Origin of the sequence: Maribacter cobaltidurans (assembly GCF_002269385.1) — a bacterium.
In the GTDB taxonomy this organism is placed as follows: domain Bacteria; phylum Bacteroidota; class Bacteroidia; order Flavobacteriales; family Flavobacteriaceae; genus Maribacter; species Maribacter cobaltidurans.
In genome coordinates this window covers 305,001-766,373 of record NZ_CP022957.1, presented here as the reverse complement: position 1 = coordinate 766,373, position 461,373 = coordinate 305,001, and the positions used below count along the sequence as shown (strand labels likewise).

395 protein-coding genes, 6 tRNA genes, 1 rRNA gene, 1 other RNA gene and 1 pseudogene (2 of these 404 running past the window's edge) are annotated in these 461,373 nt (G+C 39.5%); 206 read left to right on the top strand and 198 right to left on the bottom strand.

Features of this window, described 5'->3' with window-relative positions; translation table 11 throughout:
* From CJ263_RS03280 to CJ263_RS03260, 6 genes are all read left to right on the top strand, one after another.
* Positions 1 to 1,121 carry the 3' portion of an ABC transporter permease gene (locus CJ263_RS03280; protein ID WP_094995953.1) on the top strand. 121 nt of this gene lie to the left of the window's left edge, so only the last 1,121 of its 1,242 coding nucleotides appear in the window; its start codon lies off the left edge, out of view; it ends in the stop codon at positions 1,119 to 1,121.
* Positions 1,122 to 1,134: 13 nt separating this feature from the next.
* Entirely contained in the window at positions 1,135 to 1,917 is a 783-nt protein-coding gene (locus CJ263_RS03275) for an aldose 1-epimerase (protein WP_094999087.1), read from the top strand.
* A 5-nt stretch (positions 1,918 to 1,922) separates the two neighbouring features.
* Positions 1,923 to 2,264 (top strand): TfoX/Sxy family protein, encoded by a 342-nt coding sequence (locus tag CJ263_RS03270; RefSeq protein ID WP_094995952.1) that lies wholly within the window; start codon positions 1,923 to 1,925, stop codon positions 2,262 to 2,264.
* Positions 2,265 to 2,301: 37 nt separating this feature from the next.
* Positions 2,302 to 4,029, top strand: a complete 1,728-nt coding sequence (locus CJ263_RS03265; protein ID WP_094995951.1) for a SulP family inorganic anion transporter — start codon at positions 2,302 to 2,304, stop codon at positions 4,027 to 4,029.
* Positions 4,030 to 4,173: 144 nt separating this feature from the next.
* A complete protein-coding gene (locus tag CJ263_RS21325) occupies positions 4,174 to 4,305 on the top strand; it encodes a hypothetical protein (RefSeq protein WP_262494257.1) in 132 nt (43 codons plus the stop codon).
* Between the two features lie 111 nt (positions 4,306 to 4,416).
* A complete protein-coding gene (locus CJ263_RS03260) occupies positions 4,417 to 4,599 on the top strand; it encodes a hypothetical protein (protein ID WP_094995950.1) in 183 nt (60 codons plus the stop codon).
* A 91-nt stretch (positions 4,600 to 4,690) separates the two neighbouring features.
* Here CJ263_RS03260 and CJ263_RS03255 read toward each other — a convergent pair whose 3' ends face one another.
* The 3 genes from CJ263_RS03255 to CJ263_RS03240 all read right to left on the bottom strand — a co-directional run bounded on the left by CJ263_RS03255 (position 4,691) and on the right by CJ263_RS03240 (position 9,303).
* Complete coding sequence (locus CJ263_RS03255; RefSeq protein ID WP_094995949.1) at positions 4,691 to 6,082, bottom strand: exonuclease domain-containing protein; 1,392 nt, start codon at positions 6,080 to 6,082, stop codon at positions 4,691 to 4,693.
* 77 nt (positions 6,083 to 6,159) lie between these two features.
* Positions 6,160 to 8,457, bottom strand: a complete 2,298-nt coding sequence (locus CJ263_RS03250; RefSeq protein ID WP_094995948.1) for an FdhF/YdeP family oxidoreductase — start codon at positions 8,455 to 8,457, stop codon at positions 6,160 to 6,162.
* A gap of 648 nt (positions 8,458 to 9,105) precedes the next feature.
* A complete protein-coding gene (locus CJ263_RS03240; RefSeq protein ID WP_233726888.1) occupies positions 9,106 to 9,303 on the bottom strand; it encodes a hypothetical protein in 198 nt (65 codons plus the stop codon).
* A gap of 321 nt (positions 9,304 to 9,624) precedes the next feature.
* Between CJ263_RS03240 and CJ263_RS21215 the strand changes: the two genes are divergently transcribed.
* The 3 genes from CJ263_RS21215 to CJ263_RS03230 are packed head-to-tail and all read left to right on the top strand — an operon-like array spanning position 9,625 to position 12,098.
* Positions 9,625 to 9,996, top strand: a complete 372-nt coding sequence (locus CJ263_RS21215) for a galactokinase family protein (RefSeq protein WP_229702334.1) — start codon at positions 9,625 to 9,627, stop codon at positions 9,994 to 9,996.
* A complete protein-coding gene (locus tag CJ263_RS03235) occupies positions 9,990 to 10,724 on the top strand; it encodes a hypothetical protein (protein ID WP_229702335.1) in 735 nt (244 codons plus the stop codon). The genes CJ263_RS21215 and CJ263_RS03235 overlap by 7 nt, the downstream gene beginning before the upstream one ends.
* A gap of 15 nt (positions 10,725 to 10,739) precedes the next feature.
* Positions 10,740 to 12,098, top strand: coding sequence for a Gfo/Idh/MocA family protein (locus CJ263_RS03230; protein ID WP_094995945.1), 1,359 nt, complete (start codon positions 10,740 to 10,742; stop codon positions 12,096 to 12,098).
* A gap of 317 nt (positions 12,099 to 12,415) precedes the next feature.
* Here the strand turns inward: CJ263_RS03230 and CJ263_RS03225 are convergent, their stop codons facing one another.
* The 8 genes from CJ263_RS03225 to CJ263_RS03190 form a co-directional block, all read right to left on the bottom strand.
* Positions 12,416 to 12,808 carry a hypothetical protein gene (locus tag CJ263_RS03225; RefSeq protein ID WP_094995944.1) on the bottom strand — a complete coding sequence of 131 codons (393 nt, stop codon included), beginning with the start codon at positions 12,806 to 12,808 and terminating at the stop codon, positions 12,416 to 12,418.
* Positions 12,809 to 12,911: 103 nt separating this feature from the next.
* On the bottom strand, positions 12,912 to 16,052 hold the full coding sequence (locus tag CJ263_RS03220) for an efflux RND transporter permease subunit (protein ID WP_094995943.1): 3,141 nt from the start codon (positions 16,050 to 16,052) through the stop codon (positions 12,912 to 12,914).
* Between the two features lie 6 nt (positions 16,053 to 16,058).
* Positions 16,059 to 17,264, bottom strand: a complete 1,206-nt coding sequence (locus CJ263_RS03215) for an efflux RND transporter periplasmic adaptor subunit (RefSeq protein ID WP_094995942.1) — start codon at positions 17,262 to 17,264, stop codon at positions 16,059 to 16,061.
* A gap of 2 nt (positions 17,265 to 17,266) precedes the next feature.
* Positions 17,267 to 18,718, bottom strand: coding sequence for an efflux transporter outer membrane subunit (locus tag CJ263_RS03210; RefSeq protein WP_094995941.1), 1,452 nt, complete (start codon positions 18,716 to 18,718; stop codon positions 17,267 to 17,269).
* A 152-nt stretch (positions 18,719 to 18,870) separates the two neighbouring features.
* Positions 18,871 to 19,164, bottom strand: coding sequence for a DUF2188 domain-containing protein (locus tag CJ263_RS03205; protein WP_094999086.1), 294 nt, complete (start codon positions 19,162 to 19,164; stop codon positions 18,871 to 18,873).
* Between the two features lie 190 nt (positions 19,165 to 19,354).
* Positions 19,355 to 21,730, bottom strand: coding sequence for a DUF2309 domain-containing protein (locus CJ263_RS03200; RefSeq protein ID WP_094995940.1), 2,376 nt, complete (start codon positions 21,728 to 21,730; stop codon positions 19,355 to 19,357).
* 4 nt (positions 21,731 to 21,734) lie between these two features.
* A complete protein-coding gene (locus CJ263_RS03195; RefSeq protein ID WP_094995939.1) occupies positions 21,735 to 23,195 on the bottom strand; it encodes a proton-conducting transporter transmembrane domain-containing protein in 1,461 nt (486 codons plus the stop codon).
* Between the two features lie 285 nt (positions 23,196 to 23,480).
* Complete coding sequence (locus CJ263_RS03190; protein ID WP_094995938.1) at positions 23,481 to 23,789, bottom strand: hypothetical protein; 309 nt, start codon at positions 23,787 to 23,789, stop codon at positions 23,481 to 23,483.
* Positions 23,790 to 23,881: 92 nt separating this feature from the next.
* Here CJ263_RS03190 and CJ263_RS03185 point away from each other — a divergent pair, with 92 nt between their 5' ends.
* Entirely contained in the window at positions 23,882 to 24,805 is a 924-nt protein-coding gene (locus CJ263_RS03185) for a LysR family transcriptional regulator (protein ID WP_094995937.1), read from the top strand.
* A gap of 171 nt (positions 24,806 to 24,976) precedes the next feature.
* On the opposite strand, the gene CJ263_RS03180 is transcribed toward CJ263_RS03185, so the two are convergent.
* Both CJ263_RS03180 and CJ263_RS03175 read right to left on the bottom strand, forming a co-directional pair.
* On the bottom strand, positions 24,977 to 27,415 hold the full coding sequence (locus tag CJ263_RS03180) for a TonB-dependent receptor (RefSeq protein WP_094995936.1): 2,439 nt from the start codon (positions 27,413 to 27,415) through the stop codon (positions 24,977 to 24,979).
* Positions 27,403 to 28,527 (bottom strand): DUF4249 domain-containing protein, encoded by a 1,125-nt coding sequence (locus CJ263_RS03175; protein WP_094995935.1) that lies wholly within the window; start codon positions 28,525 to 28,527, stop codon positions 27,403 to 27,405. The genes CJ263_RS03180 and CJ263_RS03175 overlap by 13 nt, the downstream gene beginning before the upstream one ends.
* Positions 28,528 to 30,321: 1,794 nt before the next feature.
* On the opposite strand from CJ263_RS03175, the gene CJ263_RS03170 reads away from it, so the two are divergent.
* From CJ263_RS03170 to CJ263_RS03125, 9 genes are all read left to right on the top strand, one after another.
* Positions 30,322 to 31,098 carry a hypothetical protein gene (locus tag CJ263_RS03170; RefSeq protein ID WP_094995934.1) on the top strand — a complete coding sequence of 259 codons (777 nt, stop codon included), beginning with the start codon at positions 30,322 to 30,324 and terminating at the stop codon, positions 31,096 to 31,098.
* Between the two features lie 635 nt (positions 31,099 to 31,733).
* Positions 31,734 to 31,958, top strand: coding sequence for a phosphatase PAP2 family protein (locus CJ263_RS03165; protein WP_229702336.1), 225 nt, complete (start codon positions 31,734 to 31,736; stop codon positions 31,956 to 31,958).
* 72 nt (positions 31,959 to 32,030) lie between these two features.
* Positions 32,031 to 34,676, top strand: a complete 2,646-nt coding sequence (locus CJ263_RS03160; protein ID WP_094995932.1) for a TonB-dependent receptor — start codon at positions 32,031 to 32,033, stop codon at positions 34,674 to 34,676.
* 771 nt (positions 34,677 to 35,447) lie between these two features.
* The gene (locus tag CJ263_RS03150) at positions 35,448 to 35,732 is read left to right on the top strand and encodes a helix-turn-helix transcriptional regulator (protein ID WP_094995930.1); all 285 of its coding nucleotides are present in this window, start codon (positions 35,448 to 35,450) and stop codon (positions 35,730 to 35,732) included.
* Positions 35,732 to 36,925, top strand: a complete 1,194-nt coding sequence (locus CJ263_RS03145; RefSeq protein ID WP_094995929.1) for a VapE domain-containing protein — start codon at positions 35,732 to 35,734, stop codon at positions 36,923 to 36,925. Before CJ263_RS03150 ends, CJ263_RS03145 begins: the two co-directional genes overlap by 1 nt.
* 224 nt (positions 36,926 to 37,149) lie before the next feature.
* Positions 37,150 to 38,106: a toprim domain-containing protein gene (locus CJ263_RS03140; protein ID WP_094995928.1), complete on the top strand. Its 957-nt coding sequence runs from the start codon at positions 37,150 to 37,152 to the stop codon at positions 38,104 to 38,106.
* Positions 38,103 to 38,408 carry a mobilization protein MbpA gene (gene mbpA / locus CJ263_RS03135; protein ID WP_094995927.1) on the top strand — a complete coding sequence of 102 codons (306 nt, stop codon included), beginning with the start codon at positions 38,103 to 38,105 and terminating at the stop codon, positions 38,406 to 38,408. The genes CJ263_RS03140 and mbpA overlap by 4 nt, the downstream gene beginning before the upstream one ends.
* Positions 38,405 to 39,274, top strand: coding sequence for a relaxase/mobilization nuclease domain-containing protein (locus tag CJ263_RS03130; RefSeq protein ID WP_094995926.1), 870 nt, complete (start codon positions 38,405 to 38,407; stop codon positions 39,272 to 39,274). The genes mbpA and CJ263_RS03130 overlap by 4 nt, the downstream gene beginning before the upstream one ends.
* A gap of 11 nt (positions 39,275 to 39,285) precedes the next feature.
* Entirely contained in the window at positions 39,286 to 39,759 is a 474-nt protein-coding gene (locus CJ263_RS03125) for a DUF6730 family protein (RefSeq protein ID WP_094995925.1), read from the top strand.
* A 138-nt stretch (positions 39,760 to 39,897) separates the two neighbouring features.
* Here the strand turns inward: CJ263_RS03125 and CJ263_RS03120 are convergent, their stop codons facing one another.
* The gene (locus CJ263_RS03120; protein WP_094995924.1) at positions 39,898 to 41,148 is read right to left on the bottom strand and encodes a site-specific integrase; all 1,251 of its coding nucleotides are present in this window, start codon (positions 41,146 to 41,148) and stop codon (positions 39,898 to 39,900) included.
* Positions 41,149 to 41,382: 234 nt separating this feature from the next.
* Positions 41,383 to 41,782, bottom strand: a transfer-messenger RNA (tmRNA) gene (gene ssrA, locus CJ263_RS03115).
* Positions 41,783 to 41,999: 217 nt separating this feature from the next.
* On the opposite strand from ssrA, the gene CJ263_RS03110 reads away from it, so the two are divergent.
* Entirely contained in the window at positions 42,000 to 43,226 is a 1,227-nt protein-coding gene (locus CJ263_RS03110; protein ID WP_094995923.1) for an NAD(P)-dependent oxidoreductase, read from the top strand.
* Here CJ263_RS03110 and CJ263_RS21430 read toward each other — a convergent pair.
* The 8 genes from CJ263_RS21430 to CJ263_RS03065 form a co-directional block, all read right to left on the bottom strand.
* The gene (locus CJ263_RS21430; RefSeq protein ID WP_394339923.1) at positions 43,206 to 43,346 is read right to left on the bottom strand and encodes a hypothetical protein; all 141 of its coding nucleotides are present in this window, start codon (positions 43,344 to 43,346) and stop codon (positions 43,206 to 43,208) included. The genes CJ263_RS03110 and CJ263_RS21430 overlap by 21 nt on opposite strands.
* 241 nt (positions 43,347 to 43,587) lie before the next feature.
* Positions 43,588 to 44,265, bottom strand: a complete 678-nt coding sequence (locus tag CJ263_RS21425; RefSeq protein ID WP_094995921.1) for a DUF1361 domain-containing protein — start codon at positions 44,263 to 44,265, stop codon at positions 43,588 to 43,590.
* 297 nt (positions 44,266 to 44,562) lie between these two features.
* Positions 44,563 to 45,966 (bottom strand): DUF4153 domain-containing protein, encoded by a 1,404-nt coding sequence (locus CJ263_RS03090; protein ID WP_094995919.1) that lies wholly within the window; start codon positions 45,964 to 45,966, stop codon positions 44,563 to 44,565.
* Positions 45,967 to 46,100: 134 nt separating this feature from the next.
* Complete coding sequence (locus CJ263_RS03085; RefSeq protein WP_229702337.1) at positions 46,101 to 46,544, bottom strand: ubiquinone biosynthesis protein COQ4; 444 nt, start codon at positions 46,542 to 46,544, stop codon at positions 46,101 to 46,103.
* A 60-nt stretch (positions 46,545 to 46,604) separates the two neighbouring features.
* Entirely contained in the window at positions 46,605 to 46,895 is a 291-nt protein-coding gene (locus CJ263_RS03080) for a winged helix-turn-helix domain-containing protein (protein ID WP_094995918.1), read from the bottom strand.
* 18 nt (positions 46,896 to 46,913) lie between these two features.
* Positions 46,914 to 47,549: a hypothetical protein gene (locus CJ263_RS03075; RefSeq protein ID WP_094995917.1), complete on the bottom strand. Its 636-nt coding sequence runs from the start codon at positions 47,547 to 47,549 to the stop codon at positions 46,914 to 46,916.
* Positions 47,550 to 47,697: 148 nt separating this feature from the next.
* A complete protein-coding gene (locus CJ263_RS03070) occupies positions 47,698 to 48,813 on the bottom strand; it encodes an Sb-PDE family phosphodiesterase (RefSeq protein ID WP_094995916.1) in 1,116 nt (371 codons plus the stop codon).
* A gap of 77 nt (positions 48,814 to 48,890) precedes the next feature.
* Positions 48,891 to 49,796 carry a phospholipase A gene (locus tag CJ263_RS03065; RefSeq protein WP_094995915.1) on the bottom strand — a complete coding sequence of 302 codons (906 nt, stop codon included), beginning with the start codon at positions 49,794 to 49,796 and terminating at the stop codon, positions 48,891 to 48,893.
* 93 nt (positions 49,797 to 49,889) lie between these two features.
* Here CJ263_RS03065 and CJ263_RS03060 point away from each other — a divergent pair, with 93 nt between their 5' ends.
* Positions 49,890 to 50,258, top strand: a complete 369-nt coding sequence (locus tag CJ263_RS03060) for a DUF1801 domain-containing protein (RefSeq protein WP_094995914.1) — start codon at positions 49,890 to 49,892, stop codon at positions 50,256 to 50,258.
* Between the two features lie 4 nt (positions 50,259 to 50,262).
* Here CJ263_RS03060 and CJ263_RS03055 read toward each other — a convergent pair whose 3' ends face one another.
* The 6 genes from CJ263_RS03055 to CJ263_RS21210 all read right to left on the bottom strand — a co-directional run bounded on the left by CJ263_RS03055 (position 50,263) and on the right by CJ263_RS21210 (position 55,503).
* Positions 50,263 to 51,837, bottom strand: a complete 1,575-nt coding sequence (locus CJ263_RS03055; protein ID WP_094995913.1) for a PepSY-associated TM helix domain-containing protein — start codon at positions 51,835 to 51,837, stop codon at positions 50,263 to 50,265.
* 2 nt (positions 51,838 to 51,839) lie between these two features.
* The gene (locus CJ263_RS03050) at positions 51,840 to 52,139 is read right to left on the bottom strand and encodes a hypothetical protein (protein WP_094995912.1); all 300 of its coding nucleotides are present in this window, start codon (positions 52,137 to 52,139) and stop codon (positions 51,840 to 51,842) included.
* Between the two features lies 1 nt (position 52,140).
* Positions 52,141 to 52,473: a hypothetical protein gene (locus CJ263_RS03045; protein WP_158657067.1), complete on the bottom strand. Its 333-nt coding sequence runs from the start codon at positions 52,471 to 52,473 to the stop codon at positions 52,141 to 52,143.
* A 3-nt stretch (positions 52,474 to 52,476) separates the two neighbouring features.
* The gene (locus tag CJ263_RS03040; RefSeq protein WP_094995910.1) at positions 52,477 to 53,196 is read right to left on the bottom strand and encodes a DUF4198 domain-containing protein; all 720 of its coding nucleotides are present in this window, start codon (positions 53,194 to 53,196) and stop codon (positions 52,477 to 52,479) included.
* A gap of 91 nt (positions 53,197 to 53,287) precedes the next feature.
* On the bottom strand, positions 53,288 to 55,384 hold the full coding sequence (locus CJ263_RS03035) for a TonB-dependent siderophore receptor (RefSeq protein ID WP_229702338.1): 2,097 nt from the start codon (positions 55,382 to 55,384) through the stop codon (positions 53,288 to 53,290).
* Positions 55,369 to 55,503, bottom strand: coding sequence for a carboxypeptidase-like regulatory domain-containing protein (locus CJ263_RS21210; protein WP_229702375.1), 135 nt, complete (start codon positions 55,501 to 55,503; stop codon positions 55,369 to 55,371). Before CJ263_RS21210 ends, CJ263_RS03035 begins: the two co-directional genes overlap by 16 nt.
* Between CJ263_RS21210 and CJ263_RS21205 the strand changes: the two genes are divergently transcribed.
* Both CJ263_RS21205 and CJ263_RS03030 read left to right on the top strand, forming a co-directional pair.
* Positions 55,448 to 55,615 carry a hypothetical protein gene (locus tag CJ263_RS21205; protein WP_229702384.1) on the top strand — a complete coding sequence of 56 codons (168 nt, stop codon included), beginning with the start codon at positions 55,448 to 55,450 and terminating at the stop codon, positions 55,613 to 55,615. The genes CJ263_RS21210 and CJ263_RS21205 overlap by 56 nt on opposite strands.
* 91 nt (positions 55,616 to 55,706) lie before the next feature.
* Complete coding sequence (locus tag CJ263_RS03030; protein ID WP_094995909.1) at positions 55,707 to 56,690, top strand: helix-turn-helix domain-containing protein; 984 nt, start codon at positions 55,707 to 55,709, stop codon at positions 56,688 to 56,690.
* Positions 56,691 to 56,714: 24 nt separating this feature from the next.
* Here the strand turns inward: CJ263_RS03030 and kdsA are convergent, their stop codons facing one another.
* Positions 56,715 to 57,539: a 3-deoxy-8-phosphooctulonate synthase gene (gene kdsA / locus CJ263_RS03025; RefSeq protein ID WP_094995908.1), complete on the bottom strand. Its 825-nt coding sequence runs from the start codon at positions 57,537 to 57,539 to the stop codon at positions 56,715 to 56,717.
* Positions 57,540 to 57,617: 78 nt separating this feature from the next.
* Between kdsA and CJ263_RS03020 the strand changes: the two genes are divergently transcribed.
* From CJ263_RS03020 to CJ263_RS03005, 4 genes are all read left to right on the top strand, one after another.
* Positions 57,618 to 58,199 (top strand): hypothetical protein, encoded by a 582-nt coding sequence (locus CJ263_RS03020; protein WP_094999084.1) that lies wholly within the window; start codon positions 57,618 to 57,620, stop codon positions 58,197 to 58,199.
* Positions 58,200 to 58,256: 57 nt separating this feature from the next.
* Complete coding sequence (locus CJ263_RS03015) at positions 58,257 to 58,802, top strand: hypothetical protein (RefSeq protein ID WP_094995907.1); 546 nt, start codon at positions 58,257 to 58,259, stop codon at positions 58,800 to 58,802.
* A 90-nt stretch (positions 58,803 to 58,892) separates the two neighbouring features.
* Positions 58,893 to 60,692 carry a translational GTPase TypA gene (typA, locus tag CJ263_RS03010; protein ID WP_094995906.1) on the top strand — a complete coding sequence of 600 codons (1,800 nt, stop codon included), beginning with the start codon at positions 58,893 to 58,895 and terminating at the stop codon, positions 60,690 to 60,692.
* Positions 60,693 to 60,980: 288 nt separating this feature from the next.
* Positions 60,981 to 61,769 carry an SDR family NAD(P)-dependent oxidoreductase gene (locus tag CJ263_RS03005; RefSeq protein ID WP_094995905.1) on the top strand — a complete coding sequence of 263 codons (789 nt, stop codon included), beginning with the start codon at positions 60,981 to 60,983 and terminating at the stop codon, positions 61,767 to 61,769.
* A gap of 20 nt (positions 61,770 to 61,789) precedes the next feature.
* Here the strand turns inward: CJ263_RS03005 and ppgK are convergent, their stop codons facing one another.
* Positions 61,790 to 62,539: a polyphosphate--glucose phosphotransferase gene (gene ppgK / locus CJ263_RS03000; protein ID WP_094995904.1), complete on the bottom strand. Its 750-nt coding sequence runs from the start codon at positions 62,537 to 62,539 to the stop codon at positions 61,790 to 61,792.
* A 138-nt stretch (positions 62,540 to 62,677) separates the two neighbouring features.
* Complete coding sequence (locus CJ263_RS02995) at positions 62,678 to 62,977, bottom strand: hypothetical protein (RefSeq protein WP_158657066.1); 300 nt, start codon at positions 62,975 to 62,977, stop codon at positions 62,678 to 62,680.
* A 570-nt stretch (positions 62,978 to 63,547) separates the two neighbouring features.
* On the opposite strand from CJ263_RS02995, the gene CJ263_RS02990 reads away from it, so the two are divergent.
* The 4 genes from CJ263_RS02990 (at position 63,548) to CJ263_RS02975 (ending at position 69,496) form a co-directional block, all read left to right on the top strand.
* On the top strand, positions 63,548 to 66,169 hold the full coding sequence (locus tag CJ263_RS02990; RefSeq protein ID WP_094999083.1) for an MGH1-like glycoside hydrolase domain-containing protein: 2,622 nt from the start codon (positions 63,548 to 63,550) through the stop codon (positions 66,167 to 66,169).
* Positions 66,170 to 66,307: 138 nt separating this feature from the next.
* Complete coding sequence (locus CJ263_RS02985; RefSeq protein ID WP_094995902.1) at positions 66,308 to 67,369, top strand: pyridoxal-phosphate dependent enzyme; 1,062 nt, start codon at positions 66,308 to 66,310, stop codon at positions 67,367 to 67,369.
* A 7-nt stretch (positions 67,370 to 67,376) separates the two neighbouring features.
* Complete coding sequence (locus tag CJ263_RS02980; protein ID WP_094995901.1) at positions 67,377 to 68,441, top strand: DUF1611 domain-containing protein; 1,065 nt, start codon at positions 67,377 to 67,379, stop codon at positions 68,439 to 68,441.
* On the top strand, positions 68,438 to 69,496 hold the full coding sequence (locus CJ263_RS02975) for a mandelate racemase/muconate lactonizing enzyme family protein (protein ID WP_094995900.1): 1,059 nt from the start codon (positions 68,438 to 68,440) through the stop codon (positions 69,494 to 69,496). Before CJ263_RS02980 ends, CJ263_RS02975 begins: the two co-directional genes overlap by 4 nt.
* 13 nt (positions 69,497 to 69,509) lie before the next feature.
* On the opposite strand, the gene CJ263_RS02970 is transcribed toward CJ263_RS02975, so the two are convergent.
* Positions 69,510 to 70,193 carry a cell division ATP-binding protein FtsE gene (locus CJ263_RS02970; protein WP_094999082.1) on the bottom strand — a complete coding sequence of 228 codons (684 nt, stop codon included), beginning with the start codon at positions 70,191 to 70,193 and terminating at the stop codon, positions 69,510 to 69,512.
* A 157-nt stretch (positions 70,194 to 70,350) separates the two neighbouring features.
* Here CJ263_RS02970 and CJ263_RS02965 point away from each other — a divergent pair, with 157 nt between their 5' ends.
* The 3 genes from CJ263_RS02965 to CJ263_RS02955 are packed head-to-tail and all read left to right on the top strand — an operon-like array spanning position 70,351 to position 76,331.
* On the top strand, positions 70,351 to 73,374 hold the full coding sequence (locus tag CJ263_RS02965; RefSeq protein WP_094995899.1) for a tetratricopeptide repeat protein: 3,024 nt from the start codon (positions 70,351 to 70,353) through the stop codon (positions 73,372 to 73,374).
* Between the two features lie 23 nt (positions 73,375 to 73,397).
* Positions 73,398 to 75,152 (top strand): porin family protein, encoded by a 1,755-nt coding sequence (locus tag CJ263_RS02960; RefSeq protein WP_094995898.1) that lies wholly within the window; start codon positions 73,398 to 73,400, stop codon positions 75,150 to 75,152.
* 54 nt (positions 75,153 to 75,206) lie between these two features.
* Positions 75,207 to 76,331 carry an OmpA family protein gene (locus CJ263_RS02955; RefSeq protein WP_229702339.1) on the top strand — a complete coding sequence of 375 codons (1,125 nt, stop codon included), beginning with the start codon at positions 75,207 to 75,209 and terminating at the stop codon, positions 76,329 to 76,331.
* Here CJ263_RS02955 and CJ263_RS02950 read toward each other — a convergent pair.
* The gene (locus CJ263_RS02950; RefSeq protein WP_094999081.1) at positions 76,328 to 77,116 is read right to left on the bottom strand and encodes an NIPSNAP family protein; all 789 of its coding nucleotides are present in this window, start codon (positions 77,114 to 77,116) and stop codon (positions 76,328 to 76,330) included. The genes CJ263_RS02955 and CJ263_RS02950 overlap by 4 nt on opposite strands.
* Positions 77,117 to 77,252: 136 nt before the next feature.
* On the opposite strand from CJ263_RS02950, the gene CJ263_RS02945 reads away from it, so the two are divergent.
* The 5 genes from CJ263_RS02945 (at position 77,253) to CJ263_RS02925 (ending at position 82,674) form a co-directional block, all read left to right on the top strand.
* Entirely contained in the window at positions 77,253 to 78,203 is a 951-nt protein-coding gene (locus CJ263_RS02945) for a DUF6807 family protein (protein ID WP_094995896.1), read from the top strand.
* 48 nt (positions 78,204 to 78,251) lie between these two features.
* Positions 78,252 to 79,556: an MFS transporter gene (locus CJ263_RS02940; RefSeq protein ID WP_094995895.1), complete on the top strand. Its 1,305-nt coding sequence runs from the start codon at positions 78,252 to 78,254 to the stop codon at positions 79,554 to 79,556.
* Positions 79,557 to 79,634: 78 nt separating this feature from the next.
* A complete protein-coding gene (locus tag CJ263_RS02935; protein ID WP_094999080.1) occupies positions 79,635 to 80,387 on the top strand; it encodes an NYN domain-containing protein in 753 nt (250 codons plus the stop codon).
* Between the two features lie 28 nt (positions 80,388 to 80,415).
* Positions 80,416 to 82,245 (top strand): DUF885 domain-containing protein, encoded by a 1,830-nt coding sequence (locus CJ263_RS02930; RefSeq protein WP_094995894.1) that lies wholly within the window; start codon positions 80,416 to 80,418, stop codon positions 82,243 to 82,245.
* Between the two features lie 54 nt (positions 82,246 to 82,299).
* Positions 82,300 to 82,674: a hypothetical protein gene (locus CJ263_RS02925; protein ID WP_188669406.1), complete on the top strand. Its 375-nt coding sequence runs from the start codon at positions 82,300 to 82,302 to the stop codon at positions 82,672 to 82,674.
* A gap of 87 nt (positions 82,675 to 82,761) precedes the next feature.
* On the opposite strand, the gene CJ263_RS02920 is transcribed toward CJ263_RS02925, so the two are convergent.
* A complete protein-coding gene (locus CJ263_RS02920) occupies positions 82,762 to 83,301 on the bottom strand; it encodes a DUF2911 domain-containing protein (protein ID WP_094995892.1) in 540 nt (179 codons plus the stop codon).
* Between the two features lie 244 nt (positions 83,302 to 83,545).
* On the opposite strand from CJ263_RS02920, the gene asnB reads away from it, so the two are divergent.
* The 3 genes from asnB to CJ263_RS02905 all read left to right on the top strand — a co-directional run bounded on the left by asnB (position 83,546) and on the right by CJ263_RS02905 (position 88,538).
* The gene (gene asnB, locus CJ263_RS02915; protein ID WP_094999079.1) at positions 83,546 to 85,216 is read left to right on the top strand and encodes an asparagine synthase B; all 1,671 of its coding nucleotides are present in this window, start codon (positions 83,546 to 83,548) and stop codon (positions 85,214 to 85,216) included.
* A 296-nt stretch (positions 85,217 to 85,512) separates the two neighbouring features.
* Positions 85,513 to 87,453 carry a DNA topoisomerase (ATP-hydrolyzing) subunit B gene (gene gyrB, locus CJ263_RS02910; RefSeq protein WP_094995891.1) on the top strand — a complete coding sequence of 647 codons (1,941 nt, stop codon included), beginning with the start codon at positions 85,513 to 85,515 and terminating at the stop codon, positions 87,451 to 87,453.
* Positions 87,454 to 87,524: 71 nt separating this feature from the next.
* Complete coding sequence (locus tag CJ263_RS02905; RefSeq protein WP_094995890.1) at positions 87,525 to 88,538, top strand: DUF6588 family protein; 1,014 nt, start codon at positions 87,525 to 87,527, stop codon at positions 88,536 to 88,538.
* Positions 88,539 to 88,658: 120 nt separating this feature from the next.
* On the opposite strand, the gene CJ263_RS02900 is transcribed toward CJ263_RS02905, so the two are convergent.
* Positions 88,659 to 89,033, bottom strand: a complete 375-nt coding sequence (locus tag CJ263_RS02900; protein ID WP_158657064.1) for a hypothetical protein — start codon at positions 89,031 to 89,033, stop codon at positions 88,659 to 88,661.
* Positions 89,034 to 89,324: 291 nt separating this feature from the next.
* Here CJ263_RS02900 and mdh point away from each other — a divergent pair, with 291 nt between their 5' ends.
* The 3 genes from mdh to secDF all read left to right on the top strand — a co-directional run bounded on the left by mdh (position 89,325) and on the right by secDF (position 94,081).
* Positions 89,325 to 90,251, top strand: a complete 927-nt coding sequence (gene mdh, locus CJ263_RS02895) for a malate dehydrogenase (protein WP_094995888.1) — start codon at positions 89,325 to 89,327, stop codon at positions 90,249 to 90,251.
* Between the two features lie 139 nt (positions 90,252 to 90,390).
* Positions 90,391 to 91,008: a hypothetical protein gene (locus CJ263_RS02890; protein WP_094995887.1), complete on the top strand. Its 618-nt coding sequence runs from the start codon at positions 90,391 to 90,393 to the stop codon at positions 91,006 to 91,008.
* A 109-nt stretch (positions 91,009 to 91,117) separates the two neighbouring features.
* Entirely contained in the window at positions 91,118 to 94,081 is a 2,964-nt protein-coding gene (gene secDF, locus CJ263_RS02885) for a protein translocase subunit SecDF (protein ID WP_094995886.1), read from the top strand.
* A gap of 49 nt (positions 94,082 to 94,130) precedes the next feature.
* On the opposite strand, the gene CJ263_RS02880 is transcribed toward secDF, so the two are convergent.
* The 7 genes from CJ263_RS02880 to exaC form a co-directional block, all read right to left on the bottom strand.
* Positions 94,131 to 95,363, bottom strand: a complete 1,233-nt coding sequence (locus CJ263_RS02880; protein WP_094995885.1) for an ATP-binding cassette domain-containing protein — start codon at positions 95,361 to 95,363, stop codon at positions 94,131 to 94,133.
* 1 nt (position 95,364) lies between these two features.
* Entirely contained in the window at positions 95,365 to 95,883 is a 519-nt protein-coding gene (locus CJ263_RS02875) for a GNAT family N-acetyltransferase (RefSeq protein ID WP_094995884.1), read from the bottom strand.
* A gap of 4 nt (positions 95,884 to 95,887) precedes the next feature.
* Complete coding sequence (locus CJ263_RS02870) at positions 95,888 to 96,379, bottom strand: DUF192 domain-containing protein (protein ID WP_094995883.1); 492 nt, start codon at positions 96,377 to 96,379, stop codon at positions 95,888 to 95,890.
* 11 nt (positions 96,380 to 96,390) lie between these two features.
* Complete coding sequence (gene lgt / locus CJ263_RS02865; protein WP_094995882.1) at positions 96,391 to 97,353, bottom strand: prolipoprotein diacylglyceryl transferase; 963 nt, start codon at positions 97,351 to 97,353, stop codon at positions 96,391 to 96,393.
* Positions 97,354 to 97,441: 88 nt separating this feature from the next.
* Complete coding sequence (gene yidD, locus CJ263_RS02860; RefSeq protein WP_094999078.1) at positions 97,442 to 97,675, bottom strand: membrane protein insertion efficiency factor YidD; 234 nt, start codon at positions 97,673 to 97,675, stop codon at positions 97,442 to 97,444.
* 102 nt (positions 97,676 to 97,777) lie between these two features.
* Positions 97,778 to 98,152 (bottom strand): DUF779 domain-containing protein, encoded by a 375-nt coding sequence (locus CJ263_RS02855; RefSeq protein WP_094995881.1) that lies wholly within the window; start codon positions 98,150 to 98,152, stop codon positions 97,778 to 97,780.
* 10 nt (positions 98,153 to 98,162) lie between these two features.
* A complete protein-coding gene (gene exaC / locus CJ263_RS02850) occupies positions 98,163 to 99,686 on the bottom strand; it encodes an acetaldehyde dehydrogenase ExaC (RefSeq protein WP_094995880.1) in 1,524 nt (507 codons plus the stop codon).
* Positions 99,687 to 99,883: 197 nt separating this feature from the next.
* Between exaC and CJ263_RS02845 the strand changes: the two genes are divergently transcribed.
* Positions 99,884 to 100,804: an AraC family transcriptional regulator gene (locus CJ263_RS02845; protein ID WP_094995879.1), complete on the top strand. Its 921-nt coding sequence runs from the start codon at positions 99,884 to 99,886 to the stop codon at positions 100,802 to 100,804.
* Here CJ263_RS02845 and cysS read toward each other — a convergent pair whose 3' ends face one another.
* Complete coding sequence (gene cysS / locus CJ263_RS02840; protein WP_094995878.1) at positions 100,805 to 102,283, bottom strand: cysteine--tRNA ligase; 1,479 nt, start codon at positions 102,281 to 102,283, stop codon at positions 100,805 to 100,807.
* A gap of 14 nt (positions 102,284 to 102,297) precedes the next feature.
* Positions 102,298 to 102,978 (bottom strand): GTP cyclohydrolase I FolE, encoded by a 681-nt coding sequence (gene folE, locus CJ263_RS02835; protein ID WP_094995877.1) that lies wholly within the window; start codon positions 102,976 to 102,978, stop codon positions 102,298 to 102,300.
* A 402-nt stretch (positions 102,979 to 103,380) separates the two neighbouring features.
* Between folE and CJ263_RS02830 the strand changes: the two genes are divergently transcribed.
* Complete coding sequence (locus CJ263_RS02830) at positions 103,381 to 104,838, top strand: T9SS type B sorting domain-containing protein (RefSeq protein WP_094995876.1); 1,458 nt, start codon at positions 103,381 to 103,383, stop codon at positions 104,836 to 104,838.
* 53 nt (positions 104,839 to 104,891) lie between these two features.
* On the opposite strand, the gene CJ263_RS02825 is transcribed toward CJ263_RS02830, so the two are convergent.
* Together CJ263_RS02825 and CJ263_RS20860 are read right to left on the bottom strand one after the other, a co-directional pair.
* Positions 104,892 to 106,397 (bottom strand): OmpP1/FadL family transporter, encoded by a 1,506-nt coding sequence (locus CJ263_RS02825; protein ID WP_094995875.1) that lies wholly within the window; start codon positions 106,395 to 106,397, stop codon positions 104,892 to 104,894.
* Between the two features lie 28 nt (positions 106,398 to 106,425).
* Positions 106,426 to 107,757, bottom strand: coding sequence for a hypothetical protein (locus CJ263_RS20860; protein ID WP_158657063.1), 1,332 nt, complete (start codon positions 107,755 to 107,757; stop codon positions 106,426 to 106,428).
* Between the two features lie 95 nt (positions 107,758 to 107,852).
* On the opposite strand from CJ263_RS20860, the gene proS reads away from it, so the two are divergent.
* From proS to rpsT, 4 genes are all read left to right on the top strand, one after another.
* On the top strand, positions 107,853 to 109,328 hold the full coding sequence (gene proS / locus CJ263_RS02810) for a proline--tRNA ligase (RefSeq protein ID WP_094995872.1): 1,476 nt from the start codon (positions 107,853 to 107,855) through the stop codon (positions 109,326 to 109,328).
* A gap of 80 nt (positions 109,329 to 109,408) precedes the next feature.
* A tRNA-Glu gene (locus CJ263_RS02805) sits at positions 109,409 to 109,480 on the top strand.
* A 36-nt stretch (positions 109,481 to 109,516) separates the two neighbouring features.
* Positions 109,517 to 109,588 (top strand) — tRNA-Glu (locus CJ263_RS02800).
* A gap of 49 nt (positions 109,589 to 109,637) precedes the next feature.
* Positions 109,638 to 109,889 (top strand): 30S ribosomal protein S20, encoded by a 252-nt coding sequence (rpsT, locus tag CJ263_RS02795; RefSeq protein WP_094995871.1) that lies wholly within the window; start codon positions 109,638 to 109,640, stop codon positions 109,887 to 109,889.
* 66 nt (positions 109,890 to 109,955) lie between these two features.
* Here rpsT and CJ263_RS02790 read toward each other — a convergent pair whose 3' ends face one another.
* The 3 genes from CJ263_RS02790 to rho all read right to left on the bottom strand — a co-directional run bounded on the left by CJ263_RS02790 (position 109,956) and on the right by rho (position 113,034).
* Entirely contained in the window at positions 109,956 to 110,645 is a 690-nt protein-coding gene (locus CJ263_RS02790; protein WP_094995870.1) for a hypothetical protein, read from the bottom strand.
* 3 nt (positions 110,646 to 110,648) lie between these two features.
* Positions 110,649 to 111,293 carry a hypothetical protein gene (locus CJ263_RS02785; protein WP_094995869.1) on the bottom strand — a complete coding sequence of 215 codons (645 nt, stop codon included), beginning with the start codon at positions 111,291 to 111,293 and terminating at the stop codon, positions 110,649 to 110,651.
* Between the two features lie 133 nt (positions 111,294 to 111,426).
* Positions 111,427 to 113,034 carry a transcription termination factor Rho gene (rho, locus tag CJ263_RS02780; protein WP_094995868.1) on the bottom strand — a complete coding sequence of 536 codons (1,608 nt, stop codon included), beginning with the start codon at positions 113,032 to 113,034 and terminating at the stop codon, positions 111,427 to 111,429.
* A gap of 199 nt (positions 113,035 to 113,233) precedes the next feature.
* On the opposite strand from rho, the gene CJ263_RS02775 reads away from it, so the two are divergent.
* Positions 113,234 to 113,644, top strand: a complete 411-nt coding sequence (locus tag CJ263_RS02775; RefSeq protein ID WP_094995867.1) for a DUF4293 domain-containing protein — start codon at positions 113,234 to 113,236, stop codon at positions 113,642 to 113,644.
* Between the two features lie 52 nt (positions 113,645 to 113,696).
* On the opposite strand, the gene CJ263_RS02770 is transcribed toward CJ263_RS02775, so the two are convergent.
* Positions 113,697 to 114,191 carry a metallophosphoesterase family protein gene (locus CJ263_RS02770; protein WP_094995866.1) on the bottom strand — a complete coding sequence of 165 codons (495 nt, stop codon included), beginning with the start codon at positions 114,189 to 114,191 and terminating at the stop codon, positions 113,697 to 113,699.
* Positions 114,192 to 114,273: 82 nt separating this feature from the next.
* Here CJ263_RS02770 and truA point away from each other — a divergent pair, with 82 nt between their 5' ends.
* Together truA and CJ263_RS02760 are read left to right on the top strand one after the other, a co-directional pair.
* Positions 114,274 to 115,023: a tRNA pseudouridine(38-40) synthase TruA gene (gene truA, locus CJ263_RS02765; RefSeq protein ID WP_094995865.1), complete on the top strand. Its 750-nt coding sequence runs from the start codon at positions 114,274 to 114,276 to the stop codon at positions 115,021 to 115,023.
* A complete protein-coding gene (locus CJ263_RS02760; protein WP_094995864.1) occupies positions 115,016 to 116,782 on the top strand; it encodes an ABC transporter ATP-binding protein in 1,767 nt (588 codons plus the stop codon). The genes truA and CJ263_RS02760 overlap by 8 nt, the downstream gene beginning before the upstream one ends.
* Before the next feature lies 1 nt (position 116,783).
* On the opposite strand, the gene CJ263_RS02755 is transcribed toward CJ263_RS02760, so the two are convergent.
* The 3 genes from CJ263_RS02755 to folP are packed head-to-tail and all read right to left on the bottom strand — an operon-like array spanning position 116,784 to position 119,248.
* Positions 116,784 to 117,584 carry a DUF3667 domain-containing protein gene (locus CJ263_RS02755; RefSeq protein ID WP_094995863.1) on the bottom strand — a complete coding sequence of 267 codons (801 nt, stop codon included), beginning with the start codon at positions 117,582 to 117,584 and terminating at the stop codon, positions 116,784 to 116,786.
* Complete coding sequence (cdaA, locus tag CJ263_RS02750; protein ID WP_094995862.1) at positions 117,584 to 118,369, bottom strand: diadenylate cyclase CdaA; 786 nt, start codon at positions 118,367 to 118,369, stop codon at positions 117,584 to 117,586. Before cdaA ends, CJ263_RS02755 begins: the two co-directional genes overlap by 1 nt.
* Before the next feature lie 54 nt (positions 118,370 to 118,423).
* Positions 118,424 to 119,248 carry a dihydropteroate synthase gene (gene folP, locus CJ263_RS02745; protein ID WP_094995861.1) on the bottom strand — a complete coding sequence of 275 codons (825 nt, stop codon included), beginning with the start codon at positions 119,246 to 119,248 and terminating at the stop codon, positions 118,424 to 118,426.
* A gap of 97 nt (positions 119,249 to 119,345) precedes the next feature.
* On the opposite strand from folP, the gene CJ263_RS02740 reads away from it, so the two are divergent.
* The 5 genes from CJ263_RS02740 (at position 119,346) to CJ263_RS02720 (ending at position 122,982) form a co-directional block, all read left to right on the top strand.
* Complete coding sequence (locus CJ263_RS02740) at positions 119,346 to 119,891, top strand: DUF1599 domain-containing protein (protein ID WP_094995860.1); 546 nt, start codon at positions 119,346 to 119,348, stop codon at positions 119,889 to 119,891.
* Between the two features lie 9 nt (positions 119,892 to 119,900).
* The gene (locus CJ263_RS02735) at positions 119,901 to 120,995 is read left to right on the top strand and encodes a BT_3928 family protein (RefSeq protein ID WP_094995859.1); all 1,095 of its coding nucleotides are present in this window, start codon (positions 119,901 to 119,903) and stop codon (positions 120,993 to 120,995) included.
* Between the two features lie 39 nt (positions 120,996 to 121,034).
* The gene (gene tpiA, locus CJ263_RS02730) at positions 121,035 to 121,784 is read left to right on the top strand and encodes a triose-phosphate isomerase (RefSeq protein WP_094995858.1); all 750 of its coding nucleotides are present in this window, start codon (positions 121,035 to 121,037) and stop codon (positions 121,782 to 121,784) included.
* 64 nt (positions 121,785 to 121,848) lie between these two features.
* Positions 121,849 to 122,685, top strand: coding sequence for a 50S ribosomal protein L11 methyltransferase (prmA, locus tag CJ263_RS02725; protein WP_094999077.1), 837 nt, complete (start codon positions 121,849 to 121,851; stop codon positions 122,683 to 122,685).
* A gap of 21 nt (positions 122,686 to 122,706) precedes the next feature.
* Positions 122,707 to 122,982: an ATP-dependent Clp protease adaptor ClpS gene (locus CJ263_RS02720; RefSeq protein WP_094995857.1), complete on the top strand. Its 276-nt coding sequence runs from the start codon at positions 122,707 to 122,709 to the stop codon at positions 122,980 to 122,982.
* Positions 122,983 to 123,358: 376 nt separating this feature from the next.
* Here the strand turns inward: CJ263_RS02720 and CJ263_RS02715 are convergent, their stop codons facing one another.
* Positions 123,359 to 123,580, bottom strand: coding sequence for a hypothetical protein (locus CJ263_RS02715; protein WP_094995856.1), 222 nt, complete (start codon positions 123,578 to 123,580; stop codon positions 123,359 to 123,361).
* A gap of 257 nt (positions 123,581 to 123,837) precedes the next feature.
* On the opposite strand from CJ263_RS02715, the gene CJ263_RS02710 reads away from it, so the two are divergent.
* Together CJ263_RS02710 and CJ263_RS02705 are read left to right on the top strand one after the other, a co-directional pair.
* Positions 123,838 to 124,569: a ferritin-like domain-containing protein gene (locus CJ263_RS02710; protein ID WP_094995855.1), complete on the top strand. Its 732-nt coding sequence runs from the start codon at positions 123,838 to 123,840 to the stop codon at positions 124,567 to 124,569.
* 27 nt (positions 124,570 to 124,596) lie between these two features.
* On the top strand, positions 124,597 to 125,424 hold the full coding sequence (locus tag CJ263_RS02705) for a ferritin-like domain-containing protein (RefSeq protein WP_094995854.1): 828 nt from the start codon (positions 124,597 to 124,599) through the stop codon (positions 125,422 to 125,424).
* 74 nt (positions 125,425 to 125,498) lie between these two features.
* On the opposite strand, the gene CJ263_RS02700 is transcribed toward CJ263_RS02705, so the two are convergent.
* A complete protein-coding gene (locus CJ263_RS02700) occupies positions 125,499 to 126,218 on the bottom strand; it encodes an NUDIX hydrolase (protein ID WP_229702340.1) in 720 nt (239 codons plus the stop codon).
* Between the two features lie 455 nt (positions 126,219 to 126,673).
* On the opposite strand from CJ263_RS02700, the gene CJ263_RS02695 reads away from it, so the two are divergent.
* From CJ263_RS02695 to CJ263_RS02665, 7 genes are read left to right on the top strand one after another with little or no spacing between them, the layout of a single operon-like run.
* On the top strand, positions 126,674 to 128,233 hold the full coding sequence (locus CJ263_RS02695) for an alpha-N-arabinofuranosidase (protein ID WP_094995853.1): 1,560 nt from the start codon (positions 126,674 to 126,676) through the stop codon (positions 128,231 to 128,233).
* Between the two features lie 9 nt (positions 128,234 to 128,242).
* Positions 128,243 to 130,222, top strand: a complete 1,980-nt coding sequence (locus CJ263_RS02690) for a glycoside hydrolase family 127 protein (protein ID WP_094995852.1) — start codon at positions 128,243 to 128,245, stop codon at positions 130,220 to 130,222.
* 19 nt (positions 130,223 to 130,241) lie between these two features.
* On the top strand, positions 130,242 to 131,918 hold the full coding sequence (locus CJ263_RS02685) for a ribulokinase (RefSeq protein WP_094995851.1): 1,677 nt from the start codon (positions 130,242 to 130,244) through the stop codon (positions 131,916 to 131,918).
* 3 nt (positions 131,919 to 131,921) lie between these two features.
* Positions 131,922 to 132,623 carry an L-ribulose-5-phosphate 4-epimerase gene (locus tag CJ263_RS02680; RefSeq protein ID WP_094995850.1) on the top strand — a complete coding sequence of 234 codons (702 nt, stop codon included), beginning with the start codon at positions 131,922 to 131,924 and terminating at the stop codon, positions 132,621 to 132,623.
* Between the two features lie 29 nt (positions 132,624 to 132,652).
* Positions 132,653 to 134,152, top strand: coding sequence for an L-arabinose isomerase (gene araA, locus CJ263_RS02675; RefSeq protein WP_373288263.1), 1,500 nt, complete (start codon positions 132,653 to 132,655; stop codon positions 134,150 to 134,152).
* A gap of 12 nt (positions 134,153 to 134,164) precedes the next feature.
* Positions 134,165 to 135,349 carry an aldose epimerase family protein gene (locus CJ263_RS02670; RefSeq protein WP_094995848.1) on the top strand — a complete coding sequence of 395 codons (1,185 nt, stop codon included), beginning with the start codon at positions 134,165 to 134,167 and terminating at the stop codon, positions 135,347 to 135,349.
* 23 nt (positions 135,350 to 135,372) lie between these two features.
* Complete coding sequence (locus CJ263_RS02665) at positions 135,373 to 136,992, top strand: sodium:solute symporter (protein ID WP_094995847.1); 1,620 nt, start codon at positions 135,373 to 135,375, stop codon at positions 136,990 to 136,992.
* A gap of 76 nt (positions 136,993 to 137,068) precedes the next feature.
* On the opposite strand, the gene CJ263_RS02660 is transcribed toward CJ263_RS02665, so the two are convergent.
* Genes CJ263_RS02660 through CJ263_RS02650 form a run of 3 tightly spaced genes read right to left on the bottom strand, consistent with a single transcriptional unit; the run spans position 137,069 to position 141,120 of the window.
* The gene (locus CJ263_RS02660; protein WP_094995846.1) at positions 137,069 to 139,630 is read right to left on the bottom strand and encodes a TonB-dependent receptor; all 2,562 of its coding nucleotides are present in this window, start codon (positions 139,628 to 139,630) and stop codon (positions 137,069 to 137,071) included.
* Between the two features lie 3 nt (positions 139,631 to 139,633).
* The gene (locus CJ263_RS02655; RefSeq protein WP_158657062.1) at positions 139,634 to 140,548 is read right to left on the bottom strand and encodes a FecR family protein; all 915 of its coding nucleotides are present in this window, start codon (positions 140,546 to 140,548) and stop codon (positions 139,634 to 139,636) included.
* Between the two features lie 50 nt (positions 140,549 to 140,598).
* A complete protein-coding gene (locus CJ263_RS02650; protein WP_094995844.1) occupies positions 140,599 to 141,120 on the bottom strand; it encodes an RNA polymerase sigma factor in 522 nt (173 codons plus the stop codon).
* 113 nt (positions 141,121 to 141,233) lie between these two features.
* On the opposite strand from CJ263_RS02650, the gene CJ263_RS02645 reads away from it, so the two are divergent.
* From CJ263_RS02645 to CJ263_RS02605, 9 genes are all read left to right on the top strand, one after another.
* Positions 141,234 to 141,677, top strand: coding sequence for a thioredoxin family protein (locus tag CJ263_RS02645; protein ID WP_188669408.1), 444 nt, complete (start codon positions 141,234 to 141,236; stop codon positions 141,675 to 141,677).
* 15 nt (positions 141,678 to 141,692) lie between these two features.
* Positions 141,693 to 141,908, top strand: a complete 216-nt coding sequence (locus CJ263_RS02640) for a DUF4266 domain-containing protein (RefSeq protein WP_229702341.1) — start codon at positions 141,693 to 141,695, stop codon at positions 141,906 to 141,908.
* 52 nt (positions 141,909 to 141,960) lie between these two features.
* Positions 141,961 to 143,400 carry a DUF3570 domain-containing protein gene (locus CJ263_RS02635; RefSeq protein ID WP_229702342.1) on the top strand — a complete coding sequence of 480 codons (1,440 nt, stop codon included), beginning with the start codon at positions 141,961 to 141,963 and terminating at the stop codon, positions 143,398 to 143,400.
* Positions 143,401 to 143,440: 40 nt separating this feature from the next.
* Entirely contained in the window at positions 143,441 to 145,408 is a 1,968-nt protein-coding gene (locus CJ263_RS02630) for an LTA synthase family protein (protein WP_094995841.1), read from the top strand.
* Entirely contained in the window at positions 145,405 to 146,295 is an 891-nt protein-coding gene (locus CJ263_RS02625) for a diacylglycerol/lipid kinase family protein (protein WP_094995840.1), read from the top strand. Before CJ263_RS02630 ends, CJ263_RS02625 begins: the two co-directional genes overlap by 4 nt.
* A 156-nt stretch (positions 146,296 to 146,451) precedes the next feature.
* Complete coding sequence (locus tag CJ263_RS02620) at positions 146,452 to 146,892, top strand: DsrE family protein (protein WP_094995839.1); 441 nt, start codon at positions 146,452 to 146,454, stop codon at positions 146,890 to 146,892.
* A 388-nt stretch (positions 146,893 to 147,280) separates the two neighbouring features.
* Positions 147,281 to 148,078 carry a hypothetical protein gene (locus tag CJ263_RS02615; RefSeq protein WP_158657061.1) on the top strand — a complete coding sequence of 266 codons (798 nt, stop codon included), beginning with the start codon at positions 147,281 to 147,283 and terminating at the stop codon, positions 148,076 to 148,078.
* Positions 148,079 to 148,150: 72 nt separating this feature from the next.
* Positions 148,151 to 148,387: a helix-turn-helix domain-containing protein gene (locus CJ263_RS21420; protein ID WP_158657060.1), complete on the top strand. Its 237-nt coding sequence runs from the start codon at positions 148,151 to 148,153 to the stop codon at positions 148,385 to 148,387.
* Positions 148,388 to 148,522: 135 nt separating this feature from the next.
* The gene (locus tag CJ263_RS02605; protein ID WP_158657059.1) at positions 148,523 to 150,001 is read left to right on the top strand and encodes a serine hydrolase; all 1,479 of its coding nucleotides are present in this window, start codon (positions 148,523 to 148,525) and stop codon (positions 149,999 to 150,001) included.
* Between the two features lie 818 nt (positions 150,002 to 150,819).
* Here CJ263_RS02605 and CJ263_RS02600 read toward each other — a convergent pair.
* Both CJ263_RS02600 and CJ263_RS02595 read right to left on the bottom strand, forming a co-directional pair.
* On the bottom strand, positions 150,820 to 151,857 hold the full coding sequence (locus tag CJ263_RS02600; protein ID WP_094995835.1) for a sugar phosphate isomerase/epimerase family protein: 1,038 nt from the start codon (positions 151,855 to 151,857) through the stop codon (positions 150,820 to 150,822).
* 29 nt (positions 151,858 to 151,886) lie between these two features.
* On the bottom strand, positions 151,887 to 154,622 hold the full coding sequence (locus CJ263_RS02595) for a PQQ-dependent sugar dehydrogenase (RefSeq protein ID WP_094995834.1): 2,736 nt from the start codon (positions 154,620 to 154,622) through the stop codon (positions 151,887 to 151,889).
* 108 nt (positions 154,623 to 154,730) lie between these two features.
* Between CJ263_RS02595 and CJ263_RS02590 the strand changes: the two genes are divergently transcribed.
* From CJ263_RS02590 to CJ263_RS02565, 4 genes are all read left to right on the top strand, one after another.
* Positions 154,731 to 155,477 (top strand): NUDIX hydrolase, encoded by a 747-nt coding sequence (locus tag CJ263_RS02590; protein WP_094995833.1) that lies wholly within the window; start codon positions 154,731 to 154,733, stop codon positions 155,475 to 155,477.
* An 863-nt stretch (positions 155,478 to 156,340) separates the two neighbouring features.
* Positions 156,341 to 156,859, top strand: a complete 519-nt coding sequence (locus CJ263_RS02580) for a YceI family protein (RefSeq protein ID WP_094995831.1) — start codon at positions 156,341 to 156,343, stop codon at positions 156,857 to 156,859.
* Positions 156,860 to 158,143: 1,284 nt separating this feature from the next.
* Entirely contained in the window at positions 158,144 to 159,061 is a 918-nt protein-coding gene (locus CJ263_RS02570; RefSeq protein WP_094995829.1) for a 1-phosphofructokinase family hexose kinase, read from the top strand.
* A 212-nt stretch (positions 159,062 to 159,273) separates the two neighbouring features.
* Positions 159,274 to 159,963 carry a 3-keto-disaccharide hydrolase gene (locus tag CJ263_RS02565; RefSeq protein ID WP_094995828.1) on the top strand — a complete coding sequence of 230 codons (690 nt, stop codon included), beginning with the start codon at positions 159,274 to 159,276 and terminating at the stop codon, positions 159,961 to 159,963.
* Between the two features lie 24 nt (positions 159,964 to 159,987).
* Here CJ263_RS02565 and CJ263_RS02560 read toward each other — a convergent pair whose 3' ends face one another.
* The 13 genes from CJ263_RS02560 to agaR form a co-directional block, all read right to left on the bottom strand.
* On the bottom strand, positions 159,988 to 160,875 hold the full coding sequence (locus CJ263_RS02560; RefSeq protein ID WP_199768157.1) for a DMT family transporter: 888 nt from the start codon (positions 160,873 to 160,875) through the stop codon (positions 159,988 to 159,990).
* 28 nt (positions 160,876 to 160,903) lie between these two features.
* Entirely contained in the window at positions 160,904 to 162,445 is a 1,542-nt protein-coding gene (locus CJ263_RS02555; RefSeq protein WP_199768156.1) for a hypothetical protein, read from the bottom strand.
* A 258-nt stretch (positions 162,446 to 162,703) separates the two neighbouring features.
* On the bottom strand, positions 162,704 to 163,405 hold the full coding sequence (locus CJ263_RS02550; protein ID WP_094995826.1) for a LamG domain-containing protein: 702 nt from the start codon (positions 163,403 to 163,405) through the stop codon (positions 162,704 to 162,706).
* A 33-nt stretch (positions 163,406 to 163,438) separates the two neighbouring features.
* Positions 163,439 to 164,215 carry a c-type cytochrome gene (locus tag CJ263_RS02545; RefSeq protein WP_158657058.1) on the bottom strand — a complete coding sequence of 259 codons (777 nt, stop codon included), beginning with the start codon at positions 164,213 to 164,215 and terminating at the stop codon, positions 163,439 to 163,441.
* 25 nt (positions 164,216 to 164,240) lie between these two features.
* On the bottom strand, positions 164,241 to 165,722 hold the full coding sequence (locus CJ263_RS02540) for a flavin monoamine oxidase family protein (protein WP_094995824.1): 1,482 nt from the start codon (positions 165,720 to 165,722) through the stop codon (positions 164,241 to 164,243).
* A 246-nt stretch (positions 165,723 to 165,968) separates the two neighbouring features.
* Positions 165,969 to 167,135, bottom strand: coding sequence for an amidohydrolase family protein (locus CJ263_RS02535; RefSeq protein ID WP_094995823.1), 1,167 nt, complete (start codon positions 167,133 to 167,135; stop codon positions 165,969 to 165,971).
* A complete protein-coding gene (locus CJ263_RS02530; protein WP_094995822.1) occupies positions 167,110 to 168,081 on the bottom strand; it encodes an amidohydrolase family protein in 972 nt (323 codons plus the stop codon). The genes CJ263_RS02535 and CJ263_RS02530 overlap by 26 nt, the downstream gene beginning before the upstream one ends.
* Positions 168,082 to 168,630: 549 nt before the next feature.
* Positions 168,631 to 169,986 (bottom strand): Gfo/Idh/MocA family protein, encoded by a 1,356-nt coding sequence (locus tag CJ263_RS02520; RefSeq protein ID WP_094995820.1) that lies wholly within the window; start codon positions 169,984 to 169,986, stop codon positions 168,631 to 168,633.
* Positions 169,987 to 170,016: 30 nt separating this feature from the next.
* Entirely contained in the window at positions 170,017 to 172,074 is a 2,058-nt protein-coding gene (locus CJ263_RS02515) for a glycoside hydrolase family 36 protein (protein ID WP_094995819.1), read from the bottom strand.
* Entirely contained in the window at positions 172,071 to 173,138 is a 1,068-nt protein-coding gene (locus CJ263_RS02510; protein WP_094995818.1) for an amidohydrolase family protein, read from the bottom strand. The genes CJ263_RS02515 and CJ263_RS02510 overlap by 4 nt, the downstream gene beginning before the upstream one ends.
* Positions 173,135 to 173,959, bottom strand: a complete 825-nt coding sequence (locus CJ263_RS02505; protein ID WP_094995817.1) for a class II fructose-bisphosphate aldolase — start codon at positions 173,957 to 173,959, stop codon at positions 173,135 to 173,137. The genes CJ263_RS02510 and CJ263_RS02505 overlap by 4 nt, the downstream gene beginning before the upstream one ends.
* 3 nt (positions 173,960 to 173,962) lie before the next feature.
* Positions 173,963 to 174,907, bottom strand: coding sequence for a carbohydrate kinase family protein (locus CJ263_RS02500; RefSeq protein ID WP_094995816.1), 945 nt, complete (start codon positions 174,905 to 174,907; stop codon positions 173,963 to 173,965).
* Between the two features lie 729 nt (positions 174,908 to 175,636).
* Positions 175,637 to 176,422 (bottom strand): transcriptional repressor AgaR, encoded by a 786-nt coding sequence (gene agaR, locus CJ263_RS02495; protein ID WP_094995815.1) that lies wholly within the window; start codon positions 176,420 to 176,422, stop codon positions 175,637 to 175,639.
* A 134-nt stretch (positions 176,423 to 176,556) separates the two neighbouring features.
* Between agaR and CJ263_RS02490 the strand changes: the two genes are divergently transcribed.
* The 7 genes from CJ263_RS02490 to CJ263_RS02460 all read left to right on the top strand — a co-directional run bounded on the left by CJ263_RS02490 (position 176,557) and on the right by CJ263_RS02460 (position 191,994).
* The gene (locus tag CJ263_RS02490) at positions 176,557 to 177,744 is read left to right on the top strand and encodes an SIS domain-containing protein (protein ID WP_233726885.1); all 1,188 of its coding nucleotides are present in this window, start codon (positions 176,557 to 176,559) and stop codon (positions 177,742 to 177,744) included.
* A gap of 213 nt (positions 177,745 to 177,957) precedes the next feature.
* Positions 177,958 to 178,788 (top strand): IS5 family transposase, encoded by an 831-nt coding sequence (locus CJ263_RS02485; protein ID WP_094995814.1) that lies wholly within the window; start codon positions 177,958 to 177,960, stop codon positions 178,786 to 178,788.
* A gap of 69 nt (positions 178,789 to 178,857) precedes the next feature.
* The gene (locus CJ263_RS02480) at positions 178,858 to 181,956 is read left to right on the top strand and encodes a SusC/RagA family TonB-linked outer membrane protein (protein ID WP_094995813.1); all 3,099 of its coding nucleotides are present in this window, start codon (positions 178,858 to 178,860) and stop codon (positions 181,954 to 181,956) included.
* Positions 181,957 to 181,978: 22 nt separating this feature from the next.
* Positions 181,979 to 183,517, top strand: coding sequence for a RagB/SusD family nutrient uptake outer membrane protein (locus tag CJ263_RS02475; RefSeq protein ID WP_094995812.1), 1,539 nt, complete (start codon positions 181,979 to 181,981; stop codon positions 183,515 to 183,517).
* 186 nt (positions 183,518 to 183,703) lie between these two features.
* Complete coding sequence (locus CJ263_RS02470) at positions 183,704 to 187,171, top strand: VCBS repeat-containing protein (RefSeq protein WP_158657057.1); 3,468 nt, start codon at positions 183,704 to 183,706, stop codon at positions 187,169 to 187,171.
* Entirely contained in the window at positions 187,168 to 190,704 is a 3,537-nt protein-coding gene (locus CJ263_RS02465; protein ID WP_094995810.1) for a VCBS repeat-containing protein, read from the top strand. Before CJ263_RS02470 ends, CJ263_RS02465 begins: the two co-directional genes overlap by 4 nt.
* A gap of 186 nt (positions 190,705 to 190,890) precedes the next feature.
* On the top strand, positions 190,891 to 191,994 hold the full coding sequence (locus CJ263_RS02460) for an acyltransferase family protein (RefSeq protein WP_094995809.1): 1,104 nt from the start codon (positions 190,891 to 190,893) through the stop codon (positions 191,992 to 191,994).
* 144 nt (positions 191,995 to 192,138) lie between these two features.
* Here the strand turns inward: CJ263_RS02460 and CJ263_RS02455 are convergent, their stop codons facing one another.
* From CJ263_RS02455 to CJ263_RS02435, 5 genes are all read right to left on the bottom strand, one after another.
* The gene (locus tag CJ263_RS02455; RefSeq protein ID WP_094995808.1) at positions 192,139 to 193,755 is read right to left on the bottom strand and encodes a glycoside hydrolase family 31 protein; all 1,617 of its coding nucleotides are present in this window, start codon (positions 193,753 to 193,755) and stop codon (positions 192,139 to 192,141) included.
* Between the two features lie 434 nt (positions 193,756 to 194,189).
* Positions 194,190 to 195,536, bottom strand: coding sequence for a Gfo/Idh/MocA family protein (locus CJ263_RS02450; RefSeq protein WP_094995807.1), 1,347 nt, complete (start codon positions 195,534 to 195,536; stop codon positions 194,190 to 194,192).
* Positions 195,537 to 195,559: 23 nt separating this feature from the next.
* Entirely contained in the window at positions 195,560 to 196,495 is a 936-nt protein-coding gene (locus tag CJ263_RS02445; RefSeq protein ID WP_094995806.1) for a formylglycine-generating enzyme family protein, read from the bottom strand.
* Between the two features lie 209 nt (positions 196,496 to 196,704).
* A complete protein-coding gene (locus CJ263_RS02440) occupies positions 196,705 to 197,742 on the bottom strand; it encodes an amidohydrolase family protein (protein WP_229702343.1) in 1,038 nt (345 codons plus the stop codon).
* A gap of 548 nt (positions 197,743 to 198,290) precedes the next feature.
* A tRNA-Arg gene (locus CJ263_RS02435) sits at positions 198,291 to 198,364 on the bottom strand.
* 80 nt (positions 198,365 to 198,444) lie between these two features.
* Between CJ263_RS02435 and CJ263_RS02430 the strand changes: the two genes are divergently transcribed.
* Entirely contained in the window at positions 198,445 to 198,957 is a 513-nt protein-coding gene (locus CJ263_RS02430; RefSeq protein ID WP_094995804.1) for an adenine phosphoribosyltransferase, read from the top strand.
* On the opposite strand, the gene CJ263_RS21200 is transcribed toward CJ263_RS02430, so the two are convergent.
* The 4 genes from CJ263_RS21200 to CJ263_RS02410 form a co-directional block, all read right to left on the bottom strand.
* Entirely contained in the window at positions 198,954 to 199,106 is a 153-nt protein-coding gene (locus CJ263_RS21200) for an SsrA-binding protein (RefSeq protein ID WP_094999072.1), read from the bottom strand. The genes CJ263_RS02430 and CJ263_RS21200 overlap by 4 nt on opposite strands.
* 71 nt (positions 199,107 to 199,177) lie before the next feature.
* Positions 199,178 to 200,515: an SPFH domain-containing protein gene (locus CJ263_RS02420; protein WP_094995803.1), complete on the bottom strand. Its 1,338-nt coding sequence runs from the start codon at positions 200,513 to 200,515 to the stop codon at positions 199,178 to 199,180.
* Positions 200,516 to 200,982: 467 nt separating this feature from the next.
* On the bottom strand, positions 200,983 to 202,671 hold the full coding sequence (locus CJ263_RS02415; RefSeq protein ID WP_094995802.1) for a M56 family metallopeptidase: 1,689 nt from the start codon (positions 202,669 to 202,671) through the stop codon (positions 200,983 to 200,985).
* A complete protein-coding gene (locus CJ263_RS02410; protein ID WP_094995801.1) occupies positions 202,672 to 203,031 on the bottom strand; it encodes a BlaI/MecI/CopY family transcriptional regulator in 360 nt (119 codons plus the stop codon).
* 155 nt (positions 203,032 to 203,186) lie between these two features.
* On the opposite strand from CJ263_RS02410, the gene CJ263_RS02405 reads away from it, so the two are divergent.
* Together CJ263_RS02405 and CJ263_RS02400 are read left to right on the top strand one after the other, a co-directional pair.
* Complete coding sequence (locus CJ263_RS02405; RefSeq protein ID WP_094995800.1) at positions 203,187 to 204,125, top strand: calcium/sodium antiporter; 939 nt, start codon at positions 203,187 to 203,189, stop codon at positions 204,123 to 204,125.
* A gap of 94 nt (positions 204,126 to 204,219) precedes the next feature.
* A complete protein-coding gene (locus CJ263_RS02400) occupies positions 204,220 to 205,698 on the top strand; it encodes a carboxypeptidase-like regulatory domain-containing protein (RefSeq protein ID WP_158657056.1) in 1,479 nt (492 codons plus the stop codon).
* 56 nt (positions 205,699 to 205,754) lie between these two features.
* Here CJ263_RS02400 and CJ263_RS02395 read toward each other — a convergent pair whose 3' ends face one another.
* The gene (locus CJ263_RS02395) at positions 205,755 to 206,777 is read right to left on the bottom strand and encodes a glutamine synthetase beta-grasp domain-containing protein (RefSeq protein WP_094995798.1); all 1,023 of its coding nucleotides are present in this window, start codon (positions 206,775 to 206,777) and stop codon (positions 205,755 to 205,757) included.
* A gap of 190 nt (positions 206,778 to 206,967) precedes the next feature.
* On the opposite strand from CJ263_RS02395, the gene CJ263_RS02390 reads away from it, so the two are divergent.
* The 6 genes from CJ263_RS02390 to pyrF all read left to right on the top strand — a co-directional run bounded on the left by CJ263_RS02390 (position 206,968) and on the right by pyrF (position 214,184).
* The gene (locus tag CJ263_RS02390; RefSeq protein WP_094995797.1) at positions 206,968 to 209,154 is read left to right on the top strand and encodes a glutamine synthetase III family protein; all 2,187 of its coding nucleotides are present in this window, start codon (positions 206,968 to 206,970) and stop codon (positions 209,152 to 209,154) included.
* A 93-nt stretch (positions 209,155 to 209,247) separates the two neighbouring features.
* Positions 209,248 to 210,426: an AIR synthase related protein gene (locus CJ263_RS02385; protein ID WP_094995796.1), complete on the top strand. Its 1,179-nt coding sequence runs from the start codon at positions 209,248 to 209,250 to the stop codon at positions 210,424 to 210,426.
* A 48-nt stretch (positions 210,427 to 210,474) separates the two neighbouring features.
* Positions 210,475 to 210,918: a QcrA and Rieske domain-containing protein gene (locus tag CJ263_RS02380; protein ID WP_094995795.1), complete on the top strand. Its 444-nt coding sequence runs from the start codon at positions 210,475 to 210,477 to the stop codon at positions 210,916 to 210,918.
* A gap of 166 nt (positions 210,919 to 211,084) precedes the next feature.
* Positions 211,085 to 212,083 carry an FAD:protein FMN transferase gene (locus CJ263_RS02375; protein WP_229702344.1) on the top strand — a complete coding sequence of 333 codons (999 nt, stop codon included), beginning with the start codon at positions 211,085 to 211,087 and terminating at the stop codon, positions 212,081 to 212,083.
* Positions 212,084 to 212,231: 148 nt separating this feature from the next.
* Positions 212,232 to 213,308, top strand: coding sequence for a peptide chain release factor 1 (gene prfA, locus CJ263_RS02370; protein ID WP_094995794.1), 1,077 nt, complete (start codon positions 212,232 to 212,234; stop codon positions 213,306 to 213,308).
* A gap of 48 nt (positions 213,309 to 213,356) precedes the next feature.
* On the top strand, positions 213,357 to 214,184 hold the full coding sequence (gene pyrF, locus CJ263_RS02365; protein ID WP_094995793.1) for an orotidine-5'-phosphate decarboxylase: 828 nt from the start codon (positions 213,357 to 213,359) through the stop codon (positions 214,182 to 214,184).
* On the opposite strand, the gene CJ263_RS02360 is transcribed toward pyrF, so the two are convergent.
* Positions 214,181 to 214,375 carry a hypothetical protein gene (locus CJ263_RS02360; RefSeq protein WP_094995792.1) on the bottom strand — a complete coding sequence of 65 codons (195 nt, stop codon included), beginning with the start codon at positions 214,373 to 214,375 and terminating at the stop codon, positions 214,181 to 214,183. The two genes, pyrF and CJ263_RS02360, sit on opposite strands and share 4 nt — an antisense overlap.
* 228 nt (positions 214,376 to 214,603) lie before the next feature.
* On the opposite strand from CJ263_RS02360, the gene CJ263_RS02355 reads away from it, so the two are divergent.
* Positions 214,604 to 215,467 (top strand): alpha/beta fold hydrolase, encoded by an 864-nt coding sequence (locus CJ263_RS02355; RefSeq protein ID WP_094995791.1) that lies wholly within the window; start codon positions 214,604 to 214,606, stop codon positions 215,465 to 215,467.
* Between the two features lie 486 nt (positions 215,468 to 215,953).
* On the opposite strand, the gene CJ263_RS02350 is transcribed toward CJ263_RS02355, so the two are convergent.
* The 7 genes from CJ263_RS02350 to CJ263_RS02320 form a co-directional block, all read right to left on the bottom strand.
* Positions 215,954 to 216,820, bottom strand: a complete 867-nt coding sequence (locus CJ263_RS02350) for a hypothetical protein (RefSeq protein WP_158657055.1) — start codon at positions 216,818 to 216,820, stop codon at positions 215,954 to 215,956.
* Positions 216,821 to 216,836: 16 nt separating this feature from the next.
* The gene (locus CJ263_RS02345) at positions 216,837 to 218,453 is read right to left on the bottom strand and encodes a SusD/RagB family nutrient-binding outer membrane lipoprotein (protein ID WP_094995789.1); all 1,617 of its coding nucleotides are present in this window, start codon (positions 218,451 to 218,453) and stop codon (positions 216,837 to 216,839) included.
* A 26-nt stretch (positions 218,454 to 218,479) separates the two neighbouring features.
* Positions 218,480 to 221,713 carry a SusC/RagA family TonB-linked outer membrane protein gene (locus tag CJ263_RS02340; RefSeq protein WP_094995788.1) on the bottom strand — a complete coding sequence of 1,078 codons (3,234 nt, stop codon included), beginning with the start codon at positions 221,711 to 221,713 and terminating at the stop codon, positions 218,480 to 218,482.
* A 596-nt stretch (positions 221,714 to 222,309) separates the two neighbouring features.
* A complete protein-coding gene (locus tag CJ263_RS02335) occupies positions 222,310 to 223,833 on the bottom strand; it encodes a helix-turn-helix domain-containing protein (protein ID WP_229702345.1) in 1,524 nt (507 codons plus the stop codon).
* A 334-nt stretch (positions 223,834 to 224,167) separates the two neighbouring features.
* A complete protein-coding gene (locus CJ263_RS02330; RefSeq protein WP_094995787.1) occupies positions 224,168 to 224,872 on the bottom strand; it encodes a DUF4197 domain-containing protein in 705 nt (234 codons plus the stop codon).
* Between the two features lie 32 nt (positions 224,873 to 224,904).
* A complete protein-coding gene (purU, locus tag CJ263_RS02325) occupies positions 224,905 to 225,750 on the bottom strand; it encodes a formyltetrahydrofolate deformylase (RefSeq protein WP_094995786.1) in 846 nt (281 codons plus the stop codon).
* 103 nt (positions 225,751 to 225,853) lie between these two features.
* Entirely contained in the window at positions 225,854 to 226,243 is a 390-nt protein-coding gene (locus CJ263_RS02320; RefSeq protein ID WP_094995785.1) for a hypothetical protein, read from the bottom strand.
* Between the two features lie 123 nt (positions 226,244 to 226,366).
* Here CJ263_RS02320 and CJ263_RS02315 point away from each other — a divergent pair, with 123 nt between their 5' ends.
* The 3 genes from CJ263_RS02315 (at position 226,367) to CJ263_RS02305 (ending at position 229,058) form a co-directional block, all read left to right on the top strand.
* The gene (locus CJ263_RS02315) at positions 226,367 to 226,834 is read left to right on the top strand and encodes an Lrp/AsnC family transcriptional regulator (RefSeq protein WP_094995784.1); all 468 of its coding nucleotides are present in this window, start codon (positions 226,367 to 226,369) and stop codon (positions 226,832 to 226,834) included.
* A 72-nt stretch (positions 226,835 to 226,906) separates the two neighbouring features.
* Positions 226,907 to 228,322: an alpha/beta hydrolase gene (locus CJ263_RS02310; protein WP_094995783.1), complete on the top strand. Its 1,416-nt coding sequence runs from the start codon at positions 226,907 to 226,909 to the stop codon at positions 228,320 to 228,322.
* An 82-nt stretch (positions 228,323 to 228,404) separates the two neighbouring features.
* Positions 228,405 to 229,058: a DUF1684 domain-containing protein gene (locus CJ263_RS02305; RefSeq protein ID WP_094995782.1), complete on the top strand. Its 654-nt coding sequence runs from the start codon at positions 228,405 to 228,407 to the stop codon at positions 229,056 to 229,058.
* A gap of 69 nt (positions 229,059 to 229,127) precedes the next feature.
* On the opposite strand, the gene CJ263_RS02300 is transcribed toward CJ263_RS02305, so the two are convergent.
* The 4 genes from CJ263_RS02300 to crcB all read right to left on the bottom strand — a co-directional run bounded on the left by CJ263_RS02300 (position 229,128) and on the right by crcB (position 232,617).
* Positions 229,128 to 230,198: an outer membrane beta-barrel protein gene (locus CJ263_RS02300; protein WP_094995781.1), complete on the bottom strand. Its 1,071-nt coding sequence runs from the start codon at positions 230,196 to 230,198 to the stop codon at positions 229,128 to 229,130.
* 106 nt (positions 230,199 to 230,304) lie between these two features.
* Positions 230,305 to 231,585: an ammonium transporter gene (locus tag CJ263_RS02295; RefSeq protein WP_094995780.1), complete on the bottom strand. Its 1,281-nt coding sequence runs from the start codon at positions 231,583 to 231,585 to the stop codon at positions 230,305 to 230,307.
* Between the two features lie 29 nt (positions 231,586 to 231,614).
* Positions 231,615 to 231,953: a P-II family nitrogen regulator gene (locus CJ263_RS02290; RefSeq protein ID WP_094995779.1), complete on the bottom strand. Its 339-nt coding sequence runs from the start codon at positions 231,951 to 231,953 to the stop codon at positions 231,615 to 231,617.
* Positions 231,954 to 232,245: 292 nt separating this feature from the next.
* Positions 232,246 to 232,617: a fluoride efflux transporter CrcB gene (gene crcB, locus CJ263_RS02285; RefSeq protein ID WP_094995778.1), complete on the bottom strand. Its 372-nt coding sequence runs from the start codon at positions 232,615 to 232,617 to the stop codon at positions 232,246 to 232,248.
* A 548-nt stretch (positions 232,618 to 233,165) separates the two neighbouring features.
* On the opposite strand from crcB, the gene CJ263_RS02270 reads away from it, so the two are divergent.
* Positions 233,166 to 233,552 carry a pyrophosphohydrolase domain-containing protein gene (locus CJ263_RS02270; RefSeq protein WP_094995775.1) on the top strand — a complete coding sequence of 129 codons (387 nt, stop codon included), beginning with the start codon at positions 233,166 to 233,168 and terminating at the stop codon, positions 233,550 to 233,552.
* A 25-nt stretch (positions 233,553 to 233,577) separates the two neighbouring features.
* Here CJ263_RS02270 and CJ263_RS02265 read toward each other — a convergent pair whose 3' ends face one another.
* Positions 233,578 to 234,654, bottom strand: a complete 1,077-nt coding sequence (locus CJ263_RS02265) for a branched-chain amino acid aminotransferase (RefSeq protein ID WP_094995774.1) — start codon at positions 234,652 to 234,654, stop codon at positions 233,578 to 233,580.
* 107 nt (positions 234,655 to 234,761) lie between these two features.
* On the opposite strand from CJ263_RS02265, the gene CJ263_RS02260 reads away from it, so the two are divergent.
* From CJ263_RS02260 to CJ263_RS02215, 10 genes are all read left to right on the top strand, one after another.
* Positions 234,762 to 235,244 carry a DUF4920 domain-containing protein gene (locus CJ263_RS02260; RefSeq protein ID WP_094995773.1) on the top strand — a complete coding sequence of 161 codons (483 nt, stop codon included), beginning with the start codon at positions 234,762 to 234,764 and terminating at the stop codon, positions 235,242 to 235,244.
* Between the two features lies 1 nt (position 235,245).
* Positions 235,246 to 235,911 (top strand): tRNA (5-methylaminomethyl-2-thiouridine)(34)-methyltransferase MnmD, encoded by a 666-nt coding sequence (gene mnmD / locus CJ263_RS02255; protein ID WP_094995772.1) that lies wholly within the window; start codon positions 235,246 to 235,248, stop codon positions 235,909 to 235,911.
* Positions 235,912 to 236,011: 100 nt separating this feature from the next.
* Complete coding sequence (locus CJ263_RS02250) at positions 236,012 to 236,974, top strand: TIGR01777 family oxidoreductase (RefSeq protein WP_094995771.1); 963 nt, start codon at positions 236,012 to 236,014, stop codon at positions 236,972 to 236,974.
* 140 nt (positions 236,975 to 237,114) lie between these two features.
* A complete protein-coding gene (locus CJ263_RS02245) occupies positions 237,115 to 237,681 on the top strand; it encodes a nucleotide exchange factor GrpE (RefSeq protein ID WP_094999069.1) in 567 nt (188 codons plus the stop codon).
* Between the two features lie 9 nt (positions 237,682 to 237,690).
* The gene (dnaJ, locus tag CJ263_RS02240; RefSeq protein ID WP_094995770.1) at positions 237,691 to 238,809 is read left to right on the top strand and encodes a molecular chaperone DnaJ; all 1,119 of its coding nucleotides are present in this window, start codon (positions 237,691 to 237,693) and stop codon (positions 238,807 to 238,809) included.
* Between the two features lie 216 nt (positions 238,810 to 239,025).
* A complete protein-coding gene (locus CJ263_RS02235; RefSeq protein ID WP_094995769.1) occupies positions 239,026 to 239,958 on the top strand; it encodes an ABC transporter ATP-binding protein in 933 nt (310 codons plus the stop codon).
* The gene (locus CJ263_RS02230) at positions 239,951 to 241,288 is read left to right on the top strand and encodes an ABC transporter permease (protein WP_094995768.1); all 1,338 of its coding nucleotides are present in this window, start codon (positions 239,951 to 239,953) and stop codon (positions 241,286 to 241,288) included. The genes CJ263_RS02235 and CJ263_RS02230 overlap by 8 nt, the downstream gene beginning before the upstream one ends.
* A gap of 2 nt (positions 241,289 to 241,290) precedes the next feature.
* Positions 241,291 to 242,211: a mechanosensitive ion channel family protein gene (locus CJ263_RS02225; RefSeq protein ID WP_094999068.1), complete on the top strand. Its 921-nt coding sequence runs from the start codon at positions 241,291 to 241,293 to the stop codon at positions 242,209 to 242,211.
* A gap of 2 nt (positions 242,212 to 242,213) precedes the next feature.
* The gene (locus CJ263_RS02220; RefSeq protein ID WP_094995767.1) at positions 242,214 to 243,089 is read left to right on the top strand and encodes a DUF6268 family outer membrane beta-barrel protein; all 876 of its coding nucleotides are present in this window, start codon (positions 242,214 to 242,216) and stop codon (positions 243,087 to 243,089) included.
* 10 nt (positions 243,090 to 243,099) lie between these two features.
* Positions 243,100 to 244,263, top strand: a complete 1,164-nt coding sequence (locus CJ263_RS02215) for a sigma-54-dependent transcriptional regulator (RefSeq protein ID WP_094995766.1) — start codon at positions 243,100 to 243,102, stop codon at positions 244,261 to 244,263.
* Here the strand turns inward: CJ263_RS02215 and CJ263_RS02210 are convergent, their stop codons facing one another.
* A complete protein-coding gene (locus CJ263_RS02210; protein ID WP_094995765.1) occupies positions 244,264 to 244,965 on the bottom strand; it encodes a hypothetical protein in 702 nt (233 codons plus the stop codon).
* Positions 244,966 to 245,157: 192 nt separating this feature from the next.
* Between CJ263_RS02210 and CJ263_RS02205 the strand changes: the two genes are divergently transcribed.
* The 3 genes from CJ263_RS02205 to CJ263_RS02195 all read left to right on the top strand — a co-directional run bounded on the left by CJ263_RS02205 (position 245,158) and on the right by CJ263_RS02195 (position 248,425).
* Complete coding sequence (locus CJ263_RS02205) at positions 245,158 to 246,045, top strand: PPK2 family polyphosphate kinase (protein WP_094995764.1); 888 nt, start codon at positions 245,158 to 245,160, stop codon at positions 246,043 to 246,045.
* Positions 246,011 to 247,414 carry a M28 family peptidase gene (locus CJ263_RS02200; protein ID WP_094995763.1) on the top strand — a complete coding sequence of 468 codons (1,404 nt, stop codon included), beginning with the start codon at positions 246,011 to 246,013 and terminating at the stop codon, positions 247,412 to 247,414. The genes CJ263_RS02205 and CJ263_RS02200 overlap by 35 nt, the downstream gene beginning before the upstream one ends.
* A gap of 78 nt (positions 247,415 to 247,492) precedes the next feature.
* Positions 247,493 to 248,425, top strand: a complete 933-nt coding sequence (locus CJ263_RS02195; protein ID WP_094995762.1) for a peptidylprolyl isomerase — start codon at positions 247,493 to 247,495, stop codon at positions 248,423 to 248,425.
* A gap of 461 nt (positions 248,426 to 248,886) precedes the next feature.
* On the opposite strand, the gene CJ263_RS02190 is transcribed toward CJ263_RS02195, so the two are convergent.
* Entirely contained in the window at positions 248,887 to 249,081 is a 195-nt protein-coding gene (locus CJ263_RS02190; RefSeq protein ID WP_094995761.1) for a cold-shock protein, read from the bottom strand.
* A gap of 127 nt (positions 249,082 to 249,208) precedes the next feature.
* The gene (locus CJ263_RS02185; protein ID WP_094995760.1) at positions 249,209 to 249,847 is read right to left on the bottom strand and encodes a peroxiredoxin; all 639 of its coding nucleotides are present in this window, start codon (positions 249,845 to 249,847) and stop codon (positions 249,209 to 249,211) included.
* A gap of 98 nt (positions 249,848 to 249,945) precedes the next feature.
* Here CJ263_RS02185 and CJ263_RS02180 point away from each other — a divergent pair, with 98 nt between their 5' ends.
* The gene (locus CJ263_RS02180) at positions 249,946 to 250,482 is read left to right on the top strand and encodes a YfiT family bacillithiol transferase (RefSeq protein WP_094995759.1); all 537 of its coding nucleotides are present in this window, start codon (positions 249,946 to 249,948) and stop codon (positions 250,480 to 250,482) included.
* Position 250,483: 1 nt separating this feature from the next.
* Here the strand turns inward: CJ263_RS02180 and CJ263_RS02175 are convergent, their stop codons facing one another.
* Positions 250,484 to 251,017 carry a GNAT family N-acetyltransferase gene (locus tag CJ263_RS02175; RefSeq protein ID WP_094995758.1) on the bottom strand — a complete coding sequence of 178 codons (534 nt, stop codon included), beginning with the start codon at positions 251,015 to 251,017 and terminating at the stop codon, positions 250,484 to 250,486.
* Positions 251,018 to 251,044: 27 nt separating this feature from the next.
* Complete coding sequence (locus tag CJ263_RS02170; protein WP_094995757.1) at positions 251,045 to 251,605, bottom strand: thioredoxin family protein; 561 nt, start codon at positions 251,603 to 251,605, stop codon at positions 251,045 to 251,047.
* Between the two features lie 92 nt (positions 251,606 to 251,697).
* Here CJ263_RS02170 and CJ263_RS02165 point away from each other — a divergent pair, with 92 nt between their 5' ends.
* The 3 genes from CJ263_RS02165 to CJ263_RS02155 all read left to right on the top strand — a co-directional run bounded on the left by CJ263_RS02165 (position 251,698) and on the right by CJ263_RS02155 (position 254,084).
* A complete protein-coding gene (locus CJ263_RS02165) occupies positions 251,698 to 252,000 on the top strand; it encodes a phosphoribosylpyrophosphate synthetase (protein ID WP_094995756.1) in 303 nt (100 codons plus the stop codon).
* A gap of 123 nt (positions 252,001 to 252,123) precedes the next feature.
* Positions 252,124 to 253,044, top strand: coding sequence for a bile acid:sodium symporter family protein (locus CJ263_RS02160; protein WP_229702346.1), 921 nt, complete (start codon positions 252,124 to 252,126; stop codon positions 253,042 to 253,044).
* Positions 253,041 to 254,084 (top strand): lysophospholipid acyltransferase family protein, encoded by a 1,044-nt coding sequence (locus CJ263_RS02155; RefSeq protein WP_094995755.1) that lies wholly within the window; start codon positions 253,041 to 253,043, stop codon positions 254,082 to 254,084. The genes CJ263_RS02160 and CJ263_RS02155 overlap by 4 nt, the downstream gene beginning before the upstream one ends.
* An 81-nt stretch (positions 254,085 to 254,165) precedes the next feature.
* Here CJ263_RS02155 and CJ263_RS02150 read toward each other — a convergent pair whose 3' ends face one another.
* Together CJ263_RS02150 and CJ263_RS02145 are read right to left on the bottom strand one after the other, a co-directional pair.
* Positions 254,166 to 254,540, bottom strand: a complete 375-nt coding sequence (locus tag CJ263_RS02150; protein ID WP_094995754.1) for a PUR family DNA/RNA-binding protein — start codon at positions 254,538 to 254,540, stop codon at positions 254,166 to 254,168.
* Between the two features lie 68 nt (positions 254,541 to 254,608).
* Complete coding sequence (locus CJ263_RS02145) at positions 254,609 to 256,360, bottom strand: ABC transporter ATP-binding protein (RefSeq protein ID WP_094995753.1); 1,752 nt, start codon at positions 256,358 to 256,360, stop codon at positions 254,609 to 254,611.
* A 331-nt stretch (positions 256,361 to 256,691) separates the two neighbouring features.
* Between CJ263_RS02145 and nusB the strand changes: the two genes are divergently transcribed.
* The 4 genes from nusB to CJ263_RS02125 all read left to right on the top strand — a co-directional run bounded on the left by nusB (position 256,692) and on the right by CJ263_RS02125 (position 259,919).
* Positions 256,692 to 257,642 carry a transcription antitermination factor NusB gene (nusB, locus tag CJ263_RS02140; RefSeq protein ID WP_094995752.1) on the top strand — a complete coding sequence of 317 codons (951 nt, stop codon included), beginning with the start codon at positions 256,692 to 256,694 and terminating at the stop codon, positions 257,640 to 257,642.
* Positions 257,643 to 257,683: 41 nt separating this feature from the next.
* Complete coding sequence (locus CJ263_RS02135) at positions 257,684 to 258,154, top strand: DUF1573 domain-containing protein (RefSeq protein WP_094995751.1); 471 nt, start codon at positions 257,684 to 257,686, stop codon at positions 258,152 to 258,154.
* 30 nt (positions 258,155 to 258,184) lie between these two features.
* A complete protein-coding gene (yajC, locus tag CJ263_RS02130; RefSeq protein ID WP_094995750.1) occupies positions 258,185 to 258,472 on the top strand; it encodes a preprotein translocase subunit YajC in 288 nt (95 codons plus the stop codon).
* A gap of 97 nt (positions 258,473 to 258,569) precedes the next feature.
* Positions 258,570 to 259,919 carry a Gfo/Idh/MocA family protein gene (locus tag CJ263_RS02125; protein ID WP_094995749.1) on the top strand — a complete coding sequence of 450 codons (1,350 nt, stop codon included), beginning with the start codon at positions 258,570 to 258,572 and terminating at the stop codon, positions 259,917 to 259,919.
* Between the two features lie 16 nt (positions 259,920 to 259,935).
* Here the strand turns inward: CJ263_RS02125 and CJ263_RS02120 are convergent, their stop codons facing one another.
* Both CJ263_RS02120 and pepT read right to left on the bottom strand, forming a co-directional pair.
* Positions 259,936 to 260,535: a YdeI/OmpD-associated family protein gene (locus CJ263_RS02120; RefSeq protein WP_094995748.1), complete on the bottom strand. Its 600-nt coding sequence runs from the start codon at positions 260,533 to 260,535 to the stop codon at positions 259,936 to 259,938.
* Between the two features lie 4 nt (positions 260,536 to 260,539).
* On the bottom strand, positions 260,540 to 261,766 hold the full coding sequence (gene pepT, locus CJ263_RS02115; protein ID WP_094995747.1) for a peptidase T: 1,227 nt from the start codon (positions 261,764 to 261,766) through the stop codon (positions 260,540 to 260,542).
* Positions 261,767 to 261,834: 68 nt separating this feature from the next.
* Between pepT and CJ263_RS02110 the strand changes: the two genes are divergently transcribed.
* Both CJ263_RS02110 and CJ263_RS02105 read left to right on the top strand, forming a co-directional pair.
* A complete protein-coding gene (locus CJ263_RS02110; RefSeq protein WP_094995746.1) occupies positions 261,835 to 262,281 on the top strand; it encodes a hypothetical protein in 447 nt (148 codons plus the stop codon).
* 75 nt (positions 262,282 to 262,356) lie between these two features.
* Positions 262,357 to 263,397 carry a quinone-dependent dihydroorotate dehydrogenase gene (locus CJ263_RS02105; protein WP_094995745.1) on the top strand — a complete coding sequence of 347 codons (1,041 nt, stop codon included), beginning with the start codon at positions 262,357 to 262,359 and terminating at the stop codon, positions 263,395 to 263,397.
* Between the two features lie 7 nt (positions 263,398 to 263,404).
* Here the strand turns inward: CJ263_RS02105 and CJ263_RS02100 are convergent, their stop codons facing one another.
* Complete coding sequence (locus CJ263_RS02100; RefSeq protein ID WP_188669410.1) at positions 263,405 to 263,821, bottom strand: Dabb family protein; 417 nt, start codon at positions 263,819 to 263,821, stop codon at positions 263,405 to 263,407.
* Between the two features lie 134 nt (positions 263,822 to 263,955).
* Here CJ263_RS02100 and CJ263_RS02095 point away from each other — a divergent pair, with 134 nt between their 5' ends.
* The 9 genes from CJ263_RS02095 to guaB all read left to right on the top strand — a co-directional run bounded on the left by CJ263_RS02095 (position 263,956) and on the right by guaB (position 277,833).
* Positions 263,956 to 264,825 (top strand): hydroxymethylglutaryl-CoA lyase, encoded by an 870-nt coding sequence (locus CJ263_RS02095; protein ID WP_094995743.1) that lies wholly within the window; start codon positions 263,956 to 263,958, stop codon positions 264,823 to 264,825.
* Between the two features lie 127 nt (positions 264,826 to 264,952).
* On the top strand, positions 264,953 to 265,600 hold the full coding sequence (locus tag CJ263_RS02090) for a 3-keto-disaccharide hydrolase (RefSeq protein WP_094999066.1): 648 nt from the start codon (positions 264,953 to 264,955) through the stop codon (positions 265,598 to 265,600).
* 8 nt (positions 265,601 to 265,608) lie between these two features.
* On the top strand, positions 265,609 to 268,476 hold the full coding sequence (locus tag CJ263_RS02085; RefSeq protein WP_094995742.1) for a PVC-type heme-binding CxxCH protein: 2,868 nt from the start codon (positions 265,609 to 265,611) through the stop codon (positions 268,474 to 268,476).
* 22 nt (positions 268,477 to 268,498) lie between these two features.
* Positions 268,499 to 269,674 carry an FG-GAP repeat domain-containing protein gene (locus CJ263_RS02080; protein WP_094995741.1) on the top strand — a complete coding sequence of 392 codons (1,176 nt, stop codon included), beginning with the start codon at positions 268,499 to 268,501 and terminating at the stop codon, positions 269,672 to 269,674.
* 219 nt (positions 269,675 to 269,893) lie between these two features.
* Positions 269,894 to 271,183: a DUF4856 domain-containing protein gene (locus tag CJ263_RS02075; RefSeq protein WP_094995740.1), complete on the top strand. Its 1,290-nt coding sequence runs from the start codon at positions 269,894 to 269,896 to the stop codon at positions 271,181 to 271,183.
* A 56-nt stretch (positions 271,184 to 271,239) separates the two neighbouring features.
* Positions 271,240 to 272,370, top strand: coding sequence for an imelysin family protein (locus tag CJ263_RS02070; RefSeq protein WP_229702347.1), 1,131 nt, complete (start codon positions 271,240 to 271,242; stop codon positions 272,368 to 272,370).
* Positions 272,370 to 273,737 carry an HTTM domain-containing protein gene (locus tag CJ263_RS02065; RefSeq protein ID WP_094995738.1) on the top strand — a complete coding sequence of 456 codons (1,368 nt, stop codon included), beginning with the start codon at positions 272,370 to 272,372 and terminating at the stop codon, positions 273,735 to 273,737. The genes CJ263_RS02070 and CJ263_RS02065 overlap by 1 nt, the downstream gene beginning before the upstream one ends.
* Entirely contained in the window at positions 273,718 to 276,189 is a 2,472-nt protein-coding gene (locus CJ263_RS02060) for a TonB-dependent receptor domain-containing protein (RefSeq protein ID WP_094995737.1), read from the top strand. The genes CJ263_RS02065 and CJ263_RS02060 overlap by 20 nt, the downstream gene beginning before the upstream one ends.
* Before the next feature lie 171 nt (positions 276,190 to 276,360).
* On the top strand, positions 276,361 to 277,833 hold the full coding sequence (guaB, locus tag CJ263_RS02055; RefSeq protein ID WP_094995736.1) for an IMP dehydrogenase: 1,473 nt from the start codon (positions 276,361 to 276,363) through the stop codon (positions 277,831 to 277,833).
* A 15-nt stretch (positions 277,834 to 277,848) separates the two neighbouring features.
* On the opposite strand, the gene CJ263_RS02050 is transcribed toward guaB, so the two are convergent.
* From CJ263_RS02050 to lysA, 3 genes are all read right to left on the bottom strand, one after another.
* Positions 277,849 to 280,419 carry a M1 family metallopeptidase gene (locus CJ263_RS02050; protein WP_094995735.1) on the bottom strand — a complete coding sequence of 857 codons (2,571 nt, stop codon included), beginning with the start codon at positions 280,417 to 280,419 and terminating at the stop codon, positions 277,849 to 277,851.
* A gap of 139 nt (positions 280,420 to 280,558) precedes the next feature.
* Entirely contained in the window at positions 280,559 to 281,089 is a 531-nt protein-coding gene (locus CJ263_RS02045) for a thioredoxin family protein (RefSeq protein WP_094995734.1), read from the bottom strand.
* Between the two features lie 58 nt (positions 281,090 to 281,147).
* Complete coding sequence (lysA, locus tag CJ263_RS02040) at positions 281,148 to 282,386, bottom strand: diaminopimelate decarboxylase (protein WP_094999065.1); 1,239 nt, start codon at positions 282,384 to 282,386, stop codon at positions 281,148 to 281,150.
* A gap of 222 nt (positions 282,387 to 282,608) precedes the next feature.
* Between lysA and CJ263_RS02035 the strand changes: the two genes are divergently transcribed.
* The 3 genes from CJ263_RS02035 to CJ263_RS02025 all read left to right on the top strand — a co-directional run bounded on the left by CJ263_RS02035 (position 282,609) and on the right by CJ263_RS02025 (position 285,303).
* Positions 282,609 to 283,247, top strand: a complete 639-nt coding sequence (locus CJ263_RS02035) for an LON peptidase substrate-binding domain-containing protein (protein ID WP_094995733.1) — start codon at positions 282,609 to 282,611, stop codon at positions 283,245 to 283,247.
* Between the two features lie 111 nt (positions 283,248 to 283,358).
* The gene (gene sucC, locus CJ263_RS02030; RefSeq protein WP_094995732.1) at positions 283,359 to 284,552 is read left to right on the top strand and encodes an ADP-forming succinate--CoA ligase subunit beta; all 1,194 of its coding nucleotides are present in this window, start codon (positions 283,359 to 283,361) and stop codon (positions 284,550 to 284,552) included.
* A gap of 415 nt (positions 284,553 to 284,967) precedes the next feature.
* Positions 284,968 to 285,303 (top strand): hypothetical protein, encoded by a 336-nt coding sequence (locus CJ263_RS02025; RefSeq protein ID WP_094995731.1) that lies wholly within the window; start codon positions 284,968 to 284,970, stop codon positions 285,301 to 285,303.
* 41 nt (positions 285,304 to 285,344) lie between these two features.
* On the opposite strand, the gene CJ263_RS02020 is transcribed toward CJ263_RS02025, so the two are convergent.
* Complete coding sequence (locus CJ263_RS02020) at positions 285,345 to 285,707, bottom strand: DUF1456 family protein (RefSeq protein WP_094995730.1); 363 nt, start codon at positions 285,705 to 285,707, stop codon at positions 285,345 to 285,347.
* 175 nt (positions 285,708 to 285,882) lie between these two features.
* Here CJ263_RS02020 and CJ263_RS02015 point away from each other — a divergent pair, with 175 nt between their 5' ends.
* Positions 285,883 to 286,284 (top strand): hypothetical protein, encoded by a 402-nt coding sequence (locus CJ263_RS02015; RefSeq protein WP_094999064.1) that lies wholly within the window; start codon positions 285,883 to 285,885, stop codon positions 286,282 to 286,284.
* Here CJ263_RS02015 and CJ263_RS02010 read toward each other — a convergent pair.
* Positions 286,281 to 287,543, bottom strand: a complete 1,263-nt coding sequence (locus CJ263_RS02010; protein ID WP_158657054.1) for a DUF2254 domain-containing protein — start codon at positions 287,541 to 287,543, stop codon at positions 286,281 to 286,283. The genes CJ263_RS02015 and CJ263_RS02010 overlap by 4 nt on opposite strands.
* Before the next feature lie 203 nt (positions 287,544 to 287,746).
* Between CJ263_RS02010 and CJ263_RS02005 the strand changes: the two genes are divergently transcribed.
* Positions 287,747 to 288,172: an Hsp20/alpha crystallin family protein gene (locus CJ263_RS02005; RefSeq protein WP_094995728.1), complete on the top strand. Its 426-nt coding sequence runs from the start codon at positions 287,747 to 287,749 to the stop codon at positions 288,170 to 288,172.
* Between the two features lie 86 nt (positions 288,173 to 288,258).
* On the opposite strand, the gene CJ263_RS02000 is transcribed toward CJ263_RS02005, so the two are convergent.
* From CJ263_RS02000 to CJ263_RS01970, 7 genes are all read right to left on the bottom strand, one after another.
* The gene (locus tag CJ263_RS02000; protein WP_094995727.1) at positions 288,259 to 289,779 is read right to left on the bottom strand and encodes a M20/M25/M40 family metallo-hydrolase; all 1,521 of its coding nucleotides are present in this window, start codon (positions 289,777 to 289,779) and stop codon (positions 288,259 to 288,261) included.
* 134 nt (positions 289,780 to 289,913) lie between these two features.
* The gene (uvrB, locus tag CJ263_RS01995; protein ID WP_094995726.1) at positions 289,914 to 291,905 is read right to left on the bottom strand and encodes an excinuclease ABC subunit UvrB; all 1,992 of its coding nucleotides are present in this window, start codon (positions 291,903 to 291,905) and stop codon (positions 289,914 to 289,916) included.
* 106 nt (positions 291,906 to 292,011) lie between these two features.
* Entirely contained in the window at positions 292,012 to 293,775 is a 1,764-nt protein-coding gene (locus tag CJ263_RS01990) for a T9SS type B sorting domain-containing protein (RefSeq protein ID WP_158657053.1), read from the bottom strand.
* Positions 293,776 to 293,875: 100 nt separating this feature from the next.
* Positions 293,876 to 294,709 (bottom strand): ABC transporter permease, encoded by an 834-nt coding sequence (locus CJ263_RS01985; RefSeq protein WP_094995724.1) that lies wholly within the window; start codon positions 294,707 to 294,709, stop codon positions 293,876 to 293,878.
* Positions 294,710 to 294,718: 9 nt separating this feature from the next.
* Positions 294,719 to 295,621 carry an ABC transporter ATP-binding protein gene (locus CJ263_RS01980; protein WP_094995723.1) on the bottom strand — a complete coding sequence of 301 codons (903 nt, stop codon included), beginning with the start codon at positions 295,619 to 295,621 and terminating at the stop codon, positions 294,719 to 294,721.
* A 69-nt stretch (positions 295,622 to 295,690) separates the two neighbouring features.
* Entirely contained in the window at positions 295,691 to 298,807 is a 3,117-nt protein-coding gene (locus CJ263_RS01975; RefSeq protein ID WP_158657052.1) for a PA14 domain-containing protein, read from the bottom strand.
* A 188-nt stretch (positions 298,808 to 298,995) separates the two neighbouring features.
* Positions 298,996 to 311,445: a T9SS type B sorting domain-containing protein gene (locus CJ263_RS01970; RefSeq protein WP_102136203.1), complete on the bottom strand. Its 12,450-nt coding sequence runs from the start codon at positions 311,443 to 311,445 to the stop codon at positions 298,996 to 298,998.
* Positions 311,446 to 311,659: 214 nt separating this feature from the next.
* Here CJ263_RS01970 and CJ263_RS01965 point away from each other — a divergent pair, with 214 nt between their 5' ends.
* Positions 311,660 to 312,739 (top strand): hypothetical protein, encoded by a 1,080-nt coding sequence (locus tag CJ263_RS01965; RefSeq protein ID WP_094995721.1) that lies wholly within the window; start codon positions 311,660 to 311,662, stop codon positions 312,737 to 312,739.
* A gap of 33 nt (positions 312,740 to 312,772) precedes the next feature.
* Here the strand turns inward: CJ263_RS01965 and CJ263_RS01960 are convergent, their stop codons facing one another.
* The 6 genes from CJ263_RS01960 to CJ263_RS01935 form a co-directional block, all read right to left on the bottom strand.
* On the bottom strand, positions 312,773 to 313,831 hold the full coding sequence (locus CJ263_RS01960) for a nucleoid-associated protein (RefSeq protein ID WP_094995720.1): 1,059 nt from the start codon (positions 313,829 to 313,831) through the stop codon (positions 312,773 to 312,775).
* A 74-nt stretch (positions 313,832 to 313,905) separates the two neighbouring features.
* Positions 313,906 to 314,403, bottom strand: a complete 498-nt coding sequence (locus tag CJ263_RS01955) for an IS1096 element passenger TnpR family protein (protein ID WP_094995719.1) — start codon at positions 314,401 to 314,403, stop codon at positions 313,906 to 313,908.
* 26 nt (positions 314,404 to 314,429) lie between these two features.
* Positions 314,430 to 315,464, bottom strand: coding sequence for a COX15/CtaA family protein (locus CJ263_RS01950; protein WP_094995718.1), 1,035 nt, complete (start codon positions 315,462 to 315,464; stop codon positions 314,430 to 314,432).
* A 114-nt stretch (positions 315,465 to 315,578) separates the two neighbouring features.
* On the bottom strand, positions 315,579 to 316,997 hold the full coding sequence (locus tag CJ263_RS01945; RefSeq protein WP_094995717.1) for a CCA tRNA nucleotidyltransferase: 1,419 nt from the start codon (positions 316,995 to 316,997) through the stop codon (positions 315,579 to 315,581).
* A gap of 16 nt (positions 316,998 to 317,013) precedes the next feature.
* Complete coding sequence (locus CJ263_RS01940) at positions 317,014 to 317,574, bottom strand: L-threonylcarbamoyladenylate synthase (RefSeq protein ID WP_094995716.1); 561 nt, start codon at positions 317,572 to 317,574, stop codon at positions 317,014 to 317,016.
* 4 nt (positions 317,575 to 317,578) lie between these two features.
* A complete protein-coding gene (locus CJ263_RS01935) occupies positions 317,579 to 318,334 on the bottom strand; it encodes a hypothetical protein (RefSeq protein WP_229702348.1) in 756 nt (251 codons plus the stop codon).
* 169 nt (positions 318,335 to 318,503) lie between these two features.
* Here CJ263_RS01935 and CJ263_RS01930 point away from each other — a divergent pair, with 169 nt between their 5' ends.
* The gene (locus CJ263_RS01930; protein WP_094995714.1) at positions 318,504 to 319,334 is read left to right on the top strand and encodes a glycosyltransferase family 2 protein; all 831 of its coding nucleotides are present in this window, start codon (positions 318,504 to 318,506) and stop codon (positions 319,332 to 319,334) included.
* Here the strand turns inward: CJ263_RS01930 and CJ263_RS01925 are convergent.
* Both CJ263_RS01925 and CJ263_RS01920 read right to left on the bottom strand, forming a co-directional pair.
* Positions 319,316 to 320,110: a glycosyltransferase family 2 protein gene (locus CJ263_RS01925; protein WP_094995713.1), complete on the bottom strand. Its 795-nt coding sequence runs from the start codon at positions 320,108 to 320,110 to the stop codon at positions 319,316 to 319,318. The genes CJ263_RS01930 and CJ263_RS01925 overlap by 19 nt on opposite strands.
* A gap of 281 nt (positions 320,111 to 320,391) precedes the next feature.
* A complete protein-coding gene (locus tag CJ263_RS01920) occupies positions 320,392 to 321,207 on the bottom strand; it encodes a 2,3,4,5-tetrahydropyridine-2,6-dicarboxylate N-succinyltransferase (RefSeq protein WP_094999063.1) in 816 nt (271 codons plus the stop codon).
* 100 nt (positions 321,208 to 321,307) lie between these two features.
* Here CJ263_RS01920 and ruvX point away from each other — a divergent pair, with 100 nt between their 5' ends.
* The 4 genes from ruvX to CJ263_RS01900 all read left to right on the top strand — a co-directional run bounded on the left by ruvX (position 321,308) and on the right by CJ263_RS01900 (position 326,266).
* On the top strand, positions 321,308 to 321,718 hold the full coding sequence (gene ruvX / locus CJ263_RS01915; RefSeq protein WP_094995712.1) for a Holliday junction resolvase RuvX: 411 nt from the start codon (positions 321,308 to 321,310) through the stop codon (positions 321,716 to 321,718).
* Positions 321,719 to 322,309: a peptide deformylase gene (gene def / locus CJ263_RS01910; RefSeq protein WP_094995711.1), complete on the top strand. Its 591-nt coding sequence runs from the start codon at positions 321,719 to 321,721 to the stop codon at positions 322,307 to 322,309.
* Positions 322,310 to 322,373: 64 nt separating this feature from the next.
* The gene (locus tag CJ263_RS01905) at positions 322,374 to 322,808 is read left to right on the top strand and encodes a DUF5606 family protein (RefSeq protein ID WP_094995710.1); all 435 of its coding nucleotides are present in this window, start codon (positions 322,374 to 322,376) and stop codon (positions 322,806 to 322,808) included.
* Between the two features lie 107 nt (positions 322,809 to 322,915).
* Complete coding sequence (locus tag CJ263_RS01900; RefSeq protein WP_094995709.1) at positions 322,916 to 326,266, top strand: amidohydrolase family protein; 3,351 nt, start codon at positions 322,916 to 322,918, stop codon at positions 326,264 to 326,266.
* Between the two features lie 47 nt (positions 326,267 to 326,313).
* Here CJ263_RS01900 and CJ263_RS01895 read toward each other — a convergent pair whose 3' ends face one another.
* From CJ263_RS01895 to CJ263_RS01880, 4 genes are read right to left on the bottom strand one after another with little or no spacing between them, the layout of a single operon-like run.
* Entirely contained in the window at positions 326,314 to 327,930 is a 1,617-nt protein-coding gene (locus CJ263_RS01895) for a family 20 glycosylhydrolase (protein WP_094995708.1), read from the bottom strand.
* Between the two features lie 10 nt (positions 327,931 to 327,940).
* Entirely contained in the window at positions 327,941 to 328,612 is a 672-nt protein-coding gene (locus CJ263_RS01890) for a GDSL-type esterase/lipase family protein (protein WP_229702349.1), read from the bottom strand.
* A 36-nt stretch (positions 328,613 to 328,648) separates the two neighbouring features.
* Positions 328,649 to 329,533, bottom strand: a complete 885-nt coding sequence (locus CJ263_RS01885) for an alpha/beta hydrolase (RefSeq protein ID WP_094995707.1) — start codon at positions 329,531 to 329,533, stop codon at positions 328,649 to 328,651.
* Positions 329,534 to 329,542: 9 nt separating this feature from the next.
* Positions 329,543 to 330,265, bottom strand: a complete 723-nt coding sequence (locus CJ263_RS01880) for an MIP/aquaporin family protein (protein WP_094995706.1) — start codon at positions 330,263 to 330,265, stop codon at positions 329,543 to 329,545.
* 491 nt (positions 330,266 to 330,756) lie between these two features.
* Here CJ263_RS01880 and CJ263_RS01865 point away from each other — a divergent pair, with 491 nt between their 5' ends.
* Positions 330,757 to 331,221: a hypothetical protein gene (locus tag CJ263_RS01865; RefSeq protein ID WP_094995704.1), complete on the top strand. Its 465-nt coding sequence runs from the start codon at positions 330,757 to 330,759 to the stop codon at positions 331,219 to 331,221.
* A gap of 7 nt (positions 331,222 to 331,228) precedes the next feature.
* Here the strand turns inward: CJ263_RS01865 and CJ263_RS01860 are convergent, their stop codons facing one another.
* From CJ263_RS01860 to CJ263_RS01845, 4 genes are read right to left on the bottom strand one after another with little or no spacing between them, the layout of a single operon-like run.
* Entirely contained in the window at positions 331,229 to 331,687 is a 459-nt protein-coding gene (locus tag CJ263_RS01860) for a DUF1569 domain-containing protein (RefSeq protein ID WP_094995703.1), read from the bottom strand.
* Between the two features lie 18 nt (positions 331,688 to 331,705).
* Positions 331,706 to 332,590: an SMP-30/gluconolactonase/LRE family protein gene (locus tag CJ263_RS01855; protein ID WP_094995702.1), complete on the bottom strand. Its 885-nt coding sequence runs from the start codon at positions 332,588 to 332,590 to the stop codon at positions 331,706 to 331,708.
* A 34-nt stretch (positions 332,591 to 332,624) separates the two neighbouring features.
* Positions 332,625 to 334,277, bottom strand: a complete 1,653-nt coding sequence (locus CJ263_RS01850) for an N-acyl-D-amino-acid deacylase family protein (RefSeq protein WP_094995701.1) — start codon at positions 334,275 to 334,277, stop codon at positions 332,625 to 332,627.
* Positions 334,278 to 335,108: a sugar phosphate isomerase/epimerase family protein gene (locus CJ263_RS01845; protein ID WP_094995700.1), complete on the bottom strand. Its 831-nt coding sequence runs from the start codon at positions 335,106 to 335,108 to the stop codon at positions 334,278 to 334,280.
* A gap of 116 nt (positions 335,109 to 335,224) precedes the next feature.
* Between CJ263_RS01845 and mazG the strand changes: the two genes are divergently transcribed.
* From mazG to CJ263_RS01800, 9 genes are all read left to right on the top strand, one after another.
* The gene (gene mazG, locus CJ263_RS01840; protein WP_094995699.1) at positions 335,225 to 336,001 is read left to right on the top strand and encodes a nucleoside triphosphate pyrophosphohydrolase; all 777 of its coding nucleotides are present in this window, start codon (positions 335,225 to 335,227) and stop codon (positions 335,999 to 336,001) included.
* 55 nt (positions 336,002 to 336,056) lie between these two features.
* Positions 336,057 to 337,430 carry an MATE family efflux transporter gene (locus CJ263_RS01835; RefSeq protein ID WP_373288281.1) on the top strand — a complete coding sequence of 458 codons (1,374 nt, stop codon included), beginning with the start codon at positions 336,057 to 336,059 and terminating at the stop codon, positions 337,428 to 337,430.
* A gap of 45 nt (positions 337,431 to 337,475) precedes the next feature.
* A complete protein-coding gene (locus CJ263_RS01830; protein WP_094995697.1) occupies positions 337,476 to 337,703 on the top strand; it encodes a hypothetical protein in 228 nt (75 codons plus the stop codon).
* A 2-nt stretch (positions 337,704 to 337,705) separates the two neighbouring features.
* Entirely contained in the window at positions 337,706 to 338,275 is a 570-nt protein-coding gene (locus CJ263_RS01825) for a phosphatase PAP2 family protein (RefSeq protein WP_094995696.1), read from the top strand.
* On the top strand, positions 338,272 to 339,936 hold the full coding sequence (locus CJ263_RS01820; RefSeq protein ID WP_094995695.1) for an ArnT family glycosyltransferase: 1,665 nt from the start codon (positions 338,272 to 338,274) through the stop codon (positions 339,934 to 339,936). The genes CJ263_RS01825 and CJ263_RS01820 overlap by 4 nt, the downstream gene beginning before the upstream one ends.
* A gap of 170 nt (positions 339,937 to 340,106) precedes the next feature.
* A complete protein-coding gene (locus CJ263_RS01815; RefSeq protein WP_094995694.1) occupies positions 340,107 to 340,529 on the top strand; it encodes an ABA4-like family protein in 423 nt (140 codons plus the stop codon).
* Positions 340,526 to 341,455, top strand: a complete 930-nt coding sequence (locus tag CJ263_RS01810) for a hypothetical protein (RefSeq protein WP_094995693.1) — start codon at positions 340,526 to 340,528, stop codon at positions 341,453 to 341,455. The genes CJ263_RS01815 and CJ263_RS01810 overlap by 4 nt, the downstream gene beginning before the upstream one ends.
* Positions 341,456 to 341,669: 214 nt before the next feature.
* A complete protein-coding gene (locus tag CJ263_RS01805; RefSeq protein ID WP_229702350.1) occupies positions 341,670 to 342,551 on the top strand; it encodes a sensor histidine kinase in 882 nt (293 codons plus the stop codon).
* Positions 342,517 to 343,284 carry a LytR/AlgR family response regulator transcription factor gene (locus tag CJ263_RS01800; RefSeq protein WP_233726882.1) on the top strand — a complete coding sequence of 256 codons (768 nt, stop codon included), beginning with the start codon at positions 342,517 to 342,519 and terminating at the stop codon, positions 343,282 to 343,284. The genes CJ263_RS01805 and CJ263_RS01800 overlap by 35 nt, the downstream gene beginning before the upstream one ends.
* A gap of 99 nt (positions 343,285 to 343,383) precedes the next feature.
* Here the strand turns inward: CJ263_RS01800 and CJ263_RS01795 are convergent, their stop codons facing one another.
* The 5 genes from CJ263_RS01795 to CJ263_RS01775 form a co-directional block, all read right to left on the bottom strand.
* Positions 343,384 to 344,241 carry a lysylphosphatidylglycerol synthase transmembrane domain-containing protein gene (locus CJ263_RS01795; protein WP_094995691.1) on the bottom strand — a complete coding sequence of 286 codons (858 nt, stop codon included), beginning with the start codon at positions 344,239 to 344,241 and terminating at the stop codon, positions 343,384 to 343,386.
* Complete coding sequence (locus tag CJ263_RS01790) at positions 344,225 to 345,184, bottom strand: glycosyltransferase family 2 protein (RefSeq protein WP_094995690.1); 960 nt, start codon at positions 345,182 to 345,184, stop codon at positions 344,225 to 344,227. Before CJ263_RS01790 ends, CJ263_RS01795 begins: the two co-directional genes overlap by 17 nt.
* 70 nt (positions 345,185 to 345,254) lie before the next feature.
* Complete coding sequence (gene meaB, locus CJ263_RS01785; RefSeq protein WP_229702351.1) at positions 345,255 to 346,238, bottom strand: methylmalonyl Co-A mutase-associated GTPase MeaB; 984 nt, start codon at positions 346,236 to 346,238, stop codon at positions 345,255 to 345,257.
* A 52-nt stretch (positions 346,239 to 346,290) separates the two neighbouring features.
* The gene (locus tag CJ263_RS01780) at positions 346,291 to 346,854 is read right to left on the bottom strand and encodes a DUF2911 domain-containing protein (protein WP_094995688.1); all 564 of its coding nucleotides are present in this window, start codon (positions 346,852 to 346,854) and stop codon (positions 346,291 to 346,293) included.
* A 32-nt stretch (positions 346,855 to 346,886) separates the two neighbouring features.
* Positions 346,887 to 347,795, bottom strand: a complete 909-nt coding sequence (locus CJ263_RS01775) for an aldose epimerase family protein (protein WP_094995687.1) — start codon at positions 347,793 to 347,795, stop codon at positions 346,887 to 346,889.
* 106 nt (positions 347,796 to 347,901) lie between these two features.
* Between CJ263_RS01775 and CJ263_RS01770 the strand changes: the two genes are divergently transcribed.
* From CJ263_RS01770 to CJ263_RS01760, 3 genes are read left to right on the top strand one after another with little or no spacing between them, the layout of a single operon-like run.
* Entirely contained in the window at positions 347,902 to 348,444 is a 543-nt protein-coding gene (locus CJ263_RS01770; protein ID WP_094995686.1) for an RNA polymerase sigma factor, read from the top strand.
* Positions 348,428 to 349,015, top strand: a complete 588-nt coding sequence (locus CJ263_RS01765; RefSeq protein WP_094995685.1) for a hypothetical protein — start codon at positions 348,428 to 348,430, stop codon at positions 349,013 to 349,015. Before CJ263_RS01770 ends, CJ263_RS01765 begins: the two co-directional genes overlap by 17 nt.
* Entirely contained in the window at positions 348,987 to 350,429 is a 1,443-nt protein-coding gene (locus CJ263_RS01760) for a hypothetical protein (RefSeq protein ID WP_094995684.1), read from the top strand. Before CJ263_RS01765 ends, CJ263_RS01760 begins: the two co-directional genes overlap by 29 nt.
* A 24-nt stretch (positions 350,430 to 350,453) precedes the next feature.
* On the opposite strand, the gene CJ263_RS01755 is transcribed toward CJ263_RS01760, so the two are convergent.
* From CJ263_RS01755 to msrA, 5 genes are all read right to left on the bottom strand, one after another.
* Positions 350,454 to 351,992, bottom strand: a complete 1,539-nt coding sequence (locus CJ263_RS01755) for a 3-keto-disaccharide hydrolase (RefSeq protein WP_188669411.1) — start codon at positions 351,990 to 351,992, stop codon at positions 350,454 to 350,456.
* Between the two features lie 207 nt (positions 351,993 to 352,199).
* Positions 352,200 to 353,528, bottom strand: coding sequence for a Gfo/Idh/MocA family oxidoreductase (locus CJ263_RS01750; RefSeq protein WP_094995682.1), 1,329 nt, complete (start codon positions 353,526 to 353,528; stop codon positions 352,200 to 352,202).
* 3 nt (positions 353,529 to 353,531) lie between these two features.
* A complete protein-coding gene (locus tag CJ263_RS01745) occupies positions 353,532 to 354,911 on the bottom strand; it encodes a 3-keto-disaccharide hydrolase (protein ID WP_094995681.1) in 1,380 nt (459 codons plus the stop codon).
* A gap of 70 nt (positions 354,912 to 354,981) precedes the next feature.
* Complete coding sequence (locus CJ263_RS01740; RefSeq protein ID WP_158657051.1) at positions 354,982 to 357,486, bottom strand: TonB-dependent receptor plug domain-containing protein; 2,505 nt, start codon at positions 357,484 to 357,486, stop codon at positions 354,982 to 354,984.
* Between the two features lie 58 nt (positions 357,487 to 357,544).
* On the bottom strand, positions 357,545 to 358,243 hold the full coding sequence (gene msrA / locus CJ263_RS01735; RefSeq protein ID WP_094995679.1) for a peptide-methionine (S)-S-oxide reductase MsrA: 699 nt from the start codon (positions 358,241 to 358,243) through the stop codon (positions 357,545 to 357,547).
* Positions 358,244 to 358,344: 101 nt separating this feature from the next.
* Here msrA and CJ263_RS01730 point away from each other — a divergent pair, with 101 nt between their 5' ends.
* Together CJ263_RS01730 and CJ263_RS01725 are read left to right on the top strand one after the other, a co-directional pair.
* Positions 358,345 to 359,025: a peptidoglycan DD-metalloendopeptidase family protein gene (locus tag CJ263_RS01730; RefSeq protein ID WP_094995678.1), complete on the top strand. Its 681-nt coding sequence runs from the start codon at positions 358,345 to 358,347 to the stop codon at positions 359,023 to 359,025.
* 182 nt (positions 359,026 to 359,207) lie between these two features.
* The gene (locus CJ263_RS01725; RefSeq protein ID WP_094995677.1) at positions 359,208 to 359,447 is read left to right on the top strand and encodes a hypothetical protein; all 240 of its coding nucleotides are present in this window, start codon (positions 359,208 to 359,210) and stop codon (positions 359,445 to 359,447) included.
* Positions 359,448 to 359,476: 29 nt separating this feature from the next.
* Here the strand turns inward: CJ263_RS01725 and CJ263_RS20855 are convergent, their stop codons facing one another.
* Positions 359,477 to 359,623 (bottom strand): hypothetical protein, encoded by a 147-nt coding sequence (locus CJ263_RS20855; RefSeq protein WP_158657050.1) that lies wholly within the window; start codon positions 359,621 to 359,623, stop codon positions 359,477 to 359,479.
* 154 nt (positions 359,624 to 359,777) lie between these two features.
* Between CJ263_RS20855 and CJ263_RS01720 the strand changes: the two genes are divergently transcribed.
* The gene (locus CJ263_RS01720) at positions 359,778 to 360,014 is read left to right on the top strand and encodes a hypothetical protein (RefSeq protein WP_158657049.1); all 237 of its coding nucleotides are present in this window, start codon (positions 359,778 to 359,780) and stop codon (positions 360,012 to 360,014) included.
* On the opposite strand, the gene CJ263_RS01715 is transcribed toward CJ263_RS01720, so the two are convergent.
* A complete protein-coding gene (locus CJ263_RS01715) occupies positions 360,011 to 360,736 on the bottom strand; it encodes an arylesterase (RefSeq protein ID WP_094995675.1) in 726 nt (241 codons plus the stop codon). The two genes, CJ263_RS01720 and CJ263_RS01715, sit on opposite strands and share 4 nt — an antisense overlap.
* Positions 360,737 to 360,794: 58 nt before the next feature.
* Between CJ263_RS01715 and CJ263_RS01710 the strand changes: the two genes are divergently transcribed.
* From CJ263_RS01710 to CJ263_RS01700, 3 genes are all read left to right on the top strand, one after another.
* Positions 360,795 to 361,484, top strand: a complete 690-nt coding sequence (locus tag CJ263_RS01710) for an ABC transporter ATP-binding protein (RefSeq protein WP_094999060.1) — start codon at positions 360,795 to 360,797, stop codon at positions 361,482 to 361,484.
* A 47-nt stretch (positions 361,485 to 361,531) separates the two neighbouring features.
* Entirely contained in the window at positions 361,532 to 364,030 is a 2,499-nt protein-coding gene (locus CJ263_RS01705) for an ABC transporter permease (protein WP_094995674.1), read from the top strand.
* Positions 364,031 to 364,255: 225 nt separating this feature from the next.
* Positions 364,256 to 364,513 (top strand): hypothetical protein, encoded by a 258-nt coding sequence (locus CJ263_RS01700; protein ID WP_094995673.1) that lies wholly within the window; start codon positions 364,256 to 364,258, stop codon positions 364,511 to 364,513.
* 208 nt (positions 364,514 to 364,721) lie between these two features.
* Here CJ263_RS01700 and CJ263_RS01695 read toward each other — a convergent pair whose 3' ends face one another.
* The 11 genes from CJ263_RS01695 to CJ263_RS01650 all read right to left on the bottom strand — a co-directional run bounded on the left by CJ263_RS01695 (position 364,722) and on the right by CJ263_RS01650 (position 378,288).
* The gene (locus tag CJ263_RS01695) at positions 364,722 to 366,308 is read right to left on the bottom strand and encodes an amidohydrolase family protein (RefSeq protein ID WP_094995672.1); all 1,587 of its coding nucleotides are present in this window, start codon (positions 366,306 to 366,308) and stop codon (positions 364,722 to 364,724) included.
* 132 nt (positions 366,309 to 366,440) lie between these two features.
* Positions 366,441 to 367,655 carry a sensor histidine kinase gene (locus CJ263_RS01690; RefSeq protein ID WP_094995671.1) on the bottom strand — a complete coding sequence of 405 codons (1,215 nt, stop codon included), beginning with the start codon at positions 367,653 to 367,655 and terminating at the stop codon, positions 366,441 to 366,443.
* A 104-nt stretch (positions 367,656 to 367,759) separates the two neighbouring features.
* Positions 367,760 to 369,154 carry a Gfo/Idh/MocA family oxidoreductase gene (locus CJ263_RS01685; RefSeq protein WP_188669412.1) on the bottom strand — a complete coding sequence of 465 codons (1,395 nt, stop codon included), beginning with the start codon at positions 369,152 to 369,154 and terminating at the stop codon, positions 367,760 to 367,762.
* A 145-nt stretch (positions 369,155 to 369,299) separates the two neighbouring features.
* Positions 369,300 to 372,662, bottom strand: coding sequence for a preprotein translocase subunit SecA (gene secA / locus CJ263_RS01680; RefSeq protein WP_094995670.1), 3,363 nt, complete (start codon positions 372,660 to 372,662; stop codon positions 369,300 to 369,302).
* Between the two features lie 213 nt (positions 372,663 to 372,875).
* The gene (locus CJ263_RS01675; protein WP_027064442.1) at positions 372,876 to 373,100 is read right to left on the bottom strand and encodes a DUF2795 domain-containing protein; all 225 of its coding nucleotides are present in this window, start codon (positions 373,098 to 373,100) and stop codon (positions 372,876 to 372,878) included.
* A gap of 137 nt (positions 373,101 to 373,237) precedes the next feature.
* Positions 373,238 to 373,813: a cob(I)yrinic acid a,c-diamide adenosyltransferase gene (locus CJ263_RS01670; protein ID WP_094995669.1), complete on the bottom strand. Its 576-nt coding sequence runs from the start codon at positions 373,811 to 373,813 to the stop codon at positions 373,238 to 373,240.
* A gap of 105 nt (positions 373,814 to 373,918) precedes the next feature.
* On the bottom strand, positions 373,919 to 374,059 hold the full coding sequence (locus CJ263_RS21065; protein WP_188669413.1) for a hypothetical protein: 141 nt from the start codon (positions 374,057 to 374,059) through the stop codon (positions 373,919 to 373,921).
* A gap of 15 nt (positions 374,060 to 374,074) precedes the next feature.
* Positions 374,075 to 374,572, bottom strand: a complete 498-nt coding sequence (locus CJ263_RS21060; RefSeq protein ID WP_188669414.1) for a hypothetical protein — start codon at positions 374,570 to 374,572, stop codon at positions 374,075 to 374,077.
* Positions 374,573 to 374,731: 159 nt separating this feature from the next.
* The gene (locus CJ263_RS01660) at positions 374,732 to 374,968 is read right to left on the bottom strand and encodes a hypothetical protein (RefSeq protein ID WP_094995668.1); all 237 of its coding nucleotides are present in this window, start codon (positions 374,966 to 374,968) and stop codon (positions 374,732 to 374,734) included.
* 247 nt (positions 374,969 to 375,215) lie between these two features.
* Positions 375,216 to 377,084: an ABC-F family ATP-binding cassette domain-containing protein gene (locus tag CJ263_RS01655; RefSeq protein ID WP_094995667.1), complete on the bottom strand. Its 1,869-nt coding sequence runs from the start codon at positions 377,082 to 377,084 to the stop codon at positions 375,216 to 375,218.
* Between the two features lie 31 nt (positions 377,085 to 377,115).
* Positions 377,116 to 378,288 carry a lipoprotein N-acyltransferase Lnb domain-containing protein gene (locus CJ263_RS01650; RefSeq protein WP_094995666.1) on the bottom strand — a complete coding sequence of 391 codons (1,173 nt, stop codon included), beginning with the start codon at positions 378,286 to 378,288 and terminating at the stop codon, positions 377,116 to 377,118.
* Between the two features lie 185 nt (positions 378,289 to 378,473).
* Here CJ263_RS01650 and CJ263_RS01645 point away from each other — a divergent pair, with 185 nt between their 5' ends.
* From CJ263_RS01645 to CJ263_RS01615, 7 genes are all read left to right on the top strand, one after another.
* Positions 378,474 to 379,211 carry a CDP-alcohol phosphatidyltransferase family protein gene (locus CJ263_RS01645; RefSeq protein WP_094995665.1) on the top strand — a complete coding sequence of 246 codons (738 nt, stop codon included), beginning with the start codon at positions 378,474 to 378,476 and terminating at the stop codon, positions 379,209 to 379,211.
* Positions 379,208 to 379,762, top strand: a complete 555-nt coding sequence (locus CJ263_RS01640) for a DinB family protein (protein ID WP_308423208.1) — start codon at positions 379,208 to 379,210, stop codon at positions 379,760 to 379,762. The genes CJ263_RS01645 and CJ263_RS01640 overlap by 4 nt, the downstream gene beginning before the upstream one ends.
* A 20-nt stretch (positions 379,763 to 379,782) precedes the next feature.
* On the top strand, positions 379,783 to 380,268 hold the full coding sequence (locus CJ263_RS01635; protein WP_094995664.1) for a GyrI-like domain-containing protein: 486 nt from the start codon (positions 379,783 to 379,785) through the stop codon (positions 380,266 to 380,268).
* On the top strand, positions 380,241 to 381,539 hold the full coding sequence (locus CJ263_RS01630; protein WP_229702352.1) for an MFS transporter: 1,299 nt from the start codon (positions 380,241 to 380,243) through the stop codon (positions 381,537 to 381,539). Before CJ263_RS01635 ends, CJ263_RS01630 begins: the two co-directional genes overlap by 28 nt.
* Positions 381,526 to 381,903, top strand: a complete 378-nt coding sequence (locus tag CJ263_RS01625) for a DUF4345 domain-containing protein (protein ID WP_094995662.1) — start codon at positions 381,526 to 381,528, stop codon at positions 381,901 to 381,903. The genes CJ263_RS01630 and CJ263_RS01625 overlap by 14 nt, the downstream gene beginning before the upstream one ends.
* Before the next feature lie 71 nt (positions 381,904 to 381,974).
* The gene (locus CJ263_RS01620; RefSeq protein WP_094995661.1) at positions 381,975 to 382,781 is read left to right on the top strand and encodes a DUF4198 domain-containing protein; all 807 of its coding nucleotides are present in this window, start codon (positions 381,975 to 381,977) and stop codon (positions 382,779 to 382,781) included.
* Positions 382,782 to 382,858: 77 nt separating this feature from the next.
* A complete protein-coding gene (locus CJ263_RS01615) occupies positions 382,859 to 383,467 on the top strand; it encodes an arsenate-mycothiol transferase ArsC (protein ID WP_094995660.1) in 609 nt (202 codons plus the stop codon).
* Positions 383,468 to 383,525: 58 nt separating this feature from the next.
* On the opposite strand, the gene lptB is transcribed toward CJ263_RS01615, so the two are convergent.
* From lptB to CJ263_RS01595, 4 genes are read right to left on the bottom strand one after another with little or no spacing between them, the layout of a single operon-like run.
* Positions 383,526 to 384,266: an LPS export ABC transporter ATP-binding protein gene (gene lptB / locus CJ263_RS01610; RefSeq protein WP_094995659.1), complete on the bottom strand. Its 741-nt coding sequence runs from the start codon at positions 384,264 to 384,266 to the stop codon at positions 383,526 to 383,528.
* 51 nt (positions 384,267 to 384,317) lie between these two features.
* The gene (locus tag CJ263_RS01605) at positions 384,318 to 384,668 is read right to left on the bottom strand and encodes a carboxymuconolactone decarboxylase family protein (RefSeq protein WP_094995658.1); all 351 of its coding nucleotides are present in this window, start codon (positions 384,666 to 384,668) and stop codon (positions 384,318 to 384,320) included.
* Positions 384,652 to 385,506, bottom strand: coding sequence for a twin-arginine translocase subunit TatC (gene tatC, locus CJ263_RS01600; RefSeq protein ID WP_094995657.1), 855 nt, complete (start codon positions 385,504 to 385,506; stop codon positions 384,652 to 384,654). Before tatC ends, CJ263_RS01605 begins: the two co-directional genes overlap by 17 nt.
* The gene (locus tag CJ263_RS01595; RefSeq protein ID WP_373288265.1) at positions 385,506 to 386,492 is read right to left on the bottom strand and encodes a KpsF/GutQ family sugar-phosphate isomerase; all 987 of its coding nucleotides are present in this window, start codon (positions 386,490 to 386,492) and stop codon (positions 385,506 to 385,508) included. The genes tatC and CJ263_RS01595 overlap by 1 nt, the downstream gene beginning before the upstream one ends.
* A 180-nt stretch (positions 386,493 to 386,672) precedes the next feature.
* Here CJ263_RS01595 and recQ point away from each other — a divergent pair, with 180 nt between their 5' ends.
* Positions 386,673 to 388,871: a DNA helicase RecQ gene (recQ, locus tag CJ263_RS01590; RefSeq protein ID WP_094999056.1), complete on the top strand. Its 2,199-nt coding sequence runs from the start codon at positions 386,673 to 386,675 to the stop codon at positions 388,869 to 388,871.
* 9 nt (positions 388,872 to 388,880) lie between these two features.
* Here the strand turns inward: recQ and CJ263_RS01585 are convergent, their stop codons facing one another.
* Positions 388,881 to 389,933, bottom strand: coding sequence for a S66 peptidase family protein (locus CJ263_RS01585; RefSeq protein WP_094995656.1), 1,053 nt, complete (start codon positions 389,931 to 389,933; stop codon positions 388,881 to 388,883).
* A 210-nt stretch (positions 389,934 to 390,143) separates the two neighbouring features.
* Here CJ263_RS01585 and CJ263_RS01580 point away from each other — a divergent pair.
* A pseudogene (locus tag CJ263_RS01580) lies at positions 390,144 to 390,497 on the top strand (fasciclin domain-containing protein); the annotation flags it as partial.
* 72 nt (positions 390,498 to 390,569) lie between these two features.
* Here CJ263_RS01580 and CJ263_RS01575 read toward each other — a convergent pair.
* From CJ263_RS01575 to CJ263_RS01560, 4 genes are all read right to left on the bottom strand, one after another.
* Complete coding sequence (locus CJ263_RS01575; protein ID WP_094995655.1) at positions 390,570 to 391,889, bottom strand: carboxypeptidase-like regulatory domain-containing protein; 1,320 nt, start codon at positions 391,887 to 391,889, stop codon at positions 390,570 to 390,572.
* Positions 391,890 to 391,996: 107 nt separating this feature from the next.
* Positions 391,997 to 392,734 carry a 23S rRNA pseudouridine(2604) synthase RluF gene (gene rluF / locus CJ263_RS01570; RefSeq protein WP_094995654.1) on the bottom strand — a complete coding sequence of 246 codons (738 nt, stop codon included), beginning with the start codon at positions 392,732 to 392,734 and terminating at the stop codon, positions 391,997 to 391,999.
* On the bottom strand, positions 392,735 to 393,745 hold the full coding sequence (locus tag CJ263_RS01565; RefSeq protein WP_308423211.1) for a serine hydrolase: 1,011 nt from the start codon (positions 393,743 to 393,745) through the stop codon (positions 392,735 to 392,737).
* A 136-nt stretch (positions 393,746 to 393,881) separates the two neighbouring features.
* Positions 393,882 to 394,124: a hypothetical protein gene (locus CJ263_RS01560; protein ID WP_094995652.1), complete on the bottom strand. Its 243-nt coding sequence runs from the start codon at positions 394,122 to 394,124 to the stop codon at positions 393,882 to 393,884.
* Between the two features lie 220 nt (positions 394,125 to 394,344).
* On the opposite strand from CJ263_RS01560, the gene CJ263_RS01555 reads away from it, so the two are divergent.
* The 5 genes from CJ263_RS01555 to CJ263_RS01535 all read left to right on the top strand — a co-directional run bounded on the left by CJ263_RS01555 (position 394,345) and on the right by CJ263_RS01535 (position 400,642).
* Positions 394,345 to 395,193, top strand: coding sequence for a peptidyl-prolyl cis-trans isomerase (locus CJ263_RS01555; RefSeq protein WP_229702353.1), 849 nt, complete (start codon positions 394,345 to 394,347; stop codon positions 395,191 to 395,193).
* Positions 395,180 to 396,613: a peptidylprolyl isomerase gene (locus CJ263_RS01550; RefSeq protein WP_444543223.1), complete on the top strand. Its 1,434-nt coding sequence runs from the start codon at positions 395,180 to 395,182 to the stop codon at positions 396,611 to 396,613. The genes CJ263_RS01555 and CJ263_RS01550 overlap by 14 nt, the downstream gene beginning before the upstream one ends.
* A gap of 2 nt (positions 396,614 to 396,615) precedes the next feature.
* Positions 396,616 to 397,569, top strand: a complete 954-nt coding sequence (locus CJ263_RS01545) for an AAA family ATPase (protein ID WP_094995650.1) — start codon at positions 396,616 to 396,618, stop codon at positions 397,567 to 397,569.
* Between the two features lie 166 nt (positions 397,570 to 397,735).
* The gene (locus CJ263_RS01540) at positions 397,736 to 400,009 is read left to right on the top strand and encodes an aconitate hydratase (RefSeq protein ID WP_094995649.1); all 2,274 of its coding nucleotides are present in this window, start codon (positions 397,736 to 397,738) and stop codon (positions 400,007 to 400,009) included.
* Positions 400,010 to 400,030: 21 nt separating this feature from the next.
* The gene (locus CJ263_RS01535; RefSeq protein WP_229702355.1) at positions 400,031 to 400,642 is read left to right on the top strand and encodes a TlpA family protein disulfide reductase; all 612 of its coding nucleotides are present in this window, start codon (positions 400,031 to 400,033) and stop codon (positions 400,640 to 400,642) included.
* 10 nt (positions 400,643 to 400,652) lie between these two features.
* On the opposite strand, the gene CJ263_RS01530 is transcribed toward CJ263_RS01535, so the two are convergent.
* The 5 genes from CJ263_RS01530 to CJ263_RS01510 all read right to left on the bottom strand — a co-directional run bounded on the left by CJ263_RS01530 (position 400,653) and on the right by CJ263_RS01510 (position 404,507).
* Positions 400,653 to 401,105: a sterol desaturase family protein gene (locus tag CJ263_RS01530; protein ID WP_094995647.1), complete on the bottom strand. Its 453-nt coding sequence runs from the start codon at positions 401,103 to 401,105 to the stop codon at positions 400,653 to 400,655.
* A complete protein-coding gene (locus CJ263_RS01525) occupies positions 401,105 to 401,944 on the bottom strand; it encodes a phytoene/squalene synthase family protein (RefSeq protein WP_094995646.1) in 840 nt (279 codons plus the stop codon). The genes CJ263_RS01530 and CJ263_RS01525 overlap by 1 nt, the downstream gene beginning before the upstream one ends.
* Positions 401,945 to 401,953: 9 nt before the next feature.
* A complete protein-coding gene (locus CJ263_RS01520) occupies positions 401,954 to 403,411 on the bottom strand; it encodes a phytoene desaturase family protein (protein ID WP_094995645.1) in 1,458 nt (485 codons plus the stop codon).
* A gap of 3 nt (positions 403,412 to 403,414) precedes the next feature.
* On the bottom strand, positions 403,415 to 404,314 hold the full coding sequence (locus CJ263_RS01515; RefSeq protein ID WP_094999054.1) for a MerR family transcriptional regulator: 900 nt from the start codon (positions 404,312 to 404,314) through the stop codon (positions 403,415 to 403,417).
* Between the two features lie 109 nt (positions 404,315 to 404,423).
* Positions 404,424 to 404,507 (bottom strand) — tRNA-Leu (locus CJ263_RS01510).
* A 285-nt stretch (positions 404,508 to 404,792) separates the two neighbouring features.
* On the opposite strand from CJ263_RS01510, the gene CJ263_RS01505 reads away from it, so the two are divergent.
* Positions 404,793 to 406,637: a glycoside hydrolase family 2 protein gene (locus tag CJ263_RS01505; protein ID WP_094995644.1), complete on the top strand. Its 1,845-nt coding sequence runs from the start codon at positions 404,793 to 404,795 to the stop codon at positions 406,635 to 406,637.
* Positions 406,638 to 406,656: 19 nt separating this feature from the next.
* The gene (locus CJ263_RS01500) at positions 406,657 to 408,789 is read left to right on the top strand and encodes a beta-L-arabinofuranosidase domain-containing protein (RefSeq protein WP_094995643.1); all 2,133 of its coding nucleotides are present in this window, start codon (positions 406,657 to 406,659) and stop codon (positions 408,787 to 408,789) included.
* 403 nt (positions 408,790 to 409,192) lie between these two features.
* Here CJ263_RS01500 and CJ263_RS01495 read toward each other — a convergent pair whose 3' ends face one another.
* The 9 genes from CJ263_RS01495 to CJ263_RS01450 form a co-directional block, all read right to left on the bottom strand.
* Positions 409,193 to 409,381 carry an acyl-CoA thioesterase gene (locus CJ263_RS01495; RefSeq protein WP_233726879.1) on the bottom strand — a complete coding sequence of 63 codons (189 nt, stop codon included), beginning with the start codon at positions 409,379 to 409,381 and terminating at the stop codon, positions 409,193 to 409,195.
* Between the two features lie 225 nt (positions 409,382 to 409,606).
* Complete coding sequence (locus CJ263_RS01490) at positions 409,607 to 410,017, bottom strand: lipocalin-like domain-containing protein (RefSeq protein WP_094995642.1); 411 nt, start codon at positions 410,015 to 410,017, stop codon at positions 409,607 to 409,609.
* A 677-nt stretch (positions 410,018 to 410,694) separates the two neighbouring features.
* Positions 410,695 to 411,030 (bottom strand): HepT-like ribonuclease domain-containing protein, encoded by a 336-nt coding sequence (locus CJ263_RS01480; RefSeq protein ID WP_094995640.1) that lies wholly within the window; start codon positions 411,028 to 411,030, stop codon positions 410,695 to 410,697.
* The gene (locus tag CJ263_RS01475) at positions 411,023 to 411,313 is read right to left on the bottom strand and encodes a nucleotidyltransferase family protein (RefSeq protein ID WP_094995639.1); all 291 of its coding nucleotides are present in this window, start codon (positions 411,311 to 411,313) and stop codon (positions 411,023 to 411,025) included. The genes CJ263_RS01480 and CJ263_RS01475 overlap by 8 nt, the downstream gene beginning before the upstream one ends.
* Before the next feature lie 66 nt (positions 411,314 to 411,379).
* Positions 411,380 to 411,550 (bottom strand): DUF1737 domain-containing protein, encoded by a 171-nt coding sequence (locus CJ263_RS01470; protein ID WP_094995638.1) that lies wholly within the window; start codon positions 411,548 to 411,550, stop codon positions 411,380 to 411,382.
* 54 nt (positions 411,551 to 411,604) lie between these two features.
* Positions 411,605 to 412,090 carry a hypothetical protein gene (locus CJ263_RS01465; RefSeq protein WP_094995637.1) on the bottom strand — a complete coding sequence of 162 codons (486 nt, stop codon included), beginning with the start codon at positions 412,088 to 412,090 and terminating at the stop codon, positions 411,605 to 411,607.
* A gap of 19 nt (positions 412,091 to 412,109) precedes the next feature.
* Positions 412,110 to 412,562 carry a hypothetical protein gene (locus tag CJ263_RS01460; protein WP_094995636.1) on the bottom strand — a complete coding sequence of 151 codons (453 nt, stop codon included), beginning with the start codon at positions 412,560 to 412,562 and terminating at the stop codon, positions 412,110 to 412,112.
* Between the two features lie 18 nt (positions 412,563 to 412,580).
* On the bottom strand, positions 412,581 to 413,006 hold the full coding sequence (locus CJ263_RS01455; RefSeq protein WP_094995635.1) for a hypothetical protein: 426 nt from the start codon (positions 413,004 to 413,006) through the stop codon (positions 412,581 to 412,583).
* Positions 413,007 to 413,047: 41 nt separating this feature from the next.
* Positions 413,048 to 413,644: a recombinase family protein gene (locus tag CJ263_RS01450; protein ID WP_094995634.1), complete on the bottom strand. Its 597-nt coding sequence runs from the start codon at positions 413,642 to 413,644 to the stop codon at positions 413,048 to 413,050.
* Positions 413,645 to 414,203: 559 nt separating this feature from the next.
* Here CJ263_RS01450 and CJ263_RS01445 point away from each other — a divergent pair.
* The 3 genes from CJ263_RS01445 (at position 414,204) to CJ263_RS01435 (ending at position 419,466) form a co-directional block, all read left to right on the top strand.
* Positions 414,204 to 415,196, top strand: a complete 993-nt coding sequence (locus CJ263_RS01445; protein WP_094995633.1) for a transporter — start codon at positions 414,204 to 414,206, stop codon at positions 415,194 to 415,196.
* Entirely contained in the window at positions 415,186 to 416,727 is a 1,542-nt protein-coding gene (locus CJ263_RS01440; protein WP_094995632.1) for a phosphatase PAP2 family protein, read from the top strand. Before CJ263_RS01445 ends, CJ263_RS01440 begins: the two co-directional genes overlap by 11 nt.
* A gap of 93 nt (positions 416,728 to 416,820) precedes the next feature.
* Complete coding sequence (locus CJ263_RS01435; RefSeq protein WP_094995631.1) at positions 416,821 to 419,466, top strand: TonB-dependent receptor; 2,646 nt, start codon at positions 416,821 to 416,823, stop codon at positions 419,464 to 419,466.
* Between the two features lie 45 nt (positions 419,467 to 419,511).
* Here the strand turns inward: CJ263_RS01435 and CJ263_RS01430 are convergent, their stop codons facing one another.
* Positions 419,512 to 419,766 (bottom strand): hypothetical protein, encoded by a 255-nt coding sequence (locus CJ263_RS01430; RefSeq protein ID WP_094995630.1) that lies wholly within the window; start codon positions 419,764 to 419,766, stop codon positions 419,512 to 419,514.
* 725 nt (positions 419,767 to 420,491) lie between these two features.
* Entirely contained in the window at positions 420,492 to 423,941 is a 3,450-nt protein-coding gene (locus CJ263_RS01420; protein WP_094995628.1) for a PA14 domain-containing protein, read from the bottom strand.
* A 545-nt stretch (positions 423,942 to 424,486) separates the two neighbouring features.
* Here CJ263_RS01420 and CJ263_RS01415 point away from each other — a divergent pair.
* The 10 genes from CJ263_RS01415 (at position 424,487) to CJ263_RS01370 (ending at position 432,889) form a co-directional block, all read left to right on the top strand.
* Positions 424,487 to 425,410 carry a ketopantoate reductase family protein gene (locus tag CJ263_RS01415; RefSeq protein ID WP_158657048.1) on the top strand — a complete coding sequence of 308 codons (924 nt, stop codon included), beginning with the start codon at positions 424,487 to 424,489 and terminating at the stop codon, positions 425,408 to 425,410.
* A gap of 320 nt (positions 425,411 to 425,730) precedes the next feature.
* Positions 425,731 to 426,282 (top strand): Crp/Fnr family transcriptional regulator, encoded by a 552-nt coding sequence (locus CJ263_RS01410; protein ID WP_094995626.1) that lies wholly within the window; start codon positions 425,731 to 425,733, stop codon positions 426,280 to 426,282.
* A 92-nt stretch (positions 426,283 to 426,374) separates the two neighbouring features.
* Positions 426,375 to 426,821 (top strand): cupin domain-containing protein, encoded by a 447-nt coding sequence (locus tag CJ263_RS01405; protein ID WP_094995625.1) that lies wholly within the window; start codon positions 426,375 to 426,377, stop codon positions 426,819 to 426,821.
* A 163-nt stretch (positions 426,822 to 426,984) separates the two neighbouring features.
* Positions 426,985 to 427,416 (top strand): TQO small subunit DoxD, encoded by a 432-nt coding sequence (locus tag CJ263_RS01400; protein WP_094995624.1) that lies wholly within the window; start codon positions 426,985 to 426,987, stop codon positions 427,414 to 427,416.
* A 300-nt stretch (positions 427,417 to 427,716) separates the two neighbouring features.
* Complete coding sequence (locus CJ263_RS01395; RefSeq protein WP_094995623.1) at positions 427,717 to 428,403, top strand: DUF4386 domain-containing protein; 687 nt, start codon at positions 427,717 to 427,719, stop codon at positions 428,401 to 428,403.
* A gap of 61 nt (positions 428,404 to 428,464) precedes the next feature.
* On the top strand, positions 428,465 to 428,914 hold the full coding sequence (locus CJ263_RS01390; RefSeq protein ID WP_094995622.1) for a hypothetical protein: 450 nt from the start codon (positions 428,465 to 428,467) through the stop codon (positions 428,912 to 428,914).
* 171 nt (positions 428,915 to 429,085) lie between these two features.
* A complete protein-coding gene (locus CJ263_RS01385; protein WP_158657047.1) occupies positions 429,086 to 429,985 on the top strand; it encodes a helix-turn-helix domain-containing protein in 900 nt (299 codons plus the stop codon).
* A gap of 77 nt (positions 429,986 to 430,062) precedes the next feature.
* Positions 430,063 to 430,569: a hypothetical protein gene (locus CJ263_RS01380; protein ID WP_094995620.1), complete on the top strand. Its 507-nt coding sequence runs from the start codon at positions 430,063 to 430,065 to the stop codon at positions 430,567 to 430,569.
* A gap of 10 nt (positions 430,570 to 430,579) precedes the next feature.
* Positions 430,580 to 432,112, top strand: a complete 1,533-nt coding sequence (locus tag CJ263_RS01375) for an amidohydrolase family protein (RefSeq protein WP_158657046.1) — start codon at positions 430,580 to 430,582, stop codon at positions 432,110 to 432,112.
* A gap of 408 nt (positions 432,113 to 432,520) precedes the next feature.
* On the top strand, positions 432,521 to 432,889 hold the full coding sequence (locus tag CJ263_RS01370; protein ID WP_094995618.1) for a DMT family protein: 369 nt from the start codon (positions 432,521 to 432,523) through the stop codon (positions 432,887 to 432,889).
* Between the two features lie 128 nt (positions 432,890 to 433,017).
* Here the strand turns inward: CJ263_RS01370 and CJ263_RS01365 are convergent, their stop codons facing one another.
* The 6 genes from CJ263_RS01365 to CJ263_RS01340 form a co-directional block, all read right to left on the bottom strand.
* Entirely contained in the window at positions 433,018 to 433,344 is a 327-nt protein-coding gene (locus CJ263_RS01365; RefSeq protein WP_094995617.1) for a DMT family transporter, read from the bottom strand.
* Between the two features lie 433 nt (positions 433,345 to 433,777).
* The gene (locus tag CJ263_RS01360) at positions 433,778 to 434,263 is read right to left on the bottom strand and encodes a hypothetical protein (protein WP_094995616.1); all 486 of its coding nucleotides are present in this window, start codon (positions 434,261 to 434,263) and stop codon (positions 433,778 to 433,780) included.
* A 53-nt stretch (positions 434,264 to 434,316) separates the two neighbouring features.
* Positions 434,317 to 434,544 (bottom strand): hypothetical protein, encoded by a 228-nt coding sequence (locus tag CJ263_RS01355; RefSeq protein ID WP_094995615.1) that lies wholly within the window; start codon positions 434,542 to 434,544, stop codon positions 434,317 to 434,319.
* Between the two features lie 516 nt (positions 434,545 to 435,060).
* A complete protein-coding gene (locus CJ263_RS01350) occupies positions 435,061 to 436,080 on the bottom strand; it encodes a response regulator (protein WP_094995614.1) in 1,020 nt (339 codons plus the stop codon).
* 4 nt (positions 436,081 to 436,084) lie between these two features.
* Entirely contained in the window at positions 436,085 to 436,510 is a 426-nt protein-coding gene (locus CJ263_RS01345) for a response regulator (RefSeq protein ID WP_094995613.1), read from the bottom strand.
* Entirely contained in the window at positions 436,497 to 442,220 is a 5,724-nt protein-coding gene (locus CJ263_RS01340) for a PAS domain S-box protein (protein WP_094995612.1), read from the bottom strand. Before CJ263_RS01340 ends, CJ263_RS01345 begins: the two co-directional genes overlap by 14 nt.
* A 112-nt stretch (positions 442,221 to 442,332) precedes the next feature.
* Here CJ263_RS01340 and CJ263_RS01335 point away from each other — a divergent pair, with 112 nt between their 5' ends.
* Positions 442,333 to 442,737: a response regulator gene (locus tag CJ263_RS01335; protein WP_094995611.1), complete on the top strand. Its 405-nt coding sequence runs from the start codon at positions 442,333 to 442,335 to the stop codon at positions 442,735 to 442,737.
* A gap of 376 nt (positions 442,738 to 443,113) precedes the next feature.
* On the opposite strand, the gene CJ263_RS01330 is transcribed toward CJ263_RS01335, so the two are convergent.
* Positions 443,114 to 443,186, bottom strand: a tRNA-Lys gene (locus tag CJ263_RS01330).
* A 138-nt stretch (positions 443,187 to 443,324) separates the two neighbouring features.
* On the opposite strand from CJ263_RS01330, the gene CJ263_RS01325 reads away from it, so the two are divergent.
* Entirely contained in the window at positions 443,325 to 443,840 is a 516-nt protein-coding gene (locus CJ263_RS01325; RefSeq protein WP_094995610.1) for a shikimate kinase, read from the top strand.
* Here CJ263_RS01325 and CJ263_RS01320 read toward each other — a convergent pair.
* Positions 443,832 to 444,329 (bottom strand): phosphoribosyltransferase domain-containing protein, encoded by a 498-nt coding sequence (locus tag CJ263_RS01320; RefSeq protein ID WP_094995609.1) that lies wholly within the window; start codon positions 444,327 to 444,329, stop codon positions 443,832 to 443,834. The two genes, CJ263_RS01325 and CJ263_RS01320, sit on opposite strands and share 9 nt — an antisense overlap.
* Positions 444,330 to 444,429: 100 nt before the next feature.
* The gene (locus tag CJ263_RS01315; protein ID WP_094995608.1) at positions 444,430 to 444,813 is read right to left on the bottom strand and encodes an RNA-binding S4 domain-containing protein; all 384 of its coding nucleotides are present in this window, start codon (positions 444,811 to 444,813) and stop codon (positions 444,430 to 444,432) included.
* 76 nt (positions 444,814 to 444,889) lie between these two features.
* Between CJ263_RS01315 and CJ263_RS01310 the strand changes: the two genes are divergently transcribed.
* The gene (locus tag CJ263_RS01310) at positions 444,890 to 445,858 is read left to right on the top strand and encodes an FKBP-type peptidyl-prolyl cis-trans isomerase (protein WP_094995607.1); all 969 of its coding nucleotides are present in this window, start codon (positions 444,890 to 444,892) and stop codon (positions 445,856 to 445,858) included.
* A gap of 74 nt (positions 445,859 to 445,932) precedes the next feature.
* Here the strand turns inward: CJ263_RS01310 and CJ263_RS01305 are convergent, their stop codons facing one another.
* The gene (locus tag CJ263_RS01305) at positions 445,933 to 446,520 is read right to left on the bottom strand and encodes an outer membrane beta-barrel protein (protein ID WP_094995606.1); all 588 of its coding nucleotides are present in this window, start codon (positions 446,518 to 446,520) and stop codon (positions 445,933 to 445,935) included.
* Positions 446,521 to 446,758: 238 nt separating this feature from the next.
* On the opposite strand from CJ263_RS01305, the gene tgt reads away from it, so the two are divergent.
* The 6 genes from tgt to CJ263_RS01275 all read left to right on the top strand — a co-directional run bounded on the left by tgt (position 446,759) and on the right by CJ263_RS01275 (position 453,960).
* The gene (gene tgt / locus CJ263_RS01300; RefSeq protein WP_094999053.1) at positions 446,759 to 447,889 is read left to right on the top strand and encodes a tRNA guanosine(34) transglycosylase Tgt; all 1,131 of its coding nucleotides are present in this window, start codon (positions 446,759 to 446,761) and stop codon (positions 447,887 to 447,889) included.
* A 56-nt stretch (positions 447,890 to 447,945) separates the two neighbouring features.
* Entirely contained in the window at positions 447,946 to 448,971 is a 1,026-nt protein-coding gene (locus CJ263_RS01295) for an LptF/LptG family permease (protein WP_229702378.1), read from the top strand.
* The gene (locus CJ263_RS01290; RefSeq protein ID WP_094995604.1) at positions 448,958 to 449,839 is read left to right on the top strand and encodes a DMT family transporter; all 882 of its coding nucleotides are present in this window, start codon (positions 448,958 to 448,960) and stop codon (positions 449,837 to 449,839) included. The genes CJ263_RS01295 and CJ263_RS01290 overlap by 14 nt, the downstream gene beginning before the upstream one ends.
* A 71-nt stretch (positions 449,840 to 449,910) precedes the next feature.
* Positions 449,911 to 450,864, top strand: coding sequence for an acetyl-CoA carboxylase carboxyltransferase subunit alpha (locus tag CJ263_RS01285; RefSeq protein ID WP_094995603.1), 954 nt, complete (start codon positions 449,911 to 449,913; stop codon positions 450,862 to 450,864).
* Between the two features lie 166 nt (positions 450,865 to 451,030).
* Positions 451,031 to 452,578 (top strand): replicative DNA helicase, encoded by a 1,548-nt coding sequence (dnaB, locus tag CJ263_RS01280; RefSeq protein WP_094995602.1) that lies wholly within the window; start codon positions 451,031 to 451,033, stop codon positions 452,576 to 452,578.
* Between the two features lie 119 nt (positions 452,579 to 452,697).
* Complete coding sequence (locus CJ263_RS01275; RefSeq protein ID WP_094995601.1) at positions 452,698 to 453,960, top strand: asparagine synthetase B; 1,263 nt, start codon at positions 452,698 to 452,700, stop codon at positions 453,958 to 453,960.
* Between the two features lie 4 nt (positions 453,961 to 453,964).
* On the opposite strand, the gene CJ263_RS01270 is transcribed toward CJ263_RS01275, so the two are convergent.
* Positions 453,965 to 454,762, bottom strand: a complete 798-nt coding sequence (locus CJ263_RS01270; protein WP_094995600.1) for an HAD family hydrolase — start codon at positions 454,760 to 454,762, stop codon at positions 453,965 to 453,967.
* Between the two features lie 89 nt (positions 454,763 to 454,851).
* Between CJ263_RS01270 and CJ263_RS01265 the strand changes: the two genes are divergently transcribed.
* The gene (locus CJ263_RS01265) at positions 454,852 to 455,274 is read left to right on the top strand and encodes a secondary thiamine-phosphate synthase enzyme YjbQ (protein WP_094995599.1); all 423 of its coding nucleotides are present in this window, start codon (positions 454,852 to 454,854) and stop codon (positions 455,272 to 455,274) included.
* A 31-nt stretch (positions 455,275 to 455,305) separates the two neighbouring features.
* A complete protein-coding gene (locus CJ263_RS01260) occupies positions 455,306 to 455,575 on the top strand; it encodes an EF-hand domain-containing protein (RefSeq protein WP_094995598.1) in 270 nt (89 codons plus the stop codon).
* A gap of 60 nt (positions 455,576 to 455,635) precedes the next feature.
* Here the strand turns inward: CJ263_RS01260 and rplT are convergent, their stop codons facing one another.
* The 4 genes from rplT to thrS all read right to left on the bottom strand — a co-directional run bounded on the left by rplT (position 455,636) and on the right by thrS (position 458,958).
* Positions 455,636 to 455,980: a 50S ribosomal protein L20 gene (gene rplT, locus CJ263_RS01255; protein WP_094995597.1), complete on the bottom strand. Its 345-nt coding sequence runs from the start codon at positions 455,978 to 455,980 to the stop codon at positions 455,636 to 455,638.
* 95 nt (positions 455,981 to 456,075) lie between these two features.
* Entirely contained in the window at positions 456,076 to 456,273 is a 198-nt protein-coding gene (rpmI, locus tag CJ263_RS01250) for a 50S ribosomal protein L35 (protein ID WP_068486516.1), read from the bottom strand.
* A 160-nt stretch (positions 456,274 to 456,433) separates the two neighbouring features.
* Positions 456,434 to 456,928 carry a translation initiation factor IF-3 gene (gene infC, locus CJ263_RS01245; RefSeq protein ID WP_199768167.1) on the bottom strand — a complete coding sequence of 165 codons (495 nt, stop codon included), beginning with the start codon at positions 456,926 to 456,928 and terminating at the stop codon, positions 456,434 to 456,436.
* A gap of 83 nt (positions 456,929 to 457,011) precedes the next feature.
* Positions 457,012 to 458,958 carry a threonine--tRNA ligase gene (thrS, locus tag CJ263_RS01240; protein ID WP_094995595.1) on the bottom strand — a complete coding sequence of 649 codons (1,947 nt, stop codon included), beginning with the start codon at positions 458,956 to 458,958 and terminating at the stop codon, positions 457,012 to 457,014.
* A 700-nt stretch (positions 458,959 to 459,658) separates the two neighbouring features.
* Between thrS and CJ263_RS01235 the strand changes: the two genes are divergently transcribed.
* Both CJ263_RS01235 and CJ263_RS01230 read left to right on the top strand, forming a co-directional pair.
* A 16S ribosomal RNA gene (locus tag CJ263_RS01235) occupies positions 459,659 to 461,183 on the top strand.
* 156 nt (positions 461,184 to 461,339) lie between these two features.
* Positions 461,340 to 461,373, top strand: a tRNA-Ile gene (locus CJ263_RS01230) (it continues 40 nt past the right edge of the window).

Here is a 461,373-nt window from a genome sequence, read left to right as displayed (position 1 = left end):
TGATAGCCATTGCCACAGGAGTTGGCTTAAAATATAAGATTAGGGAAAAGGTGACGGCCTTTAATGGCCATATTCAGATTTCCAATTATGACAACAATCGTTCGGAGGTTTCCGTGGTACCCGTATCCACAAAGCAGGATTTTTATCCCAGGTTCAAGGATGTTGATGGTATTTTGCACGTTCAGGCAGTGGCTACAAAAGGGGGGATCATCCGTACGGAGGATACTTTTGAAGGTATCATTGCTAAAGGTGTGGGTCCGGATTATTACTGGACGCCCATTCATGAGTTTTTGGTAGAAGGCTCCATCCCTGATTATTCCGGTGAATTGAATTCTGATGTGCTCATTTCTAAGATTACCGCCAATCGTTTAAAACTAGGCGTTGGAGATTCTTTCTTTACCTTTTTTCTGCGGGATGATGACGCTAATAAAATGCCAAACCAACGCAAGTTCAATGTTGTGGGTATTTATGACAGCGGCTTTGAGGAGATAGATAATCGATATATTTTTATTGATATCCGCCATATCCAACAAATGAACAAATGGGCCGATGATGAGGTGGGCAATTTTGAGGTCTTTTTGGATAGTTTTGATGATATCGATGCTAAAAGCGATGAGATTTTTGGTAAAACAGTCTCAACCTTGGATACCAAGACCCTAAAGGACAAGTATTATAAAATATTCGAATGGATAGGTCTGTTCGATTTTAATATAGCCCTAATCATTGGTATCATGATCATTGTAGGTGGTATCAACATGATTACCGCCCTTTTAGTTCTTATTTTGGAACGTACGCCCATGATTGGTATCCTTAAAGCTTTGGGCTCTACCAATTGGAGCATTCGTAAGGTTTTTTTGTACAATGCCGCATACCTTATCGGTATCGGGCTGTTTTGGGGAAATTTGATTGGTCTTGGTTTTATTTTTCTTCAGGATAAGTTTCGTCTGTTTAAATTTCCCAATCCAGAGGAATATTATATTGAATACATACCGGTTCATATTAATTTAGTGACGATAGTTATTTTGAATATTGGGGTTCTTTTGTTGTGTCTTTTGATGCTCTTGATTCCCTCTTATATCATTACAAAAATTACCCCGGTCAAGGCAATTCGATTCGATTGATAAAATGAATAATATGACGAAACTTTCCTTAAAAAATCAAGAAGTACAGATAGATCAAGGGGAATTAATAAGCTATCAAGTAGATGGTCATGAACTGATTCATCAAAAAGGGAGTCCGGGTTGGCGTAGTTCCGATACCGAGATGTTCCCGATCATTGGCCCAACAAATAAGGCCGATTTTAGGGTAAAGACTCCAAAGGGTATGGCTATTCAAGACCAGCACGGTTTGCTTAGGGAAATGGAATATGAGTTGGAGGAAGCTACAGAAACGAAGGCGGTTTTTGTAAAGCGATATCAAGCCGATACTAGAATAAAAAATTCCAAATTCCCGGAAAAGTCATCTGAAGAGTTTCTCTCTTGGCCCTACGATTTTACGTTCTTGAAATCCTTCCATTTAAATGAAAACGGACTGGAAATAGATTTTGAAATCAATGGCGGGGAAGGGATGCCCTATATGTTGGGTTATCATCCTGCCTTCAATCTGACCACCGAGAATCCCATAATTTACACCCAAGAACGGGAAATTACCATTCCGGAAGTTAGGGCCGTAGGTAGCAGGGCACTTCAGGTTCCGAATCAAACTTCGATTACATTGGAAAATCAATTGCACCTAACCATTAAAACAGAAGGTTTTCAACACTTTATGTTGTGGACCGAGGTTTCCAATATGGTCTGTATAGAACCCATAACTTTTTATCCCTATGCTGTGGAGCAGTCCAATTTGGATAATGGTTTCAAGGTTCTAAAAGGGAAAAAAACGGAAATTTTCAAAGTATGGTTATTGCCTAAAAAGTAAACAATATGGCTTACAGCGAATATGTAGTGGATCGGGTAAGGTATCGCTTAAAAGGAGCGGGAGTTCTTGAGGAGAAGAAAATGATGGGGGGCTATCTTTTTATGGTGAACGGTAAAATGTGTATTGGTGTTGATATGGACAAGTCTACCCAACAAGACCGACTCATGGTTCGCGTTGGCAAACTGAATTACGAGGAATTATTGGAGAAGGAGGGAAGCCGCAAGATGGATTTTACCGGAAGACCCATGCGTGGTTTTCTGTTCATTTATCCTGAGGGTTTTGATGCCGAGGAAGATCTGGATTTCTGGGTAGAAAAGGCCTTGGAATTTAATAAGCTACTGACCTGAGTTTAAGAAACGCCTTCTAATTGATTACATTTGAAATGTGAAGCGTTTTCTACCCTTTTTGGATTGGGCGTCTACCTATAAGAAAGCCTATTTTTCAAAAGACCTCATAGCGGGGTTAACTGTGGGAATTGTATTGGTTCCACAGGCTATGGCATACGCCATGATTGCCGGCTTACCTCCGGTATATGGGCTTTACACCGCTTTGATTCCCGTTTTGGCCTATGTGTTGCTTGGAACTTCTAGAAAGGTGGCCATGGGTCCCGTGGCTATGGATTCTTTATTGGTGGCAGCAGCACTGGGAACTTTCGCCATATCCAGTATTTCGGATTATATCGCCATGGTGGTAGTACTGATTTTTATTGTCGGGGCTACCCAATTGTTACTTGGGGTGTTTAGAATGGGTTTTTTGGTCAATTTTTTGTCCAAGCCGGTAATTAGTGGTTTTACTTCGGCGGCAGCCCTCATCATTATAGTGAGCCAGCTAAAGCATTTACTTGGAATAGACATGCCCAATAGCAATCATTTTCATGAAATAATAATGCTGATTGGGCAACATATAGCCCAAACCAATCCCTTTGATTTGGGACTGGGGGTCTTGGGGATATTAATTATTATTGGCTTTAAAAAGTGGAAGAAAAGTTTTCCGGCAGTATTGTTGGTCGTTTTATTTGGGATTTTTGCTGTATATTTTTTTGGATTGGATGGCTATGGCATGAAATTGGTCGGTGAAGTTCCCAAGGGGTTGCCTTCCTTTGCCTTTCCCGATATCACCTTTCAAAACTTCAAAAATCTTTGGCCCATGGGGATGGCCCTGGCCTTAGTGGGGTACTTGGAGACCATATCCATTGGGAAGGCGATGGAGGAGAAAAGTGGTGAGGAAACCATAGATCCCAATCAGGAATTGATCGCCTTGGGGGCCTCCAATATAATAGGCTCCTTTTTTCAAGGATATGCATCAACGGCCAGTTTTTCGAGATCGGCCATAAATCATGAGTCGGGGGCCCAAACAAATTTGGCAGGATTCTTTAGTGTGATTCTTGTGGTCCTTACCTTGTTGTTTTTAACACCCGTATTTAAATACCTCCCCAATACGGTATTGGCCAGTATCATTATGGTCTCCGTTTTTGGGTTAATAGATTTTTCGTACGCCAAGTATCTCTGGTTGGATAGGAAGGATGAATTTGTGGTATTAATGTTTACTTTTTTAATCACCCTGTTTATAGGTATCACCCAGGGCATTGTAGTTGGGGTTCTCTTATCGCTTCTCTTAATGGTCTATCGCACCTCTAAGCCACATTTTGCGGAATTGGGCAATGTTAAGGGGTCTGACTATTATAAGAACATAAAACGTTTTGACGATGAGGTGATCATCAGGAGAGATCTTTTGATTATTCGGTTTGACTCGCAACTTTATTTTGGGAATTCCGCCTACTTTAAAAGAGAGTTGCTAAAGCAAATAAAGGGTAAAGGTCCAGATTTAAAGGCGGTAATCCTCAATGCCGAAGCCATTACCTATATCGATGCTACCGCAGCGGACGTTCTTTCAAAACTGATTCATGAAATCCATGAAATGGGGCTGCAATTTTATATTGCAGGAGCTATCGGACCTATGCGCGATATCATTTTCACTACCAATATCATCAAAGAACTTCAAAAGGAATTTTTGTTTGTCAGGACCCAGGAGGCTGTCGACTATTTTGATAATGCCCATCGATTATCCCCTTTAGGAACTAGGGTGGCCCATGAGAATAGAAGAACTAGATAAAAGTCCCTTTTTTAAAATTGGGACATATGATAGAAATCATAAAATGTATTATTCCACCGATTTATTTTTATCCATGCATTTTTAAGGGTAATTAGGCCCCTGTGCAAGAATTTTTAGGTTAAATAACAATAAATCAAAAAGGATATGAAAACCATAATACCTTTAGTGAATTGGAGCAATGGCATTGTAATGATAGGAGTTTTCGCAGTAGTGGTGGTAGCTCTTGTTTTGGTGATGCTCAGCCTTATGAATAGCGGTAAGGGCAAGCAGTCATAGCCTAGCTTCTCAATACGTCGCATATTTTTGTACTTTTAAAGAAAAGTAACTTAACAAGGTATTCCCACTATTGTAAAGGATGCCCCTTGTTGATTGCTGTTATCTTTAGGTATGCTAAAAAGTTTTATTAAGCGGATTGGAGTTATCAATTTTGTGATGCTCCTAGTTGTTCTTTCCATTATCATTGTGTCCGAGGTGATGTTCTTACAAGGACATAAATTGGAGGCAATTTTCATTGCTTTTTGGGCTCCCACCATTCTGGGTTTTATGAACTATTTAAAATATAGGGAATAGTGGAGCTGGTTCTTGGTTATTCCATCATCGTTGGACTTATCTTCATGGTCTGGTTGTATTTTGTAATACGGATGTATCACAAAATGAAGGACTAATCATATTCATACGCCTGCTCTTCCCTGAAAGGTATAATGCCTTTTGGGTTTTTACTAATGTAGGATTCTACGATTCTTTGGGTTTCCAAGGTGTTTTTCTGGCGTTTTAAGTAGGTTTCAAAATCATCTTGGACAACGAATGGTACGTCTGTGGGTATAAAGCCATATCCCATGTAAAGACTTTCCCTAACCAGTACGAAGCCATTCTCCTCGGGTTTTCTACCTTTCAGTTTAATTAGGTAATCGGATTTTGTCTCTTTCAATGAATGGATGGCTTTGGTGACCCTGTCATTATAGTTTTCCAAATGCACGATATCCGAACAAATTCCGATGCAATTTTTTATCCTAAAATGTGAGCAAGTGGCCACATTGTCCTGTAGGTGGCAATATTTTGGACATAGCTCAAAATCTTCACATAAAGCTTCCAGAAAAGCCCTGCATTCCGTAGTGCTATACAAGATCATTAGGGGATTTGGGGCCAAGTTCAACCTGTTGTATGCCAAATGCATGACCCCGTTCAGGTCCTCGTAACTAAAAATGGCATATTGTTGCACTTTGCGTTTTTGCGCCCGATTGAATTTTGGATAATGCCTCTTTATTTCGGCAGATTCCAACAAAAGCGCTATTAATTCGCTTCCCGTTTCCTCAAAGTCCAAGTATGTCGTTTCGGAACATAATGAGATTTCCTTCGTGGATTTATCATAGAAATGACCTAAAACCCTTTTTTTAATGTTAATGGCCTTTCCCACATAAATGATATGCCCTTTTTGATCCTTAAAATAATAAATGCCCGGTGTAGAGGGTAATTTTTCGAATTCCGTTTTGGATAAGGAGGGGGGCAAGGTCGCTTCCTGTGATTTGGCATTAAGAAAGGCCTTAAAAACTTTATCGGCACCCTGGGTTCTCAATAATTTGTGGAACAAGAGCATGGTGGCATGGGCATCACCGCGGGCACGATGTCTATCGGATAGGGGGATTCCAATGGCCGAACACAATTTTCCAAGGCTATAGGAATGGTAACCGGGAATTAATTTTCGGGATAACCGTACCGTACACAGCTTCTTTCTTGAAAATTCCATTCCAATACCCTGAAGTTCATTTTTAATGACGTTATAATCAAAGTTTACACTGTGTGCCACAAAAATGGTGTCTCGGGTAATTTCCAATATTTTGGAGGCTATCTCCTCGAGCTTCGGAGCATTCCTCACCATATCGCTATCTATGCCTGTTAGGGCGGTAATGAAATAAGGTATTTCACATTCAGGGTTTACCAGGGAGGTGAATTCATCTACTACCTCATGTCCATCATACTTAAAGATGGATATTTCGGTGATGCGATTTCCCTTTATTCCGTTTCCGGTGGTTTCTATGTCTACGATGCAATACAAAATATGGAATGAAGCAAGTCTCCATAAAGTTAGTTCAATTAAACGAAAGGGAGTAGGACCATGGGAAGGAAATTAGGTTATGCACCTCTTTCCAAATGAACAATAATGGATTTGCTAATGGGTGTATTACTTTTTTCGGCATAGTGATTATGGGGAACGATCATATTGGCTTCTGGAAAGTAGGCCGCCAGATTGCCCTGCGGAATGTTATAGGGGATAATCAAAAACCGTTTGGCCCGCCGTTCAATATTATCATAATTGCTTACAAGGTCTACGACATCTAAGGTCTTGTAATTGAATGTATCCATATCCCTTTGGTTCATAAAAAGTACGCGCCTTTCGTTTTTGATGCCCCTGTAACGGTCGTTGAGTCCGTATATAGTTGTATTGAACTGATCATGGGAGCGAATGGTCATCAAAATAAATTCATCTTGTTTTACGCTATGTTCGGCCAATTTACAAGTGCTGAATTGAGCTTTGCCGTTTTCCAGTTTGCTGAAATCCAGGTTTCTAACATTGTTGGGCAAGTAGTAACCGGTTCCTTTGGAGGCTTTCTGTACCGATTCAAAACCTTTTAGGGTTTCGGACATTTTTTGTCTGATGAGGTCATAATCATTACCCAGTTCTTTCCAGGAAACAGGATGGTCATTTTTAAAATAGGCGTTGGCGATACCTCCTATTATTTCTGGTTCGCTTTTTAGATGTTCCGATTTTGGTTTAAGGACTCCTTTGGTACGGTGTACCTTGCCCATACTATTTTCAACGGTCAGGAATCGGTCTTTGCCATGACTTTCATCCTTCTCTGACCTACCCAAAGTTGGGAGAATCAAGGCTGTTTTTCCCGTGATTAAATGACTTCGATTCAATTTGGTACTGATTTGCACGGTCAAGGAACAATTTTGAAGGGCTTCTGCCGCATACCTAGTGTCCGATACGGCGGAAACAAAATTGCCTCCGAGCCCCATAAATACTTTTGCCCTTCCTTCATGCATGGCCTCTAGCGCCTTTACCGTATCCATACCTTCTTTGTTGGGAGGAGTAAAGTCAAAGACACTTTTAATGGTCTCGTTCAGTTCTTCGGACACATGGTGCATTATACCTACAGTGCGATCACCTTGAACATTGCTGTGACCTCTTACCGGACAAGTACCAGCACCCGGTTTCCCCAGACTACCCTTAAGCAGTAATAAATTAACACATTCCTTAATATTGTCCACTCCATTTTTGTGCTGGGTGAGGCCCATGGCCCAACAAATAATAATTTTATTTTTTTCCGATAGTAGGGCAACAGTTTTGTCTATGGCCTCCTGGCGTACGCCGCAACGTTCCAAAAGTTCATTTTCCGTATACCGTTCCAAGTCTTTCTGGAAATCCTCGAACCCATCAGTATAAGTGCTGATAAATTGATGGTCCAACACCTTTTTACCGGTTTTTTCCAATTGTATCAACCTTTTCATAATCAGTTTGAGCAAAGCCACATCTTCATTTATTTTTACCTGAAGATGTATATCTGTCAAGGAGGTGCCTTTTGTGATGCCAGAAAAGGATTGAGGGTCTTTAAACCGAATCAACCCCGCTTCCTCCAAGGGGTTGATACTTATTATTTTTCCGCCGTTATTTTTACACTTTTCCAATGCGGACAACATCCTTGGATGGTTGGTGCCTGGGTTTTGACCGATGACCATAATTACCTCCGCCTCGTCAAAATCCTCCAGTTTTACAGACCCTTTTCCTATACCCAAGGTTTCTGATAGGGCGACACCGCTACTTTCATGGCACATGTTTGAGCAGTCTGGCATGTTATTGGTGCCATAAGCTCTAACGAATAGTCCGTACAGGAAGGCTGCCTCGTTGCTCGATCTGCCGGAAGTATAAAAAATGGCTTCGTCTGGAGATTCCATTGTTTTAAGCTGTTCGGCAATCAGGGAAAACGCTTCGTTCCACTCAATGGGCTCATAATGCAATGAACCTTCCTTTAATAGCATCGGACGTGTCAATCTTCCGCTCTTACCTATCTTAAAATCGGACCACGTAGAAATTTCTTCTACGCTATATTTTTTGAAAAAATCGGCATCTACTTTTTTGTATGTGGCTTCCTCCGCTAACGCTTTGGCGCCGTTTTCACAATATTCCCCAAGTTTGGACGGTTTTTCTGGATCGGGCCAAGCACATCCCGCACAGTCGAACCCATTCTTTTGGTTCATGTGCGACAAGGTAGATAAGGCCTCCAAGGCACCCATTTCCTTGAATGTATGTTGTAGTGCCACTTTAATGGCAGGAAGTCCTGCAGCAAAATTCTTTGAGTCCGTAAGCTCTATTCCAGTAAAATTGATATCACCGATGAGGGATATATTTCTTTTAAAAGGGGAGGACATAAATAAATGTTTCCCACTAAGGTATTACAAAGAATGGAAAATGAAGGTCGTCAAATGATTATTGGTAGACCTATACATGGGGTTTTGGAATTAATTTGGAATTTGAGACTCCTCAATATCAGCTAGTCGACCGCTGTTATCTTGTTCTATAACATTGGTAGTATTGTCATTAATGACAAATTCAGAGACCAGATCGGTTTCCTTGTTGCAAGAAGTTGAAATTACAAGAAGAAAAAAAGCAAGTAAAGCTAGACTAGGGAACTTGAAAAGGCTTATTTTCATTTAAATGAACACTAAAAATGAATCTTTGGTTAATTGGGTCGGCCAAAAATAGATTTTGAATTTATTTTAACGATTAAAAGAGCAATTTTTTCGATGAAATGCACACATAAAGTTATTAATAATGATTGTTAATAACTTTTATAGGTACCTTTTTTTCGGGAAAGTTTCTAAAGGTGGTTAAGATCGGGTCTGATATTCTGTACTTTTATTTGTGTGTTGTATTTTTCTACTTAATGCTCTTGTCCGAGTACAACTGCTCAGGACAATTTTTGAGTTGGTGGTTCAAGTTAATTTAGTAACTGTTTACTTTTTTAAAAATTAACGGATAGGTTTTAGAAGGGTTCTTGATTGTTGAGGAAAACGTAATTAAAGATTCACTTGAATCTCTCTCAATTTATTGGCTTGTTCCCTAAGTAGATTTTGAAATATTACCACAGTTCTTTCCTGATATTCTTCGGGAATTCTACCACCTATCATCCAATTTTTTTTGATAAACCTTTTGTCGTCCAGCTTAAACTCATTGCAAAGACAAGCCAGCGCTGCTTCGCGAGTGGTGTCGTTCATGTTACTGAACATGGTTTTAATGTTCTTAATCATCGGTATAGACGGTCGGTTATCAAATATAATTAAATATTAATATCACAGACCTAGTTTTAATCAACAGGTTTTTAACAACAGGTATTTAAGGACAAACCACAACTAACTGATTTAAAACTAGTAAGAATTATTTTTAGGTATTCTATTTTTAAAACAACCCATTTATTCCTAGGATAATATATTCGTGTTCGAACACAATTTTTGTATCATTGAAATGTGAAAGGAAACGCCTATAGGTTAGTGTGAAGAGTTTTTCAATATAGTATTTAGGTTCTAAAGATTTGATTATTGGTAAATAAGGAAATAAAAATAATTGCTCCGGGCAGAACTTGTTTGTTTGGAGATCATCAGGATTACTTGGGTCTACCGGTTATTGCCTGTGCCATAGATAGATGCATTCGTTTAACGGCAATTCCCAATGATGAGGAAGTGTTCAGAATTAAGATGAACGATATCAACACGTTTAGGGATATTCATATTTCTGAAGACTTTGCAAGATTAGAGGCCAGGGATTATTTTGGTTCTGCCCTACGGGTCTTAAAAAGAGAAGGATGCCTTCCCTATAAGGGGTACGATGTTACTATTTCAGGTAATATTCCGATCAATTCAGGGAACTCCAGTTCTTCGGCAGTTCTTTTGGCCTGGATCTTTTTTTGGTAGAGGCTTTTGGCGTAAAAAGTAATGTTACCCCAGAGTTTCTGGCGGAGTTAGGTTACAAGGCCGAGATACTTGAACATAAGGAACCGGGTGGAATGATGGACCATTTTAGTATCGCAGTGGGAGGTGTGGTCAAAATAGATACCAAAGCACCTTTCAAATGCGATGCTTTAACTACGAAATTGGACGGAATGGTTACCGGGGTTTCCGGTGTTCCCAAAGAAACCGTGGGGCTATTGGGAAGGGTGAAGGGCAATGCCGAAGAAGCCATAAGTATTATTTCAAAAAGGTTTAAGGATTTTGATATTGCTAAGGCAACTGTATCTGAAGTCGAAAAATATAAACCTTTTTTGCCAACTGAGTTAATACCCTATTTTACGGCCGCCATTGAAAATCATGAAATTACCCAATTGGCTTTGGTGGAATTTCAAAAAACCGTTTTAAATTTAGAAGAAATTGGTAGGTTGATGACTGTCCATCACACCATATTAAGGGACAAGCTAAAAATTACGGTTCCTAAAATTGATGCTATGATAGATACGGTAATGCAGCAAGGTGCCTATGGGGCAAAAATTGTAGGTTCCGGTGGGGGAGGCAGTATTGTTGTTCTTACGGAACCTGGAACTGAAAATAATATTGTAGAAGCTCTTTTGTCCGTTGGGGCAAAGGAAGCATATCCTATTCAGGTCGATGCCGGACTAAGGTCCCAAATCATGGCCGATTCTAATTAAAAAAACCTCATCCAAATGAAATCAAAATCTAGAAGACACTTTATTAAATCCACCACTTTAGCGGCCTCTGGAGCAGCCATTTGGCCTCAATTCTCCATGGGAATGAATTTTTCCACCCAAAAGCTACGGGTTGGGATGATAGGGGTAGGCCTTAGGGGTACCAACCATCTTAGGAACGTATTGCAACGAGATGATGTATCAGTGACCGCAATTTGTGATATCGATCAAGCCCGAATAAAAATTGCTTTGGATATGATTTCTGAAAAAGGGGATTCCAAGCCCCAAGTTTTTGGAAAGGACGATTTGGACTATAGAAACCTTTTGGAACTTAAAGAGGTGGATGCCGTAATTATTGCTACCCCATGGTTGTGGCATACCCGTATGGCAAAGGATGCCATGGAGGCGGGTAAATATGCCGGTTTGGAAGTATCCGCGGCAAATACTATGGAGGAGTGTTGGGATTTGGTGAATACCCATGAACGGACCGGAACCCATATGATGATTCTGGAAAATGTAAACTATCGCAGGGATATCTTGGCGGTTTTAAATATGGTCCGGCAAAATGTCTTTGGGGAATTGGTACACTTTAGATGTGGTTATCAACACGATTTAAGAGGTGTGAAATTTAACGATGGAAAAGAACCCTACGGTGAAGGTGTAGAATTTGGCGAGAAGGGTATTTCTGAGGCGAAATGGCGTACCCAGCATTCCCTTTTGAGAAATGCCGATGTGTATCCCACCCATGGTGTGGGCCCTATTGCGGTGATGTGCGACATTAATAGGGGTAATAGGTTTGTATCCTTAACTTCACATGCCACAAAGGGAATAGGATTACATAACTACATTGTGGATAAGGGTGGGGAAGATCATCCCAATGCCAAACTAAAATGGAAACAGGGAGACGTAATTACGTCCACTATAGATACGTCTAATGGAGAAACCATTATCGTGACGCATGACTGCAACCTTCCAAGACCCTATTCCTTGGGATTTCGGGTACAAGGTGCCAATGGACTATGGGAAGTGGATGGTAACAGAATATATATAGAAGGTCATTCCGAACCGCATCGTTGGGATTCTGCAGATGAGTGGTTAAAAAAATATGACCATCCTTTATGGCAAAAATATGGAGAGTATGCCACTGGTGCTGGACATGGTGGAATGGACTTTTTTGTTATCAATTCTTTTGTTGAATCTGCCAAAGAAAACATAGCTCCACCTATGAATGCCTATGACGCGGCGGCATGGAGTGCTATTACCCCGTTATCCGAACAGTCCATAGCCAATAATGGGGAGCCCCAGGATTTCCCTGATTTTACACGGGGAAATTGGGTAAAAAGAAAACCTTATAATTGGATAAAGGATACTTTTTGAATATAAAGAATGGCAAGGCGGATGGTTTATATAACTCAAATTGCGGACCTCGTGTCGCGGACTAAATTTCGGTAGACCATCCTTCGCTAAAAATTGCAGGATAGAATCTGATTCTTCAAAATATTGAGACACAGAAGGAAGGTGTTCTAAATATTCTCTAAAACCAAAATTTCAAGGGTACGAGGCGTACCAATCATTTTAGAAAAGTTATTAAAGTAAAGGGAAATGCCCAAGCCAAAATTGCTTCCCATTGACATTTCGATCTGAGAAAATATTTTGGCTTACTTGTAAAAGGAGTTGTTTAATTCAATCAAGATTTAAGAGGCATTTTTTAGCTCCACCTCATTGAGCAAAAAGCCTATGTTTTCAATGTTCGCAACGTGATAACTGATCAAACGATTCAATGACATCATGTAACTTAGTTGCTTTGAATCTTTTTTAAACCCGTTATGAGAGATTATCTCCTGTAGGTTTTCCGTTATTTCGTTTACGATGGAATCCGTGGTGTTGCCAGGGTTTACATTGATATGCCGAAGTGTTTCGGCTATTTCCACTTCATTCTTACAACTTATTTTTAGGTAATCCTCCAGAATCACCTTTCTTCGTTCGCTCAAAAAACTGATATCACTATCGTTGAAATAATGGTTTACTTGTTTTGAAATAGCATAGAGATTGCTTAATTCCTTACCTAATAATTCTTCCTTGTCCATGGTGTCTTCTTTTGTTTTGATTCAATGTATTGGAACTTGCTGAATTTTAGTAATTCAAAAAGCAATTTTTATGACGCTTAACGTTTAGAGAGGAGAGCCTTAGCTACGCCTCAAGAACATCGACCCGTTTCACCGTACTACCTTTTTTACGCATAAGTTTTATGTCTTCCAGAACCAAATAAAGACAAGGTACGATCACTAGGATGATCGTGGTGGCAAAAATGATTCCGAAACCTAACGAAATGGCCATGGGTATTAAATAAAATGCCTGACTGGAAGTCTCAAGAATTATTGGTGCCAATCCGCCAAACGTGGTCATCGTTGTTAGGATAATGGGCCTGAACCTGCGAAGTCCGGCTTCATGAATGGATTCATATATGGAGTCTCCTGCCAATCGGCGTTTATTTGCATAGTCTATCATAATAAGGGAATCGTTTACAACTACACCTGAAAGGGCTATAACCCCCATGAGACTGACCAAGGAGAGGTCGTACCCTAATAAAATATGACCTATAACAGCACCCACGATTCCGAACGGAATGGCCGTCATCACGATCAATGGTTGGGTGTAACTACTAAAAGCTATGGCCAAGAGTGCGTATATCAATAACATGGCAATGGAAAATCCGGCCTTTAACGTATTGGTACTTTCCCGCATATCTGCCTGGCTACCTTCAAAGGTCCAGGTGGTGCCCGGGAAATCACTTCTGAGTTGGGGCAGGACCTCTTCTTGCATGGAGGCCAACACCCTACTAACGGAATTGGCAGGCTCCACGTCCATCCCTACATTGACGACCCTTCTACCATCCCTTCTGTTTATACTCGTAAATGCCTCGCGCTGCTCAACTTCCACCACATCCATTAAGGGAACTTCAATCCCGTCCGAAGTGCGAATAAGAAAGTCTTGCAGATTTTTAATGTCCTTGCGCTCTTCTAGCGGTAGTTTTACCCGAACCTCTATCTCGTTCATGCCCCTTAGTTGGCGCATGGCCAATGCCCCAAAGAAGCCGTCGCGAACTTGCCGACCAATTTCATCTGAAGTTAGGCCGAGGTTTCTTCCTTGCGGTAGAAGTTTAAAATCATATTGTAATTTCCCCTTATTGTAATTATCGGTAACATCGCGTGTATTGGAAAAGGCCTTCATTCGCTCCACGAAAGAAGCACTCGCACGCTCTAACACATCGATGTCCGAATGGCTCAAATCCACACTTATTGCCTGTCTGGCGCCTCCGGGCCCACGCTCCGCCTCAAACGTAATTTGGTCTACGCCTTGAATGTCCCCTATATTATCACGCCAAAGGGCAATCATTTCCCCTGCGGTGATATCACGTTGGTCCGGCGGCAACATGACGATTTCTACATCAATAAAGTTTTGTCCCCTTACGTTGGTTTTTATACCTTCCGCAACTTCGTAAAGATTATGTTCTTCGAACATACGTTGTGTGGCATCGGAAATTTCATTCGCAACTTTTGCGGCCTGGTCCGGTGTCGTTCCTACGGGAAGCCTCACCCCGCATTCAATTTCATCAGCGGCAACTTCTGGCATCATTATCATGCCCATGTGGCCACTATAACCATATCCGCCAACGATCAATAATAACGTAACGGCCGCACAAAGTGTGATATATCTGTATTGAAGGCATTTGTCCAGAATAGGCCTGTATCTTTTTTCGATGAAGTTATCAAAGCCTTTGGCAAAAGCCCCTTGCCAACCTTCCAATTTTCGGACCCATTTATTTTTGTTCTTTTCCTTTTTTAAGTGAGCCAAGTGGGAGGGAAGTATAAATAGTGCCTCTATCAAGGATACAGAAAGTATTACGATGACCACAGCTGGTAAGGGCTGCCAAAATTTGCCGGTTTCCCCGGGCATAAAAAGCAGGGGTACAAAAGCAATAATGGTGGTTACAATACTAAACGTAACCGGTAACGAGACATCCTTGGTACCTTCAATGGCAGCTTTAATGGGGCTAAGACCCTTTTGCCTGTACTCGTACACGTTTTCACCAACCACAATGGCATCATCCACCACAATACCTAGAACTACCAAAAATCCGAACATAGATATCATATTTACGCTGATTCCTATCAATGGCAGTAAGATCATTCCCCCGATAAAGGAGACCGTCATGCCCATCATGACCCAGAATGCCAGTCTGTATTCCAAAAATAGGGTTAATATGACCAATACGATCAAGATGGCAAGCACCCCATTCTCGGTCAATAGGGAAAGTCGCTCTTCATAATCCGCCGCCCTGTTGCTATCCGTTCTATATTTTATGCCGGGTGGTAATTGGAAATCATCCAAGATACCTTGTACTTCCTCTGCAATTTTCAATGGGGATTGATCACCAATTCTAAAGATTCGAAGTTCCACGTAATTTTCTTGGTTGAACTGACCATGAAAACCGATTTCCTCAAAACCGTCCGTAATCGTCGCGATGTCCCTAAGAAGTAACTTGGCACCATCACTGGAAGAAACGATAGTAATGTTGCCGAACTCTTCGGCCCATTGTTTCCTTTCCTGCATACGCAGTAGAATTTCCCCACTTTGTGTTTGTACCGCTCCAGCGGGAACATCGCTACTGCTTTGTCTGATGATATCCGCGATTTGGCCCAAGGTAAGATTATACTTTTGCAGGTTTTTACGCGGTACTTCTATCCGGGTTTCATATTCTGGAACGTTACCTAGTTCCACCTGGGTAATTTCTGGATTGTTCAGTAAAATGGTCCGTAATCGTTCCGCAAGCTGTCTTAGCGTCCAGATATCCGCATTTCCGAACAGCCCAATTTGAATTACATCCCTCTGGCGGTTTTGGAGGGCTACTTCGGGTTCCTCAATGTCATCGGGGAAGGTCCGTATTCTGTTGATGGCCTGGTCAATATCCTGAAAGGCCCTCATTCTTTCGGTGCCTGCCACCAATTCAATGGTAACTTGTCCCGATCCCTCACGTGCTTCGGACACAATTTCCTTTATCCCATTGACGCCTCGAACAGCTTCTTCCACAGGTTGCAAAATTCCCTGTTCTACCTCTGCCGGGGACGCGCCCGGGTAGGCAACGGATACCTCTACGAAATCCAATTGGAATTCCGGGAAAACTTCCTTTTGAATGGTGTACATCGTAAAGATTCCACCACACAACAACAATAACATCAATAAATTTGTAGCAATGGAATTTCGGGCCATATAGGCGATGGCACCTTCCTTTCTTGGGCTATTTTTTTGGGCCTTTTCTTTTTCTTCCATGGATTTTTATTCTGATGTATTCTCCGTTTTTGTTCCTTCGGTACGTAAGCCAATACCGTTACTTACCGTGCTCAAATCTGTTGTGACCACTTTGTCGCCAGTTTGTAATCCGTTTGATATATAGGCATATTGGTCATCCGTCAGGGCGATATCCACTTCTCGAATTTCCAACTTGTCATCCTTCATCACCCAAACGGTCTCACTACTGCGAACTAGACCTTTATCTATCCGTACTACATTTTTAACAGGGTTGGCGTTGATGAAAACATCCACAAAGGAACCTATGATCAACATAGGTTTAGTTTCAGAACTTGTTTTTTGACCTAGCGGATCCTCCACACGTACCAATACACGGGCCAATCTGGTCTGCCCGTCCAGTGCACCAATTTGGCGGTCTAAAAAACCTTCCCTATAGGTTCCCTTAGGCCAGGTAGTGGGATTTTCTATTCGTACTGTAGATCCTTGGTCGGAACTGTTTTTTGGGAATTTCAACCATTGCAGTTTGGATACGGGAACCGTGGCGACGACCCAGTAATAATCCGTTCCTACGATTCTGCCCAAGTTATCGCCCTGCGAAACCTGTGATCCCTTGGAAACATTTTGGGTAAGAATATGTGCGTCAAAAGGCGCCCTTATCGTTGTTCTTTCGAGATTGAGTTGGGCCTGTTTTACCGAAGCCTTGGCAGCTTCAATTGTAGCTTTTACCGCGTTTAATTGTGGTTTTCTAAGTACGAGCTGTCGTTCTTCGTCCGATAAAGGATTGCTGCCAAACAAGGAATCGTCCACGATAAGCTGAAGGTCTTGGGAAGCGATTTGTTGCCGGCCCATTTCGGTATCGAGCGTAGTTTGGGACTGTAACAATTCACTTTTACGGAGTGCCAGGGTATTTTCATAATCCGATGGATCTATCTGAAGCAAAACCTGATTCTTTTTTACATATCCCCCAGGAGTAAATGCTTGGTCCCTTCTAATGATTTGACCGGATACCAAGGAACTCAATTGTACATCCTCTACAGGTTGTACGGTGCCTGTGGCCACGATTACCGGTTCAAAGGTGCCCTGTTCCACTTCCGTTACATCCACCAACATGGCAGTTTCTACAGTGGCACCTTCCGTTTTGGCCTCAGGTTCGGTGGAAAAAATGAGGATGGTCACGGCTACACCGGCCACTAAAATTCCCAAGCAAATCCACAGTATTTTTTTATTGGTCATATTTATCTAGTTTTTTCCATGTCAATTTCCCGATACGTTTCAAAACCGCCCGCCAAGGCACGGTATAAATCTATCCGAATCTGAATTTGTTGTAATTGTGCGTCCAAATAATCCCTTCTTAGCTGTTGTTCAGAATTCAAACCAAGGAGCACGTCCAAGTATGGACTGAAACCATTTAGAAACTCCACGCGCAATTGTTTGTTACTTTTTTCGGCTAATTCCAGCTGCCTTTCAATATTTTCCAAACGCTCTTTTTGCATGATGTCTCTCGTAACCCCGTTTTCCACTTCTTGGAAAGCTATAAGGGTGGCCTGACCGTATTCATAAAGTCGTTGGCGTTTAATGGCTTCGGTTCTGTCTACCTCGGCACTTAACCGTCCTCCATAAAATAATGGGGCCAACAAATTACCGGCGATGGAGTAGGCCCAATTCTTAAAAAGGTTGTCAAAATTATTGGAACGTAGCTGACCTCTGGCACTCAGGGAGAGTCTTGGATATTTATTTTTTACCGATGAGGCCATATCCCGATCCGCCGCCAATAACAGTGCATAGGAACGTTGTATGTCCGGTCTTCTTCTTACCAACTCCAAGGGTAGTCCCGTTTTGGGCAGTTGGTTGAGCGTAGGCAGGGGTTTGGACTCCAATTGAAGGCCTTCTTGCGGCTGCCTGCCTAGAAGTACGGCGAGTTGATTTTCTAAAAGTTTCACATTGGTTCTGAAAATTATCCGTTGTTCCTTAGTGCTTTCCAATAATTGTGCTTGCCGTAAGATATCCACGGCCCTAATTTGACCCCCTACAAATCTGGAGCGTATCAATTTGATGATATCCTCATTTACGGCTATCTGCTCTTCCGTAATCTGCAATTGCTTTTTTGCGGCCACCAATTGATACCATGTGGAAGCAATTTGGGCGGACAAGGTAATGGCCGCCGTTCTGTAATCAAATAATGTGGCCTCCGCCCGAAGTTTTTCGGCCTGCACGGCGGTACGGATCCTACCCCATAAATCCACCTCGTAGGAAGTAGAAAGTCCTAACTGGGTGTTTTCACCACCTACAAAATCCGGTTCCGGGAAATTACGTGCTGTCTGTGCCGAAGCGTCTATCTGTGGCCATTTATTGGAGGCCTGTCTACGCACTACGGCTTTGGATGCCATAAACTGTTCCCATACGGCCGCAAGATTCATATTGGAACGGAGGGCACTATCAATTAATATGTTCAATTGTTCATCTTCAAAGGCAGTCCACCATTTTTCCTCTAAGGCCATGTTGCCGGCAGGTGAAAATTCTTGGACATTTTCAATAGGAAGGGAGACGTTGGTATACTTCGGAGAACAGCCTAAAAAAATAAGTAAGGAAAATAGAAAATATGCAATGGTTTTTCCTTTATTGCTGGGTTGCTTAAAGGGTGTGATTTTTAGGAATGTGCGGATAGCTGGTTGGAGTATCTGTGGCATACGCCATAAAATAACCCTTTTACAGGAATTTGTGTATTAACAAAAACTTAAAAATGAATGATTTACGGCAGTGGGATGAAATGAGTTAAAGGTTGCCTGTAAAAAGCACCGTGAATACTCCACCTAAATAGATGTCAGAAGGATGTGTTTGATTAAGTGTCTTGTTTTGAATAACTTATTCTGTCACGAATTTCCCCATTTTCCCGGTGAATGATGACGTCCGCATTATATTTTCGGGCCAATTTTTTGGCTTTTTCTAAGGCCGTACTCTGTTTTCTATGCTTGCTGGTAATACGCTTATTTCCTTCGCGGCGAACGGCCCAAGCATTTTCGTAGGGAACTACATGTTGGTTCCAAGTCCGTTTCCGATTTAGGCTTCGGGAGCTGTTGAAAAATACTTCCAGGAGTTCTATTAGGGTGCGTAACCAAGATTTAGTGGTTGCCATTTTTTTATTCTTAATTCCGAATATAGCAAAATACATTGTTTTACAATGCCAAATCATTTGGATTCCATTTCAAACAATTAGTTTAGAAAGTTTTCCAATAAAAAAAGCCACCGTTTCGATGGCTTTTAAAAGTGGATGTCATATGTTTTTAGTGATGCTAAAACAAAAACTAAAGATACTGGCCCATTGGTTAAACACTTACTTCTTCATATGTATTGCTTGTCAAAGATTTATGGGTCTCTTTATATTTTTCTTTAATGGAAGCAAGTTGACTTGGTGCCCATAAGGTCTCGGATTTGGTTTCCGGATCCATGATGATGAGGTGGAGCCATTCATTCGTAATCAGGGATTTTAACGATTCGTTTCGATGTAAAATTTTGTTCACTCTTTTTCGTGGAGCGTTAATGACCACGGTCAGCCTTAACGGCGGGTGATATGGGTTGTCCTTTTCTTCATAAAGGGATTCCCAGGGAAGACCACGCTTAAGGTCACCACCATTACCCTGCACCACACCAAACTTCCCTGTAACATTGTGTGTGGTCTTGGTTCCTGCTCCAAAGGCATCGTTATCTACCGTAGAGAAATAATAATGGTTGTTGATCCATTGGGTCACTACCATGGGACCTTGCATAATAGCTTCCAATGATTTTCCATCCTGATCGGTATTCCAATCATAGGAATGTAAAAAACAGCGTCCTTCCAAATTGTGATTCTGAGTCATTTTTCTTGGACCGATGATAAAACTGGCATTTTTGGCAAGTCCCCATTCCGGGCGGGTTTCCCCCCAATTGCTCGCTTTTAATTGAGCCAATGAAACACTATTCGTTTTATGCCCGAGTCTTTCTTGTGTGGCCGAAACTTGCGCCTTTTTAAAATTTATCTTGAGATTGGCCAAAGACTTTTGGTGTGACTTTGGCGTATCTGAATCAAAAAGTACTATTTCATCCGTAGTGGTATTATGTTCCGCCCCCACAAAAAGGGTCGTTTCAGGAATCTTTATGTCATGTTCCTCAATAAGCGATTTTCTTACCTCACTGTCATTGGCAAGCTTGGCCAACATCCTTGCATTGTGCCTTCCCGGGGTAGCGGCACAGGCGCCACAGTCCAAACTAGAACCAAATGGGTTGTTGGCGGAATGGCTTCCGTGTCCCACAAAGATCACTAGCGGTGCAAAATTCTTCCATCCCATTAGAGCGAAAGCCGATTTAACAATGTTTACTTTTTCCGCTAAAGGAATTGAAGTATTTACCGAATCGTTGTTGTCCGTATGTTTTATTTCGGGTGTACAGACCGCTTCATAGGCATTTAGTTCTTTGTTTTTCCATCGATATACGCTTTTTGAAAAAAGTGTCCTTAAGGTTAGATTGACGCCGTAGAAGAATCCAGATCCCTCAACAAAACCAAAGGTGGAAGGCAACATATTTTTCATTCGCTTAAGGAAATAGTTCCAAAAATTCCTTACTTCGTTTTTATGGTCAAAGCTTTTTTTGGAACCTTTTTTCTCTGTTTTGGCTTTTTCGGAAACAACGTAGCTGGAATCTAAAATTGGGGGACAGGCCTTTTGGGAAAGTCCGCTTTTCGGGTTTTGATAGTCCATTGCGATACCAAAAAAACCTGCATAACCAAAGGTTTCGTAGTTTCCATGGTTTTCAACGTGTCTACGGATAAGTTCTGATCGTGTATCGATACAAAATACCATTTGTGCATCGGTATCAAATTCCGAGGGTGCAGAAGTCTCAATGGACGAATTTTTAAGGGTTTGTAGAAGTTGTTTTTGCCAACTTTTTTCCCAAGCCAAGAGCCATAAATATGACAATTCCGAAATGGTATTTTTAGAATCTATTCTTACCTCATTTGTTATAAGGGAACCTCCCAGTTTTTTATTTGCCCAGAGCCTTATGGCCAAATAGTCCTTAAGTGTTATAGGGGCTTCTCGCTGCCAAGTGGGTAGGTTTTTCACCCTATGTTTAGTGTAACCTGTCCAGCCCGGTAGGGCCACTAAATGGTGTTCAAAGGCTTTCATGATTTCCTCGTCGGAAAGTCCGTTCAAAACCATTTCAAGGGCTTCATCGCTGGTTTTGGGAATCATGGTTATGCGCACGGGGCCGAGACTTTCATCAAATGTGGCCAGTTTTCTCCAGGCCGTATAAAACCCGTACGACTTGTAGGGCATTTGCCATTCAGCCAGACCTTCGTCCATAAAGGAGGAAAGCCATTTGACCATATATTGATCGAGTCTATGTTCAGAATTTTCGGTTCTTGTGGATGCCTGCTTTGACATTAATTCCAAATAATACTCTGGGGACTGGGAATACCCCTTTTCTTGTAATATTTTTTGTATTTCCAAAGCGTCTATGGCTCCACTTTTTAAAGCATTTTTATAAACGTCCGCTTTTGGAAACATGTCTGCACCTAAAAGGGTGCTGGCATGTTGTGTTGCCTGGAAAAAATGCTCTTTTTCAAATCCGTTAAGGGGATTTGAGGTCACAAATGAATAAAGGGGCCAAGTGTTGCCAACATATTCAGATGCTTTATCTATGAGGATGTCAATGTCCAATTGATTCATGGTCTTAATGCTTGTATGTTAAAAATGTTTTTTTAGAGGGCTGGGAGAGGCTCAAGAGTTTCACGTAAAGCCATGGAATCTTTCTATAGACGCCCAGTTTCATGATAAAAAATCCGGTTAAGAAGATTATTCCAAAGATGATTTGTAAAGGCGAAATTGCCATTGGTAAGGCTATGATTTCCATGCCAGTCATCAACGTGGTCACTATGCTATAGAAAAGAGCATATATAGCTATTCCGGAGATAAAAAGCACCGGTGGAATTACTATTTTTTGCAGTCCGTTCAACGGATTTTGCTTTACAAGATTATAGGTCATCTGCCCAACGGTAATAGCTGCAATCAGCGTCAAAAAAATGCCGCTGTCCCAATCCATACCCTTACCCGTTAGTCTGGAGAAAAGAAACGCCCCCATAAGACTAAATACTAGGACAATGAACCCCTGATACCATTTAATACGAATGGCCGGTGGTGCCTTTGGATTTAATTTTTCCACTTCCTCCCCGCTGGAGAGAAAAAGGGAAGCTTTATAAAAACCATGTAGAATAAGATGAGTGATCGCAGCATTGAAAAAACCAAGACCGCATTGCATGATCATGAAACCCATCTGGGCTATAGTGGAACACGCCAGTCGCTGTTTAACATTGACTTGAATGAGCTTGGTAAACTGTGCGGCAATTGCTGTAAGTCCGCCAATGATCAAAAGAACATCCAAGGTGTTGGAGGCAATAATAATTGGGGCCAAAAGCGTTAGTATAATTCCAGATCCGTTCACAAATCCGGCATGCATTAGGGCAGATGCCGGGGTAGGTGCGGTCATGGATGATAGCAACCACTTGTGAAATGGAAAGATTGCCGATTGTATCAAAGCGGCCGTAATGATACAAAGTGCAGAAAAAAGAAGGATGTATCTGGGAGTTTGCCCAATGGTATCTGTCCAGGTACTTAGGGTAATACTATTGTTATAGGCTGCGGGTATTAAAAGCCCCAAACTGAGGAGGAAACTGCCCGTCAAAAAATACTTTGCCGATAGTTTTCTGGATTCATTAGCCTCGCCCCAAGCCGTATGAAAACCTATAAGGCGGGACATGGTCAGGCCCATGAGCAACCAACCTAATATTAGTAAAAGGATATGCTCCGATACAATGAAAAGTTGTACGGAAAGTGTGAAAGCTAGACATAACAACATGAAGTCCGACCTTTGTCCACGCTCTTTAAAATAGGATACGGCGTAGGTGGAAATTATGGCACTAAAGAAAGAAACAGTGGTAACCAAAAGAGTGCTTAATCCATTCAATCTAAGTAAATCTCCCCAATGCCAATCTGGGATATTAGGATAAACGGAGAGGATAAAAACCAGATTAGTAGCGAACATAATCCAGAATATTATTGGGATGATTGCCGTTATCTGCACTAATTTGGATTCCCCGGACTTATCTTTTATAAAGTCGATTAAAATTGTTGACATTTTAAAGTGTTTAATGATCTTTTGTTGTATGCTTTGTTTCCCTTTGCATCTTTTTTGTGCGTCCCAGTAGATTGACCACTGTTGTCAAGCCTATTATAAAACTGCAGATTAAAATCTGTTCTAAGAATATGGACTTGTTTAGGTAAGACATTGTAATAAAAAGTAACATGGCCAGTGCACCTAAAAATAGTGGCGCGTATTGTTTGTTTTTTAACATGTTTTATTTTTTGAAGAATTAATTTGTTGTTTTAGTTTTTTCTCAAAAGCCTGATAAAATGCTATTGGTTAGTTCACAAACTCTAAGCTCAAAGTGCCGTTGATAATGATATTACGCCCCTTTGAACGAGCTTCTTTGATAATGTTTTTGGCCAACTGTTTCTCTCTCATCAATTCTTGAATTCTATTGTCCAGACCCTTTGTGTTGCTACGGTGATTCCCTTCCCAAACCTGTAGCCGTTGAATTTTATGAAAGTTGATTTTTTCATCGATAAGGGCGGTAATTACATCGGAGGCTTCGCTAGGCGTAAAAGTTCCGTCTACTAATTGAATTGTTTTTTGTTGTTCTTTTGTTTTGGGCAGTTCTTGAGTTTCCATTTCTTTATTTTTTTAGGATTCGGATGCAAAGTTTAGATATATTTTTCATTTAATTTTATTTATATTTATAATGATATACATTAAAATATTTTATGAATTACACTTTGCACCAACTCCAAATATTCTTAAAAATCTCAGAATTACAGAGCATTACAAAGGCTTCTGAAGACTTGCACTTAACACAGCCTGCGGTCTCTATTCAGTTAAAAAATTTTCAAGATCAGTTTCCGATTCCCTTAACGGAGGTAGTGGGAAGAAGACTTTTTGTAACGGATTTTGGGCAGGAAATAGCCCAAGCGGCAGAGAAAATCTTGAATCAGGTTCAAGAGATCAATTACAGGACCATAGCTTTTCAAGGAAGACTTTCCGGTCGATTAAAAATATCGGTTGTTTCTACAGGAAAATATGTAATGCCCTTTTTTATGTCCGATTTTATGAGGGAAAACCCCGGTGTGGACCTAATCATGGATGTAACCAATAAAACAAAAGTAGTACGAAGCTTGGAAAGGAATGAGGTGGGTTTTGCCTTGGTATCTGTATTACCGGATAAGCTAAATGTGAATGCGGTAGAGCTTATGCCAAATAAATTGTTCTATGTAAGTAGTTACAATAGAAAATTCCCCAAAACACCAACCAAAAGAAGTCTTTTTGAGAAAGTTCCCTTAATTTATAGAGAGCCCGGTTCCGCCACAAGAAATGCCATGGAATCTTTTATAGAAAGCAATAATTTTTCGGTGAATAAAACGATGGAGCTCACTTCCAATGAAGCAGTAAAGCAAGCCGTTATTTCAGGTTTAGGCTGCTCTATCATGCCATTAATAGGTATAAAAAATGCCATAAAGAATAAGGATGTAAAAATCATACCTGTAAAAGGTTTACCTATTATAACCAATTGGAACCTGATTTGGTTAAAATCAAAAAATCTTTCACCGGCAGCCGTGGCTTTTCTAGACTATTTAGCTGAAAAAAAACAGGGAATAATAAAAGAAAAATTTAACTGGATTAAGGATTTTTAAGGATGCAAAAGCCTATCTCTTAAAATTTCAATAGGCCACAATTTTTATAATTAAGGAATAGAAATTCAACTTTATTTTCAGTCTAACAATGAAAGTCATAACAAGAAAGCGAGAGTGCTATTTGCTGTTACTGATAGCTTACTTTATCGGTTTCCTGTAGCGTATCTACAATCAATCAAATACAAAATTGTAAGTCAGGGAAAACAGGGGGCTATTCATAATTGTAAGTTCATAAGAACCCAAAGGGCTTCCACGAAATATATTGGTATTGGCATCTCCATTCCGTTGTGTATAATACAGGTTGTACTGGTTCTTTCTGGCGTAGACATTGTAAATGGTAAAGGTCCAGTCCCCAATCCAACGTCGGTCCAATTTCTTACCATATTTGACCCTCCAGGAAAGATCAAGGCGGTGGTATGTTTTTAACCGGACATTATTGCGCTCCAAAAATATGGGAACATCAATGCCTTCTATATCAAAATAACCATTTGCAGTGGTATAGGGACGACCAGTTTGTGCTGTAAAGTTAAAGCTTAAGGTGTTGTACTGGTCTCCCTCAAAATTAACGGTGCTATTAAAAACATGGGGTCTATCAAAATCTGAAGGGTACCATTCGTTATTGTTGACCCGGTCTGCTAATCTTTCGCTTTCTGTCTTTAGAAAGCTTCTGGACCAAGTATAATTGAGCCATCCATTGATTTTACCCTTTGGCTTTCTTAAACTGAATTCCATGCCATAGGCTTCGCCCTTGGCTTGTACAACATCTTGTTCTAAAAATTCCTCTAAAAAGAAATCGGCTCCTGGCTTATAGGTTAAATTGTTTTCACTTTTTCTATAATAGGTTTCCAAACCAAGTTCTACCCTGTTGTTCAGAATATCCTGATAGATTCCAATACTATAACTATCACTTTTTTGCGGTGCTATGTTCGTATCCGAAGTTTTCCATCGGGAAGTAGGTAGGGGAGTGGTGGAATTGTAGATATTCTGTAAGTATTGGTTTAGGCGAGCATAACTGGCTTTTACCGAAGTGTTTTTTCCCAATTTTAAATTGAGTCCCAAACGAGGCTCCAAAACGTTATAGCTTTCAACCTTTTCTCCCTTGTCAAATTCCGTAATGCCAGTAATCTCCCCCGTACTCTCATCAAAGGTAGCGGAGGTATACGGACCCACAAAGCTGAAGTTGGTAACCCGCAAGCCTCCGGATACTGTTAGCGGTTCAATCGGGTTCCAGTTAAAATTCGTGTATGCAGAAAATTCATAGCTGGTTTCCTCATCCAAAGAAACGGGGAGAACACTTTGCGCCGTACCTGGATCCAGTTGGCCAGGTTTTATTTTGTATCGATTGCCCTGTATGCCAGCATAGTAATTTAGCCTTTCATTTATTCTTTTCTCATATTCCGAAAAAATGCTGGCGAAATTTATTTGGGATTCATATTCTATGACATTGTTGTTATCTCTTTCAGGAAACAATGTTTTAGGAGTGTAATTACTGAGTAGAAAAACAGTTCTTAAACTGGAATCATCCTTGAAAGAATGCGTCCATTGAAGTGTGTTATTGAAGGTTTTAAAATCGTACTGATTACTTTCGGCATTCACATTTTCAACTTGTGCAATGAGATCGAGTTGGTAAAAGTCTTTGCTATAAAAATTGGTGAAGGAGATTTGGTCTTTATCTGTGGGCAGGAATAGTAATTTGATGGTGTGGTCATAAAACCGGGCTTTTGTTTTTTCCAAACGTTTGGAAACGATAGGCAACAAAAAATCGGTAAACCCGGCCCTGGTTCCTGCATATAAAAACAGTTTGTCTTTAATAATGGGTGTTTCCAAAGAAAGTCTACTGGAAACCAAACCGATACCACCACTTAACTTAAACTTGTCCACATAAGGGTTTCTAACTTTCACGTCTAGGACAGAGGTTGTTCTTCCACCGTAGCGTGCAGGAATATTGGCACGATAGAGATCTGTAGAAGCAATAGCTTCCGGCGTAAATACCGAAAACAAACCAAATAAGTGAGTAGGGTTAAAAACAGGGGCATAATCATACAACAGTAGGTTTTGGTCCAAAGAACCACCTCTAACAGAAATTCCGTTGCTTACTTCACCGGCATTGTTGACACCGGGCAATAAGGTCATACTTCTCAAAACATCTACCTCCCCTAAAACTGCGGGCATTTTTTTAAGTTCGAGCGTAGTCAACTTAACCGCTCCCATCTGCGATGTTTCCAAACGGTCACTTACGCGTTTAGCGGTCAGTACAACTTCCGAAAGTTGCTGCTGTTCTTCACCGAGGCTCAGTCGTAAAGTTTGGTCTTGATCGAGAAAAATTTCCCTTTCTAAGGTTTTAAAACCAATAAAGGAAACCATGGCGACATACGTATCTTGGGGTAGTGTTATTTTAAATTCCCCTTTAATATCGGTAACGCCTCCACAGGAGCAAGGTCTTAAACTTATCTGTGCATTCTCGATGGGTTCATTTGTAAGGTCGTCCAATATTTGAAAGGATAATGTATGTTCTTGTGCAGACATAACGTTTACGACACATGTCAACAAGATAAGTGCTACAATCCAGATTCGTTCTTGCTTCATCTTTCCCTCTATTAGTCCATCCATCCTTCTGGTTCTATTGGCGTTTTGTATCTGCTTTCAATACATGGGGCATACAAATAACTAGGTCCAGGTGAGGAAGGTGGTGGCTCCGGTCTGGGCATAATTGGGTTCTCTATGGCAGATTCTTCAACGGTAGTACGATCAATCATGATGGATTTTGTAAATGCCGAAGCGGCGGTAAACCTTCCGAGGACATATTCATCGGGGTCTCCGGGATTACGTATATTTCCAATCAGTGCTGCAGGTAAAGGTGCATTGAACCCTCCGTTATTATCTACTAAATCCTTGATAGCCCGGTAATATTCATAAGCTTTCAGGGTTAACGAAAATTGCTCTATTTCTACCAGAACTTTGGTTTTTCTGGTCAACAGAATATCGGCCACTGGTAAAGATGAGGTAGAAGTTCCGTTGGACAACTTATCTGAAAAGATATAGATTTTACTTCCATAATCTATTTGCCAGCAGTCATCAGTTTCGCATAAATAGGTATAATATTCTACGTTTTCATCTGGGATGCAATTTTCATTTCTAAACCTACCTCTATAACAGATTTTACAAAAACTCGGACGATCGTAGGTTTTATAGCGCCAGTAATAGAAATTATCTTGATTTTCAGGATCATCAAAGCTTATCAAAACTTTGTGTCCCGGAACATAGGCATCATAATCTTCAATAAACTCCAGTCTATCTTCGTACTTAAAACTTAAGTCTTTAATGGGTACAGAGGGATTGATGGTCTCAACGTCGGACACATAGGTTTTTCCATTGGGTAGCGTAGCCTCCAAATACCATTTTTCTCCAACCGCTCCCTTAAAATTAATATCCTCTGGAACATACTTAAAATCCTCTTCAAATAATGCTATTTTTTCACCAGTGACTTCATTGACAAAAGAGACATTGGCACCACTCACAAAAATGTTCCTGTAATAAAGTGCTACATCGGATTCCGTAATGTTGACATAAGAAGAACCCTCGGTGGTGCCTACAAAACCATCAATATATATGATACCTTCAACAAATTGATATTCTGGGCTAAGTGGATTTGTACAACCTAATAAGCTTAAGAATGATAATAGCAGTAAAATTCGAGCTTTAGCGTTTTGTTTGGGTCGCATACATGAAGAAAAATAAAGTTTAATTTACCCGGTTTAAGGTACTAAGTTTATTTGACTCTTTAACCCGGTACCCATCATTTTACATAAGCCTCGAACCTTTTTGGTTACTCGAATTAAGCTTATTGTAAATCATATATTTTTCTTTGAAAAATTACATTGTTCTTATCAAATTCTAAGTAGTGAAGTAGGTTATAGTATCCCTCGGTTAATCTTGTTGATTGATTTTTAATAGTTTATGGGAATGACCGTGTTGTAGTTTTTTTGACTTGGATATATGAAATAGGAACTCACTCTTGTTAATTTCTTAGGTAATCTGGATAAAATTTTTGAAAACAAATGCCTTCATTCCCTAACAAATTTCAATGATAATGTTCATTTTCTCCAAGTAGTTGTTTAAGGCTTACTCGATTATGATTACCAAAGCACGGCTACATGTTGGATAGGAATACATTATTAAAATAAATTATGGACTGATATTTTGAAGTGGAGCCGGAGGATTACCGGTGGTGTTCCCTCCTTACCGTTGTAGCAAATGGGAAACCTCAAAACTGTCGCTTCCGGTTTTTCGTTTTGGTCCGTTTGCAAAACAGGGTTTTGCCACTTCCCGAAACAAAAAAACCACACCAAATGGCATGGTTTTCCAAGTGTCGTGGAGCCGGAGGATTGGCTAAAGCCTTGACCTCCTTACCGTAATTGAGAATCAAAATTTCAATCCTATGGATTGCAAATGCTAATCTCACAAAATGAAAAAGCGAGCTTATTCATTTGCTCGCTTTCGCATTTGATTCTAAAATTTTGACTTTAGTGGAGCCGGAGGGTCTAGAACCTTTCTCTTGAAACGCCTATGCATAGGGGTTTAAATAGCTCTTAGTTTTTATACTCACCGAATAGGTCACTTTTTAATAACCCAAACAGATTTGTAGCTGTACATAATTAAAAATTGAGGCCAGATATGCTTCAACCCTTAGAATACTAACGATGCATTCCGGTACTAAAAATTATGAGAGATAACAGTAATTGTTTGTGATATCTACCATTCACCATCTTTTTATTTTAAAGGAAAGTGCAGTAACTAATCAAACTGCATTTAAATAGAATACGCATCTCTGACTAGTAGAACGTTAGGGTTGTAATATTTTGAATTTTACAAACAGTTTGAGTCCCGTAAAAGGTCAACTAACGAAACTAATAAAAGAGACCACGAACAGGACCTCCACTAAAAAGGTATTTTACATTTTAGAAATGGTACGAAAAAATGGCCGTTTTGTGAATCCCCATAACAACAGGAGGAAAATTGATATTGAGGTTTAACCTGACCTTCATTTCCCAAGAAATTTTCTTATAATAAGGTCAGTTTACCTTCCGTAGTCACTTTTATTGATTAAAGCGCTGTTAAAGACCCTAAACTTGTGACCAATAGATAATGGTTAATTCGAATTTTTATTTCTCCGGGTCTTTTTAATAAGTCTTCAATTGTTTTGGTCATTGTTTTTTCTATAATGATTACTCCTGTGATGACATCCACCCCCTCACTGTATTTCAGGGAACACTTGATATTATACCTATGAATTCTTTCAGCCATCAATACCTACCTAATTATTAGGTAATGATTCTTGCGAAACATCAAAACATTGTACTATACTCTACATTCCATATTTATATGAGAATTCGAAAGGCCTCAATTACAGATTATTAAAATCAATTTCGCACAATTTTATAAATTTTTGTCGTTATGTAAGGTAGGGTATAGGAGCGTTGAGTTGTTTATACCAAATAAACCCCAAATCATTTAACATGAAAAATTCACAATTAGTAGATTTAAATTATTTCAAGTTCGTCTTTTTCCTATCGGTTATGACACTTGTTGGCTGTTCTAAAGAAGATTCCCCCAATGGTCCAGGTACGCTGAGTGTTAGCGCGAAAAGCTCTTTCAATAGTCCTACTGGGAAATCCCTTACGGCCAAGACCACCAATAATGATGTAGTGGTCACTGATTTTCGAATGAACCTTAAAGAATTTGAGTTGGAATTCGATCTTGAAGATTCGGGAGATGACTATGAGGCCGATGATAACGAGCAATGGGACGATGACGGCTATTATGATTTCGAGGATGATATCGAACTTGCCGGTCCTTTTGAACTTGATTTGATGGCCGGACAGATCGGTTTCCTGAACGTTTCCCTACCCATGCGCAATTTTGAGGAACTGGAATTCAAGTTCGACACAAGTACTGATGCTACCAGCGATCTGTTCGGAAAATCCGTACTTATCCAAGGTACGATACAAGGAACTCCTTTTATCTTTTGGCACGATTTTGAAGATGAGGTAGAAGTGGATTTCGAAGATCCGACCTTTGATATTGCGATTTCTTCTACCCCAGAAAGTATCGTGATCGATTTTGACTTAAGCCTGGTTTTTGACAGCACGGTAGGGGTGGATTTATCCCAAGCTTCTGATGGTAATGCCGATGGAACAATTGAAATCAGTCCTTCTGACCCAGATGGAAATAATGATTTGGCCCAGAGCATTCGTAATGCCATTAAAGCACAGATTGACCTTTTAGAAGATTAATCTAAATCTATTTCCCAAAACTTCTTAAGTGACAACCCAAATCCCTTAATGAAATTTAAAAGCCGGTAAAACCGGCTTTTAAATTTGGCATCAAAAAAAATGAGATGTCCCAAACCTAAAAATTCCTAGGTTCAATGACTTCGATTTAAATAGGTAATCGTAGATAGTATTTTAAAACGAACGATTTTCAGGACACTACCCTGAATTCTTATCTCGGTCTTTTTAACTGCCGTTTTTAGAGTCTAACAACTCTATTTTCGCCATTAAGGAAATCAATGGAAATATCTTTTAAATTCATATATAGATAAAGGGCCGCATAAGTTACAATGAACTACTTACTAAAGCTATTCAACCGTTATTAAGGTTTTTGTTAACTCTTATTATTTGGTTAACGTATTTAACCTTTCATTAATCTTTTAGTTTTTTCATTAATCTCAAGATATGAAAATTGCCTTTACCTTCGTTTTCAAGTTGAGTTATTACTAATTTTGGAAGAGTAGTATTCGTAAAAAGTTAAATGACCGGCCAATTTTGGTCGGTCATTTACATTAACAATACATAAAAAAACCTACCTTTGACGGATTTAAAAGCATTGCGGTATCATAAATTTCCCAAGCTACACATCTGGCCATAGCGTGTTCTCAACAGCGGCATCAGAGGTTCTGGCGTATATATTTCCGGAAAAAGCAATCTTAGTGCGCGGTTGGGCAGAGGAAGCGGCCATTTCTAGGGTTTACGGTAGAATCCACTGTGTGTTTGACGCAACCGTAGGGACAGAGACCAAGGTAGAGCGGTCGCCCAATTTACCATTGATGTCGCTAAATTGGACAGGGCCGACTAGATGCCATTTAAAATCTTAGAAAATTATTTTGAGAAGGATATAATTGATATTGGAAACCGTATTCAGTATTTTTTAATCAACTTTACATACTATGAAATTAAGTAAAAGGACCCCATTTTTATTTTTTGCATTACTTTTTATTCAACTTCAAGTAGTTGCCCAGATTACGGTTACGGGGAAAGTTATTGAAGGAGGAAATAACGAGCCGCTTATGGGGGCACAAATTGTACTGGATAATGGAAGTGGAACTGTAACGGATAGAAATGGCAACTTTTCGATTAATTTAAAGGCCGGCAACTATTCTGGCGTAGTAGACTATTTGGGCTATGAAAAAAAAGAGATCACCATCAATACGCAAAATCCAGACCTAGGCACTATCAAACTCCAATTGAGCAGTACGACTTTAGATGAGGTCATTGTGAGTGCCTCTCCAAAAAGTTTTAAAGATGAATTCAAGGGGAGTAACTTTCGCATTACTCCGATTGCACTTAAAAATAGTAACCCTCTGAGTACGGAAGAAATGCTAAGAACCGTCCCAGGGGTAAATATAGTTGGGGATATGGGGCTGTCCAACCGTCCTAACATTAGCATCCGGGGTTCATGGGGCAGGCGTTCCAAAAAAGTGTTGCTCATGGAAGACGGCACACCGTCCGCACCGGCGCCGTACATTGCCCCAGGAGCCTACTACAATCCCGTAAGCGACCGTATTACCGCCATTGAAGTATATAAAGGAGCGGATATGCTCCGTTATGGCCCGAACAATATGTATGGCGCCATCAACTATATTACCGCCTTGCCTCCTCAAAAGCCTGAATTGAGAGTGAAGTTGATCGGAGGACAACGCAATTATAAAACAGGCTTGATCTCATACGGTGGTACTTGGAACAATCTTGGGGCATTGGTTGAAGGAGTATATAAGAAATTTGATGGGTTTACGGATAATTCATCTGTTGAAGTATTGAACTTGAACGCTAAAGTATTTGCCAAACTCTCCGATAACCAATCACTTTATTTTAAGGTTAGCGGTCAATCGGAAGACAATCAAGCCTCTTTAAGTTCGCAAACCCCCTTTACCTTTGATACTGATCCTACCCAAAATCCTTTAGATGCGGACCAATTTACCATGAGAAGGTATGGGTTGGATATTATCCACAAATGGTTGCCCTCAAAAAAATTGAGCTTTACTTCAAAAGTATATGCAAGTGACTTTGAACGTGATTGGTGGCGACAGACCACCGCCAAAATTAAAGCCACCGAAGTGCAAAATTATGTTGGCGATGCCATTTTTAACGACCGATACAGCTATTTGAACGGACGGACCTTTGGGGAGGAAGATTATGTTATTGTTGGTAGAGTTAACGATGGAAGGGAAAGTACTACGGACAGCCGTTGGACCTATACCGTATCCGGGGTGAAAGAAACAATGGACTATGATTGGAAAGCCTTTGAAAAAGGTCAGCATTTAGAAGCTAGTTTTAATCTGCACCGCGAAACGTTTAAGGACCGTTTTCTGGTTGCCGACAGCAGCCGTTGGGCAAGAAGTGGGCGTGCCTCCACTGATCTATGGTATCGCCTATGGTCGGCCAACGGATTTGTACGCAATGAATTCAATATTGGGAAATGGGGCATTACCCCAATTCTCCGCTTTGAACATGTAGACATGTACCGCCAAGATTTGATTGCCGTGGCTCAAGATCCTAATATTAGTAGTACCGAAGAAGGTCGGGAACCAAACGTATATACCCAATTCCTACCTGGAATTACGTTGGATTATCAAACAAACTATGGTGAATTTTATGGGAGTATTTATGAAGGAATGATTGCCCCCTCCAAAGTATTCGGATTTTTGGTAGAACAAGACGGTATTGTCACGAATCCACTTGCCGGGCAGAGTATCAATATTGATCCGGAATTGAGTTGGAACAGGGAAATCGGTTGGCGCGGAGATGTATTCAATAATCGCCTAGATGGCCAACTAACGTACTTTAACAACACCAGCCGTAATTTCTATGCCGGCGGACGAAATGAAGTCTTTCAGGAATTGGGGAAAATAAATGTACAGGGCGTTGAAGTAGCTTTGGGCGTTGAATTATTGGACAAAAACCAACATCAACTTAGACTTGTCGGTAATCTTAATCTCATGCGCTCAAAAGTATTGGCCGGTAAATTAGAGGATAAAGACCTCTTTTCACAGGTAATCCACAGTCCGGCCACCCAAAATGAATATATCAATACGGTCAATGCCAATAGAAACGCTTATGATGTATATGTTTCGGACGGTTTAGGGGGTGAAACCCTATTAACGGACCAAACCATTGAACCATCCACATTCCAAAACATCACTAAAAGTGTCATCCAATTTGGTGAACAGGGAATAGTTGATGCAGAGGCTCCTTATACCCCTAGGAGTACTACAAATATTGGATTAAATTACGATTATAAAGAATTATCGTTAGGGGTAAGCGGTAACTTTGTAAGTAACCAATTTACTGAATTTCACAATTTCAGCAACGAATCTGCAGATGGGGCTATCGGAAAACTGCCAGCCTACCATACTTTTGATGCTTTTGTGAACTATGACTTTGTTATTAGTGACAATGTCCGCTTGAACGCTTTTATCAACGGGAAAAACATCACTAATGAAATCTACAGGGCATCCCGGTTGAACCGTGCAACCTCTGGTATATTTGGTGGTGGTTTTCGCCAACTTATTTTTGGGGTTAACATAAGAATATAGCTAAAAAGCACTGTCCAAAGCAGATATTATACCCTATTGAGCCAAAATTAAATTTTAGCTTTTGGCTCCAATTTAGAAATTTCCAACGTAGCGGATTTAATCATTTGTTTAAGTTGTTGTTTCTTCTGTCTACAGCTAGCCGTCTTTAGTTCAAATTTGATTCTTTTGATTAATCGCTGGCAGTACTCCCTTCTTGTTGTAAGCGGTAATTGACATATAGCGTTGGCGTAGATATCGTCCACATCACCCATTGGACGTTCTAACCCTAGAAAAAAAACGTAGTTTTTTGATCACATACAATACCTATTTGTAGTTTTAAATTAATGCCACAATAAGCTCGCCACTATTTGATAAAACTCAAGTAGCTAATGGGTTTGATAAATAAATATATAAGCATCTTAGTTTTAAGAAACCAACCTTTTATGGGACAATACAATGAAACTATTTTCAGATGACTAGCTTTTTGCCTTTTAAGTACCCTTATTTTCTTGATAGTTATATTGTCAATTGTTGATAACTCAAAATTCTTCCTTTTTTAACAAAAATCAAATGGTATCATTTGAATCGTTTTGGAACCAAATAAAATTATCCAAATTTCATATGGTTCGATTTGCATTGATTTAATATAAGTAATTGTTTATCAATATTTTGTGAATAAAAATATGTACACAATCGAGTTTTTGCACCTCCCTCCAATTACCTTTATCCAAAGAATTCTACAAAGGAAAACAAAAGCGCTTTTGTTCATTTAATAATCTTAAAAAGAAACAAATGGACATTATTTTAATCTTTGAACGACTTGATCGTTTGGAAAGGCTATTGACGGCCAATAAAGAGGTACTCACCTTCGAGGAGACCTGTGACTATACCGGAATATCAAGGAGCTATCTTTACAAACTAACGGCCTCGGGAAATATTCCGCATTCAAAGCCCAACGGTAAGATGATCTTCTTCGAGAAATGCAAACTCAACGATTGGCTTCTCCAGAACAGCAGAAAGTCGCATGCCGAAATTACCGACGATACACTTAAGTACACTTTCAAAAATAGAAGGTGATGGACTCGCTAGGTAATGGCGAACAACTTTACCATGTAAAGGACGCTAAGAAAAAGACGGTCTACGACTATACCATGGAATATTTGGAGAGTAAGTACGATATTACATTCAACGAGATATCGCACGACTTCCAGATCGGGTTCAAAGCTTCCAAGGAATGGAAATATCTGAACCTGAATTCCCTGATCATCGAATTGGCGAAAGCGGGCATCGATATCCCCAATGGGAAATTGGAAACCCTGATCCGGTCGGAATGGATCCCAAAATGCAATCCCATCCGGGAATATTTTGAAAACCTCCCTAAATGGGATGGTCAGGATTATATACTGAAATTAGCCTCCTATGTACCGACCTATGAGAAGGAAGCCTTTGAATATCATTTCAAGAAATGGCTGGTACGGACGATAAAATGTGCGTTGGAGGTACACTATTTCAACAAGCAGGCCTTCGTACTGTCCCATCAGGGGCAGAACTCAGGTAAATCGACCTGGTGCCGGTTCCTATGTCCCCCTGAGCTAGCAGAATATATGGCCGAGGACATCAGTAACGACAAGGATGCGAGGATACAGCTTTGCCGGAACTTTCTTTACAATCTAGACGAGCTGGCCGTACTTTCGAAAAAGGATGTGAATGCGCTAAAGTCCTTTTTCTCAAAGACCTTTATCAATGAACGATTGCCCTATGACAGAAAGAATACCACCCTACCCAGAATATGTTCTTTTGTAGGTTCTACCAACATGGCGTCATTTTTAAATGATGAAACCGGTTCCGTGAGATGGCTTTGCTTTGAGCTTAATGGGAAAATAGATTTCGGGTATTCGAAGGAAATAGATATCAACGGAGTATGGTCACAGGCATACTATCTCACCTATACCGACCCTAATTTCAATCCTGAACTTTCCATTAAGGATATCCAAGAGAACGAGGAGCGGAACAAGAAGTACACCAAGCTCACCACGGAGGAGGAACTAGTTTCCAAATATTTTGAAAAGTCCGACAACATCGATGATTTTGTTACGGCCTCAGATGTACTGGTCAAGCTCAGCTGCCTAAACCTTCGCCTGAACCAGATAAACTTGGGACGGGCATTATCCGGATTCAACTTTCAAAGGATAAAGCACCCCAAACGACAGGTGTACGGATATCTGGCCAAACCCATTTTTGGAAAGACACCTTGGGAGGTTGAACTTTAGAAAAGGTGAAAATGGAGCTACCTATTTACCTCAAGGACCTGTATCTCCACACTAGCGGGAGCTACCTTAAGGTAAGATATATAAACAACTAGTTACCTAGGTATTACCGAACCTACCTTATTGGGTAGGATGGGTAAGGTCAAATTTATACCCACCTAAGCTCTGAACACCAATAAATACGGATGTAGGTAGGAAGGTAACCGAAATTCAATAAAAAGAGGCTGATGAAAGAAAAAAGAACAAATAGACTATCGTGTGAAAGAGCCCGAGCTTTTCCCATCGAAAAAGCGCTGGCAAAACTAGGGCACTTTCCGACCAAGGAGAACGACAAAGAAGCTTGGTTCCTGAGCCCGTTCCGGCTCGAGACCCAAGCCTCTTTCAAGGTGTCCAAGACACTCAATAGATGGTATGACCATGGGGAAGGAACCGGTGGAAATGTTATCGACCTGGTATGTAAAATAAGCCAGTGCACTGTAAAAGAAGCTTTAAGAATAATCGGAGAGGATAAGAGCTCTTTTTTATTTCAACAGCGGCCCAGTTTTAAAGTGGAACAACAGGATAAAATCTTTGTAAAAGAAGTCAAGGAACTTACCCATTATGCTTTGCGAGGTTATTTAAGTTCCAGATCTATTTCAACCGCAACCGCGAAGAAATACATTAGTGAGGTCCATTATAGTTTTAAGAATAAGAACTACTTCGCCATCGGTTTTAAAAACGATTCCGGGGGATGGGAACTTCGTAACAAATATTATAAGAACTGTAGTTCGCCTAAGGACATAACCCACATCAAAAAAGGAAACGGAAAACTCATCGTTACCGAAGGCGTGTTCGACTTACTATCCCTTCTTAGCTATAATGAAATTTTGGAAGCAGAGTATGATTTTTCGGTCCTGAACTCAACTGCTTTCGTTTCAAAAGCAATGGAAATAATGAAAGGTTATTTGCAAATCGACCTCTACTTGGACAACGACACGAACGGAAAACGGACGACCGAAAGACTGATGGCCCATTCCAATAACTGCCTGGACAAATCAATGCTTTACCAAGGATTCAAGGATATGAACGAATGGCTGATAAGTTATTCTAAAAAGGGACTTGGTCAGGAAGCGCGAGATGTGTCTTTGTTGCCACAAAGACAAACTCGCTTTACTCCCGGCGGTCGCAAAGTAAGGGAAAAATGAAAAGGACCTATATCAAGTTCCGGTGCTCCATCTACGAGAAAAAGCTACTCCGAAAAAGGGCGGAACGGGCAGGACTTTCCCTCTCCGAATATTGCCGCAGCTCCGCTTTCGGCAATCCCGTCATCGAACGTTTGACCGGGGAACAATTGGCCCATTATAAAATGCTTGTGAAGTACAAGGTGAACTTTACCCGGATAAGTAATATGTTCAGGAAACATAACCCTAAACTGGCCGGCGAGGTGGAGCAACTGGCGGAGGAAATACGCACTCATCTTTATAATTTCAAAAGAACAAAACAATGATCGGCAAGGGAACTTCCATAGCGCATACAGGTACAAGTATCGATTACGGTTGGAACCAGGAGAAGGATGCTGAAATCGTATTCAGCCAACATTTGGCCGGTAATAATCCCCAAGAGATAACCGAGGAGTTCCGATTGATACAGGAAGAAAATACCCGATGCCAAAGGAACACCCTGAGCTTTATACTCAGTCCGACACAAGAGGATGGTAGGAACCTTACCAAGGAACAGTTAGGGGAATTGACCCAGAAGTTCATCAAAGAAATGCAGCTGAAGGAACGCCAGGCCATCGCCTTCGTCCATAGGGACAAGGAACATACCCATGTCCATTTGTACGTGAACCGTATCGGTTTTGATGGCAAGGCCTACAATGACAGTTATATCGGCAAGCGGAGCCAACTGGCCGCCGAAAATGTTGCCAAGGAAATGGGACTGACCACGGTCAAGGAAGTACAACGGGAAAAGGAACTGGATTCCATAAAAATCCGTCTTGAAATTAAGGACATACATCAAAGAGTCATGGAAAACGACAGGCCAAAAACATTGGACCCCTACATCAAGGCCATGCAGGAAAGGAACGTGGTAGTCATTCCGACCATTAATAAAGCGAACAGGTTACAAGGATTCCGGTTCCAATATGAAGGGCATAACTTCAAGGCAAGCGAGGTACACCGCTCCATGTCCGGAGGAAGAATCATGGCACAACTTTCACAGAATAAAGGTATTGCAAAACCAAAAGAGGTCGGCAAATCGGTCCAGTTACTAGGGAAAACTGTGGAAATAAGCACCAATTTGGCCACAAGCATTACCAAGAACATCATCAAAAAAACCATCAAAAGGGCCATCGATACTGGCATAGGATTTTAAATCAAGAAGCTATGGGATATAAGAAACTGGACGAGGTAATGGAACTACTGACCGACGAGTTGGATGGGTTCAACAAGTCCATCGTTAGATTGGAAAAGTTGACCCAAAATACCGACAACATCAAAGTGATACCCGATACTACCAAAATCGAAAGATTGCTCCAAGAGCATCTGAATTCCGAGAAGGTGAATACCGAAAGGCTTCAGGAATCCGTTCAGATTGTTACGGTGCAGATTTCAAAAGCAAGATTGGTTCCGAAAATACAACAATGGATTCAATACTCGATTTGGTTCATTTCCTTGGTCATCATAGGATACCTGGCCCTGCAGGTATCCCGAATCGAGGAAGTCCAGGAAAGGGCCTTTACCGAGGGAGGGAAAGAAGTAATCTCTGACCTGAGAGGGTATTTTGACCAGAATCCCGGGCATTACGAATCGTACCGGAAATGGTTAACGAAAAAAGATAGTGTTCCAAACCGAAAGTAGTGTGCGCCCTATGGAATTTTTGCTTTACGCTTATCTGCCGGAACGCTACAAAAATTTCACAGGATCCATGCGCAGTTAAGTTATGGTAAGATTTGGGTTGAAATGGTTACTTGATAAAGCTCTAGTTGAAAAAGAATTTTACGATTCAACTGTTTTTTTGATGCGCTTATTATCAATATCTGCCAATTTTTCTTTTAAAATCCCCATATCATACTCTACTTTTTTGCTTATGATTTTAGCGTAATGTTGCGTGGTCCGCAAATTCTTATGACCTAACATTTTACCAACAGTCTCTATTGGCACCCCATTAGAAAGGGTAACAGTAGTAGCAAAGGTATGCCGAGCTAGGTGTGTCGTGAGGTTCTTTTTTATGCCACATAGGTTTGCTATTTCCTTTAGATAAGCATTGGATTTCTGGTTGCTCAAAACGGGAAGCACACATTTTCCATTGACAACTTTAGGATGGTCTTTATACTTTTCTAAAATAGCTTCTGCAGTCAATAGAATTGGAATACCCAGTTTCGATTTGGTTTTGGTGCGCTCCGCCTGAATCCATAAACTACCATCAATATGGCGAACGATATTATCCTGATTCAACTTTTGCACATCGATGTAGGAAAGTCCGGTGTAGCAACAGAATACGAACATGTCACGTACTACATTTAAACGATCGCCATCTATTTCTTTTTCTTTTAAGTCTTGTAGTTCCTCTTTGGAAAGAAAATCACGCTCCACAGTTTTAAATTGAACTTTGTAGTTATAGAATGGATCTTTGGATATCCAGTCATTGGCGACTGCCATTCGTATGATCTTTTTAAAATTGTTGACATATTTCAAAGCCGAATTATGATTGCAGGCTTTGGTTATTTTTAAAAAGTACTCGAACCCTTTGATAAACCTTAAATTGACATCACGAACTGGAACATCGTCCTTTCGGTACTCGGTCCTTAAGAACTCCTTCACATGTTTTTTGGTGGTGTGATATCGCTTCCAAGTACCAAGGGCAAATTCAACCCCGACCAATTTTTCCATTTGCAGGTTATGTTCCTCAAAGAGCTGTACCAGCATTTTAATTTTTTCTCCTTTGCCTACGTAAAGGTTTTTTATGTCCGAAGAGTTAAAGGGCCTGCCTTCGTCAACAAGTCGAGCATGAATCTTATTTATTTTGTTTCTGACAGCATCTAAATACGAATTCAATTCGTTTGCTTCGAGGTTCGTTCCGCGCATTTTTCCCGTTCTGGTATTCCATTTTTCGGGATCAACTTTACGGGAAATACTCAGTTCGCTACGTTGCCCATTAACTGTCAAACGCAGGTATATAGGTACTTTCACGTCTTTTTCAAAATGTTTTCCTTTGAGGTAAAATAACTGTGAGAAAGAATGGCTCATTTTAAATATCTTTTTAACAGAAATAAAGGTACAAAAAAGGAAAATACTATTTTCATAATTAACATTATATCAGTTAATTACAAGTAAATCGGTGAGTGTTTTTTTTAAAAAAAAGTACTCACCGAATAGGTCACATAAAATACGGTTTTAAAACGATTCATTTGATACCGTAAAAAAGAAAAACCCCTGATAATCATATGATTAAGGGGTTTTTGAATAGTTATGGTACTATTCTAGTGGAGCCGGAGGGATTCGAACCCTCGTCCAAACAAGCAACGTCAGTGCTTTCTACATGCTTAGTATCTGTTTGGTTTTCGATGTACACCTGACCAGAAACCGCCTAATGTACACTTATCTTCTTAAGGTTTTAGAGGCACCGCCAAAGCGAGCGGATACCCTTGTGTTGACTTTTCTGGTGCTCCTAAATGAATCGCCGTCAACAAGGGCTATTCAGGAACATCTCGCTTCCCTACCTTGTAGGGACGAGGCATATCCTACTATAATTCAGATTATGCGGCAAGAGCGTAATTATTTTCGCCAATTAAAAGTGTGAAGTATGATATTAACGAGCTGTACCCCAGCGCTCGGCATGCTTACAATGCCATTGGTCTTGCTGTCAAAACCAGTCGGCCCCAATATGTAAATGAACTTATTTTAATATTTGCAGGGCGTTCCCTTTTGTTCAAAAGGTCAGGCTATCGGCTTTATCTTTTTCTGTTTTTCTACTCCGCTCGAAATGACAGAAAAAAGGATATCGCCTCTATCCCTAACGCAGGGGAGCAAAGCTAACAAAAGTTTGCTAACCGCTACAATTCCCTTTACATTTATGCAATATTTATACCAAAACCTATATGAAGTTCGGAATCATAAGAGAACGCAAGAATCCCCCCGATCGTAGGGTAGTTTTGTCACCGAAGGCCTGCCAAAAAGTCGTAGATAGTTTTCCCAAGGCGCAGATAATTGTGGAACCTTCGCCCATTAGGGCTTACGATGACGAGTCGTATAGACAATTGGGAATCCCAGTGGAAAACGCTATGGAAAACTGTGACGTGCTCTTGGGGGTCAAGGAAGTTCCGATAGATGCCCTTATTCCCAACAAAAAATACTTTTTCTTTTCACATACCATTAAAAAGCAGCCCTATAATCGAGATTTGTTACGCGCCATTTTGGAAAAAAATATCGAACTGTACGATCATGAGGTAATTACCAATCCCAAGGAACAGCGTTTGGTGGCTTTTGGCCGTTATGCCGGTATCGTTGGCGCTTATAATGGTTTTAGGGCATACGGACTTAAATACGACTTGTTTCAATTGCCAAAAGCAAATGCATTACCTGATCAACAAGCGCTGATAAGCGAACTAAAAAAATTGAAACTACCCAATATCAAAGTACTGCTTACCGGCAGGGGAAGGGTAGGTAATGGTTCCAGAGAAATGTTGGATGGTATGGGAATGCGCAGGGTAAACGTTAGCGAATTCCTTGAAGAAGAATTTAATGAACCGGTCTACTGCCAAATCGATGCTGGGGAATATAACAAACGAAAAGACGGGGTTAGGGGAAATAAAGCAGATTTTTTTGCCCATCCAGAAGAATATAAATCCAATTTTTTCAGATTTACCAAAGTAACCGACTTTTATATTGCGGGACATTTTTACGGGCAGGGAGCACCTTACCTTTATACACGGGAAGATGCCAAACACCCGGATTTTAAGATTCGGGTGGTTGCAGATGTCAGTTGCGATATTGACGGACCGGTGGCCTCAACCATTAAGCCATCGACCATTGCAGACCCAATCTATGGCTATGACCCAAAAACAGAATCGGAAACCGACTTCAAAAATCCTGATGCCATAGCCGTCATGGCCGTGGACAATCTACCCTGTGAATTACCACGTGATGCCAGTGAGGGATTTGGCGAAGCTTTTGTAAAAAACGTTATTCCTGCTTTTTTTAATAATGATAAGGACGGTATCCTGCAACGTGCGAGGATGACGCAAGACGGTAAGCTTACAGAGCGATATATTTATTTACAGGACTATGTAAATGGAGATAAGGGTTCATTTCAATTGAATGCATAAATTTTCTGAAATTATAACAGTGAAAAAGCCAAAGGTATAGGCAACCAAGTCTGTAAAACTAAAGCTGTTGCCAAAAAGTAACAAGGCCCAAACTTTTGAATCTAAACCCAGAATCTCCAAAAAAGGAGTCAATTGTAGAAGTTCTATAAGGAAAGCTACTAATAATGTAAATTATGCAAGGTCAAAAACCCTTTTATTCAAAAACTCTTTACTAAGCTATATAGTAGTAAGACAACCGGGTAATTCACAAATACATGTCTTATAAACCCGTCCTTAAGAAAGTATGCTATTACAATTTCCGACATCAGTAGCATAAGGAACAGTAAAAAATATTTTAGGCCGAAGTTTAAATTGAAAGTGTTCATCTTTTAATTAATTTCTGAGATGTCCCCGATGATCCGACTGATTGAAAAAAGATGAAAAGAATCCAAATAAAGCCTCCAAACAATAAGGAGAATAACCAGACTTTTGGGTCTTTAATGCTTTCCAAGAGTTTAATTAATAGGGTTATGGGCTGGGTTATTATGTCCCATGAATTAAAACGAAGAAATCTGCCCAAATAAATACCATAGCCACTCAATAAACAAACATTAAAGAGTATATATTTTGTAGTGGTACGACCAAGTTTCTCCTGTAGTATTTTACTCATTTCCATCATTGACAATAATCCAAGGAGCAGTCCGTTTAGGGCAAAAACAAAGATCAAAAACAAATCTAACCATAATATATATGAATGTTTATTGTTTAAATGAATCAAATCCGTGATGATGTACGGGCTGTTGGGTAAAAATAACAACCATAAGAGAAAAGATACTACCATAAGAGGTTTTGCTATTTGTAATCTATGGAACCTTTTTAAGAGCTCGGTTATTAAAAAGGGAATTCCCGCCAAAAAAAGATTCCATACCAAAAAGAAATAAAAAAGACTATTCGTCAACTGAATCCTGACCAATAGCCCTAAAAGTGCAAAGGCTATAGAAAGGCCTATATTTATATGCGCGGGGGCAAATTTACTTCGGATGTATTTAAAAATTTTCATTGGATCAAAAAGGTAAAAAGGTTACATACAAAACCCCGAAAGGAAAGTTTAACAAAACAAGGAGGAGCGTCATAAAATGTTCTTGGATATCCCTTATATTGGTCAAGGTATTTAGAAAAAGGAAGAAGAATATTCCCAGTGTAATGGGAAAATAGAGTATGACAACTGCTAGGAAAACGATTTGAAAAACATTATTGTCCTTGATTAGGCATAAAAGCATCAGAATCGTGAAAATGACAAAAAACCATATTGCAATACGCACGCATATTCTGTTCCATCGGTGTTTGAACAAAAGCATCATTTCGTAAGATTTTCAGTTAATTGGTGTATGGTGAATTCTTGCCAAGTTTTTTTGGCTTGCTTTTCTTGGAATTCAGCATACTTTGCTTCAATATCCCCTCGAATCCGACTATCTAATGTTGATGTATTCTTTTTGGCATAATTGTATAATTGAACAGAATTGGTTTCATCAAGTTCAACCAAATAAGCAATATCTGGCAAATCAAGCGAGTTCAAGTTGAAAGAAGTTATGACTTTGTCCCAAGGTACAGCAGCGCTGAGTATTAGAAATATAAAAATGGTTGCAATATTGGAGCGTAATAGAAAAATAAAGTTCTTTACTTGCGCTACTTTAATATAGGCCGTTATCAGGCCGGTAAGAGTTAATGTAAGGTATATAAAAACGCCAATCCGTTTATACGTAAGACCTAATGTTTCCACATATATGTAGTTCTTATAGGTAGTAAACAGGATTAGAGCAAAGTTAAGGCCAATCCATAGATAGGTTAGCTTTTTGATACGCCCATTACCTTTAAAAAAGTTAAGGTTGCCCCTAAAGAAATAGAGTATTAGAATAATGGCACATACGACGGAAAACATAAGCGCATAAACCCCTTGATGTACTGCTTCCGAGTATTGTGAATTGGTAATCTCGGATTGTTGGACGAGGTAAATCAAATCAGTAACCAAAAATACGACTAGCAATAAATTAAGTGCCAAAAAGACGATACTCCCCAATGTATGTTCACTCTGTAATTTTTTCTTAGCCTGAATTAGAATAATTTCTTTAGGATGCTCAAGTTCATTATTTTGGGCCAGGTCAAAGGCCACAAGTTCTTGTGCACTTAGCGGTCTTAATATGTTCAGAAAAAGTATATAACCCGCGATGGTAAATAATAACCACGGTAGGCTAATAAAATCAAGGTCGATTTTTGTTATAAGATTTTCAAAAACGGGATTGGCATTTTTGTAGAGCATCGCAAACAAAACCAATAAAATTGAGGCAATGACAAAACCCTTTAGTCGGTTTAACAATTTAGGCGATAAACCTTTTGCTTCTTTTTTGGCATCGGTTTTGTGTTTTTGTATGTAATTGGATATCCAGGCAATACAGATATTTATTCCGCCTAGGAGCCAGGACAGGTATAAAGAACTTTGAGGGGAGATAGATTTTCCAACAAATACCAAAAATGCCATGAAATGGACAAAAATTGTAAATCCTGTAGGATTAACAAAAACAAAGATTGCACTAATGATGTAGGTAAAAGCAAATACCTTGGGTATGTGCTTATCCGTTCTAAGAGTGGACAGTAGGGTAACTACTAGAATCGAAATCAGAAAGAGATTTAGACCAAAACTTTTACTATAAAAAAGGAAGTTAAACGTAATGGCCGATGCGATGGATTTAAGATGAATGTTCATAATTGATACTATTTATTTTGACAATATGGAATTAATTAGAATTATGATTCTAAGTAGTACAAAACCAAGTATTAGAAAAAGGTTTTGTGATATAGTAGACAATGTTTTTGGGCCTGTTTTCATATGATTGAATTTTAATGTATTGATAAAGTATTCTTTAGACGTTCAATAGGTTGGTCTAAAAGTTTATAAAAGTCAAGTTGATAAAAGGGTAATGCATTTTTACCTTGGTAATAATGACGTACAAAGAATTTCATCTTTTCTGGATAGAAAACGGACCCTAGAAATATGACTGAAAAGAGATAAAAACTTCTTTTACCATTGCCCATAAGGTAAAATTGCATTTCTATTTCTTCCAGTATCGTAACACCTATACCCGTTAGTACATGAAACACATCATGATTTTCTGATTTGCCCTGTAAATCAAAAAGATTATTTAACAAAAAACGGCCTAGGGCATAACCCAAACTATGTTCAGGATACCTTAATAGGTCGGTTACATTTAATTTCCAAGCCTCATTTTTCTTAAATAAACGATAAGGTTTTAGACTGATTTCGTATAACTTTTCTAATATCATAGCTCTTATTAATGGAAATATAAAGTACTTTGAAAAACAAAGTAATAACATAAATTTTTTTTATTTCCCTATCAGCTTTTCAAGTGCATCGATGTGTTTCTCAAATTCTGCCCTTCCAAGTTTTGTAGCGGAATATCGGGTGTTAGGTTTGCGTCCTACAAATCGCTTTTCAACCTTGATATAAGCTTCTTTTTCCAAGGCCTTTGTATGGCTTGCCAAATTTCCATCAGTGGCACCTAGAAGTTCCTTTAGCATATTAAAATCGGCATAGTCATTCACCATAAGTACGGACATTATACCCAGTCGTATACGGTGATCAAAAGCCTTGTTTATATTGTCGATTAAACTCATTTAAAACTTGTGTCTCTGCTATTTTTGGTCATATTTAAAGTACATTAGACTGCCATATATTATATGGCAAACACCAAAACCGAGAGCCCAAAAATACAATCCATATCCGATAAATTGAGTGCTTATAAGACCAAGGATAATAAATGCCATACCCATGTACCCCACATCGCCCATTGTATATTTACCTGCGTTTACGCAAGCCAGACCATAAAAAATAAGGGTTGCAGGTGCCACCAAAAAAGCACTGTTCTGTTGTATAAGAACCAGACAAAAAAAGCCCCCCACCAAAAGGGGAATCAAAAAATTAATGACTAAACGTTTGCTTGTTGCATCCCATATTTTTTCCCCTCTTTTTTTCGATTTTTTCAGTGTTAGTAGAAAACCCGTAAAAGATGCTAGGACTATGACAGCAATTGCGATTAGAAGAAGATCTCGGACCAACTCATTGTTCGATAAAAAGACATCCCTCTCAGAGTAACCTTCAACTCGACTAATATTGGATTGTTCAAGGCGCACATGGGCGAAGAAAGCACCTATTAAAGCATATATTCCAGCGAGAACACCTGATAGGCCACTTAATGATATGAACCTTGATGAACGATTCATAATATTTTTGATTTCTATGATATCCTCCAGATACTTATTTGATTCCATATAAAAGTACTTTGAAAAACAAAGTTAATATAAAAAGTTTAATATTGGGATTTTTTTAAAACTATTTTATAGAACTACTATGGGTAGCATTCAAGAAGTGAAAGTATAATTTGAAATCTGAAATCTGAAATCTCGATTATCGGTTATATCATTGTTTAGTGGGAACCATCCAAGTAACCACAGGCTGCACTTTTGGCGCTACAAAACAACCTAAGGCCTTAAGTTTTAGGTCCACGGAAGTTTTACGTTCCAAGGTTTTTAAATGAAGTGTTTTTGTTTCCCCCGCTCCGATTTCAAAAACGGGCGAGCTATCGTAAAAAGTATATTCCGATTCGTTTTGGAAGAATAGATCACTACTGGTCACGTTGGAAACAGCGATTTCCAACACATTGCTATTTCCTGCATAAGTGGCTTTTTCTACTTTAAGGCTTGCTTGCAGTAAAGGCATCAAAAATTCTTCCCTACCTACCATTAAATCATTGTAAACGGCCACGGTTCTTCCGGCGAATAGCGCCTCCTTTACAGAGGGCAGACTTTTTTCTTTGGCAAAAACCAGGGTAATGGGTCGGTGGTTTCCTTTCTCGGTATAATCCCAATCAATGAGACCATGAACGTCACTCGTCCCCATGATGGTCAGGTTATTCTCCAAAGCCAAGGCTAGAGATTCTTCTGCATAATCCGTCATATTGATTACTTCGATACCGTGTAGCTCTCCTTTTTTAATTCGTTTCTTTTGAAATTCGCTCAGTATAGGATTTCCATTTGGGTTTTGGGCATACCAGGCCGGATGGTTCCAGAATACAAAAGCATTCTGTTTTTTTGCTTCGGCGAAAGCATTTTCTGCTTTATCCTGTAGTATGGGGTTGGCATCTTCTATAAAAACGGCATTGTTATGCCCCATGGGGGCATCTCGGGTAATTTCGGAACCATGGACAATCAGAAGGTCATGATCTTTGGCTTCCTGTAAAGCGATTTCATAAGAGCGGTTTCTATCCGGGTGGGGAATATCTTCGGAATGAGGTTGATATTCCAAATGCTCCGTAAGCGAAATAACATCCAGATTATCTCGAAGGGCTTCTTGTACCCTGATATTAGGCCAAACATTTCCATCAGAAAAAACGGTATGCATATGTAAATCGGTCTTAATACTCTTATATCCAGGTATATCCGGAAAGGTCAAGGATCTTGAACTCCGGTGTGAATGTTCTTGGCCAACTGCAACAATGGTTATGAATGTTAAAACGAGGAATGTTAGGTTTTTCATAATCGGTATTTTTCCAAATGTATGAATATGAGCTTATTTCGTGAACGGCTAGCCATTTATTTTACATTAAAAAAACTTTAATTTATTAAAGAAACCCCAACTCCAAAAGTGGTTTGCCTATGGTTGTAATCAATAAGGCTTTCACCATACCCGTCAAAAATTTGAAGGTGGGCACTAAAATTTTTAACAATGGGAAAGGAATAGTTCAATTGAATGCTGCCCCTGCTCTTATCACCAAACCGTAGTGAGTGCCTAGCTATGGCATAGAAGCGTTGCCTGCCCCAGTCATAGGTAACCTTGGCCTCGCCCCTTCCTATATAGTCCATAATTTGGGGATTATCATCATTACTACCGCCCAACCTGACCCAATTTTTTAGCATAATTTGTAAGGGACCACGGTCAAATCCAGCATGAACACTTAGTCGGTTCCAACTTCTGGAAAGCGGGTCGGACCTACCGTTGGATTCATGTATAAATGCCGCTCCCGCCATTCTTCCCGTAAAACCTAACACTTTAAAGTTCAAGGGAAAATTTAGAATTATTTCAGGTTGGTAGTTGGTTTCCCTAAAAGGTCTGGAAAGTTCTTTGTTATATAGTTGCCAATAGGCTCTTTGTGTAAATGCCGCCCAAACATCGGCCTTGCTCCAAAGTACTTTATAGAAAACTTTGGTTTTCAAACTCAGCTGAAATTTCGCTTCCACCACGTCAAGGTCTACGGGTTCTGATAAAAAATTGTTCCTTTCCTCGCTACTGGGAAACTTATTGGTGTTGGTGGAAAATTTGCCCAGCGTAAAATATACAGGCTCGTAAGAGGTAATAATAAAGGTGCCTCTGTGGTATTCTTCGTTCAACTCCCACATTTCAGATAGGCTTTTACTATTTTTAAAAATCCAATCCTCTTCCCCATTGTTCTGTGCAAAGCAAGAAATGGGAAATAGATAAGTAATAAAAATTAGAACTAGTGTAGCGGACTTTTTTGACATAGTGATTTCTTGAAAGGTGTAAAACTATATATTTGAATCCCGTCCCCATAACTTAAACTGAAAATATACTGCTGCAATCAAAAATTCATTTCTATGAACCCAGCTGAAAATTACATATTCAGTCAACCTGAGCCCTACAGGAGTATTTTGATGCATTTGCAACTGGTTATTGAAAAAACGCTTCCTGAGGTTTCGCTAAAATACAAATGGAATATTCCTTGTTTCTATGTTGATAAGTCTCCCATTTGCTATTTGAACGCATCCCATAAAAAACAATTCGTGGATATCGCTTTTTGGAACTCTGCACATTTGACCAAACATTTGGATAAAATGGTCTCTGAAAAGCGAAAAGTAGTACGTTCGTTGCGTTATGCCTCCCTCGAGGAAATTGATGACAAGGTTTTGACCGAAGTTTTGGAAGATGCCTACTCGGTCAGAAAAAATGGGTTTTACAAACGATAGCACTTCAAGTTTTTGTCACTGCAAGGGTCTTGTTTGCCTTTCTTTTCAATTTGAAAAAAGCAATCCAAAGTGATACCACTCCAAGAACCAACCACAATAAATCTACCAAAAGAATATGTTGGTATCCATTTTTATAGGCGACCCAAAACCAGTTACCCGTCATCAGGCCATTCACGATAGGAATCAGGAGTCCTAAAATCCCTCCGGAAATTAAAGTCCATTTATTGGTAAAGGTATTGTCGTTCTTCATTATAAAAATGATGGACAAGAGGAGCCACCCAATAAAATAGATGCTACTTATGAAGAGTTTTCCATCCGTAGGTTGAAAAATCTTTACCAAGATAAATTGCAAGGCTGTTATGGGAAACATGGTCAGGCAAATGGATAAATAAACTCGGACAATGTTGGCGTTGAAACGTCTTCTTTTTTCCGGAATATGTTTTTTATCGCGGGCCACCAACCAAATCATGATACCCGAAATAATCACAAAACAGGATATAATTCCTAGGACGAACGAGATTAACCTTAAGCCCAGCCCCCCATAATCCCCTAGGTGCAAACGGAACAATGTATTTTTTACCCCATCCAAATAGGAACTGGTTTCCAAGGGATTTTTTTGCGCTACCAAGCTATTGTCGGACACCTTATAAATAGCATTGCCCATACCGTTGAATTTGGAAGAATACTCCAAATGTCCGCTTATGGAGACATGCATATTGGCATCATTATAATTAAAGATATGGGCTTCTGTTACGTTAAACCCTGGCCATTTTTGTTTTGTCCGTAGTATATAACCATTAATGTCGATAGGTAATTCCAGATGTTTTCCGGAATATTCAAAAACGGGATGGCTGTATTCCAGGTCCTCAAATAATTGGGTTTGATTGCCATCATACAAAGCCAGAACGGTAGGAGCCACCAATAGAGCTTTTAATAGAAAAAATGCGCCAGTAAGGGCATACACAAATTGAAAAGGAAAACCTATTACCCCCAATGCCGTATGGGCATCGGTCCATAGCGTCTTTAGTTTTTGCCAAGGTCTAAAAACATAAAAATTAGATACCATTTTTTTCCAGTGTACAACAATGCCGGTAAAGATGGCAAATAGAAAAAAGAAGGCCACAAATCCGGAAAGGTAACGCCCGTATGGATAGGGAATCTGATCCAAGAAGTGTAAGCGGTATAGAAATTCGCCGAGGCTATAATTTTCCTGATAGCTACCCTTTGAGCCATCTTGGGTATCATAATAAAAAAAAGTGCCCTGCTTGTCCGCATCCCTAGCATCGGGATGTTTGGAACCACTTATGTTCACATTGATTTTTCGTTCGTTGAAATAATGTGAAATCTCGATGTCCCTCCCGTCCAAATTATAATCTTCACCAAGATTTTTCAATACGCCATCAACATCATGGGGAATTTGATCTTGTACGGTAATTTTATGACCACGTTCCCAATTGGCTATTTCATCCCTAAAAAACGAAAATGACCCCGCAAAAAAAATAACGTATAGCGCCACGCTGATAACAATACCACTTACCGTATGCAAATGGAAAAGTATATTATAGGTTCTTTTTTCCATGATTAAGGTATGGGATTTAAGGATTTACCATAGTATATGATAATCAAGAGCAATACAGAGATCAATAGATATATGGCCCAGACCTTCCATCCGTTTTTTGCCAGAAAAGTGAAAATCATTAAAATAGCCCATAGTATAAACGCGGAATAGGTGCTGGTGATGATTACGGTAACATGATCAGACCAGCTGGCAATGGCCAAGTGCAGTAGGATGGTGACCATAAAACTACCGAGTATGGCCGCGGTTATTTTGGAAAATCGGGACCAAAAATTGGGATTGAGATATTTAGGATGTGCCGGCATATCAAGAAAATAAATATTGAAAGAGCAAAAAGATCAACAACCCCGTAACTAAGCTCAAATAGTTAAGCAAGCGCAGTGGTTGAAGGATAATGATGATGGAACCTACGGTCATTAAAACGATGATAAAAGTAAATAGCCCCGTACCCCATCCCCAAAGAAAAATAGAGGTTGAGGCTGCACTTAATAATGAAGTAACACCAATAGAATTGGAGATTAGGTTGTTTTCGTAGCACCATTCCTCAAAACCAAAGTTATTGGCGATGACCATACGTTTAGAAGTTGCATAACACAGGTAGAACCCAATAAATGCTAGGGTGAAAATAAAAGTGTACATAGGCTATTTAGTAATGCAATACGTGGCACAATGCCAGATAAATTCATAGTCTTTTCCTTTATAGTGGCCGGGTACCCGTTCCTCAAAAGTTGTTTCCATTGTATATTTTGTTCTCCATGGAAGATCGAACGTCACCACACCATTATCGTCCGTTTCCAAGGTTTTGGTCCAAAGATCACTGACATAGATTTTAAACTCGTTTTTGGGCAAGGGTTTGCCCTTGAATACGACCTGAAGTTTTATATCGTCCCCTTCATGCTGTAATTCCTTTATGGCAATACCCTCTTGGTTGATAATGGCGGTATCACTGCCAAAGCTGCCTACCTGAACTTTTGCCGTAGCATGATAGTGGGTCTTAAAAATTCCAAAATCCCATTGGGTGTAATCCAGAACTTCAATTTCATTATTGTTGAGAACCACCGTGTAGGTGCCGTTTATTGTAGGAGTGAAATGTCCAACATAATAGCTTTCGGTGGCTTTGGTGTGTAGATTAGTTTTGGTTCCGTTCGGGCCTACGACCCAAATATCGAATTTTGCAACGGAAGGGAAATTCTCCCCTTGGACCTTTTCTACAACACCATACGTGTATTCCCCATAATGTACGCGGACTTCCTGTCGTTTTCCCAAAGTTCCCGTTCTGTTGGTTTCTAGCCATAAATAATGGGCAAAGGTGGGGGCAATTGTGAATAGTATTAAAAATAGGGTAATCGATATTTTTTTCATTTTTTAAAATTTTGATTCGCCCCCAACTTTTGGCCGAGGGCAAATCGGTTTAACTAACAAAACACTAAAGACTTGTACTCCAAACCATTTTTTAAAAGGTGTATGCTACGGTCAATCTTCCGTTGATTCCAGGTTCTGATTGCCAGTATAGGTAAGAACCATAGTTGGCACCGGAATAGAGATATTTGTCCAGAATATTGTTAATATTCAACTGCACCCTGAAGTTGCTGTTTCTCCAAGAAAGCGCACCGTCCATTCTAAAGTAGTCCGGTAGGTCGGATTGGTTGTTGGCGGCCCATGCCCAAGTAGATCTATCCACTTGATATTGATAGCCCAAGGAAATACCGAAACCGTTCAATGATGAAGTTTGGCCAAAGTTGTAGTTCAACCATCCATTGGTCGCGTGTTTGGCGTGGCCAGCTACTCTGGTTCCCACAAGGTCTGGATTAGGGTCTTCCGTTACTTCCACATTGGTATTGGCATAATTAAGAATTACGTTCAACTCTGGTGTAACCTGACCTTGGAGGTCAAATTCTATACCCTTGGACTGAACTTCACCCAAGTACATGGAAAAGTTTGGGTTGGAAGGATCAGTAGTCAAAATATTTTCTTTCGTGATTTGATATACACCTAAAGAAGTTCTTAAACGCCCTCCGAAGAATGTCTTTTTAATTCCTCCCTCAATATCGTTGGCATCCACAGGGTCGTTCAGGGGCTGCATGTCCACACTAATTCCTGCTTGTGGCAAGAAAGATTGGTCATATAGGCCATAAACGGTTAAATCAGGTAGGATGTCTACGCTCAAACCAATACGGGGCGTAAGAACATCATCGCTTTCAGTTTTGCCTTGGGTAAATAGATTGGTATAACGTCCGGCTAAGGTCAAACGAATTTTGTCTTCCAAAAAGCCAATTTCATCCTGTAGGTAGTATCCCCTTAGTGTGTTTGCGCTATACGGAGTTCCACCATTTCGATGTTGAACGTTCACGGAGCGGTCAAATTCCGGGAAAACAACACCGTATTCAGGATTGTATATATTGAATGGGACAGCGGTGTCTACTGGAAGTGTAACCGAGAAATCGGCCCAATAGGATTTTTCACTAAAATCGAATCCTCCCAATATTTTATGGGAAACTGCGCCAGTATTAAAGGCACCGTTGATATATAATTGCGAATACTTTCCTACGGATAGGGCATCCCATTGGGAAATTGTTCTAATGGCATCCCCGGTAGCACTGTCGAGTCCACCGATCCATGCAGAGTTTCCAACTTGATCATATCTTAGATATGCCATTTGACCTTCGACGCTCCAATTATCGTTGAACTCGTGTTTGGCATTCAGGAAGAAAGTAACTTCTTGAATGTCGGTTTTAGGATAGTTAGTGTCCACAAAATTGAAATCACGGGGAAGGCTGGCATAACCATCTTCTACGGGGGCAAAAATATAGGCCGAACCGAGGAACGACTCCGCATCCTGCAAATTCATTTCAGCTGTGATGGAGGTCTTTTCACTGAATTTGTACGTTAGGGCAGGAGCGATGCCAAATCTATCGGTTTGCTCATTGCCTCTGTGGCTATCCGTAGTTTGATACATGGCATTGAAACGATAGAGTAGTTTTCCGTTATCGGATGCCTTACCACCTACATCTACCGTACCGCGATAGAAATCAAAGCTTCCCGCCGTGAAAGATGCGTTGGCAATAAATTCTTCCGTTGGTTTTTTGGTCACCACATTATAGAAACCACCAGGTTCCCCAGCGGACATCATAAAACCTGCGGGACCTTTTACAAATTCAATACGTTCCACGGTATTCATGTCTTCGGCCAATGGTCCCCAACTGTCCTGTACATTAACTCCGTTCCTAAATGCGGGTAAGCGAAAACCACGCATATTGATTCTTGCGAATTGACCCCAGTGCTCCAACATGGTCACTCCACTTACGTTTCTGGTGAGGCCATCCATAATGGTGGTTACCTGCTGGTCTTGTAGCAGTTCGTTGCTGATGACCTGAATGTTTTGTGGGAGCTTTACCAGTTCCGTTTTTAATCGTAAGGACTGGGATGGTTCACGTTTAACGTACTTGTTTTGGTGGCCTTCCACGGTAACTTCATTAAGTTGTTCTTGGGTTTCTATGAGTACAATGGTACCGAGCTGTGTCTTTTCGTTGGCCTTTATGAGTACGGGCACTTCTTTTTTGAAAAGCCCAGGGAAGAAAGCCTAAGAGTATAGTTTCCGGGGCGTAAATTTTCTATGGTAAAGTATCCGTGGATGTTGGACATTGTTCCCTTGTTCGAACCCTTGATCATTATATTGGCGTCCGAAATAGGGGAATTTGAAGTTGTCATGACCCGGCCATTTAAGCTACCTGTTTGGGCAGAAATTGTTGCTGCACAGATTATGAAAAGAAATAAAGTATGAAAATTTTTCATTTAATATTAGTTATTTTTAATTAGTCTAAATAAGTTTGATGCGAAAATAATAAGACATTGGTAATGCGAACGGACGGAAAATGGTAAAAAAAAGACGCGATAATACAACGGTTCAAGCAGCGGAGACAAGGCTTGACCATATACTCTTGACTGAATTACTGGGCAATCCGATGGAGAAGTATGAGGACAAGGATTATTCCTTTACATCCTATGACCTTAGGGAAGAATTTGGTACAGGGCAGATTTTACAGGCTTCAATGGATGACGTTATGATTACCCTGAACTCTTTTGAACTGAAAGAAGATGTCCTCTTTAAAAGAAGGATTGCCGAGGACTTTATTCAGCTATCCTTTTTAATGGAAGGTGAAAAGGTGGTTAGCTTAAAAGGGAAGGAGTTTTTTTTGGAAAGCGGTGATTCCTATCTGGTTAATGTAAGACCGTTAGACAGTGAATTTAAAATTTTGGGTAATATCCCTTATAAGGAAATAAGAATTAGGTTTTCAAGTTCATTTCTGTCCAATCACGGATTTACAAAGGATTACAGGTTCAAGGAACTCGTGGATGACAATCTAGTTTTGCCCATTACTGATAAAGTTATGTTGGTTCTGGATGCTTTGGTCAACTATAATTTTAATGAGGGCGCAGCCCGTATTTATTTAATGGCAAAAGTGTTGGAGCTATTGGCGCTTCAAATATCCAACTACAAGTCGGGCGTTTTTACCCGTGTTTCTTCGAAAGGACACCAGAACCTCAAAAAATTATCCCACGTGAAGAAAATGATTGGTGATAATTTACATTTGAATTTATCCCTTTCCGTACTTTCCAAGGAAATTGGGATGAATAAAACGAATTTGAATCGGGAATTCTTGCGTGTTTTTGGCATGACCATCCATCAATATAGTTTGGAGCGCAAAATGAAACAGGCCAAGTACCTACTTCTAAATACGGACATTCCAATCTATCAAATTGCAGAGGAAGTTGGTTACAAAAACGCAACACACTTTTCAGCTGCATTCAAAAGGGAAATAGGAAAGACCCCAAAAAAATTCAGGGTTAATGGCTAGTTTAGAGGGAAAATTAGCATTGATTTATTGGTCCAAAGAATTTATGGTCTGTCTCAGTTGAGTCAAATCCGTCAGCAACTTTTCCATTAATTTCAAGTCCAGCATATTGGCCCCATCACTTTTGGCATTGGCACAATCAAAATGGGTTTCAATGAACAACCCATCTACACCGGCGGCTATTCCTGCACGAGCCATGGTTCCAATCAAGGAAGGTCTGCCGCCTGTAACTCCTGAGGATTGGTTGGGTTGTTGTAAAGAGTGGGTAACATCCAATACTACGGGCGCATATTGCTTCATGGTGGGTATGCCCCTAAAATCAACAATCATATCCTGATAGCCGAACATGGCACCGCGTTCTGTAATAATAGCCTGTTCATTTCCTGTTTCGGTCACTTTGTTTATGGCATGCTTCATGCTTTCTGGACTCATAAATTGCCCTTTTTTAATATTGACCGTCTTACCGGTTTCCGCTGCGGTTACGACCAAATCGGTCTGACGGGCCAAAAAGGCGGGTATTTGCAGCACATCTACATATTCTGCTGCCATGGTAGCATCTTGTTCTGTATGAATATCAGTTATAGTTGGAATTTTAAAAGTCTCCGATACCTTACGCAATATTTTCAATGCTTTTTCATCCCCAATTCCGGTAAAGGAATCCAAGCGACTTCGATTTGCTTTTTTAAAACTTCCCTTGAAAACATAGGGTATTTTTAATTGCTCTGAAAGGGTAACGATATGCTCCGCTATATGCATCGCCATATCCTCGCCTTCAATGGCACATGGACCCGAAAGCAAAAAAAAGTTATTACTATCAGTATGTTTTATTTGGGGAATCTTGGTCAAATCCATCTTATAAATTTTTCATAAAGATAGTATTATTCAATGGTATTGTTTTTAGATTTAGTCGCAACATTGACCAAAAGCATCATGAGAAAATCAATCTTAATTTTATTTCTATTAACAGCCGTTGCTTCCCATGCCCAGAGTGGGGGAGTAACCGAAAAAGGCTTTGGAATTGTAAATCTGGAACGTCACCAATTTAAGTTCGATTTACTTTCCCCTGGAATATCATACGAATTGGGACTTTTTAAAAATGTAAGCGCCTCCGGCGGTTTGGGACTTGGATATGCCACCTATGAAGAAGGATATGCCGTTGGACTCACTTTGCATACAAGAGTTCGCTATTATCACAATTTCAATAGAAGAATACGGATGAAAAAAAATGTCTCTGGTAATTCCGGAAATTACATTGCTGCCGCTCGGAGCATTTTTTTTTCCCAATTACGGTTGGGCACGAATATAGAAGGCCCGGATGATTTTAATTTGGGGGTATATGGTGTCACTTATGGTATACAACGTACGTATAAAAATGGATTTAATTTTAACGCGGAACTTGGTGCCGGCTATTATCGTGGGGATGGGGTTCCAAGCGGTTACGGTCCTTTGGTAAACTTTACTTTTGGCTGGGTAGCTACAAAGCGTAAATCTAGAAAACCGACTTTCAATTGATACTTTTGGCGCAATAATTGATGACTTAAGATGAATCAATTTTAACCAGCCACAATTATGAGAACCTTTATCATCATTACTTTTTTGCTTAATTTTTCATACTCGAACGCGCAGCTCCAAAAGGATGTTGAGAACCATCAAATAACTATAAATGCCTTATTGCCCGGTGTTGTTTATGAATTGGGGGTTTCGAAAAGTTCCACACTGACTGCCGAGGCTACCATGGGTTTTGCCTATCAAGAATCTGATTTCTTTGGCAACGGATTCGGGATTTATCCTATTGGAAGAATCCAGTATCGGGATTATTACAACTTTGATCGTAGAATACGAAAGGGAAAGCGAATTTCTGGCAATACAGGTAACTATACCGCCCCAACCGTAGCGATCCAAGGTGGTAATGCCCTAATTGGCGATTTGGATTATGTTTCTAGATATACTTTGGCCTTGGGTGCCGTTTATGGAATTCAAAGGACTTATCCCAGTGGATTCCAATTCCGTTTGGAAGCGGGTCCTGCCTACTTCATTGATGAATTCAGTAATGGTATTGATTTGTTATTGTCTGCCAAAGTAGGGTGGGTGCTTGGGAGAGGAAAATCAAAATAATCCCTTCAAAATCAATAAGATAAAAATAACATTTGTTTGGCTGGATCTAAGGAAATTAAGACTATCTTTGCGCGCTTAAAATAAGGCCTTATGTCCAACACAAAAAATATTGCGATCATCGCACACGTTGACCACGGTAAAACAACCTTGGTGGATAAAATAATGTATCATTGTAGCCTTTTTCGTGAAAACGAGAATGCGGGCGATCTTATTCTTGATAATAACGATTTGGAACGCGAGCGTGGTATCACGATTACTTCCAAAAACGTTTCTGTTGTTTACAAGGACACGAAAATCAATATTATCGATACTCCTGGTCACGCGGATTTTGGTGGTGAAGTAGAACGGGTATTGAACATGGCAGATGGTGTATTGTTGTTGGTGGATGCTTTCGAGGGTCCCATGCCACAGACCCGTTTCGTATTGCAAAAAGCAATCGACCTTGGTTTAAAGCCATGTGTGGTCATAAATAAGGTAGATAAGGAAAACTGTACCCCAGAAGAGGTACATGAAAAGGTTTTTGATTTGATGTTCGAACTGGGTGCAGAAGAATGGCAGCTAGACTTTCCAACGGTTTATGGTTCTGCCAAGAACAACTGGATGAGTGAGGATTGGCAAAATCAGACAGAGAATATTGAGCCATTGTTGGATATGGTAATAGAGCATATACCTACTTTTGAACCCAAGGAAGGCAACACTCAAATGTTGATTACTTCATTGGATTTTTCCTCGTTTACGGGAAGAATCGCTATTGGACGGTTACAGCGTGGTACCTTAAAAGAAGGTCAGTCGGTCTCTTTGGTCAAAAGAAATGGTAATATAGTAAAGTCTAGAATAAAGGAGCTTTTCACCTTTGAAGGTTTGGGCCGTAAAAAGGTTACTTCCGTTGAGGCGGGCGATATCTGCGCCTTGGTAGGAGTGGAAGGTTTTGAAATAGGGGATACCGTGGCCGATTTTGAAAATCCTGAAGGATTGAAAACCATTGCTATCGATGAACCCACCATGAGCATGTTGTTTACCATTAACGATAGCCCATTTTTTGGTAAGGACGGAAAGTTCGTTACTTCAAGGCATATCAAGGAGCGTTTGGAGCGAGAACTTGAAAAGAACTTGGCACTACGTGTTAATGAAACCGACAGTGCAGATAAGTTTCTTGTATTTGGTCGTGGTGTACTTCACTTATCGGTTTTGATCGAAACGATGAGAAGGGAAGGTTATGAACTTCAAATTGGACAGCCACAGGTAATCATTAAGGAAATAGATGGGGTAAAGTGTGAACCTATAGAGTATTTGACCATTGATTTGCCAGAGGAAGTATCAGGTAAGGCCGTCGAAATGGTTTCAATCCGTAAGGGAGAAATGACCAGTATGGAGGCCAAAGGAGACAGAATGGTTTGTGAGTTTCAGATTCCTTCCAGGGGGATTATCGGTCTACGAAATCAATTGTTGACCGCAACAGCTGGAGAGGCCATCATGGCACACCGATTTTTGGAATATCAACCTATGAAAGGGGATATTCCCCAGCGTCAGAATGGTTCTTTGGTTTCTATGGAAACCGGTAAGGCTATTCCTTATTCCATTGACAAATTACAAGATCGCGGAAAGTTCTTTGTGGATCCGGGAGAGGATATTTATGAAGGGCAGGTTATTGGTGAAAACTCCAGGGGAGACGATATGACCGTAAATATAACCAAGACCAAAAAATTATCCAATGTTAGGTCTTCAGGAGCGGATGAAAAGGCCAAAATAGTTCCGGCCATTAAATTCTCCCTAGAGGAGGCGTTGGAGTATATACAAAAAGATGAGTATGTTGAGGTAACACCGAAACACTTAAGGTTACGTAAAATTTTCCTCACGGAAAACGACCGTAAGCGTAATAAAATAGCTTAGAAAAAAGCCCTGATTTTTTCAGGGCTTTTTCATTTTACATCATTTTTAGGACTGTCCTAAACCCCTATTTGGAAAGCTTTTCTTTTTTGAGTTTTTTATATCCAAAACCATATTGCCAAACCATTAATTTTTTAATACTATTTTTTCTATTTATGGATAGAAATGTATCTAAAAATATGAGTTTCACAATAATTAAATCTACTGCGGTTTTCTTTAAGCTACACTTGATTTTTTTTCTAATTTGAAGTACAATTTGTACTCAAACGAACTAACTCAATAAAGATTAACATGCAACTAAAAGAAAAGAAAGTACTCATTACAGGGGGTACTAGGGGTATAGGTAGATGTATGCTACAAGAACTGATCGATGGTGGAGCATCTCATATCGCAATTATTGCAAGGGACAAGAAAAGTCTAAAGGAAATCTCGGAGTCCTATCCGGAGGTCAAGTTCATTCGGATTTCAGGGGACGTTGGCAATATTGATGTACTTAGGGAGGCAGCAGCGCGCATAGAGGATAAATGGGGAAGTTTGGATATATTGATAAACAATGCGGGAATTGTCTCGGCCGGGCCTTTGGAAGAGTTGCCGGACGAAGAAATTTATGACCAAGTGGCGGTTAACTATACGGCTATTTTATTATTGACAAAATACTGTATTCCTCTTTTGAAAAACGCCGAAGAAGCAGCTATACTTAATATTTCATCTGGGCTTGGTTTGATAGGAATGCCATTTTATGGAGTTTACGCAAGTACCAAGGCCGCCATAAGACAGTTTTCGGATTCTATGAGAAGGGAATTGGCACCTTTTAATATATCGGTAACCTGTTCCTATCCAACTGCCACGGATACGGATATGATGCAAAAGTTTGAAGGAAGGGAAATGGATTCCCCAGAGTTTGTGGCCAAGCGATCCATTGAAGGATTATTGAAAAAAGAACTGCACGTAGTTTTTGGGGGCGAGGAAAGAGAAAAGGATAGTGAATTGAATTTTATGGATCCCAAAAAGTTCGACGACAAAATTGCCAATGGTTACGAACAGTTAAAAGAATCCAGTACTGGCCATAAAGCGATGTAGTTCTATACTTAGCTGTTAGATCATACTTTAGGTGCTTTGTGTAAACTTGCGGCCGCAGCACCAATAATACCTGCCTGATTTTGTAATTCTGCGGGTATAACCGGAGTTTCTATTTTAATTTTTTTCTTGAATTCATCAAAATCCTTGGAAGCCCCGCCTCCCAGTATAATTAAATCCGGAGAGATAATTAGCTCAACATATTCCAGGAAGGTGTTAAATCGCTTTCCCCATTTTTTATAGGAAAGTCCTTCCCTGTCTTTGGCGCTTCCTGCAGCCCACAGCTCAATTTTTTTATATTTCTTATAAGGTATTTGTCCAAGTTCAAAATTGGGAATCAGTTTGCCATCAAGAAAGGCTCCACTTCCCAATCCCGTACCAATGGTAATCATAACAACAAATCCTTTTTTTCCTTTGCCCACACCATAGTTCATGGTCGCATATCCTGCGGCGTCTGCGTCGTTTATTACGGTAAAGTCCAAACCTGTTTTTTTCTCCAAAAGCTCTTCTACATTGACGCCCAACCAACTGGGGTCCAGATTACCTGGGGATTTACAAACTCCTTTTTTGATTATGGTGGGGAAACCGCAACCTACCTTGCCCTTATAGTCAAAGTGCTTGACAATTTCAGCAATCACATCGGTCATGGCTTCGGGTGTTCTGGGGTTTGGAGTGGGGATACGGAACCTCTCGGTCAACATTTCACCGGTCTCCGCATCTACCAATGCACCTTTAATACCAGAGCCACCTACATCAATTCCAAGTAAAGTCATGTCGAAAATTTATAATAGACCACAAAGTAACAAAAAAGATTCCTTTCCTTGAATTTTGTGGCTTGCTACACGGTTTTAACCTTGTAGTAATCATTAAAAAAGGACCTAGGTCCTTTTTTAATTTTTAATTGTGGTTAGCTACTCCAATATTTTTAAGGCTACAATGGTATTGTATTCCATATCATCGTTTTCTTCCGTTTCCCTAGTGAAGGTAATACTGAACAGTTTTCCCAATAGGGCTTCATCCATCAAATCGAATACTTCAGAGGCTTCCTCGGTTATGTCATTGAATTCATAGATTTCACCATTGTCACCTATGAAATAATAAATACCATCTTCATGTCTGTCATATGTTCCACTTACTCTTGAGGTATCTTGAATCAAGTTGCCCCCCAAAGTACTTGTTAACATGATGAACGTAATAAAAAGTGTTTTCATTTCTATTTTTTTTGGATTATTTCTACTTTTTTTGATTTTTTCCTTGTTAAAAAAGGATTCAAAATCCACACAAATGAAGTCAATTTTTTTGAATCTTTTACATTTCCCTTCTCTTTTTATAAGCAATGCGTAAATTTTATAATTTATTGAAATTCAATATTTTACATCTTTATGGTGACAAATGTATTCTTTGGTATCTGGTGCTGTAAATATTTGTTCCATATTTTGAGGGGTTGGGAATATTCCAAAGATGTCAAATCACAATATTTTCGACAGAAAAGGAAAACCGGCTGTATTTAATTACGTTTAGCATTTGTTGGGAATCCTAAATGATATTCATTTCACTTCTTGGAGACAATAGGCTTATGTCAGTTTGGTAATTTATCTGGAAATAAAAAATCAACAAAACAAAAGACAACCTACAATAATAACAATACGTCAATAGTTCTTATCACCTTCAGTTATTGTTCAAATAAATTCTATTTTTAAGATTTTTATTTCATAGGCGAAAAGAAAATAAATTACAGCAAACCGTATTCTTTTCGGGTTTGATTAATGGATTCAAATTTTATGTCTCAAAAAAATGCAGAGGAACAACGCTTAGCCGTTAGTGATAATTACAAGTATTGGAAAAGATGGGGTCCTTATTTGGCAGAACGTCAATGGGGAACCGTTCGCGAAGATTATAGTGCAAATGGACAGGCATGGAGTTTTGTAGATCATGACAAAGCTAGGAGCAACGCGTATAGATGGGGTGAGGAAGGAATTGGTGGTTTCTGTGATTCCAGGGAAATTCTTTGTTTGGCACCGGCTTTCTGGAACGGTAAGGATCCGATATTAAAGGAACGTTTGTTTGGCTTGACCAATGGAGAAGGTAACCATGGGGAGGATGTAAAGGAACTCTATTATCATCAGGTTTCCACACCAACCCATTCCTATAACAAATACTTATATAAATATCCTCAAAAAAAGTTTCCATATTCAGACCTTGTAAAGAAAAATAAATCCAGAAACAGGGAAGAGCCCGAGTATGAAATTTTAGACACTAAAGCTTTTAGAAACAATACCTACTTTGATTGTTTTATTGAATATGCCAAGGCTGACGTAGGGGATATTCTCATGAAAATAACCGTAGTCAATAGGGCCTCTAAAAAGGCATCTATCCATGTTTTGCCGCATTTATGGTTCCGTAACTTCTGGAAACACAATAAACGTTTTGAAAGGCCTACTATGAAGGCAATTTCTGATAATTGTGTAATGTCAAGAAGTGTTAGAAATGGCCGCTATTATCTATACCATGAAAATGGGAAGCAACTTTTTTGCGAAAACGAAACCAATAACAAACGTATCTATAACGTAGAAAATGAAGTGCCTTATGTAAAGGATGGTATCAATAATCATGTGGTCGATGGTCTGGATACGGTAAACCCGGAAAAAAAGGGGTCTAAATTTGCCGTTTGGCATAAAATTACCCTTAGGGCCGGTGAGGAAAAATCAATTAGGGTTCGTCTGAGCAAAAAAAAGCTTGAGGACCCATGGTCTGGGTTTAATTCCACTTTTAATGCCCGTAAACAGGAGTGCTCGGAATTCTATAATGATATTTTATCGAAAAAGGACTTGCCAAAAGCCCATAAGGATATAGTAGAAAGAGCATTTTCCGGTCTGCTCTGGACTAAGCAATTTTATTACTATGACGTACATAAATGGCTATTTGGTGGTCCAGGGGAACTTAAACCTTATCGTGAAAATCCCAGAAATTTCAGCTGGCAACATTTGACCAACCGCCATGTTATTTCCATGCCCGACAAGTGGGAATATCCTTGGTATGCTGCGTGGGACCTTGCCTTTCATATGGCTTCCTTTGTAGAAATAGACCCTTACTTTGCCAAGGAACAACTCGTTTTGATGTTAAGGGAAAGCTACATGCATCCCAATGGACAGATACCCGCATATGAATGGAACTTTAGCGATGTAAATCCACCGGTACATTCTTGGGCAGTGTGGAACGTTTATGATAAGGATAAACAAAAAACGGGAAAGGGGGATATACCATTTTTGGAAAAGGCATTCCAGAAGTTGTTGATCAATTTCACTTGGTGGGTTAACCAAAAGGACAAAAGTGGTACCGATCTTTTTGAAGGAGGTTTTCTAGGGTTGGACAACATTGGTGTATTTGACCGAAACCATATGCCACCCGGTATCACCAGGATGCAACAGGCCGATGCTACCAGTTGGATGGCCATGTTCACCTTGAACATGCTCCGTATGAGTTTGGAGCTTTCAAAGAACAATAAATCCTATGAAGATCTGGTGGCCAAGTTTTTTAGACACTTTTTAAATATCGCCTGGGCCATGCACCATATTGGCAAAAAGGACATTTCCTTGTGGGATGATGAGGATAACTTTTATTACGATGTGGTGGAAATGGATAGTGGTATGACCAACCGACTTAAAGTTCGATCCTTGGTGGGTATTATTCCATTGTTCGCGGTAGAAATTATCCACAAAGATTTATTTGATGAGCTCAAAGAATTTGGACGGAGGGCTGCCGATATCGTAAGGACCAGACCGGACTTGGCTTCACTCATCTCCAATATAGAAGAGACCAACGAAGATGGTAATTATCTTTTTTCCATCATGAGAGGTTTTAGGTTGGAACGTTTGTTAAGACGTATGTTGGATGAGGACGAATTTCTTTCGGATTATGGTATACGGTCGCTATCAAAATACCATGAGGAGCATCCCTTTGTCTTTAAGCATCATGGACATCATCAGATTCAGTATGAGCCAGGTGAAAGCCGTTCCAATATGTTTGGTGGTAACTCCAATTGGCGTGGTCCCATTTGGTTGCCGCTTAATTATATGATCATTCAATCCCTGAGAAAGTACTATTTGTTTTATGGGGATTCCTATCAATATGAATTTCCTTTTGGTTCGGGTAGAAAACTTAATTTGAAGCAGATTGCCAATGAGTTGAGCAAACGTTTACTCAAGCTTTTTGAGCGTAATGAACAGGGTAAATTCCAATATCATTCAGATGATGAAAGTATGGTTTATGCCAATGACGAACACTTTAGGGACGAGCATTTATTCTATGAATTTTTTCATGGTGATAATGGAAAAGGTTTGGGTACTTCCCACCAAACGGGCTGGACCGCCTTGATTGCCAATTTGATAATGGAAATGGATTAGTTTTTACTTTACTTTCACCAAGTTTCGCTGTACCAGAAGCAGTGAGGAGCGTTTTCTAAAAGTTTTAAAAAAACACCTTATGGAGTCTATACCGTCTGTGAATTTGGTTTATATTCCGTAGAACAATTCAATATATAGATGGATCTTAAGGACGGTGTAAAAACCTCGGAAAATAAAGTTTCTTCAGAAGCGCGAAAATTGAGCGTATTTGTTTGCGACCAGTCGAACTCCATTGTAGATCGCCTGGAGTCCTACGAGGATATCATTAGTCTGGAAGTTGGGGATACCGGGCTTAGTAGGGCCAAAACCTTGGAACGCGAGTTTGATATTAGACAGCTTTATATCAAGTATGAAGGGGATAATCCTACCGGAACCCAAAAGGACAGAATAGCCTTTGCCCAATTGTATGATGCCTTGAGGCGGGAATATGATACTGTTTCCCTGGCAACCTGTGGAAATTATGGTGTGGCGATGGCCCTAGCAGCAAATTTAGCCGGTATAAATTGCAAAATATATATTCCGGAGTCCTATCACACCGACCGAATTACGGAAATGAAAGAATTGAATGCGGAAATTATACGGCTACCGGGTAGCTATGAAGATGTAGTTGTGGAAAGTTCCAAGTTGGCCGAAAAAAATGATTGGTACGATGCCAATCCCGGTGGTTCCAATACGCCCCTACAGATAAGTGCCTATTCCCAAATAGCTTTAGAAATTTTTGAGGATTTGGGTGATGCACCTAAATATTGTGCCGTCCCCGTCTCCAACGGAACGCTTATAGCCGGGATATTTAGGGGGTTTGTCAGTCTGTATAAGCGAGGAAAAACATCAAGGATTCCAAGAATGATAGCGGCTTCGTCCTCCAATAAAAACCCAATTGTCCATTCCTTTCTTCTGGGTTATGACCATTGCAAGGATTTGAGTCCGGATTTGATCAAGGAAACCAAATTAAACGAACCCTTGATCAACTGGCATAGCTTTGACGGTGAGGAGGCATTATATGCCTTAAGGGAATCCAATGGCGAAGCTTTCAATATTAGTGATAAAAAATTACGTGAAATGACGGCCATATTGAACAAAAAGGAAGGCTTTAGAATTTTGCCTGCGGCAACTGCAGGTTTAATTGCCTTGTTGGAACTTGATGAAAAGATGAATTTTGAATCGGACCGTTTTGTGGCCGTACTCACTGCTAAAAATTAATTTGACCATGAAAGAAAAAATCGACGGAAGGGCCCTAGTATATTGTGAAGGAGCCTTTAATACACCTAATGGTAAAACTGCCCATGGATTGGTGCGCTTTACGGAACGTTATGAAGTAGTAGGTGTTTTGGATTCGAAATATGCCGGAAAAGATGCCGGTGACGTTTTGGACGGGCGCCCGAACCAAATTGTAGTCTATAAGGATTTGGAATCCGCCCTTGAGCATTTGGACGAACGACCAAAATATTTGGTCATTGGACTCGCTCCGGATGGAGGTAGATTACCCAAAGAAGCAAAAAGTACCATAAAAAAAGCGCTGGAGCTGGGTATGAATGTGGATAGCGGTTTGCACGATTTTTTGACCAATGATCCGGACTTGGTACAAGTGGCGGACGAAAAAGGGGTTATGATTCGCGATATCCGTAAAACTCCAGATAGGGATAAACTACATTTTTTCACCGGCGATATCGAAAAGGTAAACTGTCTAAAATTGGCTGTTTTGGGTACCGATTCCGCATTGGGAAAAAGGACCACCGCATGGATTTTGGTTCATGCCTTCAGGAAAATGGGTAAAAAAGCGGAAATGATAGGTACCGGACAGACCGCTTGGATGCAGGGTGCAAAATACAGTATGGTTATGGACAGCTGCATAAACGATTTTGTTTCGGGGGAAATAGAGCATGCCGTAGTCAGCGCCTGGAAAAATGAGAATCCAGATGTCATTGTCATAGAAGGGCAAGGTAGTTTGATGAATCCGGCCTATCCTGGAGGTTTTGAAATTTTGGCGGCCGGCAGGCCAGATTACGTAATTCTGCAACATGCGCCTAAAAGATTGGAGTACGATGGTTTTCCTGGATATCGATTACATTCCTTACAAGAACAGATCAATGCCATAGAGGTTATTTCTGGGAAGGAGGTTATTGCTATTACCATTAATCACGAGGATATGGAAAAGGAGGAGATTCCAGACATGTGTAAAAAAATTACCTTGGAAACAAAATTGCCCGCGTACGATGTTTTGGAGTATGGGGCAGAGGAGCTTGTTGACCTTTTATCTGAAAAAATGAAATGAAGATAACACAGGTAAGCTACGAGCGGTTGGATTTAGCACTATCCGTACCATACACTATTGCCTACGAAACAATCGATGCTACCACAAATTTTATCTTAAAAATTGAAACCGAAGGGCATCTGGTAGGTTATGGCTGTGCCGCTCCGGACAAAATAGTTACCGGAGAATCTCCTGAGGAAGTAGAAAGAGCGATAAGAAATATAATTATCCCATTTTTAATCGGCAAGAATCCATTCACCTATGCGTTATTGCTGACGGAATTAAAATTGCTATTAGAAAAGAAATCCTCTTCTTTGGCCATGGTAGACCTGGCTTTATTTGATTTGTTGTCCAAAAAGGCAGGGGTGCCCCTTTATAATTTTTTAGGGGGGTATCAAAAAAGTATTCCAACGAGCATTACCATTGGAATTTTAGGTTTGGAAGAGACCTTAAAGCATGCCAAGGAATATGTCGATCAGGGATTTTCTATTTTAAAGATTAAGGGAGGTAGTAATCTTGAGGAGGATATAGGGAAAATGAAAAAACTTCATGAAATCTACCCCAATATTACATGGCGTTTTGACGGCAACCAAGGGTACTCCGTTGTGGATTCTATTGCTTTTGTGAAGGCTACAGCAGCTATGGGTATCCAAATTTTTGAGCAACCTACCAAGATGGAAGCAGAAGAGCGTTTAGGAGAGGTAACCAGCCAAGTGGACATTCCCGTTATGGCGGATGAAAGCCTTAAAACCTTGACCGATGCCTTTAGATTGGCACAGAACGAGAGGGTGGACATGGTAAATATCAAACTTCAAAAAGTTGGGGGAATCTTGACTGCAAAGCATATTAGTTCGGTAGCAAAAGCTGCCAAACTGGAGACCATGGTAGGTTGTATAGATGAGTGTTCCCTAGGTATTTCCGCAGGATTACATTTTGCCCTTTCAAGACCCAATGTGATGTATGCCGATCTGGATGGTCATTTGGACCTCATTGATGACCCTTTTAAAAATCTTTTCCGATTGGAAAATGGGGTTCTTTTTCCAACGGAAAAACACGGTTTGGGATTTTCTGAATAGATTGGCTTTTTGTTTACACCGCTTTTTGTACGACTTCAAAAACTTTATTCGAGTCGCATTTTATGGTTTTTGAGGGGTATTTTAAAATAAGTGCATAATCATGGGTGGCCATCAAGATGGTGCGCCCAGATTTATTGATTTCCTGCAATACCTTCATCACCTCCACACTGGTCTGGGGGTCTAGGTTACCTGTTGGTTCGTCGGCCAAAATAAGCTCCGGGTCATTAAGCAAGGCCCTTGCAATGGCGACCCGTTGTTGTTCGCCCCCGGAAAGTTCATGGGGAAACTTGAACCCCTTTGTTTTCATGCCCACTTTTTCCAAAACGTCAACGACCTGAGCATCCATCTTGGCCTGATCCTTCCATCCCGTTGCTTTAAGTACGAAAAGCATATTTTGATTGATGTTCCTATCCGGCAACAACTTAAAATCCTGAAAAACAATACCTAGCTTCCTTCTAAGAAAGGGAATATCATTTTCCTTGAGGGTCTTTAAGTCAAAATCTACAATTTTTCCTTCTCCTTTTTGCAATGGAAGGTCACCATAAAGCGTTTTCATAAAGCTACTCTTGCCGCTTCCCGTCTTACCGATAAGATAAACGAACTCTCCCTTGGTAACCTGTATGTTAACTTCACTAAGCACCAGACTTTCCTTTTGGAAAATGGATGCATCCTTTAACTCTAAAACCATCTCTTCCATAACTACAATGTTAATATAAAAGTAATAAGTTCCTTTTGATAACGGTGTTCCCTTTTTCAAATTCTTTTTTTTTGTAGTGGCAGTTGACATACTTAGGTACAAAATTTGCCGTTATCCTTTTTAACACTACGGTTATTCAAAATAGTAAGAGAACACTATGCTTAATAAAATCACCGCTTTTATTCCATTGGTCCTAGGATTTGTATGTATTGGGACCGCTCAGGAATCCAAAATTTATACTCACGAAAATAAGGACTTTCAGGATGCACTGACCCTCTATAACAATGAGCAGTATCAAGCTGCCCAGACCATATTCGATAAAGTAAAGTCGAGGACCAAGGACGAGGAAATTGCCGCCAACAGCGCTTATTATGCCGCAAATGCGGCAGTTAGGTTAAATCAGCAGGGAGCAGACCGCTTAATGGAGGATTTCGTTGAAAAGTATCCAACGTCCACCAAAAGAAATTCTGCCTTCGCCGATGTGGCCGAATATTATTTTGAAACGGGGAAATATCCTTATGCACTAAAGTGGTATAACAAAGTGGATCAGAGTGCACTTTCCCGTGGAGAAATGGACAAGTTCAATTTCAATTATGGGTACGCTTTGTTTTCCTCGGGAAAAAGCAAGGAAGCGGAACGATACCTGGAAAAAGTGACCACCTCACCGGTCTACGGTTCGCAGGCCAAGTATTATCTGGGCTACATTGCATATCAAGAGGATGATTATGAGGCCGCCAATGAGCGATTCGATCAAATTACCGATCAAAATGTACTGGAGGAGAAACTGAGTTATTATCAGGCGGATATGAACTTTAAATTGGGAAAATTTGAGGAGGCGATTGCCTTGGCAAAGAAACAACTTCCCAAATCCGATAGAAGCGAGGTATCAGAACTGAATAAGATTATTGGCGAAAGCTATTTCAACTTGGGTCAATATGAAAACGCAATACCCTACTTAAAGGAGTACAAGGGTAAACGTGGAAAATGGAACAATACGGATTATTACCTGCTAGGCTATAGCTATTACAAGCAGGGGGATTATGCAAGTGCCATAGATCAATTCAATAAAATCATTGGGGGTACCAATAGTGTTTCCCAGAATGCCTACTACCACTTGGCGGAATGCTACCTAAAACAGGATAAAAAGCAGGAGGCCCTCAATGCCTTTAGAAATGCCTCGCAAATGGATTTTAATGCGGAGATTCAAAAGGATGCCTTCTTAAACTATGCCAGGCTAAGTTATGAAGTAGGTAATGCCTATGAGCCGGTTCCGCAGGTCATTACCAATTACTTGAAGACGTATCCCAATGATGAACATCAGGAAGAAATGCAGACCTTATTGGTGGACTCCTTTATTACCTCTAAGAATTTTGCCGGCGCAATGGAGCTTTTGGAAAGCAATCAAAACTATGCCAGTAAGGAAACCTATCAAAAAGTAGCCTATTATAGGGGGATAGAGCTTTTTATGGAGGGAGATTACAACGGTGCCTCGGAAGTATTGCAAAAGTCCTTGGGAAGTGCCGTAAATGATCTTTTTAAGGCTAGGGCAAGCTATTGGAAGGCAGAAGCGGATTATTTGCTCAATAGGTTTGATGAGGCGGCGTCCGGATTTATGGCATTCAAACAAAATTCAGCATCAAATAGTGTTTCGGAAGGAAGTGATGTGGATTATGATTTGGCCTATGCCTATTTTAAACAAAAGGACTACGGTAATGCCATTACCTATTTCAATGCCTTCACCGATGCACATAAGGATGATATTCAAAAGTTACACGACGGATATCTAAGATTGGGGGATAGTTATTTCGCTACTCGAAAATATTGGCCTGCCATAGAAACATATAATAAGGCTTTGGCCTTGACTGGACCGGAAAAGGATTATGCTTCTTACCAAAAGGCCATGAGTTATGGTTTTGTTGGGAAAGAGGATAGTAAAATTGAAAGTTTGGAAAACTTCGTAGCTCAATATCCAAGGTCTACCTTTAAGGATGATGCCTTGTTTGAACTGGGAAACACTTATATCTCGGCCGGACAGGAAAGTAAAGGGCTTCAGGCATACGATAGGCTGATCAATGAATACAAAGGCAGTTCTTTGGTGCCACAGGCTTTGATGAGACAAGGACTTGTCTATTACAATTCCAGCAGAAATAATGAAGCTTTGGCCAAGTTTAAAACCGTTGTAAGGGATTTTCCTAATACACAGGAAGCCGTACAGGCGGTAGCTACCGCAAAATTGGTTTATGTAGATTTAGGTAGGGTTGACGAGTATGCCAGTTGGGTGAACGGACTTGATTTTGTTGAGGTTTCGGATGCGGAATTGGACAATGCTACTTTTGAATCGGTCCAAAAACAAAATATTGAAGGTAGAACGGATGCCGCCATCAGAGGTTATAAAAAGTATATAGAAGAGTTTCCAAACGGGCTTCATGCTTTGGATGCCAACTTTAGCTTAGCGCAACTTTATTTTGGCAAGGGCGACAAGGACGCGGCCTTACCGTATTATAAATATGTAGCCGATAGAACTACGAGCGAGTATGCGGAACAGGCCCTGACCCGTGTGTGTGAGGTATATATAGGAAAACAGGACTATGAATCCGCTTTGCCTTATCTATTAAAGTTGGAAGAACAAGCCAACATTCAACAAAACCGAACTTTTGCACAATCCAATCTAATGAAAGGATATTACGGGCAGAAGAATTATTCCAAAACACTGGAGTATGCTGAGAAAGTTTTGGGTACCCCTAGCATTGACGATCGGATTAAGAGCGATGCACAGATTATGATAGCAAGATCGGCCATTGCTACCGGAGACGAATCCAAGGCAAAATCTGCCTATTCCGAGGTGTTGACCATTGCATCGGGAGCTACAGCTGCTGAGGCTTTGTATTATGACGCCTATTTTAAGCATCAGGATGGCGACTATGAATCCTCCAATATTTCGGTACAAAAATTGGCAAAGGATTATGCCACCTATAAAGAATGGGGAGGAAAGGGACTCGTGTTAATGGCCAAGAACTTCTATGCTCTGGGAGACTCCTATCAGGCGACCTATATTTTGGATAGTGTTATATCCAATTTTGGGCAATACCCAGAAATTGTAGCCGATGCAAAAGCGGAGTTGGCCATCATTAAATCCAAGGAATCCCAAAGTAATTCATCGGTAGACCCAAATCAAAAGTAACGTACCAAAGTAATAGAACACGTATGTACAAGAATCTTAAAATAGGAATCGTATTGTTGATATTGTCCGGATTTCAACAAATAATCGCGCAGGAAGACCAAGATGACTTAGGAACGGAAACGGTGACGGTGACCAAGGCCTATACGCCTACGGTATCGGATGCATTCAAGATCAAATCCATGCCAAATCTTAACGATTCCATCGTTTTACAAAAAAAGAAAATAAACTACAGTATATTTTCCGTACCGGTAGCGTCTACATTTACACCTTCCAAAGGAACGGCTTCCCGTGTGGAAAGAATACCGCCCCCTGAATTGTTCAATACGTATGCTTCCGCAGGAGCGGGCAATTATGGTAATGCCACAGCGGAATTTTATACCACCAGGGAGGTGGATAGGGATGCTACTTTTGATTTGGGCTTTGACCATAATTCCTCAAGGGGAAAAATCGATGGTGTGCAATTGGATAATATCTTTTCAGATTCCCGACTGGATGCATCTTTCAAAAAGCGGGATAGGGACTTGGATTGGGGTGCCACCGTTGGTTTACAGCACCAACTTTATAATTGGTACGGACTCCCCTTAGGCGTGTACGATGATGCTATGGTAAATAGTATCAATGAACGCCAAAACTATTATATGGGAGAAGTTGGTGGACATGTAAATGTGGAGGAATCTTTTTTTAAACGGTTGGATTTAAAATATAGACGATTTTGGGATGCCGTGAAATCGGGAGAGAATAGGGCTATTTTAAATACAGCTTTTGAGGCACCTTTAAACGATGAGGCATTTTCAATCAAGGCCAAAGTGGACTATGTAAATGGAAATTTTAAAAACGCCAGTGTAAACAGTGCAACAAACGATGACGGAATTGCCTATAGCCATTTGCAGGTGGGAATTAGTCCAGGTTTGGTCATGCGCAGGGACGACTTTTCACTTAACCTAGGTGTAAACTTGGTCTATGGGATGAATCTTGAGGCAAGCGAGGGAAATTTCTACATCTATCCGGCCGTGGCCGCTTCCTATCGTTTGTTGGACGAAACGGTTATTGCCTATGGGGGTGTGGAAGGGGAGTTAAGACAAAATTCCTATTATGATTTTGTGGAGGAGAATACCTTTGTGTCCCCTACATTGTCTATTGCTCCAACGGATAGTCAGTACAATGCCTATATAGGATTGAAGGGTCAATTACTACCCAATTTGAGCTATAATATTAAGGGGTCTTATACTGCGGAAAACAACACGCCTCTATTTAAACTAAATCCCCAAAACAACTTTAGAAATGACGAAAAGGGATATTACTACGGTAATTCCTTTGAGGTTTTTTATGATGATATCAAGACCATTGGGATATTTGGAGAGCTCAATGTCGATGTCAATAGGAACTTTACCTTGGGAATCAATGCTGAGGTGTACGATTATAATACAGAAACGGATAACCCGGCTTGGAACCTTCCTAATTTAAAAGGGTCTTTATTTATGGATTACCAGATAGGGGAAAAGTGGTTTGCTGGGGCCAACCTTTTTTATGTGGGGGAAAGAGAGGATTTCTCTACCGAAGTGGTGCAGAATGTTCCCGTGTCGGAATATCCTGCAACTCTCATTAATTTGGATGGCTTTTTTGACGCCAATGCCCATTTGGGGTATCGTGTGGACAATCAATTGTCCATCTTTTTAAAGGCGGCGAATATTGCCAATAATAACTACCAACGTTGGGCAAATTATCCGGTCCAAGGTTTTCAGATATTGGCCGGGGCCACCTATAAATTCGATTTATAAAACCCTGAACGATTAAATACGTTTAGAAAGCTCCTTATTTTCTAACTTAGGGGAGTGAGGTATTTCCTGAATACATACTGCGTATATCTTGTTACACCGCTTCTTTGGTTGATGGGAATCCATTTTTTATATGGACAAAATCTGGTTAAAAACCCAAGCTTTGAGCATTACAAGAATTGTCCCAAACAATTAGGGAACCTAAAACATGATTTAATCGATTGGGATACTCCCACCTTGGGTTCTACCGATTATTTCCACGGATGCAGCCAAGCGATGGGAACGCCCAAGAATTTCAATGGGGAACAACCAGCGGATTTTGGGGAAGGTTATGTGGGTTTGTATTTGTACGCTCCGGACGATTATAGGGAATACTTACAAGCTTCCTTGACGGAAACTTTAAAAAAGGGTGACAAGTATGTATTGTCATTTTATGTGAGCTTGGCGGAACGGTCGGATTTTGCCATAAAGGAATTCGGAATTCTTTTTTCAGAAGATTCCTTAAACGTGGAGACGAACAAGGTACTCTCAAGAATGCATCTATCCCGGTTACCTGGGAATGTGTCCAATACATTTGAGATTAGCTACTCTGATTTTTATTCAGATAATAAAGAATGGGTAAGGGTAGAAAAAGAATTTATAGCTAATGGAACCGAAAACTTTTTGGTCATTGGCAATTTTAAGGATAATAAGCGCACCCAAAAATTTAAAACAAAACGTAGGGCAACTAAGGGTTCCTATTATTATTTGGATATGGTTAGTGTAATTTCCCTGAAAAATAATGGGAGGCAAACAAACCCCAATGATAAAGTGCTAGATGAGAATTATACAATGAATGAGACCATCACCTTTAAAAGTGTGTTGTTCAATTTTGATGAGTTCACATTATCCACTCAATCCATTAAGGAATTAGATCAAATGGTAACCTATCTTAGCTCTAGGCCAGATCTAATAATTTCAATATCCGGACATACGGACAGCATCGGCAATAAAACATATAACTTGGACCTCTCGAGAAAAAGGGCCAAAGCTGTAGCTGCCTATTTGATGCAGCGAGGTATTGACAAAAAAAGAATATCCTACCAGGGATTTGGTAGTTCCAAACCTTTGGAAGCAAATAATACCATAGGGGGCAGACTAAATAATAGACGGGTGGAATTTACACTCACAAAAAAATTCTAGTAATCTGAATACTCCGTGGGATAAAGAAGCCAAATATCAGCTTTGCTCACATTGTTCTTATATCGTTCATCGTTCACGAGCTCCTGCCATTTTTCAGAACCGAAAAAGGCCTTCCATACAGCGTCCCTTTTCTCCATATTTTCATAGGTGGTCATATACATTAAATTGGGCATACTGTCACCGGAGATAACCTCGGCATAGAAAACCGCATTGGCTCCCACATTATCGAATAGTTCAACTTCCCCACCTTCATTGAACATGGACACCTTGTTTATGTACAGTGCTTCGGTAGCGGATTCATAACTCCTAAGTTCATAAACACGTTCCTTTCTGGGTGAGGAAACGCTGCTTGGTTCCATTTTTGGCATTTCGGAAAAGGCCCGCATCAAAGTGGAGCTTATTCTTTGATACGGAGGGTTGTCATGCTTGGCCATAATATAATCGCTACCTGCCGACAAATGTGATTTGTCCACCGCCAAGGAAGCTTCCATTTTTTCAAACTGGTCCAAGGAATTAAAAGGAATCAGTACAAAGATTTTATCGGCCATCACAAATTTACCTGGGCGAATTTTAAAAACACCAATATTCTCAATACCCATTCTTTTAAGTGCCGGCAAATAAGCTTTTTCTAAATAGGCATCAACGGCTTTTTCTTGCGCTTCGTTCTTTATGGTGTACGTTTTGAGCTCATAAAATTCTCTTTTTACTTCTTGGCCCAAGCCATTGCTTGTAAAAAGGATAAGGAATAAAAAAGTGAATACGGGGGTAAATCTTTTAGTTTTCATACCAGTAAAATAGTTCATTAAAAATACTTGGTAAGGTACTAATTTTATAATTCTATCATCTTAATAAATTAGTTGTTCATTTATTTTACTATTTTGAGCAAAGCCATAGTAGGTCCAAGTCCAGGAATTTTTTAATATGCGGGAAGCCATTGTTTTTTGTTTTTTTCTATTCTTTTTCGGGAATGGTTTTGCCCAATTGGAGGTGAACATTCTGGATGATAAAGCACTATTTATGGAGGGACGGGATAGTGTGTTGGTTTTTCAAACAGAACCAAAGTCCTTAAACGGCTCCTTTGAACGTGCAAACTATATTCACCCACTTTATTCCTTAGATGGGGTTGCAATTACAGAGGATTTTCCCAAGGATCATCTACACCATAGGGGTATTTTTTGGGCCTGGCATCAGCTATATTTAAATGATACAGAGTACGGAGACGGCTGGGAAATACGGGATTTTGAATGGGAGGTTGTTAGCACATCGGAAATCAAAGAAAATAGTATGGCGCTTACTCTGAAATCAGAAGTAATTTGGAAATCCGCAACCGCGATAAATGATACTGATGAAACCAGACCCTTGGTGAAGGAAACCAATTGGATTACAGTATATCCAAAAGCATCCAATTACAGGGCAATCGATATAAAGATTCAACTGTATCCTTTATTCGATACTATTTTAATTGGTGGTTCTGAGAATGAAAAAGGCTATGGAGGTTTTTCGGCACGGGTACAATTATCCGAAGATGTAAAATTTAAGGATTCCAAGGGAACCGTCATCCCAGAAAATACTCCGGTTGCTGGAAAAGATTGGATCAATATTCTTAGTCGGACCAAAGAATCGAATACTAAGTACGGTTTGGTCATTATTCCATCCGAAAAAAATCCGGGCTATCCCAGCCCTTGGATTCTTAGAGAAAATAATAGTATGCAGAATGCCGTATACCCTCATCCAGGGGCAACGTCGATACCATTATCCAATGTAAAACCCACAATATTACGGTATCGATTAATTATTCATAATGGTAATCTGGACGATTCGGTAATATCAAAATTACAGCATCAATATTTTGAACAAACCCAGCAGGATTAAACGTATAAATAGCCAAGGAAAATGTATTTTTACGTTTAGCATTTGTCTATGTCTAAAATTTCCAATTTTCACCTAATCGATCCGGCCAAATCTCCTATTTTTTACGGTTACATTATTTTAATAATCGGGACAATAGGTATCTACTGTAGTATTCCGGGTCAGACCATTGGTGTTTCTGTTTTTACCGACCCGGTGAAAGATGCCTTGGGGCTTTCTCGCAATCAGTTTAGTAACGCTTACATGATTGGGACCATTGTAAGTTCTCTGGTCATAGGTCGGGCAGGAATATGGTTTGATAAATATGGGGCAAGATATGTTGCTTTTTTTGCCGCATTGGGCCTAGGTCTTACCTTGTTTCTATGCTCTTGGTCCGCAAAAATGAGTGATGCGATTAAAGATTTGTTGTCCATGGATACTTGGATGATACCTTTTGTTTTGATGACCGTTCTATTCTTTATGTTGCGCTTTGCCGGTCAAGGGGTTCTTACTATGGCATCCAGAAACGTCATCATGATATGGTTCGACAAGAATAGGGGCAAAGTAAACTCTATAAGTAGTGTTGCTCTTTCGTTTGGATTTTCTTCATCTCCATTATGGATAAATGCTTTGATTGAGGACTACGGATGGTCCCAGTCATGGCAAATTTTAGGATATGGCTTGTTGGTTTTTAGTGTCTTCGTTTTCCTTCTTTATAAAATATCACCCGAATCACACGGACTTCTTCCTGATGGGGCAAAGTCGATTTCAACCAAAAAGGATGCTGAAACAGTAAAGCCTAAACAATTTACACTTGCTGAGGCAAAGCAAACGAGGGCATTTTGGATGTATGGGCTAATGCTGGCTTTTAATAGTTTTTTCATTACCGGCCTTACCTTTCATGTAATATCAATTTTTGCCAATGAAGGTTTTTCAAAAGAAGTGGCCATTTCCATTTTTTTGCCTGGGTCCGTGGTGGCCGTAACCGTTTCTACGATTTTTAATTTTTTAAGTGATTATTTGCCGCTTAAACTCTACCTATATCTTATGCTGTTTGGTGGAATTTTGGCCTCACTGGGTTTTTTGTTTTTGTCCACATCGGTAGGAGTACCTATGTTGATTGCCGGATTTGGTATTTTGGGCGGATTCTTTGCTGTGCTTAACGCTGTGGCATGGCCAAGGTTTTTTGGACGAAAACATCTGGGAAGCATCACCGGAAAAGTCATGAGTTTTCTTATTCTGGCAAGTGCTTTGGCCCCCAGTATTTTTAGCCTTTGTTTATCCACTTTTGGATCGTATAGGTTGGTTGGCTATTTAGGATTGGGGTTTTTACTGTTTCTTTCAATTGCCGCAACGAAAGCGAATAATCCTCAGTAACGTATATATTAGTGATGTTTTCGAATTTGTTCGATGCGATTGCCTTTAAAACCCCTTACCTTTACCAAAAACCAAGAGATGGATTTAAATTTAGCAGTTCTTATTGATGGGGACAATATACCTTCGGCTTACGTCAAGGAAATGATGGAAGAGATAGCCAAATATGGCAATCCTACTATCAAAAGAATATATGGGGATTGGACCAATCCTAGGTTGGGAAAATGGAAAAATGTGCTGCTGGAGAATGCCATAACGCCCATCCAACAATATGGGTACACCCAAGGTAAGAATGCTACGGATTCCGCCATGATTATCGATGCTATGGATATCCTGTATTCCGGCAAAGTCAATGGATTTTGTATCGTAAGCAGTGATAGCGACTTTACCAGATTGGCTACTAGGCTTAGGGAAGCAGGAATGCAGGTGTTTGGTATCGGGGAACGTAAAACTCCCAATCCATTTATAGTTGCCTGTGATAAATTCATATATATTGAGATACTTAAGAGTCAGTCAGAGGAGGCCATAAATAATACAAGCCAGAATGATGATAAAAATCAGGTAGATAAAATAACTCCAAAGGACCTTAGGTTTATAGCGACCACAATTGAAGATGTGGCGGATGATGATGGTTGGGCCTTTTTGGGCGATGTTGGAAGTTTGCTCCAGAAAAAGCAACCAAATTTTGATTCAAGAAACTACGGCTTTCAAAAGTTGACCCCTTTGATTAACTCCATACCGCATTTTGAAATTGAGCGTCGTGAGGATTCAAAGGGCAGGAATAAATTAATCTATGTTCGAATAAAGGAAAAGAAACATAAAAAATCGAAATAGAGCTATAGCATCCTAAAAACCACTGACCATGAATTGCAAAGGAGTTATTGTAGCAATAATACTATTGCTTGGAGCCTGTACACCAGAGCCTAAAACTACAAAAGAGGATACTGGTAACCTAGATAGTCTTTTTGTTGCTTTTTACGATTTTCAAAAAAAAATTAATCCCATAGAAGCCACAAAAGCGGGGATTGATACCTTCAATGATACTATTGTCAATTATATTTCAGACAGCCATCAGGAATATCTCCGTGAATCCTATATCTCGTTTTTGTCCGAACTGGAAAAGTACCCTATGTCCGAGCTTACCAAGGAAGATGCCTTGAGTGCCCGGGTAATGGAATGGGATTGCCGTATGAAATTGGAGGGTTTAAATAATTCCATTGTCACTATGGCATCTCCCATTTATAACCTGCCCAGTTTTGAACTTATGCCTTTGTTCCAGATACAGTCATTACATCTGTATGTGGCCCAGTTGGCAGGGGGTACTAGTGTGCAGCCCTTTGTCACCCAAGAGGATTATGCCAATTGGCAGCACCGTTTGGAGGATTACCTGCAGTTTTTGGATACCAGTATGGAACACATGCGAGAAGGAATGGAAAAAGAAATCGTTTTGCCTAAGGTCCTTACCCTAAAAATGCTGCCACAGATTAAGGCATTCTTGGATGTTCCGTTAGAGGAGAATCTCTTCTATCAGCCCGTGCTTAACTTTCCCGAAACTATTGATGAGGATGTCAGGGCAAGCTTGAAAAGCGATTATGAACGGATGATCACCGAAAAAATTCTTCCCAAGTACCAAGAGTTACATCAATTTTTGGAACAGGAATATCTTCCTGCCTGTAGGGATACGGATGGATTGTCCGCCTTACCGAATGGCCGTGAAACTTATAATTATTTGATTCGGTTGCACACTACCACGAAAATGACTGCTGAGGATATCCATGCCTTAGGTAAGCAGGAGGTAGAGCGCATTACCGGGGAAATGGAAAAGGTAAAGGAAGAATTGGGTTTTAAAGGAGAATTAAAGGACTTTTTCATTGAGGTGCGTAACAAGAAGGAACTTATGCCCTTTAATGATCCAGCTGAAGTTTTGGAACATTTTAATGGTATCCATGAGCGATTGAGCTTAGAATTGGATAGTGTATTCAACCTGCGCCCCAAGGCCGGTTTTCATGTGAAGCGTACCGAAGCGTTTAGGGAGGCATCGGCCAGTGCGGAGTACGTTCCGGGTTCTAAGGATGCCAAACGGCCGGGAACTTTTTATGTACCCATTCCCAATGCCAAAAGTTATAATGTGGTTCACGATGAGGCCTTGTTCCTACATGAGGCCTTGTTCCTACATGAGGCCATACCAGGCCATCATTATCAGTTGAGCCTACAACAGGAGAATAAAAAGCTACCCGAATTTCTACATCCTGAAAATATGGGTGTTTTTGTGGAAGGGTGGGCCCTGTATGCGGAATCCCTCGGAAAAGAACTGGGCCTTTATGAAGACCCATATCAATATTTTGGCATGCTCAGTATGGAAATGCACCGCGCCATTCGGTTGGTAGTGGACACTGGAATACACGCAATGGGTTGGACCCGTGAAGAGGCAATAGCTTATTCTTTGGCCCATGAAGCAGAGTCCGAGGAAGGTATCATTGCCGAAGTGGAACGATATATGGCTACACCTGGTCAGGCACTTTCCTATAAAATGGGCCAATTAAAAATATTGGAATTACGGAATAAGGCCAAAATGGAACTGGGTCCAAAATTTGATATACGGGAGTTCCATGATCAAGTATTGGGCTACGGAAGTTTACCTTTAATGCTCTTGGAAGAGAAAATAAATTCTTGGATTGCGAGTTATAAGTAGAAATCTTATCCAAATATTTTGAGGTACATTCCTATTTTACTATTGGTTTTGTTAGTGAGTTTCACAGGAACCGCCCAAGACGGGTTCAGAAACACTGCAAATGATAAGACTTTAGAACCCACAGACCTTTTAGGTATTTGGAGCTATCGGGTGGCGGGCATAAATAATGGCTATGAAGAAGGGCTTTTGATAGTTGACAAAATGGAAGGCCTGTATACTATGCAGATACAGTTGCAAAATAGAGGGTCGCTCAATGCGTATGATGTTCTCGTAGAAGGTGACAAAATGCAATTTCATGTCAACCTGGATGGCGTGGAGCGGGTTGGCGTGGTGCTAAGTATAAAAGGAAAGGAACTTGAGGGACAGGTCATAACGGAAGAAGGCAGTAGCTTCGCCATAAAAGGTGTGAAACAGTTACCGGAAAATTAAAGTTCGATTAAAGGATATGGACATTGACTAAAAATTAGAAATAAAAAAAACGGACCTAGGTCCTTTTTTTTATTGTAAAAAGTCGTACTACCATGTGATGGGAACGGCCACTCTTGTTTTATCCCAACCCATAACCATATGGGCTCCATTTTCAACCTCCTTAAAGGCAATGGAAAACTCTTCCAAACTTGCAGAATCAGAACCATTGGGAACTTTAATTCTTGCAACATCGTCACTTTCATCATAAAAATAGGAACCCCATTGGTTTAAATTTTTATTTAGGATAACGGTCCATTCCTTTTCACCCGGAATCGTAAATAAGGAATACGTCCCAGCTTTTATGTCCTTACCTCCAAAATTTACATTTTCGTAAAAGGTAATCTCCGCAGCTTCGTTGGCACCGGTCCTCCAAACTTGTCCGGTTGGGGCTAGTTCCGCCAAGGAACGGTTTTTAAGTTGAGGTCTTCCGTAGATGATACGGACAACCTTGTCAGAAACTTTGTAATCGGTGGGGTAGGATGCCATATCCATTGGACTTTTGTCCAACCCTGAAAATTTTTGAGCCTGTAAATCATTGAAGAAAGTAACGGCTAAAATAAATAGGGAGATGGAAAGTAATTTTTTCATAATAACGTTTGATTTTTAGTGATTCAAAGCTAACTACTTCACATAGCTTTTATATATAAAAAGTCGTTAAATTTTAACATTCTTACAGAATGTACCATAAATTTTAAATTTATAGTGTCAAAGTTTCATTATGGTATAAAAGTGAATTTTAATGTATTAAAATGTAAGTATAAATGTCCTATATGTTTTATATCGGAAACGATATATGCATTTTTGTATTGAAATTATTATAAAAAATAATAGTATGTGTGGAATTGTATGTGCATTTGATGTCAAGGAAAGTACGGAAGTGCTAAGGCCTCAATTGCTTGAAATGTCTAAAAAGGTTAGACATAGAGGACCGGATTGGAGCGGAATTTATGCAGATGAAAAGGCCATATTGGCCCATGAGCGTTTGGCCATTGTGGATCCGGCTTCTGGGAAACAACCTCTTTTGAGTGAAGATGGTAAATTGATTTTGGCCGCCAATGGGGAAATATATAATCATAGGGAATTGCGTAAGCAGTTTGAGGGAAAATATAATTTTAAAACTGAATCCGATTGTGAGGTCATTCTGGCTCTTTACCAAGAAAAAGGTCCCCATTTCATAGATGAGATGAACGGAATTTTTGGTTTTGCCATTTATGACTCAGAAAAAGACGAATATTTTGTGGCCAGGGACCATATGGGTATAATCCCATTATATATGGGCTGGGACCAAAATGGAACCTTCTATGTAGCTTCAGAGCTTAAGGCTCTTGAGGGCACCTGTACCAAAATAGAATTGTTTCCTCCTGGTCATTATTTACATAGTTCCGATGGGGAATTGAAAAGATGGTACAAGCGCGATTGGATGGATTATGAAGCCGTAAAGGAAAATGAGACCAGTATCCAGACGATTAAGGAAGCTTTAGAGGCTGCGGTACACCGTCAGTTAATGTCCGATGTACCCTATGGCGTTTTATTGTCCGGAGGATTGGATTCCTCGGTAACATCGGCCATAGCAAAAAAATATGCCCAAAAAAGAATTGAATCCGGTGATACTGCCGATGCATGGTGGCCACAATTACATTCATTTTCAGTTGGTTTGGAGGGCTCTCCTGACCTGGCAGCGGCGCAAAAAGTTGCGGACCATATTGGTACGGTGCATCATGAAATAAAATTTACCATTCAAGAAGGATTGGATGCCATAAGGGATGTAATCTACAACTTGGAAACATACGACATCACAACGATTCGGGCGTCTACGCCCATGTACTTGATGGCCAGGGTAATCAAGTCTATGGGAATAAAGATGGTATTATCAGGAGAAGGGGCCGATGAACTTTTTGGAGGATATTTGTACTTCCACAAAGCGCCAAGTCCAAAGGATTTTCATGAAGAGACCGTTCGAAAATTGGATAAACTCCACATGTACGATTGTTTAAGGGCCAACAAATCTTTGGCCGCCTGGGGAATCGAGGGTCGTGTACCCTTTCTGGACAAGGAGTTTATGGATGTGGCCATGCGAATCAACCCAAAGGATAAAATGATCAACGGAGAGCGTATGGAGAAATGGGTGGTACGTAAAGCCTTTGAGGACATGTTACCGGAAAGTGTAGCATGGAGACAAAAGGAGCAGTTTTCAGATGGTGTAGGTTACAGCTGGATCGACACCCTAAAGGAATTGGTAGCCTCCGAAGTAACCGATGATCAATTGGCAAATGCAAAGTTCAGGTTCCCAATCCAGACCCCTACAACCAAGGAAGAGTTTTATTACCGTTCCATATTTGAGGAGCATTTTCCTTCGGATGCCGCGGCATTATGCGTGCCTCAGGAGCCTTCAGTAGCCTGCAGTACCAAAATAGCCTTGGAATGGGACGAAGCGTTCAAGAACATGAACGACCCATCTGGGCGTGCCGTATCAAAAGTACATACGGACGCTTATGTTAAGTAAGTAGTTCATAACGTAATTCTGTTTACCTGTTTCAGAAGAACAGGGCAGTTTTTATTTTTTAATTAGTCCTTGAGAGGTGCCATAAATTGGCACCTCTTTTGTTATACATATTTTAGTTTTCGAACCTACAATGATCAATGTATTACAAAAGGTCGTTACCTGTTATGAAAACTGAAATTTTCCACAATTTTTGTTGATAACTTGGTTATGCCCAATAGGTAGGAACGGCTTATTTCATGGGGTATTCCGTATATTTGTAGGATTGCAAATTTTGAAGTAAAAACAACTTTTAACTTATGAGCGAAGAAGCAAATAAAAAGCAATATTCAGCGGACAGTATTCAGGCGTTGGAAGGTATGGAGCACGTAAGAATGCGTCCGTCCATGTATATCGGGGATGTAGGTGTCCGTGGGTTGCATCACTTGGTTTATGAGGTGGTGGATAACTCCATTGATGAGGCCATGGGTGGTCATTGTGATACGATTAGTGTCATCATAAACGAGGACAATTCCATTACTACGAAGGATAACGGAAGGGGTATTCCTGTTGATTTGCATAAAAAGGAAGGTGTATCCGCACTTCAGGTAGTAATGACCAAAATTGGTGCCGGTGGTAAGTTCGATAAAGATTCCTATAAAGTATCCGGAGGACTTCATGGTGTGGGTGTTTCCTGTGTGAATGCATTGTCAAGCCATTTAAAGGCCACGGTGCACAGGGACGGTAAAATATGGGAACAGGAGTATGAAAGGGGAAAGGCACTTTATCCCGTAAAGAGCGTTGGTGAAACCACTGATAGGGGTACCGTAGTTACTTTTAGGCCGGACGAAACCATATTTACCCAGACAATAGAATATAGTTATGAAACGCTCTCCAATAGAATGCGTGAACTTTCTTTCCTTAACAAAGGGGTTACCATTACCATTACGGACAGAAGACAAAAGGATGATAAGGGAGAGTTTGTGTCAGAAACATTTTTCTCCAATGAAGGACTTAAGGAATTTGTACGTTTTTTAGACGGTAACAGGGAGCCCTTGATACAAAGTGTTATTTCCATGGAGGGGGAAAAAAATGATATTCCCGTTGAAGTAGCCATGGTTTATAATACCAGTTATACCGAAAACCTACATTCTTATGTAAACAACATCAATACCCACGAAGGAGGTACACATTTATCAGGTTTTAGAAGAGGACTTACCACCACCCTTAAAAAATATGCCGATGCCTCCGGGATGTTGGATAAGCTAAAATTTGAAATTCAGGGTGATGATTTCCGTGAAGGTCTAACGGCAATTGTATCCGTTAAGGTAGCAGAACCACAATTCGAGGGCCAAACCAAGACCAAACTGGGAAATAGGGAAGTTTCCTCAGCGGTTAGTCAGGCTGTTTCAGAGATGTTGACCAACTATTTGGAAGAACATCCAGACGATGCTAAAATCATCGTACAAAAGGTTATTTTGGCTGCCCAGGCAAGGCATGCGGCGACCAAGGCAAGGGAAATGGTTCAGCGTAAGACCGTGATGAGTGTTGGGGGGCTACCCGGGAAATTGTCGGATTGCTCCGAACAAGATCCAACACAATGTGAGGTGTTCTTAGTAGAGGGAGATTCTGCAGGTGGTACGGCAAAACAAGGCCGTGACCGAAATTTCCAGGCTATTCTTCCTTTAAGGGGAAAGATTTTGAATGTTGAAAAGGCCATGCAACATAAGGTTTTTGAGAATGAGGAAATCAAGAATATTTATACCGCCCTTGGCGTAACCATTGGTACGGAAGAAGATAGCAAGGCCTTGAACTTGGAAAAGTTAAGATACCACAAAGTAGTGATTATGTGTGATGCCGATGTGGATGGTAGTCATATTGAGACACTTATTTTGACATTCTTCTTTAGATATATGAGGGAGTTGATCGAAGGTGGACATGTCTACATTGCAACACCTCCGCTGTATTTGGTCAAAAAGGGTCAAAAGAAGCAATATGCCTGGTCCGATAAGGAGCGTGATGAGATTGCGTCCAGTTATAGTGGCGGCGTGAGCATACAGCGATACAAAGGTTTGGGAGAAATGAATGCGGAACAGCTCTGGGATACTACAATGAACCCTGAATACCGTACCCTGCGACAGATAACCATTGAAAATGCTACCGAGACCGATAGAATTTTCTCTATGTTGATGGGTGACGAAGTCCCTCCAAGACGGGAGTTCATTGAGAAAAATGCTGTCTATGCGAACATTGACACATAGAAATAAGGACTTACACAACAAAAACCTGCGTCTGAAACGCAGGTTTTTTAGTTTTAGGAAAAATTTAAAAAATGAAGAATTTACTTACATGTTTTTTGTTGTGTGGTTTTTCCGCGGTGATGGCGCAGGATTTTAATGATTTGTTTGCTGCCGGGGTGGAGGATGCAGAACAATTTACCACGGATTATTTAGAGCCGCTTTCAGAAAGTGCTATATATAATTTTTCAACGGGGTGGTATAATACGGCAGATGCCAAGCCCTTGGGAGGATTTGAAATATCCATTATTGGAAATATTACCGGATTCAAAAACAAGTCGGATAAAAAAGTTTTTATCCTAGACCCCAACGATTACCAAAATTTGGATTTCGTAAACAACCCAGGTGTTGCAAGGGAAGTTTCTACGGCCCTTGGGGATATTAGTGGAGTAGATGTTTATGTTGAAGGTCAAGTAGCGGGTGCCACGGTACGACAAACTTTTGAGCTGCCTTCCGGTCTTTCCGGGGAAGGATTGGATTTTGTTCCTTCGGGATATGTGCAAGCAAGCGTTGGGCTTATCAAAGGAACGGAGATAAAAGCGAGGTTTTTACCCAAAATAGATACTGAGGGAGCATCCGTTGGTTTGATAGGCTTCGGACTACAACACGATTTTACAAAGTTGTTGCCCGCTGATAAAATTTTACCGGTTGCCATTTCCGCCGTTATTGGGTACACCAAAGTAAATGGTGACTATGACCTCACAGACGTTAATTTAGTTCAGGGCAATGATCAAAGAATAGAGGCCAATATTAATACTTGGGCATTCAATGCAGTGGTTTCCACAAAGCTTCCTATCATCAATTTTTATGGAGGACTAGGATATGTTACCGGTAAATCGGTTACGGATGTATTGGGGACATACGAGGTGAGTGCAGGTCCTTTTGCATCGGAAACCTATGAGGATCCTTTTTCCATAACCAAGAAAGTAAGTGGGGTAACAGGGAATATCGGTACTAAATTAAAGTTAGGTTTTTTTAGGTTAAATGCGGATTATACGTTGGGCGAGTTCAATACACTTACCGTGGGTGTAAACTTCGGATTCAGATAATAGAGAAACAATAAACGTAATACAAAAATGCCCGGCGGTAAGCCGGGCATTTTTGTATACATGAAGAGCCTGCCCAGATTTCTCCGAACAGGCTCTTTCCCATGGCCCTGTGAAAATCATCTATTCTTTAATGGCCAAATAGTTGCCATCAATCTTCTCCAAAATGCTACCTTCCTCGGTTTTAACCATTTTAAATTTGATGGTAGGTACATCTTCAAGACCTCTATATTCAATGGTATAAATGTTATCTTCCTTTGACCACTTGAAATCTGTTTGTAGGGTAATGTCATTTCCGTTTATTTCATGGTATCTGCCTAAATAGACATCATTGAAAATCCATTCTTTACGGAGGGTACTTTTGGAAGTTCCACCTATGATTTCAGTTCCTGATTGGAACCAAACACCAATAATGGGGTCATTGTTCTGCTCTATACGAGAACAGTTTGCAGAAAAAATAATGGCACATATGGCCATTAATGAAAGGAACTTTTTCATTAATAAGTAGGTTTTGTTTGGATTTGGGATCCATAGCTAATAACGGAGGTTCTTTTTTGATATTACTAAAAATCGATGTACGGTAACTTTTTTGTGATTTCTTCGTTGAACGGTATCTTTTTTTAATGTAAGATACAGTTCGTCGATGTTTGAATAGTCCGTTATTAGGATTTTATTAGGGGGTTCCTTTCTGCTAAATTGTCAAGAATTGAGTATTTTTGGCAAGCTAAAAATCTAAAATAGAACCCTTGGTTTTATTACAAATAAATTAATTCATAAAAATATAAGAATATGAAAGTTACAGTAGTTGGAGCCGGAGCGGTAGGGGCCAGTTGTGCAGAGTATATTGCTATAAAGGATTTTGCCTCTGAGGTGGTTATCCTTGATATCAAGGAAGGATATGCAGAAGGAAAGGCGATGGATCTTATGCAAACTGCATCATTGAACGGTTTTGATACCAAAATTACGGGAAGCACCAGTGATTATTCAAAAACTGCCAATAGCGATATAGCGGTAATTACTTCCGGTATTCCTAGAAAGCCCGGAATGACCAGGGAAGAGCTCATCGGTATAAATGCGGGAATCGTAAAAACTGTTTCCAGCAGCTTGATCCAGCATTCACCAAACGTAATTATTATCGTCGTGAGTAACCCCATGGATACCATGACCTATTTGGTTCATAAAACTACTGATTTGCCAAAGAACAGAATCATTGGTATGGGTGGTGCTTTGGATAGTGCCCGATTCAAGTATAGATTAGCAGAGGCCATGGAAGCCCCCATTTCGGACGTTGATGGTATGGTTATAGGTGGTCACAGCGATACGGGTATGGTTCCTTTGACTTCTCATGCCACACGGAATAGTATAAAGGTATCAGAATTCATATCTGAAGATAGATTGCAACAAGTGGCAGAGGATACTAAAGTAGGCGGCGCCACTTTGACCAAATTATTGGGTACCAGTGCCTGGTATGCCCCCGGTGCCGCAGTTTCTGCCTTGGTACAGGCCATTGCTTGTGACCAAAAGAAAATGTTCCCATGTTCCACTTTCTTGGAAGGGGAATATGGTCTAAATGACATCTGTATAGGTGTTCCCGTTATTTTAGGTAAAAATGGTATAGAACAGATTGTGGACATTCCATTAAGTGATGCCGAAAAAGCCAAAATGAAGGAAAGTGCAGAGGGTGTTTCTAAAACCAATGGTTTGCTAGAAGTCTAGTTTCTTTTAATTTTAATCAAATAGAAAACCTTTAGAATTTAACTCTAAAGGTTTCTTTTTTTAAGATGATGGGTTTCTGGGTTTTACATATTATAAATAATATACTACCCACAATAATCTTTATTTTTATATTTGCGCCATGAATGCAAAATGGTGCGTTGGTACTCTAATCATTATTCTGGCCCTAATGGGGCTAAATCAGGAGCATAGCAAAGCTTCTAACCAACAGATTTCATTACAATTTACAGATGTAGCAGTAGCTTCGGAAACGACGCATGATGAAGTTTTGTCTGCGATAACCAAGAAGTTAGCATTCTTGGGTGTTGATGATATTGAAATCATAGAGAATGACGGTAGCCATGTGAATATCCGTTATTACAGTGATATTGATGCTGAAGGTGTTAAGGAATTTCTTTCCCAAGATCTCCCTATGTCACTTACCTATGACGATGATTTTCCATCTGATTTTCCAAAAGAAGAGCTTCCAGAAAATTATAACCTAGTCGTTTCTGATTTACATCAATACACCCAAAATGGATTGAATTTAAAGGGAAACCTTGTTCCAATTCAAAAACAGGTTGGCAGTGGATTTTCAAATCCGGTAATACTTCAATTTAATAAAGCATTGGTTGTAGGACCAAATGTTATTGATAGAGTAGCATTTAATATTCATAAAAATATTGCACTTGCAATAGATTACACTTCGCATAATATCCCTGAAGTAAGGGCAGGACCTTATTTTTGTGGAAAAAGCTAATTTCCAATAAAAAATATCACCATAGAATATAATTACTTAGGTAAAAGTAATTTGCATTGATTTTAAATCATGCAAAACCTTAATAGACATAAATTAAATTAATAATCAAATGCAAAATAAAGGACTTATAAAGCTTTTTGCTTTATTATTTGGATTAGTTAGTATTTATCAACTATCCTACACTTTCATTACTAATAAGGTCGAGAAGGAGGCGGAAGTATTTGCCGCTAGTCGTATTTCTGAGGCCGAAGATGACTATGTTTCAAAAAGAGAAGCGTTGGAGACCAGTTACTTGGATTCTATTGGAAACAATTCCATTTTAGGATATACCAACTACAACGAGGCCAAAAAGAAGGAGTTGAACAAAGGTCTCGATCTTAAGGGTGGAATCAATGTTACACTCCAAATATCCGTAAAGGATATTTTGAAGGGCTTGGCCAACAACACCAAAAATCCGGTATTCAATAAAGCATTGGCAGATGCGGATGCTGCATCTAAAAATAGTGATGATACCTACATCAACTTATTTTTTGAAGCTTTCGATGAGATAAAAGGCGATACAAAATTGGCCTCGCCCGATATTTTTGCGAATAAGGGTCTGAGCGACGAAATCAACTTTCAAATGTCCGATGATGAGGTAAAACCCATTATCAGAAGAAAAATTGACGAATCGGTTGTATCTGCCTTTGAAGTATTGCGTGAGCGTATCGATGGATTTGGGGTTACGCAGCCTAACATCCAGAGGGAAGGGAATTCAGGTAGGATTTTGGTGGAATTACCCGGTGCCAGGGATATAAACCGTGCCCAGGACTTGTTATCCAGTACAGCGCAATTGGAGTTTTGGGAAACCTATAAACAAAGCAATCCATCCTTTAGTACTTTCTTGATTCAGGCAAACGAGAAGTTAAAGGAAATCGTTGATGTTAAAAAACCGGAACCAGTGAAGGAAGAGTCGGAACTGGATTCTTTGTTATCTGATGTCGCGGCAGATTCTTTGGACTTGGCTACACAAGTAAATCCTTTATATGAGTTGTTGATACCGGCAAATCCGGGTACGCATGCCATGTTTAGGGCTGCCATCAAGGATACGGCTACTATAGGTTCCTACTTTAGAATGCCAGAAATTAGAAGGTTGTTGCCTGCGGATATCCAGTTTGTGAAATTTGTCTGGGAAAGGCCTGCTACCGAGGATACGGAGGTAATTGATCTATATGCCTTAAAATCGAACCGCGAAGGTATTCCTAGAATTAGTGGTGATGTAGTTAGCGATGCCCGTGCGGATTTTGACCAATTTGGTAAACCGGCAGTTTCCATGACCATGAACACTAAAGGTGCCAAGGAATGGGAAGAATTGACCGGTGATGCCTATAATAATCAAACAGGGATTGCCATAGTTTTAGACAATAAAGTGTATACGGCTCCCGGTGTTTCCAGCGGACCGATTTCTGGAGGACGTTCTGAAATTACAGGTAATTTTACGGTTAACGAGACCAAGGATATTTCCAATGTATTAAGAGCGGGTAAATTACCAGCCTCAGCAGAGATTATACAATCGGAAATCGTAGGTCCATCCTTGGGACAGGAAGCTATTGACAGTGGTTTTATGTCCTTCTTGATAGCAATGGCCATTGTATTGCTTTGGATGATTGCATATTACGGGAAGGCTGGTGCTTTTGCCGATGTAGCACTGTTGTTGAACATACTATTGATTTTTGGAGTTTTAACAAGCTTAAATGCCGTGTTGACCTTGCCTGGTATAGCCGGTATTGTTTTGACCATTGGTATGTCCGTAGATGCGAACGTACTTATTTTTGAAAGGATAAAAGAGGAGTTGGCAAAAGGTAAGGGAAAAAGCTTGGCGGTTTCAGATGGTTTTGGAAATGCTTTATCCTCCATTTTGGATGCCAACATTACCACGGGATTAACGGCAATCATCTTATTCGTATTTGGTTCAGGTCCTATTAAAGGGTTTGCAACTACCTTATTGATTGGTATTCTTACTTCTTTGTTCACAGCCATTTTCATTACTAGGTTGTTGATCGATTGGTATATTGGAGGAAAGGGTAGAAGTTTGGATTTTGCCACTGGTATTACCAAAGGGTTGTTTAAGAACATGTCCATTGATTTCTTGGTCAAAAGGAAGATTGCATATATTGTTTCCAGTATTTTGGTGGTTATAGGCCTGTACTCCTTGTTTTTTGGACCTGGCCTTCAGCAAGGGGTGGACTTCGTAGGTGGACGTTCGTATACCGTGCGTTTTGAACAGCCCGTGAACCCTTCTGAAATTGCTTCGGAACTTAATACCGTTTTTGGCAGTGGTACCAATGTAAAAACCTTTGGAGAGTCTAACCAAATCAAGATTACAACTCCATATAAAGTGGATGTGGAAGGGATAGAAGTGGATACCGAGATTCAGGATAAGCTCTACACTTCCTTACAAAAATATCTGCCGGACGGAACTTCCAAGAATGATTTTAGTATTGGTAGTGAAGGGAAATCCATTGGTATTCTACAATCGGTTAAGGTAGGCCCTACTATTGCGGATGACATTAAGAATAATGCATTTTTAGCAATACTTGGATCTTTGGCGGTTGTTTTTCTATACATCCTTTTACGTTTCCGTAGATGGCAGTTCTCTCTGGGAGCCGTTGTGGCGGTTTTCCACGATGTCTTGATCGTACTTGGGGTATTCTCCATATTCGGTAAAATTATGCCGTTCAACATGGAAATAGATCAAGCTTTTATTGCGGCTATACTAACGGTAATTGGTTATTCCTTGAACGATACCGTGGTGGTGTTCGACCGTATACGTGAAATCATTGCGGAAAGAGGCTGGAAAGGTGGCGAAAATATAAACTCTGCCATCAACAGTACTTTGGGAAGAACCTTGAATACTTCATTAACTACTTTGGTAGTATTATTGGCCATCTTTATTTTTGGCGGGGAGTCCCTTAGAGGGTTTATGTTCGCTATGATCGTTGGTGTAGTAGTAGGTACGTATTCTTCTGTATTTATTGCAACACCGGTTATGTTCGATGCCCTAAGCAAAAAAATTACCAAGACCCTAAACTAGGGCTCTAAATTACTAACTCTAGAAAAGTCGCTATGCAAATAGCGACTTTTTATTTTTTAAAAGTATGTATACTGCCCAAGGAACCCTTTTCCGTTTTGGTTAATTCCAGGATTTTCTTTGGATGTAATCCCGGTTCTTTCCTGTGGCTTACAAAGAGAATAGCGGTTTGCGTCTCTTCTGCAATTTTATTTACCAAGTTGACCAGTATTCGCGCAGCGGAATCATCCATACCGCTCGTAGGTTCGTCCAATATTAATAGAGGTGGGTGTTTTACCATAGCACGTACCGTCATGACCAAACGTTGTTCTCCCAAGGATAATTCATTGAATTGAATATTTCTTTTTTCCCATAAGTGAATAAGTAATAACCAATTCTTAATGATTCTTTTTTGGGTTTCCGTTGGTTTAACATAGAGTCCTATCGAATCAAGTAGTCCGGAAATGAGCATGTTTTCCAAGGAATGTCTCCCCCTGAACTTATCTGTCATGGAAGGGGAGAAGTATCCTATTTTTTGTTTGATGTCCCAAACACTTTCTCCTGAACCTTTCTTTTTTCCAAAAAGATAAATTTCCTGTCCAAACGCCTTGGGGTTATCCCCCGTAATCATGGAAAGTATAGTTGTCTTTCCGGTTCCATTATGTCCTATAAGTTGCCAAAACTCCCCTGATTTAACCTCCCAGTCTATGTCCTTGAGTATGTGCTTTTCCCCATAGGAAACGTTAACATTCTTAAAAGAAATTAAGGTGTTGCCATTAAAGCTTATTTGGTTGATTGGTGAAGGAATCTCCCCAGATAAATGAATCTGCTTTTTATCCTGTTTTAAGGCTATCTCTTTAAGTATATCTAATTGTCCATCCCGTACTTCGGCGAAATTATGAATCATCGAAAGCATGTCCGCCTTTCTGCTTGCTAATTGGATGAACAAGGTTCTATCGGCATGTTTGGTCAGGAGTTTTCTTAATTCTTTTTGAAATGTAACATCAAGGTTGTCAAAAGGATTGTCAAGAATGATGTAATCCGGATCTTGATCTAAAATTTGGAACAAAAGAGCCTTCTTCTGCTCTCCACTCGACATGGTTTTTAAGGCCTGAAACTCGGTTGAAATAGATTTGGTGCCATGTTTTTCTTCCTCTTCCATAAACTTTTGCAGTGCCAGTTGGGAAAATAGTTTTCCTTTTTGGCCGTCCAGGTTGATTATATTGGAAAAGGCATTATTTTCAAGTTTTTTAACCAACTCTTTTTTATTGGTTTGGTTGTTTGTGAAAATTCCCCAGTGTTCCATGTTATCGGTCTATTCTAAAAATGAATACAGGGTTTTCCTTGTATAATGTTCTTTTTTCTATGTGCATACCATTTTTTATGGCCACTTTTTTGGAAGGTTCGTTATCAATATGGATAATGGAAATGAGATGGTTGGCCCATTGATTTTTAAATGCGGTAGCTTTACATTTTTCTGCGGCTTCTGAGGCATATCCTTTTCCCCAATATTCTGGGAGTATGGAATATCCAATTTCCAGTTCCTCTATATCGTCAACAATCTGTACCAACAAACCGCAAATCCCAACAAGCTTTTTGGTTTTTATTTCGATTAGGGCGTGCATGCCCCCCAAACCTTTCTCATAGCGCTCAAAAATACGTTGAAATTGCTCGGTGCAGGCTACTTTTGGGTTTTTGGGTAAGCCAGTCCAAAACTCGGAAGATTTAGGTTCTTGATGAAAGGGAAGCCAATCCTCGAAATACGCCATGGTTAACTTTTTAAAGATTAGCCTTTCGGTTTCCTCTCCTTCCATGGAATAGTTCATGTGGTTATAACCTTGAGAACGTTATAGTGTCGCCCACTTCAAGGGACCATGCATCCGACAGACCGGCATTAATCTCCAAAACGTACTTTACGGGTACTTTAGAGGAAAGCCCACTTTCATTAAAAGGTTCCGCGTTTTTTTGAATACTGGCAATTTTTAAGTCTTCGTTTAAGAATATGATGTCCAAGGGAAATTCCGTATTCTTCATGTAAAAGGAGTGCATGGCAACATCAGGAAAAATAAATAACATCCCTTGGTTGGTTTCCATGCTTTTGCGATACATCAATCCGGTTTGGGTCTCATAATCGGTTTCGGCAATTTCGATATCCAATGATGTAATCAAGGAATCCGTTTCCTGTTTATAGATACTTAACGAACCTTCCTTGGTAAAGGAAACAGGTGTTGTTTTTATCACCTTTTTTGATTCCTCTTTGCAGGACAGAAGGGTTATTGAAAAAATGACTGCAAGACCTAAAAGGTACCTATAAACCTTCATGAATGATGCTTTTAGTGGGTTTTAACGGGTCTGAACATAAAGTAGAATCCAAGTAGTATAAAGGGAATACTTAACCACTGCCCTGTAGATAGTAATCCCAGCGATTCCTCAAAACCGCCTTGGCTCTTTTTTACGAATTCCACAAAGAAACGAACGGTCCACAATAGAATAAGGAACAATCCAAAAAGGTAACCCGGTTTGTTCTTTTTGTCCGTCTTCCAGTAGAGGTAATATAATAGGACAAATACAAAAATATAGCAGATTCCTTCGTACAACTGAGCTGGATGTCGATAGGGGATTTCGGCTAAATATTGCGAAAATTGAGGATTGTTCTCTATGGCATCATAAGCAGCATTTAAGCTCCTTTCTTTAGTTACTCCCAATGCCTTGGAAGGGTGAAGATCATCCGAATCCCTAATAAATTTAGTAGCGAAAATGAATGACTCGTCTACCGTTTTTCCATTGATCTCAGAATTAAAAAAGTTGCCCAAACGCACACAAAAAGCTCCAATAGCTACCGGAATGGTCAGTCTGTCAAATATCCATAAGACACTGAAACCGGGGTGTTTTTTGGTAAAAAGGTAAGTGGCGATAATGATTCCAATAGTTGCCCCATGACTGGCAAGTCCCGTAAAACCGGTAAATTCATATCCATCGATGAGGCCAAAAAGTAGGCTTCCCGTATCGCTCTCCCTAATGGGCAATAGAATTTCCAATAAATGATTTTTATAATAGGGCCAATCATAAAAGAATACATGGCCTAATCTGGCTCCTAGCATGGTACCCAAAACGGTATATACGAATAGGGAATCCAATTGCTCAACAGATTTTTTTTCGTTGATGAATATCTTTTTCATGAGATACCAACCAATGGCAAATGCTATGATCCATAGCAAATTGTAATATTTTATTTGGATGGGTCCTATATTGAAAAGAGTTTCGTTGGGATTCCAAATAATTCCTAAGAAGTACATGCGAGTTGATTTTGAAGGGCTAATATACGTAAATAGCCTCGATTACCCTTTACGAAATATCCTATCAAATTTACTATTCGTACAATTTTTAGGGTACGGGATCATATCCTTTCCCTCCCCAGGGAGTACAACTAAAAATTCTTTTTATGGACAACCAACCTCCCTTAAACAGACCATGTTTTTTGAGAGCTTCCAAGGTATATTGGGAACATGTTGGAGAATATCTACACGTTGCTGGGGTATAAGGGGAAATGGCCAGTTGATAAAAACGTACCAATAGGACGAATGGGGCAATCAATATGTTTTTAAAAGTAAGCTTCAAGGCCACGAAATATTCAGTAAAGTTACATAATATATTATCGTATTTATAGTAAAAAAGGCCCGTGCTACACGGACCTTTTATTTAAAAAATACAACAGGGATATTATTCACCCACCCGAACAGGTTCCAAGTTTTCCGACTCTTCCGGAGTGTAAAGTCTTGATTTAATAACAAAGCGTATGCCCATGGGTATCTCCAGTGAAAAGCTTGCCCCTCTACCAGGAGTTACATCCACGGTAAGCTGGGTATGCTTCCAATATTCAAATTGGTCTTTGGACATATGAAATTCACATCCCTCGATGGTGCCCAACCAAATATCGTTATCGTCTAGCATGAGTTCACCTTTAGGAAAGCACATGGGGGAGGAGCCATCGCAACAACCCCCACTTTGGTGGAACATAAGTTCACCATGTTTTTCCTTGAGCTCCCTAATGACTTGGGCAGCTTTATCGCTTACCAATACCCTTTTGGTTTTCATGTTTGTTTTATTAAAAGAATCCCATGGCTTTCTTATCGTAGGAGATAAGCATGTTCTTCGTTTGTCTGTAGTGTGACAACATCATCTTGTGATTTTCCCTACCAATTCCAGACTTTTTGTACCCTCCAAAAGGTGCATGTGCAGGGTAAAGGTGATAACAGTTTACCCAGACCCTACCTGCTTTAATTGCCCGTGAAACGGTATAAGCTTGATGAGTATCCCTGGTCCAAACCCCAGCGCCAAGTCCATATAAGGTATCATTAGCAATTTCTATGGCCTCTGCCTCATCCTTAAAGGTGGTCACGCAGACCACAGGACCAAAAATTTCTTCTTGGAAAACCCTCATTTTATTATTTCCCTTAAGTACGGTGGGTTGAATGTAAAATCCGCCTTCCAGTCCTTCATTGTATGCCTGTTCCCCTCCCGTCATTACTTCGCATCCTTCTTCCTTTCCAATTTGGATATAGTTCAGAATTTTTTCAAATTGATCGCTAGATGCCTGGGCTCCCATCATGGTACTTGGATCTAGTGGATGGCCCATTTTAATAGCTTTAGTTCTTTCTATAACTCGCTCCATGAAGGCATCGAAGATGCTTTCCTGTACGAGCATTCTAGAAGGGCAAGTACAAACCTCACCTTGATTAAGAGCGAACATATTGGCACCTTCAATACATTTATCAAAGAATTCGTCGTCAGCATCCATAATGTTCTCGAAGAATATATTTGGTGATTTACCACCCAACTCCAAAGTTACCGGAGTGATATTCTTAGAGGCATATTGCATAATCAATTGCCCGGTAGTGGTCTCACCTGTAAAGGCAACTTTATTGATTCTTGGACTAGATGCCAATGGCTTACCGGCTTCTGCGCCAAATCCATTGACTACGTTCAGAACACCGGCGGGTAGAATATCTTGGATTAATTCTACTAAAATCAATATTCCTACAGGAGTTTGCTCTGCTGGCTTCAATACTACGCAGTTGCCCGCGGCCAATGCAGGAGCCAGTTTCCAAACTGCCATTAAAATAGGGAAGTTCCAGGGTATAATCTGTCCAACGACACCTAAAGGTTCAGTAACGTTCAAAGCTACGGTATTACTGTCCAATTCGCTCACCGATCCCTCTTCGGCTCTTATTACACCGGCAAAATATCTAAAGTGATCTATGGCCAACGGTAAATCTGCAGCCCTAGTTTCCCGTATGGCCTTTCCATTGTCCCAAGTCTCGGCTCTTGCCAAAACTTCCAAATTTTTTTCCATGACGTCTGCTATTTTCAATAGCATATTACTTCGTTCCGTTGCAGAGGAGTTGTTCCAAGATGGTGCTGCCTTCCATGCTGCGTCTATGGCCTTATTAATATCCTCTGCCGTAGATCTTGGAATTTTAGTGAAGGATTTTCCATCTACTGGAGATGTGTTTTCAAAATATTCCCCTTTCACGGGAGCGGTCCATTTACCACCAATGAAATTTTCATATTGATTTTTGAATGTCGGTTTTTGTAGCACATCCTGCGCTACGGTAGCTGTATTGCCCATATCTTAAAAGTTTTAAAATTTAATAAATCAGTTAAATGTTTTCAAATTCTTGGAATCAAGAGATTTATAAAACTACAATAGAAGAAGTATAATGGTTTGAAGGATTCTATGAATAACATGAACAATTCTATCATTATGATTTTTTTAAGTATAAATTTTTGTACATTCATTAATATATGACTTGAAATTACTAGAAAATGCTAAAGTTGTCCGATACCTTTTTAAAAGGAAGAAGATTGGAGACCATGGTGGAGAACCAAACTTCCTATACGCTAAAAAATGCAGCAATGCATGTTTTTGAAACCCATGAGCAAGCGGAGAAGGTGCTTCTGGAATTTAGCCAGCCTGTTTTGGCTAGCATGATAGAGGGTAAAAAAATAATGCATCTAAGAGATTACGAATCCTTTGATTTTTTGCCCGGGGAGTCCTTGGTGCTTCCCGCGAACGAAACCATGTGCATCGACTTCCCGGAAGCAAAGTCAAAAAACCCTACCCGATGTTTGGCAATGGCCATTTCCGAGGAGAAAATTAAAAACGTACTTCAGTTCATGAACGAAAGTATAACCAAGGATGATGAGAAGGAGTGGAGCTTGATGGATTACAACTTTCATTTTGTGAACGACCCTGGAATTTTTCAAATCCTACAAAGATTGCTCTTTCTTTTTTCTGAAAACCACCCCTCTAAGGATTTTTTTGTGGATAACATGTTAAGAGAGTTGATTATTAGGATTTTGCAGACCAATGAACGTAAAATCTATACCAGTTCCCAAATGTCCATAAATAGCAATAATAGACTTTCTTATGTCATTAGATATATACGGGAACATCTAGACGAACCGTTGAATGTTGAAGATCTTAGTAAGAAGGCATATATGAGCCCCTCACATTTTTACAGGGTTTTTAAAAATGAGCTTGGAATTTCACCTATAGAATTCATTAATAATGAGCGAATAAAATTGGCTACAGGTTTATTGCAGAATCCTAGACTGAGTATTAAAGATATCTATATGCGGTGCGGTTTTGAAAGTAGATCTTATTTTAACCGCGTCTTTAAAAACAGGCAACAACTTTCACCCGGGGAATATCAGGCCAAAGTAAAAACCATCAGGTATTCCTAATTAAAGGCTATAGGTAGTACCTTCTTTCCCGTCTTTTAATTGAATGCCCAATTCTGCCAATTGGTCCCTTATTGCATCGGAAGTGGCAAAATCTTTGTTCTCCCTGGCTTCCTTTCTTAACTGAATCAACAGTTCCACAACTCCACTTAGTTTTTCCGAATCTACACTGGACCCTTGTTTGTCTTCCAATCCTAAGATGTCGAAAACAAAATTTTGCATAGTTTCCAGAAGTAATTCCTTATCCTTTTGGGTGATTGTCTCCGATCCTTCTTTAATAAGGTTGATGTGTTTAACCGCATCAAAGAGTTTTGCAATAAGTATAGGAGTGTTAAAGTCATCGTTCATGGCATCATAACAACTTTGTCTCCAAGCCTCAATATCAAAATCGGTTTTATTTCCCACGGATAGCAACTTTATGGAGCTCATTGAATCCATTAATTTGTTAAACCCTTTTTCCGAAGCTAACAAAGCATCATTGCTAATATCCAAAATACTTCCATAGTGCGCCTGCATCATAAAAAAACGTACCATGGCAGGGGAGAAGGGCTTGCTAAGGATATTGTTTTCACCTGAAAAAATTTCCCCCGGAAGAATACTGTTTCCGGTAGATTTAGCCATTTTTTTCCCGTTGAGGGTAAGCATATTGGCGTGCATCCAATATTTTACCGGAGACTTACCATTACTTGCTTCTGCCTGGGCTATTTCACATTCATGGTGAGGAAATTTCAAATCCATACCTCCACCATGAATATCAAAAGTTTCACCAAGATATTTTGTGCTCATGGCGGTACACTCCAAATGCCAACCTGGAAATCCGTCCCCCCACGGAGAAGGCCAGCGCATGATATGTTCTGGTTCGGCTTTTTTCCAAAGGGCGAAATCCTGGGGACTTTTTTTGTCATCCTGGGCCGTAAGCTCACGTGTGTTCGCAATCATGTCCTCCAGTTTTCTTCCACTTAGCTTGCCATATTCATTGGATTCATTAAACCTCACAACATCAAAATAGACAGAACCGTTTACCTCATAGGCATATCCTTTTTCTAGGATATCCTTAATGATTTCAATTTGTTCTATGATGTGGCCCGTTGCGGTAGGCTCAATACTTGGGGGCAGAAAATTAAACTTCTCCAATATATTGTGAAAGTCTACAGTATATCGTTGCACGACTTCCATGGGTTCCAATTGCTCCAACCTGGCTTTTTTGGCTATTTTGTCCTCACCATCCTCAGCATCATCCACCAAATGTCCGGCATCAGTAATGTTTCTTACATACCTTACCTTATATCCCAAATGACGGAAATATCTAAAAATCATGTCAAATGACATGAAAGTCCTGCAATTTCCAAGATGCACGTTACTGTATACCGTGGGTCCGCAGACATACATGCCTATATGCCCTTCGTTTATGGGAACAAAAGTCTCTTTTTTGCCCGTAAGGGAATTATGAACCCTTATCGTTTGCTCTTGGTACAATTGCATTTTTTAAAAGGGAATTAAAATTGCGTATCCATATTTATATACTCCAGAAACTCGTTACGAACGGCTTCTTCCTTGAATTTACCACCGTATTCCGCGGTTACGGTACTACTTTCAATATCACGTATACCACGGGAATTTACGCAAAGGTGTTTCGCATCTATTACGCAAGCTACATCTTCGGTACCCAATACTTTTTGTAATTCCCTAACTATTTGAATGTTTAGCCTTTCCTGTACTTGGGGTCTTTTGGCATAATAATCCACGATACGGTTCATCTTAGAAAGTCCAACCACGGAACCTTTTGAAATATAGGCAACGTGTGCCCTTCCAACAATGGGTAGGAGGTGGTGTTCACAGGTAGAATAAAGTGTTATGTTCTTTTCCACCAACATTTCACCGTATTTGTACTTGTTCTCAAAGGTGGAAGAATTGGGTTTTCTATCCGGATGTAATCCTCCAAAAATTTCCTTCACGAACATTTTGGCCACTCTATTGGGAGTACCCTTAAGACTATCGTCTGTGAGGTCCATTCCCAAGGTCAGCAATATTTCGCGAACACTTCCTTTAATCCTCTCTATTTTTTCTTCATCGCTAAGGATAAAGGCATCCTTGCGCAATGGGGTTTCCTCCGATGAAGAAATGTGGTCATCTCCCAACTGTTCAAAATGTTCCTCCAATGTACCCTCTGTTTTCATTTAAAAACAATTTTAACAAGGGGCAAAGATATACATTCTATAGCACTTTATATGCGTTGGTAGTTGTTAGGTAACATAAATCGATGTTAAGGTCTAGTGGTTTATTTTTAATGGAGGGAATTGAAAACAGAAGCTATTCGCTCAATTCCTGCTTGAAAAGAACTATCTAGATCGTTTACATCGGGAGTTGAATGTCATCTCCTCAAACACATAACTCATTTATGCCGATTTATCCTTTGATGTAAACATCAAACTAGGGTGGCATATGCGGTGTAAAAGAGCTGATTCCTGTGTTGTTAATACCGTTTATCGATTAACTGCTTAAAAAATCCGTCGAAAAATACTAAACATCATGTAACCTAGTTATTATATACGTTAAATATTGTTAGCCCCAATTAAAACATGCGAACATTATTCGGTATTATTTGTTGTTTTCTCTTATTTTTTTGCAAAGCAAATGCCCAGAACTCAGCAGACTGTAGAACTGCAATCCCTGTTTGTGCAGACGCTCCGATTATGGGGCTTGCCGATGGTGGAGGGGATATTGATGATTTTGACCCGGAGGTTATTAGACAAACCGGCTGTTTGGAAAAAGGGAGCGTTAGTTCTGCCAATATAGAGAACAATACCTCATGGTTTGTCTTTAGGGCCGGTACTGGAGGCCAGGTTGGTTTTGATATTGAGGCTTTGCCTTCGGCTGGAAATTCAACGCCTACCGCGGAATGGGATTTTGCCGTTTACGGACCCTATGATGAAATAGGGGGGCAAAATTTTTGTTCAATTATTGGTGATGGCACATCTGAACCTATTCGGTGTAATTATGAGGTGAACAACACAAGTTTTACCGGGATTGGTGTAAATCCCGAAAATGGCCAGGAGGGAGCTCCTTTTTTGATAGGTAGCCAAAATACCTATGATGAATGGTTGGACGTTCAACCTGGGGAAATCTACTATATTCTTATCAATAATTTCAACACTAATTTTGACGGTGACCCGGAACCTTTTATGCTCACCTTTACGGGGAATTCCGTTCAGGAAAATCAGAATACCGCTTTGGACTGTACACTTAGGGATGAGTTTTTAGGTTTTGATATTACGGCTTGTGAAGGTGACCCAGATATAACACTTAGTGCTTTGAACTCACCAGTAGGGCCGGATATTGCTAGCGTGGAATGGACAGTAGATTATGATGATGATGGTGTGATTGATGGAACATTAGCTGGCTCAGGACCTAGCGGCGCAGAATTAGTGGTAACAAGCCCAAATTCTGGAAGATATTTCGCTACAATAACCACAGCCTCTGGAACGCCACCGACCGTTGCCGATTTAGGCGGGATTTTAATAACATTTTACGGGGTACCTATTCTGGATAGGGTAGAGGTCTTGGATACTAACTTATCCGTTGATCCTGATGCAAACAATGTTGAATTCATTATGGATGGGGATGGAGATTATGAGTATGCTATTAATAATGGTGTCTTTCAAGATGATCCTGTCTTTTTGGATATACCCCCAGGAATAAACACGGTGGTCATTAACGACAAAAATGGTTGTGGCACTACGGAACCCATTGAGTTTTTGGTAGTGGGATACCCTAAATTTTTTACACCAAATGGAGATTCTATAAACGACGAATGGAACGTGAAGGGTATAGAAACCTTAACGAATCCGGTTGTATTTATCTTTGACCGATATGGAAAACTCCTTAAGCAGTTAGGAGCCGTTGAAGGTTGGGACGGAAATTATAATGGAAGACCCATGCCATCGACCGATTATTGGTTTCGATTTGAGTACGAAGAAGATGATGGTGGAATATTGGTGGCCAAAACAAGACAATCGCACTTTACTCTTAAGAGATAAAAAAAGGACCGAATTATTCGGTCCTTTTTTTATATTTATAATATCCAATGAATTTAAAAATTCAAGGTATAGCTTAAAGTAGCATTTGTATTTATCCTGGTTATCATAGCGGGGGTATCCAAACCAGTATCAAACAGTCTTTCATTCATATCCTGCTCCGTTCTGCTGAGAGCAAAATCCAATCGGCTACCACCAAAATTAAACCCTATACCAGTAGAAAATCCATTAAGGTCATCTATAGTATTACCGTTCGTATAAGGACTTTGTTCAAATCTATAACCTCCACGAAGGCTCACCATTCCCAATCTATATTCTCCACCAACCCTAAAAGTAGATACACCGCCAAGCTCATTTGCAATTTGGTTGTTCACGGTTTGGAAATTGGAATCGTTATTAGGTCGCAATTCCGACTGGGAAAAATCCTGATATCCATAATCAAAACTTAGCAGTCCGTTTTGCCCAAAGACCAAGGCCATGCTACCAGTTAATTTTGAAGGAGTTTTAATAGTGTATGTATCGAATAAGTTTACGATGTTGAAATCAATAAAATTGATGTCATCATCGGCTAAATCGGAACTTATTCTTTGGGAAAAGTCATCGGTTAGCCTGTACCACGTAGGGGATTGATAACTTCCTCCCAAACGAACAAAGTCGTTCAATTTCGCAATGGCTCCCAAACTAAAAGAAAAGCCGTTTCCTTCGGTACTTAGAAGATTGTCAAATGTTGTCCTCTGTATAGGGGAATCTGCATCGTAACCATTTTCGGTGAACTCAGTATATTGGTCGTAAAGCACATTATGAAAATTTAAGGAAGCGCCTAAATAAAGATTGTCCCTGAATTGACTAGCGGCATTTACGGTAAATTTACTATTATACCCAGTGGTCGTTTTTAAAAAATCTTGGTTTACTGACGAATATTGGGTGTTGCTGATATAGTTTGTAGTTTCGTCATCTTGATTCTCAGGGTCTAAAATACCGCCATAGTAGCCTAAGAAAGCCTGTTGTTCCCTGAATCCCTGTGATGCACCAATATCTAAATAAGCGTCCTCAATAAATTCATCCTCCTGAAGCAATATGGATCCAAAAGGAACACCTTGGGCAAAATTCAAAAAGTAATTGTCTATGCCTTGATTGCTATTTCCTGAAACATAGGTTTTATTTTCAAAACTTTGGACCATATCATAATTGAATGCCAAGGAGAATTTTTTCCAATCGGAATTTTCGTCTGTGTTATTAAAGACGAATGCTCCACCAATTTGGTTTAAATCTATTTCGTTTCGTTTCGTATTGGTGAGAGTACCGAAATAATTGGCATCGTTATCCCTTCTAAAATGGGTTCCGGAAAGGGTCAATAGACTGTTATTGAAAACAGCTGAACCGGCAGGATTTATATTTAGTGCCGACATGTCACCGCCTAGAGCTCCAAAAGCTCCGCCCATGGCCTGGAATCTTGCCGTGCCAGGTAGATTTTCCTGCCCATAGCGCAATACATCGTTTATATTTTGTGCGCTACCCACAAGGCATAGGGATAACGTTATGAAAGTGAATATTCTTTTCATTATTGCAATTTTTTAATGTTGAGTATGATTAGTTACTTCGACCACCGGAAGATCTGCCTCCACCAGAAGACCTACCTCCACCAGAAGATCGACCTCCCCCGGAAGATCTAGATGAGCTTCCGCCTGAACTTCTATAGCTTCCATTAGAGCCCCTGGAACTACTTCCTGAGCTATAGCTTCTTCCTGAACTACTTCTTCCAGAGCTATAACTTCTTCCTGTTCCCATACTTCTGGAACTACCATAAGAAGAACTGCTTCTGCTGGAGCTAGAACCCCTATAAGTGGATGTTCTAGGAGTTACGGCCCTACTGGTTCTACCGGATATTCCGCTCCTATTGTAAGTGGACGACGATCTTGAAGTTCCGCTAGAGTATCCATTTCGTCTAGTATTGCTATAATACCTGGGCGTAGCTCTAGTGCTTCTACTGGTTCTATAGGCCCTGTTTTGGTCTACGCTAACCGTTCTTCTGCTAAGGGAACTGCTTCTTCTTGTATTTGACGAACTCCTAGCGGAAGCTGTCCTGGAATCTGTGCTTCTATACCTAGGGGAATTTCCTCTGGTATTTACATTTGACCTTCCTCTTAAAGCCGCAACGCCATTGTTATTTGAATTGTAGTAACCACGTCTTGTACGATTGTAGGAGTATGCATAGTTCCTTCGGTAATTTCTGTTGTATAGGTTACCATAATAACCTCCCCAACCATAATTTCCGGCCCATCCCCATCGATTCCATCGGTTCCATCCCCATGGGTTGTTCCAGCCCCATCCATAATATCCTCCGTAACCATAGTAGCCTCCCCAGCCCCAGTTGTTCCATCCCCAAGGGTTGTTCCAGCCATAATAGCCACCCCAGCCCCAGTTGTTCCATCTCCATGGGTTGTTCCATCCCCATCCATAATATCCTCCGTAACCATAGTAGCCACCCCAGCCCCAGTTGTTCCATCCATTGTCATAAATATTCACAACAACGTTTTGGGCATTATCTCCCCAACCTCCATAGCCTTGATAGTCGTTCGGGCTATTGTAATAATCCGTTAACTGATCTTGAGGAATACTATCGTTTAAGTCGTTACTGGAATAGGAATCTATATCAGTGAAAATTTCATTGTCAACTATTTGTCCATATTGATCGGCCTTTTGTCCAAAATAGTCCGTAAAAGTGTCGGACTCTGTATTCGCCGTTGAATTAGATTGCCTGTCCGGTCTTCTTTCAACGGTTCTTGGTACATCATCGGAATAAATACCGTCATTATCGTAATAAGAAGCTGATTGATACGAACCACAGGAAACTATTAGCAATGCCAGTGCAGCAACCATGAGTCCGTGAAAATATTTTGTGTGGGATGTAGAATATATCATCGTTCTAAAATTATATTGTTGAACATACTAAAAATAACTAGTTTTACCGAATTATTTTCTTTAATAAGCACAAGTTTTGTGCCAAACTCCTAACAATGGGTAAAAATTTAACTACTAGAAGCGAGGACTATTCCAAATGGTATAATGAATTGGTTGTTAAAGCTGATTTAGCCGAAAACTCCGGTGTAAGGGGGTGCATGGTCATAAAACCGTATGGTTATGCTATATGGGAAAAAATGCAGGCCGGTTTGGATAAAATGTTTAAGGAGACAGGACATGAAAATGCCTATTTTCCTCTTTTTATCCCCAAATCCTATTTGAGTAAGGAAGCAAGCCATGTTGATGGCTTTGCCAAGGAATGTGCCGTGGTAACACACTATAGGTTGAAGAACGCAGAGGATGGAAGCGGTATTATCGTAGATCCTGATGCCAAGTTGGAGGAGGAATTAATCGTTAGGCCGACCTCCGAAACCATTATATGGGATACCTACAGAAAATGGATTCAATCTTACAGGGACTTGCCCCTTTTAATAAATCAATGGGCGAATGTTGTTCGTTGGGAAATGCGTACACGACTTTTTTTAAGAACTGCTGAATTTTTATGGCAGGAAGGACATACAGCACATGCAACGGAGCAGGAAGCCATTGACGAGGCTATACAAATGATGAACGTATACGCCGAATTCGCCGAAGAACACATGGCGGTTCCCGTTATAAAAGGGGTTAAAACGGAGAGTGAGCGTTTTGCCGGCGCAGTAGAAACCTATTGTATAGAGGCCTTGATGCAAGATGGAAAGGCCTTACAGGCCGGAACTTCCCATTTTTTGGGTCAAAATTTTGCCAAGGCATTCGATGTTAAATTTGCAAGTAAAGAAGGTAATAAAGAGTTTGTATGGGCAACTTCTTGGGGGGTTTCAACTAGATTGATGGGTGCATTGATCATGACACATTCAGATGATAACGGTTTGGTGCTGCCTCCAAAACTGGCTCCCATCCAAGTAGTGATCGTTCCCATATATAAGGGGTTGGAGCAGTTGGCCGGAATCTCTGAAAAAGTAGACCCATTGGTCAAGGAACTCAAGTCCAAAGGCATATCCGTGAAGTATGATGATCGCGACACTCAAAAACCTGGATTCAAGTTCAACGAATATGAGTTAAAGGGTGTACCCGTCAGATTGGCCATTGGACAAAGAGATCTCGCGAACGGTACATATGAGGTAGCAAGAAGGGATACTCTAGAAAAAACCACAGTACCTGCTGATGAAGTAGTGGCTAAAATTGAATTTTTATTGGAAGACATACAAAAAACGATTTATAAAAAGGCCTTTGATTATAGAAATGAACATATTACAGAGGTAGATACCTATGAAGAATTCAAACAAGTACTGGAAACGAAAGGAGGTTTTGTTTCCGCACATTGGGATGGTAGTGCCGAAACCGAAGAACGAATAAAGGAGGAGACCAAAGCAACTATTAGGTGCATACCATTGCACGTTGAAGATGAGGAGGGTACATGTATATTGACAGGTAAACCTTCTTCAAAAAAGGTTCTGTTTGCAAAGGCATACTAAAAGAATTCAAAAAAAAATAATAGGGAGTTGTGATAGTGAAAAATAATTGTATTTTTGCATCCGCAATTACGTAAAGTAATGGCCCGTTCGTCTAGGGGTTAGGACGCCAGGTTTTCATCCTGGTAACAGGGGTTCGATTCCCCTACGGGCTACTGAAAAAAGGAACCATGGTTCCAAATTGGCTTAATGGCCCGTTCGTCTAGGGGTTAGGACGCCAGGTTTTCATCCTGGTAACAGGGGTTCGATTCCCCTACGGGCTACTTGAATTAAATGGACGTTGAGGTTCAAAAAAATATAATAAGTTAAAAGATGGCAAATCATAAGTCGGCATTAAAGAGAATCAGAAGGAACGAAGCAGTACGTTTACGTAATAGGTACCAGCATAAAACTACGCGTAATGCTATTAAGAAATTGCGCGCTGAAGAAAATAAAAAGGATGCCGAGGCTCTTTTTCCAAGTGTTGTGAGTATGATAGATCGTTTGGCAAAACGTAATATTATTCATAGTAACAAAGCGGCCAATTTAAAAAGTAAATTGGCAAAGCACGTAGCTGCGCTCTAAGTTTTTTTTAACTGAATAAAGTTTAAAACCCTCTTACGCAAGAGGGTTTTTTTATGGTCCTTATCATTATCTGAAAGCTTTTTTTCTACAAACAAAAAAGCCGATACAAAAACTTAGATACATTAGTATGATTAGAACGTGGAGAATAGTTCTTAAATCATAGGCCAGCCATAGCTGATATTTTATATAGCCGATTAAAAAGAGAACTGGGGCAAATAGATGAAATATAAATAAGCCAATACTTACCCAGAATGCGAGGTTATAAGGTTGTACTAAAGGTAGGGAGTGTTCACGTTTATCCTTGAAATAGAGAATAATTATGAACAAAAGGACCCAAGAAGCAAAGGCATTTGCATAAAACAAAGTGGTGTAGGTTGGATTTTGAAAAAAGCAGGAAACCAAATAGGCTAGCATAGCCAATATACTCGCATTACGTATCCATTTTTTGTATTTCTTGTTTATGGCTAAATTCCAATAGGCATAAAAGAAAAAAGGAAAAAAAATCAGGTCATAAATATTATAAATAATATCATTAAACCTAGTATCCTGAATATTCGGAAAAAATGAAAAATCGGGATAATATCGTATAAAATATCCCAAAATTTCATTTAGTAGGGTGTACGCTATAATTGCAGGTAAATACTTGAAATGCGTATCAAAGTATTTTGGATAGGCAATTATGGACAAAACAAGGGTAATACCGTATGCAAAGACAAAATAGCTCCTTTGAAAAAAGTCTATAATTTCTTGTGTCATTTTTTAGAAGTCCGTTTTAGGCGGAGGTCCTCCATTTCCCCTGTTTAAAGTAAGACTGGTCCCCCCTTGCATAATAGGTGTAGCGGGAATGGTTGGTAGTAAGGAGGCTTCAGCTTTTTGTCTGCCGTCTTTTGAATTTACACCACTTTGAGATTTGAACCAATCCCTCACTAACTTGGCCTTTCCTTCACTGTCTATGAATATTCCTCCATAGTCATTATTCACGGCTGCAGTCGGTAATAAGAATACCGTATTTTTTTTAGGATATTTTGTACTGGTATTTCCATAATTTCCAAAATAAATACGCAGGCTATCGGCGGTAGTTCCTCCTTTTTTCGCTTCTTGTTCCACATAGCCAATATACTCTTTGAGTACTTCAATATCGAAAGAAACAAATTGTGTGGGTACAAATGGTTTTCCGTCAGTTTGGGATTCCGCTTCCATCTTCTCAATAATCCTTGCTCTTCTATTTTTATAATTTACGTAAAGAGAGTCCGCTTCTTCAAGGGATATTATTTGTTTGGGAGCCTCATAGGTGATTTCTTGGGCTTCCATTTCCTGGCTTTCTTTTTTAGGGTTTTCTTGGCAGGCTGCAAACAAAGTGGCCAACGCAATAAAAAGTAAAAATTTACTACTAGTGGTTTTCATGCGATAAGTTCTTTTAGGTTGTTGTTTTGGGGGAAACTTGTTTAAAGATATGGTTTTATTTCAAAAAAAGGCATAAAAAAAGCTCTAATGGTAAGGCCGTTAGAGCTTGTAACTATTTGAGAGATAAATAATACTACTGGTTCATAGTCATTAAGAACTCTTCGTTATTTTTGGTCTGTTTGAATCGCTGCTCTATAAACTCCATGGCTTCGACCGGATTCATATCCGCCAAGTACTTCCGCATGATCCACATACGTTGTAAGGTGTTTTCATCAAGCAACAGGTCATCTCGTCTGGTGCTGGAAGAGGTGAGGTCTATGGCAGGGAATATTCTTCTATTGGCAATCTTACGATCTAATTGAAGCTCCATATTACCTGTTCCCTTAAATTCTTCAAAGATAACCTCGTCCATTTTGGAACCTGTTTCTGTAAGAGCCGTGGCAATAATGGATAGTGAACCTCCATTCTCAATGTTACGGGCCGCTCCAAAAAATCGTTTTGGTTTGTGCAATGCATTGGCATCAACACCCCCACTTAATACCTTGCCCGAGGCGGGTTGTACGGTATTATATGCTCTGGCCAATCTGGTAATGGAGTCTAAAAGTATTACTACGTCATGTCCACATTCCACTAATCTTTTTGCTTTTTCAAGGACAATATTTGCTACACGCACATGTTCTGAAGCTTCTTTGTCAAAAGTGGATGCTACAACCTCCCCCCGTACATTACGCTGCATATCCGTAACTTCTTCTGGACGCTCGTCGATCAAAAGAATAATTTGATATACCTCTGGGTGGTTTGCCGCGATACCATTGGCAATGTCCTTTAAGAGCATTGTTTTACCCGTTTTGGGCTGCGAAACAATCATTCCCCTTTGTCCCTTTCCTATAGGGGAAAAAAGGTCGATAATTCTTGTGGAAATCGTACTTTGCCTTTCGGCCAGGTTAAATTTTTCCTTTGGGAACAAAGGTGTCAAATGCTCAAAGGAGACCCTATCACGTACCACTTGTGGGTCAATGCCGTTGATTTTGTTCACTTTGATCAAAGGGAAGTATTTTTCACCTTCCTTTGGAGGCCTTACATTTCCTAAAACGGTATCCCCTGGTTTTAGACCGAACAATCTAATTTGGGATTGGGATACATAAATATCATCCGGTGAGGAAAGGTAATTATAGTCCGATGACCTTAAAAAGCCATACCCGTCCTGCATAATGTCCAATACGCCCTCACTGGTAATGATGCTATCAAACTCATATTCCGGTTCCTTGTACCTATTCTTTAAATCCTTGTCAAAATTACTCTTGTCGTGATTGTTGTTACGAGGGTGATTTTGCTTTCTATTGTTCTGATTTTTATTTTGCTGGGGATTTTTTTGATGTTCCCTTTTGGTATCGTTCTCGTTGCTTTTTTGTCGAGCTCTAGGTTTTCTCTGTTCGGTTGATTCTGGCTTTTGGGAATCGTTGTTTTTGGGTTCAGATTTTTCCTTAGTCTTATCGGGAGTATCTTTTTTATTCTGGTCTTCAGCCTTATTTCTAGAGATTCTAGGCTTTTTGGCCTTGGGTTTTTCTGTTTCCGTCGGGACCACCGATTCTGCGGCCTTGGGGTTGGCTGCCTGTAAATCTAAAATTTGGTAGACCAAGTCCAATTTTTTTAAGGTCTTGAATTTAGGAACATTTAGTCCCTTGGCTATTTCCTGAAGTTCAGGTAGCTTTTTTGATTTTAATTCTGAAATCTCAAACATTAATGATATAAATAAGTTGTGTATTTTACTTTTGACAAGAAGAAATCTAAATCGAAATTAATTGGATAAAGATGGGAAAGTTTTCCCTTCGGTAAGTGTTATCATAAATAACGACACAATAATACAAATTATTTTCAATAATTGATGGATAATTCTTAAAAAGACCTGTATTTTTGTGCTGCCAAGGACAAAACAGAGTATGATTCAAAGAATACAGACCGTTTATTTAATCATTGTTGCTTTATTGGCCGGCATATTGCCATTTTTTGTAAACCTTTGGTCAGATGCCAAAGGAGAGGAGGTTTATGCCAGTAATGAAGTATTGGTTTCCATATTATTTTATATAATTGGTGCGTTGGCGCTATGGGCCATATTTTTATTTAGAAAAAGAAAGAACCAGTTTGTAGTGAACCGGTTGAATATGATATTGAACCTTTTTTTACTAGGATTTTTCGTTTATCGATCACTAAATTTATCCGGAGAGACCACGGTCTCGGAGAAGGGTATTGGGATGCTGATTCCTGTATTTTCTATCGTTTTTTTAGCCCTTGCCAATAGGGCGATCAAAAAGGATGAAGATCTTGTAAAATCTGTAGATCGTTTACGTTAAACCTAACATCTTAGTAGTATTAGTGCGAAAACCCAGGGTAGTTCCTGGGTTTTTATCTTTTGCCAAGTTCTACTATTTCTAAATCCTTAATTTCCTTTCCTTCGATCGTAAAGCGCAGCATGGTCCTTATTTGGTGAAAACCATGTTTGCCACAGGCACCCGGATTCATATGAAGTACACCGAGCTTTTTATCCCAAATTACTTTTAGGATGTGTGAGTGACCGCAAATGAATAGCTTTGGGGGTTTTTTTTTAATCTCTTCCCTTGTATTAACATTATATTTTGGTGGATAACCTCCTATGTGGGTAATCCAAACATCTACCTCCTCACACATAAATCTATTGTTCAAAGGAAATTCCTTTTGAATTATGTGGTCGTCTATGTTACCATGTACCCCGCGTATTGGTTTTAATGCGGAAAGGCTATCTGTAACTTTTAGGTTTCCTATATCCCCTGCATGCCAAATTTCATCCGCTTGTGCTGCATATTTAAGAATGGTTTCGTCTATATGGGAATGTGTATCGGAAAGAAGTAAAATCTTGGTCATATTCGGATGGACAAATTAAAGATGGGCCCTGCCCTTATTTTGGTTTTAATATCTTTGTCGGCTACAAAACTAATGTATCCCATTGAGATATTTTATTCGGTTTTCATACTTCGGAAAGATGTACCATGGATGGCAAAAGCAACCCAATGCCATTACCGTACAGGAAATTTTGGAAGAAGTTTTGACTAAATTGTTGAGAGACAAGATTGAAATTGTGGGGGCCGGAAGGACTGATGCAGGGGTTCATGCCAAGGAAATGTTCGGCCATTTTAATGTTGATCCAATCAGTGATATTCAAAACCTCATTTATAGAGTCAATGCTTTTCTACCTGATGATATCGCTGTTCAAGAAATTAGGTCCGTGCAGAATGAAGCCCATGCCAGGTTTGATGCTACAGCGCGTTCATATGAATATTGGGTTTGCCAGGAAAAAAATCCATTTTATAGGGATACTGCTTACTATGTAAGAACACCCTTGGATATTGATTTAATGAACCAAGCGGCAACTTTGTTATTGGGAAAGCAGGATTTTGAGTGCTTTTCCAAATCAAAAACAGATGTGAGGACCTACATTTGTAATGTTACTTTAGCGAAATGGGTTCTTGAAAATGACAAATTGGTCTTTAAGATTACCGCCGATCGTTTCCTAAGAAATATGGTTAGGGCGGTGGTCGGAACCCTTCTGGAAGTGGGTTCAAAGAAATACCCACCTAGCCATGTTAAGGCTATCTTAAAAAGTAAAGATAGGTCAGAAGCCGGTGTTTCTGTACCGGCAAAAGGACTATATTTGACATCGGTTATCTATCCCAAGACTATTTATAAGAATGAGTGATAATACGGGCAACGCCTTTGATACACATCTTTTTAAACGCTTGATGAGGTATACAAAGCCTTATAAGCTGATTTTTTATGTTGTGGCAGTTTCGGCCATTCTATTGTCCGCCTTTGCGGTTCTTACTCCTATTTTATTGAAGCAAATAATTGACGACGCCATTAAGGGTAGTGATGCCGATAAGTTGTTGTATCTTACCTTGGCCATGCTAGGAGTATTATTGGGCCAAGTTATTTTTCAGCTACTCTTCAATTATTACGCCAATTGGTTGGGGGAGTCGGTCATTAGGGACGTTAGGATAAAGCTTTTCAGAAAAATATTGGGCTTCAGAATGAAGTATTTTGACACCTCTTCTTTGGGTGTATTGGTCACCCGGGCGGTAGCGGATATGCAGAGAATAGGGGAAATTTTCAGCCAAGGATTTTTTGTCATTGTGGCCGATTTATTGAAGATGTTTGTGGCTGCAGGTGTTATGATATACATCAATTGGAAGTTGGCCTTATTGGTTTTTTCCCTGCTTCCCATTATCCTGTATGCAACAAGATTGTTTCAAAAGGCTATGAAAGTAGCGTTTACCGAGGTTCGGGCAGAAGTTTCCAACTTAAATTCCTTCGTACAGGAGCGTATTACAGGGATGAAAATCGTACAACTGTTTACAAGGGAGAATATTGAAAGTAAAAAATTTAGGGAAATCAATGAAAAGCATCAAAATGCTTGGTTAAAAACGGTTTGGTACAACTCTATTTTTTTTCCCATAGCTGAAATCGTATCCTCCATAACCGTGGGACTGGTAGTATGGTATGGCGGACTACAGAATGTCGCCAACATTACCAATGATGTTGCCGGTACTGTTTTCGCTTTCATTATGTTGATTGATATGCTGTTTAGGCCCCTAAGGCAGATAGCGGATAAATTCAATACCTTACAAATGGGTATGGTAGCGGCCAATAGGGTCTTTAAGATTTTGGATACGGAAAGCGCTATTGATGATACCGGTAAGGTTGAAAAGCGTGAGGTAAAAGGCAATATCGAATTTAAAGACGTACGATTTGGATATTTGGAGGATGAAGAGGTATTGCACGGAATTTCCTTTGATGTGAAGGCCGGTGAAACGGTGGCTATTGTGGGAGCAACGGGGGCTGGAAAATCCACTATCATTAATTTATTGAATCGGTTTTACGAGATAAATTCAGGAAAGATATTAGTGGACGGTGTGGATATAAAAGACTATAAACTGGCTTCGCTTAGGTCACATATTGCCATAGTGCTTCAAGATGTTTTTCTTTTTGCAGATACCATTGCAAACAATATATCTTTAAAGAACCCTGATGTAACGGTTAGTGATATTGAAGCAGCGGCAAAAGCCATTGGTGTGGATGAGTTTATTACCAGTTTGCCTGATGGTTATGAATATAATGTAAAGGAACGGGGCACTATGCTTTCCAGTGGGCAGCGTCAATTAATCGCCTTTTTACGGGCCTATGTAAGCAAACCTAGTATTTTGGTTTTGGACGAGGCCACTTCTTCAATCGACACGTATTCGGAACAATTGATCCAGAAGGCCACGGAAAAAATTACTGAGGGAAGAACCTCTATCGTTATTGCCCATCGATTGGCTACCATAAAAAAGGCAGATAAGATTATTGTTATGGATGCGGGAAAAATTGTGGAAATGGGAAGTCACAAAGAACTATTGAAAAAGGACGGTTACTACAGAAGTCTCTACGAAGCCCAGTTTTTGGCCGAGGAAGTTGCCTAATTTATTTGTGCTGTATATTTTGAAACATATCTGTAAAAGCTAGAATATATAGGGTAGATAAAACAACAATTCCCACGAACAAAACACATAATATTATAAGGAAAAATATAAGTTTTATGAGCGTTTGTTTCCAGTTGAGTAGATATATTTTATAATATACCCAGGTGAAAAATAATATTTGGAAAATAAGGTTGAAAAAGGAAATATAATAAAGCAGTTTTGAGTTCCAAATAACAAGAATATACAAGGAATTGACAATAATTGACATTTGGGAATACCCATAAATAACTATTATAAAATGTTCACTAAAATTGAATTGTTTTTTGTTGATAAACACCAATTTAGAAATGAATGCTAACAACGGAAGCATTGCAATGTAAAAGAGGCTTTGGTATTTGAAAATATATTTATTGATGGTTTTTTGAAGATCCAAAGCGAACTTATCTGATTCTTTGATAGAATCAGCATCTGGATATAAAAAACTAAAGTCCAAGGCATCTGGGAAGAACTCCGTGGATAAATAAACAAATAAACCACCAAGGGTAATTGCTATTGTAAAATAACTTATTGGGTTTAGATATTTTTTCCTTACACCATTTAAATAGCCAACTATGACCTTATCAGGTTTAGTAAGAAGATGTTTAAAGGTAATAAGAAAGGTGTTGTCGAGATTAAAGAATCTTTCCGTAGCATCATGCCAAAGATTCTTTATTGTAAGCCTATTGCGTATCACTTTCGCTCCGCAGTCTGGGCAATAACTATAATCCGTTCTCAAGCTATTGTCACAATTCTTGCATTGCATTACACCAGATCTTTTTTCAAAAGTGTTATGAGTTGTGCACTCGATTCGAACAGAATAAATTCCCCATTTTTAATATAGGATATCTGGCCGGTTTCCTCGCTTACCACTAAACAAAGGGCATCTGTTTTTTCCGTGATACCTATCGCCGCCCTATGTCTAAGCCCATACCTTAAGGGAATGTTTCTTTCGTTGGTCACGGGTAGAATTACACGGGTAGCCACAATAAAATTGTCTACGATAACGGCTGCACCGTCATGTAAGGGGCTATTTTTATAAAAGATACTTTCAATTATCGGCTGGGTTACTTCAATATTCATTTTATCGCCGGTGTTCTTTATAAAATCTAGTGAGTTACCTCTTTCAATGACCAGAATGGCACCCGTCTTTGAGGCCGACATTTTTTCACACGCTTTTACTATCGCTTCAACATTTATACTAGTGGTGTCACCCTCTTGATTTAGAAACTTAAAATGTTTTATAAAGTTGCGTTTGTTGGCAAAATTGGTGGACCCGATCATCAATAGAAACTTTCTTATTTCTTGTTGGAATACAATGATCAAAGCAATTAGCCCAACCTGCATGAAGGCACCTACGATGCTACTAATCATCTCCATTCCCAATAACTCGGTAAGTTTCCAAAATGCCCAAACGATTACGATACCTATAAAAATATTGATGGCCGCGGAACCACGTACCAATTTGTAGACATAATATAGAAGTACGGCAACTAATACGATATCGAGAATATCCGTAATCTTAAAATCGATAAAATTTAAAAAATCCAACTATTGCCGTTTATGTAAAATTAACAAAAATAGATAAACAAGTCCGCCAAAAGATCAAGCCGTTAATTGCTTGTGAATCTTGATACATTCCATGGCTTCGCCTATATCGTGTACTCTTAAAATATTAGCTCCTTTTTGCAAAGCGAGCATATTGAGGGCCGTTGTTCCATTAAGTGCATGGTGTGCGTCCGTTCCTAATAATTTATAGATCATGGATTTTCTACTTACTCCCACCAAAAGGGGCTTTTCTATCATTTTCAACAAATCCAATTTATTTAGGAGCTCATAATTTTGCTCCAGGGTTTTGGAAAAACCGAAGCCGGGATCAATAATTAAATCTTTGATTCCCTTGGATTTGGCAACAGACAATCTTTCAGAAAAATAAAGGATAATATCCCGTACCAAATTATCATAGGAGGTCTTTTTCTGCATGGTTTGGGGATTACCGCGCATGTGCATCATTATGTAAGGGATATGGTTTTCTGCGATTACATCCAACATGGACTCGTCCATAAATCCGGCAGAAATATCATTGATCATAGAGGCGCCAATAGCAATAGCCTCTTTGGCGACATGGGCTCTAAATGTGTCGATGGATATCAAAGCTTCAGGAAATTGACCTAAAATAAGTTCAAGAACAGGGAGTAAACGCTTACACTCCTCATCGGTACTTACCTCTTCTGCTCCAGGTCTTGAGCTATACGCTCCTAAGTCTATGAATGTTGCGCCAAGCGAGAGCATATTCTCAACATGGAGCAAAATGTCCTTTTCCTTTCTAAATTTTCCGCCATCATAAAAGGAATCTGGAGTAAGGTTTAAAATACCCATCACCCTTGGAGTGGTCAAATCTATGAGTTTACCCTTACAGTTTATCGTCATACTTATAATTTTACTCTTGGGACAATTTTAAGTTTGCACACCCAGTCTTGATGGTTACAAAATTTTAAGCGAAATTTACACAAATTAGAATAACCGAATGCAAAAAACGGAAGCGCAGTATAATGCCGTAATTAAGGTTTGTCAGGATTTATTCGAAAAAAAGATGCTTGATTATGGTTGTGCCTGGAGGATTCTACGTTTACCTTCCTTAACGGATCAAATCTTTATAAAAGCGCAGCGGATCAGGGGACTTCAAGAAAATGCGGTGCGCAAGGTGGACGAGGGAGAGATTTCTGAGTTTATAGGAATCATCAACTATTCCGTAATGGCTTTGATACAACTGGAATTGGGAGTTGCAGAACAACCAGACCTAGATCCGGAAAATGCCGTTTCCCTGTATAAAAAGCACGTGCACCATACCAAAGAACTTATGCTCAATAAAAACCATGACTATGGTGAGGCTTGGAGGGATATGCGGGTCAGCTCCCTGACGGATTTGATACTCCAAAAGTTGCTTAGAGTGAAATCCATAGAGGACAATAAGGGAAAAACCTTGGTTAGTGAAGGAATAGATGCCAATTACCAAGATATGATCAATTATGCCGTATTTGCTTTGATTCACTTAGGTTTGGCAGAAAATTAAAATGAAACTATGAGATATTTGATTGGAATCGTTAGAATATTTGTTGGTGTACTTTTTGTCATCAGCGGTTTCATAAAGTTGAACGACCCCGTGGGTTTTTCGTTTAAACTGGAAGAATATTTTAGTCAGGGTGTTCTCAATCTGCCTTTCTTTGAGCCCCATGCATTGACCATTTCCTTGGTCGTTGTCATATTCGAGGTTCTTTTGGGTGTGCTCCTGATTTTGGGCCACAAGAGAAAGTTTACCCTGTGGAGTCTATTGGCAATGATCGTATTCTTCACCTTTCTAACTTTTTATTCGGCATACTTTAATAAGGTAACGGATTGTGGATGTTTTGGTGATGCCATCAAATTAACACCCTGGGAATCCTTCACCAAGGATGTGGTCCTTTTGGTGCTCATTCTTTTATTGTTTTACGGCAAAAAATACATTACACCACTTTTTAGGCCTTTTTTGACAAAGGTACTGGTGGCAATTTCCGTTTTGGCATGTATTGTCTATGCTTACTATGTGTTAAATCACTTGCCCGTTATCGACTTTAGACCTTATGAAATAGGAAAAAATATCGAGGAGGGTATGGGTATTCCAGAAGATGCCCCAAAACCCATTTATGAATATGCGTGGAAATTCAAAGTGGATGGAGAGGAACAGGTAATCGTTACCAATGGTGATTATCCTACCATAGATGGGGAATTTATTGGGGTGGAAACGGAAGAGATTCAAAAAGGCTATGAGCCGCCGGTGCATGATTTTACTATCGAGCAGGATGGGGAGGACTTTGCCGGAAGTCTCTTGCAGGAGCCTAAACTGGTTATGGTCATTGCCTATGATCTTAGAAAGGCCAATTTGGACGCTTTTTCGGAAATTAAAGAAGTTACGGACATGGCAATTGATAAAGGTTATAAAGTAATTGGTATGTCTGCTTCCGGACCTGACCAGACAAAGGAGTTGAAAACGCAATATGATTTGGATTTCGAATTCTACTTTACAGACCAGACAACCTTAAAAACCATTGTAAGGTCCAATCCGGGAGTTTTGGTTTTGGAAAAGGGGACCATAGAGCAAAAAGTGCATTACAACGATTTGGATGAGCTTGAATTTTAAACGAATTGATAAATTAAATACGAAATAAACTGATATAAAATGAGAAGTAAAATAGTAGCGGGAAACTGGAAAATGAATAAGAATATGGAAGAAACCGAAGCCTTATTGATAGAATTATCGGCAAAACTTCCGGATACACAAGCTGAGGTCATGGTTGCACCCACTTTTGTTAACCTAGCGGCCGCGGTTCGTAATCTTGAAACTTCTCGCATTGAGGTCATAGCACAGAACATGCACTTTGCTGAAAGTGGGGCATACACCGGAGAAATTTCTGCGGATATGCTTCTTAATATTGGCGTGGATACATGTATCATTGGTCACTCAGAAAGAAGAGCCTATTTTGGGGAAACTGATGAAATATTGGCCAAAAAGGTAAAAACCGCCTTGGAAAAGGGGATAAGGGTTATGTTTTGTTTTGGTGAAGAGTTGGAGGACAGAAAATCGGGCAACCATTTTAGTGTGGTTGAAAGCCAGTTAAAGAACGCATTATTTTCCTTGGAAAGTTCCGATTGGAGTAAGATTATATTGGCCTACGAACCCGTATGGGCCATTGGAACCGGAGAGACGGCATCCCCGGAACAAGCACAGGAAATGCATGCCTTTATCCGCAAAACAATTTCAGAAGCCTACGATAGTGCTGTAAGCAACAATGTATCCATTCTATATGGAGGAAGCGTAAAACCGGGCAATGCGGAAGAGATTTTTTCAAAGCCGGATGTTGATGGTGGCTTAATTGGAGGGGCTTCACTCGTTTCCGATGATTTTGTGGCAATTATAAACGCAATCTAGGACACAACAAAATTTTGTTTTGGTTTAAAGGGTATCTATGGTACCCTTTTTAAATTTTAATGATATGGCAGAAAATATCTATATGGAATATCAATTCATCGTGGAACCGGTACAACCTGTTTCGGATATTCTGATAGCCGAACTGGGGGAGGTAGGTTTTGAAAGTTTTGTAGAGGAGGAAACAGGTGTTCTGGCCTACATTCAAAAAGGGGACTGGCATGAGGATATTCTTGAGGGAGTATCGATTCTTGAAAATACGGACTTTAAGATTTCCTATGAGGCAAAGGAAATAGAGCAAGAGAATTGGAATGCCACTTGGGAACAGAATTTCCAACCCATTTTGGTAAATGATGTTTGTATGGTAAGAGCTCCGTTTCATGAAAAGAAGGAAATTGAGTACGATATCATTATTGAGCCAAAAATGAGCTTTGGCACGGGCCATCACGAAACAACCCATATGATGTTACAACATATACTGCATTTGGACCTTGAGGGTAAAACAGTATTGGATATGGGCTGTGGAACAGGGGTTCTTGCCATTTTAGCCTCCAAACGAGGCGCAAAAAAAATAGATGCTATTGATATTGATAATTGGTGTTATTTGAACTCTTTGGAAAATGTGGAGCGAAATGGGATTCATAACATTTCGGTTTTGGAGGGGGATGCAAGTCTTTTAGACGGTAATAAATATGACATTATCATTGCCAACATCAATAGAAATATACTCTTGAAGGATATTCCCAAATACAAGCACTCTTTAAGTGAAGGAGGTGTACTTCTGGTCAGTGGTTTTTATCGGAAAGATTTACCTTTGATTTCCGAAAAGTGCCATGAATTAGGTCTTCGGATCGAAAAAAACATTGAAAAAAACAATTGGGTCGCCGCAAAATATGTATTTTAGGGAATAGTTAAATCGATAGTAATGAGCACTAAAGAAAAAATTTCCGAAGAGCTCCTTTTAGAGGAAGAGACCGTCAAACAAAATGAAATCGTACTTTTTAATGACGATGTAAATACATTTGACCATGTAATTGAAACACTTATCGCTGTCTGTGACCATACTCCGGAACAGGCGGAGCAGTGTTCCCTGATTGTGCATTATAAAGGTAAATGCACTGTAAAGACTGGCGAGTATTGTGACTTGGAACCCCAATGTTCAGGACTGCTCAATGCCGGTCTAAGTGCTGAGATTGTTTAGTTCTGAGAATGTTTTTTACGGAAGTCTAATGTTTTATAATCGGCTGCCAATCCAAAGCAAGGGGTCAATGAACATATAGATACATAATGACTATAGCCATAGTAAAGCAAAAGAAAGCAAAAAACAACAAAGGAAACTTCAATATAAAATTGAGCCACGAATCCAAGGGCTTTAGAGGTCTTTGTAGAAATGAACGGATTCTCTCCATCGTTCACAAGTGCTTTAGACCTTCAAAGATGAATATTAAGATTTAATCCTTTCGAAAAAATTGACAATCGGGCAATTTTCTTGACAATTGACCCAATTAAAGGAGAGACAGAGTTTAGTATATTAAAAAACCCCATTATGGGGTTTTTATTTTATATTGATGAAGGCCTTATACCAAAGGAACACCGTTCAATCGTTTTTCTATTTTTTTCTTCTTTTCGGTCAAACGTTTCATAACCTCCATTAATTCGGGGTCCTTGGTTTCTTTATAGACCTCGTTGATACTTAATATCAAGGCTTTGGCTTCTCTGGACGCTTCTACCCTATCACTGGTGGACATGTTGCTCATTTTTCGACTTTCAAATTCCTGAGCTTTTTCAAGTAAATCCATTAATCTTTTTTTTCAAAGTTAGCATAATATTCAAATTAAGCAATTCTTTGACAATAGTATGTAATTATAGTATGATTAGTTGGGCGTATTTATGATGAATTTAACTTTTAGGAGGAAATGTGGACCTTTGGATTTAAAGTAGTTAGGTCTTCATATCGGTTTAACAGTCTATCCGGCTTTTTTAATCTTTTCTTAACAACTCTCCGTTTCATTGCTCGTAGGTATTGGTAGAAGTATAACCTAAAAATAGAGTTATTATGAGTAAAAAAGTTATCAAAGTTGAAATAAACAAAAAAGTAAAAGATCGTCGAAGGTTTTTGCGAATAAGCGGATTGGGGGTCTTGGGGGCTAGTCTTCTGGTGGCCTGTAGTGACGATGATGAAGGAATGGCACCGATTCCACCTACCGGTGGTAATATTTTTGATTTAGGTTCTGGCGATTTGGGAGTTTTAAATTATGCCTATGCGCTAGAACAGTTGGAGGCTGATTTTTATACTAAGGTGGTAAATTCCTTTTATGCCAACATTTCTGATGAGGAAAGACAGGTATTGACTGATTTATACAACCATGAAGTAAATCATCGAGATTTTTTTAAGGCGGCGATAACGGCTGCCGTTGGTGAAAATACAGACGCAATGCTTCCTACATTGGAATTTGATTATGGTTCTTTGGATTTTTCCAACCGGGATGCTGTTTTAGGTACGGCAAAGGTTTTAGAGGATACAGGGGTAGCTGCGTATAATGGCGCGGGAAGGCTTATTTCCGATCCAAATTATTTGCTTATAGCAGGTAAAATTGTTTCCGTGGAAGCGAGACATGCCTCTGCGATAAGAACATTGATTAACCCAGGTAGCGCAGACTTTGCCGGCGATGATGTAGTTACCGTAGATACTGGTTTGGATGTAGCTTTAAACCCATCGGACATTTTGGCTGCAGTAGGTGATACAGGATTTATTACAACACCGTTCACCGCAAATAATTTACCTTAATCATTAACAAAAAAATAAAGATACATTATGAATATTATAAAATTTTTGGATGAATTTACTACTGATAATCTGTTAGAAGGTAAATCATCTAGACGAGAAGTTTTTTCAAAATTTAGTTCAATATCCAAAAAAGCGGCCATTGCGGCGGTGCCATTCGGATTGGCATCTATACCAAAGAAGGTAAATGCTCAATCCATGAGTGCGGATCCTATTGGAGCTTTACAGCTTGCACTTACATTGGAATATTTGGAAGATGAATTTTACGATTTAGCATTACAATCTGGAGTTTTGCCATCTGGAAGACCGGAAACGGTTTATATGCAAATTTCTAAACACGAACAAGCCCATGTGGACTTCTTAATTGCTGGCCTAGAGGGAGCAGGGGTAATGCCTGTAGAAAAACCTACATTTGACTTTACCGTCGGTGGAATGTTCGACCCCTTTAATGCTAATGGTGTCGGTCAAGATATGGCTTATGCCCAGTTATTGGCATTGGCACAGGCATTTGAGGATACAGGTGTAAGGGCGTATAAAGGACAAGCCGGTAATTTATTGGGTTCAGATTTTTTAACTCCGGCTCTACAGATACATTCGGTAGAAGCAAGGCATGCTTCTGAAATAAGAAGATTGAGGGGGCTAAAAGGTTGGATTACCAATAATGACAGAGGAATGGGAATGCCGGAAGCTACACAAGCAGTCTACGATGGTGAAGAAAATGTTATGCAGGGAGGGTTGGATGTTACCACATTAGGCTCTGGTGACCCATTTAGCATGGGGGCTTCAACCGAAGCTTATGACGAACCATTGACTGGTGAAGATGCAACAACCATTGCAAGTCTATTTATTGTTGACTAATTTTCATAATTAGATTAGGTTGTAGGGGTATTCTAAAATAGGATACCCCTTTCTGTTTTCTGATAAGATGGATTTCAAATTTTAAAATTGAATCCATCTTCCACTTTCCGCTTATATTTTTCTTCATCGAACTTGAAAAGAAAAGCACCTTTTTTGGAGGAGCTCATGTCTTTTTCGTCCAATTTTATAAGGATATGGAACGAGTTGAACTTACTAATGAAATTTCGCTTATCCAGTTTTTTGCCTAGTATAGCTTCGTATAATTTTTGTAATTGACGCATGGTGAACTTTTCAGGGAGTAGCTCAAATCCAATGGGCTTGCTAAGCGCTCTTCGTTTCAACCGGGCAATGGCCCTATCTACCATTTCGTTATGATCGAAGATCAAAGTTGGGGCATCCTTTAAAGGGAACCATTGCGCTGAATTTTGTTTGATAAGCTCTTTGTCGTGTTTTGCGATATCAATAAGGGCATAATAAGAGACGGAAAGAGTTCGGTCCGCCGGATCCCTATCTACCTTGCTATAAATGTATAGTTGCTCCATGTATATATCATGAAGTCCGGTTAAATGATGAAGCACCCTCACGGCCGCTATGTCAAGATTTTCTTCCTTTTTTAAAAACCCACCTATCAAAGACCATTTGCCTTTTTCTGGTTCAAAATTTCGCTTGACCAGGAGTATCTTTAACTCCTCTCTATCGAAACCAAAAATGATACAGTCAACCGCTAGTAGAACTTTATCTTCGTTATCATAGTTGGCAAGAGCCAATATTTCTTTCTGGTCGGGATTTTGCAATTTTATGGTTGTATTGGTAAGTTCTTCAAAGGCGAAAATTAGTCAAATTCATCCTATTTTCATATTAATTTTCTGCCTGAAGTACGTAATTAAAGAAAATCAGGTCGTTAAATTATGCATATTGCACTATTGAGCTTGGAAAATTCAAATATCTGCTGTTTATTTACACGTGTTAAAAATACACTTTTGATTTTCAATTTTGAAATGGGAAAATCATTAGTTCTGTAAGATATATAAAAATTAATATGCTTTTTTGTTATTCAAAGCACAAATCCTATAATTCATGAATTTTGGATTATAAGTTTGATTTTAGTTAGAACTAATAGAGTTTTGCCTGCATTATTAAAGTGTATGTCTTTTGAAACTGTAAATTTAGAGTAATTAGCAATCTGGTCTAGCTAGATATGATTCTGTATATAGGAAAGAATAACCATTAAACAATTTAAGAACATAGTATGAGAACATTAAAAGTCTATTTGCTTATTGCCATGTCATTTTTTATGGGCACTGGCGTTTCCATGGGACAAGCTACAAAAAGCACTATTGAAATCGGGAAGATGGAAGATGCTCCTACCATTAGTAAACATATTTACGGACATTTTGCAGAACATTTGGGCAGATGTATCTATGAAGGATTCTACGTTGGCGATAACAGTATGATACCCAATACGGAAGGGGTGAGAAATGATATAATCGATGCGCTAAAAGAGCTTCAGATACCCAACTTACGTTGGCCCGGCGGTTGCTTTGCCGATACGTATCATTGGAAAGACGGTATAGGTCCGCAGGAGAATAGACCAACTATCGTAAATACTTGGTGGGGAGGAGTTACTGAGGACAATAGTTTTGGAACCCATAACTTTTTGAATCTTTGCAAGGTGCTTGAAACGGAGCCTTATCTCTCCGGAAACGTGGGCAGTGGTACGGTACAGGAATTGGCGGATTGGGTACAGTATACGAATTTTAAGGGGAAAAGCCCCATGTCCGATTTAAGACGCGAGAACGGTAGGGATGAGCCATGGACCGTTAAATTTTGGGGAATTGGAAATGAGGCCTGGGGATGTGGAGGTAATATGCGTCCGGAATATTACGCAGATATCTATAAAAAATATGTCACTTTCATGTCAGACGCAGACGTTGAGGGAGGACTTTACAAAATTGCTTCTGGTGCCAGCAATGACGATTATAACTGGACGGAAGTACTTATGAAAAATATACCCAAGAACATGTTGCAAGGAGTTGCCCTGCACCACTATTCCGTTATTGATTGGAGTGCCAAGGGTTCCGACGTAGATTTTACGGAGGACCTATATTTCAAGACCATGAAGGAATCTTGGCTGATGGAAGAATTGATAGTGAATCACACCGCAATAATGGACAAATATGATAAGGAAAAGCAGGTAGATCTTATCGTAGACGAATGGGGCGGATGGTACGAGGTTGCAGAAGGTACCAATCCCGGGTTCCTGTATCAGCAGAACACGATGCGGGATGCTATGATTGCCGGCATGAACCTTAATATTTTCAATAATCATGCAGATCGTGTAAAAATGGCCAACCTTGCCCAAACAGTGAATGTGCTACAAGCCGTAATTTTGACCGATAAGGAGAAAATGATTCTGACTCCTACATACCATGTGATGAACATGTACAAAGTGCACCAGGATGCAAAACTAATTCCGCTTTCCTTTGAATCTCCTGAATACACCTATGAGGGAGAAAGCCTTCCCGCAATCAATGCTTCGGCATCGATAGACGATGCAGGAAAGATTCATTTATCCATCGTAAACATAGATGCCCATAAAGAGAATACGGTAACCATCGATTTGAACGCCTTGGGAGTTAAGAAAATCACTGGGGAAATATTGATGTCTGATAAATTACAAGACCATAACACTTTTGATAATCCCAATAAAATTGAACCCAAGGAGTACAAGGGTTTTACCTTTAAGAAAGGAGTTTTGGAAGTAGAATTGCCTGCCTTTTCCGTTATCGTATTGCAAGGAAGCAAATAATCCAACAGTATGAAAAAGAGTAATTATATTTTTGTTAGTCTTATTTTTTGTCTTTTCATAATTTCCTGTCAAAAGGAAACAAAAGAGGAGGTAGCTTCTGTCAAGAAGGAAGAGGCGTCAGGATATTCTATAACTCCGGTGAACATTCAAAATGTCAAGTTGACGGACGAATTCTGGCTCCCCATTATTAGGAGGGTACAGGAGAAAACCATTGAATACGCCATTGAAAAATGTGAGGAAGAAGGGAGATTCGATAACTTTTTAATCGCTGGTGGCAAAATGGAAGGTTCTGTACGCGGAGTAATGCCTTTTGATGATTCTGACGTATATAAAATTATAGAAGGAGCCTCTAACTCTTTGATCAGTTCCCCAAACCCGAAATTGGAGACTTTGTTGGACTCCTTGGTGGGAATTATAAAAATTGGACAGGAACCCGATGGATATTTAACCACTTGGCGTACCATAGACCCCTATAAACCGCCCGCTACTTGGGTAGAGGTAAAGGAAGGTAAAAGATGGGAATCGCTTGCGGCAAGCCATGAGCTTTACAATGCCGGCCATATGTACGAGGCTGCCGTAGTACATTATAAAGCTACCGGAAAACGGAATTTCTTGGATATCGCTATAAAAAATGCCGATTTAATGGTGGAAACCTTTGGTGAAGGAGAAGGTAAGATAGCCGCTGTGCCAGGACATCAGATTATAGAAACCGGACTCATCAAATTATATGAGGTTACAGGTAAAGAAGACTACCTTGATTTAGCCAAGTATTTCTTGGATAATAGGGGCAACCCAGATAATCACGAACTCTTCGGTCCCTATTCACAGGATCACGTTCCTGTTATAGAACAGGATGAGGTTGTGGGACATGCAGTTAGGGCCGTTTATATGTACGCCGCCATGACAGATATTGCAGCAATCAAAAATGATTCGGCCTACCTGAACGCTGTGGATAACCTATGGGACAATATGGTGAGCAAAAAAATGTACATCACCGGCGGGATAGGTGCCAGACATGACCAAGAGGCGTTTGGTGACAATTATGAACTTCCCAACTTAACCGCATATAATGAGACATGCGCCTCTATCGGCGATGTGTATTGGAACCATAGATTGTTCAATATGTCCGGGGATTCTAAGTATTACGACGTTATAGAACGAACTTTATACAATGGATTAATCTCTGGTCTCTCCCTGAGTGGTACAGAGTTTTTCTATCCAAATGCCCTGGAGTCCGATGGAAAATATGAATTTAACCAAGGGGCTGCAACCAGAAAATCGTGGTTCGATTGTTCTTGCTGTCCAACAAATGTCGTGCGGTTTATTCCTGCCATGCCAGGTCTGATTTATTCAAAAACCGATAAAGATATTTATGTGAATTTGTATGCCTCGAATGAAGCTACCGTAGACCTACCTAATAGTAAAGTTCAAGTTACACAAAAGACGAATTATCCTTGGGATGGTAACGTGGAGATACATGTACAGGCCTCCCAAGCTGATAATTTCAATCTTAAAATTCGTATACCCGGTTGGGCGAATAACGAAGTGCTTCCTGGTGGACTTTATGATTATGTGAACAACGTATCGGATAAGGTGGAGGTTTATATCGACGGCCAAAAGGAGGTCATCAATTCTTTGGATGGCTATGTGACTCTTTCCAGTGAAAAAGTAAATGGAAAAACAATTCAACTTAAATTTCCAATGGAAGTTAGAAAGGTGGAGACCTCCGATAAAGTTGCCGAGAATAGAGGTAAAATTGCCTTGGAATATGGCCCTTTGGTCTATGCAGTTGAGGAGATTGATAATAAGGGGAAATATGATGGGATAACCATCCCATCAAATAACGACTTTAAAGTTCAAATGGAGCCGAATCTTTTAGGGGGTGTAAATACAATCCAAGATGATAACCTTAAAGCGATTCCCTATTATGCCTGGTCTAACAGAGGAGTTGGTAAAATGAAAGTTTGGTTGGATAGCTCGCCGAAATAACAAAATAGAAAAGCTAAAATTGAAAAATAATTACGTAATTGGATTGGATTATGGCTCAGATTCCGTCAGGGCTGTGCTTATTAATTCTCAAAATGGTGACGAGATAGCATCTGAAGTATGTTGGTATAGTCGGTGGAAGGATAATAAATATTGTAATCCGTCAATAAACCAATTTAGGCAACATCCTCTTGACCATATAGAAGGTTTGGAGAAAACGGTGAAGGCCGTTATGGCTAAAAGCAACATAGATTCAGCCGATGTCAAGGGAATATGTATAGATACGACAGGTTCTTCTCCTGTCCCATTGGATAAAGATGGCACACCATTGGCCTTGGTGGAAGGATTTACCGAGAATCCAAATGCGATGATGGTCCTCTGGAAAGACCATACGGCTATAAAGGAGGCCGAACAAATCAACGAACTTGCTGTTACTTGGGGAGGTGAAAATTTCACAAAGTATGTAGGTGGTATTTACTCTTCGGAGTGGTTTTGGGCCAAAATATCCCATGTTGTAAAAGAGGATCCGGGTGTTAAGGAGAATGCCTATACCTGGATGGAGCATTGCGACCTGATGACTTATTTACTTATCGAGAATAAGGACTTGAAATCATTTAAGCGCAGTCGATGTGCCGCAGGTCATAAGGCGATGTGGCATGAGAGCTGGGGGGGATTACCTCCTAAAGAATTTTTGGAAAAGCTCCACCCATATTTGGCAGATTTAAGGGATAACCTTTATGATGAAACCTATACTTCAAACGAAATTGCCGGTAATCTCAGTACAGAATGGGCAGAAAAATTAGGTCTTACGACGGATACCGTTGTTGCCGTAGGAACTTTTGATGCACATTCCGGTGCTGTAGGAGCCAAAATTGACGAACACGCTTTGGTTCGCGTTATGGGTACTTCTACTTGTGATATCATGGTAGCAACAGACAAAGAAATCGGAGGAAATACCATTAAAGGAATTTGTGGACAAGTAGAAGGTTCCGTAATACCGGGATTGGTCGGCTTAGAAGCCGGACAGTCCGCTTTTGGGGATTTATTGGCATGGTTTAAGGATGTCCTTTCATGGCCCATAGACAATTTGGTTTTGACTTCGGACATTTTATCGGAAGAGCAGAAAATCGAGTTAAAGAAAGAAATAGAAAGCGATTTTATTAAAAAATTATCGGATGCGGCGGAGGTCATACCTTTGTCGGAAAGCATACCAACGGCATTGGACTGGATCAATGGCCGCCGTACCCCGGATGCGGACCAAAACCTTAAAAGTGCTATTTCCAATTTATCTTTAGGGAGTAAGGCTCCACACATTTTTAAAGCTTTGGTGAATGCCATCTGTTTTGGTTCCAAGAAAATTGCCGACCGTTTTCAAGAGGAAGGGGTAGAAATAAACTCGGTAATCGGTATTGGTGGTGTGGCAAGGAAGTCACCTTTTATCATGCAAACGCTTGCGAATGTCATGAATATGCCCATAAAAGTAGCCGAGTCGGACCAAGCACCGGCACTGGGGGCAGCTATTTATGCAGCTGTTGCCTCTGGAATTTATCCGAATGTTGTGGAGGCCAGTAAGTTTATGGGCAGTGATTTTGAAGCTGAATATTTTCCACAAGAAAATACCTTGGATACCTATAGCGAGTTGATGGAATCCTATACCGACTTGGGAGATTTTATCGAAAATTCAATCAAAAATAAATAAGAAATGAGTTCAAAATACCAAGCACTTAAGCAAGAATGTTTTGAGGCCAATATAGCCCTGAACGATTTGGGTTTGGTAATCTATACATTCGGCAATGTAAGTGCGGTGGATAGGAATAATGGTGTTTTTGCCATTAAGCCCAGTGGAGTGCCTTATGAGAAACTGAAACCTGAGGATATTGTAATCTTGGATTACGATAATACTATAATCGAAGGGGAAATGAGACCTTCATCGGACACTAAAACCCACGCCTATTTATATAAGAATTGGGAGCATATTGGTGGTATAGCACATACGCATGCTACATACTCTGTCGCCTGGGCCCAAGCCCAAATGGACATTCCTGTATTTGGGACCACCCATGCGGATCATTTAACCGCTGATATACCCTGTGCGGAACCCATGAGAGACGACCTTATTGCTGGAAATTATGAGCATAATACGGGTATTCAAATAATCGATTGTTTCAATGAACGTGGGCTTTCATCGGAGGAGGTTGAAATGGTCTTGCTAGGAAACCACGGTCCTTTTGCATGGGGCAAGGACGCGGCCAAGGCAGTATATAATAGTAAGGTGTTAGAAACGGTGGCCCAAATGGCTTATCTAACCTTGCAAATTAACCCCAAGGCTCCAAGGCTTAAAGACGCCTTAATCAAAAAACACTACGAACGTAAGCATGGAAAAAATGCCTACTACGGACAATAATAACTAACAACAGATTTATAATTAAATATATGGCAGAGAAGGAAATTTGGTTTGTAACGGGAAGCCAACATTTATATGGACCTGAGACATTAAATCAGGTAGCTGAAAATTCACAGGAAATAGTTAAGGGCTTAAATGCCTCCAAACATATACCAATTCAAATAGTTTATAAGCCAACGGTAAAGACCCCTCAAGAAATTACAGATGTCTGCTTGGAAGCAAGTTCAAATAAAAATTGCATCGGTATTATTACTTGGATGCATACGTTCTCTCCTGCTAAAATGTGGATTAAGGGATTGAGCGTATTGAACAAACCCTTATGCCACCTACATACACAGTTCAATGCGGAAGTACCATGGGAGTCCATAGACATGGACTTTATGAACTTGAACCAATCCGCACACGGAGATCGGGAATTCGGTCATATCATGACCCGCATGCGCAAAAACAGAAAAATAGTAGTTGGGCATTGGCAGACGGAAAGAGTACAACAAAAATTGGGGAATTGGATGCGTGTTGCTTTAGGATGGTATGAATTTCAAAATCTTAAGGTTGCTCGTTTGGGTGATAATATGAGGGAAGTGGCCGTCACCGAAGGAGACAAAGTGGAAGCACAGTATCGCTTTGGTTTCTCAGTGAACGGTTATGATTCTTCGGATGTAATTGCACATATGGAAAAATTGAGCCAAGAAGATATTGATGCCTTGGTACAAGAATATGAAGATTCCTACAAACTAAGCGATAAACTCAAAGTAGGAGGGGAGCAGAGACAGTCATTAGTAGAGGCTGCCAAAATTGAATTGGGACTTCGGTCATTTTTGGAAGAAGGAAATTTTACAGCATTCACGGATACCTTTGAAAACTTAGGTGAACTGAAACAACTTCCTGGTATTGCCACCCAAAGGTTGATGGCTGATGGCTACGGATTTGGTGCTGAAGGAGATTGGAAGACATCGGCATTACTGAGGGCATTGAAGGTGATGGCCTCCGATATGGAGGGAGGAACATCCTTTATGGAAGACTATACGTATCATTTTACACCGGAAAAATCATATGTGATGGGATCTCATATGTTAGAAATCTGTCCATCTATTGCAGATGGTAAACCATCATGTGAAGTGCATCCATTGGGAATAGGAGGTAAGGAAGATCCTGTTCGTTTGGTTTTTAACTCTCCTGCCGGTCCTGCAATCAATGTTTCATTGGTCGATTTGGGCAACCGTTTTAGATTGATCGTGAATGAAGTAGAGGCCGTGGAACCAATGGGAAAATTACCTAATTTGCCAGTGGCAAGGGTACTATGGGATGCGCATCCCAATTTGGAAGTGGCCGCTACGGGATGGATTTTGGCTGGAGGTGCCCATCATACGGTATATACTCAAGCGTTGACGACCGAATTTATAGAGGATTTTGCGGAAATGGCCGGAATTGAATTAGTGGTCATCGATAAGGATACGACGATTAGAAACCTAAAAGACCAATTGAACGCAAATGAAGCATATTTTCATTTGTTTAAAAACAACATGTAAAAAACTTTTACCATGAAACGAGTAACCAATTTATTCTATGCAATCGCATTATTGTCTACAGTTGCAATTAACGTGAATTGCAAAGGGAAAACAGAAAATAAAAAGAACGTGGAAATGCCAGAAGAAACAATTGAAACAGTAACGATAACACAAAGTGATTATGGAGAAACGCAGGATGGTGAAAAAGTGACTATGTTTTCGCTTAAAAATGAGGGAGGAATTGAGGTGGATATTATCACCTACGGTGGTAGGATTACCTCTTTGAGAACCCCAGACAAGGATGGAAACATGGAAAATGTAGTCCTAGGCTTTGATGATTTGGCCCAATATGAAAAGGACAATCCTTTCTTTGGGGCATTAATCGGAAGATATGGCAACCGTATTGCTAAAGGAAAGTTCAGCATTGGTGAAGAAGACTACACCTTGGCACAAAACAATGGGGAAAATAGCTTGCATGGAGGTATAAAAGGTTTTGATAAGCAAGTTTGGGATGCCAAGACCGAGGAGGGAAACGATTCTGTCTCGTTGATATTAACATATTTAAGTAAAGACATGGAAGAGGGCTTTCCCGGAAACCTAAGTACCACGGTAACCTACACCCTACACAATAATAATTCCTTGGATGTACTCTATGAAGCTACAACGGATAAGGCCACCGTGGTGAACCTTACGCAGCACGCCTATTTTAATTTATCGGGAGATTTTTCCAACACTATTTTGGACCATGTAGTTGAAATTGACGCGGATGCATATTTACCGGTTGATAGTGGTCTGATCCCTACCGGAGAGTTGAGGCCGGTTGAAGGAACTCCTTTTGATTTTAGGGAACCCAAGACGGTAGGTCAGGATATTTCCGAAGAGAACGAACAATTAAAATTGGGAGGCGGTTATGATCACTGTTGGGTATTGAACGATCAACAGGCGGGTTTTAGAAAAGTGGCAAGCGCTTATCACCCTGCAACTGGTAGATTTTTGGAGGTCTCCACGGATGAGCCGGGTATTCAGTTCTATACTGGAAATTTCTTGGACGGCACACTTCCGGCCCCAAATAATGGAATTTACGGTAAAAGGAGCGGACTTTGTTTGGAGACCCAACATTACCCAGATTCTCCAAATCAAGAGGAATTCCCCTCAGTGGTATTAAATCCTGGGGAAAAATATGTTACGAAAACAACATTTAAATTAACGACCAAATAACGGCAAAACTAAACCAATTAATTATGCAAACACTTGATACTTTTGACTGGGTAGCCATTGTATTTTACTTTTTAATCCTTCTGGGAATAGCCGTGTGGGTCATCAGAAAAAAAGAGGATAATACGGAAGACTATTTTTTGGCCGGCCGTAATGTAGGCTGGTTCGTAGTGGGTGCTTCCATTTTTGCGTCCAACATTGGTTCAGAACATGTGGTGGGTCTTGCAGGAGCTGGGGCCAGCGATAAGCTCCCTATGTTGATATATGAAATCCACGCCTGGATCGTATTGATTCTAGGTTGGGTGTTCCTTCCTTTTTATGCCCGTAGTGGTGTGTTCACCATGCCTGAGTTTTTGGAAAAACGGTTTGATGCCCGCTCTCGCTGGGTATTGTCCATCTTTTCCATTGTGGCGTATGTACTGACGAAAATATCCGTTACTATTTATGCTGGTGGGGTCGTAGTTTCCGCTTTATTGGGAATCGACTTTTGGACAGGAGCTATCGCCACGGTAATATTAACCGGTATTTATACCGTTTTGGGTGGAATGCGAGCCGTAGTTTATACAGAAACACTTCAGGCCGTTCTCTTGGTCTTGGGAGCTGCGGTTCTTACCTATTTAGGTCTTGAAAAAGTAGGGGGATGGGGTAGTCTGGTAGAAACCGTAAAGCCGGAATATTTGAATATGTGGAGACCACCTAGTGACCCGGATTTTCCTTGGCCTTCCTTGGTGATTTCCAGTACCATCGTTGGAATTTGGTATTGGTGTACCGACCAGTACATCGTGCAAAGGGCATTGACCGCAAAAAATATAAAAGAAGGTAGAAGGGGTACCATTTTTGGGGCCGTTATGAAACTGATGCCCGTATTCCTGTTCCTAATTCCAGGGGTCATCGCCTTGGCTTTAAAAATGAAGGGAGAATTACATTGGGACTCCCCGGATGAAGCATTTCCCGTATTGATGAGCAATGTGTTGCCTTCTGGTTTGCGAGGTCTTGTAGCTGCCGGTCTATTGGCGGCCTTGATGAGTTCATTGGCCTCGGTATTTAACTCGGTATCCACATTATTTACTGTAGATATTTATAAAAAATTAAGACCCAATACCCCAGAAAAGAAATTGGTGCGTACAGGTCAGTTGGCCACTGTAGTAGTGGTTTTTATAGGTATTATTTGGATACCTATCATGGCGAATATTTCCGGGGTACTTTATGAATATTTACAGAGCGTACAATCTTATATTGCCCCTCCGATAACTGCCGTGTTCCTTTTAGGTATTTTTCACAAGCGAATTAATGGTTTAGGAGCTTTTGCTACATTGATTATGGGTATTATCGTTGCTGCCATCCGAATCGTTTTGGAATTGATAAAGGGAGATTTGGATCCCGATGGATTTTTGTACAAAATGGGTAGCATGAACTTTTTGACCTTTGGGGCCTGGTTCTTTTTGGTATGTGTGGTATTTGCAGTGGTGACCAGTTTTTTTGCTCCGGCACCATCGGCCGAGCAGGTGGCCAACTTAACCTTTGGAACCATTAGCGAAGAAGAAAAAAGTAAAAATAAAAATAGTTACAATTGGAAGGACATTGTTATCTCCATATTGGTTTTAGCAGTAGTAGTCGGTGTTATGATATTTTTCAATGGAAAGTAAATTATAATTACTTGAGCTAGTTTGATATAATAATGGTAAAATTATGCCAGGCTCTTGAGCCTGGCTTTTTTATCCCCTAAAAGAAAAACCGTAAATTCATATTTGGGGTAAAGCCCAATGACTTTCTGTGAATGGCTTGTTCCAATTTTAATACTTCATTTTCTTGCATGACCCTATATACAATGGATAGCGGTATTCTTCGGTCATATAGGTTGAGGGCAGAAAATCCAAATTGAACCCTGCCTCCCCTTTGGTTCAATTCCATATCATAGGTTAATGATGCGTCGAGTCTGTGATACGAGGGAAGTCTTATACTGTTTACAGCCCCAAATGTAACGGTACCGGTTTCTTCATTATAGGTTTCTATGGGGGTCAAAGGTTTTCCAGTCCTATATTGCCAACCTAATGAAAGCTCAAGATTCAAAAGTTTTAAACTATTCGAAATTCTAAAATTATGTGTGATATCGTTATTGCCGGGAAAATCACCATCATTAATCTCATCAAAGGTATATTCAATAGTATTGAAAGTGTAGCCTAGCCATAGCCTATAGTCCTCAATTCTTTTTTTGACAAGTACATCCGCTCCCACAACGGAACTTTGGCCACTGGAAAGGAAAGGCTGGGGTAAATTGAATCCCTGACTAAAACTAGTAAGTCCGATAAGCTTTCTGACATACCCCTCCACATCCAGGGTCCAACCATTTTTATGATAAAGAAGACCCATTGAAATTTGATTGCTCTGTAAAAGTGGATATTCATTATTGTCCGATAGCCTCCAAAGGTTGTTTTCCAAACGCAGTTCTGTTTGGTTGAATTCTATAATTTGTGAAACTGGCTGATTTCTTCTTTCGATTCCGGCATAAAGTCGAAGAGAATTGGAAAACGCTAATTCTGAATTCAATCTAGGCTCCAAATAAATATTGCCTAGGCTACCATAGTGAACTGTACGTAGGCCTAGGTCAACATGGCTTCCGTTCTTGAATTTAAAAAGATACTCCCCAAATAAGGCATTTTTAAAATTGCTTTCCTCGGAATTGAGATTTATTTCGGTTTCGCCATCAACCATAGAATTTTCACTTAGATTTACTTCCAATTTGGTATTGGATAATTGATAACCAAACCTCAATTCGTTCCCATTGGATAGGTTTCTTTCCGACCTTATGGAAAGACCTATGTCACTTATTCTATTGGCCCTAGTATTGGCTTCTTCCAATGTTTGGTCCAAATACTCCACATTGTCATATTGGGAATCATAGGACGAAAAATAGGCCACGATTTCATCTGTCTGCGAGGGTGAGGATGTATGTGTCCAAGCCGCACTTATTCCACCATTACCTGTGGCTAATGAATCACTGCTAATTTCCCCGGAATTCAAAAATGAAAAATAGGTTTTATTACGTGTCATCAGGGCGCTTACCTCTATTTGATCCTTTAAGGAAGGTTGATAGATATATTTCGCATTTACATCATAGAACTTAAATTCATTGGTGCTGGTTTCAGGGGTATATTCATTATCCGTGTTAATGTTTAATGGATTTCCGTAACGATATTTTGTTATTCCGGTATTGTCAAATATTTTTTTAGCAAAGCCTTCATAGGTGGGACTTTGGTAAAAGTCGGTATAGGCCCTTCTACCGTAAACAAATAGTGATGCCTTAGGGTTCAAGGGTGTTTTGAGGTAACCATCAAAACTCAGACCGTCCAGCCCAAAACCTCCGGAGGTGTTTTGAACAAGGTTTTCATCCGTTCTGATATCGATAACGCCTGAGATTCTGTCTCCATATACTGGGCTTGTCCCTGATTTATATACAGTGGCGTTTTGAGTGGCATAGGGGTTGAACCTGGAGAGCATACCATATAGATAGCCCGTATTAAAAATCCTGATATTATCGAACAAGACCAGGTTTTGGTCGGAAGATCCTCCATGAATCTGTATATCCGAAGCGGATTCGTCCAAACTGGTAACCCCGGGGATAACTTGGATGCTTTGTAAAATATCAGGGGTGGTTAGCCCTGGCAACAATCCTAAAGGTTTCTTGCCCAAGGTAATGGAGCCATTGGTATTACGGTCTATTCCCGTGGTTATATACCCTGTGACTACGACTCCTTCCAACTCGCTATATTTTGGGGAAAGGTAGACTTGTTGGCAATAGTCCCTTTTTTGAATGATGGCCGCTTCATAACCACTTACTTTAATGAGGACATTGGACAGGTCATCGCCATTAAACCTCACAAAGCCCTTTTTGTCTGAGGCAATAAATTCTGTAGAGTCAATGATGACCGTAGAATAACTAATGGGCAATTTTGTTTCATTATCCAGTAATGATAGACAAATCTCGTCGCCAACCCCAATAGGGCTTACTATAATTTGGTTTTGGTCAAGTTGCTCAAACCTGAGTCCCGTTTGAGCTTCCAATATGTCCAAAAGACCGGTGATGTCTATTGTTTCAATTTGTAATGAAACCGTTTTGTCCGCAACCAAATCTTCTGCGAAGGAAAATTTGAGGTTGTTTCTGGTCTCCAAATTCAGCATAACTTCCTTTAGAGGGGTGTTCACAAAAGTGTATGGTCCTTCCTGGGCAAAGGTTGTTCCCATGCCTAGGAATAACAGCATTATTACCAATACAATACGAATCATGTCTTAGTTGGACAAGGTAATGATTCTTTTGTCTTCGGAAATACTATATGAAATTCCCATGGGATCCATAGTTGATTTTAAGGCGCTCTCTAGGTTTGAATGTGTAAATTGACCAGTAAACAAACGTTCCGTATCTATTGTGCCCATATCAAATTTGATAGGATATTGTATGCTGAGTTCTTCCAATACCTCAGAAAATGGTCTTTGGGTAAACGATGAAAAACCACTTTTCCAATCTGGCTGATTGTTTAACAATGAACTTTTTAAAAGTTCATTTTCACTTAACTCCAGCTGCATTCCTTCTGAGAGCTGAACGGGGTTTAGATTGTTACTATTTGGTGTAAATGAAATTTGACCTTCATAACACTGGACCTTAAAATGATTTCTGTTTCGAACGTTGAATGAAGTACCCAAAACTTGTATTTCTCCCTGATCCGTTTCAACGGTAAAAGGAGCGCCTGAATTTATCTTGAAATACCCTTCCCCTGTGAGTACAACGCTACGCTCATCATTCCATTGAAATCTTTTATAGGAAAGCGAAGAGTTGGCGTTTAGTTCAACTGATGAGCCGTCGGCCAATAGGATGGTTTCTGTTTCTCCAATTCCGGTGGAATAGGTTTTGTTTCCAAAAATAAAGATGTAGGTTCCAAAAAGAATAAGAAAAGAAGCAGCAATCGATGCAACCCACAATAGGCGTCTAACAGGCACTATTTTCTTGGATTCCAGCAGTCTGGATTTTAATTTGACCAAGGCCTTTTCCGTATCAATTTCCGGTCCTGTAAGATTCCCTGTTTGTTGATCGATGACCATGAATTGCCTATAGACATCGGAAGTTTCAAAAGCATCTTTTTCTTCTTTTGTCAATTCATTGGCGACCCATCTGGTCAAAAAATCCTCGTTGGTGTATTTTTCATTCATAGGCATTTACCTTCTTATATAAAGGACAGTTTCACAATGGATTACCCTACTTAAAACTTTAGGTCATTTCCTAAGACCTCCCTTAATTGCAGTAATGCTTTGCTTATTCTACGTTCCACACCTTTCACCCCAATGCCTACTATTTGGGAAATTTCCAGATAGGATTTTTTTTCCATTCTGCTTAATAGATAGACCTCCCGCTGCTTTTCCGGTAAATTGGCTATGGCCTTTTTTAATTTTTCCCGAAACTCTTCCATTTCCAAAAGATATTCAGGAGTTGCGTTGTCGGTATCGGTTTCTTTCGTCCTTAAATGTTTTAAAACTACTTTTTCATGTGCCTTTTCATTGAGGAAAGTGTTGTTTGCCGCCCTATATATGTAGGCTTTTACTTTTGAGAAGGAAACGCTTGCACAAAGCTCCCACAATTTTACAAATACATTTTGAACGATATCTTCTGCTTGCTGAAGATTACCACATTTATAATAAAGGTACCTGGTTACCGTATCATAGTGGTTCCTAAATATTTGATCGTAGGTTTCCTGATCGCAAATTGATGGTTCTTGTTCAGACATTATGCTATTAAGGTCATAGTAATTGTATGTGGAAAACAAAAATAAACAGAAAAAATAGGGTAGGTACACTTATGACTGTCTTATGAGTGTAAAGAAGATAAATTTTAGATAATATGAGTTTTAAAAAATCACAGATCCTTGGCTTGGTGGCAGTCTTATTTATGTTCAATGGTTTATTTGGTCAGGATTGGCAAACAGATTTGGAAAAGGCACAGAAATTAGCCGTGGAAGGCCACAAAAATATTGTTTTGGTTTTTCAAGGGTCAGATTGGTGTGCTCCCTGTATTAAATTGGATCGCGAAATCTGGAGTACCGAGGAGTTTCAACATTTGGCGAAGGACAAATTCGTAATGCTAAAGGCAGATTTTCCAAGACGACAAAAGAACAAGCTACCATCCGATCAGGAAGAACAAAATAAAGAATTGGCCTCCCGGTACAATCCCAAGGGTTATTTCCCTTACGTAGTGGTGATGGAAGCTTCGGGTAAGGTATTGGGAGATGCCGGCTACGAAAAAACCACGCCCAAGGAATATTTCCAAAAATTAAGTTCCCTATAAACAACTAAGATTTCTATGCGACTAAAAATGGTGATAATCGCCCTTTGCGTCTTTTGCTGTACAACATCCTGTACGGTATTGAAAGAGTACGAAAAGGTAAATATTAATGATCCGGATATGGTTTTGGCGGATAAAAAACTGATGAAATTTGAGACCGCGTATCAAGTATATCGGGAAGGTGCCTCTGGAGGGAATGGCGGAAAAACAGGTGGAGGTTGTGGCTGTAATTAAAAGGATCAATCTAGTTCTGGTTTTTTGTTTTTTCTTGGGTCTATTCTTTGGAATGGCGCAACAAGAAAATTCGGGGGCCTATAAAAAGCGCGTGCTGGAGTCCACTGAAGTGGATATCCTCTCAAGCTATTATAACCAGGATGGAAACAATGCCTCTGTTACGGGGGGCATTGGTAGCGAGGCCTTAAATGACCTGGCATCCTCCATTATTGTAAGCATTCCTCTTAATGAAGATGACGTACTCAGTGTGGATGTAGGCATATCTACCTATACCTCTGCTTCATCAAGTAATTTGAATCCCTTTGACGGTGCACATGCTTCCGGAGTGCTTAGTGGTGCCTCTAGATCGGCTGGGGGCAGGGGAGGTGATGACGATGATGAAGGCAGGAATATTGTCAACAATGGCAATGCTACCGGTAGCCCATGGATAGCTTCTACGGGCGCATCACGAAAGGATACCTGGGGGAGTGCCAACGTGGGATATGCACATAGTTCAGACGATAGAAATGAGATTTACAGTGCAAACGCATCCTTTGCTACGGAATATGATTATGTGTCCATGGGCTTTGGAGGTGGTTTCACAAAGTTGTTCAATGAAAAGAATACGGAGGTAAGTTTAAAGGGCAGTGTGTATTTGGATACTTGGCTACCGCAATATCCTACGGAACTAAAATCTTATGTAGAGGTTAATGGTAATTTAAATGCCGGTTTTTTTACGGGTGTTGATATTTTAAATCAAAACGGACAGGTAACCAATAAAAATTCACTGGATACCTGGAGGCCTATCGATGGTTTTTCATTGATTCCGAACAAGAAAAGAAACAGCTATGCCCTGTCCATCGCTTTTTCCCAAATACTTGGCAAGAATACCCAAATGTCCATTTTTGCCGATGTTGTAAAGCAACAAGGCTGGCTGTCCAACCCTATGCAACGGGTCTATTTTGCGGATACGCCAAGCTTCTACATTGGCACAGCTTCGGATATACCCAATTACACTTCCAATCAAAACAGCGGAGTGTTCATGTTGGCCGATGATCTGGAAAGACTACCGGATAGCAGGTTGAAAATTCCTGTGGGAATACGGCTAAATCATTTTTTGAACGAAATTGTTTCCATCCGCACCTACTATAGATATTATTTTGATGATTGGGGATTGACGGCGCATACCCTGAACGCCGAGCTACCTATCAAGGTTTCGGATACGTTTACGTTATATCCGTCCTACAGGTATTATACACAAAATCAAATAGATTATTTCGCTCCGTTTAAAACCCATGTATCAACGAGTCAGTTTTATACTTCAGATTTTGACTTGTCTACCTATGATGCACAACAAATAGGTTTTGGAGTTTCCTATACTGACATATTTACCAAATTCAAAACATTGGGTTTTGGGTTGAAAAGTATCGATTTTAAATATAACAACTATCGGCGCAATACTGGTCTAAAGGCAAATTATGTAGGTATTGGATTCAAGTTTATTCTGGAATGAACCAAGACTTTTAACCACGATAAAAGCACATTGAATAAAGATGAAAATTAGTTTTAATCCCTCAAGGTTCACCCTCATTAATTCTTTTACATTACTTTTTTTAGTGATTTCCTCCATTATTAGGTTCGTTTTCCTTTTTCTGGATTTTGAGGAGGTGGACACTTCTATCATTGGAATATTGAAAATATTTTTTACCGGACTTTTTTTTGATATAGGTACCATTTCCTTCTTTTACGTAACATCTTTACTCTATTTTCTACTACTACCGAAAAGGTGGTATGGTTCTATTCTGGATAGGGTCATCACCTATTTTGGACTTTTTGTAGGCCTATTGATCATTTACTTTTCCTTCTTTGCCGAAATTACATTTTGGGATGAATTCCAGCGGCGATTTAATTTCATAGCCGTGGATTATTTGATCTACACCTATGAGGTGGTAAAGAATATTAATGAATCATATCCATTGCCACTACTAATCGGCGCGATTCTTTTATTGGTAATTGCCACGATACTCTTTTTTTTGAAAAAAGGCGTCTTAAAAAAAACATTTACCTCCGGGGATACCTTCAGGCAAAAACTCATCCCTTCCATAGGGGCCATTTTGATTATGCTATTTTTCACCTTTTATGTAGAAAACGAATTTGCCGAGACTTCTAAAAATCGCTTTAACAATGAATTATCCAAAGCGGGTATTTATTCGTTTTTTGCGGCTTTTAGAAATAATGAGCTCAGTTATAAGGAATTCTATGCCACCATACCGGAGGAGGATGCCTTGGGCAATGTTCAAAAGCAACTTTGTAAAGCTGAAGATAGTCTTGTGAACCCCAAGGAGGGTATCCTTAGGGTGATTAATGGAACCAATGAGAAAAGGCCCAATGTCATACTTATTTGTGTTGAAAGCTTAAGTGCCAAATTTCTGGGCATTTTTGGGAACGAGGATAACCTGACCCCAACCTTGGATTCCCTGGCACGGAAGGAAACCTATTTCTCCAATCTGTATGCTACAGGTACGAGGACGGTGAGAGGCATGGAGGCCATTACATTAAGTATACCGCCCACGCCGGGTAGAAGTATTGTAAAGCGTGAATCCAATCAAGGGCTTTTTACGATTGGGGAGGTTTTTAGGTCTAAAGGGTATAAACGAACTTTTTTTTATGGCGGAGACGGTTATTTTGACAATATGGACAAGTTCTTTAGTGGAAACGGTTTTGATATTGTTGATAGGGGTAGGGGATTTTTGACCTCTGGGGATATTGTAACGGAACGAAAAAACATTGAGGATGATGAGGTAACTTTTGAAAATGCTTGGGGGGTTTGTGATGAGGATATTTTTAATAAGGTATTAAAGGAGGCGGATGAAATGGCTGGGAAGGGAAAACCTTTTTTCAACTTTATTATGACGACCTCTAACCATAAGCCATATACCTATCCCGATGCTAAAATTGATATACCATCGGGCACTGGAAGAAATGGAGCAGTTAAGTACACGGATTTCGCCATTGGTGAATTTTTGAGAAAGGCCAAGAACAAGGAATGGTATGATAATACCGTATTCGTAATAATGGCCGATCATTGTGCTAGCAGTGCAGGGCGTTGGGAATTGGATGTCGCAAATTATCATATACCGGCCATCATCGTAAACTTGGAAGAAGGCCGGGGAAGGGACATAGCCCTGCAATGTTCTCAAATCGATGTGTTTCCAACACTATTCGCACAGCTGGGATGGAATTACACCAGTAATTTATTTGGACAAAATGTGCTGGACAGCATAAAGATGGAACCTAGGGCATTTATAGGTAATTATAGGAAACTGGGGCTCCTAAAAACCGATAAGGTCCTAATCCTGGGAGATGGTAAGGTGGTCAATCAATATCTATGGGACCAAGAGGACAATAGCCTTACAAATCAGCCTTTGGATAGCGCCTTTTTGAAAGAAACCGTATCCTACTATGAAACAGCGGACTTTCTCTATAATAATGATGGGTTAAAAGTAAAACAAGGGAAATGAAGGTAGTCCATTTTATTATTAACCCCATTGCGGGAAAAGGCCAAATCCCCAAAGAATTGGAGAACGTAGCTAATTATTTTCCAAAGAATAAATATCAGGTAGATGTTAAGATATCTAGGTATCCTGGCCATGCCATCCTACTTACAAAGCAATCCGAAAAGGATGGAGCGGATATTATCGTGGCTTGTGGAGGTGATGGTACCATAAATGAAGTGGCTTCATGTCTTGTCAACAAAGAAATAGCCCTGGCCATTGTACCTATTGGGTCGGGAAATGGTTTGGCAGCCAGCTTAAAAATACCCAGAAATGTGCATAAAGCCATATCGATTATCAAAAATCAACCTATACAAACCATTGATGTGGCAACAGTTAATGGAAAACCTTTTTTAAGCAACATGGGAATTGGTTTTGATGCCATGGTAATTTCCAATTTTAACAAATCTAAAAAAAGGAAATTTATGGCATATTTCAAGGCAGTTCTTAAAGCTTTAAAACATCATAGAAATACGGAGCCTTTAAAAGTTGAAATGAATGGAGTTATAATGAAAACCAGTCCATTTATGTTCTTTGTCTCAAATTCTCAGGTAATGGGTTATGATTTGTCCTTGACCAGGATGGCTTCCATGAAGGATGGATTGTTGGATGTGGTTGTAATCGATGCAATTACCAAAGGTGAGATGTTATTTTTAGGAATTTTATTGGTTTTAAGGGCCACTACCTTTTTTAAGAAAATAAAATATTTCAAGGTAAGGGAATTAAAAATTGAGTTTGAAGCGCATAAAAATAAGTACTTCATGCAGGCAGACGGGGAACTACAGACTGTAGAGAATGGTCAATTGGAAGTTAGTTTGCAGGCGAATGGGCTAAAAGTAGTTGCCCCTTATTAAAACATTGTTCTTTTGTTTAAGTGTTAGTGAACAAAGCCTCATGAATTTATAATTCATGGGGTTTTTGTTGTTTACAATTTGTATAATGAAATTTATGGTCAGATACCTTGATTCTTAGTATTTTTAAAGAATGAAATAATTAACTAAACTAATATTATGAAAAGTCTATTTTCAACCCTTTTAATCGCTTTCATTTTCTTTACGACCTCTACGGAAGTTCAAGGTCAAAAGAAATTGGATCAACAGACCGTGGCGGATTTACAAACAACTCCCAAATACGGTTTTGTGCTTACCACGGAGCGTCATTTTAAAGGTGTTTTAAGTATGTATGATTTGCTAATTGCCAACGGTGTTGAAATTGAGGCTTATGAAATTGTGGTCAAAGGCCTTGTCGTAAAGGAACTTATAAAGAACTCTGAATTGGAAAAATTCTTTGAAAAATATAAGGGAAAGGTTAAGGTTAGCGTTTGTAGCGTCGCTATGGAAAAACTAGGCGTTAAGGCAGAGTCTCTTTTCGATGGTTTGGACATCACTCCAACTGCCTCGGTACGGATGCTTCAATTACAGGCTCTTGGATACAATACGTTGACGTACTAAGAGAATTGTTATATAATTCCAAATATCTTCCTTATGGTTTTCATTGAATTTATTTGAAGTACTTAAAAAACTCCTCTACTAAACTTGGCGATTTTTGAGTATAAAAATTCAGTATTTACCTCGAAAGGATTCACATCGGTTTTTCTTAGATATTGCTAACATCGACATCAACTCCACTTTAAGGAATTTGGATTTTTAGTTTGCCAAGAATAGTAATACATTTAAATTAAATCCCTTGGCTTTTGTAGTTTAGCGATTTATGAAAGTTAGTCTTTTACTTCACATATCAATTTTCTGATTTATTTGCGAAAAAACCTATGCTAATCGGATGTTTGGATTGAAATAGATGAAATAAGTAACCTTGGTAAAAGGTAAAATATAATGACAATTGGAATATAAGCTAGACTTTATTCAGAGTATTGGAAAGATTGTTGTTTTTATAATGATATTGCTTTCTGTTTTTCTTTTTACCGTTACAACAAAAAATAAGCTTTCCAATAGACTTTTTGGCGTATACCTTTTGGTGATTGCTTTTGATTTAATTGGTTTTTTTACGAATAAAACCATTCTATATCCAAATCTCCATATTTTAAAAACAGCATCAAGTCTTTTGCAACTTCCTTTGTTTTATCTCTATGTCTTAGCTGCTTGTTATACCAATTTTAAGATAAAGAAAGGGCATATTTTACATGCCCTTTTATTTATCATATTTGTTGTCGTTTTCAAAATATATGGCTTTACACACACAAGTCTTATGATTTTTGAAGTTGTTGGTGAGCTCCAATATTTGGGATACATTATTGCTATATTTCTCGTACTAAGGAAATACAGAACCGTTTATCTAGAGAATTATTCAAATGCAAATTATGCTATATATAAATGGCTAATTCAAATTACGGTACTTTCTTGCATTGCCCACACCTTTGTGCTATTACGATGGTGTTTGTCCAATTCTTTGTATAGGGAATATATTATCAATTTAAATATCTTAATTAGTATATCCGTTTTATTGATAGCAGTATTTTTTGTCTTAAAGGCCTTATACCAACCAGAACTTTTTACGGGTGTAAATATCAACTTGGAACCCATAAAGTTAAGTATTGAAAAGAAGGCTCAACAAACAGCTATTCAAAAAAAGGGGTTGGAAAATAAATATCTTAAGAAGCTGACTACCTTTATGAATTAGGAAAGACCTTATTTAGATTTTGAACTGACCTTACAGAAATTAGCTTCACAAACGGATATACCAGAAAAGGAATTGTCCTTATTGATCAACCATCATTTAGGCAAACATTTTTTTGACTTCATTAATGAATATAGGGTTAATGAAGCCAAAGCCATTTTGGAGAATCCCGACGCTAACCAATTTACCGTACTAGAAATTTTATATCAAGTGGGGTTCAATTCAAAATCGACCTTTTATACTGCCTTCAAAAAGGTTACCAATAAAACGCCGACCCAGTATAGAAAAGAGGCATTCTCTTCAAAAAATTAGTCCGACTTTCTTTACTCGGACTTTTAATTTATCCGGATACTTCAAATTTGTATCGAACTTAAATCATGCAATTTAAAAATGATGGTCTCTTACTATTCGAAACTGATTTCAACTAAATTAAAGATGATTATAAAAATGAAATTTACATACGCATTCGCCTTAGTATTATTTATTCAAATAAGTTTTGGTCAAAAAAACACACCAGAGTTAAAAGGAATTGACAATAACATAGAACTTTTGATGGAGCGTTACCGGGCTGTTGGAGCGGCAGTTGCCATAGTAAAAGATGATAAAGTCGTCTATTCCAAGGGTTTTGGTTATCGTGATTTACAAAATCAACAACCTGTAACTTCAAATACAATTTTTCCCATAGGCTCAACAACGAAAGCCTTTACGGGAACCCTTTTAGGTATTTTAGAATCTAAAGGTCAAGTTTCACTTAAAGACAAACCCAACTTATATATTCCCCAATTTCAATTTTATAATGAGAAAATGGATAACCTAATTACCATTGATGATTTATTAAGTCATCGAAGTGGAATAGGGAATCAAGGCACTTCAGAAGTGTTTTTCCCAAAAAAAGACAAATTAGAAGTTGTTCAACGTCTTAAGTATTTAAAACCTGAAGCCGAAATAAAAAATAGTTTTGAGTACAGTAATATGGGTTATACCCTTGCGGGGACCATTGTTGAACAAATAACAAACAAGAGCTGGGATAGCGTTATTAAAGAAAACCTATTTGAGCCTTTAGAAATGGTTGATTCTTATACCACTTTACAAGAAATGCAGGAATCAAATAATTACGCGATGCCTTATGGCTTATACAAAGGGAACATAGAAAAAGTAAAGTTTGAGGAATTCAATTCCATTAGTCCGGCGGGGGCGATTAAGAGCACCGTAAATGATCTATCAAATTGGATGTTAACTTGGTTAAATAATGGTGTATTTAATGAAAAACAGGTCATTCCACAAAATTATATACGTGAAGCTACAAGGCTTCAAAATATCAATGAAGATAGTTATGAGAAAGATGCTTTTTTATTTGGTGAAGGATACGGCTGGCGTTTAAGAAGTGCATATGGGTATTATAGAGTAGATCATGGGGGAAACACATTTGGTTTTAGCTCAAGTTTGGTCATGTTTCCTTTTGAAAAAATAGGTATTGTAGTATTAACCAATCAAGATAATTCTGAATTGCCCTATATGATTATAGATAATATTACTAGAAAGTTATTCAAACTTGATTCATATCCCATAGAATACCCTGTGGTAGTAAAAGATATTTTTAGGCCTGATATGGACGAAAAGGGACTCAATAATGATAAATTACCAACTCATGATTTAAATGCTTTTTGCGGAACGTATGAAGCAAAAGGCTATGGAAAAATTAAAGTAATAAGCGAAGAGGACGCGCTATTTGTAATTTTACCAACCTTTAAATTTAAATTAGAACATTTAAATTATAATTCATTCTTTTTTAAGGCGACAGACCAGTTCAAGGAAGTTTTTAACCCGCAATTCACCATTCAATTCCTAAATAATATACAAGGTGAGGTTTCGCAATTAAAAATGTATTCACAAAAGGAACCTGTGGAGTTTCATAAAAAAACATAATCATTGTGCTTAAAGTATTCAAGTGAATTTAAAATCCATGAAAGACTTACAATAAATTTTCCCATTACTATCGTTTATGAGGGGAACCTGATTTCTATAATGTCAATGTCTGCTGTGAAAGTAGGAAGTATTAAATTGGATTATCTCTAAAAAGATTGGAGCAATTTCTTTGCTGAGCTATGTATTCAATATTGATTCTTCTGATATCTACGGGTGCTCGTGCAAATTGGTTAGCATTGCCATTTTTAATTTGTGAATTCCTGACGATAGAAATCAAATCATAAATTTTGCAAGGTTTTCTCTTTATTTGGAGTTTCTTTCTATTGACATAGCATGATTGTTTCACATCCCTAGCGCTAAGCGCTGAAAATCGAAAATTCTTAGAATCAAAAGTACAAGCTTTATGATTTTGCTTCCTTTTTGATTTATTCCTGACCTGAACAGGATTCGCTTCGCACCTCCCGACAGAGCTCCGTAGTATAAATGAAAAACTCCAAATCTTCTATATAGTATCTTTTTTATTTTCACTTCGCTTATTGAACACGTTCAAAGATTGTTCAAACAAAAAAGCCCGCCTTAGGCGAGCTTTTCATTCTTAAGAGACCTCGACAAGATTCAAACCTATTTCTTCAATCACCCTATTTTAAGAGTTTCAACCTTGTTGTCAAAATCTGTTGACCGAATTGTTGACTGTCTGTTTAATTGCAATTGTATCAAATTGTCTTTCGAATTAAATATAACTATTCATAAAATTAGAACAAATAACACCTCAACGTCTTTAGTCATAGGCTATACTTCATCTTATGCCATTTTATCATTTATTTATTTCCCAATTTTTCCAACACATCTTCCAAGAGCAACTTTGTGGCCCGTACACCATCATCATTGGACAAAAAGTTCATGTCACCGCCCATATCCCGCATTAGGCCACCTTCATATTCAATACCTACATACCCACCGGACCATCCGGAATCTTTTATGATGTTGAACATTTTAATGAAATCCGTTTCAAGATCGTATCCATTATCATCGAACCTATGTGTCTTGGCAGAGATCCCTTTTGCATATGGCATCATTTTGGCGACACCTTCATATTTATCATATTCCTTTAGACATTTAGTGCTGATCAAGTCCTTGAAATCCATGCTTTTAGCTGCCGTTCGCTCCGCGCAAAAATTGCCAAAATCAGGTAGGAAACCCTTGTTCTTTTGGTCAAGCTGTTCCATTATTCCTACTAACCAATCAGCATTCGTAGAATTACCAAAATGATTTTCCACAATAACATTTATATTTTCTTTAGCTGCAAAATCCAAAAGTTTTCCATAACCGTCTACGGCCGCACTGGCTATTTCTTCCGGAGTTCCGGGCTCAACCTTTCCGGTCAATGCGCCCATGGCATCCCCTAAATTTACCCTTATGGAGGTGCAGCCCAAATACTTGGCAGCCTCAACCCATTCAAAATGGCCTTCTACAGCGGCATTTCGTTCCTTGTCATTAAGGGAGGTAATATTTGCGCCATCTACCATAATAAGATGGTTCACCATACCCAAATCATCACAACGTTGCTTTAACTCTTTCATGTACCCTGTATCGGTATGCTTGCCGTTAAAAAAACCGGAAACGTACTCCAATACGTTTATATCATGTACCTCTTTTGCCCTTGCAGGAAAATCCATGTTGGTCATTTTTCCTGAATAAAGCTCCGAAGCGAAAGAAAATTCGCCTAAAGAGATTTCAAAACTGAACTTGTTGTCCATCCCCATTGGGAATAATGACTGCGGTATTAAAGTGCTTAAGCCAAGACCGGCTGTGGTCGCTCCTAGCTGACCTAAAAATGTGCGACGTGTTGTTTTCATATTCTTTATGCTTTAAAAGTTAAGGGTGTTTATTCTGGTATAAATGTGACCGAAATAGGTACGAACAGAGCTCCATCGGTCTTTTCATTCTTAAAGACAAAATAAATGTCATGTAAACCCATCGTGGGAGATATTGGCACCATAATGGGAGCGGGTGGTTTAGTAGTTGAAAATACATCATCATCTGAAGGTTCAATGAATTCTGTTTTCCCTATTAATGGACCATCTACCGTATTGATGTGTACTTCTATAGTTCCCCCATTGGAATTAAGTTGCTTTATGGGGGCCGCTACGATCATTGCCAAGGATTGGATATGGCTTAAATCAATACTTTTATACATGGCAAACGTATTTGGATTTGTTACGATGAGCAAATTCATCTCACCCATTTTAAAATTCATGTTTTCCTTGGATGCCTCATCCGCGTCTCCCATAATCAGGGTTGGGTTGTTCAAAATGATAGATTTAGAGTCTGTCAATGGCGGCATACCATTGGAACCTTTGTCGGTATAACTGGCCCAAAGCCGATATACACCTTTTTGGGCATCCGCTCCCTCGGGCAACTTAGTGGTAAGCGTACCTTCGGTAGGCATGGTACCGGGGATATCCTTAGGCTTTTCCAAACTCAATATATATTGTACAATCTGCTCCGCTTCGGGCAATCCTATCGTGGGATGGGCGTTCATGGCAACATCGCCCCATACTCCGGAACCCCCTTTAATAATTTTGTTCGACAAATAATCCATTGCTTTGGAATTGGTACTATATTTTTTTGCAATGGATGTAAATGCCGGCCCTATCGATTTTTTATCTACAAAATGACAGGCCCTACAGTCACTTTTCTCCATAAGGCTTTTACCTGCGGTATATGTAATGGGAGCTTTTTGATGACCCTGTGATGGGGGAGTGTTGTCCAGAGCATCTTGGTAATGGGCACTAATTTTAACCCTATTTGGTTCAATGGTCTTCTTTTCAAGGCTGCCGTCCTCCTGATCACTGACATCTACCCTGTATTTGATGGATTTACCCGGAAAGAAAAAAGTTTTATTCCCTTCCGTTAGATTCAAATTGACTAAAGGTGGTTCGTTTCCAGCAGCAATGGATAGTTCTTCGGTCTCTTGGTTACCTTCCGTGTCGGTTACCGTCAGGGTAGCTTTATAGTTTCCTATTGTATCGAAAGTAAAGGAAGGGTTTGGTTCGGATAGTTTAGCGATAAAATTATTTAACCTGTCCCTTATTACCCATTCATAATTTAGGCTGTCCTTATCATAATCCAAGGTTCCATTTGAAGAAAATTGCACTTGTAAGGGGATAGCACCAGCTAATTTGTCGGCGGATGCTACTACTATTGGTTTTCTGTTACCACCGTTATATTCTATCCTTACCAATTTTGATTCGGGATTTCCCATAAACCAACCCTGTCCGTATTCCAGAATATATAAATCCCCATTGGGCCCAAAGGTCATATCAATGGGGTGGTCCAGTTTCAGGTTTGGCAAGAACCTTTCCATACGGGCATAGTCACCTTTTGAGTTCATTTTGACCGTAATGATCCAATCGCGCATCCATTCATAAATAAAAAGTCTGTTGTTATAATAGTCAGGAAAAGGTCGTTCGGCATTTGGAAATTCATCCTTATAATATACAGGCCCGGCCATGGCGCTCTTACCTCCGGTCCCAAGGGCCGGAAATCGCTTGGATTGCGTAGTTGGATACCAGATAAAGGCCTTTTCAGCAGGAGGAAGTTCTGTCAGACCGGTATTATTGGGAGAATTGTTTGTGGGTTTCTCGGGGTCAAACTTTTCTCCGGAGATATTTGTTTCAAAATCAAAATCCCAAAAGGGTTTATTGTTTCCAACAAAATATGGCCAGCCAAAGTTGCCTGCTTTTCGGGCCTGCCCGAACTCATCTTCTGCCGCCGGCCCCCTACCGATAGAATCCTTACCGGCATCCGGACCTACATCTCCCCAATACAAAAAACCATTTTTTTTGTCGACCGAAATACGAAAAGGGTTTCGGTGTCCCATAGTGTATATTTCCGGTCTTGTTTTTGGTGTTCCTTTTTGGAAAAGATTTCCTTCAGGGATGGTATAACTACCATCGGCTTCTGGATGGATTCGAAGAATTTTACCTCTTAGGTCATTCGTATTGGCAGCAGTTCTTTGTGCGTCAAAGGCAGAACGTCCTATACGTTCATCAATAGGGGAATAACCATCAGATTCCCTGGGGCTGGTATTGTCACCTGTAGAAAGATAGAGGTTTTTATTGGCGTCCCAATCTATTGAGCCACCGGTATGACAACAATTGGTACGTTGGGTGGGTATCTCTAGAAGTACTTTTCCGCTTTTTAAATCCAGTCGTTTATCGGTAAGTTTATAGCGGGCCAGAATATTTTTGGGGTCATTTCCGTCTAGGGAAAAGTATAGGTACACCCATCCATTTTCTTCAAAATCTGGATCTATTGAAAGTCCTAAAAGCCCATCCTCGGCTTCCGATTGAGTACCATTCTCGGGATCCGTATATTTTGTACTTACCTCAATATTTGCAATTTCGGTTGTCTTTTGGGTAAGGTTCTCATAAAGTTTAACGGAACCATGTCTTTCAATAAAAAGGACATCCTCAGTGGGAAGAACCGCCATTTCCATGGGCTCGTTCAGGTTTTCGACCAGAACCACTTTTTTAAATCGATTCTCCTCGGGTTGGATTTGACCGTACATTAGTGCAGAAGAAAAGCAAATCAGTAAGGATAATAATGATTTTTTCATTGAACATGATTTAATATGTAATAGAATACATAGCTTTGTGTGTATTTTGGACACAAACATACTGTTTTTTTTAATGCGTACAAGTTACGCACAAATATTTTTGGATTTATGATCGTAGCGTATTTGGAAAATTGCCTGAAAGAAGTTTCCGTTGATTGCGTGATTTTTGGCTTCGATGGCTCAACGCTTAAGGTACTTTTATCTAAATGGAAGAATATTGATTATTGGAGCTTGCCCGGTGGAAGAATCAGGAAAATGGAAGCATTGAATGCTGCGGCCGAAAGAATACTGCAGGAGAGAGTAGGTCTTAAAGAAGTCTTTCTACAACAATTTAATGTATTTGGAGAAATCAACCGATGTGTACACTACGATGAATTGGAAACGACAAAACTAATTGAAAAATCCATAGGGGAGGATTTGTCCAAGATTTCGATAAAGAATAGAGTGTTGTCCGTTGGATATTATGCCCTGTTGGATATTAACAAAGTTAAGGCAATCCCGGATGAATATACGGAAGAGTGTCGTTGGATGGAATTGAACGAAATTCCATTTTTGTTGTTCGATCATAATGAAATGATAAACCTGGCCATAAGAACATTACGAAGGGAAGTAAAATATCAACCGATTGGCAATCTTTTGCCCGACAAATTTACCTTGGCTGAAATTCAAAAATTGTACGAGTCTGTTTTAGATAAGACGTTTGACAGGCGAAACTTTTATAAACAAATAACCAAGCAGGATTTTCTGGTCAAACTTGCCGAAAAAAGAACCGGATCGGCAAACAAATCTCCCAATCTATATCGTTTTGACCAATCGAAATACGAACAGGCACTGGAGGCCGGAATGGGGTTTTAGGAATGTATTTGGCGGCTCTTCCTATTTTCTTTATTACTGATACGCTGCCCGTACGAAAGAATAATCCCTGTGACGGGTAAATTGGCCCTAATCCCGTTTTAGCCTTCCATTTCACTAATCCTACCCGTCCCATTATCTAAAGGAGCTGGGAAGGCAAGTCTGCCCTGAGTGTATCCGGAGAGCTTCATTCCCGAGCTAAAATGAGGATTTTGTCCGCTTCCCAAAAACCGAACCGACGGCCTTCACATTTTAAGGGGTTTATAATGGATAAATCCTTTGTTGTTTTTCGAGGCATCGAAAAACGGGCAGGGCATAACTAATTCTAGATTAATCGTGATTCCAATAAAGTTCTAGTTATTGGGAATGCTATCTTAATTTTAAAAAATTAAAAAACATTTTGTTACCGAGATTGAACGCGATATCCTAAAAAAGCAATAGCCATCTTCTCCAAGGGCGACAGGAAAAATATAAATTCAAATTTCCAGTTGGGAGGATTTGCAAAACGTTTAATGTAAGTAAAAGCGGGTATAATAATTGGTTGGTCCGGGGGCCATTCAAGAGGGGTGCAAGAACGAAGCCATATCATTGGCTAACCGTGATATTTTCAAAAATAGCTTTGAGAGTTATAGGGCACCCAGAATCAAAATGGAACTGCTAAAAAAAAGGATTCGTGTTCGTCCGGCTAGGGTTCCATACCTTCCAGTGTACACGGCCGATGTTCCCTGAACGGTGCACCCTATGGATTTTAACAAAAGCTTATGTTGAATTTCGGTCAGTCATTTAAAATTGTGTTATACATTTGTATAGACAAATGTTGTATAGACATAAAAAAGTAAAAACGTATTAATTTTTAAAACATTATCATGGAAAAAGCAAATAAATGGGTCATTGATCCAACGCATTCTGAAGTAAGCTTTAAAGTAAAGCATATGATGATTTCAACGGTTACCGGACATTTTGAAAAATTTGATGCCACTATCGATGCAGAGAATGACGAATTTGAAAACGCTTCGTTATCAGTAGAAATCAGTATCGATTCAATCAATACTAAAAACAAGGACAGGGATGGTCACCTTATGTCCGATGATTTCTTTAAAGCAGAAGAATTTCCTAAAATGACTTTTACCTCCAAGTCGTTCAACAAGGATAAGATCATCGGTGATTTGACCATACGTGATGTAACAAAGGAAGTTGAACTGGATGTTGATTTTAATGGTATTGCCGTAGATCCTTATGGTCAGACCAAAGCTGGTTTTGAAATTAGGGGAAGTATCAACAGAAAGGATTTTAACCTAACCTGGAGTGCTGTAACGGAAGCAGGAAATGTGGTAGTATCAGATCAAGTAAAAATGGTCATTGACGCACAGTTTATTAAGCAATAGGTTATTTGATGCTGCTTATATCATGTCAATCATGAAGGCATTCTTCTCTTGAAGAATTTCAAATACTAGATAGCATTAAACTATATAAAAATAAACCCCCAAGCGGCATATCTTGGGGATTTATTTTTTAATTTAATATAATCGAATTTGGAAAGGGTTTTCCGCCAAGTGACCTCAGTAGGATTCGCCTAGCGCTTTCTCAAAAAGCTCCATAGTCTAATTGAAAAGTTCCAAATCTTCTATTGAGTATCTTTTTTATTCTCACTTCACTTATTGAACACGTTCTAGGCATATTCAAATAAAAAAGCCCGCCATAGGCGAGCTTTTCATTCTTAAGTGACCTCGACAGTATTTAAACCTACTTCCTCAATCACCCTATTTTATGGGTTTTAACCTTGCTTTAGAAATCTTTTGACCGAATTGTTGACGGTCTATTTGATTGCAATTGTATTGATTTGACCTTCATTGTAAAAATACTAAATTCTGATTTTGACTTTTGTAGTCCTGATGGTAAATTCTCTTTAAAATTATGGAATGAATTGCTTATTAATCCGCTGTAATTTTACAATACTAAATACTTAACATAAACCTTATAACTTGTTGAATAAGATGAAAATGGTGTTAGGACTTATTCCATTGGCCATAAATCTCCCTTGTTGAAAAGCTATCTTGGAATCATGGACTTAAAAAATTCCGGTTCAGTTGATGTTTGTAGGATTCAAGATAGGTGAAAATCCTTTTACCTAAAGAATATTCGGAATTCCTTCAAGGTACACGGGCCACCGAATTGTATTCTTATCAAAAGCAAAAAAATCCTAGTTTCATGTCATAGAGACTTTTGTATGAATTCTGCTGAGCATGCAATTTGAGGGAAAATATGTATAGCATTTTTCTATCACAACGGCTTTTTCCCATTCGTACTCCTAATATATTTGATTAAGGCCTGTCTCTCCATCGAATTTTTAAATTTTAGTTTTTGTTCCAGGGATTTTCTAATCAGAAAACATAACGAGAAGTATAAAGGAGGCCAAAGCAGAATGATATTCTAAAAAATTGGACGCTCTTTAATTTTATACCTAGCATTTAAAATTCCAACCCACCATTCTAAAGAGCCTCCAGGTAACATCCCTATTATCCTTTGTTGGAATCGGTCAATAGATAAGAGCAAAACGGCGAAACAATAAAATAAAAAGGTTGTGAAATATTTATTTAACCAATAAACTTTCATATTATTTGTATATTTATTTTTAAATATGTTAATTAACATAATTCATTCTACAAAAAATGGTTCTTACGGTATGCCCTAATCCCTCAATAGATACATATGCATGGCTGGATTCTTTTAAGATAGGTCAGGTAAATCGAATCATTGAGCTTGAGGAATTTCCTGGCGGAAAAGGCATCCATGTAGCAATGGCTTTAAAAGAGTTGGGCGTTCCAGTTTCTCTATTGGGGAATTGGGCTGGTCCAAATGGACATTGGATTAAGAAGACGTATCCTCTTAGAGGAATAGAAATCGGAGGGCCACAACTTAGAGGCAGCACCCGAAAATGCTACACCTTTCGTTCTGAATTGGATAATGATTTGAACAATACGGAATTGTTGGAACCTGGTCCCAAAATGTCCAACAAAGATTGGGATTTATTTCAAGTGCAGTTTCGGAAAGCATTAAGCCATTGTACTTTGGTTTGTCTCTCCGGCTCATGGCCCTCTGGAGCCCCGGATGATGCATATGCACAATTGCTAAAAATTTGTAATAAAGAAAATAAAAAGGCCATTTTAGATTGCTCAGGGGTGCAATTGGAGAACGCCTTAAAAGTTAAATTTTACGGCTTACATATTAATGAGCAAGAAGCGGTCAGTAACTTTGGCGTTGAGAATCACTTGGAGATTAGGAAATACTTAAAAAAGAATGTTCCGATGCTCGCCATTACCAAAGGGAAAGAAGGTTTATTTCTTTATTTACATGATCAGTATGTTCACGCCAATGTAAAAGTAGAAGATGTTAAAAGTACTGTTGGCAGTGGTGATTGCCTCACGGCGGGAATAGCCTTTGCTACATTTAATAATATGCCGATAAATCAAGTTGCCACTTACGGAGTCGCATGCGGTGCAGCTAATTGCATGAATGAGGACTTAGGAATGTTGCGTATAAAGGATGTGCAGAGTTTGTTGCCACTGGTTGAGATCAATAAGAATTGATAGTTTGCCGATTTAAATGGCACGGTCTGATTTGATAATTGCAGTAATGGAAGTTTTTATAATTAAAGTTCTTTATAAATTGACTCAGTATTAGCATTAGATCGGTTTATAGTGATTCATTTCTTTTTCAAGGAAGCTATACAAAATCCAAAGTGTAAATAATTATGGTTGCAAATGTGAAAGAGAATCATTAATTAAAATAAAAAGATATTATGAAATTTATACTAGGGTTCTTATTCGTTATTACATTGATAACTTCTTGCCAAAAAGAAGAAAAGGAAATCAACCTTTTTAATGGGAAGGATTTAAGTGGTTGGCATATCGATGTGCCTCAAATGGATACCATTCCCGATAGCACGAACCCATTTGTTGTTCGAAACGGAATGTTGGTTAGTCTGGGTGAGCCAAGAGGCCATCTTATCACCGATAAAAGCTACAGTGATTACAAGCTTTTGATAGAATATCGATTCCCTGGGAAGCCCGGGAACTGTGGTGTTTTGGTCCATGCTTCCAAACTGAGGGCGTTGTATCAAATGTTTCCTAAATCGATAGAGGTGCAAATGCAACACGGGGATGCTGGTGATTTTTGGGTTATTGCCGAAGATATCCAAGTTGACCGTATGGAAGAGCGCAGAGGTCCAAAGGACGAATGGGGTAGTACTGAAGATAAGCAAAGAAGAATCCTAAACCTTACCGATAGTTCGGAAAAACCGCTTGGGGAATGGAACACCATGGTAGTAGCCTGTGTGGGGGATGAGATAAAGGTATGGGTCAATGGTGATTTGGTAAATTATGGGTATAATGCAACAACCAGTAAGGGGCAAATCGCCTTGCAGGCAGAAGGTGCTGAAGTGGAGTTCAAAAAAGTAAGCCTAACATCGATTGATGTAATGCCCGATTAGGAAAGAGCGCTATTTAAGGTAAGCTTATTTGGAAGTATTCTTTTGTTGTGTTTCTGTATCTCCTGGATCAAAAGCCAGAAAAAAGGCAGCCAAGACTGCTAAAATAATTCCTATAATCTTAAAAGTACCTGGTACAAAACCTAATACAATCATCGAAATTACTGCGGTAATCAAGGGCGCCCCAGCGTTGGTCATAGGGGAGACCACCATGGCTTTACCATAACGAAAGGCATAAACCAAGCAAAGTGCTCCAATAGAATTTAAAATTTGAATTCCGGCAGCTAATAGAGGACCATCAGCGCCGTAATTGATAGCCTTCGAAAAATCTGTAATAAAAAGGGCAATAGGAATTAGGGCCAAACCTGTTACCGTCATGTAAAAAAATATGCTTTCAGCATTCATAGATTCATTTGCAAACTTCATAAAGTAGGCCTGTAGGCCCCAAGCCAGTAAAACAATCACTGCAAGGATAAACCATAAATACCCGTAGTCTGTCGTTTCACTTCCGCCTGAATAGTCAAATAATGGGAGTGCCAATAGGGCTAATATGATACCTATGGTTCCTAAAATACCTGTTCGTTCCTTTAAGAAGGTATAAGAAAGGATTATTGTTACCATAGGAGATAGTGATATAATAGGAAATATCAAATAGCTTGGACCTTCGGTAACAGCATGAAACAATACCATTTGTCCGCCTGCTCCTAGTAAACCTATAAGGCAACCGTATAAAATCGATTTTTTATCCCGATCTAATTTCCAGTGCACTAATTTTAAGGCAATGATTGCTGGTGGAATCATCGTTATCGCCCACACGCAATACACCAGGGTTTCCGGAAAACCATTTTCGGTCGGCAGCCCTGTAAAAGCACCCCAAATGCCCCAAAAAACTGTTGTTATTATTGCAAAAATCAACCATAGTTTTGATTTCATATGTCAGGAATTATAGATTTCTCTTTAAAATTAGCGTGCCGTCATCTTCAAGTTCTTGAGCGCATGCCCAAGTAACGGGACGCCTTACCCCCTTGATTTCTATAACGGCAGAAAGCCTAAGGCCTTCCCATTGGGTATCCTTTGGAAGCATAATCACAGCCTGGCGTACTTTTCCTGGTAAAGGATACCCAGGATCCAAGCTACCGGAGACTTCGAATGTATTTGCGGTATCCCGTACGTGTATTCGCAGTGAACCTGGTACACCCGATATACCGTCGTTGACCAATCCCAAGACCAGACCAGGATACCCCTCTTTTTCAAAGGACCAGATCCAAGAAGGGCGCACACGGTAACCAATAGTTATAGCTAAATTGTTAAGTGCCTTTGGGTATTTGTCATGATAACTCATTAGATTTTCCAATGAAATGTCATGCCAGTTCCAAAGTGAAAAGTAATTGGGCCCTACATCCTTGACATGGGCGATGATGTTTTCATTTCTCATTAAGCCGTCCACGACCCTTAGATCTCCTGTATTGCCCTTTGTGATGCCCTGCTCAATTGTGGCGCCGATCCACGGGGGCCTATTGCTCAAAACATCGATCTGTTCGTTCTCTATGAAAATGGTGTCCGTTCTAAGCCAGTTATATGATCTAATGGTCTTTTCCAGGACTTCGGCATTGCCTACATGATTATAGTCGGGTTGGGTATTGGTGGTCAAGGGAGTTTTGGACCAATTAGCTGCCTGATGTTCAAAAATTTCAACAAAGGTATCGCGTGCCGTGTAGTAATCTGGAAGTGGTGAGCCTTCAAAGGGCCATGTATGTCCCTCTCCCCAGAATCCATACATACAAGTGTCCACATATTCCACAAGCTCATGCCCATTATATTTTTTGGCAAGAAGATTGTCCATTTCCTTAAAGGCCTTCATAAATTCCGGATGGTCGTACCTCGGGGCATAGTGTACCTTTCCTTTAATTCCTATTTCATCGGTAGTTCCCAATTTCACCATGGGCACTTTATCGTTTAGGAAATCTGGCAGGGATTGAGGCTCAATAACTGGACTCATCAATTGGACGCGAAAAGCAACTCGCTTCCCATATTTTTTTGCCATTTCAAAAGTAAGATTCCAATGTTCGGGAAATTCCAATTTTCCCGGTTCCTTCTGAATGTCCCTCCAATCTACCCTTAGGTACAAAACGTCCCCAAGTTCCCATTTCGCCAGTTTTTCTATAGCCCTTCGAAGACTCCCATATTTCGGTTTGGGCGGTCCTACCTCGTCGCAGATATAGGTAACCATGCCCATCCCAAAATTCCTTACAGGGACAGTTGATGGTGTTGTCGTCATTACAACATCGCTTCCTGGAACGTTGGCCGCTGGACCGTAATTTATAAATGGACCTTGGTATAGACGATTTTTAATCGGAGGGGGAGGGCCGAAATCTTTATATGGGACGCCATGTTTGGGAACTTTATTGGAGGAAGCACGTCCTAAGTTAATCCCTGCTAACAGCGCTGTAAGCCCTCCGGTTACCATAAATGACCTGCGTTTCATAATTTATTGGATATAGCGGACCAAGCCTATTTTGAAAAACAATGTGTGGTGCCTTTAAATCAAATATATTAATATTTCATATACTTTCTAAATAGTAATTACGAAATGTTAAGAAAGAATATTTATAAATATAGAAAGTTGTTGAAATATAATTTAGGGTAAATATTAATTATTAGAATTTTTTCGCAACGAAAAAGTCCTTAAATCTGATTCTGTTACTAAGATACACAACTTCACCTATTGAACCCTCTTTCAGGTTCAGTGTTTTTTCATGTTCAAAAGGGCCAAGATTTGATTTCTGGTCAGCGCCTGCTCATAGATTCGTATCTCGTCCAAACTACCTTTAAAGAATTGGGAGCCCCCGGGATAGTTGCCAAGCATTAAAAAATCGGGATTGCCCTTTTGAGGTTTGATGTCGGACATTTCCTTAAGCTCTCCATCCAAAAAGAATTGGTGTTCGTGACCATCATATACATAGACACAATGATGCCACTGGTTCAATTCAGGTATTTGGGTTTCAAGGATTGTAGCCCCTCCCCAATTCCAGATATCCAGACCCTTGGTTCGGTAGCCCGGAGCTCTAAAACCAAATTGAAGTCCAATGGCTTGGACCGTATCCACCAGAGCGATCATGTTTCCTGCATCCATGGAATCCTTGAACAAGGGGTCGTTCAAAATACTATACCACCAAGAAATTGTAATAGGGCTATTTAGGCGGGGTTTTTTGGTTAAAGCGAGGCTTAGACTGGCCGAGGTTCCGTCAAAGTAGAAGGCCCCTTTGGGGTTACCGAAACGGTCGGGAGAAGTTCCCGTATTTTCCTTGTACAGATTAGCTCCTTCGTCATACCTATCTACTTCCCAATCAGCTAGTGAGAGATAGTACATGGGAGGGGGAAGCTGCTTATGACCGCAAGATATGAGTAGTAAGAATAATAGTGCGTAATAGGTGAATTTTGTCATTGATATGTTTGTGAATGAATCCGCACCACGATATTAACGAATTTGTAATGGTATACTATTCTGTCCTTTCATAGAGGAGGAGGAAGTATAGCTTGCTGTGAGCACATATGTTCCCTCCGAGATATGTGTCGGTTTTTCCATGATTTGGAACGTACCCTCCAAACCGGTTAGGACCCAGTGGTATTTTCTACTGCCTTGGGCAAGGATGAACGCCGCAATTTTCTCGGTTTCTCTAACCGTTAGTCCAGGATTTGCGGGCATTTTTATAGTGCTCCATTTGCCTTCCGAGCCCGCCAAGATACTACCGGCTAAGAGCTGTATGCTTTTAGGGTTTTTCCCATACCTTTCGGCAATTTCAGAAAACGATGGACCCGTCATAACCTCTTTGTCTCCATGGCAGGAAAAGCAAGTGGAACCCATCATTAGTGATAACCCGTCATGGTCGGTCTCTTTTTTGGTCGCTTCTAATTTTTCATTTGGTCCAGTCTCTTTTTCGGAAGGCAAAAATTCAATTTCCAGAAGCACTTTGTTGTTCGGTATTTCACCATATTTAGAATCTCCGTCAATAGAGTCCGAAACTTCGATGGAGTACCGGACAAAATCACCCCAGGTAAGGTTTCCATTGGTCAAATCAAGGTCCAATTTTACACGGGGCACAGATTTTTCTTGTCCCTCGATGCTTGCGGTACCTGAAGTTATCGGCAACATGGAAAAGGCTTCCGACATACTTCGGTATCCAAAATTTTTTACCGGACCCATCCAATAAAGGAAGATGGGGAAAATCAATATAACAAATAGAATATTTCGCATGATTTTGTATTGAACTATTCTCTACTTAAGCACTATCGATTTCCTGGGCAACCCGATTGGCAGCGTTTGTGGCCGCCTCCATTCCCCAACTTCTGTTGTCTGTATGGGCACCGCCAAAATGAATTCTACCATGGGAGGTCATGGTGTGCGGCCAAAACTTGGATAGCTCGCCTAAAGCCGAAAATCCATGGCGCTCGCATCCGTGTACATATGTATCCTTTGACCAATCCTTGACCAAAGACTGCTCAATATCTATATTGGACCGTTTACCGGGGTAAAGTTCCATAAAGGCATCCAAGGTGCGTAGCGGATTCGTTCCCCCTGGTGCTTTGGCCATTAAGCAAACACGATCTGTATCTACTTCATTGGCAACTTGCCATATATGTGTCAATGCCGGATGGTCAAATGAAAGATTAATGCTGATATTGTCCTTTAACCAGAATTTAGATCGAGCTTGAAAGACGATTCGCGTGGTTTGGTCATATTTGAGATGCTCTACGACATATTGTTTCTCTGGTGGAAGTGGCGGATTAAATAGGATTTTTTTTAGTGCCGTCGTTCTTAGGCAGCAGGCCAGATAATCGGCCGACATTTCCTTTACTTCGCCAAGTTCCCTATATCTCACTTTCACCCCGGTGTCGTCGTTTTTAATTTCCAAAACCTGGCACCCCAGCTTTATCCTGGTTCCCAACCGTTTGGCCATCGCGTTGGTCATCATTTGGTTACCTCCTTGAAGACGAAAGAGTCTGAATGGGTTGTCATAGCCGCGTTTGTGCATGATGTATGCTTGCCAAATTCCATAGAGGGCGGAAGTTTCATTTCCTCCCATTAACGACTTGGCGGCTTTTGAAGCGCCCGCCTGTTCATATATTTGGGAAAGTGGTACGTTTTCAAGATGGTCGTAGCCAATGCCAAATGGTTGGTATTCGGCGGTAAATTTTTCAAAATAGGGTTCAAGATATAGTAATTGTAAATTACTTATGGGGTTGGATTTAAGGAACTTCAATTCGGTTCTATTGAAACCCCCCAACTGGGCCACCTTGTTTTTGCGAATTTCATCTAACATTTTTTCTGTGTGCCATACCCCATCGATTCGTACTAACCTATCTTCCCTATGATGATATGGAAGTGCGGTGAGCTTGAACTCTTCAATATATTTCCAGTAATTTTTGTAACCTGGCATAGTAAAGTTTTCTGCCCCAAAGTCGGCATAAAGCCCATCTGCAAGGCCATCATGAACGGAGAGCACTGCTCCGCCGGATCGGCCCGAGGCTTCCAATACCGTTACATCATGTCCTTTTTTTGTCAATTCGTACGCACAACAAAGCCCACTTATACCTGCTCCTGCAACGATAATTTTTTTAGATTTTCCCGAGAGTTTCGGTTCAATGGTATGGTCATCAATGCTAGATTGAGCCTTTGCCATGAGGTGAGTTGGAATTAGTGAGGTGCCCAGACCAGAGTATAAGGTGTTTTTAATAAATCTCCTTCTTTTATTGTGTTTCATTTAACCTGTTTTTTAGTTAAAAGTGTCATTCTAGCGCTGACAACCATGAACAGCTAATTCTATTAAAGGCATCCTATGATTTGTTCAAATCTTAGGTAGATTTGAAAATAATAAATTAATTTTCAATAAGTTACAACTATTAACCGGCTAGGATTAATGTTGTTTATAGTTAACTAGAACTATATCATAACTTTATTCTGCAATAACTCTTAAATAGTCATAATCTTCTTTTGTTGTAGTAAAGGTTCATCCCTTAGTATTAAAACCCAGTAGCTTTGAGGCATTTTCAAAATAAATTTTGTCAATAATTTTCCCCGGAAGTTTTAACCCTCTTAATTCGCCATAACCTTCAAGCTCAATAGGACTGTCGGTAACATAGAATTTCCATTCATCTAGCCACTTCTGGTGAATACGTTGTTTCAAGTCCTCCGGTCTATCTGTTGGGTTAATGGCTGTGTCGGTTCCATAAATCAATCGGTCCTGATAGTCAATAAAAAACTTTCGTGTTTTTTCCCAATCATTAAACGTATGTAGTTTTAGGTTTGGTAGACGTGTAAGGTCAACCCTCATTAAGGGATAGGCATCCAAACGTTTTGCCAGTTCTTCCAAACTCCACTCCAGGCTGCCGAGATGAGCCCCCATAAAATTCAAATTAGGATGTTTCTTCAACATATTGTCCCTAGCATTAATCTGATCTTCATAGGAAGGATATTCTGGATGCAAGTACATATGATATTCTGGATGGTTGCCGTAATATCCTTGACTAAAGGTCATATCCTCTAAAGGCAACCAACAGTCCCTTGGCTCGCCGTTATGCCCCAAAAGTGGTACACTAGCCTTGGTCAAAAAAGTCAGTACAGAATCGATTCGCGGGTGATCAACCATAACAAAATCATTGTGTTCATCCCTAAGGTCCATTCCAATGTTTTTCCAAATTTTTACAGCCATGGCTCCTTGGGCAAAGGATTTTTCGAGGTGGGATATGGTCTGTGCCACCCAATCATCTTGATTCCAGTTGGATACCTTGAAGGTGGTTGCGAAACTCATTTGTTCTGGATATTTTTCTAAAAGTTGTATGGCCACTTCCTGTTGTTTGTCCATGGGAAGTCCAAAAGGACGATCATCGACGATATCCAAAAAAAAGAATCGATCTTTAATTGCTTGATGGATGAAATAGGGTTGTGCCGTGTTGATATGGATATGGATATCAAATTTATCCACACGGCCAAAATCTTCCATGGTATAATAAGTCTTTTTCTCTATATCGGGTAACTTGGCCTGATATCCTTGCTGTGCCATGATGGGTAGGAGGATTAACCAGAGCGCGAAAAGCACGGGAATTTTTCTTTGGTTCCTTTTGGACACGGTTATTTTAGGTATAAAGGCCTTAAATTCCATAAGTTTTTTTGGCATTTGAATTAAAGATCTTGTCGAGTACAGTCGAAGGAAGACCAAGTCCTCTGAAGCTACCGTCCACCTCAGGGACTTTCATGGTTCCATGACCTGCGAAATAATTCCAGTCCGATTGATATCGTTCATCCAAATACTCCTTTAGCTCCAGTTTAGTATGAGTTTCGGCCCAAATAAAATCGGTGCCATAAATAATCCGATCTTGGTATTCTATAAAGAAATCATGTACCTTTTGCCAAGCTGAAACGGTCTGGTGCTGCACATGGACAATTCTTTCCGCCAAATCGACCATGGCCAAGGGAAAGCGATCTAGCCATGCGGCAATTTCATTAACATCCCATTCCAGACTTGCCAGGTGCAATCCTACAAAGCGCAGTTTTGGATGTCTTTTGAGCAACCTATCCCTTGCGGACAGCTGGGCTTCATAATCCGGTACTTCAGGATGTAAATACATATGATATTCTGGATGCTTCATAAAATAAGAGCGATCGGACTCTACGGTCATTTGGTCGAAGGGTAACCAACAATTTTTAGGCTCTCCATTGTGCCCCAAAACAACAATATCATTGTCTTCCAAAAATTTAAAGACGGGTTCAAAAGTAGGGTGGTCAATCATGACAAAGCGATTGTTAGAATCTTTTAGTGTCATCCCGATATTCTTCCAGACCTTTACACCGACCGCTCCCATTTCCAAGGCTCTTTGTATGCTTTCAAGGCAGTTATCCGGCCATTTTTCAGATTGCCAAAGGGTACAAGGAAATGTGATAGCGAAATTCAGGTAAGTACCAAACTCTTTTTTTAGCCCTGCAACGATCTTCAATTGCTCATCTATAGTGGGAAATTCGGGAACTTCTGTAATGATCGATAAATACCGAATATCAGCTAACTTGCCATATTCCAGTAAAAGACTGTTCGCCGTATTGTAGTGAACATGTGCATCAATTTTCATAAGTTGCGAATTGAGGATAAGTTATCAAAATCCTTTGTAAGGAAAGTAAAAATAATGTTTAAAATTTCAAAATCTTTTTTTTTGTAAAAAAATGGTTTCTTTAAGTTATAATTTAACAGGTTTGGGAAAAATAACAGTAGTGTTCGAATGGTTTTATACGGTAAATTCTAACGGGGTTTTTCAGTTTGCCATATTCTAGGTGAACCATGGGTAAAAATATTGTCAATCGATGGCATGGAATTCCTTGTGATCGTGTAAGCAAAAGCGCCCCATTGAAACATATTTATTTTTTTGAACGGATACGGAGGCTGTTTGTATCGTGGAAAACCTTTCAAGAATTTCATCTTATAGCAATCAAAACATACTTTCCAATTTTTGGTGGCATAATAATCAGTAGCCCCGATATTTTTGTTTTCGAGTTCCGTAAAAATGTGGAGGGTTTCAGAGAATAGCCCATTTTTATCGTCCTTTCTATGTAATGCTTGGTTATTCTGTGGCCTCTGTGAAACCCTTACAGTACAGTAAGGTCAAAGTCAAGGTCAAGACGAACTAATAGCTCTCTTTCATCCAGTTATATGGCGTTCTTTTTATCCATAGGCCCCTCGTAAAATCCGGAAAGTCTTGGGGCTCACCATTATTGGCAATAGAAGCTTCAGACAATGGGGTCACTGCACTCCATGCAGCCGCATCATAAGCATCCAAAGGCGGTGCAATATTGGCCTTAGCGGATTCCACAAAAGAGTTGAGTACAAAGAAATCCATGCCTCCATGACCTGCATTCAGGGCATATTCACCATATTTTTTCCAAAGTGGGTGATCATACTCTTCCAACCAAGAAGTCGCTTCATCCCACTCATGTGGTTTTTTGGATTTTCCTTCAATATATATTCTATTACCATCTACTTCCCACAGCCCGTTTGCACCTTGTACTCTAAAACCGAGCGAATAGGGTCTTGGGAGGTTACAGTCATGGGTGACGATAATGGTTTCTCCATTTGCAGTGTCTATAGTTGAGGTAATGACATCGCCCAGTTTGAACTTTACACGTGCATTGGGGTGCTCCTTACCTCCAACGGCAACCACATAGTTGTGTAGACCAATAGCCTTCGTGGCATGTGAGGTTAGGGAGATGAATCTATTACCTCGGTTTATGTCTGCCATAACGGCAATTGGCCCCAGCCCATGGGTAGGATAGACATCGGCATTGCGTTTTACAGAATGTTCGGTGCGCCATTTGGCTTCCGAAATACCTTTTTCACCAAACTCTGCTCCCTTGCCATAAGCGGTTTTCCCATCGTTAAATTTCACATGCCTCAAATCATGTTGGTAACCGCATCTAAAATGTACCAACTCACCGAACAAGTTTTGCTTTACCATATTGAGCACGGCCAAGATATCCCTGCGGTAATTCACATTTTCCAATATCATCATATGAGTTCCAGTTTCTTCATGGGTGTTGACCAAATCCCAGCATTCTTCCAGTGTATTTGCAGCAGAGACCTCCACACCGGTATATTTTCCAGCTTTCATTGCATCTACCGCCATACGTGTGTGCCAGAGCCATGGTGTGGCAATGATAACCGCATCCACTTCCTTCAATTCCAATAAGTTCTTATAGTCATAATCAGAACTGCCGAACACTTTGGGAGCTTTGAACCCTGCCTCTTTAATATGATCTTGGGCTATTTTAATCCTATTGGGATCAACATCACAAATGGCAGTAACATTGATATCTTTACGCAAAAGCAGGTTTCTAAGATGGTTAGTGCCTCGCAATCCAACCCCGATCATACCTACGTTCAATTTATCATTTTCGCTAAAGTACCGGTTGGCAAAGCTGGGCACTGCAAAAAGACCTGCACCTGCCAAAGTAGTATTCTTTAAAAAATCTCGTCTAGAATTCATAATCATTGTTATTTGTTATAGCCTAAGCTATTATTTTGGTGTAACCTCTAACAGAAGAAAATTTTCAAACGATGCATTATAAACTGCTTTTGCACCTGAAATTTCTCCCAACGTTTCATCGTTATAATAATCCCTAATAAGATAAGTTTTGTTTTCATCGAGACCTTTCAACTGAATATTGTCATCCCAATTATCCGCATAAAAGGCATAATAGAGCGTGCCATTCTTTTGAATAACATGTCCTTCCGGCTTGTCGTAGCCAATATCATATACTCCTCCTAAATAAGTCCCTTTAGAGAGCATCATGTTATTATAGAGATTAAACCATTTCTTCCAAATTATTTCTTTTTCTGGGGTAAGAAGGTATTTCCCAGAGGCATTGGGATTGTCTTTGGGCCAAGTGAACTTAGTACCTAAAACCGCCCCAATACCAAAAGAAGTGGCAAAATCATCGGCACCATCGCTTAACTCCACATGATCACCATAATAGGCCGTTTTGGGAATCAGGGCCTTATAGGTCTTTCCTTTATGACGAATCTGCCAACTGGAAAGAGGATCGGATGACACCGCTTGGTTCATTGAAGCCATATTGTAAAAGGACATGCAGGTACCACAGGGACAGTTTTCCACTACAGCATGGGGCTTAATGCTACGGGCTTCGTCATATATCATTTGAAAGAATGCAGGTACACCTTCAAAAGAATTGTTAGGCTGGTCCAGCGTATGGTCTGGAGCAACGGCGTTCATATGCTGACCGTCCATTTTTAAACCATCAAATCCCCATTCTTCCATGAATAAATGGACTGTTTCCTTGGTATGGGCAATGGTAGCATCCTTGGTAGGGGAGAGGTAATAGGAATCCCACCATGTTATGTATTGTGGAGAACCATCTTCCTGTATAATTTTACTATCCGGATGTTCTCTTAAAACTTTGCTCTCCGGATCGGCAGCGAGGGGTGTCCACCATACTTTGGCCTTAAGTCCGTTGTCATGTATTTTGTCGACCAATCTTTTAATTTCTATATTTCCTTGTGGAAACTTTTTGGGGTCAGCGTTCCAATCGCCTTCCGCAATCTGAAAACCGTCATCCAGAACGGCCCATTTAATCCCAAGTTCCTTTACTTTAGGCAGTGTTCCTATAACCTCGTTCAACGTAAAATCCCTTTCGTAGCCCCATGCACACCAAATAGGTTCAAAGGAAGCCTCTTCTGGCTCTGCCACAGTGATTCCCTTGGCTTGCATAAGTTCTGAATAGTTTGATAGGCTTGCAAAATAATCACCAGTGCTTATGGAAACGAAAGTTTCCAGTGTTTGGATTGTGTCTTTGGGTTTCCAAACCGTATGATCGCTAAAATCTTCCTGTACGCCTATCCTAGCCTCCAGAGGGTTTGAAAACACTTCTGTTGGAAGGCTAACTTGTTTGGGAACCAAGGTTAAATGGCCCACAGCAACATTAACATCTTTTCGCCATACAGAGGTTACGGGAACACCTCCTCCATAATCTGAGTCATTCATTCCCATAAAGTTTTTTTGATAATAACCGGGCTCCAGTGGTTTTACCCAGTCACTTCTTGAAGAGGAGGAGCTTCCTTGAAAGGCCCAAAATGCTGGTTCGTCATTTTGGGATTCAATAGTATAGGTGTTATTTGACCAATTATCTACAATGAGATTTTCCAATGAAACATTGGTATAGGTAACTTGCGTTGATACCAAGTCTGGAAATGAGTCATAGGTAGTCAGGCGTACAGTTTTTTGAATGCCTATTCCCTCTTTGTTGTAAAGTCCTTGCAGTATCCATTGTTTTCCAGGAAGGTCACCTGCAATGGATGACTCCCTAGTTTCCTGGTGGTCGAACCTATCAATAGCCTTTCCGTTTACCGTGATTTTCTCAGATGATTGATAGGTGGGCATAAGTGTTTTGGTACCAGGAAGCGTACTGGATATCTTAGTCTGTAAAAAACCATCAACTTCATAAGTTATTGCCCCATTTTCGATTTTAAGGACCGATTCACTTCCCTGATTCTTACTACATCCCACTAGGTTTATGCACAACGAAAGGGTTAAGAAACTTAGAATTGAAATTCTCATTTATTCAGTATTTTTCTTGCATTGTCACTGTACACCTTTCGTAAGGTTTCATCATCGAGATCAAGACCGTTCAAGGCCCAGTGGTAACTAAAAAGTTCATGATCATAAAAATGTTCGTCCGCTGTTTCCAGGATTCTGAACGTGGTTTGATACATTGCGCCATCCATCCCCATATCCGTTCCATATAGCAATCGGTCCTGGTATTTTTTAAAGAAAGTGCTTGTCGCCCTAGGTACTGGCGCTACTTCGGCGTAGCGTGCCGATATATCGGCGTATAGGTTCGAGTACTGATCAAACATCTTACCGAGTATGTTTAAATCATAGCCACAATTCGCATAATGACAGGCTATAAATGTGGTGCCGGGGTTGTTGGCCACTGCCTCTTCCAATGTCTTCAGTAATTCGGCATGCGATAATACGTTAGGATTCGCGGTGTCGATTTTCCATGTGGCCGCATTCATTAGACCATCGTTATGAACGTCTATGGGTTCATACATCCAGATAGGTTCTGCGACATGAATATTTACGGGCATTCCCAATTCCCCACAACGCTTAAGTAAGGGTTGTATTCTTTCATCGTTAAAGTGCATGCTCGGTGCTGGTGTAGGTCCTGAATTTGCCATACCCAGTCCTTTGTCCCCGAGTTCCCCAACTCCCTTGGCACCGACCTTAAAACAACGTTCAAGTTCTTTGATTGCCTTTTTTACATATCCTTTCTCCCCATACCCGGTATAATCAAAACCGCACCAAATTTCAAATCTATCCCCATATTTTGAATATGCCTTATAGATGCTATCAAACTTTTTTCCCGTTTGGTAAGTCAGGATGATTGTTTTTTCAATACCACGTGCATCCATGGTCTTGACCCATTGCCCTATTTCTTCATCGTTGGCAGCATAGGGATGGGAATGGACATCTATAGCAGCAAATTTTGCCTTGGTAACTTCTGTTTTTTGAACATTGTGAATGGCTTTAGGCCGGTAATCCTTGAGGAGGATATCTTCTTGGGCACTAGAAGTAAAGAATCCAAAACACAAACATAGGTACAAGATTATTCTTTTCATGATTGTTCAAAGTTTATGGTTTTCAATTTTCCACTGACCAAGGTTACAGCGGCCGAGGTGGCCGTGGGGAACACTTCCCTTAAATCGATATTATCCGTATGCATTAGTGTCTCTTGTAGGGATTTCATAAAAATGTTCTTAATCTCAGTGGCCAAATTTATTTTGGTTATACCCATTTTAATGGCGCGCTGCAGTTGATCGTCAGGAATTCCCGAGCTACCATGTAGGACAAGGGCGGCATCCGTGACCGCATTGATCTCAGAAATAAGGTCCAGTTGTAAATTGGGGGTCTCCTTATAGAATCCGTGAGCGGAACCCACAGCAACGGCCAAGGCATTTATTCCGGTAGCCTCAACGAACTCCTTTGCCTCGTCCGGGCGGGTATATATCATTTTTTGTTCTTGGCCCAGTTTTGAGATGTAGCCTAGTTCAGCTTCCACATTGGTCTCATACCCAGAAGCGTAGTTCACGATCTGCTTGGTCACCTTTATATTTTCGGCAAATGATTTTTCACTTGCGTCTATCATTACGGAGTCAAAACCGGCATCGATGCACCGTTTTACTAAATCTACATTTTGACCGTGGTCCAAATGAAGCCATGCTTCCACACCAAACTGAGAAATGGCTGCCCGTGCAAGCGCTGTGGCAACCTCCAGTCCCATGTAGCGAATTGAACTTTCGGAAAGCTGTACGATCAATCCGGATTTCATCTCACGCGCTGCCGTTAGTACCGCTGCAAGGGTTTCAAAATTGTAAAAATTTGTCGCAAGCAGTGCACTTCCGTTTTTTTTGTTTTGCCTTAGTCTTTCTTTTAACTCCATAATTCAAAGGGTAAACTCGAATTTTTCTTTTGCTATTTTTTTAATGTATTCCCTATTTTTAAAGGATGTGGTACCGCCAGGTTCTAGCGTGTTGATGGCGCCCATAACGTTTCCTACCTCCAAACACCGATTCAGCCCAGACCCTTTTACAAATTCACTTATGAAACCGGCGTCGAAGCTATCACCTGCGCCGATACAATCGGCAACCTCGTTATTAATGAATGCGGGTTTTGATGTTAGATTTCCGTTATCCCAAAGATGGGCGCCGTTTATCCCGTCCTTGATAACAACATAATTCGCATACTCCTTGATTTTTTCCAGCCCATCGGTCAGTTCCGGGACCCCCGTTATGTTTTTAAATTCAACTACGTTGGGCATCCAAACATCCAGATTCGGTAGCAAGCTGCCCAGATCCAATTCCCAGTTTTCGGCAGGGTCCCATTGAGGGTCCATGGATGTTGTAAGACCTAGGCTTTTGGCCCGTTCAAAAAGTTGGACCGCTTGTTTCTTTATGCCCTTTTGTAGGAATATAGAACTTAAATGCATGTGTTTGCAGCTCAATAACATTTGATCCGTAATATCTTCGACCGTTAAATGCTCCATGGCCCCTGGAAAAGTAACATTAGCGCGATCCATTCCATAGTTCATTACAATTGTTAGTCCAGTACTGTATCTGTCTGATGACACTACAAAATCAGTATTCACTTTTTTGTCCCGCAGGGATTTTTTAACAGAATCGGCGAAGCTATCCTCACCCAGCAATCCCACTATGGCAACAGACACACCCAAGGCGCTAAGATTACTGGCAAAAATGGCAGAACTGCTACCCAAGGTCAAATTGAGCTGATTGGCCATTATTTCCTTTCCGATTTCAGGAAATCCCTGAATGTCATCTAAAATAATGTCAATATTTAATTCTCCAATTACTAATACATCGAAAGGCGTCATGGTATGTGTACTCTTATGTTTTTTGTACGTTGAGAATTCAGGTAATTCAATATGCTCTGGCCAGAGGAGCTATTCGTTCAGGCCCTTTTTACAAGAATATCCAGTCGATAATTACTTCCCAACACTATTTTCTTATAGAAAAGATTAAAAAGAACAGGTATTATTCCCTAATAGGGAAACCATAATAATCTTTTCGTTTGTAAATATAAAACTAATATTTACTTATTTTACCTTTTTATTTTAAAAAAAAATCTTTTTTAAAGTTATTTTTAAGATATCAATAGGTTTAAATAAGGTATTATTGGTCCAATTGATATTCTAGTAGTTGAAAATAGTTTTTAGGGATTGATGGTCTGTAACAAAGACGGGTAGAATGGTTTAAAGGAAAATGGGCTACGTGATTTAAGAAGATAAAACAGGTGTACGGAAGTGGGGCAAACATGTAGAACAGAGGCCTGTTTATCTTTTATGCCCGCTAGAATGGGGTTTATGGTCTTTACTCGGTAAAGCATTAAATGGATTGCTAAATGTCTTGAGTGTGCAAAACGATATGGGTGAACCACCACACAATGCCCTTTCTATATTGACGATATTTGGCTAAGAAAGTTCTAGAAAAAGGAAATTGGACAGTAAAATTGAGTAGCAGGGTCCGATATTGTACGGGTTAACTCCGTCGGGCCAACCGTTAGTTAGGATTGATGGTTGATTAGCCTATTGTTCAGATTCATTTCAGGCAATGATAACTTGTATATTTTGATCCTTAAGCCAAGTTAAATCTTCCTTACTTATCTTTTCGTCGGTGATGACGATATCGATTTTACGTGTTGGACAAATGAAGGCAAGACTTCTACGCCGAAACTTACTGGAATCGGATACGAGAATAACCTCCTTGGTAATTTCAATCATGACTTGATTCAAGGAAGCTTCTTCAATATTAGGTGTAAACGCCCCTTCCTTAATGTCAAATCCGTCAACCCCTAAAAAGACTTTGTCCACGTAAAAATTACGCATACTTTTTTCCGCCAACGGGCCCACTAGGGAGTGGGAGTTTTTTCGCAAAGTACCGCCGGGTACGATTATATTTATATTGGGGTACTTTAACAACTCATTTGCAATATTCAAGGCATTGGTAATCACATTCAAGGACTTGTTCGAACTCAGATTTTTAGCGATTTCCATCGTTGTGGTCCCCGAATCCAAAATAATAGTTTCCCCAGCGTTTACAAGCTCTGCAGCCTTTTTACCGATTCTAACCTTTTCGGTATAGTTCATCTTATCCTTCTCGGATAATTGAAAATCCATTCCTACGGAATTCTCGTTGATCATGGCGCCTCCCCTTGATCGTATCAACAGACCTTTTTTCTCGAATAGCTCCAAATCGTTGCGAATGGTGACTTCACTGACACCAAACTCCTCACTCAACTCGTGTACAAAAACCTGTCCATTTTCATCCAGTAGATTCAGTATTTTTTTACGTCGCTCAACCGTAGACCTTTTTGTTTTTGCTTCCTTCATTTAATAGGATTTTTCCATACTAAGAAAACAAATATAGGGACATTAGTTAGTAACAAAGTAAAAAAATGATTTCAAATAAATAAAATTAGTTAATGAAACTTTAAATAGGTTTTATATATTTGTAAAATAAGGATATGAAAGATATACTCGTTCCAATAAATAATACTATGAAATACCTTGACATTGAAACTTCTCAATTAAAAGCCATTGGGGGATTTGATACCGCCAAGGAAATTTCGGGCCAACCGGAACTTTGGGGGAAGATCGTTGATAAACTTGAAAAGGAAAGGGAAGTTATCGCTTCCTTTCTGGAATCAACGCTGAAAAAGACTGAGAAGATTATATTGACAGGAGCAGGTACAAGTGCCTATATAGGGTTGTCCGTGGAGGGGTTCATTCAAAGAAATACTGGAGTCACCACGATGTCGATAGCTACCACCCATCTTGTATCGCATCCCCAGGATTACCTAGAAGAAGGGGTTCCAACTCTGTTGGTTTCCTTTGCTAGATCGGGCAATAGCCCTGAAAGTATAGCGGCCGTTAAACTTGCCGATGCCCACGTAAAGGATTGTTCCCATTTAATCATAACCTGCAGTGCAGATGGTGATTTGGCCAAATACGCATCAAAGAACAATCATTTGGTTTTTCTACTTCCCCCGGAATCCAATGACAAAAGCCTTGCGATGACGGGAAGTTATTCGGGTATGCTGTTGACCATATTGTTAATGGGACGTTTCGACCGCCTGACGTCCATGAAGGAAGTAGTGCACACATTAAGGACCTGTACGGAGGAGTTCCTGAACAAAAAGTTGGATCGAGTCAAGAAAATTGCAGCGTTGGGTTTCACCCGGGCGGTTTTTTTAGGCTCCGGGCCGCTTTATGGTACGGCAATGGAATCCCAGCTAAAACTACAAGAATTGACAGATGGCCACGTCATCTGCAAAAATGATTCCTATCTTGGTTTTAGACATGGCCCAAAGGCGGTTGTCAATGAAGAAACACTGTTGGTTTATTTTTTTTCAAACAACAAGAAGGTCCTGCAGTACGAAATGGACCTGGTCCGAGGGATGGGTGTAGGTAAAAAGCCGCTAAAGCAGATAGGAATCGCCATGAGTGATTACGATATCCCTTCCGTTGACGAACTTATTGTGCTCGGCGGCGGTAGAGACAAGGTCATCGAAGATGAATATCTCGCTGTATGTTATATCGTTTTGGGACAATTGCTGGCCTTCTATACCTCGTTGAATTTAAAGCTTCGGCCAGATTCGCCTTCAGAGACGGGGGCGATTTCCAGAGTGGTTCAAGGGGTAAAAATTTACTAAATTTAAAGATTCCCTATTTTTAAATATTTAAAAAGGAAAAATAATATTATAGAAAGGTAGCGTAACATTTAAATTTTCATTAGTTTTATTATCAGTAAAAATTTACATAAATTTAACCTTATTAAAGTGACTCATTGAAGTGATTTAAACTTTTTTTGGATCGAAAGATAGGGCTACGGACATTTGTGTTACCACACGCAAATACCATAGCCCATGTACAAAGTACTCGACAAAGATACCATAGAAATGGAGATAGTCCCACACATACCTTTACCGAAAAGGGGTTTTGCCCCAACGGCTCCCTTGTGCGAGATTGTCAATGCAATACTCTACAAGTTGAAGACGGGCGTGCAATGGGAGTACCTGCCCACGACCTCGCTGTTCTCCCAAAAGGTCCTGAGCTGGCAGTCGGTCTACCACCATTATCGCAAATGGTGCCGTTCGGGGACATTTCTGGATTGCTGGACCGGCATTTTAAAACGGTACAGGGACATGTTCGACCTCTCCAGTGTCGATCTTGACGGTAGCCACACACCTGCCATCAGGGGTGGCGAGGCCGTGGAATACCAAGGCCGCAAAAAGGGAAGGACCACCAACGCCCTCTTCCTTACCGATAGGCAGGGACTGCCCTTGGCCATGTCGGAACCGGTATCCGGGAACCACAATGATCTGTTTGACATCGAGGTGCAGTTCGAGGTGGTCACCGCCACCCTTGACAGAGCAGATATAAAAACGGAGGGGCTCTTCCTCAATGCCGATGCGGGATTCGATTCCAAGGATTTTCGCTCGGCCTGTGCAAGAAGGGACATCAATGCCAATATATGTTTCAACAAGCGCAACGGCAGAGTGGATGACAGGGACGAATATTTTGACCAGGACCTTTATGACCAGAGGTATGCCGTGGAGCGCACCAATGCATGGATCGACAGTTTCAGGTCACTGCTCAACAGGTTCGATACCACCATTGAGAGCTGGAAAGGGTTCAACTACTTATCATTCATAGTAATCGCCCTGAAAAAAATCAAACCAAAAAAGTTTAAATGAGTTCAATAATAAAAAACAATTTGAACTAATTTTCTCAACTAATTCAATTAACTAAAACCGCATCATATTATGAAAAAACCACAACGTAAATGCTATAAACATAATCTGTTTTTTATAGTGTTTTTGGCTATCATGTCATTAGGGTCCGCATCGGTATACGCGCAGACAACAGTTACGGGTAATGTATCGGATAGCTCAGGACCACTTCCGGGGGCGACTGTGTTGGTGAAAGGTACCACAACTGGAGCGCAAACGGACTTTGATGGTAACTATTCCATTAACGTGCCACAGGGAGAAAGCACTTTGGTGTTCACGTATCTCGGATATCAGAGACAGGAAATAGCCATCGACGGCAGAAGCACCATTAATGTTACTATGGTTGAGGATGCCGAAGCCTTGTCTGAGGTAGTGGTAGTTGGTTACGGTACGCAGCGTAAGGCGGATTTAACTGGTTCCATCGGTTCTATCGGTTCAGCTGATATTGTGACAAAACCAATTACAAGTCCAGATCAAGCCCTGGCAGGAACCATTTCGGGTGTTAATATCACGAATCGGAGTGGTGATCCAGGTGCACCAATAAGTGTGAATATCCGTGGTGTTGGAACCCCGGGAGTGAATGACCCACTTTGGGTTATCGATGGGGTGCCCATTGTGCAGACAACGAATATTACCGTAAATACTTCATCAACAACTGATTCGAATCCTTTAGCGGGACTTAACGCCAATGATATTGAATCTATTGATGTTTTAAAGGATGCTGCTTCCACGGCAATTTATGGGGCAAGAGCGGCTAACGGTGTTATCATTGTGACAACGAAAAGAGGTAAAAGAGGTGATGCAAGGGTTACTTATGATGGATATACTTCTTTTGCCAGCATTAGAAATACAATAGACGTTTTAAACGTTGATCAATATATCGATGTTCAAGGGCAGCTGGGTACCGATTTGTCGCAGTTTAGGGGGCAACCTTTTGTCGATTGGCAAAATTTAATGTTCAAAACCGGATTTGTGCAAAATCATAACCTATCCGTTAGTGGGGGAAGTGAAAAGGCTACCTATTTCATATCAGGAGGTTATTTGGATCAGGAAGGTGTTGAAAGGGCGCAAGGTTTTTCGAGATATTCGTTCAAAGCCAATTCGGATATTCAAGTAGGAGATAGGTTAAAGTTTGGCGAATCTATTCTTATAAGTCAAACGGATAGGCAGGTTCAAAGTGAGCCGGGCATTTTTGCGGGGTTCAATTCCGCGAGTAATGCACCCTATTATCAACCCTATGGAGATGGGCCCTTGGGCTATAATTTGATCAATCAAGAAACCGTTGGTCAGGGCTCGGCGACAAACTATTTATATAATACCGATGATAGGTTTACCTTTACCACCATTCAGACCCGCAAGGTTTTGGCCAATTTTTATGGAGAACTTAACATCATAGAAGGTTTAAAGGCAAGGACTTCCTTAGGTGTTGACTACAATGTAGGTGTGGGTGATTATTTTACTAGTGACCTACCTTCATTGAGCGGCGGTGCAGGCTCTTCCTTATTGGTTTCTGAAAGACCAATCGAATTGACCTTGACTTCGTCTGCAACGTTACAGTATGACAAAACCTTTGGCGACGGAGACCATAATATAGGTGCGCTTTTTGGATTTGAACAGACCAAGTTTCGGTACGATAAGCAAAGACTGCAGGGAAGGGATCTGTTCAACAATAACTTTGCCGCAACTGGTTCCACCGTTGCAGGAGCCAATGAAGGTGATCTTTGGACCTTACAGGGTTGGTTAGGTCGTTTGACTTACAACTATAAGGGAAAATACCTGGCTACAGCTAACGTTCGTAGGGATGCTACCTCCAGATTTGCTCCAGGAAATAGAGATCAAGTTTTTCCTTCTGTATCACTCGGTTGGAGGGTCACTGACGAAAGCTTTTTTCCAGAAGAAACTGTATTTGACGATATAAAAATTAGGGCAGGATGGGGTCAGTCTGGGAATCAATTTACTGGGCTTAATTTTGCCTATCTAAGTGCAATAGATAATAATGTTCGTTATGTAATTGGCGATGGTCAAGAAACAGTTGTTGCTCCCGCACCAACCACATTTGCGAACGCTGATTTAAAATGGGAAACAAGTACTCAATTTGATATTGGGGTGGACTTTAGTATGTTTGATAGCAAACTTACCGGTACTTTTGATTATTTCAATAAAACAACGGACGATGTTCTTTTAGGTTTTCCTCTTCCCTATGTTTCCGGATTCTTCTTGCCTGCGGATGCCAATATAGGTCAGATAAAGAACTCGGGAATCGAATTGTCCCTGAATTATGCAAATGCTATTGGCGATTTTAACTATAGTTTTGGAGCAAATCTTACCACGGTGAAAAACGAGGTAACTGACTTGGGGCCTATACCTTCGATCATTAGTGGTATTGGAGGGGCTTCTACCCATAGAACCATAGTTGGGGAAAGTCTTGGGCATTTTTATGGTTACAAGACAGATGGACTTTATCAGAATGATGCGGAAGTGGCCGCTGCCGTTCCTGATGTAAATGGAACACCTTCTCCTGGAGACATACGTTTTGTGGATGTCAATGGAGACGGCGTTGTAGATGCAAATGATAGAACTATTTTAGGTAGTCCATTTCCTGGCTTTTTCTATGGTTTTGTTTTTAATGCGGAGTATAAGGGATGGGATTTTTCAATGAACCTTAGAGGGGTTGGTGACCGGGAAATATATAATTCTGCCCGAATTGGTCTGGAAGGAATGACTGGTCAAGGCAACTTTAGTACACAGATTCTGGATCGCTGGACAGGTGAGGGGACAACGAATTCAAGTTCCCATCCTAGGCTTGCGGTCAACGACCCAAATGGTAATAATCGGTTTTCCGATAGATGGGTTGAAAATGCTGCGTATTTAAGAATCCAGAATATATCCATAGGATATACCTTGCCACAGGAAAAACTTAAAAATTGGACTGGTGATTTTGTGACCAATATGCGATTTTATATTGGAGCACAGAATTTGGCTACATTTACCAAGTATTCCGGTTATGATCCAGAGGTCGGTCGTGCACAGAGTTTTCAAAAAGGAGATTTTACATTGGCTACAGGTCAAGACGGTGGACAGTCACCCTTACCTAGGATAATTCAATTGGGATGGACAGTAAACTTCAATTAATCAACAAGAAATTAAAATAATCATGAAAAAAATAAGTCAATTTATAGTTGCCGTTTGCTCTCTGGGAGTTTTGTTCTCATGTAGCGACCAATTAGATTTACAGCCCTTGGATAGGTTAACCACGGATACCTTTTATAAAACTAGGGCCGATTTTGATGGTGCCATCTTTGCATCTTACTCGTCGATACAGGATTTTTGGGGAACAAGTACAGAAACATTATCGGAGCGGGGTGAATTTTGGAAGATTTCGTTGGTGATTTCAGATGACGTTGCTGCCGATGCCGTTAATTCGGATCAAATTTCAAGGGATATCGATGCCTTTCAGGTTAGAGCTTCCGATATACCTTACGCAGCTGCTTATACACAGATTTATGAAGGCATTTACAGAGCTAACATCGTATTGGATCGTTTAGATGCAGATAATGATCTTACCGATGAAGATAAAACTATTTTGGCAGCAGAGGCAAAATTCCTTAGGGCCTGGTTTCACTTCCAAGCAATGAAATTATTTGGAACTCCTCCATTGGCCTTAGAAATTATATCAGGTATCAATGAACAGGCATTACCAAATGCTAGTAGGGATGACTTATTTGCGGCCATTCTATCTGATTTTGTAGATGCAGAAGCTGGTTTGCCAGATGCCTGGGATAGTGGTAATACGGGTAGGGCAACTTCTTGGGCTGCTACTTCTTATATTGGAAAGGTAAATGTTTGGAAAGAGGATTGGCCTGCGGCGATTACCGCACTGGGTAATGTAGTTGATAATGGACCTTACATGTTGATGCCTAATTATGATGATAATTTCAATTTTGATACAGAAAATAATGCGGAGTCCATATTTGAAATCCAATTTGGAGGTCCTTTCTCTGACGATAACATTTGGGTGTTTGATGATACCCACTCAGAAGATTTTAAGGCATCACAGGGAATCGCCAGATCTTATTATTGGGATGCTGGTGGAAACGGTGTGCCAGGTGGTAAAAATGGTTGGTTCGCACCAACTCAGGATTTATTAAGTGCATATGAAGCAGGTGATGAACGTGTTCCTTATGTTGTGTACCAGGAAGGTGACACGTACTATACTTACGATGGTGGTGGTCAAATAGAGTTACCTTACGATCCATCGTGGTCCTCAACCGCTTTGACATCTAGTAAATATCAAGGGGCGCACAATACCGTTTCTGGAAATCGGTCTCCCAATGGACAATCGGAATTCAACAATGAGCGTTGGTTCAGGTTTGCAGAGCTCAAATTATTATATGCAGAAGCACTCATTGAAGGTGGTGGAGATTTAGGTATAGCCGAGCAACAAATCAATGATGTTCGCAATAGAGCCGGATTAGATGATTTGGAAGCCGGAGCTGACCTTCTGGCTGCTATGAGACAGGAAAAAAGAGTTGAATTGGCAATGGAACCCCATAGATGGTTTGATATTACAAGATGGGGTATTGGATCCCAAGTTTTTGGCTCAAACTGGAATGATCGTTTAAACGTTTTCCCATTTCCATTGACTGAAATAGAGAGATCAAACGGTTTGTTGCAACAAAACCCAGGATACTAATTTAAAAGCATAATTATTCTGTTTCATGTTTATGTTAATATAGTTGAGTTAGTTTATTTTAATTTGACAATCCAATCTACAGTTTCTAGATTGGATTGTTTTGTATAGGAAAAACCAATTTTGTGAATGATGTTGTTTTCCAGTCGTTTAAATAAAAGCTTAAAGAATTGCTTAGCCATATTTTTAGTGCTTTTAAATATAGGATGCGATAAGACCACTCCTTTATTTAAGATAAAGACACCGCAGGAAACGGGGATTCATTTTTCGAATGAACTTGTATTATCAGACGAGTTGACGGTTCTTGATTTTGAATATATGTATAATGGGGCTGGAGTTGGGGTGGCCGATTTCGATTTGGATGGCTTGCAGGATATATACTTTACTGCCAATATGTCTAGCAATACATTATATAGAAATTTAGGTAATTGGCAATTTGAGGACATTACATCATCCTCCAAAACAGGAACAAAAAATTGGTCAAATGGAGTAGCTATAGTGGATATAAACCAAGACAATTATCCTGATATATATATTAGCCGAGGTGGACCTCGTGGTGCTACTAGCGAAGAAAAGGCAAATTTACTTTTTATAAATAATAGTAGTAAAGGCCAAGGTTTGACCTTTACCGAATCTGCGGCAGAGTGGGGTTTAGATGATGATGCATATTCTGTACAAGCAGCTTTTTTTGATTATGATTTGGATGGGGATTTGGACATGTACTTGCTAAATAATGCATTGGTTGACTTTAATCGCAATACAGCGCGACCATTGGAAAAAACGGGTAAGGCTCCGTCTATGGACAAATTGTTCAGAAACAACGGCGATAACACTTTCACGGATGTGTCTAAGGATGCCAATATTTTAATTGAAGGTTTTGGCCTTGGAGTGGAAATATTCGATTTTAATGCAGATGGATGGCCCGATGTCTATATTTCCAATGATTTTCTTACTCCGGATATACTCTATATTAACCAAAAAGATGGAACATTTGAAAATGAAATAAACCAGTATTTTGAACATTTGACCTTCAACGGTATGGGCAATGATATAGCAGATATCAATAATGATGGTCTCATGGATGTTGTGGTACTTGATATGCTACCAGAGGAAAACAAACGCTTGAAACTTACCATGGTTGGCAACCGGTATGATCAGTTTAATTTAGGGGTGTCATTTGGATATGAACCTCAATACATTAGGAATACGTTACAGTTAAATAACGGAAACGGAACTTTTAGTGAGATAGGTCAAATGGTAGGAGTTTCTGCTACCGAATGGAGTTGGAGCCCACTTATTGCGGATTTTGATCAAGATGGTTTTAGGGACCTTTATATTACCAATGGCTATAGGCAAGATGTCACCAATCTGGACTTTATGGATTATGGCAACACTATACTTACGATGGGTACCGAAGAAGCCAATAGAAAAGCTAGAATAGATGAATTGAATAAGCTACCGGAAATTAAGATCAAAAACTATTTTTATAGAAATAATGGTGAATTAGGATTTCAAAATATTACGGAAAAAGCTGGTTTTAATGAACCAACGTATTCCAATGGATCCGCTTATGCAGATTTTGATAATGATGGGGATTTGGACTTGGTTGTAAATAATATTGATGATCCTGCGGGATTATATGAAAATCAGAGTGACCAAAATCCATTAAGGAATTATATTCGATTTAAATTTAATGGAACTTCCAAAAATAGGGATGGCCTTGGGAGTCAAGTTGAAATTCGCTACAGTCAAAAAAAACAAGTTGGGTATAACACGCCCTATAGGGGTTATCTTTCCTCTGTGGAGCCTGGAATGCATTTTGGGCTAGGTGATGTCAAAAAAATAGATACGGTTATTGTTACTTGGCCAGATGGTAAAAAGCAGATTTTGAAGGATCTTCTTACTGGTCAGGAGTATGACCTAGATTACAAAAAGGCATCGGAATTGGATTCAAATCAGATTAAGGCGAACGAAGGGACTCCGTATAAATTCTATCCCAAAGACACTACCTTAATTCATTTTGTCCATCAGGAAGATAATTTTGTGGATTATAAGGTCCAGGCCTTATTGCCGCACATGCATTCCAGAAACGGGCCGGGTCTTGCTGTTGCGGACATTAATGGAGACGGATTGGAAGATTTTTTTGTTGGAGGTGCCGCAGGACAATCGGGAGCCCTTATGATACAGCAGGGGGATGGGCAATTTGACACAATAAGTCTCCAAGCCCCAGAATATGAAGACATGGGCTCTTTGTTTTTTGATGCGGATAACGATGGTGATCAGGATTTATATGTGGTTAGTGGGGGCAGTAGTTTTAACGAAAACAATGAACTATATGAGGACCGATTCTATGAAAATGACGGTATGGGCACTTTTAAAAGAAATTATGGTTTGCCCAAAAACAGTGCTAGTGGTGCTGTAGTGGCTTCGGCAGATTATGATCGGGATGGTTTAATGGATCTTTTTGTTGGCGGAAGGGTGAGCCCGGGGGAATATCCCCTTATTCCCCAAAGCACACTTCTAAAAAACAATAGCAAGAATGGGAAAATAACATTTGATGAAGATGTAAGTAATGCCCAATTGAAGGATTTGGGAATGGTAACGGCCGCACTGTGGACCGATTTCAACAATGATAATTGGCCTGATTTGATTGTGGTCGGGGAATTTATGCCCATACGTATCTTTGAGAATACCAAGGGGGTATTAAAGGAAATAACGGATACAGCCAATCTTAAAAATAGTCATGGTTGGTGGAACAGCATAAGTACTGGAGATTTTGATGAGGATGGTGATATGGACTATATTCTTGGAAACTTTGGTTTGAATAATCGCTACGAAATAAGTTCGGAGGAACCCCTTCGTATTTACGCCAAGGATTTCGATAAAAATGGACAGATTGATCCGGTAATGAGCTATTATATAAAAGGGGAGCAATATGTGGCCCACACACGAAACGACCTTATCAAGCAAATTACGGCCATGAGGGCTAGGTTTAGGACCTATGCCGATTATGCAGAAGCTACTTTTAAGGAATCCTTTCTGGAAGAGGAACTGGAGAACGCTTACATTGTTAAAAGTGAGACCTTTGCCAATAGCTATTTGGAGAATTTGGGAAATGGTAAGTTTAAGCTATCCACATTACCCAAAATGGCGCAAACAGCTCCGATGTATGGCACCTTGGTGGGCGATTATAACAATGATGGTCATTTGGATGTACTTGCTGTGGGCAATTTTTATAGCGGTGAAGTATTTTCAGGGCAATATGATGCCTCCATTGGTTGGTTTCTAGCGGGTAATGGAACCGGGAACTTTAGGCTTATTGAATCTAAAGAAAGTGGTTTTTTTGTAAAAGGGGATGCCAAGTCATTGGTCAATCTTAGATATGGAGATCAGGAGCTTATATTAGCTGGGATCAACAACGGACCTCTTGCTGTTATGGAATATGAGGGCCCGTCAGCTAAATTTTATCATCCCAAAGACAATGAGGTTGCAGCAATAATCAAACATGCAGATGGTTCGGTTCAGAGATTTGAATTCCTTCGTTCCTCTGGATATTTGTCCCAACCCAGTAGGGTATTTCCAATTCCAAGGAATGCTACTTCCGTAATTGTTATTGATAATCAGGGTAATGAACAAGAAATAGGGCCAGTTCAATGAAAAGGAGTTACGCATCGCTAGTTGTTCTAATAGGAATATTTTCCATTGTTATTTCCTGTGGTCGTAAGGATCCTAAATTGTTTAGACTGCTATCGCCAAAAGATACCGGTTTGGAATTTGAAAATACGATCATTGAGAATGACAGCGTCAATGTGTTTGAATTCATGAACATATATACAGGTGCAGGGGTAGCGGTAGGGGATATTAACAATGATGGTTTACCGGATGTTTATTTAAGTGGTAATATGGTATCCGGGCGACTCTTTTTGAACAAAGGGGGGCTTAAGTTTGAGGATATCAGTGAAACGGCTGGAATTCTTAATTCCAGTTGGGGAACAGGGGTTACTATGGTAGATATCAATCAAGACGGATTGTTGGACATTTATTTATGTGTATCTGGAGGAGCTCAAGAATCCGAGAGAGCTAATTTGTTGTATATAAATAAGGGTGATTTAACTTTTGAAGAAAAGGCTTCGGAATATGGCCTCGCGGATACCAGGCAATCCATGCACGCTGCATTCTTCGATTATGATAAAGACCAAGATTTGGACATGTATTTATTGGTCAATCCAGCGGCTTACGAACAAAGTGTTAATGTAAGTCAACAAAGAAAGCTGAACGGTGAATCCATAAGCAATGACCGCCTATACAGAAATGAGGGGAATGGGACGTTCAAAGATGTGACTATGGATGCCGGAATACTTACGGAAGGGTATGGCCTAGGAATAGGTGTTTCGGATATCAACAATGATAGTTGGCCAGACATTTATATATCCAACGACTTCATAGGTAGTGATTTACTTTACATTAACCAGAAAGACGGAACTTTTAAAAATAAACTCAGTGAATACATTAACCATACCTCCTATGCCGGGATGGGAAATGATGTAGCCGATATTAACAATGATGGTAAGTCTGATATACTCGTGCTGGATATGAGACCCGAAGACAATAAAAGACAAAAGTTAATTATTTCATCCACAGGATATGATAGGTTTCAATTGATGTTGAATGCAGGATATGATCCACAGTATAGTCGTAATACATTACAACTTAATAGGGGTATGGGAGAGTTCAGTGAAATCGGTTTTATGTCAGGGGTCAGTAGTACGGATTGGAGCTGGAGCCCCCTTTTAGCGGATTATGATAATGATGGTTTTAAGGATCTTTATGTGACCAACGGGTTTTTAAGGGATCTGGGGAACTTGGATTATATCAACTATCAAAATATCTATGACAATCCTTTGGGTGATTACGAAGCCAAGCTTCGGAAGAAACTTGAATCCATTCGTAATTTGCCAGCCGCCAAATTGAATAATTATGCCTATCGAAATAAGGGAGATGTTACTTTTGAAAATGTAACTGAGGCGTGGGGCATTGATACGCCCAGTTGCTCGAATGGGGCTGCCTATGCTGATTTGGACAATGATGGGGATTTGGATTTAATCGTAAACAATGTAAATCAACCGGCTTTTTTATTTGAGAACACTGCAGACGTATTTGGGGACAGAAATTATTTGCGTATACAACTAAAAGGCCAGAAGGGTAACCTGGACGGCATAGGTTCCACTATCCAAATTACGACAGACAGCATTACCCAATACTATGAACATTATCTTAGTCGGGGATACGAATCTGCGGTTGACCGTACCGTGCATTTTGGCATTGGAAAATACAACTCCATTGATTCCCTTAAAATTACCTGGCCAGACGAAAGGGAACAAATACTGACCAATGTAAAGGCCAATCAGTTGTTGACACTCAATCAATCATCGGCAAAGATCAAGGAGGGTGCAATAGGCGCTGGAAGTTATGATTCTCCTTTGTTCACTAATGTTACGGATTCCTTGGAGATATCTTATAACCATAAGGAAGACCCTATGGTAGATTTTAAGATTCAATCTATTTTACCTCATATGCACTCTCGAAATGGACCTGGAATTGCCGTAGGCGATGTTAACAATGATGATATGGATGATTTCTATATTGGGGGTGCTGCAGGATTTCCAGGAAAGTTGTTCTTGCAAAATTCTATGGGGCAATTTAGTACTAGCTCCTTTACCCCAGAAGCCCATTTTGAAGATATGGGTGCGCTTTTCTTTGATGCGGATGGAGACGAAGACCTAGATTTATACGTAGTAAGTGGAGGGGTTTCATTGGATAATGAACGTCCATCTTATCAAGATCGCCTATACATCAATGACGGTTCAGGTAATTTTACTCGCTTTTTTGATTTTCCAGATATAAATTCCAGTGGTTCAGTGGTTACGGCTTCGGATTTTGATCATGATGGCGATTTGGATTTATTTATTGGTGGAAGAGTAACCCCGGGATCTTATCCAACACCCGCAAAAAGTTATCTACTGGAAAATATTTTGGATTCCAAAACGGGAAAAATGGGGTTTAAAGATATTAGTGCTTCCATAGATAATTGGAGTAAACTTACCATGGTTACCTCGGCCCTATGGAGCGATTATGATAATGATGGCTGGACAGACCTTATGGTTGTAGGTGAATTTATGCCCATTACCCTATTTCATAACAACCAAGGTAAATTAGTACATATAGCTCCAGAAAAGGCCGGTTTGTTGGATACTAGCGGATGGTGGAATAGCTTGGTGGGTGGCGATTTTGACAATGATGGTGACATTGATTATCTCTTGGGTAATGTGGGTCTAAACAATAGATATAATGTTTCAAAGAACACACCCGTGTCTATTTATGCCAAGGATTTTGATAAAAATGGGAAAATAGACCCAGTGATGAGCTATTACACTGATGGAGATGAATATATTGTACACTCACGGGATGAGATTATTGGTCAAATAAATGCCATGAGGGCCCGCTTTAAAACCTATGAATCCTATTCGGATGTTACCTTTAAAGAAGCCTTCCTCCCAGAAGAAATAGAAGGTAGCTACATATTGCGAAGCAGTCTTTTTGAAAGTTCATTTTTGGAAAATTTAGGTAATGGACAATTTTCAATTAAAGCTTTGCCTAAAAGCTGTCAAATAGGTCCAATTGAAGGTATCCTTGTTGAAGATTTTGATCGTGATGGTAATTTAGATGCATTATTAACAGGTAATTCATATACGACAGAAGTCTCGATAGGAAGGTATGATGCCATAAAGGGAATTGTTTTAAAAGGAAATGGTAAAGGACAATTCTCAACCTTACCTATCGAGAAAAGTGGTTTTTTTAATGATTGGGACGCCAGTGCATTGACTAGATTAACCAATGCAGAAGGTACTATGTATGTGCTTGTGGCCAATAATGATGCTGCTTTAAAAATCTTTGAACTTAATAATCAAGAAAAAGGCCTTTTCAGCAGTATCAAGGTTCCTGCAAATATAGTAAGTGCCGAGATTGTTTTAAATAATGGCACAAGCTACAAACGGGAATTTTATCTCGGTGAGGGTTACTTGTCGCAAAACAGCAGGAGTATCCTTTTGAATGATATTATTAAGGCCATAAAATTGAAGGATAACCAAGGCAATATTAGAACGGTGTATGATAATGATTCATTGCAGTAAAGAGTGTCCAGCACTTTTCATTGCGATACAATCTTATCAGGGAGGCCATAGTAAAAGGTTCGGATTTTTTTCCGAATAGCCTTATAAGCGCAACACACGTTAGCAAACGGAATAACACATCTTTAAAAATTAGAGTAATTCTTTTTAATAGTCGAAGAAAGATAACCAACCCATAAATAATCAACCATGGAAGTATCAAACCAAAAATTATCCAATCGTTTATTCTCATTAGATGTCTTTAGGGGCTTCACCATGTTTTTACTCATTGCGGAAGCGGCCGGTTTCCATCACAATTTTTATGATTTTGCCAAGGATACCTTCTTAGAGCCCGTGGCATTGCAATTACACCATCATCCATGGCACGGGCTGCGTTTTTGGGATTTGATTCAACCATTTTTTATGTTCATTGTGGGAGTTGCCATGCCATTTTCTTTGCGAAAAAGGCTTGCAATGGGTTCTAGAGGTGAAGTAACCAAACATATCCTTAAGCGTTGTTTTCTATTGTTTTCGTTTGGTGTTTTATTGCACTGTGTCTATAGTCATGAGTTGGTTTGGGAATTATGGAACGTATTGGTACAATTGGCATTCACAATTCTTATTGCATATGCGATTATGAACCTTCCCCATAAATATCAGCTTTTAATATCCGTGGGATTGCTTGTTCTTACAGAGGTATTGTATAGAATGTATGACTTCCAGAATCCGTATAATAATGGGGAGAGCTTTGGATCCTTCATGGATATGGTTTTGATGGGCAAAATTAATAATGGCGGTTGGGTCACCATAAATTTCATCCCAACAGCCGCACACACTATATGGGGCGTTGTTTGTGGACAATTATTACTGTCAAAACGTTCAGAACATGAGAAATTGAAATTGTTCGTGATAGGGGCTTTTATTTTACTACTAAGTGGCTATATGCTAGATTTGACGGGTATAACTCCTATTGTAAAAAGAATAGCAACAACTTCGTTTACCTTGGTTTCTGGTGGATATACCCTTTTAGCCTTGGCTTTATTCTATTGGTATATAGACGTACGTAATAATCATAAAAAATGGTTGCAGATTTTTGCTGTTGTAGGTACCAATTCTATTTTTATTTATCTGTTTTCGGAAACAGTGGGCATACAATGGTTTAGAGGTTTCGGGCTAATATTTACTGAAGGAATTTTTGGTGCACTCAACTTTCCTGAAGACTTGATACTTGTCCTAAATGCCCTCTTTGTGCTCTTCATTTTCTGGTATATAACTTACTTTTTAAATAAGCACAAAATTTATTTTAAAATTTGACCTTCTTTTAATTGTTCGGATTTTAAAAATTTTAATACGTGCCATAGCCGATTTGGAATTGAGGAAGTGGAGGCCATAAGGGCTGTGCGGTTCTACATTTGAAAACTTATATTTGTTTTTGCCTTGTCCTATATAAACTTATTATTATTTCTTGGTAAAGTAGGGTATGCGATTCATGGGAACTTCAATTTCAACGGATCTTCCTCCTCTGTATTTTTTACCTTTATCATCTGTCCATGTGCCTTTTGGTAAAATTACCTTGCGATTACGCCTTCCTTTTTGAACAACAGGAGCAACTAATATTTGATCCCCTAGCACAAATTGGTCATTTATGTTTTCATAACCACTATTTGGATATGCTAAGGCCATTGGTTTTACGATGGGTTCCCCGGTCCTTGAAGCTTTTTTTGCCAAATTTAGAATTAATGGCCCCATTTTAACATGCAGTAAAGCGGCTTCAAGGCATATTCTGTTGTTTTCTTCTGAAAGGACCCGCCAAGGTGCAACAGAAAATTGCATCATTGGCATCAGGGCGTGTACTTGGGCGGAACGCACCACCAATTCTTCATCTATAGTGGTAACATTTTGAAATGATTGATATTCACCTCCACCAATCATATCAGGACATGTGTATGCATAGCCCATAATACTTTGAGACATTAAATCTGGAATAAGTTTTTGAAGGTCATTCCAATTATGATTTTTATCCCTTAGTCGCTGTGCTAAGGGCAACCCTGCCATTTTCCAAGACGCTCTATACTCATTCAAAGGAAACTGCAATCCCAATTTTGCAAAATAAGTTGTATGATCATTTGGACTTAATCCCGGTACAAATGACAAAATATCATTCGTGTAAAAATCGGCATCGCCTGCATCAAATTTGAATCCATCAACTCCATATTCATCCATCAAATATTTTAGTCTATCTTCAAACCAGTCCTGTGTTTTTGGATTGCTTAAATCTAGGCAAGCACTTGCCCCATTCCACCAGCGAATGATTGCCGCTTTGTTTTTTGTGTTTGCCCATAATACCTCCTGTGTTTTATCTCCATCCAGCAACAACATTCCTTCTTTTGCTAAATGTCTGAAAACTTCAGTATCTGCACTTACAAAAGGGCATACCCATAGCATAACCTTAAAACCCATATTGTGGAGTTTTTTAATCATTGATTTCGGGTCCTTGAATCGTCTTGGGGAAAACTCCCATGTGCCATAGCTTTCCTGCCAGTTGTCATCTATCATGAGTACTCCAGGGGGGTATCCTTTATCGATTATTGCCTGGGCATATTCTAAAATGTCATCCTCATTTTGGTTATAGGTCAGTTCTATCCAAGTGTTATATTGTGGTTTTGTAAATAAAAGTTCATCAGGAATTTTTCCATTTGGAGGAAAAAAATTGGAAACGGCAAAGTTGAAAGCATCCAACAAATTCTTACCGGCACTTCCAAATTGGATTTCTCCAGATCTGGTGGTTACGGTTATTTTTCCTTTCTCAAAGGAATACTTTATTGGATATTCACTCCAAACATACCTTCCTTTGCTTGACAGAAGTAAAGGTTGTGCTTGGTTTCCTTTATTATCTCCCCAAAGATCAAGGGTTGCAATGCTAGTTGAATCATAAGGGGTATTATAACCAATAGCACTAAGCCCACCCCACCAATACTCGCCTTTTAGCATTGCTATTTCAACTTTTTCCCCGTGTTGGGTAAATGCTTTAAAAGTTGACATTACTATCAATAAAACCAACAGTGTTTTTCTCATTCTCTAAGTGTTCAATTTAAGTGTAGGGGTGAAAATCATTCTTGTTTTATGACCAAAGTTCATATTGTAAGAAAATCTATGATTATTTCGTTTTTTCCAATGTGATATATAAAACAGTTGCACATATTTCAAGTATGTAATTTGGATCCTACAAACTTATATAAATTGAAATCTCCCAGAATATCTAGATTTTAAAGGCGATAAAACCCGACCCATGAAGCTATGATTTTCATACACAAAGTTTTTTCTTTTAGGAATAAATCATTATCCCGTTCGATAAGTTAGTTTAACGACTTAAGCTCGTAAGCCTTAATGCTTTACTTAAAGGTTTGTTTTAAGATTTACGCTAAAGCTCAACACCCATATTACCTTAAATATTTAAGTATTGTTATTGAATTTTAGAAAAATAATATTATGGGTTGATAATTTAAAACCTAACTCAAAACATCTGTAACTCCTGGCGTCGGAATAGGGTATAATCCATCCGGTCCCGGAACACTTGGAGGGGTCGATTCCCAAGTAATCTCACTGGGCATCAGTAGCTTTGTAGATGCCAAGGCATCTTCCCAGGTAATCACTTTTCCGGAGTAGGTCGCCATACGTCCCATAATTGCTGTCATGGTACTTTTTGCACCATTCTCTGCATCACTGATAACCTCATTGTTTCGGATGGATGCGAATAATCGGTCATGCTCCACTTGGTAAGGATTAGGGTCGTTACGATTGCGGTAATCGAACATTTTTTCACCGTCCAATCCAACAATACTGGCGGCACCGGCATCGTTCATTTCAATACTACCTTTCGTACCTTGAAAATTCTCTCCCACTTTGGACCAAGTATCAGGTTGGTGACGACATTGGCTGGCAATGACCGCCCCACTAGGATAGGTGAACTCAACAAAATGGTGATCAAATATTTCGCCATGGTCCTTTCCTGTTCTTATTTGTCTTCCCCCCATGCCCTGTGCTGAGATGGGATACTCGCCAATGAACCAGTTGGCTACATCTATATTGTGTATATGTTGTTCCAATATATGGTCCCCGCAAAGCCAGTTAAAGTAATACCAGTTGCGCATTTGATATTCAAGTTCTGTTTGCCCTTCTTTTCTTGGTCTTACCCAAACACCGGCACTGTTCCAATAGACCTGGCCAGAAACTATTTTACCTACACTACCTTCTTTTATTTTGTCCGCAATGGCCAAATAATTGTTCTGATAATGGCGCTGCAGCCCAACCACGACGTTCAATTTTTTTTCTTTGGCCACCTTGGCCATTTCCAATACTTTACGGATTCCCGGTGCATCTACGGCCACCGGTTTTTCCATGAATACATGTTTTCCTGCATTTATGGCGTATTCAAAGTGGTACGGTCTAAAACCGGGCGTAGTTGCTAAAATGACCACATCTGCCATATCTATGGCTTTTTTATAGGCATCCAGACCCACATATTTATGGGCATCCTTAACATTGACTTTTTTGGTGCCTTCAAATTCTTTTTGAAGGTTCATAAGACTATTGTCCAATTGGTCTTGGAAAGCATCGGCCATAGCCACCAATTCTATATTTTCATCGGCCTTTAAGGCTTGGTTGGCAGCACCAGTGCCACGTCCGCCACAACCGACCACGGCAAGTTTTAATTTCTTATTGTTTAAAACATTGACCATAGCACTCATCTCCAATCCAGGTAGGAGCATACCTGCGCCTACAAGAGCTGTGTTTTTACAAAATCCCCTTCTGGAAGTATTTGGGTTTACATCGGTTTTGTTCTTTGAACTTTTCATGAATCACTTTTTTAATTTAAGGGCTACTGGCCCCAATAGTTATTTATTTTACTTTCTTTGGGTACATTGGGATCACGAACAATACGGAAGCCTACAAAAGGGGCATCGGTATTCCACCATTTACTTTTTGGAAATTGAGGGTCGCGCATTTTCCAATTTTCATTGGACCCTAGACGGACGGCACTTCTTAGATATTCAGGGTCGTCATTATATGACCCTCCTCGAACGGAACGTGGGTAGGTTTTATTGGCTATTTCAAATGGTGATACAGTAGTCCCTTTTCTACTTTTATAAATGTTTGGCACATATTGGTCCAAGGTCCATTCCGCAACGTTGCCATACATATCATATAGCCCCCAAGGATTAGGTTTTTTTTGACCAACTTGATGATAAGTGTCTTCGCTATTTCCATAGGACCAGGCGTAGTCATTCAAATCGTTTGGGTCATCACCAAAATGATAGGCGGTTGACGTACCCGCACGAGCGCAGTACTCCCATTCCGCCTCTGTGGGCAACCTATAAAAATGTCCGGTTTTAGCGGAAAGCCATTTGCAAAATTGTGATGCCGCATATTGGGTGACATTGCCCACAGGCAAACCTTCACTGGTTCCCATACCCAAACTCATATCCACATAAGGGATAGTGGCACCAGAAATGGCATCAATATCGATATTTACATCTGTAGCGATGTTAGGGTCATTGTTACCATCGATGGCCCGATTTACAAAAAGATTGTACAACTCCCATGTAATTTCATATTTCGAAATCCAAAAGGAGTTAAGGGATACCTCATGGACTGGCCCTTCATCCGAATTGCGGTGTTCTTCTGAAGCAGGACTCCCCATGTTAAAACGTCCTGATGGTATCGCAACCATTTCTATTTCCAGTTTGGAACCTTCAATGGTCTGGGTGAAGTCCTTTAAGCTTTCATTTTGCGAAAATACTGGGGTTAATCCCATTAATGTGATTAAAAACAGGGGAAATCGGTCAATTAAGTGCATGGATAAAAATACAATTTTTTAAGTCAATTCTTCGGGTTGCTCTACATTTCAGTAACGACACCGGAATATTACAATCGATATCCGGATACTTCCGGAAGGGTTCGGGTGTAGGACGGTACAACGTTTAATTTTGATTGGTTGACAATGATGACATTCGGATAATGGCCTTACTTGAGTTTCAACAAGTCCATTGCATTGGTAACATATATTTTTTCGAGTACTTCCTTCGGTAGGGAAAGACCAACATTGGACTGCCCCCTTATCAATACCGAATCGGAAGTACTTAAATAGGTGCGCAACAAATCATAATCTGCTGCCAAGTCCTCTTTTTCGCGAGTTAGTTCCTCGACATTTAGGTCTAGCTGATTTGTACTGTTTCCAAAGTCGGTACCAAAGAGGATACGATCTTGATATTTTTCCATAAATGCCCTTACTTTTTTAGAATCTTGGGCGGCAAGGTCCCCGAATCTTGCTGCTAATTCCACTTTAATGTTCGGGTAGTTATCTAAACGTTCCGCGACCATATCGACATCATGAGACATACTTCCTATATGGGCACATAAGATTTGTAAATCGGGATTTTTCGAAATCCAATTGTCCCTTGCGGCTATGATGGTCTCATAAGAGGGTATCTTGGGGAAATTATAGGCATGGTATTCTGGATGGTCGCTATAATAGCCAAAATGAGGGCTATTGGGATTTAGTGGTCTCCAGGCTTGTACGGGTTCTGCTATATGTGCCATGACAGGTATGTTTTGTTCCTTTAGAAAATCCCAAATAGGCTGAAGTCTGGGATCATCTATTTGAATGTATTTGCCTGAATTGTCCTTTGTGACCATTCCAAAGTTTTTCCAGACCTTGACCATGCGTGCGCCTTGGGCAATTTCCTTTTTTAGGCGCTCTATTTCTTTTTGGGCAAAATCGGGCTCATCGATTCCTAGGCCCATTAAAGAGGAACATAGCCAAAAAAGATTTGGGTGCTTTTCTGCTAAGGCCACATAGTCGTCCCAACTGCGTTCAACTTTGCTAGAGTCTGTAGCGTTATGCATTGCAACATCCACCAAAATCGTTTTCATCTTACGATTCTTCATGAAATCGATAAAATAGTCCCGGTCCTTTTGAAAATGGGAGTGGACATCTATTATTTCGACCTCATCGCTTTCAGGGGTAACATCGACTTCACTGGTTGTTTCTCTATTGGTCATTTTTTGCTTGCATGAAACAAAAGAAAACACAATGAAAAGAAAGAATAAATTTTTCATTTTATATAATTAGAAAGTTAATTAGTTTTTTTCGAAATTAAATATAAGATATTTTTTGAATTTTTAAGTTAGTTTATGTCGAATACTTACTCTTTTTAAAGTGTCCCCGTTTTTTACCCCACATAAAATCAAATCATTGGCTCAATTGGGTGGTGATGAGCCCATTTTTATATTTAAGCTCTTGGTAGATATTGTAAATTCTTGATTGGACCTGACCAATGTGATAGTTGGTTTGCTTGGCCACGGACTAATTACCTAGGACTTTTTTGGCGTTAACATCTCATTGATGTACGGGGCTCTTCTTTTTAGGCCGATATTCGCGCACTTACCATTTACGGTAATCCGTTTAAAAAGTTCAGCCTTGGCATTTTAGTTTGTGAATTTTTAAGAATTGAAACCAAATCAAATTAAAATGATGGTCCAAAAAACGACAAAACCCTGCAAATCATAGATTTTGCAAGGTTTTCCCTCTATTTGGAGTTTCCTCCTAGTGACCTCGACAGGATTCAAACCTGTAACCTTCTGAGCCGTAATCAGATGCGCTATTCAGTTGCGCCACGAGGCCATTTTTTCAATTTTCCCTAAAGCGGGGTGCAAATATATTTCTTTTTACATTTACCACAAAATTAAGACCCTTTATAATACATGGATTTTAAAAGCTATATAAGAGATGTGCCAGATTTCCCAAAACCGGGAGTCATGTTTAAAGATATAACTCCCTTATTACAGAATCATGAGGCTTTAAGTAGTGCTGCTGACTGCCTTCTTAAGGACTTGAAAAAGGAGGGTATAGACAAAGTCATTGGCATGGAAAGTAGGGGTTTTATTTTTGGACCTATGCTAGCGGACCGATTAGAAGCTGGATTCGTACCCATTAGGAAACCTGGAAAATTACCTTATAAGACCTTGAGCGAATCTTATAATTTAGAATATGGTACAGATACCTTGGAGATTCACGTGGACGGTATTACCAAAGGGGATAGGGTTTTAATTCATGATGATGTTTTAGCGACAGGTGGAACCGCTTTGGCAACCACCAAATTGGTTGAAAAATTGGGAGGTATCATCGTGCAGTGTAATTTTTTGATAGAACTTTCTTTTCTCAACGGTAGGGAGAAAATCAAACCTTTTGAGGTAAAATCCTTGATTACCTACTAATCTAAAGCGCGGGTGGTAACATAGTATCTCCACCCGATAATCGCCAGTTGAAATTTACTCGCCTTGGATAAATCCAGTTGTTTCTCTGAATAGGAGGGAAGTATTGCCTTATTCAACTTTGCTAAAAATTTAAAGAAACTTTTCTTCAAAACGTTGATTTTAGCAAACATACATAAAAAAAGATTGCGGTTTTAAACCGCAATCTTTGAAAGTGAGTTTGTTACTGCTCCTTTTTGCCGTCCATCATTTTTTTGGCTAAATCGGCACCGATGAGTGACTGTAATAAATTGCCATCACTGGCCTTTTTCGTTCCTCCTTCAATAAATATTTCGGGAAGACTCAGGTCTTTTAGTTCCCGTGCAACATATACGGAAGTTTTGTACTCCCATTCAGCGCGCTCTTGTGGGGTAAGACCGGCAGAAACCAATTTGGCATTTTGATAAGACTCCGCATCCGCAGCAACTTTTTTGCTCAACGCCTTGAACTTCTCTACTTCATACTGCTTCTTCTCCTTGGTCAAATTGAATTCAGCGACTTTGGCTTCGGTTTCCGCAGCAATCGTTTTTTGAATCTGCTCTTTTTCCAAACGGGCTCTCTCCACGGCTTTATCGGCTTCACCTCGGGCTTTTTCCTTTTGGGCGCGATAAAATTCACGCTCTGCTTGTTGCTTCTCCAATTGGGTCTGTGCAACTTCTTCCTTTTGCAACTGTAAGCGATTATCAAAAGTTTCTTCCCAGTCTATCTCCGTAACAACAGCTTGGATTACGGTTAGTCCGTAGGCTTTAAGGGAGTTACCTTTTTCCCTGACGGGTTCACCGTCCTTAATTTGAATGCGGAAGCGCTTTTGTTTACTTTCCTTGTTCATAACGGTTCGTACCGTACTACTGTCGCCGATTATCTCACGGCTTTGGTTTTCCGAGTACTCTTCTAAAACGTACATGCCATTCTCCAACTGGTCCTTAAAGTATCGGTCAAAATCCGATGCTTGCCCTGAGATATAGTCCTGGGCGTCCATGAGCTTACAGGTGTTCTTTATGGACTGATCGATATTTGGAATAATACGGGACCGAATCATATTCTGTTCCGTTTTATTTCGATCTGCGACTGACAGAAACTGGTTGTCGTCCTCGGTATTAATGCCGATGACTACTGAGGTTGCTATTCTCGCTTTTACGGCATCACTAAAGGCCCAGTATTTTGCATAATCCACATTTGCATATTCGCTCTGTTCCCCAAGTTCTCCATTTGAGTTTGGAATAACATACTTGATGGGTAGTTCGAACTGAATGGGGATTAATCTGCCCCACATTTTAGTATGGATGCCCTGTCTGAATACGGCCTTTTGACCTCCCCAAGGGTATTGTACTGCATAGGCGGTACCAGGTTCTGCATAAAAAAATGCACCGGTTACAATGCTTAAAACAAGTCCTAATAATACTATTTGTAGACTACGTTGGGGAGTGATCCACCCCGTAATTTTAGTGTTTCCAAGTAAAGGTTTTGCCAAAAAACTTAGCAATCCAAATATGATAATAAAAATTCCTATAAATGTTAACATGGTTTTTCAGGTTTTAAAGGTTGTACAAAATAAGGCTTACGATGAGATACAATATGAGCTTTATGACAGTGATCATTTTTATAGTTTTAGGTTATACAATTGTTGTTTATAATCGATTATTTGAATAATATATAATGGAGTTTCCATTCCATACAAGGGATTTTAGTTAAATCGATACAATTGAATACAAAAGTGTAAGTTAAATGATAATATGTGTTATATTATTTTGTACACTGTCTACGAGTAAGTAATAAAGTGTAGGTATTTATTGAATAACAAGTTATATTTTTTAACTTTTGTAGGGATAAAAAGGAAGGTCGCTAAAAAGTGTAGGGTATTTTCATTAAAATTTCTTTGATTTTATCCGATTTCATTTTTTCGCGTACAAAAAAACCGAACCCATTACATGGAATAGAACATGTAATCGGTTCGGTCTAAATAAGTTGTCCAGTAAAGGTTGCTCTTCCCTATTTGGTAGTTATTTCAATAACCCCATTGGCAGCTTTTTTACCATGTTTTTTTACAGCTTTTGAACCTTTTATAACATTAATGGATTTTATGTTTCCTGGGTCTAGTTTTTTAACCTGTTTTTCGGTACTCACTTTACCGTCAATGAGGAACATAGGTTCTTTATCTCCATCAGTATCTAAAAAGAAAAATCCGTCGGACTCTTTTTCAATAATTTCCACATCATGATCCGCATCGGGATTGGATTTTATAATCACGTGTTTGGAGGAACCTGGGGACACCTTTCTGATAACCACATTTTCTTTCGAATCATTTTCATCATTCTTATCAATAAGTATAAATGAATCGTCATCCACATGGATATCCATTTCTTTTAAATCTTCATCTGATACTTCTTCACCATTTATGGTTATGTGTTTTTTACCGTCGATTTTCTTAATGATGATTTCGTTTTGTCCCTCTGCATCATCGGATTTTTGAATCCATACACTTGAATGCTCGCTTTTATGGAGAATGTTGTTCTTTCCATTGCCTATGGAAATACTATAGTTATCCGTATCAATAATAATGTAGGTTGGGTCAATAGTGTCATTATCCGATTGCGAATTATGGCTACTGCTGAATTCTGTACCATTTTTATTGTTTCCGGAGACCTGTATGGATAAGGAGGAAATTTCTCCGTCTTCGTTTCGTACTGTGGTATACGAGAAGTCGATATTGTCCTTCTTAAGGTCGTTTTTAATCTTTACAAGCTCTTTGTCCGTTGTAGTTTTTTCAATAATGAGTTCTATGATGTTGTCCTGGGATACATTTTGTTGTGTATCCTTGAACGTGTACTTGGTCCTAACGTTAAAACTGAGTAGGAAAATAGCCAGAAAAGGTACAATGAATAGACTTCTTAGTGCTTTTAATTTCTTAGATGGATTTTGATTGATCATGACGATTCGTTTTTTGATTAATGAATTGAAAAATGGATTAACGATTGATAAATTTTGTTGGCCAACGGCCTGTTTTAGTAATAGGTACTGATATTCTTTTTTGTCTTTTTGTGATTCGTAAACATGGGCATCTGCCAAAAACTCCAAATTTTCCTTCAGTGATTTTCTATATAACCAGGTGAAGGGGTTAAACCATTGAAGAATAAGAAACAGTTCCATCAAAAGGATATCCAAGGAATGAAGTTGCCTTGAATGAATTTTTTCATGTTCTAGAATAATGTCCAATTCTCTTTTGGAATGAAGTTTTGGATTATAAACAATCCATTTAAAAAAAGAGAAGGGTGATATAGTGGTGTTACTTTCTACACAACTATATTTTCCTTGTGATTCGTTCCTTCCATTTTTTAAAAGAATCTGTAATTGGTAAAACTCTCGTATCAATCGAAACAAAAGGAGAGATGCCCCAAAGAGATAGATGAGCAGAATGAAAAAAGGCCAAGAGTTTGTGGAAAAGGATATTTCGTTCATTGGGAGGGCCGGTGCAATAGTTTCTCCTTTAGGAGAATATTCTAAAGAAATGGTCCTTACAGTATAAACAAAAGGTAATAATAGTGAAATACCTAAACCTGAAATTAGATAAATCCTGTTGAAGACAAATAGGGTTTCCCTTTTTAACAGTAACTGATGGGTTAAGAAGAATAAACAGAGTAATCCACTAGATTTTAAAAGATAAATAATAAAAGATTCCATTTAGTTACGCTTTTCAATTAGGTCAATAATTTCCTTAAGTTCTTCGATTGAAATTTTTTCTTCCTTTGCAAAGTGGGATACGATGCTTTTATAGGAATCGTCATAATAATCGGCAATAGCGCTGTTTACGAACTTTTTTCTGTAATCTTCTTTCCGGATTAGTGGAAAGTACCTATGCGTTTTGCCAAAAGCCTCATGGCCTACATATTCTTTTTCCTCTAAATTGCGCACAATGGTGGAAAGGGTGTTGTAATGCGGTTTTTCCCCCTCGATTTCCTCCATGATTTCCTTTACAAAAGCCTTTTCCAGGCTCCAAAGGATTTTCATGACCTCCTCTTCCTTGTTCGTTAATTTTTGCATGTTTTGATTTTATAACTTCAAACCTATAACTATTTTCATAGTTATGAAACTATTTTCATAGTTATTTAACGAAATTTGTAGTTTTTCTATTTTAAATGGGTGGCCCTCATGTGCAAATAACCTTCTACCTTTATATTTGCAGGTAAACCTTATATATGCAAGATTTCCTTTTTGTACTTCTAGGATTAATATTATTGATAGCGGGGGGTAATTGGTTGTTAAAGTCGGCTGTGGATCTTTCCATGAAATTAAACATTCCCAAGATTGTTATTGGGATGACCGTAGTGTCCTTTGCCACTTCTGCCCCTGAGCTTATCGTAAGTGTCAAGGCCGCATTGGGTGGTTTTCCGGATTTGGCTCTGGGCAATGTCGTGGGGTCAAACATAGCAAATCTGGGTTTGGTCCTGGCCGTAACCATCTTATTGAGCCCCATAGATGTAAATAAAAGCTTCTATACCACGGATTGGCCGGTAATGATGGTCGCCTCACTTTTGTTTTTCTTCTTTATTTATTCTGATGGAATCATAGAGAGGTACGAGGGATTAATTATGGTTATTTTTCTTTTTTTCTTTTTAGTTTACTTATTGCGATTTCAAAAGAAAGCTGTGGTTTCGGAGGGCGAGGAAATCGCAGTTATGTTACCCTTATATAAAACGGTCCTTTTTTTAGGTTTGGGTGGTGTCGCTCTTTGGGGAGGCTCGGAATTATTGATTCGAGGAGCTGTAGGTTTGGCCACCACATTTGGGGTGAGCGAAAGGGTAATAGCCATTACTATAGTCTCGGTGGGCACAAGTATTCCAGAACTGGCCGCTTCCGTAATAGCGGTCGTTAAAAAGGAGAAAGCCATTTCCTTGGGAAATTTAATAGGTTCCAATATTTTCAACCTATTGGCCGTGCTGGGAATAACTTCGTTAATTACTCCTATTGAGGTGGTTGATTCAAGGCTTTTAAGCAATGATATATTTTGGATGTTGGGTATATCCTTTTTAATACTTCCCTTAGTCTTTTTTCCCAAGGGATTGCGCTTGGGTTGGAGAGATGGTATAATTCTTATGGGAATTTATTTATCTTTCGTGTATGTAACCCTAGCTTAATTTATTGATGGTTAAATATTTATCCTTTTTTTGTCTAATATTAGGGATATTTATTTGCAATGGACAAGAATCTGATTTTGTCCGGGGTCAACTCTTGGATATTGAATCCAGGCAACCAGTTGTTTTTGCTACGGTGAGAATTAAGGGTAAGGCCCTAGGTGTTATATCCAATACGGATGGCGGCTTTAAAATTCCACTTAAGCATAAATTAACGGGCGAGGTTCTTGAAATATCCTCTATGGGTTATGAAAAAATAGAAGTGCCACTTTCCATGTTTAATGATAAAACAATTCTTGCCATAAATATGAAACCGGCCTTATTCGAATTGAATGAGGTTACCGTAAGTAAAAGGAGAAGGAGAGCGGTTAATTTTAGTGCTAGGGAAATTGTTTATAAAGCCATTGAAAATTTACCTAATAATGTTTCAATGGAACCTTATTCATATGTGGGGTATTATCGTGATTACCAGTTAAAAAATGAGAGCTATAATAATCTAAATGAAGCCTTACTGCAAGTTTATGATCAAGGATTTAATATTTCGGATTACGAAACCTCCAAGATTCGAATTTTTGACTACCGCCAAAATACTGACTTTCCCATTGACACCCTGGGACTGAAGCCTTATGACTATTCCAAAAGAACCAAAACAATTTCCAATGCCACTTTAAGTGGTTATGGGGGAAATGAATTTGTTATTTTGAGAATTCATAATCCAATTAGGAACTATAAAATCAATTCTTTTGATTTTGTCAATCGATTCGACAGCGACTTTACCCGTAACCATACCTTTTACAAAGAGGAAGATGTCATCGTAAATGGTGAATATTTATACCACGTTTCTTTTGAATTGCTCGGCACAAAAGTGGAAGTCAAGGGAGACCTATATATAACCCAGGATAATTTTGCTATTACTGGTTTTAATTATATAACCTATAAAAAGCAAGGTAAGGGAGACAGCGAAAAAACCATACTTTTCGAAACCAAGGTAGAATATATTGAAGAAGGTGGTAAAATGTACCTAAGCTACCATTCCATGAATAATTCCTTTAGGTTGGCCACTCCTCCAAAACTACAATTGGAGGATACTACATTAGACCTCAATAGAAATCAATTCATTTTAGAATTCACTAACCTATTGGATGAGAAATCTGCCAGTAGATTGTCCAACTATGACATCATATTTAATGGAGAACCATTGAAATTCGATGCAATTACCATTATTGGGAATGAGGTTTCTTTAATTCCAGATTTAGATAATAAAAAGAGCCGGGATTTGTTCAGGGAAATAATCTATTTGGCAAATCGTGATAAAATCACTAGTGAAAATTTAAGAATTGAACTGAAACGGATTAAGGACGAGAAAGGGAATCTAATTAATGAACCCGATTATGAAAATAGAAAACAGTTCAGGGAATTCTTCGTACAGGAACTCCAATTGGAATCTTCAATCGTACCAAAGGATAATCTTTTAATGAAGAAGAACAGGCCGCTTTTCAAGAATCAACCAATAAATAAGCCCGATAATTTCAAAGACTACTGGATGAACACCCCGTTACCAAATATCAAAAACTAAAAAAGCCTTGGATTAATCCAAGGCCTTTCATTTCAACAATTAATTATAGTCGTGTTTTAAACTTTGGCAGACTTCACAGTTTTGATAATTCTAGCCGCAATTTTATAAGGATCACCGTTGGAAGCAGGTCTTCTATCCTCTAACCATCCTTTCCATCCTTTTTCTACCGTAATCAATGGAATACGAATAGAGGCACCACGGTCAGATATACCGTAGCTAAAGTCAGTGATAGAGGCAGTTTCGTGCTTACCTGTTAAACGTTGATCGTTGAACTCACCGTAAACTTCAATATGCTCTTTTACCACAGGTCTAAAAGCTTCACATATTTTCTCATAAACATCTTTAGAGCCAGCATTTCGTAAAATGGAGTTGGAGAAATTCGCGTGCATACCAGAACCGTTCCAGTCCATATCCTTTCCAAGTGGCTTTGGATGATATTCTATGTAGTAACCGTAAGATTCAGTTAGTCTTTGCAATAAATATCTGGCGACCCAAATTTCATCACCAGCCTTTTTTGCTCCTTTGGCAAACAATTGAAATTCCCATTGTCCGCAGGCAACCTCTTGGTTTATACCTTCAAAGTTAAGACCGGCCTCAATACATAGGTCAGCATGCTCCTCAACCAAAGCCCTACCATGGGTGTTTTTACCGCCAACTGAGCAGTAATACATACCTTGTGGAGCTGGATAACCACCAATTGGGAACCCTAAAGGAAGCTGTGTCCTAGTATCCATGATGAAATATTCTTGCTCAAAACCGAACCAGAAATCATCATCCTCATCATCAATAGTAGCTCTACCATTTGATTCGTGTGGAGTACCATCTGCATTCATAACTTCGGTCATTACCAAATATCCGTCTTTTCTTGCGGGGTCTGGATAAATAGCTACCGGCACCAATAAACAGTCGGAAGATCCACCTTCAGCTTGTTTTGTAGAGGACCCATCAAAAGACCAATTGCTTAGCTCTTCCAATGTACCCTTAAAATTTTCATGCTCTTCTACTTTGGTTTTACTCCTTAAGTTCTGAGTTGGGTAGTAACCGTCTAACCAAAGGTATTCTAATTTAATCTTACTCATAATTTTGGTAGTTATATTACATATTAAAAAGACGACCAAAAATATGTTTTTTTATGGTATCTAGGTATTTTTTAGGGGGTAAATCTATAAGAATTCAATAAATTATATCATACCCCTATTTTTTCATGGGTATTTTGTCAAATAGTTATTTTAACAACGTAATTTTGTGGAATTAATAATTTGAATATATATGTCCATACCTAGATTTGAAGCAATAGTACAAAGCCTGAATAGAGCGGTTATTTCCGTAGAAGAAAAGGGAAGACGTTCCGATATTTTTGGTGTCAATGTTTTTAATGAAGCCAAGATGCTTCAATATTTGACAAAGGATGCCTATGAAAGTTTAAAGGATGCTATCGTAACGGGGTCTAAAATTGATCGCAAAATCGCCGATCAAGTTGCAGAGGCAATAAAAGGTTGGGCCATTACCATGGGAGCCACCCATTATACACACTGGTTTCAACCATTGACGGGTAGCACTGCTGAAAAACACGATGCCTTTTTTGATTTGACCTTGGATGGCAGGGCTTTGGAAAAATTTGGAGGTGGACAATTGGTGCAGCAGGAACCAGATGCATCCAGTTTTCCAAGTGGTGGAATAAGAAATACCTTTGAAGCCAGGGGATATACTGCTTGGGACCCTACTTCTCCGGCATTTGTTTATGGGACTACGCTATGTATACCCACAATTTTTGTTTCCTATACTGGTGAAGCTCTGGATAATAAGGCGCCATTATTAAGGGCTTTGGGCGCTGTTGATGAGGCCGCAACACAAGTGGCCAAGTATTTTGATAAGAACGTTACCAAAGTAAATGCCACCTTGGGTTGGGAACAAGAGTATTTTCTAATTGATAAGGCTTTGGCCTATTCTCGACCGGATATCGTCATTACGGGTAGAACACTTTTAGGAGTAGCGGCCCCAAAAGGACAACAACTGGATGACCATTATTTTGGTGTAATACCAAGTAGGGTACTAAGTTTTATGAGTGATTTGGAAAAGGAATGCACGAAATTGGGCATTCCCGTAAAGACAAGGCATAACGAAGTCGCTCCCAATCAGTTTGAACTGGCTCCCGTTTTTGAAGAGGCGAATCTGGCCGTTGACCATAACCTTTTGTTGATGGACGTTATGGATAAAATTGCCGACCGTCATAATTTAAAGGTGCTGTTCCATGAAAAACCTTTTGCAGGGGTAAATGGTTCCGGGAAACATAATAATTGGTCCCTTGCTACGGATACAGGAGTTAACCTGTTAAGTCCTGGCAGTACTCCAATGAAGAACCTTCAGTTCCTTACTTTTTTTGTAAATACGATTAAGGCAGTGGACACCTATGAGGAAGTATTGAGGTCTTCCATAGCATCGGCCAGTAACGACCATAGGTTAGGTGCCAATGAGGCTCCCCCTGCTATATTTTCCATTTTCATTGGTAAGCAATTAAGTAGTGTCCTTGATGAATTGGAAGGCGTTTCACAAGGAAAGCTTTCCCCCGAGGAAAAGACCGAACTTAAACTAAACGTTGTTGGTAAGATCCCTGAAATACTATTGGATAATACAGACCGTAACCGTACCTCACCATTCGCATTTACAGGGAATAAATTTGAAATGCGCGGTGTAGGTTCCAAAACCAATTGTGCAAAACCTATGACGGTGTTGAATACGATTGTGGCTAAGCAATTAAAAGACTTTAAAAAGGAAGTGGATTTACTTTTGGACAAAAAAGGGCTCAAAAAGGACGAGGCTATTTTTAATGTACTTAGGGAATATATAAAGACCTGCAAGAGGATACGTTTTGATGGTGATGGGTATAGTAAGGATTGGGAAACCGAGGCCAAGAAAAGAAAACTTAGCAATAACAAAAATACTCCTGAGGCCCTTAAGATTTTGTCTTCAAAAGATACGATTGATCTCTTCAAGTCGATGAAGGTTTTGAGCGAAGTTGAACTTGGGGCAAGAATGGAAGTGGAATTGGAGACCTATGTCATGCACCTTCAGATAGAAGGACAGATGTACAAAAACCTGGTCTATAACTCGGTAATTCCTTCCGCTATAGCCTATCAAAACAAGTTGATTACCAATGTAACGGGATTAAAGGAGATTTATGGGGCAGCACACAAGGGCTTTACCGAAGCACAGCTTTCCATGGTCGAAGAAATAGGGGAACATATTTCCGCACTCAAAAAAGCCACTGACACCATGAGTAATGCTCAGAATAAGGCGGATAAGCTAACGGGTACGGCTAAAATGGCTGAGGTCTATTGTAATGATATAAAACCTTATTTTGACACTATTAGAAGTCATGCCGATCAGCTGGAAAAAGTAATCGAAGACCAATTGTGGCCACTCACCAAATACAGTGAATTATTGTTCATAAAATAATATGTAGAAGCCAATTGAAACCTATTGGCAAGAAGTGCTAAACAAGTTGGTGTTAAACGCAATTATCCTATTTTTGCCTCAAATTTGTTAAAGATGTCCTCATCCCACAGTGAAAGATATAATCAACGTGGCGTTTCCGCTTCCAAGGAAGACGTTCATAACGCCATCAAAAATATTGATAAAGGACTTTTCCCCAAGGCCTTTTGTAAAATTGTACCCGATTATCTAACAGGTAATGATGAGTACTGTTTGGTCATGCATGCGGATGGCGCCGGTACCAAGTCCTCCCTGGCATATATGTATTGGAAGGAAACAGGCGATTTATCCGTTTGGAAAGGCATAGCGCAGGATGCACTTATTATGAACATCGATGATTTGATATGTGTCGGTGCTACCGATAATATTATGCTTTCCTCAACCATTGGAAGAAACAAAAACAAAGTGCCAGGCGAGGTTATATCGGCCATAATTAATGGGTCTGAAGAATTGATTAAAGAGCTGGAAACTTTCGGAATTACCATAAAATCTACCGGGGGTGAAACTGCAGATGTGGGGGATTTGGTTAGGACTATTATTGTGGATTCTACGGTAACCGCAAGACTAAAAAGAAAAGATGTCATAGACAATGCGAATATTAAAGCGGGAGATGTAATCTTGGGCTTGGCTTCTTTTGGACAGGCTACCTATGAAAGGCAATACAATGGCGGAATGGGTAGTAATGGACTAACATCTGCCAGACATGATGTTTTTGCAAAATATTTGGCTGAAAAATATCCGGAAAGCTATGACGACCAAGTTCCTGAAAATTTGGTTTATTCAGGAAATGCCAAACTAACTGATGCTGTGGAGGATTCTCCCTTGGATGCTGGTAAATTGGTATTGTCTCCAACTAGAACATATGCGCCGATCGTAAAAAAGATACTTGCCAAGTATGGTAAAGAGGAAATACATGGAATGGTCCATTGTAGCGGAGGTGCACAAACTAAAATTCTTCACTTTATTGATGATTTTCATATAATCAAGGATAACCTTTTTGACGTTCCTCCTTTGTTCAAATTGATACAACAACAATCCGGAACGGATTGGAAGGAAATGTATCAAGTTTTTAATTGTGGTCATCGATTGGAAATTTATACCAATGAAGAGACGGCGAAGGACCTGATCGATATTTCCTTAAGCTTTAATGTGGATGCCCAAATAATTGGTAGGGTAGAGGCCTCTCCCTCCAAAAAATTGACCATAAAAAGCGAATTTGGAACCTTTGTGTATTAAGGTATACGATTAGCCGGATACCTACGTTTTTATACTAAACATCTGGCTATGGAAAGAAAACAATTTTTGAAAAGTCTAGGAGCTGGGGCGGCTTTCGCCATTACATTTCCCTGTTTGGGCAGTTGCTCAAAGGATAATGGAGAAAATGGAAATATCGTGGCGGAACCAACCAATGTGGACTTTACGGTAGACCTTGCCTCTGAGGAAGCCTCCAAATTAGCTACAAACGGGGGTTTTATTCTCAAAAACCTAGTAGTAGTTGCAAGAAATCTGGAGGGGGAGCTTGTAGCTGCCAGTCAGGTGTGTAGTCATGAAGGATATGACGAAGTAAGATTCGTCAATCAGAACGGAGGAATATTTTATTGTGATGTACATGGATCGCAATTTGCCCAGGACGGCAGTAATTTAAATCCTGCGAACGGTAGGGCCGTAAAACCCTTAAAAGTCTTTCAGACTGAACTTAACGGTAATATCCTTCGTGTTTTTGAATAATATTGCTTTTTGTCCCAAATCTATAAAGCTTGATTTTAAAATTCCTCATACCAGCATATGCAAGGTATATTTTTGGCCCTTGTTCTTTAGATAGGACCAAGTGTGCCATTACCTTCTGTATAATAGATTTTCATAGAGGAAATTTCACCTATTTATATTTCCATAGTTGAAGTTGAAACTTACCATATGGTCCATTTTATGGTGTTTCTTGGTTTCGGCTCAGGAAAAGAAATTTGTGACCGTAAAGCAATCGGTAACATTAATGGGAAGTCCGTTTGAAATTACTGTTGTATCCGTAAATGAGGATTTGGGCTACATCAATATTCAAGAGGCGATTGGGGAAATCAATAGAATAGAGAAGCTGATTTCGTCTTGGGATTCAGAATCTGAAACTTCCATGATAAATAGAAATGCTGGGATAAAACCGGTAAAGGTGAGCACCGAGCTTTTCAAACTGATAGAAAGATGTAAACAAATATCGGATATCACCAATGGTGCCTTTGATATTTCCTATGCTTCTTTGGATCATTTATGGGACTTCAACGGCGCAATGACCTCAATGCCAACAAAAAGTCAAGTGAGGAATGCCCTTGCTAAGGTGGATTATAGGAATATCCAATTAAATGAATCCGAGTCGACCGTTTTTCTATCCAAACCGGGAATGAAGATTTCTTTTGGAGCTATAGGAAAAGGGTATGCAGTGGACAAAGCAAAGGATTTATTGATATCCAAGAAGGTGGTTGCAGGGGTCATTAATTCCAACGGGGACCTTACCACGTGGGGAACCAAAGCTAGTGGCGAAAAATGGCTATTGGGCATTGCCAACCCTAACAATAGGTCAAGGGTATTTTCATGGTTGCCCCTTGTGGAATCATCGGTTGCTACATCGGGCAATAAGGAAAGGTTCATAATGATCAACGATGAAAAATTTACGGATGTTATCGACCCAAGAACTGGTTACCCAGTAAAGAAAGGAATTCAAAGCGTTTCCGTGTTTTCCAAAAATGCGGAGCTTTGCGATGCCTTGGCAACGGCAATTATGATAATGGGCCGCAATGCCGGATTGGCCTTGGTCAACCAGTTAGGGGGAACAGAGGTAATTATAGTGGATTCCGATAATACATTGTATAAAAGTTCCGGAATGATATTGGACAGGGTTCCTTGATTTTTAGGATGTTTCAACATTACTTTCCCGATATTAATTGACTTTTCTTTACTACTATGGAAGTCTACATTAAAACGGTCCACTTCAACCGTCAATACCCATTTGGTCATAAAATTATTGTAATTTCGCAGCACAAGTGTAGTTGATAATGATTGATAAGTTAAATATTGTAAAGCAGCGTTTTGATGAGGTTTCTGACCTTATCATACAACCAGATATTATCTCGGACCAGGATAGGTATGTGAAACTTACCAAGGAATATAAAGATCTTAAGGAGCTTATGGCCAAAAGAGATCAATATCTTGAGTACACCAATAATATTCAAGAGGCAGAAGAAATCATAGCGGATGGATCGGATGTGGAAATGTTGGAGATGGCCAAGATGCAGTTGGAAGAGGCCAAGTCCAGTCTTCCTGCCCTTGAAGAGGAGATAAAACTCATGCTTATACCCAAAGACCCTGAGGACGCCAAGGATGTAGTTATGGAAATAAGGGCCGGAACAGGAGGAGATGAGGCCAGTATCTTTGCCGGCGACCTTTTCAGAATGTACACCAAATATTGCGAAAATAGAGGTTGGAAAACCAACGTAATCGACTTGAGCGAAGGAACCAGTGGCGGATACAAGGAAATACAATTTGAAGTTACCGGTGAGGATGTTTATGGCACCTTAAAATTTGAAGCTGGTGTACACCGGGTGCAACGAGTACCGCAAACGGAAACCCAGGGTAGGGTACATACTAGTGCGGCTACGGTCATGGTATTGCCCGAAGCTGAGGATTTTGATGTAGAAATAGACCCTAAGGATGTTCGGATAGACTTTTTCTGTTCTTCGGGACCTGGTGGGCAATCGGTGAATACAACCTATTCTGCTGTTCGTTTGACCCATATACCAACCGGGTTGGTGGCACAATGTCAGGACCAAAAATCTCAGCATAAGAACAAGGACAAAGCTTTTAGGGTTCTCCGTTCCAGATTGTATGACCTTGAGCTGGCCAAAAAACAGGAAGAAGATGCGGCCAAAAGAAATTCCCAGGTAAGCAGCGGGGACCGATCGGCAAAGATTAGAACATATAACTATCCACAAGGAAGGGTTACTGATCACAGGATAGGCCTTACCCTTTACGATTTGTCCAATATCATAGACGGCGATATTCAAAGGATTATAGACGAACTAAGCCTAGTTGAAAATACCGAAAAGCTCAAAGAGGCATCGGAAATATTTTAATTATAGGGGTATTCTTAATTATTCCTCAAGAAAAGCATATTTATTTTTATGACCACCCAAGATTTGGTATTTCAAATTCGTAAGAAAAAGTCTTTTTTGTGTATTGGGCTTGATACGGATTTAGAAAAAATCCCTCCTCATCTACTACAAGAGGAAGACCCAATTTTTGAATTCAACAAGGCAATTATTGATGCAACACATCATTTATGTGTGGCCTATAAGCCCAATATCGCTTTTTATGAAGCCTACGGAATTAAGGGTTGGAAATCCTTGGAAAGAACCATTGAATATTTAAATGGGAAGTACCCGGAGCAGTTCACCATTGCCGATGCAAAAAGAGGGGATATAGGAAATACTTCCGCACGTTATGCAAAGGCATTTTTTCAGGATTTAAACTTTGATTCCATTACCGTTGCACCGTATATGGGAAAGGACTCCGTAGAGCCTTTTCTAAGCTTTAAGGATAAACACACTATTTTATTGGCATTGACCTCCAATCTTGGTGCCTTTGATTTTCAGACAAAAAAAATCGAAGGAAGGGAACTGTATAAGGAAGTCCTAAACACATCCAAAACATATCAAGGAGCCCAGAACCTAATGTATGTGGTAGGGGCTACCAAAGCCGAATATCTGGCCGAAATCAGGAGGATAATACCTGAAAATTTCTTACTGGTTCCGGGTGTCGGGGCACAAGGGGGTAGCCTTGAAGCAGTTTGCAAGTATGGAATTACTTCAGATATAGGTCTTTTGGTCAACTCTTCCCGAGGTATTATTTATGCTTCACCAGCAATAGATTTTGCCGAAGTGGCACAAGACAGGGCTAGTGACCTACAAGGTCAAATGCAAAAAGAAATGGAATCCAGGGATTTAATCTAGACCAAATTCTCCAATGACTTTTGAATTTTTTGAGCTTTATGTTCAAAAAACTCGGTCAATTTCGTGTTGGAATATTTCATCTTAGATGCTTTGTCAACAAAGTTTTGATACTGATATTCCAGTAAAGTAATAACGTCCGCTTTTGCCGCAATTGGGGTTACAGTTCCGACTTTACAATATTGCTTTTCCATAGTTAAAGTATTGTTCTTTCAAATATACGCTGACAATCACTTTTTGGATTTCCCCATATACTGCCAAACAACTAATTAATTGGTAATTTGTCTTTTTTTTAACATTAAGGTGTTTAAAAAATTAAAAAATCAACATCCGAAAGCATAAAAACTATAAATAAGAGGTATCAATTATAAAAGAATATTTACATTGTGTGGCTTTCCTAAAATTGAAAGAAAGAGAACACTTTGTTAAGTTATACTACATATTTAAATCATAGCACGTTACCTTGGGTAACTTTCATAGATGGGGCAGGAGGTATTTTCTCAATTTGGAAAAAACAGCTTCCTGAATTTCAACGTCATTATAATGTACTCGTTGTTGAGTTGAAGGAAGAGTACAGTCCGTTTCACACCGTGGAAGATTTAAATATCGATAGAATTTCAAATGGTATACTACATGTTTTAGAGACTGAGAATATTGTTAAGTCACATTTTATAGGTTTATCCCTAGGTACGGTCTTTATTAGGAATTTTGCATTGAGGTATCCTGGTTACGTAGAATCTATGGTTCTTGCAGGGGCAATTATAAAGATTAATTACCGTCTTCGTTTCTTGTTTTGGGTACAAAAGCTAGGTGAAAAGATATTATCATTCTCTTCACAATTTAATTTTTTCTTGTATTCCCTTTTACCGAATAGGAACCACAAGGAATCCAGGTCGTTTTTAATGGAGCGGGCAAGGAAGTGGGATAATGAGGAATTTTTGAAATGGTGTCGATTTACTAAAAAATTAAATCCTATACTAAATTATCTCTATTCTGAAAAATCGGATATTCCTTGCTTATATATTATGGGCGAGGAGGACAAACTTTTTCTTTCATCGGTAAGGAAGATATCGTCAAGCAAATCTGGCTCTCTTCTTTTTATTATTCAGGATTGTGGCCATATCGTTAACTTGGAACAAGAAGAGCTTTTTAACAAGATGGTTATTGGATATATAGTAGGTATAGAAGGGGTATCGGAAGTAGTTCGGCCTGACTTGGAAGATTTTAGTAATTGCAGCCCTGAGGAGGTATTGATAGCTAATTCAAATAACCACTCTAAAAAATAAGACAGAAATTCTTTTCTTAAGGTAGTCTCAGAGCTGCTTTATTACTACTGATTTTGATTGTTACATCAAATAAACTAACTCTTTAGATTTCAACGGGTAAATCCTATAAACATTTCCTTATCCGATGAATTTTTACTTAGTTTTTACCAACCATTTATTAAAAATGCTTCTTGAAACCAATTTGTTCTTACATAGAGTAATAAACAAGGCAATACGTTTAAAGGAAGAGGGAATGATAATCACGATTCTTTTACAGAGTAAATTTTACTCAATTAAAAATCAAAATTAAGATAGATTGAAATGGAATTTTGAACTCCATTTAAAGAAGTTAAAGAAATGAGCGTATCAAATAGATATGAGTTAGAACTTTAATAGGGTTCAAATAATTATATGGCTAATATGTGTTTTATATAATGAGAAACCGCCAATCATTGGTAAAATGAAATGGCGGTTTAACTATATTAAACAGCTTCTGTTAGCCGTTTTCTAATTGATGCATAGGGGAGGGTTGGGGCCAAAGGGGCCTAAAACGGTTCCGTCCGGTTTTTCTACGGTATATACATGTTCTTCTTCAAAACTTCCAGGTGTATAGGACACTACCAATGAATTGGTCCCCGCTGGAACGTTGACGACATGAACGGTAGCACTACCACTAGGTACGGTGTAGGTCGTTGCTGTACCATCAATCGTAAAGGTTACAAAAGCACCATCCCAACCATCACCATAAAGGTCTTGCATGTCCAAAATCCAATCTCCTTCAATATTTCCCATTTCCTGTGGACAAGGAATTGCAAAACCAAAATTAAAGGCATTGCGATAGCCTTGCTCATCAAATAGATCATTGGTGTTATTACCACCTGATATTTCTTTTGTGGTACTGTTGAAACTCAGGCGTTCTGGACCATATAAAGTTCCTGCGTCATTGATGGCCGTTCCCAAAAAAGTGAAGGTATCCCCAAATCCGATGTCCGAGATTTGAACCCCCAGTGCGGTTGCAATATCCGTTACGTTAATATTGAGGGTTGTCGGAAAGGAATTGATTTCGCTTCCAAAGTTAACAGTGTCCGTAGGTGTCCCGGATAGGGTGCCAAAGACCTGCAAGGTGTAGCTATCCACATTTTCATCCGGAGCTTCAAAAGTCGTTGGAATACTTAAATTAGCTAATTCATCTAAAGTATTGATGTTAACGACCGTTGGAAAAGGTGTGGCTAACCGAACAAACCCTCCTTGTTGAAAAACATCCAAATTATTCTTTTCTTCATCTTCGCAGGAACTAACCGCTATAATTGCGAATGCTAGCAATAAAGTGGGCCACATTCTTAAACAAATCTTATTTTTTATATACTGTCGCATAATTATCTATTTATGATTATTGTAGATTATCAGGATTGGTGTCCCAAAATACTTTTGTAGTTACCGGCTTTTGGTCTATACTTGAATTCGTATTCACTACCGAGGCAGGGTACAGAAAACTCCTTGGGAACTCACCAGGTGTGGCAACATGAGGAGAAAGGTCCCTAGGCATGCTTGTTCTGCGATAATTGTTCCAAGCTTCAAATCCATTGCCCCAAAGCGCAATGTAATATTCCTTCATTATGATATCCAATCTTTCGTTGTCATCAACTGCGGAATCATATTGGGCCAAAACAAATGTGATATAGTCTTCCACATCCTGTGTGCTCGCGGCAAAAGCTGCATCTACCTGTCCTGGATTAAAGTTTAGCACCTTATCCATTGAAGCACGTATGCCTTCTTCCAATAGGGTACGTGGATCTCCAGAAGTATTATTGGTTAAAGCGGATTCTGCCTTTAAAAATTTTACATAGGTGGATAACATCAAGGGAAAGATGCCAGCTCCAGAAGCACCCTGGTTGTTTACCACGGGAGTGAAGTTGTCTGCATCGAATGCCCCACCAACTGGATAAAGTCCGTATGTAGTTCTTTTAAGCTGATCCGGCGGTACGCCTTCGTCATCACCATGATCTCTTGTCCAATAAAAATCTCCTAGATAGCAAAAATTATAGCCGGGTTCACCTTCACAAGGTAAATCATCACCGGTAGGTGTTTCGGCAATCTGCCTGTAAAAGTAATATCTAAGACGGGGGTCTTCAAAACCTTTATCCGCCTTTAATAGGTTTACATAATAGCTGTTTAAGTAGTCGTCCGCTCCATCGGCATCGTAGCACAAAACAAAATAGGGATGACGGCTTTCACCTGTGGCACTTGCAACGGTTGAATATTTAAACTCAAAATCATCTGCAGAATCTTCGATAATGCCACTTGCAATGAGACTATTTATTTCTGAGGAAAAATCACCTATCAGCCTCATTTGAAGATACATTTTAAACTTTAAAGTGTTTGCCAATTTTATCCATTGCGTTTTGTTACCGTTATAAAAAAGATCATTGGGCATAACCGAGTTTGGAGTATTGATTGCTGCTATTCCTTCATCTATGACATCAAACATGGCAGTATAGATGGCTTGGCCATCGTCTAGTTTAGGATTGGGGAGATCATTACCGAATAAGGCTTCAGAGAAGGGAACCTCTCCAAAAGTATCTACAAGTACTACATAGGAATATGCCCTTAGGATTTTGGCAACCCCTACATAACCTTGAAGTTCTCTTTCCTCTGCTAAAGGAATCAGTACGCTAATATCCTGCAAGGTTTCCCTGTAAAAATCTGTCCATATATCATCTATGGCACTGGAAGCTAAGGAAAAAGGACCTGCATATGCACCAAAAAGATGCTGCATCCGTACGAATTCTGCCGCCCTAACGTTAATACCATCCTCGTTATCTTCATTATATGCAATTGCCCGCATAAATTGTAATTGTACGTTATTCAGCAGTAATTCAGGATCGGCACTGCTAGGCGTTAAGTTACTGGGATCTTCCAATTGATTTAAATCTCCCACCTCACAATTGAATAGTCCAAAAATGAGGAGTAGTAAGATATATTTTGATTTATTTTTTATCGTTTTCATGTTTTCTTTTTTAGAATTTGAGCCTTTTAAAAGGTAGCCTTTATACTAAATCCATATTTTTTTGAAGTTGGGGTCGTTTGGAAATCAAGACCAAGTCCATTACCAACACCTGTACTAATTACTTCAGGGTCAAAATTGGTATACTTGGGGACATTGGGTGCCCAATACCAAAGATTTTGTCCTAATACGCTAAAGGACAGTGAGCCAATAAAAGAATCCTTCAAAAATTTTCTAGGTAAATCATACGTCAAAGACACTTCTCGTAACCTCCAAACGGATCCATCAAATATTTGCTGGCCACTAGGGTCTAAATAGTTTAAGAAATACACCTCATTGGCACCTTGCTGTATTGTATTTGGTATTTTGTTGCCGTTAGCATCCAGAAGAAGTTCTGCTGTGGATGGATCTGCATAGAACCCTGGAGTTACAAAACTACCTTCTCTATTTTCAGTATCCCTTGTAACACCTCTTCTTAAAAGGTTGGCAATGGTATTGGAGGAAAAATCGCCTCCATGAGTATATTCCAATTGAGCGGATAGGCTCAAACCTTTGTATCCAAAAGTGTTTATGGAAGTAGCTTTCCAATCTGGGTTAGGGTCTCCAATAATCTCATCGTCCAATCCTACGGCCGAACTATCAAAAATATTTCCTGTAGTAGGGTTAATCAGATAGTTTCCTTCGTCATCCTTAAGGGCATAACTCCCTTTAATGACCCCCAAAGGTTGACCTTCAACCGCATAGTTCCCATTGTTGGAAAAGCCCGATATGAAGACATCGTCGCCGCCGGGCAAGTCAACAACTTCACTTTCCGCAGCAAAGAATATCCAATTTGATGTCCAACGGAAACCTTCTAAATTATTAAAAGGAGTTATGCCTAGATTTACCTCGATACCCTTGGTGTTAATTTTTCCAGCATTTATGGTAGTTCTATCGAAGCCAGTGGATGAGTCAAGAATTTTACTTAAAATCTGATCTTTGGAATCTCTCTTGAATACACTGGTTTCTAGATTAATCCTGTTTTTCCATAGGTTGGTTTCAAGACCCAACTCAAATTCCCTATGAAGTTCTGCCTTAAGTTCCGGATTGGGGAATACATCCAAGCCTGTCTGCAAGGCACTACTTGAGTTTACATTAATAGTTCGCCCGCCCCTATCTGTAAAAAGTGAGGTTCCAAGGGCCAGAATATTTCTTGTGTTATATGGACTCGGAAATCCTGCCGAGGTGCCGTATCCAAATCTTAGTTTTAAGAAATTGAGGAAATCAGATTGCATTTCTGGAAAAGCAGAAGTAGGCACTATGGACATTGAAGCACTTGGGTAAAATAAGGAACGGTTGCTCTGTTCTATAGTGGAAGTCCAATCGTTTCTTCCTGCTAGGGTTACGTAAAGAAAGCTATCATAGTCAAATTGTAATTGACCATAGAGACCCAATGTGTTTTCGGTCTGCTTAAAATCAAGGGAACTTCCTAGTGGATCGGCATTACTCTGGGTGGCGAAATTATTATGATCTATAAACCCAAAGACCACCTGTCCCGTACTTGCAACTCCAAATTTATCATAGCGTTCAGAATTTGCATTGAAACCCAAAGTTCCATTTAATCCTAGCTTTTCACTAAACCTGACATCCTTGAGTGATAGAATTAAACTATGGTCCCAAATAGTATTTATGGCAGCAGTGGTCTTTAAAAAACCATTTTGTGCCAGTATACTGCTTACACCTCCCTTGTTTATATAAAACTGTTGTTTTTCAGTGTAGGTGTCATAGCCCAACCTATAGGTGAGGGCAAGGTTATCATTGATGTCATAGTTGGTGCTTATCGAGTTGAAAAATCGGTTAACGTCAATAGACTCCTGGGCATTGTCTACTAGCCATAAAGGATTTTCTTGGTCCGTTCTATAGTAAACACTGGATCCGTTAATGGGGTCTTGGTAGGGTAGGTTGGGCAGATCAAAATTTCGGGGTATAAATAGGGTTCTTGTAAAAATGGAGAAGTTCCCAGTACCGTTATCAGCAGAAACGGGCGGCGTAGTAAAGTCGCTTGTCGAAAAGTTAAAGGCACCCGAAATCGTAATCTTGTTACTAAGCTTCATAGACCCCCCAAGGCCAAAACTTACCCGTTTGATGTTGTTCCCAGGAACAAAACCATCTTCGTCCGTGTGTCCAAAGTTGAAATTATAGGAAACGTCCTCTTTAGATTTAGAAGCATTTATGGAGGTTGTAGTCCCCATTCCTTGTCTGAAAAAATCCTTGATATTATCCTTATAAGGCTCGTATGGAATATTTACACCCTGAAATTCAGGAAATGAATTGGCAAGCCTTGCATCGTTATATGGATGCCTTACGGTAAAGTTTCTATCAAACCTACCACCCCAGTTTCCTACGAAACCAACGTTTACGGAATTATCACCGCCTTGTCCATAAGTATTTTGATATTCTGGCAGATTCGCTATCTGGTTTACAAATACGGATTGACTTGCGGTTATTTCGAAACCCTTTTCTATCTCATCAGTCTGGCCTGTTTTTGTGGTAATGAGTACCACACCGTTCCTTCCCGCATCCCCATAGAGAACTGTTGCACTAAGTCCCTTAAGAATACTGATGTTTGCAATATTATTGGGGTCAATGTCCAAAAATCGGCTAGAAGCAGAAACTGAACCGTTACCTGTGGTAACATTACTTTCGGCATTTGTGTTAGTATTGAAAGGAATGCCATTGACTACGAAAAGTGGTTGATTGTTACCGGTGATGGAAACACTTCCCCTAATGGTAATGTTTGTACCACTACCTGCCAAGCCACCAGTACCTACGATATTAACACCTGCAACCTTTCCATTGAGTACTCTGGCAATATCGGCTTCCGGTCTACTTTGAACGGCATCTTCACCCAATGTAGTAATGGCATAACCCAAAGCCTTTTTTTCTCGCTTAATACCTTGGGCGGTTACAATTACCTCTTCCAACTGAGCGGCATCCTCTACCATGGTTACATTGATTACATTTTCTGATCCTACCGTCCTTTCCTCTTTTCGCTGTCCTATATAGGAAAAGACCAAAACCTGACCGGGGGAAACCTCAATGGCATAGTTTCCATCAAAATCGGTTTGAATTCCTGAAGTGGTACCCTTTATCAAAATATTGACACCGGGCAATGGAACACCCTCTTCATCAACTACATTACCCGTTACGGTTTTTTGTTGTGAATATGCCCATGTCATTCCCGTGAGAAAAAGCATAAACAACCAAATACATTTTTTTTTCATACTTAAAGATTTAAATGAGTTAGCTATGAATCCAGTAATACAAGTGATAGTCTTTTCGGTTTATATCCGTAATTGGTGCGGCGCACTTTAAAGAAATGGAAATGGTTTTTTGGATATTACCTTTAGAGCCATTGTTGCATTAGTCATTCAGGCCAAAGTAAATGGGTCCCATGTTCATTCTGGGAAATGCTTATAAACGTTTACCGTTCCGATGAATCTTTACTTGTGGTTTACGTTTTATAACAAATAGATCTAATTGGGTTATATTTTTAATAATTGAAAATAGACCACAGTGATATGCGTATTTCTCAATTTTTAAAATGAATATTGATGAATGTTAAAATTGTGAATGGTGTACGGGTATGTTAAAGGCAGAATGACTTTGAGAAGAAATATTGGTGCAAAGTGCAGCCCTGAAGGGTTTGATGACTAATTCAAACAAAACTCCTGAGGTTTTTTAATACTATTTCCTTTGGAAGATGTACTTCAGAGCTGCTTTATACATTGCAAAGACCGCTTCAAAGAAACATTCTCGGCATTAAAAAAGGGGAAACACCTATAAACGTTTACGTAGCCGATTGAAGGTTACTCGGTTTTTACGATCTAATTACCTCAGAGCAAACGTTTCGCTGGTATTCGCTTGGTGTAACCTGTGTGTCTTTTTTGAAGGCCTTGTTGAAGGTTACCTTATTATTAAACCCCACCTCATACGCCACATCTATGATGTTGAGGTTTTTTTGAAAATCCGTGTTGAATATTTCCTTTGCCTCGTTAATCCGATATGTATTTACCAGTTCGTTAAAGTTCATATTAAAGTGTTCGTTAATGACTTGTGACGCATTGTGCCTAGTGGTGTTGAGCCTTTCGGCTACTTTTTCTAGGTTTAAATCATTTTCCTTATGAATTTTATCGACCTCAAAAAGTTTGATAAGGTGTTCTCTCAGTTCATGTGAAAGACTATTGGTTAATCCAGATTTTTCGTATTTAAAGAAAAGGTTTTTAAAGGTCGAGGAACCATTAAAAACGCTTGGCTGCACATTGGCACAGTAGCCTATATACATGACCATTGTGGCCATACAGATAATTTGAAAATGAATCAAGAAATCTGCCATTTGGTAATTGGTGATTAAAAGGCCGTAGGCCGCATAACAAAAAACATACGAAATATGAATGAAATAGATATTTCTTTGCCAAATTCTATTTTCCTTGTTGATACCTTCTTGTTTTTTTGATTTTCTATACAACTTTCTTATATAAAAACCATAAACTATCAAGGATATAAGCTTGAGAATAACGATTATCATTAACTCAGTGGAAACGCCAAGATTAAGACTTCCACCCGAATTCCCTTGAATTAAGTTAAACTTTTCCTCAGCTGGCAATAGGTATATTGGTGTGGCATAAATTAGAAAAAGAAGGGTAGGCAAAAGATGCCATGCATCCTTTGCCCTGAACTTATATTCCTGTGTTGTTCTCTTAAAATAAAAATAGAGCAGTGGGCCATACAGAAAACTGAACCCAGTAGACATTAAATATGTGTGAGGGAATTTATAGTGATAATTGGTGATATTGAAACAGATATGGAGAATAAAAAAAGAGTGGATAAATATGAAGCTGCTTATTAAAATCTTGGCAACCTTATCTATTTTCTTATTAAAATGGATGACTACAGCCGTGTAAAAACCTATCAGACATACATATAGATACAAGAAGGACCAGATGGTAAACTTAGGGTTGTATTTCTCTGAAACCTCCACAAATTGGTTTGTTTCCCTAATTTCATCGAACCAAGAGTCGGCCAAAACATCCGTATTGAAATCGGCATGGAGATATTCTTCAATGTAGGATATGCTATGGTTTACATCCTTTAAGGCGGAATAACTTTGGGCCATTTTTTTTAGGACGGAAGCGGGTTTAATAACTTCCATTTCTAAGACTTCCTTGTAGCTTTCAATAGCCTCGGGAAATTTTTTCTCTGAAAATAGAATATTTGCTTTGTCCAATACTGGTTGAGACACTTTTTTTCCATTGACCTTTAAAGGGTCTATTACAATGCTAGTTTTGGAATGTCCATATGTGCTCAACAGTAAGAATGTGATTAAGATTCTTATTTGTTGCATGATTACTATTTAGATTGATGAATTAGCAATGTCTTAAATTAATCATAATACGGGACACATTTCTTAAAAACCTCTTAAAATGGTAAACCCCGATAATAATTTACTAGTGACAAAGCCTAGAAAATTGGTAACAACAACGGTAGAAATCAAATTGGTTATAAACAAAAAACCGGTGCTCCCACCGGTTTTTTACTAACTAACTCAAAAAATACTAACTCAAAATTTTGAAAAAATAAGAATTACTTTAACATATTATACCAACTATAAGAGACTGATATATAAAAATTTAACGCAGTATAAAACCCTTTATTGTGTTAAGCGATAAAAAAAGAAATTAATCTTGCAAGGCAAAGACTCTGCGCAGCAAATCTGTAGTTCTGGATGCCGCATTATTACGTATTTCTTTCTCCTCTATGGCAATCATGGTAAAGACGCCATCAAGTGCCTCTTGGGTCACATAATCGGTCAAATCCGGATTTACATCGTTTGTTAAAGGAATGGTATTATACCTGTTTATTAGGTTGCTCCAGATTTGATCAGCTCCTACCTTTTCAAACGACGATTTTATAACGGGGTTGAATTTGTCATATAAAGCTGTACGGGTTCTTTGTGTCAAATAGCTAGTGGCTGCATTATCTTCACCTAACAAAATGGATTTGGCATCGTTAAAAGTCATGCCTTTAACGGCATCAACAAATATGGGAGTCGCCTCGGAAACTGCATCTTCCGCGGCTCTATTCAATACCTTGAGTCCTTCATCGGCTAAATTACCTAATCCTATGTCTCTGAGTGTTTTATCAACTTTTCTCAATTCTTCCGGTAATAGGATTTTTACCAGTTCATTTTTAAAGAATCCGTCTGTTTGGGTTAATTTGTCCACTTGGTCCGAGATACCTTTTTCAAGGGCGGCCTTGAGTCCGTTCGCAATTTCCGCATTCCCTAAAGTGGTTCCAGAGGGTAGTTGATTAACTACTTGTTGTAACTCATTGCAGGAAACCATCATGAATAAAACTACAATCACTCCAAACTTTCTTCTCATAATCGATAATTAAAGGTTGATTTTAAAAAGGTTTACGAGAAAATTACGGTTTTATTGTTATAGACCATCGTTTTTCTATGTACATGAAGTTTTACAGCCCTTGACAAAACTATTTTCTCCAAATCACGACCCTTGTTAATAAAGTCCGAAATTGAATGGATATGGGATACAGGTGTTACGTCCTGTTCTATAATTGGACCTGCATCCAGCTCTTCCGTTACATAGTGACTTGTGGCCCCAATAATTTTAACGCCCCTTTCAAAAGCTGCGTGGTATGGTTTGGCTCCTGCGAAAGCAGGTAAAAAGGAATGGTGAATATTTATAATTTTATCAGGATATAAATTAATTAAATTACCGCTAACAATTTGCATGTACCTGGCTAAGACAATAAAATCAACCTCATATTCCTTGAGAAGAGCTATTTGCTTTTTTTCACATTCAGCACGATTTTCTTTGTTAAAGGGTATATAATGGTAAGGTATATCGAACTGATCCGCCACGTATTTCAAATCAGGATGGTTACTTAGAATGAAAGGAATTTCAACAGGAAGCTCTCCAGAATTAAACCGACTCAATAAGTCATAAAGGCAATGGTTGTACTTTGAGACAAAAATCGCCATTTTTGGCTTTTTGCTGTCCGTGTGCAAACTCCATTGCATAGCATACTTATCCGCTAATTCTGTGTTGAAATTTTTTTCAAGTAATTCTAGATCAACGTTTTCAAAATCACTCTCCAAACGCATAAAAAATACGTTGGCAGATTTGTCAACATGCTGGTCTAAATATACGATATTGCCACTATGGTTTTGGATAAATCCAGTAACTGAACTTATAATGCCTTTCTGGTCGGGACAATGAATTAAAATAATAATTTTCAAAACGAATGGATTAAAAATCAAAAATAGGTCATTCCAATTTAGTGAAATGACCTAGTCTCAGTTTCGTTTTGCTTATCGAAGGTAAAATATGTGATATTTATAATTATCGAATGGAAACCTTCCACTTCCTGTAATATTTTCTAAAGCTCTTAAGTTCCGAGCGTAGTAGGTTAATATATTCCGTCTCCTTAACTCCATCTTTTTCCAAACCAAGACAATAGGAATTAATATTTCGTATCATAATGTTTATGAAGGAAACATGTTGTAATTTTTCGGAAGGGGAGCGCGATGACTCTACCAAAGCAATTTTTTGTGGAATTAAAATGGCATCCGTTAGAATGGAATTGGCTATAATATCCCTAAGGCTATTGCTTTCGTATAATCGTAAAAGATCCTTATTAAAGGAAACATAAGAGGCTATTTCCCTGCTCATTCGGCAGAGCTCCAACGCCTTTTTATATACTGGAATATTTCTAAGATTTTTATGGGACATTTTTAAGTCTTTTAAAACTCATTTTTATATAAAATTACGACAGGTATGTGGATTTTGTCTTTAGTTTATTAAGTTAATTGGTAAATTTACTTTAAATAATAAATTTTAATTAGGTTAAAAATTATGAATCCAAAGATAGATGAGCTCAACTGGAAAATCTTGGAAAAACTTCAAGATAATGCCAGGGAATCCTTCGCCCATATAGGTAGGTCTATTGGTTTAACGGCACCAGCGGTTGGCGAACGGGTCAAAAAGATGGAGGATTTAGGGATAATAACGGGTTACCATGCCAAAGTTTCCCATGCGCACACAGGACATCAGTTAAAAGCAATTATAACCCTAAGGGCGTTTATGGGTAAATTGAAGCCCTTTTTAGCGCTTGTCAATACTTTTGAAGAAGTGGTTAATTGTTACAGGATAACCGGAAATGAAAATATTGTCATGGAAGTAGTTTTGAAGGACCAGTTTCATTTGGAAAAATTTATTGATAAATTAATTCAATATGGGGAAACTAGGACCAATATCGTCCTTTCCCAGGTGATTGCCAATGCCCCTATGAATCCAATAAAAAAAATAGATGGTTCTCTATAATTTTATTATGAAAATCTTTAGGGATGAAATCAATATTTAATTTTTGGCTAGATTTTTGTTGTAGTTTTAAATATGAAAAAATTTTTACCTCTGATTTTTTTGGTCTTATCGATGACCTCTTTTTCACAGCAACTCAAAATTGCCAAAGGTGCCATTAATGATAGTTTGTTGGTCAAAGGCGAGCTTGGAGAATCGTTTTCTCTCTATTTGCCTACCTCTTTTAGTATGTCCAGAACATGGCCTGTCCTTTTTATTTTTGACATGAAAGGAAACAGTAGGGCCGCAATCTCCATGTTTACTGCAGCGGCCGAAGAGGAAGGTTATATATTGGCCAGTTCCAATGAAATACGAGATACACTAAGTCTTTCACAAAATGTGTTGATTGCCAATAGAATGTTGAATACGGTTTATGATATGGTTCCCATACATAAGGAGCGAAGCTATGTAGGTGGAATTGGTGATGGAGGGAGATTTGCCACCCTATTGCCTACATTTATAAAAGATATTAGAGGAGTTCTTTCCTGTGGTGCGGCAATTGCCAATACGGAAGTGCTTACGCGAAAAAATCCGTTTTATTTTATTGGAATAGCCGGTAGGTCAGATTATAACTATCGGGAACTGTTGGAAAGCAAAATCGTTTTGGACAATCTTAAGTTTCCAAATTTGTTGATTTTTTTTGAAGGTGAACATCAATGGGCGTCCAAGCAAGAAATCGTTAGGGCACTAAGGTCTTTTACCTTGTTTGAAATGGCCAAGGGAAATGTTCCTAAAAATGACAGTCTTGTCAAAGATTACTATGAAAGCTCATTAGTGAAAGCGAATGAACTCCTATCCAATGATAAACCCTTGTTAGCAGAAAATGTATTGGACAACGCAATTGAGGTCTATAATCCTTTTGGTGATTGGGATTCACTAAAAACATCCAAAAAGATTCTTAGAAGAAGTAAGACATATAGGACCAATAAACGATTGCAAAATAATTCCTTTTTAAAGGAATCCTTGACCAAGGAAGATTATGGCTATTATTTGGAAGAGGATGTTCTTACCTATAATTACAACAATTTGGGCTGGTGGAATTATCAAATGTCCGAATTGGATAAAATGGACAAGAGCAGCAATGAATTTGAAAAGAGAATGTCCAGCAGGCTTCGAGGCTTTTTAAACGCATTGATTTCAGATAATATCAATATCATATCGACCGATAAGCAAGTGGATTTGGAAGCCCTAAACTTTTTGAATCAGCTTAAAACGATAACAGATCCCAAAAATCCTGAAAATTATCTGAAAGTGATTTCATATAGTTCACAAGTTGAGGACTATGGGACCGCAATTTTCTATTTGGAGGAATTGCTAAAAACGGGATATGATAATAAGGAGGAATTATATAATCTAGATCATACAGCATTATTTAGAATTACCCCGGAGTTCAACGCAATGATAGCAAAGTATCTAAAAGATGCTCGTTATGATTTAATTGAAGAAAATTAGAATCCTGCATTCAGAATCATCACTTGGAAGGAAATAGATTTTATAAATAGATGATATCGTACTTTTGTAAAAAAGTAGAATCATGAATCGAACAAGGGTAATAGCCTTACTTTTAGTTATAGCTTTACTTGGATGTAGGGAGGAAAAAAAATATCATGACGAAAAGACCGATATCATTGCCCAAGCACCTACGGACAAGATTGCCGGAATTCTAGAGCACCAGCAAAAACTTAATGATGAGTTCAAAGATCCGGATGAGTCACCGTTACCGGATAGGTTTCGAAAGGATTTTGACGGTTTGGACTTTTTTGTCCCTGACACAAGCTATGTTGTGGAGGCTGAATTTATAAGGACTCCTGATGCTCTACCGTTTTTGATGCCCACAACAACTGATAGACAATCTGAAGAAGTGGTATATGCCAAAGTCAAATTTGAACTGAAAGGAAAACCTTTTATGTTGGAGGTGTACCAAAATTCCGAACTTATGAAAAAGGAGGGATATGAGGATTATCTTTTTCTGCCTTTCACAGATCAGACCAATGGTGAAGAAACCTATGGCGGAGGGCGTTATATGGACTTAAGAATCCCAAAAGGAAATAAGATAATTTTGGATTTCAACAAGGCTTACAATCCGTATTGTGCTTACAATAAAAAATATTCTTGTCCACTTGTGCCTGCTGTAAATCATATGGAAGCAAAGATACTGGCTGGAGTCAAAAAATTCAATAAAAAATAAGACCCGGTGAATATTCACCGGGTCTTCAATTTAAACAAAAAAATCAATTAGTCCTTATTTTTCCACTAACTAGAAAGAGTAGATGGCTGCTAAAGCAAAAGAGGAAAGACTATTAGTAGTACCTCCGTTACTATCAAAGAAAGGTTCATTATCTTTCCCAAAACTATCCAATCGAATTTCTGGTTTTATGATTAAGTTTTCTTTGGTAAAACTCCCTGTCAATGTTAATGCTGTTACAGGAACATCGTCAAAACCATCTTGCGTAGTGGCAAAATATTCACCTCTCAGGCCAATGGCAAAAGATTCTGATGTTGTCACTTGTGGATAAATTGCAGCTCCATAAAAACCTGCCGTAGTTGTTCCCCCATTTCCATCATCAGCGTTTGAATTGGTGTTGTAAGCCGCATTGATTCCAAAGAAGAAACTATCAGTTATATCAAAACCTCCGGTGTAATCAATTTCGAAACCAAGACCACCGGCAGTTGGACTACCTCCATCGTAGTAAAGGTTCAAATATTGACCATAAACACCTAATTGTCCTCCAACAGCATATACGCCTGAACCACTAATGTCATTTGTATCCCAAGGGTTGGTGATGGCAAGCATTAAACTTACATCATCCGAAAAGGCAAAATCAGCCTTAGCACCAAGATGCGAAAAGGGACCATTTGAAAATAAGTAGGAAACACTATAATTGAAGTTGGCCGCAGGGGCAATAACTTCATACCCTACCCAAGTATTGAAACGACCTATGGTTAAGGTAGTTTTATCAGAAACATTCCAATAGGCATAAGCTTGGTTGATAATACCGTTTAAAACATCGTTGTTAAACGTGGCCTCTGTACCTCTAGGTCCAAAAACCAAATCTACAACTACACCTGTTTTTTCCATTTCATAAGTTCCAATTAAATTGGCCATACCCAAAGCAAATCCAGTTTGGTTCGCAAAGGATGTCGGTGTAGCGGTAGTTGCATCTCCACCGTCTTTAAACGTGGTTCTGTAATAAGCATCAATAGAACCACTCAAAGTAAATTTTGAAGCACTTTCCTCTTCTTGGGCAACAACGGTTATTGCTGAAAATAGGGCCAATGATGACAAAAAGATATTTTTTACGAATTTTGTATTTATAATCTGTTTCATAAATTTTAATTTTAAATCCTTCTTTGGATTATTGTTAAATGATTGATAGAATTTTTGAAAGGGTTATGTAACGGAGCGTTCTGCCAAACGCTCCGTGTTTTTTTATTTACTTATCGTTTGAAATATGCTCAGGGTAGCACTCGGTTCCGTGCTCCGTAATATCCAAGCCTTCTATTTCGTCCTCTTTGGAAACTCTTAAGCCAATTGTTTTCTTAAGGATAATCAATACGACGAATGTGGCAAAAGCAGCCCAAAGTAAATAGGCTAAAGACCCATATGTTTGTACCCATAGCAACTTGGCACCACCTCCATATAAAAGACCTCCGTCCAATGCAAAGACACCAACGAGAACAGTTCCAAGGAATCCACAAGTACCGTGTACCGATATGGCACCAACGGGATCATCGATTTTAAACTTTTTATCCAGAATTTCAATGGAGAATACTACTGCAATACCGCATAATAGTCCTATGGCTACAGCTCCCCATGCGTTTACGGCACCGCAACCTGCTGTGATACCTACCAATCCGGCAAGTGCTCCGTTCAAGGTCATGGACAGGTCTGGTTTTCCATATCTAATCCAAGTAAGGAAAAGAGCTGTAATTGCCCCAATTGCTGCGGCAAGGTTGGTGTTGATTATTACACTGCCTGCGGCAATGGTGTCATCACCTCCCCAAGCCAACTGAGAACCCCCGTTAAATCCGAACCAACCTAACCAAAGTATAAATACTCCAAGAGCTCCATACATCATATTGTGTCCAGGAATAACTTTTACTTCACCGTTCACATATTTACCAATCCTAGGACCAACCATTATAGCCGCTACCAATGCGGCACCACCACCAACAGCATGTACCACAGACGATCCTGCAAAATCGATAAAACCTGCAGTATTCAGCCATGCATCATCGTCAAATGGCCAATACCAACTTCCGGAAATCGGGTATATTAAAGTGGTCAAAACTGCAGAAAGAATTAAATAAGTGGAAAACTTGGTTCTTTCCGCTACCGCACCAGAAACAATAGTTGCGGCTGTTGCACAGAATACAGTTTGAAAAAATAAATTGTACCAGTCCGTAGCGCTAAAAAAGAAATAGCCCTGGTCTGAAGGGCTTGATCTAAAAAACCCTCCTAATACTAAATCACTTCCATACATAATACCGTAACCTACGGCCCAGAACATGATAGATCCTACAGCAAGGTCCATTATGTTTTTCATTATTATATTACCTGAATTTTTGCTTCTCGTAAAGCCGACCTCTACCAAGGTAAAACCTGCTTGCATAAAGAAAACCAAAATCGCTGCAAGGGTAATCCACAATGCACCCATATCGCCATTTATAGCTGCAAGGGTGGCATCCATTGATTCTTGTGTTACTTCAGTCATAATTAAATTTTTTTAGTTAGTTGATTATTTTAGTTGATACCTGCCTGCCCGCTTTCTTTGGTTCTAATACGGTAAGCTTCTATTACGTCGGATACAAATACTTTTCCATCCCCTACATTGCCGGAATACGCAGTGTTTAAAATAGTTTCCACTGTTTTTTGAGCAAATTCGTCCGATACGACAATAGATAAGAATCTTCTTTGAATGTCTGTTGTGCTATAGGAGATACCCCTGTACACGTGACCTTTTTTCTCATTACCAACTCCCGTTACATCCCAGTAACTAAAGAAATTGACCTCGATTTGATGCAATGCTTCTTTGACTTCATCAAACTTGGATTTTCTGATAATTGCCTCGATTTTTTTCATTGTACTAATTGTTTTAGATGCCCCAAATGTATGTTAAAAAAATTAACACCCCCTAAAATTAGGGGGTATAGGATATATTTTTATGTTTATAATAATTAAGACCCCTAAAAATTATAGGTATTAATATTTAAGCTGTGGTATTTTATGAATATGACCATTAGGAATGATTAAAATGGCCTATATTTTGTAAAAAGTGTAGAAAAAGAACCCTTTAGGTAATAAATTGTTTAAAAAACAATAAAAAAGATGTGGAAAAGTATAATTTTTGGAATTAACGTTACTATTGTTAAGATTATAACAATTTGCAAATATATAGGCCCAGTGCAATGGCAAGAATACCTGCTATAATACTTGCACCTAGGTATGCGGACATATATAATAAGGAATGTTCCTTTAGAAGGAGATGGCTCTCAAGTGCAAATGTGGAGAATGTGGTAAAGCCGCCGCAAAAACCTGTACCCAATAAAAGAACATGATTTTCGGATATATAGTTGTTCTTTACTGATAGCCCGATTAGCAATCCAATAATGAAACAACCCAAAATATTGACCAAGAAGGTTCCTAAATAAAAATTAGGGTAATAGGAATTTAATGCTTTGGAAATTAAATACCGTAGAAAGCTTCCAACGCCACCACCAAGAAATATGAGCAAAAACTGTTTCATACCTCACAAAGGTATAAACTAAACAGCTTTTTTGTAGTTGGAAGTAATCAGATTAATCGGATAAATTACAGATGGGTTATCCTCTGAAGATATACTTGTAGGTTTTTTCGACTTTTTACTTGCATTTTGCAAACTTGCTATGAGCATAGCTATATTAAGACCGATCAATACCAATAAGATTGTAAAAAATGTCATCATAATAATTGCCCCTTGTAGATGAATAACGCAAAATTACGCTATTTGGTATATTATACGTCAAATTCAGGGGTTTTGTTGTGTAACCGTCAATTTTTGTGGTGTATGTAAAATTTGCGTTAATTATTGAGTAAATACTTAATGGAGAAAAGAATAAATATAAATATTATAAAGAATATTCCCACCCATTTGACGCCTTTGTAATTCTTTTGGTGCAATTTTAAGTCCTTCCTATACATAATGACAATAATTATGAAGAACGTGATGATAAATAGAACTGCAAAAACAATTTGTCCGGTGCTGAACATAATTTTTATTTTTACACAAAACTAAAGGAAAACTCAAGATTTTTTATGAAAAGCAAGATTAAAGCAGTACAACTATTCCACGAATCGTTTGGGCTGGGTGTTTCAAAGGAAATGAGGGCGGATTTGGGGAAAGCAAAAAACCATTTACGTTTTAATTTAATGGATGAAGAAAACAAGGAATACTTGGAGGCGGCATCCAATAATGATATCATTGAGGTTGCAGACGCCCTGGGAGATATGTTATATATTCTTTGTGGGACTATTTTGGAGCATGGGATGCAGTATAAAATAGAGGAGGTTTTTAATGAGATTCAGCGAAGCAATATGAGTAAATTGGGCGAGGATGGAAAACCTATTTATAGGGAAGATGGAAAAGTGTTAAAAGGGCCAAACTATTTTAAGCCGGACATCGCCGCTATTTTGGATAAATAAAAAAGGGCTCTTAAGCCCTTTTTTATTAACTTTTGACCATAAAGCGCCATCCGTATTTATCTTCAGATTTGTTATACTGTATATCCGTAATCAATTTCTTTAATTTGGAAGCATAGCTGTTTTCCAATTCCGGTAAATCATAATCCTTGTCCTTATATCCAAAAGCGGATATTGGTGAAATTACTGCTGCAGTTCCTGCACCGAACATTTCTTTTAATGAACCGTCCTTCGCCGCATTGACTACTTCCGTAACCGTAATTTTTCGTACTTCGGTAGGAATACTATTATCCTTTGCTATTTCCAAAATACTTTTTCTGGTAATGCCATCCAATATTCTATCACTGGTAGGGCCGGTAATCAAAGTATCGTTTATACGTATAAAAATGTTCATGGCACCGGCCTCCTCAATGTATTCATGTTCTGTGTCATCCGTCCAGATTACTTGATTGTATCCCTTTTCAATGGCTAATTGCGTAGGGTAGAACTGACCGGCATAATTACCCCCGGCCTTGGCGAATCCAACCCCTCCGTTAGCGGATCTGGAGTAGGTTTGTTCAATAAGCACCTTTACTTTTCCGGAGAAATAGGAACCGGAAGGAGCACAAGCAATTATGAATTTATACTCATCGGCTGGAGAAGCATGAAAGCCATTTCCAGATGCGAACATGAAAGGCCTTATATACAAGGAGGAACCCTCTTTTGTTGGTATAAAATCACTATCCAGCTCTAACAAAGTGGTAAGGCCTTCCATAAAATATTCTTCTGGCAATTCAGGGATAGACAGTCTTTTTGCAGATATATTAAGACGTTTATGGTTGTCCAATGGTCTGAATAAGAAAATACTCCCATTATCATCCTTGTAGGCCTTCATTCCCTCAAAAATGGACTGTCCATAATGAAATACCTTTGCAGAAGGATCAAGCATTATCTGTTGATACGGCATTATCTTGGGAGCCTCCCAAACTCCGTTCTTATAATCACAAACCAACATATGATCCGTATACACGGAACCAAATTTTAAATTGTCAAAATCGACTTGATTTATTTTAGAGGTCTTTGCCCTTTCTACACTAATGTTCACTTTTTTAGTTTCTACGCTCATCCCAAATATTCTTTATTAGAATAAAATTAATCAAATATACCAACTGCCACTTCTTTTTTACCCTAAAAATGAGCAGTTTTGCAAGAAGAATTTAATTTTTGAACATTATGAAAAGTTTTAACATTTTGCTTGTGATTTTTTGGATAGGTTTTGTGTCGTTAGGTCAGGATAAAAAATCAGATACTAATAAGTTGGTAACTTATGGCGAATGGGTGGACGAGTCAAATGTTGGTAGTTCCAAGGATATGATGTTGCTATATGATGGTTTAAAATCCGGCGATACCTTAAAGACTAAGTTCATGGGAAAAGTAAAAGAGGTTTGTCAGGCAAAGGGATGTTGGATGAAGTTGGAACTTGCAAATGGTAAAGAGGCCATGGTTAGGTTCAAGGACTATGGATTTTTTATGCCAAAGGATATCGCAGGTAGAAAGGTAATTGTGGACGGTATTGCGTTTGTGGAGGAAATGAGTGTAGAAGATCAGAAGCATTATGCCAAAGATGGTGGCGCCAAACAAGATGATTTGGCAAAGATTACCTCTTCTAAAAAGACTTACGGTTTTGAGGCCAACGGGGTATTGATAAAGGATTAGTTTGAAAAGGGAGATAATTACCACTGGTGATGGCTCAAAAACCATTCAGATAAGGGAATGGAATGAGCAATACCACTCAAAGCATGGCGCAATCAATGAGGCGTACCATGTCTTTATCAATCAGGGACTAGATTTATTTCAAAACCGACAAATTTCAATTCTTGAAATAGGCTTTGGTACTGGGCTTAATGCTTTCATTACTTTACTTGAAGCACCAAAAAGAAGGCTTAAAATAGATTATGTAGGCGTTGAGGCTTATCCTGTGGTTGATGAAGAAATCGAGGAATTAAACTATATAGAAGAACTCAATGCCGTCTCTCACAGTGGTGATTTTAGGAAATTGCATAGTTGTTCTTGGGAAAAGGCCTCAATTATTACCGAAAATTTTAGTCTTTTGAAGCAGCAGAAGGACTTTAGGGAAATAAATAATTCCGCAGAATTTGATTTAATTTATTTTGATGCCTTTGGCGCAAGGGTACAGCCCGAGCTTTGGACCGAACATATTTTCAGCAAAATGTTCGAAGCCTTAAAAATGAATGGATATCTAGTGACTTATGCTGCCAAAGGCAGCGTTAGGAGAGCCATGTTGGAAGTTGGATTTGAGGTTGAGCGCCTTCCGGGACCTCCAGGAAAAAGAGAAATGCTAAGGGCAAAAAAAATGTTATAATAGGAAGGTGTTCAGTTAATTTGTCTTAAAAAGACCTATTCTATGTTAAATCGAAACTAAACTTACATTGGGCATAATCTTAAAGTGATAACTTTGGGATATGAGGATATTAATAACAGGTGCTACGGGATTGGTCGGGACGGAATTGGTATCTCACTGTCATGACAAGGGATACGTTGTACATTTCTTGACCACAAGTAAGGACAAAATGGTTTCCAAGGAAAACTTGAAGGGTTTTTATTGGAATCCTACAAAAAAGGAAATTGATATTCGTTGTTTTGACGGAGTTACTACTATCATCAACCTAGCTGGAGCGAGTATTTCGAAGAGATGGACGCCTAGTTACAAAAAACAAATTCTCAACAGTAGGATTAATTCGTTGCAAACCTTATATGGGGCAATAGATAAATTGCCTCAACATACCATTACATCCATCATATCTGCTTCTGCTATTGGGATTTATCCAGATTCTTTGTCAAATTATTATGAGGAAGATGAAGAGGCGGTAGATGATAGTTTTCTTGGAAGGGTGGTTTTGGCTTGGGAGGAAGAAGCCGATACCTTCAAGAGTCTCGGCATAATGGTTTCCAAAGTTAGAATTGGCCTGGTTTTATCGGACAAAGGAGGAGCTTTACCACAAATGGCAAAACCGGTTAAATATTATACGGGTGCAGCATTTGGATCGGGGCTGCAGTGGCAACCTTGGATACACCTTTCAGATTTGGCCAGAATTTTTCTATTTGTACTAGAAAATGAATTGGAAGGAGTTTTTAATGGGGTTTCTCCCAACCCTGTAACCAATAATAGATTGGTAAAGGAAATTGCCAATGTTTTGAATCGCCCACTAATTTTGCCCAATATTCCCAAAATGATAATGAAGCTTATTCTTGGTGAAATGAGCTATTTATTATTCGCAAGTCAGAGGGTTAGTAGTAAGAAAATTGAAGGTGAAGGATTTATTTTCGAGTTTCAAAACATTTGCTGCGCATTGGAGGTTATTTATCAAAATAAAAAATCCAATTCTAAGATATCCAATGATTTATCCAAAGAATATGTGTCTTAAATACTAAACAATAATCAAGGAACAATATGTAAATCCGCTTTTGGCGGATTTTTTTATAAAGTTTGGTGACATTTTGACATTTTTAAAGATTTGGCAGTACTTTTGCCCCCTCAAATCGGAAGATTAAAATAGTATTGAATATGAGCAAGAATGATAATACCGAAAATATAGAGGAAGAATTGTCCCAAGAACAAATGTTGAAGCAGGAAGAGCTTAATGGGGAAAGGGACCAAGAAGATATAGTGGAAGAGGAAATGTCTGAAGAGGATAGGCTAAGAGAAGATTTAGGAAAGGAGAAGGATAAGTTTCTCAGGCTTTTTGCGGAATTTGAAAATTACAAGAAAAGGACCTCCAAAGAGCGAATGGACTTATTCAAAACGGCAGGACAGGAAGTAATAGTTTCTCTATTGCCGGTCCTGGACGATTTTGACAGAGCCTTAAAAGAACTGTCCAAGGCAGAGGATAAGGAATTGTTCAAAGGTGTGGAGTTGATTAAGGTAAAGTTTTGGGAAACCTTAAAATCAAAAGGTTTGCAGGAGGTCGAGGTAACGGCTGGAGATACTTTTGATGCTGAAATTCATGAAGCCATTACCCAAATACCTGCACCGGAGGATAGTATGAAGGGAAAAGTCATCGATGTCATTGAAAAGGGGTTTAAGCTTGGGGAGAGAATTATAAGACATCCAAAAGTGGTGGTAGGAAACTAAAAAAGTAGTATGAAGGAAGATTTTTACGAAATACTTGGCGTAAGCAAAAGTGCCTCGGCCGCCGAAATAAAAAAGGCATACCGAAAAAAGGCGCTTCAATATCATCCTGATAAGAATCCTGGTGATGCCAAAGCAGAGGAGATGTTTAAAAAATCGGCTGAAGCTTATGAAGTCCTGAGTGATCCAAATAAGAAGGCAAAATATGACCAATTTGGTCATGCTGCCTTTGAAGGAGGAGGCTTTGGAGGTGGCGGAATGAATATGGATGACATATTCAGTCAGTTTGGAGACATTTTTGGAAGTGCATTCGGTGGAGGTGGATTCAGTGGATTTGGAGGTTTCGGTGGTGGTGGCCAGCGAAGGGTGAAGGGAAGCAATCTACGCATTAGGGTTAAATTGACCTTGGAGGAAATCGCCAACGGCGTGGAAAAGAAGGTTAAAGTAAGGAGAAAAATCCAGGCTGAAGGGGTTACCTATAAAACGTGTACTACATGTAATGGCCGTGGACAGGTTACCAAGGTTCAGAATACCATATTGGGCCGTATGCAAACAGCCGCAACCTGTAGTGTCTGTGGTGGAAGTGGACAAATTTTGGACGGCAAACCGGGAGATGCGGATGCCCAAGGTCTAAAAGTTTCTGAAGAAACCGTATCCATAAATATCCCTGCTGGGGTGGAAGAAGGAATGCAATTAAAAGTTCCGGGAAAAGGTAATGACGCCCCAGGCAATGGTATTCCAGGCGATTTGCTGGTTGCCATAGAAACCCAAGAGCATGAAACCTTGAAGCGCGAAGGCGATAATCTACATTATGATTTGTATATAAGCATATCCGATGCCATTTTGGGAACCTCAAAAGAAATTGATGCCGTTGGAGGTAAGGTGAGAATTAAATTGGAACCTGGTATACAGTCAGGAAAAATCTTGAGGTTGAGGGGAAAAGGTGTCTCCAGTCTCAATGGTTACGGTAGCGGAGATCTTTTGGTCCATGTTAATGTTTGGACTCCAAAAGAATTGAACAAGGAACAAAAGGACTTTTTTGAACGTATGCAGGGTAACGAAAATTTTGAGCCAAAACCTGAAAAATCGGATAAATCCTTTTTTGAAAAAGTAAAGGATATGTTCTCTTAAACTTAAAAAATTTGGTGTTTAAATAAAAAACGTATATTTGAAACAATATTGGGTGACCAATATTAATTTTCTTTTTCATAGCAATTTTTTCCCATCCTTGATTCTTTTGAGGGTGGGTTTTGTTTTTATAGCATTTTTAATGCATGGATTTCGTGAAATTCATAAGTAAAAAAAGCCTTGTGAAAACAATTCAATATCTTTGAACAAATTGCTTACATGAATCATATTTTGGTTGCAAATAAGGTCTCCAAAACGTATGGCGGCCACACTGCTTTGCATAATGTTTCCATAGAAATTCCCAAAAATAGTATCTACGGTTTGCTTGGTCCCAATGGAGCAGGTAAAACTACCTTGATTAGAATTATCAATCAGATATCCTTTCCTGACCAAGGCGAGGTTTTTTTTGAGGGGGAGCCTCTAAGGAGCGAACATATTTCCCAAATTGGCTATTTGCCGGAGGAAAGGGGATTGTATAAAAGTATGAAAGTAGGTGAGCAGGCCTTATATCTTGCCCAACTTAAAGGTTTATCCAAGAACGATGCAAAACAAAGATTGAAATACTGGTTTGAGCGTTTGGAGATAGGAGATTGGTGGAACAAGAAAATTCAAGAACTTTCAAAGGGTATGGCCCAGAAAATACAGTTCATCGTTACAGTGCTTCACGAACCTAAACTGTTAATTTTCGATGAACCCTTCAGTGGTTTTGATCCAATAAATGCCAATATCATAAAAGATGAAATTCTTAAGCTTAAGGAAAGTGGCACCTCTATCATTTTTTCTACGCATAGAATGGAATCCGTAGAGGAATTATGTGAATATATTGCTCTGATCCATCGGTCGGAGAAGATACTGGACGGTAAATTATCGGAAATAAAGGAAGCGTATAAGAAGAATATATTCAAGGTAGGTATCGGCACGAGTTCACCAAATGGATTGTTGGACCAACTAAAAGGTAATTTTAAAATATTTGATGCCGTTTCCGGCGAAAGCCAATTGGATTTTTCCGTGCAACTCCCTGGGGGAAATTCCAATGAACTATTGAGCTTTTTGGGAACTAAAGGCAATATCAAAAACTTTACGGAAACGATACCCTCTGCAAATGAAATATTTATAAGGACTATTGAAAACAAAGGTTTCGCCCATGAGTAAGTTACACTTAATTATTAAAAGGGAATACTTGGCCAAGGTTAGGAACAAATCATTTGTTATAATGACCTTTCTTAGTCCTTTTCTAATGGTAGGTATGATTGTCCTCATATCCTATCTTACAAAGCTAAACGATAATGAAAAAAGGGTGATTGCCGTTTTAAATGAAAGTGATTTCTTCTCAAATGAGTTTATAACTTCAGAAAGTACATCCTTTGTAAAGTTCAGGGATATCTCCTTGGAACAGGCCAAGGATTCCACAATGAATATGGGCTACTATGGACTTGTATATTTACCCAATGAATCTAATTTGGAGACAGTAAGCCAACGTTCGTTTTTTTATAGTAAGGAAGCTCCAAGTACCAATATCTTGGAACGATTGGAACGGATTTTTAAGGAGCGGTTGAAACAGGAAAGACTCAGGGAATTTGGCATATCCGCACGTGAATATGCAGAAATGGACAGTGAATATGAGTTGAATATTTCAACCTTTGACGGAGAGCATAACCTAAAGGGAATAAATGAGATAAAAGCAATAATTGGAGGAGGTTTTGGGTATTTGATCATGATGTTCATTATCATTTATGGGGGGTTTGTTATGCGCAGTGTTATTGAGGAAAAAACTAGTCGGATCATTGAGGTCATCATTTCTTCGGTAAAGCCATTTCAGTTGATGCTTGGCAAAATTATTGGTACTTCATTGGCAGGTATTACGCAGTTTGGGATTTGGATCATCTCCGGCGGTGTTCTTCTATTGATTTCTATGTCCATTTTTGATATAGACCCTTCGGATATTTCCAAGGGAGGTATGGGGCCTGGAATGGGTAATTCGACCAATACCATTTTATCATCGGCAGACTCTTCGTTGCTTTTGTATGCTCAGGAAATTTTGGATATACCTTGGCTGCTTTTAATTTTATTTTTCATCATTTACTTTGTGCTGGGATATTTGATCTACAGTTCAATTTATGCGGCAATAGGTGCCGCAGTAGATAATGAAACTGATACACAACAATTTATATTTCCAATAATATTGCCATTGATGTTGGCTATTTACGTTGGTTTCTTTTCGGTATTTAGCAATCCGCACGGACCCATTGCCGTTGGTTTTTCTTTGTTTCCGTTAACGTCTCCCATTGTTATGATGATGCGACTCCCTGGTGGAATAGGGGAGGGCGGTGTTCCCATTTGGCAATTGGTTTCCTCAATTCTCATATTAATAATTACCTTTATTGGTATCGTTTGGCTGGCAGCCAAAATTTACAGGGTAGGAATACTTATGTATGGAAAAAAACCTAGTTATAAAGAATTGTTGAAATGGCTTAAATATTAATGATGGCCCAAGAGGAAACGGAAAAAATAAAGGAAATTATAGAGGAGGATATATGGGGCTCCATTAAGGAGTTTCTGGATTTGGGATTCCATTATAATTCAGGTGATAAATCCATCCATGTTACCATTGGCGTTTTACTGTTGTTGACTATTGCGTTTATAGTGACAAGTTTTGTGTTGCAGTGGGTGCGGAGGTTTTTTACCAGAAGAATGGAGGCTGAAGATAAATTGAAGTTTATCAGCATCTTCAAGTTCATAAAGTATGTAGTCTACATTTTGGTAATTCTTTTTACCATGAGTGCGGCAGGTATTGATATTACTATACTGATTACCGCTTCCGCCGCTTTATTTGTTGGACTTGGACTTGCTTTACAGGAACTTTTTCAGGATATCATTGGAGGTATTTTTATTATTGTTGACAAATCCTTGAGGGTTGGTGATATTATTGAGGTAGACGGTAAGGTAGGTAAAGTCTTTGAAATAAAATTGCGGACTACGAGGGCTATAACTAGGGATGATAAGATTATCATCATCCCAAATCACCATTTTATTAGCGACATTGTTTATAATTATACACAGAATCATAAGACCACTAGGGAGAACGTAAAGGTAGGGGTTGCCTATGGCAGCAATGTGGAATTGGTTACCAGTGTTTTGGAAGCTATAGTCAAGGAGCAAAGAGGCGTATTGAAAAGTCCAAAGCCCTTTGTATTATTTGAGGATTTTGGAGATTCGGCCTTATTATTTTCATTGAATTTTTATATAAGCGATAGCTTTTCAGATCCAAGATTAAAAAGTGATTTGCGCTATAAAATCGATGCTGCCTTTAGGAAGAATAATATTACGATACCTTTCCCACAGAGGGATGTGCATATTTTTCAGCAAACCCCGTTTAAACATAGTAATGTCCAAAAAGATAATTAGGAATGAAGGGCAAATATAGTTGGGCCCTTATTTTTGTACTTGTGGTACACTTTGCAAATTGGGGGCAAACCCCGGATGTTTTCCGGGCGGAGTATATGTTGATGCCCGAGAACAAGGCAGGAGTGGAGACCTCTAGAATAAAATTGTTGGCGAATTTTCCCATTGCCGTTAGAAAAAAAAGAGATTATATTGTTTTGGGAAGCGAGTATAATCGATACAATTTTGAAGTGCCTGATACATTGTTCGCAAATTCAGGTGATTTGCAAAAATTGCATGTATTTGACCTCAATCTCGCCTATGTCTATAAGTTAACAGAAGAATGGAGAATCGTTGGTGTAGTTACACCCAGATGGTCCTCAAATTTTGTAGAGGAACTTCAAGAGGATGATTTTAATATTAATTATACGGTTGGTGCCTATCAGGATAAAAAGGATATAGAAAAACCTTTTCGACTGGTCTTGGGACTTTCCTATAACTCAAACTCACCGGTACAAATACCGTTGCCGGTACTTTATTATGAAAAGCGCTTTCATCCCAATTGGTCATATATTTTGGGAGTTCCAAAATCCGGCATGAAATATTTCACGCGTAAAGGCCATTTTTTTCAAACTGAATTGTTTGTAGATGGGTATTATGTGAACATACAGAATAATATTTTGCTTTCAGGAAACACTTTATCAACCGATGTGTCCTATACGGCATTATTATTGACTCTTGGGTATCAATATAAAATTACCAAGGATATGTCCGTTTATCTTGTAGGGGGGCATTCCCTTTTTCAAAATGGGGCTCTTAGGGATAATGATAGAAAGGATATCTTTACATTGAACGATGAAGCTGGCTTGTATTTTAGAACCGGTTTTAGAATAGGAATTTAAAAGAAAAGTTATGTCAAAAATTTTAGTTATTGAAGATGAAGCTTCCATAAGAAGGGTTTTGGTAAAAATCTTATCCGAGGAAAGCGATAGCTATAAAGTGGAAGAGGCGGAAGACGGACTAAAGGGATTGGAAACCATAAAAAACAATGACTATGACCTAGTGCTCTGCGATATTAAAATGCCCAAAATGGATGGGGTCGAAGTTTTGGAGGCCGCTAGGAAAATAAAACCCGAGATTCCTTTTATAATGATTTCAGGCCACGGGGACTTGGATACCGCTGTGAACACCATGCGCCTTGGAGCTTTTGACTATATTTCTAAACCACCTGATTTAAATAGATTATTGACGACTGTTAGGAATGCCTTGGACAAAAAGGATTTGGTGGCCGAAAATAAGATTTTAAAGAAAAGAGTAAGTAAGAATTATGAAATGGTGGGAGAGAGTAACGAAATTTCTGCCATTAAGGATATTATAGAAAAAGTGGCCCCTACTGATGCCAGAGTGCTTATAACAGGCTCCAATGGAACCGGGAAGGAATTGGTGGCTCACTGGCTACATGAAAAAAGCGCTAGAAGCTCAGCTCCATTTATTGAGGTCAACTGTGCGGCTATTCCATCGGAATTGATAGAAAGTGAACTGTTCGGTCATGTAAAAGGGGCGTTTACTTCTGCGGTCAAGGATCGGGCGGGAAAATTTGAGGCGGCCAATAAAGGAACCATTTTTTTGGATGAAATTGGGGATATGAGCCTTTCGGCACAGGCAAAAGTACTTAGGGCTTTACAGGAGAATAAAATTTCCAGGGTTGGAACGGATAAGGATATCAAGGTTGATGTAAGGGTATTGGCGGCAACCAACAAAAACCTTCAGAAGGAAATTGAGGAAGGAAATTTTCGTGAGGATTTATACCATAGGCTTGCGGTAATTTTGATAAAAGTGCCAAGCCTTAATGAGAGAAGGGAGGATATTCCCTTATTGATCGAGCACTTTTCTAAGAAAATAACGGATGAACAAGGTATGCCTGCCAAGACATTTTCGGCTAAGGCCGTCCAACTTTTAAAAGCGTATGATTGGACCGGAAATATTAGGGAGTTAAGAAATGTTGTGGAAAGATTGATTATTTTGGGCGGGAATGAGGTTTCCGAGGAGGATGTTCAGCTTTTTGCCAGTAAATGATTATTTTATTACATAGCAATCACGAAGTTTCTCTAGGGCATTGGTAGTAATTTCTTTAGTTCTAAGATAATAGTATTTTTTACCCTCGGTTAGATTTTCCACCAACAACTGGTTTTCACATTGCTCAATAATATTTTCGGCAAAATTACTCGCTTCCTTGCAATTGACCGTTTCAACTACTTTATTCAGGGAATTTCTATACTTTTCCAAGGATTGGTCTATCTCTTTGTAAATGGGATTGATGGCATCCTCGGAATTGCCTCCTTCATTACTGATGGACGAATTTTTAGAATCGGCTTTTGCAAGGGCTTCTCGTTTTTGTTCTTCGTGATAGTCATGTTCGGATAATGCTTTTAATCCATTCATGATGCTTTCCAAAGATTTTAAAAGCAAATCCTTGGCCTTGAAGAGTTCTTCTTGCCTTGTGGCTAATTTTAAGCTTTCAAGACTTTGACCCAAGTGTTCTTGAGCGTACTCGCAACCACAGTTGGAAAGTTTTTTTTCCGTTTTCTGAATAGCACTAATAGCCTTATAAACATGATATTTTAACAAATTTACATCAGGTTTTTCCAAAGCCTTTTCTGTTTGGGATTTTGCAAAATCAATATTGGCTTCGGCATATTCACATTCCCTTAAATTTCCAAAGGAATTATAAGAAATAAAGAATAGTACTAGGATAAGTTTTCTGTAGGTTTTGCTCATTCTAATAAGATAGGTTGTAAAATTTGGGATTTTTACAAGGATAAATGTATTAACACGGGTTTGAAGAGGACTATTTTTTCGACAGATAAGCACGGATGTTCGTTCAATAGTCCATTGGTACAATTTGTTGGTCAAATGGTTATTTTTTAATGGGAGAGCCGTAGTTCACGGATTAAAATTTTATATTTCGGTATGGATTATATCGAGACTGAAAAATATAGGGTGCGGAAGAGCATCCAAATAGCCGAGGTTCCTTCCTTTGAGAATTTTGGTAAGACGGATAAGCAATTAAAAAAAGACCTAAGTAAAATTAGACGAGAGCTAGGGGAATTTCAGGATACCCTTTATGCACACAATAAATACAGTGTACTCATTTGTCTGCAAGGTATTGATACCGCTGGCAAGGACAGTTTGGTGCGAGAAGTGTTCAAGGATTTTAACGTTAGGGGCGTACAGGTACATAGCTTTAAAGTGCCAACAGAGTTGGAATTGGACCACAATTATTTATGGAGACATTATTTGGTGTTACCGGCCAAAGGAAAATTTGGTGTTTTCAATAGGACGCATTATGAAAATGTGTTGGTTACTAGGGTACACCCAGAATATATTCTCAATGAGCGTATACCTGGCATTCATAGCGTAGCTGACATTGATCAAAAGTTTTGGGACAAACGATTTGAACAAATCAATAATTTTGAACGTCACCTTCACGAAAGCGGTACCATAATCTTCAAATTCTTTTTGAATCTTTCAAAGGAGGAACAAAGACAGCGATTATTAAGAAGATTGGCAATTAGGGAGAAGCACTGGAAGTTTTCTCCAGGGGATTTAAAGGAAAGGAAATTATGGGACCAATATCAGTTTTGCTATGAAGAGGCCATTAATAATACGTCTAAGGAACATGCACCGTGGTTTACCATACCGGCGGACAATAAAAAAGCTGCCCGGGTCATAGTTGCCAAGATTCTTCTGGAAAGGTTAAAAAAATACAAAGATATCAAGGAGCCCGTCCTTGAAGATGAAATAATGGCTAATTTAGAAGATTATGAAAATCAACTACGTAGTGAAAAGGACGATTAAACTGTGTATATTCTGTCTTTTTTGTGTTCAAATTGGATTAGCCCAAAATTCGGATCAAGAACAGATTAGAAAAATTTATGATGTTGCATTGACCAAGAGTAAGTCATATGATTGGTTAAATTATCTTTCCAATCAAATAGGGGGTCGCCTATCCGGTTCCATCCAAGCACAACAGGCAGTAAATTATACCAAAGCGGAACTGGATTCCCTTGGTCTGGATAAAGTCTGGCTGCAACCGGTAATGGTTCCCAAATGGGTCAGGGGAATACCGGAGTTCGCCTATTTTGAAACTTCTCCAGGAGTAACTACCAATGTCCCTATTACCGCACTTGGAGGGTCTGTTGCCACACCACCCAATGGAGTGAAGTCGGAAGTTATAGAGGTTCAAGGAATAGAAGAATTGGTTACTTTGGGCGAAGCAAAGATCAAAGGGAAAATTGTTTTTTATAATAGACCCATGGACCCTACTGAAATTAATACATTTTCCGCCTACTCTGGATGTGTGGATCAACGATATGCAGGTGCCATGGAGGCGGCAAAATATGGGGCTATCGGTATTATAGTAAGGTCAATGAACCTGAGATTGGATGATTACCCACATACAGGCTCTATGAGTTATGGGGAATTAAAGGAGAGCGAAAAAATCCCTGCTGCGGCAATTAGTACCAATGCTGCGGAATTATTGAGCACTTCGCTAAAACTGAATCCAAGTATTAAATTTTACTTTAAGCAGAATTGTAAAGAATTTCCGGATGTAGAATCTTATAACGTCGTTGGAGAAATAAAGGGAAGTACCCACCCCGAAGAGATTATAGTAGTAGGCGGACATTTGGATTCTTGGGATTTGGGGGACGGTTCACATGATGACGGCGCAGGTTGCGTGCAGAGTATGGATGTTCTATATATCTTGAAAAAAATAGGATATAAACCTAAAAGAACCATACGGGTCGTTTTATTCATGAACGAGGAAAATGGATTGCGTGGCGGGACGGAATATGCCCGTGTAGCGGCTGAAAACAATGAGAACCACATATTTGGATTGGAAAGTGATTCAGGTGGATTTTCGCCACGTGGATTCACCTTTGATGGGCCAGATTCAAGTTTCGAGAAAATTAAAAGTTGGAAAGATCTTTTTGAGCCCTACTTGATTCATCTGTTTCAAAAAGGAGGAAGCGGAGCCGATATCGGACCCTTGAAAAACGATAAAATAACCTTGGCAGGACTGCGCCCTGATTCTCAAAGGTATTTTGATCATCATCACGCCGAAAACGATACGTTTGAACACGTAAACAAAAGGGAACTGGAGCTTGGTACCGCAACGATGGCAAGTCTGGTCTATCTAGTGGATAAATACGGGCTACTTCCCTGAGAATATTTTGAAATTGCAAACTTCTGGGGCCTAATATATACTTTTAGTTACCTTTGCACCTCATTTAAAACAAGTAAAATGGAAGACGGACTATACGCAAAATTCAATACCACAAAAGGTGAGATATTGGTAAAACTCACCTATGATAAAACTCCTGGGACAGTTGGAAATTTTGTGGCCTTGGCCGAAGGAAAAAAGAAAAACAAGATTAAGGAATTGGGGGAACCTTACTACAATGGTTTAAAGTTCCATAGGGTAATACCGGATTTTATGATTCAAGGTGGTTGTCCGCTTGGCACCGGAACGGGCGATGCCGGTTATAAGTTTGATGATGAGTTCCATCCTGAATTGAAACATAATGAGCCTGGAGTACTTTCCATGGCCAATGCCGGTCCAGGAACTAATGGGAGTCAGTTCTTCATAACGCATGTACCTACACCTTGGTTAGATGGCAAACATACCGTTTTTGGTCATGTTGCCGCTGGTCAGGAAGTGGTCGATGCTATTTCTCAGGGCGATACCATGGATTCCGTAGAAATTGTACGAGTTGGTGAAGAGGCCAAAGCTTGGGATGCTGTTAAAGCATTTGAGACTTTTGAAACTTCAAAGGAGAAGCGTTTGGCAGAGGCCAAAGCGGCACAAAAGGCTGCCTTGGATAAAATTTCTGCTGGCTTCAACGAAACGGAATCTGGTCTTAGATATAAAATGATTCAAAAAGGAGATGGACCCAAAGCTGAAAAAGGGAAAAAGGTTTCCGTTCATTATGAGGGAGCCTTGGTAGATGGACAGGTATTCGATTCTTCTTATAAAAGAAATTCACCTATAGATTTTCAATTGGGAGTTGGGCAAGTGATTCCTGGATGGGATGAAGGTATAGGTCTTTTACAAGTAGGGGACAAGGCACGTTTTGTAATCCCATCCGATTTGGCTTATGGTAGTGCAGGTGCTGGAGGTGTAATCCCTCCGGATGCCACACTTATTTTTGATGTGGAATTAATGAAAGTCGGATAGATTCCTAAAAAATAAAAAAAAGCACTTTGGTGAAAACCAAGGTGCTTTTTTATTTGGTCTTATTGTAACTGGTAAGTAAAAGTATGCCGTTAAACAATACGAGTACCAATATAATTGCAAAGAAAATCTTCATGGGAAATAGGGATTACTGTTTATACAAAGCAAATGATCAATTTTATATTGATAACAACTTTGTTGCTTAAAACCCTACTTCTATCTTAAGATTAAATTTTATTTTTTCTTCTTCTCAGACTTGTTACGAGCATAGCAATGTTGACTAGAATCAGAAAAAGAAGTACTCCAAAAAAAGTATTCATAGGTCAGTTTTTTAAGTGGGGAAACTGATGATTGTTTAATTTGAAGATTCAAAACAACGAAAGGGTTGCGTCTAATTGTGAATAAAAATAAAAGGCCCGGACAATTGTCCGGGCCAGAGAACTATAAAAAAGTTAAATCGTTACCTAGTCAAGTACTTTCACATTAACGGCGTTCAATCCTTTTTTACCTTGTTGTAGTTCAAATTCTACAACATCACCTTCTCGAACTTCATCGATTAAGCCAGAAATGTGTACAAAATGATCTGTGTTTGAACCATCTTCAGTAATGAAACCATAACCTTTGGAATCATTGAAGAATTTTACTGTTCCTTTACTCATAATAAAAAAAATTATATATTAATTAAAGCGCGAAGATAGTATATAAATATTTAACTAATAGCTTTTTAGAAAGTTATCTTAATATTAAGGATTTAAAAAAAGGAACCTGAATTATTTTTTATCTGTTTTAGGCCGTTGGGTCAGGTGTCATCCTTAAATACGGTTTAACCTCTGTAATTCCTTTTTTGAACATTTCCTGTGCATCATCTGTGGATATCGCCGGACTCACAACTACGTCTTGTCCATGCTCCCAATTGGCCGGAGTTGCTACTTTGTGATATGCTGTTAACTGTAGGGAGTCGACTACCCTTAACAACTCATAAAAATTCCTACCTGTTGATGCCGGATAGGTAAGAATTAATTTTACCGTTTTGTCCGGGGCAATTATAAATACGGAACGTACCGTAAGATTATTGTCCGCATTGGGATGGATCATGTCGTACAGGTCGGATACTTTTTTGTCCTCATCGGCGATAATAGGAAAATTGACCGTTGTATTTTGTACCTCATTGATATCCTTTATCCATTCATTATGGGAAGCAGCGCCATCTACACTTAAAGCCAACATTTTTACATTTCTTTTGTCAAATTCCGGCTTAAAGTTTGCGGCCGTACCTAATTCCGTGGTACAGACCGGTGTAAAATCAGCAGGGTGGGAGAAAAGAATTCCCCAACTGTCGCCAAGATAATCGTAAAGGTTAAGGGTTCCCATTGAACTGTCTGCAGTAAAATCCGGTGCTTTATCACCTAGTCGTATTGTTGCCATAATAAAGTATATTTTGTTTATCCTATAAAATTACTAGATTATTGGTGTTCCAAAGAAAATTTTAAGGTTAAAAGTCTATTAAAGTTTACCTTTATATAATGGAAGATTTAGAAAAACTACGATATCCCATTGGACACTTTCACCGTCCTGAAATCATCACTAAGGAAATTAGGGAAGTATGGATAAGTGATATGGAATCGCTGCCTGAAAGACTAGGCTCACTAGTTTTTAAATTGAACAATGAACAATTGGAAACCCGATATAGACCGGGAGGTTGGACGGTTAGACAGTTGGTTCACCATATTGCCGATAGCCACCACCATAGCTATACACGCTTTAAATGGGCTCTTGCCGAAAAAACACCTTTAATCAAGGCCTACGAGGAAAAAGATTGGAGCAACCTTTTTGACGCTAGGACGGCTCCCATAGAACTGTCCATAAATTACTTAAAGGCCTTGCACTCCAAAATGGTTTATTTACTTAAGGGACTTGGCGAAACGGACTTAAAAAAAAGTTATCTGCATCCTGAAGGAAACACCAAAGTTAGCGTGGAAGAAAACATGGGTAAATATGCTTGGCATGGTAATCATCATTTGGCCCATATTAGAAATTTAGTGGAAAACAAAGGCTGGTAGGTTATATTTTTTTCATCAGTAAGTACATGGCCTTTTCGGTTTCTATAACTTGCTCAAAGGGTACCTTGGTCGAGGCGACGACCGTGAAGTTATGGGACAGGTAAAAGGATAATGCAGCACCCTTTTTCATAGATTCCAAATAAATGGCTTTTTTTGAAAGATTTTTGGCAAGGTCAGCTACAAATTCAATACACATTCTACCAATTCCATTTCCGGAATATTCCTTTAAAATATAGATTTTATCCAAGTATAGTGCTTCAAGCGCTTTATGTTGTCCTACCTTTTTGTGCAACGTAATCTTTAAAATGCCAACATATAAAACTCCCAGTTTCACTAGGTAAAGTTTGGTATTAAGGTCCTTTTCCTCTTTGGATAATACAGCATTGGTAAAACTATTTTCAATATAGGTGGAGGTATTCCCATTGGGCCAAAGATGCCTATAATGTTGGTTGTAAGACTTTTTACCTATTTGTATATAAACGGAATAAAGTTCTGGAACCAAGGGTTGAAACTGAATGTCATTTTTATGGTTCATAAAAAATCCCTATCCTAAATGAAGTGGTTATTGGGTTTTCCATTTTATGTTACACCCAATACTAGGTTTTTGATGACCGTTTATTTCGGTTCCCAATAACAGTGCATCCATGGCACCCATAAGGTCTTCCCCGGTCAGTGGAATCCCGTTATCTGGGCGTGAACTATCCAATTGTCCTCTATATACTAATGACTTTTCGGAATCGAATAAATAAAAGTCCGGAGTACAGGCAGCATCGTAAGCTTTGGCAACTTCCTGTGATTCATCATATAAATATGGAAAGGTATATCCTTCTTCCTTTGCCTTTAACTTCATTAGGTGTGGTGCATCTTGTGGGTAATTCTCAACATCGTTACTGGAGATGGCAATAAAGTGGATGCCTTTGGGCCGATATATATTTGCCAATTCAACAATTTTTGGATTTACATGTATAACGAATGGGCAATGATTGCAAATGAACATTATAACGGTCCCATTTTCCCCAACAAGTTTATCGAGTTTGAATTTTTTTCCGGAAACCGTATCCAAAAGGCTAAAATAGGGTGCCTTTGTGCCCAGTTCCAACATATTACTAGGTGTTCTTGCCATGGCTCAAGTTTAAAGTTCAAAGTTATAAAATCTATAGGTGTTGCGATTGGTGTAATCTATTCTTAACTTAAAAGAAATTAAAAGAACTTAACATGGAAAAATCATATATATCCCTTACCGAGGCTATCAATAGCCTCAAGGACGAAGGTTTTACTGAAGATTTTAACCTTTGTGATGCCGGAGTAGAAAATAAGGCGAAGAAAAAAATCCATAAGGCCGTTGACCTCAATGTTGTTAAATATTATCGTTTCGAGGGGCAGACCAATCCGGATGATAGCACAATTCTATATGCAATTGAGACCAATACCGGGGAAAAGGGCCTTTTGGTGGATGCTTATGGAGTATATGCCGGAAACGTTTCTAGGGAAATGATTGAAAAACTAAAGCTTCGGTAATGTGCATTCAGATTAAAAGAGCCCTTAGTATTTTAACACTATTTTAGTATATTGCCTTCTTGTCCGCTCTACGGGATTCACATTTTGTGTTTTTAGGGTTGGATGGAATTTAATTGAAAATTTTTGGCTGAAGATACCCTGGATAGCGTTCAGATTAATTTTGACAACGAAGCCTTATGGCTAATGAACTTTGTTTTGGCATTGGTCATGTTCGGGATAGCACTTGAAATTTCATTCAAGGATTTTAAACAACTATGGATTAAGCCTAAGCCTGTTTTGGTTGGGGTTGCAAGTCAATTTTTGTTATTGCCCTTAATCACTTTTTTATTGGTTTATTTTCTGAGACCCTATCCTAGTGTAGCCTTGGGAATGTTCATGGTGGCCGCATGTCCCGGAGGTAATATATCCAATTATATTACTCATTTGGGTGGTGGAAATACGGCACTATCGGTCTGTCTTACGGCAATTGCGACCATCTTGGCCATTATTATGACACCTTTCAATCTAGAGTTTTGGGGATCCCTTTATGAGCCAACTTCAACGATATTGAATTCTGTGGCAATTGAGCCCATGAAAATGGTAAAACTTGTGGCTTTATTGCTCGGCATACCTTTAATCTTGGGTATGGGCATGAATCGTTGGAAGCCCATTCTCGCTTTACGATTGGCCAAGTTTTTTAAAGTATTTTCTTTAGTGTTTTTTATTTTATTGGTGGTTTTGGCATTGATGAATAATATTTCAATTTTTTTGGACTATGTGTTATATATTTTTTGGATTGTGCTACTTCATAATCTGTTAGCTTTTTTGGGAGGATATGGAATTGCGAAGGTATTTCATTTGGACTACCAAAACATTCGATCCATTACTATTGAAACGGGCATTCAAAACTCAGGTCTTGGTTTACTTTTAATATTTACCTTCTTTGATGGATTGGGGGGTATGGCCATTTTGGCCGCTTTTTGGGGAATTTGGCATATGGTTTCTGGTTTGATTTTGGCTAGTTATTGGAACGCGAAACCTATAAAAGGTAAGACACTGGCATGAAAAACTTGCTTTATGGCATGGTAAAGGTCTATATAAGGACTGGCCTACATTCATATCACAAAAAGATCGAGGTATTTGGCTTGGATAATGTACCCAAGGGCAAGCCCGTTTTGTTTCTGCCCAATCACCAGAGTGCACTTATGGATGTCTTGTTAATTGCGGTTGACTGCAATAGAAAACCTTATTTTCTAACCCGTGCCGATGTCTTTGGAAAACCTCTATTAAATAAAATTTTCAACTTTTTTCAAATGATTCCTGTATATCGTATTCGGGATGGGAGAAGGTCCTTAAGTAAGAACGATGAGGTTTTTGATATCTGTTCCAAAATTTTGGGAAACGGCAAATCTTTGGTAATGTTCCCTGAAGCCAACCATAATTTAAAACGTAGGGTGAGACCTTTGAGTAAAGGCTTTACCAGAATAGTTTTTAGAACATTGCAACAGAATCCTGGTATCGATTTACAGATTGTTCCTGTGGGCTTAAATTATGAGGATGCGACAAGTTTTCCAGATTCTGTAGCGGTCTATTATGGTAAACCAATAAGTGCCGAGTCATTGTATGACGCTACAGATTTAAAAGGTTCTGAAAACAGAACGAAAACAGCTGTTTCTTCAGCTTTAAAGAAACTTACTACACATATAGACACGGAACCGGATTATGACAGGATAGTTGCTCAAATTGAATCCAAGAAACATTCTTATTTGAGGCCAGAAGCTATTAACGCAAAAGTAAAAACCTTAATGGAAGAAGGAGGGGAATCTGACCCATCTTCACGATCAAAGCCAAAAATTAACTTTTTCAAAGTGCTAATCGCGATCCTGAACTTTCCAGTTTGGTTTTTATGGAGATTTTATATGAAGCCGAAGGTCTGGGAGCCGGAATTTATGGGAACCCTAAGGTATGCTACTGCCCAGATAGGTTTTACGGTTTATTATATTATTCTGTTCATAGTAATATCCGTTTGGATGAATTTGACAATGGGCTTCATTATGGTCTTTGGTATCTATCTATTGAATAGAATATTGGTCAAATTGGCCTAATCTAAAAGAACATATTTACTGAAAATAAAAACGACCCTACAGCGGAGGGTCGTTGGTTTTGTTTGTGAAGGTTCTTCTAAATTAAATATCGTCGAAACTTACATCGGTGAAACTGCCACTGGAATTTGAATCCTCGGCATTACTTGTTTCTTCCTCTTTTTTAAAGTCCTTTTGGTGTCTTTCTGAAATTACCTCCTTACCTTTTTCGTTGATAATAAAATCCATCATTTCCTCAACATTTTCCCTGAAGGCTTCAAAATCTTCCTTATAGAGGTAAATTTTGTGTTTTTTGTAGTGGAAGGAACCATCGTCGTGGGTAAATTTCTTACTCTCTGTAATCGTCAAATAATAGTCGCCTGCCTTAGTGCTTCGTACATCAAAAAAGTAAGTTCTTCTTCCTGCCCTTAAAACTTTAGAGTGAATTTCCTCTTGATCCATTAAATCTCTTTCGCTCATTTCCTTATTTATATTCTATGGTTAGTCTATCAAAAATGGAAAAAAAATAGTTATTCGACAACTAATTTTTAGTTTTCTTTGTCCGATAGTTGATTCTTATAAAGTTCTTTATAGTAGCCATCTAAAGAATTTAATTCTTCATGTGTGCCTTCTTGAATCAGCTGGCCGTCCTCGAGAACCAAGATTTTATCGGCATTTTTCGCAGATGAAACCCTGTGACTTACAATTAATGTAGTCTTTTCCTTGGATGCCTTTTTGAGATTGGCAAGAATTTCTTCTTCTGTTTCTGTGTCTACAGCTGAAAGGCAATCATCGAATAAATAGATTTTTGGATTTTTCAATAAGGCCCTGGCAATGGATACACGCTGTTTTTGACCTCCACTTAGGGTAATGCCCCTTTCTCCCAAAACAGTATCATATTTTTTGGAGAAGCCCATTATATTTTCATGGACCACTGCTTCTTTGGCAATGGAGATAATCTCTTCTTCGGTAGCATCTTCCTTTCCGAATTTAATATTGTTCCTAATACTATCGGAAAATAGAAAAGCATCTTGTGGAACCGCTCCAATGGCTTGTCTTAGACTGGTTATTTCATATTCCCTTATGGGTTTTCCGTCAATTAGTATTTCTCCGGATGAGACATCATATAATCGCGCCACCAAATCCAATATGGTAGATTTACCGGACCCCGTTTTTCCTAAAATTGCTGTCGTTTCACCTGGATTAATTGTAAAGGATAGGTGTTTAATCGCATTTATTTCTGTATCCTCGTATGTGAAGCTAACATCTTTGAACTCAACTTTGCCTTTTACATCCTTGAGTTCAATATTGCCATTGTCAAGTTCTGAGTGTTGTTCCAAAAACTCGTTGATTCTTTTTTGGCTGGCTTCTGCCCTTTGAACTATGGAGGTAAGCCAACCTACTATGGCCACGGGCCATGTAAGCATATTTACATAAAGAATAAACTCCGCAATAAGCCCCACTCCAATTTCACCCCTTAAGTATTGCATTCCACCAATATAAATGACTAGAATGTTACTAATGCCTATAAGTAAAATCATCAAAGGAAAGAACCAAGCGTTTACCTTGGCCAAGCTCATACTTTTATCCTTGCCATCATTGGCTAGAAATTTAAGCTCTTCATGGGTTCTGGGTTCCAAGTTATATGCCTTGATGACTGAAACACCTGAGAAAATCTCCTGGGTAAATGTTGAAAGTGTGGATAGATATTGTTGCACTATAGTACTCCGTTTATGGATTACCTTACTTATTTTATAAATTAGAACGGATAATATGGGTAGAGGAAGAAGTGTATATGCCGCCAAAGTAGGTGCCTTTATGAACATTAATGGTACCAAACATACAAAGAGGGTCAAGGTTTGTATCCCATACATGATTGCCGGACCGGCATAGAGACGAACCTGGTTTACATCTTCGCTAATGCGATTCATTAAATCACCCGTCCTGTTTTTTTTATAAAAATTGAGACTGAGATTTTGATAATGGTCAAAAATCTCATTTTTTAAATCATATTCAATGTAACGGGATACATTGATTATGGTCTGCCTCATTAGGAAGGTGAAAAAACCAGAAAGCAATGCTGCGCCAACGATGATTAGTATGTATTCCAATAATAAGGACTGTGCCTCGGTTTTGGCAATTTCAGTATCGAGAAATTTCTCTACTACAGAAATAATTTTATTTACATAAGACGGCATCACCAATTGGAAGATTCGGGCAATTATGGTGATGATGATTCCCACAAAGAGTTTAAGCCAATATTTTTTAAAGTATTTATTTAGATGCCTAAGTTCCTTCATGTAAAGTTCTAGTGGTAATTTGAAATCATCAAAGATAGCTTTTTTTGCATTCTACCTATATTTCAAAGAACACCCAAAATTTAAAGCCCCTCTATTATATTGATGAAATATCTGTTATTGGAATTTCGGCAAAAAGGAAAAATAACAAGCGTATATCATTTTTATTTTTTTACATGTGAATCTTTCATTTACCAAAGATTAGTTATGAAGATTACCGGGAATTAAAAATAAACAGGTTTGTCCAAAATTAGTTTGGAATGGTTTGGTATCGATTTAAATAGATGCGTACTTTTGCCTCAGAAAATATTCATCATAACAAAAGTTCTTTAACATGCTTACAAGAAGGCATATTAGGGTAAAGGTAATGCAATGTATTTACTCCCTAATTCAATCCAAGGATGACTCGCTTCAAAAACAGGAGAAATTTTTAAAAGTAAGCATAGAGAATACGTATACCCTCTATTTGCTGTGGCTAAGTCTTTTTAAAGAAATTCAGAAATTGGCCGCAGAGCAACTGAATCTTTCTACTAAAAAGTATCTTTCAGACGATTCCCAAAATCATTTTCCCAATAAGGCTAAGTTTGTAAACAACAGATTTCTGGTTCAACTTCAGGAAAATTCTTTGGTTAAGGAAGAACTTTCAAGTAGAAAATTGGACAACTGGTACTTGAACGAAGAGTATGTGAGGCTTATATACAAGTCTATTGTTGATAGTGATATTTACAAGGAATATATGACAAATCCCGATGGAGGTTATGAACAGGACAGGGAAGTTTTCATTGCTCTTTTTAAGGAAGTTATCGCTCCAAACGATAAAATATATGATTATTTTGAAGACAACAAACTAACCTGGGTAGACGACATACCCATTGTAAATACCTTTCTGTTAAAGCAATTAAAAAAAATAAAGCCCAATCAAAGCTCAAATTTCTTCCTCCCCAAATTGTTAAAAGATCAGGAAGATATGGACTTTGCCAATAATTTATTAAAAAAAACGTTGTTGAAAAACGAATTGTTGGAGAAGGAGATCGAAGGTAAGACCCCAAACTGGGACAAGGACCGGATAGCGGATGTTGACTCAATATTACTAAAGATGGCCATTTGCGAGTTGCTCTATTTTCCTTCCATTCCAGAACGGGTCACCATTAATGAATATTTGGAGATTGCCAAGGAGTATTCTACCCCAAAGAGTAGCATTTTTATAAATGGTATTTTGGATAAGCTTACAAAAGAATATAAAAAAGAGGGTAAGCTAAATAAAATGGGGCGAGGCCTGTTATAAAAATATTTTCTAATTTTGTTTTAATCTAAAAAAAATCAATAATGAAAAAAGTAGTTTTTGCCATTGGCGTAGTCGCTTTGTTTTCGTTCACTTCTTGCAAGGAGAACGCATCCAGTAAAATCAAATCTGATAATGTTGCCGAGGCGGCGGTTAGGGATGAAGCTGCAAAGGCGGTTCCAGTGATGACTTTTGAGAAGGCTGAACATGATTTTGGAACCATTGAACAAGGAACTCCACAGGAAACAGCATTTAAATTTACGAATACAGGTAATGCACCGTTAATTATAACAGATGCTAAAAGTAGCTGTGGCTGTACCGTTCCCAATCCTCCAAAAGAGCCTATAGCTCCAGGCGAAACAGGTGAATTGTTGGTTAAGTTTAATGGACAAGGCCAAAACCAAGTTACTAAAACCATTACGGTAACGGCCAATACGGAAAAAGGTTCTGAATTACTAAGAATCAAGGCATTTGTAAATCCAAAGGGAGCAGCACCGTTAGGACCTGTTAAATAATTTAGGTTAATATTATAATACTACCAAAAAATGGGTGATATAGGACAGTTTCTTCCAATGATTTTGATTTTTGTGGTCGCATATTTTTTTATGATCAGGCCCCAAATGAAACGACAAAAGGACGAGAAGAAATTTGCTGCGGAACTAAAGCGTGGTGACAGGGTAATAACAAAGAGTGGCCTACATGGTAAAGTCGTAGAGTTGAACGACAAGGATTTTTCCTGCATTTTGGAAACCATGGCAGGCAAGCTAAAGTTTGATCGCTCTGCAATTTCCATGGAAATGAGCAAAAAACTATCCGCTCCGGAAAAAAAATAAAAGTAAATTATCTACAGCAAAAGAGGCATCAATTTAGGATTGATGCCTCTTTTTGTTTTTAAAATCGCTATATTCAAATATTAAAATTTATTCAAAAATGTTACGTAATAGAAGAGACTTTATAAAAAAGAGTACGGCTGGTTTAATCGTGTCCGGAGCGAGTTTTATGTTCCCAATGGAGCTTTTGGCGACAATGAGAAAAAAGGTGGGTGCCAATGATACCATTAATGTGGGACTTATTGGATGTAATGGTATGGGTTTCTCGGACCTGTCCTCCTTTCTAAAAATGAGTGACATCAACGTCATTGCCCTATGTGATGTAGATGAGAATGTGCTCAAAGCGCGAACGGCGGATTTGGAAAAGGCAGGTATCAAAAAACCAAAATGGTACAAGGATTACAGAAAGCTTTTAGAAAATAAGGATGTTGACGTTGCTATTATCGGAACGCCGGATCATTGGCATTGCCTTCAGTTGACTGATGCCCTCCAGGCAGGCAAGGATGTCTATTGTGAAAAACCCATTGCGAATTCTGTTCAGGAAGCCAATATCATGTTGGACTACGTTGGGGCTAGCGATCGGATGGTGCAAATTGGACAATGGCAGAGAAGCCAACCCCATTTTGTAGACGCAATAGATTTTGTGCACTCCGGTAAGCTCGGTGAGATAAGATTGGCCAAGGCATGGGCCTATCAAGGTTGGATGAAGCCTGTACCCATTTTACCAGACGGTGCAGCTCCGGCGGGAGTGGACTATGATATGTGGTTGGGGCCAGCTCCGCAAAGACCGTTCAATCCCAACCGTTTTCATTTTAATTTTAGATGGTTCTGGGATTATGCGGGAGGTTTAATGACGGACTGGGGAGTGCATCTTATAGATTACGCTCTTTATGGAATGAAAGCAGGCACACCAAAGTCGGTAATGGCTTTGGGTGGTAAGTTTGCATATCCTGATGATGCATCAGAAACCCCAGATACTTTGCAAACCGTTTATGAATATGATGGTTTTTCTATTTTATGGGAACACGCCACAGGTATCGATGGTGGTAACTATGGAAGAAACCATGGTATTGCCTTTATAGGTAATAATGGAACTTTGGTTTTGGACCGACAAGGATGGGAAGTGATTCCCGAGGAGGAATTCCAAGGTTGGGGTAAGGAAGGAATACCAAAGATGGAGGCCATGTCCTTTGACAATGGAGGACAAAGTGGTTTGGACCTTCACACCAAAAATTTCATGGATGCGGTTAAAAGTAGGGACGCCTCCAAGTTAACGGCACCCATAAAGGTAGGTTATGATGCGGCCTTGGTTTCACATATGGGTAATGTAGCCTTTAAGACTGGTAATAGAATATATTGGGACGATGCGGCCGGCAAATTCAAAAATGAAGAGGCCAATCCATATTTAATGGCGAACTACAATAATGGCTGGAAGTTGCCCATGGTCTAAAACCAACCAACAAGGGTTATCGATATTTGTCATTTAAACCTTTACCCTCCAATATCATAGGAAGAATTTTAGCCAATCTGGAAATTTTTGTCTTTTCCAGTTTGGCTTCTTCTATATATTCTACATATTCCTTTTGCTTATAAGGGGTAAGTACGTTGAACGCTTTTTTTGCTTCAGGATTGGCGTTAAATGCTTTTATTAGAAGGTCGGGTAATTCAAGTTTGGTAGATTTCTTCTTTCTACTAGTGGTGAGGCTTGTGCCCTTTTTTTGGTTTTTGATTGCTTCTGAGAGGTATTGCGAAATTTTTTTCTCATCAATTTCATTCTCATTATAAAATTTCCAGTGTCTCATGACCATGGTCTTCCCTTCCTGGGCATTTTCCAAGACCTGGTATGGGTCTGATAAAAAAGCTCCATTAAAGAACCAAACACCGAAGTGATTTTTAAACTTGCCAATAGCCACAATGTTTTTATTATCCAGAGTATATGTTGGAAAATTCCACTTATAGGTTTCCTCCAAGTCGGACTTCAATAAAATCTCCCTTAGCTTTTTTACTTCTTTTTTAAATTTATGTTCTTCTGAAAAGAAAGCCTTCAATTTTTCAGACCTATCCATGGTGTTAGCTTTTATGAGCAGTAAGTTCGCAAATTTTCACGATAACCTCTATGGCTTTTGCCATACTCTCGACCGGGACATATTCGTATTTCCCATGAAAATTATGACCTCCGGCAAAAATATTGGGGCATGGTAGGCCCATGAAGCTCAACTGGGAACCATCGGTGCCGCCCCTGATAGGTTTAATGATTGGTGTTATGCCAACGGATTCCATGGCTTCCTTGGCTATTTCAACAATATGAAAAACGGGCTCAATTTTTTCCTTCATATTATAGTATTGGTCCTTGATTTCCAACTGAACGGCATTCTTATAAATAACGTTCTGTTCTGATACAATTTTGTTTAATAGTTTCTTTCTTTCCTCAAAGCGGGATTTTGAATGGTCGCGGATGATTAGTTCCATTTCCGCATGTTCAATTTCTCCTTTAAAATGGTGCACATGAAAAAACCCTTCCCTGCCCTCTGTTTTTTCGGGTACCTCTGATTGGGGAAGAAGTGAGATGATTTTATTGGCAATAAGAAGAGCGTTAACCATTTTTCCCTTTGCATATCCGGGATGAACACTTTTGCCTTTCACTATGATTTTAGCACTGGCCGCATTAAAGTTCTCATATTCCAGTTCCCCAATTTGACTCCCATCCATGGTATAGGCCCAATCAGCTCCAAATGCATCCACGTCAAATTTATGGGCTCCTCTACCAATTTCTTCATCTGGGGTAAAACCAACTCGAATCTCGCCATGCTTTATTTCAGGGTGATTGATAAGGTATTCCATAGCTGTTACAATTTCTGCAATACCAGCTTTATCGTCCGCGCCTAAAAGTGTTGTTCCGTCCGTAGTGATTAAGGTTTTCCCCTCATATTGTTTAAGGTCATCAAAGTACTCGGGCGAAAGGATTATGTCCAGTTCTTCATGGAGTATAATGTCCTTACCATCATAATTATTAATAATTTTTGGGTTCACGTTTGTTCCCGAAAAGTCTGGTGAAGTATCAAAATGGGAGATAAACCCGATAGTCGGTACTTCATGGTCGACATTGCTCGGCAAGGTTGCCATGATATAGGCGTTTTCGTCGATACTAACGTCGGACATTCCTATTTCCCGAAGTTCATCAACAAGTCTATTGGCTAAATTCCATTGTTTTGCCGTACTAGGGGTTATATTCGAGGAAGAATCGCTTTGGGTATCTATCTTCACATAATTCAAAAAACGGTTCATTATGTCCTGCATAAATCTCTTTTTTCCCAAAAATAGCTTTTAAATTGTATTTTCGTGTTCAGATAGAATTCAATATTTGGATGAAGTTACATGTAGCCCTTGTACTGCTATTCGGTTTTTTATCGCATTCAGTAAGGCCCCAAGCAGATTGTCTTCTGGGTGTGGGGATTACTGAAAATGAAGTGATTGCAGATATATTTCAAATGAACGATAGCCAACAGGAACAGCTTGTAAATCTGGCGGCTGAATTAAAGTACCGAAATGAAATCCTTAACAATCAATTGAAGAATTTATACGATAGGCATCCACAAAATACCGTAGATGAACTCAATGAAATGGCACTTAAATACCGCGGCATAATGGACAGCATGCAATCCATCCAGTCCATGATAGACAAGCGGATTCTCTCCCTGTTTAATCAAAAACAGTATGAATTGTATATAGAGTTATGCCATCAAGCTTCCCGTTCTCCTTTTGTCATTGTTCCAAAGGTTTATAGCGATAGTATTCCCTCCAAACAGGAATAGAATTTTTTGACGTTTTGTAGTTAATAGGAGAATTTTAAACCTTGCTCTTCGTATTTTTGCTACAAATACATCTGCATGTACAAGTCGATTATACGCCCCATACTTTTCTTGTTCGACCCTGAAAAAGTTCATCATTTTAGCTTTTTCTTGATTAAGATGTTATCCAGAATTGGAATTTTGGGATTGATAAAGCCTTTTTTCACTATAGAGGATCAAAGACTGGAACGAGAGGTTTTTGGATTAAAATTTAAGAACCCGGTGGGTCTAGCCGCTGGTTTTGATAAGAACGCAATGCTTTACAATGAACTTTCCAGTTTTGGCTTTGGCTTTGTTGAAATTGGCACGCTGACCCCCAAACCCCAAGATGGAAACCCCAAAAAAAGATTATTTCGATTAAAGACAGACAGTGCCATTATCAATAGAATGGGTTTTAACAATGAAGGTGTATTTGAGGCGGTGGAACGATTAAAAAAAGAACACATGGTATTGATTGGGGGAAATATCGGTAAAAACAAAATTACGCCCAACGATGATGCTATAAAGGATTATTTAATTTGTTTCGATGCCCTTTTTGAACATGTGGATTATTTTGTAGTCAATGTCAGTTCTCCAAACACCCCAGGACTTCGAGAACTTCAGGATAAGGAACCTCTAACAAGATTGTTGAAGGAGCTGGAGATTACCAATAGGAAATTGGCATCTGAAAAGTCGGTCAAAAGAAAACCGATTTTACTGAAAATCGCACCGGACCTTACCAATGACCAACTTTTGGATATTATTGCTATAGTTGCCGATACCAAAATAGATGGAGTCATTGCGACAAACACAACTATAGAACGTAAAAACCTTAAATCCCATGTTTTGCTTTTGGAGGAAAACGGTGGTTTAAGTGGGAAACCGTTAAGAGATAGAAGTACCGAAGTTATTCGATTTTTATCCGAAAAAAGTAATAAAGCCTTCCCAATCATAGGGGTAGGTGGGATTCATTCTCCTGAGGATGCTTTGGAAAAGTTAAACGCAGGAGCCGATCTAATTCAGTTATGGACAGGCTTTATATACGAAGGTCCAATTTTGGTTAAAAAAATAAATAAGACTATCCTAAAACAAAAAGTATAAATAGAATTTAGTTCGTCCAATAGTCCATAACAAGTACATCATCCAAATGTGGCCCAAGTACAGCTCCAAAGGCCTTATGGTCTGGATGAGGTAAATAAATGGCCCTATCTTCTTCACTATTAAAGGTAAGAAAGAAAACATGGGTGAATCCCTTGTCCAAACCTTCTGGACTGTTGTTGGTTCCCCATTCGTAACCGGCAATTTGAGGTATTTTAGAAGGAAGGGCATGGAACGCTTCCTCTACTTTCTTAATATCCTCTGGAGATGTACCATCCTTAAATTTGAATAGGACAACATGTCTAAGAACACTATCGTTTGATTGTTCCATTTTTTCGTTCATAGAATCTTTATCGTGATTATTGTAAGAGAAGCTAAAACATACACAAGCTAAAATTATAATAATCGCGGAAATTTTATTTTTCATGACTTTTAAATTTTGAACAAGATATAAAAAATCGTTTAGCCCAAAATTTTTTGTTTGTAAGAAGATTTACACTTTCACTAATTATTCATTTTAAAGACCTCTAAATTTCCTATGGTTGTTTGTATTTTTACGTTATGCCCAACAATAAAGTCAAGCTTATAGAATGTCCGAGAGATGCCATGCAAGGCATTAAGGATTTTATACCCACCGAGGAAAAGGTAAGGTATCTGCAATCCCTGTTAGGATGTGGTTTTGACACATTGGACTTTGGCAGTTTTGTTTCCCCTAAAGCCATTCCTCAAATGGTCGACACGGCCGAGGTGTTGTCCAAATTGGACTTGTCCAGAACTCAAAGTAAGTTATTGGCTATCATTGCCAATGTACGTGGTGCAGAGGATGCCGTAAAACATCCGGAAATCGATTATTTGGGCTTTCCCTTTTCCATATCGGAAAACTTTCAAATGCGAAACACTCATAAGACCATAGACGAATCTGTGGAAACGCTTCAAGAGATTTTCAATATTGCCGATGCCGCCAACAAAGAAGTGGTGACCTATATCTCTATGGGTTTTGGTAATCCGTATGGAGATCCTTGGAATGTGGAGATTGTGGGGGAGTGGACTGAAAAGCTGGCCTCCATGGGCGCAAGGATTTTATCCCTCTCGGATACCGTGGGAACTTCAGATCCCGAAACCATTGACTATTTATTTGCCCATTTGATACCTGCTTATCCCCATATTGAGTTCGGGGCACATCTTCACACGACACCCACAAAATGGCACGAAAAAGTAGAAGCGGCTTATAAGGCAGGTTGTCGCAGATTTGATGGTGCAGTTCAGGGTTTTGGCGGTTGTCCTATGGCCAAGGACGAACTTACGGGGAATATGCCCACCGAAAAGTTACTGTCCTACTTAACTTCTCAAAAGGCGGATTCCAATGTCAATTGGATGGTTTTTGAGGCCGCTTACAATAAGGCGACCGAATTGTTCTCAAAATATCACTGATTCTACCCTATTTCACAGTACCTCTTCTTCATTAAGTCTATAATTTTTAATTTGTCAGCATAGCGCCATACAATCACTAGAATAATTTTTGTACTTTACTTCTAAGAATTTGAATTTCATAGTATTAGTGAAAAAGTATATTGCGATATTTCTTTTTTTTCTTTTGGCATCTTGTCAAGATTCACCTTCTAATTATACTACAACACTTTTCAATGGTGAAAATTTCCATGGTTGGGAAGGTGATACGCTAAATATTTGGCGCATTGAAAATGAAGAAATCGTTGGGGGTTCCTTAACTGAAACAGTGGATCATAATTATTTTTTGGTCACAAAGGATACTTTTGATGATTTCATTTTGAAGCTTAAGATAAAACTTCTTGGGGAGGAAGGTTTTGTGAACTCAGGAATCCAATTTCGGAGCAAAAGGATGTCTGATCCGGATTATGAAATGATTGGATATCAGGCCGACTTTGGAGAGGGGTATTGGATAAGTCTTTACGATGAGTCCCGAAGAAACAGGACTTTGGTGGCACCAGATTCTGCACAGGTGTTAGAATGGATCAAAATTAACGATTGGAACGATTATGAGATTAGGGCAGAGAATAGAAGAATACGACTTTATATTAATGGACATCAGTCCATAGATTATACAGAAGCAGATGAAACCATACCGCAAACCGGTTTGATTGGAATTCAAATTCATGGAGGTGGAAAAGCTCAAGTACACGTTAAGGAGATTACCATTCAAGAATTAAATAACACCCAACCTAACTAAAACAATTCATGAAAAAACATAAAATGGCAAGGCTGTACATAAAAGTGGTTCTGGCTTTTGTGTTCGTAGCTTCCTGCAAGCAGAATGAAGGAAAAGAGAAAATCGTCCAAAGTGTAGAAAGGGATTCTACGGTAATCAATAGGGAATATACATTGGAGGCAAGCATGTTGGGATATTTTGCACCTGATGGTACACGAAATCCAATTCTAAAGGCCAATAAAGGGGACCGCGTTCGTATTACGATTATCAACATGGAGAATATGACGCATGACATATCCATGGAAAACTTGGGAATAACAAGTAAAACCTTGAACGAAGTTGGAGAGAGTGCCAGTATTACATTTTGGGCAGATTCTGACGACACGTATTTCTGCACCGTTCCGGGTCACCGTGCTGCAGGAATGGTTGGCGAATTCAAGATAGTGGATGGTAATTTTAGCACATCGGTGATTGCCGGCATAGTTCCTTTTAAAAATGGAAAACCGATAAATGTTGGCTTTGAAAGAGGAAATTTGAGTGATTGGAAAGGCCAGGGCGATGCCTTTAAAAATCCGTTATTTACCAGAGCGGATTCCATTCATAAGCTAAACACCAAGATTGGGTTTGACGGCGATTACTTTGTAAGTAGCGGAGGCACCAAAGATTCTGAAAAAACAGGGATATTGACTTCGATACCTTTTACGGTCATACATCCCTTCGCCTCCTTTAAGGTTTCCGGTGGAGCTATGGAGGAAACAAGGGTAGAATTGGTTTCCAAGGATGATGATAAAGTAATCTTTAAAACAACCGGACAGGGAAGGACCAATATGCAACCAGTAGTGGTTGATTTGACCGAATATCTGGATAGGGAAATATTTATTCGGATTATAGATAATGAGACTGGACTTTCTCCGATACCCTACATCGGACCGGATGAATTGGCCCATATTAGTTTTGACGATTTTTTGTTTTATCCGGTGAGACCCCAATTTGATAATGAATTGAAACAGGAGGATATTATTGTAATGCCGCCATTAGACCCAATAATCAACGCTGGTCTTTCGGGTAAGGAGGCGGCAAAGGCCATGACCTTGCCCGCCGGGTTTGAAATTACTCTTGCTGCCGCCGAACCGGATGTGGTACGTCCCATAAGCTTTACCATAGATGCTCGCGGACGACTTTGGGTAGTTGAAGGTCATACATATCCTGTTCCGGCAGAGGAAGGCAAGGGCAGGGACCGTATCCTTATTTTTGAGGATACCAATGGCGATGGTACTTTGGATAAAAGAAAGGTGTTTATGGAAGGCCTCAATATGGCCAGTGGTATTGAAGTGGGTATGGGTGGTGTTTGGTTGGGAGCCGCACCATATCTAATGTTTATCCCTACCGATTTTGAAAATGATGAACCTAAAGGAGAACCGGAAATATTGCTAGATGGTTGGGGTTTGGATGATACACATGAGGTGTTGAACAATCTCCGTTGGGGACCGGATGGTTGGCTTTACGGGGTTCATGGGGTTTTTACACATTCTAAGGTGGGAAAACCGGGGACACCGGAGGACGAAAGAACAAAAGTGAATGCTGCCGTATGGAGATATCACCCAACAAGGCATGAATTTGAGGTGTTTTCCCATGGCACAAGCAATCCTTGGGGAATTGATTTTAATGATTACGGTCACCCCTTTATTACGGTATGTGTTATTCCTCATATGTACCACGTTATTCAAGGTGCAAGGTACGAGCGCCAAGGGGGCGAGCATTTTAACCCATATACCTATGATGATATAAAAACTATTGCCGATCATAGGCATTATTTAGGTGATAGGGGGCCTCATGCCGGTAACTTTAGGTCGGCCGCTGCCGGTGGCGGACATGCCCATGCAGGAGCTATGATTTATTTAGGGGGAGATACTTGGCCCAAAGAATATCGCAATACCATATTCATGAACAATATTAACGGAGCCATTATGAACAACGACCAGCTTACAAGGGAAGGTTCGGGTTACGTGGCATCGCATAGAAAGGATTTTATAATCATGAACGACTCTTGGTCGCAGTGGCTGAATTTTAAATATGATGCCAGTGGATCCGTATATGTAATCGATTGGTACGACCAGAATCAATGTCATAGCCCAAATCCTGATGTTCATGACAAAACTTTGGGACGTATCTTTAAAATTTCCCACAATAACGATAAATGGGTTCAAGAAGATTTATACAAGGCTTCGGATATGGAATTGGTAAATTATCAGTTACATGGTAATGATTGGTACGTTCGCCAAGCAAGGACTATTTTGCAGGAGCGTGGAGGCAATCCGGAAATCCATACGGCACTAAAGAAAATTATAGATGAAAACCCTGATATTACCAAAAGGTTGAGGGCACTTTGGACACTTCATGTAACCAATGGTTTGGATGAAAATTACGTAAATGAGCTTTTAGGTGATCAGGATGAATATATGAGAAGCTGGACGGTACAACTTGCCATGGAGGACAAAAAAGTTTTGGATGAAACCTTACAAGTTTTTGTCGATATGGCAAAACAAGATGAATCCCCCTTAGTGAGATTGTACCTTGCATCGGCAATGCAACGTATGGAAGAATCCAAGCGCTGGGAGATTTTAGGAGCATTGCTACAGCGTGAAGAGGATGTAGACGATCACAATCTTCCCTTAATGCTTTGGTATGCCGCGGAACCCATGACAGAGTTAGATGCGGAAAGGATGCTTGATTTGGCGGAAAAATCCAAATTCAGTACGATACTGGAATATACCCTTAGAAAGATTGCCTCCGATAAGAGTGTTACCTCAAAAAGTATATTGACAAAATTTAAAAATAAAAATTCGGAAAAAGCCATAGCGCATAGTAGTATGATCGATTCCCTATTGACCGAATAATATCTAAAAAGAATAATAAAAGATGAAAAAAGTAACGTTTGCCATGCTTCAATTCGGGTTGTTTTGTATGATAGCTACGTGTTCCCTATTTGGACAGAATGTTGAAGAAGGTAATTTTAAGAAAACGGTATTGACACGGGATTTTATATCTGAGGGTGTGGCGGTTGCCGATTTAAACAAAGATGGCCTTTTAGATATTATTGCCGGGTACTATTGGTTTGAAGCTCCAAATTGGGAAAAACATGAGTTGGCACCTTCAAGAGTATTTGATCCCTATGAAGAGTATAGCGAGTCGTTTCTAAATTTGGGAATGGATGTAAATTTAGATGGATGGGACGATGTGGTTATTATTGATTATCCGGGAAAGGCAGGTTTTTGGTTTGAAAACCCCAAGGTAGAAAATCAGCAGTGGGAGAAACATATGATTGCCGATTCCATGGGTATAGCTAATGAATCACCCGGTTTTGTGGACATAGATGGGGATGGTCGCTTGGATATCTTATGTGGGGACGTAGAAAAAAAGCAAATTGTATGGCTGCAAGCACCCTTGAAAAGTGGAGAAAAAGAGTGGAAAAGACATGCCTTAAGTGCTGAAAATGTTCCTGGAACGGACAGGTATTCGCATGGAATAGGATATGGGGACCTGAATAAAGACGGTATAAAGGATGTGGTAATTGCAGATGGTTGGTTTGAGGGAAAAAAGAATAAATCATCCGGGGACTGGAAATTTCATAAAACAAGCTTGGGGGAACCTTGTTCCCATATGCAGGTATTGGATGTAAACGGCGATGGCCAGCAGGATGTCGTAAGTGCATCGGCCCATAAATTGGGAATCTGGTGGCATGAGCAGCTTCAGGACGGTAGCTTTAATACTCATTTGATGAGCGAAACCACCGCCCAGACACATTCTTCTATAATGGCCGACCTTAATGGTGATGGCAAGGAAGATTATATTACAGGCAAGCGTTTTTTGGCGCACAACGGTAGGGATGAAGGAGATGCCGATACTCCATACTTGTTATGGTTTGAGTTTACCCCGGGAATTGCACCATACTTTAAGGAGCATATTTTGGACGATGATTCCGGGGCCGGACTTAACATTGTAGCTCGGGATGTTAACGGCAATGGAAAAGCGGATATAGTAATATCTAACAAAAATGGGGTATTCCTATTTGAGAACAGGATTTCTGCGGAATAGCAATAGTATTGTCTTTCAATATTATCTTTTTGTAACTCTAACTCCAAGAGACACTTGCCAAGAAGAGCCCACTAGTTCTTTCTAGGCATCTTCACGCCTTCTGAATCTCATAATTAATTTTATTTAGATTTATTACAAATAACCTTGTGTTTTTTTAAAAGTTGTATTAGGTTTGCAACTCTATTTAAAACAAGTCTAAATAAACTTAAATAAAATCAGATGAGGAAATTTACATATTCATTAATGCTCTTTACAGGTATTTTTTTTATCTCTTGTAGCTCGGATGACGACGGTATAGATATAACAACCTGTGCAGATGGTGTTATGAACGGAGATGAAACGGGAGTTGATTGCGGAGGTAGTTGTGCACCCTGTGAAACAGCAATTGAAAACCCAACAAATTATGTTTTTACTAGGGACGGTCAAAATACGGTAAGCTTTGATGGTCAAACAACCCGAATTAAAATGGGGCAGGAACTACTTTCCACCTTTAATGTTCCAACTAATTCATTGCAAAAGTTAACAGGTATGTTCGCACATGAGGAAGGCGCGGACGACTTTGAGGATGCCTCCTTAAATGCTTCTGATAAAAGTTTACGGAGTAAGGTTGCAGCTTCGGCAGATTATTTTTCTACCAATGCTACGGATCAAGCCTTGATTAGAACAAAGGTGGATGGCTTCATTAGTGCACAGGTTAACGAGGTATATCCAAATTGGGAAGTAGCCGCTGCAGCAGGTACGGCAGGACAAATAGCGGATGGGGAGCGGACTAGGTATGTAAGTGGTCAAGGTTTGGAATACAACCAGCTATTTGCCAAATCATTGATCGGTAGTTTAATGGCGGACCAGATGTTGAACAATTACTTAAGTCCATCGGTTTTGGACGAGGGTGAAAATATTGATAACAATGACGAGGGAGTTGTAGAAGAAGGTAAACCCTACACCACGATGGAGCATAAATGGGATGAAGCTTACGGATACGCTTACGGTCTAAATGCGGATCCCTCTAATCCGAATGCAGATTTAGGAGCTGACAGTTTCTTGAACGAGTACATTGAAAGAGCAGATTCCGATGATGATTTTTCTGGAATCGCGGATGAAATATTCCAAGCCTTTAAGCTTGGTCGTGCGGCTATCGTCGCCAAAAAATATGATGTAAGGGATCAACAGGCCAATATCATTAGGGAGAATATTTCAAAAGTAATCGCCATACGTGCCATTTATTACTTGCAAGGAGGCAAATCAAAATTATCCTTGGAAACTCCCAACTATGGTGGAGCTTTTCATTCCCTTTCAGAAGCCTATGGTTTCATCTATAGTCTCCAATTTACTAGGAAGCCAAATACCGGGGAGCCTTATTTTTCAAAATCGGAAACCGAAGCTTTTTTGACCAGTCTTTTGGAAGATGGTGAAAACGGACTTTGGGATGTAACCCCAGATACTTTGGATACAATTTCTGAGGCAATCGCCGCTAGGTTTGACTTTACGGTAGCACAGGCCGCAGAATAAAAAGAAATAAGTTTAATTCAGTTTTTTCAATACTAAGATTATAGTTAAACGTTATGATGAAAAAATTCTTTGGTATAATATGTATCCTTGCCATAATAGGGGCATGCTCGGATGATAGCATAGGAGAGGGAGAACCGAACCCATCGCCTGGAGAAGGGGAGATGTTTGAAAGAAGTAGTATGCTCGTTAATTGGGCGGACAATATAATTATACCCTCCTATACCGAATTCTCTTCGGATTTGGCAACCTTAAAAGCTTCTTTGGAGGCCTACCAATCCGATGTGAATGAAACTAACCTCATTGAATTGCGCTCATCATGGATTGCGGCTTATACGACTTGGCAGCATGTGGCCATGTTTGAAATTGGTCCAGCTGAAAGTGTTGGTTACCAATTGAACATGAATATTTATCCTACGGATAGCGAAAAGATAGAAAGTTTTATCATTAATGATAATTACGATCTTTCACTTTCCTCCAATAGGGATGCAAAAGGTTTCCCCGCCTTGGATTATCTTATTAATGGCCTGGGGGAAAATGATGCCGCCATTGTTACTCGCTATAATGGCACGGAAAAAGAACCACTTTTCGCTTATTTAAATTCCGTAGTAGATGACATGGTAAATCTTACTGATAGTGTTTTAAGCGAATGGACAGGCGGTTATAGGGATACCTTCGTCGCCAATGACGGTGCATCTGCAACAGCTTCTGTGGATAGGTTGGTCAATGATTATATTTTCTACTTTGAAAAATATCTAAGAGCGGGTAAAATGGGTATACCACTTGGGGTATTTTCGGGTAGCCCTTTGCCTCAAAATGTTGAGGCCTATTATAAAGGCGATATTTCCAAAACCTTGTTTTTGGAAGGACTGAATGCTGTTCAAAATTTTTTTAACGGTAAATCTTTTGGTACCAATGGGAACGGTGAAAGCTTGGCCACTTATCTGGACGAATTAAATTCAGTTAAAAACGGAGAGGACCTAGCCCTATTGATAAACAAACAGTTTGATTTGGCCAGAGAGGCTGTTCTGGGTCTGTCGACATTTAGAGGTGAGATTGAGAATAATAATCCCCCGACCGATATGTTGCTTGCCTATGATGAAGTGCAAAAAGCGGTTCCTTTGTTAAAGGTGGATATGGTTTCTGCTATGAGTATCAGTATCGATTTTGTGGACGCAGACGGTGACTAATGGGATCGATTATTGAGAAATATATTAAAGCTCCTATGGAGGCCGCCCCTTTGGCGGTCTTTCGTATTTTTTTTGGTTTCATGATGCTTTTTAGTATCATAAGATTTTGGGCCAATGGATGGATCGATAAACTGTACATCCAACCCAAATTCTTTTTTTCCTATTATGGATTTGAATGGATAAAACCCCTGGGTGATTTAACGTATTTACTTTTTATAGTCTGCGGGGTTTCGGCATTCTTTGTCGCCTTGGGTTATCGGTATAAAACGGCAATCGTTATTTTCTTTTTAAGTTTTACTTATATAGAGCTGATGGACAAGACCACTTACTTGAACCATTATTATTTCATCAGTATCCTCAGTTTTTTGATGATTTTTCTACCGGCGAACACCTATTTTTCGGTAGATGCTTGGAGAAATAGGACTAAGGCCTTTCAATATATACCGGCATGGTCGGTAAATAGCATAAAATTACTCTTAGGCATTGTCTACTTTTATGCCGGTCTTGCCAAGCTGAATTCGGATTGGTTGCTCAAGGCCATGCCCTTAAAAATATGGTTGCCATCAAAATTTGATATACCGTATATAGGGGGTTTGTTGGGGCAGGAATGGGTACAATATGCGTTCAGTTGGTCCGGGGCTTTATACGATTTGGCCATACCGTTTTTACTATTGGTGAAAAGGACCCGCCCTTATGCATTTTTGTTGGTCATTATCTTTCATGTGCTTACACGGGTTTTGTTTCCCATCGGTATGTTTCCCTACATCATGATTGTGTCAGCACTCATATTTTTTGATGCGGATGTTCACCAAAGAATCCTCAACGGAGTGGCAAAAATTTTCAAAATTGACGTAGGTCGTTTTAAAAATAATATGGCATTCAAGTACCGATCACCATTAAGGAGAAAATTTGTTTTGGGGTTAATTTCAATTTTCTTCATAATTCAATTGACATTTCCTTTTAGATATCTTCTTTATCCCGGGGAACTTTTTTGGACCGAGGAAGGGTACAGGTTTTCATGGAGAGTTATGCTAATGGAGAAGACAGGCTACGCACAGTTTAAGATTGTCAATGGGGACACAGGACGCTGGTTCTATGTGAACAACTCCGATTTTTTGACCCCTTTTCAGGAAAAACAAATGGCATTTCAACCGGATTTTATTTTGGAATATGCCCATTTCTTAAAAAATCATTTTGAGAAGGATGGCCATAAGTCGGTTGAGGTTTATGTGGATTGTAAGGTGAGTCTCAATGGAAGGTTAAGTACGCAATTCATAGACCCCAAAATAGATTTGACAAGTCAAAAGGAATCGTTTTTACATAAAAACTGGATAACACCATTTAAAGATGAAATTAAGGGAATATAGCTACATACTATTGTTTTTAATAACATTTTCAGCATTCGGACAAGTTAATTTATCCGGTACAATTGTGGATACGGAAGGAGTTCCCGTAGTTGATGCGGAAATCTATATGAAACAGTTAGAGCGTCTGGAGACAACGGATTTGGATGGACGCTTTCTTTTTAAAAATATAACACCGGGAGAATATTCCTTGGTAATTTTTGCCTATGAGTTTGAAATTCAGGAAAGGGAATTGACAATTAGGGAAGACACTAATCTTAATTTAAGACTGGAGCGTCTGAAGACCCAAAATTTATCGGAAGTGGTACTTTCCCAAAAGCGAGAGCAAATATTTGAGCTAAAACAACTGAAAAAAGTGGATGGAACGGCTATCTATGCAGGAAAGAAAAGTGAGGTTGTATTGTTGGAAGGTATCACCGGAAATATGGCAGCTAACAACTCAAGGCAGGTTTACAGTCAGGTAGTCGGTTTAAATATCTATGATAATGGAGATGCGGGACTACAATTAAATATAGGGGGAAGGGGACTGGACCCCAATAGAACGGCCAACTTCAATACAAGGCAGAACGGTTATGACATTAGTGCCGATGTTTTGGGATATCCCGAAAGCTACTATACACCTCCGGCGGAAGCGTTAGAGGAAATACAGGTGGTACGAGGTGCCGCTTCCTTGCAGTATGGGACGCAATTTGGTGGACTTGTCAACTTTAAGTTTAAGGCACCCAATCCTTCAAAGAAGATAGAATGGGTGAGCAGACAGACTTTGGGTTCTTATGATCTCAAAACAAGCTTTAACAGTCTGAGTGGAACCGTAGGGAAATTGAGTTACTACACCTATTTCAATTATAAGGAAGGCAATGGTTTTAGGCCAAATTCGAATTACAATAGCCGAAATTACTATGCGCATGTGGGTTATCAAGTTTCGGATAGGACAAAACTGACTCTTGAGACCACGTTTTTGGATTATTTGGCACAACAGCCGGGTGGACTTACAGATGCACAATTCATTCAAGACCCGACCTATAGCAACAGAAGTAGGAATTGGTTCGATGTAAGTTGGAAATTATATTCGGCACGCTTGGACCATAAATTTTCCACAAATACCGATTTTAGTCTAAATATATTTGGATTGGATGCCTCCCGAAGCGCTCTAGGCTTTAGGACCAATAGGGTATCGCAACCGGACGACCTCGAGGAACCAAGGGAATTATTAGTGGACAATTTTAAAAACTGGGGTGCAGAGGCCCGTTTACTCACGAGATATAAGCTGGGAGATTCACAGTCAGCACTTCTATTGGGGTCTAAAATTTATAGGACCAATAATGATCAAAGACAGGGTCCTGGGTCTGCCGATACCAATGCTGATTTTAACTTTGCCGATGAAGATTTTCCCAACTATGAAAGACAATCAGAATTTGATTTTCCAAATGCAAACCTCGCCTTCTTTGGCGAAAATATTTTTAATGTTACTTCCAAGTTGACCCTTACCCCAGGATTTAGGTTGGAACATATAAAAACACAAAGTATAGGAAGTTATAAGAATATTGTATTGGACTTGGCGGGTAACCCTTTGTTGAACGAAGATGTCCAAGATAATAGGGAGTTTAATAGGACGTTCCTTCTTCTTGGTCTAGGTGCCACCTACAAACTAAACCCAAACATTGAATTCTATGGTAATTTCTCGCAAAATTATCGGTCGGTTACCTTTAGCGATATACGTGTAGTAAATCCTTCGTTTCAAATAGATAAAAATATCAGTGATGAAAATGGTTTTACTTCTGATGTCGGGTTTCGTGGAAGGTACAAGAACGTTTTATCCTATGATGTAAGTGCATTTGGACTTTTGTATGATAATAGATTGGGTGAGATTCTTAAAAATGAAACCCGAATAAATGCCGTTGGCGAAGAAGTGGAAACGGGTAGGGTGATTCGTTTTCGTGGTAACATAGGAACCGCGTTTATTTATGGTTTGGAAAGCTTTTCAAACTGGAGTCTTAAGGAAACTTTTTTTCCAGCGGAGGAGAAATTGAAAATGAACTATTTCATGAACTTGGCATTGACGGATTCTGAATATGTATCATCGGAAAGTACTAATGTAGAAGGTAATAAGGTTGAATTTATTCCAGCCATCAATCTAAAGACAGGGCTCAATTTTGGATACGGAAATCTGCTGGGTAGTTTACAATATACCTATTTGTCCAAACAGTTTACGGATGCAACCAACGCACCTAGGGATATAAATGATAATCAAAGGGGTATAGAAGGGGAAATTCCGGCTTACGATATTCTGGATTTTTCTTTGTCATACACCTATAAAAAATGGAAGCTCGAGGCGGGGATCAATAATGTGTTGAACAATAGTTATTTCACCCGAAGGGCTACAGGTTATCCCGGACCGGGGATTATTCCTTCTGAGCCCAGAACTTTTTATACCACTTTACAGTTCAAAATTTAAGGTCAAAAACGAATATTGGATTGGTAATTTTGTGCTTGAAGGTTTAAATTGGATTCGGCATTTTGATGATAAAATAAAACGCATGGCTATCGGCTTTTTTAATGGCCAATTGCCAACCCCATAAACCAATTATATTCATTATATTTGCACGCAATTAAATCCTTAATTGCCATGGAAGCTCACCTTAACAAAATTCTCGGAGAAGGTCTTACTTATGATGACGTACTCTTGGTACCAGCATATTCCGAAGTTTTACCCAGAGAGGTAAACATTCAATCAAAATTTACAAGAAACATAACTATTAATGTTCCCATAATTTCGGCCGCAATGGATACGGTTACGGAATCACGTATGGCGATTGCCATTGCCCAGGAAGGGGGAATAGGTGTGCTTCATAAAAATATGACCATAGAGCAACAGGCGCTAAAAGTCCGAAAGGTCAAAAGAGCTGAAAGTGGTATGATATTGGACCCGGTCACCATGCCCTTGAATTCCAAGGTTAAGGATGCCAAAGCCAATATGAAAGAACACAGTATTGGCGGTATTCCTATTGTAGATGATGAAGGAAAACTGATAGGAATTGTGACTAACAGGGATTTAAGGTTCGAGAAAAATAATGACCGACCCATTTCAGAAGTAATGACCTCTGAAAATCTGGTTACTGCCGGTGAGGGTACTTCGCTTTCTGAAGCTGAGGATATTCTACAAGAGCACAAAATCGAAAAACTTCCAGTAGTAGATAAGGATAACAAACTAATTGGATTGATAACCTTTAGGGATATCACAAAACTCACCCAAAAGCCCATTGCGAACAAAGACCAATACGGTAGGTTACGTGTTGCCGCGGCTCTTGGGGTTACTATGGATGCTGTGGATAGGGCAGAGGCCTTGGTAAATGCCGGTGTGGATGCCGTGGTAATCGATACGGCTCACGGCCATACCAAAGGTGTGGTTTCCGTATTGAAGGAGGTCAAGAAAAAATTCCCGGATTTGGATGTCATCGTAGGTAATATTGCTACCGGGGAGGCCGCCAAATACTTGGTCGATGCCGGTGCTGATGCTGTCAAGGTAGGAATAGGCCCTGGATCTATTTGTACTACCAGAGTTGTGGCTGGTGTCGGATTTCCACAATTCTCGGCGGTTCTAGAAGTTTCGGCGGCCATTAAAGGTTCTGGAGTACCCGTTATTGCCGATGGAGGTATACGCTACACAGGCGATATTCCCAAAGCGATTGCTGCAGGAGCGGATACTGTGATGTTAGGGTCATTATTGGCGGGAACCAAGGAATCACCTGGTGAGACCATTATTTATGAAGGTAGGAAGTTTAAAAGTTACCGCGGTATGGGCTCTGTAGAGGCCATGAAGCAAGGTAGTAAAGACCGATATTTTCAGGATGTTGAGGATGATATCAAGAAATTGGTGCCCGAAGGTATTGTTGGTCGTGTTCCCTATAAGGGAGATTTATTCGAGAGTATCCATCAGTTTATTGGCGGTCTAAGGGCGGGTATGGGCTACTGTGGAGCGAAGGATATTGCAACGCTAAAGGAAACGGGCCGTTTTGTAAAGATAACAGCCAGTGGTATCAACGAAAGCCACCCTCACGATGTAACCATCACCAAGGAATCTCCTAATTATAGCAGATAGATGTTTATTCGTTTTTTAAGGTTTTACAGGTTTTTCTAAAAGTTGGACCCTTCTTAGGTCGTCCGCAGCTTGCCATAGTTTACTTTTTAAGGAAGGATTTAAGTTGGGATTGTCTTTCAAATAATCTTGAATAATTTGATAGGCCTCTTCTGAAGTGTGATTACCAATGGTACTGCTCAGCCAGCGTTTTGGAAAGAAAATATCGCCAGTTTTTTGAATTTCATCCAAAAGATCTAAGCTTTCCCTTAAATGTTTCAGGGCGAATTTCTCGTGCAGCGGATGATTGATATTATCCAAGGCGGTGGCGGTCCATGCCTCTTTTGCCCTATTTTTTTCGAGTTGAAGCGATGCCATAAAATTGCCTTTAACGGCCTCATCACTGGATAGGGAGGGAAGTAGAAAGTTAAAACGTTCTTGTTGGTCCGGATTTTCAATGGCGTCTTTAGCCCTTTTGATTATTTCATCCGTTTCTGGATGTTGGTAAAGGACCAGATCCATTGCAATTTCAGTATAATCGTCCTTGTTGAGTCGTAAATTGGGTATTTCCATTTTTTTCGACCAAACATCATAAAGGTGCTCTATGGATTCACCATTATAGGCCAAAGAGCGAAAAGTGTTAAAGAGTACTTTCTTCTTATTGGGAGGTAAATTATTTTGTAATTGCATCCAGAGGTTTTCGGTAATTCGGGATTGCTCGGAAAGTTGCTCATCGGAAGAGAGGTATTTCCAAAAGATATACCGCAAATATCCGGATAGTAAATTCGATAAAAGTTCATTTTTTTCAAGATATAGACGGTCCTCGTAAAACTCGATCAGTTCCATAGGTGAAATATTTCCATTTAGGGCATTCTCATAGGCATTGATATAGATGGATCCCCTTGTGGTTTCGTCCTTAATTTTATCAATTATTTGTAGGGAGGTCATATCAGTGGGAAAAACCCCATACCCCATACCATTGGAATTGTAGACAAAAGCAATCGGTTTAGGTTTGCCAATAATTTCATTTACATCCAATTTACTTTGACTCATGTCTATCGAGAAAGTTTGGGAGCCATCAGGATATACCAATGATACATCAAAAGTTTGGGGCCATATGTGATCCGAGCCATCTTCTGCCTTTTGCCGTATTTCAAAATGGGAAATAATGCCATCGGCATCATAGGAAATACTATCTGTAAAAATGGGCCTGCCGGAGCTATTTACCCAAACTTCGCTCCATTGTAATAGGTCTTTTTCGGTTTGTCTGTCCAAAATCTGAACAAGGTTGTTCCAGTCCGCATTGGAGTTTTGATAAGTATCTATATATTCTCGAATACCTTCCTTGAATTTTTCTTTTCCGACGACGGCCTCCAATTGCCGCATCATTACAGGTGCTTTATTGTAAATGATGCTTCCATAAAGGGAACCGGCATTGTTGAGGTTCTCCAACTTTTGACGGATAGGATTGGTACCCTTTGTTCTGTCTTCCCCATATGCACTTGGATAATGCCCCACCATAAAGGCCAGCTCATGGTTAATATCAGGGAACGCCGGATTTACGATCTTATCCGCCATAAAATTAGCGAAGACTTCCTTCATCCACACGTCATTAAACCAATCCATCGTGACCAAATCCCCAAACCACATATGGGACGTTTCATGGGCGATTAGTTTTGCCCTGCCCAGTTTCCTATTCTCCGTAGCACTTTCATCCAAAAAAAGGGAACCTTCCCTATACTGTATTGCTCCCACATGTTCCATTCCCCCATACTGAAAACCGGGTATGGCGGCAAAATCCAATTTTTGAAAAGGAAAAGGGTGGTTCGTGTAGTCCTGTAGAAACACTTTGGAGTTTTCATGTAGTTGAAAAATAGAATCTAGACTGTAACTTATTTTTTCTTCGTCCGTTTCACGATATAACATGTTCATAGGGAAATTATCAATTTGCCTATCTGCCGATTCGAATTTACCGGCAACGAAGGAAAACAAATAGGTACTTATTTTATCCGACTGCCCAAACCTATGTTCTATAAATCCCTCTTTTATTATTTCTTCCATTTGAGGAGCGGCAGTGATTACTCGCCAAGCCTTTGGAGCGGTAATACTTAATTTGTAAACTGCTTTAATGTTGGGTTGATCAAAACATGGAAAAAGGGTTCTGGCCCGATCTGGGACCAATAAGGTGTAGAGGTATTCGTCATTTCGGTTTAGGGATAACTCTCCTGCCCAAAAATCGATTTCCAAGCTGTTTTCTCCTTCTTTTAAATGGTCCAAAGGAATTTTAATATGTTCGTTCTCATGAATAATCTGTATCTGTGCACCGTTGACGGTAAGTTTTTTAAGATGGTCAGATTCCTCCTTAAAGTCCAGAAATAGGGGTGTTTCTAAATTATTCAGGAAAAGCTTCAGTAACAATTTGGAGTCAATAGGTTCTTCCTTACTTTCGGGTATGTTGAAACTTAGGTTGTAATTTACATTGGAAACTTGATTTTTCCTTATTTGCGCCAATTTTAGCGGTACACCGTTTTCGGGATTGTAGTTTTCCCTTTTTTTTGGACTGCAATTAATAAATAGGAAAGCGGAAAGTAGAATTGGTAAGAAACGCATAGTTTGAGTAGTTCTGCTTAATTGTGAAACGGGAATTTAGTGAAATACACGTATGTGGAAAAGATTTTAAACCTTCTAAATAAAAAAAGGGTGTAATTCGTTAATTACACCCTTTTTTAGACTCTATTTGCTAAATAGTTTAGCGAGCTCCTGAATAGGTCTTCCAATCCTTTTCTTTATAGATATCATCACCAAAGTATCGGGCAATGTTCAGGAAAGGCTCCGGTTTTTGGTACCCTGGTACCGGAGAAAGCATATTAAATTCTTGGTCCAGAAATATGGTCGTAGGATAACTTAATCTTCCCTGCATCAAGGCAGCGGCCAATTCATGGTAGCCCTTTCTTCCTGAAGGAACGAACTTATACGTTTTACCCTTAAATTCAATGGGCTCCTTGCCTTCGCCGTCAAGTTTTACCATATAGAAATTTTCGGACATGTAGGCGGCTACCTCAGGATTTTGAAATGTATCCTTATCCATCTTTTTACACCATCCGCACCAATCCGTGTAAACGTCTATAAATACTTTCTTGGGGTTTTTATCCGTAGCGGCCAGCTCTGCAGCCTCGTTCCAACTAAGCCATTTAACCTCTTGGGCATTAATTTGAAAAGCAAGAAATAAAAATGCGAAAAGCGTAATTGATTTTATAGTCGAAGAAATATTAGTTTTCATAGTAATTTTTTGGAGTTAGTCCAATAATTATACCAAAACTAACGTTTTTTTTGACACTTTATTTCACTTCCTCCGCTTGCTTTACCTCAAAAAGGTCCTTTACATCTACCTGATTCTTAATTAAATCATCGAAAGTTTCCCTTTCCCTAATCAAAATAGCTTTTCCTTGATGCCATAAAACTTCAGGTGGTCTAAATCTGGAATTATAATTACTGGCCATTGTAAAACAATAGGCACCTGCATTTTTAAAGCAAAGTATATCCCCCTCGGAAATTTCATTGATTCTTCTATTGCTTGCAAAAGTATCCGTTTCACAGATGTAACCCACAACAGAATAGTAACGCTCCCTGCCTTCAGGGTTGGAAATATTTACGATTGAATGATTGGCACCATATAGCATGGGTCTAATCAGGTGATTGAAACCTGAATCTATACTCGCAAAAACAGTGGAAGTAGTTTGTTTAACAACATTTACCTTTGCTAAAAAGAAACCTGCTTCGCTAACCAAAAATTTTCCAGGTTCAAAGGCTAACGTTAATTCCTTGCCATATTCCTTACAAAATTCGTTGAAGCGAGACCCTAATTTTTTTCCTAATTCCTCAACGTTTGTTTCAATATCACCTTCCTTGTAAGGAACTTTAAATCCACTTCCAAAATCTATAAAATCCAAATTTTTGAAATTCCTGGCTGTTTCAAAGAGTATCTCTGAAGCATAAAGAAATACGTCAATATCTAAAATATCACTTCCGGTATGCATATGGATTCCGTTAATATTCATTTTGGTCAAATCCACGATGCGTAAAAGATGAGGTATCTGATGTATGCTTATACCGAATTTGGAATCGATATGCCCTACGGAAATATTGGAATTTCCCCCAGCCATGACATGTGGATTTATTCTGATACATACAGGTATGTCTGGATGTTTACTTCCAAATTGTTCCAAGATGGAAAGGTTGTCTATATTAATTCTCACCCCCAATTTGGCGGCCTCCTCGATTTCTTCCAAAGAAACACCATTAGGTGTAAAAATGATGGATTCAGGTTTAAAACCGGCCAATAGTCCTAATTGAACTTCCTGAATGGAAACGGTGTCCAATCCGCTTCCCAAGCTATTCATAAGTTTAAGGATAGTAATATTGGAAAGTGCCTTGGCCGCATAGTTTAACTTTAAATTTTTTACAGTTCCAAATGCTTTGGTAAGGCGATTGAATTGGGAAATTATTTTATCGGAGTCATAAACATAGACCGGGTCACCGTATGTTTTGGCTATTTTAAGCAAATCCGCATTTTTCATAGCATCTAAATTTTTGACAAATCTATACTTATAGGAGGATAAGAACAAATAAATAAAGGTTAAATTGAAAAATACAACAATTTGTGTTATATGTAACAATCAAAATTATCTTTTGCTTGTATTCTATTGGCTAGCTTCGTATTTTAGGTTTGGAACCGGATGAATGTAAAACTATATTAGAACTATCATTCCAACAGAAATTCTTTCAATAAAATCTTTACCATGAAGCTACCGCTTTTTCCTTTAAAATCTGTGTTTTTTCCGGGGGAGACAGTGCCCCTTCATATTTTTGAGGAGAGATACAAACAATTGATAAAGGACTGTAGGGAAGAGGCCATTACGTTTGGAATACCCGTGTACATTAATAATAAATTGGAGTACGGGACCGAAGTTCAATTGGTAGAGGTCGTAAATACTTATGAAGGTGGGGAAATGGATGTGGTTTGCGTAGCGAGACAAGTTTTTAAGGTCTTGTCTTTTGACCCTCAGTTGAATGATAAGTTATACCCCGGAGGAGAGGTTGATTTTTTGGAATACGATTTTGTCAGTCCTTCCGGTTTTAAGGCAGAAGTGGTGGAGAAGATTAAGCAACTTTACACTATTATGGAGCTTCCCAACACGCCTATTGATTTGTCCAAGTATAACAGTTTTGTCTTGGCCCATAAAGTAGGATTATCCTATGAGCAGGAATATGAGCTGTTGAAGATTACAAAAGAGAAAGAGCGGCTTGATTTTATTTATAATCATTTGGTAACCACTATACATGTGCTGACACAAGTGGAAAGAACTAAGAAGATAATTGAGTTGAACGGTCATTTTAAGAATTTTGACCCCCTTGATTTTAAAAATATTGAGATATAATCGATTGTTTTTCGAGGAAACCCTATTTTCTTTAACCAATTAATCAAGTTTAATTTTCAATTATTACCCTGTCTTTCCTATTTTTGCCCAACAAATAAAACTATCCAATATATGAACCTTCACGAGTATCAAGGAAAAGAGATATTAGAAAGCTTTGGCGTTCGCATCCAAAGAGGAATAGTGGCCCACAATGCAAAGGAAGCGGTTGATGCAGCCAAACAATTGACGGCGGAGACTGGAACAGGTTGGCATGTAATCAAGGCCCAAGTGCACGCAGGTGGTCGTGGAAAAGGAGGTGGTGTTAAATTGGCCAAAAACTTAAAAGAGGTCGAGGAACTGGCAGGACAGATTATAGGTATGAATCTAGTTACCCCGCAAACCTCGGCTGAAGGTAAAAAAGTACATCAGGTTTTGGTGGCAGAGGATGTTTACTATCCCGGTGATAGTGAAACCAGTGAATTTTACATGTCCGTTTTATTGAATAGGGGCACAGGAAGAAATATGATCATGTATTCTACTGAAGGTGGAATGGATATCGAGGAAGTTGCTGAAAAAACGCCACATCTCATTTTTACAGAAGAAATTGATCCGGCAACAGGGCTATTAGGTTTTCAAGCAAGAAAAATCGCTTTTAACTTAGGACTTTCGGGAACAGCATTTAAGGAAATGACAAAATTTGTAACGGCCTTATATAAAGCATATGTTCAAAGTGATTCCAGTATGTTCGAAATCAACCCTGTGTTAAAGACTTCAGACGATAAAATTATGGCCGTGGATGCCAAAGTTTCCATCGATGACAATGCATTATACCGAAGGAAGCAATATGCTGAAATGCGGGATTTGAGAGAGGAAAATCCTATTGAGGTGGAAGCAAGGGCTGTAGGTCTTAACTATGTTGATTTGGACGGAAATGTTGGGTGCATGGTAAACGGTGCCGGTTTAGCTATGGCCACTATGGACTTGATAAAAATGGCTGGTGGTGAACCTGCAAATTTCTTGGATGTAGGGGGTACCGCTGATGCGAAAAGAGTTGAGGAAGCTTTTAGGATTATTCTAAAAGATCCTGCGGTAAAGGCTATTTTGATAAATATTTTTGGAGGTATTGTTCGGTGCGACCGAGTTGCACAGGGTGTTGTTGATGCATACAAGAACATGGGTGATAGTATAAAAGTACCTATTATAGTTCGTTTACAGGGTACCAATGCGGAAATGGCCAAGGAAATAATAGATAACTCTGGTTTGGCCGTTCATTCAGCTGTTCAGTTTAAGGAAGCTGCGGATAAAGTAGAGGAAGTATTGAAATAGTTTCCGTTATTCCAAATAATAAGTATAGAAGGCAATGTTAACTTAACATTGCCTTTTTTTCATTTCCTGTGTAGATGCATTAGGCATTTGCCACAAATTTGTAGACATTCAGTAAAATTTTTGATGTGCCTTAGAAATCCTTTAGATAAATTTATCTAGTTCTTCTACGGTTTATCATGGCAAGGGTTAAGCATAGATTAACCATTTGAAATTTCAGTTAAGATTTTCTGTAACCGACTTCCAGAATAATTTTCACCATAACTTTGATTTGAGTTTAAAAGGATGATTTTGATTAAAAAAATGTTAAAACCAAGTTTTGTTGTAACATTCTCATTTTTGAGGCGTCTTTTTAATAAATCATCATCAATCAATTATTAATCAGCTTTCTTAACTGAAAGTCAAAAAACAACAAGTCATGAGAAAATTAAGTTTAGTTTTTGTAGCAGCTTTCCTAATCGTAACAGGTAATGTATTGGCCAATAACACCGAAGGTGTTGAACCCGCTAAAAGCCTTTCAAGTCAAATCTCCAACATGCTTAGGGATAATTCCTTTTCTGATATGGAATCCGATTTAACGGCCCAAGTAAGGTTTACACTGAATAGTGAAGGAGAGATCGTTGTGCTGTCAGTGGATACAGAAAGTGTCAACTTGGAACGATTTGTAAAAGGTAGGCTTAACTACCAAAAAGTGGACATTTCCAAGGTGGAGGAAGGTAAACTATTCACTGTACCTGTTAGGATAGCATCTTAAGGATTTAAAAAATCAAACGAAAAGTCCGGGTTCCATTGGAATCAGGACTTTTTTTTGTTTTTATACTTTACGTTGCTCAAATTTCTATCCACGTTTTTCAGTTGTTTGCTTTTAAAACTTTTTGGATTTGGTTTTTTGTGAATCGATTCCGCACCAAGAAGAACTTCTCCCGGTATTTTTGGATCTTCCTTGGTGCCTCTTAAATAGATAACCAGGCCATTCAAGAAATTACGCAATATTTGGTCTCCGCATTCCACATAATTGGGGTGATTCTCCTTTCTAAAAAAGGCTCCTAATTCACTTTTTGATATCTTAAAGTCTACCAATTCCAATATGGCAACAATTTCATCATCCCTTAACCTTAAGGCGACCCTTAATTTCTTAAATATGTCGTTGTTGGTCATTTTTATAAAATTTCATGCAAGTTATCATTATTAATTCATTTGTTAGGCCTTGGTCCTTTAACGAATATTAAAATGGCTTATAAAAGTTAAATATCTATTTTTCAATGGGTAGTCTATACTATTATTTGAATTTTAATGTTATTTCAATAGCCGTACTTTGATAATGGAAAGTTCTATGAACACCTTTAAGGAAAAACTTAGTATTCTTTCGGAAATGATTGCTTTTGCAAGGGTAGATGATACCCTAAAACAATCTGAATACGATTTTCTTTTTAATGTGGCCCAGAGTCTGGATATAAGTAAAAAGGAGTTCGATGCCCTTTTCCAAAAGGAAGTGGAGCATGTTATTCCCAAATCCCAAGCGGATAGGTTGGTACAATTCAATCGTCTTATTCTATTAATGAACATTGATGATAATAACAACCTGAAAGAAATAGAACGTTTACATGATATAGGTTTAAGAATGGGATTGCCCCCATCAGCAATTGAACAGGTATTGTCCATTATGCATAAATATCCCAATAAGATTGTACCGCCGGAAGTAATCATCAATATATTCAAGGCCCATTATAATTAGGACCAGGAATTAAAGCCTTCCTTAATTTTGGTAAGGTCCCTTGAGTTTTTAATTTGAAGCTCCAAGTCCTTTTTTATGTTAATGATTTCCTCCTGTATAGCCTCACTTTGATTGGAATTAATCACATGCTCACCTAGTATATTTAACATGTACAATAATTTTTGGGATACTATAATATCCCCTAGGCAATAAGGTCTATAAGTAGCCAATACATTAAAGAGAACTTCGGAAAAAGTATTTCGTTCAGCATAAACTCTCAACGCCTTCTTATCATCCGTCCAATACTCCAATTCATTGATTTGCATCAATAAAGAAAATAATTCCGTCAGGTAATCTATACTGTTTAAGGCGGTGCCTGGATCATTTATACCCGGGGACATTGCCTTAATTCCAATCTCGGAAATTTGCCTAAAACCATAAATATAATTCTCCCCGGTAAGCTCTTCACTCGAAAAAATTAGGGATTTAAGAATTTTGCCCTTTACCTCTTCTGAAATAGGTTTGTTGGTCATTAAACCCTTAAATCCTTTTAATACGAATTGTCCTTTTCTAAATTTGAGAACTATTTTTAAGTCATTGTTCTTACAGGTTTCCAGAAGGTCACCTGATAAAATACCTTGAAAATAACCTGTAGTATCTATAGTGTTTAGGGACCAATTCTCTTGACTTGGAAACGCCTTAAATTCCTGGTTATCAATAATATTTTGAAGTTTATTCTTGGTGTTTAAATGTATGGAGTTCAATATTGTACCCACTTTAATGGATTGGGATATGTTGTGAATAAAATAAATAAAAGCGGCAAGGCATAGAATGGTAAGGATAATGGCAATCAATACAGAAAATCCAGGGGTTTGATAATTAGACTTTGTGGGTTCTATGGAAACAAGGATAAAAATATTATAAAGGATTACCGCAAGGTATAGCCCTAATACGATTTGATGTTTTTCATTTGAAATAATACCTGGCAGTACCCTTGGAGAAAAATTACTAGAGGCTTGGTTTAGTAGAATCATTACCATAGAAAAACTAAATACCATCAATGATATAAGCCCCCCAATTAGGGTGCTAAGTAGTGTTCTTGCGGTTTCTGTATTGTCTATCACCAGTCCTGGCGCTATATCCATCAAGTATTTGGATATATGACGTTGTTCCATATAAATGAGAAGAAAAGCAAACAGTACCCCTATAATGGAAATGAGGGAGGGATAGAAAGCAATCTTGCTTCTGACTCTATGAAAGATGTTTTTTATACGGTTCATTAGTCGTGGCTTGGTTAAATCTAATAACAACCGCATCGGTTTCTTATATATAATACATTTTAAATGGACTCAAAAACACCTAAATGACATATTGACACTATTAAAACATAAAAACAAGACATATTGGCGTAAAAATTCGATTGGTATATGATTTGTCTTATGGTATGCGTAATAAAGTTTAACCTTAAAAAAATTATATAGCCATGAGTTTAATAAAAAGAAATGACGTTTTATTTCCTTCATTGATGAACGAAATTTTTAAGCCAGATTGGTTTGGTGGGATGGAAAATTTTAACGGTTCTGTTCCTGCTGTTAACATCAAGGAAAATGAAACCGGTTTTGAATTGGAACTATCCGTACCCGGTAGGAAAAAAGAAGATTTCAATATTGAAATCGATGATAATTTATTGACTATTTCTTCCGAAACGAAATCAGAAAGCGAGACCAAGGAAGAAAATTATACAAGAAGGGAGTTTGGTTATACTTCTTTCAAAAGATCGTTTACGCTACCTGAATCCGTTGATGAGGAAAAAATAGGTGCCTCCTACGAGAATGGTATATTGAAATTTACATTGCCAAAGAAAGAAGAGGCGTTGCCTAAGCCTAAAAGGTTGATAGAACTTTCTTAAAGGAATTATGCAATCCATTTCTGGATGTCATGATGTTTGGTTGAGTTGGTTAGTTAGAAAGTGTCCTGAATTTCAGGGCACTTTTTTTATAACTTATGGGTAAGAAGGGCTAAACAGGTCATAATACCTTCCCTTAAATTGCCGAGACGAATATTTTCGTTGGGTCCATGAATGGCGTTGTCAGGATTTGGTATACGAATAGATACCGCAGGTAATTCCAAGGTTTTTATAAATGGGGCAATAGGTTGGGAGCCACCCGTAGTTCTCATATTCACTACTTTTTTCCCAAAAACACTGGACATGGATTTGTTTAAAAATTCTCCAATTGGACTATCCATTTCTGTCCTAAAAGGTTGAGAACCCAAACGATATCTAAACGAGGCCAGTTTTGGATATTTCATCCTTTCCTCGTTCGAAGGAAGAGAATCCACGATGTGATATCCAAACTTTTCAATATGGTCTTTCAGCAACTTTATTTGTCGCTCCCCCGGAGTTTCAGGTACCAATCGCATATCAATCTCGATAATAACCTCAGAAGGTATGATGGTGCGTACCTCCTTTTCTACCCACGCTGCTTTTAGGCCTCTGATGTTCAAAGACGGGTACTGCAATGATTCCTGATAATTCGAGGCCACCTTATCTGGACCTGCAATTCCAAGATTAATCAAGGTGCTATCCAAATTTTCAGGAATGGAAGCAAGACTTTTCCTGTCCTTATCGGTGAGTTGAACACCATCATAAAATCCGGGGATGGTTACTTTGCCCTTTTCGTCCTTCATACTGGCAATGAGTCGGGATGCCTTAAAGACGGGATTGGGTGCGAAGTTTCCATATTGTCCGCTGTGCAGTGCATATTTTGGTCCGAAAATTTTTATCGTGGCCGTAGCAATTCCTCTAGCTCCATACGTTAATGTTGGCAAATTGGATAAATGACGTGTACCATCCATGATAAACAACATTTCCGCATCCAATAATTCCCTGTTTTGTGCAACCGCTTTTGGTAGGTCCGGTGACCCCAATTCTTCCTGAAAATCCATAATGACCTTGATGTTATATTCAGGTTTTATTTTTTTAGATTGAAGAATTTGCAGTGCAGATATCAATGAAATTGCAGGTCCTTTTGAGTCGGATGCGGAACGTGCAAAAATGCGCCAATCCAGGTCGATATTTTCGTTCAATTTTTTGAAGTCGATTGCCTCCCAATTGCCATCTTTCTTTTCCTTTAAAACAGGAGAGAACGGATTGGGTTGGAACCACTTTGTGGTATCGACAGGTTGACCATCGATCTGTAAATAGAACAAGACGGACTTTCTGTTTTTGTGATATACTTTTTCGGCAAATAGGAGAGGGGCGCCATCCGTTTTGATAGTTTGTGTTTTAAATTTTAAATCAGAAAAAGCACTATCGCACCAAGCTAAATTTGTAGCTATTTGTTCTGGGTAATTACCATCATTTGGAAGTGTTAAAAAATGTCGTAAATTGGTAATCGATTCAATGAATTTTTCATCAGTCAATGCTTCGATTTTTTCAGCCGATACATTTTGAGACCAACTTTCCTGACAGAAAGCTAGAGGAGTCAAAATCGATAAAAACAACCATTTTTTCATTCCTAAATTTAAGATAAAACGTTTTTTAGTCTTAACTAAAAAACTTTACATATAACTCAAATTCAATGAATTAATATTGTTTATATGTAGTAGTTATTGAAATATTAAAATTTTCTCTACTTTTTTGCTTTAGGTTAGGTTTCCTGCTCTTGAAGTGCCTTTATTTCATCCCTAATTTTCGCCGCTTGCATAAAATCCAACTCTTTCGCTGCCTTTTCCATCGCCTTTCTTTTCTCTCTGATAAGCTTCTCTAATTGATCCTTTGTAAGGTATTTCAGATCGGGTTCAGCCGCCCTTAATTCTTCTTTTTGATAGTGGTATGTGGAGACTGAATTTTTCGATAAAACACTATCTAAATTTTTGTTCAGCGCAGTGGGTGTAATATTATTTTCTGTGTTGTAATTGATTTGTTTTTCGCGCCTGTAATTTGTTTCGTCAATAGTTTTTTGCATGCTATTCGTTATCTTATCGGCATACATAATTGCCTTTCCATTTAGGTTTCTGGCAGCCCTTCCAACCGTCTGTGTAAGGGACCTGTTATTTCTTAAAAAGCCTTCTTTGTCGGCATCTAAAATTGCGACCAGTGAAACCTCAGGAAGGTCTAATCCTTCACGTAAAAGATTCACCCCTATCAATACATCAAAAATACCCTTTCTAAGATCCTGCATAATCTCCACGCGTTCCAAAGTATCCACGTCACTATGTATATATCTACATCGTACACTGATTCTATCCAAGTACTTGGCAAGTTCTTCTGCCATTCTCTTTGTTAGGGTCGTGACCAATATCCTTTCATCCTTCTCCACCCGTTGATGTATTTCCTCCACCAAATCATCGATTTGGTTAAGACTGGGACGAACTTCAATAATGGGGTCAAGCAAACCTGTCGGGCGTATGACTTGTTCTACGTACACCCCTTGGCTCAATTGCAATTCGTAATCCGCCGGGGTTGCACTTACATAGATAACCTGATTTTGTAGTGCTTCGAATTCTTCAAATTTTAATGGTCTATTGTCCATGGCTGCCGGTAAACGAAAACCGTAGTCGACCAAATTTACTTTTCTTGAGCGATCGCCTCCGTACATGGCATGAACCTGCGGTACGGTCACATGGCTTTCATCGATGACCATTAAATAATCGTTTGGAAAATAGTCCAACAGACAGAAAGGTCTAGTTCCTGGTTCCCGACCATCTAAGTATCTGGAGTAATTTTCTATTCCAGAGCAGTAACCCAATTCCCTGATCATTTCAAGATCAAAATTGGTTCTTTCCTCCAATCTTTTAGCTTCCAAGGGTTTTCCAATCTCCTTGAAGTAATCAATCTGCTTTACCAAATCGTCCTGAATTTGATGAATTGCGTTTTGAAGGACATCTTGGGAAGTCACGAACATATTGGCAGGGTAAATGTTCAGGTTTTCATACACCTCCAGAACGTTATTGTTAAACGGGTCAAAGGCTTCTATTTCCTCGATTTCGTCCCCAAAAAAATGAATTCTGAAGGCATGGTCGGCATAACTAGGGAAAACATCCACTACATCCCCTTTAACCCTAAAGTTCCCGTTTCTAAAATCCGCCGTGGTCCGGGAATATAGGCTTTGTACCAATTGGTGCAGAAACTTGGTTCTGGAGATAACCTGATCTTTTTGGATGGATATTACATTTTTTTGGAATTCGATAGGGTTGCCAATCCCGTATAGGCATGAAACAGAGGCAACTACTAATACATCCCTTCTCCCGGATAACAAAGAGGAAGTCGCGCTTAGTCTTAACTTTTCAATGTCTTCGTTAATGGATAGGTCCTTCTCAATGTAAACGCCACTGGTAGGAATGTAGGCTTCCGGTTGGTAGTAATCGTAATAGGAAACAAAATATTCTATGGCATTTTTTGGAAAAAATTGCTTGAACTCTGAATACAGTTGTGCTGCCAAGGTCTTGTTATGGGCCAAAACCAATGTGGGCCTTTGAACTTCCTCAATGACATTCGCAATGGTAAACGTCTTTCCAGATCCGGTAACGCCCAACAATGTTTGATACTTTTCCCCTTGATTTATGCCATTGGAAAGTTGCTTTATCGCGTTTGGCTGATCCCCTGTGGGACTAAATTCTGATACTACATTGAATTTCATGATTTAAAAGTACAAAAGACTGTGGCTTTTGATGGGGAGTGTCAATACAATTATTACCTCGGTCAAAATATTTAATAAAATAGTATGTATAAATGAATAGATCATCTCAACGTTTAAGGGTAAAATGTCCGGTTATTACTTTGTTATTGAATGAAATTGCCTTGAACCAATAGTCCGAGGCAGGCATCTTTCGCCCATTAAAAATACCGTTCCATCCTAAGGATTTGGGGTCTATTTGGGCTAGAAAGTTCCCAAAACGGTCAAAAATATGTATAACCTCATATGGAATTTCATTGGAATCCTGTGGTCTCCTATACTGCCAAAAATCGTTGGTTCCGTCCCCGTTGGGCGTAAAGAATTTTGGAAAGCCTTCAACGGTAAGATCTTGTTGTATTGTTTTCTCGGCTACACCACAGCCATTTACATCCCGAACATAAACCGTATGGGTGCCAGGGGTAATTCCACCGAAGATATTTGAATTTTGATAAGGCCCTTCTGGGTTGTCCAGAGCAAATTCATAGTTTCCATTACCTTCCACTATAACCTCAAAATTCAAACCATTTAACACCTCCGTTACCCGTACGTTTTCAATAGTGGCAATGGAAGACTCTTCTACCCTAAATACTTTTGACGAAGAGCATTCAATAGTTCCTCCGGAGCCTTCTATGATATCGAATATTTCGTAAATATATTCGCCGGCTTTTTCAATGGATAAACTGGCCTCTGTTGAGATCAAAGATTCATTTCCATCGACATCTAGACTATACCATCGGTATCCATCAGCTTCGTCGGTAGCCGATATAACATTCCCGCTACCGTTTTGACAAATTCCTACCGTATCAGGAAAAGTAATGTCAGGGTTCAAAACAACCAATTCACTGGTTAGTGGGTCGTAATAAGGACCGCACCCCAGTAAAGTTGAAAAAGTTTCCTGAGAGCAGCCTATCGCTTCCCCAGCATCATTGAAAGGTACTATTTTAATGAAAAAAGTACGGTTGGGTTCAAAATCAATAACCATTGTGGAAGTCCTATAGAACGCGGCATTGTTCAAAATATCTGTTTCAAAAGGAGAGGTTCCGATAGATACTCTGTAGCCAGTAGCATTGGGTACTTCATTCCATTCTAAAAAAGGACTCAAAGGTATATTTGTTTCTCCATTATATGGTGTTATTAAACTGGTACAATTTGGTAAAGTGGCCTCCGGTGCTGTTGTAAATGTAAAGCCCGTACACCCTATTGAATTACCTATTCCATTATAAGGTATTACGTTTACATAGATATCGGACTCTGCCGGTAAGTCCATACTTGGATTATAGCTAAGGGTATTGCCCAAATCTGTAATTGGCACAAGGTCATCTCCATTGGGAGTTGTTCCCATAGTAAATAGATATCCCGTGGCACCTGGTGCATAGGCCCAAGAAATATTGGTGGTGGTATTCACGTCAATAGCATTATTCATAGGATTAAATAGAAAAGTACACTCTGGGACTTCGGTCAGTGACGCAGTTGTAAAACTTTGGCTTTCGCAAGTGATATTCGCTTGGTTGAAGAAGAACAAGGTTATGGTGACGAATATTTGTGTGTTTTTCGGTAGTCCTGTAGGTGGAGAATAACTAGTTGAAGATCCAACGTTAAGTTCGTTCAAAATGTCCGTACCTCCGGGTGTAGTTCCTAGGGAAATGATATACCCCGGTACACCCTCAATCGTCTCCCAATTTATGGATGCGGTGGTCGCGACCTGATTTTCTCCATTCAGCGGACCCACCAATGCTGGACACTCTTGCCCCAAAACCTTGAAATTGTAGCATAGCATCAACATAATAAATATCGACAGAGCCAATACTTTACATATTGATGAACCCTTTTTCATTTTCATAGCTTGATTGCAAACAATACAATATACTACAAATTGAAAATTTTAAGGTCTGAAAACATGTTAAATAGGGTAAAACATCGATGTTCTACCTATTTTAAAGATCACGTTTTTTGAGTAATACATAAGACAAATAAATGAAAATTGCGGTCCAGCTGATGACAATTAAAAACTCCCACCAATGAACTTGGTAATTAAGGTTGATATGCTCACCAACTTGGTCTGCTACCGTCTGTACGGCTTCCAACCGGGTAAAAGGCTCCTTGATAAGATTAAACATGGATTGCAACGGAAAGAAACCCATGATGGTGTCCGTAGTTTCCCCATCAAATAATTTCCAGCGGATAAGTCCCCTGATGATTCCTTCCAAGATTTGCCACAAAATCAAAAAACCCAAAGCAAAAGCAGAACGTTTTACTAGGATTCCAAGAAAGAGACAGAAAGAAAAGAAACCCATTAATTTAAAAAAGAAGGCGAACAAAAATTCCAAATCTGAAAATATGATGGAAAGTTCGTCATAATCAGAATATACAAGGCCCAAAATCAAGGATACTACAAAAACAAATACAGTAGAGATTATAGAAAATGAAACAACCGTTAAGAATTTGGACAGAATGAACTCTCTCTTTGAAAGTCCGTCTATAAGGTTTTGTTTAATGGTTTTGTTACTGTATTCGTTGGACATCATGGATACAATGACAATAGCCAGAAACAGCTTGAAAAAGGCCGTAACAAAAGTGTTGAAATGCCATATATAGGGGAAATTGAAGATTCCAATTTCGGCCAAATGGAATTTTACCGGACCAATATCGAACTTAATGGCGGCAACAAGGGCAATAGAGGTTAGAATGAAAAAATAGGAAATGATCAGCACCTTGCTGGCCCTATTGTTCCAAAGTTTTATGAATTCTATCTGCAAAAGTCGTATCATGTTTTTCGCTTAGTTTGATTGATTTTTGGTCAACGTCAGGAATTGCTCTTCAAGGCTTTCCTTTCTTTTTACAAGGTGGGATAGCACAATCCCTTCTTTGTAGAGTGCTTCATTTAGGGATTTTGCATCCATTTCCTCTTTTAAAAAGGCCGTAACCAAGCCATTCTCATGCTTTATTTCACCAAACTTACTGTTGGATTCCAATGTTTCGGCCAGTTTTTCCATATTGTCCGATTTTAGTTCGAAGAACCCATAAGTGGCCATCATGCCATCGACCAGTCCAGAATATAACTTTTCTCCTTTTCTGAGTATGATAACATGGCTGCAGACTTTTTCCACCTCGTCCAAGAGGTGGGATGCCAATAGAATTGTGGTTCCTTGAGAAGCTATTTTTTTTATTATTTCCCTGATCTGATGTATTCCCTGTGGATCTAAACCATTGGTAGGTTCGTCAAGAATTAAAATTTCAGGATCATTGAGTAGGGCAGAGGCAATGGCCAAACGTTGTTTCATACCCAATGAATAGGTTTTGAACTTACTGTTCTTGCGGTCCAAAAGGCCCACCAATTCCAACTTTTCTTCAATCTTGTCCGTGTCCACCTCCTTTATTTTGCATACCAATTTCAGGTTCTGAACGGCTGTCATATACGGATAAAAATTGGGGCGTTCGATTATCGCTCCTACTTTTTTCAGAGCCTCATGCGTAGAAGTATTACCATCAAACCAATAAAAATCGCCGCTCGTTTTGTTCACCACGTTAAGTACGATTCCCAAAGTGGTGGATTTTCCACTTCCGTTCGGGCCTAGAATTCCATATACATTGCCTTTTTCAATTGAAAAGGACAAATCCTTTACGGCGGTCAGATAACCGAATTTCTTGGTAAGATTGTTTACGGTAAGTATAGTGCTCAAAGCAAGTAGTGTTTTTTGATTGATTGTACTTACTTGACGAGCTAGTATATGATTTGTTACAAAAAAAGGTTAATTCTTGTTAACCCTTACGGTAATCCTGCGGTTTGTGATAATGGTTCTAGGGCCTACGGTCAATATTGCCGGTACCGATGTGGTAGACCCGCAAACATAGGTGTCACTAGTGATGAGTACGCGATATTGATAACCATTCTTCTCCATTTCGGGCGCGATTATTGTCAAGCTATTGGTGTTGGTGCCGCTGTATTCAGATCCGTCGGTTATATCCGTAAAGTTTGTGCCACCATCGGTGCTTACCTGCCATTGGTAGTTGTCGCCGTCATCAGTGGATGAAAAGGTATCGTCTGTATTGACAAAAGTTTTAGAATCCAATGGTTCAACGGTTATGGTGGGTACTGCCCCTGTTTCTTGAAATTCAAATGTACCATTGGTATCCACATCGGCCGGGGTAGGATAGGCAGCGGCAATCACTGTGCCGTCAGGGTTTACAGAAGGCGCACCGGAACCGTAGACCCCATCATCACCTCCATCTGCATTGGCATCGGTATAGGCCTCGTTGGCGTCCGAGCAACTATCATTGTCGGCATCCAAATCCAAATGGTCCGGAAATGTATCAGCATCGCTACCACATGTGGCAGGATATAGAATCGAAAATGGTATGTTCTGTTTTGCTATAGAGGGTCCCTGATATTGTACTATCAAATTATCCCCTCCCGTTAATTCAAAAAATACAATCTCCAACCAATGGAAGCCGGAAGAGAGACTTAAAGTGCCAGATTCCTCGTTCATACCATGCAAACCGTCATTGTCCACTACTTGAACGGCATCGATAAAAAGCTTGGACCCGTCATCGGAATTAGTAAAAAAGGTATAGGTGCCGCTTGTTGCGATTTCGATATAACCAGTATACCGAACGGAATACCTTTCGCCATCACCAGGTGTATGTGTGGCGGCCAAACCGGCCACATTGATGTTGGCCGCTATTCCCGTTGCCAATGCTCCAGTCGTTGGAATATTGTCCACAGTATTTCCAGTAGGTGCGGAATTATAAAACTCGTAATCCAATCCACCTGAACAGTTATTAAGTTCCTCACCGTCATAAATTCCATCATTGTCGTCGTCCAAATCGGTAATATCGATTATCCCGTCGTCGTCGAAATCATTTTGTATGATTAAGGATACGATGGGGTTATCCGAAGTAATATTGTTGTCTGTTTGATCTTGAGTATTCGATACCGAATTGGTCACGGATACTGCTGGAATAATCGAATTGTTTGAATCTGCGGAAGCTATAATGGTCAAGGTTTCTAATTGCCCACTGTTCAAGGTGCCCACGTTCCAATTTGGAGCTGCCCAACTTCCTTGGGAGGCTGTTGCCGAGACAATGGAAAGTCCACTGGGCATGTTATCCGATATGGTAAGGTTGGTAGCAGGGTCAATACCTAGATTTTCGGCTGTTATGGTAAAAGTTACGTTTTCGCCTTCTGTAAGCGTAGTTACGTCAGCCGTTTTGTTAACCACGATATCTGGATTGCAATAATAAACGGAAATAGAGTTTGAATCATAACTACAGGGCCCTCTGGTTACCCTAAGATAATAGTCGCCGGCCGTAATAGCAGTATATGTGGATGAAGTAGCTCCAAGGATTAAAACTCCGTCACCAAACCATTGATAGGCATCGAAGATTTCGCCCGATGCAATTTCCAAAATGGCTCCAGGTAGGCAACTGTTGCCGGTAATTTGTAGATCGATATTAGGAACCGTATCAAATCCCGAATAATATCCGGCCAAACCTCTCGCCCCATTGAAACCAAAAAAACCAACGGCAATGGGTCCTGTAGACTGCACGCTTACATTTCCTGTTAAACTGGGAAGATAAAAAGTTTTCCAATCTGTAGTACCGGCAACGGGTGACGATGGAGGAAGTGTTACTGGTCCACTACCATCTGTCACCATAATATTGGCATCTGGGGTTGTAGTGGTCGCTATGATGGTCACTCCGCCGGTAATGGATACTCCTGCAGCATCTGTAATACTCGGGATGTTATCCATAGTATCGGGTAAAAGACAATTCACTGGTGCCACAAAATTTAATCCTTGCGTATAGGCTGATGTGGAACCTCCCACACATTGGTAGGCGTATACGTCCTTAGAGGTTTCTATATACATATTGGCACCCACGGTATTGGAAGAATAATTGCTACTGGGGACTTCAAAAAAATCACCCTCGTTAAGTGTGGCGATAGGAGTTGCGGAGCCATTGACAAAAATCTGGGTGTTGTTCTCCGTGGCAATGATCAAGGGAAACTCTGTCCATCCATTGCTATTTCCATTTCCCCGAACGAAAATGTATTCCTTGCCCAATCGGTTTTCTGGTACGGGTTGGTCTATACCTGCATCCCTGTTGCTATCGCCCACTTGGCGACCATAATTCAAAGATCCATTGCTAATCACAATATCTTTGTCGGATACGATAGAGGCGCCGATCCATCCCCTTTCATGTGCCAAGGTAGGTGAGTTTCCAATATAGGTTTCATAGACGAAGGACTCATTTGCATCAAGGGTTATTGTGTGGGAGTTTGCTGTAATTCCGGCTCTATTGTTACCCACCCTAAATTCACAGTTGGGGTCGTAACCGGAAAGGGTAATGGTCGTATTATCTTCTGTGGCCATAATCCCCAAGGTGTTTGATTTGGAAACATGGCTGCCCAGATTGGGTACGCCTCCCCACTTAAAATTGGTTCCCATGGCCACTCTTCCTTTCGAGGTCAAGGACGCTGCCTGTGAACCTGAACGGCCCCGATAGTTTACGTAAAAATTTTGCCCGCCGGTAGACTCAAATCGAAGTCCGCCATCGTTCAAAACAACCCCCGTGTTACTATTGGTCACAAGTGTGATATCGTTATCGCCATTGGGGAGATTGTAAATTGCCGGAGCTATATTGGATATGGTAAACGATGTAATAGGTACGGGATTCGTACCGCGATATACATTTACCGTAAAGGCCGTTGTTTCTGGTGTAGAAAGATATACAGCTTGTTGTTGTATGGCACCATTATTTTGACCTTGACGTAACGGAGGCAAATAATGTAGGTCGCTCAATTGCGCATAGGAAAATCCAGTAATGAAAAAAAGTACCAATAAAAGGATGTTTTTTAAAGGGTACATGTTTTTTATTTTTTTTCAACCATAGAACCACAAATAAACCAGTATAATGTGCAGTTGACAATAGTTTGTTGTGAACTGATATGTTTTTGTGGTAATTCATCGATCAAGCCAATAAAAACCAGAATTAAGGACATAAAAAAGCCCCTGTATTTTTACAGGGGCTTTCATGATAATTATCTGATTGGATTTTAACGATAAAGCGTAAAATGACCTATAAATTCGCGTTGGTCTTCTTCTCCATTGAGTTTGATAATATACCAATAATCACCTGAAGGAAGATCAGTTTCCTGATATAGTCCATCCCAGCCTTTGTCACCATTCGTCAGGAGGTATATTTCCCGGCCGTATCTATCAAATATCTTTATGAAAATATCAGGATACTGTTCAATATTTTTAGGAATCCATGTGTCGTTTTTACCATCTCCATCAGGAGTAAAAAAGTTGGGTATTTCAATATCTATGAATTCCATGAAGATGGTTGCTACCGCTTCACATCCATAGGCATCTACCACCCTTACGGTGTAGGTGTCCGTACGGGTAATAAATATGGTATTGTCGTCCCTGTTGTTCCTTTCTCCAAAATAGAAGGTGTACTCACCACTTCCGCCAGAAGCGACTGCGGTAATCTCATTAAGATTGTTTTGTTCCAGTATCAGCTCCAAGGGTTCAAAACTTTGCACTTCAAAGTCAATGGTATTCGTACATCCATTCGCATGAACCAAATGAATATAATGACTTCCGGGAGCCAAACTGGCAAAATCAGGTTCTAGCATAAAATCATTGGGGTCGGTGGAGTTCAATGCATATAATACATCCCCGGACACACTTGGATCTTCTAATACCAACTGAATTCTATTGTCTGGTGTATCGCCGGAACATTCGTATATGACCTCTGCCGTTGCATTTAGGTTGGCACCGTTCTCAACGGTTATGGTCTGGTTGGTTGTACACCCATTGGCGTCCCTTACAAAGACGATATACGTACCTCCGGCCAAGTTTTCAAAGAGCTGACGGTCTTGTACGAAATCCGCATCCTCATTGGAATTAAGGGCACTACTATAAGGTGCCGTACCTCCACTTACTGTTATTTCGATTGTACCGTCTTTATCTCCAGCACATATTTCTGGCGTACTGGTAGCTTCCATTTCCAAAGGTTCAGGAGCGATCAGTTCAAATTGGATAACTTCAAAACAGCCGTTATCATCCTGTACAATCACCGTATAAGTGCCTTCTTCCAAATCAGCAAAACTGTTCTGGTCGTCAAATTGGTTCAGGTTTGGTGAGATGGCGAATTGGTAATTACCAGTGCCTCCTTGAACATCTAAAGTAATGGAACCATCGTTCGCATCTGCACAACTAATTTCCGTTATTTCAGGAGTTACCACAAGAGGAGCGGGTTCATCGATTTGTATCCCTTGGGATATGGTCTCGCAATCCCCACTTTGTACCCTTACGTAGTAGGTTCCCATAGGAAGGTCTGCAAAAGTACCGTTGTTCTGGTTAGGCCTTACCTCATCGGTGGCGGCTGCGTCCCTGAAAAGGGCAAATTGATAATTTCCTAGTCCGCCTTCGGCATCGGCCATAATCAAGGCGGTAGCCTCACCGCTACAATTGATGAATGCTGCGGATGGGTCAACGTTTACAGTTAACGGAGGTACATCTTCTACGCCCACGGAATTGGATAGGATGGATATACAACTGTTACTGTCCATAATGTAATACCGATAATTTCCAGCGGATACATTGGTGAACAAATGCGTATCTGCGGTTACTGTCCCGTTCATTGGGTGGAAGGAAACGCCATCGACACTCCACTGGTAGGGAGCCGTACCGCCCGAGGCCACTAATAAAAGTTCCGCACCGTTCTGGCAGGTCATGGGTTGGTTTGTGACCAATAGTGCCTCTACGTCCGTAGGTTCAATGATGTCCTCATCAAAGGTAGCGGTACATCCCATATCATCGGTTACAACAACCGTATAGAATCCGGCTCCCAAATTGTTGAACGTAGGATTTGTTTGCGACACCGAAGTACTCAACAACGTAGTTCTCGCGGCATCGGCATAATTATTTAGTACATAACGATAATTGGTCGTTACGTTTCTTGGGCTCAAGGTTACCGTAATCGTGGCATTTGTGTCGCCTTCACAGACCAAGGCCGTACTTGCCGTGCTACCGGTTATTGGATCAGGTAATACCAGACTAAAGCTGTTTGTGCCAGTTAGCTGGTTACATCCCAATGCATCGGTCACAGTGACCGTGTAATTTCCTGCGCTTAATCCTTGGAATACATGACTAAATACGTTGTTCTGGGACACCGGAGTACCCAAAGCAGGCGTAAGCGTTATGGTATACGGACCTTGTCCGCCCGTAGGCGTTATGGCCGCGGCACCTTGATCGTTGGAACAACCTACATCGGTCAGGACAATCGGATTCAATGTTATGGGTGCGGTTGGTGCATTGATGGTAAATGACCTTTCTTGGAAACATTCTGGAAATGCATCTTGGGTCACTCTCAGTATATAGTTTCCAGCAGCTACCGGAATGCCCGAAACAGTACCAGAGCCGGTAAGGGTACCTGCATCGTCCGTTCTAGTTGTTGGGCTTCCATCCGTATTGAAAACTTCCCAACTATAATTTCCCGTGTACGTGGCATCGGCCACGTTGAGGTCTAGGCTTCCATCATCTCCAAAGCAAACCACATTGCTTATATTGCCGATAGTAATGTCAAAGGTGTTCGGTTCTTCTACGACGTGGGAGACCGTAACCTCGCAGCCTGTATTCACATTTAGTATACTAAACGTATAGTTGCCCGCGGCCAAATCAAGGAATGTATTACCTGCCTGATAGGCACCGGAAGGCAACTGCCTGAATTGATAGTTGGCCGGGTCGGTCGCGAAGCTGGTCACTTTACTAACGATGTCTATGGAAATGTCCTCTCCTGCATTCGTACAACTAATGGCACTGTCTACATGAACGGTCGGTATGCCCATCAAATCGAACGGTGCTATGATAGCCGTAGTAGTTCCTACACAACCTTGATCATCATATACATTGATTGTATACATACCTCCGGCAATATCGGTTTCAATATAGGTAGGGCTTGTTCCGGACTGAACCGTTACCGGAGCCTCAACGGCAACCGTATTTGGGTCGTCCTCTTCTATGAATTCGTAGCGTACGTAGTTGTTGCTACCACCTGTAATTCCGCTAATGGATATGGAAGCATTATCAACCGAATTGCCGCTGGTACAACCGAATTCCACAATGGTGGGAGCAGGAACACTGATGCTTGCTGGCTCTCCAATCGGAATGACCACACTATCCACGGAACAGTTGTTCGTGGCAGGATTCCCCGTTACGGTAACCACATAGCCGCCTGCAGTAGCTGGTGCTAGACCCGTGAAGGTTGCCGAATTTCCAGTCATACTAGATGGTAAAATACTGACTGCGGCACCATCCATAGCCGTAATTTCAAAACTGTAAGGTGCTGCCGCACCATTCGAAGTGCTAATGGTAATACTACCATCACTGGCACCAAAACAGCTCACATCGTTCGCAATGATCGACGGATTGATTACCGGTACGACCCTATTGGGAACATTGATGGTAAAGGTTCTATTGCAATTCGCGCTGTTGGGCGTGGTCGTATCGTAAATGGTAATTGTATAATCCCCTGGCATAGGAGCTTGATAATCAAAGGTATTCCCAGGAACCGGACCTAGAGGTACTGCAGGGGCACCGGCCGTATTGCTGATGCTATACTTATAGTTACCAGAACCGTTCAAAATTTCAATACCGATTATAGCATCGGGCGATGCGGTACAATCCAATAATTTGGTCAATGTGGCATCCGCCGATAAAACCGGATTCACAATAAAATTGCTTTCTACATTGCTACATCCGTTTCCGTCCATGACATAAACGTCATAGGCACCTGGTGTCACATTGGTAAAAATACCCCCGTTATTTTCAAAAGTAGTGGGTGCCGGACTGCCATTGGGCACCATCGCATAGCGAAGGTTACCTGCAGCTGAAGTTCCAACGGCGTTCACCGTAATAGGTGACACACAATTGTCTTGGGCAACGCTAAGTGTTGGGTTGGGCGTCAAACTTAAAGCAACGGTATTGGTAACAAAAGAACAGCCGTATTGGTCAAATAAGGTTACCGTGTAATTCCCAGCTGGGGAATTCACAGGAATTTCCACTGGATTGTCCAAAGTACCCGTTAAGGCCGTAAATCCAACTGGACCCGTAATATCGTAGGAGTAGGGAGCCCCACCGCCTCCGGTAATTCCGGTAATTGAAATAAGTCCGGGTAAATTACAGGAGATGTCCCTTGTGGCCGTCGCTGTCGCTGATAATGGTGCCAATTCCGGTACGTAAGCATTTTCACTTGCGCCCCTACAGGCATCCGCATTGCTTCCATCCACTTGAATCACATCAATATAATATTCACCTTCTGCAAGTGGTACGGTCGTGGTTATAGTGCTGTTATAAGGTACAATACCACCACTGGTTTCAATAGGTGTAGTATTACCGAGTTCAAATATTTCCCATCGCATGTTTGGATGGGATGTCGTTGGATTCAAGTTAAAGTTGATGACACCATTTGCTGCACTATCACAGCTAGGTTGTATGTCCGTAGTGACATCAATAGGTAGATTAATACCTGGTATATCGTTTACGTTCACATTGCTTTGCCGGATACAACCTGCACCATCACGTACATAAAACACGTAGGTCCTACCTGGAACCAGTAAAGGCACTTCTGGATATTGTGGGGTAACCGGGTCATTGTTCGCAAAGGTATGCGCGGTTCCACTTGGCAATGGCGCTGTCCACACGGCCGGATTGGCCGCAAACGTATTGAAGTTTGCCGGGTCATCCGTATAGGTATATTCATAACCGGGAATTGGATTTCCTTCGCTGCCCTCAACGGTTACCTGTAAGTCGTTACATCCCACGATAACGGCAGACAAGGTAATATCCAGATCATCCAACGGGAATGGAATAATATAACGGTCAAAATCCATTTGACAAACTGTTCCACTTGCCAAGGTAACCCTAATGGAAGGGAAAACCTCCGTACCGGAAGCATAACCTCGCAATTCGTTGGAAGCCTGCCATGAAGTTCCACCATCGGCACTATATTCCACCGTACCGGTTGGCGTAACCACATTGTCAAACTCAAATCCATATTCCAATGGATCGGGGTCATTACAGGCCGCGGGTAATATCGGTATGATATCTGCGGTAATTTCCACGGCATTGTTGATAGTTACCATAGAAGAGACTACTGTACAACCATTGGTGTCATTAATGGTGACCTGATAATCACCCGTTCCAATGCCACTGTAGGTTAATGAAAGTGCAGAAATGTTAGAACTGTTTCTGCCATAGTCGATTCCGTCAGCAGGTGTTAGGTCCATTAAGGTATAGGTGTAAGGACCAGTACCACCCGTTACGTTTATATCTATCGCTCCCAATCCATTGAAACATTCTGGATCTGTTGGAACGGCACTAACCGATATTGTAGCAACCGGGGTGAAAATGATATCTTCCCGAACTGCCGTACATATGGCCGGAGCACCATTGTTGTCCTGAACGTATACGTCAAATCCTGCTGGGTTTGCAATGGCCATGGCCTCGTCAACCGTTAGGGTGTTCACAGCACTGTACAATCCTGCCGGACTGGTATTTGCCGGTACGATGGCATATAATAGGGTACCGTTTCCTCCCGTAGCAGTGGCGGTAATCAATCCGTCGCCACATGCACTAAGCGGTGTTATATCGACATCCAACTCCAAAAGCGGACTGATGACCACCGTTTGGGTGTTGGGAGTCGTTGGGCAACCCAATTGGTCACGCACCTCAATGTCATAACTGCCCGCGGAAAGTCCGGAGAAAGTGTACGTAGTTGCGGATGCTGGTGTTGGCGTAATCCATGGACCGCCATCGATTCTGAATTCATAATCGCCGTTACCTGCCGTAACATCGACTAAAATAGAACCATCATTTGTACCGGAATAGCATGCGGTTGGCGTAGCCGTAAATACGATAGCCGCTGGTGGCGTTACTGTAATGGCACTTGTCAATGGCAATAACACTTCACAGGTATTTGTATCCCGTACCCGAACCAGATAATCGCCATCTGGCACATTGGTAAATTGTGTGTTCGTCTGGTATGTCCTAACAACCGTACCTGTGGTATCCTCCAATTGGTATTCGTAACTTGGGTTTCCGCCGGTGGCCGAAGCTTCCAACGTAGCACCTGTATTAAAACAGGTATAGTCCGAAATTTGGCTTAAAGCAGGTACGATGGCCGATGGTTCCGTCATTGTAATTGGGAAGGAAACGGCACAGGCCGTATCGTCCAGTTTCCGTACTTGAACTGTATAGCTTCCATCAGATAGGGAAGGGGTAGTGGTTATGGGGGAAGTCAAGGAACTTGTCCAGGTTGTACCGTCAAAGGAATATTCGAAACCTATTCCGCTGGTAAAGTTGTCTACTTCAAAACGAATGAATCCATCCGCCGAACCGTTACAGGTAGGATCGGTAGTAGCCAATAACTGGGCGTCAAAAGCTTGGTTGGCCTCCACAACTACGGTGAGGTCCTGACTAGTCGGACAAACGGAAGGTACTTGGAAAGCTGTAATGTCGTCTAAAATGAGGTCATTGCCATCATTGCTGTTCACGTTGTTTCTGAAGACGATATCAATATCGGTATTGGCACCAGGATCAAAGGTAATGGTGCGTTCGTGCCAGTCCGTATCGTTGGTGTTTTTTGGAATTTCCGGAACTACTTCGCTATGGATGACCGTACCGCTATTGTCCAATATTTCGATCAATACTTCCGGGTTGTTACCCGCTCCGCTCAAGTTCATGAGGTTATAGGCCCAGAAATTCAGGGTTATCTCTTCATTGGGCAGTACTTCAACATCCCTTTTGGCCCATAAAATGGAGTTCAGTACGGGGCTGCCTGTATCTGAAAATGTACTGATATCAATGGCTAAAAACCTACCATTCGTCAGACCCGTATGGTCCTGTGGGCTAGTAAGGGAGGGTAGAGGGTTGGTCACAAAATTTGTAACCGTATATTCACCGTTTACCAATATTCCTGCCGGCCCACGGTTACATGGGGTCAATGAACCGTTTTGTGGTTCAAAGCAATAGTCCGGACCAATTTCACCGATTTGGGTGCTAGGACCCGACCCAAAGTTTTCTAAAAATAAGGTCGTCTGATCAGGTGTGCTACTGCTTGAATATTCAACGGTAACTGTTTGTGTACCTGCCGCTACACTACTGAAAATATTGCTGTCTTCGGGTGTGTTAGGAGTTCCGTTGAGGGTGTAGGTGTAGTCAAAATCGGTCGTGTTAGATGTATTTATCGTTATCGTTCCCAAACCATCACAATCATAATCCACGGTATACGAAAGATTGGGGTCCGACACAGGAGCCGGTACCGTTAGGTCCATATCGTAGCTACAACCCAAATTGTCACGTACGACCAATTGATATGTGCCGGGCAATAGGTTCCGCTCGTTCAGTGCCCCAAAATTGCTGCCGCCATCAAAACTATATTCATAAGGTGCCTCCCCGCCACTGGCGTTTAAAATCTTGACCAAGGCACCGCTAGGGTTACATGAAGCATCTTCCACGATGGCCGCCGAGGCGGTCAAACGGAAAGGCTGGTCGATTTCATATTCCAAGGTTTCAATACACCTAGAAGTTGGGGAGCCACTGGAATCCATTACCGAAATGGTATAGAAGCCGGCTGATAGGTTTACAAATGTATTTTGTGATTGGAAGGTTACGCCATCCAAACTGTATTGATAGGGTGCCGTTCCTCCCGTGGCCGAAACGGTCAAGGTGGAAGTTGACGAATCCGAACAAATGATATCCGTATGAGACGCCGATATGGACGGAGTACCCAAAAATTCGATTTCTACGGAATTCGAAATGGCATAACAGCCGCTGTCATCAAATACGATGAATTCATAAATCCCCGCATCCGAAGCATCTGAAAAGGTAAAGTTGCTGGCCGTCTGAATATCCGTTACCAGAATATTCAGCATATTTGGCGGACTTGGATACAAATCAGTTCCATCCTTGCTCCATATGGCCATAAAATAGTCGGGATTGGGTTGACCACCGTTTGGGGTAAGCGTTATTACTCCTGGGTTACAGGTAATGTTATCCGTGGTAACTGCGGTCAAAGTAAGTTCAGGTACTTCAGGTACCGTGATGTTCTGGGTATCCGTACAACCATCATCGGTAGTGGTAATAACGATATAATTACCTGCATTTACGCTGGTAAATGAATAAGTATTATCGGGAGAAATCAACTGACTGTCTATGAAAGTTCCCAAGCCGCCGTTGCTACCATCGTCCAAACGAAGTTCATAACTATAATTTGGTAGAACGTTCAAAGCTTGGATATCAATGGCACCAGGCTCACCGCATTCCGCAGGGATAGGTGTAATGTTTACCTGAAAGTCGCGTTCCAATATACCTATGTCTTCCGTTGTGAATATACAGGCACCGTTCAATGGACTTCCGGTCACAGGATCTAGCTGTGTTACTTCCACATAGTAGGATCCACTGGTGGTTATGTCAAAACTTGGTCCATTGTTGGCCGAAAAAGGAACGACGACGGAATCATCCGAGGCATCGACCAATTGAAAACCATATCCCGATCCAACATTGGTAATACGTATATTTCCTGGACTACTGCAAAGCATATCTTCGGAAGTATAATCAAGGTCCAATGTATTTTTGAAAACATTAAAATAAAAACGGCTAAAGCATCCGTTCAAATAGTTGATAACGACGCGGTACTCGCCACTATCTGTTATCGTAAAGTTGTCCTGTTCCGCTAGATTTGTCCAAGAACAGTTTCCGGCCTTATTGGCACAATCATCCCCAGGGTCTGGAACTCCCGTGGGACAACCGGCTAAAACTTGCCATTGAATGCTTTGGGCATCCGAAATTCCCAATTGAATGGTAGCCTCGTCATTTTCGCCACATAAGAATATTTTGGGAAGTAAGTCTCCATCAACGGAACAGGTTACGATTTCCCCTTGAATATCATTATCGGGATTTGGATCCGCATTGACCATATTGAAATAGTCTATTATGGGGTTAGTCTGGGTAGTCCCAAAACGTTCAACGGTAATCAGTTCTACCAAGTCCACACATCCTGAAGCACCGGATTTTTCAACGATGTAGTTTCCTATATTAGTTACCAAAAGAGTCCCAGGATTATTGTCCGGATCACCGTCATTGATTGCGGGTTCCCCGGCGTCTATCTGTCCGTTTCCATTGGCATCGATTGCCCATGTGTAGTTCACGAACCCTGTGCCTGCGGTTAAAATGGCAAAATCACCACATAACTGAACGGTACGGGCTACGTTACAATTTGCCAAATCGCTTAAAATATCGTTGGTAGCCACTTGAGGAGGTACGTCACAAGGGGAGGTTGAATTGGCCCCTCCCTCATCCGTAAAGGTTGCGGGATTCAGTACACCTTGGTAGGTAGAATAGGCCTCATTGAGCAAGGTTCCCGAGCAGGCATCTATAAAATCTGAACAGTTACCCGATAGGGTCACCATAATTCGAATAGTGTATTCCGGGTCTCCCACTTCCACTAGATTATTGGGCACCTGAAATACAATCTCATTGGTTACCGGATTGTGATTGGAGGTGACCCCGGGAGCATCGGAAGTATTGATACCATCCAAGGCAACATTGGCAGGAAGTATATTTCTTATGGAATAGTTAGTGGCATCGTCATCGCCCGTATTTTGAAAACGGAGTACGTATTGGAAAGATTGCCCAAGATTGATGGACTGTCCAGTCAAAGAAGCACCGCCCAAGTTTTCTGAAGTATTGCCCAGCAAAATTTCTGGAGCGAATACCTGAACATAGGATGCCGCATTTACCGTGCCATCAGCGGAATCTACCGCTGGAACACCTGTTCCATATTCGCCGCCGTCTCCACCATCAGCATTACCATCTTTATAAAATTCATTGGCATCGCTACATCCATCACCATCACTGTCCAAATCCAAATGATCGGGAATACCGTCATTATCGGTATCACACCCGGCGGTCAAAAGTACGCCACGCATATTGGTTGGCCCAACCACCTGTTGCCCGACGGTAAATGTATTGCTTCCGGAAGGGTTCCAGGAAACGGGAGCCGGGGGTGTATCGAGTACCATGGGTTCTAAAGGACCGTTGGAACTTCTGGCCCCAAAAATCTGAAATTGTCCGGCTTGATCGATAATAATTCGTATTGTTGGATTGCCATTGGAGCCGTTTACCGTCCAGATATTTGGGTTTCCCGATTGCCCGTAGGTTGTTCCATCCATAAAACGGGCGAAATTACCCGCGGCCCCAAGTTGAAATTGAATTTCCCCAGCTACGTCATTCCCGTTCAGGTTCAGATTGAATGAGTTGTCCACGCTGAAAATATCCACTACCAAATAGTTGTCCACACTGACCAAAGGGCTTGTGTGACCATTACCATTGGCAATGTTGAAGGCCAGGGTATCACATTCGTCCTCGTCATAAATACCATCATTGTCGTCATCAAGATCAGTGATATCTTTTACACCGTCATTATCGGAGTCGTTGTGAACCGTAATAAGGGCGGTAGGGCTATCCAGTGTTGTATTGGTATCCGTTTGGTCCTGCGTATTGGTAACGGTATTAATCAAACCCAATAGTGGAAGCGTGTCAATTTCATCGGCACGTACGGTAAGCTCCAATTGTGCCACATCACCACCGTCCAAGGTACCGATGTTCCATGTACTACCGCTCCAGCTTCCATGAATGGTAAAGGCATTTTCCAACGTCAAACCAGCTGGAATGTTGTCGGTAATTTGAAGGTTTGTAAGAGGTCCAATGCCATTATTTTTTACCCGAACGGTAAAAATTGCGGTTTCCCCTTCCATAATCTCGTCATTATCCACTGTTTTGGTGAGGAACACATCAGGGTCGCAATAAAGTGCCTGGATGGTATTACTGTCATAGGTACAGGGGCCTTTTGTGCCCCTTACGAAGAAATCGCCCGCCCCGGTTGGAGCGTAACTAGGACCGTTTGCCCCAGGAATTAAAACACCATCCTCATACCATTGGTAAGCATCAAAGTTTCCAGTGGCTTCAAAAATTTCCGACCCAACAAAACAACCAGTACCACCCCTAATTTCGAGAGTAACCTCTGGAACCGTATCAAACCCTGAAAAATAACCTGCTACTCCTTGGTTATTATTTACACCAAAAAAACCAATAGCCATAGGCCCTGTGGATTGTACGCTTACGTTACCGTTCAAATTAGGAATGTAAAAGGTCTTCCAGTCTGAAGACCCTGAAACTGGTTGTGGTGAAGGAAGTGTAACAACACCATTACCATCGGTCACTACAATATTCGAGTCCGGCGTATTGACCGCAGCTATTATTGTTATTCCGCCAGTAACCGTTGTTCCTGCAATGTTTCTAATATTAGGAATGTTATCCATGACATCGGGTAACAAACAATTTACTGGAGCCACAAAGTTCAATCCTGCTGTTTGAGCGCCACTACTTCCGGCCAAACACTGGTAAGCGTAAACATTTTTTGAAGATTGTACGAACATGTTGGCACCTACTGAATTTGAGGAATAGTAGCTGCTAGGAATTTCAAAAAAGTCTCCATTATTCAATGTTGCCAAGGGTGTTGCATTTCCATTGACAAAAATTTGGGTGTTGTCCTCCGTAGCAATTAATAAAGGAAACTCCGTCCACCCATTGGTGTTACCGTTACCCCGTACAAATACATAGTCCTTTCCAAGACGGTTTTCAGGTACAGGCTGGTCAATACCGGCATCCCTGTTACTATTGTTTACTTGACGACCAAAGTTGACCGAACCATTACTTATGACGATATCCTTGTCAGATTCAATAGAAGCCCCTATCCATCCTTGCTGTTGCGCTAAAGAAGGCGGATTAACATTTCCAACATAGTTTTCAAATACAAAGGATTCGTTGGCATCTAAAGTAATGGTGTACGTATCGGCCGTAATGGCATTGGCATTATTTCCTATTCGAAAAGTACAATTGGGATCATAACCGAAGAGCCTAACAGTTGTATTGTCCTCTGTAGCCATGATACCAAGGGTGTTGGATTTTGAACCGTGCCTTCCTCCTAGATTGGGAACACCGCCCCATTTAAAACGGGTACCCATTGCCTGCCTACCTTTAGCGGTTAAGGATGCTGCTTGGGCAGACGATTTTCCACGATAGTTTACGTAGAATCGGTTTCCACTGGGAGATTCAAAACGTAACCCGCTGTTAGTCAAAACCATACCGGTGTTGGTATTGTTAACCAGAGTAATATTGTTGTCCCCATTGGCTAGGGTCCAAGTGGCCGGACTGATGTTTGAAATATTAAAGGTGGCTATAGGTATTGGGTTTGTACCTCTATAGGCATTCACCGTAAAGGTGGTGGGCTCAGGTGTGGAAAGATAAATCGCCTGTTCCTGTATACCTTGATTGTTTTGTCCTTGTTTTAGGGGTGGTAGGTAGTGAAGATCGCTCAATTGGGCATTTCCTGTTACGCCAATGACAAGTAATAAAACAAAAAGAAATTTTTTCATTTTTATAAAAAAGTGAGTTATGACCCTCAAAAAAAGCCCATTCATTGGTTTTGAGCAATGTATTGTTGCCAACACCTTTTATTCTGTGGTAGCGAATTACTTTATTGTAGTCTAATCTTTTCTTAAACCCGATAAAGCCAATAGTTTATCGATAAAACGTGTAGTTTAACTTAGTGCTTCGATTGTTGTATCTTTAATAATGAATTGAAGCGCTATGGAAGAAAAATTGATGTCAAAGAAAAAGCCTGCCTATCCCGTAAGTGAGGCCTTGGACGGCTACCTGAAACATTACAATCGAAAAAGTGAAATTCCCATTTTCTATGATGATTTGCTCCGATTTTCCGGCTCGGTAGTGGTATACGACAATAATGATGAAGATACCCTTTGGATCAGGGTATACTATTCAGAGTTTGACCGCAAGGAGATAGACGATAGTTTAAAAAAAGTTTATTCCATTTTGCATTCCGATGGTAGCAATAATATCCACCAATACCTTAACGTAGATGCCGTGGACTTTTGCACCTTTGGCAACTCTAAACCCTTCAGGATAAAGATTAGAAATATCCTAAACGACAACTTTACGTATTTCTATATAAAACGTACCGATGCTTCCAGAATTTATGGTTTGGAGCTGGAACATATGCTATCCCCCTACAACCTGAATTTTTTGGTTTATAAGGATACACTAATCGAAGAACACATTGCCGGAATACCGGGCGATGAGTTTATAAAAAACATGTTGCCTACTTGCAGCGAACCTGAAAAGGCCCAATTGGCAAAGGAGTTCGTTAAATTCAACGAACGCTGTATGATACGGCTTTTGGGAGATATGCGCTCTTATAATTACGTAATCGTGCCCACCCACGATTTTGACCATGTAGTCTATAAAATTCGTGCCATAGATTTTGACCAACAATGTTTTGAAGGAAAATTAAAAGTGTATAGGCCCCAGTTTTTTAAAGAGAATTTTCAGATGGTGGAAATGGTTCGTAAAAAGTTATTAAGGGATTCCGTTGACCAGTATAAATTGGAGGAGAGATCCATGGTAGCCAAGCGGATATTGAGCTCTGGAAACCGCATTAAAAAACTAAGGGCCATCTGTAAAGAGGATACTATTTCCACGGAGGAAAATATAGCCTTGTTAAAGGAACAAATAGGGACCTTGACATCGGACTCCAATTTTGCCAAATGTGAGACTATGGGCGAAGTATTGGACCTTGCCCTCAATTTTGTTAGAAGGAACTATGAGGATGTAAGTATGAAACAGATCATTGAGCAGAATATTAAGATTTAGGTTTCTGAGGTCAGTAGTTAGTTTAACTAAAAACTAACTCTTCTGCTCCTTGTTAAAATACACTAGGTAATAATACATTTGACGTTCCTCGTCCCACCCCTTTTCCACGAACTTTTCGGCCGACTCTGGATTTATAAAGTCCAGTTTGATTTGGATGTTGGTGTCCAAGTTAATGACGTTTTTAATTTTTCTTCGGGCATCGGAAACAGCCTTGTTGGCAATGTCAAAGTTGGAAACATCCTCAATGCTGTACTTGGGTCCTTTTTCAACCTTATAATGTTTAAATTCAGGAATCAAAGCCGGGTTTTCCATAACCTCGTTAAGAAAGTTTGTCTCTTCAAATGCATCGTTCTTGGCGAAATGGTTTACTGCACGATTCATGAACAGGACTTCCTGCTGCTTGTCCTCGGCAGGTAATACCACGTCCTTGGCGAAGTTTTGACAGAACTTCAGATAGTTTTTTGTTTTGAAATTGTCATCCGATAATGGAACAACACTTAGAAAATTTTCCAGCCAATATTTGGTATCATATTTATTACTGTCCACGGACAGCACCTTATAACCATCTTCCTTATTCACATTAAAAATAAGGCAGCCCTTGTCCAACTTATTGATATTTATACCCTGTTGTACAATGATATCCAAATTGGATTCATTTTCCTTGAACTGAAGAAAATCATGTTTCAGCTCACTCTTGAAGATTCCAATGGCATCCACCTTTTCATTGTCCAAATGTACCCCAGTCAGGTAAGTTACATATACCTCACCACTTTTAATGTGGGGATGGTTGGACTGTTCGAATAATAAGGTAGCGATTTTCTTTGAGGCCATATGTGAGTTTGATGGATCAGAAAACAATTCATTTGCCAACTTGTATAGTTCGTTAAACTCCACATCAACCTCATTTGACAATTTAAAATAGTTTTCCTCTTTTTCCCTAAAAGGCTTAAAGAAGTATTCCTTAAGTAGTCCTGTAGTCTCATCGTTAAGGGCGAAAGGTTCTGCGGACAAAAAAACACCTTCACCTTTATTTTTGTTCCCTACTCTATGTATGGAAATATGTTCGATTTGGGTAGCATATAAGTTGACCATGATATTTTAATAGTTAAATGGGCTGTTTATGGAATTTTTTTGGGTGTAAATCTTTCAGTTCAAGAAACGACTATTTAGTTCCAGTTTTCATCAAAGTCCAAATCGTCATAGTTTTCAAAAGTATCGTCAAAATCAAAGGCACTATTTTCAGATTCGAATTTTCTCTCTGGTGGAGACTCTGGAAGTTCACCGAAGCTAAAGAGTACATTAGGGTAGGCCTGTCCATCTTCTTTATTCACAATATCCGCCAATTCCACAAAGAAGGTCCACATGTTCAAAAAGTCATAAACGTAAATCATTTTTGGGCTGTCCTCGGTGACCACATCTTCCAAAAATGTTTCATTCATGAGACGTACGTCAGAGCCGCTTTCGCTCATATCGAACAAGGCAATTTCCTCATCCTGCTTCCAATTTTCGTCACAGGTATAAAAAGAGGCCATTTCATTTCCCAAAAAGCCAAATGCCTGGGTAATGGCGTTATGAAACTCCTCTAAAGTATTATGGGCTTCAATTTCCAGATCCCTGAAGATATCTTCTTCAGCATCTAGTATTATTCTAATTTTATAGACCATTCCTTAATTTTTGTGGGAAGGCAAAGTTACAAAGAATTGGGACTTATTTTAGGCTTTAGGGCATCTAAAACCAAATAGAACTGAACGCCGAATAAAATAGATGCTATCACGAGATGCAGTGGTTGACTGGCAAAGGGAAAGTCCAAATAATACATGGCCATTCCAGAGAAAGCCTCTATGACAACGAGGAAGAGTATCCAAACTATTTTTACGTGTCCCAGATTCAATTTAAAAATCCTATATGCCAAGAATGCATTTACCAGTATCACTATTATGGAAAAGCTGCGATGTATGTAAAAAATAATGGAAGGATCATTGAGCCATTGTCTTTTGGAACTATCCCCCATCATTTCAATTTGATGATCCACGAATTGCCTTACCTGTGTTCCGAGACCTATTTGAACAAGTGTCAGCATCAATGCAAAAGAGGCCAAAATAAGTGTAGTCCTATCATAATAGATTCTTTTGTCCTCATCATTGACCTTATAGATTATGTAAAGGAGCATGGCTACAATCAACAAGGCCATGAGCATGTGCAATGTAATTTTTACAGGTTCCAAAACAGAATAGACAACGGTGGCCCCAAGCCAGGCCTGAAAACCCATACCAAGCACCACTAACCAAGCTAGTATGGTAACCCGTTTCTGCTTTTTCCAATATTTTAAGGCGCCAAAAGCCAAGATTAGAGTTGCCAAGCCGGCCAAAGCCCCAAAAAGGCGATTGATATACTCTATCCAAGTATGCCATGGATTGAAAATGGCATAATTATGTTTCGTGTACAATTCCCAATTTGAGGAATCAAAAGTTGTATTGGAGGTGAAATCTTCCTTGGCTACTTGAAGGGTTTCTTCCAAAATAATCACCTGCCCTTTCTTGTAAGCTTGCCCTGATTGCCATTGTAGTTCAGAATCTTCTGTAGGAGGAATATAATAGCCAAAACATTTTGGCCAGTCAGGACACCCCATACCACTTCCTGTCATCCTTACAACAGCACCGGCGACTATGACCAAATACACCAATATAAGGGTCAATTTGGCAAGTTTTCTGAAAGAGGCTTTCATTTTTTTCGTTTAGGCAAAATTACCACTCTTTTGGAAAAAAGATATCGAAATGGACGGTTTATTGTCTTGTGTGAAGGTCTTCAAAAAAACCAAGTTTTAAGCCTCTGCACCATTTCATTTGGATAAGATCAATCCCATGGATACCCCCTTTTTAATCATAAATTCTTTGGCAGCTTCATATTCATTTGGGATTTCCCCTTCCAAAATTGCTTCTTTAATGGCGTCTTTTATAATCCCTATCTCCTTTGAGGGTTTTAGGTTAAAGGTTTCCATAATTTCTTCTCCCGAAACGGGAGGTTGAAAGTTTCGTATGCGGTCACGTTCCTCAACTTCTTTAATTTTTTCACGGACCAATTTAAAATTGTTCTTATACTTTCGCTGCTTTTTGGGATTTTTGGTGGTGATATCCGCTTCGCATAAGGTCATAAGGTCCTCCACATGCTCTCCTGCATCAAAAACCAGTCTTCGCACTGCGGAATCCGTTACATGTTCCTCGGCTAAAATAATGGGGCGGGAACTTAGTAATACCAATTTTTGTACAACTTTCATTTTTTCGTTCAATGGCATTCTTAACTTTTTAAAAAGGGTGTATACCATTTTAGAGCCTACGAATTCATGGCCATGGAAGGTCCAGCCAATTTTTTTGTTGAAGCGTTTCGTAGGAGCCTTTCCAATATCATGGAGCAGCGCTGCCCAACGCAACCAAAGGTCATCGGTTTCCATGGAAATATTATCTACGACCTCCAAAGTATGCCAAAAGTTATCCTTGTGTCTTTGCCCTTCTATTTCTTCGATTCCCTGTAGTGCCGTCAATTCGGGCATGATAATCTCCAAGAGACCTGTTTTATGCAGTAGGGAAAAGCCTTTTGATGGTATTGGGCAGAGCATAATTTTGTTTAATTCCTCTACGATGCGTTCCTTGGATATTATCTTGATCCGTTCTTTGTTTCGGGTAATGGCTTCCAAAGATGTAGCTTCAATCCTAAAATTTAATTGTGTGGCAAACCGTATGGCCCGCATCATTCTCAATGGGTCATCGGAATAGGTAATGTCCGGATCCAGAGGAGTTCTTATCAACTTGTTTTCCAAGTCTTCCAATCCGGCAAACGGGTCTAAAAGCGTTCCATAATTATTTTGGTTCAGTGAAATGGCCAAGGCATTGATGGTGAAATCCCTTCTTTTTTGATCCTCCTCCAAAGTACCATCCTCTACGACAGGTTTCCTACTGTCCCTATGGTAACTTTCCTTTCTTGCACCAACGAATTCAAGCTCCAGATCTGCGTTTCTTACCATGGCAGTCCCAAAATTTTTAAAAACCGAAACTTTGGGTTCTCCAGGAAGCTTAGAAGCCAATTTGGTCGCTAATGCAATACCACTACCTACGGCAACAATATCTATATCTTTGGCAGTTCCCCTTTTCAACAGGAAATCCCTAACGTATCCACCTATGACATAGGTGTCCAAATTGAGTTCGTCAGCTGTCTGACCAATAATTTTGAAAATTGGTTGGCTCAGTGCCTTTTTGTAGTCCATTCTGTATTCATCGGCATTATTCCCTAATCACTTTTACAAGTCCATCCATGCCCAGTTTAATAATTGAAGATGGGACTGCATTCTGATTTTCAGGCTCCAAATTTACCACATAGTCGACACCTGATAAAATGGCCGCGTCAATTTCTTTAAAATTGATAGGTGTCTTTTGGCCCGCAAGATTGGCCGATGTGGCCACAATGGGTTTTTTATACTTGCCAATGAGATATTGACAGAACTTATCGGAAGCCACCCTAATGGCCAAGGTATTGTCTTTGGCAACCAGGTTTGGTGCAATTCCTTTGGGTTTATCGTAAATAATTGTGGTAGGCTTGGTCGCTAAGTCCATAATATCATACGCCAAATCTGGAACCTGTTCCACATACCTTTCTAACATGGCCTCATTGGCAACAAGGCATAAAAGGGAATTGGCTTCTTTTATCCCCTTTAAGGCAAATACCTTTTTTATGGCTTCTTCATTGGTCGCATCGCAGCCAATGCTCCAAACGGAATCAGTAGGGTAAAGGATGAGTCCTCCATTTTGAAGCACTTCAATGGATTTGTTTATTTCGTCCATCATCGCTTTATTCTTTGAGATTTAAATTAAAGTACTCCGAAACCGCCAACCATTGTGTTCGGTTTTTGTCTTCGTCAACATTTTCTTTTTTAAGGGATTCCCTTTGTGAATTTATTATGGGAATTGGTTTTTGTGGACTGAAATCGGATAATTTTGATCTGGTCCCCATAAGAAGTGACATAGCTTTGAACCATAAATCATCCGCGCTAGGGGTTAGTTTTAGATATAGTTCTTCCTCAGTTACTTGTTCGGAAAGACTATCAATGGGATATAGAACACCACCAACACCTATTGGTAAAATGGCTTTTGAGTTAAATGGTTCATCCTTGTTTTGTGTCCATTTTTTATACGGTAAAAGATTTCCAGCGTTGTCATGTTGAATGTACCTTACTTGGTTGGCAGAAATACAATCAGGATATTTTTGATGGTCTTTGTATAGCAATTCCAACCATTTTTGTTGATAGATGACATCATCGTCGCAGGTAACAATAGTTTTGTTTGGAAATTTTTCCAGGGTTAGGACCAATTTTCTGTGGGAGCAGGTTTGTGATGAGTATTGAATTTCAAAAGGGTTTCCTAAAAGTTTTGTAAGCTGTTCAGGTAACCTGCCCTTAAGGTCATGGTGTAACCAAAGAATTATTTTTTCTGGACGGACACTCTGATTTAAAAGACTGCGTACTACTATATGAAGAATGCGAAGTCTGGAGGGAATTGATGTAAAAGAAACAATGACTGGTATTTCTGTTTTATTATCAGTCCTCATCTTGTGTGAGGATTTCAATAATAGCCTAATAGTATGGTAAATAGATTGAGGATATTCCTTTACCTTCATTTTAAACGTATATAAGATTTAAAAGAATTTGATATAAGAATGAACAATAGCAATATAAAAAAACAAAGATACAGGAAGACTTTTATATTTTTGTCAAACTATGACGGATACATCAGAGGACCTAAAAATTAGTGTAATAGTAAGTACTTACAACGCCGAAGAATGGCTTAAAAAAGTGCTTTGGGGTTTCAATCAGCAGACCTTTAAAAATTTTGAGGTCGTTATAGCAGATGACGGTTCCAAACCTGCGACGAAGGAATTGTTGGACGAAATGTCCAAAGAGGTTTTTTATCCTATTGTACATGTTTGGCAGGAAGACGATGGTTTTCAAAAATCTAGAATCTTGAATAAGGCGGTTGTGGCTTGTAAAACGGATTATATTATTATGACAGATGGCGACTGCATTCCCAGAGAAGATTTTGTCCATGTACATTATATTAATAAGGAACCGGGTTATTTTATTTCAGGAGGATATTATATGCTGCCGATGAACATATCAAAATTGATAAGTTTGGAGGATGTTGAACATCAACGATGTTTTGATATTAACTGGCTTAAAGAAAAGGGCATACCCAAGACATTCAAAAATAATAAATTGACCGCCCATGGTATTATTTCAAAAGTCTTGAATTGGGTTACGCCAACCAATGCCAGTTGGAACGGGCATAATTCTTCCGGATGGAAGAATGATATATTGAATGTAAACGGCTTCGATGAGCGAATGCAGTATGGCGGACAGGATAGGGAGTTGGGAGAACGTCTTTTCAACTTCGGAATCAAATCCAAACAATTGAGATATAGCGCGGTATGTGTACATCTTGACCATAAGCGCGGTTATAAGACTCCTGAATCTATTGCAAAGAATGTAGGAATAAGGAAAAAAACAAAAAAGGAAAAGAGGGTTTGGACTTTTTATGGCATTACCAAGTAGTAGGCCAATTCGTTTTTTTGTTCCAAACGTTTTAGTTCCTTGAACCTTTCCGAGACGCCAAGAGCATTCAAATAGCAAATAATAAAACCTTTTTTTCCATCCAAAAATCCAAGCCGTAGGATGTAATGATTAAAAAATTTCCATCCTGTTTTCAAATACATGGATGCATAATTGAATTTTCGCTCGCGGTAAAAACATTCAATGGCTTTTAATCTGCCATAATTTAGCATTTTGGACTTGTAGTCCTCGTAATTTTTATAGCAATAATGGATAAGCTTTTCTGTCAGTATACCAGATGTTCCTTCAACGTCCAAGGTTTCGTGGACGATTCTTCTGTCTGAAAATTTGGCTTTACTTTTTCTGAAAAGACGATAGTTCTTATCCGTTTGCCATCCGCTAAATTTTAACTTCTCATCTTGGAACATGAATTGTCTGTAAAACCAATAGGCAACAATATCACCTTCCCCGGAAACGGTGTTTAGAATTTCATCTTTTAAACTTGTAGGAACCACTTCATCTGCATCCAAAAAAAGCACCCAGTCATTGGTTGCCTGTTTAAGCGCAAACGATTTTTGGGCCGTAAAGTTTTCAAAAGGGTTTTGAATGACCTTAACCTTAGGATGATTTAAAAGATATTCATAAGTACCATCCGTACTAAAGGAGTCTACCACAATGATTTCGTCAGCAAAGGAAACGGAATCCAAACATTTTTCAATGTATCCAATTTCATTGAAAGTTATGATAAGGGCCGTTATTTTTTCTCTAGTATCCATCATAATTACATAATAAGTAGGGTCGATAGCTCTGGGCTAACAAAGGTATAACAAAAAAAAAAGGTGAAAATTGTATTTCATACTAAAATTCTTACAAAATGCTTCTTAGACCTTTCTTTAAAAGGAGATGGAAAAAGATGTTTTGGGTTGCGTAATGATTTGCATTTAAACGACAGCAATCAAAAATCTTTTCAAATTTTAAAGGTCTGACAAATGAAAAGGCCGAGATTTTCGAAATTATGAATTCGAAAATTTCAGCCTCCAAAATTCAGATCCGGAATGCCTTAAACGGCTACGTCATATTCCCTAAGGGCGTCGTTTAGGGATGTTTTTTTATTGGTACTTTCCTTACGTCTTCCAATGATCAAAGCACAAGGAACCTGATATTCTCCCGCGGCAAATTTTTTGGTGTAACTGCCAGGAATCACTACGGACCGAGGTGGAACAAAGCCCTTGTTCTCCACGGGTTTTTCTCCAGTAACATCTATTATTTTGGTAGATCCCGTAAGTACTACGTTGGCACCTAGAACGGCTTCCTTGCCAACCCGCACGCCTTCAACTACAATACATCTCGATCCAATAAAGGCATTATCCTCAATAATGACTGGGGCTGCCTGCAAGGGTTCCAACACACCTCCAATTCCTACTCCGCCACTAAGGTGGACATTTTTACCGATTTGTGCACAGCTTCCAACCGTGGCCCATGTATCTACCATGGTTCCTTCGTCTACATATGCACCAATATTCACGTAACTTGGCATTAGAATAGTGCCCGGTGAAATATAGGCCCCGTGTCTGGCCACTGCATTGGGAACTACTCGTATTCCTTTTTCTTTATAACCTCTTTTTAGGGGCATTTTATCATGATATTCGAAAATACCCGCTTCCAAAGTTTCCATTTTTTGAATGGGAAAATAAAGCACTACGGCCTTTTTAACCCATTCATTGATTTGCCAGCCAGCTTCGGTAGGCTCGGCACAACGCAACTTACCGGAATCTATAAGGTCAATGACTTCCCTAATGGCATTTTGTGTATGTGATTCCTTTAATAGCTCTCTTTCTTCCCAAGCGTTTTCTATGGTATTTCGTAAATCTGTCATTATTATTAAAATTTTGTCAAATATAAGCGGAAGCTTAGGAATTAGCCATCGGTACATCTACTTATAACAAATTATCCTTTATTTTTGCCAAAAATTAAAATTGGGAAGGATTCTTGCGTTGGATTATGGCCAAAAGAGAACCGGTGTTGCGGTTACTGATGAATTACGAATTATAGCATCAGGCTTGACTACGGTTCCTACCAACGACCTTATTCCTTTTTTGACTCAATATCTTGAGGAGGAATCAGTCGATGTATTGGTGGTTGGGGAGCCTAAACAAATGAATAATCAACCATCCGAGTCTGAGGTATATATTACACCATTTTTGAAACAACTTTCCGTAAGTTTTCCAAATTTGAAAGTGGTAAGACAGGATGAACGTTTTACTTCCAAAATGGCCTTTCAAAGTATGTTGGATGGTGGGTTGAAAAAAAAGCAGCGCAGGAACAAGGAACTGATCGATGAAATCAGTGCGACGCTAATTTTACAAGATTATTTAAAGCGAATATAAATGACATTACCGATTATAGCCTACGGAGATCCTGTTTTACGAAAAGTAGGGGAGGACATTGATAAGGATTATCCAAACTTAAAGGAACTCATCTCCAACATGTGGGAAACCATGTATAATGCTAGCGGTGTCGGTTTGGCCGCTCCCCAAATAGGCTTGCCCATACGACTTTTTGTTGTGGATACTACCCCATTTTCGGATGATGAGGATTTAACCAAGGAAGAGCAAAAGCAGCTGAATGGTTTTAAGCAGGTTTTTATCAATGCCCATATAGAAGAGGAAAGTGGTGAGGAATGGCTTTTTAATGAAGGTTGCCTGAGTATCCCGGATATTCGGGAGGACGTTAATAGAAAAGAGCGAATAAAAATTAACTATCTAGACGATACCTTTAAGGAGCATGTAGAAATCTATGACGGACTTCTAGCTAGGGTTATTCAGCATGAGTATGACCATATTGAAGGCATTCTTTTCACGGATAAATTGTCATCCTTAAAAAAGCGTTTGTTAAAAGGGAGATTGGCCAATATATCCAAGGGGAAAATAAATGTGGACTACAGGATGCGTTTCCCCAATCAGAAAAAAGGAAGGTAAAGAGGTGTATTAATTATTAGAAAAGTGGCATCTTTGCCCACTCAAAAAACAAAAATTATTGCATATGGCTTTGGAGAAAATATTGTCGGTAGGTGGTAAACCTGGTTTGTACAAACTAATAACACAAACAAGGACTGGCTTTGTGGCAGAATCATTACTGGACGGTAAAAAAATCAGTGTGGGGTTACGTAGCAATGTGAGTGTACTTTCTGAAATTGCTATTTATACCTTGGACGAGGAATTACCTTTAAGGGAGGTCTTTTTGAAAATCCAGGAAAAGGAAAATGGCGGCAAAACATCCGTAGGCCATAAGGATGAAAAGATAAAATTGGAGGAGTATTTCTTTGAAGTGCTTCCCAATTATGATGAGGACAGGGTCTACGTAAGCGACATCAAAAAAATAATACAGTGGTACAATATTTTGGTCGAAAAGGACTTGGCGGATTTCTCCAAGGAAGAGGCTCCAAAAGAAGAGAAGGAAACCGAGGAGAAAAAGTAGTTTAGCGTTTCGTTACTATAGAAGCCCTGATTGTAAAATCGGGGCTTTTTCGTATGTATTGGGCTTTGTATTCAGTATATTTAGAAACTTCTTCTAAATTATAAAAAATGAAAACATTTGTACGCCGCATCCCGCTAGTTATGTGTTTTGTGTTTGGACTTTCATTATCGGCCCAACAATCTAAGGACACGACAAAACAGGCTACTAAGGAACTTCCTTTGGAACCGGAAAGGAAAATTTCGTTTACCACAGACAAGGGAACTTGGATTTCCCTAGATGTAAGTCCCGATGGAAAGACTATCGTATTCGACCTTATGGGGGATATCTATACAATGCCTATAACCGGTGGAAAGGCCACGAGAATTACCAATGGTATGCAATATGATGTGCATCCTAGATACAGTCCGGATGGTAAAAGTCTGGTTTTTATTTCGGACAAAAGTGGTTCGGATAATATTTGGACCCTCGATTTACAGTCCAAAGAGGAAAAGCAAATTACAGAGGAAAAAAAACATAATTTCTTTTCCGCGGAGTGGACTCCAGATGGTGACTATATCATCGGTGTAAAGGGAAGAAGAAATATTAAGCCCCATATTTATCATAAAGATGGCGGATCTGGTAGCCAATTGGTAAGTGAGCCGGAGAATATCAAACTTATAGACCCGGCCATAAGTCCGGATGGTAAACTGGTCTATTTCTCTCAAAGGCGGAGTGCTTGGAACTATAATGCCCAACTACCACAATATCAAATTGGCACGTATGACATGGAAGATGGTAAGATGGCCGTAATTACCTCCAAGTATGGCTCTGCGTTTACTCCAACCCTTTCCCCGGACGGTAAATGGCTGGTATACGGTACACGTTACGAGACGGAAACAGGTCTCATTCTCCGCAACTTGGATAATGGTGATGAGCGTTGGTTGGCCTATCCTGTCCAAAGGGATGAACAAGAGTCCATTGCGCCTTTGGGCGTGCTTCCTGCAATGTCTTTCACTCCAGATAGTAAACAATTAATAACCTCTTATGGAGGAAAGATTTATGCGATTTCCATCGAGGGAAATAATGCAAGGGAAATTCCTTTTTCCGTAGATGTGGCATTGGATTTGGGCCCAAGACTTTCATTTAAATATCCCATTGCCGATTCAAAAGAAGCTTTGGCCACACAGATTAGGGATGCAAAACCATCACCCGATGGTCGTAAACTGGCATTTACCGCCTTGAACCGACTCTATATCATGGATTTTCCCAACGGAACACCGAAAAGGGTCACGGAAAATGATTTTATAGAAGCTCAGCCCGCTTGGTCGCCGGATGGTTCCACTTTGGTTTTTACTACTTGGGAAAAAGAGGGTGGGCATCTATACACGGCAAATGTTAACGGAAGGACAAGGTTAACTAAACTTACTTCAGAACCTGGTCTGTATACGTATCCTGCTTGGTCTTACAATTCGGACCGAATTGCTTTTCACAGGGGCTCGGCACAATCTTTTCAGGATTTATTGGGATTGTATTCTAGCAGGAATATGGAAGATTTGGTATGGATTTCCAAGGATGGAGGCAAAATCAACTTTATTGACAAATCAAGGAATAGGTCAGTACCACATTTTACCAAAGGGGACGACCGTATCTATTTGACGGATTCCGAAAAGGGACTGGTCTCCATCCGATGGGACGGCACCGATGAAAAGGAACATCTAAAATTGAAGGGGATTGTAACCTATGGTTCCCAAGATTTTCTGGATGATCATGCCGTTTTACCCAATTCCGTTGGGGCCGATGATAAGGACAAATCATCAAAACCGGACGAAATCCGCATTTCTCCTGACGGAACTTCGGCCTTGACAAAAATTAACAATGATATCTATGTAGCTACCATTCCTAAATACGGTAAGACCCCAACGGTTTCCGTAGCTAAGGCGGACAAAGCAGCATTTCCGGCCATGAAATTGACCAAGATTGGGGGAGAGTTCCCAATTTGGTCCGGCACAAGTAAAAAAGTCCACTGGTCTTTAGGTTCAAGTCATTTTGTATATGATGTGGCCGAAGGGAAAAAATTCAAGGATAGTATTGCCGAAGTAACCAAGAAGAAAAAAGAAGAAAAGAAAAAGGATTCTACGGATAAAAAGGACGATACCGAACTTCCAGAGTTCAAGGCAGATGAATATAAAATAAAGGTAAGCTATGCAAAGGATATTCCCGAAGGTACCTTGTTGCTAAAAGGGGCCCGAATCATTTCAATGAAAGATGATGAGGTTTTGGAAAATGGTGATATACTTATCGAGAATAATAGAATTAAATCAGTAGGTCCTTCTGGAAGTATCCAGATTCCCAATGGAACAAGGGAAATGGAAATGTCCGGTAAAACCATATTACCAGGTTTTGTGGACACGCATGCCCATTTAAGGCCGGCATGGGGCATTCATAAACAACAAGTGTGGATGTACGCCGCCAACTTGGCCTATGGGGTTACCACAACAAGGGATCCCCAGACCGGCACTACGGATGTATTGACCTACGGTGATATGGTAGATGCGGGAATGATAGATGGACCAAGGATTTACAGTACCGGCCCAGGTTTGGGGTATTGGGGCTATCAATTGGAAAGTTTGGAACATACCAAAGATGTATTACGGCAGTACAGTGACTATTTCGATACCAAGACCATTAAAATGTATTTGGTAGGGAACAGGCAGCAACGGCAATGGGTAATCGAAGCCTGTAAGGAATTAAAATTGATGCCCACAACGGAAGGTGGTTTGGATTTTAAATTGAATATGACCCAACTCATAGATGGTTATCCAGGTCATGAGCATTCTTTACCGATTTATCCCATCTACGAGGATGTGGTTAAAACCATTGCAGAATCCAAAATGGCGGTTACTCCAACTTTGTTGGTTTCTTATGGAGGGCCTTGGGCCGAGAATTACTATTATTCCAGGGAGGATGTCTGGGGAGATAAAAAACTTCAACACTATACACCGTACAAGGAATTGGCAAGCAAGAGTAGGAGAAGACCAGGTTGGTTTATGGATGAGGAGCATATATTTAAGAAACACGCAGAATTTATGAAGTCCTTGGTGGAAGCTGGTGGTTTGGCCGGGATTGGCAGCCATGGACAATTGCAGGGTCTTGGCTTTCATTGGGAGTTATGGTCAGTAGCTAGTGGCGGTATGAAACCCATGGACGCCCTAAAGGTAGCGACCATCATTGGTGCGGAAGCCATCGGTCTTGACGGTGATTTGGGAAGTTTAGAGCCGGGCAAATTGGCCGATATCGTAATTCTTGATAAAAATCCGTTGGACGATTTAAGAAATACAAACACGGTGTCCCATGTTATCAAGAATGGTAAAGTGTATGAGGCTGGCACGCTAAACGTAACATGGCCAACCGAAATTGAGGCGGAGCCCTTTGAATGGAATAATAAAGGTCCGGTTGATGTACCGGGAATAGAAAAATAAAAAAAGGCCCTGTTTAAGGGCCTTTTTTTATTTTTAAATAGAATTCTTTAATCCTTTTCTATGGTCTCGTACGTGTACTTACTTTTCTTCCAGTCAATCAATGGGGAATGGTAGTAGTTCACATTGTTTCTTTCTAAAAATGGGGCTTGGTCACCTAATCTGACCTTGTAGTCTTCCCAATTCCTGTTTTCAGGTTTAGTCCAGGCCAGTTCAGAATACCCTATGACACGAGGAAATGCCAAATACTCCAATTCTTCAATATTACTAATAGTCTCCGACCATAAGGGAGCCTCTGTCCCCAAAATGTTTTCTTTGGGAATACCATAATCCTCAGGCGTCCATTGGTACGCCGTATCCACAGGAATATAACCCGCCCAATGTAAACCAAGCTTGGTAAGCGAATCATACTGCATATCCAAATAGGATTTTTTGGCAGGGGAAACTATTACCTTCATGTTTTTAGCGACTGCTTTTTTTGCATTTTCTTCACTGGCCCACCATTGGGCAATGGCGTTGGAATCGATATCTGCATTGGCAATCTCATCCCAACCGATCATTCTTTTTCCATGCTTTTGTACTATTTTTTCCACCTTGTTGACAAAGTAGATATAGTCGTTCTTTTTGGTGACATGGCTTTCATCGCCTCCCATATGAAAATAGGGGCCTGGGGTCATTTCAGAGATTTCCCGTACCACATCGTCTATGAAAGCATAAACGGTATCTTTTCTAGTGTCAAAAGTGCTAAATCCCACCTGCATGCCTTCATAAAGCTTTGGTGTTTTTCCGTTACCGTTTAGAAAAGGATAGGAAACCGAGGCTGAGTTTGTGTGGCCAGGCATATCGATTTCAGGAATAATGGTCATATATCTTTCTTGGGCATACCGCACAATCTCCTTATAATCTTCTTGAGTATAGAAACCTCCAGATTCTCCACCTACTTCGGTACTTCCTCCAATCTCGGTAAGTTTTGGCCATGATTTTATTTCTATGCGCCATCCTTGATCATCGGATAGATGTAGGTGAAGACTATTGAATTTATAATAGGATAATAGGTCAATATATTTCTTTACGTCCTCCACACTAAAGAAATGTCGGGCCACGTCCAACATGGCGCCTCGATACCCAAAATTTGGATTGTCGGTTATTTTCCCTGAAGGTATTGGCCAAATTTTTTGTTCGGCCAAGGTATCGTTACTCACATCCGGAACCAACTGCCGCAGGGTCTGGATGCCTCTAAAAGCGCCCTCTGAAGTATTGGCATTTAAAATAATGGAGTCTTGGTTTATGTACAGTTGATAGGCTTCTGGAGTATTCAATTCGAGACTGTCCGATTGGTTAATATAAATTACACGGTCAACGGTATTGGTGCTTTCTTGGTTTACAGGTACGTCCAAATTGATTTTCTCCTTAATTTTTTGTGCTAAAAATTCGCCCACTTTATCAAATCCCGTGGCACTTTTTGACGTATAAATAGCCGTAAATTGATCAAGTGCAAAAGCAGAATTAGTGGCTATGGTCTTTACAGGCTTTGGAATAAGGCTTACCGCTGACAAATCCGTAACCGGCATTGGTATTCTGGGCTTTTTTTGCTCGTTTTGGCAAGCCAAAATCACCATTACTAGGGAAAGGAAAAACAGACTTCTAATAAAAATAGTTTTTATCATTTTAAGGGGGTTATAGGTTATTTACTAGGTGTTGCATGGTGTTGTACCAAATATCATATCCTTTGGAGTTCATGTGCAAACCATCGGATATAAAGATATCTTTTTTCAATTTTCTTCCGTTTAGCATAGGATTCCAAACATCGACGAAAAGCAGGGCTTCATCTTTTTTGCTTAGTCTTTCAAATTTTCTGTTGAGCCTTCTGTATTTTCCTCTCAAGTTCCATCGGCTAATACTTGGTTTGGCGGATATCAGTACAATTTTCACGTCTGGGTTCCCTGCTTTGAGTTTGGCGATAATGCTCTTCGTGGTACCGATAATTTCTCGAGGTCTTTTTTTGGCCGAAATATCGTTGTCGCCTTCATAAATAAAGACCTTGGTAGGATTATAACGTATTACCAAGGTATCCAAATAAAATAGCAAGTCCGAAGCCTGGGAACCCCCAAAGCCCATATTCAAAACCTGATGGTTTGGAAAGGATTCTTGCAAATTGTCCCATTTCCGGATGCTGGAGCTTCCCGTAAAAACTATAGTTTCCTTGCTTCTGTCCCAAAGGGAGTCGTTTTTTTGTGTCAGAGCCTTTACTTCCTCTGAAAAAGCGGGTTTTTCTTGGGCACTGACATTGGCCCATATTCCGAAAAGTATAAAGGCGAATATGAAAATCGATTTAACTGTTTGCTTCAAATCCTATATGTATTTAAATTAAAATTTTAGTATGGATTACATTTTTCCAACCTTGGTTTCCTTTGTACTGATCTCCACTTTCCACCAATCATGAAAACGTTGGATCCAATTATCGGAGGGTAGATTTTGTGTCTTCATACCAAATCCGTGTCCGCCTTTGGAATACATGTGTAGTCCTGCAGGTTTGTTTGCCTTAAGCCAAGAAGAATAGAGTTCAATGCTTCCGATGGCCAATCCTAAAGGGTCGTCCGTGGCACAAATGACCAACATAGAAGGGGCAGTCTGTGGTACTTCCTGAACAGGTTGGGCCGTGGTCCATGGATATACGGGTACAATAAAATCAGGCCTATTTTTTTCGTTGTAGTTGTACGCCACACCCATGGTGACGGCACCGCCCGCGGAAAAACCCATAAAACCAATTTTATTCGGGTCTAGCTTGTATTTCTGGGCATTGGTCCGCACATATTCAATGGCGGACAACCCGTCGTTTATGGACAAGGGAAGTACTGGTGCGACCCTTTGCATAATTTTTTGCGGGTTTGTGCCTCCCTCTTGGGTGATTTCTTGTACACCGTCTGAACCAGTAGGCACCAACCTATATTTGAGTACAAAGGCCGTAATTCCTTTTTCAACTAGCCATTTGGCCACATCGTTTCCCTCGCTATTGATACTTAGTGCATAGAGGCCACCGCCCGGAGCAATAATGACGCTGGTTCCATTGGGATTTTCCGGAGCAAATACCTCCATGGTAGGGGTAGACACGTTTGTGACCACTTGGGTTTGCCATATATCAGAATAATATTCCTTTTCTCCTCCTTCCCAAGAAACATTTTGGGTAGTTTCATATGGTAATTCAATAATTTCCTGTGCAAAAATTGTAGTCGTGATGCAAAGGATAAGACTTGTAGCTATTTTTTTCATATCATCTATTTAATTAAGGACTATAAATACCAAAGCGGCCAGTAACGCTCCAAGGATAGGGCCTAATACGGGAACCCAAGCATAGGACCAATCACTTTTCCCTTTATTTCTCAGGGGTAAAATAGCATGCATGATTCTTGGCCCTAGGTCACGTGCGGGATTTATCGCGTAGCCCGTTGGGCCGCCCAATCCAAATCCTATACCCATTACCAATAAGGCAACAGGAAGAGCATCTAAGGAACCTAACGATATGGGCTCGTTGGCCATGGCTCCACCGGCAATATAAAACACACCAAAGACTAGAGCGAAGGTTCCTATGGCCTCAGAAACCAAATTCCAGCCATAACTTCTAATAGCGGGAGCAGTACTAAAGGTTGCCAATAAAGCGCTTTCGTCTTCGGTGGCATCATATTGTTTTTTATAGGTTAACCAGACTAAAAAATTTCCCATCATTGCGCCCAAAATTTGAGCTACAATATAACCGGGGACCAGAGACCAAGAAAATTTACCTGCTGTGGCCAGACCAACAGTTACTGCAGGATTTAAATGGGCTCCACTTACATCCGCAGATATAAACACCCCAATAAACACGGCGATTCCCCAAGCGAGTGAAATGCCTACCCAGCCACTATCCGAACCTTTGGTATCCTTTAATACAAGGTTTGCCACAACCCCATTACCGATGAGAATAAGCATTCCGGTTCCAATAAATTCAAAAATATACGCTGTCATAATGGGTTGGTTTAAGAGGTAAAAGATAAAAAAAATAGATGGATAAATGGGTTTTGGAATTCTTTACTTGTATTGTGAAGATTTCCAATAAAACTAATTTTGTAATTCTACCAACGGCTCCACTTCCGAAATATAAATCGCGAAACAAAATGTAGTATATTGGTCTGTAATCATAACCGACCAAATACCAGAGATTACCCAATTGCCCTATTCCTTTAAACCTAATGTTTATTTACAGGGACTCATACAGCACAATACTTCAGATAAGTTATTGGCTGCCAATATCAGGTTTGGTTGGAGCGGGCCAATACGGGATTATTTTTGGTCTATAATTATAATTTGCGTGATCGTAATCCGCTCAACAATAGTTTTATCATTAAATACACGAGAATGTTCGATTTGGTCAAATAATTTATTTGTTTAACTATGTTAAATAAATAGTTAGGATTTTTTATTTGTTTAAATTTTATAATATTACTTAAAAGTCAACTATGAAATTCTTAAAACCCTTTTTAGCCATTTGTCTTTTCATTGCTCTTTATTCTTGCTCATCGGATGATGGAGAAACAACACCCGTGGACAATTCTTTAGTGGTGGGAACTTGGAATCTAACCGAGGTGAACATAAGTATTCCCCAAGATCCTAATAATGACGGAACAGCTTCAATGAATATGGTGGAAGAATTACCATGTCTAACTGGAGTCTTAACTATAAGCGAGGATAATACTTGGAACCTTAACTTAACGGGTCTAAATATAACACCGGTTACCGGTGATTTTTATGCCGTACAATGCGCTTCTTCTTTTTCTTACTCAGGTAATTATTTTTTTCAAAACAATCAACTGAATCTTAACGACTTCAATTTTAATACGCTCACTTTAAACGGCAGCGTGCTCACAGAAAGTAAGGGAGAAAACTTGCCCGGAGTTTTAAGCTATGTCTACGAAAAACAATAATTGAAAATCAGACCCCGAACTGCTGGAGGTGATGGTCCAAATGTTTGGAAAATAGTACGTTCCATTCGGATTTAGTTAACGGACCAAAAGCGTGGGATTCCTTCCCGTCAAAATAGTCAGCTCCCAATTCCTGGGTTTTTTGGATATATCCGATCAGGCGTTCTTTTTCTTTTTCAAAGTCCCTTTCATTGCTGATAACGAAAATGGGCGATGTAGGACCATTTCTTTTGTATGGTTTTGGTCCCACAACTGCTTTTTTAGCGAATAGCTTGATCAAGAACTTTTTAAAGCCTTTTGGCTTCGGGTACTTGTCCGTAAAGGTGGTTTCATAGGCCACATTGCAGTGTGCTAACATCTGTGAAACATTCATTTTTCCCCAGTTAGGTTGTGTCTCAGGAGTAAGCTTATGTATACGTTCAATAGTTTCTTCGGATTCTTTTTTGTCAAATAGATTTTTCCAGGCCATGATAAGATTTTTAATGGATTAGTTTATTCCTTTAACCTTCATTTTCAAGGTATAGACCGCATCCAATGCGGTTATGAATAGAATGTCCCTATTGGGGCCGCCAAGGGTAACATTGGCAGTCCATCCTTTTGGAATCTTTATATGTTTTATTTTTTCTCCTGATTTATTAAATACGGTGACTCCATTACCAGTTAGGTAAAGGTTGCCTTTGTTGTCCAGTGTCATACCATCTGACCCCATTTCACAAAAAAGTTCCCGGCCAGAAAGGCTTCCGTCTTTGTTGATTTTATAAACATATGTTTTTTTATCATCTGGATCGGCGATAAATAATTTTTTGCCATTCTTGGACCCTACAATACCATTGGGCATTACCAAGTCTTCCTCTACTATAGTTAGTGTATTACTTCCAGGCGCTAGATAGTAAACACGTCTTTTCTCTACCTCTGGAGTTCTATCTTCCCACCAATCTCTTTTATAAAGGGGATCGGTAATGTATATTCCTCCTCGTGGGTCTACCCAAACATCATTGGGTCCACCCAGAAATTTTCCTTCAAATTTTTCTACAAGTACCGTAACATTCTTTTCCGGATCAATTTTCCATAATTGATTTTTTTCATCGGCACAGGATATCAAGTTTCCTTGGTTATCAAAATAGAGTCCGTTGGACCTTCCGCTCGGGTGCATCCAATCTGAAACGGTATTGGTCTTAGCGTCCCATTTTAAGATTCGGTCATTGGGTTGATCGGTAAAAAAAATATTTCCCTCCTTATCGACTGCGGGGCCTTCCGTAAATTCGAATTCTTCGGACACCAAGGTAAGTGATTCACCCTCTTGTACAATATCTTGGGCAGTAATGCAGGAGTTTAAAAGGAGTAAAGCTAAAAATGCATTTATGGTTTTCATCGATTAGTAAATAATTATAGTATTTGTTTAAATTTTAATTCGTTGCACCGGGACCTTTTACGAACTTACCTGAAAAGGTACCTGTATGTTCCCCATCCTTCAGTACGTGTCCACCATTTACAAAAACATGTTTCATTCCGGTAGCATACTGGTGAGGTTCTTCAAACGTAGCGTTTGCCTTGATGGTGTTGGGGTCGAAGACGACAACATCCGCAAAATACCCTTCCTTTATCGCGCCTCTTTTTTTCAATTTTAAATTGGTGGCCGGTAGGGTAGTTAATTTGTAAATAGCTTCCTCCAATGGGATAACTTGTCCTTCGCGAACGAAATGACCTAATAGTCGGGCAAAGGAGCCATAGGCCCGTGGATGTGTGCTTTGCTCGAGAAAGACTCCCGCCGTGGTATAAGAACCAGCATCGGAACAAATACTCATGTAGGGAAGTTTCAATTTCTTTTTCACGTTTTCTTCGGACATGGAGAAATAGACCACTTGAATTCTGCTATCATCTTCATAGATTAGGTCTACCAAGGTTTCGTTGGCCGATTTTTGTCTTTCCTCGGCAACCTCAGCCAAGGTCTTTCCTATTAAATGTCTCAACTCCTTATTTCTAAAACCGACCAACAGAATATTTTCGGGCGGTACGTGGAAGTCAATCTCGTCCATCATTTTTTTTCGGGTGGCCGGATTTTCCATTAAGGCAATGGTGGAACTGTGTCCGCCTTCTTTGGCCCAAGCCGGCAATACAACGTTAAGACCTGTAGAACTTGCATTATACATATACATATCCGTGGTAATATCCAACCCGTTTTCCCTGGCATTGTTTACCATGGTGATGGCGCTGTCCAACAAATGCCAATTGGCATTTCCCGAAGCTTTGAAATGATAAATTTCCGCAGGCAAATTAGCCTCTTTGGATATGGTAATTAATTCATCAATGGCCTCTAGAAGCCCACCTTCTTCGTCCCTGATATGGGAAATGTACATACCATTATATTCCGAAACAACCTTGGCCAATTCAATAATCTCATCGGTTTGGGCATGTCCGCTAGGAACATAAATCAATGAGGTGGAGAGCCCCATGGCTCCTTCTTCCATTCCTTGGCGCAAGAGCTTTTTCATGGTTTCCATTTCTTCTGGGGAAGGAGGTCTTTTTTCTATGCCAATGGCATATTCCCGTAAGGTGGCATTCCCAACAAAGGAAGCCACATTGGTGGATATTCCCTTTTCTTCCAAATAGTTTAAATATTCCCCAAGGGATGTCCATGGTATATCGTATTGGATATCGCCCTGGCCTTCCTTCATGTCTTTTTTCATTTCCTCGCTCAATGGTCCCATGGATGAACCTTCACCAAGTACTTCCAGAGTCACTCCTTGTCGTATGTCTCCTTGGGAGCGTCCGTCTTCCAATAAGGCCACATTCGCCCAACTTAGCATGTTGATGAAGCCCGGGGCCACAGCAAGGTTCGTGGCATAGATTTCTTGTTTTCCTTGAGCCTTATCCAGTTTCCCTATGGCAGCAATGGTATCGGCATTAATGGCAATATCACCAATGAAAGCAGATTTGCCGGAACCGTCCAAAATCTGACCATTTCGTATCACGATATCATAGGAGGTCTTTTCCTGATTTTTGCAGGCCGCTACAAGCGCAAGTAACAACGTTAGAACGAGAATGTATTGTTTTGACATCTAAAGGTTGTTAAGAAAATCCATATTGTGTTGCATGCTTTCCAAAGGGGTACTGGCATATTCCTCCTGTTCAATTAGAATGTGTTTCACCCCGGATAATTCCTGATTTTTCAACATGGCTTCAATGTCCAACCCGCCCTTACCAAATTCGGTACTTTCTTTTTCGACCATATTCATATCCTTTAGATGCCACAAAGGAAAACGACCCGGGTATTTCTTAAAATAATCCAAGGGGTCCTTACCGGCGACAACGACCCAACCCAAATCGAGTTCCATATGCACCAAATCCGGTTCGGTATGGTCCATGAGCACATCGTAAAGTACTTGGTCTTGGTCCGATTCAAATTCGTATTCATGGTTGTGGTAGCCAAATTTGATGCCCAGTTTTTGACAGGCTTCCCCTGCTTTGTTGAATTCCTCCGCTACCTTTTTGTAATTATCCACGGTTTGTCCATTAGAGGGCATGGACGAGCATATTAAGTAGTCCTGACCGGAGGCAACGGCTTCCTCCATGGTTCTTTCAAAATCCTTGTCCAAATGAACATGCCCACTTACCAATGTCATACTCAAATCCTCGCAGGCCTGTTTCATACTTTTAGGGGATAGACCGTAATAATGTCCTTTACTACTTTTGGCCGACTCAATTTCCTTAATCCCTATAGCGGCGATTTGTTCTAGGGTTCCCAAGGGATCCTTGGCCATTTCGTCCCTAAAACTATATAGTTGTACCCCGAATTTTTGAGTGGTCTCAGAAGCAAAACTTAGGGATGGCAATAGCATGGTACCTGCGGAAAATAGAGACGAGCGGACTAAAAAATTTCTTCTTTTCATTAATCTTGATAGTGGTTTTAATTCAATTCCAATATAATAATCGGAGTCTTCTAAGGTAATAAAATTAACAACATCCCCTATGTGAAGAGATTCGTACTTTTGCGAAAACGGATGGAATGAATACCAGGGAAGAACAATTAAAGGCATTTGATCGTTTGCTAACCATTATGGAAGAGTTGCGTGAACAATGCCCATGGGATAAAAAGCAAACCATGGAAAGCCTCAGACATTTGACCATTGAGGAAACGTATGAATTGGGAGATGCCATCCTAGATGATAATTTGAACGAAATAAAGGGCGAGCTTGGCGATTTGCTATTGCATATTGTTTTTTATGCCAAGATAGGCTCGGAAAAGGGGAGTTTTGATATTGCCGATGTAGCTAATGGTATTTGTGAGAAGCTTATCAATAGACATCCGCATATATATGGAGACGTAAAAGTGGAAAATGAGGAAGAGGTAAAACAAAATTGGGAGAAAATAAAGCTAAAGGAAGGTAAGAAAAGTGTTTTACAGGGCGTTCCAAGAAGTCTGCCCGCTATGGTAAAGGCCAATAGGATTCAAGATAAGGTAGCCGGTGTAGGGTTTGATTGGGAGCAACCGGAACAGGTTTTTGAAAAACTACAGGAAGAACTGGGTGAGCTGCAGGAGGAAGTCTCACAAGCGAACAGCGACAAGATAGAAGCGGAATTTGGTGATGTGCTTTTCTCCATGATTAATTATGCCCGTTTTTTGGGAATCAATCCGGAGAACGCTCTGGAACGGACCAATAAAAAATTTTCCAAGCGATTTCAATTTTTGGAAGGGGAGGCAGAAAAAATGGGAAATTCCTTGAAAGATATGAGCTTGGAGGAGATGGATATCTATTGGAACAAGGCCAAGGAAATAGATTAAGGCAAATCCGGTAAAATTATTTTTATAAAAGTATCTTTGGGCTTCTAAATTTCCGCTGGTGTTCTCCACTTACACAAAAGAATTCGCATATAATATTAAGCTTTCCGTACCTGTAATTTTGGGGATGCTAGGACATACCTTTGTTCAGTTTGCAGATAATATAATGGTGGGCCAATTGGGTACGGCAGAATTGGCGGCCGTTTCGTTAGGGAACAGCTTTGTCTTCATTGCCATGTCCTTGGGCATTGGTTTTTCAACGGCTATCACCCCTTTGGTCGCGGAGGCCGATGGGGCAGGAAATAAAGGAAATGCAAAGAGTGCCCTAAAACATGGATTGGTACTTTGTACCGTCTTGGGTTTCTCTCTGTTCGGGTTGATTCTTTTGGCTAAACCCATCATGTATTTGATGAAACAGCCCGAAGAAGTTGTTGCACTTGCCTTGCCATACTTGGATCTTGTAGCTTTTTCATTGGTTCCCCTTATCGTTTTTCAGGCCTTTAAGCAGTTTTCGGAAGGATTGTCGCAGACTAGGTATCCTATGTATGCAACCATCATTGCCAATGTGGTAAACATTACGCTAAATTATCTTTTGATTTTTGGTTCCTTCGGATTTCCCAAACTGGGTATTGTAGGTGCGGCCTTGGGTACGCTGATTGCCAGGGTGGTCATGGTATTCTATTTATGGATGCTTCTTAAAAACAAAAAAAAATTCCACGATTATGTCACGGGGTTCAATTTTAGAAGTATAGAAAAACGTGTCATTAAAAAAATAATTTCCCTAGGGTTTCCATCGGCTTTACAAATGTTTTTTGAAGTAGCCATTTTTACATCGGCCATTTGGTTGAGTGGGGTATTGGGGAAGAATCCGCAGGCCGCCAATCAAATTGCATTGAATTTGAGCAGTATGACCTACATGTTCGGAATAGGGCTAGGGGTTGCGGCCATGATACGGGTAGGAAATCAGAAGGGACTTAAGAACTTTAAGGAACTTCGTAGGTTGGCTCAATCCATTTTTTTCCTTACCCTATTATTGGAATTTGCTTTTGCTCTTTTGTTCGTTTTAGGAAGAAAATGGTTTCCCACGTTGTATTTGGACGTGGATGACATGATGAATTTTGCGGACAATACCGAAGTAATCCTATTGGCTTCGCAATTGTTGTTGGTTGCGGCCTTCTTTCAAATTTCGGATGGCGTCCAAGTAGTCGTTTTGGGTGCTTTACGGGGTTTACAGGATGTTAAGATTCCAACCTTTATTACCTTTGTGGCGTACTGGTTGATTGGTTTTCCCATCTCCTATTATCTGGGTTTACATACCTCCTTGGAGAGTGTGGGAATTTGGGTAGGGCTTTTGACCGGTCTTACGGCATCTGCGATTATGTTGTATATTCGATTTAATTATTTAACCCAAAAATTGATTCAAAACGAATAATGTTTTGAACGTAAGTTTACCTTTAATTTTAGTAAATAAACAGGAATGGATTTACCCAAGTTTATATTAGGCGATAATACGGATTATCCCAATGCTATTTTCGTTATCCATACGGATTACCCTAGATTTATAATCAACCTTGAAAATGATGAGGTGGAATGGTTGGAAGAGTTCTCCAAAGAGGATGAAAAGGAATTGGAAAACGAGGCCGAGAATCTAATAGAGGCGGCAACTGCATTTTATGACCGCGAAGTATCCAGATACGAAGAATAGGTATGCTCGATCAGCTCCTTCAGTTTGATAAGGATGTATTTATATACTTAAATGGGTTGGGTAGCCCCACTTGGGATACATTTTGGCAGTTTATTTCCAATAAATTCAGTGCCATTCCCCTTTATCTTTTTCTTTTGATTCTTTCTTTTAGAAAATTTGGTTTTAAAGGAACTTTGGTGTTGGTGATATCAGTCGGGTTGCTGATTACGGTATCCGATCAGTTGAGCAACTTTTTTAAATATGGTGTGGCCAGGTTACGGCCCTGCCATGATCTGGAAGTGAGTTCCATCATGCGATTGGTAAAGAGCTATTGCGGGGGAAAATACGGTTACTATTCGGCACACGCCTCCAATTCATTTGCCTTGGCCATTTTTTTTGGTTTTATGTTGCGTTCCCAAATCAGATATATAGGTTTGGCTCTTGTTTTCTGGGCCTTGTTGGTGGCATATAGTCGGATTTATATCGGTGTGCATTTTCCTTTGGATGTAATGACCGGTGCCTTGATTGGAAGTTTCTTGGGATGGTTGTTTGCAAAGTTATTTATATTTGCACATCGGAAATTCTCTTTATGATATCCAACCTAAGGTATTGGTTTTTAGTGGTTCTCATTGTTTTGGTTTATATCGCCGGAAGCTTTGTGACCCTTTTTGAGAACGATTCCGCCCAATTCGCAGTCATGGCCATGCGCATGGTCAACGAGAACGATTTCATCAACTTGTTTAAGGGCCCCAACGAGTACTTGGACAAGCCGCATATGCATTACTGGCTGGCTGCGCTTTCCTATAAGATTTTTAGTATTCACGATTGGGCATACCGGATTCCCGGTATTTTGGCAACCCTTTTGGGCGCCTATAGCTGCTACGGCCTTGGGAAATTGCTCTACAATGTCCATACGGGAAAATTGGCAGCGCTTATTTTCATGACCGCCCAGACCATTGTTTTGGGAGCAATCGATGTACGTACCGATGCCGTATTGACCGGATTCACTGTTTTCGCCATTTGGCAATTGGCAGTGTACATAGAAAAAGGAACTTTACTGTCCGTTTTATTGGGAGGCTTTGGTGCGGGAATGGCCTTTTCTACAAAGGGACAAATTGCCTTAGTGGTTATCGGGTTGCCTATTTTATGTCACCTTGCATATACCCGAAAATGGTATCGATTTTTAAGTTGGAAAGTACTCTTGGCTTTGGTAATTTTTGGGCTGACCATAGCCCCCATGTTGTATGCCTATTATTTGCAATTTGACTTGCATCCTGAAAAGGTAATTCGGGGGAGGGATAACCGCAGTGGCATCTTTTTTATTTTTTGGGAACAGAGTTTTGAGCGTATGAGCGGGGAGGGCATAGGCAAAAACAGTAGTGATTATTTTTTCTTCTTCCACACGTTCTTATGGGTGTTTCTTCCTTGGACCATCTTGGCATTGACTGCTTTTTGGTGTCGTACCAAAACCTTTTTCAAATTAAAATTCAAGCACAATCCAAAATATGAATTTTTGACCTTGGGTGGAATAACCTTGGTTTTTATTTTGATAAGCTTCGCCCAGTTTAAATTGCCCCATTACCTGAATGTGACCATTCCCCTGTTTTCTGTACTTACCGCCTCCTATATGTACAATTTGTATCGGTTTGATAAACAGAAAATGACAAAGATTCTCCTGTGGGTACAATACTTTATTTTGTCCGTAGTATTTATGGCCTCCACCCTAATCTGTTTTTTTGTCTTTAAGTTCGATGGATTACTAATTCCAATTCTCCTTTGTGGAGGCGGTTTGGTAATCGTCTTTTTTGCCTTGAAAACGGAGAGGGTCTATGCAAGACTGATTACGGTTTCAGTTTTTGCCTCGTTACTCTTAAATGCTGTTTTGAATCTGCATTTTTATCCCAACCTCCTAAAATATCAGGGAGGTTCCAATATGTCAAAATTGATAGCGGAAAACAATATTCCGGTGGATAAAATTTATAAGATTGGTAACGACCATACCTGGGCGTTGGATTTTTATAATAAATATCCGGTTCAAATAAGTACTCTTACGGAAATAGGGAACAAAAAGGATATTTGGGTGTATGTCAATTCGGAAGAATTGGAAAAAATAAGGGAATCTCCCTTGGACTGGGATAGACAATTAACCGTAGATCAATTTAGGATAACACGTCTTCAAGGAAAGTTTCTCAATCCCAATACCCGAAATAAAGTGGTGAATAAAATGTACTTGGTACATCTGAAACAACCTTAAGGGCTTCATGCTCTTTCGACATACTCCTACGAGTTAAAACTAAAATCATTCCATTTTAAACCCTTCTTGACGTTTCAATACGGTTAAGCGACGGTTCAGCATAAAGTCATTTTTAAAGTGATGGTTTGTCCACATTTTTGGGACATAATTATATCCTAAAAAACTTTAAAATGACACCAACTACTATGTTCTCGCTTGCAAACTTCATCGTTATGCCCATGTGGCTATTGATGATATTCTTGCCGAAGTGGAAATTGACCAGATACTTGATCGATTTCAAGGTAATCCCTTTAGCGCTCTCTGCAATTTATATTTTTTACATCATTCAATCGATGATGGATAATGGACTTATGGACTTTGGGAGTCTTGGATCTGTCATGAATTTATTTACTGAGGAACATGCTGTTCTTGCCGGTTGGATTCATTATCTCGCATTTGATCTTCTAGTGGGTATGTGGATGATAGATCAAAACAAGGAATTGGGAATTCATAAGGCTCTTATGGCACCTTGTCTTTTCTTCACTTTTATGTTTGGGCCTTTAGGTTTCCTTTTGTTCTGGACTATTAAAACCATAAAAAACAATGTGGGATGAATTACGAAAATTATTCAGGATTAACAGCAAATAATGTAAACGAAAATAATATGGACTCTTACACACAAACATTAGTTGAAAATAGTCATGTCTCCAATAATGAATTAACGCCTTGGGGTAGCTTTCAACAAACAATCGGAAAACTATTCACGAAAGTCAAAAAAGAAAGTCCGATATTATTCTGGGTAGCCATGGTCATCACAATAATGGGGATAGGATGCTTAATTGGTCTGTTCATTGACGAAAGAACCTTAATGGGAGTTAGCGTTTGGTTAAAGCCATTAAAATTTTCTATTTCCATATCACTCTACTTACTAACCGTGGGATATTTGATTACCAAATATCCATACTCCAAAAGGAAAAAGAATCTTATCAACCATATTACTACGTGGTCCTTATTATTGGAGTTTCTTATTATCCTGTACCAAGGTTCTAGGGGCGTACAAAGCCATTACAACATTGCTACTCCCCTTGACGGTATTCTTTTTATGTTGATGGGTGTTTTTGTTGGTATCAACGTATTAACGATGGTCTTGTTCATTGTCGATACAATACGTTTAAAATTAAAGACCACAAAACCGCTACAATGGGCCATTTTACTAGGTTGGCTAATTGTTCTTTTCGGTAGCTGGGTTGGTGGACAGATGATCGGTCAAATGGGGCATAATGTGGCCATACCCGATGGAGAGGCTGGCCTACCTTTGGTCAATTGGAGTACAAAAGGTGGGGATTTAAGGGTTGCCCATTTCTTCGCATTGCATAGTATTCAGATAATTCCGTTATTCGCTGTATGGCTTGGTCATAAATGGAAATTTTCCCAAAGAAAACAACTTATGCTTGTTATCTTATTCACCTTAATGTTTTCTTTTATGATTGGCTATATTTTTTACCAAGCGAAACAAGGTATTCCATTCATAGCATCGTAATAAGCGTCCAATGTTATTTAACAAAGAAAAACGTATTAAATATTTAGGATTTAATGACTTCTGGTTTTCTGTAGTTGGTATTTTTATTCTAAGTATAGTTACGGCATACCTTTTCAGTACTTCACTGGTAATGGTCTCTCTTGTCGAGGCTATTATAAGTTGGGTAGTGTCACTTTTCTTCACAACAATTGATTGGCTCATAAATCGTGCGATAATGATTTATTTACGCAGAAAATACCCTGCCTTTCGTGATGATGCCAAGCGAATCGTGCTATTTTTCCTTGCCATAACCTGCACGGTCGTTCTTGTGGATTTTTTAGGTGGTAATTTGTTGTCATTAATTCCAGGTTTTCATTACGGAGATGAGATTTCTAGAATTAAAATGCTTCTACCTATTATTTTAATCACCATAATGACCATGGCGATCTATGAAGCTATTTATTACAACATACGGCTTAAAAAATCCATAAGGCAGGAGGAGAAATCCAAACAGGCGATTGTACAGGCACAGCTTGACGCATTGAGAAATCAGGCTCAACCACACTTTTTCTTTAATACCCTGAATACCTTACGCGATATCATTGACCAAAATTCAAAAGAAGATGCAAAGGAGTTTGTGGACAAATTATCCGATATGTATCGCTTTTTGTTGGAAGCTGGTAATACAAATCTCATTTCACTTCGGGAGGAGCTAAAGTTTGCCAAAGCTTATATTCACATACAATCAGAGCGCTTCGGTACTAATTTGAAGTTAAATTGGAATATTCCTGAAACTTCGTATGAATCCATGATAGTGCCCATGAGCCTTCAGCTATTATTGGAAAATGCGATTAAGCATAACGTAATATCCAAAGCGAAACCCTTAATAATAAATGTTGTTGTCAAAGAGAATAAATTGACGGTGGATAATAGGATTCAACCAAAATCCACACAATTACCATCAACAAAGGTCGGACTCACTAATATAGAAAAGCGGTATGGGTTAATTTCCGGTGAATCCCTTGAGATCAACAATGATGGAAATCGATTTAGGGTAACCCTTCCCTTGGTAAAAGTGTCAGATGAAAAGATTAGCAATGAAAATACTGATTATTGAAGATGAAGCCAGAGCGGCAAATCAATTGCAGCGTATGTTAACGGCATGTGATTTTGAACATGAATTGTTGTCCATAATAGATACGGTAGAAGATACTATCCAGTGGTTTAAGAGTAATGCCCTACCTGATTTGCTGTTTATGGACATCCAATTGGCCGATGGCTTAAGTTTTGAGATTTTTCAGAAAATCGATATCGATGCTCCCATTATTTTTACAACAGCCTTTGATCAATATGCCATACAGGCATTTAAGGTGAATAGCGTGGATTATCTGCTAAAGCCAATACAACATGATGATTTGAAGAAGGCACTTGATAAATTTAAAAAGTCCAATAAACCGAATTCCATCGATCCCGCCATTTTGAAACAGCTTCTCGGTAGTTTTCAAACAACTCCTACAAGGGAAGGCATATTGGTCAAAGAAGGGAGTGGATTCCTTCAAGTCAAAATATCGGAGCTTTTGTATTGCTATTCGGAGGATAGCGTTACATTTGGCGTGACTTTGGGCAAACGCTTTATTATCAATGAAACCATAGACGAACTTTTCGATTCGTTGGACCCCAATAAATTCTTCAGAATAAACCGTGGGCAAATTGTGGCCAAAAATTCCATTGAAAAAATAGACTCCTATTTCAACCACCGGGTGAAACTCTCCATTACCAATTCACGTGACCAAGAATTTATTGTTAGCCGTCCAAAAACAAGTGATTTTAAGGATTGGTTGAATACCTAGGTTTGATTCTTAGTATTCATTAACTCGTATAGCTTGTTGAATAATTACATATACACTTAATAGTCTAATCTTTGAAATTTTATTTTAAACTGGAAGTATTTACAATTTAATTTTCTTAAAATGAAAAAATATTCCCGTGAGCGAAACCAAAGCGGTAATCAAAAAGAACACCACACTAATCCCTACGGAGGTACTTTCTTCCAGGTTCAGTAAAGCGGCACCGTAGAAAAAGGTGACTTCCCTACTACCCAAACCTCCAATGGTCAAAGGAACAACGGATACAATAGAAGAAACCAAAAATATCACAAGGTAAGCAATAGTATTGCCTTCAATGGAAAGTGCCCTCATGATACATAGCACACAGAACAGCTGGGCCAGTTGCACCATAGCGGAATACCCAACGGATTTCCAAAAAATGGGTAGTACATAATTGAAGAATTTTTTGTTCAAAAAATAGAAGACACCAACGGACAGTGGTATTAAAATCAAAAACACCCACCAATAGGATTCCAGAACCTGATTTTCCAATGCCAAAAGAAGAATACAGGCATAAACAAAAAGCAATAGCAGGCCACTGAGTCGGTCCAGCACCAAAATACTAACCACGCGTTTAGTAGGCACCTCGAAAGTCTTTTTGATCACGTAGCCCTTATAGGCATCGCCTCCAATCCCGCCGGGAAGGAAAAGATTGTAGAACATCCCCAGTAGATAAAGTTTTAAATTGCTTTTTTGGGACAAAGGGATTCCAAGTTGATGGAAATAGGAATTTAGTCTAAAGGAGGCAATGATTTTCGAAACCAAAAATAACAGGATAGCCACCAAAAGATAAATAGGATGACTCCTTTTCAGGGTACGTAATACTTCCGAAACATCGATTTTGGTAAAAATAAAATAGACAAGCAAAATACTTATCGAAACCTTAAGAATAGTGGTGAAGGTCTTACGAGGATTTGCCACCGATGCTTACTTTTTTTATTCGATAAGGTCTCTTTTTTTGGGATTCATAATAGGTCCTGATTAAAAGCTCCATTACAATTCCTATGGTGAACAGTTGTATGCCCCCTAAAATAAACATCAGTCCAAAAGTTAGCAAGGGTCTGTTTCCAATATCCTCTCCCAATCCAAACTTTACGATCAATAAGTAGATATTTATAAGCACACCCAGAATGATCAAGAGAAAACCAAAGATTCCGAATAGGTGAATCGGCCTTTGAAAATATTTCCTGATAAAGAGTAGGAGCATCATATCCGCAACTACCTTGAAAACACGTTCCAGACCGTACTTGGAGACACCGGCATGACGGGCATGATGTTTTACCGGTACTTGTTTGATCTGTGCGCCCTCCAAATGGGCCAACAGCGTAATAAAGCGATGCATTTCACCATAAAGGTTCAAATCCTTTGCGATATCCCTAGTAAATATTTTTAAGGCACAGCCATTATCCTTAATATCCAATTTTGTTACCCTACGCACTAAGTAGTTGGCTATTTTGGAAGGTATTTTTTTTACAAGGGAATCTTTTCGTTTTTGACGGATGCCGGTAACCAAATCATAATCCTCGTTTACCGCATGCGTTAGCATTTGTGGAATATCGCTAGGATCATTTTGCAGGTCTCCGTCCATCGTTATTATATATTCTCCTTCGGCATAGTCTATCCCAGCAGCCAAGGCCAAACTTTGACCGTAGTTTTTCTTAAGCTCGATCAAATGGACCTTACCGTCCTCCATGGCCTTGACCACCTTTTTGGTATTGTCCGTTGAAAAATCGTCTATGTATATGATTTGGTAATTGTAACCAATAAGGCTTTCATGGATTTTCTGCGTCAGTAGGACAACATTGTCTTCCTCATTGTAAAGAGGGACTACGACGGAGAGTAGGGAAGGAGTAACAATATCCATTAAGCGGTTTTTGGGTTAAGGGGCAAAGTTAAGTTTTTATCCTTATACTGGAATAAGTGGATTTCCTGTTCTAAGTTTCCCGATAGTTTTTTACGAGATTCTCGGCCGCCCTAAAAGGTGTAATTTCACCGTCGACCACTTTTTTTTCAAGTACTGATAGGGCCTTTGAAATATCGGGATGCTCATAAAAATCCCTGAGCAGGATATGATTAATATGTTCTCTAAGCCATTTTTTATTCTGATGTTTTCTGGTTTGTTCAAAAAATCCGTTCTCCTTGGATAGGGTCACAAAGTTTTCAATGCATGACCAAATAGAAGTTAATCCTTTGTTTTCTACAGCTGAACAGGTCATTACTTTAGGAACCCATCCATTATCTTTTGCGGCAAATAAGTGCAAAGCCCGGCTAAATTCCATTTTGGCAGATTCTGCGGGTTTCTTGTTGTGTCCATCAGCTTTGTTGATAGCGATGGCATCGGCCATTTCCATAACCCCTCTTTTTATACCTTGGAGTTCGTCACCTGCACCAGGTAGCTTTAGAAGTAAAAAGAAATCGGTCATATCCCTAACCGTCGTTTCGTTTTGTCCCACACCTACGGTTTCGATTAAAATAATATCATAGCCCGCCGTCTCCAAAAGAATGATGGTCTCCCTAGTTTTTCGGGCCACCCCGCCTAAAGAACCACCGGTTGGGGAAGGTCTGATAAAAGCATGCTGCTCTTTGGCCAACGATTCCATTCTGACCTTATCTCCGAGAATACTCCCTTTTGTTTCATTGCTCGAGGGATCTACAGAGAGCACGGCCACTCTCTTCCCTTTACTTAATAGAAGTTTGCCAAAACTTTCGATAAAAGTGCTTTTTCCTACTCCTGGTACTCCGGTAATTCCAATCCTGATGGATTCCGTTTGGTGGCCGATACATTTTTCAAGAAGTTTGACCGCTATCTTTTGATGTTCTGTTTTTGCGCTTTCGATTAAGGTAATCGCTTGGGCCAAGACCGTAGTATTATTTGTTAGGACGCCCTGCGTCAAATGATCTACAAAGTTGGCATCCAAAGTGCCTCCAAAACTTTTGTCTACAGGTGCGATGGCCTTTCTTTTATAGGGTTCATTTCTTGTTTATCGGAACGTTTACCAAAGTATTGTCCCATGAAAGACTCAAATAGAGCTGATCCTCGTTCGTAAAGTCAATAGTAAAATCTTCAACGGATTCTGGAGTAACTCTAGAGGGAACCTCGACGCGTACAACATCTTCAGCGGCATCTCTTGTAGTCTGGGTACCATCCCCAAAGAAGGTAACTCCCCAATCTGGGACTTCCTTGTTGAAAATGACTTGCCAACTATCCTTATTTGGAATGGTCCATAAGGAATAGGTTCCGGCGGATAAAGGTTTGTCTATAATATCAATGGGTTCAGTTGTGGTGAAGGTCGTTGGTTCGTTGGCACCAGTCCGCCATACTTTATTGAAGGGTACTAAATCCCCAAAAATATTTCTTCCCTTTTTGGAGGGACTGGAGTAATGCACCTCAAGGTCGGTTCCTTTTAGGGTATATGAACTGGTCCTTTCTGGACTGTATTTTTTGGTTTGATTTCTTAAATAGGGCAGGCCTACAAAATAAAAGAGGCCAAACAATACCAATAGAATGATAACCAATCTTTTCAATACTTTCATGGATACTAAGTAGCTTAATACATTCAGTAATTCTAAGGTACTAAATCAAACTTAAAGATAGTAATGTTGTTATAGGTTTCACCAGGTTTTAATACACTATTGGGGAAGTCCGGTTGATTGGGGGCATCTGGATAATTTTGCGTTTCAAAACAAATGCCAGGGAAATCCAAAGGAGTGTAAACCACAACGGCAGGTTGGTTGGTAAATACGTTCATGGTAATGCCGGATTTGAAGGATTGTAGCTCCGCTACTTTTTCATTTCCCATATCCTTTACAAAAGGCGTGTCCAAACGTTGAATACCTATCTCCTTGGGTAACAGAAAATCGTAATTGGTTTTTCGTACAGGAACAATATTTCCCGTGGGCAGCAGATTTTCATCGGTTTCCAATACATAGGGACAATTAAGCGTTAGTTCATAGGCATCTATGTAAGGGCTATCGTCCAATTTAAAATAGGAGTGATTGGTTAGATTTATAACGGTGCTTCGGTCCGTTACCGCCTCATGTACGATTTGAAGTGCATTGTTTACCAGTCTATAGGTAACGTTTACGGTGAGGTTTCCGGGATATCCTTCTTCCAAATGCTTGCTCCGGTAAGAAAGTTTTACCATGGGCTCATCTGCGTAGGATACCTCCTCAATATTCCAGTATTTTTGATGAAAACCTTCCTTGCCCCCATGTAAATGGACGCCGTCCTCTTGGTACAACAAAAATTTTTCACGGTCCAAAACAAAACTTCCATTGGAGATGCGTCCGGCGTACCTTCCCATACAGGCCCCCAGACAATTATCGTCCAACCTATACCTACTTGGATGATTGTAGCCTACGACAACATTAGTATAGTTGCCATCCTTTCCTTTTACCAATAGTTTTTGGATGGTGGCGCCATAGTCTAAAACCATTAGCGTCATATAATCGTTGGAAATCGTAACTTGTTTCAAGCGAAAAATTTAAAAAAGATTCGTAAAAATAGCAGTTTTTTGCAACATCCCTTTTTTTCTTTCGTCCTTAAGATAACAAGCACTAAAACAAACATCAAACCGACCCATGTTTCAAGCTGACATTCTAGAAAAATGTAAAGCCAATGACCGTTCTGCACAGTTAAAATTGTACAGGCAATATTGTGATGGAATGTATTGTGTGGCCATGCGTTTTTTAAAAAATGCAGATGATGCGGAGGATGTGTTGCAGGAAGCTTTCATAAAAGCGTTTCAAAAGATGCATCAGTATAAGGGCGAGGTCACTTTTGGGGCTTGGTTGAAGAGAATCGTAGTGAACAAGTGCATCGATTTTTTGAAATCAAGGAATGAACAAAATATCAGCTTGGATGAGAGCTATATGAGATGTGTAGAAGAAGATGATTGGACGGTTGAGGAACATATAGAAATTGATGAGGTAAAGACCGCCATTGAACAGTTGTCCGACAAATATAAATATGTGGTCATGATGTATTTGGTTGAGGGATTTGACCACCAAGAAATTTCTGAGGTATTGAAAATTTCTGAAACGGCATGTAGGACAAGACTTTTAAGGGGTAAAGGTCAATTAAAGGAGTTATTAAAATTAAAGGGATATGGCACAGGATCTTAAAAAAATGTTCGACAAGGAACGCGAACAACAAAATTTTAAAATGAAACAAGGTCACGAAGAGCGCTTTTTGTCCAAATTGGAGGAAACACTGCCTCAGGAGCGTCCGTCTAAATGGAATACATGGAAAATTGCCGCTTCCATTATTCTTCTAGTGGGGGTAGGGCTAATGGCCTATTTTCAATTTGATACCAAGGATGACATTCCTGCAACCATTGTAGATAAGGGTGACCCCGATGATAAGAATAAAAGCTTTTCGTTTGGAGACCTTTCCCCGGATTTAAAAAAAGTGGAGAACTATTATGTGGCCAATATAAACATGGAGCTATCACAATTGGATATTTCAGAATCCAACAAAGAACTAGTAGATAGTTTTATGGAGCAACTTTCAGAGCTCAATACCGAGTATGACCGCCTTAATGGAGAACTCAATGAATTGGGTCCTAATGATCAGACAATATCCGCCCTCATAGAAAACCTACAATTAAGATTACAGTTATTACAGAAGTTAAAAAAGAAGTTAAATCAATTAAAATCATCAAAAAATGAACAGATCACCGAAAATAGTATCTAAGCAACTCATCATTGCTATAGGATTTTTAATCAGCATATTTGGCGTCTTTGGTCAGAAGGAAAGTAAGACCTATAAGGAAAGCTTTAATGTAAATAAGGATGCGGTTTTGGACATCAATACCAGTTATGCGGATATTGAGTTTGAAACATGGGACAAGGATGTCGTAGAGATTGTCGCTACGGTGGAGTTGGAAGGGGCAGAAAAAGATGAAGTAGAAAAATATTTTGAAAACGACCCCATTAAAATTCTGGGTAATAGCTCAAGAATTGAAATCACGTCTACCTCAAAGAAATTTGGACTTTTTGGATCGCAGGATTTTGAGTTTGAATTTGGTGACCTGGATATTGAAATTCCGGAAATTGCCCCGTTCGTTGTTGAAATTCCAGAAATCGCTCCTTTCCCTGAAATCGTCGAAATGCCCCCCATGCCACCGTTACCGTTAACCGATGGCTTTAAGTTTGACTACAAGGCTTATCAAAAGGATGGGGAAAAGTACATGAAGAAATGGCAAGAGGAATTTAAAAAGAGTTTTGATGAAAAGCATCAGAAAAAGCTGGAAGAATGGGCCAAGCGCATGGAAGAACGCGGTAAGGAAATGGAGAAGCGTTTAGAGGAGCAGGATAAAAGGAGGGAGGAAATGGAGAAAAAGCGCGAAGAAATGATAGAGAAAAGAATGGAAAGCCGGGAAGCCATGCAAGAAGCAAGGGAGGCCCAAAAAGAAGTAAGACGGGAAATGATGGAGCTTAGGGAGAAACATGAAGGCCCCAATATATTTTATTTCTCTACCGATGGGGAAAACAAAAACTATAAAATCAAAAAGACCATTAAGATTAAAATGCCAAAATCTACCAAGATTAAAATGAATGTAAGGCATGGAGAAGTGAAATTGGCCGAAAATACAAGGAACTTGAATGCGACTTTGTCGCATTCAAGCCTTTGGGCTACTACCATAGATGGGGATGAAACCCAAGTGTCCGTATCGTATTCTCCAGTAAACGTTCGCAACTGGAATTATGGTCAATTAAAGACGAACTATTCCAAAGATATAGCGTTGAGCGAGGTTCACACTTTACAATTACAGGCCAACTCCTCTGATGTAACCATAGATAATTTAATGAAAAAGGCATTTATTAAGAATGACTTTGGTCCCTTAAAAATTCTATCTATTGACAATGATTTTGAGGAGATGGATGTTTCCTTAAAAAATGCCGAACTTAATTTTAAGTTACCTACTGCGGCTACTAAAATATACATTAAGGGAACTGCATCCGATATGGCTTTACCCAAAAGTTTAAAACTTAATGAGACAAAAAATGGAAACACCACAATACTAAAGGGGTATACTAGGGGCGAAGCTGATAATCGCTCTATTGTAATTACTTCGGATTATAGTGAAGTGACCGTTGTTGAATAATTTATAAGATAGTTCCTCCTTTCTTTAAAATTCCCTGATTTTCACGTTGCGGTAATCCAATTCAGCCAATTCACTTTGCAACAGTATTTTACCCTTGAACAAGTTAGAAGTCCTACCATAGTTGACTACCACACCATTTACACGGTGTACACAAATGCCATTATAGGTAATCACTTCTACGGTATTCCATTCGCCTCGGGGCTTTTCATTATCGGTTTTCTTCACGACATTGGAATACATTTTAGGTAGGTTTTGCTTTCCATCAACTTCAATCGTGCTATAGCCTAATAACCAAAAATCACCAGTATCCCCTTCCTGTATTTGACACTCCACGGACCAAGGCCATACTTGATCTGGCGCATATTCTGGAATGTGATAACAAATGCCGCTATCGCGCTTCACATTTTCCCGAGGAGGCCAACGTTTTTCACCCCATTTAAATTCCACCGAAAAATGATAATTTTTATAAACCTTGTTGGTCATTATATAGCCCATTTCTTGTCCCGTAACGTGTAAAATACCATCCTTCAACGTAAAAATGTTATCAGGGTCGTTGTTTTTACCTTTACTTTCAATGAATTTGTACCAAGAGTCGGAAAGATTATCGTTGGCGAACAAGTCAGTGAACATGGTGTCCAAATATACTGGCTCAACGTTTTCTAACAGAAAGACATAGTCTTGGTAATCACCATTTGAGGCTTCTTCAAAGCATACCAAATAGCTATTCGAAATAACTTTACCAGCTTTTTTTACGGGGTAAATGCGGGCAGCATGGCCTGCATGTTCTGGATAAAGCAATTGGTTCCATCCATCTTCCTGAAAACTGTTATGTGTGTCACTTATCGTATAAATACCAAACGTGGCATCACCTGGATTGAAATCGGTTTTCCCATGTGCCATAGCAGGCATGAGGTTTTGATGCTCGTGAAAAGCATCGCTACCACTTAAAACCCCTACTTGGTGAAGTTCAGGGCCATCCTGGGAATTAATGTAGAATCCGAAAGACAACTCGAAAGCTGGGCTATATCTTGCAATTGGTGTTATTTTAACATCGGCATTACCATTTTTTTTGAAAAGACAAGGCGCTAACTCCTCACCTGATTTTTCAGGTTTGGTGTGGTTGGCTAGCGAAGTCCATCCTAAATTGGTGTCTATACCGAAAGCCTGTAAAACGGTTGAAAGGGCAGGTTCATTTTCCCCTTCAAGCCCAATGGTGCTAATGCCCCTTACTTTAGTGTTTAAAAGGGTTTTCTTGCCGTTTGTAACCTTGACATTAGCAGTAGCAATACCTTTAAAAGTTTTTTCTGGTTCATACCAAGTGATCAATAAAGTTTCCCCTTTTTTTAATTCGCTTAATGTTGATTTGAAAGAAGAAGCATCATTGCCAGTGACAGACACCTTCAGTTTTTTACTGAAATCAGTGTTTAAAACAGTCGTATCTTTTTTACTCATTTCCCCTTGAATAGAAGAAAAAGATAAACCTTCAATTAATGTTGTTTGCCCTATGACAGGTATGGCAGAAATAGTAAGTGCAATAAAAAAGACTATAGTTTTAGTTTTCATCATGAACGATTAGTGTAATTCGATTTATCAGTTGATATTTAGGTACCCGATATTAATAGATTTTTATAAACTTATTCTTTCGGACTATTAAAGAATACCCATAGAATGAATAGTGTTTTTGGGGTAACTCCAAATCAAAACTGGGAACTTTATTATAGGAAACAACCATTAAATAATGGGACATAAAAATTAGGAGCTGCTTTTTCGCTATAACTTGGGCTCCCAACCTGGAGCATATTCTCTTTTCCAAAACTTCATGGCCATTTCATTGTTCAATACTTTTCCAGTGGTGTTGTCTATTTTTAGTGTCTCACCAGCATCTTGTGCCATATTTCCCAAATGGCAGAGCATGGTGGATATGCTTGCATCCTTAATGTCGGAGTGAAGGCTTTCGTCTTCTCTTATGGCTTTGAAGAAGTTACCTACGTGGTTAACGTCTAGAGATCCTTCCCCTCTAGTGTTGGTCGTTTCACTGGAACCACCTTCTTTTTCTTCTTTGATCAGGTTGCCCTGAAGATCGTATAACTGATAAAAATTACGGTCTAACATGATAGAGCCTTTACTGCCATAAATGGTTATTCCCCTGCCGGGTCTTTCTGGTTTCATGATTCCGCGACTGTGCCCCGTCCAAGTGATAAATTTATCATTGTCAAAAGTATAGGTGACCTGCTGGTTGTCCACAAATTCCCAATCATCATCGTACGTATACTTTCCACCAAAGGAGGTAACGCTGTTGGGCAGGTCGACTCCAAGTGCCCAGCGACATATATCAATTTCGTGCGTACCGTTGTTATGGATTTCGCCCGTTCCCCAATTTCTGAACCAATGCCAATTATAAGGATGCACATTATCCTTATATTTTTCACGCAAAGCTGGTCCTTGCCATAATTCCCAGTCCAGTGTTTTAGGAACTTCGATAACGTTGCCCTTACCTATACTACCACGGTTATTTGAATAATAGGCTTCACCTTTATAAACATTCCCAATGATTCCTTCCCTAATATCTTTAATGGCACTAATGGAGGTTTTGGCAGAGCGTTGTTGGTTTCCCATTTGTACCTTTTTACCGTATTTCCTTTGTGCCGCCACCAGAAGTTCATTTTCATACGGATTATGGCTACAGGGTTTTTCCACATAAACATGTTTACCGGCTTGGAGGGCCATAATTGCCATAGGTGCATGCCAATGTTCCGGAGTTGCAATAAAGACGGCATCGATCTTCTTGTCCTCGAGCATTTTTCTAAAGTCCTTTTCAACCTTAGGGATATAACCTATATTTTCTTGGCACCAAGCATTGTGTTCCTCTAGGATTACATCATCTACATCGCAACTGTATAATATTTTTGCATTTGGATCTTCGTTTATGGCCTTTACGTGTGCCTTAGCCCTACTTCTTACTCCTATCACGGCACAATTTATCTGATCATTGGCGCCTAAGATATTGGCATACGAGGAGGAAGGTAATACTAAACCGCCCAGGGTTACGGCCGCTGTACCAGCCGTTGTTTTCTTTATAAAGTTTCTTCTTGTTGTCATTGCCTATTCTTTAGTAATCGGTTTAATCTTGATGTTTTTAAATGAAACTCGGTCGCCATGGTCCTGCAGCAGTATATGACCTTTTTCGGCTTCCCCAAAGTTGGGCCAGGTCACGTACTTACTTTCGGAAACTAGTTTTTTGTATTCATCGCTTCCTCTTTCATATTCCAATACTTTCATACCGTTTAGCCAATGCTCCACGTGTCCATCCTTAGAAATAATGTGGGCGGTATTCCATTCTCCGATTGGATTAATGGGTTTGTCCTCGTCCGCTTTGATTAAATCGTAAAGTGAGGAAACCGTTCTACTACCTTCATGGTTGCCCAATTTGGCATCCGGATGCCTTTGATCATCCAATATTTGATATTCAAGACCAATGGAGGAACCTGGGCCTTTGTTGAGGTCCGTATCCACATAGTATTTGATACCACTATTGGCTCCTTCGGTAAGTTTAAAATCCACCTTTAATTCAAAATCACCATAGGTTTCTTTGGTAACAATGTCACCACCTGCGGCGGATTCTTCACCCCCTGAGGAAAGTACGGTCAAGACACCATCCTTAATTTCCCAGCCCTTTTCCGGGAATTCGTCCAAACGGGCCCCACGCCATCCATCTGTAGTTTTACCATCCCAAAGCATTTGCCATCCGTTTTTTTGCTCGTCTACGCCTAGGGCGTTTTTAGTGATACTAGGAGGCACAGGGGTTTCCATGGAATACTTCGAAAGACTGTCGGTCAATATTTTGATATTTTTCCAAATAATTTCAGTACCCTCTTGTTGGTCATTTCCAATACTGTGTACCTGCAGCGCAATAAAACCTTCTGGGGTTTTATCATCGATGAGGTGAGCGGCAGGTACTCCATTGATCCATGTTTTAATGGTATCTCCAATGGCCTCAATTCTATAATGGTTCCAGTCATTTTGTTTAAATGCTTTTTGTGCTTCTGGATTTTCGGTCATGGGGTTCAGCCATCCCCTTCTTGCCTCATCATAAATACCGGCGCTCCATGCCCTATCCGAGGGATCTATCTCAATTTGATAGCCATGAACTCGCCCGTCCATATAATGTGGGTAACTGTTACTCCGTATCTGAATCCCTGAATTCATGGTAGCGTCTACCTTATAATCCAGCTCCATGATAAAGTCACCGTAAGTTTTGTCCGTGGTCATAAAAGAGTTGGGGGTGTCATGTACGGTACTCCCCACAATACTATTATCACGAACGGTGTAATTGGCCTTTCCTCCTTTTTGAGTCCATCCATTTAAAGATTCCCCATCAAAAAGGGATATCCATGGAGTATCATCGGCAGGTTCCTGTTTGCAGGATATAAAAAGGAAAGTACAAATGAATAGTACGGAAAACTTAAATTTTTGTTTAATCATTGTTATTAAATTGGTTTATAAAAAAAGCGTCTTGTTAAAGACGCTTGAAGATAGTAATTTTTAATGTTTTTTAGTTGGATGAATCCACTTCAATTTCTACGGTATGGCTTACGGGAATGCCATCGTTCGTAAGCCCTTCCATTTTTATGAGGTATTTGCCAGGGCTGTCCCCGGTAAAGAATTCTAGTTTGTTGTCGCCTTCCTTTTTTAGCATTATGTTGGGCTCCCAGAATAGGGTAGAGCGGTAATCGGGCTTTTCATGTTCTTTTCTGTCCACTGAATAATTAGGGGTATAGAATTCCCTTACCTTGTTGAAACCAACAATTTTGGTATTGATGATACCGGGAACATCCTTCGTCTCATCCCCCAAATAAATTCCCTTTTTGGTATAGAAGGCGATAACTCCGCCTGCACCCCTGGAACCCCATAACGTGGCATCTGGACCAGTGACGATATCCACAAATTGAATTTCATTAGCTCTCATCGAACTTACAAAATCTGGGCCTGCAACTACACCATCTACTAGGTATAATGCACCTGTCCCAGCATTTACTGAAGTAATTCCCCTTTTGAAAGAATATCTTGAATATCGAAGTAAATCCATTGCAGATAAAGTTTGAGTTCCTTGGATGGAGTCCGCATGAATACGGTCCGAAAAAAGTCCTGTTGTCATTTCTGCATCCATTTGCTCGGTTAATATTCTATTTCGAACATCTCTTGGATTTGTTTTTACCCCTGTAACCGTGGCCTCGTCGAGTAGGGTCACCTTGTCGGGATCGAAGGTAAAGTCCGCCACCTTTTGCCTGTAGGCATTGGCCATGTAGTCGTTGTTGGGTTCCACGTGGCGCGTTTCCCGATATTGTATTTTTCTGGGTGCGGGCATATTTTCCGGGTAGGGGGCGTCCAGTAGAATGTCCAGGGCCTTGGGTCTTTTACCGAACCCCTCGGCCTGCAAAATGGCGTCCACACTGTCCTGGAAGTAAAAATTACCGAAGCTGAACCTTCCGTTGTTGTCGGTAGAGTCCTTGTCGTAGACCAGATCCTCGCCCATCAGGGTAAGGCTGGCCAGGCTTCTCCCGAATTTGTTATTGTTATAATAGTTGACGGTCCTTCCGCTAATGGTAATGCCCTTTTCCGGGGGGAACCGAAGCTTCTTGCTTGTTTTCTGGTTTAGTAGCTCGGGCCAAGTGAACCTTCTCCACCCGTGGGTGAGCATAAGGGCGTCCAAAAGCTGTTTTCTGTCCTGGGAGGCATCCCTGAAAAAATACCCGGCATCGGGAACGGTGGCCCCTACATCGGAGTCGAGCAAGAGCCAACTGCGTATATCTCCGGAATATTCGGAGGAGAGGGCGTTATTGGAAACCACGCTCATGGAGAACTCACCTTCCAAAGCATTTCCTTCGGAATCTGCAAGGGCCAGGTCCACTTGTACCCGGTCCCTTGTTCCGTAGCTTTTCCTGTCCGTATCCATGGAAAGCGATGCGCGCTGATCGGGATTTTCCACGAAGAAGAGCCGTTCGCTTACGGGCTCTCCCTTGGCCGTGAAGAGGGTGAACTGTGCCACTCCTTCCTTAAGCTGATCCGGATATATTTTTACGGCATGTTCCTTCGTCCCGTAACCGTTCACGACCTGTTTCAGGAAGACCTCGCCCCTTAGGTGGCCCAGTAAAAGTGCTCCCTGCAGTCCGTCCGATAGGTTGGTGGCCAGCTGTACCAGGATATACTCCCCCCGGTCCGTAACGTTGAGCAGATACCCTTCTTCCATGGACCTTGGCAGTTCAAACTCATTGCCGTTCGACTCCCCGTTCAACCTGGCATAATAGGTCTTTCCGGGGAGTGGTTTAAGGTTGACCACGCCCAGGCCGAATTCCCCGCTGTTGAAATTCGCGGCCACGTTGCCGTCCTGGTCCACGATGGTTCCCTGTAAGGCCAGTCCGTTCCCTTGTCCATCGATGACCTCCAGCCCTAGTTTGGAGCTCATGCCGGTGACCAGCTGCCCCCCTTCGGGGAAGAATCGGACCTTGGTCTTCGAAACCCCTTCCTTTTCGTCGACTACGTCCGTTACTCTTGCATTAGTGCTGTTCTGTGGAATCCCGGCGACATCGCCCTTGGTCATTTGTTGCATCCAAATAGGGATTTTCTTCTCGAAGAATACGGGCTCCTCCTCGTTGAGCATATATTTGGTATAGGCCCTTAGGGTGTATTCCCCTTGTTCGAGTTTTTGGTCCAGCTGTATTTCTCCCTCTGCGCCCAGATTGCCGACGTACTGTTTTCTTCGCTCCAGGACGTTTCCTTGGGAATCTATGAGCTCCACATATACGACCTTGCTCTTGTCACTGGCCCTGTGGTCTATGCCGTCCACGAGATAGGTCTTGAACCATATGGTCTCCCCGTTGGTATAGAAGTCCTTGTCCGTCTGCAGATAGGTTTTCTCCGGCCTTTCGTTCTTGCTGTAGAGCAGGAGCTTCCCTAGGATGTTCTTGATCTGTACACTTTCCTGTACGGGAGTATCGAAGGAAATGAGCCCCATCATACAGAGACAGGCCAAAAAGAGGAAAGGACGCAATTTTTTCATAACGAAGGGTTTACGTCCTTTAAAATACTAAAAATTTTTTGTAATGTAAGGAAAATCTTTAATGAGCTTCTTCTTTTAAATAATCCCCGAAATTGGCCTTAAACCGATTTAGCCTAGGAATGGATACATTTCTAATATAGGAGTTGTTCGGATGTTTTCTTTCATAGTCTTGGTGATAATCCTCGGCCTCGTAGAATTTGGTAAAGGGTGTCACCTCCGTAGTTATGGGTGCGCCGTTATAAACATTTTGATTTCTTAAGGCTTGAATATAACTCTCTATAATTTTCTTTTGCTCATCATTTTTGTAAAACGCAATGGAACGGTACTGTGTTCCCCGATCCGGACCTTGTCGATTTAACGTGGTAGGGTCGTGGGACCCAAAAAATACTTGGACTAACTCTACAAAGGAGATGACCTTAGGGTCATAATATACTTCCACAGCTTCTGCATGCGAAGTCTGTCCACGTCCTACCATTTCATAAGTGGGGTTTTTCTCCGTTCCCCCGGCATAGCCTGATATTACTTCCTTAACGCCTTTTACACTTTCAAAAATGGCCTCCACGCACCAAAAGCAGCCACTTGCAAAATAGGCTGTTTCATATTTGCTTAGGTCTTGTGGACTTAATTTTTCAATCTCTTCAGGTTTTTCCATTTTCTTGGAAGAATTTTCGGAGGTTTTGTCCTGTTTTGTTTTGGACTGGCAACTCGTGGCCAATAATGCGACCAATACCAATAAGAGGTGTTTTGTATATTTCATGAACATTGGTTTTATATAGTTAGTGGGAAAAATACAAAGTACTTACCCTAGAAAAGGTTAAAAAATGTTAATGAAAAGAGTCAACGTTTTATTTTTGAAGAATGAACACCTTGGAGACATTACTTATTTCCTATTCAGAAAAGGCTATTCCTATATTGGACAACTCCTTGCCTATAATTAGCTATGTTCCATTAAATCTATCGGTTGAAAATCCTGATTTGAAGCAACTGGATATTACGAACCCATCGGAATGCCAATCCTATATAGAGTCCGTTTTGAAAGCGCAGAAAGGTCTAGTTGCTTATGGGGGCTATCTGGAAAAAAGAAATTTATATGACGATAAAGGTAGTTTCAATAGTGTTGACCAGTCAAGGAACATCCATTTAGGAATCGATTATTGGGCACCCGCCGGAACCAAGGTAATGGTTCCTTTGGATGGAAAAGTCCATAGTTTTAAGAACAACAATGTAATAGGGGATTATGGTCCTACCATTATTTTGGAACACCATTTTAATAATTCAATACTTTATACCCTATATGGTCATTTGAGCTTGGAGTCCTTGAACGGCTTAACCGTAGGAAAGTCTTTTTCCCGTGGTGACGTATTGGCCACTTTGGGTACTCCGGATATTAATGTCAACTATGCCCCGCATCTACACTTTCAAATTATTAAGGATTTACAAGGGAACATGGGCGATTATCCCGGTGTTTGTTCCAAGCTCCACTTGGATTTTTATAAAAAAAACTGTCCGGATCCCAATTTGTTGCTAAAAATAGGGTGATATACATCGACCAAAAACATACTTTTTCCGTTGACCTGTTTTTGACCCCTTGAACGTTCATCGAGGTAAATTCACACTTTATCCGAATCGATGCCGGATAACGAGAAACGGTTGTTGTTCATCGAATCTCCACCCCCTCAAATACGCTTGCCGAAGTTATAATAATGTAACAAACGCAAGTCATGAAAACAATAGCAACCATCTTCTTTATCCTTTTCATCGGAACCGCGGCAAGCGCACAAGAGAATACTGATTTGGTAAAAATAGAGACTATTACTACGGGTATTGTTACACAGACACAACAGCCTACAATTAAGACCGAAAAGACGCAAGAAGTAGCCAGGTTATACAAGTTCAAAGGTTCCAGAATTAAAAAGGAACTTTCCTTTGCTACCAAAAGAAACAGTCCAAAGATGGCTTAACCTAAGATATTATCCCCTCGGGTGGACCCTTACCTGCCGCTTGGCAGGTTTAGGGCTATCCATTGAATCGTGCCCTCGGGATTGGTCTTACCATAAATAAATACTATATACTGATTGTCTACCCCAGATTCCCTGTAGGAAATAATTATTTTTATCGATGAAATGCGTAAAAACATCGATGAAATTAAAAATATTTTGTAGGAATTAACTTATAGAGCTATGTTGTTCATCGAAAAATTTGAATTTCATCGGAAAAAATTGACCGTTTGTCGAATCTTAAATTTTAAATAGACAATGCTAGAGTTATATACAGACCAAATCTACCTATCAATGAAAACTATTCTTTTGTTAATGCTTGTTGTCTGCACGGGGGCCTTTGCCCAAGCTCAGAAGCCGGAAATTGAAGTTAAGGTAAGCACCATTTCAATGCCCATTACTGAACCCATGGACCAAACTAATTTGGGTGAAAAGCTCCCTGCGATAACAGGTATTTTTGTTTTAAAACATTCTAGGATAAAAAGAGCCTTATCCTTTACTGTGGAGAAAAAAAGTAAAAAATTGGCCTAATCCATTATCATTTCGCCTTCATTTTTTTGAACTACTAACGGTCCTAGTATGTCCCATACATTTTCCGCAACTATTTTTTGACCTTCCGCGGTTGGATGTATGCCATCTTCAAGATTTAAATCTGGCTCTCCGGCCACACCATCTAGAAGGAAAGGAATTATATGAATATCGTTATTCTTGGCCAAGTCCGGGTACATGTTCCTAAATTCCGCTGTGTAATCCAGACCCATATTGGGAGGAATCTGCATTCCAGCAAGAATGATGGTCGTGTTTTTATTTTTTTCTAGAACGGCATCAATGATTTTTTGAAGGTTTTCCTTTGTTTTTCCCAAAGGGATACCTCTAAGTCCATCATTGGCACCCAATTCCAAAACAAAAATATCTACGTCCTGGTTTAGAACCCAATCCAATCTATTAAGCCCTCCAGAAGTAGTCTCACCACTAAGTCCAGAGTTGATAACCTTATAATTCAGACCTAGCGAATCTATCCGTTTTTGGATTAGGTTGGGAAATCCTTGTTCGGTTTCCAGTCCGTAGGCAGCAGTAAGGCTATTTCCAAAAAAAAGAATTACTTGGTCATCGGTTATTTTCTTTTCTTCTTTACTCTCTGCTGGAACTTCAGAATTTTCTGAGCCGCTTTTTGACTGTTTTGGATCTTCTCCACAGCCTAAGAGGAGGAAAAAGGCCAAAAAATAACTAAACTTTAATACTTTGTACTTCATGGTTTCTTCTAAAAGTAGAAATCATTTGCTTACTTTGTTAGCTTGTACCAAACGATTTATGGCAAAGATATTAAACGTAAGCAATCTTAGGAAAACTTATAGGAGCGGGTCCAGGGATTTAACTGTTTTGGATGGTATTTCATTTGACATTGAAGCAGGGGAAACCTTTTCCATTGTAGGCCCTTCCGGAAGTGGTAAAACGACTCTTTTGGGATTATGTGCGGGATTGGACCATATAGATGAAGGTAATATTGAACTCTGTGGAACGAAACTTAATCAATTGAACGAGGATCAATTGGCCTTGTTGAGAAACCAAAAGGTGGGTTTCATTTTTCAGGATTTTCAATTATTGCCGACCCTTACTGCCCTAGAGAATGTTAGTGTACCATTGGAGTTGCAGGGCAACCCCAATGCGGGCCAAGTGGCCAAGAATTTGTTGGAAAAGGTTGGTCTTGGCGATAGATATGATCACTATCCTTCTCAATTGTCAGGTGGGGAACAACAGCGCGTTGCACTTGCAAGGGCATTTTCAACAACCCCGGATATTTTATTCGCCGATGAGCCCACAGGTAACTTGGACGAAGAAACGGGCGAGAAGGTAATTCAACTTTTGTTCGAGCTAAACAAAGAAATGGGAACTACTTTGGTCATTGTTACCCATGATTTAGATCTGGCTCAATTGACCCAACGAATAATTCGTTTGAAAGGAGGTAAAATTATTTCCAACCAAACCAAAACATTAGCTTGAGTAGTTTAGATACGACTTCCAAAACTCCATTTTCATGGTTGCTTAAAATGGCTTGGCGTGATGGTAAGGCCAGTGGCAAACGGCTTTTATTGTTTATGGGTAGTATTATTTTGGGCATTGCCGCTGTAGTTTCCATACAGTCTTTCAGTCAGAACTTGAAGGAAAACATCGGTGGACAATCCAAGGCTTTGATGGGAGCCGATTTCTTAATCGATAGTAATGAACCTGCCAATGAACGAGTGGTGGAAATCATGGATTCCCTGGGAGGACCGGGGGCCAAGGAAGTTAAGTTCGCCTCAATGGCCGCTTTCGTAAAAAGCGGAGAGACAAAATTGGTACAGGTTAGGGGGGTAGAAGGTAATTTTCCCTTTTATGGGGAGTTGGAAACAGAACCCATTGATGCCGCTTCTACCTATCAAGAAAAAGGAGGAGCATTGGTAGACGCTACTGCCATGTTACAATTCGATTTAAAAGTAGGGGATAGCGTGAAATTGGGCAACATAACATTTCCTATTGTTGGGTCTTTGATTACCGCTCCCGGAAGCACAGGAATTGGGACCTCAGTTGCACCTCCAATAATGGTTCCATTTGAATTTATGGGGCCTAGCGGACTTTTACAAAAGGGAAGCAGATTGGAATACGCCTACTATTTTAAATCACCGGATGCAGATTTGGAACAGCTTGATAAGGAGGTAGATCCCTTATTGGATGAACAGAATGCCGATTTGGATACGCACACCACAACAAGCCAAAGGCTGGGAAGAAGGTATGACAATGTAGGCAGATTTTTAAACCTTGTAGCCTTTATTGCCTTGTTACTTGGCTGTGTTGGTATTGCAAGTTCGGTCCATATTTACATCAAAGAAAAATTGAGGTCGGTAGCGGTTTTAAAATGTTTGGGAGCTACCAGAAAACAGACCTTTTTGATTTATTTGATACAAATTGCGGGAATGGGACTGTTAGGAGGTTTTATAGGCACCGTTATCGGATTATTGCTACAGCAAACTTTTCCATTGATTTTACAGGAATTTTTGCCTTTTGAAGTTGAAATATCTACATCTTATGCGGCAATCGCCGTTGGTTTGATTTTAGGTGTTTTAATGTCCGTACTTTTTGCACTTTCACCACTATTGAATACCTGGTTCGTATCGCCCTTACAAGTATTAAGGGTTCAGGACAATTTGGGTACAAAATCTAGAAAAGCCCAGCTTTGGGTGGTTCTCGCTATTGTCCTGTTTGTCTTTTTATTTGCTTTGTGGCTGTTGAACAGTTTCAAATATGCCCTAGGCTTTGTCCTTGGGATATTGGTTACATTTTCAATCCTAGCAGGGGTTTCCGTACTGTTCATGCGCTTGGTCAAAAAGTATTTTCCAAAATCTTGGAATTTTACATCGAGACAGAGTTTGTTGAACCTATTCCGTCCCAATAATCAAACCGCGGTTTTAATTCTTGCCATTGGAATAGGAACTTTCTTGATCAGTACCTTATATTTTACAAAGGATTTTTTGCTGGCCAAGGCCGTTATAGAAGCCAATGAAAAGAGTCCCAATATTATTATGTTCGATGTACAGACCGGACAAAAGCAGGATATAATCAATACTATTGAGCCCAAGGGGTTACCAATTTTGGACAATATTCCGATAATTACCATGCGCATGGAGCGTATAAAGGATCGTAGTGTCAATGAAATTCGTTTGGATACCACTACAAGTATTAATAAATGGATACTAAACCATGAATTTCGGGTCACTTATAGGGATTCTCTAATAGGGTCAGAAAAATTGGTATCAGGTGAGTTCAATTCCAAAGTACCGGAGAATGGTCCGGTTCCCATTTCTTTGTCAGACAATGTAGCCCGGGATGCCCAGGTTGTTGTGGGTGATACGCTGCTTTTCAATGTACAGGGAATGCTTATGAAAACGGTGGTTGGAAGTATCCGTGAGGTGGATTGGGGAAGAATGCAACTTAATTTTTCAATTGTATTTCCAACAGGGGTCTTAGAAAACGCACCACAGTTCCATGTCATTACAACGAATGCTCCGGACAAATCGACTTCGGCAAGTTTACAGCGCGAATTGGTAAAGAAATTCCCCAATGTTTCCATATTGGATTTGCGACAAGTCCTAGCGCTTATAGAAAGTATTCTGGACAAGATATCTTGGGTGGTAAGCTTTATGGCTTTTTTTAGCATTCTTACCGGAGTAATTGTGCTTATTGGTTCGGTACGAAACAGTAAATATCAGCGTATTCGGGAAAGTGTACTCTTAAGGACCATTGGGGCGAAAAGTAACCAAATTCTTAAAATTACGGCATTGGAGTATTTGTATTTAGGAATCCTTGGTAGCGGTATTGGTGTACTGTTATCCCTAATTGGAAGTCAGTTATTGGCTTATTTTATATTTGAGACACCCTTTGTTCCTTCTTGGGTACCCTTTTTGATCGTACTTCCCGGTATAACCTTTTTGGTACTGGTCATTGGTCTTTCCAATAATATTTCTGTGCTAAAGAGTCCGCCTCTACAGGTTCTAAGAAAGGAAAATAACTAGTCTTTTTACTCACTTTTAGACCTAGAAGTCTAATCTATATTGAAAAAATGGTCGTTCAAGGAACGGTTTTATCGATAAGCTGTTTTTTGTTTCAATTACGTTTGGCGAGCATTTTGTACACTTAATCCATCAAAAGGCCAATAACCGAAAAACATTGTATTTCAGCGAGATATACCGATATTAATTTACTTGCCGAGTTAGCTTTATATAACCCAAATCGATGTTATGAAAGCTATTTTAACCTTTTCCCTAGTTCTTTTTTTTGGAGGAATGTCTATGGCCCAAAATGTCAAAAAAAATGATAAAGTAGATACTCTACAAGAGAATGTTATTTTGACGGATAATAGCTTGGACACTGAAAATATTGAAATCCTAGTTGGAGAAAAACAAACGGAAGTAGCCAGGTTATATCGCTACAAGAATTCCAGGGTTAAAAGCGCATTATTTTTCAAAACCAAAAAGGATAAACCTAAATTGGCATAAAATTTGACCTACTTATAATTCACAGTACCCAGAGGTACTTAACTTAAATCACAATGCTATGTTATTTTCAATCACACTTATCACAGTATCCTTAATTACTTCTTATTTAGTAATTTTTCCAAAATCCAAAGGAACATTAAAGCCTATTAAAATTCCGGTAGAGAATAAGAATAAATAAAATTGGTCTTAACTACGAGGCGGACTATCCTTATTTGTTAACACCAGGTTGTTTAATGGTGTAATTCTCCTGGGCTTTGGCCTCATCCACTTGACGCTTTACATCGGCCAATAAGGCTTTGGAATCATAAATGATACCGTCTTTGATGGTGTATTTTACACCGCCAACCCGCACCACTTTGTTGTCCTTTGTTAGTTTGATAGCTCCCGTACCATAGAGAACTTTGAGGTTTTTAAGTGGATTTTCGGCAACGATGGCAAAGTCAGCTAATTTTCCAATAGCTACGCTACCTATCTTGTCATCCATACCCAACGCTTCTGCTCCGTTCAATGTTGCGGAGCGTATTATCTCCAATGGGTGAAAACCGGCCTCCCTAAGCAGCTCTAATTCCCTAATATAGGCAAATCCATAAAGTTGGAAGATAAAACCGGAATCGGAACCTGTAGTTACCCGGCCACCTCTATTTTTGTATTCGTTTACAAAGGTCATCCATAAATTGTAGTTTTTTTTCCAGGCCACTTCCTGTTCGGTACCCCAATCATGCCAATAGGAACCGTGGGATATTTTACTGGGTTGATAAAACTCCCATAGAGAAGGAAGTGTGTAATCTTCGTGCCATTCGGCTCTTCGTGCTCTTTGTAAGTCCCTACTGGCCTCGTAGATGTTGAAAGTGGGATCTAACGTAAAATCCAGTTCCAATAATTCGTTCATTACGTCATTCCAATGTTCGGAGTAGGGCTTTGCAGCCTGGGACCAAAGGTTGCCCGCATTTTCAAAACGGTGTTGTTCGTTTTGATAATTGTAGTCCAAGGGATAATCCTGTACCGTTCTATCATCGAATAAGGCCTCTGGAAGGCCGTACCAATGCTCCATCGATGTGAGTCCAGCCCGGGCAGAATGTAGCACGTTCCATCTCGCAACACTTAGCTGGGCATGATGACATGCAGAACCAAGTCCCAATTTTTTGTTTTCGTCCAAGGCCGCAGTCATAATTTCGGGTTCGGCCCCAAAAAACTTAATGCCGTCGGCACCTTTTTTGGCATTGGCCCGTACCCATTCCCTGGCCTGCTCAGGAGTAGAAATAGGAATATCGTTCAAAGGATTAAAGGATTTGCTAGTTTGCCCAAATGCCGTATAGGCCATTATACGCGGGGCAATGATTTCATTTCTTTCACTTTTTTTCTTTAGGTCCATGGTAAAGTCAACACCCCTACCGCTAGGTTCACGTACCGTTGTGATTCCGTGGGCCATCCAAAGTTTAAAAACGTAATCCGGTTCTGCTCCTTGGGCTTGACCCCCAATATGTCCGTGCATATCTATCAATCCTGGCATTAGGTACATTCCCGTGCAGTCCAATTCTTTTCCCCCGGCTTTTAATTGTGGCCTTTTGGAATCATCTATTTTCACTCCTGGGTACCCAACCACCTTAATAGCTTTTATGATATTATTCTCTACAACTATATCTATAGGTCCTTGTGGAGGGGCACCGTTTCCATTGATAAGTGTGACACCTCTAATGATCAGCTGGGAATAAGGTCCGTCTCCTTGTAAGGATTGGGCGTTTGAAAAATGCACGAATAGGAAAAAAAGAATAAGTGAGCGGAATATTTTTTTCATATTAGGAGAGGTTGGTGATTCTTGATTGGTTTGAATTAGTTTCTTAAATATAGAAAATATCGGGGCAAACTTTAGATTTACTAAAGAGTTTGTCAAGCGAATTGGGAATTTTGTAAAACTAGTACTTGAAAATTAGGCTACCGGTGATAATTGCTGCTTAATTTCTTGAAACCTAATAATATAGTTGGTCCCTTTTTTACTGGTGTCCTTTTGTATAGAACCCTTAAGTTGTCTCGCGAGGTTATGAATTAGTTTAAGGCCTAATGACTTGGAATTTTTATAATTGATGGTATCAGGGAAACCTACACCATTATCACCAATATTCAGAACATAGTGTTTGTCGATTTCCTTTTTCAGGGCGATATAAATCTCCCCTTCCTGGTCATCGGCGAAGCCATATTTTAGGGCATTGGTAACCGCCTCATTGATTAACAGTCCTAAAGGAATGGCCGTATCGATTCCTAACTTAATTTCCGGTATGTCTATTTTTAGGTTAACCTTGCTATCAAGACCTTTAATGGAACGAATTAGATATTCACTTAATTCCTGAACATAGGATTTATATTCAATTTGACTAATATCCTTCCTCATATAGAGCATTTCATGGACCATTGCCATTGAAATCACCCTGTTTTGAGTACTTTTCAAAAGATTCTTCATTTGGGTCTCCTGGACATTCCTAGTTTGCAGACTCAGCAGACTGGATACAGTCTGCAGGTTATTCTTCACCCTATGATGTACTTCCTTTAAGAGCATTTCTTTTTCGTGCATTTGTATTGTAAGTTCCTTTTTGGACTTATATAAGGCATTATGGGACTTTAATAAATCCTTTCCAAAAATGCTACCCAGTAGGAAAAGGGAAAAAGAAACGGATAAAAGACTAAAGATATTCCTGGAAGCCGGAGGAACGAGGTTCTCCGTGAAACTGAACTCTGGAAAGCTTTGCGAAAAAATGAATAGGACAAGCAGAAATGTAAAATACAGGTAGGCTCTTCCATGTTTGTAGGTGTTTACATAACCAGCAAAAACAACAAGTGCCATCATAAAAATGAACGAACTATTGATTCCTCCGCTGTAAAGTGTTATGACAAGAGAGCTTATCAGTGCAATTATCGATGAAATGTAGTATGTTACCGTAAGGTTATTATGTTTTTTAAAAAGAAAAGTATTGGTAAGGTTAATTAGGCCAAAAGCAAACAGGACAAAAGGTATTATTTCTGTAATACCCAGTAGAAAAAAACAGATAATACCCAATACTATGCAAAGGATACTGGTGACATAATTTACTTTTAAAACAAGTTGTGTCTTGGTGGTCAGTCGTTCCTTTTCTATATGAGAATCTGGCATAATATCAATTTAGATATTTGGTAATCATAGTTTTCAGTGTAAATCTAATTATGTTTTTAACATAATGCTAAGATTTTTGAAGTTACTCCCATAAAAAATGGAAACTACGTTCTTTTTGCTCTTGGACTTAAATCTGTAAGATCCGAAATTTTTATTGGATTGCCTGATTGAATACTTTTTCTGGCGGCAATCCCAATTAATATGGACATAGCGCCATCCCTAACCCCAGCGGTTCTTCCATAAGGATCGGGAATTTCTGGATTAACGAATATTTTATCATGTAATCGCTTATCTCCACCTCCATGGCCGCTCTGTTCCATATCTACCTGAACGGTTTCAAAATCCTTCCAAAGCTTATGGACCATTATGGGTTTCTGCGAGGTCCGTTCTTCCAGTTTCTGAGCCATTTCACTAGCATGCTTTTCTGCTTCGTCAATGGATGTGTTTTCGAAGTAGGGTATATCCAACCAAGCCTCTATTCTTCCTTCCGTTCCATTAAAGGCAACGCGCCATCCTTCAAAAGGAGAATAGGTAGTTAAGGAATAGTTTAATATCGTATTGTCCGTATATTTTACCTGAGCTGACATTTTATCGTAAATATCTATATCCTCCCTAAATAGACAATTATCCCGTATATACCCATCTTCGTGTTCATGGTCTACGTATAATTTTTTGGCAAATTCATCTTTGTTGATATCCCAATAAAAATCACATGTGTTCTTATGATTACAGTTTCTACAATTTCCCCCTCTAAAAGCACCATTCTTTCCATAAAACTCCAAATCTCCGTAGGCAAAAACTTCATTAGGTTCAGAATTTATCCACCAGTTGAGTAAGTCAAAATGATGGGTAGCTTTATGTACCCATAAAGAACCGCTACTTTTCATTTCACCGTGCCACCTTCTAAAATAGGATGCTCCGTGATAGGTGTTTAGATACCAATTAAAATCTACAGAAACCAGTTTCCCAATAGTCTTATTTGAAAGTAGTTCCTTGATTTTAGTGGCATAAGGGCTCCATCTATAATTAAATCCTACGATTAAATTCTTATTCGAAGCTCTCTCGGCATCCAAAATTTGCTGGCATTTTACTTCGTCAACGGTCAAGGGTTTTTCGGTTAGGACATCACACCCCATCTCAAGTCCTTTGATAATAAATTCATGATGGGTAGCGTCTTTGGTAGTCACTATAATTAAATCGGGTTTTGAAGTGGAGACCATTTCTTCAAAGGAAGTGAATGTAGGACATTGGGCACCTATATATTTTTTGCCGTATTCCAATCGGCTAGGATTTATATCACTGAGTCCAACAAATTTCAAAATTTCAGAATATTCGTCCACCAAACGCTTGCCCCAGAACGTAATACCCCGAATGCCGGTTCCAACAAGGGCCACCTTGAGTTTTTTAGCATTGTTAAAGGCAAAGGCGTTAATAGGCATTGCACTGCTTGCAGCGAGCATACTAATGGAGAAAATGAACTCTCTTCTGGAAGTTTTCATGATTTTGATGGAATACCGTTCACTTAAAGATATTTAAAATTTATAAAGGACTGTTATTTAAGAGTTCAATATTTGTGGGGGAGAAAAAATAAGGAAACAAAAAAGGCGCTCATTACGAGCGCCTTTTTTTAAAATGAATTAGAATTTAATCATTTGTTAGAACCCATTCTCCTTTGGATAACAAAGGTTCTGCCTGTTTGTATTTCACAGTTTTGCTTTCTCCGGACATTACATTTTTGATGGTCACTTTCTCATTTCTTCCAATTTTGGGTTGTTCCCTTATTATGGTTTCCGTGACGGATGGTCGTTGTCTTTGTGTCTGTCCTGCAGCCCTATTCTGTGCGGCGAGTTCGTCGCTATTGGGAATTTCTTCCTTTGAAGTCTGTATTTTTTCCTTTCGTTGTGGAGCGTTTCTGGCTTCCCTGATGTCATTGGGATTACCGGATGGTAACTCTCCTTTAAATAGGAAGGAAACTATTTCTTTATTGACTTTTTCAATCATTTCCTTGAAAAGCTCAAACGCTTCAAATTTGTAGATAAGCAAAGGATCTTTTTGTTCGTGTACGGCCAATTGAACGGATTGTTTTAATTCATCCATTTTTCTGAGGTGCGTTTTCCAGGAATCATCTATGATGGCCAAGGAAATATTCTTCTCAAAATCTGTTACCAGTTGTTTACCTTCACTTTCATACGCCTCCTTTAAATTTGTTACAACGTTCAAGGTTTTTACCCCATCGGTAAATGGAACCACAATGCGCTCAAAATTATTTGCATTGTCCTCATAAACCTGTTTGATTACCGGTAGTGCCGCAGTTGCATTTCGTTCCATTTTTTCTTTATAGTGCTCATAGCCAGACTTATAAATTCTTCCTGTAATTTCTTGGGCACTAAGTTTTCCAAATTCCTCCTCAGTAACAGGAGAAGTCATGGAGAAATATTTAATCAATTCAAATTCGAAATTTTTATAGTCGTTGGCTGCTTTGTTGCCTTCAACAATTACTTCACAAGTGTCATAAACCATATTGGCGATATCCACTTTGAGTCGTTCACCTTGCAGGGCATGGCGCCTTCTTTTGTAGACTACTTCACGTTGGGCATTCATTACATCATCATACTCCAAAAGACGTTTACGAACCCCAAAGTTGTTTTCCTCAACTTTTTTCTGCGCTCTTTCTATGGATTTGGTCATCATGCTGTGTTGAATGACCTCACCTTCTTCCAAGCCCATTTTATCCATCATCTTGGCAACCCTATCTGAACCAAAAAGTCGCATAAGATTATCCTCAAGGGATACATAGAATTGAGAACTTCCTGGATCCCCTTGACGACCTGAACGACCTCTCAGCTGTCTGTCCACTCGTCTGGAATCATGCCTTTCCGTACCGATGATAGCCAATCCACCAGCTTTTTTAACTTCTTCCGTTAATTTAATATCCGTTCCACGACCTGCCATGTTGGTTGCAATGGTTACGACCCCAGGATTCCCAGCATCGGCAACTACATCTGCCTCTTTTTTGTGCAGTTTTGCATTTAATACATTGTGTGGAACTTTCCGAACACTCAACAATTTCGACAATAACTCCGATATTTCTACCGAGGTCGTACCAATAAGCACGGGTCTTCCTGCCTGGCTTAATTTGGTTACCTCATCAATAATGGCATTATATTTTTCCCGTTTTGTTTTATAGATCAAGTCGTTTCTATCGTCCCTGGCAATAGGTCTGTTGGTAGGAATTTCAACAACATCCAATTTATAGATTTCCCAGAATTCCCCAGCTTCCGTAATGGCGGTACCGGTCATACCGGCCAATTTACTGTACATTCTAAAATAGTTTTGCAGGGTTACGGTGGCAAACGTTTGTGTCAGCGCCTCAATCTTTACGTTTTCCTTTGCTTCGATAGCTTGGTGAAGACCATCGGAATAACGACGACCATCCATGATACGACCGGTCTGTTCGTCGACGATCATCACTTTGTTATCAATTACGACATACTCAACATCCTTTTCGAATAAAGTATATGCCTTAAGCAATTGGCTCATGGTGTGAATACGCTCACTTTTGACCGTGAAATCTTTAAATAGTTCTTCCTTGAGCTCCGCCTCTTCCTCGATTTCTAGGTTTTGCTGTTCTATTTTTGCAATCTCTGCTCCAATATCGGGCATTACAAAAAAGTCCCTATCCTGTTCACCGGAAATATAATTGACCCCCTTATCCGTTAATTCTATTTGGTTGTTTTTCTCGTCGATTACAAAAAGCAGATCTTCATCGACCTTGGGCATCTCACGATTATTATCCTGCATGTAAAAATTCTCCGTCTTTTGGAGCAGTTGTTTTACACCCTCCTCACTCAAGAACTTAATAAGCGCCTTGTTTTTCGGCAAGCCCCTATAAACTCGAAGCAATAGAAAGCCTCCTTCCTTGGTATCCCCCTCCGCTATTAATTTTTTGGCTTCGGCCAAAACACTTGTCAAATGTTGTCTTTGTTTTTGTACAATTTCGCTGACCTTGGGTTTTAACTCATTGAACTCATGTCTATCACCTTCAGGAACCGGTCCTGAAATAATCAAAGGTGTTCTGGCATCATCAACCAAAACTGAATCTACCTCATCCACGATGGCATAGTTATGAGGACGCTGTACCAAGTCTTTTGGTGTATGCGCCATATTATCCCTCAAGTAATCAAATCCAAACTCGTTATTTGTACCATATGTGATATCGGCGTTGTAAGCTGCCCGTCTACCATCGGAATTAGGTCTATGGTGATCAATGCAGTCTACAGATAATCCATGAAATTCAAAAATAGGGGCCATCCACGCACTATCCCTTTTGGCAAGGTAGTCGTTCACGGTCACCAAATGCGCACCATTACCGGTAAGTGCATTCAAATATAAGGGTAGGGTAGCTACCAAGGTCTTACCTTCCCCGGTCTGCATTTCCGCAATCTTACCTTGATGTAAAGCGATACCTCCTATTAATTGTACATCATAGTGCACCATGTCCCAGGTAACCTCTTTACCAGCGGCATCCCAAGAATTTTGCCAAACGGCATTGTCCCCATCCAGCGAAACATAATCTTTTTCTCCGGACAGTTTGCGGTCATTTTCTGTAGCCAATACGGTTAAGGTTTCATTTGCCGCAAATCGCTTTGCCGTTTCCTTAACTACGGCAAAGGCTTCCGGTAAAATAGCGTTCAGTGTTTCTTCTGAAATCTTATAGGCCTCTTCCTTAAGTTTGTCAATTTCCCCGTAAATGTCCTCGTTCTTATCTATATCCGAAGATTCTTGTACTTCTTTTTCCAGTTCCGTTATCTTGTTGGTAATTTCTTGGTAAGAGTCCTTGATGGTTTGTTTAAAGCTTGCGGTTTTGTTCCTTAGTTCGTCATGGCTAAGTTGTTCAAACTCCTTTTCAAAGGATTTTATCTGATCTACCAAAGGCTGAAGTTCCTTTACATCTTTCTTGGACTTGTCACCTACGAAAGCCTTTAGTATAGAATTAATAATGCTCATGCTGTATGTTTGTAATTTGTATTGAAAACGAGGTTGGTAATGTTATTGGACCATTTACCCCCGCTAATTAATGTCAAAGTTTATTTTGAACTTCTTATGTTCAAAAGCTATTCCAGTCTACAATTCAACCAGAAATTCCTTTTTGGACTGTCAAAATTACATAAAAAAAAAGCCTCCAAGGAGACTTTTAAGTAGTTATTGTGATATGAAATATTAATATTCGTCCTCGTTCCAGAGGTAATCTTCTTCTGTTGGATAATCTGGCCAAATCTCCTCAATGGATTCGTAGATTTCACCACCTTCTTCCTCCATGGACTGTAAATTCTCCACAACCTCCAAAGGAGCACCGGTTCTAATCGAGTAATCAATTAACTCATCTTTACTTGCCGGCCAAGGCGCATCACTTAAATAAGATGCTAATTCTAGTGTCCAATACATGGTAATAGTTTGATTTTAAAATTTTTGCAAAAATAATTTTTAATTGGAAATGGCCAAGATAATTTGTAATTATTTCGACCGAGTTATCAACATATTTTTTGCATTGATAAATTGATAACGCTTAAATTGTGAATTTATTAGTCCTTTTTTTCGGGAATCCATTTAATTTCCTCTACTTTCAACTCCATTGACAATTTCCGTGCCAGTACAAAAAGATAATCTGAAAGTCGGTTCAAATAGATAAGTACGCTATCATCAAAAGGTTCGTTTTCATGCAAAATGGTAGTTTTTCTTTCCGCCCTTCTACAAACGGTCCTTGCGATATGACAGTATGACACGGTCGTGTGCCCTCCGGGCAAAATAAAGTGTGTCATTTGTGGCAGTTCTCCGTCCATTTGGTCCATGGCCCTTTCCAAAAAAGAAATATCGGCTTCATTGATTTTTTCAATGGAAAGACGTTCCTTACCGTTTTTGAGTAAAGACTTTGCCGGTTCTGTCGCTAAAATAGCCCCTATGGTAAACAATTTTTTCTGAATGGTGCTTAGCTGTTCCTTATAAGAATCTGAAATTTCTTGGTCACCAATGAGTCCTAACCAAGAGTTCAACTCGTCAATAGTGCCATAGCTATCTATTCTTATATGATGTTTTGGAACCCTGGTCCCGCCAAAAAGTGAAGTGGTACCATTATCTCCTGTTTTAGTATATATTTTCATTTTCTAACAATCAACAAATCTGGTGAACGGACTTGGTTTTTTATTCTATGGGATGCTATCAGTTTTAGGAATCTAAGCGGGCAATATAAAACATGTCCATTATTTTTATTCCTCTTTTTTGTCACGCTTGTAATTTCCCATGAATTTTCTGGATTTCCGTTCCTTTGCCTTTTTTTTGTTGGTAATCGTAATTACGAGATATATGGCAAAAACAACACCTAGGACTATGTAAATCGTATTATCCATGATAATGCGTTAAGTTTAATAAATTCTTATTTTAAAATGTTCCTTAGCTTGTTCTTTTCTGAAGAATACTAAACTACAGTGAAAAAGGTCTATAGTAACCGTTACTTCCGGAAGTTTTTTTATTCTCTCCCAATAATTTCTTCTTTTTTTGGTCCTGTGCATTCCCTTAAGCATCATCATTGAATCGTTATGGTAGCTTTCTTGGGAAATTGAATTAAATGGTTTGCCATCTTCGCCAACATAAATCAAATCTAAAGGCAAAACATCCAATTCTAAATCATCAAAAAGAACAGCTATCTTATTTTTAATATAGTCCTCTGTGTGGACAAATCCAACTCTTTTGTAATTAAAATAGGAAATTGCCGTGGTTAAAACATGTTCAGATATATTGATATCCTTTTTTCTTTTTACATAGAGTCCCTTGGTAATGAAGTTATATACAAAGGGTGAGTGTACTCCATGCTGATTTGTGGCCGTAAACAGAAATTTTAGGTATGCAAAAAAAGGATACACGTTAGGGTGTTTTCAATATATCGCAAATGTACTAATACCATTTAATTTTGATGTCCCTTAATATAGGGATGGACCGTAAAAAAGAATCGGTGAATGTTAAGGGGTAGCTCCCTACCTGCCCAAAGGCAGGTAGGGTCACCAGGGGGATAATATTGTAGGTTAAGCCATTTTAGGGCTGTTTCTTTTGGTGGCAAAAGAAAGCTCTTTTTTTATTCTTGAGTTTTTGAACTTATACAACCTTGCCACTTGCTTGGTCTCGTCCAATTTTATCGTTGGGGTAGTTTCTGTAACCACGGTCATCTCAACAGTATCAACCTTTACATCTTTTGTAATGTCCTTAGCCTGTGCCGCTGTTCCGATAAAGAAGATGAAGAAGATAGTTGCTATTGTTTTCATGACTTGCGTTTGTTACACTATTATAACTACCGCAAGCGTATTTTGAAGGGTTCCCATTCGTTGAAAAACACCCAATTCTCGTTATAAGACACAGGGTGGGATAAAGTGTAAATTTAGCTCGACAAACGGTACTTGGGTCAAGAACAGGTTATCGGATAAAGGTGTTATTAATCGATGCTTTCCATTGATGAAAAGCACTAAATACTCTTTTTAGCATGTTTTGTAAATGAGAGAGATTTACCGAATCTCACTCGCCCATTTGATCTGCAAGTTCAAACCAACGTTCTGTTTTTTGGTCAATGGAATTTGAAGTTTCAGCAAGTTCAATGGATAGGGCCTCGATTTCCTCGCCCGTAAGAGTGGTATCCGTAAACTTTTTCTGGATGTCCTGTTTTTTGTTTTCGAGTTGCTTTATCTCCTTTTCCAAGCTTTTATATTCCTTTTGCTCCAAATAGGATAGCTTGGTCTTTTCTGGTTCTTTCCAAGTGTTTTTCGCGGATTCTGATTTATCCTTTTGTTCCCTTTGCTCCAGAACTTTACTGTCCTCATAAGCTCTATAATCAGAATAGTTGCCTGGAAAGTCATCAACAACCCCTTCTCCTCTAAAAACGAAAAGGTGGTCCACGATCTTGTCCATAAAATAACGGTCATGGGAAACTACGATAAGACAACCGGGAAAATCCAATAAGAAGCTTTCCAATACATTTAGGGTTACGATGTCCAAATCATTGGTAGGTTCATCCAAAATAAGGAAGTTGGGATTTTGAATCAAAACTGTGCACAGATATAATCGCTTTCGTTCCCCGCCACTTAATTTTTCTACAAAGTCGTATTGTTTTTTCCGGTCGAAAAGAAATCGTTCCAGTAATTGTTGGGCCGATATTTGTCTGCCTTTCATCAAAGGGATGAAATCCCCAAATTCCCTGATAACATCTATTACCTTTTGTCCTTCCTTAATTTGGATTCCTTTTTGGGTATAGTAACCAAATTTGATGGTATCACCGATGACCACTTTTCCACTGTCTGCTTGACCTCTTCCTGTCAGGATATTTAAAAAGGTAGTTTTTCCGGTTCCATTCTTTCCAATGATTCCCACACGTTCTCCTTTGGTAAAGGAATAATCGAACTTGTCAAGTATCACCTTGCCCGGAAAGGACTTGGATATTTTATGGACCTCGATGATTTTATTGCCCATTCGTTCCATATTGAGCTCCAATTGAACCTCATGTTCCTTTCTACGCTGACTGGCTTTTTCCTTTATAGCGTTAAAATCGTCAATTCTGGATTTGGATTTGGTGGTTCTGGCCTTTGGCTGCCTTCGCATCCAAATGAGTTCTTTTTTAAAGAGTATTTCGGTTTTATGATGTTCAACGGCTTCCTGCTCCAATCGCGCTTCCTTTTTTTCCAAATAATAGGAGTAATTGCCTTTATATGGATAGAGTTTGCCATTCTCCAATTCCAAAATTTCATTGCAGACCCTTTCCAAAAAATAACGATCATGGGTTACCATGAACAAGGTCATATTTTCCTTGGCAAAATACTCTTCCAACCACTCTATCATTTCCAAGTCCAAATGGTTGGTAGGTTCATCCAAAATAAGAAGGTCTGGTCTGTTGATAAGGGCATTGGCCAAGGCCAACCGTTTTTTTTGTCCTCCGGATAATTTGCCCACCTTTGCGTTGAGGTCTTCCAATTTTAACTTAAAAAGAATCTGTTTGTATTGGGTTTCAAAGTCCCAGGCTTCAAACCGGTCCATAGCCTCAAAAGCCTTTTGGTAGGACTCGGTATCTTCTGGGTTTGTCAATGCCTTTTCATAATTGGCAATGACTTTAAGGATTTCATTATCCGAAGCAAATATGGTTTCCTCAACTGTTAAATCGGGATTTAGGTTGGGTTCTTGATCTAAAAAGGAAACCCGGGTACTTTTCCGGTAATTTACCTGTCCGGAATCTGGCTGGTCCGCACCGGATAAAATGTTCAATATGGATGTCTTTCCTGTACCATTTTTGGCAATCAAGGCAATTTTTTGATCCTTGTTTATACCAAATGAAAGATTTTGAAAAAGTATTAGTTCTCCGTAAGACTTGGAAATATTTTCAACGGTAAGTAGGTTCATTGCTAGGTATGCAGAAATTAGTAGTTAGGAATTAAGCGGTTTGTTTCAAATGATTTATCAAAAATAGATATCTAATGGCCAAACTCCATAAAATGAATATTATGAGAGCAGAAAATATTTGCACTTGAAATACCCAAAGGATCAGAGTAAGAAGTATCAGGGTCAATAATAGGATGACATATTTTTTAATCCAATGCGGTAGTTTCTTTTTAAGTAATACAAAGGCCACAAATAGATTGGGTGCAAAGGTCCAAAGCAAGTTAAAGTTCATTTTGGTGGCATCGTGGTCCGTAAAGAACCACAAAAACACAATTAGTACCCCTGCCAGTCCGGTCAATGTAAAAAGGGATATGTCCAACCAAACAGACCTGGCTTTCCTCTTATAATCCCTGTATGTGATATAGGTAACTAAAAGGCTGAATATGGAAAGCCAAAATAGGGGAGATAGCAAGAAGATGCTAGGATAGGATTGCGGAGGAATGTCCAGTAAAACCGATTCTTTTTTTACTATAGGTTTTCCGTTCAGTGTGGTATGTTTCATTTGTTCATATACGTAGATCGGTAAGAACATGTATTCATAGGGTGTAGCTTTCCTATCGATGACGGACCCCAACGCAAGGTCAATCCCGAAATTTGACCACGAATTTAGTTCTAGGTTTTGATGGATGAGTTCCCTAAAAGAATGAGTCTCTTTAACGTGGGACAAGTTGAACTGTAAGTTTTCACCTAATGTTTTTTCAAACACTTGGGGTATTCTGGTAGCACAGTTATCAAACAGGAAATCATATTGGTATTTTTTGTTTTCAGGTAACAGGTTGTTTTCCAAAAAGGCCACTATGGCGGTTCTCTGAGCTAGATTAAGGTCCAATTCCTGTTCCTTCACCCATCTGCGCTCAAATTTATATTCCCTTTCAAAAAAATTTAAAGGCATCCTTGAGATGGTGTAGGCCAATTTACCTCTGGTGAAATTCAAGTAAAAGTTGGGGTCTTCAAAGTCATAGGTACCATAGCCGTAAACTTCATCAATGCCCAAAGTGGGATCTTGAAAACGTATTGCGCTATGGCCAAATTTGGCGGCAAGTTCATCCCCGGTTCCCACGGTGAGCAAACTGATCTTGGATAAGGGCGACAATTGATTTTTTTGGGAAAATCCAACATATCCGAAAATCAAAACCAAAAAAAATGTCAAGACTCTTTTAAACATAGTCAATAGGGTAGATGCTTGCGCAAAGATGCGAATAATAACCAATTTATCTTATTTTTACTCAAAACGAGGTTTAAACACCTATGCTTTAACAGAGGGTCAAAATAGGGTTCTTGTCAAAGCCTGGTTCCGGCAAAGTTATCGGGCCGCCTTAAAGTAATATACTAAAATAGATTCCAAAAATTATGCAGAAGCACATTCCTAATTTTATAACCCTTTTAAATGTTTTTTGTGGTTGTGTGGCCACCGTTTTTGCTGTTATGAACAGACTGGAAATGGCAGCTGTCTTTGTGGCCTTGGGCATTTTCTTTGACTTTTTTGATGGTTTGGCCGCCAGGGTTCTGGATGTAAAAAGCGAATTAGGTCTACAATTGGACTCTTTGGCCGATATGATTACCAGCGGATTGGTTCCGGGTATTGTAATGTTTCAGCTATTGGCCATGTCGCAAAGTGGTGGATGGAATATGGACGGATTTTCGTTTTCAAATAGTGAGTTCCTCCAATTTGGATCTTTTTTACCATTTTTCGGTTTTCTAATCACAATGGCGTCGGCATATCGTCTGGCCAATTTTAATTTAGATGAAAATCAGGTCTCTTCCTTTATCGGATTGCCAACACCGGCAAATGCCCTTTTTATTCTATCGTTACCCCTCATATTATTCTATAATGGAAGCGATATGGTAAACGATATTATTTTAAACCCTTGGTTTCTTGTTCTGCTTACGCTGTTGAGTGCTTTTTTACTAAATTCTAATTTGGAGCTCTTCGCCCTAAAATTTAAAAATTGGTCCTTTAAGGACAATGCCCTTAGATATATCTTTTTGATCGTCAGTTTGGTGATGATTATAACCATGCAATTTTTGGCCATACCTTTCATCATCCTGTTTTATATTCTCAGTTCCCTTGTAAATTCAAAAATGTGAGAGATTTAAAGGATATGGAAAATTCAGAAAATAAGGATACTGAGGAATATTGGCTTCGGGGGCCGGTAGAAGGAGTTCCAATGCTACTTCAACCCGCGACACATGCCCTTTTGCAATCAAATGCAGAACTTCGAAAATACCTAAAGGATTTCCCTGAAGAATTGCTTTGGAAGGAATTGGAGGGTAGGGCTTCGGTTGGTTTTCATACACAACATATAACGGGTGTATTGGATAGAATGATGACCTATGCAGCCGGTAAAGCCCTATCTGAAGAACAATTTGAATATTTAAAAAATGAGGGGGAGCCGGATTATGAAGTTACTGCCAATGAATTGTATGAAAATTTCAAGAAACAGGTAGAACAAGCAATAGCCTATTTTAAAAGTATTTCAGAAAATACACTGAAAGAGGAAAGAACAGTTGGCAGGAAAAAACTTCCTTCTACGGTATTGGGGCTTTTATTCCATGCGGCGGAGCACAGCCAAAGGCATATAGGTCAATTGTTGGTTACCTCTACCGTCTTGAAAGCCCGACAGGAAATGATAAAATAATTGTATAAATTTTTAATTCATTGAAAGTACATCATCGCATAGCATATTCTCAAAAAAGAAATCTCATTGGTATTCGACTTTCGATGAATATTATCGAAAATAGAACATCGGAGCTTTGGAGTAAATTTATGCCGAATATATCTCAGGTTGAAAATAGAATTTCAAAAGAATTTATTTCACTTCAAAATTACCCAAAAGGATATTTTCAAGATTTTGACCCTACCCGTACTTTTGAAAAGTGGGCTACCGTAGAGGTTTCCGAAGTACTTAAAATGCCTAAAGAAATGGGGCATTTTGTTTTAGAGGAAGGAAATTATGTCGTTTTTGACTATAAAGGTCTTAGTAACGATACCAGCATTTTCCAATATATTTTCAATGAATGGTTGCCCAGTTCACCTTATCAATTGGACAATCGACCACATTTTGAAGTCTTGGGTGAAAAGTATAAGAACAATGATCCCAACTCCGAGGAGGAAATATGGATTCCCATACAATCGGTAAAATGACAGAAGGAAATAGGGCACCTTGGTATTATTTGGTCTTACTCATTTTGGCCGGGGAAAGTGTATTTATTTTACCATTCGTGTTGCAAAGGGTTTTTAGACCTACTTTCCTCAAGGTTTTTGAGTTGACCAATGTTGAATTGGGGCTTTGCTTTTCCGTGTATGGCTTTGTAGCACTGGTTTCCTATCTTTTTGGAGGCCCTCTTGCCGATAAGTTTTTGCCCAGAAAGCTAATTGCATTTGCTCTTTGGTGTACCGCTGCCGGGGGTGTGATTTTTGCAACGTTCCCTAATTATAGGTCACTTCAATTATTATATGGGTTTTGGGGGTTCACGACCATTTTTCTTTTTTGGTCGCCCATGATTAAGGCCACTCGAGTATGGGGTGGAGAAAAAGCACAGGGAAGAGCCTTTGGCTTTTTGGATGGGGGTAGAGGGCTCGTCGGGGCTTTGTTCGGAACACTAGGGGTCCTTGTGTTTTCTTTTTTTATGACGGGAGATTTGGATACCGCAAGTCTTGCCGATAGTAGGTTTGCATTTAGAAAAGTCATTTTGGTCTCATCGGGAATTGTTGCCCTTGTAGGGTTACTGGTTTGGTTCTTTATGAAACTTCCCGGCTCCTTGGAAAAGGAGATAACCATTGAGAAAATAACCATCTCACAAATTGGTGAAGTCTTAAGGTTACCATCGGTATTGTTGTTAATGATAATTATACTTTGCGCTTATGTCGGCTATAAGCTTACCGATGATATTTCGCTTTATGCACAAGATGTGATGTTGTATGATGAAGTAGATGCAGCCAAGACCGGTACATTTTTACTATTCATAAGACCTGTAATAGGAATTACCATTGGTATACTTGCTGATCGCTCAAGACCCAGTTTATGGCTTTTAATTAGTTTTTTAATCGCTTTTGCTGGTTCGACGTTGTTTGCTACGGGATTGGTAGTCAACACATCGGCATTTGTCTTTCTTATTTCAATATTTATTTTGGCCGCCGGCGTATATGCGGCTCGGTCATTATATTTCTCCGTAATGCAAAGTGGAAGGATTCCATTGGTTTTAACAGGTACCGCTGTTGGTTTAATTTCACTAATTGGGTATACTCCGGATATTTTTGCAGGCCCCGCCATGGGTTATCTTTTGGATAATAGTCCTGGGTTGGAAGGTCATAAACAGGTGTTCATGATGTTGGCCGGATTTTCATTGATGGGAGCATTGGCTGCCTATCGTTATTTCAAATTATACGGTATAAAGAAGGATGAACGTGCCTAAAAATTTACAACTGTTACTTTCCGGGGTTGTTGTTCTACTGGCCGGATTGGTGTATGGTATTTACCCATCCAAGATTGTTCCTTTTGTTTTTGGTTTTGAAGTTGAGGTTTTAGAACTAAAAAATATTTTCAGGGCCATTATGGGAATTTATCTAGGTCTCGGTATTTTTTGGCTTATGGGTGCTTTTAATGAAAAGCTTTGGAGACCTGCTACGGTTTGCAATGTTTTGTTTATGGGAGGGATTTCTTTGGGACGGATAGTAAGTCTATGGGTTGATGGTTATTCGTCTTTATTTTTACAAGCGTTGATTCTGGAATTTCTCTTCATGTGTTGGGGTTTGTATAATTTGAAGACCTACAATTAATTTTTGAGGCACGAATACAAACTATTATGTTTTACTTTCGTAGATAAACTAAACTTATAAGCTTAAAATATATGAAAAGTACTGCTCGTATACTGTTATTAATGACCATTATTTTTGTTTTCTCTTCCCATGAATTGTTTTTAAAAACAGATTCCCATTTTTTAGAACCAAATACTTCCGGTCAATTGTATTTATTCAATGGAACCTTCGATACCAGTGAAAATGAAATTACAAGAGACCGTATAATTAATGCTAAAATCATAGGTCCAGGATATCTTTTTGAACCGACTGATGAGGATTATTATGGAGAAGAAAACAAAACATATTTAAATTATACTACAGGTGATGCTGGAACCTATGTTGCTGGAATCTCTACGTTGCCAAGAATATTGGAAATGGACTCCGAAGCTTTCAATGATTATTTGGAGCATGAGGGTCTTGAAAACACCATATCAGAAAGAAAGCAACTGGGAACAACTGACCAAGGAGTCAAAGAAAGATATTCCAAACACGTAAAAGCCCTTTTACAGGTAGGGGAGGAAACCTCAATAGACTTTATGAAGCCTCTGGGATATCCTGTTGAATTTGTGCCATTGAACAATCCTTTTGAAATAAAGTTGGGAGATAGGGTCGCTTTTAAATTATTGTATAAAGGTAAACCCTTGGCCAATCAAACAGTACACTACAGTACCTCTGTACCCGGTCAAGATGCTCATGAGAACGAAAACTCCGTAAAGTCAAACGCCAATGGAATGGTAAGCATAAAGCCAACTTCAGTGGGTCAGTGGTATGTGGCCACCATACATATGGAAAAGAAGGAAGGTGATGAAGTAGACTACGAATCCAACTGGGCTACATTGACCTTCGAGATTAAATAATAGTTAGGTTTTTAATCGTGCACTGATTATTTGATATTACGGTTGTAATATTGTTCTTGAATTTTATAGTATTATATATGTTCAAGGAATTAAGAAACAGCATAAAAGAATTAGAGGGATACGTCCCTGTTAAAGAGCGCCTACCAATACTGCAAGCATTGGTGGCCTATATTCAGGAAAAAAAGGACGAAGGGGATAGTATAAATTTAAACTTTGTCTGCACCCATAATTCAAGGAGAAGCCATTTATCTCAAATTTGGGCACAGACAATGGCGGCCTATTTTCAAATCTCTAAGGTATATTGTTATTCCGGTGGGACGGAAGCCACTGCTTTGTTTCCAAAAGTTTTGGAAACCTTGGAAGACTCTGGGTTTAAAACATTTAAGTTCGCAAAAGGGGATAATCCGATTTATTTCATTAAGTACGCACCAAATTGCCAATCCATTATTGGTTTTTCAAAAACCTATGATGACGTCTTTAATCCAGAATCTAATTTTGCGGCCATTATGACCTGTGGCCATGCGGACGAAAATTGTCCGTTTATTCCCGGTGCCGAAAAGCGCATACCCATGACCTTTGATGACCCAAAGGATTATGACGGAACCGAGCTGCAAACTCAAAAATATAGGGAGCGAAGTTTGGAAATAGCATCGCAGCTATACTATGTTTTTTCGAAAATAGTCTAAGTTGAAATTTAGGAAATCTGTGAGTGTAATTTTTGAGAAAGAAATAAAGAGGAAAAAATCAAAAATCCAACTTCTTTTTTCTAAGCTCAAAGTTCTGGCCTAGATAAACTTTACGTACCATTTCATCTGCGGCAAGGTCTTCCGGTATTCCCGACTTAAGAATACCTCCTTCGAACATCAAATAAGATCGTTCCGTAATGGCCAAAGTTTCCTGAACATTATGGTCAGTTATCAATATGCCAATATTTTTGTTTTTAAGTTGGGCTACGATACGTTGAATGTCCTCCACAGCTACAGGGTCAACCCCTGCAAAAGGTTCATCCAGTAGAATGAATTTCGGGTCTGTTGCCAATGCCCTTGCGATTTCTGTCCGTCTTCTTTCTCCACCGGATAATAAGTCCCCACGGTTCTTGCGAATATGCCCCAAACCAAATTCCTCTATTAAGGACTCCATTTTCATGAGCTGTTCTTTCTTGCTTAGCTTGGTGAGCTGAAGTACGCTGAGAATATTTTTTTCAATACTTAATTTACGGAAAACCGATGCCTCCTGGGCCAGATAGCCAATACCGTTCTGGGCCCTTTTGTACATGGGGAACTTGGTGATTTCCATATCATCCAAATATATATTCCCACCATTGGGCTTAATTAAACCCACAATCATATAGAACGATGTCGTCTTACCGGCACCATTAGGTCCTAGAAGTCCAACAATTTCACCTTGATTAACCTCAAGCGAAATGCCCTTGACCACTTTGCGGCCCCGGTAGGATTTCATTATATTTTCTGCTCTAAGCTTCATTTTTCCAAATCTAACCCTTATTCACGGCGGATAAAAGCAATTATAAAATCTTTAACCTTGGTTGTCTTCCAAGGTCTCCCAATACTCATAGGCCCTTCTAAGGTGGGGAATTACAATGGTCCCCCCAATCAATGTAGCAATGCTTAGGGTTTCCATAACTTCCTCTTTGGATATACCTTCCTTGTAAGAACTCTCCAAATGATATTTTACACAATCATCACATCTAAGTACGGTGGAAGCCACAAGGCCCAGAAGTTCCTTGGTTTTTACATCCAACGCACCTTTGGAGAATGCGTTAGTATCCAAATTAAAGATACGTTTGATGATCTTATTGTTGTCCGCCAATATTTTATCGTTCATTTTGGAACGATAGGCATTAAATTCCTCAACTGGATTTGACATTGTTCTTTTTTCGTTTAGCTTCTTTTTTTGCTTCGCTTTTCAATACCCTGGCTGATATATAAATACTAGCTTGATATAGAATAAGTACGGGGATGGCCACGATAATCTGACTGGTTACATCAGGCGGTGTGATCACGGCCGAAATAATCAATACGATGACCAAGGCTATTTTACGGTACTTCTTCATAATCTCCGGAGTTACCAAGCCCACCTTTGTTAAAAAATAAATGATAATCGGAAGTTCAAAAATAATTCCACAGGCTAAGACTGCCGACCTTAGAAGTCCTATATAATTATCCAGGTCAAATTCATTAAGTACAAGTTCACTTACCTGATAAGATCCCAGAAAATTAATGGATAAAGGCGCTACAATATAGTATCCGAACAAAACACCAAGAAAGAATAGGAGTGATGCTATAAAAATGAATCCTTTGGAGTGCTTACGTTCTTTTTCATACAGTCCGGGACTAATAAATTTCCACAATTCAAAAAGAATATAGGGGAAACCAATAATTAAACCGGCCCAAATAGCCGTCCAGATATCCGCAGAAAATTGCCCGGACATGGTTCTACTTTGAATGGTAAAGGGAACCTTTTCCTTACAAAAATCCGATTCCATTCCAATGGAAGTTGCGGCATCACAAAAGATTTTATACGTAGGAAAATCCATGTCTAAGGGGCCGAAAATAATAACATCAAAAATGAACCTACTAAAAACAAAGGCCACGATGCCAATGATGACTACGGCCAATGTAGATCGGATTAAATGCCATCTCAATTCTTCCAGATGGTCTAAAAATGACATCTCATCTGGGGAGGTCGTACTACTTTTTGCCATTATAAAATACCTTCGTTTATAAGGTTATGTAAATGAATAACACCGGAGTATTCTCCTTTGTCCATTGCCAATAGTTGTGATATTCCCTTTTTTTGCATCAATTCCAGTGCTTTTATGGCCAGCGTGTCCATTTCTATGGTTTTGGGGTCTGTGGTCATGATATCCGAAGCGGTTAGCCCCTTAATGTTATCATGATTGTTGAGCATTCGACGGATATCACCATCGGTAACGATTCCTACCACTTTATTTCCATCCAATACTGCCGTAACACCTAACATTTTTTTTGAAATTTCTACAATGACCTGTTTTACTTCAGTTTTCGTTTGCACCGCTGGTATTTGATTGTTTTTGGCAATATCCCCAACCCTCAAGTATAGTCGTTTGCCCAAGGCACCACCGGGATGGTACTTGGCAAAATCGGCACTACTGAACCCTCTTAGTTCCAATAGGACAATGGCAAGGGCATCGCCCATGACCAATTGCGCAGTAGTACTGGTGGTAGGAGCCAAGTCGTTGGGACAGGCTTCCTTTTCAACAAAAGTGTTTAAAATAAAATCGGCCTGTTTGGCCAAAAAGGAATCAAGGTTCCCCGTCATTCCTATCAAAGTATTTTTACCTCTTTTAATGAGGGGGACCAGCATTTTTATCTCAGGGGTGCTGCCGCTTTTTGAAATACAGATGACCACATCGTTATCCTGAATGGTACCTAAATCCCCATGGATAGCATCTGCTGCATGCATGAATATGGCAGGTGTGCCTGTCGAATTAAGCGTGGCCACAATTTTTGAGGCGATGATGGCGCTCTTTCCAATTCCGGATATAATCACCCGCCCCTTGGAATTTAATATGCAATCTACTGCTTTTGAAAAGTCCTCATCCAATAAGGTCGCAAGATGCCCAATGGCGTCCCGTTCCCTTTCAATAGTTCTCTTTGCCAATTCAAGAATAGTGCTATTGGATGTCAATGTATTATTTAATTTTATCAATGGTATTCTTATAAAGATATGTTATCTTTAAGAATACAAAATTACGTAAACTTAATTTTATAGGATACCTATCCTTTAATAATTTGGTGCTACCTTTTTTGGTTGAATTGATAATTTAATTTCTGTGAGGGTCGTTGCCGTTAGAATATGCTACGGCCCTAAAAATTTTTGAAATACCGTATAAGTTTGAATGAGATTGATATACATGGCGCATTAAAAAAGTATTTTGGTTTTTCTCAGTTTAAAGGACTTCAAGAAGGCGTTATAAAAAATGTTTTAAAGGGTAATAATACCTTTGTTATTATGCCAACGGGCGGAGGAAAGTCCCTTTGCTATCAATTACCGGCCTTAATGCAAGAGGGTACCGCCATAGTAGTTTCCCCTTTAATAGCTTTAATGAAAAATCAAGTTGATGCGATTCGAGGCGTTTCTGCCGAGATGGGAATTGCCCATGTGCTTAATTCCTCCTTGAACAAAACCGAAATAAAGCAGGTTAAAAAGGATATTATGGATGGTACCACAAAATTACTCTATGTTGCACCTGAATCCTTGACCAAGGAGGAAAATGTGGAATTTTTACGTTCCGTTAGAGTTTCCTTTGTAGCCGTAGATGAAGCCCATTGCATTTCTGAATGGGGACATGATTTTAGACCTGAATATAGGAATCTTAAATCCATTGTTGGTCGCCTTGGAGATGATATTCCCATCATAGGATTGACGGCAACGGCAACGCCAAAGGTTCAGGAAGATATCATTAAGAATCTGGGTATAGGGGATGCCACCGTATTCAAGGCATCTTTCAACAGACCCAATTTATTTTATGAGGTAAGGACAAAGACAGAAAACGTGGATGCGGATATCATTCGGTTTGTTAAACAGAACGAGGGTAAGTCGGGCATTGTTTACTGTTTAAGCCGTAAAAAGGTAGAGGAACTTGCACAAGTGCTTCAAGTAAACGGTATTAGTGCCGTACCTTATCATGCGGGTTTTGATGCCAAGACACGATCTAAATATCAGGATATGTTCTTGATGGAGGATGTAGATGTCGTTGTGGCGACCATTGCTTTTGGAATGGGAATAGACAAACCGGATGTGCGATTTGTAATACATCATGATATTCCTAAAAGTATTGAGAGCTACTATCAGGAAACAGGTAGGGCCGGCAGGGATGGGGGCGAAGGACACTGTTTGGCATTCTATTCCTATAAAGATGTGGAAAAGCTGGAGAAATTCATGTCGGGAAAACCGGTTGCGGAACAGGAAATAGGAAATGCACTTTTACAGGAGGTGGTGGCCTATGCGGAAACCTCTATGTCTCGCCGAAAATTTATGCTTCATTATTTTGGGGAGGAGTTTGACGAGGAGAACGGGGAAGGCGCAGATATGGACGACAATACCAGAAACCCCAAGGAAAAGGTAGAGGCTATGGACGATGCTGTCAAATTGTTGAAGGTGGTCCAAGGAACAAGTGAAAAATTTAAGTCTAAGGAAATAGTGAATACACTACGAGGAAAGAACAATGCCTTGATCAGTTCACATAAGACCAATGAAAAGGAATTTTTTGGGATTGGTTCCGATAAAGACAAAAGTCATTGGATGGCCCTGAAAAGACAAATGTTGGTGGCAGGCTATTTTAAAAAGGATATTGAGCAATATGGCGTAATTCGTATTACCGAGAAAGGCCGGGATTTTCTAAAGAATCCCCATTCATTCATGATGACAAAAGATCATGTTTATAATGCCGAAAATGACAATGCCATCGTAGGTGCCGCAAAGTCCGGTGGTGTTGCCGATGAAAAATTGCTCAAGCAATTAAAAGATTTAAGAAAGTCACAGGCCAATAAATTGGGAGTTCCCCCTTTTGTGGTCTTCCAAGATCCATCCCTTGAGGATATGGCGCTTAAATACCCTGTCACTCTGGAAGAACTTCTCAACGTTCACGGAGTCGGGGAGGGAAAGGCAAAGAAGTATGGAAAGCCTTTTGTTGCTTTTATTGCCTCGTATGTGGAAGAAAATGACATTCTCCGTCCGGATGACCTTGTGGTCAAGAGTACGGGGGCCAATTCAGGCTTGAAACTGTATATTATCCAAAATGTGGATAGGAAGCTGCCCTTGGATGATATCGCTTCAGCAAAAGGATTGGACATACCGGAACTTATCAAGGAAATGGAACAAATTGTATACAGCGGCACCAAGCTCAACTTGGATTATTGGATCGATGAGGTTTTGGATGAGGACCAACAAGAAGAAATCCATGAATATTTTCTGGAAGCCGAAAGTGATAACCTAGAAGAGGCCATGAAGGAGTTCGATGGGGAATATGAGGATGAGGAATTGCGGCTATATCGTCTTAAATTCATCAGCGAGGTAGCTAATTAGTGATAGTTCTCAAGAAACCGGTTTTTCGGTTAGTTTAAAAAGCAAATCATCGGCATCAAAAAAGGCCTCTGTTCCTATGGGAAAGGTAAAATTCTGTGCCACATGCCCAAAACTGAATCCATAAGCAGCCGGAATTCCCAAAGGTTTAATTCTATCCAAAATAACTTCCTTTAATGTAAAGGAATCGGAATTCGTACTTGAATTACAGTCTTTGCAAACCCCAATGAGAATACCTGCAGCCTTCCTGAACGTTTTTCCTTCTATCAATTGGGTCAGCATTCTATCAATGCGGTAGGGGGCCTCACCAACATCTTCAAGGCAGACTAGTTTATTAGTAAAATCAATTTCGTAGGGAGTCCCAATAAGGGCATTTACCAAAGTGAGGCTACCGCCACATAAAACACCTTCGGCTTTTCCAGGATAAATGGTATATCGTTCAAATTCTGGATTTAATTTAAGTTCATCACCCAATGGGGCATTTCCAATAACATAGTTTTTCTTCGCTTTTCTAACGACGTTAATAAGTGCTTTTTTAGAGTATGTATCGTCAAGGGTGCTGCCTACCGGGCCATGAAATGTGACGAGCCCGGTCATTTTATGAATACCATTCAAAAGGGCGGTTACATCGCTAAACCCAATGAGTGGCTTGGGGTTATGCGAAATTAGATCATAATCAAGCAGTGGCATAATCCGGGTACAACCATATCCTCCGCGTATGCATAATATACCATCTACGTCATTGTTCCGAAACATATGATTAAGGTCGGCGGCGCGCTCAGCATCCGTATTACTAAAATATCCGTGACGCCTTGATATTTTTTCCGTATGATATACTTGATAGCCCATACTTTGCAATTCGTTTGTAGCGGTTGACAATGTTTCCTCAGAGAATATGTAACCCGGAGCAATTAATCCGATCGTAGCTCCTTTTTTTAAGGCCTTTGGATATAGCTTTACTGGTAATGTGTTTATACTTTTTTGGTGCGGATACAGTTTTGGGACTATGAGACTGTAAATGGACAGGCCTATCGTAGTCGTAATAAATTTCCTTCTGGTGCTCACTTTGATTTCTTTTTAGTGAATATTTAGTATTGTTTAACTTTAAATAAAAATAATTAAACAATAATTGTGAATTTTAACCTTTTCATTGGTCTACTTTTGGTTAAATCTAAAAAAAAGAACTATGAAAAATTTAAAAATTACAATTTTGAGTGCCTTCCTGTAATGTCTAACATTAGGATTTTCACAATCTGATAATATTGTTGGGGTTGCAGCGACGGACCTTTTACTGTTTTCGCCACTGTAAACAGTGCTTTTGAAGCTTTACCCAGTGGAACCGTTGAAAGTCTTTTAAAACCGGAAAATAAGGGATCACTACAAGGAGTTTTGACCTATCATGTGGTGGCCGGTGAATATATGGCTAAGGATGTAATCAAAGCAATCAATGACAATAATGGCTCCTTTGATGTAAAAACAGTTCAAGGAGGAGCTATAACTTTATCCCTATCGGATGGAAATGTTATGCTGAAAGATGCCAAGGGGTCTATGGCCAAGGTGGTAATGGCGGATGTTGCCGCGACTAATGGTGTAATACATGCTATTGATGCTGTAGTAATGCCAAAATAGGACCTTAATGTACTACGAAAAAAAAGCCCCTGCGTTTGAAACGCAGGGGCTTTTTTCTTTGTCATTTTCAAATTATTGAGATGCCGCAGAAGTTCCGTTGCCATCAATTTTACCCCTTTTTAATTGCCTTTGAATCTTTTTAATGGCAGATTCTATGGATTTTTCGGGTTCAATGATGTTATACTCTCCCCAAAAATCAGGGTCGGCAAAACCAACTGCCTCATCAGTCAATATAATATCTGATTTTATACGATCTTTATATTTCGGTATATCGTTGCTTAAATTTTCCTCCCAGTCGGTAATAGCCATTTCACAGCTCATACTATATACGGAATTGAATAGTTTTTTGTCCCAATTTATTTTAAACTCCATGAGCACATTGCTATAACCATAATACCATTTTCCATCTTTTTCCCTGTAATCTACTCTATAGGCAACCTCCGTTGGCCAAACATCCGCGTTCCTAGGTTTTTTTCTCACGAACATTTGTGCCGCTAGATTTCTATTGGTGATATTCAACGAATAAATAGCACTGGTAAGAATCTTATTGTCTACATCTATGTAGAGTTTACCTGTATATAAAGGGTCTAAAATGCCAGGTTTTTGTTCAAATTTAATAACGTAAATAAGCTTATCATCTACTCTTGTGGAATTGGCAAACGAAAAGTCATAGTATTCAAATAAATCATCGGCGAATATATAATTGGGATATTTAACCATATCCACGAATAAAGCATTGAACGGACCACCCTGAAGTTTGAGAGCTACTGTATCCAATTTGCTATAATCTGTACTTTTTCTGGCTTTGAAAAGTTTTAGCGCATCATTTCTGTTACTGGTATATGGAGCCTTATAAATATTTACCACTGCCTCCGAAAGACTAACATTTTGTCTTCTTCGTTTTATAGTTTCTCTATAAAAAGCAGTCATAACAGTAGGATTGTTGATATAGTTCTCACCCCTTTTCTTCAAAGTTTCCTTTACCAAGGCCCTTGCATCCTTGGGTATGCTCAGGTTTACCTCAGAAAGTTGGGTAACGAGTTCTGTCATTCCAATTTCATTATCATCGGGTTTAAATTGCAGTATTGGAATCCTCTTGGTCCTATAACCTAGAAACGAAATAATAATATTCTCACTGGTATTGGATTCGGGAACCTTAAGTGAAAATTCCCCTTCAGTATTGGTAATAGTACTGATATTGGTATTTTCCAAAGTCAAGGTGGCAAAAATCAACGGTTTTTTAGTTTCAATATCGTAGACTTCACCCACATATTCTTTAAAGCCATCATCCTGGGAGAATACATGGGGACCTAAGATCATAACCATCAAGAGCATCACAAACCTTACGCTTATAGGGCTTTTCTTTACAATAAGACTACTTTTCTTTTTCATGTGGATTCATTTTAGCAACATATACTTTCTAAAGTAGTGATTTTTAGGATGGTATGAAACTTATTTTAGTTAAAAAATTGAGGACAAGATTTTCCGAAAATTATAAACTACCCGCCATGGGTTTTAGAGGAATTACGTACTAGTCTGTTAATTTCATTCAGTTCTACCGGGGTAAGTTTCCTCCATTTTCCTACAGGTATATCCAAGGTAACGTTCATGATCCTGATGCGTTTCAATTTTTTCACACGAAAGTCCAAGTATTCGCACATGCGTCTAATCTGACGGTTCAGGCCTTGGGTGAGGATAATCCTAAATTGATATTTACTCACTTGGTACACCTCACATTCCCTAGTGACCGTATCCAATATGGGTACCCCACTCCTCATTTTTTTTAAAAATTGAGGGGTTATAGGTTTATCTACTGTAACCAGATATTCCTTTTCATGGTTATTCCTGGCCCTTAGTATTTTATTGACAATATCACCGTCATTGGTAAGGAAAATTAAACCTTCGCTAGGTTTATCCAACCTTCCAATGGGAAAAATACGTGTTGGGTAATTTATAAAGTCGATGATATTGTTCTTCTCTACTCCGGTATCCGTGGTACAGACAATGCCAACGGGTTTGTTGAAGGCTAGGTATACGGGCTTCTCTGAAGATTCTGAAATAGTCTCCCCATCCACTTGTACCAAATCTCCCTCAGAAATTTTTGTGCCCATTTCAGGAATTTTTCCATTAATGGTTACACGTCCTTGCTCAATGAGCTTATCGGCTGCCCGGCGGGAACAATATCCAACTTCGCTTAAATATTTATTAATTCTGGTTTGTTTGCTTTCACCGGTCATTTATCTCGTTTTTTCTAACTCCAATCTATAAATTTCCCTACCTAGCTCTGCAAGAAATGGAATGCCAATTTCGTCATATTCATAGGCATCATCATTGAAGATACCGTCCTTGTTCACCAAAATGGTGGCGGTAAGTAAAAAGTCAACATTGTTTTTTGTATCCTTGATATAGGCGCAATCAGTAAGTGTGCCATACGCAAAACCAACCTTATTGTAGATTTCCATATAGGACGGAATGGTATCCTTGGTATCACCATAGATAAAAAATTTGCAATAACCATCGTAATATTCTTTGGGGTCATAGCCGGCATTTCTTGGAAGGGTTTTCATCGTTTCCAATAAAAAGGTTCTTTGCTCTTGGGATAGGTTGAATTGCTGGTCGGTTTTAAAATGATCAGGGAAAATGACCCTTTTCAAAACATCATGTTGCGCCTTGATCGGGTAATAATTTTTTAATGAAAAATCGAAGGGTTTTTGGATTAGAACCCCATCTTCGTAATACCCAATACCTTTATTAATATTGTTCAAAGTTAGAGGTTCTGGGGCGCTATTTACCGTGGGTAGGGTCATTGCCGTCGTGCTATCGTTTAAATAGATAATCAATGGTTTTGTGCTTAAACCTTCTGAATGATAACCCAATCTATGAGAAATGCGAAGCGGCCCAATCCCTTTTTTCATAAGGGACTCATTAATGGCGTCTTGACCTAATAGCTCTACCAATCTGTTATTGGCCAGATTGTCACTTACGGTAAATATTTGTAGGATGTCCTTTGAAAATGAGGATTCTATGGTGTCCCCTTCAATATAGTAACGCACCTCCCTGTTCAGGGAATCGGTTTCGTTCAATCGTTCCAACCCTAAAACGGCAATGGGAAACTTTACCGTACTGGCCGGATAGAAATAATTTTCTTCATCGACCTGAAAATCATAATCCGTAAATAAAATACTGTCATTTTTTCTATCAATTTTGGTATATCTAACCTGCACCTCAAATTGGTCAAGACTATCCATTACCCTTTTTATTTTGGGGTTTTGTGAACTCAAAGCAATTTCTAAGATATTAACCTTTTCCGTTGCATTGGTGCACGAAAACAGTACCCCCATTATGATAAAGCATAAGGGGTATGAAAACATTTTTAAACCAAAACTATTCTTCAACATAAATTTCCCCTCTATGTGGTTTTAACCTATCTCTCATGGCAATCATGTTACCTTGGTTTACCACCATATAAGCTATACTATGTATATCGCTAATAGAAGTAAATCCGGTGGTGATGACATCTACATTCTCCTTTACAATAAATTCCTTGAGATGTATTTCATGATGCTCTGCGGTCTTTAGGGCGGCAGGACCCCTAAAATCCCAAATAAGTTTTATCTTTTTTTCCAAAACGCTCAAATCTTAGCGTCAAAATTAATGTTTGGGCATTGTTTTTCAATGGATTTGGTAATTTTTGTTTGGAAGTTGTGAATGGTAAATTAATTATTTTCATTGAACGATTTAAAATCTGTTAAGGAAAACCAATAGCGTTTGGTCGGGACTATGTATTTGCTATTTTTGCAGGATGTGTAATTCTCTATTGATAGGACGCAAGATCGGTTTATTGTTGATGGGGATAGGAATTTTTTCTACCCTGTTTTCATGTGACACCTATTTTAATAAAAAGGTAGAGAAGGAGCCTTTGGCGAGAGTGGGCGAGGATTTTTTATATAAGGAGGATGTAGCACCATTTATCAAAGAAAGCATGTCTAAAGAAGATAGTGCATCCTTTGTTACCAATTATATCAATAATTGGGCTTCCAAACAACTATTACTTTCCAAGTCCAAAATTAATCTACCGGAGGAAAAACTTGCGGAATTTGATGCTTTGGTCAATACCTACAGAACGGATTTGTATACTAGGGCCTACCAGGAAGCTTTGGTCGCCCAAGGCACGGACTCCTTGATAACGGATGCACAATTGGAGCAATTTTACGACCAGCAACAGGAAAATTTTAGGTTAAAGGAAAGAATAGTTCGTATTCGTTTTGTGCAGTTGCCCCTGAATTTTTTGAACCAGGACGAAGTTGAAAAACGTTTAAGAAGCTTTAACGAGGAGGACCTGGTTTACTTGGACTCAATAGGGGTGCAATTCAAAAAATTGAATTTTAATGATTCCATATGGGTGAGTTCTTCCAGAATTTTTGAGGAAATACCCCCCATAACCTTTGATAATCAGGATAGATACTTAAAAAATTCACAATTTTTTGAATTGCAGGATTCAATAGGGGTATATTTGGGCAAAATAGAAGAGGTAAAGGATGTCAATGATATTGCTCCACTTTCATATATAGCGCCTACCATTAAGCAAGTTTTATTAAGTCGCAGAAAAATTGACTACCTGCGTAAACTAGAAACTGAAATCATAGATGAAGCAATTAGAGAAAAAGAATTTGAGGTTTACAATGACAATGAATAAATTAACGTCAACCCTTTTGGCAAGTATGTTTTGTGTCGGTCTGATGGCTCAGGAAACAACTTCAGAAGATGCTTCCGAAGACACGGCAATGAAGGAATCTCCAATGAAAAAGGATTCCACAAATTTTAAAAAAGTAAAGCTGGATGGTATAGCCGCCGTAGTTGGCGATTATGTTATTCTGGATTCCGATATTGAAAAAACATTGATCGATCTAAAAAGTCAAGGGGCTTCCACGGAGGACATCACCCATTGCGGTCTTTTAGGCAAACTGATGGAAGATAGGCTATATGCCCATCAAGCGGTTCAGGATAGTATTTTGGTTTCTGACGATGAGGTGAATGCCACCGGAGAGCGCCAGTTACAATCCTTGGTACAGCAAATAGGTTCTATGGAAAAAGTCCTGAAGTACTATAAAAAGGAGGATGAACAAAGTTTTAGGGAGGAACTATACAAAATCAATAAACTTAGAATGTTATCCGAAAAAATGCAGCAGGACATCATTTCTGAAATTGAGATTACCCCAGAGGAAGTTCGTCAATTTTACAATAAGATACCTGAGAATGAAAGACCGGTCTTTGGTGCCGAACTGGAAATTGCTCAAATTGTAAAGGCTCCAGAACCTTCAAAGGAGGAAAAGCAAAAGGTTATAGATAAGCTTAATGAAATTAAGGCGGATATAGAGGATAATGATGCCAGCTTTAGTGTTAAAGCTATTCTATATTCACAGGATCCAGGGTCAAAGACAAAAGGTGGATTATACACTTCTATTACCAAAGAATCAGGTTTTTATAAGGAGTGGAAGGATGTGGCATTCAGTTTAAAAGAGGGAGAAGTATCGGATCCTGTTGAGACCCCTGTTGGGTTTCATATTCTTTATATTGACAAAATCAGGGGTCAAGAGCGCGATGTACGCCATATCTTGCTGCAACCTGAAATTTCCCAAGATGCATTGGACGAAGCCAAACGGGAATTGGACAGTATCCGTCAGAAAGTTATTGATGGACAATTTACCTTTGCCGAAGCGGCACTTAATTTTTCGGATGAAAAGGAAACAAAGTTTGATGGCGGATTGCTTAGAAATCCACAAGATTTTAGTTCACGTTTTGAGTTGACAAAAATGGACCCTACCCTATATAATCAGGTAAGGGATTTAAAGGACGACGAAATCTCGTATCCAATTTTAGAGGCGGATCCAAGGGGCGGAACTTCAAAATATAAAATTCTTAAGGTGACCAATCGTTTTGACGAACATGTGGCGGATTTTGCTAAGGACTACACCAAAATCCAACAACTTGCCCTTACAGAAAAGCAATATAATGCTATAAAGGAGTGGATGGAAGACCACATTGAGGACACTTATATTAGCGTAGGCGATGCCAACAGGGATTGTGATTTTGCTAATAACTGGGTAAAGAATTAAATATGTCAGATGTTGCTGCCGTAAAATTATTGGTAAAAAAACACGCTTCTTTAAAAAAGGAAATTGCCAAGGTAATCGTTGGTCAGGAAGAAGTAATAGACCAAATATTGCTATCTATTTACACAGGGGGGCATTCTTTGTTGATTGGGGTCCCAGGGCTGGCCAAAACCTTAATGGTCAATACCATAGCACAGGCATTGGGATTGGACTTTAAGCGTATACAGTTTACGCCCGATCTTATGCCCAGTGATATTTTGGGGAGCGAGGTCCTGGATCAAAACAGAAATTTTAAGTTCATCAAGGGGCCTATTTTTTCCAATATTATTTTAGCCGATGAAATCAATAGAACCCCACCAAAGACCCAGGCCGCACTTTTAGAGGCCATGCAGGAAAGAGCGGTGACCATAGCGGGACATCAATACAAATTAGACTTGCCCTATTTTGTTCTCGCCACACAGAACCCCATAGAACAAGAAGGTACATATCCCTTGCCCGAAGCCCAATTGGATCGTTTTATGTTTGCCATAGAACTAAAGTATCCAAGTATAGAGGAGGAGATAATGGTCGTAAAAAATACCACGACCACTTCCAAATATCATGTGGAACCACAATTCAATGCCGATCAGATTTTAGAAGTCCAAGAGTTGGTAAGAAGAATCCCGGTTCCCGATAATGTGGTGGAGTACGCCGTGAGACTGGTCAATAAGACTAGGCCAAATTTGGAATCTGCATCGGATTATGTAAAACAATATGTGGATTGGGGAGCAGGTCCAAGAGCCTCGCAAAACCTTATTTTGGCCGCTAAGGCGAACGCCGCCATAAACGGAAAATTTTCACCCGATATTGAGGACGTTCAAAAGGTGGCCTATGGAATACTCAAGCATAGGGTCATAAAAAACTACAAGGCGGAAGCCGAGGGTATATCGGAAGAGGATATAGTGACAAAATTATTGTAGCCTTCTTATTCATAGGGTTTTGGATACCTAAAATTTAAGTTTTCAGCAAAGCGATTGTTTAAATGGTAATGAAAGGCAAAAAAGGATTTATTCCTTTCTTAAAATTTTAATTGCGCCTTAGATTTTCTTAATTTTACAGAATTGCTTTAACATTAAATAGATAAATATGGCATTTGATATTGATATGATTAAAGGGGTGTACGCCAATATGGCGGAACGCGTGGATAAGGCTCGCGACCTAGTGGGCAAACCACTGACCCTTTCGGAGAAGATTTTATACGCTCACTTATGGGACGGTAGTCCGTCCAAAGCCTTTGTTAGAGGTAAGGATTATGTTGATTTTGCTCCAGATCGTATTGCTTGTCAGGATGCAACGGCCCAAATGGCATTGTTACAATTTATGCAGGCCGGAAAACCGAAGGTTGCGGTACCAACCACTGTCCATTGTGATCACTTGATTCAGGCCAAGAGCGGGGCAGCGGCAGATTTAAAGTCGGCCAACTCGTCCAGTGCCGAAGTTTTTGATTTTTTGGAATCCGTTTCAAATAAATATGGAATAGGTTTTTGGAAACCAGGTGCTGGAATCATCCACCAAGTGGTATTGGAAAATTATGCTTTCCCAGGTGGAATGATGATAGGAACAGATTCCCATACGGTGAATGCCGGTGGACTCGGAATGGTGGCCATTGGCGTTGGTGGTGCGGATGCCGTGGATGTCATGGCTGGAATGGCTTGGGAACTTAAATTCCCAAAATTAATTGGAGTAAGATTGACCGGTGAGATTTCCGGTTGGACGGCCCCGAAGGATGTCATCCTTAAAGTAGCGGAAATTTTGACCGTTAAGGGAGGTACAGGAGCCATAGTTGAATATTTTGGACCTGGTGCAAAAGCACTTTCCTGTACAGGTAAAGGGACTATTTGTAATATGGGTGCGGAAATTGGCGCTACTACGTCCACCTTTGGTTATGATGAGTCCATGGAAAGATATTTAAGGGCTACGGATAGGGCAGATGTTGCCGATGCGGCAAACCAAGTAAAAGAGTACCTAACGGCTGATGACGAGGTTTATGCCAATCCGGAACAGTATTTTGATCAAGTTATCGATATAGACCTTTCCAAACTAAATCCATTATTGAACGGTCCCTTCACTCCGGATCTTTCCACTCCTGTTGGTAAGGAAATGACCAAGAAGGCAACCGATAACGATTGGCCAATGCAAGTTGAATGGGGACTAATAGGTTCCTGTACCAACTCTTCCTATGAGGATCTGTCCAGGGCTTCGTCCATTGCTCAACAAGCTTTGGATAAGAATCTAAAGACAAAAGCGGAGTTTGGTATAAATCCAGGTTCAGAGCAGGTACGTTATACCGCAGAACGTGATGGTATCCTAGGAATATTCGAGAAATTGGATGCCAAGATTTTTACGAATGCCTGTGGACCTTGTATAGGGCAATGGGCTCGTTACAATGATCCCAAAAACGCTCCTAAAAATAGTATCGTACACTCTTTCAATAGAAACTTTGCAAAGCGGGCGGACGGGAACCCAAATACCCACGCTTTCGTTGCATCACCTGAAATTACTGCGGCCATTGCAATAGCGGGTAGATTGGATTTCAACCCAATGACGGATACGTTGATTAATGAGGAAGGCCAAGAAGTAAGATTTGATGAACCTACTGGATGGGAATTGCCACCTAAGGGATTCGAAGTTGAGGATGCCGGTTATTTGGCACCAAGGGAAGACGGTTCCGATGTAAAGGTTGTCGTAGCTCCAGACTCGGAAAGGTTACAATTATTGGAGCCTTTTGAGCCAATTACCAATGAGGAACTGCAAGGGGTTAAATTATTGATCAAAGCCTATGGTAAATGTACCACGGACCATATCTCCATGGCAGGGCCATGGTTGCGTTTTAGAGGTCATTTGGACAATATTGCGAATAATACGCTTATTGGTGCAGTTAATGCATTTAATAAGAAAACCAATTTGGTCAAAAATCAGTTGACCGGTGAATATGAAGGTGTTCCGGATACACAAAGAGCGTATAAGGCCAAAGGGATAAAGTCAATAGTTGTGGGAGATCATAACTATGGCGAAGGTTCCTCTAGGGAACATGCAGCCATGCAGCCAAGACATCTTGGAGTGGCAGCGGTTTTGGTTAAATCCTTTGCGCGTATCCATGAGACAAACTTGAAAAAACAAGGAATGTTGGGATTGACATTTGCCAATGAGAACGATTATGATTTAATTCAAGAGGACGATACATTCAATTTTGTGGATATTGCAGATTTTGCTCCGGACAAACCTTTGACCATTGAAGTGGTTCATGCCGATGGTTCCAAGGATACCATTAAGGCAAACCATACCTATAATGCTGCACAAATTGGTTGGTTTAGGGAAGGTTCTGCACTGAATGTTATTAAGAGGCAGAATGCATCTTAAATACATTGTATAAAATAAGTAATGAAAACTCCCGATAATGTTCGGGAGTTTTTTAGTTTTGAGTACCACATTTTTAAAATGAAAAGACAGACCTTTTTTACCCTTTTAATTATAGCACTTGTATTATCCTTTTTTGTGACACCTTTGGGAGACTACAGTAAGATTCTTTTAAATAGATGGCTGGCAACGTCCCCTACAATCATCAGCCCGGAAAAAAGAGGTAAAATTGCTGATTATGACTGGAAATTAAAGGATGATAATTGGAAATTTTTCAATTTCGACGAGGCCAAGGGCAAAGTAGTTTTTATTTCATTCTGGACTTCATGGCACCTACCTTCCCAGGCCCAGCTAAAGGATATTCAGGACTTATATGAAAGATATAAGGGTAGGGTTGAATTTTATATCATTACCAACGAGGAAAGAGCCCCTGTTGAATTGTTTATGGAAAAACACGGATATACTTTTCCGGTCACTTATCAAATAATAGGGGAGAAGAGTCCGATAAGCATTTTAAAACCGCCCGGGTCCTATATCTTGGATAAAAACGGATATGTGGTCGTTCATCAAAATGCCGTGGCAGATTGGGACAATAGCAAGGTTAATGAGCTTTTGGAGCAACTACTCCAGGATTAAAAAGGTTAGGTTATTTGGCTTTTTTAAAATATTTAAAGGGAACCAATAACATCCCAAAGCATTCCCCATCTTCTTTGCCTAAATGCTTGTGATGGATTTTATGGGCACGTCTTACACCCCTTGCATACCAATTGTTGGCATTTCTAAAGAGTTTGAATCTTTGGTGGATAAAAATGTCATGAACCAAAAAATAAGCTATGCCGTAAGCCAAAATACCAAACCCAAGTGGCCATCCGTACCAAAAGCCATTTGCCCCGGAATAAAATAACGACATACTCACAATGGCATAGAAAATGAAAAATGCATCATTTCTTTCAAACCAGGAATCATGGTCTTTATGATGGTGATCTCTATGTAGCGACCACAAAAAGCCATGCATTATATATTTATGCGTAAACCACGCCATAAATTCCATAAATGAGAAAGTTCCAAAAAAAATAAGAATCCAAAGTAAAGTCTTCATTAAACCAAATTCATTTTATATTTCACATAAGATCTTGCCAGTAGGCCGAATTTCTCATAATCGGGAACGCGTATGCGGGTGCTTTTTATTTCTATGGAAGGAGTGTCCTGTAGTTTTTTTAGCAGTTTAGTGTAGTATCTATACGCCGTGTAAACGCCGAATTTTGCTTCTATGGGCAGCTTTACAATACCTTGATAGCCTTGATGGAAATCTCTTTTTATTTCATCGACGATTTCCTTTTTTGCGGTTTCGTCCAGAGCGGCCAAATCGGCATTGGGGAAATAGGACCTGTTCAACTCCTCAAAATCCGCCTTCACGTCCCTCAGAAAATTAACCTTTTGAAAGGCTGAGCCCAAGGCCATGGCAGAATCTTTTAAGTTTTCATAGGAATCTTCGCATCCTTTAACAAAAACCTTAAGGCACATTAATCCAACTACATCAGCAGAACCATAAATATACTCCTTGTATTCGGCATCCGTTTCGTACACCTTCTTTGTTAAATCGGCCCTCATACTACTCATAAAGGAATCTACCAAATGCATTGGAATATTATACTTATGAAAAGTATGTTGAAAGGAGTTTAAAATAGGATTAAGACTTATTTTATTCTCGATAGCATCCGCAAGTTCTTCCTCAAATTTCTCAAAAAGCGTCTTTTTATCATAATCATGGAAGGTGTCCACAATTTCATCCGCAAACCTAACAAAGCCATAGATATTGTAGATATCTCCCCTAATGGAGGTATGAAGCATTTTTGTTGCCAAGGCAAAAGAAGTACTGTAATTTTCGGTAACTATTTTGCTACACTGATAGGATACCTTGTCAAAAGTTATTTTCATTGTGATAAGTTAGTTATTTTTTGTCAAAAGCTCGGATACTAGTTTACCGGAAATAAGGGATGGCGGAACACCAGGTCCAGGGACGGTAAGTTGACCCGTAAAATATAGGTTTTTGACTTTATTACTTTTTAATTTTGGTCTTAAAAAAGCCGTCTGCGATAGTGTATTGGCCATTCCATAGGCATTCCCTTTATAAGAATTGTATCTTTCAACAAAATCCTTTACACAGAAAGTTTCTCGAAAAAGGATTTTATCCTGAACGGTCTGGTCTGTTTTTTTCTCAAATCTTTCCATGATTAAATCAAAATATTGCTCCCGTAGTTCTTGGGTGTCTTCAAGTCCAGGGGCAATGGGAACCAGAAAAAATCCAGTTTCACAGCCATTGGGCGCCATACTTTCATCGGTTTTGGAAGGAAAGTTGGCATAGAAAAGCGGACTGGAAGGCCATTTTGGCGCATCATAGATTTCCTGCGCGTGCTGTTCAAAATCCGTGTCAAAAAATAAATTATGGTGCTCCACATTTTTTAGTTTACCATTAAAGGCGATATAGAACAATAAGGAAGACGGGGCGAATGTCTTCTTGTTCCAATACGTTTCGCTATACTGCCTATATTCTTTATCCAGTAGGCTTTCAGAATGATGATAGTCCGCACCCGTTACCACGATATCGGCCAAAATTGTACTGCCATTACAAACAACCCCATCACATTGGTTATTTGAAACCAATATTTTCTCTACAGATGAACTTGTATATATTTTTACACCAAGTTCTTTGGCAAGACTGCCCATGCCTTTGATAATTTCATACATACCCCCTTGCGGATGCCATGTTCCCAGACCAAAATCGGCAAAGTTCATAAAGCTGTAAAAGGCTGGCGTGTCACTAGGTTTTGCACCGAGAAAAAGGACGGGAAATTCTAAAGTTGCAATCAATTTGGGGTTTTTGAACCTTTTTCTTACCTCAGAACTTATGGTCTTAAAAAATTGGTCCACCTTGAAAATCGTTTCTTTGGTGACCAATTCCAAAGGAGACAGACCAGGTCTCAAAACTATTTTATTGATGGCAATTTCATAATTCTCCTGGGCAAGCGCTATAAATTTTCTCAGTTTTTTGGAACTGCCCTTTTCAAGTCTCTCAAACTCCTCGCAAATTTTATCCATGCAATCACCAATGGTAATTATATCATCGGAAAAAAAAATTTTGTATGCCGGATTTAATTTGTCCAACGAGTAATAATCGGCCGTTGTTTTTTCAAAATCATTGAAAAACTTTTCAAAAATGTCGGGCATCCAATACCAGCTCGGGCCCATATCAAAAGTGAATCCATCTTTTATAAATTGGGCCGCCCTTCCGCCAATGATATCATTTTTCTCGTAAATGGAAACATCATTTCCCTCTTTTGCCAAGTAGCAGGCAGCCGAAAGCGAAGAAAAACCAGAACCTATGATGACAATTTTATTGCCCATAAATTATAAGTTATTTGTTACTTCTTCTATAGAGGTAAAGGTTTTTATGAATTTAGGCAGTTTTTTGGTATCTAAATATTGTATTTGCCTTCCCAAAATCCAAATGTTGGGATTGGGATAATCCTTCAATAGCTTTTTAAATTCTTCTATGTAAGTATCGATTTCAGTTTTGTCCGGCTTTACGGTAAAATAGGATAGAAAGTAAACATTGTCAAAGTACTTGATCAAATCGACTAAATTCTCTATGGGAATGGTTTGTCCCAAGTAGACAACCTTATAACCTTTTAATAAAATTTCATAATTAAGATAGAGGATACCTATATCATGAATTTCGTTTTCAGGTAAAAAAGAAACAAAAACCTTGTCCTGTTTGATTGGACTCTTATTCTGGAGACTTTCCGTATTGACCAGAATTTTTTGTTTAATTAGGCTTGTGATGAAGTGCTCATGGGCCGGGCTGATAGTATCCGTTTGCCAAAGTAATCCAATTTCATTCAGCAAGGGAATAAAAACTTCTTTAAAAATTTCCCGAAAACTTTTTGTGCCCAACAGCTTTTCATAGGTGTTAAAAAATATGGTCTGGTCAAAATTCATCATGGCCAGCTTAAAGGCATTAAGATTCTGCGACCTACTATTTTTTTGGGAAACTACTTCCTTTACCGTCTTTGGGATATCAGATTCTGGAATCTTGGCAATCTTGGATATCTTATATCCATTATCATACAGAAGGGTGATGTTCAGAAGCTTCTGTAAACTGGATAGGCTATATGTTCGTATATTGGTGTCCGTTCTTTCCGGAGTCAACAGATTATATCTTTTCTCCCAGATTCTTATGGTATGCGCTTTAATACCAGATAAGTTCTCCAAGTCCCTAATACTAAAAATCTTCTTTACGTTGTTCATATTTTTGAAAAAAACGTTAAACAAACTTAAGAAATAGTATGTAAAGTTGGCTGGAAAAGAAGTTAAAATCTCGATAAATAAAAAAGCCAGGTAATTCTACCCGGCCTTGTGCCCACGACTAGATTCGAACTAGCACGTCCTTGCGAACACTACCCCCTCAAGGTAGCGTGTCTACCAATTTCACCACGTGGGCTTTTTAAAATAAGACGGTAAAGATAATAAGGTATTGGCTAATTCAAAGAATATTTTTTCACTTAAACCCTAGGGAAATCTAAAAGGGAGAAAATCAAAGAAACCATAAGGGTGCTTCAAATATTGGATATTTTGATCAGGGGACTATTCTTGGTTTTGCTTTGGGGATTTCGTTTTAATTAATTCATGAATTTAGGGGTATTCGATGGCTTTGAAACCTAGTATCTGTGGTAATTATTTCTAAATTGTACTACCGACTTTTAATCTAACTTAAAATTATACTTCCATGTTCCTATCAAAAACCATATTTCATCGACAGCCTATTTCCTTTTTGGTTTTCTGTCTATTTATCTGTGTCTCAACAATCTTACAAGGGCAGTGGAAACCTGCCGGGGATAAGATAAAGACAAACTGGGCCCAACAAATTGATCCCGACAACGTGCTTAACGATTATCCAAGACCTATATTGGAAAGGGAAAATTGGAAAAATTTGAATGGTCTGTGGGACTATTCCATAACCCAAAGAGGAGAAGAAACGCCAAATACATACCAAGGAAAAATTTTAGTTCCTTTCGCCGTAGAATCAAGTTTGTCCGGTGTAATGAAGGAAGTTGGTGCAGAAAATGAATTGTGGTATAGAACAACTTTCTCGGTTCCTTCAGATTGGTCAAATAAGCATATTCTACTTCATTTTGGCGCAGTTGATTGGAAGACGGATGTTTGGATTAATGAGGTAAAAGTGGGTACGCACTCAGGAGGGTATACCCCTTTTTCATTTGATATTTCCCCATTTCTAAAGGATGGAGAACAGCAATTGGTCGTCAAAGTATGGGATCCCTCAAATGATGGCCCACAACCTAGGGGAAAACAGGTTAAGGAACCAGAAGGGATTTGGTATACCCCTGTCACAGGGATTTGGCAGACGGTTTGGTTGGAGCCCGTTTCGGAAAAACATATTACTAATTTGAAAACAGTACCTAATATCGATAATAAAACGGTAACTGTTTTGCCGGAAACCATGGGTGCAAATTATGGCGATATCATTGAGGTAACCATTTCCGATGGGTCCTCCATAATTTCTTCGGCTAAGGCTACAGTGGGTATGGAAATTACTTTATCAATCGACAATCCAAAATTATGGTCTCCAGAATCCCCATTTTTATATGATATGGAAGTAAGACTTATGGTCGATGATAAGGAAGTGGATAAGGTAGGCAGTTACTTTGGAATGCGTAAAATTAGCATGAAAAAGGACGATTTTGGAATAGTTAGAATGCAGCTCAACAACGAGGATTATTTCCAATTTGGCCCATTGGACCAAGGCTGGTGGCCAGACGGACTATATACTGCCCCCAGTGACGAAGCACTTCAATATGATATAGTTAAAACCAAGGAACTTGGATTCAACATGATCAGAAAGCACGTGAAAGTGGAGCCAGCTAGATGGTATACGCATTGTGATCGATTGGGTATCTTGGTCTGGCAAGATATGCCCAATGGAGATAAGGGGCCACAATGGCAAAATCATGATTATTTTAATGGTACTGAATTTCAAAGAAGTCCAGAATCGGAAGCAATATATAGAACCGAATGGAAGGAAATAATGGACTACTTGTATTCTGTACCCAGTATTGTGGTCTGGGTTCCCTTTAATGAAGCCTGGGGTCAATTTAAAACAGAGGAGATTGCGGAATGGACCAAAACTTATGACCCCAGCAGGCTGGTAAACTCCGCCAGCGGTGGAAACTTTTATAGAACGGGAGATATTGTGGACTTGCATAATTACCCTGCTCCCGCCATGTACTTATATGATGCACAAAGGGTCAATGTGCTAGGCGAATACGGGGGTATAGGGTTGCCGGTTAAGAACCATCTTTGGAAACCCGATAACAATTGGGGATATGTAAAATTTAAAAATTCAAAGGAGACGACCCAACAATATATAGAATATGCTGAGGAACTTAAACGATTGGTGAAGGCCGGATTCTCTGGAGCAATCTACACCCAGACAACAGATGTAGAAGGAGAAGTAAACGGATTCATGACGTATGATCGTAAAGTCGATAAAATGAATGTTTCCGCAGTAAAAAAAGCGAACCAGGAAGTGATTGATGAACTCCAATCCAATTAGCACCTAAAACCCAATTCACATGGTGAATTATTTTAAAAAGTTATGCTGTTTTTTGTGGATTTTACCAGTACTTTATGGTTGTAAGGATATTAAAACTAGTGGTTCAAAATTAGAAGTTCCCCAAGCAAACTATTTGCAGAACCGTACACCATTGGCTGCAATGCCATATCTTGAACTTCCCTTAGGAGCCATTAAACCGAAAAGTTGGCTAAAAGAGCAACTACGAAGGATGGCGGATGGCATGACAGGGCATTTGGACGAAATTTATCCCCAAGTTTTAGGTCCCAGCAACGGATGGTTAGGGGGTGATGGCGACGGTTGGGAACGTGGACCATATTGGATTGACGGTCTTTTACCTTTGGCATATATTTTAAATGATGCCAATTTGAAAGCAAAGGTTTCCCCTTGGGTTGAGTGGACGTTGACCCATCAAACCGAAGATGGCTATCTCGGCCCAGTTCCATTTAACACGGAACCAGAAATTATACATGGAGTACAACGTTCGATGCGAAAGGATTGGTGGCCTAAAATGGTTATGCTAAAGGTTTTACAGCAGCATTACAACGCAACTGCGGATGAACGTGTAATAAATGTACTTACAAAGTATTTTAGGCATCAATTAAAAGAGCTCCCAAATCGACCGCTTGATGACCTTACATTTTGGGCCAATAGAAGGGGAGCTGATAATTTACAAGTGGTATACTGGCTCTACAACATTACTGGAGATACTTTTTTGCTTGATTTAGGTGAGATTATTCATGAACAGACGTATCCATGGTCGACTGTTTTTTTGAATGAGCCAAACGAAGTTGATTCCGTCATGCCTTACGGTTATTTTAATATGAAAAAATACCCCTTCGATTCTGTAGAGATAAAAAATACCTCTCTTTCGCAAATAGGGAGTATTCATACGGTAAACTTTGCGCAGGGACTTAAACAGCCCGGCATACGGTATCAAAAGGAACCAAATCAAAAGTATATCGATGCGATTAAAAAGGCGCTACAAGACATTAAAAAGTACCATGGACAGCCACAGGGAATGTATGGTGGTGATGAACCTTTACATGGGACCGATCCAGTACAGGGAGTGGAATTTTGTTCTATTTCTGAAGAAATGTTTTCATTGGAAACACTCTTAAAAATTACAGGGGATACAGAGTTTGCTGACGTACTGGAGCGTATTGTCTATAATGCACTTCCGGCACAGGCTTCTGATGATTTTTCGGCACGTCAGTATTTTCAGGCTGCCAATCAAGTAGAACTTTCAGACCGATTGGAAACCTCGTTCGAGACCAAAAACCATAAAGGTACCGATTTTGTGTTCGGTGTGTTGACGGGTTACCCGTGCTGCACTACCAACATGCACCAATCATGGCCCAAATATGTTCAGAACCTTTTTTATTCCACCTCAGATGCAGGCGTTGCGGCCCTATTATATGCTCCTAGCGAGGTTGATATGAAGGTTGCCGATAATGTAGCCTTGACCATCACAGAAACCACAGGTTTCCCATTTGAAGAAAATATCAATTTTAATTTTGAACTTTCAGAATCAGCTACTTTTCCCTTTCATCTCCGTATCCCTTCATGGGCCAAAAATCCATTGGTTAAAGTTAATGGACAAGTAGTAGAGGGTAGGGTGGACAAACAGGTTTTCATCATAAATAGGAGGTGGAATGACGGAGATGAGGTTATCCTTACGCTACCTATGCATATCAAATCATCTAAATGGCATAAAGGTGCGATAAGTATAGAGAGGGGGCCTTTGGTTTATGCCCTGAAGTTGGAAGGTTATGAAAAGGTAAAAAACAGGAATGACGGTTTTGGGAAATTCACGGAAATTTCGACCAATGATGATTGGAATTTTGCATTATTAAAATCGGAATTAAATAAGTTACCTGTTTCCGCTCAGGTAATCCAGAAACCGTGGGACGGGAGCTATCCTTGGAATTTGGAAAACGCACCTATTGAAATAAAGATCAAAGCAACTAAATTTCCAGAATGGAAGCTGGTCAATGGCGCCCCGGTTTTTCCAGATTCTTTCGGTTCGATAGCAAAACAAAATTCAAGGTCCTTAGAATTGGAAGAGATTACTTTGGTGCCTTATGGTTGCACTACTTTACGTATAACCGAATTTCCACAAATGGATCGCTAATTCGGAATAAGATTTAAGACTGAATAAATTAGGGAATAAGTAAGTTTTCTTCCTTAAAAAGCCAAGGTTTTTTAGGTATCGGGGCTGGGGGTCTGAACCTTTTGCGCTGAGGTCAATGAAAGTCAATTACTTGCTGAAATTCACAATCGATGTTGACGTTTTGTGAACTCCTATGAACGGAATGAAATTTCCTTTCGCATTATAAAAGATAAAAATTATTACCTAGAAAATTTAATTACAAAAACCCTTATGAATTCCTAAAATATAAGTGTGTTGCACTCGTGCCCTGAGTGGATAAGCCGGATGGTTGAGACCACTAAAAAAAGAAAATTTGAACCACCCAATATTTTGATTTAGTTATTTGAAAATCAGTTTTTTTGTGTTAGTTTAGAGGGTGCTCAATTTATTCCGGCGAGTGTGGTATATTATGTCCGGCGTTTCCACCACAGCTCATTTTTTGAAACATCTCTATACGTGCGGATTCCATCCAACGCAGGTAAACTGTATTGTTCACATGCTGAGCCGCATCCATATCACCCCATTGTACCGGTAACTCCAAAGTTTTGTAACTATCAGGAATATTATCTTTCATATAATCGTTTATTTGAACTTTGAGTTTATCTTACTTTTTCGAAATCTATATATAAGAAATACTATCAATACTACTACTAAAATTGAAACCAAAAAGCCATTATATCCGTGCAAGCTAGTCATCCTAAATATAGAATATAAACTGAGCCAAACGGCGAAGCCATAATGATTCATCTCATATATTTCGAACTCATTTTATCGTTTATTTATACTTTATTTGTTTTACCTATTTCCTATTATAAATATAGATTTCATTATTTGATATATGTAAAAACAACTTATCATCCTTTAATTCAAATGTATAAGTATCATTTTCATTATATGCGTTTCCTTCATCGTAGTTAATAGTAATTTCATTACCACTAACTACATACCAGCCATTACCACCATCGTTTGGAAAACAACCAAATTGCGGATCTACATTAACTATGTAATTTATTACTCGTTCATCTGCATCTAATAGCAAATAGGTGTCCGCTTGACATCTATTAAGGTCTTGTTCAACATCATCAATTATAATTGAATGCAAAAGCCACCATCCGACAACATCTACGTTAACCTCCAAAGGGATTTCAGTCTCCTTTTCACAGGCAATAAAAAGAAAAGCACTTAAAGCAACTACCAATATTTTTTTCATCTTTTAATTGAACTTTCTTACAAATTTATGATTGAAATTATAGGATACCATAAATGGGTTATCTACCTTCTTTTTCATTATTATACTTTGCAATGTCCTTTTTAGCCCTCCTCCCATGCTTAATAGCATAAAAAAGACCAATGACAATAACTAAAATAAAAAGCCAGTTTCCAGTCATCGTTTTAATAAACTTTTTTGTTATTCTAAACTATTAGTGTTTGGAAGTCTAAAAATCCAAACGCCAATTACTATTATTAGTGAATAGATTAATGGCCAAACCGTTTGATCCGTCCAACGTGTAATAAATCCTTCATCAACAATATAGAAAGTAATCCAAACGGATAAAAAAGAATAGATTGAAAGTATTAATTTCCTTCTCCAAATTGGCATGAAGGGTTTAAAACTTTTCTGTATTAATCCAAAAACAATCATCGCAGGAATTGAAAACAAGGAACCAACCAAAAACATTAAAATGATGATCTCATAAGATGAGAATATCTCAGAAAGGCTCGATTGGTTAATTATAATTCCCAAAACAAGTGCCAACATCAGTGGAGAGATTATAATTGTTAGAATCCATATTTGAGCTACATATTTCACTAATAATTCGAATCGATTATTTGAACTTATAATTTGATTCCTTGCTTTTATTAGTCAGGCTTTTTAAATAAGTTCCCTTAGTTTATTAATTGATTTAGTTCATCAATTAATTCCACAATATTCTCCTCGATAATAGTCCACATTATTTCATAATCAATTCCAAAGTATTCATGAATTATTCGATTCCTAAATCCTATTATCCTTAGCCATTCAATTTGTGGATGTATAATTTTGAAGTCTGGATTTACCCTGTTGGCCGCTTCTCCAATGATTTCAAAGTTACGTGCGACTGCGTCGATTACCATTTCATTTTCCAAGAATGTACTGTAATCAAGATTTGAAGTATATTTCAGGATTTTCTCTGCTGCGTCAAGCATATCCATTAGTAAAAGGTCGTTATCTCTTTTAGACATAAATCAAATCTTCTTCAATGGATTGAAGGTATCTTTTTTTGATTCCTTTTCTAGAAACAAGGTCAACTTTTAATTCAATCAATTTTTCCAGCTCATTAGCCAAATCGATAAATCGAACCCCAATTTTATCATTAAACTCAACTATGATATCTAAATCACTATTTTCTTTTCCCTCATTTCTGGCAAATGACCCGAATATGGCCAAAGATTTAATCGGATAAGAATAGAATAGCCTACTCTTATTCCTTTCTAATGTTGATTTAATCTCACTTAATGATTTCATATTGCTAATTTAATCAAAAATCCTCCCAATGTTTAATAATCAAATTGGAGTGGTATTTATAATCGATTAATTAAACTTTATTAAATCTCTTCTTACAACAGCTTGATAGAAATGTACGCCTCCTTCAAAATTACCTATTGCTACTCCTCCCAATGGTTCCCAATAATCGTTTAGATGTCTTACCATCTCTTTCTCCAAAGAATCACTACTTGATGCATATAAAATTTTATAGGCCATATCACATTTTTAGAATTTTATCTCTGTCACACGTCTACCGTGTTTTATCAAAAGCTATTTGAAATTTTCATTTTCCAGTTTTACAGCATCAAACCAAAAGTTTGCCACGCTATTTAATAAATATTCAGCATCGTACTCATTTTCGCCAATAGCTATTATATTATACAGCTTTATGGGAAAAGATGCTGGCAAGGTTCCTCCATATTTCTTTTGGATCCTGGGTATAAGTATGGAGTCTGTTTTATGTTTAGAGTGATTACATATTAGTCGGATTAATCTTAATTGATGATTAATGTTTAAACTTAATTTGGTTTCATCTAAAATAAACCCGTTTTTTCCTTTCATTATTGCAAGTTTTTCTTCAGCAATTTGAGTTAAACTTGTTTTAGTATTCTTACTATTGACAATCCATTCAGGAATAGCATTCAATGTCATTAAACAGTCAAGTAGTTCATAAATATTATTATCTTTTTTGTATCTGTCCAAATTATATTTAAGCTTTCCCATTAGGCCTATGTAATCAGTTATTTGTGGTAGCATGTTATGTCTATTTGTAATTTCAATCCTCTTTCATCAAATTAGATAGAAATACCTTTAATTCCTGATAAACATCATTATATAATATTTCAAATTCCTCATACAATTCCAAGGGATTTTTATTTTTAATATCACCTCTTGAGTTCATGACACTTAGTAGTGTCTTAGGTGCCGCTGTGTCTTTAGAAAAATAAAAGCCAAAATTTTCTACTTCATTAGTGTGGGCAAACGAGTTCCTAATAGAACCCATTTTTTGTAATTTTTCTAATACTTTTCTATCAACACCTATTGCATTTAGGACTTTGAGTTTTCCTCCGAAATGAATCACAGAGGAATTAAGCATTACTGCAGCAAAAACTATAACATTGTCAGGTCGGAAGTAACCTAGCAAAATGCTACTGATTATATTCTCAATAGTAATTGAAGAGTTAATTATTTTACCCTGAAGAATTGCAAATTCTTTTGTTTCTTCCATGACTCAAAATATTCTATATTAACTCGGTGGATTAATCAAATTTTGTAAAAAAGTGAGTGCATAACCTACTATAAGTCCTAGCAGGAAAGTAAATGTTGAACCATCAATTTTACCACTAAAAGTAAGCCAAGCTGCAGACCCAACAATTAGTCCAACAATCAAGAATGCGAAAATTGCCATTTTCAAACTAAACCCCAAACTTGTTTTCTTAATCGCTAACCAATTTTCCGCTGTTTCCTTAATTAAGGAAATCATATTCTCTGCATTTTCCGAGAGAAGATTTATCGGATTGTTTTTGTATTCCAAATCATTTTCTAAATTCCTTACAGTAGCTCTTAAATCATATATAAGTTTGGTTTTTTCGATATCTGAAAGATTTTCTATATCATTTTGATTGATGTTCTTTCTACTTATGTCCTTATACTTCTTTTCTGTTTTTCCCATCAAGTTCAAATTTTCTAATTCTATATTTACGATAAAGTCTTTTATGTTTTGTACTGCCTTAATTGGCCTGAAAGTCCACGAAACCGCAAATATTTGTAATATGTTGCTCTCGAAATATCCAATCTCTCGCAGATTTCTGAAACTGTGAGTTTACCCTCTATAAAGTATTCCTCACAAAGTACAGCTTTTTGTTGATTTTTCTTACTTATCCCTTTAGGTGCACCCAAAACCTTACCCCGGCGTTTGGCTGATTCCAAACCGGCCTTAGTCCGTTCAATGATTATATCACGTTCCAGTTGTGCCAAAGCTGCAAAGATGTTTATGATGAATTCTGATTGGGAAGACTTTTTGGTAGTATCGATAAAGGATTCTGTAATACTTCGAAACTTTACACCCTTTTCATCGAGTTCTTGCATCAGCTTTGTGAAATGAATCAGGCTTCTCGCCAACCGGTCCAGTTTCCAAACCACAATCGTGTCCCCTTCTCGAACATAGTCCAGCAGCTTGGCCAGACTTTTCCGTTCTTCCTTGGTGCTCGAAACTTTATCTGTATAAATATTCTTTTGGGCAATTCCTTCTTTGAGAAGGGCATCCAATTGTAAATCCAGACTTTGTTCTGCAGTACTTACCCCGGGCATATCCAAAAACCATGGCTAAAGTTTAATTATATGTGAAAAATTAAACTAATTAATTAGTACGATAAAATGAACTTTTTAAAAATAATAAACATTGAACATCCTATAAGTTTAATAAAACGGTGAGTTTTGTAAACTCCCAGTTTTATAGAAAATGCCAATAAAGAAACCTCTCAAAAGAACCAAGAAAAGGGACACTATGGAAAAAGAAAACTGTTTTTCCGAATGATTCCGAAAACGGCCATTTTCAAGGTCCGAGAATTATAGTATCCTCAAAGGAGATAGATAAGAGATGTCTTTATAAATAGCTCCAAGTACTCAAAAGTTTTAAAATGAATCTTTAGATATTTACGAACTCTTATTGTTTGATTAAGTCACTTAACCTTTCGTTAATCTTTTTGATTTTTCATTGATCCTTTAGTACTAACATTTCCGCTAGTTTAGCCTTCAAGTTGAGATAGACTATTTAATTGTAGCATACTATCAATAATTACAATTAAATGACCGCCCAGCCTTAGTCGGTCATTTACATTAAACAATCGACAAAAAACTAATTCCTAAAATGACCGAACCACTACTTTTATTCTTCCGTTATATGCGAAAGACTCAGAATGATTTAAGCATCTTTACTGTGTTATTGTTTATGGTTGCCTTTGCTCATGGGCAGACTCCTACCGATGCTTTAATGATGCCATCAAAGAATGCATGTGTTCTTTTAAGTTATGACTACGGTCATTTTGATAGGTATTGGGAAGGCGATAATTTAAGGAAAAATGAAACCATTGCCACAGTAAACCGTACAACAATATTACCAATGGCGGCCATAGGCATCCTCGATGAACTGAATCTTTATATTGGGCTTCCTTACGTTAAGACAAAATCATCCGAACCCAATGGGGGCAAATTTGAAGGAGCAAAAGGTTTTCAAGATTTTATGGTCGCTTTAAAATATAAGGCCCTAGAAAAATCGATCGGCTCAGGTCAATTATCCCTTTTTTCAACTGTAGGGTATTCAATGCCGGCCACCAATTATTTATCAGATTATATGCCTTACAGCTTGGGCTTTGGAGCTCCAGAATTTTCCCTTCGCGGCATTGCACAGTACCAACTCAACAATGGTTTCTATGTGCGTGGTATGGCAGGCCATTTATGGCGAGGCTATACCGAAGCCGAACGTGATTATTATTATAATGACGGCAGTTATTATACAGCGTTCATGGACGTTCCGAATGCATGGAACTTTGAGGTGGTTCTCGGTAAATGGTTACTGAACAATGCATTAAAGCTAGAACTGAATTATACAGGTTTAAAATCGACAAGTGGTGACAATATTAGGGCTTACAATGCAGCCCAGCCCACTAACAAGGTGCAATTCGATAGGCTTGGGGTCTCCCTACAATATTATTCACCCTCACTTAAAGGTCTGGGAATAGTAGGGTATTATACTAATGTAGTGAACGGTTTAAATACAGCGAAGATTAGTAATGTAGGTTTAGGATTGACCTATCAATTTAATTTTATCAAAAACACTAACAACGAAGAAGATGCTCAATAAACTAGTTATACCCTTTATTTTTATTTGTGGCGTGGTTGCATTCGTTTCATGCGAAAAGGATCTTCCCACCTACCTCGAATATAAAGACTATGCCTATTCAAGTGCCGATGAAAATGGCGGCACTTGGAAACCGATTTTAATCGATGAAGGTGCCGCAATAAACATAGGAGCACCAGAGGACATCTCATCACAAAGCTATCAGGCAGAAATTTCGTCATTAAAAGCGTCCATGAATGAAATAAACACCTCACAAAGAAAAGCCATAGCTTACTGGGGCAATAATGCCGTTGTAAGATGGAATGAAATAGCTTTAGAACTTATTGCGAAGTATAACTTGATTCCTGGTCCAAATGATGACGGTTCATACACGCTTCCCAACCCAAATAACCCAGACGGACCTCCCGCTTTTCCTTTTGCACATCCACCCTATGCCTCAAGGGCGTTGGCCTATCTTTCTGTAGCGCAGTTCGATGGATTGATTACCGCTTGGCATTATAAATATTTGTATAACAGGGCCGCTCCTTACCAACAGGATGTTTCCATCACCTATGCTTATGAACCGAACGATATTCCTTCCTATCCATCTGACGGTGCCGTTTTGGCTAGAGTGTCCAATAAAGTCCTTTCGGCAATGTTTCCTTTGGAAAAGGAATATTTACAAAAAATGGAAGATGAACATTTAGAAAGTCTTTTACTTTCCGGAGGAAATGTCCCCAGTGATATTGTCACGGGCACTACCATAGGCGACGAAATCTCCGAAATAGCCTTAGCACGGGCGGCGACCGATGGCATGAAAAATGCGCAAACACCTAAAGCCGTTTCCGATTCTATAAAAGCTGCAGCCTTTGAACGATTTGGGTGGCAGTGGGATAACCTTGAAATCCCAGTACGCCCTGTTGGACTCACCCCATTGTTCGGGAAAGTAAGGATGTGGAATGTTGCCAATGTTGAAGATGTACGTCCCATTCCACCACCAGCTTTGGATTCGGAAGAATTCAAAAATGACGTCGAAATTTTAAAAAATTATGCGGACAACATGACGGAAGAATACAGGGCCATTGCCAATTTCTGGCAGGATGGATTGGGCACCTATACGCCTCCGGGACATTGGAACCGTTTTGCGAATGAGTTTATGGTAGAAAACAAAATGAACCCATTACGATCGGCCAGGACAATGGCCTATTTGAACATGGCGGTTATGGATGCGGGCATTAGCTGTTGGGATGCCAAATATTACTATCACTATCCCAGGCCCATACAGATGATAGAAGGTTTCAAGACCATAGCCGGCACCCCGAATTTTCCGAGCTATACATCTGGCCATAGTGTTTTCTCTGCAGCGGCATCAGAGGTTCTGGCATATATATTTCCGGAAAAAGCAACCTTGGTTCGAGGTTGGGCCGAGGAAGCGGCCATTTCAAGGGTATATGGTGGAATCCACTGGACGTTTGACGCAACCGTAGGGACGGATCAAGGTCGGGATGTTGCCAAATACACTATTGATGTAGCTAAATTGGACGGAGCTAATTAGATACACTTTGAATTCTTATAAAACAATTTAGAGAAGAATACTATTACTATTGGAAACCGTATTCAGTATTTCAAAAAAAAAATAAGTGCAACTGTGACGTTAAGAAAAGAAACTCCATTATTATTTTTTGCATTACTTTTTATCCAACTACAAGTAGTTGCCCAAATTACGGTAACAGGTAACGTTATTGAAGAAGGAAATAACGAGCCGCTTATGGGGGCACAAATTGTGCTGGATAATGGAAGTGGGGCTATAACGGATAGAAATGGCCTCTTTTCGATTGATTTAAAGTCCGGTATTTATTCCGGAACGGTCAACTTTTTGGGCTATGAAAAAAAGGAAATCACCATTAATACACAAAATCCAGACCTAGGTACTATCACGCTACAATTGAGCAGTACCACTTTAGACGAGGTCATTGTAAGTGCCTCTCCAAAAAGTTTTAAAGATGAATTCAAAGGAAGTAACTTTCGCATTACTCCAATTGCACTTAAAAACAGTAACCCTCTCAGTACTGAAGAAGTGCTTAGAACGGTTCCAGGGGTAAATATCGTTGGGGATATGGGGCTATCTAACCGTCCCAACATCAGTATCAGGGGTTCTTGGGGCAGGCGTTCTAAAAAAGTGTTGCTCATGGAAGACGGCACACCGTCAGCTCCAGCACCCTATATTGCTCCAGGTGCCTACTACAATCCGGTAAGCGACCGTATTACCGCCATAGAAGTATATAAAGGAGCCGATATGCTCCGATATGGTCCAAACAATATGTACGGTGCCATCAACTATATTACCGCCTTGCCTCCTCAGAAGCCTAAGTTAAGAGTAAAATTGATCGGTGGGCAACGCAATTACAGAACAGGTTTGATTTCATATGGTGGCACCTGGAACAATCTTGGTGCATTGGTAGAAGGCGTGTATAAGAAATTTGATGGGTTTACGGATAATTCCTCCGTTGAAGTATTGAACTTGAACGCCAAAGTATTTGCCAAACTCTCCGATAGCCAATCGCTTTATTTTAAGGTTAGCGGTCAATCGGAAGACAATCAGGCCTCTTTAAGCTCACAAACACCCTTTACGTTTGACACGGATCCTACCCAAAACCCGTTAGATGCTGATCAGTTTACCATGAGAAGGTATGGGTTGGATATTATTCACAAATGGTTACCCTCAAAAAAGTTGAGCTTTACTTCAAAAGTATATGCAAGTGACTTTGAACGTGATTGGTGGCGACAAACTACCGCTAAAATCAAAGCCTCCGAAGTGAGAAATTATGTTGGCGATGCCATTTTTAACGACCGATACAGCTATTTGAATGGTCGAATCTTTGGGGAGGAAGATTATGTGATTGTTGGCAGAATTAACAATGGAAGGGAAAGTACTACGGACAGCCGTTGGACCTACACCGTATCGGGCCTGAAGGAAACCCTGGACTATGATTGGAACGCCTTTGAAAAAGAACAGCATTTAGAAGCTAGTTTTAATCTGCACCGCGAAACTTTCAAGGACCGTTTTCTAGTAGCCGACAGTAGCCGTTGGGCAAGAAGTGGTCGTGCGACCACCGATTTATGGTATCGACTTTGGTCTGCCAACGGATTTGTACGGAACGAATTCAATATTGGGAAATGGGGCATAACCCCAATTCTCCGTTTTGAACATGTGGATATGTACCGCCAAGATTTAATTGCAGTGGCACAAAATCCTAATATCAATAGTACTGAAGAAGGTAGGGAACCAAACGTATATACCCAATTCCTACCTGGAATTACGTTGGATTATCAAACAAACTATGGGGAATTCTACGGGAGTATTTATGAAGGAATGGTTGCCCCCTCTAAAGTTTTCGGATTTTTGGTGGAACAAAATGGTATTGTTACCAATCCACTTGCTGGGCAAAGCATTAATATTGACCCGGAATTGAGTTGGAACAGGGAAATTGGATGGCGCGGAAATGTGTTCGATAATCGCCTAGATGCCCAACTAACATACTTTAATAACACCAGCCGTAATTTCTACGCCGGCGGACGAAATGAAGTCTTTCAGGAATTGGGAAAGATAAATGTACAAGGCCTTGAAGTTGCTTTGGGTGTTGAACTATTGAACAAAAACCAACATCAGTTAAGACTTGTAGGCAATCTTAATCTCATGCGCTCAAAAATATTGGCCGGTAAGTTGGAGGATAAAGACCTCTTCTCGCAGGTAATCCACAGTTCGGCCACCCAAAACGAATATATCAATATCGTCAATACCAATAGGGAAGCTTATGAAGTATATGTTTCAGACGGTATAGGCGGTGAAACTTTGTTAACGGACCAGACCATTGAACCATCCACTTTCCAAAACATTACCAAAAGCGTCATCCAATTTGGTAAGCAGGGACTGGTTGATGCAGAGGCTCCCTATACGCCAAGGAGTACCGCAAATATTGGATTCAATTACGATTATAAACAATTATCATTAGGGGTAAGTGGAAATTTTGTGAGTAGTCAATTTACCGAGTTTCACAATTTCAACAACGAATCGGCAGATGGTGCTATCGGAAAATTACCAGCCTACCATACGTTTGATGCTTTTGTAAACTATGACTTTGTTATTGGTGATGATGTTCACATGAACGCTTTTGTCAATGGTAAGAATATTACCAATGAAATCTATAGGGCTTCACGTTTGAACAGGGCCACTTCCGGTATATTTGGTGGGGGTTTTCGTCAACTCATTTTTGGGATTAACATAACGATTTAGAAAAAGAAATATACAAATCCTATATTCAGAATTATAGTGCCGGAATTAATTTTTAGCATTTGGTTCCAATTTGGATATTTCTAAAGTAGCGGATTCGATTATCTTTTTCAGTTGTTGTTTCTTCTGTCTACAGCTAGCCGTTTTAAGTTCAAATTTAATCCTCTTGATCAATCGCTGGCAATATTCCTTCCTTGTTCTAATCGGTAATTGTGATATAGCACAGGCATAAATGTCGTCTAAATCACCCAATGGACTACAACTGGACGCTTTAACCCTAAAAAGACGTAGTTTTTTGATCATTTAAACATCTATTTGTAGATTTAATAAATGCCACAATAAGCTTGCCAATTTTGGTTACAAATCAAGAAGTCCAAGAGTTTGATGTTTAGGGGAGCATATTAGTATTAACTACCTAAGGTTTTATTGGGACTAATCCCTAAGGTAGGGTTTGTTCAAAACCCCACTTCTCACTGAACTTTAGATGACTATTTTTAAAAGTTCAATGCACCATCCGTAATAATAAACTTTCCAATTGTTCTTCGAAGGTGAATTTTTAGAAAATTATTTGGTCGTTTAAATATACTTGTCCGGTTACCTAAAAAGTGAATTACTAGAACCACTTAAAAGAATTGTTAATTGAACTGGCGTCAGGTATATTGAATCAGTGATTTTTCGGTTTAAAAATTATTGGAAGTTATTTTTACTGCGATTCTTGACACAATACAGGAATCGTTCATATCTTAAAAAAGGTAGTATCCGGGTCATAAATATCTGAAAATTAGATGCCAAATGCGTTTATTTCCAGAATTTTAAACCTCATATTTTTTGAGATTTTCCAAAGGGCTAGCGTTGATATCGAATTTTCCGTAGCAAAGCTCCTTGGAAAGATGTCCCGATATATCAAAAACTTTGAGAAGCTACCTAACTATCAAGTGGTCCCCAATTGCAATATTTATTCCCCGATTTTGCAATATGCAATATATAAAATCGACTAGGTATTTTAAATAAGGTAGGTCTTCTAAGAATCAATTCTTCTTGACCCTGTATGTGATTCCACGATTTGTTACAACGGTTCTTACCCGCATGTTCAGGACAGCCTGATTTGATATAACCGCTTCACAGGACGAAGTTGAGTTGGATAAGATAACCCGATAAACGAAACCGTTTTTATCTAATTCAGGATTTATGACCGTAAGTGTGGCCGTATTGGAGCCGGAATATTCTGCTCCATCGGAAATGGCATTAAAACCGACGCCTCCGTTGGTACTCACCTCCCATACATAAGAATCCGTATTATTTCCCACTATGGAAAAGACGGCATTGTTTCCAACTAAGATAGTATTATCCATAGGCTGAGTAGCAACGCTTAGTGAATAAATAGAGATGATTTGCTCAACAACCGTTTGGTTACCGGCAGCATCGGAGACCCGATACGTTCTGGTAATAATTTCAGGATCCGATCCACCGTTAGTTACATCACTAACAAAGATAACTGTTGGGCTTGGGTCACAATTATCGACCTCATCGATAACGTCATTAATATCTGGAGGAGGGATATCGCCCGGACAATAGATTGTTACAGGTGCCGGGTTGCTCGCCGTTGGAGCAACGTCATCAATGTTAATTGTTGTAACTGCCGTGATATCGAGTGTGGCATCACCCGGCATTCCCCCATACTCCACGACATACCCTTGTGGCTGATAATCACCACTGGTCGCTCCCGTATTTGTCAAGTCATTCCAAGAACCATTCGGGTTTACATTGGGATGTGTAATATGGGCATAATCCTCATTTCCAGAGTTATTTGGTTCTCCGTTGTTCCAAAAGGCAAAATTCGGAGAACTTCCTGCGGCATCTCCGTTCCAAAAAGTTGTTCCAGCTTCGGGGCCCGTAACCCATTGCCAAACACCTTCCGTTGCGGCATCACTACCTCCTATCCAACCGGTTCCCGCAGCCTGGGAACCTGAAAAATCAGCTTCCTGTTGTGTGGTGAGTGTGGCCAGATAACCCTGTAATCCAAAGTAGGTCCTTGCGTTGGCCGCTGTATTCGCATTCGTCCAGGTAATTCCTAAACTTGGAATGTATTCATAATAATGCCCTGTAGCAGGAAGGAAGTTTGCTGAACCTACCGTTATTGAAAACTGTCGGGTTCCTGATGGGCTTAGTGCGCTATTTGAATATTCCACGGCGGCAATGGCCGTCTCGAACTCTGTATAAAGGGCAGGGCCCGTAAGCGATAATTTCCCTTCGACCACATCCCATGAAGCTGTAATATTAGGGTGTGTCCCCGTCAGTGTTAACAAGTCTTCCCCATTAACATAACCCGTGGAAATTTGAATATATACGGCATTGGTAGAAGTATCGTCTGAGTCGGTTATACTGATGGACTCAACAATAGGTAATGAGGAGCCCGGGCAATATACCTGATCCCCTACAGCTGTAACCACAGGGGGATCACTGGAAGTGGAGTCGTCCGTATCGTCCCGATAGTCCACATCTCCACCAGTATTCACATCATTGTCCCAATCCGGCAGAACGTTTGACCCTCCAGATGTATTTAAAGGATTGTCTATATTGCCCCCCGGATCCGCATATCCATTGGTGGCATCGGTAGCATTATCCAATCCATCACCATCACTATCCGTTCCGGTCAACACAAACCATGTTTCGGCATCATCGGTCAGCCCATCATCATCACTATCCGTATCCATAAAATCTGGAATACCGTCACCGTCAGTGTCAGGTGTAGTTGACCCTCCGGGTTCGTAAGCATTGTCTAGTCCATCACCATCGCTATCCGCGTTCGAAGGTCCCATATATCCAAGAGTGGGTTGTGCCTCAATATTATCGGGTATACCATCACCATCACTATCCAAGTCCAAATGATTAAAAATCCCATCCCCGTCCGTATCTAGACTATAACAGCTAGAGCCTCCGTCATAACTAGCGCCATATACGCGGGCACCCTGATTATAAGCTTCTACCCGAATATACCTCATGGTTGTTGTAGTGGTAAACGATACTTGCCGTATTGACCCTGGCAGGGTGTTATTCGCATCGGCCAAAAAGCCATTATTGTTGCCAGCCGCGTTGGAGCGCTGCACTTGCATATCGGAATCGCTGACGGCCGGATCAGCACCTAGGAAGACAACCACTTGTGTTCCTATGGGAAGATTAATTGGAAATCGTAAGAGGAGTACTGAACTTCCGCCCGGCCAAGTGGTCGGGTTTTGAGCATAAGTATTACCCGGAACACCCTGTGCATTGGAAACATTACTGAAATATTGAATATTGCTTGCCGTCATAACCTCGCCACCGGAAACCCCTCCACATTCGTTAATATCCAAAATTCCATCGTTATCATCATCCACATCCGTTGTATCATAAATCCCATCCGAGTCGGTGTCGGTAGTATCGATAGACAAACTGCAAGAAGAGTACACAATCGAGAACGGAATATTCTGTTTGGCTATGGAAGGCCCCTGATATTGAACGGTTAGATTTTCACCTCCCCCATTTTCAAAAAATAAGACCTCCATTTCGTGTAACCCCGAGGTTAAGCTAAGGGTGCCCGATCTTTCTTGGGTGCCATGGTTACCATCATTGTTTACGACCTGAACCCCATCAATATATAACTTCGAACCGTCATCGGAGCTTGTATAGAAAGTATAAGAACCTGCCGCTGCAATTTGAATATAACCTGTATACCTAATAGAAAAAGAATCGGTATCGCCAGGGTCTTCCTGATTTTGAAGTGCATCGACATCAAAGTTTGTAAACACTCCAGTGCCCAAAGCTCCTGAGGTTGGAATATTATCCACCGTGGCCCCACTGGGGACCAAATCGTAAAATTCAAAGTCAATTTCCCCGGAACAATAGGGCAAAGTACCTTGTACCGCTACATTGTCAATATAATAGAATTCATTATTTGCGGTGTTATAAAAACGTATTCGAATTTCCAGCGTAGACCCCGTAGTAGGTAGGTTTATGGAATAGGAAGGCTGTAGCAGGTCTGACGGAGAAGAGTCTCCCGAGGCATTTTCAAATTGTGTCCAAGCTGCCCCGTCTATTCGGTATTCCCCAATAAAGTAATCGCTACCCTGCTCAAATTGGCTTGTATCTGCTTGGGTTGCGACATCGAGATTGAAACTTACGGATTCGAATCCAAAAATATTGATGGCATTCGTCTGCCAAACTCCCTCAGCACCCAGATTGGTGGCTTCCAGTCTACCCCCCTGTACCCAAACTTTTCCTGTAATCGTAGTTGTCCAGTTCTGAGGGGCAAATCCACTTCCAGCACCATTTTCGGTACCATTGGCATAACTATTGAAATTCTCGCTCCAAATAGTTGTTTGTCCAAATGATAAACCTGAAAAAAATAAAGAAAACACCAATAGACAGTATAATTCCCTTTTGATACCAATAGTTATTGGACCACTAAAGAATTTCCAGCTATTATTGTCCGTTCTCGTCATTGTACAAATATTACCCTAAGCACTTTCATGTAAAAAAATATGTTGTGAAGTACCTTGGAATTGATGTATAATATAATTAAGCGGACTTAATATGCTCACAATCGTTATTTTACATGCTTTAAGGTTCTTATGCCCGAGCAGAATAATTGGTTTTACTTTCGCTTGACTGACCTTCAAAAATGGCTTTAGCTACCCATTAATTGGTATCTTGTAATTCTATAGACTTTTAAATATGACCGGAGTTTATATCTGACGTCTGGTAAGATTTAGAGATATATTGGTAAATCCAATTTGGGACGCCCACCCTAACCAGACAGTGATGGTATAATGCGCTCGGTGGATAATTGCCGATATTTTTCTAAAAACTGTTAGCGTGATTACCCTTAGCTTGGAATTAAAAGGGCAAAATTCTCTAGTCCCGGTCATTAGCACAGGGTTCATGGATTTTATTATATTTCCCTGTATTTATTTTTGACCCTACCACAATTACTCAACAATGGGAATAAGTGAAAATAGAGTAGGGAAGGAGATATTAAGCAAGAATGATGAACAACAATATTTACATCATTGGTTCTGGGGCCATTGGCAAGGCTTTGGCCGTATTTCTAAAAAAACAAAACAAACAAGTTCAGCTTGTTCGGGGAAGTGTGGACAATCTCCCGAACATTGAAACTGAAATTACGGTGGTAGGAAAGGATGAAACCTTTGCAGAAAGTATATTGACTACCACTTTTAGTAACCTTAAGGACATCAATGGAATCGTTCTGGTTACGACCAAGACCTTTGCAAATGAAAAAATAGCCGAGAAGTTACGTGGGCTCAATGGCCATTATGAGATAGTCCTACTTCAGAATGGGCTCAATATAGAACATCCTTTCAATGATCTGGGTAAGGTATACCGATGTGTACTGCTATCTACCAGTCAGGTAACCGGTGAGAACAAGGTTTCCTTTAAAACGGTAGCGGCTTCGCCTATCGGGGATTTGGATGGCTTGAACGAAGGACTTCATGAGGTAATCGAACGAATCAATACCCCGCAGTTTCAATTTAGGGAGGAGGCCAGTATTTTAAAGTTTGTCTGGAACAAGACCGTTGCCAATTGTGTTTTTAATACCATTTGCCCCTTGTTGGAAATAGATAATGGAATCTTTCATAGAAACCTGGAAGCAAAGAAATTGGCCAAGGATATTATTGAGGAATGTGTAGTATTGGCAGAGACCCAAGGGGTACTTTTAGATACGGAGGAAATCTTGGAAAACCTATTATTGATCAGTCAAAAGTCGGATGGACAATTGATTTCTACCTATATGGACATTCTTAACCATCGGCAGACGGAAATTAAAAGTTTAAACCTGGAAATTTCTAGAATAGCACAGGAAATAGGACGGCCCGAACTGGTCCAAAAAACTAAATTTTTGGGACAATTGATCGAGTTGAAATCTAAGATAACCCATCTTGAAAATGTTTAAAACCGAAGTGTTATGCTTGACCCATAATATGGACTCGGCAGAAATTATGAATGCTAAAAGTTGACTTTACTCTTTTTGAAACCTAAAAACGATCGAGTATATCCTGGTTTCAATCTGGTTTCAAATAATCATGGTAGTATAGGTTCGAATCTCCAGCTTGGTACAAACGATTATTTCTGGGGAAGGATACCCGTTGCCATCCAAATAAATTTTGAATAAATTCACCTAATTTAAAACCTAGAGGATTTCTACGTTTAGCAGGTCATTGTAAAGAAGCTAAATATTATTTCAATTATTAAAATCACCCGACATTAACACAAATGAATTTCTACAACTTAAGCGGAATTGTGCCATTAGACTTGGTTTCTGAAATTTCTAGTCTATTGGAAACGCAACAATTTCCTAAAACCTATTTGTTGCATAAACAAGGAACCGTCTGTAAACATATCTACCTTGTTCAAAAAGGAATAGTTAGGACTTTTTTTTATAAAGAAGGGAAAGACATTACGGTTCATATTGCTTCTGAAGGAGAGCTTATAACTGCCATTGACAGCGTAATAAGTTTAAAAAAAAGTCGGTATAATGTTGAAGTATTAGAGGATAGTGAAATTCATGCAATCTCCTATAATAAGCTTCAGGCCCTTATGGGAAAGCATCCTCAATATGAAAAATATATGAGGTTGATTTTAGAACAACTCTATGCCGAAGGAGCGGATAGAATTGAAGAGTTTTTGTTTTACTCAGCTAAAGAGAGATATGATAACTTGATAAAAAATCGGCCACATCTTCTCAATAGAGTCAACCTGGGTCATATTGCTTCCTATCTGGGCATAACTCAAGAAACCCTAAGTAGGATAAGAAAAATTTCTTGATTTTTTATTTTTTGACAATTGTCAAAAGATAACGACTGTGAAGTACATAGTTTTGTTGAGAGTTATTCTTCTTCTTAAATCAACACTATTTTATGAAAAACTATCTACTTCCATTAAGTGTTTTGGTATTCATGCTATTTCATCTCAATATTCAGGCACAAAACAAATCCAATGGAGACAATATGCCGGGGATAAGGATTATTTCAGCGGTGGATATCGAGGAAGAAGTTGATGGCCAGCCAGCAAGTGTATCAACGGTGGAATTAATTATTCAACCCAACCAAGCATCAGCGCCCCACAGACATCCAGGGCCCGTTTATGGGTATGTACTGGAAGGTATTTACGAATTCAAAGTTGAAGGCCATCCTCTTGTAACCCTTAAGCCAGGCGATACCTTTTATGAACCATTGATGGCATTACACGAGGTTGGTAAAAACCCGAGTGAAACTTCTAAAACTAAACTATTGGCAATTATCACACATCCCCGAAGTAGTAAACAACTTGTAATTCCCGAAAAAACCATCAAATCAGGGGAATGAATAACTAACCGAGTTTGTTAGGGAAGTGCCATTGGACTACAATGTCCAAAGAGTATTGGATCGGAAGTCCCAAGTTGTATTTACAAACAACACTTGCTTTTTTGATAATGGTTTATTTCTAGTAATCCATGTTATTTAACTACAAGCACTAAAGTATATTAAAATGAAGATAAAAATCATCAAACTATTTCTAAGATTTGCAATCGCATCCGGTTTCTTGTCCGCAGTTGCGGATAGACTTGGACTTTGGCCCAAGGAAATATCGGCTTGGGGCAATTGGGAAAGCTTTTTGGAGAATACCGAATCAATAAACCCACTACTTCCTAGAATGTTAATTCCGGCAGTTGGATTGATAGCAACTAGTGCTGAAACTTTATTTGGAATTTGCCTCATTCTAGGGTTTAAAACAGAATTGATGGCAAAACTGAGCGGATACCTTATGCTAATTTTTGCATTGGCAATTACATTTTCTTCAGGAATTAAAGGTGCCTTTGATTATTCTGTATTTGCTGCCTCGGCCGCAGCTTTTGCCTTGAGTCTTATGAAGGAAAAATATCTGGAATTAGATGTGTTGATTTCAAAAAAGGTCCAGTAAGGCCTGCTCACAAAACAACCCATATTCAATACGGGCTGTAGGTCTAAATAAAAGGTTTGTGTCTTGTTTAAAGTCACGAAATTTTTGGGATTCCCAATTCCATTTAAAATGAAAAAACAAAGCCAAAGAATTCCGATATCTGCATGATGGAAGTCAAATGCTTGTTCGCTCATAAACTGTTCATAGCTAAAACGTTGGTGGTAATATGAAGAATTTAAAAAAAATCAACATTTCAAAAACCAAGAGTAGAGCTATTACTCTTCCAATGTTACAAAATCACTATTGGGTCGTCTTGTTATTATGAATATCACCAACCAAAAATTAGCTAGACTAGCAGGAGTAATTTATCTAATAACTGTCATTACCGGTGTTTTTAGTCTTATGTATGTTCCCAACAAAACTTTCATTTGGGAAGATCCTAAAAAAAACATTCAATTATTTCAAGAGTTCGAGTTTCTTTTTCGGCTAAGTATAGTTAGTGAAGTGCTTTGCTATTCGGCATTTCTTTTGCTTCCCATTTTGTTACATTACCTTTTTAAAAAGACGAATAAGTATTTATCACGATTAATGATTTTATTTGTTTTGGTAGCCGTTCCTCTTTCTTTGCTTGCAATCTCCCATAAGTTGGACATGCTCGATACTTTAGGTAACGATTCATTGAGCCAAATAGATGCAGAACAACTTCAAAGCCAAATTGGTCTGTATTACAATAAAATTAAAATAGCACAAATTTTTTGGGGACTTTGGCTTTTGCCTTTTGGTTATTTAATTTATGTATCGGGAATACTACCAAAATTGTTAGGTGTTTTTCTGATGCTCGGAGGAATTGGTTATATGGTCAATTTTGTTGGTCCTATCCTTTTTCCAAATTTCACACAGTCAATTATACCAATTGTAGCCAAAATTCCGTCGTCAATAGGAGAGATAGGGACATGCTTATGGCTGTTATTAATAGGATTAAAAAAAGAATTCAGATATGAAGACTAAAATTACGATCACGATTGCATTACTGATTTTTTGTTGCCAAAGCTCATATTGTCAAAATGACATGGTAGCAATAAATACAAGTGAAACACCCTACAGCGACTTTGATTTTGTGGTTGGTAGTTGGGATTTTTACACTCCGGACGGCACCAAAATCGGTGTTCAAACCTATACAAAAAGAGAGGATGGGCATTTAATAGTTGAAGAATGGCAACTCAGTTCTGGAGAAACCGGCCTTGGAATGAGCTTTGTGGATCCCAAAACCGGTTTATGGAGACAGGTTTGGATGAGTCCGATGTACCACATTGACTATTCAGGAGGTATAGATGAAAATGGGGCCATGGTCCTTGAGGGAACACTTTATCCCAATAACGGAGGTGAAAGTTCACCAATTAAAGGGATGTGGTCGAAGCAACCGGACGGCTCAATAAAGCAGGACTTCTATATATTTGATGATAAATTAGATAAATGGAATGTTTTGTTTTCCGGTTATACACTGCCAAAAAATAACTAAAGGGTAAAATACTACCACCGGCATCATGCATAAAAATTGCCAGTTTTAGCATAACCCATGTTATCAAATAATCTCATACTTGTACTTGCAACCCTAGGCTTATTTCAGGGCTTTTTCCTTTTTATATATCTAATAACCCTTAAAAAAGGAAATAAAAAGCTAAACCTCTATTTGAGTTTGATTTTATTGGGGCTAACCATAAGAATTGGGAAATCCGTACTTGGTTATTACATTCCGTTAGAAGCTTGGCAAAAGAATATTGGTATCTCAGGAAGCCTGATCGTTGGTCCATTTTTATGGTTTTATGGGATTGTTTTATTCCAAAGAAGTACAACTTTAACAAAAAGTCATTATCTGCATTTATTACCATTTTTTCTTTTTGCTTTACTACTATCATTCATACCCAGTAACGGTGATTTTGAAACTTTTTGGAATTACGGGCTAGTAGTTTTTCATTTAGCCATTTATCTTGTCGTCTCATGGTTTACGCTGGTAAGAAGGGACTCACAAATACCTTCAAAAAGGTCAAAATGGTATAGAAATATCTTAATCGGGGTAACTTTCATATGGATATACTATCTAGGTAATTTTTTGAACTTAAAAAGTCATTATATCTGGGGGCCCATTTTTTATTCATTTCTCATTTATGCCTTTACCTATCTTTTTCTAAATCGTGAAAATTTTGATTTGGAGAAATATGAAAATTCAAGTCTGGATAAAGACGGTTCAATGGCATTGTTTAAATCTATCCAAAAACTATTTGAAAAGGAAAATCTATTTTTAGAACCCACTATTTCGTTGAGTACCTTATCGGACAGATTATCAAAAAGTTCAAAAGAAGTTTCCCAATCCATAAACGAAAACGCCCAACAAAATTTTAGGGAATTTGTAAATAAATATAGAATAGAAAAGGCCAAAGCTCTATTGGTCGATTTGGGACGCAAGGATGCAAAAATGGCTACGGTGGCCTATGATTCAGGTTTTGGTACGGTTACGGCATTCAATGTTGCCTTTAAAAAAAGTACTGGGCTAACGCCATCTTCATATCAAAAAGAAAACATTTCAAATTAGGTTTTTCATAGTAAGAAACATGTTTCTTAAAGAATTTCAGCTTTAAATAATTGATTTTAGCTCTTATAATTAATTGTATGAATAGGAAAACATTTATTAAAAACTCATTAGGGGGAATCGTATTGACAGGAGCCGCATTTTCACCAGTTATAACAGTAGCTCAAACGCTCCAAGAACCGGAACCTCTTGATTTGAAATTGGTCAAAGACTTTGTAGTAGCCGGACATAAAAACCTACCCTTAGTGAAGGAAATGCTCCAGGAATATCCAAACTTAATTTATGCACGATACGATTGGGGAAATTCAGATTTTGAAGAGGCCATTGAAGGGGCAGGCCATTTGGGCAATAAGGAAATTGCCAATTATTTGATTTCCCAGGGAGCTCGGGTCAACTTGTTTGTTTTGACAATGTTGGGAAAAACCGACTTGGTAATACCAACATTGGAGGCCTATCCAGAATTAGTTTTTGCCAAAGGTCCACATGGCTTTACATTACTTCATCATGCCAATGTGGGTGAAGCCAATGATGTGATTGATTATTTGAAAGAAAAAGGCCTCACCGAAACTCATATTAAAATCAAATAAACATGGTACAGTGAAAGGAACAATTTTGAAAAGTTTAAAATACACGCTGGTTGTGATTCTTACCTGTATAGTTGTATTTGTCACTCTTGTCTTCATACCCTATTCTAACATTGGTTTTCCAGAAAATGGGTATTCGGAATTTGTTATAAACAACGTCAACATCGTTGACCTAAAAAATGATACTATTTTAAAAAACCAGCATATCCTAGTTGAAGGAAAACGGATAAAGGAAATTAGTTCAGAGCCTATACGGAGGAATAATAACAACCAATTAAGTATAAATGGAACAGGTAAATATTTGATTCCGGCCTTATGGGATATGCATGTCCATTTGACCAAACGATCATCAAATAGTGCTTATGCCCAGTTTGTTACCAATGGTGTAATGCATGTACGTGATATGCGTGGATCCTATAACGATAGGGACCACTTTGCGTCGACTCCCATTAGGATTAGAAAGTGGAATCAGAAAGTAACCGATATGGAATTATTGGGACCTATCGTTCATAGTATCCCCAGTTTTGCTATTGAAGGGCCCAATCCAATGTTTGACAACTCACCTGAATACTTTAATTGCGCAAATAGTGAACAAGCAAAAATGTTGGTAAATTATTTTAAGGAACAAGGGGTGACTTTGATCAAAACGTACAACAACATTCCAAGAGAGGCATTCTTCACATTGATGGGAGAAGCAAAGAAAGCCGGGATTGAGGTAGCAGGCCACAAACCCGTTCGAGTGAGCACTATAGAAGCAGCAAATGCAGGAATGAAGAGTATGGAGCACGCCCGATTTTTAATCTGGGAAAGTTTTAAAGGGTCACAAAAACTTAGAAATAGTGATAACCCCAAAGAAAAAGACAATACCGAACTCAGAAGGCTAATGCTTGACAACCACGATACCCTGTTGTTGAAAGAAAATTTAGAAGCATTAAAAAATAATAATACTTACTACTGCCCTACACACCTTACCAGAAAGGCTGATGCTTATGCAGATGATGAGCGTTTTAGGACAAGATATGACGAGATCAACCCTATTTTTAGGTTTTTATCATTTGAGGATCTGGATGTGACATTACAGGAAGACACAACAGACTTAGGCAGAGAAGTGTACCATGATTTTTATAGTAAGGGTCTTGAAATCACTAAAACAGCAAGTGAGTACGGAGTAAAGGTATTAGCCGGCTCAGATGTGCCGGAACTACCAGGAACTTCTTTAATTGACGAACTACAAGAACTGTCAGCTACGGGCCTTTCAAATTATGAAGTCCTCAGGACAGCAACTTTGAACCCTTCCGAATATTATGATTTGGATACAATTTACGGAACTATCGAAGCAGGGAAAAGTGCTGATCTACTATTGCTTTCTCAAAATCCTATTCAGGATATATCCAACCTAAAGGGCATATATGGTATTATTTCTAATGGAACGTATTTGAATAAGGAAGAAATAGAAAATCTAAAACAAAAAATCCACTCAAGAAACAATGGATTATTAATGTCAGCAAAACTTTTCTGCGATATGCTGATGTATATGACAATATAAACTGGCTTACAATTTGAATATTGCATATGCACCCTTCGGGATGCAGACGCAACATACAAGAGAAGTAAACAACATTAAAACAAAAATCAGTAGTAATTTGAAAATTTGTAATTAATGAATTTGAAAAGTCATTATAAAAATTTTACAGCGAATCAATAAGTAAAGCTGTTTCATCACGGAATCGGTATATATGGCTTGCCCGGAGGCCTCTATAATCCATACCTCGATGGTAAGTGGTAATGTATTTTGGACTAACCACAGCGTCGAGATAAGGTAGGCTTTATAAACCAGTAAAAAAGTACGGTCTTCTGTTTCCTATGTTCGTTTTTTGTGTAATTTCCAATCGTTATAAAAATGGGCCGTTGAAAGAATAAAGCCCGGCGTTATTCGTAATCCTTAATACACATAGTGAAAGCTGTCTTGACAATCGGTCTGTTGGTCCTGAGCAATACCTTTATGGTAGTAGCCTGGTATGGCCACCTAAAATTTTCAGAATGGAAGTGGTTTAGTAAGCTAGGACTTATATCCATCGTGCTAATTAGCTGGGGGATTGCCCTGTTTGAATACATGTTCCAAGTCCCTGCCAATAGGATTGGCTTTAAAGAAAACGGGGGACCCTTTAGTCTTATCCAATTGAAGGTGCTCCAAGAGGTAATAACCTTGGTAGTCTTTGCCGTATTCACCCTTGTGGTTTTCAAAACTGAAACCTTTAGGCCCAACCATATCATTTCCTTCCTGTTTCTGATCCTGGCCGTTTACTTCATGTTCAAGAAGTGAGCATCTTAGTAATGGGGACGGGATAAAATACTGATTTTGTTGATTTTTGTTTTCGCAACCCGAAGGGTTGAAGGAAACACCATGATGTACATGGTGCCCCTACGGACTTTGTTATTTTTTGGCCCGGACTAATGGGATACCAATTTTAGTCCAATGATCGATGCGATCAAGGTGGTACTAAAGAATAGTCGCCAAAAAGTTGCGGGTTCCTTAAAGATAAGAATCCCTACCAAAACGGTACCTACTGCACCTATGCCGGTCCAGACCGCATAGGTGGTTCCTACTGGTAATTCTTGGGAGACCTTTACAAGTAACGACATACTTACCCCTAAACAAAGCAAAAATCCCAAGTACCAGTAGGTAGCTTCATCACCTGTAGATTCCTTTGCTTTTCCCAGACATGTTGCAAAACCCACTTCGAAGAGTCCTGCAATAATCAATAGTGCCCAATTCATTTTTTATACGTTTCCGATGTGTGAGGTAGCAAAGAAAAGGGTTTTGAACTTGGCATTCTAGGAAAATTAAGATGCATTCTACAGCAAGCTTGGTACTAAATTGTCGAATCGGTCGGGAACGGAAGACAAAGGCATTATTCTCGAAAACACTAAAAACCTGAACCAAAAATCTCTAAAAACATTTTATTCAGGACCTAAGGTATACGATGATTCTAAATAGTTTGCTCCCTTGAAACCCTACTGAGCATATTTTGAAATAAGGCGACTGTTTTCTCCTGGTAGAGCTCCGGTATTTTTCCATCCAAAATCCAGGTTTCGTCCAGTTGTATACCTTTATCGGTGATTATTTCATCCTGAATATAAAGTAATGTATTCGTGCGGATGCCACTATTTAATTAATTGTTATCCGCAATATTGTACAATCCTGTGTCAATCATTCTACATCAATAAATATAGGATTAGAGTAGAACCATAATTCATTCCACGGGCTTTCGCCTATTTCATCTACTTGAGGTTCCAGTTCACTACTATTTGTACCCCTGATTCGGATATAACTTTTTTTACCCAGCTTCGAAATCGTGTATGTTATCTCCCTATACCCATCATTGACCGTCCAGTCAGCCTTGGTAAAACGTGCAATAACCTTGGTGGTGGGATTGTTGTCGTTATTTCGATTAGTAACCGGACCTCTAACTTCTCCCATTATCAAATCAACACGGGTAACTTCAGGATTTTGTTTCCATGAATTCAAATTGTCAGGGTCTTTAAAGCGAATGGTAACCTTTGCATCTGCACCCTGGGCAACATGCATAGTACTTCCTATATCAGCAGTATGATGGCCTCCTTCAACCCGAACATAAAGCTCTGAGATTAAATCTCCAAGGGTTACAAAAACACGGCCATTTCGAATGCCATCCATAATATCGTCGTGATTTTTTGGGCAAGGACATAGGTTTTGGGATATTCACCGGGTCAGAAATCGCTGCCGCCTTTCCGCCAGTGAACATATGAGTCCGAGTTTGCGGTTATCCACCAACGGCGACCTTCTCCCAACATGGAATCCCAAAATCCGCCCAGTTTAGCTGTCATCTGATCAAAACCTCCCATAGTAGGAAATTGTCCATATCCTCCCCGGGCACGTTCCCTAAAGGTACCGTCGGGATTTAGAGCTGCAGCTTGATGGCCAGGTGCTCCGGCCATACCTACGGCAATTTCGGGGGCATATCGTTCCAGTCACGAAGTTCGACAGATTTAAACCTATACCATCTATCAACTTATTTCAGTGGCCTCAACCTTGTTTTAAAAATCTGTTGACCGATTTGTTCACGGTATTTTTGGTAGCAATTACATAGAAATGACTTTCATTGTGAGAATACTAAATTCTGATTTTTTTCTTTTTCAGTTCGAATGATAAATTTTGTTGAAAAATGAGATAAAACTATAATGTCATAAAAGGGACATTAAGGCTTTGTAATTGGACTGGGGAGAAAACGAAAATCAGAAAAGCTGGAAATCGTAAAAATTATGGGTTGCTGTGAATTTAACAAAAAGACTGAAAGAATTCCTTAGTAATGGAAGGTACTTAAATATGGAAGGGAGATTAGGGAAAAATTGCCCGAATTAACACAGTCATCCGCAAAAGCTTTTTCTTGTCCAAGTAAGCGCTATTTTCAAAGCCATCAATAGCAACCTTCAATAGCTATGTAATTATTGATTTCAATCCTTAAGATTTAAGGTTTGCGTTTGATCTACTATGATATGGATTATTTGATCCAATTCATTTGAAGATATTTTTAGTTGTTTCAACCAAAATGGTAATTCTTCCCCGTCGAAATCATTACCATCAATCAACTCGATGATACCCAAAATTCTTGCTAGTGGGCCCCTTACTTCATGAGATTGTGTCCAAGCTATATTTCTCAGTTTTTTATTTTGGGTCTCTATCGTTTGAATATGATTTAATGTTTCCGTTATATCATTGGATTGAACGATGATTCTTTCAGGACCGTTTGTGTCTCCTTTAACTTTTTTACAGTAAAAATCGACTTTTATTTGTTCACCATTCTTTAAAAAATGGGTAAAATTATTGTTTGCCAATTGTAATTGAAGATTTGAGAGGCGTTTCACTATATTTTCAACTTCCTCTTTTGGATGCAATTCGAAATAGGTCATTTTTTTATACTCCTCCAAAGCATACCCATACTTTTCTATTGCCGATAAGTTTGCGTTTAAAACATTATAATTATAAGCATCCAAAAGCCACATAGGTTGGGGACTAAAATTAAATAAATCTTCAAAATTGGAACGCTCACTTTCAATTTGGGAAATGAACTGTCTCCTGTTTACAGCAAAAACTATACTTTTATATAGCAAGTTTGGATTTAACTCATCTTTCACCAAAAAATCATAGACACCCAATTGAAGGCTTAACTGTGCAATTGACACATCAGTATAACCTGTTAATATTAATATTGGGATATCTTTTGCATATGTAAGGACTTTTTTAATTAGTTCCAGACCGCTCCCATCTTGTAGATGTATATCTAAAAGAATTGCAGAAAAGGTCGATCTATTTTTTTCCATGCCTAAAACAGTTCCCTTAAAATCCTTCCTGCGTACAATCTCTATATTCTTAAATTTTTCATGTAGATAATCTTCTACAAGTATAAAATCACCATCATTATCCTCAACTACCAATACCGTGATTGGCTCTTCATATGTAAAAACTTTATACATCTTACTATTTGGTTAGGGTGTTTATCTGCAACCAAAATTCTTCTATCTTAAGAATTACTTTTAAAAAATCCTCCATATTTAGCGGCTTTCTTACATAACTATTGGTGTGGTTTTCGTACGCTTTTTCAATATCCTTTTCATTGGATGAGGTAGTCAACATTATTACAGGTATTTTTTTCAATATTGGGTCGCCCTTTATTTTTTTCAAAACTTCATGACCGTTAAATACAGGAATGTTAATATCCAAAAGTATCAAATCAGGTTTTTTTACTTCTGTGTATTCCCCTCTTTTGTAGAGGTAATCAAGAGCTTCTTGTCCATTCCTAGCTACATTGATATCAATAATGACTTTGCTTTCATCAAAAGCTTCTCGTGTGAGTAGAATATCTCCTTCATTATCCTCCACCAAAAGAATATTAGCTAATTTCATTTTTCTGTATTTTATATTTTCTGTTTTTCGCTATTGTAAAGAAAAAAGTTGTTCCCTCACCAACTTTTGATGTTAGCCATATTTTTCCGTCTAAAAATTCAACACTTCTTTTGACGATAGCAAGTCCGATTCCTGTTCCATCATATCTTTCTCTATTATGTAACCTTTGGAAAATAATAAAAATCTTATCATAAAATTGATCATCGATCCCTATACCATTATCTGAAATTGAAAATTCCCACTCATTTTCCTTTTCTTGTACTTTAATCTCTATGATTGGCGTAATTTTTTCTCTGGTGTATTTAATAGCGTTGTCTAACAAACCATGAAAGATTTGAGTCACTACGGCGTTATACGATACTATAGAAGGTAGTTTGTCAGATATAATGATCGTTGAACTTTCTGCAATAACTTTTCTTCTCAATTGTTCATAGCTAGTTATGACCTCATTTAAATTTACTTCTACAAGTTCATCAGTCGGTTTACTTGCCCTGGAATAATCAAGCAAATCCAATATAATTTGTTTCATACGTTTGGCACCATCGGTGGCGAAGTAAATATATTGAAGTGCTTTTTCGTCCAGTTGGTCTTCATACTTTCTTTTTAATTGATCCATAAAGCCAGAAATCATTCGCAATGGTTCCTGTAAATCGTGGGAAGTGACAAATGCAAACTGTTCCAACTCTTCATTGGACCTTTCTAGCTCTTTAGTATACTGCTTCAGTAGCTCCTTGTTTTTAATTTCGTGAGTAATGTCTGTTGAAATACCGATAATTCCACTCAGTTTTTCGTTTTCATCATAGATTGGAGAATTGGTCACCATTACGGTAAAATTAGTTCCATCCTTTTTCTGGACTTCAAAATTGCCCGACCAAGATTCCCCCTTTTTCAGTATTTCCATTATTTGCCCGGCCATTTCTTTATTGGTCTCCAATGTGATAAGTTGCATGATATTTTTTCCTATGGCTTCTTCAGTTTTCCAGCCGTACATAAGCTCAGCGCCCCTGTTCCAATAGTTGACTTTTCCATCCAGGTCTGTTGCAATAGTCCCTTGCCCAACCATGCTTAATAAATTAGCTTTGAATCTATTTTCTTCCTCCGCTTTCTTTCTTTCTGTAATATCTATGTTAGTACCTATCATTCGAATAGGATTTCCTGAAATTTCATCTCTTATTACGATGGCTTCCCCTATTATGTATCTAATTGATTTATCATGCTTAATTATTCGAAATTCTGTGTTAAATTTCGAAATTCCCTGTAATGCATTTTGAACGTCCCTATTGGTTTGATCAAAATCATCTGGATGAATTTTGTTTTGCCAAGCTTCGAATGCCCCCTGAAATTCATTTTCTTCAACTCCAAAAATTTGGTACATGGTATCGTCCCAGATAAGCTTGTCATCTATTATATCCCAATCCCATATGCCGATATTCCCTGTTTTAGTTGCAAGACGCAATCTTTCTGAGGTGTTAATTAAATTTTCTTCGGCTTTTTTTCTTTCTGTAATATCTAAAATTATTGCAATGAAATTGCTATAGTTGTCTTCCTCAACTAATTTAAGATGTACCTCTACAGGATAATGACTACCGTCTTTACGCTTATGTTTGGTAAAAAATATTACTTTGTCCTTTCTATAACTTAATAAAGGAGAAACTAAATGATTAAAGGACTCCTGCGTGTATTCAGGTTTTATATCTAATGGGGTTAGATTATGTAATTCTTGTTTTGTATAGCCGAGGTTGAGCATCGCTCCTTTGTTGACATATCCGAATTTAAAGGTTTTGGAATTGAACATGTAGATTTCATTCAAGCTATTTTCCAACGTTTCTTGAAATCTAGCTTTTTCATCTTCTGCTTTTTTCCGTTCTGAGATATCAAATCGAATGGCTAAATATTGCGTGGGTTTATTTTTTTCATCTAAGAAAGGCACGATAGTCGTATCGACCCAATAATAAGAGCCATTTTTCGCTTTGTTTTTAACTTCTCCGCGCCATACTTTTCCAGAAGTAATAGTTTTCCACAACTCTTTAAAAAATACGGTCGAATGATAGTTGGAATTAATGATCCTGTGTGTTTTTCCAAGAAGCTCCTTTCTGTCGTAACCTGATATTTTACAGAAATTATCATTCACCGAAGTTATTACTCCTTTTTGGTCTGTAAAAGCTATTATTGCAGACTGATCTAATGAATATTTGTAATCTTTTAGAGCTTTTAAACTTTCATTCAACAGTAGGGTAGCTGTTTTTTGCTTAGTAACATCCTCGCAAATAGCCACAGTTCTTATTGCTTTACCTTTTTCGTCCCTTATGAATGCGAGATGAATTTTAACCCAAACAATAGTACCGTCTTTTTTTATATATCGCTTTTCATTCCTATATTCTTCTTCACCACGAGCGGCTTTACTGAATATTTCCCAATCCTTTATACGATCGTTTGGATGTGTGAGCTCTAAAAAATTCATTTCCAAAAGTTCGTCAATGGAATACCCGGTGATATTCTCATAATATGAGTTAACCAAAAGAATATTTCCATTAGTTGGGTCAACTTGTGCGATGCCCAAAGTAGCGATTTCAAAGATGGTTCTGAATTTGGCTTCACTTTGCCGCAAAGCAATTTCATTCTCCTTATCTTGGTGTATATCTTGAAAACTTCCATAAACTCTTACACAAACACCATCATTAAATTCGGCTTTTGCAGTAGTTCTTACCCAACGCTCTTTTTTATTGCGTGTGACTATTACCGCTTCAATTTCATAGGGCTCTCCAGTTTCGATACATTTTTCAAAACTTGACAGTGCAGATTGGCGAAAATCTTCTCGGTAAAAATCAATTGCAATATCCACAGTTGGAACAAATGAATTTGGGTCTGTTTCGTAGATTTTATGCACTTCATCTGACCAAAAGACTGTTTGTTTGATGAGATCTACCTCCCAACTTCCAATTTTGGCGAGTAGCCCAACGTGCCGGTTCAATTCTCTAAGGCTTTTCTCTTCAGTGATATCTTTGGCAACGGCATAAATAATACCTTGTTCTGGTAAAGAAGTCGCAGTCCAACTTAACCAAATTACTTTGCCCTCCTTAGTGACATACCGATTTTCAAAACCCTCTAGGTTTTTGCCATTGTATAGTTTGTTTTGATTTTCCTCCGTGAAAGATTGATCGTCCCCATATACGAACGACTTTATTGGATTTGATCGAATTTCCTCTAATGAATAGCCCAATAACACTAAACCTGCAGGATTAATCTGCTTGATATAACCATCAAAACCTGCCACACAAATCATATCGGGTGCGAAGGTGAAAATTTGAGATAGCTCAACCTCTGTTTTCTTTCTGCTTAACTCAGACCCAAGGGTTGACTTTAATTTTTGAAACAGATCTAAATTGATTGAAAGGGCAGATTTAGCTTTTTCGGTTCCTATCAAAAGGCCACCTAGTAGATTGTCATTGTGTATTAATGGAATGGCAATGAGCGATTTAATCCCTGATTTTTCTGCTGCTGTTTTTCTTTTGAATAAATGCCATTCTGCATCAGTAGACTCCCAAATGATTGTTTTCCTTTTTTTCAATACTTGGTTCGATAAGCCTTCCTCTATTTCTAAGATGTTTAATTTTTCGGATTCCTTAAAAAACATCCTACCTGTTTTGGTTCCTGTATAACTTGCTGTGCGGCTAATTTTCTTATCGTCAAAAGTTGGTAACCAAATTTCGGCAAAACCAAAATTATCATATTCAACGATTTGCTGGCAAATATCTTTTAAGCAACTTGTTAAATCGTTGTTTGTATTTTGATTGAAATAGTTGTTTATTTTGGTAATGAGTTCTTTTTCTAACTCCTCAGTTTTTTGTTTGGTAACGTCACTAATTACATTCACAATACCTCTTATGGAAGGGTCTTGTATCAAGTTGGTTACATTGGTTTTAACCCATCTCAAAGAACCATCCTTGTGTTTTATTCTTGAAGTTCGACCCTCTATAGAAACACCTGGATTTTCCATGGCTTTGGATATAGCCAATTTAAAGCCATCTATGTCTTGTGGATGAATGAGTTTCCAAATATCCAACAGCATTGCCTCTGTGGGCGTATAGCCCAGAATTTTTTTTATCGCCTTAGAGATATAGGTTGTATCGCCTTCGGGAGAAATTATCGTGATGCAGTCCGTACTGTTTTCTATCAGGGTCTCGAATCTTTTCTCAGTTTGAACTATTCGTTCTTCCTGTTCAATTTTATCTGTAACATCCCTTGAGTTTGCCACGATACCTCTCACCGAAGGGTTGTCCAACATGTTCGTCAGTATGGTTTCTACCCATCGCCATTCTTTTTGGTGGTTTATAAAGCGAAATGGGTCGAGCGTGACTTTGTTTTCAGTAGACACTTTTTGCAGACCGGCTAAAACACTCTGCTCATCATCATGATGAAGAAATTCAAATATATTTCTGCCAATAAATTTTTCGGGCGATATTCCGAGAACAGAATTACTCGTTGGACTTACATAGCTATAATTACCTTCTTCATCAAGAATTCCAATTAGATCGGAACCTTCCTGAATTAGAGCTTTAAAACGTTTTTCACTTTGAAGTAATCTTTCTTCTTGTTCAATTTTTTCTGTAATATCCCTTGAATTAATTATAATGCCATTAATCGCTGAGTTGTCTAACATATTTGTTAGTATAGTTTCGACCCATCTCCATTCATTTTTGTGGTTTTTGGCTCGATAGGGTTTCATCACTATCCGATCCTCTGTTATTGATTTTTCCAGTTCGGATTTTGTTCGTTTGAAATCATCGGGATGAACGAAGTCAAATGCATTTTTACCAATAAAATCTTCGGGAGGAATACCGGCAATAGCAGTAATTGAAGGACTCATATACAAATAGTGTCCTTCAGTATTTATTACTGCCACCAAGTCGAATGCTCCTGTAACTAGCGCCTTAAAACGTTCTTCGCAATAATGTAATTTTTCTTCTTGCTCAAGTGTCTCCTTGCTGTCCCTTGCTACAGCAAAAAAGAGTTTTGCACGTCCGTCCCATTTGGAGGACCATTGATTATAAGCAATTCCCCCATACTTTTTTCGATACCTATTTGAGAACGATTTAATTTCCTGTCCTTTTTTTAAAGTGGTTTCCATTAAATCTGTAGAAACTAAATCCTCCTCGATTACCAATGACCTATAAGATCTACCCAATAATTCCTCAGGTGTATAGCCCCAGTGCCTTTCTGCTGTTGCACTAACATAAAGAAACTCGCCCTGCTCATTAAAAGTGCAGAAAACATCCAGAGAAGAATCTATTAGTTGTTTGGCTACGCTTCCATGCCTTATAGTGTGAGGTATATTTTTCCATTGACAAGCAACCGCATAAATCTTGTTCTCTTTGTTTCTTAAGGGTTCAAAAATTGTATGTCCATATTGTGTTTCTTTTAACTCGGAATCATAGTAGTGATTTTCTATTTCAAAAGAGACTCCCTTAAGAGCTCTCTTATAATAGGTTGCCCACTTCTCAACATTTTCATTAAAAATAGACTCGTAAGTATTATTTGTCAATCCAGGCACCACTTTCGTGAGGTCTTGGAATGCTTTATTGGAGTAAAGCAGTTGAAATTCAAGATCAATAATCCAATAAGGAATTTTACTTTGATCTAAAAAGATATTGGCCAACTGGGAATGTTCCATGATTTGGATTGGATATTTTGCGAAATATTTATTACCCAAAATAAGATATTAAATGTTCTTTGTTTTACAAAGAAAAATGTAAGATATTGAAAGATTTTTACTACTATTTTTAACTGTTTTGTTGTATTTTTAATACAGAAGTAAATAGCCTATGAACATACTTCTGGTAGAAGACAATCTAGCTGACCTCTTTATTATACAGGAAGCTATCGATGAATTGAATGTTGCATATCGTTTAGAAACTGCAACCAATGGTGAAATGGCCCTAAAAAAGATTAGGGAAATTTCGCAAAGGAACAATGTTGGCTTATTCGACTTAATTTTATTGGACCTCAATATACCGAATCCTGATGGTAGACTAATATTGAAATTTTTGAAATCTGATTTAAGATTCTCTAATATACCTGTTGTAATTTTAACAACGTCCAGTGATTTGAAAGATATTAAATATGCGTATCAAAATCATGCCAATGCGTTTGTTACCAAGCCGTATGATATTGAGAACTTTTCGGAATACATTAAAAACATATCGCTTTATTTTCGAAAACTTACGTAATAGGAAAAGAACAGGTAAAAGAGAGCCACATAAAAGAATTTTTATCACCCAAAGTTTTTGAAACAATGTACTGGTATTCATGCGTTTAATGTTGTTTCTAGTATTTTCCTTTTTGCTCGGCGAAGGTCTAATACTATATCGGGCGTTTCCAGCTCTTAACTATTCTTGTCATCTTTATAGTAAAATGAAAGTCAAATCAACTATAGTATTGTGTTTTTGGCTAATCTGTCTACAATGTTGACGATTAAATACTTGTTTACCGATGTGTAGACATTTATAACCAAATCAAATCAATTTAAATGATGGTCCAAAAACGACAAAACCCTGCAAATCATAGGATTAGCAAGGTTTTGGTCTCGAACGATATCCGATTCGGTGACCGGGCTGGGGCTCGAACCCAGGACCCTCTCCTTAAAAGGGAGATGCTCTACCAACTGAGCTACCAGGTCAAAAAAGAAGTGCAAAGATTTCTCGTTTGCGGGTGCAAATATAAGGCCTATTATTTATTTACCAAGACGAAATAGGCAGAAATTTATTTTTTTTTGAAATCGATTTATTTTAAGCCATTTTTGCCAAAATAAAGAGAAGTGAAAATTATATTGATTGGTTATATGGGTAGTGGAAAGACAACCATAGGTAAGGAGTTGTCTAACCAATTGAGCTATAATTTTTTAGACCTTGACCACTACATTGAAAAAGCCGAGGGTAAGAGCGTGACCAAAATTTTTAAGGAGAAGGGGGAGGTCTATTTTAGAAAAAGGGAAACTTATTATTTAAATGAAATTTTAGGGGTAAACGAAAATTATATTCTATCTGTTGGAGGAGGGACACCGTGTTTTGGCAATAATATGGAACTGATAAATAAAGCCACAAAAAACTCCTTTTATGTAAGAACTGATCTTTCGGATTTATGCGAAAGACTTTTAAGGGAGAAGGATTCAAGACCATTAATAGCCAATATAGCTGAAGGGGAGTTTAATGAGTTTATAGCCAAACATCTCTTTGAGCGAAGCTTCTTTTATAATCAAGCACATCATACCGTTCATAATCATGGAAAATCCATATCGGCCGTGGCCGAAGAAATCATTCAATGTTTAGTCTAGGTAAACGCAGTTGTTCTTTGGTTCGAACACTACGTTTACATGTTCTTGAAGGGAAGTTGAAAGGGAAATACCCTTGTAATCCGCTTTAACTGGATATTTTTTATGATTTCTGTTGACCAGAACAGCGGTTTTCAATTGTTTTAAGGGTGTTTTTAAAAAGTGGTATACACCATAGATTAAGGTAGTGCCGGAATTTAATACATCATCCACCAATACCACAGATTTATTTTCATACTCACTTTCAGGTATGGAGGTACTTACGCCACTTTTTAGAGGGTCTTTTTTGTCCATCATCACTTTGCAAAGTGTTATTTCAGCTTTGGTGATTTTTTTGAGGACCATAATTATTTTTTTGGCAAAAAGCAGTCCGCCACCTTCTATTCCCGCAACTATGATTTCATTTTCAAATACATTGGCCTCATAGATTTGGTAGGCTATTCGCTCAATTTTATGCTGAATCTGTTGATGGGTCAAAATTTGTTGTTGCATGGTATTTAAATAACTTATGATAAAGATAGGGCAAATTCGCTGTTTGTTGATAGTGATACTTTTTTTGAATTTTTATAACTACAGTTGAAAGTTACGCCAACTACGAATCATTTTCTTCTGGGGAATCCAAATAATCATCAATTTCCCGTCTGTCCTTTTTAGTAGGTCTTCCCATACCCTTTTTTCGATAATACTCCTTGGAATATTGTAAGAGTTCTTTATGTTCAAAGGCCTCTTTTGGGGTTGTGTCCTTCCTGTAAATATCCACCAACTTGGCACCGACCCTACTATCTGGAATGTCCAAAACGGTAAGTTGATAATCGATTTGGTTCTTGCGCACGCTGATTTTGTCCATAGGAAAAACCTCTCTTCCTGGTTTGGCCGTTTGGCCATTTATTTTAACATGGCCTTTTTTACATGCGTTGGTAGCAATGTTCCTTGTTTTAAAATATCGGGTACTCCAGAGGTACTTGTCTATGCGCATGACAAATTAAAATCTTTGTTAAGGTATCCAACAAAAATAGGGGAAAATTGTATCTTGCGCGCCTAAAATCTTGTTGATGAAATTGAAAAACAGTATTGTATTCGCAATTACTTTTATAAGCCTTTGGTCCTGTAAAAAGGATGATGGACCGGAAATAGAGGTAGTTCCACCCAGATCGCTTATAGAGGTAGCCGCTGAGGATGATGCAGAGATTCTTGAATTTCTAAGTACCCATTTTTTTAATTATGAAGATTTTCTGAATCCTCAAGAAAAGTTTGATTACAAAATTAAATTTGATACAATAGCTGGAGAAAACGGGAGGAAAACGTCCATTTTGGACAGTGGTGAATTACCAGGGATAGAATTCGGGGTGGAAACCATTTCTGTGGCATCTTCTTCTTTTGGAATCGATGATGGGGAAGTCGCAGACCACAAATTGTATTATCTAATTGCTAGGCAGGGTAGTGGTGACTTTCCAACAATTGGGGACAATAGTATCTTAAGGTACGAAGGTTTGTTGCTGAACGGAACGCTTTTTGATGGGTCTTCAAATCAACCTTTAAAATTTTATCTATCCAACCCGGGTTTAAGGGTTGGTTTTGCTCAGGCAATATTAAAATTGAAAACCGGTGATTCTTTCACTGATAATGGAGACGGCACGGTCTCTTTTGAAAATTATGGAGTGGGTGTTGCGTTTATGCCCTCAGGATTAGCATATTTTAATACCAGAGCAGGTTCTATTCCCGCATACTCTCCATTAATATTTAAACTTGACGCCATTGCCTATGAAAAGGATACTGATTATGATGGTGATGGTATTCCCTCAATTCTAGAGGATTTGAACGGCGATGGAAATTTAAATAATGATAATACGGACGGGGATTTTTCGAATAGTGGCCCTGTTTACAACCATTTGGATACCGATGATGACGGGGACGGGATTCCTACCATAGAGGAAATAAATTTAGACAGTGAAGGAAAATTTGAAAGTGTTAGAGACTCGGATGGTGATGGAATTCCCGATCACTTAGATAAGGACTCTTAACTTCAAAAGCATTGATAAAACAAAAGGCTCCCAAACTTGGGAGCCTTTTGTTTTTTAGGAATTATACCATAAAACTAAATCTTTAAGGACAAACTTAAAATAAGCTGATCAGGTCTAGTATCAATTCTATCATTTATAGGAATTCCACCAGAAGTATCAATGAAGTTGACCTCATTTTCGCTGAAACCTCTTTCATATCTCAAATCGATTCCTAGTTTACCTAAGTTGACACCCGCTCCAATATTAAGGCCTACGGTGAAATCGTTTTCAACATCACCCAAGGTTACCCCCTCAAAATCGGTATCCAATATATATTGGAATGCAGGCCCTGCAAAGACATTTAATGGTCCAATAAGGTTTACACCCAATAAAACGGGCACATCTAATTTGCTCATTTTAAAGTCATCATTGTCATAAGTTGACTTAATTTTGGTATAAACTAGCTCTGGTCTTAAATAAATCTTCCCACCTAATTTACCATAGACACCAAAATGATATCCTAGGTTTTTGTCGGGATTCTCGAAAGCATCTCGGGTAGAATCAAAATAGTCTCCGTTACCAGCATAGTTTAATCCTCCTTTGATTCCAAATCCGGAGCCACTTTGGGCCATTGCGGTTAAACCCGTCAATAATAATACAGTAAGAAAAAGTGTTTTTTTCATAATAGTTTTATTTTAATTGAAACATTAATATCAAGAACAATACCAATCGTTTCCTTTCTCGTTATACCATCAAAACGGTGGGTATTGTTCTTTATTGTTTTACAAAATTACATTGGATGTGAGGGTTTGGTTAATCGTATCGCTATCCAAGATTAGCTTGATACAAATTCCCATCTTTGCTTTTTATTAAGTTTTGAAGAGAACGAGTTCATTATCTTTGCAGCTTTATCATAAACAATTGGAATTTACCTTACACAAAACCGATGTCCAGAGCAAGGCACGGGCCGGTACTATCAAAACCGACCATGGTGCCATTGAAACACCTATTTTCATGCCAGTGGGAACGGTAGCTTCCGTAAAGGGAGTGCATCAAAAAGAACTTAGGGAGGAGATTAACCCGGATATTATTTTAGGGAACACCTACCATTTATTTTTGAGGCCCAAAACCGAAATACTTCAAAAAGCAGGCGGACTTCATAAGTTTATGGGTTGGGACCGAAATATCTTGACCGATAGCGGCGGATATCAGGTATACTCCCTATCCGGGAACAGAAAAATAAAGGAGGAAGGTGTAAAATTTAAATCACACATAGATGGGTCCATGCATATGTTTACCCCAGAAAATGTAATGGAGATCCAAAGGGTGATAGGTGCGGATATTATAATGGCCTTTGATGAATGTACTCCTTATCCTTGTGACTATAATTATGCCAAGCGTTCTATGCATATGACCCATCGTTGGTTGGACCGATGCATAAATCATTTGGAGAAAACACCTTTTGCCTATGATTATTCCCAAAGCTTTTTTCCAATCGTTCAGGGTTCAACTTACAAGGATTTGAGAAGACAGTCTGCTGAATATATAGCCAATGCAGGAGCCGAAGGTAATGCTATTGGAGGTCTATCCGTAGGAGAGCCGGCAGAGGAAATGTATGGGATGACAGAGGTTGTTTGTGAAATTCTTCCAGAGGATAAACCTAGGTATCTCATGGGCGTAGGAACACCTATTAATATCCTTGAAAATATTGCCTTGGGTATAGATATGTTCGATTGTGTTATGCCTACCCGCAATGCCAGAAATGGAATGCTCTTTACGGCACATGGGACCATCAACATTAAAAATAAAAAGTGGGAAGATGATTTTTCGTCCATTGACGAAATGGGAACTACTTTCGTGGACAAGGAATATTCCAAGGCCTATTTAAGACATTTATTCGTGGCCAATGAATATTTGGGCAAGCAGATAGCCACGATACACAATTTAGGATTCTATCTTTGGTTAGTGCGTGAGGCACGAAAGCATATCCTTGAAGGTGATTTTTATTCTTGGAAGAATACAATGGTAAAACAAATGGATAAAAGACTGTAGTGCTCTCGATAATAGATAAATATATATTAAAGCGTTATTTGGCCACCTTTGCCATGATGCTCTTGTTGTTTATCCCAATTGGGATAATGGTCAATCTTGCTGAACAAATCGGGAAGATGATAGATAATGAGGCGCCTTTAAATGAAATATTGTTCTACTACTTGAACTTTACTATATACATAGGGAGTTTGCTCTTTCCCATTTTTCTTTTCCTTTCCGTAATTTTCTTTACGTCCAAATTGGCCAATAACACGGAAATCGTTGCTATTTTAAGTTCTGGGGTATCCTATGGTCGGTTTTTAAGGCCTTACATAATTGGAGCTACCATTATCGCGATTATCATGTTTTTCATGACCATGTTTATCGTTCCACAGGCAAGCATTGGCTTTAACGAGTTTAAGTTTAAATACCTAAAAAAAGGAAAACAGGATAGAACTACCGAAAATATATTTAACCAATTAAATGAAACTGACTTTATTTATGTAAGTAGATTTGATCCTGCAAGACAGTTGGGTCATAATTTCACCTATGAACGTTTTAATAGTGATAATAAGCTAGAATTCAAGATATCCGCATTCAATATCCGTTGGGTGGAAAAAGATAGCAATTACAGATTGACCTCTTATGTAAAACGTAAAATGGTGGGCGATTCCGCAATTTTAGAAAGCAAGCGGAGATTGGATACCATTTTTAACTTTAAAATAGATGACCTTACACCTGTTTCCTATGTTGCGGAAACCAAAAATCTATTTGAGTTGGACCAATTCATCGCCGATCAAAAAAGGAAGGGAGCCTCTAACATCAATACTTATATTTTGGTAAAATACAAGCGATGGGCACTGCCCTTGACCGCTTTTATACTTACTATAATTGCTGTTGCCGTTTCTTCGGTAAAGCGAAGAGGTGGAATGGGGGTTAATTTAGCTTTTGGTATTTTGGTGGCCTTTGTGTTTATCTTTTTCGATAAAGTTTTTGGCACTTTGGCAGAGCAGTCAGGTTTTTCCCCATTACTTGCGGTCATCATACCCAATGTACTCTTTGGTGTTTTAGCTTTTTACCTTCTGCAGAATGCCAAAAGATAGAACACTAAATTTACTTCATTTACACTTTATTGTTTTTATCTGGGGCTTTACGGCTATCCTAGGGAAATTGATATCCATAGATTCCTTGCCACTGGTTTGGTATCGCATGCTATTGGCTACAGGGTTTATTTTTGTCTATTTACTTGTTGTCCGGTTATGGTTCAAGGTGGATAAAAAAACATTGCTTTGGCTCGTTTTTGGTGGTATTGTTGTTGCTAGTCATTGGGTGACATTTTTCTATGCGATTAAAATATCCACCGTATCGGTTGCTTTGGCAATGATGTCTACAGGTGCTTTTTTTACTGCGTTATTGGAGCCTATTATATTTAAGCGCAAAATAATTGGGTATGAATTAATTTTTGGGATTTTAGTGATATTAGGATTGGCACTCATTTTTAAGGTTGAGTCAACATACACCCAAGGAATGACGGTAGCTTTGATTTCGGCATTTTTGGCTTCTATCTTTTCATTGGTGAATGGGAAATTGGTCAAATACCATAGGCCATCTTTAATTTCCTTTTATGAGTTGGGGGTTGGAGTTCTATTTTTGACCGTGGTGCTGGCTCTAAGACAAAATTTCACTGAAGGTTTTTTTCATCTCAGTATGAAGGACCTCTTATTTTTGATAATACTTGCACTGGTATGCACTGCATATGCTTTCATTGCTTCCATCAAGGTAATGCGTATTCTAACTCCGTATACTGTAATGTTAACAACCAACTTGGAACCTGTGTATGGGCTAGTATTGGCTTGGCTAATTTTTGGCTCAGAGGAAAAAATGAATCCTCTTTTCTATGTGGGAGCTACGATAATCTTGATGACTGTAATATTGAACGGCGTGTTAAAATACAGGGCTGGCATAAAATAGGGGAGTGGGTTAGGAATACCCATTAAAGTTTTATCTTTGCCTACACAACTAACGAAATCGTATTAAAAACTATGGAGTATTTGGATTTTGAACTTCCAATTAAGGAACTGGAAGAGCAATTGGACAAGTGTATGATTATTGGTGAGGAAAGTGACGTAGATGTATCCGAAACCTGTAAACAGATTGAGAAGAAATTAGAGGAAACGAGAAAGGAAATCTATAAAAACTTGACTCCATGGCAACGAGTTCAACTCTCCAGGCATCCTAGCAGACCATATACTTTGGATTATATAAGGGCTATTTGTGGCGATACCTTCCTAGAACTTCATGGGGATAGGAATGTTAAGGATGATAAGGCCATGATAGGCGGTCTTGGGAAGATAGGTGATCAAAGTTTTATGTTCATCGGCCAACAGAAGGGATACAATACGAAAACTAGACAGTACCGTAATTTTGGTATGGCCAACCCAGAGGGTTACAGAAAGGCGTTAAGGTTAATGAAATCCGCAGAAAAATTTGGAATTCCCGTAGTAACCCTTATAGATACTCCTGGTGCCTATCCAGGCATTGAAGCTGAAGAAAGAGGGCAAGGTGAAGCTATAGCACGCAATATTTTGGAGATGACACGCCTGAAAGTGCCGATTATAGTTGCTATTATCGGTGAAGGTGCTTCCGGGGGAGCCTTGGGAATTGGAGTTGGGGACAAGGTTTTAATGTTGGAAAATACTTGGTACTCCGTAATTTCTCCCGAATCATGTTCTTCGATACTATGGAGAAGTTGGGAATACAAAGAACGCGCGGCCGAAGCATTAAAGCTTACGGCTACCGATATGAAAAAATTAAAGTTAATTGACGAAATTATAAGGGAACCGGCCGGAGGAGCCCATGCCAATAGAGAAAAGACTTTCGAGATATTAAAAAACAAGATTGCTTCCCATTATGGAGAATTGCAAAAGTTATCACCAAAAGAATTGGTGGAACAACGTATGGAAAAGTATGCCAATATGGGTGTTTTCAATGGATAAACTACCATTTTAGTAACATACGGACAAACCGAAGATTTTGATCTTCGGTTTTTTTATGTTATCAACAAAAAATCGTATGTTATGAACAGTCAATTGTTAGTTACCTGTGAACATCGAAACAGGAATTTTTAAAGTTAACTAAAGGTTAATTGCATATTTTCGCATCATGGAGAACACAAAACCTTTTGTCGGTCGCAAGATTGATAAATCTACCATTATTAGCCTCGAAAGAGGTAAGATACCACCACAAGCTATTGATTTAGAGGAGGTTGTGTTGGGTGCAATGATGATTGACAAAAAGGGCGTCGATGAGGTCATTGATATCCTTCACCCGGATGTTTTTTACAAGGATGCCCATAGGTTTATTTATGAGGCCATTTTTATCCTCTTTGAGGAATCCCAACCGGTGGATTTATTAACCGTTTCCTCACAATTGAAGAAAGCAGGAAAATTGGAGGCCGTTGGAGGCGATTTTTACTTGATAAAATTGACCCAAAAAGTGGCATCTTCGGCGCACATCGAGTTTCATGCCCGAATCATTCTCCAGAAATACATTCAGCGTAGCCTAATTAAAATTTCAAACGAGATAATCGAAGATGCGTATGACGAAAGTACGGATGTCTTTGACTTGTTGGACAATGCGGAGGCCAAATTGTATGATGTAACCCAGGGAAATTTAAAAAGGTCAGCCGAAACGGCCCAGAATTTGGTTATACAGGCCAAGAAAAAAATAGAGGAAATTGCCAACAGGGAAGGTTTAAGTGGTATTCCGTCAGGATTTGATAAGTTGGATAAGTTGACTTCAGGTTGGCAGCCAAGTGATTTAATAATCGTTGCTGCCCGTCCAGGTATGGGAAAAACGGCATTGACCTTGTCCATGGCCAGGAACATGGCGGTAAATTCCAACACTCCCGTAGCATTTTTCTCCTTGGAAATGTCCTCTGTACAGTTGATAACGCGATTGATTTCTTCGGAAACAGGATTATCATCTGAAAAATTGAGAACAGGTAAACTGGAAAAACATGAATGGGAACAATTGAATGTAAAGGTCAAAACCTTGGAAAAAGCTCCTTTGTTCATTGATGATACCCCATCACTGTCCATATTTGATTTGCGTGCCAAGGCCAGACGACTGGCCTCGCAGCATGGCATTAAAATGATCATGATAGATTATCTACAGTTGATGACGGCAGGCGGTAGCCAAAAAGGGGGAAACAGAGAGCAGGAAATATCAACGATTTCCCGAAACTTAAAAGCACTAGCGAAAGAACTGAATGTACCGGTCATCGCACTATCGCAGCTCTCCAGGGCGGTAGAGACCAGGGGAGGAAGCAAAAGACCTATTCTATCAGATTTGAGGGAGTCCGGGGCCATTGAGCAGGATGCGGATATTGTTTCCTTTATTTATCGTCCGGAATATTATAAGATTGAAGAATGGGACGATGAAGAGCGAACCCCCACACAAGGACAGGCCGAATTTATAGTAGCGAAGCACAGAAATGGTGGTCTGGACAACATCAGGCTTAAATTTATTGGAAGCCAAGGTAAGTTCGATAATCTGGACGATTTTGATTCACCTTTCGAATTCCAGTCCAAGATGAACGATAACGAAGAGAATCCGTTTATTACCAAAAACCTGCCAAGTGCAGACGATGCTTTTGGTAGTTCCATGAACCAAGGATTGGATCCAGATGATGACGATGTGCCATTCTAATTGGAAATACTTTAAAGAGATAACATTTTAACTCATTTTAATAATCTTTAACGCTCCTTAAAATACAGGAGCGTTTTTTTTCGTTTACTTTTGAGAGAAGGCCAATTGAAAAATATGGTATGAATAGGATACTTTTTTTATTTGCAGTGTGTTTGTTGTCAAATTTTGGGCATGCCTCTTCCATATTAATACCCATGGATGCGGATACTCAAAAAAATCATTTAAAGGCATATGGTATTACCTATTGGGTTTTGTCAAAGCAACAAAAAGTACAATGGCTTCTCAACTATAGGGGAGGTTCCTTTCTACTTCCGGACGGGGAGGTTATAAGAAAAGAGTGTCAGATTAGAGGCGTTTCCTTTGAAATACTATCGGACAATCAAGCGAATTCGATACTGGATGAAATTAGTAGCCCTTCTAAAAATCAAGATGCGGTAATCTTGGAAAAGGCCCCAAAAATAGCGGTCTATTCGCCAAAAGGAAATCAGCCTTGGGATGATGCGGTAACCATGGCGTTGACTTATGCCGAAATTCCTTATGTAACTATTTATGATGAAGAAGTTTTGGACGACAAATTGGCCCTGTATGATTGGCTTCATTTGCACCACGAGGATTTTACAGGTCAATTTGGCAAGTTTTATGGTGCCTATAGGGCTACACCTTGGTATATTGAAGGAAAGCAGGATGCGGAGAAACTGGCCAAGAAATTGGGATATGACAAAGTATCCGAAGAGAAACTCGCCGTATCCCTTAAGATTAGGAACTACGTAATAGGAGGAGGTTTTATGTTTGCCATGTGCTCTGCCACGGATAGTTTTGATATAGCCCTTGCTGCGGAAGGAGTTGACATTTGTGAACCTATGTTCGACGGTGACCCATCGGACCCTAATTATCAGGCAAGTTTGGATTTTGGTAAAACTTTTGCTTTTACTGACTTCACGCTGGAGCGGAGTCCCGTCAAGTATGAATTTTCCTCAATTGATATGACTTCAAAAAGGGGTAATGTTCCTAAGGAATCCGATTATTTTTCTCTAATGGATTTTTCCGCCAAATGGGATGCAGTACCTACCATGTTATGTCAAAACCACACATCTCTGGTAAAAGGTTTTATGGGTCAAACAACGGCTTTTAAACGTTCTGAAATAAAGCCAACAGTATTAATACTTGGGGAGAACAAACTTAACGGTGAGGCTCGTTATATTCATGGGGTCAAGGGAAAAGGTTTTTTTACATTTTACGGTGGGCACGACCCAGAGGATTATCAGCACAGGGTAGGGGACCCAAAAACAGAATTGGAATTGCACCCTACCTCACCTGGATATCGCTTGATTTTAAACAATGTTCTTTTTCCAGCTGCGAGGAAGAATAAGCAGAAAACATAACTAACTATTGGGAAACCAACTTTTCCAATTGGTGTTCCACTCCCATTTCATCATTGCTCAAAGTACCGTATTTGGAAGCTTTTTTAACGTTTGGGTGTGCATTTTCCATGGCGAAGCTATAATCTGAAAGGGCTAACATCTCAAGATCGTTATTATAGTCACCAAAAACCATAATCTCGTCGGATTTTATTTGATAGCGTTCCATGATATTTTCTAGGGCGTAACCCTTGTGGGCGTTGGGGCTTGAGATGTCGACCCAATTTTCACCTGAAATCTTAACTTTAAGTCGGTCCTCAAAGCGTTTTACATGGGGGTAAATGTGTTCTTCGGAACTGTCAAAATGATAGATGGCAATCTTAATAACTTCCCGATCCGTAACCTTTAGTTCTTCGAGAACTTCAAATTCTGTGTAGTACTCTTTGAGTTTTTCAACAAATGCATCGGATTCACCGGAAATAGAAGCTTTGTGTTTGCCGCATAAAACAGGATGCGTATTAGGCACTTCCTTTATGGTATTTAAAACTTCTGATACAAATTGCTTATCTAAAGGGGTAGATAATATTTCTAAATCTTTTTGCTTGACAAAGCCACCATTCTCTGCAATGACTATGATATCATCTTTTATGGAATCCAATTTATCAATGATGCTATTATATTGTCTGCCGCTTGCAGCGACAAATAGAATACCCTTTGATTTCATTCCTTCAAATAGCTCAAAAAAATAATCGCTTACCTCGTGTTTGGAGTTCAAGAGGGTTCCATCCATATCGGTCACAACCATTTTAATTTTCGATAAATCCATGTGTTATAAGTAAGCCGCAAAGATATTTCAACTAGATAAATAAAGTAAGTAAAGTCTAAAGTTTTACCTTTATTTAATTAAGAGGTAGTATGGATTGGTTTCAAAAGGAGTTTACACTTCCTGCATTTTCTAGGGGGTTTCATTTAATTACGGATGTAATCGTTAATAATTGTCCCGAAATTCGGGGTTTGGAGAAAGGTATATGTCAGGTCTTTATCAAGCATACATCGGCAAGCCTTACCATTAATGAGAATGCGGATCCTACGGTAAGAAGGGATTTTGAAAGCCATATGAATATTATGGTTCCAGAAAATGCTCCCTATTATATTCACAATTATGAAGGTCCTGATGATATGCCGGCGCACATCAAGTCATCCTTAATGGGATCATCGGTACAGATACCTATTACAAGAGGTAAGCTTAACCTTGGTATTTGGCAGGGAGTTTATCTTTGTGAACACAGAAATCATGCATCTGGCAGAAACTTGGTGGTTACCTTATTTGGTAATTGATAGAGCTCTATTTTAATTTTAAAATTAAGTAATGACTACGGAGGAATCTATTTTAAACAAAATTCAAATCCTGATAACGAATCATTTTGACACACCACAGAAGGCTTTTGAGTTTTTTGATGAGGACAGCGATCGAAAATTGAGTAAAAAGGAAATTGTAAAACTCCTTAAGGATGCTGAAATTAATGGGTTTCTAAGGGGAATAGTTTCTACTAAGCTTGTTGAAGGCTACGATAAAAACGGAGATGAGTTAATAGATTGGGAAGAGTTTAAGGCGGCCATCGCAAAAATTAAGAAATAAGGTAAAATAAAAAATCCGACTTTTTAAGTCGGATTTTTATAAGTGAGATTCGTTTTTAATTTATTTTACCTGCTCTACGATTGCTTTAAAAGCTTCTGGGTGATTCATCGCTAAATCGGCAAGAACTTTTCTGTTAAGTTCAATACCATTAGCTTTTACTTTACCCATAAATTGAGAATAGGACATTCCATGTTGTCTTGCACCGGCGTTAATTCTGGTGATCCATAAAGAGCGGAACGTTCTTTTTTTGTTTCTACGATCTCTATAAGCATATAACATTGCTTTTTCGACCGCATTTTTGGCTACTGTCCAAACATTTTTACGTCTTCCGAAGTAACCTTTTGCTTGCTTCATTACCTTTTTCCTTCTGGCTCTGGAAGCTACTGCGTTTACTGATCTTGGCATTTCTTTTCTTGTTTTTTGTAGTAGGCGCCCTTTCCAATTTTTAAAGGAACTTTTGTTGGCCTAACTCCATGGTTAATAATTTTACCTTTGAACTTTTACTTTAAACGTAATTGTTCCTTAATGCTGTTAACGTCATGTGGGTGTACCAATGTATCATGAGTTAAAGCAAGCTTACGCTTTTTAGACTTCTTCGTAAGAATGTGGCTCTTAAAAGCGTGCTTTCTTTTGATTTTACCCGTACCTGTAAGCTTAAATCGCTTCTTAGCACTGGATTTTGTTTTTTGTTTAGGCATTTTCTCCTATTTTTTTTGTTTAAATCTCACTCGCTACCTTCTATATTTTGGACCCAGAAGGTTGCTTTAGGGTCTCTTTCCAAGCCAAACGCTATCAGTTAATCACTAATAGCGTTTAGTTTTATTTATAAAGCTTCGACTTTTTTAGAAATCCGAAACGTTATTTTTTTGTTTTTGGGGCTATGAACATCGTCATTCTTTTACCTTCCAATCTCGGCATCTGTTCCACCTTTCCAAGTTCCTCCAATTCAGAAGCCAATTTTAACAACAATATTTCACCCTGATCTTTGTATACTATGGACCTTCCCTTAAAGAAAACGTATGCCTTTAATTTAGCCCCATCCTTAAGGAACTTTTCAGCATGTTTCTTTTTAAATTCATAATCGTGATCATCCGTATTTGGCCCAAATCTAATTTCCTTCACAACAACTTTGGAAGCTTTGGCCTTCATGGCCTTCTCCCTTTTCTTCTGTTCGTACAAAAACTTTTTGTAATCTATAATTTTACAAACAGGAGGATCCGCCTTAGGTGAAATTTCGACTAAATCCAATTCCAGTTCTTTGGATAAATCCAAAGCTTTTCGAATCGGATATACTCCAACTTCAACATTATCACCAACTAATCTTACTTCTGGAGCAAGAATTTTTTCATTAATATTATGAGGGTTTTTATTTTCCCTTCTAGGTTGAGGCCTGAATCTTTTACGTATTGCTATGACTTATTATTTTTAATTAAACTTTAATCTTTGAACGACTTTAAGGTACTATTTATTTCTGTAGATACCAAGTCTGAAAACTCTTCTATGGTGATTGCCCCTAAATCTTCACCTCCGTGCCTTCTTACGGAAATGGTATTGGAGCTTTCATCATTTTCCCCTACGATCAGCATAAATGGAATTTTATTCATTTCCGCCTCACGTATTTTTTTGCCAACAGTTTCGTTTCTGTTGTCAACAAGGGCGCGAATTTCGTTATTTTCTAGCGATTTTAAAACTTTTTCGGCATATTTTTCATGTTTCTCACTAACAGGTAATACAATGGCCTGATCTGGAATTAGCCATAAAGGGAAATTACCACCAGTATGTTCCAGTAAAAGCGCGATAAAACGCTCCATACTCCCGAATGGAGCTCTGTGAATCATTACTGGTCTATGTAACTCGTTGTCGCTTCCTTTATAAGTAAGCTCAAATCGTTCCGGTAAATTGTAATCGACCTGAATCGTGCCCAATTGCCATTGTCTTCCCAAGGCATCTTTGACCATAAAATCCAATTTTGGACCATAAAACGCTGCTTCACCACTTTCTATGACGAAATCCAACCCCTTTTCTTTAGCCGCATTGATTATGGCTTGCTCTGCTTTTTCCCAATTTTCTACGGAACCTATATATTTTTCAGGAGTATCCAAATCCCGAACGGATACTTGGGCTGTAAAATCCTCAAAGCCTAAAGAGCCTAAAACATATAAGGATAGGTCAATAACATCCTTAAACTCTTGGTCCAATTGATCTGGAGTACAGAAAATGTGTGCATCATCTTGAGTAAATCCCCTAACCCTAGTAAGACCATGGAGCTCACCACTTTGTTCGTATCTATATACTGTTCCGAATTCTGCATACCTCTTAGGTAATTCTTTATAACTAAAAGGTCTAGTATTATAAATTTCACAATGATGGGGGCAGTTCATAGGTTTTAAAAGAAACTCTTCGTCCTCTTTGGGCGTATGTATGGGTTGAAAGCTATCCTCACCATATTTTGCATAATGGCCAGAAGTTACATAAAGTTCTTTTTGGCCAATATGTGGGGTTACTACCATTTCATAACCTGCTTTCTTTTGAGCCTTTTTCAAAAATTGCTCCAATCGTTCCCTCAGTGCCGCACCTTTTGGTAACCACAGTGGCAATCCCTGTCCTACTTTTTGGGAAAATGTAAAAAGTTCCAATTCTTTTCCCAGTTTTCTGTGGTCTCTCTTCTTGGCCTCTTCTAAAAGGGCAAGATATTCAGTTAGTTCCTTTTGCTTGGGAAAGGATATTCCATAAACTCTTGTAAGTTGGGGTTTGTTTTCGTCTCCCCTCCAATAAGCTCCCGCAACACTTAATATTTTAATGGCCTTGACTATTCCCGTATTCGGGATGTGCCCTCCACGACATAGATCTGTGAAAGTGTCATGGTCACAAAAGGTGATAGTGCCGTCTTCTAAGTTCTCAATGAGCTCAACCTTATATTCGTTCCCTTGATTTTTGTAAAACTGCAATGCATCGGATTTTGACACCTCCCGCATTTTATAATCATGTTTGCCTCTGGCAATTTCTAATGCCTTTTGTTCGATTTTAGCAAAGTCTTTTTCAGAAATAGTGCCATCTGGCAAATCAACATCATAATAGAACCCATTATCGATAGCCGGGCCTATGGTTAGTTTTACCCCAGGATAAAGCTCTTCCAACGCTTGTGCTACAATATGTGAGGTGGAATGCCAAAAGGCTTTTTTACCTTCTTTGTCATTCCATGTGTAAAGGATAAGAGATCCGTTTTCGGTCAACGGTGTGGTGCTCTCAACAATAGTGTCATTGAACTTGGCAGAAATAACATTTCTGGCAAGCCCTTCACTTATGCTTTTGGCTACATCGACGGGCGTGATGCCTTTCTCAAATTCTTTAATTGAGCCGTCCGGTAAGGTTATCTCTATCATAGTTTGGTTTTATAAAACAGGGGGCAAAGATAATATGTTGAATTTACCTCTACAATATATTATATATATGTTTTGAATTGATTCGATTGTACGATGTCATTTACGTCTTCTATTGGGTGTAATCGATACTTTAATAAGATATAGTTCATTTAATGAGGGGGTCTCTTAAATATTATTTAATTCTATTGTTTTGAATCATTTTTTTGATTAAATTCAATGCCCTTTTTCTTTTAAAACTTGCAAAGTCCTAATTATAAGAATGTTGGGTTTTTTGTTTTAAAAAAGTTGAAAAAAGGCGATTATTTTTCTTTGTTATTTAAAAAACAGGCTTACATTTGCAGCCCGCTAATCGGATAAGAAATAACTTAAATGTTTAGTGGTAATAAAAAGAGTGCAAACGTTCATTATTTATTGTTTTCTGACAGTTTGAAAAAAAATTATTTTTTTCTTTTTTAAAAGTTGTCAGGTTAAAAAACAGTTGTATATTTGCACCCGCTTAGGGGAATACCTAGGGTGAAGGAAAGGGAAACGGGGCGGAGGCCTTGTGGGGATTTCCGGATTGGAGTTCATTGAAATATTGTGGAGAGAGCCGCATTCCGAAATAGGGAATGTGGTGGTAGAGAAACATAAAGAATTAGATCGAGAGAATCGGGGCCGGGGAACAATTTCGGGAGTCGTTGGGACGAGTATATAAAGAACAACGATGAAGAGTTTGATCCTGGCTCAGGATGAACGCTAGCGGCAGGCCTAACACATGCAAGTCGAGGGGTAACAGGGAGCTTGCTCCGCTGACGACCGGCGCACGGGTGCGCACCGCGTATGGAACCTGCCTTTTACAGGGGAATAGCCCAGGGAAACTTGGATTAATGCCCCGTGGTACCACGACCCGGCATCGGGATGTGGTTAAAGCCTTCGGGCGGTAGAAGATGGCCATGCGTCCCATTAGCTGGTTGGTAAGGTAACGGCTTACCAAGGCTACGATGGGTAGGGGCCCTGAGAGGGGGATCCCCCACACTGGTACTGAGACACGGACCAGACTCCTACGGGAGGCAGCAGTGAGGAATATTGGACAATGGGCGAGGGCCTGATCCAGCCATGCCGCGTGCAGGAAGAATGCCCTATGGGTAGTAAACTGCTTTTATACGGGAAGAAAAAGGGGCACGTGTGCCCCACTGACGGTACCGTAAGAATAAGGACCGGCTAACTCCGTGCCAGCAGCCGCGGTAATACGGAGGGTCCGAGCGTTATCCGGAATTATTGGGTTTAAAGGGTCCGTAGGCGGGCCGGTAAGTCAGGGGTGAAAGTCTGTAGCTCAACTATAGAATTGCCTTTGATACTGCCGGTCTTGAGTTATGGTGAAGTTGCCGGAATATGTGGTGTAGCGGTGAAATGCATAGATATCACATAGAACACCGATTGCGAAGGCAGGTGACTAACCATATACTGACGCTGATGGACGAAAGCGTGGGGAGCGAACAGGATTAGATACCCTGGTAGTCCACGCCGTAAACGATGGATACTAGCTGTCCGGGTCCTTGAGGCCTGGGCGGCCAAGCGAAAGTGATAAGTATCCCACCTGGGGAGTACGTTCGCAAGAATGAAACTCAAAGGAATTGACGGGGGCCCGCACAAGCGGTGGAGCATGTGGTTTAATTCGATGATACGCGAGGAACCTTACCAGGGCTTAAATGCATATTGACAGGGGTGGAGACACCTTTTCCTTCGGGCAATTTGCAAGGTGCTGCATGGTTGTCGTCAGCTCGTGCCGTGAGGTGTCAGGTTAAGTCCTATAACGAGCGCAACCCCTACCGTTAGTTGCCAGCATGTCAAGATGGGGACTCTAACGGGACTGCCGGTGCAAACCGCGAGGAAGGTGGGGATGACGTCAAATCATCACGGCCCTTACGTCCTGGGCCACACACGTGCTACAATGGCAGGTACAGAGAGCAGCCACGTCGCAAGGCGGAGCGAATCTACAAAACCTGTCACAGTTCGGATCGGGGTCTGCAACTCGACCCCGTGAAGCTGGAATCGCTAGTAATCGGATATCAGCCATGATCCGGTGAATACGTTCCCGGGCCTTGTACACACCGCCCGTCAAGCCATGGAAGCCGGGAGTGCCTGAAGTCCGTCACCGCAAGGAGCGGCCTAGGGCAAGATCGGTAACTAGGGCTAAGTCGTAACAAGGTAGCCGTACCGGAAGGTGCGGCTGGAACACCTCCTTTCTAGAGATTGTCCCTTTAAGGGATAGTCCCCGACGGCTTTCGAAAGTCCTTCGGTCCCGTTTTTTCGATTTATGTTTTTGTTTTTCTTTACGAGGTTCTCCGCAATCATGATATATAACAAATACGGACGCGCCCCATGGGCGTTGAAGTAGGGACAGTCCCATAGCTCAGCTGGTTAGAGCGCTACACT

Coding starts and splice junctions, on each gene's coding strand:
- CJ263_RS02085 (WP_094995742.1), top strand. CDS start 265,609: ATGAAAAAACATAAAATGGCAAGGCTGTACATAAAAGTGGTTCTGGCT.
- CJ263_RS02950 (WP_094999081.1), bottom strand. CDS start 77,116: ATGAAAACTAAAAGATTTACCCCCGTATTCACTTTTTTATTCCTTATC.
- CJ263_RS01615 (WP_094995660.1), top strand. CDS start 382,859: ATGTTCAAGGAATTAAGAAACAGCATAAAAGAATTAGAGGGATACGTC.
- CJ263_RS02540 (WP_094995824.1), bottom strand. CDS start 165,722: ATGAAACACAATAAAAGAAGGAGATTTATTAAAAACACCTTATACTCT.
- CJ263_RS01865 (WP_094995704.1), top strand. CDS start 330,757: ATGAAATTCTTAAAACCCTTTTTAGCCATTTGTCTTTTCATTGCTCTT.
- asnB (WP_094999079.1), top strand. CDS start 83,546: ATGTGTGGAATTGTATGTGCATTTGATGTCAAGGAAAGTACGGAAGTG.
- secDF (WP_094995886.1), top strand. CDS start 91,118: ATGCAAAATAAAGGACTTATAAAGCTTTTTGCTTTATTATTTGGATTA.
- CJ263_RS01755 (WP_188669411.1), bottom strand. CDS start 351,992: ATGAAAACTAAAACTATAGTCTTTTTTATTGCACTTACTATTTCTGCC.
- CJ263_RS01265 (WP_094995599.1), top strand. CDS start 454,852: ATGGATTGGTTTCAAAAGGAGTTTACACTTCCTGCATTTTCTAGGGGG.
- CJ263_RS02710 (WP_094995855.1), top strand. CDS start 123,838: ATGAGTAAAAAAGTTATCAAAGTTGAAATAAACAAAAAAGTAAAAGAT.
- CJ263_RS03045 (WP_158657067.1), bottom strand. CDS start 52,473: ATGTACACTTTTATTTTCACCCTAGCATTTATTGGGTTCTACCTGTGT.
- CJ263_RS03120 (WP_094995924.1), bottom strand. CDS start 41,148: ATGAGCCATTCTTTCTCACAGTTATTTTACCTCAAAGGAAAACATTTT.
- CJ263_RS02775 (WP_094995867.1), top strand. CDS start 113,234: ATGATTCAAAGAATACAGACCGTTTATTTAATCATTGTTGCTTTATTG.
- CJ263_RS01305 (WP_094995606.1), bottom strand. CDS start 446,520: ATGAAAAAAACACTTTTTCTTACTGTATTATTATTGACGGGTTTAACC.
- CJ263_RS01295 (WP_229702378.1), top strand. CDS start 447,946: ATGCTCTTGTTGTTTATCCCAATTGGGATAATGGTCAATCTTGCTGAA.
- CJ263_RS02855 (WP_094995881.1), bottom strand. CDS start 98,152: ATGAAAACCAAAAGGGTATTGGTAAGCGATAAAGCTGCCCAAGTCATT.
- exaC (WP_094995880.1), bottom strand. CDS start 99,686: ATGGGCAATACAGCTACCGTAGCGCAGGATGTGCTACAAAAACCGACA.
- CJ263_RS01490 (WP_094995642.1), bottom strand. CDS start 410,017: ATGAAAAAAATATTGGTAGTTGCTTTAAGTGCTTTTCTTTTTATTGCC.
- CJ263_RS02975 (WP_094995900.1), top strand. CDS start 68,438: ATGAAGATAACACAGGTAAGCTACGAGCGGTTGGATTTAGCACTATCC.
- thrS (WP_094995595.1), bottom strand. CDS start 458,958: ATGATAGAGATAACCTTACCGGACGGCTCAATTAAAGAATTTGAGAAA.
- CJ263_RS01420 (WP_094995628.1), bottom strand. CDS start 423,941: ATGACGAGAACGGACAATAATAGCTGGAAATTCTTTAGTGGTCCAATA.
- CJ263_RS02305 (WP_094995782.1), top strand. CDS start 228,405: ATGAATCGAACAAGGGTAATAGCCTTACTTTTAGTTATAGCTTTACTT.
- CJ263_RS21205 (WP_229702384.1), top strand. CDS start 55,448: ATGGTAAAGTATCCGTGGATGTTGGACATTGTTCCCTTGTTCGAACCC.
- CJ263_RS02570 (WP_094995829.1), top strand. CDS start 158,144: ATGGTTCTTACGGTATGCCCTAATCCCTCAATAGATACATATGCATGG.
- CJ263_RS02665 (WP_094995847.1), top strand. CDS start 135,373: ATGCAAACACTTGATACTTTTGACTGGGTAGCCATTGTATTTTACTTT.
- CJ263_RS02420 (WP_094995803.1), bottom strand. CDS start 200,515: ATGTTAACATTTATAGGAATTTTTATTATCATATTTGGATTGCTAAGT.
- CJ263_RS02985 (WP_094995902.1), top strand. CDS start 66,308: ATGGATCTTAAGGACGGTGTAAAAACCTCGGAAAATAAAGTTTCTTCA.
- CJ263_RS01855 (WP_094995702.1), bottom strand. CDS start 332,590: ATGAAAACCATAAATGCATTTTTAGCTTTACTCCTTTTAAACTCCTGC.
- CJ263_RS02720 (WP_094995857.1), top strand. CDS start 122,707: ATGAGCACTAAAGAAAAAATTTCCGAAGAGCTCCTTTTAGAGGAAGAG.
- CJ263_RS02070 (WP_229702347.1), top strand. CDS start 271,240: ATGAAAAAATTCTTTGGTATAATATGTATCCTTGCCATAATAGGGGCA.
- CJ263_RS03075 (WP_094995917.1), bottom strand. CDS start 47,549: ATGGAATCAAATAAGTATCTGGAGGATATCATAGAAATCAAAAATATT.
- CJ263_RS02705 (WP_094995854.1), top strand. CDS start 124,597: ATGAATATTATAAAATTTTTGGATGAATTTACTACTGATAATCTGTTA.
- CJ263_RS01780 (WP_094995688.1), bottom strand. CDS start 346,854: ATGAAAGTATTGAAAAGATTGGTTATCATTCTATTGGTATTGTTTGGC.
- CJ263_RS01800 (WP_233726882.1), top strand. CDS start 342,517: ATGAAAAGATTAGCAATGAAAATACTGATTATTGAAGATGAAGCCAGA.
- CJ263_RS01450 (WP_094995634.1), bottom strand. CDS start 413,644: ATGCCCGGGGTAAGTACTGCAGAACAAAGTCTGGATTTACAATTGGAT.
- CJ263_RS02080 (WP_094995741.1), top strand. CDS start 268,499: ATGAAAAAAGTAACGTTTGCCATGCTTCAATTCGGGTTGTTTTGTATG.
- CJ263_RS03275 (WP_094999087.1), top strand. CDS start 1,135: ATGACGAAACTTTCCTTAAAAAATCAAGAAGTACAGATAGATCAAGGG.
- CJ263_RS02350 (WP_158657055.1), bottom strand. CDS start 216,820: ATGCGACAGTATATAAAAAATAAGATTTGTTTAAGAATGTGGCCCACT.
- CJ263_RS02590 (WP_094995833.1), top strand. CDS start 154,731: ATGATCGTAGCGTATTTGGAAAATTGCCTGAAAGAAGTTTCCGTTGAT.
- msrA (WP_094995679.1), bottom strand. CDS start 358,243: ATGAAATATACAAAACACCTCTTATTGGTATTGGTCGCATTATTGGCC.
- CJ263_RS01725 (WP_094995677.1), top strand. CDS start 359,208: ATGAAAACAATAGCAACCATCTTCTTTATCCTTTTCATCGGAACCGCG.
- CJ263_RS01270 (WP_094995600.1), bottom strand. CDS start 454,762: ATGGATTTATCGAAAATTAAAATGGTTGTGACCGATATGGATGGAACC.
- CJ263_RS01620 (WP_094995661.1), top strand. CDS start 381,975: ATGAAAAGTACTGCTCGTATACTGTTATTAATGACCATTATTTTTGTT.
- CJ263_RS02760 (WP_094995864.1), top strand. CDS start 115,016: ATGAGTGATAATACGGGCAACGCCTTTGATACACATCTTTTTAAACGC.
- CJ263_RS20860 (WP_158657063.1), bottom strand. CDS start 107,757: ATGATATATTCTACATCCCACACAAAATATTTTCACGGACTCATGGTT.
- CJ263_RS01935 (WP_229702348.1), bottom strand. CDS start 318,334: ATGAGGACTGATAATAAAACAGAAATACCAGTCATTGTTTCTTTTACA.
- CJ263_RS02075 (WP_094995740.1), top strand. CDS start 269,894: ATGAGGAAATTTACATATTCATTAATGCTCTTTACAGGTATTTTTTTT.
- CJ263_RS02190 (WP_094995761.1), bottom strand. CDS start 249,081: ATGAGTAAAGGAACAGTAAAATTCTTCAATGATTCCAAAGGTTATGGT.
- prfA (WP_094995794.1), top strand. CDS start 212,232: ATGATTGATAAGTTAAATATTGTAAAGCAGCGTTTTGATGAGGTTTCT.
- CJ263_RS02715 (WP_094995856.1), bottom strand. CDS start 123,580: ATGGATTTACTTGAAAAAGCTCAGGAATTTGAAAGTCGAAAAATGAGC.
- gyrB (WP_094995891.1), top strand. CDS start 85,513: ATGAGCGAAGAAGCAAATAAAAAGCAATATTCAGCGGACAGTATTCAG.
- CJ263_RS02295 (WP_094995780.1), bottom strand. CDS start 231,585: ATGACTGAAGTAACACAAGAATCAATGGATGCCACCCTTGCAGCTATA.
- CJ263_RS01530 (WP_094995647.1), bottom strand. CDS start 401,105: ATGAAGACTTTACTTTGGATTCTTATTTTTTTTGGAACTTTCTCATTT.
- CJ263_RS01805 (WP_229702350.1), top strand. CDS start 341,670: ATGATTTATTTACGCAGAAAATACCCTGCCTTTCGTGATGATGCCAAG.
- CJ263_RS01365 (WP_094995617.1), bottom strand. CDS start 433,344: ATGAATTGGGCACTATTGATTATTGCAGGACTCTTCGAAGTGGGTTTT.
- CJ263_RS02520 (WP_094995820.1), bottom strand. CDS start 169,986: ATGAATTCTAGACGAGATTTTTTAAAGAATACTACTTTGGCAGGTGCA.
- CJ263_RS01700 (WP_094995673.1), top strand. CDS start 364,256: ATGAAAGCTATTTTAACCTTTTCCCTAGTTCTTTTTTTTGGAGGAATG.
- CJ263_RS02065 (WP_094995738.1), top strand. CDS start 272,370: ATGGGATCGATTATTGAGAAATATATTAAAGCTCCTATGGAGGCCGCC.
- CJ263_RS03055 (WP_094995913.1), bottom strand. CDS start 51,837: ATGGAAAAAAGAACCTATAATATACTTTTCCATTTGCATACGGTAAGT.
- kdsA (WP_094995908.1), bottom strand. CDS start 57,539: ATGGATTTGACCAAGATTCCCCAAATAAAACATACTGATAGTAATAAC.
- CJ263_RS01390 (WP_094995622.1), top strand. CDS start 428,465: ATGGTAGCAATAAATACAAGTGAAACACCCTACAGCGACTTTGATTTT.
- CJ263_RS02135 (WP_094995751.1), top strand. CDS start 257,684: ATGAAAAAAGTAGTTTTTGCCATTGGCGTAGTCGCTTTGTTTTCGTTC.
- folP (WP_094995861.1), bottom strand. CDS start 119,248: ATGACGATAAACTGTAAGGGTAAACTCATAGATTTGACCACTCCAAGG.
- CJ263_RS02335 (WP_229702345.1), bottom strand. CDS start 223,833: ATGCAACAAATAAGAATCTTAATCACATTCTTACTGTTGAGCACATAT.
- CJ263_RS01480 (WP_094995640.1), bottom strand. CDS start 411,030: ATGTCTAAAAGAGATAACGACCTTTTACTAATGGATATGCTTGACGCA.
- CJ263_RS03030 (WP_094995909.1), top strand. CDS start 55,707: ATGGTAAAAAAAAGACGCGATAATACAACGGTTCAAGCAGCGGAGACA.
- CJ263_RS02580 (WP_094995831.1), top strand. CDS start 156,341: ATGGAAAAAGCAAATAAATGGGTCATTGATCCAACGCATTCTGAAGTA.
- CJ263_RS03065 (WP_094995915.1), bottom strand. CDS start 49,796: ATGTCAAAAAAGTCCGCTACACTAGTTCTAATTTTTATTACTTATCTA.
- prmA (WP_094999077.1), top strand. CDS start 121,849: ATGGCAGAAAATATCTATATGGAATATCAATTCATCGTGGAACCGGTA.
- CJ263_RS01395 (WP_094995623.1), top strand. CDS start 427,717: ATGAATATCACCAACCAAAAATTAGCTAGACTAGCAGGAGTAATTTAT.
- CJ263_RS02535 (WP_094995823.1), bottom strand. CDS start 167,135: ATGCCAAAAAAACTTATGGAATTTAAGGCCTTTATACCTAAAATAACC.
- CJ263_RS02120 (WP_094995748.1), bottom strand. CDS start 260,535: ATGGATAGGTCTGAAAAATTGAAGGCTTTCTTTTCAGAAGAACATAAA.
- def (WP_094995711.1), top strand. CDS start 321,719: ATGACATTACCGATTATAGCCTACGGAGATCCTGTTTTACGAAAAGTA.
- CJ263_RS02150 (WP_094995754.1), bottom strand. CDS start 254,540: ATGAGCGAAAGAGATTTAATGGATCAAGAGGAAATTCACTCTAAAGTT.
- CJ263_RS02935 (WP_094999080.1), top strand. CDS start 79,635: ATGGATTTAAATTTAGCAGTTCTTATTGATGGGGACAATATACCTTCG.
- CJ263_RS02940 (WP_094995895.1), top strand. CDS start 78,252: ATGTCTAAAATTTCCAATTTTCACCTAATCGATCCGGCCAAATCTCCT.
- CJ263_RS02060 (WP_094995737.1), top strand. CDS start 273,718: ATGAAATTAAGGGAATATAGCTACATACTATTGTTTTTAATAACATTT.
- CJ263_RS02785 (WP_094995869.1), bottom strand. CDS start 111,293: ATGAAAACCACTAGTAGTAAATTTTTACTTTTTATTGCGTTGGCCACT.
- CJ263_RS02890 (WP_094995887.1), top strand. CDS start 90,391: ATGAATGCAAAATGGTGCGTTGGTACTCTAATCATTATTCTGGCCCTA.
- agaR (WP_094995815.1), bottom strand. CDS start 176,422: ATGAAGGAAGCAAAAACAAAAAGGTCTACGGTTGAGCGACGTAAAAAA.
- CJ263_RS02045 (WP_094995734.1), bottom strand. CDS start 281,089: ATGAAAACTAATATTTCTTCGACTATAAAATCAATTACGCTTTTCGCA.
- CJ263_RS01685 (WP_188669412.1), bottom strand. CDS start 369,154: ATGAAAACTTCCAGAAGAGAGTTCATTTTCTCCATTAGTATGCTCGCT.
- CJ263_RS02025 (WP_094995731.1), top strand. CDS start 284,968: ATGAGAAAATTAAGTTTAGTTTTTGTAGCAGCTTTCCTAATCGTAACA.
- CJ263_RS02660 (WP_094995846.1), bottom strand. CDS start 139,630: ATGATTCGTATTGTATTGGTAATAATGCTGTTATTCCTAGGCATGGGA.
- CJ263_RS01945 (WP_094995717.1), bottom strand. CDS start 316,997: ATGGACTACAAAAAGGCACTGAGCCAACCAATTTTCAAAATTATTGGT.
- CJ263_RS01985 (WP_094995724.1), bottom strand. CDS start 294,709: ATGATACGACTTTTGCAGATAGAATTCATAAAACTTTGGAACAATAGG.
- CJ263_RS01275 (WP_094995601.1), top strand. CDS start 452,698: ATGAATAGGATACTTTTTTTATTTGCAGTGTGTTTGTTGTCAAATTTT.
- dnaJ (WP_094995770.1), top strand. CDS start 237,691: ATGAAGGAAGATTTTTACGAAATACTTGGCGTAAGCAAAAGTGCCTCG.
- CJ263_RS02965 (WP_094995899.1), top strand. CDS start 70,351: ATGCTTAATAAAATCACCGCTTTTATTCCATTGGTCCTAGGATTTGTA.
- CJ263_RS01930 (WP_094995714.1), top strand. CDS start 318,504: ATGACGGATACATCAGAGGACCTAAAAATTAGTGTAATAGTAAGTACT.
- CJ263_RS01320 (WP_094995609.1), bottom strand. CDS start 444,329: ATGCAACAACAAATTTTGACCCATCAACAGATTCAGCATAAAATTGAG.
- CJ263_RS02515 (WP_094995819.1), bottom strand. CDS start 172,074: ATGAGAATTTCAATTCTAAGTTTCTTAACCCTTTCGTTGTGCATAAAC.
- CJ263_RS02405 (WP_094995800.1), top strand. CDS start 203,187: ATGCAAGATTTCCTTTTTGTACTTCTAGGATTAATATTATTGATAGCG.
- CJ263_RS03060 (WP_094995914.1), top strand. CDS start 49,890: ATGAACCCAGCTGAAAATTACATATTCAGTCAACCTGAGCCCTACAGG.
- CJ263_RS03145 (WP_094995929.1), top strand. CDS start 35,732: ATGGACTCGCTAGGTAATGGCGAACAACTTTACCATGTAAAGGACGCT.
- CJ263_RS02290 (WP_094995779.1), bottom strand. CDS start 231,953: ATGAAAAAAATCGAGGCAATTATCAGAAAATCCAAGTTTGATGAAGTC.
- CJ263_RS02970 (WP_094999082.1), bottom strand. CDS start 70,193: ATGGAAGAGATGGTTTTAGAGTTAAAGGATGCATCCATTTTCCAAAAG.
- CJ263_RS03070 (WP_094995916.1), bottom strand. CDS start 48,813: ATGAAAAACCTAACATTCCTCGTTTTAACATTCATAACCATTGTTGCA.
- CJ263_RS02830 (WP_094995876.1), top strand. CDS start 103,381: ATGCGAACATTATTCGGTATTATTTGTTGTTTTCTCTTATTTTTTTGC.
- CJ263_RS02440 (WP_229702343.1), bottom strand. CDS start 197,742: ATGACCAATAGAGAAACAACCAGTGAAGTCGATGTTACCCCTGAAAGC.
- CJ263_RS01960 (WP_094995720.1), bottom strand. CDS start 313,831: ATGGTCAACTTATATGCTACCCAAATCGAACATATTTCCATACATAGA.
- CJ263_RS01355 (WP_094995615.1), bottom strand. CDS start 434,544: ATGGCCGGAGCACCTGGCCATCAAGCTGCAGCTCTAAATCCCGACGGT.
- CJ263_RS01350 (WP_094995614.1), bottom strand. CDS start 436,080: ATGTATAAAGTTTTTACATATGAAGAGCCAATCACGGTATTGGTAGTT.
- CJ263_RS02155 (WP_094995755.1), top strand. CDS start 253,041: ATGAAAAACTTGCTTTATGGCATGGTAAAGGTCTATATAAGGACTGGC.
- CJ263_RS01515 (WP_094999054.1), bottom strand. CDS start 404,314: ATGAACAACGTAAAGAAGATTTTTAGTATTAGGGACTTGGAGAACTTA.
- CJ263_RS03015 (WP_094995907.1), top strand. CDS start 58,257: ATGAGAACCTTTATCATCATTACTTTTTTGCTTAATTTTTCATACTCG.
- CJ263_RS01630 (WP_229702352.1), top strand. CDS start 380,241: ATGGATTCCCATACAATCGGTAAAATGACAGAAGGAAATAGGGCACCT.
- CJ263_RS01285 (WP_094995603.1), top strand. CDS start 449,911: ATGGAGTATTTGGATTTTGAACTTCCAATTAAGGAACTGGAAGAGCAA.
- CJ263_RS01505 (WP_094995644.1), top strand. CDS start 404,793: ATGTTCCTATCAAAAACCATATTTCATCGACAGCCTATTTCCTTTTTG.
- CJ263_RS02555 (WP_199768156.1), bottom strand. CDS start 162,445: ATGAAACGCAGGTCATTTATGGTAACCGGAGGGCTTACAGCGCTGTTA.
- CJ263_RS02265 (WP_094995774.1), bottom strand. CDS start 234,654: ATGAGCGTAGAAACTAAAAAAGTGAACATTAGTGTAGAAAGGGCAAAG.
- CJ263_RS02000 (WP_094995727.1), bottom strand. CDS start 289,779: ATGAAAAAATGGTTGTTTTTATCGATTTTGACTCCTCTAGCTTTCTGT.
- CJ263_RS01315 (WP_094995608.1), bottom strand. CDS start 444,813: ATGCGCATAGACAAGTACCTCTGGAGTACCCGATATTTTAAAACAAGG.
- CJ263_RS01905 (WP_094995710.1), top strand. CDS start 322,374: ATGGCTTTGGAGAAAATATTGTCGGTAGGTGGTAAACCTGGTTTGTAC.
- CJ263_RS02980 (WP_094995901.1), top strand. CDS start 67,377: ATGAAAGAAAAAATCGACGGAAGGGCCCTAGTATATTGTGAAGGAGCC.
- CJ263_RS01660 (WP_094995668.1), bottom strand. CDS start 374,968: ATGAAAACAATAGCAACTATCTTCTTCATCTTCTTTATCGGAACAGCG.
- CJ263_RS02755 (WP_094995863.1), bottom strand. CDS start 117,584: ATGCAATGCAAGAATTGTGACAATAGCTTGAGAACGGATTATAGTTAT.
- CJ263_RS02485 (WP_094995814.1), top strand. CDS start 177,958: ATGTACAAAGTACTCGACAAAGATACCATAGAAATGGAGATAGTCCCA.
- CJ263_RS03230 (WP_094995945.1), top strand. CDS start 10,740: ATGAAATCAAAATCTAGAAGACACTTTATTAAATCCACCACTTTAGCG.
- CJ263_RS02245 (WP_094999069.1), top strand. CDS start 237,115: ATGAGCAAGAATGATAATACCGAAAATATAGAGGAAGAATTGTCCCAA.
- CJ263_RS02960 (WP_094995898.1), top strand. CDS start 73,398: ATGTACAAGAATCTTAAAATAGGAATCGTATTGTTGATATTGTCCGGA.
- CJ263_RS02005 (WP_094995728.1), top strand. CDS start 287,747: ATGAGTTTAATAAAAAGAAATGACGTTTTATTTCCTTCATTGATGAAC.
- CJ263_RS02645 (WP_188669408.1), top strand. CDS start 141,234: ATGAGTTTTAAAAAATCACAGATCCTTGGCTTGGTGGCAGTCTTATTT.
- CJ263_RS03175 (WP_094995935.1), bottom strand. CDS start 28,527: ATGCGACCCAAACAAAACGCTAAAGCTCGAATTTTACTGCTATTATCA.
- ppgK (WP_094995904.1), bottom strand. CDS start 62,539: ATGACTTTACTTGGAATTGATGTAGGTGGCTCTGGTATTAAAGGTGCA.
- CJ263_RS01415 (WP_158657048.1), top strand. CDS start 424,487: ATGAACAACAATATTTACATCATTGGTTCTGGGGCCATTGGCAAGGCT.
- CJ263_RS01310 (WP_094995607.1), top strand. CDS start 444,890: ATGAAATTGAAAAACAGTATTGTATTCGCAATTACTTTTATAAGCCTT.
- CJ263_RS01970 (WP_102136203.1), bottom strand. CDS start 311,445: ATGAAAAAATTTCTTTTTGTTTTATTACTTGTCATTGGCGTAACAGGA.
- CJ263_RS02385 (WP_094995796.1), top strand. CDS start 209,248: ATGTCCTCATCCCACAGTGAAAGATATAATCAACGTGGCGTTTCCGCT.
- CJ263_RS01400 (WP_094995624.1), top strand. CDS start 426,985: ATGAAGATAAAAATCATCAAACTATTTCTAAGATTTGCAATCGCATCC.
- pepT (WP_094995747.1), bottom strand. CDS start 261,766: ATGCAGGACATAATGAACCGTTTTTTGAATTATGTGAAGATAGATACC.
- CJ263_RS02415 (WP_094995802.1), bottom strand. CDS start 202,671: ATGGAATCTTTTATTATTTATCTTTTAAAATCTAGTGGATTACTCTGT.
- CJ263_RS01655 (WP_094995667.1), bottom strand. CDS start 377,084: ATGAACCTACTTACCGTTGAAAATATTTCCAAGTCTTACGGAGAACTA.
- CJ263_RS01475 (WP_094995639.1), bottom strand. CDS start 411,313: ATGAAATCATTAAGTGAGATTAAATCAACATTAGAAAGGAATAAGAGT.
- CJ263_RS01670 (WP_094995669.1), bottom strand. CDS start 373,813: ATGAAAATATATACTAAAACAGGAGATAATGGTACCACTTCACTTTTT.
- mdh (WP_094995888.1), top strand. CDS start 89,325: ATGAAAGTTACAGTAGTTGGAGCCGGAGCGGTAGGGGCCAGTTGTGCA.
- CJ263_RS01830 (WP_094995697.1), top strand. CDS start 337,476: ATGGATTTACCCAAGTTTATATTAGGCGATAATACGGATTATCCCAAT.
- nusB (WP_094995752.1), top strand. CDS start 256,692: ATGCTTACAAGAAGGCATATTAGGGTAAAGGTAATGCAATGTATTTAC.
- CJ263_RS01535 (WP_229702355.1), top strand. CDS start 400,031: ATGAAAACTCCCGATAATGTTCGGGAGTTTTTTAGTTTTGAGTACCAC.
- CJ263_RS03125 (WP_094995925.1), top strand. CDS start 39,286: ATGGGATATAAGAAACTGGACGAGGTAATGGAACTACTGACCGACGAG.
- CJ263_RS02250 (WP_094995771.1), top strand. CDS start 236,012: ATGAGGATATTAATAACAGGTGCTACGGGATTGGTCGGGACGGAATTG.
- CJ263_RS03050 (WP_094995912.1), bottom strand. CDS start 52,139: ATGCCGGCACATCCTAAATATCTCAATCCCAATTTTTGGTCCCGATTT.
- CJ263_RS01545 (WP_094995650.1), top strand. CDS start 396,616: ATGTCAGATGTTGCTGCCGTAAAATTATTGGTAAAAAAACACGCTTCT.
- CJ263_RS01965 (WP_094995721.1), top strand. CDS start 311,660: ATGGAAGAAAAATTGATGTCAAAGAAAAAGCCTGCCTATCCCGTAAGT.
- CJ263_RS03020 (WP_094999084.1), top strand. CDS start 57,618: ATGAGAAAATCAATCTTAATTTTATTTCTATTAACAGCCGTTGCTTCC.
- CJ263_RS03260 (WP_094995950.1), top strand. CDS start 4,417: ATGCTAAAAAGTTTTATTAAGCGGATTGGAGTTATCAATTTTGTGATG.
- secA (WP_094995670.1), bottom strand. CDS start 372,662: ATGAGCATTATTAATTCTATACTAAAGGCTTTCGTAGGTGACAAGTCC.
- CJ263_RS02505 (WP_094995817.1), bottom strand. CDS start 173,959: ATGGAGTTAAAAGAAAGACTAAGGCAAAACAAAAAAAACGGAAGTGCA.
- CJ263_RS02235 (WP_094995769.1), top strand. CDS start 239,026: ATGAATCATATTTTGGTTGCAAATAAGGTCTCCAAAACGTATGGCGGC.
- sucC (WP_094995732.1), top strand. CDS start 283,359: ATGAACCTTCACGAGTATCAAGGAAAAGAGATATTAGAAAGCTTTGGC.
- CJ263_RS02360 (WP_094995792.1), bottom strand. CDS start 214,375: ATGGAAAAGCAATATTGTAAAGTCGGAACTGTAACCCCAATTGCGGCA.
- CJ263_RS02630 (WP_094995841.1), top strand. CDS start 143,441: ATGAAAATTAGTTTTAATCCCTCAAGGTTCACCCTCATTAATTCTTTT.
- CJ263_RS02595 (WP_094995834.1), bottom strand. CDS start 154,622: ATGAAAAAATCATTATTATCCTTACTGATTTGCTTTTCTTCTGCACTA.
- CJ263_RS01650 (WP_094995666.1), bottom strand. CDS start 378,288: ATGTTTAAAAGAGTCTTGACATTTTTTTTGGTTTTGATTTTCGGATAT.
- CJ263_RS02410 (WP_094995801.1), bottom strand. CDS start 203,031: ATGCAAAAATTAACGAACAAGGAAGAGGAGGTCATGAAAATCCTTTGG.
- CJ263_RS02015 (WP_094999064.1), top strand. CDS start 285,883: ATGAACACCTTTAAGGAAAAACTTAGTATTCTTTCGGAAATGATTGCT.
- rluF (WP_094995654.1), bottom strand. CDS start 392,734: ATGACCGGTGAAAGCAAACAAACCAGAATTAATAAATATTTAAGCGAA.
- CJ263_RS02210 (WP_094995765.1), bottom strand. CDS start 244,965: ATGAGCAAAACCTACAGAAAACTTATCCTAGTACTATTCTTTATTTCT.
- CJ263_RS02145 (WP_094995753.1), bottom strand. CDS start 256,360: ATGAAGGAACTTAGGCATCTAAATAAATACTTTAAAAAATATTGGCTT.
- CJ263_RS02625 (WP_094995840.1), top strand. CDS start 145,405: ATGAAGGTAGTCCATTTTATTATTAACCCCATTGCGGGAAAAGGCCAA.
- CJ263_RS03250 (WP_094995948.1), bottom strand. CDS start 8,457: ATGTCCTCCCCTTTTAAAAGAAATATATCCCTCATCGGTGATATCAAT.
- CJ263_RS02165 (WP_094995756.1), top strand. CDS start 251,698: ATGGAAAAATCATATATATCCCTTACCGAGGCTATCAATAGCCTCAAG.
- CJ263_RS01825 (WP_094995696.1), top strand. CDS start 337,706: ATGCTCGATCAGCTCCTTCAGTTTGATAAGGATGTATTTATATACTTA.
- CJ263_RS03205 (WP_094999086.1), bottom strand. CDS start 19,164: ATGGCAACCACTAAATCTTGGTTACGCACCCTAATAGAACTCCTGGAA.
- proS (WP_094995872.1), top strand. CDS start 107,853: ATGGGTAAAAATTTAACTACTAGAAGCGAGGACTATTCCAAATGGTAT.
- CJ263_RS02545 (WP_158657058.1), bottom strand. CDS start 164,215: ATGCGAAATATTCTATTTGTTATATTGATTTTCCCCATCTTCCTTTAT.
- yajC (WP_094995750.1), top strand. CDS start 258,185: ATGGGTGATATAGGACAGTTTCTTCCAATGATTTTGATTTTTGTGGTC.
- CJ263_RS01820 (WP_094995695.1), top strand. CDS start 338,272: ATGATATCCAACCTAAGGTATTGGTTTTTAGTGGTTCTCATTGTTTTG.
- CJ263_RS01380 (WP_094995620.1), top strand. CDS start 430,063: ATGAATAGGAAAACATTTATTAAAAACTCATTAGGGGGAATCGTATTG.
- CJ263_RS02230 (WP_094995768.1), top strand. CDS start 239,951: ATGAGTAAGTTACACTTAATTATTAAAAGGGAATACTTGGCCAAGGTT.
- CJ263_RS01730 (WP_094995678.1), top strand. CDS start 358,345: ATGAACACCTTGGAGACATTACTTATTTCCTATTCAGAAAAGGCTATT.
- CJ263_RS02945 (WP_094995896.1), top strand. CDS start 77,253: ATGCGGGAAGCCATTGTTTTTTGTTTTTTTCTATTCTTTTTCGGGAAT.
- CJ263_RS02125 (WP_094995749.1), top strand. CDS start 258,570: ATGTTACGTAATAGAAGAGACTTTATAAAAAAGAGTACGGCTGGTTTA.
- CJ263_RS02530 (WP_094995822.1), bottom strand. CDS start 168,081: ATGAAAATTGATGCACATGTTCACTACAATACGGCGAACAGTCTTTTA.
- CJ263_RS03200 (WP_094995940.1), bottom strand. CDS start 21,730: ATGAATCAATTGGACATTGACATCCTCATAGATAAAGCATCTGAATAT.
- CJ263_RS02880 (WP_094995885.1), bottom strand. CDS start 95,363: ATGGAACACTGGGGAATTTTCACAAACAACCAAACCAATAAAAAAGAG.
- mazG (WP_094995699.1), top strand. CDS start 335,225: ATGAATACCAGGGAAGAACAATTAAAGGCATTTGATCGTTTGCTAACC.
- CJ263_RS02195 (WP_094995762.1), top strand. CDS start 247,493: ATGGAAGACGGACTATACGCAAAATTCAATACCACAAAAGGTGAGATA.
- CJ263_RS02180 (WP_094995759.1), top strand. CDS start 249,946: ATGGAAGATTTAGAAAAACTACGATATCCCATTGGACACTTTCACCGT.
- CJ263_RS02170 (WP_094995757.1), bottom strand. CDS start 251,605: ATGGCAAGAACACCTAGTAATATGTTGGAACTGGGCACAAAGGCACCC.
- lysA (WP_094999065.1), bottom strand. CDS start 282,386: ATGAAAAATGCGGATTTGCTTAAAATAGCCAAAACATACGGTGACCCG.
- CJ263_RS01495 (WP_233726879.1), bottom strand. CDS start 409,381: ATGAAAGATAATATTCCTGATAGTTACAAAACTTTGGAGTTACCGGTA.
- CJ263_RS02620 (WP_094995839.1), top strand. CDS start 146,452: ATGAAAAGTCTATTTTCAACCCTTTTAATCGCTTTCATTTTCTTTACG.
- CJ263_RS01720 (WP_158657049.1), top strand. CDS start 359,778: ATGAAAACTATTCTTTTGTTAATGCTTGTTGTCTGCACGGGGGCCTTT.
- CJ263_RS03220 (WP_094995943.1), bottom strand. CDS start 16,052: ATGGAAGAAAAAGAAAAGGCCCAAAAAAATAGCCCAAGAAAGGAAGGT.
- CJ263_RS02200 (WP_094995763.1), top strand. CDS start 246,011: ATGAAAATCAACTACGTAGTGAAAAGGACGATTAAACTGTGTATATTC.
- CJ263_RS02460 (WP_094995809.1), top strand. CDS start 190,891: ATGGAAGTATCAAACCAAAAATTATCCAATCGTTTATTCTCATTAGAT.
- CJ263_RS01455 (WP_094995635.1), bottom strand. CDS start 413,006: ATGGGAAAAACAGAAAAGAAGTATAAGGACATAAGTAGAAAGAACATC.
- CJ263_RS01470 (WP_094995638.1), bottom strand. CDS start 411,550: ATGGCCTATAAAATTTTATATGCATCAAGTAGTGATTCTTTGGAGAAA.
- CJ263_RS01860 (WP_094995703.1), bottom strand. CDS start 331,687: ATGGCCTGGAAAAATCTATTTGACAAAAAAGAATCCGAAGAAACTATT.
- CJ263_RS02680 (WP_094995850.1), top strand. CDS start 131,922: ATGAGTTCAAAATACCAAGCACTTAAGCAAGAATGTTTTGAGGCCAAT.
- CJ263_RS03225 (WP_094995944.1), bottom strand. CDS start 12,808: ATGGACAAGGAAGAATTATTAGGTAAGGAATTAAGCAATCTCTATGCT.
- CJ263_RS01770 (WP_094995686.1), top strand. CDS start 347,902: ATGTTTCAAGCTGACATTCTAGAAAAATGTAAAGCCAATGACCGTTCT.
- CJ263_RS03005 (WP_094995905.1), top strand. CDS start 60,981: ATGCAACTAAAAGAAAAGAAAGTACTCATTACAGGGGGTACTAGGGGT.
- CJ263_RS02095 (WP_094995743.1), top strand. CDS start 263,956: ATGCCCAACAATAAAGTCAAGCTTATAGAATGTCCGAGAGATGCCATG.
- CJ263_RS02510 (WP_094995818.1), bottom strand. CDS start 173,138: ATGAAAAGAATAATCTTGTACCTATGTTTGTGTTTTGGATTCTTTACT.
- CJ263_RS01815 (WP_094995694.1), top strand. CDS start 340,107: ATGACACCAACTACTATGTTCTCGCTTGCAAACTTCATCGTTATGCCC.
- CJ263_RS01465 (WP_094995637.1), bottom strand. CDS start 412,090: ATGCTACCACAAATAACTGATTACATAGGCCTAATGGGAAAGCTTAAA.
- lgt (WP_094995882.1), bottom strand. CDS start 97,353: ATGTACTTCTTAGGAATTATTTGGAATCCCAACGAAACTCTTTTCAAT.
- CJ263_RS02475 (WP_094995812.1), top strand. CDS start 181,979: ATGAAAAAAATAAGTCAATTTATAGTTGCCGTTTGCTCTCTGGGAGTT.
- CJ263_RS03170 (WP_094995934.1), top strand. CDS start 30,322: ATGAAAAATTCACAATTAGTAGATTTAAATTATTTCAAGTTCGTCTTT.
- CJ263_RS02110 (WP_094995746.1), top strand. CDS start 261,835: ATGAAGTTACATGTAGCCCTTGTACTGCTATTCGGTTTTTTATCGCAT.
- CJ263_RS03190 (WP_094995938.1), bottom strand. CDS start 23,789: ATGGAAACTCAAGAACTGCCCAAAACAAAAGAACAACAAAAAACAATT.
- CJ263_RS02175 (WP_094995758.1), bottom strand. CDS start 251,017: ATGAACCATAAAAATGACATTCAGTTTCAACCCTTGGTTCCAGAACTT.
- CJ263_RS01920 (WP_094999063.1), bottom strand. CDS start 321,207: ATGACAGATTTACGAAATACCATAGAAAACGCTTGGGAAGAAAGAGAG.
- CJ263_RS01520 (WP_094995645.1), bottom strand. CDS start 403,411: ATGGGCAATAAAATTGTCATCATAGGTTCTGGTTTTTCTTCGCTTTCG.
- lptB (WP_094995659.1), bottom strand. CDS start 384,266: ATGAAGCTTAGAGCAGAAAATATAATGAAATCCTACCGGGGCCGCAAA.
- CJ263_RS01430 (WP_094995630.1), bottom strand. CDS start 419,766: ATGATCAAAAAACTACGTCTTTTTAGGGTTAAAGCGTCCAGTTGTAGT.
- CJ263_RS01260 (WP_094995598.1), top strand. CDS start 455,306: ATGACTACGGAGGAATCTATTTTAAACAAAATTCAAATCCTGATAACG.
- guaB (WP_094995736.1), top strand. CDS start 276,361: ATGGAAGCTCACCTTAACAAAATTCTCGGAGAAGGTCTTACTTATGAT.
- cysS (WP_094995878.1), bottom strand. CDS start 102,283: ATGCAATTGTACCAAGAGCAAACGATAAGGGTTCATAATTCCCTTACG.
- CJ263_RS03150 (WP_094995930.1), top strand. CDS start 35,448: ATGGACATTATTTTAATCTTTGAACGACTTGATCGTTTGGAAAGGCTA.
- CJ263_RS01850 (WP_094995701.1), bottom strand. CDS start 334,277: ATGTCAAAACAATACATTCTCGTTCTAACGTTGTTACTTGCGCTTGTA.
- CJ263_RS01740 (WP_158657051.1), bottom strand. CDS start 357,486: ATGAAAAAATTGCGTCCTTTCCTCTTTTTGGCCTGTCTCTGTATGATG.
- CJ263_RS02995 (WP_158657066.1), bottom strand. CDS start 62,977: ATGAAAACACTTTTTATTACGTTCATCATGTTAACAAGTACTTTGGGG.
- CJ263_RS02845 (WP_094995879.1), top strand. CDS start 99,884: ATGCTAAAGTTGTCCGATACCTTTTTAAAAGGAAGAAGATTGGAGACC.
- CJ263_RS01550 (WP_444543223.1), top strand. CDS start 395,180: ATGACAATGAATAAATTAACGTCAACCCTTTTGGCAAGTATGTTTTGT.
- CJ263_RS02655 (WP_158657062.1), bottom strand. CDS start 140,548: ATGAATGAAAAATACACCAACGAGGATTTTTTGACCAGATGGGTCGCC.
- CJ263_RS01565 (WP_308423211.1), bottom strand. CDS start 393,745: ATGGATAGTCTTGACCAATTTGAGGTGCAGGTTAGATATACCAAAATT.
- CJ263_RS02430 (WP_094995804.1), top strand. CDS start 198,445: ATGGATTTTAAAAGCTATATAAGAGATGTGCCAGATTTCCCAAAACCG.
- CJ263_RS21065 (WP_188669413.1), bottom strand. CDS start 374,059: ATGGATAATACGATTTACATAGTCCTAGGTGTTGTTTTTGCCATATAT.
- CJ263_RS01335 (WP_094995611.1), top strand. CDS start 442,333: ATGAACATACTTCTGGTAGAAGACAATCTAGCTGACCTCTTTATTATA.
- CJ263_RS01645 (WP_094995665.1), top strand. CDS start 378,474: ATGCAGAAGCACATTCCTAATTTTATAACCCTTTTAAATGTTTTTTGT.
- araA (WP_373288263.1), top strand. CDS start 132,653: ATGGCAGAGAAGGAAATTTGGTTTGTAACGGGAAGCCAACATTTATAT.
- CJ263_RS03160 (WP_094995932.1), top strand. CDS start 32,031: ATGAAATTAAGTAAAAGGACCCCATTTTTATTTTTTGCATTACTTTTT.
- CJ263_RS03180 (WP_094995936.1), bottom strand. CDS start 27,415: ATGGATGGACTAATAGAGGGAAAGATGAAGCAAGAACGAATCTGGATT.
- CJ263_RS01290 (WP_094995604.1), top strand. CDS start 448,958: ATGCCAAAAGATAGAACACTAAATTTACTTCATTTACACTTTATTGTT.
- CJ263_RS01705 (WP_094995674.1), top strand. CDS start 361,532: ATGGCTTGGCGTGATGGTAAGGCCAGTGGCAAACGGCTTTTATTGTTT.
- CJ263_RS01745 (WP_094995681.1), bottom strand. CDS start 354,911: ATGATTAAACAAAAATTTAAGTTTTCCGTACTATTCATTTGTACTTTC.
- CJ263_RS02225 (WP_094999068.1), top strand. CDS start 241,291: ATGGCCCAAGAGGAAACGGAAAAAATAAAGGAAATTATAGAGGAGGAT.
- CJ263_RS01790 (WP_094995690.1), bottom strand. CDS start 345,184: ATGGATATTGTTACTCCTTCCCTACTCTCCGTCGTAGTCCCTCTTTAC.
- CJ263_RS01950 (WP_094995718.1), bottom strand. CDS start 315,464: ATGAAAGCCTCTTTCAGAAAACTTGCCAAATTGACCCTTATATTGGTG.
- CJ263_RS01975 (WP_158657052.1), bottom strand. CDS start 298,807: ATGTACCCTTTAAAAAACATCCTTTTATTGGTACTTTTTTTCATTACT.
- CJ263_RS02770 (WP_094995866.1), bottom strand. CDS start 114,191: ATGACCAAGATTTTACTTCTTTCCGATACACATTCCCATATAGACGAA.
- CJ263_RS02215 (WP_094995766.1), top strand. CDS start 243,100: ATGTCAAAAATTTTAGTTATTGAAGATGAAGCTTCCATAAGAAGGGTT.
- CJ263_RS01345 (WP_094995613.1), bottom strand. CDS start 436,510: ATGAAATTAGCTAATATTCTTTTGGTGGAGGATAATGAAGGAGATATT.
- CJ263_RS02395 (WP_094995798.1), bottom strand. CDS start 206,777: ATGAGTAAGATTAAATTAGAATACCTTTGGTTAGACGGTTACTACCCA.
- CJ263_RS01555 (WP_229702353.1), top strand. CDS start 394,345: ATGGGGATAGGAATTTTTTCTACCCTGTTTTCATGTGACACCTATTTT.
- CJ263_RS03110 (WP_094995923.1), top strand. CDS start 42,000: ATGAAGTTCGGAATCATAAGAGAACGCAAGAATCCCCCCGATCGTAGG.
- CJ263_RS02650 (WP_094995844.1), bottom strand. CDS start 141,120: ATGTCTGAACAAGAACCATCAATTTGCGATCAGGAAACCTACGATCAA.
- CJ263_RS02735 (WP_094995859.1), top strand. CDS start 119,901: ATGAGATATTTGATTGGAATCGTTAGAATATTTGTTGGTGTACTTTTT.
- CJ263_RS01445 (WP_094995633.1), top strand. CDS start 414,204: ATGACCGAACCACTACTTTTATTCTTCCGTTATATGCGAAAGACTCAG.
- CJ263_RS01690 (WP_094995671.1), bottom strand. CDS start 367,655: ATGCCAGATTCTCATATAGAAAAGGAACGACTGACCACCAAGACACAA.
- CJ263_RS03270 (WP_094995952.1), top strand. CDS start 1,923: ATGGCTTACAGCGAATATGTAGTGGATCGGGTAAGGTATCGCTTAAAA.
- tatC (WP_094995657.1), bottom strand. CDS start 385,506: ATGGCAAAAAGTAGTACGACCTCCCCAGATGAGATGTCATTTTTAGAC.
- CJ263_RS02640 (WP_229702341.1), top strand. CDS start 141,693: ATGCGACTAAAAATGGTGATAATCGCCCTTTGCGTCTTTTGCTGTACA.
- CJ263_RS01760 (WP_094995684.1), top strand. CDS start 348,987: ATGAACAGATCACCGAAAATAGTATCTAAGCAACTCATCATTGCTATA.
- CJ263_RS02600 (WP_094995835.1), bottom strand. CDS start 151,857: ATGAAAACAACACGTCGCACATTTTTAGGTCAGCTAGGAGCGACCACA.
- CJ263_RS21425 (WP_094995921.1), bottom strand. CDS start 44,265: ATGAAAATTTTTAAATACATCCGAAGTAAATTTGCCCCCGCGCATATA.
- CJ263_RS02920 (WP_094995892.1), bottom strand. CDS start 83,301: ATGAAAAAATTACTTTCCATCTCCCTATTTATTTTAGCCGTTACTTTC.
- uvrB (WP_094995726.1), bottom strand. CDS start 291,905: ATGAAATTCAATGTAGTATCAGAATTTAGTCCCACAGGGGATCAGCCA.
- CJ263_RS01710 (WP_094999060.1), top strand. CDS start 360,795: ATGGCAAAGATATTAAACGTAAGCAATCTTAGGAAAACTTATAGGAGC.
- CJ263_RS02260 (WP_094995773.1), top strand. CDS start 234,762: ATGAAAAGTTTTAACATTTTGCTTGTGATTTTTTGGATAGGTTTTGTG.
- CJ263_RS02490 (WP_233726885.1), top strand. CDS start 176,557: ATGAAAGATATACTCGTTCCAATAAATAATACTATGAAATACCTTGAC.
- CJ263_RS02740 (WP_094995860.1), top strand. CDS start 119,346: ATGCAAAAAACGGAAGCGCAGTATAATGCCGTAATTAAGGTTTGTCAG.
- CJ263_RS01900 (WP_094995709.1), top strand. CDS start 322,916: ATGAAAACATTTGTACGCCGCATCCCGCTAGTTATGTGTTTTGTGTTT.
- CJ263_RS01460 (WP_094995636.1), bottom strand. CDS start 412,562: ATGGAAGAAACAAAAGAATTTGCAATTCTTCAGGGTAAAATAATTAAC.
- CJ263_RS01675 (WP_027064442.1), bottom strand. CDS start 373,100: ATGTATTGGACACTAGAATTAGCATCTTATTTAAGTGATGCGCCTTGG.
- typA (WP_094995906.1), top strand. CDS start 58,893: ATGTCCAACACAAAAAATATTGCGATCATCGCACACGTTGACCACGGT.
- rho (WP_094995868.1), bottom strand. CDS start 113,034: ATGTTTGAGATTTCAGAATTAAAATCAAAAAAGCTACCTGAACTTCAG.
- CJ263_RS02875 (WP_094995884.1), bottom strand. CDS start 95,883: ATGAACTATTCCATGGAAGGAGAGGAAACCGAAAGGCTAATCTTTAAA.
- CJ263_RS02300 (WP_094995781.1), bottom strand. CDS start 230,198: ATGAAACAGATTATAAATACAAAATTCGTAAAAAATATCTTTTTGTCA.
- CJ263_RS01990 (WP_158657053.1), bottom strand. CDS start 293,775: ATGAAAAAGGGTTCATCAATATGTAAAGTATTGGCTCTGTCGATATTT.
- rplT (WP_094995597.1), bottom strand. CDS start 455,980: ATGCCAAGATCAGTAAACGCAGTAGCTTCCAGAGCCAGAAGGAAAAAG.
- CJ263_RS03040 (WP_094995910.1), bottom strand. CDS start 53,196: ATGAAAAAAATATCGATTACCCTATTTTTAATACTATTCACAATTGCC.
- CJ263_RS02220 (WP_094995767.1), top strand. CDS start 242,214: ATGAAGGGCAAATATAGTTGGGCCCTTATTTTTGTACTTGTGGTACAC.
- CJ263_RS01575 (WP_094995655.1), bottom strand. CDS start 391,889: ATGAAAAAGAAAAGTAGTCTTATTGTAAAGAAAAGCCCTATAAGCGTA.
- CJ263_RS01895 (WP_094995708.1), bottom strand. CDS start 327,930: ATGATAAAAACTATTTTTATTAGAAGTCTGTTTTTCCTTTCCCTAGTA.
- CJ263_RS02010 (WP_158657054.1), bottom strand. CDS start 287,543: ATGAACCGTATAAAAAACATCTTTCATAGAGTCAGAAGCAAGATTGCT.
- CJ263_RS01880 (WP_094995706.1), bottom strand. CDS start 330,265: ATGACAGCGTATATTTTTGAATTTATTGGAACCGGAATGCTTATTCTC.
- CJ263_RS01525 (WP_094995646.1), bottom strand. CDS start 401,944: ATGAAAATAACTTTTGACAAGGTATCCTATCAGTGTAGCAAAATAGTT.
- CJ263_RS02105 (WP_094995745.1), top strand. CDS start 262,357: ATGTACAAGTCGATTATACGCCCCATACTTTTCTTGTTCGACCCTGAA.
- CJ263_RS02550 (WP_094995826.1), bottom strand. CDS start 163,405: ATGACAAAATTCACCTATTACGCACTATTATTCTTACTACTCATATCT.
- CJ263_RS02480 (WP_094995813.1), top strand. CDS start 178,858: ATGAAAAAACCACAACGTAAATGCTATAAACATAATCTGTTTTTTATA.
- CJ263_RS02020 (WP_094995730.1), bottom strand. CDS start 285,707: ATGACCAACAACGACATATTTAAGAAATTAAGGGTCGCCTTAAGGTTA.
- CJ263_RS03215 (WP_094995942.1), bottom strand. CDS start 17,264: ATGACCAATAAAAAAATACTGTGGATTTGCTTGGGAATTTTAGTGGCC.
- CJ263_RS01955 (WP_094995719.1), bottom strand. CDS start 314,403: ATGGTCTATAAAATTAGAATAATACTAGATGCTGAAGAAGATATCTTC.
- CJ263_RS02690 (WP_094995852.1), top strand. CDS start 128,243: ATGAAAAAGAGTAATTATATTTTTGTTAGTCTTATTTTTTGTCTTTTC.
- CJ263_RS02050 (WP_094995735.1), bottom strand. CDS start 280,419: ATGCGTTTCTTACCAATTCTACTTTCCGCTTTCCTATTTATTAATTGC.
- CJ263_RS02330 (WP_094995787.1), bottom strand. CDS start 224,872: ATGAGAAGAAAGTTTGGAGTGATTGTAGTTTTATTCATGATGGTTTCC.
- CJ263_RS02605 (WP_158657059.1), top strand. CDS start 148,523: ATGAAATTTACATACGCATTCGCCTTAGTATTATTTATTCAAATAAGT.
- CJ263_RS02100 (WP_188669410.1), bottom strand. CDS start 263,821: ATGAAAAATAAAATTTCCGCGATTATTATAATTTTAGCTTGTGTATGT.
- CJ263_RS02670 (WP_094995848.1), top strand. CDS start 134,165: ATGAAACGAGTAACCAATTTATTCTATGCAATCGCATTATTGTCTACA.
- CJ263_RS03185 (WP_094995937.1), top strand. CDS start 23,882: ATGAATTACACTTTGCACCAACTCCAAATATTCTTAAAAATCTCAGAA.
- CJ263_RS03130 (WP_094995926.1), top strand. CDS start 38,405: ATGATCGGCAAGGGAACTTCCATAGCGCATACAGGTACAAGTATCGAT.
- CJ263_RS03195 (WP_094995939.1), bottom strand. CDS start 23,195: ATGTCAACAATTTTAATCGACTTTATAAAAGATAAGTCCGGGGAATCC.
- pyrF (WP_094995793.1), top strand. CDS start 213,357: ATGACCACCCAAGATTTGGTATTTCAAATTCGTAAGAAAAAGTCTTTT.
- CJ263_RS03140 (WP_094995928.1), top strand. CDS start 37,150: ATGAAAGAAAAAAGAACAAATAGACTATCGTGTGAAAGAGCCCGAGCT.
- CJ263_RS02340 (WP_094995788.1), bottom strand. CDS start 221,713: ATGAAAAAAAAATGTATTTGGTTGTTTATGCTTTTTCTCACGGGAATG.
- folE (WP_094995877.1), bottom strand. CDS start 102,978: ATGAAAACAGAGGGTACATTGGAGGAACATTTTGAACAGTTGGGAGAT.
- CJ263_RS02445 (WP_094995806.1), bottom strand. CDS start 196,495: ATGGGATTAACCCCAGTATTTTCGCAAAATGAAAGCTTAAAGGACTTC.
- CJ263_RS02320 (WP_094995785.1), bottom strand. CDS start 226,243: ATGTCCCATAAAAATCTTAGAAATATTCCAGTATATAAAAAGGCGTTG.
- rpsT (WP_094995871.1), top strand. CDS start 109,638: ATGGCAAATCATAAGTCGGCATTAAAGAGAATCAGAAGGAACGAAGCA.
- mbpA (WP_094995927.1), top strand. CDS start 38,103: ATGAAAAGGACCTATATCAAGTTCCGGTGCTCCATCTACGAGAAAAAG.
- CJ263_RS02035 (WP_094995733.1), top strand. CDS start 282,609: ATGAAGCTACCGCTTTTTCCTTTAAAATCTGTGTTTTTTCCGGGGGAG.
- CJ263_RS02270 (WP_094995775.1), top strand. CDS start 233,166: ATGAAAAGCAAGATTAAAGCAGTACAACTATTCCACGAATCGTTTGGG.
- CJ263_RS02345 (WP_094995789.1), bottom strand. CDS start 218,453: ATGAAAACGATAAAAAATAAATCAAAATATATCTTACTACTCCTCATT.
- CJ263_RS02870 (WP_094995883.1), bottom strand. CDS start 96,379: ATGAAGGTTTATAGGTACCTTTTAGGTCTTGCAGTCATTTTTTCAATA.
- CJ263_RS03240 (WP_233726888.1), bottom strand. CDS start 9,303: ATGAACGACACCACTCGCGAAGCAGCGCTGGCTTGTCTTTGCAATGAG.
- CJ263_RS02825 (WP_094995875.1), bottom strand. CDS start 106,397: ATGAAAAGAATATTCACTTTCATAACGTTATCCCTATGCCTTGTGGGT.
- CJ263_RS03210 (WP_094995941.1), bottom strand. CDS start 18,718: ATGCCACAGATACTCCAACCAGCTATCCGCACATTCCTAAAAATCACA.
- CJ263_RS02185 (WP_094995760.1), bottom strand. CDS start 249,847: ATGGCAACAATACGACTAGGTGATAAAGCACCGGATTTTACTGCAGAC.
- CJ263_RS20855 (WP_158657050.1), bottom strand. CDS start 359,623: ATGTTTTTACGCATTTCATCGATAAAAATAATTATTTCCTACAGGGAA.
- CJ263_RS01500 (WP_094995643.1), top strand. CDS start 406,657: ATGGTGAATTATTTTAAAAAGTTATGCTGTTTTTTGTGGATTTTACCA.
- CJ263_RS01540 (WP_094995649.1), top strand. CDS start 397,736: ATGGCATTTGATATTGATATGATTAAAGGGGTGTACGCCAATATGGCG.
- CJ263_RS02900 (WP_158657064.1), bottom strand. CDS start 89,033: ATGAAAAAGTTCCTTTCATTAATGGCCATATGTGCCATTATTTTTTCT.
- CJ263_RS02790 (WP_094995870.1), bottom strand. CDS start 110,645: ATGACACAAGAAATTATAGACTTTTTTCAAAGGAGCTATTTTGTCTTT.
- CJ263_RS01845 (WP_094995700.1), bottom strand. CDS start 335,108: ATGAAAAGAAGAAATTTTTTAGTCCGCTCGTCTCTATTTTCCGCAGGT.
- CJ263_RS02500 (WP_094995816.1), bottom strand. CDS start 174,907: ATGACGCCTTTCGATGTATTAGTAATTGGAGAATTAAATATTGACATT.
- rpmI (WP_068486516.1), bottom strand. CDS start 456,273: ATGCCTAAACAAAAAACAAAATCCAGTGCTAAGAAGCGATTTAAGCTT.
- CJ263_RS02390 (WP_094995797.1), top strand. CDS start 206,968: ATGTCCATACCTAGATTTGAAGCAATAGTACAAAGCCTGAATAGAGCG.
- CJ263_RS01625 (WP_094995662.1), top strand. CDS start 381,526: ATGAACGTGCCTAAAAATTTACAACTGTTACTTTCCGGGGTTGTTGTT.
- CJ263_RS02450 (WP_094995807.1), bottom strand. CDS start 195,536: ATGAAAAGTTCAAAGAACAAAACCGATGTAAACCCAAATACTTCCAGA.
- CJ263_RS01695 (WP_094995672.1), bottom strand. CDS start 366,308: ATGAAAAAAATATTCCGCTCACTTATTCTTTTTTTCCTATTCGTGCAT.
- CJ263_RS01405 (WP_094995625.1), top strand. CDS start 426,375: ATGAAAAACTATCTACTTCCATTAAGTGTTTTGGTATTCATGCTATTT.
- CJ263_RS02310 (WP_094995783.1), top strand. CDS start 226,907: ATGAAAAAATTTTTACCTCTGATTTTTTTGGTCTTATCGATGACCTCT.
- CJ263_RS01765 (WP_094995685.1), top strand. CDS start 348,428: ATGGCACAGGATCTTAAAAAAATGTTCGACAAGGAACGCGAACAACAA.
- CJ263_RS21210 (WP_229702375.1), bottom strand. CDS start 55,503: ATGATCAAGGGTTCGAACAAGGGAACAATGTCCAACATCCACGGATAC.
- CJ263_RS02380 (WP_094995795.1), top strand. CDS start 210,475: ATGGAAAGAAAACAATTTTTGAAAAGTCTAGGAGCTGGGGCGGCTTTC.
- CJ263_RS01410 (WP_094995626.1), top strand. CDS start 425,731: ATGAATTTCTACAACTTAAGCGGAATTGTGCCATTAGACTTGGTTTCT.
- CJ263_RS02930 (WP_094995894.1), top strand. CDS start 80,416: ATGAATTGCAAAGGAGTTATTGTAGCAATAATACTATTGCTTGGAGCC.
- CJ263_RS03085 (WP_229702337.1), bottom strand. CDS start 46,544: ATGATATTAGAAAAGTTATACGAAATCAGTCTAAAACCTTATCGTTTA.
- dnaB (WP_094995602.1), top strand. CDS start 451,031: ATGGAGAACACAAAACCTTTTGTCGGTCGCAAGATTGATAAATCTACC.
- CJ263_RS01925 (WP_094995713.1), bottom strand. CDS start 320,110: ATGATGGATACTAGAGAAAAAATAACGGCCCTTATCATAACTTTCAAT.
- CJ263_RS01605 (WP_094995658.1), bottom strand. CDS start 384,668: ATGTCAAATCCAGTTGAGGAATTTAATGCCTATCGTTCCAAAATGAAC.
- CJ263_RS01750 (WP_094995682.1), bottom strand. CDS start 353,528: ATGACAACAAGAAGAAACTTTATAAAGAAAACAACGGCTGGTACAGCG.
- CJ263_RS01715 (WP_094995675.1), bottom strand. CDS start 360,736: ATGAAGTACAAAGTATTAAAGTTTAGTTATTTTTTGGCCTTTTTCCTC.
- CJ263_RS21325 (WP_262494257.1), top strand. CDS start 4,174: ATGAAAACCATAATACCTTTAGTGAATTGGAGCAATGGCATTGTAATG.
- CJ263_RS01440 (WP_094995632.1), top strand. CDS start 415,186: ATGCTCAATAAACTAGTTATACCCTTTATTTTTATTTGTGGCGTGGTT.
- CJ263_RS02455 (WP_094995808.1), bottom strand. CDS start 193,755: ATGAGAAAAACACTGTTGGTTTTATTGATAGTAATGTCAACTTTTAAA.
- CJ263_RS02465 (WP_094995810.1), top strand. CDS start 187,168: ATGAAAAGGAGTTACGCATCGCTAGTTGTTCTAATAGGAATATTTTCC.
- CJ263_RS02905 (WP_094995890.1), top strand. CDS start 87,525: ATGAAGAATTTACTTACATGTTTTTTGTTGTGTGGTTTTTCCGCGGTG.
- CJ263_RS02315 (WP_094995784.1), top strand. CDS start 226,367: ATGAATCCAAAGATAGATGAGCTCAACTGGAAAATCTTGGAAAAACTT.
- CJ263_RS01885 (WP_094995707.1), bottom strand. CDS start 329,533: ATGAAAAAAATAGCTACAAGTCTTATCCTTTGCATCACGACTACAATT.
- tpiA (WP_094995858.1), top strand. CDS start 121,035: ATGAGAAGTAAAATAGTAGCGGGAAACTGGAAAATGAATAAGAATATG.
- crcB (WP_094995778.1), bottom strand. CDS start 232,617: ATGAAACAGTTTTTGCTCATATTTCTTGGTGGTGGCGTTGGAAGCTTT.
- CJ263_RS03080 (WP_094995918.1), bottom strand. CDS start 46,895: ATGAGTTTAATCGACAATATAAACAAGGCTTTTGATCACCGTATACGA.
- CJ263_RS01810 (WP_094995693.1), top strand. CDS start 340,526: ATGAATTACGAAAATTATTCAGGATTAACAGCAAATAATGTAAACGAA.
- CJ263_RS02635 (WP_229702342.1), top strand. CDS start 141,961: ATGGCGCAACAAGAAAATTCGGGGGCCTATAAAAAGCGCGTGCTGGAG.
- CJ263_RS02205 (WP_094995764.1), top strand. CDS start 245,158: ATGGATTATATCGAGACTGAAAAATATAGGGTGCGGAAGAGCATCCAA.
- CJ263_RS01940 (WP_094995716.1), bottom strand. CDS start 317,574: ATGATGGACGAAATAAACAAATCCATTGAAGTGCTTCAAAATGGAGGA.
- CJ263_RS02695 (WP_094995853.1), top strand. CDS start 126,674: ATGAGAACATTAAAAGTCTATTTGCTTATTGCCATGTCATTTTTTATG.
- CJ263_RS02565 (WP_094995828.1), top strand. CDS start 159,274: ATGAAATTTATACTAGGGTTCTTATTCGTTATTACATTGATAACTTCT.
- CJ263_RS03090 (WP_094995919.1), bottom strand. CDS start 45,966: ATGAACATTCATCTTAAATCCATCGCATCGGCCATTACGTTTAACTTC.
- CJ263_RS01360 (WP_094995616.1), bottom strand. CDS start 434,263: ATGGATGGCATTCGAAATGGCCGTGTTTTTGTAACCCTTGGAGATTTA.
- CJ263_RS02990 (WP_094999083.1), top strand. CDS start 63,548: ATGTCTCAAAAAAATGCAGAGGAACAACGCTTAGCCGTTAGTGATAAT.